Origin of the sequence: Neorhizobium sp. BT27B (assembly GCF_050455485.1) — a bacterium.
Lineage (GTDB): Bacteria > Pseudomonadota > Alphaproteobacteria > Rhizobiales > Rhizobiaceae > Neorhizobium.
The window spans coordinates 556,874-1,007,319 of record NZ_JBCIYT010000001.1; the positions used below are offsets into that span (position 1 = coordinate 556,874).

The following is a 450,446-nucleotide window of genomic DNA, read 5'->3' on the forward strand; positions in this document are numbered from 1 at the left end:
TGTCCGAAGCGGTGGTGAAACTCGTCATCGACGGCGAACCGCATATGTCGGTGGCGGAAGGCGACGGCCCGGTCAACGCGCTCGACCTTGCACTACGAAAAGACTTTGGCAAATACCAGAACGAGATCGACGACCTCGTGCTTGCCGATTTCAAGGTGCGCATCCTCAACGGTGGCACCGAGGCGATCACCCGCGTGCTGATCGAATCCACCGATGGCAGCGGCGTACGCTGGTGGACGGTCGGCGTCTCGGAAAACATCATCGACGCCTCGTTCCAGGCGCTGATGGATTCGGTGATCTACAAGCTGATGAAGAACCGCGAACTGGCGGGGAGGATCGCGGCGGAGTGATCTGGTCAGCAATTGATGTCTCGGACAACGATGACTTTTCTCTTGTCAAAAGTTTGTCAGATATGACAACATGAAGCATGAGGGAGATCGCGTGGATCAAGGCGGCGCTGAAGGACTTCGGGAGATTTCCCGAAGACGTTCAGGATCGCATCAAAGATGCTCTCACAATCGCCAGCATGGGTCAGAAGGCAGACATAGCAAAACCGATGAAAGGCTTGGGTTCAGGCGTCTTCGAAATTGCCCTGCCTTATCGCAGCGACGCCTACCGTACGATTTATGCCGTACAACTTGGCGACGCGATCTGGGTGGTACATGCTTTTCAAAAGAAATCGACCGCGGGCATAGCAACCCCTCACAAAGAGGTGGAACTGACCAAGGCCCGGCTGAAACGACTAGAGGAGATGCTGCGATGACCGATGACGATTTCGAAATCGTTCGAGGCAGCGGCAATATTTATGCCGATCTGGGTGACCCCGATGCCGACACGAAACTGATGAAGGCGCAGCTTGCTTCGGAAATCATTGCAACGCTTGACCGGCGAAAGCTGACAGTGCGGGAGGGTGAGAAGCTTACCGGTGTCACTGCTGCCGATCTTTCGCGCATACGCAACGCCGATCTTGGCCGGTTCACCATAGACCGACTGGTGCGCGTTTTGAACGCCCTCGACCGGCGCGTCACGCTCAAGGTCGGCAAGACGCTGCGATCGGGCCGCACGGCGGCGGCCTGATGCCCCTCACCGCCCCCGCGACGCCTTCAGCATGCCGTAGGAATACACCGCCAGTGCCGACCAGATGAAGACGAAGGCCACAAGTTTTACCGTGCTGAGCGGTTCCTTGAAGGCAAAGATGGCGATCAGGAAAATCAGCGTGGGGGCGATATACTGCATGATGCCGATGGTCGACAGGCGCAAGAGCTTGGCACCGTTGGCATAGATCATCAACGGTCCGGCGGTGATCGGGCCGGCCAGCATCAGGATGAACGTGTCATAGCTGGTGCCGTTGAAGAGATGGCCCTGCCCCGTCCATTCGAGATAGATGATGTAGGGCAGGAACGGGATGCTGATCAGCAGCACTTCCAGAAAGAAGCCCTGGTTGGGGCCGATCGGCAGTGTCTTACGAAACAGCGCATAACAGCCCCAGGTGAAGGCAAGCCCGAGCGAGACCCATGGCAGGCCGCCGGCTCCGACGGTCAGGATCACCACACCGACGCCGGCAAGGCAGATGGCGGCGAGCTGCGTACGGCTCAGTTTTTCACGCAGCACCACGGCCGCCAGAAAGAAACTGAAAAGCGGATTGATGAAATAACCGAGAGCGCCTTCCAGCGCATGCCCGGCGGCGATCGCCCAGACATAAATGCCCCAGTTGACGGTGATGAAGGCGGCGGTGACACAGGCCATGCCCAGCATGCTCGGCGTGCGGATCGCTACCTTGAGTTCGTCGGTACGCTTGAGAATGAGCAGGACGGCGCCCGCCACCGGCACGGACCAGATCGCCCGGTGCGCCAGCACTTCCAGCGGCGGCAGATGTGACACGGCCTTGAGATAGAAGGGCAGAAAACCCCACATCAGATAAGCTGTCAGCGCAAAGGCAAAACCGCGCGGCGTGTCTTCGTTCTTGGCCTGCGGAGCGATGCTCTCGGTTGCCATCAGCTGATCCTCCCTGCTGGATGAGCGGCTTCTAGACCTCAATTGAGCAACCTGCCAATTCATTCGGTTGAAGCTTACATTCAGCACGGTCATGGATGCAGGCGTTTACGCCTCGTCGAAAGACAGACCCCAGCCTTCCTCGCCGTACCATTCTTCACCGGTGGGCGGCGTGCGCCAGCGAAAACTGCGCACGCGCGACAGGCCGCGGTTCTTGAAAGCCTCGGCAAGAGCGGCGTGACGCCCTTCCGGTGCCGGCTCCTGCCCTTCGGCCCAGATGAAGGACACCGGCGCCAGAAAACGGGCGCCAAAACCGCGTGGCCGCCGGTCGATCATCAGGAATGCGGCCCAACGGCTGAACGACCGGCTCGCATCGACCACAGGGACGCCGAACGGAAACAGCAGCCTGCCGCCAGTGGCAAGATTGTCGATCCACGGCGCCGGCGGATGATCGAGTGCGAAATTGGCGTAGATCACATCCGCCTCGTCACCGGTCGACACCCATTGCAGCGCATCGCCGTGAATGACCACGGCATTCTCATAGCCGGCAAGCGCCTTATCCGCCCGCTCGACAAGTGCTCCGTCATATTCCACACCGATGACCTTGCCGGACGGCCCGACGAGTTCGGCGATGATCGCCGTGTAATAACCGGTGCCGGCGCCCAGATGCACCACGGTCTCACCCTCGCGGATGCCGAGACGGTGCAGGGCATTGGCGTGAAGGGACGGCATGCCGTTGTTGACGTAGCGATCGGCATTCAGGCTGACCAGCATGTCCTGATAGAGAATGACAGGATCACTCGAAGCCAGTTCCTTGTATTGGTTGAAATCGCTGAACAGCCATGGCGGCAAACCGACGAAATTTTCGCGCCGGACGGTGGCAAAGGCCTTTTCCAGCCGAGCATCCTGAGACACCCCGGCCTTGGCGAGGATCTGGCGGGCATAAATTTCTCGGTGAACGGCATCATCCTGATTGCTCATGCGGCACCTCCACCCATGTCTGGTTGTTACAACTGAGCGCAACAGCCCGACAAAATCAATGGGATATCATCGAAATGCATTGGCAGATGATGTTTGCCAAAGATAGAGAGGATGAGTGCCTCAACCCATCGGATACATTCCATGCCCAGCCCTGCAGCCACGCCCATCGCCGCTGAACCGACGGGAGCGGCGCTCGTTTCGTCTGCCGTATCGGCGAAGGACGGTCGCAAGGGATTTGTCCTGGCACTCATCGTCTATCTGATGTGGGGTTTCATGCCCTTCTACATGAAGGCGCTGGCGCATATCTCGCCATTGGAATTTCTGGCGCATCGGGTTGTCTGGTCGGTGCCGATTGCCGGCGTCGTTCTTCTCTGTCTGGGCCGCACGCGTGATGTGGTGGAGGCGCTGCGCTCGCCAAAAACGCTGATGATGGCGAGCATTACCGCCGTGCTGATCTCCATCAATGCCGGCACCTATATCTGGGCCGTCAGCAATAACCGTGCGCTGGAAGGCGCACTCGGCTATTTCATCAATCCGCTGTTCAGCATCCTGCTCGGCGCCTTCTTTCTGAAGGAGAAGCTGGCACCGGCGCAGATGCTTGCGGTCGTACTGGCGGCGATCGCGGTTGCCATCCTGACATGGGATGCCGGCAGCCTGCCGCTGGTGGCGCTGACCCTGACGCTCAGCTGGGGGCTTTACGGCTTCTTTCGCAAGACGCTGCCGATCGGCCCCAATCAGGGTTTCTTTCTGGAAGCGCTGCTTCTGTCCATCCCGGCCCTGCCCTATCTGATCTATCTCGAAAGCACCGGTCAGGGGCATTTCCTGCAGACGGGCGCAAGCAATACCCTGCTTCTGATCGGCACCGGCTTCATCACTGCCATTCCGCTGATGACCTTTGCCACCGGCGCCAAGCTGCTGCGCCTTTCGACCATCGGCATCATGCAATACATCACGCCGACCATCGTGTTCCTGATCGCGGTCTTTGCCTTCGGCGAGCCGCTGAGCGGTACAAAGCTGATTGCCTTCCTGTTCATCTGGTCGGCGTTGATCGTCTACACACTTGCCATGCTGCGCCCGCTGGGCCAGCGCTGAACCGAGGATATTTCATGCAGATCAACGATATTCCCTTCGGCACCACCGACTGGTCGCAGATCGATCCGACCGAACACAAGGGCGATACCGGCCATTCCACCTGGCGCACCTGCCATTTCGGCCCGATCCGGGTGCGCATGGTGGAGCATTCGCCGGGTTATCTCGCCGATCACTGGTGCGAGAAAGGCCACATCCTCTTGTGCCTCGAAGGCGAAATGACCACCGAACTCGCCGATGGCCGCGTGTTCGTGCTCAAACCCGGCATGAGCTATCAGGTGGCCGACAATGCCGAACCCCACCGCACCTCGACCGAGATCGGCGCCAAGCTTTTCATCGTTGATTGAGGTATTGATCTCAAAGCTTTGAGATCACATCCTTTTTCCCATCGGACGTGCCCTTTTCCTCAGCGCGTTCGAGAATGGCGGGCACGATCTGCTCGACATCGGAAATGACGAGCGGCTGCACCAGATGGGCACGGTGGATAAAACCCTGGTCGCGCATGTGGCTGACGAGATCGAGCATCGGTTTCCAGAAACCGCCGATATCGGCAAACACCATCGGCTTTTCATGACGGCCGAGCTGCGCCCAGGTCATGATCTCGACGATCTCCTCCAGCGTGCCGATGCCGCCCGGCAAGGTCACGAACGCATCCGAGCGCTCGAACATCTTGTGTTTGCGCTCATGCATGTCCTTGGTGACGATCAGTTCGTCCAATTGTCCGAGCGAATGGCGGGTTGCCTCCATATCGACAAGAAATTCGGGAATTATTCCCGTCACCTGGCCACCGTTGGACAAGACACCCGCTGCAACCGCCCCCATGATGCCCTTGGTGCCGCCACCATAAACGAGGCGCAGACCATGGGCCGCAATGGATTTTCCGAGCGCGCGGCCTGCTGCAAGATAGGCAGGATCACGACCGGGCTGGGAACCGCAATAGACGCAGATGGACTGGATGGGCACGCTTTTCTCCGTTTGGCATTCCGTATTCACGCGTTCGCGACGCACAAACGTCAAAAGTGACCGGAAAGAACTGTAAGAGCAAGGCTGAAATCCTTGAAAAGCTTGTGAAGGTTGCATGAACCGGCTATTTCCCTAGTGTGCGGCGGACGTTCCGTCGGGAGAGAACTGATGTTGAAAAATCCTGCCGGCTTGCTGGCTCTCGGTGTTCTTGCCATTGCCACCATCGTAATGGTGTTCTTCGTCATGCCCCGCATTTCCGCCGACAAGCAACCGCTTGGCGCAGCGATTAACGAGGCAGGCAAACAGGTCGAGCAGGCAGTTGCCGAAGGCGGCAAGGCCGCTCAGGAACTTGTCGACCAGACGAAACCGCAGGAACAGCCCGCCCCGGCACAGACGGCGCAGGCACCGGCTGCCGCTTCCACGGCACCGGCTGCGACCGCCGCTCCGACCGTCGCCGGCAATGTCCCGACCTTCGACGTGTTGCGTGTCGAGCCCGACGGCTCCACCGTGATCGCCGGCCGCGCCGAACCGGGCACCACGCTCGAAGTGGCCGATAAAAATTCCGTACTCGCCAAGGCCGATGTCGCATCGGGTGGAGAGTTCGCTGCCATTCTCGACAAGCCGCTGCCGCCGGGCGACCATGAACTGGTTCTCAAGGTCACCGGCAAGGATGGCAAGACCGTCGTGTCCGAAGAAGTCGCCACGATTTCGGTTCCCGCCGTCAAGGGCGGCGAACTGCTCGCCATGGTCACCAAGCCGGGCGAAGCCAGCCGTCTGATCGCCACGCCGGCAACCGGCGGCGACAAGGCTGCCAAGACCGAACGGGTTGTTCTGCCGGTTGAAACCAAGACGCCTGAAACGACAAGCAAATCGGCAGCTCCCGAAGTTGCAACCGCAACACCCAATGCCGGTGGCACCGCGACCAAGGCCGATGGCGCCGGTCAGAAGCCGGACATTCAGGTGACCGCCGTCGAGATCGAGGGCGACCGCCTGTTCGTCGCCGGCATCGCCAAGCCACAGGCAAAACTGCGCGGTTATGCCGACGATGCCGTGATCGGCAACGCACAGGCTGCGGCCAACGGCCATTTCGTCATCGAGGGCAAACTGCCGCTTTCGGTTGGTGATCACCGCATCGCCGTCGATCAGATCGGCCCGGATGGCAAGGCGCTTTTGCGCGTCGCCGTTCCGTTCAACCGTCCTGCCGGTGATCAGGTCGCAGCCGTCGCCAGCCCGGCGATCTCGTCTGCCACCACCACACTGACGCCGATCGACGGTGGCGCATTCGACCGCCTGCGCAATCAGGTGGCGCGTGCCCACGAAATCCTGACAGGCCTCTACGCCAATGGTGCGACACCGACTGCCGAACAGCTGGCCGCTGCCCGCTCGGCCACCAGCATCGCGCTGAAGTCGCTGACGGAATATCGCCTGCCGGCCGATGCCAGTGCCGAAGCCCGTCGCATTGCAGAGATGACGATGGCCCAGGCCACTGCCGCGCTGAAAGCACTTGAAGCCCTGCCGCGCGATGTTGCCGATTTCGGCAAGGGCCTTGGCGAGATCCACATGATCATCGCCAGCGCAATCGGCCCTGTTGTCGATACACCGCCGAGCCAGCAGGCCACAGCGCCGGCCGAAGTGGCCGCCTCCACGCCTTCCAGCGAGGCACGTACGATCGAGCAGGCGCCGCTGACCAAGAGCGACAATGCATCGGTGATCATCCGCCGTGGCGATACGCTGTGGCAGATTTCCCGCCGCGTTTACGGTCAGGGCGTGCGCTACACGACGATCTACCTCGCCAACGAGGACCAGATCACCAACCCGGACCTGATCCAGCCCGGCCAGGTCTTTGGCGTGCCCGACAAGGCCCGCCCGGATGCCGAGGAACTGCACCGCAAGCGGCTGCAGCAGGAAAAATCCTGATAATCGCACCGGACTGACATCACATCCCCGCCTCCGTGGCGGGGATTTTTGTTTGTCTCGCAGTCGGTGGCGGATCGGCACCAGATGCCAAGTTTCACGCGGCTGTCATTGCATCCACCGGCCAACACGCCTATGTCGCGGACACAAGCGCTTCAGCGCCCCTTGTCTCCCAGGGACCAGCATTTCATGGCATCGAAGAAAAAGACCGTTTCGGCGGATAGCGGCAATCCGCTCGGCACACTCGTCAACCTTTGGCCCTACATGTGGCCGCAAGGTCGTGCCGACCTGAAGGCGCGTGTGCTGTGGGCGACCTTCTATCTGTTTCTGGCAAAGATTATTCTTCTGTCTGTGCCCTATTTCTTCAAATGGGCAACGGATGCGCTGAACGGCAAGCTCGACATGGTCGGTATCCTGCCCGCCTTCCTGCTCGGTGCGGTCGTTCTCGTCATCCTCTACAACTTCACCCGCCTCTTGCAGGTGGGCCTCAACCAGCTGCGCGACGCGCTGTTTGCCTCGGTCGGACAGCATGCGGTGCGCCAGCTCGCCTACAAGACGTTCGTGCACATGCACCAGCTGTCGCTGCGCTTCCATCTGGAGCGCAAGACCGGCGGCCTGTCGCGCATCATCGAACGCGGCACCAAGGGCATCGAAACGATCGTCCGTTTCACCATTCTCAACTCGGTGCCGACGCTGCTCGAGTTCGTACTGACGGCGATCATCTTCTGGGCCGCTTACGGCTTCTCCTACGTGGTCGTCACCGCCGTCACCGTCTCGGCCTATATCTGGTTCACCATCAAGGCCAGCGACTGGCGCATCGCCATCCGCCGTTCGATGAATGACAGCGACACCGAGGCCAATACCAAGGCGATCGATTCGCTCTTGAACTTCGAAACCGTCAAATATTTCGGCAACGAGGACATGGAAGCCAGGCGCTTCGATGCCTCGATGGCCAAGTATGAAAAATCGGCGACCGAAGTCTGGACCTCGCTCGGCTGGCTGAACTTTGGCCAGGGCGTCATTTTCGGCATCGGCCAGACTGTGATGATGGTGATGTCGGCAATGGCCGTGCAGCGCGGCGAACAGACGATCGGCGATTTCGTCTTCGTCAATGCGCTGCTGATGCAGCTGTCCATCCCGCTTAACTTCATCGGCTTCGTCTACCGCGAAATCCGCCAGGGCCTGACCGATATCGAGCAGATGTTCGACCTTCTCGAAGTCGAAGCCGAAGTGGTCGACTGTCCCGGCGCCAAGCCGCTGGCGGCGGGACCGGGCGCCATCGCTTTCAACAACGTGCACTTTGCCTACGATCCCGAACGGCCGATCCTCAAGGGCGTGTCCTTCGAAGTGCCGGCCGGCAAGACGGTGGCGATCGTCGGCCCGTCGGGCGCCGGAAAATCCACCATTTCCCGCCTGCTCTACCGCTTTTATGACGTGCAGGACGGGTCGGTAACGATCGACGGACAGGATGTGCGCGAGGTCACGCAAAAATCGCTGCGCTCGGTGATCGGCATGGTGCCGCAGGATACGGTCCTGTTCAACGATACGATCGCCTACAATATCCGTTACGGCCGCCCCGCCGCTTCCGACGAAGAGGTGAAGGCTGCATCCGACATCGCCCAGATCGGCACGTTCATCACCCACCTGCCGGAAGGTTTCGAGACCAAGGTCGGCGAGCGTGGCCTGAAACTTTCGGGTGGCGAAAAGCAGCGCGTTGCGATTGCCCGTACCGTGTTGAAAGGCCCGCCGATCCTCATTCTCGACGAGGCAACGTCTGCGCTCGACACAACGACCGAACACGAGATCCAGTCGGCGCTCGACGTGGTTTCGAAAAACCGCACGACGCTGGTGATCGCGCATCGCCTGTCGACCGTCATCAATGCCGACGAGATCATCGTGCTGCGTGCCGGCGAGATCGCCGAGCGCGGCACCCATTCGGCACTGATCGCCGCCGGCGGGCTTTACGCGTCGATGTGGAGCCGCCAGCGCGAGGCAACGCAGGCGGAAGAACATCTGCGCCAGGTGCGCGAAAAAGACGATCTCGGAGTCGTCATCCGCGGCAAGCCGGCTGGCGAATAAATTCTGGAGATGGGGAAAGACATGAAACGCAACAGAAAAACCCGCCTGATCGTGCTCGGCGCCGTCGGCATCGTTTACGCACTGGTGCTGATCTTCTGGGGTTCGCCGCTTCTGGCCTTTACCACCTGGATGGGCTGGGTCGATCCGCAAGCGGCACGCTGACGACGCACTGTTCACCGGTAGACGGCTGTGAATGTCTGGGGCCGCATGCCATCTGTGTCTCAACGTTCAAATGATGTGCTGCATCGGTGTGTTTGGATTTGAGGGCGCTAACCCGACCAATCCGCCATGTATGCCAACATAAGGCAAAGTCATGAAAAAGATCGGCTTTCTCTCCTTCGGCCACTGGTCTCCCTCGCCGCAATCCGGCACACGTTCGGCCGGTGATGCGCTGCTGCAATCGATCGATCTTGCGGTCGCGGCCGAAGAACTCGGTGCGGATGGCGCCTATTTCCGCGTCCACCATTTTGCCCGCCAGCTTGCCGCCCCCTTCCCGCTTCTGGCCGCTGTCGGCGCGCGGACGAAAAAGATCGAGATCGGCACCGGCGTCATCGACATGCGGTATGAAAACCCGCTCTACATGGCGGAAGACGCAGCCTCTGCCGACCTGATCTCCGGTGGCCGCCTGCAGCTCGGCATCAGCCGCGGTTCGCCGGAACAGGTGATCGATGGCTGGCGTTATTTCGGCTACCAGCCGGGCGAAGGCGAAAACGAAGCCGACATGGCCCGCCGCAACACCGAAATCCTGCTGGAAGTGTTGAAGGGCAACGGTTTTGCACAGCCCAACCCACGGCCGATGTTCCCCAACCCGCCCGGCATGCTGCGCCTCGAGCCGCATTCCGAAGGTCTGCGTGATCGCATCTGGTGGGGCGCCGGTTCGAATGCCACCGCACAATGGGCGGCAAAGCTCGGCATGAACCTGCAGAGCTCGACACTGAAGGACGACGAAACCGGCGAGGCTTTTCACATCCAGCAGGCCAAGCAGATCCGCGCCTATCGCGAGGCATGGAAGGAAGCCGGACACACGCACACTCCGCGGGTCTCGGTCAGCCGCAGCATTTTCGCGCTGGTGGATGATCGCGACCGTGCCTATTTCGGCAATGGGGCTAAGGAAGACGATTCGATCGGCTTCCTCGACGAAAAGACCCGCGCCATTTTTGGCCGCTCCTATGCCGGCGAGCCGGACAAGCTGGTCGAGGAGTTGAAAAAGGACGAGGCGATTGCCGAGGCCGATACGCTGCTCCTGACTGTGCCGAACCAGTTGGGCGTCGACTACAACGCCCATGTGATCGAGGCGATCTTGAAGCACGTGGCACCGGCCATGGGCTGGCGGTAAGATCTTAACCCTCAGTTCCGGCCTGGGATTAGACTTGGGCCGGGATCATTTTCCCGGATCGTTACCACGCTCCATCCTGTCGAAAACGAGTGGGGCGCTGGCCCCGAGCACGAAGGCGTTGTAGGCGTTGACCGCCTCAAGCATCACCGGCAGCGTGCCGGCGGCAAAAGCCATGGCGGTTCTTAGGAGCAGATAAGGCACGCTCCTGTAGCGCCTGGGGATTTTCCCCTCCGCCTTGCCCGTCGCGACGGCCACGGCACTGATCTCGACACAAAAGCTTCCCATCACACCGAGCCAATAGGGTCCGACCTCGCCAACCAGCGGAAAAACTGCAGCCATGGCTTAGCGGGCTCTGCCGCCGGAACCAGATCCGGAGCTGTCGCCCAAACGGAAATAGCGGGTATAGGGAGCAAGTTTTGCCGAAAGACGGTCCGCCAAATCACGGCGATGCGTAATGCGAAGGACCGTCAGAAAAATGTTCGTGGCGGCGAAAAAAGCGAATATGCCGACAAGCAATGAAAATGCGATTCTGGCAGCAACGTCTTCCATTATCCGCTCCCTCAGGCAAAAGCCGGATGTAAACATGGCGGCAGCAGCGACCGCCGTCAAACGCTATGGTTGCAACATCCAGATTTACGTTATTACGCGCTTGTCAGCCCGAAATCACATCGCCGCGCTGCAATTCATCTTTACCACAATTGCGCATGCACGGCGCAATCATCCGGGCGAGAAACGGTGAAAGTATAAAACTCAGCACCAACACGGCCAAATGAGATATTTGGCGTGTTCGGTGAGCTCCTGAACGGTCAGCACGATAATGATGCCGCCCCCCGAAAAGAACGGTATTGACCGTCATACCGCACATGATCGTCAGCCAGATGCCGTGCAATCGAGCTCTATCAACAAGGTGATCTTGCTCATTGCGGAACCACATTGCCGCAATCACGGTTTTTATGTAGTCAGTGAGCGCCGACAACGCAGGAGAACAACGGTTGATCAACCTACTCGACACCATTCGCAACACGCTCGTCCCCATCCACAAGGAGGGCTACCTGTTCGTGGCCGCATTCTTCGTGGTGTCGCTGGTTCTCGGCCTCATTGCCGAACCGCTGTTCTGGATCGGCCTGATCCTCACCGCATGGTGCGCCTATTTCTTCCGTGATCCCGAGCGCGTCGTGCCGCAGGACGAAGACCTCGTCATCAGCCCGGCAGACGGTCGCATCAGCCATGTCGTCATGGTCGTTCCGCCGGCCGAACTCGATCTCGGTTCGGAGCCGATGCTGCGCATTTCCGTGTTCATGAACGTGTTCGATTGCCACATCAACCGCGCACCGGTGCGTGGCCGCATTTCGCAGATCGCCTACCGTTCGGGCCAGTTCGTCAATGCCGAACTCGACAAGGCCTCGACCGATAACGAGCGCAACGGTCTCGTCATCGAAAGCAAGCATGGCAAGCTCGGCGTCGTGCAGATCGCCGGTCTCGTTGCCCGCCGCATTCTCTGCTTCGTGCAGCCGAACGAACCGCTGGAAGCCGGCGAGCGTTTTGGCCTGATCCGTTTCGGTTCGCGTCTCGACGTTTACGTGCCGGCCGGTGGTGAAGCCCGCGTTTCGATCGGCCAGCGCGCCATCGGTGGCGAAACGGTGCTTGCCGAATTCGGCTCGACCAAGGGCCCGGTCGTCAGCCGCCGCAACTGATACGGACCACATACCGCGTAACGGAGCCCCGTACGGAGAATGACAATGGAACAGCCAGCCGAGCCGCACACCAACGGACAGGAAGAAACGCATGAAAATGCGTCGACGGTCCGCAAGGACGACAGCGGCCGCGGCCCCCGTCTGCGGGAAATCCCGCTTCGGCTGATGATCCCCAATGTCATTACCGTGCTGGCCATCTGCGCGGGTCTGACCGGTATCCGGCTGGCCTTCGAAGGCCGGTTCGAACTGGCCGTCGGCATGGTTCTGCTGGCTGCCTTCCTCGACGGGATAGACGGGCGCATTGCCCGCCTCCTGAAGGCGACATCGAAATTCGGCGTGCAGATGGATAGTCTCGCCGACATCATCAATTTCGGCGTCGCCCCTGCCCTGGTGCTCTACGCCTATGTGCTGGATGGCGCCCGTTCGCTTGGCTGGATCGCAGCCCTGATCTACGCCATCGCGGCCGGCCTTCGCCTCGCCCGTTTCAACGTGATGGAAGAGCGGCCGGTCAAGGCGCAGTGGCAGTCGGAATTTTTCGTCGGCGTGCCGGCGCCGATGGGCGCCATGCTGGTCATGCTGCCGGTCTATCTCGGTTTTCTCGGCGTCCCGCTGGAGGGCTGGGTGGCTTATGCGGCCGGTGCCTATACCGTGTTGATGGGTTATCTTCTGGTCAGCCGCCTGCCGATCTGGTCCGGCAAATCGGAAACCCGCATCCGCCGCGATCTGATGCTGCCGGTCATTCTCGGCGTCGTCATTTATGTGGCGCTGCTGATGAGCTTCACCTGGGAAGTGCTGTCGGTGACGGTGATCGCCTATCTCTGCATGCTGCCGTTCAGTGCCCGTGCATGGCACCGTCGTTACGGTACGATCACCATCGAGGACGATCACGCTTCGCCGTGATCCCCTGCACTGCAAGGTGAATGCTGCATTGCAGCTACAGTCTGCGGCAAGATGACACCTTTATGAATATTCCTCCGGATCGCTATTACTTTCACCGTATTTCCGCCCGGATTTACGGTGAAAGCGGCGATTGATCACGAGATCGCTCCAGAGGAAAAGAAGATGAACAGCCCGAAGGCTCCGGCCGAAAAGACCCAGAACGACTTGCACGCCCCGTTGCGCCCGCTCGGCATCAAGGCCGTGGTTGCCGCAACGATGATGCTGAAGCGCAAGCCGGTCAAAAAATCCTGAGCTTGAACTTTCCAGCCGGTTTCAATTGCCGGCAAAAAAGCTGACCAGAAGGCCGATGGCGAGCATTGCCATGACGAGGCCGATCAACAGGTCCAGCACGCGCCAGGCCGATGGCCTGGCAAATAGCGGCGCCAGAAACCGTGCGCCATATCCCAGCCCGAAAAACCATGTGAACGACGCGACCACGGCACCAAGGCCGTAAGCCAGACGCGCCGCGCCCTCATGCGCCGCCGACAGGCTGCCTAGCAGCACGACCGTGTCGAGATAGACATGCGGGTTGAGGAAGGTGAAGGCAAGACAGGCCATGACCGCCGCTTTCAGCGGCATGCTCTGCGGCGCCCCCGCCACCATGGCCGACGGCACCCACGCGCGCTTGAACGCCATGAACGAATATGTCCCCAGAAACAACACGCCACCGATCGTCACCACGGCGATCAACATCGGCGACTGCGATACCAGCGTTCCGAGACCAGCGACGCCGGCGGCAATCAGCAGCGCATCCGATGCAGCGCAGATCAGGCACAGAATGAAGACATGGCTGCGGATCAGCCCCTGTCGCAGGATGAAAGCGTTTTGCGCGCCGATCGCGACGATCAGCGATCCACCGAGCGCGAAGCCGGAAAGAGCGGCGGGAAAAAGATCCATGGAGGGAAGTCCAGTCTGGGCATAGGGCGAGAAAGGGATCAGTACACGGAAATCAGAAAAGCGAAAGCTGGCTATCGTCAGGTTTCGGCTTCGGTTTGACCGCCGGCAGTGGCGCCACGTCCTGTGCCGGCAGTTGCAGATCGGCGCCCATGTTGGAGACCTTGTTGACGCGGTCTGATACCGGGATCGCCTCGAAAAAATCCTCGTCTGGCGCTGTCATCAGGTCTTTGACTTCGCGTGGTTCCTGCGTGCGGCAATCCAGCCAGCGGGTAAAATCCTCCGGGCCGATCGCCACCGGCATGCGGTCATGGATGCGCTTCAGCGAACGGTTGGCAGCAGTGGTCAGGATTGCCGCGGTATCGATTTCCGAACCATCGGCCGAGGCATAGGTTTCCATCAGCCCGGCAAAGGCGATCAGGCCGCCGTTTTTCGGGCGGATCCAGTAGGGTTGCGACTTTTCCTCGCCCGATGTTTCCGGCCGCCGCCATTCATAAAAGCCCGAGGCCGGCACCAGAATGCGGCGATGGCGCATGGCTGCACGAAACGAGGCCTTGCCGATTGCCGTCTCGGCGCGGGCATTGATCATCAGGCTCAGGTCTTTCGGATCCTTGGCCCAGCCGGGAATGAAACCCCAGCGCGCCAGAAAAGCGCGACGATCCGGCAGATTGCTGCCGGGATCAGGCCTTTCCGCCTGCATGACGACAAGAATAGGCTGCGTCGGCGCGATGTTGAAACGCGGCGGAAAATCCTCCACCAGCGCCACGCTGACGAAGTTCAGCACGTCATCGGGTGTCGATGTCAAAGCATAACGTCCGCACATGGTTTTTCATCGCATCGGCACGCAAGAGGGTCAAGCCGGCAGGCTCATGCACTGCGTGGCCCGAAGATGATGACGGCCGAGCCGATCAGGCAGAGAGCGGTACCGGCCTGATCCCAGCGATCCGGCATGCGACCTTCGACCGCCAGCAGCCAGAGGATGGAGGCGAGGATATAAATGCCGCCATAGGCCGCATAGGTGCGCCCCGCCGCCTCGCTTTCCACCAGCGCCAAAAGCCACGCGAACAGGACAAGGCTCGCCACACCCGGCGCCAGCCACCACACCGGCTTTTCCAGCCGCAGCCAACCCCAGACGGCAAAACATCCGGCGATCTCGAAGACGGCGGCGAACACGTAGAGGGTGTAGGTCTTGATCACTCGAAATCCTGTTTTTGCACGTCCTGCGCCATATGCATCACGCGCAGAATCACGATCCTGTCGGGATAGGTGCGATAATAGATGCAGCGTTGGCGATAGGGAAAGGCGCGCAGTCCCGGCGAGATGTGATCGCGGGGCGCCCCCGTGAAGTCCGCATAGGCAATCCAGATGATCTTGGCAGTGAGATCGGCGAGAAATTCCTGAGCGTAATGCGGGCTGTTTTCGGCAATGTATCGTCGAATACCGCGCAAATCCGCCTTGGCAAGCGGCGCAATGATCAGATGCTTTCGCGATCTACGGCCTGTCGTCATCTGTCATGACATCCGCAAGCAGGTCGGCAGCAGAGGTGTAATGCTGACCGAGCCCTGCTTCTATCTCCTGATCCGCGGCATCGATTGCCTGACGAAGAGATTGAATGCGCATTTCACGATCCGCAAGCATGCGAAGACCGGCCTTGACCGCTTCCGTTTCTGTCTCGAAATGCCCGTTGCTCACGAGATCCGAGAGGATGCCGTCATAGGTATCGCCAAGAGCGAAGGTTTTTGCGCGGGTCATCAAGAATGCTCCTTTGCCCAGACGCGAACCATAAATTACAACGGACTTGTAGTACAGATCACAGCTTGCCGCTCAGGAGCGCCATGTCCTCCACGCCCCACCCCGCCTCCTCCGCCATTCTCGAACGCGATGGCCGTTTTCTGCTGATCAGGCGAATCAATCCGCCATCGGCCGATCTGTTCGCCTTTCCGGGCGGACGCGGAGAACCGAGGGAAACACCGGCCGAAACTGCCGTGCGCGAGTTTTTCGAGGAAACCGGCATTTCCGTGCACGATCCCGAACTGTTTGCCACCTATGACCTGAAGAGCGAATCAGAAGACGGAGACCTGCTCAGCCACTTCTTCCTCTCCGTCTTTCTGGTCAAAAGCGACGAAACCATCGAGGCCATCGCCGCCGATGATGCCGCCGATCCCGGCTGGTACACGGCCGAGGAAATTCGCCATCTGCCGGTGCCGCCAAGCGTGCTCGAATGTGCCGAACGGCTGGCGGCGCGGGTTTCAAAAGGCTAAAAGAACGCTTAACGATGCCGGGCGATTCTCCGGCAGGACCGCCGTCTGGAATGCCGATGAAGTTTCGTAAACGCCTCGCATCTGTCTGCTTTGTCGCGCTGAGCCTTTCGCTCGCCGTGCAGCCGGCGCTGGCGCAGAAAAAGGCTGCAGCCCCTGCTGCGCCGACGGCCTCGACACCACCCGCGGAAAAGCCGACTCCCTATGACGACCGGCTGGCGCGGCTTTCGGAAATTCTCGGATCGGTGCATTACCTGCGCACGCTATGTGGAGAACGTCAGTCGAACTGGCGCGGCTCCATGCAGAAACTGATTGATTCCGAGACGGCGAATGAGCCAAAACGCCGCGAGAAACTGACGGCCGCCTTCAATCGCGGTTACCGGTCCTTCGCCTCCGTGCACACGACCTGCACGCCGGCTGCGCGCTCCGCTGAAGAGGCATACCGTGCCGAAGGAGCAACACTGGCTGCGGAAATCGCCGCACGCTACGGAAATTAAGTGTTTATTTACCTGTTTCGCTCGCAACCCGTGTCGTTTTGATAAAAGGCTGGTAATCTTGTTAACGCACCGGTAACAACCAGGTGCCGGAAAGAGGATCATTATGCAGACAGCCCGCAACGACATCGACGAGATGATTGTGCACGAAAAGATGCAGGTGGCGCTCGAATACCAGAACGAGGCCTGGGCCGACGGCCGCGCCGACGGTATCGAACCTGAAATCATCGCTGACGCTGCCATCGCTCTTGCCATGCGCGAAACCATTCGCATGCACGGCGAAGCTGGCGCAGAAGCCATGCTGCAATCGCTGCGCGAACGCATGCTGGCTGGCGAATTTTCTCCGCAGCGCATCATTCAGTAAGCGCGATTTTCAATAATCGTGTAAGATCGGGGCTTTCCAACAGGATCGCCAATAAAGCCATGCCCAATAGCCGTTTCCCCCGCATCCTGTTCGCCGCCGCGCTTTTCAGCGCGACAGCGCTGACGCAGGCACCCGTCGCCCTTGCCCTTTCCGGCATGGCGCAGAGTTCTTCCGTCGGGCATCAGGGCATACAGCCGGCAGACACGGCGCCCGGCAGCCACACGGGTACGGAAAACCAGCATAGTCAGGCGACCCCGCCGGCCGCCGACAAACCGGAAGCGCCGAAGCCTGACGCTGCGGCCGCCGCAGAGGCTGAAGCCGAACCGGCGATCAAGGCAGAAATCATTCACGATTTCAGCAAGTTGCCGGAACCGGTGCGCAAGCTACGCGAGGCGATCGTCGAGGCCGCTGCGTCCGGCGATGTCGAGCGCATGCGCCCGATCATGGATCCCGGCGCACAGAAAACCGATGGTCCCGACCAGAACGAAGACCCGATCGAAACGCTGAAAAGCTTTTCCGGTGATACCGAAGGTCTGGAAATCCTCGCCATCATGCTGGACCTGATGCAGACCGGCGTTGCCCGCATCGAGGCCGGCACGCCGGATGAGGTTTATGTCTGGCCCTATTTCGTCGGCAAGCCGCTCAACGAGCTGACCCCGCCGGAAAAGGTGGACCTGCTGCGCATCGTCACAGCCGGCGATCTTGCTGCCATGGACGAAGCGGGCGGTTACAATTTCTACCGCATCGGCATCTCACCCGACGGCAAGTGGAAGTTCATCGTCAGCGGCGACTGATTCTCGCGCTGTCGGCAGTACCCGGACACGGTGCGGCTTGCCGCGACCGTGTCAAAACCTTACCTCTATGACAGCCCATGACGCGCATTGATTTGCGCCGGGGATTTTCTGTTTCTGATCCGTGCGGGTGAAAATCATGCCGTTTGCCTTCCTTTCCGATCGTGCCCTGCTGTCCGTCACCGGCACTGATGCGCAGGATTTCCTGCACAATCTGATCACCACCGACATTGCCGGCCTGCCGGAAGAGGAAGCCCGCCCCGGCGCGCTTTTGACGCCGCAGGGAAAAATCCTGTTCGATTTCGTCATCTGGCGGATCGAGGGCGGTTTTGCCATCGAGATCGACCAGCCGCAGCGCGAGGCATTTGCGCGACGGCTGACCATGTACAAGCTGCGCGCCGCCGTGGAGATCACCCTTGTGGAAGAGATCGGCGTGACGGTTGCCTGGGGTGGCGAAACGCTGGTGGGCGGTATCACCGACGGCGCCTTCGCCAAATCCGGCATCGAGCTGCAACGTGCAGCGGGGAAACAGGCCGATGGCGAAGAGGCTGCCTATCAGGCGCTGCGCATCACTGCAGGACTGGCGCTGTCCGGCCACGATTTTGCACTGCAGGATGCGTTTCCGCATGATGTCCTGCTCGACAAGGATGGCGGGCTTTCATTCCGCAAGGGATGTTATGTCGGTCAGGAAGTGGTTTCCCGCATGCAGCACCGTGGCACCGCGCGTCGCCGCGTGGTGATCGTGTCCGCTGAGCAGGACCTGCCGGCGGCCGGCACCGAAATCATGGCGGGCGCCAAACCCGTCGGCACGCTGGGCTCCACCTCGGGCGGACAAGGCTTGGCAATCGTGCGCATCGACCGCGTCGGTGATGCGCTGGCAAGCGGCACACCGCTGACTGCCGCCGACATTGCCGTTTCGCTGACCTTGCCGGAATGGACCGGCCTCTCCTTCCCGACGGAGACCCAAGAGGCGGAAACGTGAGCGCTGGCGCTTCGACCACCAAGGCGACGCGCGCCTGGCAGCGCATGCTGTCCGGCCGCCGGCTCGATCTGCTCGATCCCTCGCCGCTCGACGTGGAAATTTCCGATATCGCCCACGGGCTTGCCCGCGTCGCCCGCTGGAACGGCCAAACACGCGGCGACCATGCCTTTTCGGTGGCGCAACATTCGCTAATCGTCGAGCAGGTGTTTTCGCTGGCCCAACCTGCGGCCACGCCGGAAGAACGGTTGATGACGCTTCTGCACGACGCACCGGAATATGTGATCGGCGACATGATCTCGCCGTTCAAATCGGTGGTCGGCGGCGGTTACAAGGCGGTCGAGGCGCGGCTGGAGGCGGCCATCCACCTGCGATTCGGCCTGCCCGCGCATCCGACGCGCGATCTGAAGATGCGGATCAAGCGTGCCGATACGGTTGCCGCCTTTTTCGAGGCGACCGAACTTGCCGGCTTTTCGCTGACCGAGGCGCGCAAGTTTTTCGGCGTGCCGAATGGCGTGACGAGAGAGATGCTGGAGATGGAGCCACTGCCGGCCATCCAGGCACAGCAGCGTTTTCAGGAACGTTTCGCCGAGATCGAACTTTTGCGCGGGAATACGGCGCGATGACTGCGATCATCGTCTGCCCGCTTGCCAAGATCGCCGAACTTGCGGTGCGCCACAAGGCGCGCGAAATGGTCAGCCTGATCGCCGAAAAGCAGGATTTTCACCGCCCGGCGGTAATCTCTGCCGACCGCCATCTGAAGCTCGCCATGAACGACATCGCCTTTGCCGGCACCGGCAATCTCATTGCCCCCAATGAGGCGCATGTGGAGCGGCTGATCGCCTTCATGGCCGGCTGGGACCGACAATTTCCGCTGGTTGTGCATTGCTGGATGGGCGTATCGCGTTCGCCTGCGGCGGCGCTGATTGCGGCACTCGCCATCCACCCCGAGGAAGACGATTTCGCGCTTGCTGCCCGGCTGCGACAAGTCGCCCCGCATGCGACGCCGAACACCCGTCTGGTGGAAATCGGCGACCGGCTTTTGAAGCGCGACGGACGCCTGATCGCCGCCGTCAAAGGGATCGGCCGTGGTGCGGACACAGACGGCACCGTGTCCTTCGTTCTACCGCTCAACCCTTCCTTGAGTACCGCTGCGTAATCCTGAAAACCGAGCATTTATTTGTTTTCATTTAATATTCCTAAAAATGAATAGGATGGTTGACGCGCGTCGATTTTGACCCAATTAAGCAGACCACAGCAATGCTGCGACATGGTTGCGCATTGCAGGTCAGCTCAGAGAAGGAGACTATCGCCGATATGGATCAGGCATCGGAACTCGTCGTCGCAACGCGGGCGGCACTCGCTCAGTTAAGCGCGCTTGCCGTGCAATATTCCTTTTCCGTCGTCGGTGCCGTCATTCTGCTTGTCATCGGCTGGCTGGCAGCCGGTCTGTTCAGCCGCTGGGCGCGCAATGGTCTTGGCCGTATTCACGGCATCGATGCGACGCTGGCGCAGTTCTTTTCCAACATCATCCGTTACGCGATCCTGGTCATCGTCGTCGTCATGGTGCTCGGCCAGTTCGGCGTGCAGACGGCATCGGTACTTGCCGCTCTCGGCGCCATCGGCCTTGCCGTCGGTCTGGCGCTTCAGGGCACGCTGCAGAATATCGCTGCCGGCATCATGCTGCTGGTGCTGCGTCCGTTCCGCGTCGGCGAATCGATCGAGACCGGTAGTGTCAGCGGTACGGTGATCGATGTCGGCCTGTTTGCCACCGAACTTCGTACCGCAGAAGGTGTCTATCGCCTCGCGCCGAATTCGACGCTGTGGAACGTGCCGATCACCAATTACAGCCGCCTCGACAAGCGCCGCAACGATATCAGCGTTTCGACCAGCGAAAAGATCGATATCGCGCGCGCTGAAAAGCTGCTGCACGATCTCGTCGCTGCCGATGGCCGCGTGCTGAAAGCCCCTGCCCCCACCACGTTCGTATCCGATTTCAGCGATGGCTCCGCCACCGTGACGGTGCGTTACTGGGCGAAAAGCGGCGAATGGTTCAATGTCAGCCGTGACCTCTCCAAAAAGGTCAAACTGACATTCGATGAACAGAAAACAAAAGAGCTTCCGTCCCAGACTGATAAACATGCGCCGGATGGCGAGAGCGGACCTTCGGCGGTCTGACCGCCGGACAAGCCCTCGGGCGCGTGCAGTCTTAAGGAAAGAAGCAAAGGGCGGGTTTCGCGAGGAAACCCGCCCTTTGCCGTTTTTCCACCCTCAACAGCCACGGTTGATAATTCGCAATTCCTTCACAATCGCGCATCGTTCGCCTTGCTCCTGCCGCAACATATGCGATTAAAAGACTGCTGCGCTTTCTGATTGGCGCCCGTCCGAACGCATCGAGGTGACCACATCGTGCTGCCCCTGTTCCCCTTCGTTATTTTTATCCTGATCATCGTCGGCCTTGTCTGGCAGCGGAACATAGCCAAACGCGTCGACCGGATGGAGAAGGAAATCAAGGCGCTGCAGGCGCGCATTACCGGCATGACGCTGGCAGCCCCTGTCTCCGATGCAGTCACGGAAACCGCGCCGGCCGAACCTGTCGTGACAGCGCAAACCGCGATCGACGCGCCGCAGGATGAGACGATCGCGGAACCACAGATCGCCGCGATGGCCTCTGAAGCCGAAACACCGGTTGTGCAGGAAGCCATTCTGCCCGCGCCGGAAACGGCACCCGTTGTCGCGACAGTTCAGGCACAGGAAGAGCGCGAAAGCCTCGAAAGCTGGCTCGGCGCCCGCTGGGCGGTCTGGGTTGGCGGTGTCGCCTTGGCCTTTGGCGGCCTCTTCCTCGTCAAATACACGATCGAAGCCGGCCTGCTCGGTCCCGCCGCCCGCCTCAGCCTTGCCGCCCTGTTCGGTCTCGTGCTGATCGCCGCCGGTGAACTGATCCGCCGCCGCGCCATGCCGGAACTCTCCGACCGTTTCGGCAATGCGATGATCCCCGGCGCGCTGACCGCCGCAGGCTCGGTGACGCTGATGGGCGCGGTCTGGGCCTCCTATGCCGTTTATGAATTCATCGGCCCGACGCCCGCCTTCATTGCTCTGGCGCTGGTGTCGTTTGCGACGATCGCGCTGTCGCTGCTGCATGGTCAGGCGCTTGCCGGTCTCGGCCTGCTCGCCTCGCTGGTGACGCCCGCGCTGGTCGCGACGGAGAACCCGAACGCCAACGCTCTCTTCGGTTTTCTGGCGCTCGTCTGGCTGGCCGTCAATGCCGCCTCGCGTTTCCGCCAGTGGACCGTGGTGCCGACGCTTGCCAATGTCGGGCTGGGCCTTTGGTCTTTCCTCTATCTTGTCGGCTCCGGGCACGATGCCAGCATGCTGCCGGCGGTCCTGGCACTGCTGGTCATGCTGGCCGGCACCTGCTTTTATTGGCCGGGCCGTTACGCCAGCCTGATCGGGCCGGAAAAAGCCGGCATATCGACATTGCTTGGCCGCATGCCTTTGCAGACCACGCTGTCCGTTTCGCTGGTCACCATGTTGTTTTCGCTTGGCATGCTCGGTTCGGAGCCGATGGGCGCCTTCGATCTTCTGGCCTGCGCATCCATTCTTCTGGCGGCGCTTGCCGCATTCGGCGCACTGCGCGCCTATGCCGTCTGGCCGGCCATTCTTGCGGCAATCGGTGCGGTGCTCGGCATGGCCATCATCGCCATCAACTGGCTGGACACCGTTTCCACCCTGCTCGATGGTCAGCTGACAACGACCACGGCAGCGCCGGTGGAGCCGCATGTCTGGGTCTATCTGCTGCTCGGCGCCGTCTTCCCCGCGCTCGGCTTTGTCTTCCTCAAGCGTTTCCGCCAAAGCGAGCCGGATTTCTCCATCATCTGGGCATTCCTGATGCCGGCCGTGCCGGTAGCGATCGCGACCATAAGCTTCCTCAATTTCGGAAATCTCAACCGCGACTGGACACATGGTCTTTACGGCATCGTGCTCGGTCTCTCGCTTCTCGCCGGTGCCGACTGGCTGTTCCGCCGCGGCGAACAGACGGAAGACGCCAAGATCGACTGGCCGGCCAATCTTCTGGTCGCCGGATCGTTTGCAGGTTTCACGCTGGCGCTGCACACACTGACCAACGGCATCGTCACCACCATCGCGCTGTCCGCACTCGGTTTCCTGTATGTGCTCGCCATGCGCATCCGGTCTTGGCCGGCCCTGCCCTGGATGATGGCCGCCGCCACGCTCATCGTGTTCGGCCGTATCGCCTGGGAACCGACCGTCATCGGCGCCAACAGCCTCGGCACGACACCGTTCTTCAATGCGCTTCTGCCTGGCTACGGCATTCCGACACTGCTCGCCATCGCTTCGGCATGGATGCTGCGCAACGCCACCGATTTCCGCATCCGCAACATCATGCAGGCGCTGGCCTCACTGTCGGCGCTGATCACGGTTGCGGTTCTGGTGCGCCATGCCATGAATGGCGGCACGCTGGAAACCACGGTGCCGACGCTGGGCGAGCAATCGATCTACACGCTGATAACCGTCGGTTTCTCCGGCATCCTGATGATGCTGGATCTGAAATCGCCAAGCCCTGTTTTCCGCTTCGGCTCGATGATCGCAGGCGTGCTTGCCACCGCCAACGTGCTGTCGCTGCATCTTCTGGGCCTCAACCCCTATATCACCGGCGAAGGCACCGGCCCCTGGCCGTTCTTCAACCTTCTGCTGCTCGGCTATCTGATGCCGGCACTCGCTTACGCGCTCGTCGCCTATCTCGCCCGCGAACGCCGGCCGATGCCTTATGTGCTGATGCTGGCGATCTCCGGCGGCATACTCGGTTTCGCATGGGCAACGCTGTCCGTTCGACGGTTCTGGCAGGGCGAAAACATCGCCGACTGGAAGGGTTTTGTGGCAGCCGAAACCTATACCTATTCGGTGGTCTGGCTGCTGATCGGCATCGTCCTTCTGGTCCTCGGTTCGCGCTTCAACCAGCGTTCGCTGCGGCTTGCGTCGGCAGCACTGGTGCTGATTGCCGTGCTGAAAGTGTTCCTGATCGACATGTCCAACCTCGAAGGCATTTTGCGGGCGCTATCGTTCATGGGTCTGGGCGGGGTGCTGATCGGCATCGGGCTTTTCTACCAGCGCATTCTGGTGAAGAAGGATGGCAACAAACGCCCCGGCGATTCTGCCGCAACACCTGAAGGAACCGTTTCGTGACCCACTCGCTCAGCGCGGCATTTGCGCCCCATGAGGCGCTTGCCGCCCGGCTGATCCCGCACGCCACCGATAGCGACGACGGTTCGCATGACATCGCCCATATCCTGCGCGTCTTCAAAAACGCCATGCGCATCCATGCCAGGGAAGGCGGTAATGCCAGCGTGCTGGCGGCCGCCGTGCTGCTGCATGATTGCGTGGCAGTGGAAAAGAACTCGCCGCTGAGAGCACAGGCATCCCGGCTTGCGGCGGAAAAGGCCGCAAAAATTCTGACCGAGCTTGGCTGGAGCGAAAACGAGATCGACGCCGTCGCCCACGCCATCACCACGCACAGCTTTTCCGCAAATATCGAACCGCAAACGCTGGAGGCAAAAATCCTGCAGGATGCCGACCGGCTGGATGCGATCGGCATGGTGGGTGCCGCCCGCTGTTTCTATATTGCCGGCCGCATGGCATCGGGTCTCTACGACCCGGTCGATCCGCTGGCCAAAGAACGCCCGCTGGACGACAAGAGCTATGCAATCGATCATTTCGAAGTCAAACTGCTCAAGCTCGCCGATGGTTTTCAGACCGCAGCGGGACGTGAACTGGCGTCGGAACGGCATCAGCGGCTAGTGAGAATCCGTGAGATGTTTCTGGATGAAATCGAGGGGTAAGACATGCGTATCAGTGAACTCAATCATTACCCTCTCAAGAGCGGGCGCGGCATCGCGCTGACCGAAGCCGAGATCACCGCCACCGGCATTCCCGGCGACCGGGTGATGATGGTAACAGGCCCGGACGGCCACTTTTTCACCCAGCGCGATCTGCAAGCGCTGGCACAGGTGAAGGCATCGCCGGTCGATGCAGCAGGCGCGACCCGGCTTGCCATCGACGGCAAGGGTGAGATCGACATCACCTTCAACGATCCGGCTCGCCGCCTCGACGTCGTGGTGTGGAAATCCAACGTCTCCGCCGCGATGGCCGACGATGCCGTCAACACCACCCTCTCCACCTGGCTGGAGCGCGATGTGCGCCTCGTCTTCTTCGACGCCCAGGCCCGCCGCACCGCATCGCCGGAATGGGCCGGTGACGATTCGCCGGTCACCTTTGCCGACGGCTATCAGGTTCTCGTCACCACCACCGGTTCGCTGGCAGCGCTTAACGCCAACATGGTCGCGAATGGCGAAGAGCCGGTCGGCATGGAGCGCTTTCGTCCCAATATCGTCATCGATCACGACGAGGCATGGGCCGAAGACAACTGGGCGGCCATCGAGATCGGCGGCATCCGCTTCGATCTCGTCAAACCCTGTGCCCGCTGCATCATGACCACACAGGACCAGCAGACCGGCTCGCGCGACGTGCCGAGCCCGATGAAGGCGATGGGCCGTATCCGCATGTCGGGAGATCGTCGCGTGCCCGGCCCGCTGTTCGGCTGGAACGCTGTGCCGCGCAGCACCGGCAAGCTGAGCCTTGGCGATACGGTGAAGATCATCGAGGAGCGCTCGGAAGGCTGGGCCATCAAGCGCCGCGCCTGACGCAGCCTGCCTGCCCGAAGCGGCAAAACCGCGCAATATCGAAATTTCTGCGCAGAGCCGTACCGTTATCGGTGCGGCTCGCTTGACGTATGGCCGGCATTCCTCAAGAACACATAGGTCAGGTGGATTGATCAGCCGCCGACACGGGAGGGAATGATCTTCGCCCTGCCCGCATGCCCGGACTTGAAGAAACGTCCGAAGCCCAGAGATTATCCGAATGACACCTCGCACCACCGGCCTGCTCTTCGCCCTTCTGGCGGTGAGCATTTTTGCAGTTCAGGATGGCATTTCGAAACATCTGGGCACCGCCTATCCGCCAATCTTCATCACCATGATCCGTTTCTGGGCTTTCGGCGGATTTGCGCTTTTTCTGGCGAGCCGCGCCACCGGCGGGCTGAAACAGACCGCCTATGCAAACAGCCCCGTCCTTCAGATCATCCGCGGCATTCTGCTTGTGTCGCAGATCGTCATTTCCGTTTTTGCCTTTTCCCGCGTCGGACTGGCGCAGAGCCACACGATATTCGCCGCCGCCCCTCTTGTCGTTGCCTGTCTGTCGGTACCGATCCTCGGCGAGACAGTCGGCTGGCGGCGCTGGACGGCGATCGGCGTCGGATTTGTCGGCATCCTGATCATCATCAATCCGCTGCATGCGAGCTTCGACGTCAAGATCGTCATTCCGATGATCAGCACGATCATGTTCGCACTCTATTCGGTGCTGACGCGGCTCGGCAGCCGCTCCGACACATCTGAAACCGCGTTTTTCTACACGGGCGTCGCAGGCGCCGTCGCCATCACCTTCATTGGCCCGTTCTACTGGACGCATATCACGCTGGGCGACTGGTTCTGGATGATCGTGCTGTGCATTACCGGCATGAGCGGCCATTACCTTCTGATCCGCGCCTACTCCATGCTAGACGCCGTGGCCGTGCAACCGATCTTTTATGTTCAGACAGTTCTGGTCTGCCTGATCGGCGTGTTCATCTTCAACGAGGTGATGACGCTCAACATGATCGCCGGCAGCTGCATCGTCATTGGCGCGGGTGGTTTTACGCTGTGGCGCGAAAGCAGGCTGGGCAAGAAGCTGGCACAGGTCGACCCGCCAGCCTCGCCGTAAGCAACCATTCATTAACCACGAAGAATAACCAATATTTCTATTTGGTTACGCGCAAAATTTCGCGTTAACCATAAATGATACTTGCGCACTTAAGAACACGTTAAGGTTAGTGACCCATAAATATTCACGTCGGAAGCTACTTTGCCGGTAACCATGTTCGGTTCCGCAGATATGCCTTTCGGCGTGATTATCGGTTTCGTGTAGAGCGTAGTATGTACAGTATAATCACCAATTCGGCCGCGATGTCGGCCCTCGGCACTCTGCGTTCGATCAGTCAGGATCTGGACCAGACACAGGGCCGTGTGACCACCGGTTACCGTGTAGGAAGCGCATCGGACGATGCCGCCTATTGGTCGATCGCCCGAACGATGAAATCCGATGACAAGGCGTTGTCAGCCGTTCAGGATGCGCTGAACCTTGGCGCCGCCACCATCGATATCGCCTATACGGGGTTGAATTCATCCATCGAAGTGGTGGACGAGATCAAGGCCAAGCTTGTCGCCGCCACTGAGCCGGGCGTGGACAAGGAAAAGGTCAACAAGGAAATCACCCAGCTGAAGGATCAGCTGGAGGCGATTGCCAAGTCGTCTACCTTCAATGACGTCAACTGGCTGAATATCAGTGACAACACGGATTCCAGCGTGCAGGTGGTCGGCTCGTTTACACGCGACACCGACCGCAGCGTCTCCATGCAGACGATCGATTTCGATATCTATGGCAATGCCGGCACAGGCAACATGTTGGGTCTGATCGATGACCGGACGTCATCGACCGGCGGTGAAGCGGGCATTCTGACCAGCACCTGGTTCGCCGAAACGGCCAGCGCCGGCAGCAACTGGGTGCTGCATGTCAACGACAGCAACTCCGCCACGGCCGTGGAGATCGAGCTTTCAGACTCGACCACCAATGACGACCTCGACGAGATGATCTCGACCGTCGACAAGATGCTGCTGCAACTGACCAATGCAGGGGCGGATTACGGTGCCCTCAAAATGCGGGTTGATCTGCAGACCGACTTCGTCGGCGCGCTCCGCGACTGGACGACGACGGGCGTCAGCAAGCTCATCGATGCCGATATGGACGAGGAAGCGACCCGCCTGAAGGCTTTGCAGGCGCGCGAGCAACTGACGACGCAGGCGCTGTCTATCGCCAACTCGACACCCAGCGCATTGCTGCAATTATTCCAGTAACATCGAAAACCGTAGCAACGCATCATCAATTGTGGTGATGCGTTGCGTCAGCAAAACTCGCTTTTGCAAAGTCGCAGGCAGCGCTATTGTCACCTCCTTATCCGGAGGACCTGTCATGGCGCCTGTTGCCCGCCCGCACCTGCCCTATCTCATCATCGCAGCCGGCTCGCTGATCGCCGTGCTGACTTTTGGCCCGCGTTCGGCCATGGGCTTTTTCCAGTTGCCCATGCTGACCGATACCGGCTGGGACCGGACGACCTTCGGCCTTGCCATGGCGCTGCAGAACCTGTGCTGGGGCCTCAGCCAACCGTTCTTCGGTGCTGCCGCCGACAAATACGGCACCGGCCGCGTCCTCATTCTCTCTGGCCTGCTTTACGCGCTCGGCCTTCTGGTCATGTCGCATGCCGCCTCCCCTGCCTGGCTGCATATCGGCGGCGGTGTGCTGGTGGGTCTGGCGGTCGGCGCCGGCTCGTTCGGCACCATCCTGTCGGCCTTTGCCCGCAACGTCACGCCGCAGCAACGCTCGATGGCGTTCGGCATCGGCACGGCGGCGGGTTCTGCCGGCATGTTCCTGTTTGCACCGCTCAGCCAGGCGCTGATCACCAATTACGGCTGGTCGGACAGTCTGGTGATCATGGGCGCGATGATGCTGCTGGTGCCGCTGCTCGCCTATCCCCTGCGCGGCAATTCCACATCCGGCAGCCAGTCGCAGGTGCATTTCAAGCAGAGCGCCGGCGAGGCACTGCGCGAAGCCTTTGGCCACAGAAGCTACCTGCTTCTCACCAGCGGCTTTTTCGTCTGCGGTTTTCAGGTGGCCTTCATCACCGCACACTTTCCGGCCTATCTCGGCGATATCGGCATCGATGCGAAATATGCGGTCATCGCCATGGCGCTGATCGGCTTTTTCAACGTCATCGGCTCGCTGGCAGCAGGCGTTATCGGCCAGCGTTATTCAAAACCCTACTTCCTCGCATATATCTATATCGGCCGCTCGATCGCCGTGACGGCGTTTCTGCTTCTGCCGCAGTCACCGACCTCGGTGATCATCTTTGCGATCGTCATGGGGCTTCTGTGGCTCTCTACCGTGCCGCCGACCAATGGTCTCGTCGCCATCATGTTCGGCACCCGCCATCTCGGCATGCTGGGCGGCATCGTGTTCCTGTCGCACCAAGTCGGCTCGTTCCTGGGCGTATGGATGGGCGGCGCGCTTTATGACCGCTTCGGCTCCTATGACGTCGTCTGGTGGCTGGGTGTGGTGATGGGCCTCGCTGCCGCCGTCGTGCATTGGCCGATCCGCGAAAAGCCGGTGGATCGCCCGACCGCGGCCGCTCAGCCGGCCTGACGCTCGGCGTCTTCCCGCGCTTTTACGATCGCCTTCAACGCCGCCTGCACGAAACCGTCGCGGGCGGCGTTTTCCGTCAAGCCGCGCGGTTCATAGACATGGCGGTGGAGAAAGAAGCCGGTCATGCGAAAGGCTGCGGCCATGCTGTCGCGGTCGGCGGATTTTTCCGTTCCCTGCGCCAGAAAGGCGGGCAGAGCCAGCATGCGGTCGGCATAGGGCGCGCCGGCTTCGCGGCTGACTGCCTTGCCGCTTTTCGGCGATACATAGACGAGCTCGTCACGGCGGCCGGTGGCTGCGCATTCGGAAAGGTCGAGCCCATAACCGAGGTCGTTCAGCACCGCCAGTTCGAACCGCACGAAAAGCTCGCCGGCATCGACCGGATCATCCATGTGTTCGAGAATGACGTCGAGCGCCTCGTAAAGATGCGGATGCGGATCGCGCTCGGGCAGCAGCCGCAACAGCGCGCCCATGGCCTGCACGCCGTAGACGGCGGTTGCCGTCTCCATCAATCGCGCGGCGCGCAGGCGCACCGGCTCCAGCTTGAATTCACCCAGATGTTCATCCAGCCGCGCCCGCCAGACCGCCTCGACACGGTTTCCCGGCTGCAGCACCGGCTGCATGCTGCGCGAGCGTCCACCCCGTACCATGCCGAGATGGCGGCCGCGATCGCGTGTCATCACCTCGACGAGAACGCTGCTCTCGCCGTGTCGCCTGACACCCAGAATGATCGCTTCGCCTTGCCACTGCATGAATTTTTTGTCTCGGTCCTTGCGACGCCGATTCCAGTTTAGGCGATAACCGCCTCGAATTGAATCGTTTTCGGGTGGGCGGTGTGGCGCTGCTGCCGCGCTGAAAATGTTGCGACGGTCTGACGGAACCAATTGCCATGCTGGAGTGTTCCAGCGGAAACAGAAGTCCCAAACAGAATTTCCAGGGGAGATTACATGAAATACGCTCTCGCCGCCGCACTCATGCTGGTTCCGTCGGTCATGCTGGCATCATCGCCAGCGGTGGCGCAATCCAAGGAATTGGAAAACGCCTGCGTCAATGTCGCCAAGAATTTTCTGATGACGCCGGTTCTGGCCACCGGCACGGTACAGTCTTTTCCTGAACTCGATCCGCCGGGTGCGCGCCTGACCTATTCGACGCGCGACAACCCCAAGCCGAACGATTTTACCACGACGATCGACTGCCAGTTCGACAAGGCCACCGCACCGTTCGGCCTGACCAAGTTCTGCATCTCCACGACCTGCTATTCGGCGGACGAACAGGACCCGGACAATCGCCGGCGTTATCTGGAAATCAAGGCGCTGATGGACCGGAAGAAGTAAAGGCGGAGGCGCGCTACACATACCTGCGTCATCCTCGGGCTTGTCCCGAGGATCTGCTGAGCTTCATTATCTGCGTGGTTAGATCCTCGGGTCAAGCCCCAGGATGACGACCGTGGGAGCAGTCATCTGCCGGTCCGTCGCTTCTCACCCTCTCGGGAACTCAAGCCCCATTTCGCGAAAACGTTCCGGGTCATCGCCCCAGTTCTCGCGCACTTTCACAAACAGAAAGAGATGCACGGTTTGCTCGAGGATTTCCGACAGTTCCTTGCGGGATGCGCTGGAAATCGACTTGATGGCCTCACCGTTCTTGCCGAGCGCGATCTTCTTCTGGCTGTCGCGCTCCACATAGATGACCTGTTCGATACGCACCGAACCGTCCTTCTTCTCTTCCCACTTTTCCGTCTCGACGTGAGAGGCGTAAGGCAGTTCCTGATGCAGGCGCAGGAAGAGTTTTTCGCGGGTGATTTCGGCCGCGAGCTGGCGCATCGGCAGGTCGGAAATCTGGTCCTCCGGGTAATACCAAGGACCTTCCGGCAGGCGCTTGGCCAGGAAGTTCATAAGATGATTACAGCCCGAACCGCCGGTGGCGGACACCATGAAGGTCTGCTCGAAATCGACGACCTCGTTGGCCTTGGCGGCCAGCGCCAGAAGGTCTTCGTGGCGCACGCGGTCGATCTTGTTGAGCACCAGGATCTTTGGCTGCTTCACGTCCTTGAGGCCTTCAAGGATCGTTTCGGCGTCGCCGCGGATGCCGCGCTCGCTGTCGATCAGGAGAAGGATCAGGTCGGCATCCTTGGCGCCGCCCCAGGCGGACGTCACCATGGCGCGGTCGAGACGGCGGCGCGGCTTGAAGATGCCGGGCGTGTCCATGAACACGATCTGGGCATTGTCGTGAATGGCGATGCCGCGCACGATGGCGCGCGTCGTCTGCACCTTGTGGCTGACAATCGATACCTTTGCGCCGACGAGGCGGTTCAGAAGCGTCGATTTGCCGGCATTGGTGGCGCCGATCAGCGCCACGAAGCCTGAATGGGTCGGGCCGGCAGGCACGGCTTCGGCCTGCGCTTCATCACCCTGCACTTCGCTGGCATGCGCGTCATCGGCCGGCTCGTGGCCGGTGGTGTTGTCTTCGTGTTCGGTCATCGGTCCTCAGCCTTCGGCAGGGTTCTTCTGCCAGACGCCTTCGCGTTCGAGCATTTTCGTGGCTGCCACCTGTTCGGCAGCGCGTTTGGAACGGTCTACGCCTGTTTCGGGCGCAACGCCATTCACTTCGACAGTCACGGTAAAGCGCGGGTCGTGATCCGGCCCGGAACGGTCGTCGATACGGTAGGCGGGCGTCAGCGCAAATTTCGCATGCGCCCATTCCTGCAATTCGGTCTTGGCGTCACGGCGGGCAGCATCGGCGCGGGTGGCGCGCTCGCCCCAGTGACGTTCGATAAAGCTGCGTGCCGCTTCCAGCCCGCCATCGAGATAAAGCGCTGCGATCAGGCTCTCGACCACGTCGGCGCGCACGTTCAGCATGCGCTTGCCGGTCAGCTTCTTCACATCGGCGCCGGTGCGCACGAAACGGTGCAGATCGAGTTCGTCGGCAACGGCGGCGCAGCTGTCGGCACTGACCAGCTGGTTCAGGCGCACCGAAAGCTCACCCTCGGTGGCGTTCTTGAAGGTGCGGAACAGCAGTTCGGCAACACACAGGCCAAGCACGCGGTCGCCGAGAAACTCCAGGCGCTCGTAATTGGCATTCTTGGCGGTGCCGGTGCTGGCATGCGTCAGCGCCCGGTCTACCCACTGTTTTTCGACAAAGACATGGCCAACGATGCTTTCCAGCTTCGCGCGCTCATCTCCCGAAAGCGTCGTCGCCTTCATCAGTTGACGACCTTGAACAGACGGTCCCAACGCATGTTGGCCGGCCATTTCCAGAATTCGCGGAACGACGTGTCGTTGCCGAGCGAGAAGAAGATCACGCTGGCGCGGCCGACAAGGTTTTCAGCCGGCACGTAACCGACGTCGAAACGGCTGTCGAGCGAGTTGTCACGGTTGTCGCCCATGAAGAAATAATGGCCTTCCGGCACCACGAATTCGCGGGTGTTGTCGCCACGCGAAACCGGCGACTGGTCAAGCGTGTCGAACGAGACGCCATTGTCGAAGGTTTCGCGGAAGACCGGCACGTCGGAACCGGGATCCAGACGGTAATCGGAGGTGAACGTGCCGTCCTGCACTTTTGGCACCGGCTGGCCGTTCAGCAGAAGCACGCCATTCGTCACCTGAACACGATCACCCGGCAGGCCGACGAGGCGCTTGATGTAATCGATCTCGGGCTGCTGCGGCAGGCGGAAAACGATGACGTCGCCACGCTTCGGCTCATTGAACTCAAGAATACGGCCATCGAACAGGTCGGGCGAGAACGGCAGCGAATATTTCGAATAACCGTAAGCGAACTTGTTGACGAAGATATAGTCGCCGACCAGCAGCGTCGGCATCATCGAGCCCGACGGGATGGTAAAAGGCTGGAACAGGACGGTCCGTATAACCATGGCAAGCAACAGGGCCTGGATGATGACCTTGATGTTTTCCCAAAGAGCATTCTGCGGCTTTGCTTCGGCGGTGTTCGACACTGAGGACGTCTTTCTTCTATGACTTTCCGGCGCGCCCGTTAGGCGTAGCCGCTTTCTCTAAACCCTTCGCCAATCGGCGGCAATGGCTCAAATCGGCTTCAATCGGCTGCGGGCAAGGCCTCGATGATCACGAAAGCCTGTGCGTAGGGATATTCGTCGGTGATGGTGATGTGGATGACGGGCTTGTGACCGGCAGGCAACATGGCCGCCAGTCGTTCGCCCGCACCATTGGTCAGCTTCATGGTGGGCTTGCCGCCGGGCAGGTTGATGACGCCCATATCGCGCCAGAACACACCATGCGCAATGCCGGTGCCAAGCGCCTTGGAGCAGGCTTCCTTGGCGGCAAAACGCTTGGCATAGGACGCGGCGCGGTTCTTGCGGCCGTCCGACTTCGCACGCTCGACTTCGGTAAAGACCCGATGGGTGAAACGCTCGCCAAAACGCTCGATGGATTTTTCCACGCGCCTGATGTCGATAAGGTCACTGCCCATGCCGATGATCATGTTTTGTCGTCTCCTGTCAGGTGCCTGCCTTGGCCATGGCATGCAATTTCGCCGCCATGCGCTCGCGCCTGCGGGCGCGAAACCTTCTCACACCCATATAGGTCGCGACGTAAACGACAAGCCCGCAGAAAAGTGCGGGCGGAAGACAACCGATCAGCATGGGTTTCAGCACCGGCTGCCAAAGCTCGGCAAAATGCAGCGTGCGCACAAGCTGGGCCAGATCGAGTTGGCTGCCCGCCACCTGCCCTGTCGCGGCATCAGGGTGGCCGAGCATGAAATGCCCGATCTCCCAGCTGGCCGACCAGATGAGCGGAAATGTGAGGGGATTGGCAACAAGCGTGCCGAGAGCAGCGGCGACGAGGCTGCCGCGCAGAAGGAAGGCGAGCGCGATGGCGAGCGGAATGTGAAAACCGAGAAACGGCGTCCAGCCGATCATCACACCGGCAGCGATACCTGCCGCAACCGCATAGGGCGAAGCGCTGATGCGTGCGGCGCGCAATCCGTAATAACGGACATTTCTGGTCACTCCCTTGCGGGGCCAGGCGGCGTTGCGGATCTTTTCAGCCCATCCGGCAGGGCTTCGGCGACGAAAGGGCATATATCAGCATCTAGAACGATCACTGACAAAAGCCAAGAGCGGCGCAGTGACGCGCCGCCACGATCGTATCAATCAGAGGCCCTTGCGGAACATGCCGCGGTCGACCTGACGCATGCGATACTCAAGTTCGATCGCATCGTTGGATTCATTGAGGTATGCCATTTCACGCTCCTGTACCGACGGGGCGCGAAGGGCGCGGGCAAACTGGCGAAGTGGCTTGAACATCTCTTTAGTCCCTTGGTTTGGATGTCCATTAGATATTGCAATTCAATCGATTTGACCAACGCTACGGCGCTGCGGCAGCCATGCGTTTAATGCATAACGGCTTAATGCGACGTTTTGACGTGCGCACGAAATAGGCAAAAAGCATGCAGTTTGATGCGGGCGGCGACACCGCCCGCCGAAACTCTAATCGTAGATGCGTCGAACGCTCGAAACGACGTCGAGATCCTTCACCTGCGTCAGCAACTGGTTCAGCTGACGCACATCCCACACCTCGACTTCCATCTCGATCTCGGAAAAATCGGCAGCGCGACTGCTGCCCATTTTCAGGGTGCGGATATTGATATCGAGATTGGCCACCGCCTGCGCGACGGTTGCCAGCGTTCCCGGCTCGTTGATCGTGTTGAAGAACACACGCGCAAGGAAACGCGACTTGTTGGCCTCGTCGATATCCCAGCGCACATCGATCCAGCTTTCCGGCTGGTCGTCGAAACGCTGCAGGGCAGACGCCTGGATCGGGTAGATGGTGATCCCCTTGCCCTTTTCCATGATGCCGACGATGCGGTCACCCGGCACGGCACCCGCGGGCGCGAACTGGACAGGCAGATTGCCGGAAAGGCCGCGGATCGGCAGCGGATCGGGACCGGAGCCATCCTGCACGCTGGCAGCAGCCGATTGTTCCGGGGTATGCGGCATGCCGGGCAGCTTGAACATCATGCCCTGGGCGCTTTGCATGTTGAACCAGCCCTGATCGGCGGATGGTTTGACCGTTGTGCGCTCGTCCTTGTAATCGGGGAAAACGGCGCGCACGACATCGAGCGACGACAGTTCGCCGCGACCGACGGCGGCAATGGCATCCTCGACATCCTTGTGACCAAGGCGGAACAGTGCGGGTTTCAGGCCATCCTTGGAAAAGGTTTTTCCGGCGCGCTCGAATGTGCGCTCCAGAATGCGATGACCGAGACCGGAATATTGCTTGCGGATGGCCATGCGGGTGGCGCGGCGGATGGCGGCGCGCGCCTTGCCGGTGACGACGATCTCTTCCCATGCGGCCGGCGGCACCTGCACGCCCGAACGGATGACTTCCACCTCGTCACCGTTCGACAGGCGGGTGACGAGCGGCATGATGCGACCGTTGATCTTGGCGCCGACCGTGGTGTCGCCGATATCGGTGTGGACGGCATAGGCAAAGTCGATCGGGGTTGCGCCGCGCGGCAGCGCGATCAGCTTGCCCTTGGGCGTGAAGCAGAACACCTGATCCTGAAACAGTTCGAGCTTGGTGTGCTCGAGGAATTCTTCCGGGTTGTCGCCTTCGGCCAGTTGCTCGATGGTGCGGCGCAGCCAGGAATAGGCGTTAGACTCCTTGGAGAGCAGTTCGCCTTCGCTGCTGACGCCATCCTTGTAGAGCGCATGTGCCGCGATACCGAATTCGGCGATCTCGTGCATACGCCTTGTGCGGATCTGCAGCTCGATGCGCTGGCGCGACGGGCCGACGATGGTGGTGTGCAGCGAACGGTAGTCGTTCTGCTTCGGCGTCGAGATATAATCCTTGAAGCGGCCAGGCACGACGCGCCAGCGCGTATGGACGATGCCGAGCGCACGATAACAATCAGGCAGTTCGGACACGAAGACGCGAAAACCGTAGACGTCGGAAAGCTGTTCGAAGGACAGCGACTTCGACTGCATCTTGCGGAAGACGGAATACGGCTTCTTCTGCCGGCCCTTGACGGTTGCGTCCTTCAGCCCCTGAGCGACCAGAAGCTCACGCAACTCGTCCTCGATCTTGGTGACGATGCCCTCGTTGCGGCCGGAAAGCTCCGCCAGCCGCTTGGTGACAGTCTCATAGGCCTCCGGATTGATATGGCGGAAGGACAGGTCCTCCAGCTCCTCGCGCATGTCCTGCATGCCCATGCGGCCGGCGAGCGGCGCATAGATATCCATCGTCTCTTCGGAGATGCGGGCGCGCTTGTCGGCTGCCATATGGTCGAGCGTGCGCATGTTGTGCAGGCGGTCGGCCAGCTTGACCAGCAGAACGCGGACGTCATCGGAAATGGCGAGCAGAAGTTTTCGCAGGTTTTCTGCCTGCTTGGCCTTCTTGGTAACGAGATCGAGCCGTTTGAGCTTGGTCAGACCTTCTACGAGCCGGCCGATATCCTCGCCAAACAGTTCGTCGATCTCGGCGCGGGTCGCCGTGGTGTCCTCGATCGTGTCGTGCAGGAGGGCAACCGCGATGGTCGACTCATCGAGATGCATGTCGGTGAGGATGGCGGCAACTTCCAGCGGATGCGAGATATAGGGGTCGCCGCTGGCGCGCTTCTGCAGGCCATGCTTCTGCATGGCATAAACATAGGCCTTGTTGAGAAGAGCTTCGTTCGCATCGGGCTTGTATCTCTGGACCCGCTCGACGAGCTCGTATTGCCGCATCATCCTGAAACTGGCCCTCGATATGCCCCAAGAGAACTGAAGGGGGGAAACGAAAAATGGCGCGCCGATCTAAAGACCGACGCAGCCATCACAGAGAAGATATTCAGATTGGGGCAAGAGGATGAACACATCTTGCCCCTGATCCGGTCAATCTTAGTAATCGTCGCTCTTTTCCGGCGGCACGAGGCCTTCGATGCCGGCAAGCAGCTCTTCTTCCGACATCTGGTCGAAGTTGACGGTTTCCGGTGCGTCTTCTTCCTCGGCGCCATCGGCGGAAGCGCTGGCGGCGATGAAGCTGGCCGGATCGGGCTCGGGCTCGTCCACTTCCACATGCTTCTGCAGCGAGTGGATCAGGTCTTCCTTCAGGTCGTCCGGCGACAGTGTTTCGTCGGCGATTTCGCGCAGAGCCACGACCGGGTTCTTGTCGTTGTCGCGATCGATGGTGATCGACGCGCCCTGCGAGATCTGACGGGCACGGTGGCTGGCGAGCAGGACGAGCTCGAAGCGGTTGTCAACTTTGTCGATGCAATCTTCTACGGTGACGCGGGCCATTGCCTGTCCTTCTTGCTTAGGTCTTTCAGGGATTGACACGCCCGATACAGGCATTGCCGGCAAAATTCAAGTTTTTGTTGACAGCGGTGGTACGCGGCGAGGCCGCAACTCACGACAATTATCTTAGGACCATAAAAGGTGCTTGGATTCAGGGGTTCGCTATCATAAATGACTTTTATATCAAAATAACGTAATGTAACGGTTATTCTTGGCGATCCAGCTACAAAATGCGTAGCGAGACGCCTTGGCCGGCAGGCCTACGTATTTTTAAGGGAGTGGAGGATTAATGTTCGACCCTAGGGAGAAGATTGCGCTTTTTATAGATGGCGCAAATCTTTACGCGGCTTCCAAAAGCCTCGGCTTCGATATTGACTATCGCAAGCTGCTGAAGGCTTTTCAGAAGCGCGGCTATCTCCTGCGCGCCTATTATTACACAGCTCTGATAGAAGATCAGGAATACTCGTCCATCCGCCCGTTGATCGATTGGCTCGACTATAACGGTTACAAGGTCATCACCAAACCGGCCAAGGAATTCACGGATTCCATGGGCCGCCGCAAGGTGAAGGGCAATATGGACATAGAGCTGGCAATCGACGCCATGGAGCAATCGGAAACCGTGGACCATCTTGTCCTGTTTTCCGGAGACGGCGATTTCACGACGCTGGTGGAGGCTCTTCAACGCAAGGGCCGCAAGGTTTCCGTCGTTTCGACGATGGCAACCCAGCCACCGATGATCGCCGACGACCTGCGCCGCCAGGCCGACCACTTCATCGACCTCTCGACGCTGCGCGCCGAAGTCGGACGCGACCCGTCCGAACGGCTACAGCGCCCGGTCGAACCGGTGGAAACTGCCGAACTTTGATGAGTTGGGCATGAACAATAAAATAGGCGCCCGTTTTTCGGCGGCGCCTATTTTCGTTTCGGGGTAGAGCGGCTCATTGCTAAATGGAACCAGTTCTGCCGGAGCAGGTTTTCGTCGGGGCAGTGGCGATTGGCGAAGTGCATACCCGAAGGTACGTGCGAGCCGATCGCCGCTGATCCCGGCGCAAAGATGCCCGGCCCTTACGGGTTGGCTGAAACGGGCCGGCTGATCGCATGGCCGGCTTGGACGTATGCTTTGGCTACGACGCGCGCCAGCCATGCGACCATCCGACTCCGTTTGAGCCAACAGAACCGGTTCCATTTAGCAATGAGCCGCTCTGGAAAACATCATGCTTTTCGAACGCCCCACCGATGACATTCTCTACGACGCGCTGATTTCCCGCGATGCAGCCTATGAAGGTTTTGCCTGGGCAGCGGTGAAAACGACCGGCGTCTTCTGCCGGCTCACCTGCCCTGCCCGCAAGCCAAAACGCGAGAACACCACATTTTACGGCACGATCGCCGAATGTATGGAGGCAGGCTTTCGACCCTGCAGCCGTTGCCGGCCGCTGATGAAATTCGGCGAAACCGATCCCGTCGTCACAAAACTGGTGGAAGCCCTCGACGCCGATCCGTACCGGCGCTGGAGCGAGGATGACGTCATTGCCGCCGGCTTCGATCCGTCCACCGCGCGGCGTGCCTTCAAGCGCCAGTTCGGGTTGAGTTTTCTCGAGATGGCGCGGCTGCGGCGGATGGGCAAAGCAGCAGATGTGCTGAACGAAGGCGCAAGCGTGATCGACGCCCAGCTCGATGCCGGGTTCGAATCCGGCAGCGGTTTTCGCAGTGCCGTCACAAAATTGTTCGGGGACGCACCGGCCAGGTTACGGGGCAAAAACCTGTTGCGCGCCGACTGGATCGAAACACCGATCGGCCCGATGATCGCCATTGCCGACAGCCACGCGCTGCATATTCTGGAATTTGCCGAACGCAAGGCATTGCCGACTGAGGTCCGCCGCCTGCAGGCCGCGACCGGCAGTGGTATCGCCATGGGCCGGCATCCACCGATCGACGAGATGGAGGCGGAACTGGGCGCCTATTTCGCTGGCGAGAACAGAGGTTTTGCCACGCGCATCGCAGACCACGGCACATCCTTTCAACGCCAGGTCTGGGATGCCCTGCGCAAAATTCCAGCCGGAGAAATCCGCTCCTACGGCGCGCTGGCGACAGACATGAACCTGCCCTCCTCCACCCGCGCGGTTGCCGGTGCCAACGGCGCCAACCAGATTGCCATCGTCATTCCCTGCCACCGGGTGATCGCCGCCGACGGCAGCCTGACCGGGTATGGCGGAGGCCTATGGCGCAAGCGCTGGCTGCTGGAGCATGAAAGGCGGATGGCGACGGCGGGTGAATGATTGGCGAAGGGAGGTTCGGTCAGCATGCCAGCCTCTCAGATCTCGGCGTAGATCTCCAAGACATTGCCATCTGGATCGCGGAAGAAGATGGTCCGATGCCCAAAAGCGTCGTCTGTCAGAGGAGATATCAAGCTGATGCCTTTGGCTTCGAGCTGCGCGGCACAAGAGGCCACTATGTCGGGCGGTACGCGAAAGGCTAGTTGCAGCGAAAGCGCTCCGGCTGCCGGCGGCGGATCATCGAAGCGCCGTCCGTATTTCGTCAGCGCAAGTGCGGTCGATCCGATCCGGCATTCGAACCATCGCTCACTCAGGGTCCGCGTGACCGGGAATTCCATGATCTTTTCGTAAAAATGCGCATGGCGTCGAGATCACGGGCAAAGATCACCGTGTAATCGATCTGGCCGATATGGCCGAGTGCGGAAAGGGGAGCCTCTTGATCAGGCATGCCTGCACTCCCCTTTTGAACCTCACCCCGTCTTCAGCAGCCGCGACTTCTGCCGGTTCCAGTCGCGTTCCTTCTCGGTCTCGCGCTTGTCGTGCAGCTTCTTGCCCTTGGCGAGCGCCAGTTCCAGCTTGGCCCGGCCCTTCTCGTTGAAATAGATCTTGAGCGGCACCAGCGTCATGCCTTCGCGGTTGATGCCGACGCGCATGCGACCGATCTCGCGCTTCGACAGCAGCAGCTTGCGGCGGCGGCGCGGCTCGTGGTTGAAGCGGTTGGCCTGCAGATATTCCGGCAGATGGCTGTTGATCAGCCAGATCTCGTTACCCTCGTCCGAGGCATAGGATTCGGCGATATTGGCCTTGCCCTCGCGCAGAGACTTGACCTCGGTGCCGGTCAGCACGATGCCTGCCTCGTATGTGTCGAGGATCTCGTAGTTGAAGCGGGCCTTGCGGTTTTCCGCGACTATCTTGTTGACCGTACGCTGGCTGCCTCTGGGGGCCATGGGACTTCTTCCGTCTCGCCATCTGAAACAATATTCCCCGGCCATGGCGAGGACCGGGGTTCTGTTGTCTTATCTAGTGTCTGGCGGCCCAAAAGTGAAGCGCCGCCGAGACGGCGCCTGTAACGACGTCATTAACGGGCGTCAGTTCAGCAGGCCGGCGTGGCGCAAAGCCGCATCGATCGCCGCTTCCGTTGCCGGCTCCAGCGTCGACATCAGGGGCGAGCGTACCGTACGGTTCATGCCGCGCGTGCGGTGCAGGCCATACTTGGCGCCGCACAGGCCCGGCTCCAGGAAGATTGCCTTGTGCAGCGGCATCAGGCGATCCTGATAGTCGAGCGCCTTGGCATAATCGCCGGCAGCGGTTGCCGCCTGGAATTCGGCGCACAGACGCGGTGCGACGTTTGCCGTCACCGAAATGCAGCCGACGCCACCATGGGCGTTGAAACCGAGTGCCGTCGCATCCTCACCCGAAAGCTGCACGAAATCCGTGCCGCACGTGATGCGCTGCTCCGAGACGCGCTCGATCTTGCCGGTCGCATCCTTGACGCCAACGATGTTCTTGTGCGCCTTCACCAGCGCGCCCATGGTTTCCGGGCTCATGTCGATGACTGAACGCGGCGGGATGTTGTAGATGATGATCGGCAGCTTCGTCGCCTCGGCAATCGCCGAAAAATGCGCAAACAGGCCCTTTTGGGTGGGCTTATTGTAATAGGGCGTGACCACGAGAACGGCATCCGCACCAGCCTTTTCGGCATGCACGGCAAGCTCGATCGATTCACGCGTATTGTTGGAACCGGCACCGGCGATGACCGGCACACGTCCTGCCGCAGCTTCGATACAGAGCTCGACGACACGGTTGTGTTCGGCATGCGACAGTGTCGGCGATTCGCCCGTGGTGCCGACCGGAACGAGACCGGAGCTGCCTTCCGTGATCTGCCACTCCACATGGTCCGCAAAGGCCTGCTCGTCGACCGCGCCCTCCGTCGTGAACGGGGTAACAAGCGCGGGCATCGATCCCTTGAACATGCAAAAACTCTCCTCGTCGGCCCCAGAATCCTTGACGATCCACGCTTCAGCCGCAATCCATTTTTATAGGTAAAATCCTATTCGGCGGGCACCATAGATCGCTGTCGATCCGCCGACAAGCGCAGCCATGACGCTTTCGTGACGCAAGTCCGGGAGAAAAGCGGGCATTTGCTGAAATGCGGTAAGGAATCGTTAATCGGCGTGATTGCTAATCAATGTTATATGGTCGCATTCGAGAGTAAATCGACCAGAGCGGAAAGAGGATTGCCAAGGCCGCCGGACACGCTGTCCCACAGGCTTTCAGGCATTGACGTCGTGGACGGTGAATGAAGAAGAACGTTCTGATCCTGGCAGGCCTTGGCCTCGGATTGACCGCCGGCCTTTTCGACCTGCGCATGGGCATGGCCGCGCCCTTGCCGGAGGGCACCGTTCCGCTACCCGTCGTCCGGCCGCTCCCCTTCGTCAAGCCGAATGCGCCGGTTCCGGCCGCCATGCCTTCGCCCGACATTACCGGCTCCATCCCCTCGCCTTCACTGCCGCAGCGCGGTGATCGCCTCGGCGTCGTCAGCCAGCTGAAAACCGGGCTGGATGCGCTTTCCGCCCGCGATGCCGGCACGGCGATCGCCACCCGCAACACGCTGCCGGCCGGATCACTCGACCGCCAGATTCTGACATGGGCGATCGCAACCTCCGGCCTCAACGGTGTGCCGTCATCCGAGATCGCCTCGGCGCAGCGCGAATTGCGTGGCTGGCCGGGTCTCACCCGCCTGCGCGCCAATTCGGAACGTGCGCTTTACCGCGAAAACCCGCCTGCAGCTTCCGTCATAGCAGCCTTCGGAAACAGCGCTGCCGAAACGCCGGAAGGCGCAATGATTCTCGCCCGCGCCCTCGTGGCCTCTGGTGATACCGGACGCGCCGCCACTGCGCTGCGTAAAATCTGGACCGGCGAAGCGCTCGACAAGGGCATGGAAGACCGAATTATCAAGGAGTTTTCGGGCCTCCTGACCACTGCGGACCACAAGGCCCGCATGGATTACCTGATGTATCGCAACCGCACGGCGCAGGCCGAACGGTTCGGCGATCTCGGCAAGGCGCAATCGCTCTACAAGGCATGGGCCGCGGTGGCCGGCAAAGCCACCAATGCTCCGCAACTGCTGCAGGCGGCATCGGCAAACTGGAGCAAGGACCCGGCCTATCTGTTCGCGACGATCGAACATCTGCGCCAGCAGGACAAATATCGCGAAGCCGCCACCCTGCTCGACAAGGCGCCGCGCGACGCAACTCGCCTCATCAATGGCGGCGAGTGGTGGAACGAGCGCCGCATCATTGCCCGCGGCCTTGCCGACAAGGGCGATTATGCCGAGGCCTACCGCGTCTCCGCGCATCACACGGCGACCGCCGCCACCGATATCGTCGATGCGGAATTCCATGCCGGCTGGTATGCGCTGCGGGCGCTCAACAACCCGGCAGTGGCGGAAAAACATTTTCGCGCCATCCTCACCGCCTCGACTCGGCCGCTTTCCGCCTCGCGCGCGCTCTACTGGCTCGGTCGCGCTGCCGAAGCCGGTGGGCCTGGAAAACCTGCCGATTTCTATCGTCAGGCCGCGCAATATTCCGGCACGTTTTATGGTCAGCTGGCGGCAGCCAAACTCGGCACGAAAGTGCTGAACGTTTCCTATCCCTCGCCATCCGAAACCGATCGCCGCAATTTCGAAAACCGCGAAGTGGTGCGCGCCATAGACCGGCTGGATGCCGCCGGCCATGATTCGCGCGCCAATGCGCTGTACCGCGCGCTTGCCGACGAAATCACCAGCCCCGGCGAACTGGCGATCCTGACGGCCCGCGCCGAGCGCAATGGCGACCACGCGCTATCGCTGCAGATTGGCAAATCCGCTTTTGCGCGCGGCATCGAGGTGGCGGCTCTCGCCTACCCGACCGGCGTGATCCCTTCGTCGGCAAATATCGCCGGCTCCGGCAAAGCGCTCGCCTATGCCATCGCGCGCCAGGAAAGCGCCTTCAACCCGGCTGCGATTTCGCCCGCCGATGCGCGCGGCCTGCTGCAGATCCTGCCCGGCACGGCAAAAGGCGTCGCCGGCCGCCACGGCATCACCTATACGGCCGCCAAGCTGACGACCGACGCCGGCTACAATGCCACGCTCGGTGCGCATTATCTCGGCGAACAGATCGACAGTTTTGGCGGCTCCTACATCCTCACCTTCATCGCCTACAATGCCGGCCCGCGCCGTGTGCCGGACTGGATCACCCGCTACGGCGACCCTCGCGGCAAATCGCTGGACGAGGTGGTGGACTGGATCGAGCGCATCCCCTTCCCCGAAACCCGCAATTACGTGCAGCGGGTGATGGAGAATTATCAGGTCTACAAGACAAGACTTGGCCAGACGGCGGATATCGAAGACGATCTGCGGTTCGGGCGGCGGTAAGCGGATTTCGCGGCGGATGGCAAAATCGGCGACGCCGATCGCCTTGGCGCGGCACGAACATGAAAACCTGACCGGCAAACAATGCGAGCCGACAATAGGCCACAGGTTTGCCGAAAATGACCGCCTCCTCGACATTGCTTCAGACCTGCAAGCCCGGTGCACTGATTGCCGCGCTGGAAGCCAGACACGAAAAAGCCCGCGGAGATGATCCGCGGGCTCACTTGTCTCTTGCGAGATCAGATTAGAACGAACGCTGCAGACGTACGAAGCCGTCCCAACGATCGCCGCCACCGACGCCACCGAAGTCAACGTCAACGTCGGTATAGTTGACGGTTGCCTTGGCAGTCAGGTTGGTGGTGATCGTGTAGTCAGCCGTTACGCCAACGCGCCACGCAGAACCACCTTCGTAGTCGCTGCCGATCGGCAGGATGTTATCCCAGTACTGCGCACCGGGGGTGATCTTCAGCTTGTCGGATACAGCAATCGCGTATTCTGCACCGATGCTCCACTCGGAGAAGTCCCAGTAACGGGAAGGACCGAAGGAGTATACGCCGAAGACGCCAAGCGTGCCCGGGCCGATTTCAGCAGCCAGCGTCGAAGCGATGACGCCGTCTTCGTTGTCGAACTCGTAAGCGCCGAACAGATCGATGGCAACGCCACCGAACTTGCCAGCGATCATGGCGTTGATGCCGATTTCTTCATCGTTTACGTCGGTCTTCCAGCCGTCCTGCGAGTCGAAAAAGTCACCCTGGATGTAGGCCTGGAAGGCGCCGCCATCGAATGTGTAGCGGATGGAGTTGTTCAGCGTGTCGCCGCCAATGTAGTTGGCACCAGCGATCGGGCCGCCGTCGGAGAGGACAGTTTCGCCCGGAAGGCCGTTATCGAAGTAGTTATAGAAATAACCGACCTGAAGACCGCCGAGGGTGATGATGGCTTCATCGACGAAGAAGTCCTGGCTGCCGCCGTTGGTGTCGGCTTCCATGCTGATCGACGAACCAAGCGTACCGAGTTCAGTGTCGGACTTTGCGCTGATGGTCAGATAACCACGGGTGTTGGTGATGTAACCACCATCCTGAACGCGGCCAACGCCATCGATGTCGAAGTCGCTACGACCACCAATCTGAGTACGAACGTAACCACCGATCTTGAGGCAGGTTTCGGTACCCGGGATATAGAAGTATCCGGTGCCGAACGCGTCGCAGACGCGAACGTATTCCATGGGTTCCGGTTCGGCAGCGACGATAGCGTCAGCCGCCTGGGCGCCGGAAACGGCTGCGAGGGCAGCTGCGGAGCCGAGAAGAAGGCTTTTGATGTTCATAGGTCATTCCCCGTTTGGCGATTCATTCTTACCGGGACAACGTACATGTGCATATTTTGCTTTCAAGCAAATCAAACAGCAGAGAACACCTTCGCCACATAGTTGCGCGCGTTGAGTCACTTTTATGTCACAACTTATTGCAGCATACACACGACCAAACGCTCACCGACATCCACCTTCCCGCGGCATATGTGTCCGGCGAAAATCTGAAGCACTTCATTTTTAATGGATTCGAATCACTTGGCCGAAACGGCTTCAGATATTCGCGGCTTGGCGCATCTCGCAGCCAAAACACACAGCTTAACCAACCCCAAACAGAAAAGCCCGGCCAAAGGCCGGGCTCTCCGATCAAACCTGAAAGGTCAGATTAGAACGAACGCTGCAGACGGAAGAAGCCGTCCCAACGGTCGTCAGAACCGGCGCCCGAGTCAACGTCGGTGTAGTTGACGGTTGCCTTGGCGGTCAGGCCCTGGGTGATCTTGTAGTCAGCCGTTACACCAGCGCGCCATGCATCACCAGCCTCAGGCTGGCCACCGACGAATACGATGTTGTCCCAGTACTGTGCGCCAGGAGTGATCGACAGCTTGTCGGTTACAGCGATAGCGTATTCTGCACCAACGGTCCACTCAGCAGCGTCGAAGTAGCTGTTCGAGCCGGTTGCGTAGGCAGCGAAGACGCCGAGCTTGCCCGGGCCGAGTTCAGCGGTCAGCGTAGAAGCGAAAGCTGCTTCTTCGGTGCCGAAATCGTAACCAGCGAAGAAGTCGATCGATACTGCGCCGAGCTTGCCAGCGATAACGCCGTTGACGCCGATTTCGTCGTCGTTACCAGCGAGGTCGGTCTTCCAACCAGCTTCCGAGTTGAACGCGTCAGCCTGGATGTAGGCCTGGAAAGCGCCGCCATCGAAGGTATAACGGATCGAGTTGTTCAGCGTGTTGGCGCCGAAACCACCACCGAATACGTCGCCAGGACGGCCGTCAGCGAGAACGGTTTCGCCCGGAAGACCGGTATCGAAGTAGTTGAAGAAGTAACCGACGCGCAGGCCGCCGAGTTCAATGAAGGTGTCCTTCAGAACGAAGTCCTGGCTGAGACCGTTGGTGTTGGCTTCCATGTTGATGATAGAAGCCAGCGTGCCGAGTTCGGTGTCCGACTTGGCAGAGATCTGCAGCTTGCCGCGGGTGTTGGTGCGGTAGCCGCCATCAATGCCAGCAAATTCCGAACGACCGTCGATCTGCGTACGAACGTAACCACCGATCTTGAGGCAGGTTTCGGTGCCCGGGATGTAGAAGTAGCCGGTGCCGAAAGCGTCGCAAACGCGGACGTATTCCATGGGCTCAGGTTCAGCAGCAACGATAGCGTCGGCAGCCTGTGCGCCAGATACAGCAGCGAGAGCTGCTGCGGAGCCGAGAAGAAGGCTCTTGATGTTCATGTTTGACCTCCAGTCAAAATTGGAGCATCAAATTTGTGGTTTACGGTCGCCGCTCCAGGATTGGCACGCAGACGTCAAGATCGTGAGAAGCTAGATGGGCGTATCGCATCGTCATCTGAAGCGTCTGATGTCCCAGCCACATCTGAACACGGCGTATATCTATGCCTCCCCTGACAAGACGCGAGGCACATGTATGTCTTAGAACGTGCGGCACTACATTTTCGTCGGTACCGAGCCCAACGTCTGCCTTGGCGGAGTTCCACACGCTTCGAAAGCGTTGCTGGTCGACGGAAGCAAAAGGTCCATCTTTCGCGCCAGCCTGTTGGCCGACAACATGGACTGCTCGCGGTGTTAGCGGAACAGTCCTGCTTCTGCCCGACTTGGTAATCCAGAAGGTGGCTCGATTTTCATAAATGTCGTTCCAGTGTAACCCGATCCCCTCTCCCAAACGCGCTCCTGTATCAACGAGGAACACACAGAGGGCGTAATACAGCTCATCTTTTGCTTTTATCGCCGCGAACAGTCGATCCTCCTCTTCGTATTCGAGGAATCGAATCCGGCCAGCCTTTTCTTTCTGGCGCCGGAATTCTGGAAGGCTGTGTATATCGCCCATTTTGAACGCTTTCCGCAGCAGCTTGCTCAGCGCCGCCATCTTTCTATTGATGGTCGCGTTGCTGTTGCCACGTTTGCGTAATTCGCCAATGAGCCGATCTACCATTTCATCCGTGAAAGCGTCGAACGAGTGACCTAACAAGATCTCGTCCAGCTCCCCGACGAAGGCTCGGACATTGGCTTTATGACTGCCTGTTTCCCAGAGGATATCTGCGTACTGTTCCAGGAGCCGAATAAGACTGGTGGACGCTACGACTTTCGGACCGCTGGCATTGAACTGATAGTTGACAGCGTAGGGCTTGCCGAAGGAAGGGAACGCTGAAAGCTCCCCTTTATGTCCGGTTTCTTTGCCCATTTCGCTCTCCCGATGCGGTTAGCATCGTCGGAATGCATTCAACTACAACAGGCAGCGCTCCAGAGCATGAGGGCCCTAGAGTATTTAAAGAATGCTTGTGGCAAAACAGCAACGGCCCGCAGTCATTAGGCTGCGGGCCATCGGATCAGGTATTAGAACGAACGCTGCAGACGGAAGAAGCCGTCCCAACGGTCGCCATCAACGCCGTTACCGAGGTCAACGTCGGTGTAGTTGACGGTTGCCTTGGCAGTCAGGCCCTGCGTGATCTTGTAGTCAGCCGTTACGCCAACGCGCCATGCCTCACCACCGGTGTAGCTACCGCTTGCGTCATAATCGATGTTATCCCAGTACTGAGCGCCCGGGGTGATCGAGAACTTTTCGGTTACAGCGATCGCGTATTCTGCACCGATGCTCCATTCTGCGAAGTCCCAATAGCGGGAAGCGCCGAAGGAGTATACGCCGAAGACGCCGAGCTTGCCCGGGCCGATTTCAGCCGACAGAGTCGAAGCAAGAACAGCTTCTTCAGCGTCGAAATCGTAAGCAGCGAACAGGTCAGCAGATACGCCGCCGAACTTGCCAGCGATCAAGCCGTTGATACCGACTTCGCCGTCGTTGGCGCGAACGTAGTCGCCATCAGCGTTAACGAAACCATCGGTCTTCCAACCAGCCTGCGAGTTGAAGGCGTCGGCCTGAACGTAAGCCGTGAAAGCGCCGCCATCGAAGGTGTAACGAATGGAGTTGTTCAGGGTGTCGCCACCGATGTAACCGCCGCCGAGAGGACCACCGTCGGAAAGAACGGTTTCGCCCGGAAGACCGTTATCGAAGTAGTTGTAGAACTGACCAACGCGAAGGCCACCGATTTCCAGGTAGGTTTCTTCGAGGTAGAAGTCGCTCGAAGCAGAGTTAGTGTTGGCGCGCAGCGTGATCTTGGAACCAAGCGTACCGAGTTCCGTGTCCGACTTGGCTTCAACAGTCAACTGACCGCGGGTGTTGGTGCGGTAACCACCGAGCTGACCGGTCACGTCGAAGTCCGAACGACCGTCAACCTGTACACGAACGTAACCACCAATCTTGAGGCAGGTTTCGGTGCCCGGGATGTAGAAGTAGCCGGTGCCGAAAGCGTCGCAAACGCGGACGTATTCCATGGGCTCAGGTTCAGCAGCAACGATAGCGTCGGCAGCCTGTGCGCCAGATACAGCAGCGAGAGCTGCTGCGGAGCCGAGAAGAAGGCTCTTGATGTTCATGTTTGACCTCCAGTCAAAGTTACATAAGGGTCTGGGTTCTTATAGCTGAAGGACAGCATTCCCTGCCCCATCCCCGTCGGTATTCGAAAACGTGCGATCCACCGCCGCGCTTCCGAGATTGAAAATACTCGACCAGCCACTGCACGCAATCTTGAACTGGGAGATTTGCGGTTCATCACCCCCGCTTCCAATCACGCTGTTGCGCAAAGGACACAAAACGCCTGTTGAGGATCGTTCAATTTTTACAAATCCTTAACAATTGCATTGGGAAGCAGCCACTTAGCGGCGGCAATGCGGGATTTTACCCTGTGGACGGCCATGAGAATCGGACGGAAAGACGGAATGCGCCATGATTCCCGGCCGCAACGCCGACCCCTGAATTTATAGGGGATCCGTCCATCGCCGCGCGGAAGGGGTCGCGTTGTGGAAAATGCGCCACCGAATGTCATGGCAAGACAGAGGGGCGCGATATCCTGATCGCTAGAACGCGGCGACCCATGCATCCGGCGCAACGTGCCATCGGAACAAAACGGCCGATTGCTGGCTGTCTGTGTCTGACGTCATCTTTTATGGGAAAATCGTTTGATGGCGGAGAGGATGGGATTCGAACCCACGATACCCTCTCGGGTATACTCCCTTAGCAGGGGAGCGCCTTCGACCACTCGGCCACCTCTCCGGTGCCGTGGTGATTATTCGGGAAGAATCGCGATTGCAAGGTCTTTTGTGACGTTGCGCGACATTTCCTTATTATAGGGGCGCTTTTCCACGCCCCTGACGAAACTTCAGCCGAGAAGAAGCTTCAGGTCGGCAGCGGAATCAGCCAGCACATCGCGATTCGGTTCGCGGCCCTGATCGAGCAGGCGTTTGCCGGTGGCATAGGCCTTGGCATCGTTGATGGCATCGACCGCCACAAACCGCCCCTCTTTGAAGTACCAGACGGAAACACTGCCCGGACGCGCACCCTCGCGCACCACGGTCTCGTCGAAACCGAGGTTGAAGCCGGCGATCTGCAGTTTCACATCATACTGATCCGACCAGAACCACGGCTTTGCATCATAGGCGATCTCCTCGCCCGTCATAACCACGGCCGCGGCTTCCGCCTGGTCGATGGCGTTCTGGACCGATTCCAGCCGCACGCGGGCGCCGCGCCAGGGCAGGCTTGTGCAATCGCCGACCGCATAGATGGAGCGATCGGATGTGCGGGCGAATTCGTCGACGATGATGCCATTGCCGACATCCAGCCCGCAATCACCGGCCAGCTGGTCATTGGCGGACACGCCGATGCCGACGATGACGGCATCCACATCGATCACCGTGCCGTTTGACAGTTCGGCCGCAGCCACCCGGCCATCCTTGCCGATCAGCCGCTTCAGGCCGGTGTTTTCGAGAATGGCGACACCATGCTCCTTATGTATGGCGCGCATGATGGCGGCAGTCTCTGTGGAGGCGACGCGTTTGAGAATACGGTCGGCCATTTCGATCAGCGTCACGTCCAGCCCGAATTTCTTCGCAACGGCCGCAGCCTCCAGCCCGATGTAACCGCCACCGATCACCAGCAGGCGACGGCCCTCCTTCATTTCCTTTTCCAGAAGGTCGGCATCGCGCTTGGCGCGCATCACATAAACGCCCTCGAGATCGCCGCCGATCTCGGCCGGCAGCGTGCGGGGCGTTGCACCGGTCGCCAGCGCCAGCGTGTCGTAGGCGATTGTCGATCCGTCCTGCAGCGTCACGGTTTTGGCATCGCGGTCGATCTCCTCCACAAAGGCGGAAAGACGCAGGTCAACATCGTTCTCGGCAAACCATTCGGGCACGCGCAGCAGCAGGCGGTCGAATTCCATTTCGCCGGACAGGTATTTCTTTGAGAGCGGCGGCCGCTGGTAGGGCGCCACATCTTCCGCGCCGAGCATGGTGATCGGCCGCATGTCCTTCAGCGCTCTCAGCTTGGCCGCGAGCGCCAGTCCGGCCTGCCCTGCCCCGACGATTACCAGTCTGCCTGCACTCACGTCATGCCCTCTATATATATGCCCGCCATGTGCGAACGGATGACAGGGGTAAAGCCGCACCGCCAAGGCGTCAACAGACGCTCCGGCCTCAATAGCCATTCAAGACCGCTCACGTGCAGTTACGCGAGGATTCGCGTCGCTCATTCAAATTTTACCGATGCGTTTCAATATGCATCAGCGGAAACGCCGTAGACTATAGTCAAAAGACAGGGCCCAGGGAGGGTCTCATGCCGCCGAGCGCGACGAACATGACGAAAACGAGCACGCCGAATGCGGGCATTCCGCGCGACAAGATCTACGAGCAGTTCGATATCGACCGGCCCGGCAAGATCATTTTCGTCGAGCATCACCTTTCGACCAAGCAGAACCTGCGCTGCCTGATCCGCAAGATGTCCATTTATGGCGCCGAGCTCGAAGTCAGCCCCTGTATAAAGGTATCGGGTCATTTCTTCCTGGAAATTCTCGGCATCCGCGACGAGATCGGCTGCACGCTGATCCGCCGCGAGGAAGAAAAGCTGACGGTCGGTTTCAACATGCTGATCGACCCGGAATTTCTCCATCACGTCATCCGGCTGGGGTTTGACGCCGACCACGGGTGATTCTGTCGGCAGAACAGGTCGTCGCAGCGGGTGAATGCGCTTGCGCACGCACGAATTGGACCTATTGTGTGCCGGTTTTTGCCAAACCGAAATGCGTATATGTCTGACCAGTCATCCTTTTCCCGCTTTACCCCGCTGATCCAGAGCCTGCCCGCCACCGTGCCTTTTATCGGGCCGGAAGCGATCGAGCGCAATCGCGGACTGATGGTGAAGGCGCGTATCGGCGCCAATGAGAACGGTTTTGGCCCTGCCCCCTCCGTAATCACGGCGATTGCGGAAGCGGCAACCGATACCTGGAAATACAACGACCCGGAAAATTTCGAGCTTAAGCAGGCTCTCGCAGCGCATCTGCACATCCGCCCGGAGAATATCGCTGTCGGTGAAGGCATCGACGATCTGCTTGGCCTGGTCGTGCGCATGGTGATCGAACCCGGCTTTCCGGTCGTCACCTCGTTCGGCGCCTATCCGACCTTCAACTTCCATGTCGCAGGTTTTGGCGGCCGGCTGGTAACGACGCCTTATGTCGATGACCGCGAGGACCTGAACGGGTTGCTGGACCTGGTGCGTCGCGAAAACGCGCCGCTGGTCTATTTCGCCAATCCCGACAATCCGATGGGCAGCTGGCACACGGCAGACGATATCGTCGCATTCGCCAAAGCGCTGCCCGAAACCTGCCTGATGATTCTCGATGAGGCCTATTGCGAGACCGGGCCATCCGATGCCACGCCCGCCATGGCAGCTCTTATCGATATGCCCAACATCATCCGCACCCGCACCTTTTCCAAGGCATATGGTCTGGCCGGCGCGCGTATCGGTTATGCCATCTCGACGCCCGGCACAGCGCAGGCCTTTGACAAGATCCGCAACCATTTCGGCATGGCGCGCATCAGCACGGCAGCAGCCTTGGCGGCGCTCAAGGATCAGACATATCTGACAAAGGTGATCGGCGAGATTTCGGCCTCACGCGACCGGATCGGCAAGATTGCTCGCGACAATGGGTTGCTGCCGCTCGCCTCCGCCACCAATTTCGTTGCCATCGATTGCGGTCGCGATGGTGTCTATGCCCGCGCCATCGTTGATGGCCTGATGGATCATGGTGTGTTCATCCGCATGCCGGGCGTGGCGCCGCTCAACCGCTGCATTCGCATAAGCGCCGGTACGGAAAAGGATATGGCGCTTCTGGAAGCGGCATTGCCGCAGGTCCTCAAGACGCTGGCATAAAGCCAAATCACAGCAAAAGACCGTGCCGGCCTTGTTCCTGCCGGTCACGGTCTCAAATGGGTGACGTCAATCCGGTTCTTGGGCGACCAGTTGGTGACGTCGAAAGTTTGTTATTCTCTGCTTTTGATCGTGAAATGCGATGCCCTGCGGCGTCCTTGTGCGTCCTTCATGGCGAACAAGGACGCCGCAGCATTCTAGAATTTGCACATCATACTCTCAGAGAGCCGGGTCCGGTCTGAAGCGTCATGCGACAGACGGGTGCATCAGTGCATGGTCATCCAGTCGCGAGCGGCGCGCAGGGCAAGCGCGATTTCCGTCTTGCTCATCTGGTGGGTGAGATCGGCGCGCAGTTCGGCGGCACGGTCGGAGCCCTTGATGGCGGCGATGTTGAGCCACTTGTGGGCAGCGACCAGATCGACCGGGCAACCGCGGCCGGTCGCATACATCAGGCCCATGTCGCAAAAGGTTTCGGCGCGGTCGGCACCACCCGCATGGGCGGCGCCGGCCAGTTCGGTATCATGCATTTCAAAACGTGCCATCTGACTTAATCCCTGTTTCGGTCGTCGTTGTTGCAGTCCCTGTTTTATCTGCCCTCGTGGGGCCCCGACGATCACCGTTCGAGCGGCTTTTCGATCTCTCGGGCGGCAGGTTTTCCCTGCTCGTTTGATGACCCCAATATGCCTGCCGGGTTTCAAAATTCGCCTAAAATGCATGATTAATTCGATGCAAACAAAGTCCAAACGCTTGGTAAACTTGGCTTTTTGTTAAACATCGCATCCCTTGACAGACAGGCGATCCGCATAAAAATTTACGAAAATTTCACAGGCCGAAATTGACTCTTCGTTCACCAAGGATTCCGTTGCGAAATTCTTCATCTACGAAAAACGTCGAAAATCCGCGGCTTCCGGCGCGCCAAATCGGGCCGCCAAACCCACCGATCCTCACAGTTTACCTTTACGTACGCGTAAGCTAAATTGATCGTGCCTGCGGTTTATCAATCGCCGGCTGGGAGGAACACGTCGCCAGCGCCCTGTCGCCGGCGGCTCTGAGGAGGAGATTTGCATGAAACGTTTCTTGGTTCTGGCCGGGCTGATGCTCGGCGCATCCGGCGCATTGGCTGCCGAACCGATCGAGGGCAACTGGAAAACCGCGAGCGGCGAGACCGCACAGATCGCCAAATGCGGCGGCGCTTTCTGCGTGACGCTGAAAACCGGCAAACATGCCGGCAAGCAGATCGGCAAGATGGATGGCAAGGGCGACGCGTATAGCGGCGAAATCACCGATCCGGCCAATGACAAGACCTATAGCGGCTCCGGCGCCGTCACCGGCAATTCGCTGAGGATGAAGGGCTGCGTGATGAAAATCCTCTGCAAGACGCAGACCTGGACGCGGATCTGACCTGATCCGGCGGGCGCTGTGGAGGCGGTGCCCGCCAAACTCTAGGCAAATCGCGTTAACGCTTGTGAATGCCGGATGAACCCGCATCTCAGTGACCATTCAGCCTGATGGCGACACTATGGCTTCACTTTGGCGCGTAAGGGGTAACAAAATGACCATCATTGCAAGACGCATGACGATCCTGGCCTTCATCATGGCCATTTTTGCCCTGTCCTTTTCGGCGCTGGTTACCCATCACGGCAAGGGGGCGACATCGCGGCTGAACGCGCAGGCTTTCTGCACCCAGCCCTACGGATGCACGGCCTCGCTCTGAGCCGGATCAGCCGACATAGATGATACTACCGCCATCCTCGACGCGATCGATGGCGACAACGTCATCGAGGTTGATCGAGCGGTTTTCCAAGGACTTCAGCAGATCGGCGTCATTAGCGATCTGTTTCTGTGCCGCCGCCATAGCCTCCGGGGTCTGGTCCGGAAAACGCGGAAGCTGCGGATCAGCACTGGATGACAGCGCGACATGAACGACGGTGACGCCATCACCAGCGGCTGCGGCCCCCAAGGGCACCAGTGCTTCGGCGGTGGACGGTGCCTTGGGCGCGAGAGCGGCCATGGAAACGGATGATACAAATTTCATCGGCTTGTTCCTCTTCAATCGCCCCGGACGTCACTGTCATGGACTGTGAAGATCGAACGAAGGAAAACGCCGGCCGTTCCGGTGCAGCGCCGAGGTTTTCGCTGCCCTGACGCAGACTTGATGTTCCATCACGCGGGCGTCATTCCAACCGATGGTCCCGAAGCCGCTTCGGATTCATGTCACAAACCATGAAACAGATGTCTTTCGCTTGTGACGCGCAGCGTATTATAGTGCTGCATGAACAAACGGATAAAGACGATCACCCCCATGACCTGCATCTCCCCCGCTGCCGCCGAACGGCAGGTTTTCGACGATGCCGAACAGGCCGTCGATGCCCTCATCGCCCTTTATGAACGCAACACGGCCTTCCTGATCGACGCGTTTCAGTCGCTCGCCCACGGCGCACCGGTTGCCGGGCGTTACCGGGCCTTCTATCCGCAGGTCAGCATCGAAACCACGAGTTTCGGCCATATCGATTCGCGCATCTCCTATGGCCATGTTTCGGCACCGGGCGTCTATACGACCACGGTCACCCGCCCAAAGCTGTTCCGGCACTATCTCGTCGAACAGCTCGACCTTCTGATGCGCAACCATCATGTGCCGGTCATCGTCTCGGAATCGACCACGCCGATCCCGCTGCATTTCGCCTTTGGTGAAGGCGCTTATGTCGAAGCTTCGGGCAACAGCGCCTTGGCCGACCATCCGCTTCGCGACCTGTTCGACACGCCGGATCTCAACAATACGGACGACCTGATCGCCAATGGCGAATACGAGGCGCTGCCGGGCGAACCGGCGCCGCTTGCCCCGTTCACCGCCCAGCGTATCGATTATTCGCTGGCCCGCCTTGCACACTACACCGCAACCGGCGCCGACCACTTTCAGAACTTCGTGCTGTTCACGAACTACCAGTTCTATATCGACGAGTTCACCGCCTGGGCGCGGGACATGATGGCCAATGGTGGCGAAGGTTACACGGCCTTTGTCGAACCGGGCAACATCATCACCCCGGCCGGCGCTGCCTCCGCTCCGGAAGCGGTCGGCCGCCTGCCGCAAATGCCGGCCTATCACCTCAAGAAGGACGATCATTCCGGTATCACGCTGGTCAATATCGGCGTCGGCCCCTCCAATGCGAAGACGATCACCGACCATATCGCCGTGCTGCGCCCGCATGCCTGGCTGATGGTCGGCCACTGCGCGGGCTTACGCAACAGCCAGCGTCTGGGCGATTACGTTCTGGCGCATGCCTATATGCGCGAGGACCACGTGCTCGACGACGACCTGCCGGTCTGGGTGCCGATCCCGGCACTCGCCGAAGTGCAGCAGGCGCTGGAAGATGCGGTGGAAGAGATCACCGGCTTCGAGGGTTTTGAGCTGAAGCGGATCATGCGCACCGGCACCGTCGCCACCATCGACAACCGCAACTGGGAACTGCGCGACCAGGCCGGCCCGGTCAAACGCCTGAGCCAAGCCCGCGCCATCGCGCTCGACATGGAATCGGCCACCATCGCCGCGAACGGTTTCCGCTTCCGTGTACCCTACGGCACGCTGCTCTGCGTTTCCGACAAGCCGCTGCATGGCGAGCTGAAACTGCCGGGCATGGCGACGGCCTTCTACAAGACGCAGGTCAGCCAGCATCTGAAGATCGGCATCCGTGCGGTGCAGAAACTGGCGGAAATGCCGACGGAGACCCTGCATTCGCGCAAGCTGAGAAGCTTCTACGAGACGGCGTTCCAGTGACATTGTCCTGATTGCGGCGTATCATCTGGAGCCTATGGAGGCTCCAGATGACCCGATCCGTGAAACTTGACGATGAATTGGTCAGAAACGCCGAAGAAATCACCGGCTTTTCCGATGCTGCCGCCGTAGAAGAAGCGTTGCGCATTCTGGCCAAGAACCATGCGCGCATGCAGGCAATTGAAGACATGCGCGGCATGGGCTGGCATGGCCGACATCAAAGCAGTCCGACATTCGAAACATTGGCGGAGGAATTTAGGGCGCTGACGGCCGGACGAAAGCACACACCTTCCGAAGTGCTGATGCGAGAGGGACGCGATGAGCGATGACGCCCTTCGTTGTGGACGCCAGCGTTGCCATCAAATGGGTCGTTAACGAGGCGGGCACGGACAAGGCCTTGGCCCTTCGCCGCAACTCAAGGCTGATGGCACCCGAACTGATGCTGGCCGAATGCGCAAATATCCTATGGAAAAAGGTACGCCGCAGTGAACTCTCGGCCCTCGAAGGCCGGTTTGCAGCCATGCTCATCGAAAGCACCGGCATAGAGTTCGTTGAAATGAGGTCGCTGATTACAGAGGCAGCAGAACTAGCATTCGCGCTGGATCATCCCGCTTACGACTGTATGTATCTGGCCTTGGCGCGACAGGAGGAATGCCAGTTCGTGACAGCTGATGAACGTCTGGTTCGAAAGCTTCGACAGACTACAGCCACAGACCTTCGCAATATCGCGATCCTGCTCGACGATTGCGTATAAACAACTCGCCTGATCAGCCGCCTGCTTTGGCTCCACGCGCCACCAGGAGTGACAGCGCCGTACCGATCAGCGAGGACATGATGATCAGCAGGTGGGCGTTGACCGCAGCCTGCCCCAGAGTTTCCAGCGCCGCCTTTGTGGTCGGCGCCCCAAAGGCGATGGCGCCGGCGGTGATGCCGGCCGGATAGGTGCCGACACCGGCCGGCGCATGCACGGGCAGCACGGAAGACAGCTCGCCACCCAGCCCGCCGCCGAAGGCCGCACCGAGGTCAAGCCCGCATAGCAACACGAGAACCCAGGCAAGAACCGCCACCTTGACGAACCAGTTGACCAGCGTCGCGCCCCAGGCGCGGGCGAAGGCAGCGTTGTTGGCAGGCAGGCCGGCGGCAGCTTCTTCGACAAGCCGCTCCAGTTTGGCGCCCTTGCCGCTCGATGGCAGGATTTTTGCCAGCATCTCGACCGCCCGGCCGCGCAACGCAAAGGCAATCGCCGGCAGCACCAGAAAGGTCAGCCACAGCAGCCACACCCAGCCGCCATAACCTTGCGAATACATGGAAAGGGCTTTGCCGACGGCGGCGGCGGCCAGCAGCGCATGCAGGTCGAACAGCCGCATCACCAGAAGCGCAGAGGTGGAGCGCGCCAGCGGCACGTCGAATTCACGCCGCATCAGCAGCGGAAAGCTCGCCTCCCCTGTGCGAAACGGCATCATCACGTTCAGAAGGTTGTGGACCTGCACCAACCGCAACAACACGCCGAAACGCCCCATCGTTTCGGCCGGGAAATAATCGTAGATACGCCAGGTGCGCAGAACATAGGTGGTCAGCAGCAGCACGATGGCCAGCACCGCCGCACCCCAGCCGGCCTTCTGCCAACGCTCGACGATCACCAGCCAGCCCCAGAACCATTCGATGAACAGCGCGTAGGCAAGGATGATCGCCACCGTACCGAGCCACATGGCGTTGCGGATTATCCACGGGCCTTGGCTGGCAACCGGATCGTTCTTCATATAGAGGATGCCTCATGTTTCGGCTTTTGCGGCGTCTTTCGCAATCATGCCCGAAAGCCGAGCTTTAGGAGAAAGACAGAGTGGCGACAACAGCAGAATCGATCCAGTCCCGGCTAACCTCGGCTGAACCGGTCGAACTGTCGCTGGTGGTGCCGATCTTCAACGAAGAGGAAAGCGTCGGCCCGCTGATTGCCCGCGTGCGCGAAGCGATGACCGCGTATGACTGTCCGTGGGAACTCATTCTCGTTGACGACGGCTCGACCGATGCGACGCTGGCGAACGCCCGTCTTTCTGTCGGGCAGCCCGGTCTCGATCTGAAGATCGTCGCGCTGCAACGCAATTTCGGCCAGACGGCCGCCATGCAGGCCGGTATCAACCAGGCCGCCGGCCGTCTGATCGCCACGCTCGATGGCGATCTTCAGAACGATCCGAAGGACATTCCGCAGATGGTGTCGGAACTGGAGCGCCGCGAACTCGACCTTCTGGTCGGCTGGCGCAAGAACCGGCAGGACGGTCTGGTGCTGCGAAAAATCCCGTCATGGATCGCCAACCGGCTGATCGGCCGCATCACCGGCGTGCGCCTGCACGACTATGGCTGTTCGCTGAAAATCTACCGCGCCTCGATCATCAAGCAGGTGCAGCTGATGGGCGAAATGCACCGTTTCATACCGGCCTGGGTGGCCGGCGTGGTGCCGAGCTCGCGCATCGGCGAGATGCCGGTGACCCACCATGCCCGCGAACATGGCGCCTCCAAATACGGCATTTCGCGCACTTTTCGCGTGATCCTCGATCTGTTGTCGGTGATGTTCTTCATGCGCTTCAAGGCGCGGCCGGGGCATTTCTTCGGTTCGCTGGGTCTTGGGCTGGGCGCCATTTCGGCGATCATCCTTGCCTATCTCGGCTTCGACAAGTTCATCCTCGGCAACGATATCGGCACGCGGCCGCTGTTCCTCATTGGCGTCATGCTGTTCCTGTCTTCGGTACAGATGATCACCACCGGCATTCTCGCCGAGATGATGGCACGTGTTTATTATCGTGACGACAGCACGCTCAGCTATATCGTCAGGGAAGTTTATGGCAGCGACCAGCGCAACGGCTAAACCCTCATCTTTCCTCGCGCGACCATCGGTCATCCTGTGGCTGATCCTCGGTTATTTCGCGCTTTCGGTGATCCTGCGCCTCGTGCGCTCGGACGCGCTTCAACCGGATGAGGCAGAGCAGGTCTTTCAGTCGCAATACCTGCTGATGGGTTACAGCCGCCAGCCGCCCTTCTACAACTGGCTGCAGATCGGCATGTTCGAGCTGCTGGGGCCCTCCATCCTCGGCCTGTCGCTGCTGAAGAACCTGCTGCTTGCGCTGACCTGCATCATCTTCGGACTTGCTGCGCGCACGCTGCTGAAGGATCGCGACATGGCGACCGCCGCCATGCTTGGTGTGCTGACCATGCCGGCGATCATCGTGATGGTGCAGCGTGACCTGACGCATGCCGTCGCGCTCTTCTGTTTCGTCGCGCTGTTCCTGCTGACCTTTTTCCGCACGCTGACGCGGCCGAGCCTCATCGCCTATCTGGCCACAGGCGTGGTCGTCGGGCTTGGTATCATCACCAAATACAATTTTGTGGTCCTGCCTACCGCGGCCATCATTGCAGCGCTTGCGGATGCAGACCTGCGCAAGCGCGTGCTCGACTGGCGCCTTGTCCCGGCGCTGGTCATCGCCGGGCTGATCTGTCTGCCGCACATGGTGTGGGTTCTGAATAATGTCGATACCGCCACCGCCGGCACGATCTCGGCCATGCGCGAAGATGGCAATGGCAACGCCCTGCTGGATCGCGTCGAAGGCCTGCTCTCCATCATCACTTCGGCGCTTCAGGGCGCCGTGCCCACGCTGATCTTCTTCGCCATCGCCTTTCCCGGCCAGATTCGCTCCGCATCGCAGGCGGAAAACCGCTGGACCCGGCTGACGGGCATCACGCTTCTTGCCTGTCTTGCGATCGTTGCGCTTATTGCACTTGGCTTCGGCGCCAGCAGCATCCGCCAGAAATGGCTCGCACCCTTCCTCATGCTGTTTCCGCTTTATGTCTGCCTGAAACTCGATGCGGCTGGCGTCGAGGCGCGGACAGGCCTGAAAAGGCTGACGATTGCCGTCATGAGCGTTGCCACCCTGTTCATCATCTATCTGGCGGCGGCCAACATTGTCGCGCCGTATTTCGGCAAATATGGCAGGGAAACGATCCCCTACCGCGCTTTCGTCGAACGGGTTCTGGCCGAAAACGGCAATCAGCGACCGACCGTCATACTGACCGACAGCACGGCTCTCGGCGGTGCCGCACGCATTCTCCTGCCGGACGCGTTACTGCGTCTGCCGGAAGACGCAGCGTTGAGAAAAGGCGCGGTGGCACCCGCAGCCGGCAGCACGCTGGTGCTCTGGACCGGCGAAGACCCGGACGCGGCGACACAGTCAGCACCATCAGCCGTGCTGAACGTGCTTCGAGAAAGCGGCAATGCGCTCACCGCGCCGGGCAGAACCATGACCGTGCCCTATCAGTTTTCCGGCGGCGGCAAGACCGCAACTTTCGGCTATATGTGGGTGCCGGCTCAATAGGTTTTCGAGGCCGGCTCTCCCTCACCCCATTCTTGCTTCGCGCAAATGGTCCAACCCGCCGCGCAGCTTGTCGATCATCTCGTCCACTTCCGAATGGCTGATCACCAGCGGCGGTGAAGCCAGCATGCGATCCGAGGTGGCGCGCATCACCAGACCGTTTTCCAGGCAATGGTTGCGCACCAGCACGCCGGCATCGTCCGGTTTGGCGTAACGGGCGCGAACGGTCTTGTCGGGCGAAAGCTGCAGCCCGCCCATCAGACCCGCCACCTGCGCCTCGCCGACCACGTCGTGATCCTCGAGGCTTTTCCAGGCTTTTGCGAAATAGGGGCCGATATCGTCGCGCACCCGTTCCACCAGCCCCTCGTTTTCGAGAATGGCGAGATTGGCGAGCGCAGCAGACGCCGCCACCGGATGGCCGGAATAGGTATAGCCGTGATGGATTTCTTCCTGCGCCAGAACATCGGCCACGCGGTCGCTGATCAGAACACCGCCGATCGGCAGATAACCGGAGGACAGGCCCTTGGCGATCGGCGCCATGTCCGGCTCGACGCCGAAATACTGGTGGCCGAACCATTCACCGAGACGCCCGAAACCGCAGATCACCTCGTCGACGATCAGTAGAATGTTGCGCGCCTTGCAGATGCGGGCAATCTCCGGCCAATAGGTGCTTGGCGGCACGATGACGCCGCCCGCCCCCTGCACCGGTTCGGCGACGAAAGCGGCCACCTTGTCCTCGCCGAGTTCGTCGATCTTTGCTTCCAGTTCGCGGGCCATCTTCAACCCGAAATCCTCGGGCGAAAGATCGCCGCCCTCGGCATACCAGTAGGGCTGGCCGATATGGTGGATGCCTTCGATGGGCAGATTGCCCTGTTCGTGCATCAGCTTCATGCCGCCGAGCGAGGCACCGGCAACCGTCGAGCCATGGTAACCGTTGCGACGGGCAATCACCTGCACCTTTTCGGCTTTCCCCTGCGCCTTCCAGTAGACGCGCGCGAGACGAAACCATGTGTCGGTCGCCTCGGAGCCGGAATTGGTGAAGAACACGCGGTTGAGGTTCGGCCCGGCATGTTCGGTGACCTTCTGGGCAAGCAGCGTCGCCGGTTCGGTCGTGGTGCCGAAGAAGGTGTTGTAATAGGGCAGTTCCTGCATCTGCCGCGCCACCGCATCGGTGATCTCGCGGCGGCCATACCCGACATTGACGCACCACAGGCCGGCAAAGGCATCCAGATATTTCTTCCCCGTACCATCAAAGATATAGACGCCCTCGCCGCGGGCGATCACCCGCGCGCCCTTCTCGTTCAGCTCAGTCATTTTATTGAACGGATGCATATGGTGGGCGGCATCGATGGCGGCGAGATTGGACAGTTTTGCGGTCACGGCGGACTCCGTCTCATGATTGTGCAGAGGATTCTTAATTGCTACCAACGGGTCTCCGCAACAGTTGACTGACGGTTTTCGCATGGCTTCCGATACCCAGAATTCCCGCATCGAGATTTTGATCGTCGGCATGAACGGCGATCTGCGCGGCAAACGCATTCCGACTGACGCCGCCGACAAGGTGTGGGCCGGAGCGGTGCGGCTGCCGGCCTCGACGCAATCGCTGGATATTTGGGGCGATGACAATGACGACATCACCCAACTGTCGCTGGCGCTGGGCGATCCTGATGGCACCTGCATTCCCGACAAACGCAGCCATGTGCCCATGCCATGGGCGCCGGAAGGCTCGAGCCAAGTGCTTGCGACCATGCATGAACTCAGCGGCGAGCCCAGCTTCATGGATCCGCGCGCCATCCTCGCCTCGGTCGTTGCGAAATACGAGGCACGCGGCCTGAAACCGGTCGTTGCCACCGAGCTGGAATTTTACGTGGTCGAGGATGACTGGCGCGAGACCGGCAAACCGCAGCCGCCAAAGAGCCTGCAATACCGCGAGGAGCCGAACGGCTTTCAGCTCTACGACATGCGCGCAACTGATGCGCTCGACGATTATCTGCAAACCGTGCGCTCATACATCGAGGCCATGAAGCTTCCGGGTGATGCCACCACTGCCGAATTCGGCCCCGGCCAGTTCGAGATCAACCTGAAACACCGCGCCGATGCGCTGGCCGCCGCCGACGACTGCCTTTACCTGAAACGCATCGCCGAACAGGCCGCCAAAAAACACGGACTGAAATCCACCTGCATGGCCAAGCCCTATGGCGAGCACGCCGGCTCCGGCCTGCACGTCCACGCCAGCATTCTCGACGCAGACGGCAACAACATCCTCGATGCCAAAGGCGGCGATCCGGCGCTTTTGAAATCGATCACCGCCGGCATGCTCGACACGATGCGCGATGCGCAGCTGATCTTTGCGCCCTTTGCCAATTCCTACCGGCGTTTTCAGCCGGGTTCGTTCGCGCCGGTCGATATCGACTGGGGCATCGGCCATCGCGGCACGGCCATCCGTCTGCCGGAAACCGATGGACCGGGCGCCCGTATCGAACACCGCGTCGCCGGCGCCGATGCCAATCCCTATCTGCTGCTGGCGGCCATATTGGGCGGCATGCTGCTGGGCCTCGAAAACACGCTCGATCCCGGCCCGATGACCGAACCGGGGAAAGATGTACCCGAAGGCACGAAAAGGCTGACCCACGACTTTCTCACCGCCGTCGAGGATTTTTCCGCCTCGCCGTTCATCCGCGATGTGTTTGGCGAGCGCTATCAGAAGCTTTATGGCGATACGAAGCGCAAGGAGGCGATCGCCTATCTGCGCACGGTGAGCGACTTCGATTACCGGACTTATCTGCCGCGGGTGTGACAAGCAGGTACTTTTATCAGACGTCTATCTTGTAACCGAGATCAAGCTCGCTGGCAGGAAGCCCTTTGAGGCCCCAGCTCTCGGCAGGGACTTCGACAAGAATGGTCTTGATGTCACCGGCTGGAACGCCAAATGCGGCGAGTTCTTCGACAAGTGTCGTGTAAAGCCGGCGTTTGGCGTCCGTCGTGCGTCCTGAAAAAAGCGTCACTTCCACCACAAGATAGGACGGCCCCCTGCCCGGCGGCGTTATGATCGAATCCTCATCATATTCCAGCAGACGCACGCAGCGGTCATGCTCAGGAATTTTCAGGGCTGAAACCAGTGCTCTCTGCACAGCTTCTATCAGATCCTGCTTGCGCTCGCCTATCCACCCGCTACGGGTCTCGATACGTGTAGAAGGCATTCCCGCATATCTCCTGAAAAATCAGGATATACTATCATATAGGGCTAAAAACGGAGCAAGCACGGTTTATCGCTTGATATACCTGCGCGGGAAACCTCTTTCCATACAATCTCGGAAAAAGCGCAGTTGTTTGCGGCCCCCGCTCACTCCCGCCCAAACAACAGCGCCGACACGATCTGCCCATGCGCCCTTACCGTAAACGCATCCGTCCGCGCCTCGCGCACGGCCAGCCGTTCCGCGGTTTCCGCCGGTGTTTCCATCATCTCCGCCAGCAGACGTTTGGCACGCAGTTTTTCGGCGGATGCGATCGTATCGATGGCAATTGCGCCATCGCCGAGATCGGTCTGGAGAACGAATTCCTGCGGCGGAAAGCAGTCCCGTTCCTCGGTGATCAGCTCCACGAGCGCCAGATGCGACACCTGCCGTTTCGGCATGCGCGGGTTGCGGCGCTTGAGGTCGCGAACCTTCAGCTCCAGCTTGCTGCAGAGATCGCTGCGCACTGAAAAGACGGTGGCAATGCCGGCCCTGGCATCCTCGCAGCTCGCGGTAAAATCGGGAAGTTCAAAGATAAAATCAGGTTCGACTGCCGTCGTGCCCGATGAAAACATCGAATTATACGCAATACCCATCGTGCTCGCCCGTTAACATCCGGACAGGAAAAAGAGGCGGTCATGCCTCCTGCCTGATCAAAATATCCCCGTGAGGATGGGGAAAGGCTAGGCTCGCGTGCTTAAGGCAGGCTTAAAGTCGACTACAAGTTTTCATCTGGCGCAAAGTGAGCACAGCCGTTCACACCGTCTGCGGAGCCACCAGAACCTTCAATTCGCCGGCATGGATCTTCAGATGCACGTCGCGCGCCATCGGCAGAAGTTCGCCATCGATAACGCAGCGCACGTCATGGCGGCTTTTGGGAAAATGCAGTTCGATCGAGGTCGCCGTCATCGCCGTCACCGCCGGGTTTTCCTTCAGCCGGCCGCGCAGAATGTCGAGAAACAGCTTCATGGCCGTCGGCGGCGTCAGCGGTTCGGCGAGGTAAAAACCCAGCTTGCCGCCGGTCAGGTCGTCGGCATACATCAGCGCATCACGGCCGAACTCGTTGTTGGACACGGAGATTGCCGAAACCTTGTGCTTGCCGTCCTGCCCTTCCGTCTTGAACTCCATCTCGAACACTGGCGGATTGAAGACGACACCCATGGCAGCACGCGTGCTTGCCCTGATCTTGCCCAGTCGCGAGGCGAAATTCATCGAATTGCGGTAACGCACCATGCGCGCATGCATGCCGGCGGAAAACTGGTGGATGAAGGTGCGGTCGTTGGCGCTGGCGATATCGACATGCAGAACTTCGCCATTCGCCAGCACGTCGAGCACCGAAAAGATGTCGAGCGGCAGTTTCAGCGAGCGGGCAAACAGGTTCATCGTGCCGGCCGGCACCACGCCGAGCGCCAGACCATGCCGCCATGCAATCGCCGCCGCCGCCGAAATGGTGCCGTCGCCGCCGCCGGCGATCAGGCCCTCGACGCCGGGTTCATCCGCCGCCCTTTCCATCGCATCGATAATCTCCTTGCCGGCCACCACGCGGCAATCGATCTCGTGCCCCGCATCGCGAAAGATCTTTTCCGCGCGTTCGGCATAGGCCACCATGTCGGTGGTTCGAAAGGTGCCGCCGTCGCGGTTGAAGATGGCTACGAGTTTCATGAATTTCTTTCAGGTGGACAGGCTGCCGATAACGGCTCAGCAGGAAATTGGTTGCGAGGCATGCACTTAGCAAGATCAACGCTGACAAAAAGCTGACTTGCAAAGAAGTCACACAATTGCGTGATTGCAAAAACTCATTTCGTTCTGCTCTACCGCAACGCGAAATCCTATGTTAGCTTTACATCAAGATCATCTTGATGATCTACACCTCCAGCGCGGGCAAGCCGGTTTCCGGTTTCGCCCGTTCTTTTTGCGTTTCGCAATCACCTTAAAAACATGACCGATATTTCCATGCATAAACCCGAATCTGTTCGCGGCGAAGCCTTGGCCTTGTCGCCGCTCGCCATCATCCTCATCGAAATTGCCCTTGCCGTGGGAGGGTTCGGCATCGGTACCGGTGAGTTTGTCATCATGGGCCTGCTGCCGGACGTCGCAAAAACATACGGCGTCAGCGTTCCCGTTTCCGGCCATGTGATCAGCGCCTATGCGCTGGGTGTCGTCGTCGGTGCACCGATCATTGCCGTGGCTGCCGCCAAGATGACCCGGCGCAGCCTGCTTCTGTCGCTGATGAGCGTGTTTGCCATCGGCAACATTCTGAGCGCCATGGCGCCGGATTTCTACAGTTTTACCGCGCTGCGTTTCATCACCGGCCTGCCGCATGGTGCCTATTTTGGCGTGGCCGCACTGGTGGCCGCCTCCATGGTGCCGCCCAACAAACGGGCCCGCGCCGTCGGCCGCGTCATGCTCGGCCTCACCATCGCCACGCTGGTCGGCACGCCGATCGCCAATATTCTCGGCCAGTGGCTGAACTGGCGCGCCGCCTTCTATCTGGTCGGCTTCATCGGCGCATTGACCGTTGCGCTCCTGTGGTATTTTCAGCCGCGCGACAAAGTCTCGGAAGGTGCCAGCATCAAGCGCGAACTTTCGGCCTTTGCGCGTGGCCAGGTGTGGCTGACGCTCGGCATCGCCGCGGTCGGCTTCGGCGGCATGTTCTCGGTGTTTTCCTACATCGCCTCGACCACGACAGAAACGGCCGGCATGCCGGTCGCCATGGTATCGGTCGTGCTCGCGCTGTTCGGCATCGGCATGAATGTCGGCAATATCGTCGGCTCGCGCATGGCCGATGTGTCGCTTACCGGCACGATCGGCGGCACGATGCTGTTCAACATCGTTGTCATGAGCGTGTTCGGTTTTGCCGCGCAATATCCGGTCGTCCTGTGCATCTGCGTATTCCTGATCGGCTGCGGTTTTGCCGCAGGCCCTGCCCTGCAGACGCGGCTGATGGATGTCGCCGCCGACGCGCAGACGCTGGCTGCCGCCTCCAACCACTCCGCCTTCAACATTGCCAACGCGCTCGGCGCCTGGCTGGGCGGTTCGGTGATTGCGCTCGGCTGGGGTTTTGCCGCCACCGGTTATGTCGGCGCCTTCCTGTCGGCCGGCGGTTTTGCCGTCTTCCTGGCCTCCATGGCTTTGGAAAAGAAAACGGCAACGGCCGCCTGAGATGAATAGCCGCGTATGGCAGGACCGATAGTCCTGCCATACGCCTTGCAGCCTAATGAACCAGACGCCATGTTCTTCTCCACACCAGATGCAGGAGACAGCAATGCGCGCCGTCGGTTTCAACCAGAACCAGCCCATCACATCGGACACTGCCCTTCTCGACATCGAGCTGCCGGTGCCGGAACCACAGGATCGCGACCTGCTGGTCGAAATCCGCGCCGTTTCCGTCAATCCCGTCGATACCAAGACCCGCAAGAATGCCGTGGTCGAACCCGGCCAGTACAAGGTGCTCGGTTATGATGCGGCCGGCGTGGTGAAAGCCGTCGGCCCCGGCGTCAAACTGTTCCAGCCCGGCGACGAGGTCTATTATGCCGGCGCGATCAACCGGCAGGGCACCAATGCGGAATTCCATCTGGTCGATGAGCGCATCGTCGGCCTGAAACCGAAAACGCTGAGTTTCGAGCAAGCCGCCGCCCTGCCGCTGACGGCGATCACCGCTTATGAAGCGCTGTTCCACCGCATGAAGGTTCAGGACAAGGTGGCAGGCGCATGGAACGCCGTGCTTCTGATCGGCGGCGCCGGTGGGGTCGGCTCGATCGCCATCCAGCTTTTGCGCGAATTGTCCGACGTCACCGTGATCGCCACCGCCTCGCGGCCGGAAACACAGGACTGGGTGCGCGAACTCGGCGCCCACCATGTCATCGACCATTCAAAACCGCTTGCGCCCCAGATTGCCGAAATGGCGATCGGCCAGCCGGGTTTTGTCTTTTCCATCACTCAGACCGACCAGCACCTTTCCAACGCGCTGGAACTGATTGCGCCGCAGGGCCGCTTTACGCTGATCGACGACAGCGCCGATGTCATCGACCTGCGCCCGTTCAAGCGCAAATGCCTGTCGGTGCATTGGGAGATGATGTTCGCAAGGCCGGTTTTCCAGACCGCAGACATGATCGAACAGCACAAGCTGCTGACCCATGTGGCCGAACTGGTGGATGCCGGAAAAATCCGCACCACCCTCTCGGATGTGCTCGGGCCTATCAACGCGGAAAACCTGAAAAAGGCGCATGCGCTGCTCGAAAGTGGCACGACCCGCGGCAAGCTGGTACTGTCGGGTTTCTGATACAACACACGATTAAGGTGCATCTTTCAAAAGTACACTTTATCATTTGTCGGTAGCGAGTCATATTTCCCCGTCACTGTCTGAGGGGGAAATATCATGGCAACGACACAGACCAACAATTTTGGCAATCCGATCAACGCGCTGACCGGCGCGACGTGGTTCGGTTATCTGGCGCGCACCCTGCTCACCTTCGCCTTCTGGGGCAGTGGGCTTTCCAAGCTGATCGATTTCCCGGCCGGCGTGGCGGAGATGGCGCATTTCGGGCTGGAGCCGGCGGTCGCCTTCAACATCGCCACCATCATCGTGCAGATCGGCGGCTCGCTTCTGGTGATCCTCAACCGCTGGACATGGCTGGGTGCGGGTGCGCTCGGCGTCTTTACGGCGCTCACCATTCCGCTCGTCCATCACTTCTGGACGATGGAGGAGCCGATGCGCACGATGGAATTCCATGTTGTCGCCGAACATATCACCGTCATCGGCGGCCTGATGGTGGTTGCCTGGAAATTACGCTGAAACGCAAAAAGCCCGCCGGGGTGCCGACGGGCCTCTCATCAGGAATTGCCAAAGATCAGGCGGTCGCCTGCAGCACAACGACCTTGGCACCGGTATTGATGCGGGCATAGAGATCGATGACGTCGTGGTTCATCATGCGGATGCAACCACTCGACATGGCATGACCGATCGATTCCGGCTGGTTGGTGCCATGGATACGGAAATGCGTGTCGTTGCCACCGCGATAGAGATAGATCGCGCGGGCGCCGAGCGGGTTGTTGGGGCCACCCGGCATGCCACCGGCGAGCTTGCGGTAACGCTCTTCGCGGCGCTGCATGTTGGCGGTCGGGGTCCATGTCGGCCACTCGGCCTTGCGCCCGACATAGGCATCGCCTGCCAGCGCCAGACCGGCGCGACCGACACCGACGCCGTAACGGATCGCCCGGCCACCGCCGAGAATGAAATAGGCGCGGCGTGCCGGCGTATCGACGACGACGGTGCCCGGCGCATAGGCGGACGCATAAGCGACTTCCTGACGGCGCAGGTCCGGATTGATCTTGTCGATCGGCACCTGCTTCATCGGGAACTGTTCGTTCGGCAGCGCGGCATAGTTCGTCTGGGCATTGTAGGTCGTGGCGCTGCATCCGGCGAGGAACAGCGGCAGGCCGAACATCAGGCCGCGGCGGGAGATCGACATGAATTGTGTCCTTGGTGAGTCGAGAAGATGGCCAAGGATTAGGAATTCATGGTTAATGAACCGCTAAGGAAAACTACCCTGTCAGTGGTTTGTTAAGGTGTGGGGCGGACGGAACCCACCATTCCTGATGGCGGTCAATCCGGCGACGAACAATATGGCAGAACCGTCATCGGTATCATTTTCGCGATCTGCATGACTGCGATCGCCGTTGCGCCGGCAGGGATCAAGCTCTTGCAGGCGCGGCACCTGCGACTTTGAATACATTACCATTGCGCAAGCCAAGTATGGTCAGCGTAACTGCGATCAGATCCATTCCGCTCACTGAAATTCCCCAGTTCCAAGCCAGAGCCTCCGAAGCGACCAAAAATGCGATGTGGATCAACGCGATGATGGTCGCGATCAGCGTCACCGGCGCACCGGAGCGGATCACGCTTCTGTTATGTCGGACATAGGCGAAGACAAGGAAAGGGATTAGGAGCGACGACAGGGCCATTTGCGCCATTCCAAAATAGACAGGACGCAACTGGGCGAGAAAGATCCATAGACCGGCAAACCTCAACCCGATCAGATCGGCCAGCAAAGACAGGACTTCGTCCGTGGCCAAGACAAGAACGTTCATCGCCATCGGCGCGATCCAGGTTGCCAGAAAGAAAGGCCAGATCAGGATCTCGAGCGGCGCACTGGTCTCACCGTCTTTACCTTCACCTTGCGGGATGCAGGCAGATCGCCAGAGCGCCACCATGACGATCGCCACCACCACGCAGACGAGATGGGCTCCGCAAAAAATCAACCAGCCTGTCGGCGCAACCGCGCCTGTTCTGACCAGATCGAACTGCCCACCGAACTGTCTCGGCATCGCTACGAGCGGCCCCACAGCCCACAACAGCCAGAAACCGTTGCGAAAGCCCGGCATGCGGATCTGAAAACACAGGATCACCGTCAGTGCCGTCATGCCGAGAAAGGTGGCCGTCGTCAGCCACAAGAAACTGTCGCCCTCAAGAGCGACAAGATCGCCTGCTCTCAGGGCATTCGCGATATCCCCGGCATCAAGAACGGTCATGACGATAACGATCAGCCCGACCGCAACCGTCTCCACGACTCCGACCGGTTGTCCCGGGCGCGGGCGACCCGTCACCAGACGCAGGATCTCGACCAGCGCCAAGGCCGTAAACAGTGGCATCACCCAGATTGCGAAAATCGAGAAACGGCCCACACCACTGCTGCTGCCGGTTTGATCAGCGACAGCAGCCATGTCGAGACCCGGCAACGGAATATTCCACGCAATGATCAGGACAAGCCCCACCAGCGCCGCCGTCATCGCCCGCCGCATATCCATCCTGTCATTCCCTTCATCAACAAAACCGGTCCCGTCGGGCGCTTATCTCTGCCCGACGCAGCCAAAGTCAATGAAGGGAAAAATACCGGCGGTCTCAGCCGCGATAGACAAAATCCGTCTCGAGGCTCTCGGCATCCCGCGTTGCCTGTTCAGCCAGTGCGGCGTGATGCGGCGAAAATACGCAGACCGGATCGGTCGCCGCCGGGTCGCCCGCCAGCGCCATCGCCTGACAGCGGCAGCCGCCGTGGTCGATATGCTTGCGGTCGCAGCTGCGGCAAGGTTCCTGCATCCAGTCGTCGCCACGATAGGCGTTGAAGGCGCTGCTGTCGTACCAGATATGCGACAGAGACGCGTCGCGCACGCTCTCGAAATGGAGCGACGGAATGCTTTCGGCCGCATGGCAGGGCAGAACACGGCCGGATGGCGTGACGTTGAGGCCGCTGGAGCCCCAGCCGCCCATACAGGCCTTCGGGTAACGCGCATGGTGGTCGGCAGCGACGTAATCGATGACCAGCACGCCTTCCAGCCGTTTGCGCGCCTCTTCCACCAGCGCCGTTGTGCGCTCCACCTGCTCGCGGGTCGGCATCAGGGCCGCGCGGTTTCTTTCCGCCCAGCCGTGAAACTGCACGGTCGCCACCTCGATGCGGCGGGCGCCGAGCTGGACGGCCAGATCGAGCATGTCGCCGATCTGATCCATGTTCTGCTTGTGACAGACGGCGTTGACGGTCAGCGGCATGCCGGTGGCAGCCACCCAGCCGGCCACCGCCATCTTGCGGGCATAACCGCCGCGATAATTGCCGACACGATCGGCCATCGCATCGGTCGAGCCCTGGATCGACAATTGCACATGATCGAGCCCGGCTTCGGCCAGTTCGTTCAGCCGCTTTTCGGTGAGCCCGATGCCGGATGTAATGAGATTGGTATAAAGCCCGAGATCGGCGGCCGCCTTGGTCAGTTCGGTCAGGTCGCGGCGTGCCGCCGGTTCACCACCGGAGAGATGCAGGTGCAGAACGCCGAGTTCGGCGGCCTGCCGAAACGTCTCGATCCATTCGGCGGTGGAAAGCTCGTCACTCCCCTTCACCAGTTCCAGCGGGTTTGAACAGTAAGGACAGCCCAGCGGGCAGCGATGCGTCAGCTCCGCCAGCATGGCGATCGGCGGAGATGGGCGCACGCGGGTCACAGGCGCTTTGACAACCATGTTCATCGCGCGATCTCCAGCATACGACGGTTGGAGAATTCGCGGATGAAGGCAATCATGTCGGCAAGGATGTCATCCTTCGGCGCACCGAACAGTTCGGAAAACTCGGCGGCGATGATGTCGAGCGTCTTCACCCCATCCAGCGCCTTGACGATGGCAACAGCGATATCATCCAGCGCCAGTGCCCGTTCCGGTGCCAGAAGTACGGTCTGGCCACGCACGGGGTCCTCGCGCAGTTTTACGCCACGGGCAAGTTTCGCCACCGTCGCGCCATCGATGACGATGTCCGGCGTGCTCGCATTCCCGCCGGTCTCGACTGCGGTGTCCTCGGTCATTCTCCGGCCCTCAATCGCTGCGGTTCGGCATCGAGATCACCGGTTACGCCTTCGCGTCCGTCCCAGCCACCCGGAGGCAGCAGAGCCGGGCTGACATAGGCGTAGGCCAACGCATCCAGCTGCGACCACAGAACGTCTGTCTTGAAGGTCAGCGCCGCCGCCGCTGCATCCTGCTTTTCCAACGTATCGGCGTGGTCGAGCACGTATTTCAGCCCGAACTCGACATCCTTGGGCGCCTCGTTCAAACGCTGGCGGAAATAAGCGAGCGCCCGGTCGTCGGCAAACGCATAATGTTCCAGCAGGCCGGCAATGCGGTTGGCATGAATGGCCGGCGCGAACAGTTCGGTCAGCGACGAGGCAACCGCCTCCAGCATCGGCTTGTCACGCACGAAGCGGACATAGGCATCGACGGCAAAACGCGTACCGGCCAGAACGCCGCGCGTCGAGGCGACGTAATCGGGATCGAGGCCGACCGCTTCCGCCAGTTTCAGCCAGCGACGGATGCCGCCGCCTTCTTCCACGCCGCCATCGTGATCCTCGATACGGCTGCGCCAGGCGCGGCGCAGGTCCGGATCCTCGCAGCGCGACATGAAGGCGGCATCCTTCAAGGGAATGCGGCTCTGGTAATAATAACGGTTGATCACCCAGGCACGCACCTGAACCATGTTCGCACCGCCGCCATGCAGCAGGTGGTGAAACGGATGTTTGTCGTGATAGCGGGCCGCGCCGATGGCGCGCAGGCGGGCCTCGAAGGCGGTTCTATCGGCAGCGTTCTGCAAGGCGGATCTCCATCTCGTCATGGCCCACTTCAAAGCCTTTCGCTTCAAGTGCGGCCCGTTCCGGCCCGGCGCGCCAGATCGGATTGGTATTGTTGATATGCACAAAGACCCGTCGCCGGATAGACAGTGCCGACAGCGCGTCCAGGCTACCGCCCTCGCCGCTGATCGGCACATGGCCCATGCGCCGGCCGGTCTTGATGCCGACGCCCAGCTGGATCATCTCGTCGTCCTGCCAGACCGTGCCGTCGAACAACAGCAGGTCGGCACCGTCGATGCGCTGTACCAGAGCCGGCGTCACCTCGCCGCAGCCCGGAATGTAATAGGCGCGCAGGTCGCCGACGCGAAATTCGACGCCAATCGTCTGCTCGCCTTCGGTGCCCAGTTGCGGCTCGCCCTTTTCGAGGTAGAGCGGCACTTTTCCGGGCACGGCAAACAGCCGCGTTTCCAGCTGCGGCAGCGGGAAAAATGGCTGATCGAGCGCAATCTTCCGCTGTGTCACGCATGCCGGATCCAGCACGTTGAAAATCGGGTTGTCCGACAATGTCTGCAACAGCGCCGAGGTGGCGTAGAGCGAAAATTCCTGTTTTTCGCGCAGCGTCAAAAGCCCGGCGATATGGTCGACATCGCCATTGGTCGCCAGCACGCCGGCAATCGGGCTGCCACGCAGACCAGCCGGCCAAAGTGCGGAGTTCCGCTCCATCTGGGCGCGGATATCCGGCGATGCGTTCAGAACCAGCCAGGAGACGCCATCGACGCTGACAGCCAGCGAGGATTGCGTTTGGGGTGCGATTTCGCCTCGGCGTGCCGCCGCGCAGTTGGGGCAACCACAATTCCATTGTGGCAACCCTCCCCCCGCGGCAGCACCGAGAACGAGAAAGCGTAGAGATGCGGTATTCCCGTTCAAATCCGTGTCCTGCAATTAGAACAGGACCGGTTCTTCGCCATCCGGCTGCGCATAACGGTTGATTTCCATGCCGCAGGTGACTTCCTTGAACTTAGGAGCATGCCACTTCATGATTTTACCTCTTCTGATGATCCGAAAGGGCAACGCCTTCGGACTGTTTCTGAGACACCAGAGTGTTGCCGGTGCTGGAAACGACGTTCGAAAGCGCCGTTTCCGGAAAGCTGATTCCGCAGTGCAATATCAGTAAATTTAGGATTGGGAATTCCTAAAAGAAGCGCGGCGACGATGAAATTAAAGTGAAGCCATTCGCTTGCGGCGGCCGGCATCGCCATGAACACGTTGATCTCACCGACAGAAGCCATTTTCCGGGTGCCACCGGCCGTTCAATCTGATGATCAAAGACTGCACCCGTGCAGCACATCAGTAAAGGCTGGGCTCACCAATATTTGCAGGGCATGCGCACGCTCTCGCCACGGGCCGCATCGATTGCTGCAGCCCATGGCATATAGGCATTGTCCGATGTCAGTCGCGGAAGTCCGTCGAGGTGGAAATCTCCCGCCATGTCGCGACGATTGCGGCGTCGGAAACATGCTTTTCCTCGATGGCGCGCACCGTGTCGCTGCCCAGCGGCAGGCGCACCGGCGGGTTGTCCGCATCGGCAAAATCGATCAGCACATCGGCCAGTTTCTGCGGATCACCCGGCTGGTTATGGCTGACTTTCGCCGCCAGACGACGCATGGCTCCGGCGGTCTCGTCGTAATCGGCGATGATGTGCTCGCTGACCGACAGCGATGCCGCATCAAGGAAATCGGTGCGGAAATAACCGGGTTCGACGGCGGTGACATGGATGCCGAGGGGAGCGAGTTCCGCGCTCAGCGATTCCGTCAGCCCTTCGACGGCGAATTTTGCCGAGGAATAGACCCCGAAACCGGGACCGGCGCGATAACCGCCAATCGACGACAGGTTGAGGATGCGGCCCGAACGCTGGCGGCGCATATGCGGCAGCACAGCGCGGGTGACGGAGAGAAGACCAAAAACGTTGGTGCGGTAGATCGCCTCCACTTCCGATGCCGTGGCTTCCTCGACAGCGCCCAGCAGGCCGAAACCGGCATTGTTGAGCAGCACGTCGATGCGGCCGAAACGTTCGACAGCGGCCGCTGCTGCGGCAATCGCCTGCGCCTCGTCAGTGACATCCAGTGCCACGGCCAGAAGGTTGGGATGATCGCCGAACCGCTCGATGACGGTTTTGGGATTGCGGGCGGTGGCGACGACGTTGTCGCCCTTGGCGAGAGCGCGTTCGGTGATGAGGGCGCCAAATCCGCGCGAGGCGCCGGTGATGAACCAGGTTTTCATGACTATGTCCCTTTCTAATGATGGTTGTTTCGTTTGCAGGGACAGAATTAGGCCTTTTCGATTTCCGTGATTAGCGGCATAGTTTTCCTGACAATCATGAATATGGCTCAGCAATGCGCACAACCGACCTTTCCGAACTGGCGGCTTTCGAAGCCGTTGCCCGCCATCGCAGCTTCCGCAAGGCGAGCGAGGAGCGCGGCGTCACGGCTTCGGCCATCAGCCATGCGGTCAGCAATCTGGAGGCGCGGGTCGGCATCCGGCTTTTGCATCGGACCACCCGTAGCGTGTCGCTCACCGATGCCGGCGCCATGCTGCTCGCCCAGCTTTCACCGGCCTTCGGCGAGATCGGCTCGGCGCTCGATGGTCTGAACCAGTATCGCGAAACGCCATTCGGCAAGGTGCGCATCAATGCGCCGAGCTCAATCGCTCCCTTCGTGCTCGGGCCGATCATGGCAAAACTGATCCGCGAAAACCCCAGCCTTCAGCTGGAGATCGTCGCCACCGACCGCCTGGAGGATATCGTCGAGGGCGGGTTCGATGCCGGGATCCGGCTGGGCGAAAGCCTGCGCGACGGCATGACGGCGGTCAGGATCAATCCGCGCCTGCGTTTTGCCGTGGTCGGCTCACCCGAATATTTTGACAAGCACACGATACCGAAAACGCCTGCGGACCTGAAAGGCCATGCCTGCATCCGCAATATCTATCCAAGCGGCACGCCGTATGCGTGGTCGTTCGGCCGGGAAACGGAAGTGGTCGATTTCGAACCGACCGGGCCTCTGACACTGCATGACCACGAGCTGATGATCGAGGCGGCATTGGCCGGCATCGCGCTCGCCTATGTCTGGGAAAACCGGGCAGAACCGTTTTTGCGCGATGGCAGGCTGGTTCGTTGTCTTGATGCGTGGTGCCCGCCGGAGGACTGGCTGTATCTCTATTATCCGACCCGAAAATACATGTCGGCCGGTTTGCGCGCGGTGATCGACGCCATGCGTGTGTAACGAAAGAGGCGGGCCATGACACCCGCCTCATCCGTCTTACATATTCTGGTAAACCGGGCCCTCTGCCCCCTGCGGCGGTACCCAGTTGATGTTCTGGTTGGGGTCCTTGATGTCGCAGGTCTTGCAGTGGACGCAGTTCTGCGCGTTGATCACGTAAACCTCCTCGCCGTCCTTCTCCACCCATTCATACACCCCGGCCGGACAGTAACGCGTCGAAGGGCCGGCATAGACGTCATGCTCGGAGCGCTTCTGAAGCTCCATATCCTTCACCTGAAGGTGGACCGGCTGGTCTTCCTCGTGGTTGGTGTTGGACAGGAACACCGATGACAGACGGTCAAAGGTCAGCACGCCATCCGGCTTCGGGTAATCGATCTTCTTGTGCAGCTTTGCCGGCTCAAGCGACTGCGCATCCGTCTTGCCGTGTTTGAGCGTGCCGAAGAAAGAGAAGCCAAACAGCTGGTTGGTCCACATGTCGAGACCGCCGAGCGACACGCCGAGTACGGTGCCGAGCTTCGACCACAGCGGCTTGACGTTGCGCACCCGCTTCAGGTCCTTGCCGATGGCGGTGTCGCGCCATTCGTTTTCGATCTCGACGACCTCGTCATTGGCACGACCGGCCGCGATCGCTTCCGCCAGCTTGTCGGCCGCCAGCATGCCGGAGAGAACGGCGTTATGGCTGCCCTTGATGCGCGGCACGTTGACGAGACCGGCGGAACAGCCAATCAGCGCGCCGCCCGGAAATGTCAGTTTCGGCACCGACTGGTAGCCGCCCTCGGTGATGGCGCGGGCACCGTAGGAAAGCCGTTTGCCGCCTTCGAAGGTTGGCGCAATGGCCGGATGCGTCTTGAAACGCTGGAATTCCTCGAACGGGTAGAGGTACGGGTTTTTGTAATTGAGATGCACGACGAAACCGACCGCCACCTGGTTGTCTTCCAGATGGTAGAGGAAGGAACCGCCGCCGGTCTTCATGTCGAGTGGCCAGCCGAACGAGTGCTGCACGAGGCCGAGTTTGTGGTTCTCCGGCTTGACCTGCCAGAGTTCCTTGATGCCGATGCCGAACTTCTGGACGTCGCGATCCTTCGACAGCTCGAATTTGGCGATCAGCTGCTTGGCCAGCGACCCGCGCACGCCCTCGCCGATCAGCGTGTATTTGCCCAGCAGCTCCATGCCGCGGGTAAAGGCGGGGCCGGGTTCGCCGTTCTTCTCGATGCCCATATCGCCGGTGGCGACACCGCGCACCGCGCCGTTTTCATCGTAGAGCACTTCCGAGCCGGCAAAGCCGGGATAGATCTCGACGCCAAGGGCTTCCGCCTTTTCGCCGAGCCAGCGACAGACGTTTCCGAGCGAGACGATGTAGTTGCCGTGATTGTTCATCAGCGGCGGCATCAGGATGTTGGGCAGGCGCACGGAGCCGGCAGGACCGAGCAGCATGAAATGGTCGGCGGTGACTTCGGTCTTGAAGGGATGCCCCTCCTCTTCCCGCCAGCCGGGCAAAAGCGCATCGATGCCGACAGGATCGACAACCGCGCCGGACAGGATATGCGCACCGACTTCCGCGCCCTTTTCCAAAACGACGACCGAAAGGTCCGGGTTGATCTGTTTCAGCCGGATCGCAGCGGACAAACCGGCAGGACCGGCGCCGACGATTACCACGTCGAATTCCATCGATTCCCGCTCGGGAAGCTCCATCGCTTCGGTCATAGTTGCGCTCCCTTGCTGCACACTGCCCACCTTATGTGATCGTTTTCTTTGACAAAAGCGGCACGGCTTGTCGACTCAGGAAAGCGACTTCGGCCATGCGTTTTCCGGCATGCGGCATCACACCGCCTTACGTTTACGTTCACGTAATACAAAACTCAAGACACTGCCGCCAAGTTCCCTTTGCCTGATTTGATTGCCTGCCTATAAGTGCTTCACGCTTTTCAAAGGCGCAATGAAAGGAACAGCGAAATGGATCTCGGAATTTCCGGCAAGCGCGCGCTCGTGCTCGCCTCCTCGCGCGGCCTCGGCCTCGGCCTCGCAACGGCTCTGGCACGCGAAGGCGCAAATGTGCTTCTCGTCGGTCGCTCGGGCGACAAGCTGGCGGAGAACTGCAAGGCCATCAATGCCGAAGGAAAAGGCAAGGCCGACTGGGTCTGGGGCGATCTTTCCGACGAAAATTTCGTGGAAGCCATGCAGGCCGCCGTCAAGGAAAAGCTCGGCGGCATCGATATCCTCGTCAACAATACCGGTGGCCCAACGCCGGGCGCCACCACCGACATGAGTATCGAAAAGCTTTCCACCTTCTTCGAGACCATGGTTCTGAAGGTGATTGCGCTCACAAATGCGCTTCTGCCGCAGATGAAGGAACAGGGCTGGGGCCGCATCCTCACCGTCGGTTCCTCCGGCGTGCTCGAGCCGATCCCCAACCTCGCCTTGTCCAACACCCTGCGCGCCGCGCTGGTCGGCTGGAACAAGACGCTCGCCACCGAAGTCGCCAATGCCGGCGTCACCGTCAACATGCTTCTGCCGGGCCGCATTCACACCGATCGCATCGATGAACTGGACGGCGCCAATGCCAAGCGTCAGGACAAGTCGGTGGAGGAAATCCGCGCCGCATCGCTGAAAACCATCCCGGCCGGCCGCCTTGGCAAGGTCGAGGAATTTGCCGCCGCCGGCGCCTTCCTGTGCTCTGAACAGGCCAGCTACATCACCGGCTCGATGCTGCGGGTGGATGGCGGCGCTGCGAAGTCAGTCTGACCTAAAAGCTGAATATCTGTCGGAATAAAATCCCGATAGACTTCCAAACCCTGCAGCGTCGCGGCGAAAATGCGTTCGCGACGCTGCAACGCCAAAAAACTTCTCAAGTTTTACTTTAATTGCACTTCGTCAATTGATGATAGCTAAATGCGCATAATCTAATGGCTTTCCGATTATTCGATCGGAGACCTTTATGCTCGAAGAAATCTTAGGAGGGGGACATTCCTCCCCTCCTTCCAACAATAACAATACCCAACCGACGACCTCGCCGTCTTCGTCTGCCGCGTCCCAGCCAACAACCGGCACGAACGAACCTGTCGAAGACGATACGGCGGAAGACGACATGCCGGTCGATCATGATGACGGCACCTATTCTCCGGCACCGGTAGCGGGCGACAGCGGCCCGGAAGAGGTCGAGCCGCAAGAACCGACAGCGGACCCCGTTGCTTCCGAACCGGTCGCATCGGACGAGGATAGCGAAACCGTTGCCCCTGCGCCCGTCGCCGCCGATCCTTCGGAAAACGGTGACGCAGACGAGGAAAACGAAAGCGAGGCGCCCGCGACACAGCCACCTGTGGCGACAACACCTTCGCAGCCCGCTCCCTCCGCCGGCACAACACAGCCGGATGAGGTCGTGGACGACGTCGCGACCCTGCCTGCAGCATCCGCAACGAAGAGCGATCCGGTGACGCGCATTACCGACCTCGTCGCCAGCTATGAAAAGCTGCTGTCGGAAGCACCTGTAGATCAAAATGAACAGGCACGCACGCGAGCGATGGAACTGGCGCAAAACCGCGTCCTCACAAGCCTGCTCGGCGACCTGTCGACCTCGGATGCGCGCCTTGCGATTCTCGACGATGACAATGCCCAGTCGGGCGAGGTTTCGCTGATCAACAAATATTATGCCGAGGCTGGCTGATAACGCCCCTTTCAGCATGACGGGAACAGGGCCGCACGATAGGATGCGGCCCTGTTCCCGTTTGGAGAAAGCCATGCGCCTTGCCAGAATAATGCTGACGATCATCGGTTTGGCGGCGGCGCTGATCGGCCTCGTCTGGATCGGTCAGGGAACGGGCATGTTCCCCTACCCGGCCTCCAGTTTCATGATCAACCAGACGCCGTGGATCTTGCGCGGCACGATCGTCACCATCATCGGAGTGGCACTTGTGTGGGCGGCGCGGCGTTTCCTGCGCTGACAGACAAACTTTCGGCACAGCCGCTTGAAATCGGGACTGCGGCGATATTTTTTCGCCGGGAAAACATCACGAGAAAATCATGCGCGACGAGAACATGGATCGAGGCACGGGACCCGACGGTCCGCAGCAAATGCCGCGCGGACTGATTTACCGCCATGCCAGCAAATCGATGCTGATCGCTTACGTGCTGGCACTGCTTGGTGGTGCCGGCTGCCTCGGCCTGCATCGTTTCTATCTCGGCTACAAGCGTTCGGCCCTGATGATGCTGGCGCTGACGCTCGGGGCGATCTTCCTGCCAATGGTCGGCATTTACAGCGTAACCCTGACCTGGTGGGTCATCACACTCTGGGTGCTCGTCGACCTGTTTCTCATTCCAAAAATGACACGAGACCGAAACGCGGAAATCGCGGCCGAAATTGACCGCGATCTCGCCAACAGAACCTGAACTGTGCTTAGCGCGTGCCGACAATCTTTGGCAGATCCGCAATCAGGCTGTCACGCACCGTGTAGCTGATCGGCGTGTCGGTATGGCGCCTGGTATCGACCAGCAGCCGCGCGAAGATCACCTCGCGGCCTTCACGCCGGGCCCAGCCAACGAACCAGCCGATCGGCCGGCTGGCATCCGCCTTGCCGGCTTTGTTGCGCATGCTGCCGGACCCGGTCTTGCCCTGAATATGCCAATCGGCAATGCCCTTGAAGGCCGGCACGATCTGTTTCGTCTTCTCCACCGCTTCCGCCGAGATCGGCAGCTTGCCATCGAGGAAACGTTTCAGAAACGCCACCTGCTCGTCCGGCGAAATTTTTAAGGACGACATCAGCCAGGATTCGGTCAGGCCATCCGTGCCGCCCGGTCCACCGGTCACATCGCGATTGCCATAACCGAAACCGCGCACGTAATCGCCAAACGCCTTCTTTCCGAGCTTGCGGGTAATCTCCTGCGAATACCAGACGATGGAATCGCCTTCCCAGATGGTCGGGTCGGTGTCCTTCTGCTCACGCTTGGAGCGATTGAATTTTTGCTGATAGGGCCAGCGCGGGTTTTGCGCATCGGTCAGAATACCCGCATCATAACCCATCATGGCCAAAGGCAGTTTGAAGGTCGATTGCGGATAAAAGCCCTGATCGCAGGTGCCTTTTCGAAAAATCGTCTCGCCGCTCTTGGCGTCGATGATGACTGTGCATTCCACTTTTTCGGCCGCAGATGCATTGGAAACAGTAGTTAGAACAGTCGCAATGCCCAGGGACAAAGCTGCGAGACAGGATCGTTTGAAGGTCATGAAAAACACGCTCCGGGTTGTTTTCAGGCTTTGTACGATCCGTTGCCAGCCCCAATCAAACGATGATATCTGCGGCGAGCCATAAATTAAACTAGGCCTTCACCATGGTTCGCCCGCATCTGCCGCTCAATGCCCTGCGCGCCTTCGAGGCCGCCGCCCGTCATCTCAGCTTTACCCGCGCTGCGATCGAACTGCATGTGACGCAGGCCGCCGTCAGCCATCAGGTGAAACTGCTGGAGGAACGTATCGGCGTCACGCTGTTCCGCCGTCTGCCGCGCGGGTTGATGATCACCGAGGAAGGGTTGGCGATGCTGCCGATCCTGCAGGAATCCTTTGATCGCATGGCCGGCGTGCTGGATCGTTTTGAGGGCGGCCATCTGCGCGAAGTGCTGACCGTCGGTGCCGTCGGCACGTTCACCATCGGCTGGCTCCTGCCCCGGCTCGACGATTTTGCCGAGCGGCATCCCTTCATCGACATCAGGCTTTCCACCAACAACAACCGGGTCGATATCGCCGCCGAGGGCCTCGATTACAGCGTTCGGTTCGGCAATGGCGCCTGGCACGATATCGATGCAGAACCGCTGTTCGAAACGCCGCTGTCGGCGCTGTGCATTCCATCGGTCGCAAGGCAGCTGAAAAGCCCGGAAGACATTATCCACCAGCGCCTGCTGCGCTCCTACCGCATGGATGAATGGCCGGGCTGGTTCGAACAGGCGGGCGTTGCCGCACCACCGATCCGCGGCCCGGTCTTCGACAGTTCGGTGCTGATGGTGGAAGCGGCCATGCAGGGTTTTGGCGTGGCGCTGGCACCGCCCCTGATGTTTTCCCGCCAGATCTCGTCGGGCACGCTCGAGCAGCCGTTCGACATCACGGTATCGCGTGGACAATATTGGCTGACGCGGTTGAAGTCGCGCAGCGTCACCCCCGCCATGCAGGCTTTTCGCGGGTGGCTGCTGGAACAGGCTGCTGCGACCAACTGACAACCGTCAAACTTCCATCCGCGACTTGCCATCCGCCCGCCCCTATGGCATCAGGCCCGCTCTCGATTTCCGGGCAGCTTTCGCATGCCCCTTTCGTTCGGGGAAAATCCCCGTCCCAACCATTTCTGACGGTTTTAAGGAGCACGACCATGTCACGGGCGCTCGGGCTTGATTTCGGCACGACCAATACTGTTCTCGCGCTGTCGCAGGACGGCAGCACCACCAATTCCATGTCGTTCACCAGCAGCGCCGGCACGACTGATTCCATGCGCACGGCGCTCTCCTTCATGAAGGATGCGCAGCTTGGCGCGCAGGCGCTCAAGGTGGAAGCCGGACAGGCGGCCATCCGCCAGTTCATCGACAATCCGGGTGACGCGCGTTTCCTGCAGTCGATCAAGACCTTTGCGGCAAGCCCGCTTTTCCAGGGCACGCAGGTTTTTGCCCGCCGCCACACGTTTGAAGACCTGATGGAAATTTTCCTGAAGCGCCTGAAGACCTATGCGGAAGGTCACTGGCCGGCCGATGTGTCGCGCCTTGTCGCCGGCCGCCCGGTGCATTTTGCCGGCGCCAGCCCGGATCCGGCACTGGCCACGCAGCGGTACAATGAAGCGCTGACCCGCCTCGGCTTCCCGGAAATCCACTATGTCTATGAGCCCGTCGCGGCCGCCTATTACTTTGCGCAGACGCTCAAAAGCGACGCCAATGTTCTGGTCGCCGATTTTGGCGGCGGCACCACCGACTATTCGCTGATCCGTTTCGAACGCGTCGCCGGCAAGCTGAAGGCCACCCCGATCGGCCATTCCGGCGTCGGCATCGCCGGCGATCATTTTGACGCGAAGATGGTCGATCATCTGGTCGCGCCGGAAATCGGCAAGGGCACGCATTTCAGAAGCTTCGACAAGGTTCTGGACGTGCCGGCCGGCTATTACGCCAATTTCTCGCGCTGGAATCAGTTGTCGATCTTCAAGACCACCCGCGAATTCACCGACCTGAAATCGCTGGTGCGTTCAGCCACCGATCCCGACAAGCTGGAACTGTTCATCGAACTGGTCGAACACGACGAGGGTTACCCGCTCTATCAGGCGATCTCGGCCACCAAGATGGCGCTGTCTGCCGCCGAAGAAGCCGAGTTCCACTTCTCGCCGCTCGGCAAGGCCGGCCGCAAGACGGTGAAGCGCAGTGATTTCGAAAGCTGGATCGCCGGTGATCTGGCCAAGATCGAAGGTGCGCTCGACGACGTGCTGACCAAAACCAACACGTCTGCCGATCAGGTCGACAAGGTGTTTCTGACCGGCGGCACCTCGTTTGTGCCGGCCGTGCGCAAGATTTTCACCGAGCGCTTCGATGTCTCCAAGATCGAGACCGGCGGCGAACTGCTGTCGATCGCCCACGGATTGGCACTGATCGGCGAAAGCGGCGATGTGGCGGAATGGGCGGCGTAAAGGCCGTCCTTCACCTGCAATTTCCGAATGCCCATGTTAATGTCGCTCCATGAACCCGGCGAGCGCTTTGATGGATGGGCATAAGGACATAGACCGCAGCATGCTTCTCGAGGCATTCGACCGTCTCGGCATGGCTGCGGCGCAACATGGCACGATGATCGATATCGTCGTCTATGGCGGCTCCGCGCTCATGTTCGCAAGCAATTTCCGCTTTGCCACCGGCGATGTCGACATCGCACCTCTGGGTGAGGACAAGCCCAGCTGGTTCGACAGCGCGGTTGCAAAGATCGCTGTGGAACTGGGGTTTCGGGAAGGCGAAAACTGGCTGAACGATGCCGTCGCCTTTCATCTCAGCCGGCTCGCCACGAAGGAAGCCGATCATTGGGAATACGGCACGTTTCCGCGTGCAGGCGAGATGGCCGGATTGCGAGTCTACGTGCCGACCGCGGAATACATGCTAGCCCTCAAGCTGAAAGCCATGCGTGTGCTCGACCCATCGAAGGGCGAGCAGGAAAAGAACGACATTCAGAACCTTTTGGCTGTCAACAATGTGGTAGATATTGATGCGGCCATGGATATTCTCGTCAAATATTTTCCGATGTCTGCCGGCCACGATGACAAACGGTTTCTGCTGAAGACGATGTTCCACTTCGACAGGGAGGAAGACAATGCGCCCGTCTACCCTGCACGAAGTCTCTGAACGCGTTGCAGCCGGCGCCGATCCGGTCAAACAGTTTTCCGAATTCCTCGATCATTTCTACGACCGCGCGGATCAGAGGCAGATGCTGGATTGTCTCTGCGACGCACCGCCCATGCTTGCCGACATACATTTGAACGCCTTTTACGCCGCGGCTGCCGACTACCTGTCGAAACGCTACCGACTGAGCGCAATCCCGGCCTGGGTATCCAGCCCGGATCGTCGCCTCGACTCACCATGGTTCACGCAGGCCGACGAGGCTTTGCGTGGCTACCTCACGTTCTCTTCGCCAGCCGAATTCCGCTCCCGCAATATTTTTACGGAAGCTGTCCCGCTCCGTCGCGCGAGGACGTGGCAGGCAGAACAACGATTGCTGCAGCGTCTTGCAGCGGCGTAAGCCGCACATTCCACACATGGCAGCGCCGAGGCGGTTTCCACCCGCAGCCATCGTGCTATAGGGTAAACCCATGAACCCCAGCGCCAGCCATCTCGACCCAGCGGAACTTGCCGCCCTTATGCATTTTTATGCGGATGCCGGCGTCGAATGGATGCTGGAAGACGCGCCGGTGGATCGCATTGCCGAATTCGCCGAGCAGCAGGCAGCGTGGGCAAACCGGGCGCCGCAACAGGCGCCTGGTCAGCAGGCGCCCGTTCAGCAGGACCGCCAGCAACAGACAGGCGATGCCCCTTCCCCGCAGGGAAAGGTCTTGCCCGGCCGTGCATCGCCACCGCCGCGCCCCTCCAGCACGCCGGTCGCCATTCCCGACGATCAGGCGATCGCTGCCGCCCGCCTTGCCGCCGACAGCGCCCGCTCGCTCGATGAGCTGAAGACGGCAATGGAGGCTTTTGGCAGCTGCAATCTCAAGCACGGCGCCCGCTCCACTGTATTTGCCAGCGGCAATCCCGCTTCTGGCATCATGGTCATCGGCCCGATGCCCAATGCCGATGATGACCGCGACGGCATGCCGTTTTCCGGCCGTCAGGGCCAGATGCTCGATCGCATGCTCGCGGCCATCGGCCTGTCGCGCGAAACGGTGCTGCTTGCCAATACCGTGCCATGGCGCCCGCCGGGCAACCGCACGCCTTCGCCCGTCGAAATGGAAATCTGCCGTCCGTTCATCGAACGCCAGATCGCGCTTGTCGAACCTAAGCTGATGCTTTTGCTCGGCAACTTTACCGCTAAATGCCTGATCGGCAGCGATGCCTCGATCTTCTCGATGCGCGGCGCGTGGCGGGATGTGACGATCGGAAACATGACGGTTCCGACACTTGCCAGTCTGCACCCGCAGGATCTCATGGCAGCGCCTGCAAACAAGGCACTTGCGTGGCAGGACCTGCTTGTTTTCAAGGCAAGACTGACCAGCATCTAGTCAAAAATACAATCGATTAAGGAAATATGACAAAAGCCATGCAGAACCCGCATGGCTGCACGGCTTTTGCGTGCATTGCGAAAATCACGCTGCACTGCGATATGTCACATCATGTCTTGGGAGGAATTCTGGTTTAAGGAACCAAGGCAATGACCACGAACACCCGCCCGATCCATTCGGGTTTTGAAAGCCTCCAGTTTGCCGGCCTGTCCGCGCGCACGACCGAGGGCTATCACCATTTCGCTTCTGCGACGAACGAACAGCTGACGGCAGCCGGTTTCGCCCGCCGTGGCATGCTGACCCGTCCGACCGCCGTTTTCGCAGATTTTCGCGAGCGTTGATCTTCTGGCGGCTGTAAACCGCCAGCAATCGAGATCTGCAGAACACGGCGTCAGATTATTTTGATCTGGCGCATGTCGCGTTTTCAAAACCGCGGCATAGTCCCGATCACATACCCTTACCCGCATCCGCCCTGCGAGCGGTTAAACCCCTCCCCGGCTTGATGCGTATCGATCAAGCATCAGCGCGTTCAGCCTGCGCCCTTCGGACGCCGACGCGCTGCAAGGGAGTGACGACAATGAAGATAAGCATCCATCCCCTGCGCGCCCTTCGCGAAAACCTGCGTGACATCGGCACGGCCATCAATGCGTCGCGCCAGTACACACGCTCGACCCGCAGCCACAAAGCGCCGCAGTCCGACGCGGGCATCCATTTCTAAACGATGACCCTGCCGATCACGCTGGCGGCGTCGCCTTGCGGGCAGCCTTGCGCTCCAGCCCCAGCTGGTGTTCGCGGTAGATGATGAAGATGCCGGCGGACACCGTGATCGCCGTGCCGATCAGCATCGTCACAGTCGGGATATCGCCGAACAGGATGAAGGCGATGGCAATGCCGAGCAGGATCGACGTGTAGTCGAACGGCGCCACCGTCGAAACGTCTGCATTACGATAGGCCTCTGTCAGCAGCAACTGCCCCATTCCACCGCAGAAACCCGAAGCGATCAGAAAAAATGCCTGCCAGAAGCTTAGCTGCGACCAGCCGAACGGGATGGTGACGAGCGCAAAGATCGCGCCAGACAGCGAGAAATACAGCACGATCGTCGAGGTCTTTTCGGTGCTGACCAATTGCCGGGTCTGGATCATCGCGAAACCGGCCAGGAAAGACGACATCAGGACTGATGCGGCGCCGATCGCCTGAGCGTTGCCAAAACTGCCATCGTCGAACATGGTCAGCTTCGGCCATGAAATGATCATCACCCCGAAAATGCCGATCGCCACCGCCGACCAACGGTAGATACGCACCTTCTCCTTGAGGAAGATGGCGGCGCAGATGACCCCCATCAGCGGCGAAGCATAACCGATGGCAATCGCGTCCGGCAGCGGCAGCAGCACCAGACCGTAAAAGCCAAAGCCCATCGAGGCGATACCAAGGAAACCGCGCTTGAAATGGCCGAACAGGTTGTTGGTGTGGAAAGCGGCGCGCAGATCGCTACGGAAGGCGAGATAGGCCATGATCGGCACCAGCGCGAAAGCGGAGCGAAAAAACGTCACCTGCCCTGCTTCGACTTCGGGGCCGGCCGCCTTGATGCATGTCTGCATGCCAAGAAACGCGACGACGGAAAAGAGTTTCAACGCGATCCCCTTGAGGGGATTGACCGCTTCGGGCGCCATTTCGGACTCGTTGTGAAGGCAGGCGGGAGAAACCACCTGCAGGAAATTGATATATCAGTTGGTATGCCAATCAATGTGGCCAAAAAGAGTTCACATCCTCTTACGAAGACGTGATTTGTCCGATTATCTCGTCGCGATGAAAAATGCCTGACATGCGGGCTGCGGCCATGCGTCCCACCGCAGGCGGTACGCGACAAACCAAGTATTAATGATAAAAATCAAAATGCCTGCACCGATAGTGTATCCGATACTTGAAACCGGCTGATCCTGCCCTGTGTTGCGCCAGCGGCCGTGCCAAATCGGCACACCGCAGTTGGTGGCGCCACGCAAGCAGAACACCAACATCTAGCCACCCAAAAAGGTGGTTTGCCATCAATACCATCATTGATTAGTAAGTTGTATTCGTCACACGCTGCTGCAACATTTTGGCACTGTGTTCCAGAACTTTAGCAATCGTTCAGCTTTGGCTGCCATTATCCCGGCAACTCTTGGCTAACATCAAGAAACCCGCCTTTATTATTTGCTATTTCCAGGAAAGATCATGCGCACAGATACGGGTCAGATCGTCAATCTGGCAGATTACCGCCCCACTGACTTTGTTCTTGAACGCGTCGACCTGACATTTGAACTCGACCCGACCAATACAAAAGTCGATGCCCGCCTGATCTTTCATCGCCGTGAAGGCGTCGATCTCAAGGCACCGCTCGTGCTTGATGGTGACGAACTGAAGCTCTCCGGCCTGCTGTTCGACCAGCGCGAAGTGCCGGCCAGCCAGTATGACGCCACGCCGGAACTGCTGACGATCCGTGACCTGCCGGCCGAGGCGCCGTTCGAGATCACCGTCACCACCTTCATAAACCCGGAAGCCAATACGCAGCTGATGGGCCTTTACCGCACCAACGGCATCTATTGCACGCAGTGCGAGGCCGAAGGTTTCCGTCGCATCACCTATTTCCCCGACCGTCCGGATGTTCTGGCGCCCTATACGATCACCATCATCGGTGACAAGGCTGCCAACCCGGTCATGCTGTCCAACGGCAACTTCCTCGGCGGCGCCGGGTATGACGAAGGCCGTGCCTTTGCCGCATGGTTCGATCCGCATCCGAAACCGAGCTATCTCTTCGCGCTGGTCGCCGGTGATCTCGGCCTCATCGAAGACACGTTCGAGACTATGTCCGGCCGCGAAGTCGCGCTGAAGATCTATGTCGAGCACGGCAAGGAAGCCCGCGCCGCTTACGCCATGGATGCGCTCAAGCGTTCCATGAAGTGGGACGAGGAACGCTTTGGCCGCGAATACGATCTCAACATTTTCCAGATCGTCGCGGTGTCCGATTTCAACATGGGCGCCATGGAGAACAAAGGCCTCAACGTCTTCAACGACAAGTATGTTCTGGCCGACCCGGAAACAGCGACCGATCAGGATTACGCGAATATCGAGGCGATCATCGCCCACGAATATTTTCACAACTGGACCGGCAACCGCATCACCTGCCGTGACTGGTTCCAGCTGTGCCTGAAGGAAGGCCTCACGGTCTATCGCGACCACGAGTTTTCCGCCGACGAGCGTTCGCGCCCGGTCAAGCGCATTGCCGAAGTGCGCCACCTGAAGTCGGAACAGTTCCCGGAAGATGCAGGTCCCCTCGCTCACCCGGTGCGCCCGACCATCTATCGCGAGATCAACAACTTCTACACGACGACCGTCTATGAAAAGGGATCGGAAGTCACCCGCATGATCGCCACCCTGCTCGGTCAGGATGGCTTCAAGAAGGGCATGGATCTCTATTTCGAACGTCATGACGGCGATGCCGCCACGGTCGAAGATTTTGTCAAATGCTTCGAGGATTCAAGCGGTCGCGATCTTTCGCAGTTCTCGCGCTGGTATCATCAGGCCGGCACGCCGCTCGTTACCGTTTCCACCGCCTATGACGCGGCTGCCGCCACCTTCACGCTGACGCTCGAGCAGACCATCCCGGCAACACCCGGTCAGGCGACCAAGGAGCCGATGCATATCCCGCTCTCGTTTGCGCTGATCCTCGACAATGGTTCGATCGCCGAACCGGCATCGGTTTCCGGCGGCGAAGTCACGGGCGACGTTCTGCATCTCACCGAACGCAGCCAGACCTTTGTGTTCTCCGGCATTTCCTCGCGTCCGGTGCTGTCGCTCAACCGCTCATTCTCGGCACCGATCAACCTGTCCTTCGATCAGGCGACCGAAGACCTCGTTCATATTGCCCGCCACGACACCGACCTGTTCTCTCGCTGGCAGGCACTGACCGATCTGGCCGTGCCGAACCTCATCCAGGCCGCCCGCGATGCCCGTGAAGGCAAGCCGGTCACCGCCGACAAGGCTTTTGTCGCAGCCCTTCTCGAAGCCGCTGCCGACACCAAGCTGGAACCGGCTTTCCGTGCGCAGGCACTGGCATTGCCGAGCGAAGCCGATATTGCCCGCGAACTCGGCGGCAACAACGATCCCGACGCCATCCATGCCGGTCGTCAGGCCGTGCTGGCGCTGATCGCCGAAGCCGGCCGCGACACGTTCCTTTCGCTCGCGGAAGAGATGCGCGTCGAAGGCACCTTCACGCCGGATGCGGCCAGTGCCGGCAAGCGCTCATTGCGCAATGCCGCACTCGGTTATCTGGCGATTGTCGAAAACGCCCCCGCGCGCGGCGCCGAAGCTTTTGCCAAGGCCGACAACATGACGGACCTGAGCCAGGCGCTGACGCTCCTCGCCCACCGCTTTCCGGCATCGGCCGAAGCCAAGGATGCGCTCGAAACCTTCGCCAAGCGTTTTGCCGACAACCCTCTCGTCATCGACAAGTGGTTCCTGATCCAGGCGACCATTCCCGGCGAGGATGCGCTGGCCCGTGTCAAGGCGCTGATGGAAGACGAAAAGTTCAACGCCAGCAACCCGAACCGGGTGCGCTCGCTGGTCGGCGCGTTTGCCTTTGCCAATGCCACCGGCTTCAACCGCGCCGATGGCGAAGGCTATCGTTTCCTCGCCGCCCAGATCCTCGCGATCGATCCGAAGAACCCGCAGCTGGCGGCCCGCATCCTCACCTCGATGCGTTCCTGGCGCTCGCTGGAATCGGTTCGCGCCGATCATGCCCGCGCAGCACTGATGGAAATCGAACGCGCGCCGCAGCTTTCGACCGACGTCCGCGACATCGTCGAGCGCATGCTGAAGGCCTGATCGACCGACAGGACAAAACGAAATCGACGCCGGGGCAAAACCCCGGCGTTTTTCGTTTGTGCGTTACGTCTTGAGAAAACGCGCAATCAGGCCGCGGCAATAATCCGCTGACGGTTCGCGGTCGCCGAACAGGATGTGGTAGACGATCGGCGCGATGATCAGGTCGATCGCCCGCTCCACGTCGAGATCACCCTCGCCGCGAGCCAGTGCTCTTGCGCGCAGGGTTTCCAGATGCTGGTTGGTAAAACCGCAGCATTTGATGGCCGCCGTGTTGCCGCCGGACAGGACATCCGTCAGCATTTGCCGCCCCACCTTGGACGACATCTCCTCGGCATATTGCAGGATGAAGGCTTCGAGGTCGCTTTCCATCGCACCGGTGTCTTCCGGATCCGCGATCGGTCGCATATGCGCCACCGCCACATCCGCAAGCAGATCGGAAAGATCGCCCCAGCGCCGATAGATGGTCGAGGGCGTCACTCCCGCCTTCTCGGCAATCATCGGCACGGTGATCTCGGCGCGGTCCATGCCCTTCAACAAAGCCTGCACGGCGCTGTGCACCTCTGCCTGAATACGGGCGCTGCGCCCACCCTGCCGGATCATTTCCTTCGCCATCACACTCTCCGCCACACACGGCAGCATTTTCCACTAACGCAAATATATTGCATTAAGGCCAAAAATCCACTACATCACCTTAAAGCTAATGTTTTGCATTAAGGCAACCCACATGACCAACCTGCTCCCAGCCTCGGCCCGCATGACGGCTTACGGCTTTGTTTTCAGCGTGCTGATTTCGGCAACCAGCAGTGCGCCGACCCCGCTTTATCATCTCTATCAGGATCTTTTCCATCTTTCCTCGGGCATGGTGACGCTGATCTTCGGATCCTATGCCTTTGCGCTTCTGGCCGCTCTGCTGGTATTCGGCAGCCTGTCGGATTATCTCGGCCGGCGCCCTCTGATCCTGCTGGCGCTTGCACTCAACGCGGCAGCGCTGGCCATCTTCATCACTGCCGACAGTGCCGGCATGCTGATTGCCGCCCGCATGCTCCAGGGCGTCGCCACCGGCATCGCCCTGCCCACGTTCGGCGCCACCATTCTCGACAGCGGCTCGAAACATGGCCCGCTGCTCAACAGCGTCACCGCCTTTATCGGCCTGTTTCTCGGCACGCTTGCCGGTGGCGCGCTGGCCGCCTATGCGCCCTATCCGACGCAGGCCATCTATGTTCTGCTGCTTGCCCTCACGCTTTCGGGCATCGCCGCGCTGCCGCTGATGCCCGAAACGACCCAGCGCCGGCCGGGCGCCATGGCGGCGCTGAAGCCCAATGTGCATGTGCCGCACAATGCGCGCGCCGCCCTGTTGCGTCTCAGCCCGGTCAACATCGCCTGCTGGTCGCTCGGCGGGTTTTACCTCTCGCTGATGCCGTCGCTGGTCGCCACGGTTACCGGCATCCACTCGCCTTTTGTCGGCGCCGCTGTCGTCTCCACGCTGATGCTCAGCGCCACGGCATCGGTCTTCGCATTCCGCGCCTTGGCTCCGGCTCGGGCGCTGCTTGCCGGCACGAGCGGTCTGATTGCCGGCGTTATCGTCACGCTCATCGGCATCGAGCAACAGGCGGTCATCGTGCTTTTCCTCGGTACGGCCATTGCCGGCCTCGGTTTCGGCTCGATCTTTTCCAATGTGCTGAAAATCGTCATGCCACTGGCGCAGGCGCATGAACGCGCCGGCCTGTTTGCCGCCTTCCTGGTGGAAAGCTATCTGGCCTTCGCACTGCCGGCGATCCTGGCGGGTCTTGCCGCACCGGTTTTCGGCCTGCCAGCCACCGCCTATTTCTACGGCGCAGCCATCCTCATCCTTGCGGTGATCTCTATTGCCGCGATGCGTGGTGAAGCACGGCGGCAGACAGCCGCTTCATGAGCAGGCCGTCGACCATTCTGGCGAGTCGGTAATAATCATAACGGAATCAATTCGTTAAAAAATTGTTACCGCCCCTCTGGACATGAAGAATCACTAATGATTCACTGGCTCCAGTTCGCAAGCGGCATTGCGAATCACCACGAGATCAAACGAACGGTCACTATGGCGAACGTGCAGCGGGCAACCGCAGCCGATGAACGGCTGCGTCTCAAATTTCCTGTCTTCACTGCCCTCCGCAGCGCGCTGTCCGGCGGCGGCCTGTCCTTGCGCCCGATTCTGTCCAGCCGCATCCCCCGAGCCGAGCTTTTCCTGAAGCGCTCCATCCCGCTTTTGATCATGGCCTTCCTGATGGTCATCGCCGCCTCGCGTCTGCTGGCGCTGGTGTCGGAACATGACCGCCTGCAGGGCGCCTCGCGCGAAACCACACGCCTTGTCGCCGCAACCGCCAGTGCCGCCTTTTCCGGCAACGCCCAGAGTTTTGTCGGAAGCGACCGCGCTGCGGCCGAGGCACGCCTGTTCGCGTTCCTGCCAAAATACCGGTTCGAGCCAGGCGCGTTCATCATGTTCGTCAATGCATCGGGCTCCATCTTCGGTGGTTCACCCGGCGCATCCGCCTATATTGGCCGCCGTCTCGATGCGCTTTTGCCGGAAACCGCCACCGTCCGCCGTTTCGATGATCAGGATGGCATCATCGAGACCGTCTTCGACGACATGCCGCTTTACGCCGCCATCCGTCCGGTCGGCACCGATGGCGGTCTGATCATCTCTGCCCAGTCGCTGGTCGAGGCCAATGCATTGTGGCGCCAGCAGGTGTCGCTCAACGTCACGCTGTTTGCCGGCATCTCCGCCATCCTGCTGATCGTGCTTTATGCCTATTACATGCAGGTGAAGCGCGCCCGCGATGCCGACGAGATCTTTCTCGAGTCCAATCTGCGCGTCGAAACCGCGCTGTCGCGCGGCCGCTGCGGCCTCTGGGATTTCGACCTGCCGAACCGCCGGCTCTACTGGTCGCGCTCGATGTACGAAATGCTCGGCCTGCCGCCGGGCGACAACATGCTCACCTTTTCCGATGCCGCCCGCATGATGCACCCCGCCGATGGTAACCTGTTCGCGCTGGCCCGCGCCGTCGGTCGCGGCAATGCCAAGCAGATCGATCAGGTTTTTCGCATGCGCCATGCGGCTGGCCATTACGTCTGGATGCGTGCCCGCGCGCAGGTGATGGAAACCGGATATGGCAAGACCCATGTCATCGGCATCGCCATGGACGTCACCGAACAGCATCGTCTCGCCCAGCGTTACGCCGAGGCCGACCAGCGTCTTGCCGATGCAATCGAATGCACCTCGGAAGCCTTTGTGCTGTGGGACAAGAACGACCGGCTGGTGATGTGCAACGAGCACTACCAGCAGGCCTACGGACTTCCCGACAATGTTCTCGTGCCCGGCACCGAGCGCAACAAGCTGATGCTGGCCGCTGCCCGCCCCGTCGTTGAACGCCGTGTTGCCGATCCCGATATCAGCGGCTTTTCGCGCACGACCGAAGTCCAGCTTGCCGATGGCCGCTGGCTGCAGATCAACGAGCGCCGCACCCGTGATGGCGGCATGGTTTCTGTCGGCACGGATATCTCGCTTCTCAAACGCAACCAGGAGCGCCTGCGCGAAAGCGAACGCCGCCTGATGGCGACGATCGGCGATCTGTCCTCCTCGCAGAAGAAGCTGGAGCGCCAGAAGGCCGAGCTTTCCATGGCCAACAGCAACTACCAGGCGGAAAAGGAACGCGCCGAGGCCGCCAACAAGGCGAAATCGGAATTCCTCGCCAATATGAGCCACGAGCTGCGCACGCCGCTCAACGCCATTCTCGGTTTCTCCGAGGTTCTGGTAAACGGCATGTTCGGCCCGGTCGGTTCGCCGAAATACAGCGAATACGCCCGCGACATCCACGACAGCGGCAAACATCTGTTGAACGTCATCAACGACATTCTCGACATGTCGAAGATCGAGGCCGGCCATATGATGGTACAGGCCGAGCGGATGGATCTGACGCCGCTGATCGAGGAAAGCCTGCGTCTCACCGCCATTCTCGCCCAGGAAAAGGGCGTCAGCGTCAACCACCGCCTCGCCGAAAGCCTGTCCATGGTCGGCGATCGCCGCGCCATGAAACAGATCCTGCTCAACATCCTGTCCAATGCGGTCAAATTCACCGACAAGGGCGGCCATGTGGAACTGCGCGCGCATCGTTCGGAAAAGGGCCTGATGCTGACCATCGCCGATACCGGCATCGGCATTCCCAAGGCAGCGATGAGCAAGATCGGCCAGCCGTTCGAACAGGTGCAGAGCCAATATGCCAAGAGCAAGGGCGGCTCCGGCCTCGGCCTTGCCATCTCCCGCTCGTTGGTCAAACTGCATGGCGGCCGCATGCGCATCCGCTCCTCTATGGGCAAGGGCACCGTGGTGTCGCTGTTCATCCCGCATCAGCAACTGCCGGCGCTGACGATGCGCAGGCGGGCGGGCTGAGGCTCGGACACATCAGAATACTCGGCCGGTCCGGCTTGCTCCCTTCGATCTCCCCCCATGTGGGGGAGATGTCACCGAAAGGTGACAGAGGGGGGTAAGCAACAGTGCGGCAGGTGAATCCAATTCGGCGTTTGCGCCTAGATCACCCCCCTCTGCCCTGCCGGGCATCTCCCCCACATGGGGGGAGATCGGCTGAGCGGCACCGTCCGTCCAAAAAATCAAACAGCCATGCAGCTTAAACCCGCACCACCCGTCCAAAAATCTCCCGCCCCGCCTTCGACAGCCGCTTCACCTCGCCCTCAAGCGATTTCAAATCGGGGCAATCCCCCACCCGGCACAGCAGCTCGACCAGCCCCTGCGGCGCCTCGCGCGGATCGAAATCGCCGTCGATGCACAACCGCACGGTCTGCGACAGCGCCGTAAACAGTTTCAGGGCCTCCAGCGCGGTATCGAGATCGCCCGGCACCATCATCCGCTCGCCCAATGCTGCCAAAGCCTCGGCCGTACTCATCCCGCCCATATCGATATCTTCTCCCCGAGCCGGCGCAATCAGCTGCAGATACTGGGCGATGAACTCGATATCGACCAGACCGCCAGCGATAAGCTTGAAATCCCAGATATCCTTGGGCGGCTTTTCCTGCGCGATCAATGCCCGCATTTCCGCCACTTCCGCCGTCACCTTGGCCACGTCGCGTTTCTGCGCCAGCACCTCGTCGATGATCGCGTCCGCCTCATTGCGCAAACTGTCATCGCCGCAAATCACCCGCGCCCGCGTCAGCGCCAGATGTTCCCAGGTCCAGGCCTCTTCCCGCTGATATTTGCCGAACGCATTGATGCGCGTCGCCACCGGCCCCTTGTTGCCGGAGGGGCGCAGGCGCAGGTCCACTTCGAAAATAACACCTTCCGCCGTCGGCGCAGACAGCGCTGCGATCAGGCGCTGCGTCAGCCGCGAAAAATAGCGCATCGAGTCGAGCCGCTTTGGCCCATCGGATTCGTCGGCGCTGTCGTCATAGTCATAGAGCAGGATCAGATCGACATCCGAACCCGCCGTCAGTTCATAGCTGCCAAGCTTGCCCATGCCGAGCACGATCACCCGCCCGCCCGGATATTTTCCGTGCGCCGTCTCCATGTCGCGAATGACGGCGGCCAGCGCCTGTTCGATCAGCAGATCGGCCAGTTCGGTAAAGGCACGCGCCGCGACATCCGCGGCAATCGCCCCGGTCAGAAACCGCACACCGATCAGAAACCGCTGTTCGGCGGCAAAGATGCGCAGCCGGTCCAGCACGTCCTCATGGTGGCCAGCGTTCTGAAGGAAATTGCCAAGCCGCCCCTTCATCTCGGCCTTAGTCGGCATTTCCGCCATCAGCCGCGGATCGAGCAACCCGTCGAACACATGCGGACGCGACGCGATGATATCCGCCAAACGTGGTGCCGAGGAGAGGATGGTGACCAGCAGCGTCAGGATCGCCGGATTGCTGCCCAGCAGCGAAAACAGCTGGATGCCGGCCGGAAGACCGGACAGAAAACTGTCGAAACGCAAAAGCACGTCGTCCGGTCGCTTGCCGGCGGCAAAGGCGCTCAGAAGGTCCGGCATCAGCGCCGTCAGCCGCTCGCGTGCCTCGGCGGATTGCATGGCGCGGTAGCGCCCCGCATGCCAGGCCCGAATGACGCGCGACATGTCGGAGGGCCGCTCAAACCCGACCTTGGACAGCCATTCCAGCGTCTTCGGATCGTCCTGGCCGCCAGCAAACACCAGCGAAACCTTTGCCTCGCCGCCTTCGGTCTCCTTTTCGAACAGCCGCGCATAACAGCGCTCCACCGTCCGCAGCACCGTATCGACACGGCCTGAAAAACCGGCCACGTCGTCAAAGCCCATCATCAACGCGATGCGCTTCAGCTCGGTCTCGGTGGTCGGCAGTTTGTGGCTCTGCTCGTCGCGCACCATCTGGATACGGTGCTCGACATCGCGCAGGAACCAGTAGGCAGCCGTCAGTTGGCGTTCCACCACGGGCGTGATCCAGCGTGCTTCCGCCAGCGCCGCCAGCGTCTCGTCGGTGCGGCGCGAACGCAGCGCCGTCATCCGCCCGCCGGCAATCAGCTGCTGCGTCTGCACGAAAAACTCGATTTCGCGGATGCCGCCGCGCCCGAGCTTCACGTCATGGCCTTTGACCGCAATGTCGCCATACCCCTTGTGCGCATGGATCTGCCGCTTGATGCCGTGAATGTCGGCAATCGCCGCATAATCGAGATATTTGCGAAACACGAAAGGCTGCAGCTGTTTCAGGAACAGCGTGCCGGCCGCGATATCACCGGCCACCGGCCGCGCCTTGATATAGGCGGCGCGCTCCCAGTTTTGGCCCCTGCCCTCGTAATAGATCATCGCCGCGTCCATGGAGACGGCAAGCGGCGTCGATCCGGGGTCGGGACGAAGCCTGAGATCCGTGCGGAACACATAACCCTCACCGGTGCGCTCCTGCAGGATCCGCACCAGCCGGCGCATCAACCGCCCATAGGTTTCCGAGGCATCCAGCGGATCGGGCAGCGTGCCGGTATCGATCTCGTAAAACACGACGATATCGATATCGGAAGAATAGTTGAGCTCGCCGGCGCCATGTTTGCCCATGCCGATCACGGCAAGCCCGCTGCCGAGGCTCGGCTGGTCGGGAACGGCCAGTGTCAGCTTGCCGGCACCATGGGCATTGAGCAGAAGATGATCGATCGAGGCGGCAACGGCCGCATCCGCCAGTGCCGTCAGCCAGCGCGTGGTGTCGAAAGCGGTAAAGATGCGCGCCAGATCAGCCATGGCGATCACGAAGGCCGCCTCGCGCTTGGCACGCCTCAGTGCCATCATCACCTCGGCTTCGGAAGGGATTGCGCCATCACCACCCGGCTTCCAGCAGTTTCTCGCCCGCGCGACAATACTGTCCAGCAGCGGCTCCAGCGGTTGCGTGATCGCGGCGGCAAGAATGGAGGGCGTTATCGTCGCCGTCTCGCGCAGATAGGGCGACAGGCTGAAGGCAGCGGTGACAAAATCCCTGAGCGGGCTTTCGTCGGCCAAAAGCGCCGCGATGGCCGGCTCTTGGCCCGCCATCTCCTTCAGCGCCACCAGTGCCGCCCTGGCTTCGGTCTTGTTGAACGGGCGTATGGCATCCGCCTTCACCGTATCGAGCCGGTTTCCGCTGTTCATGACCGATCTTCCTCCCTCTGCTTTTCGCCAGTTCTAACCCGGCAAGCACGCTTGAGGAAGCGACCGAAATATTGCATTGCACACCAACTATTGACGAACCACATATTTTAACGATCTAACTGCAGTTCTGCGTCCTCGGAGTTTTTCAACTCCACCCCCTGCAGCCTTCCACCATCGCCCCGGCAAAGGAGTCACCGGGAATGGTCGACGCCCGCAGGTCATATCTTCGGGAGAGATTATGAGTTCCTCAGACTATGCGCTGCTCGCGACCGCTGTCGGCGGCGTGGTTTTCCTTGTGCTGCTGATCGTTTCGAAGATCAGGCTGCATCCCCTGCTCGCGCTGATCATCACATCGATCGCCGTCGGGCTGATTGCCGGCATGCCGCTCGACAAGCTGATCAAGTCGATCGAAAGTGGTGCCGGCGGCACGCTCGGGGCGGTCGGCCTCGTGGTCGCGCTCGGCGCCATGCTCGGCAAGATCCTTGCCGAAGGCGGTGTCACCGAGGGCATTTCCAACCTCATCATCGCAAAAACCTCGACGCGCATGTTGCCCTGGGCCATGGCCGGCGCCGCCTTCGTCATCGGCATCCCGATGTTCTTCGAAGTCGGCCTCGTCGTGCTTCTGCCGTTGATCTTCAGCGTTGCGCGCAAGCTTGAGGCGACAAAAGCCATCAAGGGCTCGGCCTATGTCTATGTCGGCGTGCCGGTGATTGCAGCACTTGCCGCCATGCACGGCATGGTGCCGCCGCATCCGGGCCCGCTGACGGCGATTGCCTCGCTGAAGGCCAATATCGGCGCCACCATGCTTTACGGGTTCATCGCCGCAATTCCGGCGATCATCCTTGCCGGACCCGTTTATGGCGCCATTGTCACCCCGCGCCTGAAGGTCAGGCCGGACCAGGCGCTGATCGACCAGTTTTCCGTCAAGGCTGCCAACGAGGCCGAACCGGACGCCAGACCGGCGCAAACCCCGCCAAGCCTTGGCATCAGCCTGCTCACGGCGCTGCTGCCCGCCGTGCTGATGCTTTTTCATGCCGTCGCCGAACTGATCTTCGCAAAAGATTCGGCAATCCTCACCGTCACCGATTTCCTCGGCGATCCGGCGATTGCCATGCTGATCGGCGTGCTGTTTGCGGCGTCCGTGCTGATCTGGGGTCGCGGCGGCGATACGGAAGAGTTGCGCAATTCAATGTCGGCCAGCGTCAAGCCGATCGCCAACGTGTTGCTGATCATCGCCGGCGGCGGTGCCTTCCAGCATGTGCTGACCGATGCCAAGGTCGGCGATGCGATCATGCATATGAGCCAGCAGTTCTCGCTGTCGCCTCTGGCGCTCGGCTGGTCGATCGCCATGCTCCTGTCGGTCTCGACCGGTTCGGCCACGGTCGGCATCGTCGGCGCCTCGGGCCTGCTTGCGCCACTCGCCGGTGGCGATCCGGCACTCAACACCTCGCTTCTGGCGCTGTCGATCGGCTGCGGCTCGCTGTTCTTCAACTATGCCAACCATGCCGGCTTCTGGCTGGTGAAGGAAAGTTTTGGCATGTCGATGGGAGAAGCGACCGCGACCATTTCGGTCATCCAGTCGATCGTCTCACTGGTGGGACTGGTGATGGTCCTGCTGATGAACCTGGCGCCGCCTCTGGTGTGAGAAGGCCGCGCCAATCAAGGGAAACCGAGACGCCCCTCGTGAAGCAAGTCCCCCTCTGGCCTGCCGGCGTCCTTCGGACCCCGCCACAAAGGGGGAGAAAATTTGCCGCAACGGTCCGCCTCAATTCACTTCGGCGGATCGGCTGGGTTAAGCCCCTCCCCCTTGTAGGGGTCCGAAGGACGGGCGAGACACGTGGCTCGCCCCGGTCGGGTTTGGGGCGGGGTCTTTTATCAGCCCCTCACCCCTTCACCACCGGAAACACCATCGTCACCGTGAGACCCGGAACATCCGCATCGTCGCCATTGGTCGCGGAAAGCTCCAGCCCGCCGCCATGCAGTTCCATCACCGCCTCGACCAGCGAAAGCCCAAGCCCCGTCCCCGGCTTCGAACGACTTTCATCCAGCCGCACGAACCGTTTTTTGACCGCATCGCGCTTGTTGGCTGGAATACCCGGCCCGTTGTCGCACACGGAAAGCCGCAGACCATCGGCCGCCTTGACCAGCTTCACGACGATCTTCTTTTCGCCCTCGGCTTCCGCGGCATATTTGATGGCATTGTCGATCAGGTTGAAGATTGCCTGGCCGATCAGTTCGCGATTGCCGTTGACGGTCAGGCCCGGCTCGATCTCCGTCGTCAACTCCAGCCCCGCCTCGTCGGCCACCGGTTCGTAAAGCTCGGCGCTATCGGCCGAAATGGCGGAAAGATCGACCGGCGTCATTTCCGCCGCAATCGACCCCGCCTCGACACGCGAAATCATCAAAAGCGCGTTGAAGGTGCGGATCAGCTGGTCGGATTCGCCGATAATCCCTTCCAGCGCATTGCGGCGCACCGTGTCGTCGCTTTCGCCCAGCGCATCGGCCGCCTTGTTGCGCAGCCGCGTCAACGGCGTCTTCAGGTCATGGGCGATGTTATCGGAAACCTGCCGCAGGCCCTCGTTCAGCTTTTCGATCCGCTCCAGCATGGCATTGAGATTGGCCGACAAGCGGTCGAACTCGTCGCCGGAACGCCCCACAGGCAGCCGCTGCGAAAGATCACCCGCCATGATCTTCTGGCTCGCCGCAGACATCCGGTCGATGCGCTTCAGGGCATTGCGGCCGATGCCGAACCAGATGATCAGCGCGCCGACGCCCATGATGGTCAGCGCCACCATCAATGCCTGCCGCACGATATAACGAAAACGGCTGGGATCGCCGAGGTCGCGGCCCACCATCATGCGCAGACCGTTATCCAGCTGCTGCACATTGGCAATGGCGAAATGGCGCCCCGGCCGGGTCGATTCCGAATAGGGTTCATAGGTGAACGGCCGTTCCGTCCAGCCAGCCGTCTCCAATATGCCCGGCTGCACCGAAGCGACATTGCCGGCCAGCATTTCGCCATTCGGCCCGGCAATGACATAAAGATTGGCGCCCGGCTGGCGGGCACGCCGTTCCATGATGCGCAAAAGCAGGTTGACGCCGCCTCGTTCATAGGCGCGCTGAATATCGGCGATTTCTTCCTGCACCGTCTGCCGGGTCTGCTGCACCAGCAGCCGTTCCGACATTGCCGTGACATAAAAGACGAGAAACGCGGCGCAGAGCGCAAACAGCACGATATAGAGGCCGGACAGCCGCACGGCCGTCGAACGGAACATCAGCCGAAGCCGGGTCAAAAAGCGGTTCACGCCTCGTCCTTGATCATATAGCCGGCGCCGCGAATGGTCTTGAGCAGGGGTCTGTCAAAATCCTTCTCGATTTTCGAGCGCAGCCGCGACACATGCACGTCGATGACGTTGGTCTGCGGGTCAAAATGATAGTCCCAGACGTTCTCGAGCAGCATGGTGCGGGTCACCACCTGGCCGGCATTTTTCATCAGATATTCGAGCAGGCGGAATTCGCGCGGCTGCAGCAGGATTTCCTTGCCCGCCCGCTTCACCTCATGGCTCAGACGATCCAGTTCGAGATCGCCGACGCGGTAGGCCATGTCCTGTTCCGGCGTACCCTTGCGGCGCCCCAGCACTTCCACGCGGGCAAGAAGCTCGGAAAAAGCATAGGGTTTTGGCAGATAATCATCGCCGCCGGCGCGCAGGCCGGTCACGCGGTCATCCACCTGTCCAAGAGCGGAAAGGATCAGCACCGGCGTGTTGATGCCGCGTTTGCGCAGTTCGGAAATCACCGAAAGCCCGTCGCGACGTGGCAACATGCGGTCAATGACCATCACGTCATAGGCGTTTTCCGTGCCCATGAACAAACCGCTATCACCATCGCTGGCGTGATCCGCCACGATGCCGGTTTCGCGAAAAGCCTTCGTCATATAGGCGGCGGCTTCCAGATCGTCTTCAATCACCAGAATCTTCATGTGCGGGACAATAACCTCGCCCGAGGCTTCGGTAAAACCGGATTTCTCTGTCCCCACATCCTGATCGCGATTGATGTCCATCGGCACGGCTCCCTTGAACATGAAAGGCGCCCGAACCACTCCGTTCGGACGCCTCCGTTTCACTTAAGGTCTGACGAGAGATCAGCCTTCGTTGATCGGCAGCGCCACGAAACGGCTCGATCCGTTGGCCTCGACCTGGAACAGCGCGCGGGTGCGGCCGTCCTTCTTGGCCTGGGCGATCACCTTGTTGAGCGCCGCGGCGGTCGAAACTTCCTGGTTGTTCACCGAGGTAATCGTCTCGCCTTCCTTGATGCCGCGCGAGGCAGCCTCGGAGTCCGGATCAACGTCGGTAATCGTCAGGCCAGTCCCCTCTACCGAAGGCTGCACGCTGATGCCGAGGCTTGCCAGCGCCTGTTCGGTCGAAGGCTTGGTGTCTTCCTCGGTGGAGTTGTCGGCCTTGACTGCTTCGTCAGCCGCCATGTTACCCAGCGTCACCGGAACGGACTGCGCCTTGCCGTCACGCCAGATCGAAACATCAATCTTGGTGTTCGGCGCAAAGGCGGCAACCTTCTTGGCCAGATCGCGGGCGTCGTTGATCGGGTCGCCATTGACGGCGGTGATCACGTCACCCTGCTTGATGCCGGCCTTCAGGCCCGGAGAGCCTTCCTGCGGGGCAACAACCAGCGCGCCCTTGGGCTCGGACAGGCCGAGGCTTTCAGCGATATCCTTGTTGACCGGCTGGATCTGCACACCGAGCCAGCCGCGCTCTACCTTGCCGTCCTTCATCAGGTCGGCGACCACATCCTTGGCGGTCGAGGCAGGGATCGCGAAGGCAATGCCGACATTGCCACCGGACGGCGAGAAGATCGCGGTGTTGATGCCGACCACTTCGCCATTGAGGTTGAAGGTCGGGCCACCCGAATTGCCGCGGTTGACGGCGGCATCCACCTGAATGAAATCGTCATAAGGACCGGAGCCGATGTCGCGGCCACGGGCAGACACGATACCGGCGGTAACAGTGCCACCGAGGCCGAACGGGTTGCCGACGGCCACCACCCAGTCACCGACGCGCGTCTTGTTGTCGTCGGCGAAGTTGACATAGGTGAACTTGCGGCTGGAAGCGTCGACCTTCAGCACGGCGAGATCGGTGCGGCTGTCCTTGCCGATCAGCTTGGCATCCAGCTCGGTGCCGTCATTCAGCACGACCGTATAGGCCGAACCGTCGGACACGACGTGGTTGTTGGTGACGACATAACCGTCTTCGGAGATGAAGAAGCCGGAGCCCTGTGCGGTCGGACGCAGGTGATGCGGACGCTGCGGGCCACCACGCTCGGCGCGATCACGGCCACGCGGGCCAGCCTGCGGACCACCAGGTCCCTGCTCGCCACCGAATTCGCGGAAGAAGCGCTTCAGCGGATGGTCTTCCGGGAGATTTTCAAAACCGCGGCCGCCAAAGGAAAAACCGTTGCCACCGCCACGCTCATCGTTGGATGCGGTTTCCGTGTCGGACTGGACACGAACGGAAACGACGGCGGGAGAAACTGCCGATACGACATCAGCGAAGCTTGGAACCTGCGGCGCGGTGACGGAAACCGGGGCTGCGAAGGACTGGACGACCTGGGCAGGGATACCGGTCGAAAGCATGACCGCGGCAAGGCCTGCGACGGTCGTGGTCTGGAGGACAGTCTTCAGCGAGGGGCGGCCGATTTTGCTCTTGAGCATGTTGGTACCTTCTTCTCTTCAAATGGTGCGCCGGAGGGGACGGCTGCGGTGGATGAGAAGAGATATAGGAAGGCGCAACTTAACTGCACGTGTCCGCGACATGAATTGTTGGTAATGTTTGGAAACCGGACATTCCCCGTCCGTTGCCAGAATCAAAAAGAGCGAGCCAATGGCCCGCCCTTTCGAAATTCATCGGCGGCGCCTGATCAGGCAGCAGCACCTTCTTCGTCGAACTGGCCGCACCAGTCATTGGCGGCAACGACCGGCCACAGGCCACGGGCGTTGGCATCCGGCTGCGAAACCGGCGGGTTGAAACGACAGAGACCAGCGTCCTCGGCAGCAGCGCCAGCGTTTACGATGTGATCTTCATAAAAAGAGCAGGCCTTGCAAGCAGCAGTGTTCGACATAATGCTTTTCCTCTTTGTTATCGGGCTCAAAACCTGACACCCGCATTCATGATATTAGAATTATTCTAAACTTCTATGCCGTTGTTTGGCAAGGGGGATTCAGGATAATTTTTCGAGAAGGCATTTTTTGCGGCGGTTTCTTGCCAGAGGCCAGGCAGCACGCGGAAGGCGATATTCAAGGCCGCGGCAAAGCGAATGAAGACAGGCGGCCGCAGGCGATCTCACCCGTCATCGTGATAAACGCCACCATACCTGACAGACACACACATTTTTCTGACGTAAGTAGCCGAAATATAACGATAAATTACCTGATCAAAGGCACTATTCGTAACTTCGAATTAATGACTTTTATCAATATTCTCAGAAAATTTTATTTGTCGGAGATTTTCGTGAGCCTCAGGTCTTTTATTGGCGGTGATGCGTCGGATGTTCTGGACGCATTCAATCGTTCGCAAGCTATTATTTCATTCAAGCCGGATGGCACAATCCTTGATGCCAACGACAATTTCTGTGCCGCCGTCGGTTACGCCCGCGAGGAAATCGTCGGCAAGCACCACCGCATTTTCGTAGATCCGCGCGAAGCACAATCCTCGGATTACACTGAGTTCTGGAAAAAGCTCGCCTCCGGCAGGTTTGATCGCGGCCAGTACAAGCGCTTCTCCAAAACCGGCCAGGAAATCTGGATCGAAGCCTCTTACAATCCGGTCATGCGCGGCAGCAAAGTCGTCAAGATCGTCAAGATCGCCAGCGACATTACCGCCTCGAAGGTTCATAGCCTTGAAAGCGACGGCAAGCTCGTTGCACTCGAACGCGCGCAGGCGATGATCGAGTTCACACCCGACGGCAAGATCCTCAATGCCAACGAAAATTTCCTCGGCGCACTCGGCTACACGCTGGAAGAGATCGTTGGCAAGCATCACAGCATGTTCTGTGAGCCGGCCTATGTCGCCACGCAGCAATATGCGGAATTCTGGCCGCGACTGGCCGCCGGCGAGTTTTTCAACGATGAGTTCAAGCGCTTCGACAAGTCGGGCAACGCCATCTTCATCCAGGCGACCTACAACCCCATTCTCGATGATGACGGCAAGGTCTTCAAGGTCGTGAAATTCGCGACCGACGTGACCGGCCGCGTGCGCGCCCTTCAGGAAATCGGCGCCGGCCTGCAGCGTCTGGCCGAATGCAATATCCGCTTCACCATCGATGACCCGTTCGTGCCGGAATTCGATCACCTGCGTCACGATTTCAACGAATCGCTGGCAAAATTCCAGCAGACGCTGGAGCAGGTTCTCGGTCAGACGACGATGCTGTCGGCCAAGAGCGGCGAAATGAGCGAAAGCGCCAATGGCATTGCCCATCGTTCCGAACAGCAGGCAGCGGCGCTGGAACAGACATCGGCAGCGCTGGAACAGATCACCGTCACGGTCGGCCAATCGTCGGAACGCACGGCCGAAGCCCGCAAACTGGTCGTCGAAGCCCGCTCCGCTGCCACGAAATCCGTGCAGGTCGTCACATCCACCGTCAACGCCATGGACCGCATCGAAGCGGCATCCAAGGAAATCTCCAACATCATCGGCGTGATCGACGAGATCGCCTTCCAGACCAACCTGCTGGCGCTGAATGCCGGCGTCGAGGCCGCGCGTGCCGGTGAAGCCGGCAAGGGTTTTGCCGTCGTGGCCCAGGAAGTGCGCGAACTCGCCCAGCGTTCGGCATCAGCCGCCAAGGAAATTTCCGGCCTGATCCTCAATTCCTCCCGCGAGGTGCAGGAGGGCGTGCGCCTCGTCGGCGCCACCGGCGAATCGCTTAAGGATATCGAGCGTTACGTCCAGTCGATCGACACCAATATCGAAGCGATCGCGGTTGCCGCCTCGGAACAGTCGACAAGCCTCGGCGAGATCAACTCCGCCGTCTCCTCGCTCGACAAGATGACGCAGGAAAACGCCGCCATGGTCAGCAACATGAGCGCCATTGCCGGTGCGCTTGCCAATGGCGCCAGCGAACTGGAACAGCTCGTCAAGCGCTTCAAGCTCAACCGTCGCAAATGGGTGCGCGAACCCGGCTCGGATGCCGCCACCCGCGGCACGGATGCGCGCGGTTACGGCCGGCAGTCGCTCTATCTGCCCGCCACCCAGGTTCCGGGCGCCGCCGCCTCGATGCTGAAAGCGGTTGCCTGATCAGTCCCTGAAACGATCACAAACGAAAACAACGCCGCGAGCCTGAAGCTCGCGGCGTTGTTGTTTCGAACCTCGTGTTGATGGGGCTTTGTTACCCCTTCGACAATTCGTCGATCCGCGCCTTCTCTTCATCCGAGAGCGGCGTCACCGTCTTCAACGGCGGACGGCTGCGCACGAACAGGATCATCGTCAGCGCACCGATCAGCAGGAGCGCGATCGGCGCTGACCACAAGGCGATCGTCTTGGCGCTGAGGCGCGGTTTCAGCAGCACGAACTCGCCATAGCGCGACACGACATAATCCAGCACCTGCTCGTCCGTATCGCCATCGGTCAGGCGTTCGCGCACCAGCACGCGCAGGTCCTTGGCAAGCTCGGCATTACTGTCGTCGATCGACTGGTTCTGGCAGACCATGCAGCGCAGATGCGCCGAAAGATTTCTGGCACGCTGTTCCAGCACCGGGTTTTTCAACACCTCGTCCGGGTTGACCGCCAAGGCGGGAAGCGGCGCGAGGAAGGCGAAAGCGAGAAGGATGAGGGCGAGAACACCCCCTCTGGCCTGCCGGCCATTTCTTATGGCAGGAACGGAGCCGCGCGCTCCCAACGATCTCCCCCCTTGAGGGGGAGATGTCACGATAGTGACAGAGGGGGGTAGCGAGGGTGCGGCACATGCATTGGAATCGGCAAAATCGCCGGGACTACCCCCCTCTGCCCTGCCGGGCATCTCCCCCTCAAGGGGGGAGATCGGCTGGACGCAAGCTCCCGGTGCAAACACAATCCAATTGCCCTCATGGGAGGTCGAAGGGTATTGTCCGCCCATCATTCCGCAGGCTCCATCACAGGCTTCACCGGCTTGGCCACCTTGACCTTGCGGCTCGGTGCGCCAACCCGCAAGCGGCGATCGGAGAGCGACACGAAGCCGCCCAGCATCATGATCAGGCAACCACCCCAGATGCACAGGATGAACGGCTTCCACCAGATGCGCACGACGATGCCGCCATCGGCCATCGGATCACCCAGCGACACATACAGCTGGCTCAGCCAGAAGGTGACGATGCCCGCTTCCGTGGTCGGCATACGGCGCGCCGTATAAAGCCGTTTTGACGACCACGTATCGGCAACCACGACGCCAGCCTTGCTGATCGAGAAATGGCCCTGATCGTCGGTATAGTTCGGCCCCACCGCATGGCGCATGCCGTCGAACACGAGGCTGTAACCGCCGGCTTCCGCCGTGGAACCCTGCTTCATCTCAACCACCGTTTCGGTCTGGTAGGTGGAAACGATGATGATGCCGAGCACCGTCACGCCAAGCCCGAAATGCGCCAGCGCCGTGCCGAAGGCCGAACGCGGCAGGCCGATGAGACGCCGCCATGCCACGTTGAAGGCAAGTTTGCCGAAATTGGCGCGGTACCAGAGATCGGCCAGCGCGCCGAGCATCAGATAACAGGCAAGCGCCAGCCCCAGAGCGGCCATCACCGGCCCGCCATTCTCGATGTAATAGAGAACCAGTCCGGCCACGAATGCCGCGCCGATCACCAGATAAAGCCGCTGCATGGCGCCGAGCAGATCACCGCGCTTCCAGGCCAAAAGCGGCCCGAACGGCACGGCCAGCAGAAGCGGGATCATCAGCAGGCCAAAGCTCAGGTTGAAGAACGGCGCACCGACGGAAATCTTTTCACCGGTGATCGTCTCCAGCACCAGCGGATAAAGCGTCCCGGTCAGAACGGTAGCACAGCACACCGTCAGGATCAGGTTGTTGAGAACCAGCGCGCCCTCGCGCGAGATCGGCTGGAACAGGCCACCGCTTTTCAGCCGTGGTGCTCGCCATGCAAACAGCACGAAGGCACCGCCGATGAACAACGTCAGAATGCCGAGAATGAAGATGCCGCGTGTCGGATCGGTGGCGAACGCATGCACCGATGTGAGAACGCCCGAGCGCACCAGAAACGTGCCGAGCAGCGACAGCGAAAAGGTCATGATCGCCAGAAGCACGGTCCAGATCTTCAGCGCCTCGCGCTTTTCCATGACCAGTGCCGAATGCAGCAGCGCCGTCCCCGCAAGCCACGGCATGAAGGAGGCGTTTTCGACCGGATCCCAGAACCACCAGCCGCCCCAGCCTAGTTCGTAATAGGCCCAGTAGGAACCCATGGCGATGCCGGCGGTGAGAAACGTCCAGGCCGCCAGCGTCCACGGACGCACCCAGCGCGCCCAGGCGGCGTCGATACGCCCTTCGATCAGCGCCGCGACGGCAAAGGAGAAACAGACGGAGAAGCCGACATAACCGAGATAGAGAAGCGGCGGATGGATGGCGAGACCAAAGTCCTGCAGGATCGGGTTCAAGTCCTGCCCTTCCGCCGGGGCCGGATCGAGCCGGATGAACGGATTGGATGTCAGCAGGATAAAAAACAGGAAAGCCGAGGCGATCCATGACTGCACGGCCAGAACATTGGCTTTCAACGTCTCCGGCAGGTTCTTGCCGAACACCACGACCAGTGCGCTGAACAGGACCACGATCAGCAGCCACAGCATCATCGAGCCTTCGTGATTGCCCCAGACACCGGTGTATTTGTAGAGGAGCGGCATCAGCGAATGCGAGTTTTCCCAGACGTTCTTCACCGAGAAGTCGGAAACCACATAGGCCCAGGTCAAAACGCCGAACGAAAACGCCACCAGCGCAAACAGGACAAGCGAGCCGACCGGCGCCAGCGCCATCATCGCCGCATCCCGTCGGGCAGCACCGATGACCGGCACGACCGACACGATCAGCGCCACGGCAAGCGCCAGCACAAGAGCAAAATGACCGATCTCGATGATCATGGTTTGATCGCTCCCGCTGCTTCACCCTTGGGCTGCGCCATACCCTTGCCGCTGCCATCTTCCCAGACACCGTCCTTCTTCAGACGGTCGGCAACTTCCTTGGGCATATAGTTCTCGTCATGTTTGGCCAGAACCGAGTCGGCCACAAAGGCATGGCTGGCGGCATCGAAGGACCCTTCGGTCACCACGCCCTGCCCCTCGCGAAAAAGATCGGGCAGAATGCCGGTATAACTCACCGGCACGGTGTTCGCCCCATCCGTCACCACAAAGGTCACGGTCGATCCGGCATCGCGTTTCACCGATCCGGCCTCGACAAGCCCGCCGAGACGGATGCGTGTGCCCGGAGAAATCTGCGCCGTCTTCAGATCACCCGGCATGAAGAAATAGGCAACCGACTGGCTGAAGGCGAACATCACCAGAAGCACCGCCACCATGATGAAGGAGACACCGCCGGCAATCACCGCCATACGTTTCTGTTTGCGGGTCATGGTTTTGCTCCTTCGCCGACCGGCGCCTGCGGCTCGATGCCCATTTCGGCAGCCAATGCCACCAATTGCCGCCCCTCGCCTGTCGTCGGCGCAAAAGTCTTCAGGCCCTTGTCGAGCGCCTGTTGCGCCCTCAGCCGATCGCCGAGCACGCCGTAAGAGCGCACCAGCCGCAGCCAGCCCTCGATATTGTTCGGTTCTTCCTCCAGCCGCGCCGCCAGCGTATCGACCATGCCGCGGATCGCTGCCTGCCGGTCGGGTGCCGCCATGCCGCCGATCGCCGCCACGTCCGCGTCGGTCGGGTTGCCCGGCGGACGGCCCGCACCCGAAACAACACCCTGATTGGATTGCATCTGCCCGCCGGTCTTGACGATATGCTCGTTGACCAGCGCCAGCCACGGCGCACCGGGCGGCGTGTCATTGGCAAGCTGCTCGAAGGCTACGCGTGCCTCGTCGTTGCGGCCGGCCTGTTCCAGCGCCAGCGCCAGATAGAAACGCACACGCGCATCGCCCGGCCGCAGCTTGATCGCCGCCTCGAAGGCGGTACGGGCATCCTCGATGACGATACCGTCATTGGCCGCCACCAGCGTTTCGCCCAGCCCCGCCAGCCGCTCCGGGCTTTCGCCGAGAAAACGGATGGCATTGCGATAGGCCATCTCGGCATCACCGAGACGCTGGGTGCGAAAATAGATCGGTGCAAGCAAGTCCCAGCCGGCCCCGTCCTGCGGGTTCTGCGCCAGATGCCGCTCGGCCTTGGCCACCAGCAGTTCGAGATTGTTGCCGGGATTTTCCAGCCTTGCCGCCAAAGGCTGCGCCGGCAGCCACGGGCTGCCCAGCGCCACGTAAAGACAGAGCCCGATGGCAGGAATGAATAAGGTCACACCCATGACGGCCAGCGAAACGCGGCGTTTTGCCGGCGAAACCGCGGCCTTGGCGCCCTTGTCGGCCGTGGCGATCAGCCGTCGACCGATTTCGGCGCGGGCATATTCGGCTTCCTCGTCACCGATCAGCCCCAGCCCCTTGTCGCGCTCGAGTTCGCGCAACTGGTCACGATAGACCGCCGCTTCCCCTTGCGTGGAATCGTCAGCCGCCTCGGCGGGACGCGCTAAGGGCAGAATAAGAAGGGCGGCAACAGCCGCCGTCAGACAGGCAAAAATAATCCAAAGCAACATATGCGCCCATTACCGCAAGCGGCCAGGCAATAAAACAGCATGGCACGCAGTGACGGGAATTTGAGACCTCGTGCCCCAGCTTCCACGCCCTTTATAGAATGGTTCGAATATACCCGCCTTTGACCTGGGACAAACGAAATTGACAGCCGACAATCGCGATTGCCGCCATTATCGGGTTTTGCACGAGAATTTGAATGGATGGGACCGCTAAGCCGCCAAAGCGATCAGAGCAACGGCGTCCACGTGCCATCGGCATTGCGGCAGGCGGTTCCGCGCGCCTTCACCTCGGCGCGACCCTCGGGCGTGATCGTGTGGGTATATTGGCGGCAATTCTGCGCACCCACCTGGAAGGGTGCATTGGCAACGACCTGCCCCTTGATGCCGCTGCCGGCCCAGGCCACCGGCTGGCCGCCCGGCGAACCTTCAAGCGCGCGATATTCGGCTTCCAGCCCGCGCTGCTTGTCGCTGTTATCGACCTCGACGCCGCTGCGGGAAATCACACCGCCCTGCAATGCCGCGATATAGGATGCCGAAGACACCTTTGCGCCGCCGCCCGTCGTCGTGCAGCCTGCCAGCATACCAGCCGAAAAAAGCGATGAAACGGCAATTCGGGCAAAATGAAAGCGCATGCGTCTCCAACCGGTTAGGCAATCGTCAAATGGCCTGCCGCATCTCACCGGGATTTTTCCCGATGTCAGAATGGGACAGCTGTAACCTTCCCATCATTTAGCGCTTTATCCTCGCCGGTCGAGGTGGAAAATCAGAAGATTTACCCTTTTCCATCTCACTTTCACGACAGGCGCGGGGATCGCGCAACACATGCTGATAAGACCTGCGTTTTATCAGACGGCATCCTTGACCACGGACGGCAACACCAGCCGCGCCCGCAACCCGCCGCGCGCGCCACGCGTCAGCTCGATCTGCCCCTGATATTCCGAGGTGATCTCACGCACGATCGAAAGGCCCAGCCCGGTGCCGGGCTTGCTTTCGTCCAGCCGGCGGCCGCGCTTCATCGCTTCCTTGATCTCGTCCGGTTCCAGCCCCGGCCCGTCATCCTCGACGATGATCTCGATCCAGGTCTTCTTGGCAGCTTCCGCCCCCTCCGGCGCCTCGCCCACCGCCGCCGTCAGCGTCACCGCCAGTTGCGAATGGCGTGCGGCATTTTCCAGAAGATTGCCGATCGTCTCCTCAACATCCTGCTGTTCCATCGCAAGCGCCAGCCCGCCCGGCGCCACCGTCAGCGCAAAACTCTTTTCCGGGTTGAGGCGGCGCATCACCCGCACCAGACGTTCCAGCACAGGTTCCACCTCGGTGCGCGCCAAAAGCGATTCCCGCTGCGCGGCAATGCGGGCGCGGTTGAGATAGGATTGCACCTGTCCCTGCATGGCTTCCGCCTGCCCGCGCACCAGTTCCGAATGGCCCTTGTCCAGCAGCCGCGATTCGTTCAGCAGCACGGCGATCGGCGTTTTCAGCGAATGCGCGAGATTGCCCACCTGCATGCGCGCCCGCTCGACGATACGGCGGTTGCTTTCGATCAGCGCATTGGTCTCGACCGCCAGCGGCCGGATCTCGCGCGGAAACTCGCCTTCCAGCCGCTCCGCCTGTCCGCGCCGTACTTTTTCCAGCGCGCGCCGCGCCTCATCGAGCGGTCGCAGACCGAACAGAATGGCGGCACCGTTGACGATCAGGCTGCAGACGCCAAAAATCACCAGCGCGATATAAAGGCTGCGGTTGAAGGCGGACGTGTCTTCCTCGACGACATTCAGATTGCCCGACACACGAAACCGCGCCGCCCTGCCCTCGCCATCAAGCACGACCTCGGTTTCCGCCACCAGAACATTGTTCCCATAGGCATCCGTGGTCGGATAAAAACGTTCATAACGGTTGTTGAACGGCACTTTCAGGATCGTCGGCACGGCGATGTTGGACGCACCGAGCGAGGAAGACGATAGCGGCTGCGAGGCAAATGTGCCGAGCGGCTCGATGATCCAGTACCAGCCGGTCTCCGGTTGCGAGAAGCGCAGGTCACCCAGTTGCGGGCTGCCGGTGATGTTGTTGTCGTCGCCGATCGCGACCGAATTGATGACGTTGTAAAGCTGCGCGCGCAACAGATCGGTAAAGGCGCGCTCTGCCGATTGCCGGTAAAGCGCGGTGATAACGATCGAGATCACCACAAGCGCAACGGCCGACCACAATGTGGCGAGCAGCAGAACGCGGGCGGTGACAGATCTAATGAGCATCGGTTGGCGCTTGCATCCGGTAGCCGAGGCCACGCACGGTTTCGATCAGGTCGACGCCGATCTTCTTGCGAAGACGGCCGACGAAAACCTCGATCGTATTTGAGTCGCGGTCAAAATCCTGGTCGTACATGTGCTCGATCAGCTCGGTGCGCGACACGACCTCACCCATGTGATGCATGAGATAGGAGAGAAGACGGAATTCGTGCGAGGTCAGCTTCATCGCCACGCCGTTGACGGTCGCCTTCGACGCCTTGGTATCGAGCCGCACCGGCCCGCAGGCGATTTCGGAGGACGCATGTCCCGCCGCGCGGCGTATCAGCGCGCGAACCCGCGCGAGCACTTCCTCGACGTGGAAGGGTTTTGCCACATAGTCGTCGGCACCAGCATCGATACCCGCCACCTTGTCGCTCCAGCGGTCACGCGCCGTCAGCATGATCACCGGCATGACCTTGCCGTTGCTGCGCCATTTTTCGACGACGCTGATACCATCCAGTTCCGGCAGGCCGATATCGAGGATCACGGCATCATAAGGCTCGGTATCACCAAGGAAGTGACCTTCCTCGCCGTCGAAGGCCTGATCGACGACATAGCCGACTTCCTTCAGCGCATCAGCAAGCTGCCGGTTGAGATTGACGTCGTCCTCGACCACGAGAATGCGCATGTCGGTCCTTTGAAAGCAATTTGGCCTGGAATATCCCGGCGCTGAAGAGCACCGGACAGAGAATTACATCGGTACCCTTACGGTAACCTTGCGCGGACGCTCGCCGCTGCCCTGAACCAGCACGGTGATGATGCAGGTCCGGCCATCATTGGAAGGCTGGGCCGACAAAAGCTGCCCGCCGGTATCGCGTACGACCTTGTTTGCGGCATCGCCACAGTCGCTCGCCACCAGCAGCAAATAATCGCGCGCGGTCGCCTGCATCGGCACCAGGCCGAACAGAAAGCAGGTCGCAATCGCACCGATCATCGATTTCTTCATAGCCACCATTTCCACCCGTAAGAGGGACAGAGTGAGTTCCAATCGTTGAGGAACTATGTATCGAACAGCGGCTGAATGGCAAATGAATGGGGAAGATGGCTTTCGTACAGTCCATGTTTTGCACGCTTTTGGTGCAACAAACGCTTCATGCGCGGCCGATGGGATTGCGACGGCACCGCTCGCTCCTTCGATCTCCCCCCTTGTGGGGGAGATGTCACCGAAAGGTGACAGAGGGGGGTGGACGACGGTGCGGCAAAGGAAACGAAATTGGCATTCGCGCCAGTCCTACCCCCCTCTGCCCTGCCGGGCATCTCCCCCACATGGGGGGAGATCGGCTGAACGGCTTGCTTGCCATTCCCGATGTTTCACCCGCCAATCTCGCTCTTCGCCGAAATCCGGCCATAGATGGCAATCAGCCCACCGACGGCCCCCACCGTCGTCACAGCAAGGTCGGCAAGCTCGACTTGCGTGCCCGCATCCACCTCCGCGCCCATGATCTGCAACAGCGACGCGCCGACTGCGATCAGCGCGCCCCATACCGTTTTCGACTGATACCACGCCTTCATGCCATCCATGACTTTTCTCCTTCGTCACGCTTCGAAATCAAGGTTGACAATGGCCGCGACACCCAGCGGCACCGCCCGCCCGATCTGGCGCAGGCGCAGCACAAAACCGCCCGGCAAACTCCCGAAATCGGCAATCTGCTCAGCCGCGCCATAACGATAAGCCGGCACCGCCACCTCGACGCTGCGCACCACCACCTCACCGCTCATAATTTCCAGAAAATACCGCTCATCCGGCTCGTCGAGCGGTATCTCCGCCGCCTCCCAGCTGTCGGCATCCACGCGTCCGCGCCGCACCCATGACATGGCGATCGCACCATCCGCCTGCCGCGCACCGACCACATGCACCGGCGCCAGCGGCATTTCCGACCGCAAACCGCCGGCAAACACAAACGGCCCGGCCCGGCCACCGGCGGAACCGCCCGCTTCCACCAGCCAGTTCATCTCGACACCACGCTCTTCCGACGCCAGACCCAGCGGCACCACCGCCGCATCCAGAACCACCACCGCCGCGCCCGTATCTGCCCCGGCCAGCATCGCATCCTCGCTGCCACCAAGACCGCGCAAAAGCTCCGTCAGCCGCCAGCGCCCCTCCGCGATCTCTTCCGCGCTGGCAAAACCGATCACCTCCCAGCCGCCCAGAACACTCTTCACCGCCAGCCGGTTGTCATCATTCAGCACCGACAACGTTTCCGCCGAGGACACGCCATCAAAAAACAGCGCGCATTCCAGCACGCCGGCGCGGTCGAACCGCCCGCTCACACCGGGCCCAAGCGCCGCCGTCAGCCGCCCCACCCGTGCCGGCCGCTCGATCGGCGCGCGCGCCCGAAAACCCTCGGCTGTTGCCGAAGACGACACCACTATGCGCCGCCACGGCCGGCAGAACGCCGCCACCCGCGCAAAATTCCGGGCTTCACCCGGCTCGAAACGCGGCAGGTCGAGGAAATGCACCACCGGCGCAAACGACGCCGACGGCTGTCCGGCAACGGCGCGCCCACCGCCCTCGTGCGGCAGAACGGCAACCGTTGCCGCCGGCATATGCCGCCGCGCCTCGATCCGCCGCACCGCCCCGTCTTCGATCCGCTCGATGAGAAAGACACCATCCGGCCCGCCAGCAATCCGCACGGCATCGCCGGTTTCCAGTGCCAGTTCGGCCGGCGACAGCGCGAACGAAACGCTGCGCCGCGCCAGCCGGTTGTCGCGCAAAAGATCTTCCGCCGCCGTCTGCGCCGTCTCTTCCGCCAGCACCGCCGGCAGGTCACAACGCAGGATCCGCTGGCTCTGCGCCTTCGCCCGGCGTGAGCGCGCGCTCGCCTGTTCATAATCCAGAACCGGATTGAACGAGGCCAGGATCGCTTCGGCGGCAAAATCGCTGTCATGCCCACGCGTCTCCGACCACAGTGGCTGATCGTCGAGGTCGGCCAGCACATCGATATCGGCGGGCACAAGGCTCACCCTGCCGCGCGAGCGAAATCGCAAACGCCCGCCATCCTCGGTCACATCGACGCGAAACGCCAGCAATAGCGGCTCGATCAGCGTTCGCGCCGAAGCCAGTTCCCCCTGCACATAGCCGGTCAGGTCGCCGCTCACCTCCGACACATCAAAATCATCGAAACCGTGATCGGTCAGAATGGCCGCGATCGCATCGGCCAGTGTCGTAGCCCCCAGCCGGCCATTCAGCCAATGCCCGCTGCGCCAGTTGCCGCCATCGCTCCACACGGAAAGATCGTTCGGAAAGGCCGGAAACGGCCGCGCATCCCAGCTCCACACAAACACATGGCCGGGATCGACCATGCCCGAACCCGCCCGCTCCGGCGCCTGCCACCAGCCATGATGCGCCTCGAGAAACCGCCGCTGCATGCTGTCGGAGCGCGCCCCGCTGGAAAAATGCGGCGCCCTGCTTTCGGACGATTTTGGGTCGAGAAACAGATTGGGCTGGTTCGCCCCCTTGTCGATCGCCGCGCAGCCAAGCTCGGTGAACCAGATCGGTTTCAGCCCCGGCCGCCACGCACTCGGCTGCACAAGCTCGCGTCCGCCCATCCGGTCGAAATGCAGATTGCTCCACCATCCGGAAAAATCCTTGGCTCGAAAGGTCCAGGGCTTGCCCGCCAGCCCATCGCTGATCGGCGACCTTTGTCGCGCAGCCCGGTCGGCATCACTGGCATAATACCAGTCAAACCCCTCACCGCCGTTTATCCCGGCCTGCAGGGCGGAAACGTCATCGGCCAGACGCGCACCATCCGGATTGGCCGCGCCAAGATCATCATCCCGCCAGTCCGACAGCGGCATGTAATTGTCGATGCCGACCGCATCGATGGCATCGGATGCCCACAACGGATCGAGATGAAAGAACACATCGCCCGAGCCATCCTGCGGGTGATAACCAAAATATTCGCTCCAATCGGCGCCATAGGTGAGTTTTGTTCCCGGCCCGACGATCGCCCGCACATCCCCAGCCAGCCGCACCAGTTCGCGCACGAAGGGAAAGCCACCTGCCTCGTCACGCACTTGCGTCAACCCGCGCAGTTCCGAGCCGATGATCAGCCCGTCGACACTGCCCGCATCGGCACACAGATGCGCATAATGCAGCAGCATCCGGCGATACCCATCGGCACGATTGGCAAACACCTCCAACTGAGCGTGCGCCACCACGCTGCCGTCCGGCGAGCCCGCCTGTCCCGGTGCCGGATGGCACGAAATCCGCCCCCGCCAAGGATAGGCCGCCTGCTCCGCGCCGCCATGCGGATCGGCCAAACCATTGCCGACAGGCACATCCATCATCACGAACGGATAAAGATAGACCTGCAGTCCACGCGCCTTGAGATCGGCAATCGCCTGCCGCACATCGTCATCCCCCGGCGTGCCGCCATAGGCCGGCCCACCGCCGTTCTCGCTGATCAGATGCGCATCACCACGCGAAAAATCGGCCACGCTCCACGGCAGGCTTTCATCCGCCCGCGCCCGCACCTCCACTCCCGGCAGGATACGGCACTCCCCGGCCCGCAGATCGCTCCCGAACCAGGACACGACCAGCGCCACGCGCTCGAGGTTCGGGCATAACGATACCAGTTCGTCGATCGAAGCCTGCCAGTCGGTCGCCGCCGTCAGCGTGTTGCGGTTGAGAATCCGCGCACTGCCGTCGCCGGTCACTTCCTTGACCTGCACGGTGGCATACCCATGCTCTGTCGCACCGGGAATGATCGTCACCGCGCGGATCTGACCCTCCAGCACACCCACCGGCCGCACCACTTCGAACTGGATCAGCGGCAAACGGTTGCCAAACGTGTCGAGCGGCAAATGGTCGAACACCGCATAGGCCAGCCCGCGATAGGCCGGCGCTCTGCTCTCACCCTGCTTGGCCTCGATCAACGGATCCGGCAACTGATCTTCCGACCCGAGATGCACCCGCATCTCGATGCCGGTCAGATCAAGCTCCTTGCCATCTGCCCAGACCCGCCGCACCCCGGCAATCGGCCCTTCACAAATCCCCACCGCCAGATTGCCGAAGTAAGAAAACGTCTCCACGGTCGGCCCGCGCGTCGCCTTGCCGCCGGTACGCTCGCGCGTCACATCCTCCTGAAACCGCGTCGCCCAGATCAGCGTGCCGCCCACCCGCACCGTGCCATAAACCCGGTTGACCGCCGTGCCCTCATCCGCCCCCGGAATGCGCGCCGTCGCCAGCCGCGCACCGGAAATTTTGCCGCTGCCATTGATCAGCGCCCGGTCGACCATGCTGCCGGCCAGAGCGCCCGCCGCCCGCCCGATGATCGCCCCGACGGGTCCAAAAACACCACCAAGCGCGGCCCCCGCCGCCTGAAACAGGATCGTGGCCAAAGGAAAACCTCAAGGTTTTTGGAGGTCGGAAATGAAAGGGCTGCCACGATCCCCGCAGCGGCCTTCCGGCAGCCAAGCGGCATCGCCAAGGCACGGCAAAAACGGCCCGCAAGGCACCACACGCCATCGTCGCGAACGTCGCGGCGAACTCAATTTACACGCGCAAAGGTTGTGATAACGTGCAGACGTTCAGGAGCTGAAGCAGCACGCGCCGCGCCAGCCGGCGCGCCGGTGAGGATAGGCCCCACCGGCCTCGGCAAGGGCCTTGCTCTCGAACATGGAGGTAGTGCTATGAAGCCTTGGCCGATTAGCGTTACGCTTACTCTGCGGATTACCCGGACGAGCTGGTCAATCACCGTCCGGGTCATAATCCAAAGATAAGTCCGTGGCAGGCGGTGATAGCACACCGCCTGCCACTCCATTTCGTATATACGAAATGCCCATCAAACTCAACCATGCCGCTCATCACGAAACCGGTGCACCGCTGCGATCCGCCGCCGCCAGGACGGTACTAGAACCGAGCGCGTCACCGCTGCCTGCTCATAGGCATGAATGAACCGATCCCCCCCCGCAAAAAATGCCGGCATGTTTGGCCGCACAATCGGCCCGCCAGCGAAACAGCAGCACATCCCCCGGCACCATGTCGGCCAAGGCCAACGGCTCCCCGAACAGCCGCAACCCTGCCGCCAGCAGCCGGTCATCGCCACTGCGTTCGGCCCAGTCGGTCGCGTAGGGAGGCACCGGTTCCGCCTCACGGCCATAAAGCCCTCGCCACACGCCCCGGATCAGGCCGATGCAATCGCAACCGACACCCAGCGTCGCGCCCTGATGCCGATAGGGCGTGCCGATCCAGCTTTCCGCCAGCTGCACCACCCGGTCGCCAAGCGTCGTCATTCGAAGATCGGGCCGCCGTCATGCAGCCGCTCCCCGTCGGCGAAGGAATAGGCGAAGTCCGATCCCGGCACATGCGGAAAGCCGCGAAAGTTCAATTGATTGCCAAATTTCTGGCGGCAGGTCGCAAACGCCTTGTTGCATCCCGCCGTCACCCAAAACACCTCACCGGCAGCGATATCCCGCTCGACCGGTAGCCATAGCGTCAGTTCCGCCGTGCCATCGGCATTGCGCACATGGCCGTCGATCTCCAGCTCCTCACCACTCTCCATGGTCAGAACACCCTGCCCGAAAAAGCCGCCGGCAAACCCTTGCAACCCCGCCACCGTCAACCGCGTCCGGTCGCGCGCCAAAACCACCGTCCCGGCAGCACGATAGGCGGCCAGATCGACCCGGCAGCGCCCATCGCCGAGGCTCGCATCACAACGCCGCCCGTAAACCCGGCCCTGCGGCTGGTCGAGCCGATGCGCGAGGCTGCGCAGCTCGGCGGTAAACTGTTCGCCAGCCCGGCTCACCTCGCCGATCTCGCGCAAGGCAAGGCGCATCCTCTGATCCGGCGCCTGCCAGTTCACCACCAGCAATTCCACCCGCGCGCCGTCATAAAGCCCCGCCGCCAGATCAGCTTCAGAAATCACCTCGCTGGAAAACCCGCCAGCCACCGTGCCGGCACTCACAGAGAGCCCGCCCTGCGCCTCTTCCTCGCTTGCCGAAAACCCGCTCGAGGCCAGAAATGACGTGCCGTCCACCAGCAGATCGCCGTCATGATCGGTAAATCCCAGCACCACGCCGTCGCGTCGAAAAACCCGCCAGCAATGGCAGATCGTCGTCACATCGCCCTGCAGATGCGCGGCCAGTCCCGCCGGTATCGTTCTCATGCCAAAATCTCCGTCAGCGGAATGGTCGGAATGCGCCCGGCATCGAAACAGGAAAGATTGACGTCGATCCGGTCGATATCGAAACGCACGGCGACATCGAACTCATACCCCGCCGTCACCACGCGACCTGCCGCCGGCGCCACGGCAAAGGTCAAAACACCCGTCGCCACATCCACCGCCCAGCCATCGACCAACGCGACCCCATCCACGGCCACGACAACGGAACCGGCCACCGGCCTGGCGATCACCCGCTCAAAACCACCACCGGCATCCGCATAGGTTTTCACCAGCTGAAAGGTCGTCCGCACCCCGTCACCTGCCCCGATCACCTGGTCGGTCGCCGCCACGGCCTGCAACGGCCCGCAGGATTTCCAGTCCACCGGATCGCGAAACCGAAACCCGTAAAGCTGTCCGCCACGCGCCTCGAAAAATGCCAGAACCTCATAAAGATCGGCAACGGATTTGATGCCGGACCCGGCGTCGTAACTGCGCCGCGAATTGCGCCAGCGGCTGTTGCGTTGCTCGCGCCCATTGGAAAGATTGACGATTTCGGTGCGCCGCACCGGCCCGCCGCTCACCCCCAGCGCCAGCCGCAGCGGAAAGCGCACATCATGAAACCCGCTCATCGTCCGGCGCTCCTGATTTTATGTCCGGCCTCAAACACCACGCTGCCCGCGCGCGACACTGCGCGCCAGCATGGCCGAAATCTGCCCCTCGCTTTTGCGAAAGCTCGCGGCATCGGTTGCCGTCACGTTGAAGACGATCTGCGCCGCCTGCCCGCCACCACCTGTTGCCACGCCCAGCGCCCCATCCGGCCCGCGCCTCAGCGGCAAAATCGCCTCCGCCCCGGCCTCGCCCATCAGGCCGAGATCACCCCCACCCATCGGGAAAAAGCTCGGTGCGCGCACCACACCGCCATCGGCAAACGGCGTCACCGAGCCGACAAGATTGCCGATCATGCCGGACAACAGCCCCTCCAGCGGCTTCAACCCGGCGGAAAGTGCAATATCCGTCAGCCGGTTGCCGAGCCCCTTCAGCACATCGTCGAGCCCGCGCCCGCCAACGGTCGCTGATCGCAGCGCCGAGGTCAGCGCCGCGCCAAACCGCGTTGAGCGCCTCTCCAGATCGGCCATCACATCGGCCAGCGCCTCAGCGCCGGTCAGCGTTTCGGTCATGGTGTCGTGGTTTTCCATCCTGTTCCGCTCCGGAAAATGCCCCTCACTTGCGATCTCTAACACTTAGCTGAAGCTAAGATATTGAAATCGCTTTCTCTCCCGCAAGGGGAGAGATAAAGCCGCAGCGCCCTTCCTCTCCCCTTGCGGGAGAGGATAGCAAGCCCGCACGAAGCAAAGCTGAGGGCCTGGACGCGCTTGGTGAGGGGTAAACTCCAAGAAACAATCCTCTACGGCTCCCCTCACCCATCCGGAAACGCCGCCATCAACCCCTCAAACCGCGCCCGCGAAAACGCATCACCGCGCCCCGCAAACCCACCCGCCACACAAAAAAACTCCCGCGGCGTCAGCGCCCAGAAAACCGCCGGCACAAGCCGCAGCCGGCAGAGCCCGGCATGCATCACCGTCTCCCATGGAAACGGCTGCACGCCTGTCGCCTCGCCCGCTGCGGCCCTCAAGGGTTTGCGGCCACCACCTTCGTTTCCGTGTCGGCTCCACCAAACGTCGCCTCCAGCAGATCGCCGACGATGCGCGCATAACCGGCAATTCCGCCATCGATGCTCATCGCCGCCACCTCGGCATCGGACAGAAGATTGCCGCCACCACGAAGCCCCGCCCCGATGACGGTAATCATGTCGCCCGCCTTCAACCGCCCGGAGGAAAACCGCTCCGCCAACCCGGATAGATCACCGACGGCAAAGGCCGTTTCCAGTTCCGCCAGCGCCCCCAGCGTCAGGCACAGGATGCGCCGCTCGCCGTCCAGCACCGCCTCCACCTCGCCGCGCCGCCGGTTGGCACGCCCACCAACGCGCGCCTCCATCACAGCGCTCCGAACACAAGGCTGCCGGCGGATTCCAGCGCCAGTTCGAACCGGATCTCGCCATCATGCTCGCCGGCATATTCCAGCGCGGTGATCTGGAACGGCCCGCTGACCGTGCCGAAATCCGGGATCAGCACCTGCCAGGGGAGAATGGCGCCGGCAAACAACGTCGCCCGCACCAGCGCGTCCGAGGCCTGATCCTTGAAAATCCCGGCCCCCGTCAGCGAGGCCCGCTGCACGCCCGCCCCGCCCAAAAGTTCGCGCCAGCGCCCGGCGCTTTCCGCATCGGTCACATCAACCGTCTGGGTGTTGAAGGCCAGCCGTTTCGACCGCAGCCCCGCCACCGTCTGAAACCCGCTGCCGTCATCCAGCTTCAACAGCAGGTCCTTGCCCTTCTGCGCCACCATGCCGCGCTCCCTTGCCTTTGAGTTTGATTTTGCTGTCATCGGCGGCTTCCCGCAGAAGGAGACGCCTGCTAACGCTTGCACCCAGCGGCATCGTGCCGGCGGAAAATCGATTCCGGTTTTCAGGCCGATGCTGAAATGCCCTCACCCTGTCCATCGCCTCATCCAGACACGTATCCCCGCCATGCCTTTTCCGCTCCGTTCGGCCCAGACAATCGGCGTCCTCGCCGTCACGCAGCTGATCGGCTGGGGAACGACCTTCGAATCCGTCGGCGTGCTCGGCCGCAGGCTGGCGCCCGATCTCGGCCTTGCCAATGAGGTGGTTTTTGCCGGGCTGTCGGTAATGATGATGGTCAGCGCACTGGCCAGTCCGCTTGTCGGCCGCATGCTCGATCGCCACGGCGCCGCGCGCGTGATGGCGGCGGGCTCGCTGTTCTTCGCTGTCGGCCTCTGCCTGCTGGCCGCCTCCACCGGCATCCTCACCTATGCGGTATCCTGGGTCATCCTTGGCCTCGGCGGCGCCTTCACGCTGTCCGCACCGGCCTTCACCGCCGTCGTCGAGCGCGAGGGCGCCGGCGGCAAACGCACCATCGCCATCCTCATGCTGTTCACCGGCCTGTCGGCCACGATCTTCTGGCCGCTGCTCAGCGTCATCTCGGATCTTGCCGGTTGGCGCAGCACGCTGGTGATGGCGGCGGCCCTGCACGCTTTCGTCTGCGTGCCGCTCTATCTGTTCGGCCTGCCCAAACCGATCGCTTACGAAAAATCCGGCGACAGCGCAGACTTCGCACCGGTGCCGCTGAACGAGGGCGACCGAAAACGCGCCTTCCTGCTGGTGGCGATCACCACCGCCATCGCCTCCTTTGTCACCTTCGGCCTCTCACCCTCGCTTCTGGAAGTGTTGCACCAGTTCGGCGCCACGCCCGAATTCGCCCTGCAGCTTGCCGCCGCCCGTGGCGTGCTCGGCATTTCCGCCCGCGGTGTCGATATGCTGCTCGGCACGCGCGGCAACCCGTTCATCACCTCGGTTGCCGGCTGCAGCTTCATGCTTGTCGCCTTCGCCGGCCTGCTTGTCCTGCCCGCATCGGCGTTCAGTCTCTGGGTTTTCATCGCGCTTTACGGCTTTGGCTCTGGCATCCTCGTGGTCGCCCGCGCGCTACTGCCGCTGGCGCTGTTTTCGCCGCGCGAATACGGCCGCCAGGCAACCCGCCTCGCCATGCCGCAGAATATCGCCAATGCGCTCGCCCCCGTCATCTTCACCATGCTGATCGACCGCACCGGCGTGGCGACAGTGATCATCACCGCCATCGCGCTTGCCGGCGTCGCGCTGATCGCCATCATCCTGCTGATCGCGCTGGTCCGGCGCGTGCGGGCGCAAGCCGCATTCATTCCGTCACCGCCCTGAACCGCATTTCCGCCAGCTGAAATTTCGTTTTCGCCTCGCGCCGCGTCCGCGTGCCCCGATGCAAAAGGCTCACCAGAACCGCGCCCTCCAGCGCCATCGCCGCATCGTGCAGCAGCGCTCGCACGCGGGCCGCAATCACCTGCGTCTCCCGCCGCCCCTCCGACAGTGACCACACTTCCAGCGTGATCAGATGCACCTGCAGCGTCTCGCCATCCTCATCGCGGCTGTCGGTCTCGCCAAACACCACGCAAGGCAGCTCGGCCCGCGCCAGCATGCGGTCGCGCACGCCATCCGGCCCCACCAGCGCCCGCAATTCGGCATCACCGGAAAGCCGCGCAAAAATCGCCTTCATCAGCGCATTCACCGCCATCAGCGCCCCTCCTCCTCGCAATGGCAGACGAGATACCGCCGCGTCTCATCGGGATCGCGCACCGCCCTGATGGCGAATAGACGCTCCCCCTTGCGAAACCGTTGTCCGCCCAAAACGCCGTCACGAAACCGCACCCAGATCCGGTGCGTCACGGTGGCGCTCTCGGCCGCCGCCCCCTTTTCAGACACCACGAACGACACCGGCTCGATCCGCGCCCACATCGACGACGCAATGGTCCAGACCATCACCGCGCCGCCCTGCCCATCCGGCAGCGCCTCGGCCACTTCAAGCTCCAGCCGCGCCGTCATCTGTCCGGGATCGAAAAACGTGACCGGCATGTTTAGAGCCTCCGCAGCCGGTAAGAGGCGATCAGCCGCTCATAGCCATCGGGAATGCCGGCCGGCTGGCTCTCCAGCGCCACCACGCCGCGGAACGCAAACATATGCGCCACATGCAGCAGCATGGCCCGTTTCAACCCGTCCGGCACATCGGCACCGCCCTCCCCGAAACCGGCAACAAAGGTGATCTCGATACCGTTCATCACCTGTCCCGGCGCCGGCGGATCACGCAGCCACAGCCGCACCGGCCGGCTTTGGCCATCGAGCAGATGATCTTCAAGTGACACATCAACCGGCGCACCAGCCGCATCATAAACCGTCACGTTCTCAATGGCTTGCACTGGAAACCTGACAATCTTCAGGATGCCGTCGCGCGGCCAGAGATCGAGGCACAGCCGCCATGTCTGGGTGATCAGGCAAAGCCCGGTCTCGCGCTCCAGATGTTCGCGTGCGGTGGTGATGAGGGAAGAGATAAGCGTATCCTCATTGCCGTCATCAAGCCGCAGATGCGCTTTGACGTCGGCAAGCGTGATCGGCTCCGCGGTGGGCGGAGTGGTCAGGATATAGGTCATGGGAGGTCCCGCGAGGTTGCGTTGTGCGGTGTTGGCCCCTCACTTGCGATTTCTAGCACTTAGCTAAAGCTAAGATGCTGAAATCGCTTTCTCTCCCGCAGGGGGAGAGATAGGGCCGCAGCGTCTTTACCTCTCCCCTTGTGGGAGAGGACACAAAATCATGATCTTAGCCAATAGGCTAAGTCATAGATTTTGTTGGTGAGGGGCTAACCGCATCCGAAAAAATCACATTAGCTGGCCGAAAACTTCACCACCTTGATCGCCTCGAAATTCTGTACCCCACCCCCAACCCGCTTGGTGGTGTAGAACAGCACGTACGGCTTGGCCGAATAGGGATCGCGCAAAATCCGCACCCCGGCCCGATCCACCACCAGATAACCCGAGCGAAAATCCCCGAAGGCGATCGCCGTCGCATTGGCGGCGATGTCCGGCATCTCTTCCGCTTCCGCCACCGGAAAACCGATCAGCGATGCCGCTTGGCCCACCGATGCCGGCGGGCGCCACAGGTAATTGCCATCCGCATCCTTGAATTTTCGAACCTCGGCCTGGGTGCGCCGGTTCATCAGGAACGTGGCGTTCTGGCGATGTTTGGCCTTCAGCGCATAGATCACATCCACCAGCGTATCGGAGGGGTTTGCCGCCTTGAAACCACCCGCCACGCCGGTCGCCACATGGCCGAGGCTGCCCCAGGCCCAATCCTCCTCGGCCACCGTCGGATAAGACAGAAAACCCTTGGGCTTGTTGACGCCATCGCCGCGAATGAAGGCGTCGCCCTCCTGCTCGGCAAACACCACATCCACCTCACCGGCAATCCAGGCCTCGATATCGACGGCTGCATCATCCAGCAGCGCCTGTGTCGCCGCCGGCATGGCGTAAAGCTCCATGGTCGGAAAGGTCAGTTCGGACAGCTGCGGCGTATCGGTCTGCGGCCGCGCCGCCGTCTCGGAAACCCATCCGGTCGCCAGCCCCGCCGCCGCAAACGGCTTTTTCAGCACGGCACCGGAAACCGTCCGCACGGTTGAAAGCGCACGCATCGGCGAAACGACAGAGATGCGCCGGCCGATCTCGTTATCCGTCTCCGGCGGCACCAGATATCCGCCATCCGCCCCGGCAGAACCCGAAAACGCCTTGGCCTCCAGCTCGCGCAGACCCTGCTCGTCGCCACGGCGGATATAGGCATCGAAAGCCGCCTTGTGTTCCGCCGCTTCCGGCCCGATCTCCCGGCCAGATCCGAGGGCCGGTCGCGCCTTCTTGAGCAGCAGCTGGTCGAGCACCTTTTTGTTGTCGTCGACGGCCCGGTTGATGCGTTCCATCCTGTCGCGCGTCACCACATCGGCTGACATCTTTTCCTCGATCTCGCCGAGCCTCCTGTCATTGACCTCCTTGAAGGCTTCGAATGCCTCCATGAAATCCTCGAAAGCCGCCGTCACCGTGTCCGGCACGGCCTTGATTTCAGGCGCCACACGCATCTGTTCCGTCATCTCGATCATCCCCAATGGTTGGATTTTTCACGTTGATCTGAAGGTTGAGGCAAACATCAGCTTTGCCGCCCGCCGCATCTGGCGGACGAGTTCGGTTTCCCGGTCGCGAAAGAACCGCGCATGCTTCACGTCGGATACCCGCGCCGAAGGCAACATCGGAAAGGTCACGACGGAAATCTCCCAAAGCTCGGCTTCGAGAATGCGCCGCACCCCGGTCTTGGCGTCGGTGCGGGCCTTCACACTGCGAAAACCGATCGAAAGCCCGTCCAGCGCGCCCGTCTTCATCAGCGAAAACACTTCCCGCGCCCGCGCCACGCCGGGCGACAACATGCCCTCGACATAAAGCCCGCGCGCATCCTCGCGAATGGTCTTCCAGGCCCCGATCGGCTCGGCCGGATCATGCTGGTAGAGCATGCGCACCTGCCCCGCGCCACGCTCCACCAGCGACTGCCGGAATGCCCCGCGTTCAATGGTGTCGCGGCCGAGATCGACCTCGCCAAACACGCTGGCATAACCGGAAAATACCCCGTCGCCGCTCACCCCGGCCAGTTCCAGATTGGCGAATTTGCGCGCAGTGGAGCGAGGCCCGCGATAAGCGTGCATGAAATTTCTCCTTGGTGTCCTGATTTTTTCTTTGCGCCGCTGCGCGCCTTGCCCGGCACAGCCACAGCCCGATATGCACCGTTCTACGAACGGCAAAGGAACGACACATGGCCTGCAGCACCTGTGCGGACTTTTCATCACCGCGCCAGATCCGCCTGCCGGCCGATCTCACAGCGGTTATCCTGTCATTGCAGGCCGCCGTCGCGCAGAACCGCCTCACCGTCCTGCCGGCCTACAGCGCCACCATCACCGCCCCGGCCTTCTCCACCCTCGCGGCAGAAGGCCCATGGCACGAGATCATCCAGAACACCTTTCGATGCTCCGGCTGCGGCCAGAAATACATACTGAGCGCCGACACCTATCACGGCGGCGGCAGTCTCGATGCGACCGACGGCGTCTGAAACCTATCCCGATTTCTTCCCATAGCGCGCCGCGATCCGTGACAGCGCCCCCAGCACCCACCAGGCACACAGGCTCGCCGCCGCCGATCCGGCCAGCATCAGATCGGAGCCGGAAACGGCATCGGATATCCCCAGCCGCTCAGCCAGCCATATCCCCGCCGGCCCGCCAAAAATAAGCCCGCAGCTGACGCCTGTGGCAAACCGGCTCAAGGCCTCGCGCCGGCTTTTGGGCAGAAGATAGATCAGCGAGACGCTCGCGCCTGCCACCGCCCCCACTACCCGCGCGGCCCACACGCCGGCATCGTTGCCGATACCGGCTCCGAGATCGGTGCCCAGTTCAGTCATTGTTAACCATTCCCTGCGAGATTGAGGATCCGTCACAGGCATAGCCATGCGACGATGACGGTGTTGCGCGCGGACAAAAACCGCCCGGCCGAGGTTGCAGGAACCATCGCTCCCGCCTCGAAACCGCTTTAACTTTTGATGTTTTCGCGAGTCGCCAGAATCACTTGGCGCAGATTGCTGACAGAGTGAGTCCGGGTTTTGAGAGGTTGAGTGAACGACTTCACTGACCGGATGAACTCGCCCTAAAGATCCTCGTCCTTTTCCAGGTCCGGTGCGATCTGACGACCGTGGCGAATATACGAAACGGTCAAACCTTTCGGGCCGATCCGGTAGCTGATGACATAATCACCCGAGACAAAGTGCCGACGTCCCGGCAGGATGCTCTCCTCAACCCCAGCCATAGGATGGTCCGCGAGAAGGCGAAACGCCTTCTGCAATTGCAACACCACGGCCTCGGCCGCGTGCGGGTTAAAACGCTCCAGATAGGCGTGTTCCTGCCGAATAAAGCGGATCGCATTTTTCGAGAGCCTGAGCTTCATTCCGCGGCGTCCTTGCGCTCGTCGAGCAGCTCGGCGAAAAATTCCTCGGCGTCCATGCTTTCGCCATTGGCGATCTGCTCTTCGCCTTTCAGGATCTGCAGAACGTCATTGCCCTCCGCCATCATGTAATACTTCAACGCCCGCACGATCACCCAGCTGCGGCTGCGCTCGCTCGCCTCGGCGATCTTTTCGATGTCCTCGAGAATATCCAGCGGTACCCTGAGCGTGATCGGATCGGACAGAACAGGTTTATCGGCCATAAGAACCTCCATTTGTAATACGCGGTATTACAAATTGCGCCCGCCGCCGCCGACCGTCAATATCCCACCGTTTCACGTTTTTCGTCGTCGGTCAGAAACGCCGCCGCCCCCACCCGTGCCCACAAGGCCTCGCGCTCGGTAGAAAGCCCCGCCACCCGGTCGAGATCCGGTTCCAGCCGCAACCCTTCTCCCAGCACTCCGCACAGCCAGGCGGAAAAACTCGCCGCCGTGCGAAAAATCATCGGCAGCACGGTGAGGCGATAAAACGCCCGATGCGCCTCCTGATAATTGGCATAGGTATTGTCGCCGGGAATGCCCAGCAGCATCGGCGGCACACCGAGGCCGAGCGCGATGTCGCGCGCCGCCCCGTTTTTCGCCTCCATGAAATCCATGTCTTTCGGCGAAAGCGCCATCGCCTTCCAGTCCAGTCCGCCTTCCAGCAGCAGCGGACGCCCGGCATTCACCGCACCGGCATAACCCGCCTCCAGTTCCTCGCGCAGCCGGTCATACTGGTCGGGCGAAAGATTGCCGCCATCCTTGGGCTGATAGACCAGCGCCCCGGAAGGCCGCGCCGAATTGTCGAGCAGCGCCTTGTTCCAACCGGCAGCCGCATTGGAAAGATCAAGCGCCGCCCCGGCCGCCACCAGCGGCGAAAGACCGCAATGATCCTCCAGCGGATGAAACAATTTCAGGTGCAGCACCGCCAGGCCATCATTCTCCACCTCGGCCGGCAAACGCCGCACCACGCCGCCGGCCCGATAATCATAGGCCAGCGGCCAGCCATCCCGCCCCTCGACGATCGCCACCCGGTCGGGCCGAAGCAGATGCAGCTCCCTCAAACGCCCACCCACAAACAGCGGCTCCACATAGGCATTGCCCGAAAGCAGCAGATGCCCGTACAGCGCCTCGAAAAAATCCGCCCCGCCCTGGCGCCCGTTCGGCCGCAACAGCAGCGAAAGTGCGGCATGATCATCCACCTCGACCTTGCCCTCATAGGCCAGCCACGGCACGCAAGCCGCCGCTTCGGCGATCATCCGCACAGCCCGATGCGCCACCGGGTTTTTCATGAACCCGGCCCGCGCCAGTGCCGCATAGGACCGCCCCGACCAATGCGCCGCGCCCTCGCCGGCAATCACGGCAAAAGCCGCCCCGACGCCGGACACCGCCTTCGCCTCCGGTGATCCAGACACGGCTTTGCCATCCCCCGCGAAAAACCGCGGCAGGCGAAACGGAGATTTCATCTCGGGTTATCCTTGTGTTTGATAGCGGCGCAAACGGGTGGATTACAAAAGGCGCGGCGATCTCCCAATACCTTCTCCCCATGGGGGAGAAGGTGGCCCGAAGGGTCGGATGAGGGGGTAATCTGCATCGAAAGGTCTGGCGGCGCCGCCCCCTCATCGCCTCGCTGACGCTCCGGCACTTCTCCCCGATGGGGAGAAGATGTCTGGAGAACCGCCGAGAATCACCAACCGAAAAACCCTAACCCAGAGGCGCCGTCACTGCCTTGCCCACATCATAATCCGCGGCAATCCGCATTTCCCTTATCGGCTTCACCACATCGATCGACTGCTGATAAATCGGGTGCGCCTTGTAGGCGGCCAGAGCCGCCTCATCGACGAACTCGCCGTAGACCACGAGATCGATCTCGGTGCCCCACTGATCGGTCTTCACATTGGTGCCGATTTCCAGAAGCTGCGCATGGGGATTGGCGGTCAGCAACGAAAGCCCCGCCCGCACCGCATCGAGGTTTTCGGGTTTGACTGTGAAAAACACGATATGGCGTATCATCGAAACTCCGCGGGCATTCTTTTTGCAATTCGGCCTCGCTAACACGTGCCGCTGTCGCCTTCAACGCGCCCGCACTCAACCCAGCGCCGCCGCAAACGCCCGTCCATAGCCCGCCACCAGCTCCGCCCTGTCCGTCCCGTTGACGATCTTCCTTGCCCCCACCCAATCGGCCTTGCCACGGCAAAAATAGTAATCCAGCCGCCAGCCGGTAAATATGCCCACCCGCATGCCCTCGATCAGAATCCTGGCGGCGATATCGGTGCGCATTGCCAGCGCCGGCTCGGCCACCAGATCCACTCCCGTCAGGTCAGACATCGCCTCGTAATTGCGCCTGTGCGTCAGTTGCACGAAACCGCGTCCGAACCAGTTTTTGCCCTCCGCATCCGGTCGCCAGTACGGCACCTTCACCGATGGCAACCGCCCCGCTGCAAAGGCCCGTTCCAGCCGCGCCACCGCCTCGCCGTCGCTTTTCGCCAGCGTTTCGCGCACCGGCTGCATGGTGCCAGCCGTTTCGTGAAAGGCCGTCGCCATCACATAGGCAAGCGCCGGATCAGCCGCTCTGGAATGCAGGCTCCAGCCATCGACAATCGTTTCCATGCCGGTGACCTGCGTACGCAAAAGCCTGCCGCCAAAGGGGTTTTGACGCACACGATCGAAAAACCGGACCTTGTCCACAGCCATGGCCAACACCGCCCCAAATTAAATGACGATTTTCAATCGGTTTAGAAAAACTAAATCGTTTTAACGGCTTAAGGCCCGATTTACTTTCTGTTCACAATATGGAACCAACTGGGATGTCGGGCGTTACCCGTCGGTTTTTCAATGAAGGAGATCATGATGATGCGCCAGCAAGCTTCCGCCCTGCCCGTGAAACAGCCGATCCCCCAGCATGTCGCCGAACGTCTCGAGTCCGAGTGGCGCCAGGTCCGCGAAAGCGCGCCAGCCGTGACCACCAAACGCTGATACAGTTTTCGTCCCGCGTTTTTCGATGCGGGACGCCCCATGCCGGCGTCAGCAAGATTGCTCGTTCGCGGCGTCAGATCCCGCGCACCCGCGGCACCCCTTGGCCCTCCAGCACCAGCGCCGTCAGCGCCCAGACCAGCGCATCCAGCCGGTCCGGCGAACGGCCTGACGAAAGCCCGTCCGGTCCAAAGTCGCACATCTGATCTTCCAGCCCGACAAACCGCCCCGCATGCAGCACACGCCCCTGCTCATAGAGGGCTGCCACCGGCTCGGCGCGCAAAAACTTGCCACGGCTCGCCCGCACCATCGTCACCGGCAATCCGGCATCGACGCTTTTCAGCATGGCCGTCACCATCTCGCCGCCCTGGTTGACCTCGGCCACCACCCGGTCGGCGGCAAACCGTTTATAGGCCTTCACCACCGCCTGCGCCCATCCGGCCGGGCTCAATCCCTCGACCGAACAATCGGCCAGAACCACGGCCCGCCCGTAACCGCCGGCAGAGACATCCTTCTCCTCGATCCCGGCCACCACGATGCCGCAGCACGATCCCTCGCCGGAACCGGCAGGCGGGTCCACCGCCACCACGATGCGTTTCAGCACTCCATGCGCCCGCGTCACGCAGGCTTCCAGATCGGCACGTTTCCACAAAGCGTCGGCACGGTCCTCGATCAGCTCGCCGGCAATTTCCTGCCGCCCCAGCCGCGTGCCGCCATAGCGGCTTTCCAGCACAGCCATGAAGCCCGGCGCCAGATTGCCGGCATTGGCCGCCGTCGACATCCGCACCAGATGCGTCGTCGGATCGGCGATCAACCGTTTCAGCACCGGCACCGGCCGCGGCGTCGTCGTCACCAGCTGGCGCGGATCAGAACCCAGCCTCAGACCGAACTGCAGCATGTCAAACGTCTCCTGCGCATGTTTCCACTTGGCCAGCTCATCGCACCAGGCGAAATGAAATTGCGGCCCGCGCAGGCTCTCGGGATCTTCCGAGGAAAAGATCTGCGCCACCGCGCCGTTCGGCCACACCAGCCTGCGCCGCGATACCTCGAAATCCGGCAGGTTCTTGCGGGCGATGCGGCAGATGCCCGACGCCCCGTCCACCATCACCTCGCGCGCATCCCCCAGCGTTTCCGCCACCAGCGCGATGCGCAGATCGGATCGCTGCGCCGCACAGGCCAGCGCATGCACCCACTCCGCCCCCGCCCGCGTCTTGCCGGATCCACGCCCGCCCATCAGCAGCCACGTGCGCCAGTCGCCCTCGGGCGGCTTCTGGGCGGTGCGGCCGGTCATGAACCATTCGCGTTCGATGGCGTGGAGATGCGGTGTGAGCAATGCGTTATCGGCGATGTCGGAAGGAAGCGAAGCGTTTCGGCAATCTCCCGATTTCTTCTCCCCTGCGGGGGTCCGAAGGACGGGCGAGACCCGTGGCTCGCCCCGGCGGTGGCCCGAAGGGTCGGATGAGGGGGGAGCCGTCATCCGCGCCGTGCCATGTAGCCCCCTCATCGCCTCGCTATCGCTCCGGCACTTCTCCCCGATGGGGAGAAGATTGTTGTGGCAACCCTCCGTCCCCATCGACAGTTTCTCTGGTGTAGAAGGGGGTATTTCCAGCCCTGAAACATCCGAAATCGGCTCACACCCTCCACCCGCATCAATGCTCTTTGCCAATCCCCCGCCCGCCCCCAAAGCCAACAGGGCCCGTCGCCGAACATCTTCAATCCCGCTCATCGCATCCCCATGCGGCCCCAGAACCTCGACAACCTCCTCCTCAGCCCGTGTCGGGCGGTGGCGCTCCATCCCCAGCCGCACCGCCGGGCTCTTCAGGGTCAAGACCTGCAGCGAGGCACCGTTGGCGATATCGTTCCTCGGCGCGTTCATCGATAAGCCGTTCGACTTCACGAAGCGCCTCCTGATACCCGCCCTGATCCGCCACCCGCTCGGCCTCGGCCTGGCGGTCGCGGGCAAACTGCCGCTGCAAACTGTCGATCTTCTCCAGCGTGCGCACGATCAGCGACATCGCATCGATCGCTGCCTTGATGTCGGCGCGCGCCAGTTTCTGCGCCGCCTCATCGCCGTCGGCCAGCATCACCTCGGCACCGCAGCGCAGGCCGCGAAACGTCTCGAACTGCTTGCGCAATTCCAGCGTCGCCTCGTTGAGGATCGGCCGCATGTCGCTGGCCGCCTGCTCCTCGGCCCGCAGCGCTTCAGCCGATTTCATCTCAAGCAGGACGCCCTGCGCCAAACCCATCAAAGGCGCATCATCCGCATCGCCCCAGGTGCCAAACAGGCCCACATCGAAATCGTCAAAATCATCGGACATGCCAAACGTCCTCCGCGCCGGCCAAAAGACCAGCGCCCACAAACCCAACAAAAACCGGAGTTCTGTCACCGGAGAAGCGCCAACCCGCAACTCTCCGACTATGCATAAAACCTATCAGACGACCGTCACGCCGTCAAGGATTATTTTCCTATTTCATGATTTCAATGTTAGCTGGCCGCCTCCATTGAAGAACGCATTGAGCGTGCACACTTCTGGAGAATGGCCAGAGCCCAAGAGATATTTGCAGTAATACTGAGCATCCTCGGCATTTTGGGCGGGGGCCTGCTGGGCTTTGGCCTTGCCGGTCCCCTTGCTGCCCTGCTGTTCGCGCCGGTCGGGGCATGGCTTGGCTTTATGATTGGAGCGGATCCCCTAGGTTTTCTGCGCCTGTTGGGATAGGTGCCGCCCCCGCTTGCACATCCCGCCCAATCCCGCATAGTGGCGCCCTTGCCGCGTCTCCCGTTTTGAAAGTGCCAGACATGCCAAAGCCGCTGCCGCTGTTTACCGGCCTCTCCGCCTTCCCGCTCACGCCGGCGGATGAAAGCGGCCGCGTCGATACCGATGCCCTGCAGGCTCTGCTCGCCCGCATCGTCGATGGCAAGGCAAACTCTATCGGCCTGCTCGGCAGCACCGGCACCTATGCCTATCTCACCCGCGAAGAACGCCGACGCGCGCTTGATGCCGCCGTCGAGGCGGTTGCCAAGAAACTGCCGGTCATCGCCGGCATCGGCGCGATGCGCACAGACGAGGTGCAGGCGCTTGCCCGCGATGCCGCCTCTGCCGGTGCCGATGCCCTGCTGCTCGCGCCTGTCTCCTACACGCCGCTGACGCAGGATGAAGCCTATCAGCATTACGCCACCGTCGCCGCCACCACCGACCTGCCGCTGACGATCTACAACAACCCGTCCACCACCCATTTCACCTTCAGCGAGACGCTGATCGCCCGCCTTGCCGAACTGCCCAATATCGCCGCGATCAAGATGCCACTCGCAAAGGACCTCGATTTTTCAGGCGAGATCACCCGCCTGCGCCAAAAGACGCCGGCCACCTTTTCCATCGGCTACAGCGGCGACTGGCACATGGGCGATGCGCTGCTGGCCGGCGCGGATGCGTTCTATTGTGTGGTCGCCGGCCTGTTTCCACATCCGGCCGCAGCCCTCGTCAAGGCGGCGAAGGAACACAACGCCGCCGAGGTCGCCCGTATCGATGCCATGTTCGAACCGCTCTGGGCGCTGTTCAAGGCGCATGGCAGCCTGCGAGTGATCTATGCCGCCGCAAACCTTCTCGGCCTCACCACCGCCCAGCCGCCGCGCCCGCTCCTACCCCTTGCCGACACGCTGCTGCCGGAGATCGAACAGGCGATTGCGGCTTTGCCCGAACGCTGAGCCGACAGCCCCAACCCATTGAATGAAAAGCACCCTGATGCGCGCAAAAATCTATCACAACCCTGCCTGCGGTACCTCGCGCAACACGCTGGCGCTGATCCACAATGCCGGCATCGAGCCCGAAATCATCGAATACCTGCAAACCCCGCCAAGCCGCGCCGAATTGCTGCAGATGATCTGGAATGCCGGCCTCAGCATCCGCGAGGCGATCCGCGAAAAAGGCACGCCCTATGCCGAACTCGGCCTCGACGACCCGGCGCTGTCCGACGACGCGCTTCTCGATGCAATGCTCAATACCCCGATCCTCATCAACCGCCCCTTCGTGGTGACGGATCTCGGCACACGCCTCGCCCGCCCTTCAGAACTGGTATTGGATATCTTGCCGGACACGCACAAGGGTCCGTTTTCAAAGGAAGACGGGGAAGAGGTGATCGACGCGGATGGGAAAAGGCTGCGGTAGGTCAGCTTCGCATAAAACCGAAATCAATACCGAGGCCATGAATGCCGATCTTCTCGATTTATTGCGATACGCCTGAAGATACGAACTACGAAGCGAAGCCACTGGACGGCGACTTCAACAAGGTCGCTCCCCTCGGATTTGATTTTCACCCGGTCGCAAAAGCTGCAATAAATGCTGACGGCGGCATCATCTTCCAGCGCTTTGACTATCAGGGCACTCCGGTTGATACGACGCATTTGCCATCCCGGGTGATGTTGGGCGGCCCCAGGCGCAATCTCACGGCCTTGTTTAAGGCACACGGCCTATTTCTGACAAGCAAAGCTCTTCGTGAGGTCATCGAAGAATTGGAGCCCGGTCGCCATCAGTTCGCACCCATGGAATTGGTTTGGAAAGACAAAACACATGCTGCCGACTATTTCTGGGTTTACCCCTGTGTGCGTATCGACGGGATGGATCAGGTGAGAACGACTGCTGTCATGAGCCCGGCCACAGGCTTGTGGCAGATAACGAATGCAAGCAAGCTCTTCGCGAACCGCGATCAGGTCGGTGCCCACCATCTCTGGGTCGACACGCGCCTGCCAACTTTTCCTCCCTTTGTCTCCGAAACATTTCGTGCTGCCGCCGAAAAAGGCGGCCTCAAAGGCATCGGCTATAGCGAGATCCCCTTCAGCGACTGATGCCAATCACGTCCCGCAAAACGTCCGCATCACCCGCTGATCCACCGTCGGCGGCGTCATCAGGTCGGCAAATTCCGGCTGGTCCTCATAGGGCTTCTCCAGCGCCGTCGTCAGCCGTTCGAAAAAGCTGAAATCACCGTAATTGGCAGCCGAAATCGCTTCCTCGATACGGTGGTTGCGGGCAATGATCGCCGGGTTTTTGGCCCGCATCGCCGCCCGCTGCACCTCGGGCCCCCGGCCATCCCACTCCAGCCTCAGCCGCCACCCGGCCAGCCAGTCCGCCGCTGCAGCCCTGGCCGTCACTCCGGCCTCCATCACACCATCTGAAAATTCTTGCAGAAACGCCGCGTCCCCTTCCGGCGTCACCGCATCGGCCAACCGTCGACAGGTCAACGTAAAATCCGCCTCGCCCTTGTGCATGGCGCCAAGCAGACCCTGCACCAGATCGCCATCACCCTCCTTGCCGGTCGACAGGCCGATTTTCTGCGAAAACTCGGCAAGCCACGCCACTTGGAACCGCTCGCCAAACTCCTTCAACACGCCGTTTGCCGCCTCCACGGCCTTTTCCTCATCGGCATCGATCAACGGCAACAGGCATTCCGCCAGCCGCGCGATGTTCCACTGGGCGATGCCCGGCTGGTTGCGATAGGCATAACGCCCCTGCGCATCGATCGAGGAAAACACTTTCATCGGCTCGTATTCATCGAGAAAGGCGCACGGCCCGAAATCGATCGTTTCGCCCGAAATCGTCATGTTGTCGGTGTTCATCACCCCATGGATGAAACCGACACCCAGCCAGCGCGCCACAAGCTTCGCTTGCCGCTCCGCCACGCCCCGCAACAGTGCAAGATACGGATTCTGTTCCGCTTTCAGATCGGGATAATGCCGCTCGATCACATAATCCGCCAGCACCCGGATGCCGTCAGTGTCACTCCTGGCGGCCAGAAACTGGAACGTGCCGATCCGCACATGGCTGGCCGCCACGCGCACAAACACCGCGCCCTGCTGCGGGGTCTCGCGATACACCGCCTCGCCGGTCGCCACCGCCGCCAATGCCCGCGTTGCCGGAATGCCGAGTGCGGCGAAAGCTTCGGAGACGATATATTCCCGCAGCACCGGCCCCAGTGCGGCGCGTCCGTCACCCCGGCGTGAATAGGGCGTCGGCCCCGCCCCCTTCAGCTGGATATCGCGGCGTTTGCCGTTCACATCGATCACTTCGCCCAGCAGGATCGCCCGTCCATCGCCCAGCTGCGGCACAAAATTGCCGAACTGGTGGCCGGCATAGGCCATGGCGATCGGCTCGGCGCCGGCGGGCAGAACATTGCCGCCAAATATCGCCGCCAGCCGGTTTTCATCCGCATCCGGGCCGAGTGCCTGCGCATCCAGCTGCAGCTCGCGCGCCAGATCAGCATTAAATTTCAAAAGTTTCGGGCCCTCGACTGCCTCCGGATAGACGGATGCATAAAAACGCTCCGGCAGGCGGGTATAGCTGTTGTCGAAGTGGAACATGGCAGGTCTCCGGGCACTATTCGGCTCATTCGAATATGGTGACACGCGCCGGATTCGCAACCTCGCTCCAAGCAGCACGCAGCACCAAACTTTTCGTTTTGCCCCCGGCCCATCCTGCCTATATGAAGCGGATAAAAGCAGGAGTGCATATGGCCAGCCTCGAAACCATCATCGACGACTTTGCCTTTCTCGACGATTGGGAAGACCGTTATCGCTACGTCATCGAACTCGGCAAAGCGCTGCCGGAACTGCCGGAAGACAAGCGCGATGCTCGCTACAAGGTGAATGGCTGCGCCAGTCAGGTCTGGCTGGTCAGCCATGTGGCCGATGATGCCGCAGATCCGGTGATGACCTTCGAAGGCGATAGCGACGCCCATATCGTGCGCGGCCTCGTCGCCATCGTGCTCGCCGTCTATTCCGGCAAAAAGGCATCCGAAATCGCCACAACGGACGCGATCGAAATCTTTGACCGTATCGGTCTGGTGGAAAACCTTTCTTCCCAGCGCGCCAATGGTCTGCGCTCGATGGTCAAGCGTATCCGCGAGGAAGCTTTGGCATTGGCGCCGGCCTGAATGACCGCCAGCGGGGCAACAGTGTTTCCCCACTCGGACATCTGGCCCGGACAGGCTGTAATTACACCGAAAGCGGCCGCACGCCGTTGACCCAGGCCATATCTTCCTGCGTCAGCGGCACGTCGCGCAATTCGCGATTGACGAGAAAGTTTTCGGTCTCTTCCGTGGTGATCGCCAGTTCCACCTTGGCATCGAACCGTGCGCGAAATGCCTCGATGATCTCGTCGACGATGACTTCCGGCGCCGATGCACCAGCGGAAATGCCGAGCGTTCTGATATCGCCGATCTCGTCCCAGTTCAGTTCCGAGGCGCGCTGCACGAGGATCGAGTGTTTGGCGCCGGCACGCAGCGCCACTTCGACAAGGCGCTTGGAGTTCGACGAATTCGGCGCACCGACGGTGATGAACAGGTCGCAGCCTTCGGCCGCCTGCTTCACCGCTTCCTGACGGTTGGTGGTGGCATAACAGATACTGTCGGCCGACGGCGCAGTCAGGTTCGGGAAACGCTCCTGAAGGCGCGCGATGACGCCGGCCGTATCATCCACCGACAAGGTCGTCTGGGTGACGTAACCGAGATTGTCCGGGTCGATTGGCGTATAGACATCGGCATCCGCGATGGTTTCCACCAGCGACACCGTGCCTTCCGGCAGCTGCCCCATCGTGCCGATCACTTCCGGGTGGCCGGCATGGCCGATAAGGATGACATGGCGGCCGAGGCGCTGGTGACGCATGGCCTGCTTGTGCACTTTCGAGACCAGCGGGCATGTCGCATCGAGATAGAAGAGATTGCGCGACTGCGCATCTTCCGGCACCGACTTTGGCACGCCATGAGCGGAAAACACCACCGGCTGCTGGCGATGTTCGGCCGGGATCTCGTTCAGTTCCTCGACGAAAATGGCGCCCTTGGCTTCCAGACCTTCGACGACATAACGGTTATGGACGATCTCGTGACGGACATAGACCGGCGCACCATACTGCTTCAGCGCCAGAACGACGATCTGGATGGCACGATCGACACCGGCGCAGAAACCGCGCGGGCCGCACAGGCGGATCGTCAGTTCGGGTTTTGCGTCAGCTTGGCTGATCTCGGTTGGCTGTGCGCCAGCCTGTTCGGTCACCTGAATGTTCATTCCGTTCCACACGAAGGGGCGAGCCTGAAATGGGCGCGCCGCGATAGAGGGCCTCTTGGACGTTTCATATAGGCGAGCCGGGACAAATCCGCCAAACAAAATTTGCTCAATGACAAAACGCAAGCCGCTCAGGCCGGCGTTCGACGCCGCTTCAGCCACATGGCAAAAACCACGCCGGCAAGCGCCAGCGCCAGCCCATACCATGTCACCGCATATTGAAGGTGATTGTTGGGCAGATCGAACTGGGTGACGCCACCCACCGGAAAACCACCGGGATTTTTCACCGTCGCATCGACATCCACGAAAAAGGGCAGCACGCCGGCCGGATCGAGACCGGCGCTGGAGGTCATGGCGACGATATCCTTCCAGTAAAAGATGTTCTTTGGCAGATCATTGTCAGGCACCAGCGACGACGGTTTTTCCGTCAGTTTTGCCCGCGCATAACCGGTGAGCGCCACAACACCTGCCACCTGCCCCTGCTGCCGTTTGGCTGCATCCTTCATTTCGTAGGGCACGAAACCGCGATTGACGAGCAGCGTGCGGCCATCATCGAGCAACATCGGCGTATAGACATAAAAGCCCGTCTGGCCCTGATGGGTGGCAAAGAAATGCCGTTCTTTCGCATGGTCGAACGTGCCGGAGACGGCAACACGGCGGAATTCGAAATCCGCACCGCTTTTCTCCGCCGCCTCGATCTCGGCAAGCGGCACCGGTGCGGCATCACGACGCTCGGCGATCTTTGCGATCAGCCCTTCCTTCCAGTGCAGGCGTTCGACCTGCCATGTGCCCAGCGAGAGCAGGATGGCGAGCGCGGCGAGGACGAGGGCCGCGGTGAGGATGGTTCGGGAGCAACTAGCAGGTAAGTTCACGGCTTAAACCAGCTCAATCCGCAAAGAACGCCCGACGGCAGCAGCAGCGCGACGCAATGTCAGTAACGTAACGGACTGATAGTTGGGATCAAGCAGACGATCGAGTTGCTGCCGGCTGGATTGCATACGTTCCGCCATCGCCTTCTTGGTCAGACCTTCCTCAGCCATGGCGGCACGCAACTGGTCGGCGATCACCTGCTTGAGCGCGATCGCTTCGGTTTCCTCCAGCAGGCCATCCGCTTCGAGAAACTCGTCGAAACTTTCGCTCCGGTCGACATAACCTTTTGCTTCACTCATCCCTGCAATTCCCTTTTACGTGCCAGAGCCAGATCCACATCCTGCTGAGGCGTTTTCTGTGTTTTCTTTTCGAAGCCGTGCAACAAGACCATTTCACCCTCATGGATGCAGAAGATCACCCGAGCGATGCGGCCACCCGCCAGATTGCTGCGAACCTCCCACAGGCTGGAGCCGAGAGACCGGCAGTAGGGCATTCCCAATGGCCAGCCAAATTCTACACGCTGGATATCGATACCGATCTGGCGTCTGTCATTCCGCGGCAGATCGAGCAGCCAATCACGCACGGGTTTGCGACCGCTTAGTTGCGCATAAAACCTGCCGACAATCTTTTTCGGCGCCCCCACCATGGGCACAAATGTACCAAATTTGGTACATTTGTATAGCTAAATTTTACGCATTCTCCTCACAACAGCCGCCTCAAGCCCTCCCCCGCCTTCGCCATGTTCTCCTCCCAAGACGGCAACCCGGCTGCGAACCGCACGGCCTTTTCGTGCGCGCCGACATAAACATCCGCATCCCCCATCACCGCCGCGATCCGTGCTGCCATCTCGCCCGGATCATCCGCATCCACCAACATGGCTGCCTCTCCCGCCCAACCGGCGACGGCCCCCGATGGCGTCGAGATGACGGGCACGCCACGGCAGAGCGCTTCCGAGATCGCCATGCCATACCCTTCATAGAGGGACGAGGCGACGTAGAGATGGGTCTGGCTCCACAAGCCATCGAGTGCCGGTGCCGACAGTTCGCCGGCAAGCGTGATGTGGTTTTCGAGGCCGCGGGTTTTGATGCGGTTGTGCAGGGAGCTTACGTAGTCGGGGTAACGTTCGGTATTGCCGACGATGGTGAGGGACCAGTGCGACCTATCCAATGCCGAAAGCGCGTCGATCAGAAACTCGTAGCGTTTCCTCGGAATGACCGCGCCGACCGAGAGAAGCCGCCATGACCCGCCGGCATGGGCCGGACTTTGGGGGGCCGGGTCGTTGCCCGGTTTGGCGGTGATGATGTTTTTTGCCGCGATGCCGTAGCGGCTTGCGATATAGGCATGGCTTTCGTCGGAGGTGACGATGATGGTGTCGGCGAGTTCCAATGCCGATTGCTCTGTCGCAACAGCATCGGGTCTACTCACAGTCCCCTCCCCACCCTCCCCACAAGGGGGAGGGCTTAACCCAGCCTGACCGCCGAGGTTTACTTGGGGCAGGAGAGCGCCACGAATTTTCTCCCCCCTTGTGGGGGAGATGGCCGGCAGGCCAGAGGGGGACTTTGTCTCACCCCGCTCCTCCGCCATCGAATGATGATAAACCAGCACCAGCCGAAACGGCCGCCCGCGCAAGATCGGCAGCAGCATGCAGCCATAGATATGGTCCATCACCACAACCGCGCCCGGCTTGATACCATCGAACAGCACCGCGATCTCGTCCATCACCGCCGAATCCGGCGTCGGAAAACACACCGGCACCGTCATCTCGCGTACGCCGCTGCAATGGCGGTCGAGCCACGCGATCAGGTGGCGGTTGTAAATCCAGCCACCGGTCTTCTGTTCGTAATCTCGGCTGTAGAAATGATGGATCGGCATTTTGGACTGCTGCGAGCATTGCGGAAAACAAATCATCGCACCGGCAACCGCGCCACGTCCAGCCGTCAAAAAGAGAAAAGGCGGGCGCCTCCCAACACCCGCCTTCCCTGTTTCCTGTTCGGTCTGCGCTGCTAACTCAATGAGCCAGCGGCGCGCCCCAATCGCCCCAGATATAGATCGCGAAGAACAGGAACAGCCAGACGACGTCGACAAAATGCCAGTACCAGGCAGCCGCCTCGAAGCCGAAATGTTTTTCCGGCGTAAAGCCACCGGTGATCGCCCGGATCAGGCAGACGATCAGGAAAATCGTGCCGACCAGAACGTGGAAACCATGAAAGCCGGTCGACATGAAGAAGGTGGCGCCATAGATCGAATTCTTGAAGTCGAACGGCGCATGTGCGTATTCGTAAGCCTGCACGCAGGAAAACAGCACGCCGAGCGCCACCGTCAGCGCCAGACCGTTGACCAGGCCCTTGCGGTCGCCATGCAGCAGCGCGTGATGCGCCCAGGTCACGCAGGTGCCGGAAAGCAGCAGGATGACGGTGTTGTAGATCGGCAGATGCCAGGGATCGAGAACCTCGATGCCCTTGGGCGGCCATTGCCCGCCGGTGAATTCGAGACGCGAGGCCTGAATTGCCTCGTGCGGATAAAGGCTGGCATCGAAAAATGCCCAGAACCATGCCACGAAGAACATCACTTCCGAAGCGATGAACATGATCATGCCGTAACGCAGATGCAACGAGACGACGCGGGTATGGTGACCCTCGCGGCCTTCCTTGATCGTATCCGCCCACCAGCCGATCATCGTGTAGATGACGATGGCGAGACCGATGAAGAACAGCCATGGCGTGGCAAGGTTCAGCCCGAAGATCTTGAACTCGCTGCCATGCAGGTAACGCATGTAACCGACGCCACCAAAGGTGAGGACGAAGGCGCCGATCGAGGCCAGAAACGGCCACGGGCTCGGGTCTATGATATGGTAATCGTGGTTCTTCTGATGCGTATCGGCCATGTCGTCACTCCCCTGACCTGAACCTTTTCTGCCCGAAGGCAAACCCTCTTACAGTTTCTTGCCGTCCGTCGCGTTTTTATCCGGCAGTGCCGCGACGGGCTTGGCCGCCCGCGTGCTCGGATAGAATGTATAGGACAGCGTGATCGTGCGGATATGTTTTGTCTCTTCGGCCGTCGCGAGATCCGGATCGACGAAGAACACCACCGGCATGTCCAGCGTTTCACCGGCCTTCAGCGTGGTTTCCGTAAAACAGAAACACTGGACCTTGTTGAAATACGCGCCCGCTTCCATCGGCGTGACGTTGAAGACGGCGGTGCCCGTCACGTCATGCGGGGAGCGGTTGGTCGCCTTGTAGGAAATCTGCACCGTCTCGCCGAGTTTTGGCTCGATGGAGCGCTCCACCGGGCGGAAATCCCAGTTGAGACCGCTCGATGTATTGGCGTCGAAGGTGACGCGGATCTTTTGATCGAGAATGCGGGTGGAATATTGTTCGACGCGCTGGGTGGTGCCGTTGTAACCGGTCACCTGACAGAACAGCCGATAAAGCGGCACGGATGCGTAAGCCGCGCCCACCATGCCACCGGCAAAGATGAAGCAGAACGCGAAAATGGAACCGTTGCTCATCCGCTTGGCGGTTTTTGCCGCGGACGGCTGCACGCCGGCCGAAGCTCCGCCGTCAGATGGCGAACCCGGCTCTCTCCTCCCTGTCTCCTCCGTCAATCCTGCCTCCCGTCAGTTTGCGAAGCCGCCGATCTTGATCAGCGTCACGATATAGAACAGCACGACCAGCGCCGCGAGCACCAGACCGAGCGCCACATTGCGCCCTCGCCTGGATTTTTTCTGCGCCTCGTTGAGCTTGACCGTTTCGATCATCCACTCACTCCAAACAGGTTGCCGCCAATGGCGGTCCAGACGCCGGCCAGCCAATGATCGGCCAGCAATGCGCTGAAAATGGCGAACAGATAGAAGATGGAATAGAAGAACATCTTTTTCGCCGGCACCATCTTTTCATCGCCATCCGGCATGCGCAGCACGAGGATGGAATAGAAAGTGAAGATGGCGCTCAGCACAAAGGCAAAGATGCCGTAACCGATGCTGGCAAGACCGGTGATGGCCGGCGCGACGGCAACCGCCATGGTCAGCAGCGTGTAGACGAACATCTGCCGTTTGGTGGAACGTTCACCGACCACATTCGGCATCATCGGAATGCCGACCGAGCCGTAATCGCGCATCTTGAAGAGAGCGAGAGCCCAGAAATGCGGCGGCGTCCACAGGAAGGTGATCATGAACAGGATGGTGCTGTCGAGCGACACGCCGCCGGTGACACAGGCCCAGCCCAGCATGGGCGGAAACGCGCCTGCCGCACCGCCGATGACGATGTTTTGGGGCGTCGAACGTTTCAGCCACATCGTGTAGACGACGGCGTAGAAAAAGATGGTGAAGGCGAGCAGGCCGGCGGCGAACCAGTTGACGGCCAAACCCAGGATCGCGACCGAAAACACCGACAGCGTCAGGCCAAAAGCCAGCGCCTCGCGAGGCTGCACACGGCCATCCGGGATAGGGCGCTTGGCGGTGCGGGTCATCACCGCGTCGATATCGGCGTCATACCACATGTTGAGAGCGCCGGACGCTCCCGCGCCGACGGCGATACAGAGAATGGCGATGGCGCCGAGGATCGGGTTGATATGGCCCGGTGCCAGAACCATGCCGACAAAACCGGTGAACACGACCAGCGACATGACGCGCGGCTTCAGGAGTTCGAAAAAATCGCGCGCATTGGCTTCCGACAGGCCGGAGCCCTGCTCGGTGCCGAATGTGTCGTGATCCTGAATGACTGTCATGCGGTGGTCCTGTTCTCGTATCGAATGGCGAAGGCGGCGCAATCGCTGCGCTGCCTCCCCCCAGAGTGTATCAAGTGCTTATCTGATGCGCGGCAGCTGTTCCCACTGGTGGACCGGCGGCGGTGAAGACAGCTGCCATTCCAGCGTGGTTGCGCCCTCTCCCCACGGGTTGTCACCCGCGACGCGCTTCCTTGCGAAGGCTTCCCATACGCAAAACAGGAAGATCAGTACACCCACAAAAGAAATGTAGGAGCCGATCGAGGAGACATAGTTCCAGCCTGCAAACGCATCCGGATAGTCGATATAACGGCGCGGCATGCCGGCAAGTCCAAGGAAATGCTGCGGGAAGAACACCAGGTTCACACCGATGAACATCACCCAGAAATGCAGCTTGCCGAGGAACTCGTTATACATGTAGCCGGTCATCTTCGGGAACCAGTAATACCAGCCCGCGAAGATGGCGAAGACGGCGCCGAGCGACAGCACGTAGTGGAAGTGCGCGACGACGTAATAGGTATCGTGCAGCGAGCGGTCGAGGCCGGCATTGGCCAGCTGAACGCCGGTCACACCACCCACCGTGAACAGGAAGATGAAGCCGATCGCCCAGACCATCGGCGTCGCAAACGTGATCGAACCGCCCCACATGGTGGCAATCCACGAGAAGATCTTGACCCCTGTCGGAACGGCGATGACCATGGTGGCGAAGACGAAGTAGCGTTGTGCGTCCAGCGACAGGCCGACCGTATACATGTGGTGGGCCCAGACGATGAAACCGACCGCACCGATCGCCACCATGGCATAGGCCATGCCGAGATAACCAAACACCGGCTTCTTGGAGAAGGTGGAGATGATGTGGCTGATGATGCCGAAACCGGGCAAGATCAGGATGTAAACTTCCGGGTGACCAAAAAACCAGAACAGGTGCTGGTAAAGGATCGGATCACCGCCGCCTTCCGGCGAAAAGAAGCTGGTGCCAAAATTGCGGTCGGTCAGAAGCATGGTGATGCCACCCGCCAGAACCGGCAGCGACAGAAGCAGCAGAAACGCCGTGACCAGAACAGCCCATGCGAACAGCGGCATCTTGTGGATGGTCATGCCCGGTGCGCGCATGTTCAAGATCGTGGTGATGAAGTTGATGGCGCCGAGAATGGACGAGGCACCGGCAACGTGCAGCGCAAAGATCGCCAGATCGACCGCCGGTCCCGGCTGGCCGGAGCTGGCGAGCGGCGGATACATGGTCCAGCCGCCACCCGCGCCGTAAGCGCCTGCCGGGCCTTCGACGAACATCGACAGGACAAGCAGAAGGAAGGCCGGCACGATCAGCCAGAAGGAAATGTTGTTCAGACGCGGAAACGCCATGTCCGGCGCCCCGATCATGATCGGGATCATCCAGTTGGCGAAACCGCCGATCATCGCCGGCATGACCATGAAAAAGATCATGATCAGCGCGTGCGCCGTGGTGAACACGTTGAACATGTGCTTGCCGCCATCGATGGCGGCATCGCCCTCGAAACCGTAAACCATCGCCGCCAGACCGTGAAAGATCTGGATGCCGGGCTCCTGCAGTTCCATGCGCATGGCAACCGACATCAGGCCGCCGACAATGCCCGCCATGATCGCGAAGATCAGGTAGAGCGTGCCGATATCCTTGTGGTTGGTCGACAGAAACCAGCGCGTGAAGAAGGACGGCTTGTGGTGTGAATGGTCATGCCCGTGGTCATGGGAGTGGTCGTGCCCATGATCGGCATGTGCGTGATCGCTATGATCGTTATGTCCGGCCATAATGTGTCCCTCCCCTTACTTCGAAGCCACGGCAACGGATGCAGGTGCTGCATCGGTCGCGGCCATCAATGCCTTGTTGGCGCCGGGAAGATCTCCCGCGGCAGCCGCCTTCCAGGTGTCGAATTTCTCCTGCGAGACGACACGGATGGCGATCGGCATGAAGGCGTGGTCCTTGCCGCAAAGCTCGGAACACTGGCCGTAGTAGAGGCCTTCCTTTTCGGGTTTGAACCATGTTTCGTTCAGGCGGCCGGGTACGGCGTCGATCTTGACGCCGAAGGCGGGCATGGCAAAGGCATGGATGACATCGGTCGGCGCGGCCGTCACCAGCACGCGCACGGTCTTGTTGACGGGCAGAACCACTTCGTTATCGACGGCGAGAAGGCGCGGATAGACCTTTACATCTTCCTTGCCGGCGGCCGCACGATCGGGTTCCTTCAGCATGTAGCTGTCGAAGGCGAGCGGATTGTCGCCGCCTTCATATTCATAATTCCACTGCCACTGGGTGGCTGTCGCCTTGAGCGTGATGTCCGGATTTTCCGGCATGGTCAGCTGCGCGTTCAGAAGATTGAACGAGGGAATGGCGAGAAACAGCAGGATCAGCACCGGAGCGACGGTCCAGACGATTTCGATCGCGGTATTGTGACTGGTGCGCGAGGCGACCGGATTTTTCGCAGCACGAAATTTGACGGCCACGACAATGAGCAGCGCCAGCACGAACAGCGTGATCGGCACGATAAACCAGAGCGAGTAGTGATTGAACCACTTGATCTGATGCATGATCGGCGTCACCGGCTCCTGGAGATCCAGTTGCCAGGGTTTTGGTTGGTCGGCGACTGCAACAGTCGCCAAGAGCAGACAGATCAGCGTACCGACCCCCGCGAAAGCCCGAATAATCATCATGCACCTCCCTTACATTTTGATCCGGCTCAAATCAGAATGTAGTTTCCCTGCTACATACCTCGGTTCAATCATAATTTGCGTTTTGTCGCAATATGCGCTCCGCCGCCCTCCTGCGGCATTTTAGCCTGCCTTCACACAATCTTAGCGCGCAACACCAGGCCCTTGCGACAATGGCGCATCCCCGATAGACAGCCCCCATGCGTTAAGAGCTTGCAGTCCCACTTTCGCCGCACTCGGCTGGAAAGAGGCTTTGAGGCTTTTCATTCCTGGGGTCGGCGACAACAATGGCGCCGTGATTCGATATCTTGAGGTTTTCATGGCGCTTCGCCTTATCCGCCACCGTTTTCTGTCCGTCTGCGTTGCCGCTTTAGCCACCGGCTTTGCCTTTTCGGCATCCGCGCAGCTGGCGCCGCCGACGTCCAACGAAAAGCAACCGCGGGCAGAAGCCACCACGCCGCAGCAGCCCGGCAATGTGCGCGGCAGCCATGGTGCATGGTCGGTCCTGTGCGACAAGCCGGCGGGTGCGGCCACGGAACAATGCGCGCTGATGCAGAACGTGATCGCCGACGACCGCCCGGAAGTGGGCCTGTCCGTCGTCGTGCTGAAGACCGCCGACAACAAATCGAAGATTCTCCGTATCCTCGCACCGCTCGGCGTGCTCCTGAAGGATGGCATGGAGCTTTACGTCGACAACAACAATATCGGCCGCGCCTATTTCACCCGTTGCTTCAACGAGGGCTGTTATGTCGAGGTCGAGATCGACGACGAACTGATGCGCATCCTGCGCGCCGGCAAGAGCGCCGTCTTCGCACTGCGTGAATCGGTCGATCAGGACCGCGTCGGTATTCCGATCGAGCTGACCGGCTTTGGCCCCGGCTACGACGCCCTGCCGTGAGCGTTTCCTCAGAAAACCAGCGTTTTACCCTCGTTTACGACGACGGCGTCCTCAAGGACGCCGTTCGTGCGTTCATCCAGCGGCGGGCCTTTGCCGAACAGCGGATGATGTGGGTGATGGCGGCGATGATGGCGGCGTTTTCCGTCTATCTGTTCGGCACCGGCGGCAACGACATCTTTGCCGGCGTGCTGCTGCTTCTCGCCGTAGCGCCCTTCGTCTGCGTCCTCATCTTCCGGCGCATGCTCATCACCCGCACGCTGAAACGCAACCGCCGCACGGCGGACGTCACCGTCGATGCCGATGGCGTCGGCGTGATTTCGGATATCGGCGAAGGCCGCATGTTGTGGCGCGACGTGACCGAAATCTGGGAACTGCCGAGCGCTTTTCTGCTGTTTACCGACACGACCGTGTTCGACACCTTTCCCAAGGATGGCATGCCGGAAGAGGTGCAGGCGCATCTGAAGGCGCGCATGGCGCAGATGGTGGTGGCGCAGGGGTAGGCTTGCGCCAATTCGATGGCGGACCGTTGCTTTCGTCATCCTCAATTCATTATTTTCGTCATCCTCGGGCTTGACCCGAGGATCCACAACCAAGCGCGCCGTCGGTTGTGGCATGGATCCTCGGGTCAAGCCCGAGGATGACGACGGTGGGCAAGGATGACGGCAGAGGAGTTGGCGACGTCATCGACAGAACTGAGGCCAAGGTCAGGCTTGCGTCAGTCCGATGACGGTCCTACATCGGATTCCTGATATATTTTGGTTTAGGTGCAGCGATTTGCTCCTTATCCGAACCGGAAGAAGCCGACAGGCCGCCAAGGAGCATTCATGAACACCGACCTTCTCAACCTGTTCGACGTCGATGAAACCAGACTGCGCGAGATCCTCTCACAGTCTCTTTCCGGCGCCGATGATGGCGAGCTTTACCTCGAACATGCGCAGGCGGAATCGCTGGCCTTCGACAATGGCCGGCTGAAGGGCGGATCTTTCAACACCGACCAGGGTTTTGGCCTGCGCGCCGTGGCCGATGAAGCCGTCGGTTATGCCCATTCCGGCGACATGTCCGAAGCTGCCCTGAAGCGCGCCGCCGATGCCGTGCGCGCCGTCACCTCGGGTTATTCCGGCTCCTATGCGGCGGCCCCGCAGCGCACAAATAAGAAATATTACGGCGACGAAAACCCGATCGGCGAGCCCAGTTTTGAGGCCAAGGCAAAGCTGCTGGCCGAAATCGACGCCTATCTGCGCGACAAGGATCCGAAGGTTCGGCAAGTGTCCGCCTCGATCGCCGCCTCATGGCAGGTGGTCGACATTCTGCGTGCCGACGGCCACCGCGTGCAGGATGTGCGTCCGATGACGCGCGTCAACATTTCCGTCGTCGTCGGTGACGGTGACCGTCAGGAATCGGGTTCCTTCGGCACCGGCGGCCGCGTCGGCTTCGGCGAGTTCGTGCAAAACGGCAACTGGAAAAGCGGCGCCGACGATGCGTTGCGTCAGGCACTCGTCAATCTCGAGGCGATCGATGCGCCGGCCGGCACGATGGATATCGTGCTTGGCAATGGTTGGCCGGGCGTGATGCTGCACGAAGCTGTCGGCCATGGTCTGGAAGGCGATTTCAACCGCAAGAAAACCTCGGCATTCGCCGGCCTGCTCGGCGAGATGGTTGCTGCCCCCGGCGTCACCGTCGTCGATGACGGCACGATCGACAACCGTCGCGGCTCGATCACCGTGGATGACGAAGGCACACCGTCGGCCTATAACGTGCTGATCGAGAACGGCCGTCTGGTCGGCTACATGCAGGACCGCCAGAACGCCCGCCTGATGGGCATGAAACCGACCGGCAACGGCCGCCGTCAGGGTTATGCGCATGTGCCTATGCCGCGCATGACCAACACCTACATGCTGTCCGGCGACAAAAGCCCGGAAGAGATCATCGCTTCGGTGAAGCGCGGCATCTATGCCGTCTCCTTCGGCGGCGGACAGGTGGATATCACCTCGGGCAAATTCGTGTTCGGCTGCACCGAGGCCTACATGATCGAAAACGGCAAGCTCGGCGCACCGGTGAAGGGCGCCATGCTGATCGGCAACGGCCCGGATGCGATGAAGCGGATTTCCATGGTCGGCAACGACATGGCGCTCGATACGGGTGTTGGCAATTGCGGCAAGGCCGGCCAGTGGGTGCCGGTCGGCGTCGGCCAGCCGCATTTGCGCATGGATCAGGTAACGGTGGGCGGCACCAAGGCCTGAGAGGTTCGGTCATGAGCGAGATCATCGTCCGGCCGTTCGAACCGCAGGACAGGGATGGCGTCGTGTCCGTCATCCTGCCGATCCAGCGGGAAGAATTCGGCGTTGATATCACCGCTGAAGACCAGCCCGACCTCCTCATCATTCCCGAATTCTACCAGACGGATAAGGGCGGGTTCTGGGTGGCGGAACAGGATGGCGTCATTGTCGGCACGATCGGATGCAAGGATATCGGCAACGATCAGGCGGCGCTTCGCAAAATGTTCGTGGCAGCGACAGCGCGCGGCCGCGAACATGGCACGGCGGCAAAATTGCTGGAGCGACTGTTTGCGCATGCCACCGACGCCGGTGTGAACGAGATCTTTCTCGGCACCACCGAAAAATTCCTGGCGGCACACCGGCTTTATGAAAAGCATGGCTTTGTGCAGGTGGAGAAGGCCGACTTGCCGGAAGCGTTTCTGTTCATGAAGGTGGATACGCGGTTTTACCGGCGCGGGGTGAACATCAACTCCCGATAGTCATCGGGCAGGGAGTGGGCAAGGTGACGGAAAGATTCATCCTGAAATTCCTTTCACCGGAGACCGGTTGTTCGGCGCATGAGTTATGTTTCGAAGCAGCACCTTCCGTCATCGCAAACATCATGGGCATGACCGTCGATGAAGTGATGGGCTATGCTCATTATCCGGATGACCGAGAACTCACCGCAATATCCGCAGCCATAGGTGTGTCGCTACCCAGATGGCCGCACGACGTCGAACTGACGCGCCCACATTTAATCGATACAGCCCCATACCTCGTTCACACCAATTTCGAGCTGCCGCTGATGCTGGACGGCCGCAAACCGTTTGCGGTTGTGAGCGGCGAGGATGACTTTCATCCACTGATAAACCTGCGCGCGTGTTTCAGTCCATATGTTGAGCGTGGAGAGATTATCGCGCGTATTGCCGAGATGCAGGCCGGCGGCAGGACTTTTATCCGTATCTATTACGCCCTGCCCGGCGAGGACTGGCGGTTCGATGCTTATGACGTTCTGATGAACGGCCCACGTCCATGGACGGCCGACATGGAATGGCAACTGGGCAGTATACTCGGCTACAGCGACGAACAGAACGAATGGTGGATCGCCAACGGCTTCAAACCCGCCCCACCAAAACCCTCCGCTTGACACCTCCCCAAAAATCCCGCCACCTGCGGCGCTTCGCATCCATTCCAGCGACCCACCCGCCATGCCCCTCGAAAACCTTCTCGCCACCCTCGATGCCTGGCTGCCCGGCCAGAGCTGGAGCCAAGTTGCCTTCGTCTTCGCCGCCGCCGCCATTGCAGGCCTTGCCCGAGGTTTTTCCGGTTTTGGCGGCGCGCTGATCTTTGTGCCGCTGGCGGGCGCGGCGATGAGCCCAAAAATCGCCTCTGCCCTGCTTCTCCTGATCGATGGCACGATGACGCTCGGCATGGTGCCGGCGGGATGGAAAAAGGCCAATCGCCGCGAGGTCGGCACGATGCTGATTGGCGCGCTGTTCGGCGTGCCGCTGGGCACCGCGCTTCTGGCGCTCGCCTCACCGATCACGCTGCGCTGGATCATTTCCATCGTGGTTCTGCTGCTGCTCGCCTTCCTGATGTCGGGCTGGCGGTATCTTGGCCGCCCAAAAGTGCCGCTGACGATCGGCGTCGGCTGGATCGCCGGGCTTTTTGGCGGCGCGGCACAGATGTCCGGCCCACCGGTTGTCGCCTACTGGCTGGGCGGCGCCATTCCGGCGCAGACAGTGCGCGCCAATCTGGTGGTCTATTTCGCGCTGGCGACGGTGATTTCCGCCACCTCCTATATCGTCAGCGGCATTCTCACCCTGCAGGTTCTGGTGCTCGCCGCCATCATCGCCCCCGGTTACGGCGCCGGGCTTTATCTCGGCTCACACCTGTTCGGCATCGCCAGCGAAAAGACCTTTCGCTGGATTTGTTATTCGCTGATTGCCGCGGCAGGGGTGATCAGCCTGCCTCTGTGGGATGCGTGGCGGTGAGGAGGGGAAGTGCCGAAAATATCCATAGGAAACACTGCCCCGTGTGCGAACAAGGTTGGGTCGTGCCTTACCGGATCATCGCGACCGGAGAGAACATCCAGTTGTGCCTGGAATGCGAGGCCGTCTGGAGCCACGATGTGCAAACGCTGGGCTGCGAGCGCTACAGCCCGGACGGTGAACAAGGAACGTTCTGGAGCCTTGTTCCATTTCTTGAAGAACGGGGGCTGTCCTATACACCCGGCACCATCGAGGCTCTTCCTCTCCATGAAGGCTGATCCCATCTGATATTGCCCCTCCCCCCCAAACCCAGCCCCCCATTCTTTAACAACGCTTAAGACAACAGCGCTATTTTCCCTCAAACGAACACGTTTGGGGTGGCACGAACACGATGACGGGCAGGTTTGACGCAATCTGGCGCCGCGGCGTCAAGCGCGCGCTGATCTTCGGTGGCCTTGAAGCCGCCGCCATCGCGACGCGTGCCAACGTCATGCCGTCCGCGCGCGGGCGCGGCGCTATCTTCACGCTGCATCATGTGCGCCCGCCCGAAGGCCACCCGGCAGAACCGAATGCGCATCTCGACATCACCCCCGAATTTCTCGATCAGGCGATCCGTCAGCTGAAGGCCGATGGTTATGAATTCCTGTCGCTTTGCGATGTCGCAGCGCGGATGAAACAGCCTGTATCCGGCACAAAACCGTTTGCCGCCTTCACGCTGGATGACGGTTATCGCGACAATGTCGAATACGCATTGCCGGTGTTTCAGCGCCATGGCGTGCCTTTCACCATCTTTGTCGCCAAGGGTTTTGCCGAGCGCACCCACGGCATGTGGTGGGAAACGCTGGCCGCACTTTTGAACGTGCTGCCGGAAATCCGTTTCGATTTCGGCGCCGCTTCCGGCTCTAATTCCGGCTCTGGCGAGATCACCCTGCCGCTCGAAACCGCAACCGACAAGCTCGATGCCTTCGACCATTTTTCGCGGTTCATCGCCTCGGGTCCCGAAACTGAACAGGTGGCGATCATCGATGCGCTGGCCGCCCGACACGGCATCGATGCGCTGAAAATCACCGCGCAACTGACGATGGATGTGGACGAATTGCGGGCGCTTGCGCAAAACCCGCTCGCTTCGCTCGGCGCCCATACGGTCAGCCATCGCTCCATCGCCCTGCTGGACAGGGCAGAAGCGCGGCAGGAAATGCTGGCCTGTATCGAGTGGATGGAAACGGCTTTTGGCCGCCGTCCGAAAAGTTTCGCCTACCCTTACGGCACGGCCAACGCCGTTTCGGCCCGCGACAAGGATCTGGCCCGCGAACTGGGTTTCGATCTTGCCGTCACCACAAGGCCGGGCACGCTCAGTGAAAACATGCGTGACCGCATGACCGGCCTGCCGCGCATTTCACTCAACGGTTATTATCAGGTGCCGCGTTATGTTTCGGCGCTGGCATCCGGCCTGCCGTTCGTGCTGTCTGCCAAGCCGCGCATGGCGGCGGATGGGCAGCTTTCTCCGGCGGGGGAAGTGGTGGGGTGATCTTGCTGTTACCATTTTGGTGACTGCGACGATGCCACGATCATCTTCTCCCCGGTGGGGAGAAGTGCCGGAGCGCCAGCGAGGCGATGAGGGGGCCGGGCACGGCATACATGCAAATGGCTACCCCCTCATCCGGCCCTTCGGGCCACCTTCTCCCCCTCGGGGAGAAGATCAAGAGGCACCCCTCACGGATACATCCGCACCTTCATCCAATCACCCTCGGGCGTTTCACGACGAAACTCCACGCGGTCGTGAAGCCGGAACGGGCGGTCGTGCCAGAATTCGATCGACACCGGCTTGATGCGGAAACCCGACCAGTGCGGCGGGCGCGGAATGTCGCCGAGCGCGTAACGGGCGGTGTATTCGGCCACCGATTTTTCCAGCGCGAACCGGCCTTCCAGCGGCCGCGACTGCTTTGATGCCCAGGCGCCGATGCGGCTGCCGCGCGGACGCGTTGCGTAATATTCGTCGGCTTCCTGATCGGTCACCACCTCGACTTCACCGCGCAGACGCACCTGCCGGCGCAGCGATTTCCAGTGGAAAACCATGGCCGCTTTCTGCTGGCCCAAAAGCTCGCGCCCCTTCTGGCTTTCGAAATTCGTGTAGAACACGAAACCGCGTTCGTCATAGTCCTTCAACAGAACCATGCGCACATTCGGCAGGCCATTTTCGTCCACGGTTGCAACCGCAACGGCGTTCGGATCGTTGATCTCGGAAGCCGTAGCGTCCTTCAACCAGGCGCCGAACAACGAAAATGGTTCATTTTCCTCGGTGAAGTCACCGGATGTTAACTCAACTTCTGTCATATTGACGAAAATGCTCCTGATCTATGAAGTGCATCCGAAACAGTTTCGAAGTGGACGCAAGTTGGCAGTGATAGCAAAGACAGTGGGCCGCACAAGCCAGACGCGCGCGTTTGCGGCCAAAGGTCTCGCCATTATCGCCGTTGTTGCGACGCTTTCGGGATGCACAAGCTCGCTCGATCTGTTCGGCGGCGACAAGGTCGACCGCATGTCGACCGGCACGATCCCGGTAAAAAGCAACCCCACCTCGACCTCCGACGAAGTGACCGTGCAGAATGCCGTGTCCTCCGCCGATCTTTCCAAGGTAACGACTTCGCCGCTGCCCTGGGCAAACACCACCACCGGCAGCGCCGGCGTGGTTTCTCATATCCGGGAAGCCCGCAACCAGGGCCATATCTGCCGCGACTTTACCACGACGCGCCATTCCTTTGAAGGCATTGCGCAATTTACCGGTCAGACCTGCCTGACAAATTCTGGCGACTGGATGCTGACATCCTTCGATCGCCAGTAAAAGCAATCCGTAAAATTACCTTCCCAAAACACAATAAACCCTGCCGGTAACCTTTTATAGCGGTTGCCGTTTACCTTGATTTTCAACCTCTCCTTAGAGGTTGTTCTGGTAGCGTCTTGTCATTACGCAGACGCTGGACCGGACATGAGGAACCGACGGCGCCCTGCAAGAGTTGTTTGATCTCGGGGGTCCAGAATGATCGCGGACCCGCCGCCCTAGAGTAACCGGTGGTGCACGATGCGCGATCCCTATTCTGTCCTCGGCGTGAAACGCACCGCGGACGCCGACGAAATCAAGGCTGCATGGCGGACGAAGGCGAAATCCGTCCATCCCGACCACAATCTCGATGATCCGAGCGCGACGGGCCGTTTTGCCGAAGTCGGCCAGGCCTATGACGTGCTGAAAGACCCGGACAAGCGCCGCCGTTACGACAGGGCTGCCGATATGCACCAGACAATCATGCAGCAGCGCGAATCCGCGCGGCAGGCGGAAGAACGCGCCAAGGCCGCACGTGCCAACGCCGAAAAGGTGATGGAAGAACTGGCGCGCGCCAATGCGCAGCGCGCTCAATCCCAGGCTCAAGCACAAGCGCAATCCCAGGCACAGGCACAAGCCAAGGCAAAAGCTCAGGCCCAGGCTCAGGCAAATGCCCAGAGGCAGGCGAACAGCGCGGCCGAACCTGCGGTGGAAGACGCCGAGGACATGGTCGAGCGCATTTTTGGCTCCGGCGACGAAGCCGCCGATGCCGCCCGCGACAAGGCGGCGGCTCAGGCCCGCGCTCAAGCCCAACAGCAGGCACAGCAACAGGCCCAACAACAGGCACAGGCGAAAGCCCAGGCAAAATCCGAGGCCAGGCCGGAGACGGCAGCAACAGATACAGGCGCACAGGCTGGCGACGACAGCGCTGCCAAGGCCGAGCCCGCACCAAAACCGCCCCTCCCCCTGCAGGCCGTCGAACTGGTGGCCTCGCTCATGCGCCGCTGGCGTGGCGTGCCCCCGGAAAAGGCACCGGACCTGACGGCGGAAGTCATCGTCACACTCGATGACCTGATGGCCGAGACCACGGTGCCGATGCATCTGGCCGACGAACGCGACGTCTGGCTGCCGCTGGAAGCCGGCATGACCGATGGCCATGTGGTGCGCATGAAGGGCCAGGGACTGAAAATGCCCTCCCCCATCGCCCGCGGCGATCTGGTCGTGACCGTGCGCGTTGCCCGCCACGAGCGTTTTCGCCTCGAAGGTTTTGATCTGCACACCGTTTTGCCGATTTCGCTGGAAGATGCGGTGCTCGGCACAGAGACGCAGGTCGAGACCCCCGGCGGAAAAGTGCCGGTCGCCATTCCCGCATGGTCGGGGTCTGATCGCAGCATCACGCTCGAGGGCCTTGGCATTGCCAATGGCGAAGGCGGGCGCGGCAATCTCGTTGTGGAACTGCGCGTCGTGCTGTGGGAAAAGCCCGACGAGAAGGTCACCGACCTGATGAAACACATGCGCCATGGGCTTTATGTGTGAAAGTTCTGCAACGGTATTCACCATTGCGCACCCTTTGTTACGGTCCCTAACATGAGATGATCTTTCACAAGCTTGAACGGCGGGGCGGCCTATGCCATAGGCAACCTTCTATTCAGGCGGGTGTCCGCCACTGCATTTCAGGGGACTATTCATGGCTCAGGCTACCGGCCTCATGGCAGGCAAACGCGGCGTCATCTTCGGCGTTGCCAACAACCGCTCGATCGCATGGGGCATTGCCAAGGCCATTCACGCACAGGGCGGCGAGATCGCTCTCACCTGGCAGGGCGATGCGCTGAAGAAGCGCGTCGAGCCGCTGGCCACCGAAATCGGCGCCTTCATGGCCGGCCACTGTGACGTGACCGACGAGGCCACGATCGACGAAGTTTTCGCCAATGTCGAAAAAGAATGGGGCAAGATCGACTTCATCGTTCACGCCATCGGCTTTTCCGACAAGGACGAACTGACCGGCCGTTACGTCGACACGTCTGCCGACAATTTTGCCAAGACGATGCAGATCTCGGTCTATTCCTTCACCTCGATCGCACGCCGCGCCGAAAAGCTGATGACCGATGGCGGCTCCATGCTGACCCTCACCTACTATGGTGCGGAAAAGGTGATGCCGAACTACAACGTCATGGGCGTTGCAAAGGCGGCTCTCGAAGCCAGCGTCAAATATCTGGCTGTCGACCTCGGCCCGAAGAACATCCGCGTCAACGCCATTTCGGCCGGCCCGATCAAGACGCTGGCCGCATCCGGCATCGGCGATTTCCGCTATATCCTCAAGTGGAACGAGTATAACGCGCCGCTGCGCCGCACCGTCACCATCGAGGAAGTGGGTGATGTCGGCCTTTACATGCTGTCCGACCTGTCGCGTTCGGTCACCGGCGAAGTGCATCACGCCGATAGCGGTTACCACACGATCGGAATGAAGGCGGTAGACGCACCGGATATTTCCGTTATCAAGGACTGACACTTTATAAAATAAAGGCATGCCGCATTGCTGATTTATGTCATTCGCCACGGCCAGACAGACTGGAACGCCGAGGGCCGGCTGCAAGGCCAGAAGGATATCGATCTCAATGATTTCGGTCGCAGCCAGGCGACCGCCAACGGCGAGGAACTCTGCGGCCTGATCGACGATCAGGTCGCCGAGTTCGACTTCGTGTCGAGCCCGATGGCGCGCACGCGCGAGACCATGGAACGCCTGCGCAAGGCGATGGGTCTCGACCCAAAACACTACCGCACCGACGAGCGCCTTCGCGAACTTTCCTTCGGAGACTGGGAAGGGTTTACGCTGAAGGAAGTGCGCCAGAGCGAGCCGGAAAAGCTCGCCGCCCGCAAGGCCGAAAAATGGGGTTTCATCCCGCCCGGCGTTGACGCGGAAAGTTATGAAATTCTCTCATGGCGGGTTGGCGCATGGCTGCAATCGGTGACGCAGCCGACCGTATGCGTATGCCACGGCGGCGTCATCCGCACACTCTTCCGCCTCGTCGGCAACATGCCGGAAGATGAGGCCGCGAGCATTCCGATCCCGCAGGACCGGATTCTTGTGATCAATCGGGATGAGAAGAAGATCGGCTGGATCTGAGGCCGGCTTGGGGTGAGCTGGGCGCTGTGTGACAGGTTTCGGCCCAAACCGATCATTGGCAAATTGAAGAACGTGGTAATAAGCTTTCAATCCGCTCCGTTGATCTCGATGATATTCGAGTCAGGATCACGAAGATAAAGCTGCGGGAAGCCAGCCAGACTTTTGCGGGAGACCATCAGGCATTTCGGATCATCTTCAGGTAAATCTTCTCGAAAGCCTAGCTCGTCAAGATGTTCGAGAATTGCACTGAAGTCATTGGTCCGAAATGCAAAATGCCCGTCGTTACGGTCGATGACGGAGCGTCGCCGGAAAGTACCTTCCCGATACTCCACGAGGTGGACTTGCAAGCCGCCACAGGCGAGCCACGCCCCAGCTACCGGAAAGTCGGGCCGAGGAATTTCTGAAAGACAAAACACATTGCAGTAGAACGGCAGCGATTTTTTTAGATCAGCCGTAATGATCGATACATGGTGCAGCGCAAGCAAAGGCATGTCAGTTCCCCCCAAACCTCCAGACAGTGACTTTTATAGATGAAACTGCGGGTTCACTCCATCGGATAAGAGCCATCTTCCTTGCCAAGCGTCGGTATGAGAACTCGGCGTATCGCTTTGCGCGGTCGTGGGGTCTTCGGGCTTTCGACGACAGCCTCTCGCCCAAAGCACAAATTCCACATTTACCTGCCAATAAGGTAAGCTGCAGTGACAAATGCCATGGCTCAAGGGATTACCAACTTGGAAAGGCAGTTCGAAATCCGGTTTGCATTGCCGTCGGATGCGAGCTCACTCGCTAAGTTCGCTGCCGAGCAATTCCGAACGACCTACAGCACCGACACGCCAGAATCCGACCTTGAGGCTTATATTTCTGAAAACTTCACTCCGGTAAAACAGTGCGAGGAAATCGAAAGTCATCGTAGTCGTGTGGTGCTCGCAATTTCTCGCGAGGACATTATAGGCTACTCACATGTCGAACTCGATGAAGGCGATACGCGTTCAGCGTTTCTAAACCGAATCTACGTCGATCCAGCATGGAAAGGTAAATCGGTGGGGTCGGCCCTTCTCGCCGAGGTCATTGCCAATGTCCGACAGCAGGGTAAGGACCGGATAAGTTTGACTGTTTACGAGAAAAACACCAGGGCAGTCGCGTTTTACAAGAAATCTGGATTTGACGTGATCGGAACGGATATTTTCCAAGTTGGTGATGATAAGCAGACCGATTTTGTAATGGAGAAACGTCTCGTCTGAAGCCTGGACTGACCCATTGTCAAGGCTCAGAGATGAAGCGAGGCAACGTCCGCTTCTGCCGCAGAGCGGACGACAGATTGAAATACATCATCGAATGCCCCTTCTCACCCCATAACGCCATCGTTGACCTCGAGGCCTGCAAACCCCATCTTCCCAAAATGCCCAAAGCCGCACAGACCGATATCGAACTGCTGAGAACATGGACGCTGTCGGCTGCCGCCACCTTGGGGTCGGCCGTTCGGGCAAAGGGCATCCTGCAGGAAATTCAGGCGAGGCTTCCAGCCACCTCGAAGAAGGCGCTGATTCTTGAAGGCAGCGACCTCACTCTTGTCATGCCCGCCAGCAACAAGGCCGCCTTTTCCGCAGCGGTCGCCACAGTTTCCAAGGTGTTGGAGGATGTGGAGAACCTGCCTGTCATCCCCCGCGAGATCGAGGATATCCTCACCATCAAGACGAGCGAGCGTCATCGATGGCTCGCGGACGGGCGTCTGCCCAGTGCCGGCACGCGAACCGTGCGGTTGAACGGCCGCGCACGCCAGATCACCTTTCATGTCTTCGACCCCAGAATAGTCGAGGATCTTCTCGACAGGGGTCTCATCGATCAATGGCGGGAAGAGGATGCCGAGGCGAAGGCGGAAAACAGACGGCGGGCGGCGTATCAGGCAAAACTGACGCGATCACTGAAAAAGACCAAAAAGGTTGCCAAACAGCCGAAACGAGATCCTGACGATCCCGCTGTGAAATTGCGCGGTTGGGAGGATTTCGATATCGACGGGCTTCTGCGGTAGAATAAACTCACCGGCCTCGACAATCGGTTGAGCAGCTCGTCCGGCTCAAAGGCCTTACTGCACGATTTCCAGATCATCCACCACGCGGTTGCCATCGACCACCGTGTAGAACACCACGACCTTCACGCCGGCCTTGAGGCCATCGAAGTTGAATTCCTCCGGCACGCGGTAGGATTTTCCGTCGTCCAGCGTCAGCATCAGCTTGTTCACATCCACCGTCTTGATGGTCGCTTCGACATCGACACTCTGCGCCCAACCGTTGATGGGAGAGAGGATGCTGGCCGTTGCCAGAAGTGCGGCGATGAGGATGCGCATTGTGTAAGCCCTAAGGGAGCGGTTCGGTGACTTCGACTGGTGCACAGATAGCCTCCTGATTGTGGCAGAATTTGCTCGGGATCGTGTCAATTCCGGTCTTATTCATGACCGGAAAATTAACTGTGATTCAAGGGTTTCGGGTAAATTTCCGACAAGCCCCCGCAGACATCGATCCACAACAAATTGCGACCGGCAATCAGGCTATATTCCTCAATCCTAGATTAACCTTGCGCGAATATGGTCAGGGCACGATCCGGGTAATGCGTAAGGGTAACTGGCTTGGTATTTGGAACTCCGTTTGGTCGCCGTTTCAGCGACAAACTGATGAGCAGGCGTGCGGCGCTGGCCGCCGCGCTGGCCATTACCGGTGCCGTCATCATTGTCGGCATTGCCGTCGACTACCGCAACACATCCTCCTTCCGGCAGGAATTGCGCAAGACCACCGAACGCGCCTCCACCCTGCTCGGCGTGCGCATGGCCTCACGCCTGAAGACCGATCTCGATACCGCCGACGATCTGGTGCATGCGTTCAGCCCCGATAGCGCCACAACAGACACCGCCTTCCAGTCGTTCGTGCAGCGCACGCTGGAAAAGAACCCGCATTTCGCCACCGTGGCGCTCGCGCCGGATTTCGAACTCGGCCATATTTTCACGCCCGGCGGAGAACCGCTCGCCGAAAACCCGATCCTGCGAGGCGCCGGCACCGCCGCACTGGCCGAAACCGTTCGCAGCAAACGTGGCATCCGTGAGCCGGTGGTGATCACCAGCGACAAAAGCCGGGCCATCGTGCTGGTGCTGCCGATCGAAAATGGCCCGCAGAAACAGGGCAACTGGGGCGCGCTGGTCGTGGCCATCGACAAGCTCTACCTGTTCCAGAGCGTCGGTATCTCGCTTCTGCCGCGCAAGCCCGATGCCGCGCCGATGATCGATCTCAGCTGGCTGAAGATCGCCATCAGCGATGCCGCGCATACGCCCGGCGCCAATTTCTTCGGCACCAGACTGGACGGCCCGGCCGCACACACCATTCCGGTCGCCGGTGGGCAGTGGCAATTGCAGGCCATGCCGAAGGCGGGCTGGGATGCCACACCTGACAACCAGACCAGTTTCCGCCTGCAGCTGCTGCTGGCCGGCCTTGCGATGATCATCCCGGTATTCATCGCCAGCCTGCTGATCGGCGAACGCAACCGCAATATCGCGGCACTGCGCCTGCGCGAGGAAACGCTGACCGAGCTGTCGCAGCGTTTCGCGCTCGCCATGGAAGCGTCCAATATGGGCGTGTGGGAACTGACCGAAAGCGATCTCTTCTGGGACAGCCGCGCCGCAGCATTACATGGCGGCCCCGCGACGGAGGGCGACAATCGCATGAGCGAATGGCTGGCCTCCATCCACCCGGAAGACAGGCCGGCCGCGGAAGCTTATTTCTTCGCCTGTGCCTGCGCCAACACACCCTCCTCCGTCATCTACCGCGTCACCGCCAGCGATGGCAGCCTGCGGTACCTGCGCTCCGCCGGTGCCAGCTATCGCAACCCGGATGGCAGCCAGCGGGTGGCCGGCATCGTCTGGGACGTGTCCGCCGACATGACGCTGAACCAGTCTCTGCGCAGCGCCAAGGAAGTCAGCGACATCAAGAATGCCGAGCTGGAACTGGCGCTGGACGAGCTTTACAGCCGCGAGCAGCAGCTGGAGGAACTGACCACCAAGCTGGGCATCGCGCTGGAAAGCTATCGCTGCGGCATCTGGGAATCGCTGCCCGACAGCAAGGTCGAGCACTGGGATGCCCGCCTGTCGCAGCTGCACGGCATTCCGCACACCGATGGCCATATCACCGCCGATCAGTGGATGGCGCTGATCCACCCGGAAGACCGCGAGGAAGCGCGCCGCATTTCCGCGCATTTCGGCCCCGGCAGCGAGGAACCGCTTGTCGTGCGCGTGCCGCAGCCGGATGGCAGCATCCGGTATGTGCGCTCCGTCGGAAAGATCCATGTCGGCCGCGATGGCCGCCGCAAGGTGGTGGGTCTGGCCTTCGACGTGACCGACGATGCCATCCTGACCGAACAGCTGCGCGCCGCCAAACAGGAGGCCGAGGCCCGCAATATCGAGTTGCAGATGGCCAAGAACCGCATCGAGCACAATTCGCTGCACGATCCGCTGACCATGCTTGCCAATCGCCGCAGCCTCGACATCGCCCTCGATGAGCTTTCCCGCGCCAGCGAAAGCGAACGCCAGAAACTGTCGATCCTGCATCTTGACCTCGACCGCTTCAAGCAGATCAACGACACGCTCGGCCATGCAGCCGGTGACGCCATGCTGGTGCACACCGCCCGCATCCTGCTGCGCAACGTCAATCCCGGCGATCTCGTTGCCCGTATCGGCGGCGATGAATTCGTCATTCTGGTCAAGGACGATTGCAGCACCACCCACACGGCCGCTCTTTCCAACCGCATCATCGCGGAAATTCGCCAGCCGGTGGATTTTGAAGGTTTCGCCTGCCGTTTCGGCGTCTCGATCGGCATTGCGCAAGCGACCGGCCGCAATATCGATGCGCGCCGCATGCTGGTGAATGCCGATATCGCGCTTTACCGCGCCAAGGCGCAGGGGCGAAACCGCTACGAGTTCTTCACGCAGAACCTGCAGGCCGAAATCATCAGCCACAAGCGCACCGCCGACGAAGTTCTGTCCGGTATCGAAAAGGACGAATTCGTCGCCTGGTACCAGCCGCAATTCGATGCCCGCACGATGAAGCTGACCGGTGCCGAAGCGCTGGTGCGCTGGAAACACCCGCAGCACGGCATTCTCGCGCCCGATCGGTTCCTCAAAATCGCCGACGAACTGAACGTGACGGCGACGCTCGACCAGATCGTGTTGCAGACCGTGCTCAAGGACAAGATGCGCTGGGCAGCACTCGGGCTCGACGTGCCGAAGGTTTCCGTCAACGTCTCGTCCAAACGTCTGCATGACGATGCGCTGATCGACACATTGAAGACGCTTGCCATCACCCCCGGTCAGATTTCCTTCGAACTGGTGGAATCCATCTTCCTCGATGAGAGCGAGGATGCGGCGACCTCCAATCTCGAACGCATCAAGGCTCTCGGCATCGATATCGAGATCGACGACTTTGGCACCGGCCATACGTCCATCGTCAGCCTTCTGAAGCTGAAACCGAAACGCCTGAAGATCGACCGCCAGCTTGTCATGCCGATCCTCAACTCGCCGCAGGAACGCACGCTGGTGCGCTCGATCATCGACATCGCCCATTCGCTCGGCGTGGAAACGGTGGCGGAAGGCGTGGAAAGCATGGCCCATGCCGCCATGCTGCGCGAACTGGGCTGCGACCTGTTGCAGGGTTATGCCTTTGCCCGGCCCCTGCCCTTCGACGCGTTCAACGAAGCGGCGGCGCGCGGCTGGAACCTTGTCGAAGCACGGCCAGCCAACGCGACGGCACAAAAGGCTTTCCCCTGAGAGCGTATTTTAATATGACAAACCCGCTTTAGGGCGGGAACGGATCCCGCTTATCGGCGGGGTCCCATGTCGCATAATTCCTTCGGTCATCTTTTCCGTGTCACCACCTGGGGCGAAAGCCATGGCCCGGCGCTCGGCTGCGTCGTTGACGGCTGCCCTCCCGGCCTGCGCTTCACGCTTGCCGACCTCCAGCAGTGGCTGGACAAGCGCAAGCCCGGCCAGTCGCGTTTCGTGACGCAGCGCCGCGAGGCCGACGAAGTGAAGGTGCTTTCGGGTGTGATGCTGGATGCGGATGGCGTCACGATGATCTCCACCGGCACGCCGATTTCCATGCTGATCGAAAACACCGACCAGCGCTCCAAGGATTACGGCGAGATCGCCCGCCAGTATCGCCCCGGCCATGCCGACTATACCTATGACACCAAATACGGCATTCGCGACTATCGCGGCGGCGGCCGTTCGTCTGCGCGCGAAACCGCTGCCCGCGTTGCCGCCGGCGGCATTGCCCGCCTCGTCGTGCCGGGTGTGACCGTGCGCGGCGCGCTGGTGCAGATCGGCAAACACAAGATCAATCGCGAAAACTGGGACTGGGCACAGGTGGACCAGAACCCGTTCTTCTGCCCGGACGAAGAAATGGTGCCGGTATGGGAAGAATACCTCGACGGTATCCGCAAGGCCGGTTCCTCGATCGGCGCTGTGGTCGAGGTGATCGCCGAAGGCGTGCCGGCCGGCCTTGGCGCGCCGATCTATGCCAAGCTCGATCAGGATATCGCGTCCCTGCTGATGTCGATCAACGCCGTCAAGGGCGTGGAAATCGGTGACGGTTTTGCCTCCGCCGAACTGACAGGCGAGGAAAATGCCGATCAGATGCGCATGGGCAATGACGGCGAGCCGATCTTCCTCTCCAACCATGCCGGCGGCATTTTGGGCGGCATTTCGACCGGCCAGCCGCTGGTGGCGCGTTTCGCCATCAAGCCGACCTCCTCGATCCTGACCGAACGCCAGTCGATCGATGCCGACGGCAAGAACGTGGACGTGCGCACCAAGGGTCGCCACGATCCTTGCGTGGGCATCCGCGCCGTGCCGATCGGCGAGGCCATGGTCGCCTGCGCCATCGCCGACCACTATTTGCGCGATCGCGGGCAGACGGGGCGGCTGGACTGAGCCTCCCCTCGGTTTTGAGGATTGCTGCATCGCTGGACATGATGGATCGTCGCTCATTGTTGGGCGGCGATTTTTCGTGTACGGATATTCAAGATGATCTTCGTTTGCGACGAAGTGAAAAGGCTGGCCAATCTGGACAAATACGGCCTCGATTTTGCGGACGTGATGTTTTTCGGTTGGGAAACGGCCGTTCTGGAGCCAAGCCATAGCGGCCGGGTCAAGGCCATCGGCTATTACCGCGATGGCACGGCTGTGGTAATCTACGCCGGACTGGGCAGTGAGGCCATTTCCATCATCAGTTTTCGTCCTGCAAGTCCGAAGGAAAGGAGACGCCTTCCATGACAGACAAACATCCGACATTGAAGGAATTCCAGCCGGGGCGCGGCTACACGAAAGAAGACTGGGATTCCGTCGACAGCCCGGAGCTGACCGACGAGGAACTGGCGCGCATGCGCCCCGCCCGCGAAGTCCTGCCGCCGGAGTTTTTTCGGTCGCTGGATGAGATGCGCAAGGGTCAGGCCAGGAAGAGCCGGGCGAAATAGCGCTCCCCCCTTAATCCGCAGGATTGCGGAGCATGCCGGCATGAGGAATCCTCGGGCGTTGCTGGGGGGCGATTTTTCGTGTACGAATAATGCGGATTGTTTGGGACGAGCGAAAGCGGATTGCGAATATCGAGAAACACGATCTCGATTTCGGTGATCTGTCCGAGGAATTCTTTCTGTCCGCCGTGACTGTTCCGGCTAAACTTGGTCGCCGGAAAGCGATCGGGCGCCTGGCGAACGGCGTGATCGCTGCAATTTTCGTGACCTTGGGGTCGGAGGGGCTGTCGGTGATTTCCATGCGCCCCGCCCGCCAAGACGAGAGGAGGCTTATCGAATGACCAACAAGCCCCAGAAGCAGAGTGAATTCCAGCCCGGACGCGGCTACACCAAGGAAGATTGGGATGAGGTCTCCGACAATCCGCCATGGACGGAAGAGGAGCTGAAAAACGCCCGTCCCTTCCGCGAAGTCTATCCTGAACTCGCCGCCAAGATGGAAAAGGACATCGCCGCTCGTGGCCGTCCACGCGTCGAGGCGCCCAAAGTGGCCGTCACGCTGCGGCTCGATCCCGATGTACTGGAAAAGTACAAGGCCAGTGGCAAGGATTGGCGCACGGTGATGGCCAAGGAATTGCGTAAGGCGGCCGGGCTGTAGGGGCACCGGCAAGTGTATCGGGATTGAAGCGGTGCGGCTTGCTTCTTCTCCCCGCGCGCGGGGAGATGTGCCGGAGCATCAGCGAGGCGATGAGGGGCAGCGGCAAACTCTGAGGATGAGATTTGCCCCTCATCCGCCTGCCGGCACCTTCTCCCCGTCAAGACAGGGAGAAGGATCTATGCCGCACCCTCGGCATTCCCCTATTCCCCCCGCCAGCCCTCCAGAAAACGCACACTCTCCACCCCGGCAAACCGCGCCATGCGCAGCAGCTCCGCCTCCAGCTTTTCCAGCCGTCCGGCTGACGCACGCACACCGGGTTCCAGCCACAGGCGTTTGACATCCAGCGTACCGGCCTTGCGATCCGCCTTCATGTCGATGCGGCCGATCATGCGGTCGCCTTCCATCAGCGGGAAGACGTAATAGCCGTAAATCCGCTTCGGCTCGGGCACAAAAATCTCGATGCGGTAGTTGAAGTTGAACAACCGCTCGGCACGATCACGATCCCGCAGCAGCGGATCGAAGGGGCTGAGCACGCGGATGCGGTTGGGCGGTTCGGGGATGTCTCCGAGATTTTCGGGAAAACCGGCAAAGGCATAGGACGGACGCGGGCGGCCGCCGTTTGCGGGGGTGACCAGAATTTCCACCAGCTCGTCGCGATGGGTTTCCACCCAGAGCCTGGCTTCCAGCGGCGTCACCAGTGCCCAGAAGGCAGCGATTTCACCGGATGTGGCAAAGCCCAGCCGGGTCAACGCGCTGCGACACGCCCAGTCCAAAAAAACCTCTTCCGTCACTTCCGGTTCGTGATGGTGCAGCGGCAGCACGCGCTCGGTGAGGTCGTAGATCTTTTGAAAATTGCGGCGGCCGGCGATCGAGAGCTTGCCGATATGCCAGTAATATTCGAGCGCCGTCTTGTTGGGGTGCCAGTTCCACCAGCCGCCCGATTTATGATCCTCGGCCTTCATGTCGCGGGACATGATCGCGCCGTTTTCGGCGATATGGCGAAAGGTGTCCTCGAAGGCGGAATCGTAGTTTTCGCCCTGCCATTTTTTCCAGCGTTCGGCCAGATGCGGCTCGCGGCGGCGAAAACGGTGTTTCCAGTAGCGGAAAAATTCCGATGGCAGGATGGAGGCGTCATGCGTCCAGTGCTCGAACAGCTCGCCATCCTTTTCCAGAAGCGCTGTTAGGTGGTCGCGCCGATAGGTCTGGTTGCGCGAAAACAGGATCATGTGGTGGGCGCGCTCGACGGTGGCGATACTGTCCACCTGCACGAAACCGATCGCCTGGATCAGCGCCAGCAGCCCCGCCTTGTCAAGTGCTCGGTTCGGCGCGGCGGACAGGCCCTGCCGCTCGAGGAAAATGCGCCGTGCCTGTTCGTTCGAGATCAGTATAGCCATGAGACAGAGACTAGGGCGGGAATTCGCCGGTTGCAATGTTCTTTTTTCGTTCCGCATTCCCCTCAATCTCTATCGGGTTTATAGAGCCAAGCGAAACTGAGGGACCGGCTTGGACATCCATTTCGAAGAGGCCAGCGTGCGCTATGACGGTCGCACCGCGCTTGAACCGCTGACTGTGCACTTAAGCGAACGGCGCATCGGCGTGATCGGGCTGAACGGTTCCGGCAAAACGACGTTTGCGCGGCTGATCAACGGGCTGGTGAAACCCTCTTCCGGCCGCGTTTCGGTCAACGGTTTCGATACGGTGAAGGATGCGGAAGCGGTGCGCAGCGAAGCCGGCTTCATCTTTCAGAACCCGCAGAACCAGATCATCCTGCCGATATTGAAGGAAGATATTGCTCTGGGCTTGAAGCGCCGCAAGCTTTCGGCAGCGCAGATCGATGCAGCGGTGAATGGCGTGCTGGCCCGTTTCGGCATTCCGCATTTGGCCGAGCGCCGCACCCACGAACTGTCCGGCGGCGAATTGCAGCTCTCCGCCTTTGCCTCTGTTCTGGTGACTGAGCCAAAGATCCTGATCCTCGACGAGCCGACCAACCAGCTGGATCTGAAAAACCGCAATCTGGTGGAACGCACCATGGCGGGCATGGACGAGAACCTGATCGTCATTTCCCATGATCTGGCGCTGGTCGAAGGTTTTGATCGCGTCCTGCTGTTTTCCGGCGGCCGCCTGATCGGCGATGGAGAACCTTCGCAGGTGATCGCGCAATACAGAACGCTGGCCGGCGCATGAACACGCTTTACCTCGACGGCCAAAGCCTGCTGCATCGGCTGCCGACCAGGGCCAAGCTTGGCGGACTGGCACTGTTCAGCTTGCTTCTGTTTGCCGTCAGCCATCCGGTGGTGCTCGGCTTTGCAGCCTTGGCAGCAGCCATTGCCTATAGCTCCACCGGCATAGGCTGGCGCGAAGGCGTTGCACGGCTGCGGCCCGCCTTCATCACCATTTTTGCCGTCACGCTGTTTGCGCTTCTGTTCCAGCCGCCCGTCGAAGCGCTGACCATCCTGTTCCGGCTGACCGCGCTGATGCTGGCGGCTGCCGCCATCACCGCCACCACCTCGATCGGCGCCTTCATCGACACGATCACCTGGGCGGCAAAACCGTTCGAGCGGATCGGGCTGGTGCGCGCCGCCGATATCGGGCTTTCGGTCGGCCTCGTCATCCGCTTCGTGCCGGAAGTGACATTGCGCTACCGCAGCATCCGTGATGCCCATCAGGCGCGTGGACTGAAGGTGCGACCGGTCACGCTGATCGTGCCGCTGCTGATCCAGACACTGAAGAACGCCGATGAAATTGCCGCCGCCATTGACGCGCGCGGCATTCGCTAGCAATTTGCCCCCACGATTTTAAGGGAATTCTAACTGCATGAGCACCAGAGACCTCGTTCTTGTCGCCCTTTTTGCCGCCATCATCGTGGCGCTGGGCCTGATCCCGCCTGTCAGCCTCGGCTTCATTCCGGTGCCGGTGCATGCGCAGTCGCTCGGCGTCATGTTGGCCGGCGTGGTGCTGGGCGCCAAGCGCGGCACACTGACGGTCGCGCTGTTCATGCTGCTGGCCGCCATTGGCCTGCCGGTGCTGTCCGGTGGTCGTGGTGGTCTCGGCGTGTTCATGGCGCCGCCTTCCGGTTACCTCTATGGTTATCTGGCGGCGGCGTTCGTTACCGGTTACATGTCCGAGCGTTTCGTCAACGCTCGCCAGACCGGCCTTGTGCAGGGCACATATTTCTTTGTCGCAGCGCTGGCTGGTGGTGTGTTCCTCTGCCACCTTCTGGGTGTCTTGTGGCTGGCGTTTGTCACCGGCCTTGGCCTGCCGGCTGCGTTCATGGGCACGCTGGCCTTTGTTCCGGGTGATGCGCTGAAGGCCCTGATCGCCGCCTTTGCCGGCCGCGCCGTGATGGTGGGGTATCCGCTTCTGCCGCAGCGGGCTTGATGGGTTGCCGGAACGATTTAGAGGGCGCGGCAGTCTCCAATTATCTTCTCCCTTGAGGGGGTCCGAAGGACGGGCGAGACCAGTGGCTCGCCCCGGCGGTGGCCCGAAGGGTCGGATGAGGGGGAGCGAAGCCACATCGCAAAGTCTTGCCGTGTCGCCCGCCTCATCGCCTCGCTTTCGCTCCGGCACTTCTCCCCGCTGGGGAGAAGATAGTCGTGGCATCCTTGCCAACCCATTGAATATGCCACCGCTTGCGAGGAGCATCCGAGCGGGTATTTTCCACCGCTTGAAAAGCATTCGACCTGCGCCATTTCGCGATTGCCCATCCGGGCGCCAAGGAGAACGAGGCCCGCCATGACCACGCGCCTTTACGAACACGAGATCTTTCTCGAGCACAACACGCCGCCCGGCCACCCGGAGCGCGCCGACCGGCTGCGCTCGCTGGCGATCGCGCTCGAGCATCCCAACTTCGCCGAACTGGACCGCAAGCCCGCCCCACAGGCGAATGAAGACGCGGTGCTGCTGGCCCACCCGGAAGAGCATCTCTTCTCCGTCATGCGGCAGGTGCCGGAGGAAGACGGCGCCATCCACCAGCTGGAAGCCGACACCTATCTCAGCCCCAAAAGTCTGCAGGCTGCACTCACCGGCATCGGCGGTGCGATGGCGGCGGTGGACGACGTGATGACGGGCAAGGTGGACAACGCCTTTGTCGCCGCCCGCCCGCCCGGCCACCATGCGGAAAAATCAAAGGCCATGGGGTTCTGCCTGTTCAACAACGTGGCGATCGCCGCCCGCCATGCGCAGCAGGTTTACGGTGTCGAACGCGTCGCCATCGTCGATTGGGACGTGCATCACGGCAACGGCACCCAGGACATCTTTTGGGACGATCCGTCCGTGTTGTTCTGCTCGACGCACCAGATGCCGCTTTACCCCTATACGGGCGCGCGCGACGAAACGGGCACCAAGAACAACATCGTCAACGCGCCTCTGGCCACCAATGATGGCAGCGACCATTTTCGCGATGCCTTCAAGAGCCGCGTGCTGCCGGCGCTCGAAAACTTTCGCCCGGACTTCGTTTTGATATCCGCCGGCTTCGATGCGCATCACCGCGATCCGCTGGCGCAGATCAACCTTGTCGGCGACGATTTCGACTGGGCGACCGGGCGGCTGATGGAAATCGCCGGCAAATATGCCGGCAACCGGGTCGTCAGCCTGCTGGAAGGTGGCTATGATCTGGAAGGCCTGGCCGAATCGGCGGGCCTGCATATCTGCAGATTGATGAGAGGCTGAGAATGTCGGAACAGGTCGAACTCAACGAAGTCAGCGCGTATTCGTTCGAGAAGGCTGTCGCCGAACTCGAAAGCATCGTTGCCCGGCTGGAACGCGGCGACGTGGCGCTGGACGAATCCATCGCCATTTACGAACGCGGCGAAGCGTTGAAGAAGCACTGCGAAAAGCTGCTGGCTGCCGCCGAAAACCGCATCGAAAAAATTCGCCTCGACCGCGCCGGCAAGCCGCAGGGTGTGGAGCCGCTGGACGGCGAATAACGGTCTTGTGACCTTTTACCTGACCCGCAAAAGGTCAGACCGCTCAAATGCCATCCATTATCTTGAACGGGTTTTCATCGCCTCCCCCTATCCATTCCCTTGAAAATTGATGGTTTTATGCGCCGGGGGCGTGGCAATTTCATGGGTCAGATACGTGCCTTGGCGGCGGCGGATATTCCGGCAGTGGCCCGGCTTTTTCAAAAAGCATTCAGGCGAACAGATGCCGCCCCTTCGGCTGCCTTTGTCGATTGCCTGCGCAATATTTATATCGATCATCCGCTCGTACATGAAAACCTGCCGAGCCTGGTGCATGAAAGCCGGAGCGGCATTTCCGGCTTTATCGGACGGCACCACCTGGCGATGGGCATCGGCCACAGGCAGGTCAGCGGTGCGCTGTTCGGCACGATCATGGCCGACAACCGCGCCGGACACTCGCTGATCGGCCCCAAACTGCTCAAAGCCGCACTGGCCGGACCACAGGACTTTTCCTTCGCCGACACGACCAGCGACATTTCCCGCACGCTCGGCCAGCGGCTGGGCTGCACGCCGCTTCCGACCCACAGCCTCAACTGGCTGCGCATCATCCGCCCGACACAGTGGCTGATGGATCAGGTGGCGCAGCGTTTCCGTCCACTCGGCCTTTTGGCGCCCGTTGCCGGCGCCGCCGACGACATGCTGCGCAAGCGCATTCGCCCCAACCGGCAGCGCTGGTTTGTGCATGGCGCCGGCAGCACGGCCAAGGGCGCGACCGCAGAGCATATCGATGCCGACAGGTTTGCCGCGCTTTTCACCGAACTTTCCGGCCGCTTTGCGCTGCGCCCGCGCTGGCACCTTCAGGATGTTGCCGCGCTTTCCCGGCAGGCTATCGAAAAGCAGCAGTTCGGTTCACCATTTTTCGGCGCGGTGACCGATCACCACGGAAAGCCGGTCGGCTGTTTTCTCTACCACCTGAAAAAGAGATCCACGGCGCGGGTGCTGCAGGTCGTGGCCGCTGCGGGCGCCGAGGGCGCCGTCATCGACGCGCTGATTGCGCATGCGGCGGACAATGGTGCGAGCGCCGTGATCGGCCGCACCGAAGCCTATCTGATGGAAGCCATGCTGGGCCGCCGCATCGGCTTCACCAATACCGCCTCCAGCATGATCCATAGCCGCGACCCCGAAATTCTTGGCGCCATCACACGTGGCGATGTGCTTTTGAACGGGCTGGTGGGCGAACAGTGGAGCCCGATGATCGGCAACCGGTTCGCGTGATATGAAGCGGTGCGCTTCGGGGAACAGTGTGTTGCGTGAGGTGGGACTGTTGGTGAACTAAGGTGCGCGCTAGGTTGTGTATATCATCAGATCAGAGCGATCGCTTTGGAGAAAGTCCCCCTCTGGCCTGCCGGCCATCTCCCCCACAAGGGGGGAGAAAACTTGTGGCAACCCGCTGTCTCAATCAAGCAGCAGCGGATCGGCTGGGTTAAGCCCCTCCCCCTTGTGGGGAGGGGTTTGGGGCGGGGCCTTTTTTCAGGCAACAGATCACAACAAGGAGACCGGCCCCATGTCCTTTTTCCCCGGCACCGATCCCGCCCCCGGCGATGCCTTTGCCTGTGATGCGATCGAGAACCTGATCATTCCGCGCTCCAGCGATATCGGCGGTTTTGCCGTGCGCCGCGCTCTGCCCACCCGCCAGCGCCGCCTTGTCGGGCCCTTCATCTTTTTCGACCGCATGGGACCGGCGGTTCTGCGCGCCGACGAAGCGCTCGATGTCAAGCCGCACCCGCATATCGGGCTTTCCACCGTCACCTATCTGTTCGATGGCGAAATCAAACACCGCGACAGCCTCGGCACCGAACTCGTCATCAAGCCCGGCGACATCAACCTGATGACGGCAGGGCGCGGCATCGTGCATTCCGAACGCACGCCCGAAAATCTGCGCGGCCACCCGCTCGCCATGTCCGGCCTGCAGACTTGGCTGGCGCTGCCGGACAACATGGAGGAAATCGATCCCGCCTTTGCCCACACGGCGCGGGAAATGATGCCGATCATCGACTGGCAGGGTGCTTCCGGACGCGTGGTGATCGGCGCGTTGGACGGGTTGTCTTCGCCAGTCCCGACCTTTTCCGATACGCTCTATGTCGACCTGACACTGGAGCCGGGCAGAAAATTCCCCTTCTCCGCCGCCCATGAAGAGCGGGCGATCTACATTCTCTCCGGCGAACTCGTCATTTCCGGCGACCGTTTTGCCGCCGACCAGCTGCTGGCCTTTCGCCCCGGCGACGAGATCACGCTGGAGGCAGGCGCGATGGGCTGTCACATCATGCTGTTCGGCGGTGCGGCGATGACATCGCGCCGCTACGTCTGGTGGAATTTTGTGTCCTCCTCCAAGGAGCGCATCGAACAGGCCAAGGAAGAGTGGCGTACCGGCCGTTTCGACATCGTACCGGGGGATGAGGACGAGTTTGTGCCTTTGCCGTGAGCGCGAATTCCGATAGAAGCTTCAGGCAATCGACTTGAAAAAGGCGAATGCCAGCGCATCTTTGCTGGATTGCACAACCGACAGACTGCGTGAAAGAAGGCCGGATTCCTTGACAGCAAAACCAGAGACACCCTTGCTCGACAAGATCAATCTGCCGGCCGACCTGCGCTCTGTCGAGGATCGCGACCTGCCGCAGGTGGCGCGCGAGTTGCGCGACGAGATGATCGATGCCGTGTCGAAGACCGGTGGTCATCTGGGCGCCGGCCTCGGCGTCGTGGAACTGACGATCGCCATCCACAAGGTGTTCAACACGCCCGACGACCGGCTGATCTTCGATGTCGGCCACCAGTGTTACCCGCACAAGATTTTGACCGGCCGCCGCGACCGCATCCGCACCCTGCGCCAGGAAGACGGGCTTTCCGGCTTTACCCGCCGGGCAGAGAGCGAATACGATCCGTTTGGCGCCGCCCATTCCTCCACCTCGATTTCCGCCGGCCTCGGCATGGCCGTCGCCTCCGAGCTGGCCGGCTCGAAGCGCAATGTCATCTCGATCATCGGCGATGGCTCGATGTCGGCAGGCATGGCCTATGAGGCGCTCAACAATGCCGGCGCGCTGGATGCCCGCCTGATCGTCATCCTCAACGACAACGACATGTCGATCGCGCCGCCGACCGGCGCGATGAGTGCCTATCTCGCCCGCCTCGCCTCCGGCCGCACCTATATGGGCATGCGCGAAGTGGGCAAGAAGCTGACCAGCTATCTCGGCAAATCGATCGACCGGGCGATTACCCGCGCCGTCGAACATGCACGCGGTTACGTGACCGGCGGCACCATGTTCGAGGAACTCGGTTTCTACCATATCGGCCCGATCGACGGCCATTCCTTCGAACACCTGCTGCCGGTGCTGCGCAATGTGCGCGACAACGCGCACGGCCCGGTGCTGATCCATGTGGTGACGCAGAAGGGCAAGGGTTATCCGCCGGCAGAAGCGGCCGCCGACAAATATCACGGTGTAGCCAAATTCGACGTCATCACCGGCGCGCAGGCCAAGGCCAAGCCGAATGCGCCGAGCTATACGAGCGTGTTCGGTGAAGCGCTGGTTCAGGAAGCCGGTTTCGACGACAAGATTGTCGGCATCACCGCCGCCATGCCTGACGGCACGGGGCTGGGCAAGATGCTGGAAGCTTATCCCACCCGCACATTCGATGTCGGCATTGCCGAACAGCATGCGGTGACGTTCGCGGCCGGTCTTGCCACGGAAGGGTTCAAGCCTTTCTGCGCGATCTATTCGACCTTCCTGCAGCGCGGTTACGACCAGGTCGTGCATGACGTGGCGATCCAGGGACTGCCGGTGCGTTTCCCGATCGACCGCGCCGGTTTTGTCGGTGCCGATGGGCCGACCCATGCCGGTTCGTTCGACACGACATTCCTTGCCACTCTGCCGGGCATGGTGGTGATGGCCGCTTCCGACGAGGCGGAACTGAAGCACATGGTGCGCACCGCCGCCGCCTATGACGACGGCCCGATTTCCTTCCGTTACCCGCGCGGCGAAGGCGTGGGCGTGGAAATGCCGGCACGCGGCGAAATCCTGCAGATCGGCAAGGGCCGCATCGTCAAGGAAGGTGCGAAAGTCGCCCTCCTCTCCTTCGGAACGCGTCTGAAAGACTGTCTGCTGGCGGCAGAAGACCTCGATGCGAGCGGCCTTTCGACGACGGTTGCCGACGCCCGTTTCGCAAAGCCTCTGGACCACGACCTGATCCGCCAGCTGGCCCGCCACCACGAGGTGCTGATCACCATCGAGGAAGGCGCCGTCGGCGGTTTCGGCAGCCATGTGCTGCAGTTCCTCTCCGGCGAAGGCCTGCTCGACAACGGCCTGAAAATCCGCTCGCTGGTTCTGCCGGACATCTGGATGGAACAGGCAAGCCCGGATGCGATGTATGCCAAGGCGGGACTGGACCGTGCGGGGATCGTCGGCACGGTGTTTCGGGCGCTGGGCAAGACGGTTGTGGGGGTTGGCGCTGCGGGGTGAGGTTTACCTCACTCCCCCGCCACCAAAAACAGCACATCCATCTTCCGCTCCGGCTATCTCGGCAAAAAATACCCAATCACCCTGCGCGGGTTCACCACGGCGATCTGGGTGTGGGTCTTGCGGAAAAAGCCGCCACCGGGATAAGCCGGTTCACCTTCAGTAAACAGGCCGCGCACCGTGTCGAAACGCTCGACAGGTGAGGACGTGCCCATCCTTTCGATCTGCATATCGACCACCGCATGAAGGTGCCGGATGACCGCGCAATCGAGAAAACGCAACAACTTGTCCTTGTTCCTGTCGATGCCGATATCCTGGTTTTCGGGAATGGGCAGACCGGCCATTGTCTGAGTTTCACAGAAAGTCTCATAGGCAACCCGCAGGATGTCGAGATTTTCTCTCATCAGCAGATCGAGGCAATTGCCGAGATCGATCACTGCACCGAGCACGAATGCCTCGCGGTATCGACCACGCGCAACCTTCCACTCGGCCCATTCCCGCGCGCGTTTGGGATCGTTTTCCCAGAAATAGATACCTGGGCCGAGCCAGTCGAAATCCTCGGTGCTTGGATGAAGCTCGTCATCACCTCGCAAAACCCGCATCCCGACCTCTCTATCACAACCGTGATAGCCAAGGACGAAAGAGGTCGCCAGCCGGGTCAATCAGGTCAGCGAAGGTTGAGCGCCCTCGGCGGTCTTGCCGCCGAATTCAGGCGCCAGTTCGCCATCCTGCGTATAGATGCCTTCATCGATCAACGATTGGCGAGCGGTTTCGCGATCCACGGCGCTGCGGCGCGCATGATCGCGCAGAAGCAGCTTCAACGCCTCTCTCTGCTTGTCGGTCATGACGCTTTCTCCTTGGACAGGTCGGGACGATATCCCGCTCTTCATAAATACATTGCGACCCGCACAAGTTCAACAGACCGTTGGAATGCAGAACGTGGTTCGCGCTCTTGGCCATTGCCCCGCGCAGCACGCTCCCACCATTGCCCCCTCTCCTCCGTCATTCCTGTGCTTGTCACAGGAATCCAGCGACCGTGCGTCCGCACGGTCAGAGGACTCTTTCGCCGCGCAGACTCGCGTCGGCTGGATCCCGGCTCAGGGCCGGGATGACGGAAGTGGGGGTGCATGCTCACCCCGCTCAACACCCCCAAACACAAAAAAGGGCGGAACCCACCGGCCCCGCCCTCTCATCATCTCATCAACCCAACCGCCTCAGAATTCTTCCCAATTGTCCTTCGATGCCGAAGTCACCGGCGCCGGTTCAAACGCCCGCGCCAGCTGGTTGTGCAGGGCCATGGCCGGTGAGCGGCGCGGTTTCTCCTCGGCCGCCACGCGCACCATCGGTGCCTTGGCCGGACGGCTTATCGGTGCGAATTGCGGGGCGGCAGCGGTCGGCACCGGCGGGATGACAAAACCTGAGCGTCTGGGCGCGGCATAACCGGCGTCCTTGCCGAGGTTGAACTGTTTCAGGAGTTCGTTCAGCGTGTTGGCTTCGCTGGCCAGCGTGTGGCTGGTTTTCGTCTGCTGATCCACCATGGCGGCGTTCTGCTGGGTGTTGCGGTCCATCGTGCCGACCGCGTTGTTGATTTCCTGCAGGCCGGTCGCCTGTTCACGGGTGGAGACCACGATGGCGCGGACATGCTCGTTGATCTCGCGCACCTCTTCCACGATCGCTTCCAGCGCCTTGCCGGTTTCGCCCACCAGGGCCACGCCGGCATCCACCTGGGTGGTGGAGGTGGTGATCAGCGTCTTGATGTCCTTGGCCGCATTGGCGGAACGCTGCGCCAGTTCGCGCACTTCCTGCGCCACCACCGCAAACCCCTTGCCTGCCTCGCCGGCGCGGGCCGCTTCGACACCTGCGTTCAGCGCCAGAAGATTGGTCTGGAAGGCGATCTCGTCGATCACGCCGATGATGTTGCTGATCTCGTGGCTGGAATGCGAAATGCCTTCCATGGCCGACACGGCGCGGCGCACCACCTCGCCGGATTTTTCGGCGCCGGCGCGGGTGCGCTCGACGCGCTGGCCGACATCTTCGGCACGGGCGGCAGCGTCCTTGACGGTGGTCGTCACCTGCTCGACGGCAGCGGCGGTCTGTTCGACGGCGGCGGCCTGCTGTTCGGTGCGCTTGGCCAGATCGTCGGTGGCGGCGCGGATCTCATCGGCATTGGCGTGGATGGCCGACGCATTGTCACCGACCGAGGTCAGTGTCGACTGCAGCGTGGCGACGGCACTGTTGAAATCGGTGCGCAACCGGTCGAGACGGCCGGCAAAGGCGTGGTTCAGGCGATGGGCGACATCACCTTCGGCCAGCTTCGACAGACCTGTCGCAAGGCCATCGATGGCGAATTCGAGATCGGCGGCATCATGCGCCTTCTGCTCATCGTTCACCCGGCGTTCGGTTTCCGCGCGGGCGCGGGTCAGATCGCTGTCGCGTTCCAGGCGGGCCTTTTCGATCGCCGCATGCTTGAACACGGCAACGGCCTGCGCCATGCGGCCGACTTCGTCGCCACGGTCGAGTGCGGGCACTTCGATATCATTGTTGCCGCCGGCCAGCGCCGTCATGGTGCGCGTCATGCCGACGATCGGGTTGACGATGGCGTTGCACAGCGCCCAGATCAGGCCGAGCGCCAGCACGCCGGCAATGCCGCCGGCAATCACCAGCGTCCAGAGAATGGCGGCGCTGGCGTCATGCTGCGCGGCCGTCAGGCTGGCCGACAGCGTCATTGCCTGCTGCTTGAGCGTGGTGGCGGCTGCGCGAAAACCGTCGAGCGATTTTTCGCCCTCGCCGCGCGCGAATGGCTGGCCAGCCTTGGCGGCAGCCAGTTGCGGGTCGATGAGCTGGCGGTTAACAGTGCTTGCCGCCGCCGAAAGCGTGTCGATGGAGGCGAGAAGATCGGCGCGACCTCTGGCGGCGCTGCGGGCATCGTCGAGCGCCTTGGTCACCTCGGCGCGATTGGCGAGCACAGCTGCGGCAGATGCTTCCGCACCACCGAGCAGATAATCCCGCTGGTAGACGACCTGTTCGAGCATGGCTTCGACGGCGCTATCGAGACCGACGACGATCGCCTGCGCGGAAACCTGCTCGTCAGCCGCGGCATTCGACTTCAGCACCTGCCAGTAAACCCCGGCGGTGGCGAAAAAACAGGCGGACATCACCGCCATGAAAGTGACGATGATCTTCTTGCTGATGGACAGGTTTTTCAACATGGGGTCGCGCTCGTAAAAAGTGCACAAAAAAGAATCTCTATGGCCACTGAGAAAGCACATCCTTGTTTAAGATAGTGTTTCACATTGCCAGATCGTCGCGGTTAGAGCTGATCATTGTTAAATGGAAGCGGTTCTGCCGGAGCAGGTTTTCGTCGGGGCAGTGGCGATTGGCGAAGTGCATACCACCGGGTACGTGCGAGCCGATCGCCGCTGATCCTGGCGGAAAGATGCCCGGCCCTTACGGGTTGGCTGAAACGGGCCGTCTGATCGCATGGCCGGCTTGGCCGTATGCTTTGGCTACGACACGCGCCAGCCATGCGACCATCCGGAACCGTTTGAGCCAACAGAACCGATTCCATTTAACAATGAGCAGCTCTGAACATTTGTCATGGCCGTGTTGCTATCTATGACTTGCGCAAATGCCCGACAAACGTCATTGACAGGCGATGTCCAAATCCACCGAACCCCAACGTCTCGACCAGCTTCTGGTCTCGCTCAACCTCGTGGCCAGCCGCGCCCGCGCGCGCGATGCGATCAGCCGTGGCACCGTGACCGTCAACGGCCGCACCGTCACCAAGCCGAGCCTGACCTTCAAGCCCGACGTCACCGTCACCATCAATGACCCGGCGCAGGATTACGTGTCCCGCGCGGCGCTGAAACTTGTGGCGGCACTCGATCATTTCCAGCTCGATCCGACCGGCCATGACTGCCTCGATATCGGCGCCTCCACCGGCGGCTTTACCGAAGTGCTGGTGATGCGCGGCGCAGAACATGTGACCTCCATCGATGTCGGCCACGGGCAGATGCACCAGCGTCTTCTGGATGACGAGCGCGTCACCAATATCGAAGGCCTCAACGCCCGTTATCTCGAGCCGGACGATTACGAAGACCGGCCGATCACCTTCATCGTGTCCGATGTCTCGTTCATCTCGCTGAAACTGGCTTTGGCGCCGGCGCTGGAACAGGCCGAACCCGGTGCGCTCTGCGTGCTGCTGGTCAAGCCGCAGTTCGAGGCGGGCCGCGAGGCGATCAGCAAGGCGGGCCTTTTGAAGGAGCCGGAAACGGCACCGGATGTGGCCGCCGAACTGCAGCGCTGGCTGGTGGAAGACATGGGTTGGGAAAGCCTCGGCCTCATCCCCTCGCCCATCGATGGCGGCGACGGCAACAAGGAATTTCTGCTGGCCGGCAAGAAGCCCGAAGATGCCGAGCCGTATCAGCGTAGCGAAAAGGACGACGAAGACCGCGACGCCGACGATATGGATGATGAGGACAGTGACGAATGAGCACGGTCACCGTCACCATCAATCGCCTCGGCGCTCAAGGCCACGGCATCGCCAATGGCGAGGACGGTCCGGTCTATGTGCCCTATGCGCTGCCGGGTGAGACGCTGGCGATCGCCCGCAATGGCGACCACGGCACCGTCATGTCCACCGGCGCGCCCTCGCCGGACCGTATCGAGCCGGTCTGCCGCCATTTCGGCCCGGACAGCGATGCCTGCGGCGGCTGTTCGCTGCAGCATCTGGCGGAAACGCCCTATCTCGCCTTCAAGCGCCAGCTGGTGGTCGATGCGCTGAAATCCAAGGGCTTGACGCCCGAGGTGGCGGATACCATTCCGGCCAAGCCCGGTGAGCGTCGCCGCACGGTGTTTTCCGCCCGCAATACGGAAAAGGAATTTCTGCTCGGCTTCAACCGCGAAGAGACGCATCACATCGTCTCGATTGTCGAATGTCCCATCGCCGCGCCCGGCATCGTGGCGCGGCTGGAGACGATCCGCACAATCGGCCGCGCGCTTGCCATCGGCGCCGAGACGTTTCGCATCTCCGTTCTCGAAACCCTGATGGGGCTGGATATCGCCGCCGAGGGTTTGAAGAAGATGGAAGACAAGCAGCGCCGCGCGGTGATCGAAACCGTGCTGACGCTGAAGGGCATTGCCCGCGTTTCCGTCAATGGCGAAATCCTCATCGAGCCGATCAAGCCGATCATCGAATTTGCCGGCGTGCGCGTTTCACCGCCGCCGGGCGCTTTCGTGCAGGCCACCAAGACCGCCGAAGAGGTGATGTCGGAGATCGTTGCCAAACATGTCGGCAAGTCGAAAAAGGTGCTCGACCTGTTTGCCGGGGCCGGCACGTTTACCTTCCGGATCGCAAAGACCACCAAGGTGCATGCGGTCGAAGGTGACGAAAAGGCGGTCAAGGCGCTGGATCTGGCAGCGCGGCAGACTCAAGGGCTGAAGCCGGTGACGGTGGAACGGCGCGACCTGTTCCGCCGGCCGATGATCCCGTTCGAACTGAAGCATTATGATGCCGTCGTGTTCGACCCGCCGCGCGCGGGGGCGGAAGCCCAGATGAAGGAACTGGTGCGCGCCAATGTAAAGACGATTGCCGCCGTCAGCTGCAATCCGCTGACACTGGCCCGTGATCTGCGCATTCTGGTGGATGCCGGTTACCGCATCAAGTCGGTGACGCCGATCGACCAGTTTTTGTGGTCGACGCATGTGGAGACGGTGGCGCTGCTGGTGAAGTAACGCTGGCTGTTGCATTTTGGCGACGAGACGGCGCGGCTTGCTCCCTTCGATCTCCCCCCTTGTGGGGGAGATGTCACCGAAGGTGACAGAGGGGGGTGTACAACGGTTCGGAAAATGGATCGAAAGCGGTATTTGCGGCAGATACCCCCCTCTGTCCTGCCGGACATCTCCCCCACATGGGGGGAGATCGGCTGGGCGCGCCGTCTTATAATCCTTATGCGACAATCTCACCGCTTCATGAAAGCCTCAAACGCCGCGCGCGCCTCGGGGCTTTTCAATTGCGCGGTGAAATGCACGAGCTCCTCGTCGATCCTTGCCAGCACCTCGTCACGCGGCCCACGCACCAGCTCGCGGGCAATTTTCAGCGCCTGCGGTGGTTTTGCGGCCAGCGATGTGGCGAGCTTCAACGTTTCGGCCTCCACCGCACCCGGCACGACCACTTTCCACACCAGACCGGCGGCAAGCGCGGCATCGGCACCAAAACCTTCACCGGCGGCGAGCATGGCAAAGGCGCGTTGATGGCCCATGATTTTGGGCGCCAGCAGACTGGAAGCGGCTTCCGGCACCAGCGCCAGATCGACGAACGGCGTCTTGAACAGGCTGCGATCGGAGGCGATGGTCAGGTCGCAATGCAGGTTGAGCGTGGTGCCGATGCCGATCGCCAGGCCATCGACGCCCGAGACCATCGGCTTTTCGCAAAGTGCGAGCGCCTTGATGAAAATGGCGGCGGCCGGTGGCTCCCTGGAGCAGGACATGGCGTAGCTGAGAAAATCACCCATGTCGTTGCCGGCGGAAAAACAATTTTCGCTACCGAGAAAGGCGATGGCACGGATATTGGGGTCGGCGTTTGCTTCGGTGAGCGCCGCCGTCATCGTCTGGTACATGGCTGAGGTGATGGCGTTTTTCTTGTCCGGCCGGTTGAAGCGGATGACGAGGACACCGGGAGCCGTTTGCGGCCGTTCGATCAGGATATGGTCTGTCATGGGCGGTTCCTCCTCCGGGTTGTTTTGTGTTGTGGCATGAATGGAGCAGCTGGCTCCCACTATCTTCTCCCCTCGGGGAGAAGGTGGCCCGAAGGGTCGGATGAGGGGGAGCGAAGCCAGATTGCAAAGCCTTGCCGTGTCGCCCCCTCATCGCCTCGCTGACGCTCCGGCACTTCTCCCCGCTGGGGAGAAGATGATGTGGCAAGCCCCCTACCCCAGAACCACCCTCGCCGCCTGCAAGCTCGCTGCCCCCGACACCACGGCATCCTTTAACGCCGCCGTCTCGGCCAAAAGGTTTTCCGCCGCAAACCGGCAAAGCGCCACACGTTTTTCCCCGTCGCCATCACCGGCCACCGCCAGCGCGCCGGTGGCGAGATAGGCGCCGGTCAATGTCAGGCCAAACAGCCGCTGATAGGGTGTCGCACCGGCCAGCGCCTCGGCCTGCTGACCACCGGCCAGCGCCTCCAGCAGCCAGTCGGTCGCGGCCTCGAGATCGGCGATCGCCGCCGACAGACGATCCGCTGACGTGCCGAAAGCCGCATCATTGGACGCCGCCAGTTTGTCTGCCACCGCTTTCAGTTCCGCGATCAACCTGCGCACCGCACCACCTTCGGACAAGGGCAGTTTGCGGGTGACGAGGTCGATCGCCTGAATGCCGTTGGTGCCCTCGTAGATCGGCGCAATGCGGGCATCGCGCAGGTAACGGGCCGCCCCCGTCTCCTCGATGAAACCCATGCCGCCATGCACCTGAATGCCCATCGAGGCGACATCGACACCGGCATCGGTGGAGAAGGATTTGGCGATCGGCGTCAGAAGTGCTGCGCGTTCCGCCCAGTGTTTCGCTTCCTCACCCTCGGTTGCGTGCGAAAAATCGATGGCGTGGGCGCAGGCGTAACATATGGCGCGCGACCCTTGGGTCAGCGCCTTCATGGTCAGCAGCGTGCGGGCGATATCGGGATGTTCGATGATGGGCGACATGCCCGAACCCGTCCAGCCCGGCGCTTTCCCTTGGCCGCGCTCCTTCGCATAGGCCACCGCCTTCTGGGTGGCGGCTTCGGCGATCGCCACGCCCTGGATGCCGACGGCAAGGCGGGCATTGTTCATCATCGTGAACATGCAGGCCAGGCCCTTGTTCTCCTCGCCGACCAGATAACCGAGCGCGCCCTTTTCGGCGCCAAACTTGCCATCGCCAAAAATCATCGTGCAGGTGGGCGAGCCGTGAATGCCGAGCTTGTGCTCAATCGAATGGCAGAACACATCATTACGTTCACCCGGCGCACCATCCGCACCCACCAGAAATTTTGGCACCAGAAACAGCGAGATGCCACGCGTGCCGGCCGGCGCATCCGGCAGGCGGGCGAGCACGAGATGAATGATATTGTCGGCGGCGTCGTGTTCGCCCCAGGTGATAAAGATCTTCTGGCCAAAAATACGGTAAGCACCGTCACCCGCCCGCTCCGCCCGGCTTTTGAGCACGCCGAGGTCTGAGCCGGCATGCGGCTCGGTGAGGTTCATCGTGCCGGTCCACTCGCCTGACACCATCTTTTCCAGAAATTTTTGCTTCAGCTCATCGCTGCCATGTTTCGACACGGCCTCGATGGCGCCCATGGTGAGCGTCGGCGCGAGCGCAAACGCCATGGAAGCGGCGTTCCACATTTCGAGTGCGGCGACATTGAGCATATGCGGCAGCGCCTGTCCGCCAAACGCTTCCGGCCCGGTCAGGCCGTTCCAGCCGCCTTCGCACCAGGCCTTGTAAAGCGCCGGCCAGCCTTTGGGCGTGATGACGGCGCCATCGACAAACCGCGCGCCTTCGCGGTCACCACTCTCGCCCAGCGGTGCGATCTCCTCACCGGCAAAACGGCCTGCCTCGGAAAGGATCGCCTCGACGAGATCGCCGCTCAGATCTCCCAGCCTGCCCTCTTCCACGGCGGCCCCAAGGCCGGCGACATGATTGAGCGTGAAGGCGATCTCTTCGACCGGTGCCTTGTACATGCAAATATCTCCTCTGTCGGACACGCCCGCAGCCGAAGCCGTCGCGCATCCACTCCCGACATGCATTTTACGTAAACGTCAAAGCGGATGTCAATGTGGGGATGGTGCGGAAAACCGGCGGAAGGTTAGCTTGTGGAAGAGATGTGGCGGCGCATTGCGGCATTAGGCAATTCTCCTGCCCCGTGACTAATGCACCTCGGCAAGTGGTACGCTTATCCGGCAGCCTCTGGAGAGGGCGATTTTGGCGCTGCTTTTCTAAACACGGACAACTTCAATATAAAAGCGGCAAAATAGACGGAGACCAACTTTTTCGCCTCGGCGACGAGGAAGCAGACGACGACCGTAATGATGACGATCGGAAAAAATGACCATACATTGAGCATGCCCAATTTCGCGAAGTAATAGGCCGCGATGATGATGATCGTCTGGTGCATGACGTAATAGGTCATGATTGACTTGTTGAGATAGGTCACAATGCGGTTGGGGCCGCGAACCATTCTGCCGGTGAATGCCAGCAAGGCAAGAATGGCAGTCCATTGCATGATCGACCTGACGACACGGGCAGCAACGACAAGCAGTTCCGGCCATTGTCCTCGCGGCAAGGTCATGGCGAGGATTGCGATGGCCAGAAAAGAGATGACGGAAAGCCAGAGGCTGACCCACCGTCTCCGATCGATCTCCTGCCAGAAGCGCGATTCGTTGCAAAGGAGCACACCGGCCATGAACATCGAGAAATACATGACATGCGCGTAAACATCGCTGGTGATGACCAGGGTCTCTCCAAAGACGGGGTAGAGAAAAACCCTGAGAGCCGAAAGGAATGCGACCGGTACGAGAAACAGCTTTGCGCCTGTCAGTGAAGAGACGAAAGCCGAGGATATTTTTCCCCAATGGCGTTCAAATCGTGAAAATGTGATCGACCAGACAAACACATAGATCCAGAGATACGCCAGAAACCACATGTGTTCGAGTGTTAGTCCGGACTGCATGTAGCTTTTTAGAAACTGCCAGTAGGACAAGTCGGGGTTAGCATACCGATTGGCGAAATAAATCTGTGGCGGTACAATCATGACGACGCCAAACAGAAACGGCGGCAACAATTGTCGCGTGCGCGATCTGCGGATTTCTTCGACAGACTTTTTGGTGAGAAGTGACGCTGTCACCAGGCCGGAAATAAAAAACAGTAGGCTCATCCGCCAGGGATGAGATCCTATGGCAATAAGATCCATCAACCGGCCAAGTTGGTCGGAGGGCTGGCCTATGCCCTTGCTGCCGAACAGCAGGCTCGTATGGTAAATGATGACAGTTCCGAAGCTGAAAACGCGCAACGCATCGATATCGTACCGTCGCCCGGCCGGCCTGTTCGCCATCGTGCACCCCACTCCCAATCCGGTAAAAATACAACCATACCGTCAGTTAAGGATGTATTGAAGCAATCAGGAGGAATAGAGCAATCGATGCAAATCGCCATTTATTGAATTGTGAAAGCGATGCGCGAATAGCGTTTTCGCAAATCTGATCCTGAACAATAAATTCAGGTCGGTGTCTTTGCTTCACCTCTGTCCTTGAGATAGCGGGAAACAGCCATACGAAGCATCTCGGCATCTTCGGGAGAAATACCCACAGGTCTGAAGGTAACGTCCAAAACGTCGCCCCCGGAAAAGTAGGCATAGAACATCAGCGCCGAAAGATAGCTGCCATGGATCGAGGGGTGGTTGCAGTCGTCGTAAAGGGGAAAGCCTATGGGCTGGCTTTGAAGCGCCTCCCAGACCAGACCGACATTGACCAGATCCACGCCGGTCAGGGCGGCAAGCCGGGCGTGCTGCTGCTGGATATTGAGGTGCATACCGGGATAACCGGCTGGTGACAGGCCCGCGGCCGATGGCGGCATGCCCGCATTGGCGGTGCATTGGTCTGTGTAACGCCAGGTCACGAACATGGCCGGTCTGGCGCCATTGGCCTTGATGTCCCGGACAAGGCCGGCGGCGACCTCCCATGCGTCACCGGCGGTCTGCGCACTGTATTGCTCGCTGCTGAGAACCTGTAACACGACGTCATCCCAGCGCTGGGCGATCAGGGCGCGGGTCTGCGGATTTTTCAGATGATCACCCAGACTGATGCCGGGCTTTGCCTCCATTTCGATATGCAGATTTTTCGGATAACCGGCTGATTCGGCAATCAGGCGCACCATATGCGGCATGTCGTGATAAAAGGTCCGGCTGTTGCCGAGAAAAAGCACGGTCTGCTCAGGCCTGTCATCGAACAGGTCGACCAGAAACTCCTTGCCCTTGCCCGGCCATCCGTTGAATGGCGGCAAAAAGAAGAGAGAACCGACCAGAATTGCGGCCAGAACGCCCGCCCGTTTGACTTGAAACAACCTGTTACCTCATAAAATTTATCGGCCTGCAATTTGTAAAAGCCAATATGTGAAGGATAGGTTGCCCAAACGGCACGGATTTGTTTCGAGGCCATCTGGCGAACATGGATCATCGGCGGATTTTTTGGCAACGGGCGCTTTCGATGAAACCATATGCGGGCGGTTCGCATCACAAAAGGGGTCGAGGGCAGGCTGGTAACACGACCTGCCCTGAGGCTGGAAAAGTCCCGGCGAACTCGCTCACACGGCTATTTCAACCTCGCCTGCCGGCGTACCTCGCCAGATAGAAGAACTGCGTGACAAGGCCCAGAACAAACATCGCAGCCACTGTTCCCAGAGCAAGTTTCAAAATGGCTGAATCCGGATTGGCTGCAATCGGGTGGCCATCAGGCACGCGTCGCAGGGTTTCCGAAACAGAGGGAACCATGAGCAGAAAGACGGTGAGGCTGAGAAGCAAAGTCTCGATATACTTTTGCAGGCGCCCGAGAAACGTGAACCGATGCACTGTATATCCACCGATGAGACACAGAAGGGTGACAACCGCTATGGCAGGACTGACCGGTGCCTTGGCAACGAGAAAAATCGTGAGGCTGCCGATCAGCATGCAGATGAAATAGATACGACCGGCAAAACTGTCCGGTTTGATGCGTCCGAACCGGAAAATCATGTAGGCCGCAGCAGGTATTGCAGGAAGGCTGCCCAGCGTGTGGAGCCAGCCGAGCGTTGTTATTCCAAACATGTCAGTTCCTTTCGATCTGATTTCGGGGTCTGCGCCATGGCAATTCCGCTGACGTGAATATGTTCGTGCATGTGTCACCATCAGTCACCCACCCTTCTAGTTGGTAGGCTTTTATGGCGCAGTCGTTTTAACTCAGGCCTATTCGCCATGAAGGCCGGTGGTGGCCTGTGGCAGGCCTCAGTGTTTCACTTTCATCTGGTCAAATGCGGCAGAGGTGATCATCGAAAATTTGCTCGCATCTCCATAAGCGCGTGCCGACAGCATGGCTCCGTGGACGGTGGCCATGAACAGTTCCGCCTCGACCTCGGGCGAGCGCGAAAGATGGATGGCACCTTGTCTTGCGGCACTGTCAAATGCTCGCGTCAGCCACGCAGAGAGAAGCTGGAAATACGCCTTGACCTCGAGGCCTATTTCGGGCGGCAAGAGCGGCAGCTCGCTTGCCAACAGTGCGCAGACGCAAAAGGGCCGGCTGCCATCGGTGATGCATTGCGCCCAATGGTTGGTAAAGGTGTGCAGTTGCTCCAGCGGATCGGCCATATTCTGCTCGATGCCGGCAATGCCGGTTTCGGCATTCTGGCGGTATCGGCTGACCAGTGTCTGAACCAGATCGACCTTGCTCGGAAAATGGTGGTGAATGCTCGCTTTGCGGATGCCGACGATATCGGAAATATCCGCATAGCTGAAACCGTTATAACCGCCGGACACGATAAGCTTTTGCGCGCAGGCGAGGATATGATCGTAGGTCGACACAAGATTGCTCATACCCAACACCTACCTTCTGGTAGGTAGATTGTCAATATACAGAACTCATGGGTTGGCAGACGCTGGTGTCATGTCATGCTATTGGACCGATTCATGATCATCATGGGCGCAATGCCGATACGCATCCTCCCCCGTCACCAAACCTTCCAGAACGGCTTTTTCTTCGCCTCCCCCGGCACATCGACGCCCTTGGCCCGCGTGGACAGAAACGCCAGATATTTTGGGTCTTCCTCGGCAAAAATCTCCGCACCCTCGGCCATATAGGCGCGCATCAGCTCATCGGCAGCGCGGTCAAGATTGTCGAGTTCGAACTGGCATTGGCCGAGCCGCAGATGCAGGAACGGGTTGCCGATCGCATCCGGGTAATGCATGGCCATGGAGAGGTTTTCGCGGCCGGCAGCGAAATCGCCCTGGAAGAAATTGGCCTCGCCGATCGCCGATAAAAGCCATGTGCCCTGCTGCCACTGTGTTTTCGGCTCGGGCAGAAGTTCGAACGCATCCCAGTATTTGTCGAGTGCGGCCTCGAAATCCTCGGTTTCGGCCAACGCATCAGCCTCGGCCGCCAGCGCTTCGATGCGGGCGTTGATGTCGTCATCGAGCTCTTCGGCCATCTGTCTTCCTTCGGCATGACTGCGTTGCGGGGCGCAAATTATAAACTTTTGGCCTCACCGCCAAGCCTTCGCCTCAGCGCGCGCCTTCCGTCTTTGCCACCGGCTACGCCTGTACCTGTTCCTGGCCATGCGTCATGCGTTTCGGCACGAACAGGCAGACCGGAATGATGATGGCGGTGATGGCGAACATCGTTAGGAAGGTCATGTGCAGCGCCGATTGCAGCGACATGCGCACCGCATCACTGCTGGCCATCGCCGCACCCGTGCCGTCCAGCAGGCCGCGCAGCTCCTCCTGGGTGATGACGCCGCCGCCGGCCGTGTGGGCAAGGCCGTAGCTCAGCACCGCGCCGAGAATGGAGGCGCCGAGCGTGCTGCCGAGATTGCGCGAAAACACGTTGGATGCGGTGGCGCTGCCGCGCTGCGACCAGCCGACGCTTTCCTGAGTAATCACGAGCGCACAAATGTTCAGAAGGCCCATGCCGATACCCATCAGCAGCGAACCGATGCCGGCCTGAATGGCCGTGCTTGCCGGTGTCAGCAGCACCAGAAGGAAGGCGCCGACCGGGATCAGCAGGCTGGCGACCAGCATGATCGGCCGCAGGCCAAAGCGTGGAAACATGCGCGACGCAAACGTGGCGCCGCAGGGCCAGCCGACCAGCAGCATGGTGAGCGCAAAACCGGCCACCAGCGGCGAACGGTTGAGCACCGTCTGCACATACATGGGCAGGAACGTGGTCAGGCCCATGATGGCCATGGCCGCGAAGAACACGGCGAGATTGGAAATGGCGATCGGCCGCTGCAGCCACAGGTCGGGCGCCACCATCGGTGCCTGCGCGCGCTTTTCCTGCCAGAGGAAGGCGACAAGGCTGACGACGAAGACGATGACGGCGATGATTGTATAGGCCGGTGTCGTGCCTTCCATTTCGGTCAGCGCCAGCATCAGCGCCGAGATCGATATGGCAAACAGCACGGCACCCAGCACATCGACGGACACCCGCTGCGTCTGCTTTTCCTCATGCAGGAAGAAAACGAAACCGGCGATCGCGATGATGCCGACCGGAATGTTGATCCAGAACACCCAGGCCCATGGCAGGTTATGGATGATGACGCTGCCGAGCAGCGGACCCACCACGGCCGAAATTGCCCAGACGCTGGCCAGATAGCCCTGCACCTTGCCGCGCTGTTTGCCCGGAAACAGATCGCCGACAATCGTCATTGCCACCGGCTGCACCGCGCCGGCGCCGATGCCCTGCAGCAGGCGAAAGGCGATCATCGACGGCATCGACCATGCGAGACCGCACAGGATGGACGACAGCAGGAACACCACGATGCCGAACAGCAGCACCGGCTTGCGGCCATAGATATCGGAGAGTTTTCCGAACACGACGGTGGTGGCGGTCTGGGTCAGCAGGAAGGATGAAAACACCCAGCTGTAGAGATTGAGCTGGCCGAGCTGGGCTGCAATCTGCGGCATGGCTGTGGAGACGATCGTCGCCTCGATCGAAATCATCGCCATGGAGGCCATGACGGCGGCGACGATGAGCCCGCGATGGGAGCTCTTCTGTGTCATTTTCGGGATCCGGAGCGCGGAAAGAGATGGCGCCAATGGAGTAAAATTCGGCGGTCAGCAGGCCGTCAGTGCGACAGCGATCTAGGAACGGGAAAAGGCAAACGTCAAGTCGGGCAAGCCGCTTATCGGCTCTGCCCGGCAGATTATTTGCATGTCATGTATTGGCGGCGCAACCATTTGGCCGCGCCGCCGCTGTTACCGGTTATTTCCCGGTCAGCCACTTGCGGGTTTCGAGCGTGAAGGATGCCGCCAGTTTCTGGGCCAGCGCATTCTGATCCTTCGTGGCAACGGCATTGATGGCCATGGCCACGAAGAAGCCGACATTGCCGCTGCCCTTCACACCATGGTCGGAACCGACGATGCGCGGGTTCTGGGCGATGATCGATCCATCGGCCACGTTTTCCAGCCGCACGGTGCCGGTGATGAAACTGTCACTGCCACGCAGCACGCGGCCCGGCGAAGACGCGAGATCCGCCTCCTGCAGGGTGATGACCAGACGCGCCGCCTTTGGCCCGCCCGGCAGGCCCTTCAGCTTGGCGCTGGCATCCGCTTCCAGTGCGTGCACGATCATGGCTGCCTGCGCTTCCGGCGTGATGCCGTTCAGCATCGGCAGGCCGGTCCGGACATCCGGCGTCGCCTCGACGCGGACGGACGTGACATTTGCGCCGTTCAGCGCCTCAACGAGACGCGGATCACGCGTCTGGCAACCGGCCAGCAGCGTCAGGCCGGCGACAACGATCGCGACCTTCAGAAAGATGTTGGAAATGCTCAATTGATGCCCCACTCGAAATGCAGATATCCGCAAGGCCGGTTTTTGAACCGGTTGCGGCATGCGAACCAAAGTTTTGCGATGCCCTACCCTCATCGCGGTTCGCGTTAAGCATGGATGGAGAGGCGCGGCAACGAGGCCGCTGATCTTGTGGTTATCAGTCCCTGACTGTCGAACTATCGATTGCGCGGGTTTCGATGGCCGCGCGGCCGGCATCGCTGAGCGCATAGACACCCTTTTCCACCTTGTCGAACCAGCCGTAATAATTGTTGCGTAGGATGGCGCCGGCCGTCGTGGCGGTGTCCTTCAGGTCTCGCGGCCGCAACGGCCCTTCGGCAAGGGCTGCGGCGATGGCGAGCGCCTGCTGGCGATAGGCGGTCATGATCGGCACTTTTGTCGAGCCGCCAAGCGCCGGATCGCCCACCCTTTTGCGGTGTTCCTTTACCAGTTTCGTGCGGCGTTTCGGGTTGGTGCGCGGCATAGGCGACACGGAGGAAACCAGCACGCTGACCTCTCCCTTGTCCGACACACCGAGCATGCCGATGCCAAGCCGGCGGCAGAGGTCGCGGTAACGCTTGTCGCTCTCGCGGCCCCTGCCCTTGGCCGAAACGCGGGCGGCGATCCACACTTCATCCGACACTGCTGCGCGATCCACCGCCTGCAGGATGAGTTCGAGATTGAAGGTGAGTTTCAGCTCGCAGATCACCACCACCGTCGGATCACTGTCGCTCAAGCCTACCAGATCGCAGCCGCCGATCTCGCCCTTCACCGTGTAACCGGCGGCTTCGAGAAAGGTTTTGACGGGGAGGTAGAGCGCGGTTTCCATACGGGCCTGACGAGGTTTTGTCGTTTTGCTCCGCATAACATGATTCTGGCGGGTGGTTGATTTTCGTCGCGCAAGTAGGTAGACCGGTCTGGCTACCTAATGAGAGAGGCGGATGGAATTGGGATGGTGCGACAAGCTCCCTTTGATCTCCCCCCTTGTGGGGGAGATGTCACGATAGTGACAGAGGGGGGTGAGCGACGGCGCGGAAAAGACGGAACAAGCGGTATTTGCGCCAGAGACACCCCCCTCTGCCCTGCCGGGCATCTCCCCCTCAAGGGGGGAGATCGGCTGAACGGCACCCTCACCCCACGAGCACCCCACCAATGGAACCGCCATGCCCTACCCTGCCGAAACGGCCCGCGAAAAACTGCTGAAAGCCGCTGCCGTGCTGTTTTATGAAAACGGCATCGCCGGCACCGGCATAGACGCGATCATCGCCCGCGCCGGCGTGGCCAAAAAAAGCCTCTACAACAATTTCGACTCCAAGGCGGATCTGGTGCACGCCTATCTGACCATACGCCATGCCGAACTGCTGGCGTTTTACGAACGCCGCGTCGCCACCGCCGTCACGCCAAAGGACAAGGTGCTGGCGGTGTTCGATGCCTATCAGGACCATGCCGAGTTCGCTTATGAGCACGGATTTCGCGGCTGCGGGCTGCTGAATGCCGCCGCCGAACTGACGGTTGGCGATATCGGCCGCGATGCCGTGCGTCGTCACAAGGAAGAGGTGGAGGGACTTATCGCCAACCATCTCGGCGAACTTCTGAACGGTGATGCGGAGCGAGCCAAGATGCTGGCCCGCCAGCTGGCCTTTCTTCTCGAAGGAGCCATCACCCGCGCCGGGCTGGAGGGCAATAGCGCTCTCGTTCTCGAAGCCCGCACCATGACCTCCGACATGCTGGACAGACTATGACCACCAAGACACAAGAATTCCGCATCGGCGTCGCCGGCGTGCTGTTTGCCTCGCTCGTGTGGGGCACGACCGGCACGGCGGCGGCCTTTGCACCCGGCGTCAGTGCGGCGGCAATCGGGGCAGCGGCCATGGGCATCGGCGGGCTTTTGCAGGCGGCCATCGCGCTGAAATCCATCGGTCGGGCGATGGCGGACCTCAGACGTTACTGGCTGCTGCTTGTGGCCGGCGGCGTGGCGGTGGCGATCTATCCGCTCGCCTTTTACGGCTCGATGCGGCTGGCCGGCGTCACCATCGGCACGGTGGTCACCATCGGCTCGGCACCGCTCCTCTCGGCGCTGATCGAAAAGGTTTTTGATGGCGCGCAACTGTCGAAACGCTGGCTTGCTGGAGCGCTGATCGGGCTTTTGGGCATGGTGCTTTTGTGTGTCGCGGAAGGCTCGCATGCCGAAACCATCGTCACCGGCAATGCCACCATAATCGGCATCGCGCTCGGCCTCATCGGCGGCCTCACCTATGCGCTGTATTCCTACACGGCGCGTGGACTGATGTTGCGCGTCATCCGGTCCTCGGCGGCGATGGGCGCCACTTTTGGCGTCGGCGGGCTGCTGCTGATGCCGGTTCTGCTCGTCACCGGCAGCGCATTCCTCGACAGCTGGAACAATGCGGCCGTCGGCCTCTACATGGCGACCGTGCCGATGTTTCTGGGCTATATCGCGTTCGGCATGGGCCTTGCCCGCATTCCGGCCAGCATGGCGACGACCATTACGCTTTTGGAACCGGTGGTGGCGGCGATGTTGGCGGTGATCATTCTCGGCGAACGCCTGCCGGCGCTGGGCTGGCTGGGCGTGACGCTGATCATTTTCTGCCTTGTGGTGATCACGGCACCGGTGAAGTTTTCGCGGCTCAGATCAAGGGCAGCGGCTTAGCGGCGGGCACCAATTACCTTCTCCCCATCGGGGAGAAGGTGGCCCGAAGGGTCGGATGAGGGGGACCGAAGCCACATCGCAAAGTGTTACCGTGGAAGCCCCCTCATCGCCTCGCTGACGCTCCGGCACTTCTCCCCAGCGGGGAGAAGATGCTCGTAGTACCCTTCGCATCCTCCAGCACTCTCTGAAACAGCCCTCCACAAAAACCTGTTGCAACAGATGTCACGAACAGCGTCTAACAGGCAGTGCGCCTCCCACAGCCCGGACACTGCCCATGACGCTTCTCAACCCCGCCATTCCCGGCCTCGTCTGGGCCTATCGTTTTCATGCCGACAAGGCGCCCTGCACGCGGCTGCCGACCGAGGCGACGCGCGCTGACCTTGGCGTGGAAGACGGCGGTTTCCTGTGGCTGCATCTCAACCTTGCCGACCAGCGCGTGCCGGCCTTTCTCGACGGGTTTCAAAACCTGCCGCAGGATGTGGTGGCCGCACTCACCACCCATGACACGCATGCCTCGATCACGCTGGACGAGCAGATGGTCTACGGCACGCTAGTGGATTTTCAGCGCGAGTTCGACAGCGAAACCCGCGATATCGGCTGGCTGCATTTCGCCGTCACCGAAAAGCTGATCATCACCACCCGGCTGCAGCCGTTGCGCTCGATCGACCGCGTGCGCGCTGCCGTCGAAAAGAACGCGGGGCGTTACCGCCGGCCGATCGACGTTTTTGAAACCATCGTCGCCGAATTCCAGCGCACGCTGATCACGCTGGTGCTGGAACTGACGGAAGAGCTGAACCAGATCGAGGATTTTGTCTACGACAACGCGCCGCGTGACGAGCGCCGCAGGCTTGCTCCCGTTCGCCGCACCGTCGTGCGTCTGCACCGGCATTTGCGCACCGTTCTCGCCCTGATGCGCCGCGCGGCCGCGGCCGACGATGACGACATGCCGCTCGGTTTCGATGATGTCGCGTCACGGCTGACCGGCCGGCTGGAAGCGGTGGATCACGACGTCTACGCGTTGCAGGATCGCGCCCGGCTGCTGCATGAGGAAATCGATTCCAAACAGTCGTCCGAAACCAACCGCCACCTCTACATCCTGTCGCTGATGACGGCGTTTCTGCTGCCACCTTCGCTGGTGACCGGCTTTTTCGGCATGAACACGTCAGGCATGCCGTTCGAACATGGCGAGACCGGCACCACGTTTGCGGTGATCTTTATCGCGCTGTCGATTGCCATTGCGTGGTGGGTGCTGAGGCGGGCGCGGATCTTGTGAGGAGTGCGCGACGGTCTCCCTAAAATCTCCCCCCTTGAGGGGGAGATGTCACGATAGGTCCGAAGGACGAGGGGGGTGGGCAACGGTGCATCAAATCAATTGCAGAAGGAGCGTGCGGAGCCCCCCCTCTGCCCTGCCGGGCATCTCCCCCTCAAGGGGGAGATCGCAAGAGGCACGCTCAAAAATACGGCGAATAGCACTGCTTGCGCGGGCCGTAGTTCGGCTGAAAAGTGTTGGAGTAGATATCGTAGGAACGATAACGCGCCAGGCACCAGTCGTGATGCTGCGGGTTGATATCACCGGCAGGGGCCGCGTAACGGCGCGGCGGCGGCGCAACGTAACGTGGCGCAGGCTCGTAATATTGCGGGACCGGCTCGACGTAACGCGGCTCTTCATAGGTCGGGGCAGCCAGAGCACCGCCGATGATCGCGCCGGCGCCGAAGGCGGCCAGCGGATACCAGTAGCCGTCGTGATACCGGTGACGCGGGCGGTATTCGCGGTAACCGCGATGGCCGCCATACCAACCGTCGCGATAACCGCCACGGTCGCGCCAGTATTGCACCTGCACCACATTGCCGCTCTCGACGGGCGCGGCTTTCACGGCGGGGGCAGCAGGCATGATCGGCATCGCCGCAGCACCCGGCGCAACCGAGGTGGCCAGCATGGCCGCAGCCACACCGAAAATCGAAACAGTCTTCATCAGCATGGTCATGGGATATCTCCACCGACTGATTGATCGAAAATTCATCGCCGCGGAATTTGTACGTTACCGCCTGAACCGCGCATTAACGAAACGCCTGCCGTGGAACTGCCCGTTCAACGAGACGACCCGGCGGAACATCATGCTCCGGCCGGGCCATGTTTTCACGGCATCATGCCATGGTTTCTACTGACCCGAGGGGGTGATCAGTAGGGGGAATTGCACACCGCGCGAACGCCGGCACGCGGCACATAGGTGTTATCCGAAGCGCGGTAGCTGCGATAACGATCAGCACACCAGCGAACATGCGCCGAAGACGAACTTACGCTCGGCCGGCTGATGGCACCGCCGATGATCGCACCGGCACCGAATGCGGCCAGCGGGAACCAGAAACCATTGTGGTAACGATAACCCGAGCGGCGCTCGCGGAAACCACGGTGGCCGTTGTAATAACCATTACGCTCGAAACGGCGTTCGGCACGGCGATCGAAACGACGGTTGTCGCGGCGGTCCCAGCGACGGTCGTTACGCCGCTCCCATGGACGATACTGGACGTCGGTCACCGGAGCAGCGGTGCTGGTCTGGGCGGCAACCGGGGCCGGCATCTGGAAAGCCTGCGCCGGAACAAGACCGGTAAGCGTGACCGTGAAAGCGACGGCAACGGTCGCGAGGCGTTTGCGGATATTCATCATGGATGTTTCCTCAAAATCTTTTTATCGAATTTATCGGCGGGGAAACGCATGATGCCGCCTTGGGGTTCCAAAGACGGCATCACGAAAGATGAATGTTGGTAAAGGCTTGGTGAGGATGGGGGCGAGCGGCAGCCGGCGCTGCGTTTCGGAGCTCAGTAATGAGCAGGTAGGATATTTATCATTTTTCCGGTTTATCTGGCCTAACGTGCAAGAACACTTGGCTTGTAGGCGATGTGGCGGAGAAGTCTTGATGTTACGGCGAGTATCGATCTTTCTGACAATGCTTGCGGCAACGGGTGCTCTCGCGAACGAGGTGCCGTACTTCGATCGCAAAACTGTTCCTGACTATATTGCTCGTTTCAAGGTGGTCCACACCTACGGGCGCGACAAGACGAATGAGCGCGTGGTCTTGCAGCACGGTGGCTGGACACGGGTAGAAGAAGGAAACGAGGGAAAATCAGTAATTTCCTACGGAAATTTCTCAAAAAACCTTGTCCTCAGAACCGCTAAAAATGATGAGGACAATGCTTGGATGTCGGTGACGCAAGCCGATCCCGCGAAAGATTTTTTTGGATTTACCGACGCTCGGGAATTGAACCATGTTGAGGCCGTCGACAACGAGCATTGTCGCTGGCTTGAACTTATTCGCGGCGAGCTGGAACAATCAAAGTCAGGACCGATCTGGCGCACCTGCCTGACTGGCGATGGGATAGAAGTTGCAACCACCGTCTTGCTCTCGAACGGCCAGCCGATGTCCCAGACACGTTTGGTCGAACTCGATCGAAAACACCTGTCGACAAGTGCCGTCTTGCCGCCTGCTGATTTATTCGATGCAGAGACATGGCTAAAACCGCTCCACGCCGATGTCAAACGCCCTTCAGAGATCGCTGATTTCGAAGTCGAACTGCAAAATCCGACGGCGAAGTTGAGGCTAATGCGGCATTATCCGTGGTGGTATAGAGAACGCACCGGAAAAGATGGCTCGGTCAGTGCGTTGGTTTGGAATGAACTTGCTGACCAAGGGATCTTATATTCCGCTTCTCCTGGAAAACGCCAACTTGATGCACGGCGTTCGCAACTCGATCCGAAACGCCCGTACCCCAAGCTGGCAGGGTGGAGCGGATTGGTCAGGATGAACGAGCGTGGTCAGTTTCTTGGCGAGACGTGCACTTGGTATGACCGGATGCCCAACGTTGCCGATGCCGGCCTGAGGCATTGCCTGACTGGTGACGGCATTCCGCTTAAAGAAATCCGCACGTCTGGCTGGGGTCGTGGAGAGGTTTTCGAAGTCACAAAGATGGTACGCCGCCCGATCGCTATGAATGAAATTCGGCTGGATCCAGTTCTGCTCGATCCCACGACGTGGGGATATATTCCGGAAAATTGAAATCCAGCCAAACCTGCATATTTCTGAATTTCAGAGATGCAGCGGACCGAGTGTTTTGTTCATCTCGATCCCGCTTCAGTCATTGACAGCATTTCCCGACCAAAGCCTAAATTCCGGACTTTCGCCCACGCAATTGACGTGTGCAGCTCGCTCCCTCAGGCCTCCACCGCCACATCGCCCTTCGGCCGCGAGCAGCAGGCGAGAATATAGCCTTCCTCGATCTCGTCATCGAGAATGCCGCCATTGTGGTTCATGTCCACCTCACCCGACACCAGCAGCACGCGGCAGGTGCCGCAGAGGCCGGATTCGCAGGCTGCCCCGATGCGCACGCCATTGGCGCGTGCCGTCATCAGCACGGTCTGGCCCGGCTGGCAGGGGAATTCCTTGCCCGACATGGTGAAGGCGACATTGGCGAGCACTTCGCCTTCGGCCGCCGTCGAGGGCAGTTCCTCGATGGAGGGAAGTGCCGGTGCGAAACTTTCCTGATGGTAGTTATTCATGTCGAAGCCGAGGCTTTCGAGCAGGCCGCGCACCGCCGTCATGAACGGTTCAGGCCCGCAGCAGAACACCGTGCGCTCGGTAAAGTCCGAGGCGAACATGGTGATCTTGGCGCGGTCGATAATGCCCTGCAACCCGACCCAGGCATCATGGCGCGGCGAGTTTTCGACGATCAGCCCGAGCGTCAGTTTTGGCATGTGGCGCGCCAGATCTTCCAGCTCGCGGCGAAAGATGATGTCGGCGGGGGTGCGCGAGCAGTTGATGAAAACGACATCGCTGGATGGCGCGCGGTCGTTCAGATCTCTGGTCATCGACATCATCGGCGTGATGCCGGAGCCGGCCGAGATGAACAGGTATTTTTGCGCCGGATGTTTGACGTAGGAAAAATCACCGAGCGGACCCAGCGCTCGGATTTTCATGCCGGGCTTGAGGTTATCGAACATCCAGCGGGTGCCGATACTGTCCTTCTGCGCCTTCACCGTGACGGCGACGGTGAAGGGACGTGAGGGGCTGGACGACAGCGTGTAGGTGCGCATCGTCGGTTCCTTCACGCCGTTCGGCCCCACCGGCAGTTCCAGCGTCACGAACTGGCCCGGCACATAGCGGAACCAGCCCGGCTTTTCCGGTTTGAAGATGAAGGTCATCACGTCGGCCGTTTCCGGCGTGACGGAGATGCATTCCAGAAGCTGCAGCCTTGCATTCCATGGCTGCATCTCGTCGAGGTGCGGATAAGCTGCCGCCATGTTCATCTCACGAATTGAAGGTTACGCGCTAAGGATTACGTGGTCTCAGGCAACGGCCGAAAGTTTTGCCTGATCGCCCTGAAGACGGTCGACCATGAACTTGGTGTACCACTCGACGAACTGCATGACGCCGCCCTCGTGCAGTTCGGAATACGGACCCGGTTCATAGGCCGGCGAGCGGATACCAAACGCGTTTTCCTCGACGATCTGGCGGTCCTGGTCGTTGGTCATGTTCCAGACGTGGGTGAGCTGTTCGATATCGTAATCGACGCCTTCCACCGCATCCTTGTGGACCAGCCATTTGGTCGTCACCTGGGTTTCCTCGGCACTGATCGGCAGTACGCGGAAGGAGATCGTGTGATCGACCAGCATGTGGTTCCATGTCGTCGGGTAATGGAACAGAAGCATGGTGCCGATATGCGAGATCGTGACGTCATCCGACAGCGCACGGCGCACGGCGCGCTTGCCGTCCATCGTATAGCTTTCGGCATCCTCGATCAGCGGCATGCGGGCGACGCGGAACTGGCCGTCCGGGTGCATGTCGAACGCGCTCGGCAGGCCGGCGGCTTCGCAGCGCGCCCAGTGTTCGGAAATCACCGGGTCATCGGCGGCACCCTGTACACCGGTGGCGGAAGGCGCTTCCGGATAGGTGCGGCAGAGTTCCGGGTGGTTGGCGGCGCAGTGATAGCACTCGCGGTTGTTTTCCCAGACGAGCTTCCAGTTGCCCTTTTCGACAATGGTGTTCTGGTGCGCGACCTTGGCTTCCGACAGGCGATGCGGCGCCATGTAGGGTTGGATCTTCTGGCGTACCGGCGCAAAATCCGGCGCCTCGTTGGCGAGGCAGATGAAGACGTAACCGGCAACGCTTTCGCAATGCACGCTCTTCATCGAAAACTGCGTCTTGTCGAAGTCCTCGGCCATCTGGCGGGCAAACACCAGCGAACCATCGAGATCGTAGGTCCACTGATGGTAGGGACAGACGAGCTTGGCCGATGCGCCGCGTTCCTGCGTGCAGACGCGGTGGCCGCGGTGACGGCAGGTATTGTGGAAGGCGCGGATCAGCTTGTCCTTGCCGCGCACGATGACGATCGGATAATCGCCGATCTGCAGCGTGAAATAATTGCCGGCCTTGGGGATTTCGCAATCATGGCCGACGAACAGCCAGTCGCGGTACCAGATGGTTTCCATATCGAGCTGGAAATAATCCTTGTCGATGTAGAAAGGCTGTTCCAGGCTGAAACCCGGACGATGATTTTTCAGCTGTCGCAGAACGTCATTGCGAATATCCATGTTCCACTCCTCAGATCGTGGGGTTGGACCGGGTGCGCCATCCGCACCCCAAGCCGGCTTTGTCTAAAGCATGTAACCGTTATAACGCGCCTCTGTTTCCTCGGCAGAGCGACATTGCGACATGATATGCGGCATTGACGACAAAACGAATGAGTGACGCAAAAGCGACATGTTTGTTTTTGCCTTTAGATATCAGTCGCCTACGGCATTATGCGCGGCGCGCCGTAACGGGAATTTGGCGCAAACAGGCTATCAACGGCATGAAAACCACGGAAAGAACCCGTTAACAAACAATTGCTAATCTGCGCGTCGACCAACGGAGTGGCACCGTCGTGGAAGCACAACCGAAGCTGAGATATTACGATGCCAGCGCCTGGCGCCCGATAGCGCCGCGGATGAAACCGGCCGCGCATTCGGAATTTTTGCGCACCGGCAAGATTTCGCGCCATCGTGACGACTGGTTTCCGGCCGAGCGCCGTTACCTCACCTATGAGGAAGTGGCGGAGCGCACCGGTGCCAAGCTGGAAAAGGCCGGCGAAACCACCCATGAGCGGCTGAACGCCTTTCACCACGACATCAATTTCCCCAAAGTGCTGTTTCACCGCACGTTTCCGGAACGTCCACATCTGGGTTATTGCCATGTGACGGCGGCCAGCACGTTTATCGCCCGGCGTTCGGTGAGCTGGTCCTTCTATATCTGCAATTTTTTCGCCCAGATCGGCGAGGAAGCGCAGTTCTTCGAACATATCAATGCCGAACGGCGCCGCATGTACTTTGCCGTCGCCATCGAGGGCGAACCGGGGGCTGAGCGCATGCGCATCAACCGTGGCATCCGCGGCAATGGCGTGCTGTTCCAGACCTCAAATCCGCATGAGGCACTGCGCAACGTGCTGATGCTGGGCGCGCCCGATGATGCGTTTCGGGCGATATTGCAGAAGATGTAAGGCCAAAACGCCACACCTTGCTTGATCGCGACCATCGTCAAAACTGGGCAAGATCGGCCGTCAGATACCGTTTCGAGAGCTTCTTGCCATCGCGCTCGAGATAGTAGTTCGGCACGCCATCCTTGAAATGCCAGATGATGTCGCGGATAACTCCATGGCCTCCAGAAAATTTGACCCTGTCACCAACATGAAGCTGCATCGGTTCGATGAAGGTCAGGCACTCCTCCTTGATGGCAAATTCTTCGTCGCCGAAACGGATACGTGCCCACCCATCGTTACGGGTAACAACGCGGACCACGCGGTGATGCAGGTTAGAATTTGAAAGGCGCGGTGCACCGGCTGGGGCGGCGAAAGCTGGATCGGTTTCGCTGGTCCAGAACAGAATGGCTGATGGTTCTCGGGATTGGATCATGGCGCGCAGCTTGAATCAAACAGCTGGCGCCGACAATGCCTCGGTGCTTTTGTGCAGGCCGCAAAACGCAAAAAATATTGCCCCTCCTCCTGCCGCACGCTACAGCACTGGCATGACAGCTGAGATCATCGACGGCATCGGGCAGAAACAGGCGGCAATCCATGCGGCCGTGACCGTTCTGAAAGACGGCCAGCCGGTCGTCATTCCCACCGAAACCGTTTACGGCCTTGCCGCCGATGCCACCAATCCGACAGCGATCACCCGCATCTACGAGACCAAGGGCCGGCCGCGTTTCAACCCGCTGATCTGCCATATGGCCGATCTTGCCATGGCAGAACGCCATGCCGAATTCGATCCGATCTCGAAAAAGCTGGCGGAAAAATTCTGGCCGGGACCACTGACGCTGATCCTGCCCTTGAAGGAAGAAGGCCGCCAAATCCATCCGCTGGCAACCGCCGGTCTGGATAGCGTCGGTATCCGTGTGCCCAAGGGTTTCACATCCGATCTCATCCGCGCATTCGACCGGCCGCTGGCCGCCCCGAGCGCCAACACATCGGGAAAGATCAGCCCCACCAGCGCGCGCCATGTGGCAGACGATCTGGGTGAAAAACTTGCGTTGATCATCGATGGCGGTTCGGCTCCGGTCGGGGTCGAATCCACCATTCTGCGTGTCGAGGACGGGAAAATCCGGCTGTTGCGGCCGGGCGGGTTGTCCGTCGAGGATATCGAAGCGGCAACGGGCCTGACGGTCGAGCGTCGCGAGGGACCGGCGGCGATCATTGAGGCGCCGGGCATGCTGGCCTCGCATTATGCACCGGGCGCTGCCGTTCGGCTGGACGCAACCCATGTCGAGGCTGGTGAAGTGCTGATCCGGTTTGGCGGCGTTGTGGTCGAGGGCATCGAGCAGGCGAAAGCCGTGTTCGACCTCAGCCCGAGCGGCGATCTGGCTGAGGCCGCCGCCAACCTCTTCGACTATCTGAAAAGAGCCGACGCCACCGGTGCGGAACGCATTGCCGTCACCGCCATTCCGCAGCATGGGTTGGGCGAAGCGATCAACGACCGGCTGGTGCGCGCCGCCGCCCCTCGCGAATAGTTTTTTTCTGGAGATTGCCGATGGATGCGACCGTGATCGATACCGCCCTGCTCGACCGTTTTGCCGCCATTGTCGGCACCGACAATGCGCTGCGCGATGCAGCCGATCTCGCCCCGCGCCTGACGGAAGATCGTGGCCTTTATCGCGGCACCTCGCCGATGCTGCTGAAACCCGGCTCGACGCAGGAAGTTTCGGCGATCATGAAGCTCGCCAGCGAAACCGGCACGGCGATCGTGCCACAGACCGGTAATACCGGCCTGGTCGGCGGACAGACGCCGCGGGCGGGCAAGGCCGATATCATCCTGTCGCTGGAGCGCATGAACCGCATTCGCGATATCGATCCGGTGGCGAACGTGCTGGTCTGCGATGCCGGCGTCATTTTGGCCGAGGTGCAGCGCGCCGCCGAAGAGGTCAACCGGCTGTTTCCGCTGTCGCTCGGGTCGGAAGGCTCGTGCCGCATCGGCGGCAATCTGTCCACCAATGCCGGCGGCACCGCGGTGCTCGCCTATGGCAATATGCGCCAGCTCTGCCTTGGCCTGGAAGTGGTGCTGCCGACCGGCGAAATCTGGGACGGCCTTCGTCGCCTGAAAAAGGACAATACCGGCTACGACCTGCGCGGTCTGTTCATCGGCGCGGAAGGCACGCTCGGCGTCATCACCGGGGCAGTGCTCAAACTGTTTCCGCGTCCGGTCGGCCATCAGGTGGCTTTTGCGGGCCTGAATTCCACGCAGGATGCGCTAAAACTGTTCGAGAAGGCATCGAGCCTGTGCGGACCGGCGCTGACCGGTTTCGAACTGATGCCGCGCATCGGCGTCGAGTTCACGACAAAACATATCGACGGCGTGCGCGATCCGCTCGAAACGCCGCATGCATGGTACGCGCTGATCGACATTTCCACCTCGGATTCGGCTGAAACCGCCGAGACCATGGTGCAGGCGCTGCTGGAACAGGGGTTTGAGGCGGGTCTTGTGCAGGATGCGGTGATCGCTTCTTCGGGCGCGCAGGCAAAGGCTTTGTGGCACATGCGCGAAAGCATGTCGGGCGCGCAGAAGCCGGAAGGCGGTTCGATCAAGCACGACATTTCCGTGCCGGTGTCGAAAATTCCGGCCTTCATGGCGGAGGCCGAAGCAGCGGTGCTTGCCGCCATTCCCGGAGCGCGTGTCTGTGCCTTCGGGCATCTGGGCGACGGCAATATCCATTACAACATCTCGCAGCCGGTGGGTGCCGACAAGGCGGAGTTTATCGGCCGCTGGCGCGAGGTGAACGAGATCGTGCACGGCATCGTGCTGAAGGCGGGCGGTTCGATTTCCGCCGAACACGGCATCGGCCAGCTGAAGCGCGACGAGCTCGCCCATATCCGCTCCGATATCGAGATGGACCTGATGCGCCGCATCAAGCACGCATTCGATCCGGCCGGCATCATGAACCCCGGCAAGGTGATCGAGGGATAAGGCCAAGTCAATCGCATATGGAATGCGGAGGGCACGCCCAGCCGATCCCCCCCCTTGTGGGGGAGATCGAAGGGAGCAAGCCGCGCCGCCTCAAAGCCATTTGCGATAGCCCTGCCGTCCAAACGGAGCGAAGGGCAGATGATGCGCTGTCGCTACCGCTATCAGCGATACTGGCTCATCGAATAAAGCAGGTCGGCGCTGATGCCGGCGCTGCTGCTGTCGCCGGTCAGAATGCTGAGAGCCGAGGATGAGGAATCACTGTTTTCCAGATCGTAGAGCGCCGTGAACTTGTTGACCATCTTCTGAACCAGATCGGGGTCGGTGAGATCCTCGAGGTTCATGTATTTCTTCACAAGCTCGGCCTGCTTGTCGAGATCCATGTTGGAAAACTCTTCCGGCAGCGAAAAGCTGGTGCGGAAGAATTCCAGAAGGGCCGTATCACCGAGAATGTCGTAGGCGCTAGTGATCGATTTCGACATGCGCTCGAAATAGAGCGCCAGACGCACACCATTATTGTTTTCACCCTGTTCTTCTTCCAGGGTCTGGCGGTTGTAGAGGTTCTCGGTCGCAAGGATCTTGCCCTGCGTCTGGACTGTGGCGCCGTCATCGCGCTTGGCAAGCTTGCCGCTCGTGTCGAAATTGAAGGTGCCGAGGATTTCCGCCCATACCGTGTTGGTCTGCTGGTTGACGAAGCTCTTGGGATCATCGAGATCGGAGGCAAAGACCTGCTTGAGAAAATCCTCGTCGACCGTGTCCGGATCGACGTCGTAAGCCGTCAGCAGAACCTTGACGAGGCGATCGTCGGCGATGAACTCAGACGCGGTCTTGATGCTCAGCATCTTTTCCGAATAATATTTCGTCTCGACCGATGCCTCTTCCTTCGCCTTGCTCTGGGCGGTGATGTTTTCCCTGACCTTCTTGCCGGTGTCGTCCTCGGTTTCCTTAGTGCCGATCTTCTTCTCGTTGTCGATGAACCGGGTCACCTTGACGATATAGTCAGAGGCGACGGACTTGATCGTACCTTCCGTCTGCGCCGAAAGCGCGGTGGTGATGCCGCCATCCTTGGTGAAGTTGAAGGCCTGCGCCAGCGTCAGATACCGTTCGTCATTGAGCTTATAGGCATAGCTCTTCGAATCGGTCAGATCGCTGGTCAGCACCTGCTTGATGGTGGATTTCGACACGGTATCGGGATCGAGACCGACGGCCTTCAGGGCGAAATTGTAGACATCCGCCGTGGACATGAACTCCGCGACGGAATCGACCTCTGCAATTGCCGTCTTGTAGAGGTTGATGGCCTTTTCGTCGGCTTCGTCCTGATCGTCGTTGTAATGGCTGAAATAGCGGTTGGCGACGGACGTCGCCTGTGCCTCGGTCTGCGCTTCACCGGCGGCAACCGTGCCGTCGGTGTTGAAGTTGAACGAATTGGCCAGTTCCAGATACTTCGGATTGGTCTTGCCGTAGATGTTGGCATAACTGCCCGGATCATCCAGATCGCTGGTGAGGATCTGCTCGACCGTGGCGCGCACGACCGTCAGTTCGGTCATGTCGAACGCGGTACGGATGTAGTTATACATGCGGGTGTCGGTGAGGATGTCGTTGACGTCATCCACCGTCGCCATTTTCGCATTGAAATAATCGCGCTCGGCAACCGCCGTGGCCGAAGACAGGCGTTCCTGCCTGCTCAGGTAAAGACTGTTGATGGTCGCCTTCTGCTCGGCCGTCTGGGCGCCTTCCTCCGGCATGGTGCCGTCAGTGCCAAAATTGAACGCATCGGCCATGTCGTAATAGGTCTGGATCTTGTCGAGCGAGGCCTGGTAACCACTGATCTCCGTCTGGATCTTGCTTTTCTCAGCGGTCGTCGTGGCGGCAGAGAGACGGGTTTGTGCATCGGCCTTTTTGGTGTTCAGATCATCGCGCTGCACGCCCATCGTGGTGTTGATATAGCTGTCCGGGTCGCTGATATCGCTGGACAGCACATTCTTGACGGTGGCGCGCGAGTAATATTTTTCGTCGAGACCGTAGGACGTCAGCAGGTAAGACCGCAGACGCTCGTTGTTGAGAAGCGCATCGGCGCTGCCCACCTGATCCATCATGGTGTTGAAATAGGCGGTTTCGGTGGAAACGCTGGCTTCCTTTTCCGCCATCGTCGTCCCGTAGAGATCGGTCAGGTTCTCGATCTGGCCCGCGGACTGCGCCGCCGCTTCGGACGTCGAAAAATTGAAGGCGTTGGCAAAATCGCGGTAACGGTCATCGGCCAGCTTGTTGGCAAAGCTGTCATCGTCGGACAGATCGCTATCCAGGATTTTTTTCATGAACGCCTTGGCGTAGGTCATGTCTTCCAGACCGTAGGCCTTCATGGCGTAGGCATAGAGCCTGTAATCGTCCATGAATTCGTCGACGGTGGTGACCTTGCCGATATTGGCTTCGTAATAATCGGCTTCGCGCTTGACGGCAGACTGGTTCGATACCCGCTTGAGGCTGGCCGACAGATCGCGGTTGACCAGATCGTAGCTGAGATATGTCGATACCATGCGGATGCCCTCTTCATGCCTTCGCGGTGTCGCTGCCTGATGTTTTACACAGGTCCGCTTAAGGAATTCCTTTCGTCATTCTCTCACCCAAGCCTTGTCCGGGCCTGTCCCTGTTTCGCCTTGGCACGCAACGTTTCAGCTCCGCACAGAACCGGCGATATTCATATTCTCGAAACCGTAACAGATTCGGATTTGCTAACCATCTGAACCGGCAGGGATTTCTTAACCGCAATTTTTAAGCGGTTCTGGAAGGGCCGCGCCTATGTTGAGGCCATCAGAGGACAAAAGTCCCGGTGAGATGTCGGAAACGGCTCTCAGGTAAAACAAGGGTGCATTAAATGACACAATCGGTTCTGAAGCCCGAATGGGCCGGATCAGCTCTGCGGCTCGACCCCGCACGTATTCTCCAGCAGATCAGCTACAGCCTGCGCGGCGCCGACGGCGATGTATCCATCACGATAGACGAGCGCGGCGCGGTTCTGCGCAAGATCCTGCCCCAGAGCGGCCTGCCGATGTCCTTTGCCCTGCCGGCCCGCGCCTTCAAGGGTGTTGCAGCGCGTGCCATCGATCATGGCGATGGCGAAGTGACGGTGACGCTCGAACTGCATCACGAAGATGCCAGCCTGTGCGTGCCGCTTTTGGTGGCGCATGACCTGTGCGACATCGCTGCCGACTGGCGCTCGTGGTCCGAAGCCTTCCATATCCCGATGCTGATGGTGGAAGCCGACGGCGTTGCCCGTCCGCTGGAAAACCACCTTGGCGAAGTGCGCCAGAGCGCCCCCACCCAGCGCCGCCGCCATTCCTACTTTGCCGCCCGTCGTCCGCGGTTCCTGGTGCGCCGTACGACCGGCAGCCTAGGTGTGGCGATGAAGATCGAAGGCAAGGAAATCATTGCCCGCCGTTAAGGCGAAATATGTTTCAAAAACGAACAAGGCCCGGTCGCGAGACCGGGCCTTGTTCGTTTCAGCGGTTGAAATCAATCAGGAAAACGAAGCCAGCGATACCATCAGCGCGATAAAGATCACACAGCCGACACGGCCGTTCGACTTGAACAGGCGAAGGCAATGATCCGGATTGTCGATTTCGAGAATGAGGATCTGCCAGGCGAACATGATTGCCGCCACAGCAAGGCCGAGATAGCCGAGGAAGCCGACGCCGGCGGTCGCAAAAGCCAGAATCAGAAACAGCAGCGCCAGACCGTAAAGACCGATCAGCCATGCCTTGGTGTTTTCGGCAAACAGCCGCGCGGTCGAACGTACGCCGACCAGCGCATCGTCCTCCTTGTCCTGATGGGCGTAGATCGTGTCGTAACCGATCGTCCAGGTGACGGCCGCCAGATAGAGCCAGACGGAAGCCCAGGACACTTCGGCAAAAAGCGCCGACCAGCCCATCAGCGCACCCCATGAAAAGGCAAGACCGAGGAAGAACTGCGGCCAGTCGGTAAAGCGCTTGGCGAAAGGATAGATCGCCACCACGACCAGCGACAGGATGCCGAGGAAAATGGAAAACAGGTTGAACTGCAACAGGACCCAAAGGCCGACCAGCGCCTGCGCGCCTAAAAACAGTTTTGCTTCGGTGCGGCTGACCCGGCCCGACGGCAACGGCCTTGAGCGGGTGCGCGCCACTTCCATGTCGATATCGTGATCGATCAGATCGTTATAGGTGCAGCCGGCGCCACGCATGGCGACCGAACCGAGGAAGAACAGGAAGAGATAGATCAGCACCCAGCCGAGTGAAAACCGGCCATCGGCGGCATCATGATTGGCGGCGAGCGCCACCGACCAGAAGCACGGCCACATCAGGAGCTGCCAGCCGATCGGCCGGTCCCAGCGGGCAAGCTGGGCATAGGGCCAGGCGGCACGCGGCAGCACGTGGTAGACCCAGTTGTCGGAAGGCGCATCGGCCACGCGGCCGGTATCATCGGGGGCGTTTGTCATGCCCGGTTTCTGCCCCGCGGCGGAGATTTGGTCAAGCGGGCGTTAATTGCCTGCACCTCACCGACAAGCGTGCACTGCCATCATCAGGCCTTGCGACCGCGCCCCCGATTGGATTGCTGTGATTCCTTCGCTGAATCGGAAAAACCCGGCGGCTTGCCTTTTACCCAGGCCACGAATTTCTGCACGGCAGCGTCTTCAAGAATGGCCTCGATCGTGGAGAACTTCTTGGCGAGTTGGGCATCGGTAAAAATCGAATGTATCTGGTCGTGGCAGATACGGTGCAGGGCGACGGTTTGTTTGCCGCCCTTGCTCTTGGGCACCAGATGATGCGCATCCATCTGCTCGTCCGGGATGACTCGCTCGCAGAGTGGACAAAACACCGGCTCCGGCTGCGCCTCGTCCCATGAAGCGAATTCATCTCTATTCTTGCGGGCCATCGGTCGATCTTTCCTGATGCGGTGCCCCGTAGAATGTTTTTCGGGGGCGACTGCTGTCATGATTATGCGTTTGGCAATAGCACGAATTCATCCGAATGGCTTGGGCGCTTTCGACCAGAAACGGTGCATGAGGCCGCTTTGCATAGCCGTTTTCGCTTCAAACCACCTTCGGCAACGGCGGCCCTTCAGCACAAATACATTGAAGCCTGCAGCTCGACCCCATACACCCATCTCACGCAAGGTCATTGCCATAGCCGGCCCCTTACCCGGGACGCGTGTGCCGGCATGAATGCAAGCTGACAAAGGAACCCGATGTCGATCACTGTACAGAAAACAATCCCCGCCGCGCGTATGCGTCAGTTCCATCAAATGGTTGATCGCTGGCTTGCGGAAGGTCCGATCAAGCTCGCGACGAATGCCACGATTACCGCATTGGACAATGCCGGGATCCCGAAGGCTGAACAGACAGCGATCATCGAGGACCGGGACATCATCATGAAGCACAATATGCGCCTCGGGGTCATCAGCGAAGTATTCGCAGCAGCCATCGAGAAATCGGTGAATTCGTCTCGGTCGGAAAACGATGCGCGCGATGAGATCGCCCGATTGATTGTGACCGCAATTGGCATCCGTCAAGGCGACGACAGTGAACTGGTCACATTCACCTTCGCCACTCAAAGTGAGGCAGATGCATTCGATGCAGCCATCTGACGTTCTGCCCGTTCGTTTTTTCTCGGATTGATTGGATCAATGCGGAGCACTGTCGCAAGGATATTCCTGGCTGTGGCTTTTATCGCCCTTATCGGAAGCCTTGTCGCTTTCACGATCGCGCTATTTCCCTGGAGCTTGCTCATGCTCGGCATACTCCTCTTCATTGCGGCCTGCATATCGGTTGCTCATCTTCGTTGAGAAGATCGTCAATCAACGCCCACCACATCCGCATCCGCCATCTCCCCCACACCGAGGGAGATGGCGGATGCGCTTATCGTTTCTTCATCGCTTCCGCCAGCGCCGCGCCAAAAGCGCCCTGGCTTGCCGGCTTTTCGGTATTCATCAGTTTCGGATTGACCGGTTTGCCGCGATCGCCACCACGCGGACCGGGCGGCGGCGTATCGCCACCATCCTTGCGCATGGTGAGCGCGATGCGCTTGCGCTTCACATCCACTTCGACGACGCGCACCTTCACGACATCGCCGGCCTTCACCACTTCATGCGGATCCTTGACGAACTTGTCGGCCAGTTGCGAAACGTGCACGAGCCCATCCTGATGCACGCCGATATCGACGAAGGCGCCAAAGGCGGCGACATTGGTCACCGTGCCTTCCAGCAGCATACCGATCTTGAGGTCGGTAATCTCGTCGATGCCGTCCGCAAAGGTCGCGGTCTTGAAGCTGGGGCGCGGGTCGCGGCCGGGTTTTTCCAGCTCGGCGATGATGTCCTTGACGGTCGGCAGACCAAATTGTTCGTCGATGAACTGGCGCGGATCGACGGCTTTGAGCGCCGCGCTGTCACCCATCAGCGTGCGCAGGTCACGGCCGCAGGCGGCAACGATCTTTTTGGCTACACCATAAGCTTCCGGGTGGACGGAGGACGCATCGAGCGGCTCCTTGCCGTTCGGGATACGCAGGAAGCCGGCCGCCTGTTCGAATGTGCGATTGCCGAGGCGTGCGACTTTCAGCAGGTCCTTGCGGCTGGCGAATGCGCCATTGGCATCGCGGTGGGACACAATGGCTTCGGCGATCGATTTGCTGAGGCCCGAGACGCGGGCAAGCAGTGGTGCGGAGGCCATATTGAGATCGACGCCGACCGCGTTCACGGCATCTTCGACCACCGCATCCAGCGAGCGGGCAAGCTTGCCCTGATCGACATCGTGCTGGTACTGGCCGACGCCGATTGCCTTGGGTTCGATCTTCACCAGTTCCGCCAGCGGATCCTGCAGGCGCCGCGCGATAGAGACGGCACCGCGCAAGGAGACGTCGAGGCCGGGGAATTCCAGCGCTGCGGTTTCCGATGCCGAATAGACCGAGGCGCCGGCTTCCGAGACGATGACTTTTGTCGGCTTCGCGCCCGGAAGGTTGGTGAGCAGGTCAGCGACCAGCTTTTCAGTTTCGCGGCTGCCGGTACCGTTGCCGATCGAGATCAGTTCGACATTGTGTTTGCGGATGAGTGCCGCAAGCTCGGTCTGCGCGCCGCGCACGTCATTACGCGGCTGGAACGGATAGACCGTGGAGGTGTCGATGAGCTTGCCGGTGGCATCGACGATCGCCACCTTGACGCCGGTGCGGATGCCCGGATCGAGGCCCATCGTGGCCCGTGAACCGGCGGGAGCCGCCAGCAACAGGTCTTTGAGATTGCGGGCGAAAACCTGGATCGCCTCGGCTTCGGCGCGCTCACGCATCTCGCGCATCAGGTCGAGAGACAGCGACATCGACAGTTTCACACGCCATGTCCAGCCGGCGACTTCCATCAGCCAGCGGTCGCTTGCCCCCTTGTCGCGGATATCGAAGGCCATGGCGATGATGCGCTGCGCCGGTTTGACCGGTGACGTGTCATCGGCATCGACCTCGATGGTGAGCGTCAGAAACTCCTCGTTCCAGCCGCGCAACATGGCGAGCGCGCGGTGGCCGGGGGCTGTCGCCCAGCGTTCGGTATGGTCGAAATAATCGGCGAATTTTGCACCCGCCTCCTGCTTGCCATCGACCACCCGTGCCTTCAGCTGCGCGCCGTCGCGCATGTGATTGCGCAGGCGTCCAAGCAGGTCGGCATTTTCGGAAATGGTTTCGGCAACGATATCGCGGGCACCTTCCAGCGCCACTTTCAGGTCGGTCACTTCGCCGGTGATATAGGCTTGCGCCAGCGCGGCCGGATCGGAGGAACGGTCGGCCCAGATCGCTTCGGCCAGCGGGCCTAGGCCGCGCTCGCGGGCGATTTCGGCGCGGGTGCGGCGCTTGGGCTTGTAGGGAAGATAAAGATCTTCCAGTTCCGCCTTGGTGACGGCCTTGGCGAGTTTCACCGCCAGATCGTCGGTCATTTTCCCTTGGCCGTTGATGCTGTCGACGATCGACGAGCGCCGGGCTTCCAGTTCGCGCAGATAGACGAGGCGTTCGGCGAGGTTGCGCAGCTGCGTATCATCCAGACCGCCGGTCACTTCCTTGCGGTAACGGGCGATGAAGGGAACGGTCGCGCCCTCGTCGAGAAGTCCGATGGCGGCGACGGCCTGATCGGGCCGCGAATTGATCTCGGCGGCAATGGTGACGGCGAGGGAGCGGATGTCAGCGGCCATGGGGTTCTCACGTACAAATTCGGAGTGGCGACCATAGTCGAACTTTGTGGCATGACAACGCAGGCATTCAGGCCTCCACAGCTTTGCCTTCGACCTGCACCGTTCCGGCACAAATGGTTACCGGATCGTAACCATGTCGACAGCCATGCGAAATGACAGGTTCTCATATTGGGGCGCCTTCCTATACTTCCCCCTGTCGCATGATGCGACATTCAGAGTGGAGATGTTCATGCCAAAGAAGGTTGCCAGGATTCTTGCAGCCGACGATGCAGTCGGCACCGAAGAACTGGAGGCAGTTATCCATTACCTCAACAATAAGTTGTACTTAGCAAAAATAAACAATGAGCCCGTTCCCTTCCTCACCTATCGCAACAGACGGATTTTCGAAGCGACGTTGATGATACGGACGGACCCGTTCGCCCCCTGACCATGCCTCTCCGGCCGCTCCCACGGCCGGGGAATTCCTAAGGTGAAACATGGTTGGAAAACACCAAGTTTACCCTCAGCCCTTGACCTTTCCGCCCCCCCCGATTAACCGCCCCTTAGCCACATTTACGGGCTAAACCTATGGCGAGACAAAGAGGCGGAATATGAAAGTTCTTCTGATCGGTTCCGGTGGCCGCGAGCATGCGCTGGCCTGGAAATTGGCCCAGTCGCCCCGCCTCACCAAACTTTTCGTGGCCCCCGGCAATCCCGGTATGGCCGACAGCGCCACGCTGGTCGATATCGGCATCGATGATCACGCCGCCATTCTCGACTTCTGCAAGAGCAAGGCGATCGATTTCGTGGTCGTCGGCCCGGAAGGCCCGCTGGTCGCCGGTATCGCCGATTTCCTGCGCGCCGAAGGATTTGTCGTGTTCGGCCCCTCCATGGCAGCCGCCCAGCTGGAAGGCTCCAAGGGTTTCACCAAGGATATCTGCGCCCGCTACGACATCCCGACCGGCGCCTACAAGCGTTTCACCAATGGTGACGCTGCAAAAGCCTATGTCATCGAACAGGGCGCACCGATCGTCGTGAAGGCCGATGGCCTTGCCGCCGGCAAGGGCGTCACCGTCGCCATGACCATCGAGGAGGCACTCGCCGCCATCAGCGACTGTTTTGACGGCGCGTTCGGCGCGGCCGGCGCCGAAGTGGTGGTGGAAGCCTATCTCGACGGCGAGGAAGCGAGCTTCTTCTGCCTTTCCGACGGCAAGACGGCCCTGGCGCTGGCAACGGCGCAGGATCACAAGCGCGTCGGCGATGCCGATACCGGCCCCAATACCGGCGGCATGGGCGCCTATTCGCCTGCCCCGGTTATGACACCCGACATGGTGGAACGCACCATGAAGGAAATCATCGAGCCGACCATTCGCGGCATGGCGGAAAGCGGTTATCCGTTTACCGGCGTCTTCTTTGCCGGCCTGATGATCACCCAGAAGGGCCCGGAACTGATCGAATACAATGTGCGCTTCGGTGACCCGGAAACCCAGGTCCTGCTGATGCGGCTGAAGAGCGACCTTCTGGAGCTGCTGTATGCGGCCTCCACCGGCACGCTCGATCAGGTCTCCGCCGAATGGAGCGACGATGTGGCGCTGACCGTGGTGATGGCCTCGAAAGGTTATCCTGCCAACTACGACAAGAACACGCCGATCACCGCGCTTCCCCAGACCACCGATGGCGAAAAGGTCTTTCATGCCGGCACGGCACTGAAGGATGGCCAGCTGGTTGCAACCGGCGGCCGCGTGCTGAACGTGACGGCGACCGGCCCGACCGTTGCCGAGGCGCAGGCCCGCGCCTATGCGCTGGTCGAAGGCGTGGAATGGGAAAACGGTTTTTGCCGCCGCGACATCGGCTGGCGTGCCGTGGCGCGCGAACAGGGCTGATCGCCAGAGTTCGCAGCGCGTTATCGCATAGGAAGCAAGTCCCCCTCTGCCCTGCCGGGCATCTCCCCCACAAGGGGGGAGAAAACTAGCCGCAAACACCTGCCCCAATTGAGCTACCGCGGAACGGCTGGGTTAAGCCCTCCCCCTTGTGGGGGTCCAAAGGACGGGTGAGACCCGTGGCTCTCCCCGGTTGGTTGGGAGGGGTTTTCTTTCATACGCGGCTGCCCTGCCCTCAAGGGGGAGATCAAAGAGAGCAAGCCGCTGCCTTCTCCCAATCCATAAACGACTGCCACCCACGCGACCTGACCAATCCCCACCACCTGTGCCAACTCGGCATTCGTTCAAAATTTACCAAGTATCGTGACCGGATGGCAAGGAAACCGGGGGTAAGCTTGCGGACAGCAAAATTGCGTCCGGCCGCGAATGCGCGGCAGCAAACCCGGAGACTTGTCATGCGTGCTCTTGTTCTGACTGCGGCGATCCTTTCGATCGGCAGCCCGGTACTGGCCTCATCGATCACGCAACTGGTCGAGACCGGCCACACCACCAGCATCGTTACAAAGATGTGCACCACATGCGACAAGGTTGCACCTGCAAAGCCGGATGAAGGCGCCGGCATCTACAAGGTGCCCGCGCTTGGCCCCGATATTCAGAAAACCGAAATCCGCGACATCAACGGCCAGCAGAAGCTTGTGCGCACCGAAGGATGGTGGGGCGGTTCGCCGGTGACCTTCATCAGCAAGATGCCGGAATGGCTGTCTACGCCGGAACAGAAAGCGGACGCCACGCTTCCGGTGCGCAGCGGCCCGATCGACACCGCCCGCGCCGTGCTGCCGTCAACGCCGGATGGTATCGATGCCGATGCCACGACAGCCGCTGTCGGCGAGCAACCGAGCGAACGTGCCGGCGACGCCGCTGCCGAGCAGGACGATTTTCGCGGCTTCGAACTGCGCCAACAATAAAGTCCGCTGACGAGCTTAACATCAGCTCATGTCTTACGAAGGCGTCACCCATGTGGCGCCTTCTTTCGTTTTGCAGCCACAACCATCAGCGACGCATCTCTACTGTCTTATTCAAATAGAAATATGGACGATCTCATGGATTTATTTGGATAAACGTCTAAAAACAACCTATGGATTTAAAAAATCCAAGCAACCAAAACTGAACATTGCTTTCGAAGCGAGAAACACTCCTGATTAAAGTTTTATTTAATCATCCCGTATAAATGCAGGGGTGTGCGATGCAGCATATCTCCGGCGCAGGATGCGCTTTTCTTACCGATACAGAAACGCGTTGAGGCTGCATCGATTGCGGCCCGATCCACCTTGAGGGCTCCATGAAGAACCTGAAGATTTCCCATCAGCTTGTGCTGCTAGTACTGACCCTGATGGTTGGATTTGCGATCGGCACATATTTCATACTCCAGGCCTCGACCACGGCCATCTATGCCGAACGCTATGCCATGCTGCGCACGCAGGTGGAATCCGGCATCGGCATCATGAAATCCTTCCAGGCCCGTGAGGCCAAGGGCGAGATGACCCGCGAGGAAGCCCAGAAACAGGCTTTTGCCGCGATCTCCGCCATGACCTTCCAGCCGGACGGTTACCTTTACGCCTATGACTATGACATCACGATGCGTCTGCATCCGGACCCGAAGCGGCTCGGGCAGAACTTCAAGGGCAAGCCTGACGTCACCGGCTTCATGTATCGCGACGAGCTGGTGAAGATCGGCCGCAATGGTGGCGGCACCGCCGATTTCCTCGGCCCGAAGCCGGGCCAGCAGGGCGACGGTTTCCGCAAGAGCTCCTATGCGCTTTCCTTCGAGCCGTGGCAGCTGGTTCTGGTGACGGGCGTTTATGTGGATGACCTCGAAGCCCAGATCCGCGGCGATGTCTTCAAGGCCGTTGGTATCGGCGCCGTCATTCTGGTGCTCGGCTCCATCCTTGCCTTCATTGTCATCCGCAACATTTCCAAGCCGCTCGGCGATATCCGTTCGGCTCTCAATGCGGTGGCCGACGAGAATGTCGACCTTTCCATTCCGCATACCGGCATGAAGAACGAGGTGGGCCTGATGGCCCGCGCCACGCAGGCCCTGCAGCAGAAGGTGCGCGAGCGCCATGCGATGGAAGAACGCCAGCAGCGCCAACAGGAAGAGCTTGACGGCGAACGCCAGCAGAACCTCGACAACCAACGCGGCGAGGCCGAATTGCAGGCCCGCGTCGTGTCCACCATCGGCAAGTCGCTGGCGGCACTGGCACAGGGTGACCTGACCGTGCGTTGCGACGATCTTGGGTCTCGCTATGCCGACCTGCGCGACAATTTCAACGAGGCGCTGTCGCATCTCGAAGCCGCCATGGCCAAGGTCAATTCCAAGGGCGTCGATATCGGCGGCTCCAAGGAAGAGATCCGCCGCGCTTCCAACGAGTTGTCGCAGCGCACCGAGCGTCAGGCGGCCAATCTGGAAGAAACTTCGGCGGCTCTGGACGAACTGGCTGTTGCCGTGCGCCAGACCGCTTCGGGTGCCAAGGAAGCCGCACAACGCGTCACCTCGGTCAGCAATGAAGCCACCCGCAGCGATGCGGTCGTTGCCCAGGCGATCGGTGCTATGAGCGGCATCGAACAGTCTTCGGACGAGATCACCAAGATCATTTCCGTGATCGACGAGATCGCCTTCCAGACCAACCTTCTGGCACTCAACGCGGGTGTCGAGGCCGCACGCGCCGGCGAAAGCGGCAAGGGTTTTGCCGTCGTCGCCCAGGAAGTGCGCGAACTGGCACAGCGTTCCGCTGCCGCCGCCAAGGAGATCAAGGAGCAGATTTCCCGCTCTTCCGGCCAGGTGCAGAACGGCGTTCGTCTTGTCGGCGAGGCGGGCGAGGCGCTGAAGCGGATTTCCGATCAGGTGAAGGCAGCCAGCGACGAAGTGAGCAAGATCGCCCATTCGGCAGCCGAGCAGGACACGACACTGCGCTCGATCACATCCTCGCTGAACCAGCTGGATGCGGCGACCCAGCGCAATGCCGCAATGGCCGAGGAAACCACGGCATCGGCCGAAACACTGGCGGCCGATACCGACGAACTTCTGGGGCTGATCCGTGGCTTCAAGATCGGCAATGGCGGAAACGCGAGCGCCGGCCTGCATCAGATGGCCGGGCAGATGCGCCGGGCAAGCTGATACACTTTTAAAGAGCTACGCGGGGGACGCGGGGTGGGAAAGCCGTCAGTGCCGAAAGGTGCTAGCGGTTTTCTCGCTTTCAGGCGCCGAGCACTGCGGCCAGTTCCTCGATCTGACGATCGGAATAAACGGCGATACCGGCGCGCGCCATCAATGCCGCGGTGACGCCATTGCCGACGAGCTTTTTACCCGCAAACGAACCGTCATAGATAAAACCTGAGCCGCAGGACGGGCTGCCATCAATCAGCAGCGCGTGGGTGCAGCCATTGGCTTGAGCAAAAGCCACGGCCTTCTCCGCCCCCGCAATAAATTCCGCCGAAACATCCCCACCGGTGATTTCCATCACCCTTGCTCGACCGCAGAGCACATCCTCACCCGACAAACCGTTTTCGATTTCCGCCGCCGGCCGCGGCACGGGCATGCCTACCGCCATTTCCGGGCATATCGTCACCACCCTGCCCTCTTCTTTCCAGCGTTCCAGAAGCGGATGCGCAAGCGGTTTTCCCTTGCCGTCATAACGAACGGCATGGCCGAGAAGACAGGCGCTGACGAGGATTCTTTTTGGGGAAGTCATTCAGTCAAAACCGAGATGGTGGAGGGCATCGCTCTTTTCGTGGAGGATGCGGATAATTTCAACCGAGCCATCTGAATTGGTCGCATAGAATATGAGATGCACGCCCGCACGACGACGGCGATAGCCAGACTTGATGCCCCTCACCGTTTGTCCCGACAAGGGTCGTTCGCCGATCTGGCTGATGATGTGGAGGATCTGGCTCAGATAAGTCTCGGCCTGTATCGCAGACCACTGCTCGCGCGTGTAATAACCGATATCGATGAAATCCCTTTCCGCGCGCGGACTGAGATGAACATCAACCACGCTTCCTCCATGACTCGCGCACGGAAGCCATGAGCGCCTCCGGGTCAAAGGGAATTGGCTCACCGCTCTGCTCGCCTTCGATCAGCGCCTCACGGAGCTTGGCATATTTGGCCTGCTCGGCCTCCAGAAGCCGCAAACCGGCTTCAACGACGGCTTCGGGCGTATCGAAACCACCATGCTCCATTTCGCCTCGAACGAAACTGGCGAGCGGTTCGCCGATTGTCACTTGCACAGGCTTGTTCATGACGGCTCCAGAGTGAGGTGGAAGCGGCAGACTAGCATGGGTCGGCAACGCTGTCAGGTGAGCGCAACGCCCACCACCGTCATGCTCGGGCCTGTCCCGAGCATCTGCTGCGGCCCATTTTTCAGGCGTGGTGAGATCCTCGGGTCAAGCCCGAGGATGACGTCGAGAGGGTGGCGTCAGCCCCTCACCCACTGATCTTGGAAAAGTCCGCAACCGTGCCGGTCGCCTCGCGGATGGCCTTCAGCAGGGCCAGGCGGTTGGCGCGGATGGCATTGTCCTCGTCGTTGACCAGAACGTCCTCGAAGAATTTGTCGACCGGCGCACGAAGCTTGGAGAGCGCTTCCATGGCGGCGATAAAGTCTTCCTTGGCGACAGCCTCGGATGCTTCCTTCGAAGCGACGGTGATGGCGGCCCAGAGCGCCTTTTCGGCATCGAGCGTCAGGAGCGTTTCCGAAACGCTTGTCGCAACCGCAGTGCCCTTCTTTTCTTCGGCGGCAAGCAGCTGGGTGGCGCGCTTGGTACCGGCCAGCAGATTCTTGCCGTCTTCAGAGGTGACGAAAGCGGTCAGCGCCTCGGCGCGGCGGGCAACCAGCAGCAGATCATCGGCTTCAGGTGTCAGCACGGCGTCGATGACATCGTGGCGCGCACCCATATCGCGCAGATACACTTTCAGGCGGTCGTGGAAGAAGGAGAGAAGATCGATGGCAATTTCATCGGCTTTGATTTGTATTTTGGTCTTCGGCATATTGGCAAACTCAGCATCCGAAAAACCCAAATCTTCATCAAGATTTAGCTTAGAAAGCGTTTCTGCATCCCAAGCCCCTTTTCGAGCTGAATGATCAAACTCCAAGGCATATGCTTCGTCTTTTGAAGTACCAGCTCGCCGCTCATCAAAGAACTTCAGATAACGAAGAGTTCCGGAGGCAATTTCTGCAGTGAGTGGCAGCCGCACCTTCCGCTCCAGAATGATGCGCACCACGCCCAGTGCCGCACGGCGCAGCGCATAGGGGTCCTTCGAGCCGGTCGGCTTTTCGTCGATCGCCCAGAAACCAGTCAGCGTATCGAGCTTGTCGGCCAGCGCCACCGTGAGGCCGACCTTGTCTTCCGGCAGACGGTCGGAAGGGCCGTTCGGCTTCCAGTGGTCTTCGATGGCCGCGGCAACGGACGCATCCTCGCCCTGCAACAGCGCGTAACGACGGCCCATCAGGCCCTGCAGTTCGGGGAATTCGCCAACGGCTTCGGTGCGCAGGTCGGCTTTTGCCAGAACCACGGCGCGGTCCACCAGAGCGGCATCGGCACCGGTGATCAGAGCGAGTTGCTTTGCCAGTACGCGGATACGGGCAACCCGTTCACCCTGGCTGCCGAGCTTGGCGTGGAATGTGACGTTGAGCGCATCGAGTTTTGCCATGCGCTGGTCGAGCGGCTTTTTCAGGTCCAGACCGAACTTTTCGGCCGAAACCTTCAGCGTTTCCAGATCCGGCAGGTCGCCCTGGTCGCGGGTCCAGAAATGTTTGGCGTCGGACAGGCGGGCGCGCACAACCTTGCCATTGCCATGCATGATTTCCTTGCCGCCATCCTTGGCGTCGATATTGGAAATCAGGATGAAACGGTTCGACAGGCCTTCTTCCGACCCTTGAGGCCGCGTCACAAAACATTTCTGGTTGGTCTTGATGGTCAGGCGGATGATTTCCGCCGGGATCTGGAGGTAATCCTCCTCGAACGTGCCCATCAGAACATGCGGCCACTCGACAAGACCCGAGACTTCTTCCAGCAGGCCTTCGTCCTCGACCAGTTCCAGGCCGTTGGCAAAAGCGATGTCGCGGGCATCGTGCAGGATCATGTCCTTGCGGCGCTCGCCATCGAGCATGACCTTGGCCTTTTCCAGGCTCGACACGTAATCATCGAAGCGGCGCACGGTGATGGGATCAGGCGCATGAAAACGGTGGCCATAAGTGACATTGCCGGCGACGATGCCGTCGATTTCGAACGGGATGACCTGCGTTTCTTCGATTTCTGTGCCGAACAGGCAGACGATCGACTGCAGCGGGCGCACCCAGCGCAGGCTTTCAGAGCCCTTGCCGTCGATGCCGCCATACACCATGCCCTTGGGCATGGAGGCGTAACCCGAGCGCATGGATTTCGGCCAGGGAAAGGTGCGGATGATGCCGGGCATCACGTCGGAAATAATCTCTTCTGCCGCACGGCCGGGCTTGGAGACGATGGCGACATAAAAATCGCCCTTCTTGGGATCGGACACGATTTTGGCTTCCGACACATCGGCAAGACCCGCCTTGCGCAGGAAACCGGCGATCGCCTGTTCCGGCGCCTTGGTGGATGGGCCCTTGATCTCTTCGCGCTGATCGGCGGAACGGGCGGTGAGGCCGCGAATATCCAGCGTCAGGCGGCGCGGCGTCCAGTATTCGCGCGCACCCTCATAGGTGAGACCCGCATCCACCAGCGCGTCGGTAACGAGCTTTTTCAGATCGCCCGCCGCCTTGCGCTGCATGCGTGCGGGAATTTCCTCGGAGCGAAGTTCAAGCAGGAGATCGGGCATAATCAGTTTTCCTCACCCTCCCGTCATCGGGAGGGACGGACCGTGGTCCGGCATGGGGGTGAAAAATCGTGTGCTTCTGCTAGCAAAGATAGACGCCGCTGCACAATGGCAAATATCGTTTCGAATGTGCGACAATGCCCGGTCATCGCCTCAGACAACGTGAAAAAACACCGCAAGCGCACGCGTCACCTGCAGCATGGTCTCGTCGTTGATGCGACCGAAGACCGGGCCGAGCGTCTCACGTTTCACCGACATCGCCTTATCGATCATCACCTGCGATGTCTTGTGCAGACCGTTTTCAGGCGTGGGTTCGACTGTCAGGCGGATCGACGAGGCTTCCACCAGTTCCGACGATATCAACAATAGAGTGACCGTACCGGTACCTTCGAACCGATCTGACTGGATGACGAGCGCCGGGCGCGGTTTGCCGAAATCGCCCGCCAAGGCAACGGAGACGAGATCGCCGCGTTTCATGCGTCGTGATCAAGATCGGCAAGGGCCGCATCGAGAAAAATATCGAGATCAGGATCGCTTGCATCGGAAGCGGCAACGACTGCGGCTTGTCTGCGGCACTCTTCAGCGAAGCCTGCGACACGCGTATCGGGCATCCACAACTGCACAGGGCGCAGGCCGGAAGCCCTCAAAGCATCCCGATGTTTTTGAACTCTTTTGCTGGTGGAAGAAGGCATCATCACCTCCGCAGTTCGTTACATGTAACGTAAGGGCAATTGGCCTGAAATTCAATAGAGGTTGGCGGTGGTGTCCGCTTACCAGCCGCCACCACCACCGCCACCTCCCCCGCCGCCGGAAAAGCCGCCGCCTCCCGAAAACCCGCCGCCACCGCCGGAACTGGCTTTTGGCGCCGGGATGGAGGAGGAAATGGTCGAGGCCATGGAAGAGGAAAAGTCGCTGATGCGGCCGGAGAAATCCCCCATCGATCCGCCGTGATACCAGCCGGGACTATAGGCGGCGGCAGCGCCTGCCGCGGCACCGACGCCGGCTGCCGCAAGCCAGGTTTCAAACGCCTTCGACCATGGTTTTTCCACGCCGAGCGCCACCGCATAGGGCAGCAGCTTTTCAAAATGCTGCGGCGACATGGTGGGTGCGCCCGCCATGTTCATGCGGTCCTGTTCTGCCACCGTCAGGTAAAGCCGCAGGCCCTCGATGCCATCGCTCAGTTTTCGCCCGAGCGGGGTGGGCGCCCCCATCAGGAAGAAGAACAGAAGATTGATCAGCACGATGGCAGCAACGCAGACCGGGCCGCCGATATCGCCGCCATGCAGAAGTTCGCTCAGCATCAGCAGGGCGCCTGACGCCAGCGCGGTGATGACGACAAAGCCGATCACGGCCAAAATGATGATGGAAAAGATGCGCTGGCCTAGCCGCGCGCCACGGCGCAGGCCCTTGGCCGCACCGGCGGCGAATATGCCGATGAAGACCGTGAAGAACACCGGCGCGATCATCATGCCGATCGTGTCTTCCGAAAAATTGCCAAAGATGAACAGCGGCACCAGCAGGACCAGACTGAGAGCAATGCCGCCGACGATATAACCGGTATTGGCCTTGTAATATTTGCCGCGATGTTCCTTCTCGATGGCGCTGCGGAAGCGCATGCCGAGCTGTTCGACGGCCGGGCCATTGTCCTTGGATATAGTGAGTTCTTCACCCGGCTTGCCGACTGCGGCGAGAATGGCTTTCTGGCCGGACGGCAGATCGGCGGGAAGCGGTTTTTCCGTACGGCGCACCACGATGTCGCTGGAAAGATCGTCGAGTTCGACATAACCGCCGACCGCCAGATGCAGCAGCGTCGCGGAAAACGCCGTCCAGCCACCACCGGAAAAACCCTTGTTCTCCACGTAGTTCACAAGCGCCGGCGACAGGTTTTCAGGCGCATCCCAGCGCGGCACCACCACGCCTTTTTCGGGATCGCGGCCAACCGCATTCCACGCCCACCAGTAATAGAGGCCGACAATGACGACGCCGAACCCGCCGATGACCCAGCCGGCGCTGTCAGCCACGAACTGCCAGAATTTTTGCGCAGCCGTCGGTTCCGGCAGCACGCCCTTGGGGAAACCGACCAACACGGTGAGGTTTTCTTGCGGGCCGAATGGCCGTGTGGTTTCGAAAAAGGCGGTATTGCCGGAAACCCTGACGCGGGCATCCTTGCCTTCGCCGCCATAACCGCCGGTGAAATAATCGGTGGCGATGGGGGCGGTCGCGCCGGGCAGATGGATGGCGGCTGTGACCTTGCGGATCGGGAACTGCCAGCCGGAGCCGTTGACGTTCCAGTAGACCTCGTCCTGATCGTCGTAGCGCAGGATCCAGCGGTCGGTGTGGTAACGAAAGGTGTAACTGTAGATGCCGGGTGACAGGCGAGTGTCTGCATTCCCCGCATAGATGCGGATGCCGCCGGAAATGTTTTCCGTATGCGAGGATTCCGGGCGGCCATCCCGCGTCACCGACAGGAGTTCGAAACCGGCGGTGATCAGCCTGTCCGACTGGGTGCGGGTGCGCAACGGAAAATCGCGAAAGATGCCGCGCCGGATATCCACGCCTTCGGCATTGACGCGAATGGTTTCCGTCACCGTGAAGGCGCCATCCGGCTCCACCACCACATCGGAATGGTAGGAGAGGATTTCTTCACGCGCCCATGCGGCGAGCGGCAAAGCGAAGATGAGGAGAAGAGCAAGACAAAAGCCGGAAATCCGTCGCATCAACACTCTTCCCCCCGTTTTAAAAAATCAATCCTCGATGGAAACGCCGAGCGAGGACAGCACATCCCAATATTCCGGGAAGGTTTTGCCCACGCAATCGGGATCCAGAATGGTGATGCCGCCGATCTTCAACCCCGCCAGCGCAAAGCTCATGGCGATGCGGTGGTCGGCAAACGTGTCGATTTTTGCCGACAGCGTCTGGCCGGAAAGCGACGGATCGGAGGCGACGATCAGGTCATCGCCCTCTTCGGTGGCCAGCCCCTCGCGGATGTTGTTGAGCCCGGTGGAGACGGCGCGGATGCGGTCGCATTCCTTGACGCGCAGGTTGGCTATGCCGACAAAACGCACCGGCGTTTCATTGAAGGCGGCCAGCACGGCGATGGTCGGCACCGCATCCTGCATCTGCGAACCGTCGATTTCAGCCGGCAGGTGCGGAAACTGGCGGATGACGTCAAAAGCCTTGGCGTCCGGCTGGGTGAATTCCTCGTTTTTGACGCCGAGATCAATCTGCCCTTGGGTCAGCACTTCGGCGGCCCAGAGATAGGTGGCGGCGGATGCATCCGGCTCGACGACGAAATCGGTCGCTGTATAACCGGTCGGCTCGATCACCCAGGAAGACGGCGTCGGCTGCGAGACTTTTGCGCCGAAAGCGCGCATGGCCGCCAGCGTCAGGTCGATATACCCGCGCGCGCCGATATCGGCACCGGCAAGCTCGATGGTGAAGGGTTCGGAACCGCAGGCGGCGGCCATCTGCAGGGCAGACACATACTGGCTCGACAGGCCGGCATCGATGACGACCTTGTTGCTGGCGAATGTGCCATTGGCATCGATGGTGACCGGCGGGCAGCCGGTCGGGGCCTCGATCGCCACGCCCAGCGATTTCAGCGCATCGACCAGCGGCTTGATGGGACGTTTGCGCATGTGCTCGTCGCCATCGACCACGTAACGGCCGTGGCCAAGCGCCAGGGCGGCGGTCAAAAAGCGGGTGGCGGTTCCGGCATTGCCGAGGAAAAGCGGACCGGCCGGGGCCTTCAGTTCACCATTGCCGGTGACGACGAAGGTCGTTGCATCCGGTTCGTCCACCACAACGCCCATGGCGCGCAGAGCTTCCGCCATATAACGCGTGTCATCGCTTTTCAGCGCGCCGGTCAGCCGGCTGGTGCCTTTTGCCAGGCCGGCCAGAAGCAGCGCGCGGTTGGTGATCGACTTGGAACCGGGCGGCACGGCACGGCCGGACAGCGGCGCCGGATGGGGGACGATGGTCAGCTTTTCCTTGGGCATTTTTCAAGTCTCTCGCCAGCCTTCCGCCGGATGACCGGCGAGGCTTTCAGGCCAATAAAATCATGTCGGCAGCGTCTTAAACCGTCGCTGCACAAAGGGGAAGCACAGGAACTGTGGCAGATCAGAACTTGACGCTTGGAACGGCGCGATCAGCTTCGTTGGTGATCTCGAAAAACGGCTTTTTGGCAAAACCGAACTGGCCGGCCACGATGTTGGACGGAAAACTTTCGACCTTGACGTTGAGATCACGCGCCGCGCCATTGTAATAGCGCCGCGACATCTGGATCTCGCTTTCCAGCGTTTCCAGCGATGCCTGCAGTTCGGAAAAATTCTGGTTGGCCTTCAGATCGGGATAGGCTTCGGCAAGCGCGAACAGTTTTCCGAGCGCCTGGGAGAGCATGCCTTCGGCGACCGCCCTGCCCTCGACATCACCCGCCGGCACCGCCTGCGCCTGATTGCGAAGCCGCACGACCTCCTCGAACGTGCCCTTTTCGTGGGCGGCATACCCTTTGACGGTTTCGATGAGATTGGGAATGAGATCGGCGCGGCGCTTCAGCTGCACATCGATGCCCGACCACGCCTCCTCGGCCATCTGCCGGGATTTGACGAGGCCGTTATAGAGCATCACGAGATAGAGTGCTGCGACGGCGATGATGCCGAGAATGATGAAGAGCATGCGGAGATCCCCTGTTCCTGAGGATATATCTAACGCAATTCGCGCTTTATTGAAGAGCGGGCAAGCGGAAACATTGGCTGGCGGGACTTTGTGGCAATCGGTATCCAATTGGATACTTTTCGCAAAATTGGGGAGCCTTCTTATGATAGCTACAAGTTGCTTCGAGATCGCCGATTATATCGAAAGTCCGGCAGATATGCTGGAATATCTCGAGATGGCGATGGAGGGTGAAAACCCGGATGTGTTTATCACTGCACTCGGCCATGTGGCCGAGGCTTGGCAGAAATGCGAGAAGAAAAACCAAGCGCCAGCCGTTGACTGACAAAAATCCCATTCGATGACGCCGTCATCCTCGGCCCTGTTGTAAAGCCCGGACACATACCTGACAGGTGTTCGGAGACATACCTGACAGTCAGGCTGGATTTGCGATATCGATTTTGGCGACCTTTGTTGCGCCGAAGAAGACACCGTAGAGGCCGTCTCGTTCGAGTGGCCGGATGGCAAGGCACTCGCCCTTGAAGGCGCCGGGCACACGCCATGCCTGGCCTTTGAAGCTGATATATCCCTTGGTGGAGCTGATGCGCCGGACGATTTCGCCACTGTCATAGACTGGCTCCGGCAGATGACGGGGAAACGGTCTCGGCGAAGGACGATAACGACTGGCCGGAACCGCCATGCCTATGGCCTCATGGGGGCGATGGTGATTGTAGATCTCGCGCCAGTGATCGAAGGCTCTTTGCGCTTGGGTTTGGCCGGCAAGCGCGGCGAAATCGAGCACCTCGGCTTTGAGGCTGCGGTGGAAACGCTCGTTCTTGCCGCGCCCTTGCGGGTGATAAGGCCTTGCATGGATGAGATCGATACCGAGCTTGAGCAGCCAGACGCGCAGCCGCGTCCACTGGTTGGGAACACCTGTGCCCCAAGGATTGCCGTTGTCGGTATAGATCGCCATCGGCAGGCCGTAGCGACGCAGGATCGGTTCCATCCGGTCGCGAACGGTCGGCATCTGCTGGTCGAGGCACGCCTCGATGCCGATGGCGAAGCGGGAATGGTCGTCGATAATGGTGAGAGGGTGGCACCAGTCGCCCGAGGTCAGCCTGATCTGTCCCTTGAAATCCATCTGCCAAAGCAGGTTGGGCGCCTCGCGTTCGAAGCGGCCTGGTGCCAGATGGTCCCTGGTGTGAGGACCAATCCTGTCGTGGCGGGCAAGGATCGCATGCACGGTTGAGGCGCAGGGCGGCTCGATGCCGAGATCCTGCAGCCGCCTTGCGATCTTGCGCGCGCCCCAAGCCGGATGTTCGTCGCGGATTGAAAGCACCGAACGCTCGAGATCGACCGAGGTCTGACGTGGACTTGCATGGGGTCGGCGGGACCGGTCTTCGACCGCCTCGCCGGCGCGATACCGCCTCAGCCAAACATAACCCGTCTGGCGGCTGATGCCGAAGCGTTCGCAAAGCATCGAGATATTGGTTCCCTCAAGGCAGGCAAGTCTCACGAATTCGCTGCGTTGATCCGCAATCGACACATCCCGCCAAACCATCCCGACCTCCCTTGCCAGAAAGCAAAAGTGTCAGGGATGTCTCCGAACATCTGTCAACTATGTCTCAAGGCCATACACCTGTGCCGAGGATCTAACCACATCAACGACATCGGCAGCAGCAGATCCTCGGGTCAGGTCCGAGGATGACGATCGAGAGGTTTGCGCCTTTGGGAGTAAGCTAAAGCAGCCTCAGGCCGCCTTCTCGCCCAGGTTTGCCCCACCGGCATCCGTCAGCAAGAATGCTTCACCACACGCCTTCGCCAACGTCCGCACGCGCAAAATGTAGCTCTGGCGCTCGGTAACCGAGATCACGCCGCGCGCATCAAGCAGGTTGAAGACGTGGGATGCCTTGATGCACTGGTCATAGGCCGGGAAAACGCATTTGTGCAGGATCTGGTTGGAGTTTTCGACCGGCGCACCGAAAGCCAGCAGCGCCAGGCATTCCTTTTCCGCATCGATGAAATGGCGATGCAGCATTTCGGTGTTGGCGAATTCAAAGTTGTGGCGGGAATATTCCTGTTCGGCCTGCAGGAAGACGTCGCCGTAGGAAATCTTCTCTTCGCCTTCGCGACCGTTGAAGTTGAGGTCGTAGACATTGTCGACGCCCTGCACATACATGGCGAGGCGTTCCAGACCATAGGTCAGTTCACCGGCAACCGGTGAGCATTCGATGCCGCAGACCTGCTGGAAATAGGTGAACTGCGAGACTTCCATGCCATCGCACCAGCATTCCCAGCCGAGACCCCAGGCTCCCAAGGTAGGGCTTTCCCAGTCGTCCTCGACGAAACGCACGTCATGCAGAAGCGGATCGAGACCGATCGCCTTCAGCGAGCCGAGATAAAGCTCCTGCAGGTTGGACGGGTTCGGCTTCAGGATGACCTGATACTGGTAATAATGCTGCAAACGGTTGGGGTTTTCACCGTAACGACCATCCGACGGGCGGCGGGAGGGCTGCACGTAAGCGGCCTTCCATGGCTTGGGGCCAAGCGCGCGCAGCGTGGTTGCCGGATGAAACGTGCCGGCGCCGACTTCCATGTCGTAAGGCTGCAGAACGGCGCAACCCTTGTCGGCCCAATAGTTATGGAGCGTCAGGATGAGCGCCTGGAAAGAGCGCTTGGGGTCCATGTGTTCGGGCAGATCGGTCATGGGCATATCGGCATCGTTTGATTGAGGATGCGGACGAGTGCCATGCAAGGCGGCAGGGGTCAAGGTTTTATGAGGCAGGTGGTCAAAGGAAGGGATTTTGGATCGTCAGTTTGGTTTCGATGACGAGGCCGTGCTGGAGGTCTTCGGAATAATAGGTCGTGCATTCCGCCTTCAGCGCGGCCGCTACCATAACCGCATCGTAGAATGCCAGATTGTAGCGCTGAACAAGCCTCAATGCCGTCATCGTCAATTCCGGCTCGACGGCAATGACACCCTCGGCTGTTTCCGCCATATCCTCGACAATCCGAGTGATCCGACCCCATGACAAGCCAAGCTTTCGCCGTCCTACATTTGCAAATTCATTGAGAGCCTGGGTACTGATGACGAATGGTTCGCTCATCAGTTTTTGCGCCAGCGCGGCCTTGGCGCCCCCGGTCGTGGAATAAACAAGAATATTGGTATCGAGAAAATTCGCAATCGCCGGCATCAGCGGGCATTGGCCTCTTCGCGATCAAATCTCCAATCGGGCGGCAGCGTGAGCTTCAAGGCCTTGATGCGTTCAAGCGCCTGTTTTTTGGCCTCCGTCCGCTCGGACTCCGGCAACGGTCCATTGGCAACCTCAACAGTCACCTCGTCGCCTTCCTTCAATCCGAGCGTTTCTGCAACGTCATCGGGGATTTGAACGGCAAGCGCATCATTCCATCTGGTTACGCGCATGAGACATCTCCGGACAGGTTTTGACGATCATACCATCGGCATCCCGGTGGTGAAAGACCGCTGTGCAAAGGAGGGTTTCCGCGATATTCTGGGCCGTACCTTGGAGCCACGACCATGAACGTCAAGAACACCATCACCCTGTCGGATCGCTATATGCGGTATGCCGAACAGCAGGTTGAAGATGGACAGTTTCCATCTGTGGAAAAGGTCGTCGAGGCCGGGCTGGATGAGTTGATGCGGGCAGAGCAAGAGTTGACGCCGGAGCAACTCGATTCCGTGATGGCCATGGCCGATGTGATCCGTGAGCGGATGGATACGCCGCGCGACCAGTTCATTCCCTGGGATGGTGACAGCATGGCGGAGCGTGTGAAGGCGGAACTCGACGCAAAATACGGCGAGAACAAAAAGGCCTCCCGGTGAGATACACGATCATCCGGCATCCGCGCGTCGAAGCCGATTTGCTGGAGATCACCGATTACATCGCTTCTTATGCAGGTCTCGCCGTGGGCAAGGCCAAAGTGGACGAGATCGTCGCCTTCATCAATCGCCTCGCCGATTATCCGAAAATCGGCTCATTGCGCAGTGAACTCAGCCCCGGCTTGAGAGCCATTCCGGCGGCCGGCAAGGCCACGGTCTGCTTTAAGGTCGATGATGAACGTCGACTTCTGGTTATCCTGTGTATCTCCTATGCCGGCGCCGACTGGGCATCCCGCATCAAGGACCGCGACTAAACCCTATTCCTCTTCCTCACGCTTCACCCGGTATTCCCCCGTCACCGGGTCCTTTTCCAGCGTCCCCATCGCCCCCGTCTGGCGTTCGCGCTCGGCCTTTTTCGAGCGTGCGGTCAGCTTTTCCGCGTCGCCGACGAATTTCTTGTAGATCATCCAGCCACCCACCACGAGGATAGCCAGGAATATGATTTGCGCCATTGTCCCCTCAAGCGTCTATCGTTTTTGTCAGAGCCCGTAACGGCTCCACATCGCCTTGTCTTCCAGCGTTGCCGCCAGCCCCGAAGCAGCACCCGCCGCCATCTCCGCCGCACCCGATTGCGATACCACACCCGGCACGCGGCGGCCGAACAGGTTGCGGCTGCCGCCGATCAGTTCCAGCTTGGCATCCGGGCCGTAACGGCGTTTCAGCGTTTCGCGCATCTCGCCGATCCCGTCAACAAGGCCGAGATCGACACCGCGAAGGCCGGTCCAGAACAGGCCGGAAAAGATCGTGTCTTCATCCGCCAGCCGCTCGCCACGGCGCATTTTCACCATCTCGATGAAGACCTTGTGGATCTCCAGCTGCAGCGTCTTCAGGTATTCGATATCGCCTTCCTTTTCCGGCTGGAAGGGATCGAGGATGACCTTGTTTTCGCCGGCCGTATAGACACGGCGCTCGACACCGATCTTCTTCAGCAATTCGGGGAAACCGAAACCGCCAGACACGACACCGATGGAGCCGACGATCGAGGTCGGATCGACAAAGATCTCGTCACCGGCGAGAGCGATCATGTAACCGCCGGATGCCGCGACATCTTCGACGAACACCAGCACGCGTTTGTCCTTTTCTTCGGCCAGCGAGCGGATGCGCTGAAAGATCAGGCGAGACTGCACCGGCGAGCCGCCGGGCGAATTGATGGAGATGGCGACGACCGGCGCGTCCTTCCTGGAAAAGGCCTTTTCCAGCAGCGGCGCCACGGTTGCGATATTGAGCGCCGGCCGGAACTGGCTGCCGCCTGCCATGATCGTGCCGTGCAGCCGCACGACGGGGATCGAAACACCCTTCTTGCGCAGGCGCTTCGGCAGCAGGCGTGTCAGAAATCCGGCCATGTCTCTTCCTTCCAAATCGAACAGCTGTTCATGTAGGGATTTGAACGGCCGGCGCAATCACTGCGTTCCATAAGTCGGCTTCATTTTATCGTCAGACGTGCCGGCCGGTGCGGCGCATATAGGCGGCACGGCCGTTGTTGAGGTCGTCGGCGCGGGTAAGGAGGGCGTGACCATCTTCGCCATGCAGGAAAAGCGGTGCGCGAAACACAAGGCGGGCCTTCGAGCCCTTGATGCCGCTGACGAGGATGCGGGTGGCATCGGCATCCGGACGGGGATGGATGAGTGTCATCTCGAGACCGCCAAACCGTTTACCGCAAGCGGCGACGATTTCGCCGATCGATTCCGGCCGTGCAATCAAGGACAATTGCCCGCCGGCCATCGCGATTGCGCCGGCGGTGCGGATCCATGCCTCGAACAGCCCGTCGGTCATGGCATGCGCTTCCGCCTTCAGCCTGTCGGGCGTGGTGCGGTCGCCGGCATTGTTGAAGGGCGGGTTCATGATGACATGGCGAAAACTGTTGTCGGCGAGGCCGCTCGCCACGCGCGCCCGGCCGGTCAGCGTCACATCTGCCTCCATCACAGAAACCCGGCCGCTCAGATGCGAATTCTCTGAAAGGGCCACGCTGCGGCGGGCGTAATCGGCCATCAAGGGCGATCGCTCCACCAGAAGGACGTTCGCACCCGGCAGGCGCGAGGCGACCGCCATGCCGGCGGCTCCGGCACCGGCACCGAGATCGGCCACCGTGATCGGCCCGTCTTCCGCCACCAGCGAGGCCAGCAGCATGGCATCGACGCCGGAACGGTGGCCCTCGCCCTTCGGCTGCAGCACATGGAAATTGCCGCGATGGAAGGCGTCGAGCGTTTCGGTTCTGCTTTCCGCTGTTTCGCTGCTCACTGCTTTTCGTCCCGCAATTCATTCTCCAGCCCGGCATCGATGAAGATGCGGCGCGCCTCATCTGCCAGATCTTCCGCCACCAGCAGGCGTTTCGACAGCAATCCGAGCGAACCTTCCAATATGCTCATCGACTGGTCGGCAATCATGCAGGGAATATCGGCGTCTCGCATCAGGCTTTCCGCGAAGGACAGAAGCACGACATCATTGGTGCGGATCAGTTCTTTCATCACAATTCCCTCAAAATCACCGGTACGGGAGCTTTTGCCCCTTGCCGGGTCAGCCGCCCCTTTCTATGGTCCCCAGCAAAATTTGAACAGGAGTACGCATTCTTGGGCGTCGTCATTCCGCTCGAAGAGAGCAAGAACAAACATGCTTCGGTCAAGCCCCTGGTCGATCTGACCAAGGGTGACATGGAGCGTGTCAACCAACTGATCCTGTCGAAGGCCGGCTCCGACGTACAGATGATCCCGGAGGTTGCCAACCACCTGATCTCGTCCGGCGGCAAGCGCCTGCGGCCGATGCTCACCCTCGCCTCCGCCGCCATGTTCGGTTACGAAGGCGATGGCCATGTGAAGCTCGCGACCTCGGTCGAGTTCATGCACACGGCAACGCTTCTGCATGACGACGTTGTGGACGAAAGCGACCTGCGCCGCGGCAAATCCACGGCCCGCACCATCTGGGGCAACCAGGCCAGCGTTCTGGTCGGCGATTTTCTGCTCGGCCAGGCCTTCAAGATGATGGTCGAAGTCGGCTCCATGGATGCGCTCGACGTGCTGGCCACCGCCGCCTCGGTGATTGCCGAGGGCGAAGTGCTGCAGCTGTCGGTCGCCAAGAACATGGAAACCACCGAGGACGATTATCTTTCGGTCATCCGCGCCAAGACGGCGGCGCTGTTTGCCGCTGCCGCCGAAGTCGGCCCGATCATCGCTTCCACCGACAAGGCAAGCCGCAGCGCGCTGCGCTCCTACGGCATGAACCTCGGCCTCGCCTTCCAGCTGGTCGATGATGCGCTGGATTACGGTGGCAAGGCTGCCGAACTCGGCAAGAATGTCGGCGACGATTTCCGCGAGGGCAAGATCACCCTTCCGGTCATCCTCTCCTACCGTCGCGGCACGCCGGAAGAACGCGCTTTCTGGCGTCAGGCGATCGAGAACGGCGAGAGCACGGAAGAAAATCTCGAAAAGGCACTCGGCCTGATCACCAAATATAACGGTCTCAAGGACACGATTGCGCGAGCGGAGCACTATGGCACCATCGCCAGCGACGCACTCGCACCGTTGCCCGATTCCGCTTACAAATCAGCGCTTCTCGAGGTCATCGACTTCTGCATCGAGCGCGTGAACTGATCCCTGCCGGATAATAGGGTAGAGAAGGCAGTGTCCGCGTTATTCTTGCGGACCTGCTTCAAAAAAGCCATTCTGTCGTGAATCATCGGCGCAGGATTCTTCGGCGGCCATACTGTCGTCCTGCGTTTTTCATGAAAGGCACTTTTATGCGGCAGCAATTCGCCCTTCGTCTGCTTTCCGGCGCGGCCTTTGCCGCCGCCATCATGCTGGGTGGGCAGGCGATCGCCGCAGCCGGCAATGAGAAGCCGGCGACGGAAGAGACCCAGACCTTCGATGCAACGAAGGTCAATTCCTTCTCCGGCGCGTTTCTTGCAGCCCGCACGGCCGATGTCGATCACGACTATCCGAACGCCATCACGCTGTACCGCAAGGCACTGGAGCTGGAACCGGCCAACACGGAAATTCGCGAACGGTTGATGCTGTCGCTTTTGATGAGCGGCGATTTCGACGGCGCCCTGCCGTTTGCCAACGAATTGAAGACGGATGAAGGCGTCGAGCGCATCACCACGATCGTGCGCGGGCTGGATGATATCCGCAACCGCAAATTCGCCGAGGCCGAAAAGCTCCTGACCTACAAGGGCTCCAACGATCTCGACCGTATCACCCACACGCTTCTGGCCGCCTGGGCGCGCGTCGGTGCCGGCAAGGGCAAGGAAGCCCTGACGCTGGTGCGCGGCATGAAGGGCCCCGCCTGGTTCAAGGTGTTTACCGATTACCATCTCGGTGCCATGGCGCTGGTATCCGGCGATATCAACACCGCCCGCTCCAGCCTGACATCCGCCATCACCAATGATGACGGCGTCGCCACCACCCCCGACACTTTTATGCGCGCGATCATGGCGCTCGCACGTCTTGAGGCCAGCCAGGGCAACAAGCAGAAGGCGCTCGACACGATTGCCGTCGGCGACCGTCTGATCAGCAATTACGCACCGCTGAAGGCCCTGCGCCAGAGCATCGAGGCCGGCGACAAGCCGGACCAGCAGGTGACGACCGCCACCGAAGGTGCTGCCGCCGTGCTGTTTTCCGTCGGTGGCGCGCTGAACCGCCAGGGCGCCGAGGAAATGGTGTCGCTCTACCTGCACATGTCGCATGCGCTGGACCCGAAAAGCGCCGACACGCTGATCCTGCTCGGCGGCATTGCCGAAAAGCTGGAACAGCCGAAACAGGCGATCGCGCTTTATGAAAAGGTACCGGCGGATTCGCCGATGCGCCGCATTTCCGAACTGCAGCTTGGCCTGACCCTTGCCCAGACCGGCGAAGTGGACAAGGCCCGCGAGCACCTGAAGAACCTGATCGCGTCCGACCCTTCCGACCTGCGCAGCTACCTCGCTTATGGCAGCGTTCTTTCCGACGCCAAGGATTACAAGGCGATGGCGGAGAATTACGACAAGGCCGTCGCGGTAATCGGCCCGATCGCACGCCCGGCCGACTGGACGATCTTTTTCCAGCAGGCCATTTCCTATGAGCGCCTGAAGCAGTGGGACAAGGCCGAGCCTGCCTTCCGCAAATCGCTGGAGCTCAACCCGGAACAGCCACAGGTGCTGAACTATCTCGGTTATTCCTTTGTCGACATGAACCGCAACCTCGACGAGGGCATGGCGATGATCAAGAAGGCCGTGGATGCGCGGCCGGATGACGGTTACATCGTCGATTCGCTCGGCTGGGCCTATTACCGCCTCGGCCAGTTCGAGGAAGCGGTGACGGAACTGGAACGCGCCGTGCAGCTGCGCGCCGGCGATGCCGCCATCAACGACCATCTGGGCGACGCCTACTGGCGCGTGGGCCGCAAGCTGGAAGCCAATTACCAGTGGAAGCGCGCGCTGACCATGGAGCCGGAAGAAGCGGAAATTCCCAAAATCAAGGAAAAGATCGAAAACGGCCTGCCACCGGCAGAACCGATCAAGCGCGCCGAAACCACGGTGACGCCGCCGGCCACGACCGAGACGCAGACCGCCATGGTGACGCCACCGGCCAATCCGGCACCTGCAACGCCTGCCGCCGCAGAGACGCCCGCGGCCGATGCGGCAATCGCTGCACCGAAGGCGAACAGCTACACGGTCAATGCCGGTGATACGCTGTGGAAGATCGCCAATGACGCATTGGGTGATGGTGACCGCGTGATGGAACTGATCCGCGCCAACCCTTCGCTGCGCCGCAATCCGAACCGGATCTTTCCGGGCCAGGTTCTCGACCTGCCCGGCACTGGCAACTGACGGCGGCCCGTAACGCATGACCGAAATGCCAGTCGTGACGGAAGTGGCGCGAGCCAAGATCAATCTCGCGCTGCATGTCACCGGCCGGCGTGCCGATGGCTATCACCTGCTCGACAGTGTCGTGACCTTTTGCGACACCGGCGACCGGCTGCAGATTTCTGCGGCCGGTGAAGACACGTTCTCCGTCTCCGGCCGGTTTGCCGATGCGCTGGGTCAGCCATCCGACAATCTGGTGCTGCAAGCCCGTGACGGCCTGCGCCAGCGTCTTGCCGCAGCCGGCATCGACACTCCACCTGTCGCCATCTATCTCGAAAAGAACCTGCCCGTCGCCTCCGGCATCGGTGGCGGCTCTGCCGATGCGGCCGCTGCCCTGCATGGGTTGCTGCGCGTGTGGAACGCCGACCTGGAGCCTCAGGAAGGAACCGCGCTCGCCCTGTCTCTGGGGGCAGATGTGCCGATGTGTTTTGCCGGCCAGCCGCTGGCCGCGCGCGGCATCGGTGAGGAGATTGCCCCTCTGCCGCAGATGCCGGCCATGGCGCTGGTTCTTGGCAATCCGCTGATCGGCGTGTCGACACCGGCCATCTTCAAGGCGCTGCAGAACCGCGACAATCCGCCGGTCGGCCCGCTGCCCTCCTCCGATACGCTCAGTGACTGGATCGATTGCCTGAGCGCCTTGCGCAACGATCTGGAGCCGGCGGCCACCACGCTCGTTCCCGAGATCGCCACGCTGCGGTTTATGCTCGATGATCGCGGTGCGCTGCTGTCGCGCATGTCCGGCTCCGGCGCCACCTGCTTTGGCATTTTCCGCAGTTTGCAAGAAGCACAGGCAGCCGCATCGTCGCTCGCCGCCGAGCGTCCGCACTGGTATTTCTGCGCCACCAGCACCATGTCTGCCTGAAAACAGCACGGAGGATACCCATGAACCGGATCGACGAAAGCCGCCCTTTCATTCCCGTCGGCATTGCCGTGTTGACCGTCTCCGACACCCGCACGCTGGACGACGACCGTTCCGGCGACACGCTGGTTTCGCGCATCACCGAGGCCGGCCATGTGCTCAAAGGCCGCGCCATCGTGCCCGACGACAAGGGGCAGATCGCCGCGCAGGTGAAGGCGTGGAGCGAGGACGACAATATCGATGTGGTCATCACCACCGGTGGCACCGGCTTTACCGGCCGCGACGTGACACCGGAAGCGATCGAGCCGCTGTTCGAAAAGCGAATGGAAGGCTTTTCCGCCGTGTTCCACCGCATCTCCTACGACAAGATCGGCACCTCGACCATCCAGTCGCGTGCCACGGCCGGCGTTGCCAATGCCACCTATATCTTTGTTCTGCCCGGCTCCCCCGGCGCCTGCAAGGATGCCTGGGACGGCATATTGAAACCGCAGCTGGACTATCGCCACATGCCCTGCAATTTCATCGAGATATTGCCGCGGCTGGATGAGCATCTGAAGCGCGGCACGGGCAAGGCGTGAGGGGCAGGCCAGACCCAGTGATGTCGGGTAAAGCCTCCTGCTGCACTGCAGTCAGCCGTCCGAAAACTCAGCCACAAGCTTTTTGTAACTCTGTGCGTGCAATTCGCATGCTTTATCGATTTTGTCCTGTGCGCCCGTCAGCCGGCGCTGACCACGACCCAGCAAAAGTGCCTGATGGGGAACGCGCTCGTATCTCTTGCCATCCGAGCCGACAAACAGATCTTCGAAACGATCGAACTCCTCGATGGGCATTCGAAAACGAATGTCTCTTTCGACAATTTCCTCGATGTTTCCGCCGGATTTATAAAATGCCGGCCGCACCGCTCCATCCACACGCGGGCAATTTGCTTCAACCCAGGCGAAAACCTCCAGTGGAAACGTATGCATGGAAACATCCAGCTTTCGCAAATTGGGCAATGCCCTGATGGGCGATAATGGCTGATCCACTTTCGGCCCCTTGATGAGATGCAGCCCCAGATGTTCCAGACCATCCAGCGAGGACAGAAACTCAAAACTGTCGACCGGCTGAGGCCGATCGAAGGTTCCGTGAATGCTCAGATATTTCAGGCTGCCGGCACCCTTCAGACCTGAAAAATCCGAGACACGCCTCAGGTTTTCAAGATGCAGCGCTCTCAACTGCTTCAACTCTGCGAGGGGCGAAATATCACTGAAGCCGGACACATATTCCAGGATTACCTCCTCCAGATTCTGAAGACGCGCCAGAAAGCCGATATCCTTCGGTCTTGCGTGCGTGATCCGCAGACGCTTGAGACGCCAAAGCCTCGAGACAAACGCAAGCTGCTCGTGGCTCGGCGAATGAAGCGTCAGTTCCTGAAGATTGGGGAATGTCTCGATCAGCTCCCAGTTGGCATCGTCACTGCTGATCGTCGCGATGGAGACCAGCTTTTGTCCGCTCGTCCATTCCGGCATTTGATAGGCATATCGCTCGACATTCGGCAAAACCGTCCAGTGCCCGCCGCTGCGATCGAGCACGTCTCCGAAATGATGTTTCATGCTGCTGCCGCCTCAACCCAGGGGTAAAATACACTTTCTCAAAACCACATCGAGCATCAACGAATGATTGGGAGCGATAAATCCTGCGCTCGACCTAACCCCTTGCAGCCCAGGCCGGCACCATTTCGCTGATCAGCGTAAAGGCCTTCTGGTTTTGCGCCAGCTGCGACAGCGGCATGCCGGATTTGGCGAGTGCGATCGCCTGTTTCTTCGGCAGAACAAAACCGTATTCCAGCGGCGGCACACGACGGCTCAGACGCTTGAAAAAAGACGGGCGGTGATTGCGCGACGGCGAGAATTTTGCCGGCTGCCGGTTCATCGCCACATGCTCGCCAAGCTCGTCGATCCAGCCGATCTGTGGCCGCGCGCCGGGCTCGATCAGAAGCAGCCATTCGCCGCGCACGGATCGCAATATGTCCTTGATATCCCAGTGGGTGTGGAAACGGCAACCGGCGGCATCGGCCACCCTTGCGGAGGCATCGCGCGAGCCGTGATCGAGCACCACGACATCGCTGACGAGGCCTTCCACGGCACCCGCCACAAGCACGGACAGGGTCTGTGCCAGTTCCGATTCCTGATCGCGGCATTCCATGAGGACAGTCAGCATTCGTGACAGTTAGCGCATCGCAGCATGAAACGCCACTCGCTGTTTCTCGCAATTTTGTTCTTGCAATGTTCTCATTTGTCCGATAGCAATTCAGTCACAGCGGTGGCGCAATGCCTGCCGCGGGAGATTCCGATGAACGAGCTGTCAGACCTCAGGCAGGGTGCGCTAGCACCTGGCCATACGGCAGATATTGCCAACGCACTGGTGAGCGCCTCCGGTCTCAGGATCGAGATCGATCGGCGGCGTGGACGTGGTGCGGGCATCAACCCGAGCGGCCGTTTCGAGGAACAGCGCCGCGAGGCTTTTGACGACGGCTGGCAGTCGCTGGAGGAACTCGAGCCTTTCCGCACCGAAGTGCAGGTGGAAAAGCCGCGCACGGCAATCACCCGCAATGACAGTCCCGATATCGGCTTCGACCGCTCGATCAATCCCTATCGCGGCTGTGAGCATGGCTGCATCTATTGTTTCGCCCGGCCCACCCACAGCTATATGGGGCTTTCGCCGGGGCTGGATTTCGAGGCGAAACTGTTTGCCAAGCCGGATGCGCCCAAACTGCTGGAGCGGGAACTCAGCCGCCCGGAATACAAGGTGCGGCCGATCGCCATCGGCACCAATACCGACCCCTACCAGCCGATCGAAAAGGAGTGGCGCATCATGCGACAGCTTCTCGAAGTGCTGCAGAAGGCCAATCATCCGGTGCTGATCGTCACCAAGGGATCGCTGATCACCCGCGATATCGACATTCTTTCCGACATGGCGTCGAGGGGGCTGGCCAAGGTGGGGATTTCGGTGACGACGCTCGACCGCAAGCTGGCGCGGAGCATGGAGCCGCGCGCCGCGACGCCGTCCCGCCGGCTGGACACGATCAGGACGCTGACCGAGGCCGGCATTCCGACGGCGGTGATGGTGTCGCCGGTCATTCCGGCGCTCAACGATCACGAGATCGAACGGGTACTGGAGGCGGGACACGCCGCCGGTGCTCGCGAGGCAAGTTATGTTCTCCTGCGCCTGCCGCTGGAAGTGGCGCCGCTGTTTCGCGACTGGCTGCTGCAGAACTACCCGGACCGCTACCGGCATGTGATGAACCTGGTGCGCTCGATGCGCGGCGGCAAGGATTACGATGCCGACTTCACCAAGCGCATGAAGGGGGCAGGTCCCTATGCCTGGCAGATCGGCCGCCGTTTCGAGATGGCGACCAAACGACTGGGTCTGGCCCGGCGCGGCATGTCCTTGCGCGACGATCTGTTTGTGCGGCCGGATGGAGGGGGCGTGCAGTTGTCGTTGTTATGAGGGCAGGCCTCCTTTGAAATAAGGAAATTGCTGATGAGTTGAGAGAGGGTGTGGCTTGCTCCCAATGATCTCCCCCCATGTGGGGGAGATGTCACCGAAAGGTGACAGAGGGGGGTAAGCAACAGTGCGGCAGATGGGGCGTAGAGGCATTTGCGCCAGGATTACCCCCCTCTGCCCTGCCGGGCATCTCCCCCACATGGGGGGAGATCGGATGGGCGCACTGTCGATCCTTCAATCAGCTTTTCCATAGCGCCTACAGACAAAGAATTTCGACACGGTCCACCGCCGCTTTCCGTCTCGAAAAACCCCGGCTCTCGCCGCCCCTTGGCGAGGAAACGTTGCCGCCGTTATGCCGGGGCTTGCAGGAGATCGGGTCGGCGTGCGATTTTCGCCGCCATGAAAAGAAGCACGCCGCCCGATTCTCCCAAACTGTTCGATCCCCTGCCGCTGAAACCCGATTTCAGCATCGAGGACGCCGCACGCGCCGAAGGTCTCTGGCCGGTGGCCGGCACCGATGAGGCCGGTCGTGGCCCGCTCGCAGGCCCGGTCGTTGCCGCCGCCGTCATTCTCGACCCGCACAACATCCCGGCAGGGCTGAACGATTCGAAAAAACTCAGCCTGAAACAGCGCGAAAAACTGTTCGATGCGATCATCGCTACTGCTCAGGTGTCGATTGCCTCATCCGGCCCGAAACGGATCGACGACATGAATATTCTGCGCGCCAGCCTTGATGCCATGCGGCGCGCGGTGGCGGGGCTGGAAACGCCCCCTGCCCTCGTGCTCTCGGATGGTCGCGACGTTGTGCCGGGCATCACCTGCGCGGGCCGCGCCGTCATCAAGGGCGATGCCCGCTCGGTCTCCATCGCCGCCGCTTCCATCGTTGCCAAGGTGACGCGTGACCGCATGATGGCGCGGGCCGGCGCTGTGTGGCCTGCCTATGGGTTTGAAGGACATGCGGGATATGGCACGGCGCAGCACCGGGGCGCTATCGAGGCGCACGGGCCGTGCGTGCTACACCGGATGAGTTTTCGGCCGTTGAAGAAGGATGAGGTGGATTTCTGATGATTAATATTACTGCTCAATGACCTTCAGCCTGTCGAACAAGGCGGCGATTTCATCGGTAGCTTCAGACCAGTTCTTCAACTCATTGAGCGGCAACGAAAACGTATAGGTTTCAACCGTGCCCGTTGCCGTCACGTTACATCTCCGCTCCGAAAACAACCCGGAAAGGCAGCTTAGAACCATATGTCTGGCCGATTTTGGATCCATGCCGGAAAAAGTGATGGTTTCTCCACGCAACATTGTTTGAACGTCTAATTCTGAAAAATCGCTCAATGTAGACAGCGGCTTACTAAGTCGCGGAATGCGTGGTGTTGGATCACGGAAGCTAAGCGTTGCGTCTTTGAACCCACGGGGCAACACCACCCTGTTTTTTTCGGAGGCAACAGCCGAAATTCTCAGTACTTCAGGTGTCGCGGTGGCACTCAGCTCCGTAGGCACAGAGAAGATGTATGCCCCAATTGCAAAGACCTGATCCTCAATGTCATTCTCAAGCAAGGCTCGAGAATGAGTAGTTTGAGGAAAACAGGAGCCATAGGCGCCACGCGTACTTTTATTGAAGCGTTGCTGCCGGATGGACCAATCCGCCACAACAAAATTGTTCTTGTCGCGCACGAGCGCAATTAAATGCGCACCATCATTCTCTTTGCGAAGAGAGAAAAAACCGATGTCATCAATCCTGGGACTACGATTGCGCCATCCCGACGGTGTGATCAGGCACCAAGGGCGCCCTTCGGCAAGCTTTTCTGCTCCATCAATAATCCTTTGTGTTTGCCATGATCCATAAAAAGAGATGGATGCCGAAACCCAGAAAGCGGCCCCGACCGGTAACCAGACATGTTTCGGTCGCCAAAAAGCAATCGCTACGCCCATCACGCCCATGGCTACAGCAATACTGATATCCAGCATGTAACCGCCGGAACTTCCGCCCAATGCGGATGCAATCTTGATTGTGATATAGAAGCCGGCATTACCGCCAATCGCTGCCAGAAGCACATAGTCTACCCATCGATACGGGCGGGCGTCTGAAAACAAACCCAGTGATTCGAGAGTGAGATATTTGAGCGCCGCGGCGATGGCGAAGCGAATTGCCATCGCCGTGGCAATTGCCATCATAAACAATGCCTTGATGGCTTCGCCTACCGCGTCCGAAATATTCGGAGCCGCAATCGGTCCGGAAATAAGCTCACCTGCCAGAAATGCCAGCGCCGCCAGGGCCGCCGCCCTCCAGGCAAGCCCCAGTGGCAGAAACGGACTGACCGAACCGAGCATAAAGCAGGCCAATAAAAGGGCGTTTACCAGGTAACCTGCGACGCTCATGGAGTTTCCCAACGGCCAGATATGACATTGCGCCGCTGTGTGTATTGTCCACCCGCCCGGTTCACCAGTTTATTGTGCCAATGAGGTTAACTGACGCGCTCTTCATTTAAGGCGCTTGCACCGACGTGCTGTCAGACACTTGTCCATACCAAAACAACAAAAAAGCCGGGCGTCACCACCCGGCTTTCAAACTTAAACCCGATCAAAGCGATCAGTTCAAACGTGTCTTCACCTGTGCGACGGCGTCGGAGAAGAGAGCCTTCTGCGTTGCGGCATCGGTCTTGGCGGCGATCACCTTTTCGGCGGCAGCGACTGCGAGATCGACGGCGGCCGAGCGGACCGAGTTGATCGCGTCGGTTTCAGCTTGGCGGATCTTCTGTTCCGAAAGCGCGTTGCGGCGGGCGACGAATTCTTCCGTCTTCTGCTTTGCTTCAGCGGCCAGCGCTGCGGCTTCGCGTTCGGCGGCAGCAACGATGTTGGCGGCGTCCTGTTCGGCTTCCTTGCGCTTCTTCTGGTATTCGGCCAGCAGCGCCTGGGCTTCTTCACGCAGACGCTTGGCTTCGTCCAGCTCTTCGCGGATGTTGGCGGCGCGCTTGTCCAGCGAGCGGCCCATCATGCCCGGAACCTTCAGATAGGCAATCAGCGCGAGGAAAAGGATCAGGCCGACGAGAGCGTAAAATGTTGCGTCAAAAGCCATGGATCAGGCTCCCTGCTTGGCGGCAGTGACCGCGGTCTTGATCTCGGCATCGGTGGCCTTGGCGCCGATCAGCTGGTCGACGATGACCGATGCTGTTTCGGAAGCGATATCGCCGACGTTTGCAAAGGCCTTGGCCTTGATCTCGCCAATGCTGGCTTCTGCGGCTGCAAGCTTGGCGGAGAGTTCCGCTTCGATTGCGGCGCGGTCGGCGGCTGCCTTGGTCTTGGCGGCTTCGCGGGCTGCATCGGCAATGCCAGCGCCCTTGGCGCGTGCAGCTGCCAGTTCCTTTTCGTAGGTCTCGACGGCTGCATCGGCTTCGGCCTGCATGCGGCCGGCTTCGGCAAGATCGGCGGCGATGCGGTCATGGCGATCCGTCAGGATCGCTGCGAGACGCGGGCCGAGAACCTTCTGGATCAGAAGGAAGAACAGGCCGAAAGTGATGACGAGCCACAGAAGCTGCGAAGCAAAATGGGCGCTGTCGAAAGGCGGGAATACGCCGCCAGCATGGGCGCCATCATGAGCAACACCAGTTTCGGTATGCACTTCGGCCGCAGGAGCGGCGCCCGGTGCAACCGGCGTCTGTGTGGCGTCCGGCGCGGTCTGCGCATGTGCCGGTGTCACGAGCATCATCACCTCCAGGTGGAATTCGAATATCGAAGATGGCGGCCACCCTCAAAGGAGCCGCCGCCATCCGTATGCAATCAGTTCGCCGCGAATTAAACTGCGAAAAGCAGCAGGAGCGCGATGAGCAGCGAGAAGATGCCCAGAGCTTCCGTAACGGCGAAGCCGAATACCAGACGGCCGAACTGGCTGTCAGCGGCAGACGGGTTGCGCAGGGCGCCAGAGAGGTAGCTGCCGAAGATGTTGCCGAGGCCGAGGGCCGTGCCGGCCATACCAAAGCAAGCGAGACCTGCGCCGATGAACTTTGCTGCTTCCGCTTCCATGATGATCTCCTTAGAATGGGTGTTGCGGCTGATGACTGACGCCTTCAGGACGCCAATGGGTAGTTATCCTTAGTGCCCGCCGGGGTGAACTGCGTCGTTGAGGTACATGCAAGTCAGTACCGCGAAGACGTAGGCCTGGAGGAAGGCGACGAGGAATTCGAGACCGGTCAGAGCGACGGTCATGATGAGCGGCAGGATCGCGCCTCCGATGCCAAGCGCGCCGAGCGTGCTGAGCGAAGCAACGAAGCCTGCAAAAACCTTCAGCGTGATGTGACCTGCGAGCATGTTCGCGAAAAGACGAACGGAGAGCGAGATCGGACGCGACAGGAAGGAAATGATTTCGATGAGCACGACCAGCGGCAGAAGCACGCCCGGAATGCCCGACGGCACGAACACCTTGAGGAAATGCAGGCCGTGCTTGTAGAAGCCGTAACCGACGACCGTGCCGATGACCAGAAGGGCCAGTGCGAAGGTGACGATGACCTGGCTGGTGATCGTGTAGAAATACGGGAACATGCCGAGCAGGTTCGCAGTCAGAACGAACATGAACAGCGAAAAGACCAGCGGGAAGAATTTCATGCCGTGGCTGCCTGCGCCTTCGCGCAGCATGTTGGCGATGAATTCATAGGACATTTCGGCAACCGACTGCGCACGACCCGGGATCAGGCTCTTGGAGGCGGATGCGAAATACAGGAAGCCGGTGGCAACCGCGACGGTGGCGACCATGAACAGCGATGCATTGGTGAACGACAGGTCGACGCCGCCGATCTCGATCGGAACGATCTTGGAGATCTGGAACTGATGGATCGGATCGTTTGCCACCGCTTACCCTCTTCCTTCGCCGCGCATACCGCGCTTTGTATTCTCTTCATGTGAAACGGCTCGCGCCGCTTCTTTTCAGTCTTTACCTGTTCCGTCCTTGTCGGAAAACGGTGACGGCGCCACCATTCCAACTGAACGAAGCACATTCAGCACACCGGCACAGAAACCAAGAAGGAGCAGAATGATCAGCCCCCACGGCTTCGAAGCCGGCCAAACCAGTCCGAGGACGTAGCCCAGCATAGCGCCAACCGCGATCGCAGCTATGAATTCGGAGGATATTTTCAGTCCGAGAGCCATGCCTTTGCGGCTTGCCTCCGACTGCTCTTCCCTCGCCACCCCTGCCGCGTCGTCCACACGCTTTCCCGCAAGTTCCGCGGTCAAGCGCTTTCGGCGCTGCTCCAGACCTTCGTCCCGGTCGTCCGTCATTCGCGTCATCCTCTCCCCATCCCGTCCCGGCAAGCCGGTCCAGAGATGCCTGGGCCCGAGGAAATCGCGCCTGAAGGCCCGTTTTGAAGTCGCCGCAACATAGTTTTGCCCGCCCTCATAGTCAAGGCGTTGCAGACGCTTCATCCAGTACAAATTAACCGATGGAAATCAGTGCTTTAGTCGTTTTCGGGAGAGGAGGAGCCAAGTTTGCGAGGGAATCGGTCGCAGGTCGGCCGCGGCTCAGCTCCAGCCGCCGCCATGGGTGCGGTAGAACACATGCAGTCCGATGCGACCCACCTTCTGCATGGAACGGGCCCAGCCGGGGCGCACGTAAACGGCGTGATAATGGGTGGCGGAGCCGACTTCCGTCAGCCAGATCTTGCCGGCGGTGACGGCCATGGCGACTTCGCGGGCCATCTTCCAGTGTTCCTCGGAGCGGACACGATCCTTGATGTTGTCACAGGCGAAGGAGAACTGGCAGCGGTTGCGCCAATCCTCGTTCTGGTAAACCACGCCGCAGATCGTATCGGGATAGGCCGGGTTGCGCACGCGGTTGAGAATGACCTGGGCGACAGCCGCCTGCCCTTTGACCGATTCTCCGCGCGCTTCGAAATAGATGCCGGAGGCGAGGCACTGCTGTTCCTTGGGCGAAAAGGCTGCGGCGGGCAGCGCCGTTGCCGCCCAGGCGTGGTCCTTCGGGCCGATTTCCGGCACGAACCGGCCGGCATTCGGATCGGATTTCGACGGATCGTTGAGGATGGCGTCGAAAGGCGACTGACGGGAATAATCAGGCTTTGCCGGCGCATAGGCGGTGGCGAGAATATCCGGATTGCTGTTGGTGACCAGCTTGGCGATCATCGGGTCCATGCCGCCCTCGATCACCTTGTCTTCCTTCTTGCGGAAATAGAAGGCGGCAAGCTCGACGGCCTTTTCGCCCTTCTTGGGCTTGGCGAAGGCGACCTTTTCCGTGCCCTTTTCGGGCTGGCTGAACAGATAGCTGGTGCGCTGCAGAACGGAGCCGGCGGTAAAGGCCTTTGGCGGCTGCATACGCTCCACCGCCAGCACGCGACCCTTCTTGGCACCGCGGTTGACGCGCTCCTCGTCGGTCGTGCCGTCGCCGGGATTGTCCTTTTCCGCATTCGCCTTGCCATTGCCGACAAAGGCAACCTTGCGGCCATCGGGCAATTGCATGCCGGCGTCACCGAATTTGCCCGTGGCATTGGGAAACGCCAGTTCGGCATTGTGGATGGAACCGGCCGGCGAATTGGTCATGACCATGCGCCACTGGGCACCGTCACGCTCGAAACCGGACAGAAGATCGGTGAGATCGCCATTCGACGGAACGGCGGGAAACACGAGCCAGGCGGCAAGGCCAAAAACGGCGGGGGATGTCCACCCTTCCATACGGAACGAGGACTTGCGACGCAAAACGCTGATCGAACGCAAAACCGGGTACTCCAAGGCAACAGGCCGTATGGCAGGCTGAAAGGCAAATCGATGCCTTGAAGATGAATCATTAACCTTGATGAGCGGTTAACGCGGCCGTGGGGAGCCCCTGCAAACGCTGGGGTTTTAGCGATCTCACATAAACGTCAGCGCGGCGCGACCTTTTCGCCACGCCGCATAATGGGCAGAAATGTGAAGGAAAACCGTGTGGTTATCGGCTAGAGGACGGGCTTACAGCCAGCCTTTCCAGCGGAAGAAGAAAAACGGAATGATGGCGGAAAGCACCATGCCGAGAAGTGCCAGCGGATAACCGATCGTCCAGCTGAGTTCCGGCATATGTTCGAAATTCATGCCGTAGATGGAGGCGACCAATGTCGGCGGCAGGAACACGACCGAGGCGATGGAAAAGATCTTGATGATGGAATTCTGCTCGACGCTGATCAGGCCGAGCGAGGCATCGAGAAGAAAACCGATATTGCTGGACACGAAACCGGCATGTTCCGACAGCGTCGCAATGTCATGCGCCACTGTCTTGCAGAGATCCTCGATTTCCGGGTGGTGATGGATCTGCGGCACATTGAGCAAAAATGTCAGCATGCGCGACAGCGAACCGAGACTGTCACGCACCTTGCTGATCAGTCGGTGGTGGGCGGCGATATCGGCGAGCTTGTTTTCGAGAAACTGCGGCGGCCGGCGCGTGGCGCGCGGGCGAAAAATGTCCTTCGACAGTTCGTCGATATGCAGGACGGCGCTCTCGAGGATTTCGGCGGTGCGATCGGCGATGGTTTCCAGCAGGCGAGCAAGCAGCATCTTGCCCACCCACGGCGCCTCGGCGGGTTTGCGGCACAATTCGGCGGTAAACAGCTTGAACGACTTTGGATCGGCATAACGCACCGTCACCAGCCTGCCGCCGGTGAGGATGAAGGCGATATCGGTGATTTCGGGACTGTCGGAATCGGCCTTCCAGACCAGCGAGGCGGTCATATAGACGGCATTCTTTTCGATATAGAGCCGGCTGGAAGGCTCAAAATCCTTCAGCTCGGCGCGGGTCGGGACCTGGATGCCGAGCAGCTGCTCGACATAGCGATCCTCTTCCGGCGTCGGATCGAGCAGATCGAGCCAGACGATATCGTCGGCGAGCGTGGTCTGATTGCTCTCGATTGCCATCGGCGTGACCGAACCGTGGGAATGATAGGCATTGATCAAGATAGTTTCTCCACGGCGTCAGCGGATGCGAAAACGGTAAAAACGAAGGACGGTTCCATAAGGAAACGCTCCGAGTAACAAAACCCCTCCCCACCCTCCCCACAAGGGGGAGGGCTTAACCCAGCCTGACCGCCGAAGCTCAATTGAGGCAGGCGGTTGCCACAAGTTTTCTCCCCCCTTGTGGGGGAGATGGCCGGCAGGCCAGAGGGGGACTTGCTGCAAACACGACGGTTGCCGCCCTCCCCTTACACATCACTCAAACACGATCGCCGGCGCCTTGCGCTGCGGGCGACCGGACACCTGCGCCCAGACCGCCGTGGCGATATCGCGGTAGATCGCAGCCGAGGGGCCATCCGGTACGGCGGCCACCACCGGCGTGCCGGCATCGGAGCGTTCGCGGATTTCCATCGTCAGCGGCACCTCGCCGAGGAAAGGCACGCCGATGCGCGTCGCTTCGGCTTTCGCGCCGCCATGGCCAAAAATGTCGTAGCGGTTGCCGGTATCGGGGGCGAGAAAATAGCTCATGTTCTCGACGATGCCGAGAAGCGGGATTTCCACCTTGCGGAACATGTTGACGGCCTTGCGGGCATCGATCAGCGCCAGATCCTGCGGGGTCGAGACGATGACGGCGCCGGCCAGCGGCACCTGCTGCGCCATGGTCAGTTGCACATCGCCGGTGCCCGGCGGCATGTCGACCACGAGAACATCGAGTTCACCCCAGGCGACTTCGCGCAGCATCTGCAACAGCGCCGACTGCACCATCGGGCCGCGCCAGATCATCGCGGTTTCCTCGTCGACGAGAAAACCCATCGACATGGCTTTCAGGCCATAGTTTTCCATCGGCTTGATGTATTTGCCATCGATCTGTTCGGGACGACCGGAGATTTTCAACAGACGTGGCACAGACGGGCCATAGATATCGGCATCGAGCAGGCCGACGCGCAAACCATTGGCCAGAAGACCGAGCGCCAGATTGACGGCGGTGGTGGACTTGCCGACGCCGCCCTTGCCCGAGGCCACGGCGATGATGGCACCGACACCGGGCACGCCCGATTTGGCGGGCTTGGCCGGAGCGCCGCCTGCCGGCGGATGCGGGTGGGCTTGGCCGGAGGGCGCGGCTTGCGGGCGCGGTGGCGGCGCGGAACCGGCCTTGCGGTCGGCGGTCAGCGTGGCGAGCACGCCCTTCACGCCGGGAATGCCTTTGACGATGCGTTCGGCCGCAGCCCGCAACGGTTCCAGCTCCTTGGCGCGCTCAGCCGGAACGCTGACGGAGAAATAGACTTTTGCATCGGAGATGAAGACATCCGAGACCATGCCGAGCGAAACGATATCGCCCTCAAGATCCGGCCCGCGCACTTTCGACAGCGTTTCCAGAACCTGTTCTTTGGTGACGTCTGTCATGGCCGCTCCTCATGGTCTTCACGCGTAATGGTCCGCATCAGCGCTGCGCGGATCACTGCCGCTATACAGTCCGGCTTATAGTTCGTGATTGCGGGTAAGCAAATAAAGGAGAGCCGCCAAATAAACAGGGCGATAAAAAAACCGCCGCCAGCTTCCGCGCAAGGCCATTTAAGGCGCGCTGGAAGCCGACGGCGGCTTTTTCTTCTTGTCGCGCCTCTTGGTGCGCTTCCAGTCCCCTCTGGACCTGACCTCTATAATGCAGGGAACGTGCCAGTTTGTACAATAGCAAAAATTGTCTTTTAAATCAGAAAGTTAATTCTAGACCCTTATTACTTTTTGCGCATTGCAAACTGTGCATTGCGGGATGCGTCTGTTTTTTAAGCAGAATGACGCTTTCTGCTGCGGCGCACACGCTTCCTATTTGATCAGCCCGACACGCAGCGCCTTGGCCACCGCCTGGGTGCGGTTGACCGTATCGAGTTTCTTGGTGGCGCGGTTGAGATAGTGGTTCACGGTGTGCTCGGAGAGGCCGAGAATGCCGGCGATCTCGCTGCTGGTCTTGCCGGCTGCGGTCCAGTTCAGGCAATCCAGTTCGCGGTCGCTCAACTGTTCGGCCACCCGCACATCGAGGCTGCGGATATCCGACAGACGCTCGAAGACGTGGATTGAGATATAACTCAACTCCATCATCTGCTGCCTGGAGAAAGCCGGGCCGTCGCCTATGATCGAAACGACACCTCGGTTTCCGGAAATGTCGTGGACCGGGAAATAGCCGCCCCGCACCAGATTGAAGCGCTCGAACATGGCCTTGGCCACGGCATTGCCGCTGGCCTTGGTGACCTGATCGAGATCATAGGCGAATGGTGCCGAGGTGCGCCGCAGCTTGCGTACCAGGGTGCTGCTGGTCAACATTCTGCCCTGATCGAACGCCGTCAACAATTCCGCCGGCCAGTTGGTGATGATGGTGTTGCCCGCCAGTTCCGTCGCCGTCGCCGCCGGCAGGTTCATCACCATGAATGCCCGCTGCCGATAGGTCTCCGTCAACCGCTTCATGAAGCGGAAGAGATCGAACTGTGTTTTCAGCGCAGGAATTTCGGCAATATCGACGCCCCCGTTTCCAGGCTCGCCCAGATTTTCCATGTCTACTTGTCTCATTTTTTTCTTTTTCGCCGTCACTCGGTCACGCAGAACCTGCAGCCGAACCCAAGCGCCCCCATTCGACTTTTTCGTTCGTTCGTTCGTCGTGAGACGATTATCACTCTATTCGCAATGCGATCGACAATGATGACACATGATTAGTTTTGCAAACATTTGTTGTATTTTTTCTCGCGAATTACGCGGAAGTGAGCGGATATAGTTAGCGTCGCGGCGCCAGACCTGCCCGAACATCCCGCGTGATCGCTTCTGCGGCAGCCCGAAGCGGGCCGGACCACCCGTCCAGCACGCCCTCCCCGATACGATAGGCCGGTGCCGTGACAGAAACACCGGCAAGTATATTCTGCCCGGCCACACAGATCGATGCGGCGACACAACGAATACCCGGCTGATGTTCTTCCAGATCATAGGCAAAACCGCGCTGTCTGATCTCGCGCAGATCTGACAGAAGCGACACAAGATCGACATGGGTGCTGTCGGTAAAACGCTCGAACGCAACGCCTTTGAGGCGGCCGCGAACCTCCTCATCCGTCAGCGTCGAAAGCGCCGCCTTGCCGACGCCGGTGCAATAGGCCGGTGAGGCATTGCCGATCAGCGAATGCATGCGCACCGCCTGGCGCGCCTCTACCTTGTCGAGATAGATCACGTCGGCGCCGCGCAGCAGCGCCAGATGCACGGTTTCGCCGGTCGCCTCGTGCAGCACCTGCAGATGCGGCGCGGCAAGTTTGCGGAATTCGTTGCGCGACCATGCGCGCGAGGCAAGCCGCAACAGGCGCAGGCCGGGCACATAAGCGCCATCACGATCGGTCTCGATCAGCCCTTCTTCCAGCAGATGCCGCAACTGGCGATGCAGCGTTCCGCGCGGCTGGCCCGATGCATTGAGGATGTCGGTGAAGCGCAGAGGTTCGGGCGCATCCGCCACCATCTCGACAAGCGCCATCGCCTTGCCGAGCGTGCCGGTATCGACAGCCGGTGGCGTGCCTTTTGCCGCAGCCTGCAAACCCTTTTCGTCCACCCGCATCCCCGGCAATCTGGCTTGACAATTTTACCGGCATAGCCGACTTATTCCAAATAATCAAACACTGTTCCATTTAATGGAACTGATTGGACTGGAGTTTCTGGGAGGAGACCCGTGTCGACATCTGTCGCCCAATATCCCGATCTGGCCGGACGTGGCGTTCTCATCACCGGCGGCGGCTCCGGCATCGGTGCGGCGCTGACCACGGCCTTTGCCGCACAAGGCGCGCGCGTGGCATTCATCGATATCGCGGTGGAGGAAAGCCGGGCCTTGGCAGAAGCGCTGTCGGCCACGTCACAGCATCCCGTGCATTTCATCGAGGCCGATCTTTCCGACGTCGCCGCCGCGCAAGGCGCGGTCAATGAGGCGGCAGAACGGCTCGGCCGGCTGGATGTGCTGGTCAACAATGCCGCCCGCGACGACCGGCACGATCTGGAAACCGTCACCGACAGCTATTGGGACGAAAACCTTGCGGTGAACCTGAAGCCGGTGTTTTTTGCTGCACAGGCGGCGGTGCCGCATATGCGCGCACAGGGCGGCGGCGCGATCGTCAATTTTTCGTCGATCGCCTTCATGCTCAACATGGGCGAACTGCCGGCCTATGCCACCGCCAAGGCCGGTATTCTCGGATTGACCAAAAGCCTTGCCGGGCGGCTGGGGCCTGACAATATCCGCGTCAACGCCATATTGCCGGGCATGATCGTCACCGAACGGCAGAGGCGTCTGTGGCTGACGGATCAGTCGATCGCCGCGATGATCGAGCGCCAGTGCCTGAAGCGCATGCTGGTGGCCGAGGATCTGGCCGGCCCGACCCTGTTTCTGGCGTCATCGGCATCCGCCGCCATGACCGCCCAATGGATTATCGTCGATGGAGGAATTTTGTGACCAGCTTGCCCGCCTATGCCGCCGTTGACTGGGGCACCAGCAGTTTTCGCCTGTGGCTGATCGATGCCGAGGGCACAGTGCTCGGCGAACGCCGCAGCGGCGAAGGCATGACCACTGCTGCCCGAACCGGCTTTTCCGACATTCTCGAAAACCATCTGGCCGCTCTTTCTGCGCCAAAAAACCTGCCGGTGATCATCTGCGGCATGGCCGGTGCGCGGCAGGGCTGGGTGGAAGCCGGTTATGTGGATGTGCCCGCCGCCCTGCCGAAGGTGCTGACGGCGGCCGCCATCGTGCCTGATCCGAACCGCGATATCCGCATCCTGCCCGGCATTGCCCAGCGCGGCGTGGCTCCGGATGTGATGCGCGGCGAAGAAACCCAGCTGCTTGGCGCACGCGATGAAAGCGTGACCGGCGAGCAACTGTTCTGCATGCCGGGCACCCATTCGAAATGGGTGCGGCTTTCGGGCGATACGGTGACGGGTTTTGCCAGCTTCATGACCGGCGAACTGTTTGACGTCATTTCGAAAAACTCGATCCTGCAACATGCGCTGACCGATGCCGAAACATTCGATGGCAGCCATCCGGTGTTTCTGGCGGCGATCAAGGCGGTATTCGCGCAGCCGGCCCGCGCCACCAATCTGGTCTTCACCGTACGCTCCGGCCAGTTGCTGGACGGGCTGGATGCCACCGGTGCCGCCGCGCGCCTGTCCGGCACGCTGATCGGCGCGGAAATTGCCGGCGGCATGGCGGATGGCTGGCAGCGCAAAAAGCTCGACGCGCCGATCAGGCTGATCGCGTCCGGCCATCTTCAGGCGCTTTACGAAGCGGCCTTCGATGCGCTCAATCTTCCCTACAACACGATCGACGCCGACGAAGCGGTGCGCCGCGGCCTTTCGCAGGCGGCCAGCAGCGTTTTTGGCAATAGAGCATAAGGACATGACCATGACCCGAGTACCGTTTCCGCAGATGCAGCACCCGCTGGTGGCCATTCTTCGCGGCCTGAAACCGACAGAAGCGGAGGCCGTGGTCGGCACGCTGATCGAGGCCGGTTTTACGGCGATCGAAATCCCGCTCAACTCGCCCGATCCGTTCCGCTCGATCGAGACGGCGGCGAAACTGGCGCCGGCAAACGTGCTGATCGGTGCGGGCACGGTGCTTTCGGTCGAGCAGGTGAATTCGCTGGAAGCGGCAGGCGGCAAACTGATGGTGAGCCCGAATGTGGAACCGGCGGTGATCGAAACTGCCGCCGCCAAGGGCATGGTGACGCTGCCGGGCGTGTTTACCGCAACGGAGGCGTTGGCAGCGGCGAAGGCCGGTGCGACGGGTTTGAAATTTTTCCCCGCCAGCGTGCTCGGCCCATCGGGCATTACCGCGATCCGCGCCGTGCTGCCGCCGGAACTGGTGATCGCCGCCGTCGGTGGTGTTTCCGACGCCAACTTTGGCGAATACGTCAATGCCAACATTCTGGCCTTCGGTCTCGGCTCCAGCCTCTACAAGCCGGGCATGAGCGCGGCCGAAGTCGGCGAGCGCGCCAAGGTGACGATCGCCGCCTATGATGCGGCCATCGCTGCGAAAAAGGGAGGCTGAGGCATGACGGCAGAGATCATTCCGTTCAAGGGTTCCGTTCTTTCGGCTGCCACAAGCGAGCTTGGTGAAGGCCCGACTTTTGATCCGCATACGGCTAAGGCCTGGTGGTTCAACATCGTTGGCTCGGAACTGCATGAACTCGATACGGCAAGCGGCGAAACCCGCGTTCATACCCTGCCGTTCATGGGCAGCGTGCTGGCCCGCATCGATACCGGCCGGCAGCTGATCGCCTCCAACAAGGGGCTTTTCATCCGCGATACGGTGAGCGGCGAATTTTCGCCCTATCTGGAACTGGAGCCGGAAAAACCCGGCAACCGCTCCAATGACGGCCGCGTGCATCAGTCCGGTGCCTTGTGGATCGGCACGATGGGCCGCAAGGCCGAAGATGGGGCCGGCGCGATCTATCATGTCGCCAGGGGCACGGTGACAAAACTTTTTGGCAATATCAGCATCACTAACGCCATCTGCTTTTCGCCGGATGGCGCCACCGGTTATTTCGTCGATACCAAGATCAACCGGCTGATGCGCGTGGACCTCGATGCCGCCACCGGCCTGCCGACCGGCGAACCTTCCGTGCTGATCGACAACAACGGCAAGCCGGGCGGGATGGACGGTGCGGTCTGCGACGCCGAAGGAAAGATCTGGAATGCGCGCTGGGGTGCCGGCGTGGTGGACAGCTATGCGCCCGACGGCACGCTGCTCGCCCGCTACGAGGTACCGGTGAAACAGCCCAGCTGCCCGGCGTTTTTCGGAAAAGATGCCGAACGCCTGCTGGTGACATCCGCCTGGCAGGGAATGGACGATGAAGCCCGCAAGGCAGACCCGAAAGCCGGCAACCTGATCGATCTCGGCATCAACGTCAAAGGCCGTTTCGAGCCGGATTACCTGCTCTGAAGTTCGATCGCCGCGTCATCCTCGGGCCTGTCCCGAGGATCTAACCACGCCGATCATGAAGTTAGCAGATCCTCGGCACAACGCCGAGGATGACGGCCGCGGGCGCTTCTGGCCTCTTCATCGCGCCGAATTTTTCATACGGGTTGGTGCGACCTAACTTGCGGAATGATGAATTGTTCCGCATTTTTCCGCCTATTTTTTAATCATTAAAATCGGAACCAATCCTGCTCTCCGGCCATTCTCCTAGCGATCCGGCAAGGCGATCTTCCTTCAAGACGCCGCGCCGCCCACACGAGAAAGGCAGGTTTGATATGAGCAAGTTCCTTAGCACGATGGCAGCCGCAGCCCTTATGGCATCCACCGCGATTGCTCCGGCATTCGCCCAGACTGCCACCCCGGCACCGGCTGCTCCGGCCGAACAGTCGGCACCGGCCGATACGATGGCAAAGCCGGCAATGCCTTCCGCAACCTCTGCTGATGCGGGTGCCGCTTCCGGTACCTATCTGACAGAACAGGCTGCCACCCAGGTTGCCGCCAGCGATTACATGGGCAAGTCGATCTATAACGCCGAAGACAAGAGCATCGGCGATGTGAACGACCTGATCATGGAAGAAAATGGCGGTGTTGTTGCAGCCGTGGTAGGTGTCGGCGGCTTCCTTGGTATCGGCGAAAAGAACGTCGCCATTCCGATGGACAAGCTGACCGTGTCGCGTGAAGACAACAGCGTGCGCCTGACCACCACGGAAACGGCAGAATCGCTGCAGTCGGCGCCAAAATTCATGACGCTGGCCGAACAGCAGACCGCAGCAACGTCCGGCACCGATACGACGACCACGTCGTCGACAACGGGTCCGGAAACTCCGGCGGCTCCGGCCGGTAACGCCACTACCCCGGCAACGCCTGCCAAGCCATAACGGTTTTGCATGCTGGACTGAGGGACACGTTATCGGTCCCATTCGAAGGGCGGTGCTTTGGCATCGCCCTTTTTTCGTGAGCTGAGATCAGGCGGTGATGCGCTCGATGCGGGCGAATTCGCGGTAATGCGCTTCGAGATAACGCAGCGTCGCCATGCTGTCGGCCGGGCGGCCGTAATAATAACCCTGCCCCATGCCGCAGCCGAGCGCTTTCAGCTTTTCAGCCTCACCAATCTGCTCGATACCTTCGGCGACCACCTGAAGGTCAAGGCCATCACACATGGCGACGATCGCCTTGATGATATGTTCGGAGGCGCGGTCGGTGGTGATGCGCGACACGAAGGCGCGGTCGATCTTGACCTTGTCGAAGGTGAAATCACGCAGCCGCCCAAGGCTGGACTGGCCGGTGCCAAAGTCATCGAGCGAGATGCGCACACCGGCCTGACGCAATTCGGTGATGATGCGGTGGGCGGTGTCGGCCGAGGTCATCACCGCGGTTTCGGTGATTTCCAGCTCGACGCGGTTGGGATCGAGACCGACGCGGGCAAGCGTTTGCAGCATGGACTGCGCCGTGCCGGGATCCATCAGCTGCGCCGAGGAGAGATTGAACGAAAGGAACAGTTCGCGTGGCCATGAAAGTGCTGCTTCCGCCGCCTTGCGCAGCAGCGTTTCCGACAGCGCGTCGATGAACCCGCGCTCTTCCGCCAAAGGCACGAAGGCGGCGGGCGAAACAAAACCGAGATCGGGGTCGATCCAGCGGGCCAGCGCCTCGAAACCGAGCACGGCGCCATCGCGCAGGCGCACGATCGGCTGGAAATGCACATCGACCGCATCGGCGATGATGGCGTTGCGCAGTGCCTGTTCCAGCTGCGTGGCGCGCTTCATTTCCTGGGCGATTTCCTGGGAATAGACGGTGATCTGGCCACGGCCACGACGTTTGGAGCGGTAAAGCGCGGTTTCGGCGCTTTTCAAAAGATCCTCGAATTCCTCACCGGCAAAGGGATAGATGGCAAAACCGAAGGAAGAAGACAGGCGCACATTGCGATCGCCGAGATCGTAGGGAGCAGACAGCACATCCTTGATCATCTGACCGATGCGCTCGGCACCGTTCTTTTCGAAGACCAGCGGAAACACGAAGGCAAACTCGTCGCCGTCATGACGGGTGACGGTGGCGCCGTCGGGAATGCAAGCTTTGAGGCGATGGCCGACCTGACAGAGGATCTCGTCGCCGGCTTCGGCGCCGAACAGGTCGTTGATGGGTTTGAAACCGTCGAGATTGGCGATGCAGATGGCAAAGGGTGCAGGATCGTCGGCGCGTTCGGCCGCCAGCATGCGCACCTTGTCACGCAGGCGGTAACGATTGCCGAGCCCTGTCAGCGGGTCGCTGTAGGCCATGGCCTGCAACTCGTTCTGGCTGACCTGAGGCAACTGGGCGCCTGCCAATTTCATTTCATGATCCCGTATCACCTTCTGGCTGAAAGGAGGATGAGACGAAAAGATTAAGAAAACTTCAGCGTGCGGATGCACAGCTGATCAAACCGACCGGTTCTGCGCCTTTTCTTCTTCGCCGCCCATGCCCAGCGCCGTGAACACCGCCTCGACGGCATCGCTGCTGACCGGCTTGATGATGACCGCATCCATGCCGGACTGCTGACACTGTTCGCGATCGTTTTCGAATGCCGGTTGCAGGACGCCGATGACGACGGTGGCACCGGAGCCGCCTTCCAGATCACGGATGCGACGGGTGGCTTCGAAACCGTTCAGCTTCGGCAGGGTGATATCCATCAACACGGCGCGCGGCTTCTGTTCCTGCCAGATCCGCACCGCCTCTTCGCCATCCGTGGCGATGACATAACGATAACCGAGGCCTTCGAGGATCTGCGAAAAGACGATCTGGTTGACGGCATTGTCTTCGGCGACCAGCACATCGATCTGCTGTTGGCCGGAAATCTGCCAGTCGCCCTGGTCTTCGATCTGCGGCTCGTCTTCCGCCTGCACGGTCTGAGACTGCGCACTGCGTGTCTCGCCGAGATGGCGTTCGATGGCGGTAATCAGTTCGCCGCGCATCTGGAAGGGTTCGAGAGCCAGCACGTCGATGCCGTATTGGCCGGCTGTCTCGATGCAGCCGATCTCCATGGCGCTGTCGATGACGACGAGATCGACAATGACCTTGGCATCGGCGGCGATATCGAGAAAGATTTCCAGTTCGGCATGGCTCGTCACCCGTGAGCAATCGACACCCGCCTTTTGCAAGCTGGCAATCGCTGCTGCCGCCAGTTCATCCTCGGCGGTCGCCACCAGTATTCTGGTGTTTTCGGGAATGTGCATCGGCGGCGATGGCGGTCGGCGGCCGCTGGCATGGGACGAGATGACGCCAGCCTCGGAGAAATCGAGGCTGGGGGGCATGTCGGCCGGCGGCGGCGCAAATTCGGTATCGGCAAGCGCCGAAATATCCTGAATGACGGAAACGACGAAATACCGGCCCGGCTTGCCGATGCGATACCGGCTGGTAACGATCGAGGCCTCGCGGCCATCGGCGCGGATCATCTGTTCCGGCGTGACGATGGTGAGGCCGGTGTCCATCACCTGACGGGCGGTGTCGTCCAGACGCTCGACGAGATCGGTCCTGTGCAGGTCCGACAGGCGACGGCCGAGAATGGCGGTGGCCGGCAGGCCGTAGAGATCACAGGCCGCCTTGTTGACGGCGACGAACTGGAAATTGCGGTCCTTGACGAGCACCGGCACCGGCAGATTGTCGAGAATATCCTCGGTGACCTGCACGCGTTCCATATCGGCGCGCCACTGATCTTCACGCTTCTTGGTTTCCGACACGTCGCGGACGATGCACACACCATAACCGGAGGACAGGCGGCGTTTGGTATAGGAAATCCAGCGCTCGGCGCCGCAACGCTCCAGCGTTTCCGAGCGTTCCTTCCACAGGGTGGCGATCTGCTCGGCCACCCAGTCCTCGCGGCGCAGCGGCGAACGATGCGGCCGGTTCAGCGCATCGCGGCCGGCGAGCTTGCCCGTATCGTGGATCGAACCGAAAAAATCGCGCATGCGGGTGCGCGGCGCGGGCATGATGGTGGGGAAAAAATTGCGCAGTTGCGGGCTGGCGAAAACGATCAGGTCGTCGCGGTCATAGACCAGGAACGCCCCCGAAATGGCTTCGGAAACGACATCCAGCATGGCGGATTGAATGTTTGCGTCGTCAGACGTCAAATCATCCATCAAAACGTCTCCTGCACCCCACATGGCGCCCCGGCGAAAGCCGGACCGCAGAACCTGTCGATCACCTCAACCCTTGTCTTGACGCCCGACGGTGACGATCTTAGAGGATCGGTTATCGGCGTTTCCGGCTTGGGCGCCCCGATCGCCGCAAGGCAATGAGGAAAAGATCGGCAGGCATGATATACCCGCCGCAGATGTAGCGCTTTTGTCTTAAAGTCGAATTAATCGTCGCATTTTGGCCAGCCGCTTCGGCCTGGCCTTTGCAGGCGTCCACGAATCCGGGAAAATGGCGCCATGCCAGTCAAACTGCTTTCAGAAACGCTGATCAACCAGATCGCCGCCGGCGAGGTGATCGAGCGTCCGGCCAGCGCCGCCAAGGAACTCATCGAAAACGCCATCGATGCCGGCGCGACCCGTATCGAGATCGCCACGGCCGGTGGCGGCAAGAGCCTGATGCGCATCATCGACAACGGATCCGGCATGAATTCGGCCGATCTGGAGCTTGCCGTGCGCCGCCACTGCACCTCCAAGATCGACGTTCATCTCGACGATATCCGCACGCTCGGTTTCCGTGGCGAGGCGCTGCCTTCCATTGGCTCCGTCGCGCGGCTGACGATCACCAGCCGCCAGCAGGGGGCGCCGGAAGGTTATGAAGTGAGTGTTGTCGGCGGCAAAACGTCGGCCGTCAAACCGGCCGCGGCCAATGCCGGCACGGTTGTCGAAGTGCGCGACATCTTTTTCGCCACCCCTGCCCGCCTGAAGTTCCTGAAAACCGAAAAGGCCGAGGCCGGTGCGATCACCGAAGTGGTGAAGCGCATGGCGATCGCTTTCCCGAAAGTGCGGTTCGTGCTGTCGGGTCCCGACCGGTCGACGCTGGAACTGCCGGCCACCGGCGATGATCATCTCGCCCGCATGGCGCAGATTTTGGGCGCAGAGTTCAAGGACAATGCCATCGAGATCGATGCCGCACGCGAGGACGTGACGCTGACCGGTTTTGCCGGCGTGCCGACCTTCAACCGTGGCAATTCCGGCCATCAATACATGTTCGTCAACGGCCGGCCGGTGCAGGACAAGCTGCTGCTGTCGGCCATTCGCGGCGCCTATGCCGAAACCATTCCGTCCGGGCGGTATCCGATCGCCGTGCTTTCCATCGGGCTCGATCCGGCGCTGGTGGATGTCAACGTGCATCCGGCCAAGTCCGATGTGCGTTTTCGCGATCCGGGTCTGGTGCGCGGGCTGATCGTCGGCGCGATCCGGCAGGCTTTGGCACGCGAGGGGGATCGTGCGGCAACGACCGGCGCAAGCGGGTTGTTGCGGGCATTCCGGCCGGAAGCGCCGGGCGGGTATCAGCCGTCCTATCAGCCGCAGGGCCAGCCTGCGCAATCTGCCGGTGTTGGCGGCGGTTGGGCAAGCTCGCGTTTTGCCTCTTCGGCGCCGAGCCAGCCTTGGAGTGCGGCAACCTCCCCGTCACGTCCATTCCAGCAAACCGGTTTTGCCGAACGCCAGAGCGGTTTCGACGCCATGACCATGCCGAGCGCGCGGGCAGACCGTTTCGAGGCGCCGAGCATTGCCGAAGACGCGCCGATCCGCCACCGGCTGGGGGCAGCCAGGGCGCAGCTGCATGAAAACTATATCGTCGCGCAGACGGAAAACGGTCTCGTCATCGTCGACCAGCATGCGGCGCATGAACGGCTGGTGTTCGAGGCGATGCGCAAGGCGCTGGATGCCGACCGGCTGCCCTCGCAGGTTCTGCTCATCCCCGAGATCATCGATCTGCCGGAAGAGGATTGCGACCGGCTGATGGTGCATGCCGATGCGCTCGACCGGCTGGGGCTGGCCATCGAACGGTTCGGCCCCGGCGCGATCGCCGTGCGCGAAACACCTGCCATGCTGGGCGAGGTCGATGCCTCCGACCTGATCCGCGACCTTGCCGACGAGGTGGCGGAATGGAACACGGCGGGCGGGCTGAAGGGCCGGCTGGAACATGTGGCGGCAACCATGGCCTGCCATGGTTCGGTGCGCTCGGGCCGTCGTTTGAAGCCGGAAGAGATGAATGCACTGTTGCGCGACATGGAAGCGACGCCGGGATCGGGCCAGTGCAACCATGGCCGGCCGACCTATATCGAATTGAAGCTGACGGATATCGAGAAGTTGTTCGGGCGCAGTTGAGGGTGGTGGGTGGCAACGGCGCCGCAAACATCTTCTCCCCATCGGGGAGAAGTGCCGGAGCGCCAGCGAGGCGATGAGGGGGCCACACGGCAACACGTTTATGTGGCTTCGCCCCCCTCATCCGACCCTTCGGGCCACCTTCTCCCCGCTGGGGAGAAGATATCCTGAACAAGCCGCACCATATCCACCCCAAAACGAATGCCGCCTCAGCCCCTTCCCATCCCCTCACCTTCGCGGTAATCACCAGTCATGATTTTCGGGTCAAAGATTTTCGGCAGGAGACGCAGGATGAACCGTTTTGAAGGCGCAGGTTTTCGCGAGGCAAAACTTCGCTACCTCGACGGCGATTACCAGATCATCACATCCGGCTCGTTCGTCATCTGCGCCATGACCGGTGCCAATATTGCGCTCGACGAGTTGCGCTACTGGAGCGTTGCCCGTCAGGAACCCTATGCCGATTGCGCCGCATCGCTGGAAGCCGACAAGCGCGCCGGCATTTTGCCCAACCAGAAACGCGCCTGATTATTTCGCCTTCAAGAGCCGCTGGCGGCAATGGGCGATGGCCGCATCGATGATGTGGCCAGGTGCCTGCGGATCGTCGAACACCATGTCGATTTCCACCACGGTGGTCTTTTCCGAAAGTTCCTGTGCCTTGCCGGAATGACCGGTCAGCCGCACCGCGTCCTTGGATGTGGTAACCGGCAGAAGATCCTGCTTCGCCGCATCGTTCAGAAGATCGGCGATCTCGTCCTCAGTAAAATAATGATGATCCGGGAAGGCGCGGCGCTCGACGATGGCCGCGCCAAGGCTCATCACCGTGCGATAAAATTTGTCCGGATCGGCAATGCCGACATAGGCAAATACATGACGGTTGACCAAAGACGGGTCCGGCCGCGGCACGACGGATGCCACATGCACCGCCTTGCCCGCCCTTGCCGCCTGCCGCACAAGCGCATCCGCGGCCGGGCCATTGCCAACCTTGAGAATGGCCGAGAGCTGGTGCATTTGCTCCGAAATCGGCGCACGCACCGGGCCGCCGGGCACGAGATGGCCGTTGCCGATGCCGCGATTGCTGTCGATGACGACGAGCGCGAAATCCAGTTCCAGCCGGGCACTCTGGAAACCGTCATCCATGATGATGATATCGGCGCCTTCCGAGACCAGCCTTTTCGCTCCATCAACACGGCGACGGGAGATCACCGTCATCGCCTCGCGCGCCAGAAGCAGCGCCTCGTCACCGACGGCATCGGCGCGGTGGTGATGCGGATCGACGACGGTGACAACATCGAGCGAGCCGCCGTAACCGCGGCTCAGAAATCCGGGTTTGAGGCCACGCGCGATTGCGGCACGGGCAATGGCGATCGCCGTCGGTGTCTTGCCGGCGCCGCCGACGGTGAAATTGCCGATGCAGATCACGGGAATGGGAACGCTGCCGCGCCGCGCCTTGCGCATGCGGGCACCTGCGATACGACCGTAAAGGTATGAAATCGGGGACAGACCCCAGGCGCGCCAATCGGCCTTTGTCCACCAGAAGGGCGGCGCTTCGGAAACCATCTTTACTCTCTGCTCTTGCCTGTTTCCCGGCTTAAAAACTTCAGAACCGCTAAAAAGGCAAGATTTACGGCAAAAGATCTTCAATCAGGGTAATATCACCAAGCACTATATCAGCCAGCGGCGACAATGTTTCGGTGGTGCCGGTGCCGGTCAGCACCGCAACGTTCAGGCCTGACCCTGCCGATTGCCCGACATGCATGTCGTGTTTGTTGTCGCCGACCATGGCGACCTCGGCCGGTTCCACACCGACCGCACGGGCAAATGCCAAAAGCATGCCCGGTTCCGGCTTCACACCATGGCCACTGTCGTAACCCGCGACAAAATCGAGATATCCGGCAAAATCGAAACGCTCGGCGGTGGCGCGGATGGCGGCCTCGTTATCGCTGGAGGCGACGCCGAGCTTGAGGCCACGCGCCTTCAGCCGTCCAAAATAACCGGCAAGATCGGCGGCCGGCACGGAATATTCGGCAGATCGCAGGAAGAGCGCGTCGAGCTTTTGCGTAAGATCGACTGCATCCAGCGGCGAACCGGCAGCAACAAGCCCGCGGGCGATATCGGCGGCGCTGCCGGCGGCAAACAGGCTGTCGGCGCGGGTGTGGCCGGAGGCTTCGTCCATGCCGCCTGCGCAAAGAAGTGCGGGTTCGAGCACGGCATCACCGGCGGCGGCAATGCGGGCCGCCTCGCGGTTCACCGGCCCCCAGCTTTCGTCGTAGCGCAGAAGCGTGCCGTCCTTGTCGAACAGGATAGCCTTGATCGCGGAGAAATCCCGATTGCCCATGCTGTTTTACTGCGCCGCGGTCTTGGGCTGCAGGGCAGCGGAAACGGCGAGCGGATTGATATAGGGTTCCAGCGCCTTGACGGTGGCAGACAGCGCGCCGCGCATGTCCTGAATGGCCTCCTGGCCGGCATCGATCATGTTGCGGCGGGCAATATCGTTGGTCAGCAGGTAATGCACGGCCTTGGCCAGCATTTCGGTATCGCGGATCATGCGCGCGCCACCCTTGCGGATCAGCTGCTGATAGGTTTCGCGGAAATTCTGGACATTGCTGCCGGAGAGAACCGCGCAGCCGAGCATGGCCGACTCGATCGGGTTCTGCCCGCCTTCGGCCGTCAGCGAGCGGCCGACAAAGGAGACTTCGGTGAGGCGCAGATACATGCCCATCTCGCCGATACTGTCGCCGAGAAAGATATCGGTGTCCGGCGTGATGACATCGTTTCGGGAACGACGGGCGACCTTCAGGCCCTGCTCGGTCAGCATGGTCTCGATGGCATCGCCGCGCTCGGGATGGCGCGGCACGATGATGGTGAGCTGGCCATTGCGGGGTTTGAGCGCACGGTGAACGGTGGCGGCTGCGGTTTCCTCGCCATCGAAGGTGCAGATGGCGGCCCATGTCTTGCGGTTGCCGATCTGCGCCCGGTAGGTTTCGACGACGGCAGGATCAGCCGGCGGCGGATCGGTATCGCCCTTCAGGTTGCCGGAAACGGTGACCGGCCAGGCGCCGAGATCACGAAAACGCTCGGCATCGACCTCGGAGCGGGCAACAACCAGTGCCATCTTGCCGAAAAGCTGTTCGGCTATGCCGGAATAGCCTTTCCAGCGATCGAACGAACGATCGGAAATACGGGCGTTGACGCGGATCTGCGGGATGTGGCGACGGTTGAGCTCGGCGATCGTGGTCGGCCAGATTTCGGACTCGGCGGTAATCGCCGCATCCGGGCGCCAGTAATTGACGAAACGCTTGATGGCGAACTTGATGTCGAGCGGCACATATTGATGGATAACCTCGTTGCCGAGGCGGTTTTCCACCAGAGCTGCCGAGGTGACGGTGCCGGTGGTCAGCAGGACATGGATGCCGCGACGGCCGAACTCGCGGATCAGCGGAATGACGGCGAGCGTTTCGCCGACACTTGCGGCATGCACCCAGACGAGCGGCCCGAACGGGCGCGGCTGGCTGGCATAACCGAAACGCTCCAGCCGGCGCTGGCGGTCTTCCTTGCCCTTGACGGTGCGGTAGGCGAGATAACTTCCGGTGAGCGGATAGGCGAGGATGCCGACGACACGGTACCCGGTCAAAGCGATGCGCGCCAAGCCCTTGCTCATCGCATCATCCCCTGATCCGTCGCCATCAATGTCAATTGCCCAGCCCCTAGCATGTATTGCTTATAGCGTCCGCGTTCTGCTTTACAAATACGTCAAAAAAAGGGGGGCTGCAGTATAAGAACCGATAACCACAGCTATCGGTTCCGACTACACCGCAAACGTCAGAGGCCGGTCGACTTCGGGTCGAGCAGGCGATGCATATGCACGATGAAATAACGCATGTGGGCGTTGTCGACCGTCTGCTGCGCCTTGGCCTTCCAGGCAGTGAGGGCAGTGGCATAATCCGGGAAGATTCCGACGATATCGAGCGCGGACAGATCGCGGAACTGCACATCGGTGAGGTCGGAAAGCTCGCCTCCGAAAACCAGATGCAGAAGCTGTTTCTTTTCGGTGGTCTCGGTCATGTCGATCTCTCAATACGTGTCGGCTGGATGGCTTGCCTTATTTGGTTGTCATTGAGGGATTTCCCTCCAAAGGTCAACCGGAATGGGCTTGACGCAACAGGCTTTTGATAACCGATTCGCCACCGGCAAAGAGTGTTGCGTGCTTCACGGTTTCGCGATTGTAAACGAGGCGGGCACCATCCGTATCGACAAGGCTGCCACCTGACCGGGAAAGGATCAGGTCGGCTGCCGCCAGATCCCAGTCATGCGAATTGCGGGCAACCAGCGTGCCATCGATACGGCCATCGGCCACCATGGCAAGCCGGTAGGCAAGCGACGGCACATGTTTCACCCGGCTGAGCAGCTTGCGGTATTCCGGCTCGAATTTTTCCACCATCTCGGCAGAGGCGGCAATGTTGAGCACATCGTCGGGACGGTGGACGGCAACCGAGATCGCCTCGCCATTCTTGAGCGCCGGACCATCGAGAGCCGCCGAAAACTCTTCCTGCAAGGCCGGTGCAAACAATACGCCCGCAACCGGGCTTCCCTGATGCACAACCGCGACGCTGACGCACCAGTTGGTGGCGCCGTTGATGAAACCGCGCGTGCCATCGATCGGATCGACAACGAACACGGTTTGCGCCGACAGCCGCGCCCGGTCGTCGTCGTTTTCCTCCGACAGCCAGCCATAGTCCGGCCGCGCCTTGGTCAGCAGGTTCTGCAGGCAATCATTGGCGGCAAAATCGGCGGCGCTGACGGGCGATTGCCCGCCATTCTTCCACCAGACTTCCGGCGACTGGCCGAAAAAACCGAGCGCAATCTCGCCTGCAGCCCGCGCGGCTTCACGGATGAGGTCGAGATCGGCGTTCCAGCGGTCGCTTTCCATCATGTCACCGTCCGGCCAGAGTCATGCCCTCGATGGCAATGGTCGGCGAGGCAACACCGAACTTGCGGTCGATATCGTTTGCCGGCGTCAGCCGCATGAACATGTCTTTGAGATTGGAGGCGATGGTGACTTCCGAAACGGCAAAGGACAGTTCGCCATTCTCGATCCAGAAGCCGGTGGCGCCGCGCGAATATTCGCCGGTAATCATGTTGACGCCTTGGCCGATCAGTTCGGTCACGTAAAAGCCGTTGCCGATCTGGCGGATCAGGTCCTGCGGGGCGATATCGCCCGGCTCCAGCGCCAGATTGGTGGAGGCCGGCGAGACCGACGTACCACCACGCACGCCACGGCCATTGGTGGGCAGGCCAAGCTCACGGCCGGTGGAGGTGGACAGGAACCAGTGTTTCAAAACGCCGTCCTCGATCATCACCAGGCGCTCGCCCGAGATGCCCTCGCCATCGAAGGGGCGCGAGGAGGAGCCGCGCACGACCAGCGGATCATCGGTGATGTGCAGACCGGATTTCAGAACCTGTTGTCCCATCTTGTCGCGCAAGAAGCTGGTCTTGCGGGCGACCGAGGCACCATTGATGGCGCCGGCGATATGGCCGACGAAACCGCGGGCAATGCGCGGATCGAACACCACCGTGACATTGCTGCCGGTATCGACCTGACGCGGGTTGACGCGCTTGACGGTGCGCTCACCGGCGCGGCGGCCGATCAGCGCCGGATCGTCGAGATCGGCGTAATAGAGGCGGCTGTCGAAATCGTAGTCGCGCTCCATCCTGGTGCCTTCGCCGGCAATGACGCTGACGGAATGGCCGAAACGGCTGCCCATATAGCTGCCGGAAAAACCGTGCGAGGTGACGAGAACGAGACCGCCGGCACCGGCGGATGCACCGGCGCCCGAGGAATTGCTGACGCCCGGCACCTCAAGCGCTGCCTGTTCGGCGGCAAGGGCTGCGTCACGCAGCTGGTCGGTCGACACTTCGGTCGGATCGTAGAGTTCGAGATCGGCGTAAGAGCGCGCCAGATTGGCCTCCTCGGCGAGGCAGGCATAGGGATCTTCCGGCGACACTTTGGCCATCGACACGGCGCGCTCGGCCAGAACCTTGATGTCGAAACCGGGATTGGCCGACACGCTGGCGACCCTGTTGCCGACAAAGACGCGCAGGGCGAAATCATCGCTTTCGGAGGCTTCCGTGCCTTCGACCTTACCGAGGCGGACACTGACGGAACGCGAACTGGAGCGGATGACGACGGCATCGGCCTTGTCCGCACCCGCCTTGATGGCGAGGTCGATCAGTTGCGAAGCGCGGGAGAGAAGAGTTTCGGAATCGATTTCAGCGGACATGTGCAGGCCTTTCATTCCGAATCCATTTATTGTGCACTACATGACGCATCAAGGGCGTACCAGCGATTCTTGGGGGCCGCCCTCTTCACTCCTGCATGATGAGCACCAAAAATGGCCGCGCCAGAAACCCTGTTCACCGAAACCTTGCTGTTGCTCGGCGGCGCCGTGCTGGCCGCACCGCTGTTTCGCAAACTGGGTCTCGGCACCGTTCTCGGTTATCTGGCGGCCGGCGTCGTCATCGGCCCGATCCTGCACACGATCACCGATGCCGGCGAGGTTCTGCATGTGTCGGAACTCGGCGTGGTGTTCCTGCTGTTCATCATCGGACTGGAACTGAAACCCTCGCGCCTGTGGCAGATGCGGGGCGACGTGTTTGTGCTCGGCACGGCGCAGGTGGTGATCACCGGCCTCGTCCTCTCGGCGCTTGCCTATCTGACCGGCATTGCCGGATGGCGCGGCGGGCTGATTGCCGGTTTCGGACTGGCGCTGTCCTCCACCGCCTTTGCGCTGCAGATCCTTGCCGACAATGGCGATACCAATACCCGTTATGGCCAGCGGGCGTTTTCCATCCTGCTGTTTCAGGATCTGGCAATCGTGCCGCTGCTGGCGCTGGTGACCATTCTCGGCTCCGGGCCGGGCGAAGATACGACGCCGCTGCTGCAGGATTTTGCGGTGGCGATCGGCGCGATCGGCGCCGTCATCCTTGCGGGCCGTTATCTGCTGACGCCGATGTTCCAGATCATTGCCCGTACCGGCGCGCGCGAGGTGATGATTGCCGCCGCCCTGCTTGTCGTGCTCGGATCGGCCGCCGCCATGCAGGCTGTCGGCCTCTCCATGGCGATGGGCGCGTTTCTGGCTGGTGTGATGCTGTCGGAATCCTCCTACCGGCACGAACTGGAAGCCGATGTCGAGCCGTTTCGCGGCCTGCTTCTGGCGCTGTTCTTCATGGCGGTCGGCCTGTCGCTGGATCTGTCGGCGATTGCCGGCAACCTGATGATCATCCTGCCCGCCGTGCCGCTGTTCATGATCGTCAAGGCGACGGTTCTCTACAGCATATCGCGGCTGTGGGGATCTTCGCATGCGGACGCGGTGCGCATCGCCTTCCTGCTGCCGCAGGGCGGCGAGTTCGGGTTCGTGCTGTTTACCACGGCCACTGCCGCCGGCCTGTTGTCGCCGGGGGCCGCCTCGCTGCTGATCGCCAGCGTCACCATCTCGATGGCGCTGACACCGCTTGGCGCGCTTTTGGGCAAACGGCTGATCGGCAAGGAGGAAGGGCAGCGCGAGGAACTGGAGGAGGATTTTGAAGGTGCCGGCGCCGATGTGCTGATCATCGGCTTTTCCCGTTTCGGCCAGATTTCATCGCAGATCCTGCTGGCCGGCGGCCGGTCGGTGACGGTCATCGACGACAGCCCGGACCGTATCCGTCAGGCGGCGCTGTTCGGTTTCCGCATCTATTTTGGCGATGGCACCCGCCGTGACGTGCTGCAATCGGCCGGCATCGAAAAAGCCAAGATCGTCGCGGTGCTGACCCAGAAGCGCGAAACCACCGACCGTATCGTCGACCTGATCGCCAAGGAATTTCCGAGCACCCGCCTGTTCGTGCGTTCCTATGACCGCATCCACACGATCGCGCTGCGCGGCAAGGGCGTGGAGTACGAGCTGCGCGAAACGCTGGAATCCGGCCTGCTGTTCGGACAAAAGACGCTGGAAGCGCTGGGCATGCCGGAAAACGATGCGGAAGCGATCGGCGACGATATCCGCAAGCGCGACGAACAGCGGCTGCAGCTACAGGCGGTGGAAGGCATTTCCGCCGGAAGAGACATGCTGCACAACCAACCGGTCAAACCGGAACCGCTGATGAAGCCGAAACGCGGCAGCGTGGGGGAAGAGGTGGCGACGGAAGAGGCCGCCAAGGTGGCGATCGGGAAGTGGTGAGGGATCAGCGGCGGGGTGGTGTCGAGGACGTTGCCGGAATTCTGTCGCTCGCCGTCAGGCCGAAACCGAAATGAGAAGCAACCTCGTTGAGTATCTGCGCCACGGTTTCCATTGCCGCCCCAAGTTCAGCCTGATCCGCCTTTGCCGGAAGACGACCGGCATCTTTCGGGTAGCGATACGTCGTGGCGTAGATCGTCAGGAACAAAACGCTCGAAAAACGCGGCTTGAACAAGTTGGCATCGGGTAGAAGCCCCTGCAGCACATCGAGACGGTGCGCGTCTTTCCGCTCAGCTCGAATTCCTTCAGAAGTCAGAAGAGCGATGAGGATTTTCTCTGCCGCCTGTTGGGTATGATATGCATCATTGCGGTTGCCGATTGCGAAGAGCGCACGAGCAGCTTCGATGTCCTCATGAGCCAATCTCAACGCATTTGCGATGTGAAGATCAGCGGACATTCAAAACAATACCGTCATCAACGATATGACTTGCAGCCGAGTTTGCAACGCTTAGATCAGCACGGAAATCGGACAGCCGCGTACAGGACACATCGGCGTAGACACCTGAGCCTTCCTGAACGCGCCAGCCCAGCATCGGCGAGAACAAGCTTTCGGGAGCATCGTCGGGGACTATGACCTTCAGGTCCCAGTCGCTTTGGGCGGTAGCTTCACCGCGAGCCTGGCTGCCGTAAAGAACGACATCGACCGGGTCGTATTCGTGCCGAATGCGCGCCAGCAAAATCGTCAGCTCCGGAAAACTCCCCGGCGCTGCCACAGGCCTTTTCAAGATCTCTGCAACGACACTCATGGCCGGTCCAAATTATACGCGCTCGCCGCGAATATAGCCTGTCCAAGGCCTGTATTCCAGAGCGTTTGCAAGACGCCCCCCTACCCGCTCGCCGTCACCTTCCACAAGGCATCGATCGAGCGCTTCAGCTCGTCCTTGATCTCGCTGGCCTCATCGAGGATCTCGCCCACCTTGTGAAAATCGAGAATGCCGAAGCGGGCGACGCGGGGGCGCAGGAAAATGTGGGGCGGGTGCAGCTTCAGTTTCAGCGCGATACAGCCCTGCATCATCAGCTGGCTTGAGCCGAAAAGGCTGTCGATGCGGTTGGGCATATGGGTGCCGTCGCCTTCCGGGCCGCCGACGACATCGACGCCGATGACGATGTCGGCGAGATCGAGAAGGTGGTCATAGGGGATGGGGTTCAGAATGCCGCCATCGACCATGATGCGGCCGTTGACATGCACCGGCATGAACAGCGCCGGAATGGCGGCGGAGGCAGCAATCGCCGGCAGCAGGTCGCCTTCTTCGAGGATGACCTCTTTCTGGCCGTAATAATCCGTCGCCGTCACCTTCAGCGGAATATGCAGTGCGTCGAATTTTTCCGGCACGGCCGCCGGCAGAAAGGCGCCGAGGATCGGTTCGAGGTTGAAATGGCCGAGCTTGAAGCCACCGATGCGGTCGCGCATGCTGGCCGGGCCGAGTGCCCAGAGCCGGTTGGCGATGAGGCGGCGGTTGCCGACGGTTGCCTTGGTATAATCGCGGATTTCGCGGCCGCGCATGCCGGCCGCCATGCCGGCGCCCATGATGGCGCCGATGGAGGAACCGGCAATCGCCACCGGGCGAATGCCGAGTTCATCGAGCGCTTCGATGATGGGGATATGGGCGATGCCGCGTGCACCGCCGCCACCAAACGCGATCGCCACCCTTGGTTCTGTTCCCGCCTCTCTGGCCGACTGAAATGCCGAAGCATGCGGGATGGAGAGGCGGGTGTTCATCGAAGAAAAATCCTCAGCTCGGCTGGTAGCGGAAGAAGTCTATCCGCGTATCGCCGAAGGAACGACTTTCGAGCGGCTTGAAACAGGCATCGACCGTCACCGTTACATCGGCACGCTCTTCCAGAATTGCAAGCGCGCCGGGCGCCAGCCAGCCGCCCTCATGGGCGGAGAGAAGCGCCGCCTCGCCGAGCCCCTTGCCATAAGGCGGGTCGGCGAACACGAACTGGAACGGCTCGATATTGTTGGCCGTGCCGAGCTTGGTGGCATCGCGCCGCAGGATGCGGGCGCGGCCATGCAGGCCGAGGCTTTCGATGTTTTCCCACAGAAGGCCACGACCTTCGACGCCATTCTCCACGAACAGCGCCGAACGGCAGCCGCGCGACAGGGCTTCAAGCCCCACCGCGCCGGTGCCGGCGAAAAGATCGAGAACACGGCACTGATCAACGGCCTCGGGATAAACGTGGCCGATGATGTTGAACAGGCTTTCGCGCGTCCGGTCGATGGTCGGCCGGATATCGTTCGACTTCGGAGCAGCCAATGCGCGGCCGCGGAATTCACCGCCTACAATCCGCACTTGGCCTTACCCTCTCGGCGTGCGCGGCTTAGCCCCGCCTGGTCGTCCGCCGGAGCGGGGAGCACCACCGGGTTTTCCACCGCCGCCGGGCTTGCCGCCAAAGGACTTTCCGCCACCTGGCTTGCCACCACCGGGCTTGCCACGGCCACCGGCCGGCTTGCCGCCGAAACCGGGTTTGCCACCGCCAAAGCCACCGGGCTTGCCGCTGCGGGGACGATCACCCTGCGGGCGGTCGCCGTAAGGGCGATCACCGGCCGGACGCTCCGAACGGCCCTCGCCACCGAAGGCACGCGCCGGACGCTCGCCACGATCCGCGCGATCTCCGCGCGGTCGGTCGCTGAACGGACGGTCGCCGCGGGGCCTGTCGCTGCGCGGGCGGTCACCCTCTTCGCGTGGCTTGCGATCGAAACGCGGCTTGTCGCCGAAGGAGCGTTCGCCACGTGGCTTGTCACCATATGGACGGTCACCGGCGGGACGATCACCACGCGGGCGATCACCCTCTTCCCGCGGCTTGCGGTCGAAACGCGGCTTGTCTCCAAAAGAGCCCTCGCCACGCGGCTTGTCGAACGAACGCTCGCCGCCACGCGCCGGACGGTCGCCGTAAGGGCGATCACCACGGGGGCGGTCTCCTGCCGGACGGTCACCACGGTCACCGCGTGGGCGGTCGCCATCTTCGCGGGGCTTGCGATCGAAGCGGGGCTTGTCGCCGAAGGAACGTTCGCCACGTGGCTTGTCGCCAAAACCGCCGCGCTTGTCGCCACGTTCCGGTTCCGGCGGGCTGTCGGCGCGGATCCAGTCGCTGTCGCCTTCGACGCGATTGATGACGATCGGGCGGTCGTTCTGCGGCGCCGGCTTCTTGAATAGCTGCTCGGCTTCGCTGCGTGCGGAAACCTTGCGGCCGCGGTCATCGGTGGTCGGGCGGGCGCCGGGCGCCATCCAGACATTGGCGGTGCGGCTGGTGCCGAGCGCCGGGCGCTTCTTGGGACGCTCTTCGCCTTCGCCATCCCGGCCGCGATCGGCAAAACCACCACGCGCGGCACCTGGCCCCTTGTTGCCAAAGCTTTTTGGCCCACGATCGCCAGCGGGCTTGGGGCCACGCGGCTTGTCGCCAAAACGATCGTCGGAACGACGCTCTGCGGGCTTTTCACGGTTCCAGTCTCCACGCTCGGAGCGATCGTCGCGTGCCGGGCGCTCGTTCCGGTCGGGGCGCTCCTGACGTTCAGGCTTGCCACCGCGTGCCGCCGGTGCTTCCTCGGTATCGACGGCATTGCCATAGATCGGCGCGTCGAAATTGGCCTTGGCATCGGCAATGAGGCGCGGACCAAGCTGATCGCGCAGCATGCGGCCCTTGACCTCGACGACGCGACCTTCTTCCAGATCACCTAGCTGGAACGGGCCGTAGGAGATACGGATCAGTCGGTTGACCTCGAGACCAAGCGCGCCGAGCACGTTCTTGATTTCGCGGTTCTTGCCTTCGCGCAGACCCATGGTGATCCACACGTTGCGGCCCTGGGAACGGTCGAGTGTCGCTTCGATGGAACCGTAGAGAACGCCGTCGACGGCGATACCGTCCTTCAGCGTGTCGAGTTTCGCCTGATCTACCTCACCATGGGCGCGCACGCGGTAACGGCGCAGCCAGCCGGTGGTCGGCAGTTCGAGAACGCGCGACAGGCCGCCGTCATTGGTCAGCAGCAGCAGGCCTTCGGTGTTGATATCGAGGCGGCCGATGGACAACACGCGCGGCAGATCGTCCGGCAGGTTTTCGAAAACGGTCGGACGGCCTTCCGGATCGGAATTGGTGGTCACCAGACCGCCGGGCTTGTGGTACAGCCACAGGCGGGTGCGCTCGACGCCGCGGATCGGCACGCCATCCACTTCGATCTTGTCTTCGAAGGTGACGTTGACGACCGGGGTTTCCAGAAGCTTGCCATTGAGGGTGACGCGGCCTTCCATGATCATGCGCTCGATATCGCGGCGCGATGCCACGCCGACGCGGGCAAGGATCTTAGAAATGCGCTCGGGCTTGCCATCGGCTTCCACCGTTGCCGGGGCTGCCGGCAGCTTGCGGGGGGCCTTTTTCACCGGTGCATCCTTGGCCGCTTGCGGCTTCGGGTTGGACCGGGGCTTGATTTCGCGCTCGAAGGGCTTGGGCCCGCCGCGCTTCGGCTTGTCTTTAAAGCTCATTTGTTGTTTGCCTGAAGCGTGATGTATCTCCGGCGTAACACCGGACAGATCATGTTGAGTTTATGTCGCATCATACCCGTTGCCTTGTGCTTCGGGTGACGCAGATTGAACCCGTCCTACCAGTTAGAGTGGATCGGGTTAAGAGGAAATCGCCCAATGACGGGGACAAATCGTTTCATGGACGAGGCTTTGGTCGAGGCAAAACATGCCGGCGACCGTGGTGAAGTGCCGATCGGCGCCGTCATCGTCATGGACGGGCGCATTGTCGGGCGTGGCGGAAACCGCACGCGCGAGACGAATGACGTGACGGCGCATGCGGAAATCGTCGCCATCCGCATGGCCTGCGAGGAACTCGGGCAGGAGCGGCTGAGCGGTGCCGATCTCTACGTGACGCTGGAACCCTGCACCATGTGCGCGGCGGCCATTTCGTTCGCCCGCATCCGCCGACTGTATTACGGCGCACACGACCCCAAGGGCGGCGCGGTGGAAAGCGGTGTGCAGTTTTATGCGGCACCGACCTGCCACCATGTGCCGGATGTCTATGCGGGCCTGAATGAAACGGCGGCGGCGGAAATTTTGACGGATTTTTTTAAAGCACGGCGGGACTAAGGTGCCTCAACGGAAAGGGTGCCAACCTCTCTTCCGTCATCCTCGGGCTTGACCCGAGAATCCACGCGGCACCCACCGAGCGCTTGGCTTTGGGTCCTCGGGTCAAGCCCGAGGATGACGACGGAGGGGAAACCGGGCTTTGCCAGACACAGAGAGGCCGGGAAAAATCCCGGCCATCAAGACTTTACTGGAACGGCTTCCACCAGGCGGAATTCTGCTTGCCGTTGGCTTCGGCTTCCTTCTTGCGGCGGCGTTCCTTGACCTTTTCCGGTTCGCCGAGATCATCGGCATTATCGACCTGACGATATTCGGCCGGCGGATCGGTCAGGAAACGGCGCTGGCCGGAACCGATCGTGCTGCCGGACTTGGCTTCTGCCTTGGCCTGACGGAAAGCTTCCCACTTCTGGCTTTCGGTCAGCTGGCCGCCCTGTCCCTTACCGACTGTGAGCGGCGATACGTAACGCGGATTGTTTTCGTTGGCAGCGGCCTCTTCACGCAGACGCTGGCGGGTCTCTTCCGGCGATTCAGCCCAATTCGGATTGTTTTCGCGGTTGGCCATGGACTGCTGCGGCGCAGGCAGATCGCTTACGCCCTTGCCGGCCACGACCAGACCCGGACGCGGATTGTACCGCACGTCCTTTTTCTTGTCGCCGCCACCAATGGAAACGGCGCTTCCAAGGTCATCAGCCAACTGTTCGGCAGCACTCTTGCTGGTTCCGTAGGTCGGGCTCTGGCAGCCAGAAACACCCGCGAGCACCGCGACGATGGCCGTTACACCAAGGCCGGAACGAAACACCTGTGACGTCTTCATCAAAACCCTTCCAGCCGCGCCCGTCCTCGACGCAAAACGATACCTGTCTCGGCCTGACGGAAAAATCCGGCCAATTTCAGGCAGGATTAACGGATGACTGCGCCAAGCGCAATCATCCGTCGCATTTCAATCAGCCCGACCGATCAACCAAGCTTGCCGAGCCTGGCCAGTTCATGCAGCGCCTCGGCATCACGTGCCGAAACATCCGGATAGGCAGCATCGGAGCCGACATCCGTCGTCACCCGCCACGAACGGGCGCATTTTACGCCTTCCGCAGGCTTCGGCTCGACCGACACGCCCTGAACTTCCGGCAGACGGAAGGCCGTTTCCGGGCCTTCACCTGCGGTGATCGTGATCGCCGAGGTGATGCAGGTTTCCTCGAATTCGAGGCCTTCCAGCGCCTTCAACAATTCGGCATCGGCAACATAAACCACCGGGGCCGCTTCCAGCGACGAGCCGATACGCTTGTCCTTGCGCTCGATTTCCAGAGCGCCGGTGACGACTGAGCGCACCTTGCGGATCTTTGCCCACTTTTCGGCAACAGCTTCGTTCTTCCATTCAGCAGGAACGGTTGGGAACTGTTCCAGATGGACCGATACCGCATCGGCTTTCAGCGACAGCCATGCCTCTTCCGTGGTGAACGGCAGCATGGGAGCCAGCCACGTCACCGTGCATTCAAAAATCTTGCGGATGACGGCGAGCGCCGCGCGACGGCGCAGCGACGACGGGGCGTCGCAATAAAGCGCGTCCTTGCGGATGTCGAAATAGAAGGCCGACAGTTCGATATTGGAGAAATCGATCAGGGCGCGGGCGATCTTCTTGAATTCGAATGCGTCATAGCCCTCACGCACCAGCGCATCCAGTTCGGACAGGCGGTGCAGCATCAGCTTTTCGAGTTCGGGCAGTTCCGCGTAGGCGATCTCTTCGCCATCGTCATGTGCGAGCGTGCCGAGCATCCAGCGAATGGTGTTGCGCAGCTTGCGATAGGCATCGACATTGGTCTGGATGATCGTCTTGCCGAGGCGCTGGTCTTCCCAGTAATCCGTGGTCATGACCCAGAGGCGCAGGATATCGGCACCGCTGTCCTTCATCACGTCCTGCGGGGACACGACATTGCCGAGCGATTTCGACATCTTCTGGCCCTTTTCATCCATGGTGAAACCATGGGTGACGACCGTGTCGTAAGGCGCGCGGCCACGGGTGGCAGCCGATTCCAGAAGCGAGGAATGGAACCAGCCGCGATGCTGGTCGGAGCCTTCGAGATAGACATCGGCCGGCCATTTCAGGTCGGGACGATCTTCCAGCGTGAACGTGTGAGTCGAGCCAGAGTCGAACCAGACGTCAAGAATGTCCATGACCTGGGTCCACTTGGCCGCGTCTTCGCGATTGCCGAGGAAACGCTCCTTGGCGCCGGCGGCAAACCATGCGTCGGCACCTTCGGCATCGAAGGCCTCGAGAATGCGGGCGTTAACGGCTTCGTCCTGCAGGACATTGCCATCTTCATCGGCAAACACGCAGATCGGGACGCCCCATGCGCGCTGGCGCGAAAGCACCCAGTCGGGGCGCTGTTCGATCATGGCGCGCAGACGGTTCTGGCCACCGGCGGGCACGAAACGGGTGTCGTCGATGGCGGAAAGCGCGCGGGTGCGCAAAGTCGTGCCGTCCTTCAGGTCCTTGTCCATATAGACGAACCACTGCGGCGTGTTGCGGAAGATGATCGGCTTTTTGGAGCGCCACGAATGCGGATACTGGTGTTTCAGGCGACCGCGGGCAAACAGCGCGTTGCGTTCGATCAGCGCCTTGATGACGCGGTCGTTGGCATCGCCCTTCTTGCCGTTGTCATCCATGACGCGGCCACCCTCGAAACCGGGTGCATCGGCGGTGTAGGTGCCGCTGTCGTCGACCGGGAACGGGATGCGCGGATCGATGCCGCGGGCTTCGAGTTCCTTGGCCGAGGACATCCAGGCGTCAAAGTCTTCGCGGCCGTGAGACGGCGCGGTGTGGACGAAACCAGTGCCGGCATCGTCGGTGACGTGATCGCCGGCGAGAAGCGGGACAATGAAGTCGTAGCCGAGATCCTTGAGGGGATGGGCAGCGGTGATGGCGCCGAGTTCATCGGCAGAAACGTCACGCAGCTTCTTGAAGGTGAGCTTTGCCTTGGCGGCGGATTCTTCCGACAGGCCATTGGCGAAGATCAGCTTTTCACCCGGACGCGGGCCAAAATCGTTTTCGGCGGTCAGGACTTCATAGAGGCCGTAAGCAACCTTCGGCGAAAACGCGATGGCGCGGTTGCCGGGGATAGTCCAGGGCGTGGTGGTCCAGATGACGACGTGGGCATCGGCCAACTCTTCCGAGCCACCGGCGACCGGGAACTTCACCCAGATCGTGTCACTCTCGTAATCGTGATACTCGACCTCGGCCTCGGCCAGCGCCGTGCGCTCGACGACCGACCACATGATCGGCTTCGATCCGCGATACAGCTGTCCGCTCATGGCGATTTTCAGCAGTTCGCCGGCGATGCGGCTTTCGGCGTGAAAATTCATCGTCAGATACGGGTTGTCGAAATCGCCGACGATGCCGAGGCGCTTGAACTCTTCCGCCTGGATCTTGATCCACTTTTCAGCATAGGCGCGGCATTCCTTGCGGAATTCGATCATCGCGTCGGGCTGCTTCAGGTCAGGCTTTGCCTTGCCCTTGGCGCGGTAATTCTCTTCCTCGATCTTCCACTCGATCGGCAGGCCGTGGCAATCCCAGCCGGGAACGTAGTTGCTATCGTAACCGCGCATCTGGAACGAGCGGGTGATGACGTCTTTCAGGATCTTGTTCAGCGCGTGGCCGATATGGATATTGCCGTTGGCATAGGGAGGGCCATCGTGCAGCACGAATTTTTCCCGGCCGGCAGCGGAGGCGCGCAGCTTCTTGTAGAGATCCATCTCGCGCCAGCGGGCAACGGTTTCCGGCTCCTTCTGCGGCAGGCCGGCGCGCATCGGGAATTCGGTTTCGGGCAGATAGAGGGTTTTCGAATAATCGAGCTTTTCAACGTTATCGGTCATTTTGGGCAATCATCTCTTGGCGCCGCTCAAGGGCGCAATGCGGATAAACACATCGGTGGCGTGGGCGCTTGAAAAAACGCCAAAATCCCGGACCTTCCGGCCGCTGCTCAGAGCGCGCGGAAGGCCGGGCCGATAATTCGTATGATCATCGCGCTGATCATCTGGGCCGACCGGAAATCTGTCATGGACGCGGTTCTTACGGGGTTTTGGCGCGGAAAGGAAGGGGGAATTGGGGCGTGTTTCTCGACTTTCGACGGGCAGCGGATTATAGCTATCGTCATAAGTGTGGAGGCGCTTATGGTGGACAAACCTCAGCCACGGTCAAACGAGCAGATCGTAAGAGATGCCGGGACACCTTCATTCGTCAGTCCGCAGACAAAAACGGATGGCAAGACATCACTCCTCGAGTTTCTGGAAAGCCTCGACCTCTGGGAACTCGACGTGACGCGCGAGCCGGATCGCGGTCGAGACGTTTTCGAGCCATGACATGAAAAGATCGTTCTTCGTGCACGCCATCTGGGATGACGAGGCAAAGGTTTTCTATTCGGAAAGCGATATCGATGGGCTGCATATCGAAGCGCCCACGATGGACGTTTTCGAAGAGGTCGTTCTGGATGTGGCAGCGGATATGATCGCGGCCAACCATCGACCAACTCCAAGCCACAGAGGGATCGAGAATGCCTGATTCAACTGAGCGGCACGATCCGAGCTATGTGGCGTTCATGCGCGCCAAGATTGAGATTGCGCGGGCGGAACTCGCTGCTGGCAAAGGCATTCCGGCAGAAGAGGTCGAGCGGGAGTTTGCAGCCCTCCGCAAAGAGGTAGCTGCGAAGATAAAAAGGAATGCGGACGGCGAGGCTGACTCCCTTTGATCTCCCCCCATGTGGGGGAGATGTCACCGAAAGGTGACAGAGGGGGGTATGCGAGGGTGCGGCAGGTGAATAGCAAAGTGGCATTTACGCGAGGATTACCCCCCTCTGCCCTGCCGGGCATCTCCCCCACATGGGGGGAGATCGGCTGGAGGCATCCCTCAGCAATTCAAAGCAGCTTCAATCCTTCGGGTTTTCCGCCATCACGGCCCGCAGCGCATCGTTGATGCGGTCCTGCCAGCCGGGGCCGTCACCTTGAAAATACTCGATCACCGCGCTGTCGAGCTTGATCGTCACCTGTTCCTTCACCGCAGGCGCAGCGCGCTTTTCGACGGCGGGTGCCGCGGCTTTCTTGACCGGCGCGAACAGGGCTTCGGCGGCATCCTTCGGGTTTGTCGGGCGGCGCGGGGTGGTGGCCATGGTGTTATCCTTCGTTTTTCGCGGTCTGCGCGAAAGCAATGTCGCTATCCAGCGGCCCGAGCGGCGTCACACCGGACAATAGCGCCCTTGCCTCTTCCTCGTCGCGCTTGATCTGGGCGATCAGCGGCTCCAGCCCGTCGAATTTCAGCTCATCGCGCAGGAAGCCGAAAAAGGAGACGGCGCAGACTTCGCCGTAAAGATCGCCGGAAAAATCGAACAGGTAGGTTTCCAGAAGCGGTGCGCCGTCTTCCGTCACCGTCGGGCGGCGGCCATAGCTGGCGACGCCGTCATAAAGCTCGCCATTGGGCCGGCGGAAACGCACGGCGTAAATGCCGTTGCGCAGTTCCGCCTCGCGCGGCAGCGCCATGTTGGCGGTAGGAAAACCGATCTGGCGGCCGAGCTTCTGGCCATCGATGACTTCGGCCTCCACCGTATAACGATAGCCGAGCAGGCCGGCGGCACCGACCATGTCGCCTTCCGCGATCAGTTCGCGGATGCGGCTCGACGACACCACCTCGGCGTTTTCATCGCGAAAGGCATCGACCAGAGAGACGGAAAAACCGTGACGTTCACCGGATGCCATCAGGAAGGCTGGACCGCCCTCGCGGCCCTTGCCGAAATGGAAATCGAAACCGGTGACGACGGCGCTTGCGCCCAGCCAGTCAATGAGAATGGTCTGGATGAATTCTTCCGCCGAACGGCCGGCAAAGTCGCGGTCGAACGGATATTCGATGACCGCGCCAAACCCCATGGATTCGAGAATGCGGGCTTTCAGCGGTGCGGCCGTGAGGCGGCAGACCGGCTGGTCCGGTTTGAAGACGGTGCGTGGATGCGGCTCGAATGTCAGCACGAGGGCCGGCACGCCGCGCTCGGCGGCAAGCTCCAGCGCGCGGTCCAGCACGCTGCGGTGGCCGCGATGCACGCCATCGAAATTGCCGATGGCGATGACGCCGCCCTTCAGATTGTCGGGCAGCGGGTCTTTTTTCTCATTGCGATGGAAGACGGTCATTCCGCAAACATTCCGTTCAGGCCAGCCGTGGCATCCAGAATTTTGGCGTGGCATTTTGTTCGGTCAGCCAGGCCTTCAGGATCGCTTCGTCCGTCTGGCCGCCCACCGTGTATTCGGCAGCATGGATACCGCCGCTGATATAAAGCAGGTCGAGTTCTTGTGAAAGCGCACCGCGCACATCGGTCGGCATGCCGTCACCGATCGCCAAGATCTTCGAGCGCTCGAAAGGACCGCGCACCGCTTCCGCTTCGGCGATTGCCGCCTCATAGATCGGGTGATGCGGCTTTCCGGCAATCCGGCTCTTGCCGCCGAGCTGTTCGTAATAGGCGGCAACGGCACCGGCGCAGGGGATCATCTTGTGGCCGCGCTCGACGATCAGGTCCGGGTTGGCGCAGATGAACGGCAGGTCGCGGGCGACCCATGCCTTCAGCATGTCGGTATAATCTTCCGGCACTTCCTTTTCGTCATCGAAAAAGCCGGTGCAGACGATACTTTCCGCCTCTTCCGCGGATGTAACGGTGACGTCGAGATCATCAAGCAGGTTGAGGTCACGCTCGGGACCGAGCAGAAACACCTTTTTCGGGCCTTCGGCGATCAGTTTGCGGGTGACATCACCCGAGGTGACGATGCGGTCATAGGTTTCGTCGGCAACGTGAAGCGCGCGCATCTGGGTGATGACATCGGCCGAACGGCGCGGCGAATTGGTGATGAGGACAACGGTGGCGCCGGCCTTGCTGGCGGCAGCAAGCGCTTCGCAGGACTGCGGAAAGGCTTCAACGCCGTTATGCACGACACCCCAGACATCGGAGAGAACGACGTCATAACCGCCGGTCACGTCGCTCAAATTCTGGATACGCTGTGTCATGCCTGCCCTGTCCATTCATCAATAAAGCTTGCGTTCATGTCGCAAAGCACAATGACGATGGCAAGGGCATTTGCTGTTTCAGCCGATATTTCACGTCCGCGTCATAAGCGGGGTCATATGCAGGGTTGCGGGTCAACCAAGCCCCGACAGCCGCAGCGCGAGGCCGGCGACGGCGCAGAAACAGAGCACCGGCACGACACCGAGTTTGAAGCGGAACAACAGCAGCGCCGACACGAGAAAAAGCGCGACAGCGGCGAGATCAATACTCGAAAGAACCGGCACGGACACGGTCAAACCGAGCGACGGCGCGACCGGCAGTTTTATCACCTCTGCAAAAAGGACATGCAGGCCGAACCACAAAGCAAGGTTCAGGATCACCCCGACAACTGCTGCGGTGATGGCCGAAAGTGCCGCCGACAGGACCGCATTGCCGCGCATCCGTTCGATGAAGGGCGCACCGGCAAAGATAAAAATGAAGCTCGGCACAAACGTGGCCCAGGCCACCAGCACGGCACCGAGTGCCCCACCGGCGATGGCGCCAAGTCCCGAGGTTTCGCGAAAGCCAACAAGGAAGCCGACAAAGGAAAGCACCAGAACCAGCGGACCGGGTGTGGTTTCGGCAAGCGCCAGACCATCCACCATTTCACCAGGCCTCAGCCAGCCGTAATCCTCCACCGCTACCTGCGCCACATAGGCCAGAACCGCATAAGCGCCGCCAAAGGTCACCAGCGCCATGCGCGAGAAGAACGAAAACATCGCCGAGAGACTTTCGGGCGCATGCAACGCCCAGAGCAGAAACAGCGGCGCCTGCCAGACGGCGACCCATAACAGCAGCGAGGCAATGGCGCGCAACGGCCGGGGTTTGGCCGTCGGTTCAGCGGATGAAGCGAGCGCACTTGCCGGCTGCAGGCCTGTTTTCACGGCAATGACACCGGCAATGCCCGCAACAAGAACAACGATCGGAAATGGCAGACCAAAGAAGAACAGCGCGATAAAGGCAAGCGCCGCGATGGTCCGCAGAAAACCCGTTTTCAACGTCTTGCGTCCGAGCCGGATCACCGCCTCGACGACGATGACAAGCACCGCCGCCTTCAAGCCAAAAAACAGGCCGTCCAGCCATGTCGTCTCCTGCCAGAGACAGTATGCCGCCGACAGGCCGATCATCACGAACAATCCCGGCAGAATGAACAGCAGGCCGGCAATGATGCCGCCTCTTATGCCGCCGACCAGCCAGCCGATATAGGTGGCCAGCTGCTGCGCTTCCGGCCCCGGCAGAAGCATGCAGTAATTCAGCGCGTGCAGAAAACGCTCTTCCGAGATCCAGCGTTTTTCCTCCACAAGACTACGGTGCATCATGCCGATCTGGCCGGCGGGGCCGCCAAAGCTCAAGCAGCCGATGCGGGCGAAAACGCCCGTCAGTTCGGAAAGCGTCGGCCCCGCGCCGCCCTGTTGTTCCACGCCATCGATTGCCGCCATGTGTCCCCCTCACCCTGCGACAATATGGCCGCAAGGAATTCCCTAAAAACGTCATGTAAAGAACGTATGACGCACATTGCGGGTTGTGATTTTCCTGCGACTACACTTCCTAGCCTCTGTTCAGACACGGGCGTTACGGTCATATAACCAGTATTGTCAGTTTCAAAACCCATTCGGATAAGAACAAATATGCGCAGATCTGTAAAAACAGCTTTGAGTTTTTCACTTTTTCTGGCGCTCGGAGCGTCGCAGGCAAATGCGCAATCCGGCTTCTGCATGGAGAAAATCCATGACCTCAAGCTTGATCCGGCCATTATGGGCGAAGGGTTCAAAGTCGATTACATGGACGACGGTTCGCTTCAGATCATCTGCCCCGACTGCCAGGACACCCGCTTCGTTGCCATCTTTCTGGGCATGAACGATGACAGGGAACAGGGCTTGAGAGACGGCACTATCACCGCCGCCACCCTGACCGCAAAATGCCTGAAAACCGGACCGAATTGCAGCGCCGCCACGTTTGTCGAAGGACCTTCCGTCGGTTACTGGCTGGAAAACAAGTTTCTCGACAAGGCCCAGCGCCGTTACGCTTTGTATAACGGCGGCAAGGTGTTGACTGTGAGAGGGACTGGTCCGCTGGCCGACCAGGAAAAGATTTCGGCAAACACCGAGGCTGTTTTCCGCGCCGTCCTGCCGCAAATGCATTGCGGTGCATAAGCACCGGGTGAGGCGTTAAATTCCTGCCACACAATGCCGTTAACGCTGTTTCGCAAGCCGCGGCACCATGTGCTGAAATTTTGCGAGCCTTCCTTGACTCAGGGTATGGCCGGTCTTATCTCGGTCACGCTGGCACTCACATATGGAGAGTGCTAACACCCATCACGCGGGCCTCACCGGCCCGTCCATGTCATTTGATCGAGGGATTAGACAATGGCAAGCACAACTTTCCGCCCCCTGCATGACCGCGTTGTCGTCAAGCGCGTCGAGTCCGAAGAAAAGACCAAGGGCGGCATCATCATTCCTGACACCGCCAAGGAAAAGCCGGCTGAAGGCGAAATCATCGCTGTTGGCCCGGGCGCACGCGACGACAAGGGCACGCTCGTTGCTCTGGATGTCAAGGTCGGCGACCGCGTTCTGTTCGGCAAGTGGTCGGGCACTGAAGTCAAGCTCGATGGCGTCGACCTTCTGATCATGAAGGAATCCGACATCATGGGCGTTATCGGCTGATTTTTCAGTCGAACCTTCTCCACCGATAATCAGAAATCACCATTGAGCTTAAGCTCTAGGAGTTCTCAAAATGGCAGCTAAAGAAGTAAAATTCGGCCGCTCTGCGCGCGAAAAGATGCTGCGCGGCGTCGACATCCTCGCTGACGCAGTGCAGGTTACCCTCGGCCCGAAGGGTCGTAACGTCGTTATCGACAAGTCCTTCGGCGCTCCGCGCATCACCAAGGACGGTGTATCGGTCGCCAAGGAAATCGAACTTGAAGACAAGTTCGAAAACATGGGCGCCCAGATGGTCCGCGAAGTTGCTTCGAAGACCAACGACATCGCCGGCGACGGCACCACGACTGCAACCGTTCTGGCCCGCGCGATCGTTCGCGAAGGTGCAAAGGCCGTTGCTGCCGGCATGAACCCGATGGACCTGAAGCGCGGCGTTGATCTCGCTGTTGCAGAAGTCGTCAAGGACCTGCAGGCGAAGGCCAAGAAGATCTCCACCTCGGCTGAAGTTGCCCAGGTCGGCACGATCTCGGCCAACGGCGACAAGCAGGTTGGTGCAGACATTGCCGAAGCCATGCAGAAGGTCGGCAACGAAGGTGTTATCACCGTCGAAGAAGCCAAGACCGCTGAAACCGAACTCGAAGTCGTCGAAGGCATGCAGTTCGACCGCGGCTACCTGTCGCCTTACTTCGTGACCAACCCGGAAAAGATGATCGCCGATCTCGACGACGCTTACATTCTCCTTCACGAGAAGAAGCTGTCGAACCTGCAGGCGATGCTTCCGGTTCTGGAAGCCGTCGTTCAGACCGGCAAGCCGCTCGTCATCATCGCTGAAGACGTCGAAGGCGAAGCGCTTGCTACGCTCGTCGTCAACAAGCTGCGTGGCGGCCTGAAGATTGCTGCCGTCAAGGCTCCGGGCTTCGGCGATCGCCGCAAGGCCATGCTGGAAGACATCGCCATCCTCACGGGCGGCACCGTCATTTCCGAAGACCTCGGCATCAAGCTCGAAAACGTCACCCTCGACATGCTCGGCCGTTCCAAGAAGGTTTCGATCTCCAAGGAAAACACCACCATCGTTGATGGTGCTGGCCAGAAGGCTGACATCGAAGGCCGCGTTGCCCAGATCAAGGCGCAGATCGAAGAAACCACTTCGGACTACGACCGCGAAAAGCTGCAGGAACGTCTTGCCAAGCTCGCTGGCGGCGTTGCCGTCATCCGCGTTGGCGGCTCGACCGAAATCGAAGTCAAGGAACGCAAGGACCGCATCGACGACGCTCTGAACGCGACGCGCGCTGCTGTTCAGGAAGGCATCGTACCGGGCGGCGGCGTAGCCCTGCTCCGTTCTGCTTCCAAGATCACCGTCAAGGGCGAGAACGACGACCAGGAAGCTGGCGTCAACATCGTTCGCCGCGCTCTGCAGTCGCTGGTTCGCCAGATCGCAGAAAACGCCGGTGACGAAGCTTCGATCGTGGTCGGCAAGATCCTCGAGAAGAACGAAGACAACTACGGCTACAACGCCCAGACGTCTGAATATGGCGACATGATCGCCATGGGCATCGTCGACCCGGTCAAGGTTGTTCGCACGGCTCTGCAGAACGCAGCTTCGGTTGCTTCGCTGCTGATCACCACCGAAGCCATGATCGCCGAAATCCCGAAGAAGGATTCGGCTGGCGGCGGCATGCCTGGCGGCATGGGCGGCATGGGCGGTATGGACATGATGTAAGACCGAAAGGTCTTATGTCTGAGCCAACCGGTTCAGGATTACGAAAAGGGCGGTCGCAAGGCCGCCCTTTTTTATTGCCTATCAACAAAATACATCTAAGGATTGCACCAACCAAACCGTAATTATTTATGTTTCCGTGAGGCTCGATATGTCGAGACTTAGAAAATTATATATAATTCTCATCTTGATTATTGGTTCGGCCTCTTCCGCCGCCATAATTTATTTTCTATCCAACCCAGCACCATCCCTTGGCGGACTCGGAATTGCAGTATCTGTTGCTATTGCAACACTTCTGCACAAAGAAATAACTGATACATTTAAGAAAAATCAGGACATTGAGTCCACGAACGACGAAATATTCAATATATACAATTCTTTTTACCCGAAAAAAGATAACGAGTTTCTGAACGACGTTCTAGTCATCACCGCCAATAACTATGACTATTTCTTCACCGTCTCACGCCAAATCAAGCCAAACCGTGAAATGGTCGCATTGACTAGAAGCCAGTCGCCAGGTGGTTCGGGAGCAAATACGGCCTATCTACTTGGACGCCTGGACCGGCGCGTATCCTTGTGCGGCGTGCTCGGTACAAAATCGCCAGGTGACGAATTACAAAAGGACCTCGACGAGGCTCGTATAGATACCTCCCTACTTGTCAGAATGGATGAGAAGCCCGGGGAAACCATCGTACTCGTAGACAATACAGGCAGTCGTTTTATCTGCGTATCTCCCGGCGCAAATCTTCGGGCTGCGGGGGAGTTATCAAAAGCGATGCCGCAGATTCTTGAACGTGCAAATAATAGCGCCTTTGTACATATATCTTCGTTCGTCCAAGAGGCCGATGCTCGGGAGGGCAGCAGGCCTGATCATGATATGTTACCCGTCATGAGACAATTAGTGGCGGGGCTTACACCAGATGTCATCTGCTCATTTGTTCCCGGGGACCTTCATTCCGTCGTTGGAGCGCAGAATGATTACAACGAGTTGATGATATCGCGCGCTGATATAATATTTTTATACGAGCACCAACTAATGTATTTGTTGGACGGTGTCGCGGAAGGGGACTGTACCACCGAGCGATTGCTGACGCTCGTGGATCGCTTCCTGACATTCCGTAGCAGACTGAGCCAGAGGCCACAGGTTCTGCTTTGCATCAAACGGCCAGAACGGCAGGAAACACGACCTACACACCCAATGCACCTCACCGTCGTGCTGGGTACGGACAAGATCGTCAAACACTGGGACAGATCGATACCTGCGCCGCAAGGATTGATATATCGTGACGGAACCGGCGCAGGTGATGCCGCAGCAGCCGGCATTATTGATGCCCTGCTTAGTGGCAAAGAGCTTTCCAAAGCAGTAGACCACGCAGCAGAGCTATCCTATTTCATAGCTAGTGAAATAGGCACGCGGACAGGCATTACTAGCTATCTTACCCGCGCGTCGATCTCCAATCGCCCATTCACAGACTGACAAAGATCGTGTAAGGCGTTGATCCGCAGCGCGCTTTCAGATTGGGAATCTAATGCCTTTTCGGCGGCACCGATAGCACTGCATCATTCTGTAGAGCCTTAATTGCGACCTACCGCTGATCAGATAGACTGATATCGCGAGTGATTGCGGCGCACATACAGGAACCTCGCCCGCCTGTTTCCACATTATCCCGAGAATGGGGTCGACGTGCTCGGCGATGCGATTTTCACGTCGGATAGTTCGGCAAGGCTGACCATAAGCACCATACTGCTAGAGCGTGTCGCAGCTAATCTGCGCCATTCTGTTGGCTTAGACGGAGTCGGATATTCGTTCGGCCGGCGCGCGTCGTAGCCACAGCATACGGCCAAGCCGGCCGAACGAATAGGCGGCCCGTATCAGCCAACCCCGAAGGGGCCGGGCATCTTTGCGTAAGGATCAGAGGCGATCGGCTCGAACGTACCTTCGGGTATGCCCTTCGCCAATCGCCTCTGCCCTGACGAAAACCTGCTCAGGCAGAATGACGCAGATTAGCTGCGACACGCTGTAGGTGTATGGAACATCCGATGTCATTTATGTTTTTGTAACTGCAGCCACCATCTACGAGAGGCCATAGTGCTGTTCGATTGAGCCCTTCCGCTGGCCAAGCGGCCGGTTCTGCCTATCTAACATCAAAACCACTGTGGCCCGCCCCGCCGCATTGCCCTCTCTGCCATCAGGATCCCCGCATGAGCTTCTTCGAAAGCCTGCTCGTCCTTCTGCTTGTCGCGGTTGTGCTCCTGCAATTCTCGCGGCGTTTGCGCGTGCCCTATCCTTCCATGCTGGCCATGGCGGGGGCCGCTGTCGCGCTGGTGCCGGGCATGCCGTATATTTCGCTCGATCCGCATGTGGCGCTCGCCCTCTTCATCGCCCCTGCGCTGATGGATGCGGCCTTCGATTTTCCGGTCGGCACCGCCAAACGCTTCTGGCTGCCGTTGCTGGTGTTTGCAATCGGTGGCGTCATCCTGACGGCCGCAAGCGTTGCCTGGCTCGGTTGGGCTTTTGCCGGCCTGCCCTTTGCCGCAGCCCTCGTGCTCGGCGCCATCGTGGCACCGCCGGATGCGGCAGCAGCCACCGCCGTGCTCTCTTCCATGACCATTCCGCGTGATACGGACACGATCCTGCGCGGCGAAAGCCTGTTCAACGATGCCGCCGCGCTGCTGATCTTCGATGCCGCGCTCGCCATTCAGTCGGCCGGTGGGGTCGATCGTGAGGTGGCGATGCATCTTGGCCTTGCCGTGCCCGGTGGCATTGCGCTCGGGCTCGCGGCGGCATGGACATCACAACGTCTGCGGCGGTTCGTGGCCGGCACGCTCGGCGGCATCGTACTGCAGTTCGTGCAGACCCTTCTGCTCTGGGTCATCGCCGAACGGCTGGAGCTTTCCGCGGTGCTCGCCATCGTCACTTTTGCGATGGCGATGGCGCGCAGCCCGACACAATCCTCCACTCGCATGCGGGTGCAATCCTACGCGGTGTGGACCGTCGTCGTGTTCGTGCTCAACGTCATGGCCTTCCTGCTGATGGGCATGCAGGTGCGTGATATCGTGCAGCAAATGGAGGCAGGCCATCTGGGGCAGGCAATCGCCTTTTCGCTGGCGGTGATTGCCGTCGTGGTGGTGGTGCGCCTTGCCATCTGCGTCGGCTTCAACCGCATCCATGCGTGGTTCGTGATGCGGCGCGGCGAGCCGGAACCGGCCACTGTGACACAATCGCTGCTGGCCGGCTGGTGCGGCATGCGCGGACTGGTGACGCTGGCCACCGCCTTCGCCCTGCCCGCCGATTTTCCGCAGCGCGACATCGTGGTGCTGACCGCCTTTGCGGTGGTACTGGCAACGCTTGTGGTCCAGGGGCTGACGCTGACGCCGATCATCCGCTGGCTGAAACTCGACCGGCGGGAAGCGGGACACGGCGAGATGATCCATCTGCGCGGAAAAATCGCTCAGGCGGGGCTTTCGCGTCTGGAAGATATTGCCGGACCGGAAGCCGAGCTTCTGCGCAGCAAATTTTCCATCGAACGCACCGCCGCATCCAACGAGGCGGCGGAACAGTCGCTCGACATCTATCGAAAACTGGCTTTGAAAGCGGTTGCCGCCCAGCGTGAAAAGCTCGAATACCTGCGCTCAAGGCAGTTGATCAATGTCGAGGAATACAATTTCCTGCTGGAGGAAATCGACTGGCGGGAGCTTTCGGTGCTGCCGGAACATGCACGACGGATCGAGGAAAGCTGACAACAAAAAACCGCCCGGCTCATTTCCAGAACCGGGCGGCGAACTGTGGCTGAACGTGGCTTAGTAATAGCCGCGGCCGTTATTGCTCTTGCGATAAATGTTTTTCGAAGCGCGGTTCTGCATGCGCTCGACCTGGCGGCGTTCGCGTGGCGATACGTAACCGTCGCGGGCGGCATGGCGCTTGGCGCGATCGATGCGGTGCTGCTGGCGCTGCAGCTGGCGATATTCGCGCGGGGTCAGTTCGCCACGGCGGGCATTGCGATGAATGCGGTATTCCTGGCGGGATTCACGCGCCTCGCTGCGGTGGCTCTGCGCCTGTGCCATCGGTGCTGCGGCAAAGGTGATGGTCAGCAGGGCGAGCGCGCTGATGATGATCTTTTTCATGGGTATCCTCCTTGTCGGCGCAGTTTTGCTTTGGGCAGTTTTGGTTTCGCCGATGTTTCTATTGGCGCAAACTGGCGCTTCAACCCTGAACCCCGGATGAAGGTTCCATTCAGGAAGCGCCTCCTCACGGCGACGTGATGTTCACCAAACGGCGACAATCCGTCAACGATCGTTCATCTATCGAAGACGCCCCAGATGGCGCACATAGGGTGCCAGAGAAACACACGCCGCCACGATGGCCGCGATCTGGAGACCAAAAATGTCCGCAAACACGCAGACCGGCAACATCATCATTCTGGTTGCCCGCATCCTTCTGTCCTTCATGTTCATCTATGCCGGCTTCGGCAAGCTGACTGACCCGTCCGGCACTGCCGGCATGATTTCCGGTGCCGGCCTGCCGGGCGCCACCGCCCTTGCCTATCTGGCCGGCCTGTTCGAATTCGTCACCGGCCTTGCCGTTCTCGTCGGCTTCCAGACGCGTATCATCGGCTGGGCGCTTGCCCTGTTCTGCATCTTCACCGGCGCGGTTTTCCACTCCGGCACGGTTGCCATTCCCGGCTGGCCTGATGGTGCACTCGGCTGGATCAACGCCCTCAACGGCATCATGCTGATGAAGAACTTTACGCTGGCCGGCGCCTATATCCTGCTCGCCACGTTTGGTCCGGGCCTCTATTCGATCGACGCCCGCCGCGGTTCTGTCGCAATCGCCGCGTAAGTTACAGGCATTCCCTGCCCGAACAGATAAGCCCGCCGGATCGTCATCCGGCGGGCATTTGTTTGTGAAGAAGCTTTGATTTTCAGGCGTCGCGACGACGTGCAAGCCAGATGGTGGCACCGCCGCATTGCGGATCCTGCGCTTTGTGGGCCACCAGATCGAACCGGTTTTTGCCGAGCAACTCGGCATATTCACGCGCCGACAGCGAGGCGTGGTAGAGCGGTTCGCCGCCAAACTCACCCATCGCCACGCCTTCGAAATGGCCTGACGTGAACATCAGCGCCGCGCCCGGCGCGGTCATCACCGCAAACCGCCGGAACATTTCCCGCTGGTCATCCGGGTTCAGGTGGAAAAAACTGTGCCAGGCGATGATGCCGTCGAACTTGGTCGGGATGTAAAACTGCCGCATATCGGCGTGATACCAGCCGACGCCGGGAAAACGTTCGCGCGCCAGACCGATCAGCGTCTGCGAGCTATCCACCCCCGTCAGACGGTAACCTTCGCGGATAAGGGTGCCGGCAATCGGCTCGGCCGCGCCGCAGCCGAGATCGAGCACATGGCCGCGTGGCGGCATCATGGCCCGGAACCGATCCAGCCATGGCTTTTCGAACAGCGTGCGGCCGCGCAGCGCGTCGAAGCCGAGCGCATGGCGCTCGTAGAGATCGATGATATCGGCGTCTTCGCCCGCCATCACAAAGGTACCATTACAAAGACACCATCAGAGAACGGAACGCACCGCGTCGACGATCTTTTTCACCCGCGCATCCGTCTCGTGCTCGGCCTTGCGGGCGCGCACCAGGCAGGCTTCCGATTTCAGGATCACGCCATCCGACAGGATTTTCAGGTGGTTGGCCTTCAGCGTCGAACCGGTGGAGGTGATATCGACAATGATATCCGCCTGCCCCGCTGCAGGGGCCCCTTCGGTAGCGCCAAGGCTTTCGACGATGCGGTAAAGCTGGATGCCGTGTTGCGCGGAAAAATGCTGCTGCGTCAGCCGCCAGTATTTTGTGGCGATCTGCAGACGGCGGCCGTGGCGCGACCGAAAATCAGCGGCGACATCCCCCAAATCTGCCATGGTCTCGACATCAAGCCAGATTTCCGGCACGGCGACGACGACATCCGCATGGCCGAAACCGAGGCGGGCGGCAATTTCCATTTTTCGGTCAGCATCGATCAGGCCTTCGCGGATCAGGTCTTCGCCGGTGACCCCGAAATCGACCGTACCAGCCCCGATCTCGCGGGCAATTTCGGAGGCCGACAGGAAGGCGATCTCGATATCGTCATGGCCTTCGACCTTGCCGCGATAGGATCGCTCATTGCCGACGGCAACGATGGGCAGGCCGGCGCGCTCGAAGATGGCGGATGCATCTTCCTTCATGCGGCCCTTGGAGGGCAGTGCGATTGTAATGATGGACATCAGCGCGCCCTCGCCTGTTCGATCCGGTCGAGCCAGAGCGAAAAGCCCACGGCCGGAATGTCTTCATTGGCGCCAAGCAGCGTCATCAGCCGGTCGAAACGGCCACCACCGGCAAGCACCGCATTGTCGCGGCTCACCTCGAACACGAGGCCGGTGTAATAATCGAGCGGACGCCCGAAGGCGGCGCGGTAGGTGACCTTGTCGAGATCGACGCCGAGATCCGCCAGGGCGGCGGCGCGCGCCTCGAAGGTGACGATTGCGGCACCAAGCGCAAGGCCTGCCGCATCGGCAAAACCGGCAAGTGCTGCCGGCGCCTGCGACAGCGGCAATTCCAGCGACAGGAATTCGGTCAGAAGCACCAGCGCCGAACCATCCAGCCGTGTTTCGGCCAGCGACTGCTTTTCCTTCAGCCGCGCGGCGATTTCTGCGGGCGAACGGCTGGCATTGGTGGAATAACCGGTTTCCTGCATGGTGCGATCGATATGGGCAATCAGCGCCGCATCATCCTGGCTCAGCAGATCGGTCAGCTGCGGCGAAAGGCCGGAGGGCGTTTGCGGGCTTGCCAGCGTCATCAGCAACTGGCGCAGATGCGCATTGTTGCCAAACGACTGGATCAGCCGCTTCTGCCAGCCGCCGGGCAGGCCCAGCGCCTTGACCACGGCCTCGAACACCGCCTGATCGCCCAGCGTGACCGTCAGCTTGCGGCCGGGAATGAGGCTTTCGAGGATCTGCACGGCATCATTGACGGCGCGGGCATCGGCGGAGGCGACATTGGTCTCGCCAAGGTCTTCGATGCCGGCTTGATAAAACTCGTTATCGCCTTCGCGGCGCTGACGAAACACCTCGCCAAGATACCCGTAACGGCGCGGCGTGCCGGTGGCGCTTTCGATATGGCGCAGGCAGACGGGAATGGTGAATTCCGGCCGCAGGCAGAGGCTCTCGCCGGTTTCGCTTTCGGTGAGAAAGATACGACGGCGCAGATCTTCGCCCGCCATGTCGAGAAACGGCGCGGCCGGCTGAATGACCGGCGTATCGATACGCGCCGTGCCGCGGGCGGCAAATTCATCGAGCAGACGACCGGAAAATTCGGGCATGTTGATCAGAGGCATGGGAGCGCTCCCGGAGTGCGAAGATACCCCCCTCTGCCCTGCCGGGCATCTCCCCCACATGGGGGGAGATCGAAGGAGGCGAACTGACCACCCCAATGGTAAGGCTGCGATACAGGCAGAGTTGGGTCCGAAGCGAGGTGTTGGCGCCCAGCCGATCTCCCCCCTTGTGGGGGAGATGTCCGGCAGGACAGAGGGGGGTAGCCCCCCGCTGAAACGGCCAAATCAAACATCCTTCGCCCGCCTGCGATCTTCCGCCTGGGCAGCCAGAATGTCCTTCACCTTGGCAACCAGATCGGCTTCGGCAACGGTTTCCTGCGCCACGCGGGCTTCACGCCACGAGGCATTGTCCTCGATCTCGCCGGACAGGCGCTTGCCTTCGATCAGGTCCTTGATCTGCACGACGCCGGTTTCGCGCTCGTCACCACCCTGAATGATGGCGATCGGGCAGCCGCGGCGGTCGGCATATTTCAGCTGGTTGCCAAACTTCTTCCAGTTGCCCTGGTACATTTCGGCGCGGATGCCCTCAGTCCGCAGCGCCTGCGTAAAGCGCTGGTAACGCCCCATGCTCTCGACATCGCCATCCATGACGGTGACGAGAACGGGAGCGACAACGTCATCCTGCCCCAGCTTGCCGAGGTTTTTCAGCGCCGTCATCAGACGCGACACGCCGATGGAGAAGCCCGTGGCCGGAACCGGCTGGCCCATAAAACGCGACACCAGACCATCATAACGGCCACCGCCGCCGACCGAGCCGAAGACGACCTTTTCGCCCTTCTCGTTGGTGACATCGAAGGTGAGTTCGGCTTCGAAAACCGGGCCGGTGTAATATTCGAGGCCGCGCACGACGGAAGGATCGATCTTGATGCGATCCGGGCCGTAACCGGCGCTGGTTGCCAGCGCACCGATCGTGTTCAGCTCATCGACACCTTCGCCGCCATTGGCGGTGCCGGCGACGAGTTCAGCCAGTTGCGCGGCACTTTCCGCGTAATCCTTGATGCCGACGAAGAACAGAACCTTTTCGATCTGCTCGGCATCCAATCCCGCACCCTTGGTGAAGTCGCCGCTTTCATCCTTGCGGCCTTCGCCGAGCAGAAGCGTCACGCCTTCCGGGCCAAACTTGTCGAGCTTGTCGATGGCGCGCAGCACGTTCAGGCGCTGGCCGGCCTTGTCGTCACCGCCCAGACCGATGGCTTCCATGACGCCATCCAGAACCTTGCGGTTGTTGACGCGGATCACGTAATCGCCGCGCTTGATGCCGAGCGCTTCCATCGTGTCGGCCATCATCATGCACATTTCGGCATCGGCCTGAACGCCCGGCGCGCCGACCGTATCGGCATCGAACTGCATGAACTGGCGGAAACGGCCCGGACCCGGCTTTTCGTTGCGGAACACATAACCGGCGCGGTAGGTGCGGAACGGCAGCTGGATCTCGTTGAAGTTTTCCGCGACATGGCGAGCGAGCGGCGCGGTCAGGTCATAACGCAGCGACATCCACTGGTCGTCATCGTCCTGCAGCGAGAAGACGCCTTCGTTGGGGCGGTCGCTGTCGGGCAGGAATTTGCCGAGCGCATCGGTATATTCGAACAGCGGCGTTTCGACCGGGTCGAAACCGTAACGCTCGTATACTTCGCGGATCTTGGCGGTCATCTCGTTGGTGGCATGGATATCGGCAGCCGAGCGATCGACAAAACCGCGCGGCAGGCGGGCTTTGAGTTTCTGGGGCTTCTTCTGCTTGTCGCTCATGATCGGATATCCATTGCCTGCGGGCCTCTAAGGAAAGGCCGGATTATTGTGCGGTTTCTTAGAGGATCGAGACTTGTGCGGCAAGGGCGAGCGCTGGCGCATATGGAATTGTGACGGCGTCGCGACCTCTCTTCGATCTTCCCCCATGTGGGGGAGATGTCACGATAGTGACAGAGGGGGGTGAGCAACGGTGCGGCAAAGATTGGGAAAACGGCTTTGCGCCAGTATCACCCCCCTCTGCCCTGCCGGGCATCTCCCCCACAAGGAGGGAGATCGGCTGAACGGCAGCCTCCCAATTCCATATGCAAAAACCTTGGCGGCAAGGGCGGCGCTGGCGAAGTGTGCCGCACAATGGTATGTAAAATGCACGTTGAGGGGATCATCACGATGGAAAAGCGTGTCGCCGTTGAAATCCCGCAAGCCATGTATCGGCTGCTCATGCGATATGCCGACATACACGGCTTCGATACCGACGCTTATGTTGCACAAGTCCTCCACAAGCATATTGAGGATTTACATGATATTGCTGCCGTTGAGGCCCACCTGGAAGAGATTCGAAACGGCAATTCGAAAACCTACACGATGGAGCAGTTGGAGCGAGAGCTTGGCCTCGACGATTGACAACAATATCGCCGGGAAACCTACCGCTAACCCATGATCCTCGAAGCCATTCAATACGCCGCCACCTTCCCCGTCACGCCCGCACAATTCCGCCCCTCCATCCGCTCCTCCGTCAACCTGTGGGCACGCGCCGGGCGTTGTGCCAGGGACTGGTCGGCGCATGAGGCGCAGTGCCAGGCTTTTATCCGCGAAACGGTTGCCGGCATGAGAGAGCGACGCACCGCCGTGGTGCTCGGGTCCGGCCTGTTGCGCGATGTGCCGGTAAAATTTCTCGCGCAAAAATTCGATACGGTCGTGCTGGTCGATCTCGTGCATCTGGCCAGCGTGCGGACGTGGCTGAAGGCAACACGCCTGCACAACACACGGCTGATTTCCCGCGATCTTTCCGGTTTCGACGATGTGCTGGCGGGCAGATCTGCCGAACCACTCGGGTTTCTGCGGCAGGTGCCCTATCTCGATCTGGTCATCTCCGCCAACATCCTCTCGCAGATCGGGGTCGGCGCGGAGCGGCGGCTGGAGACGGAAAAAAATGGTGACGTGACGGTCGTGCCAAAGCTGATTGCGGCGCATCTCGATGGGCTGGCCGGCCTGCCCTGCACAGTGGCGCTTCTGACCGATACCGGTTTTCGTGTCAGCGACCGCAGCGGCAAGGCTCTGGAAGAGGCAGACCTTCTGGGCGGCATCGCGCCACCGGCTGCGGCGGCACAGTGGCCGTGGACCGTCGTGCCATTCGGTGAGGAAAGTCGCGATTATCAGGTGGTGCACGATGTCATCGCCACATCCGCGTTCGGGCGATTTTCTGCCGATCGCGGCTGAGGCGGATTGCTTTGCCACATTGTTGGGCTAGGTTGCCCGCCATGAACCGTTTTGCTGCAACATTGATGGCGCTTGCCTGCCTGCTTTATGCGGCCATGCCGCTGGCCGCGGCACCGGTGGCTGCCGTTGCGGAACCGGCAATGGTGATGACGCATGATCATGCCGGTCATGATGCGGCCATGAAAAACATGGCGGCCATGGATCATTCCAGCCATTCCGGCAAAAGTTCAAAACCCTGCCCGCATGGCGGCAAAGGGTGTGTGACCCCGTTCTGCGCCGCCTGTCTGGTGCTGTTGCCCGATCTCGCGTTTCAGCCCTTAAGCCGCTTCGTCTCTTCCTACCCGCCCCCTTCGCCTGCACCGGAAATGGTGCCGCATGCGCCGGGCCTCGACCTTCCGCCTCCCCGAGCCTGAGTTTCGCTGTCACACTCGAACTCAAAACCCATTCTCGGACACGGAAGGACATACCATGTCTCCGAAGACTATCGCCGCTTGCCTGACCATCATGCTGCTCGGCGCAAGCCCGCTTGCCGCACAGGATCACAGCGCTCATCACGGCACGGCCGCAACGGACACGGCAGCCGCAAAAGCCCCCTCCTCGCTTGCCTTTGCCGCAGCCAACAATGCCATGCACAAAGACATGGCGATCGAATTCACCGGCGATGCCGATGTGGATTTCGTGGCCGGCATGATCCCGCATCATGAAGGCGCCATCGCCATGGCCAGGGTGCAGTTGCAATATGGCAAGGACCCGGAAATCCGCAAACTGGCGGAAGCGGTGATTGCTGCGCAGACGGCCGAGATTGCCGACATGAAGGCATGGCTGAAGGCGCATGCCAAGTAAGCCATCCAAGTAAACTCTGATCGTCAGGCAGGGCGGAAAACTTTCCGCCTTGCCTGATATCCGCACGCTGTCCATATTCCGGCTGGAGGATTTTTGTCATGACCATGCGTCCCATCACGGCGATCGGCTTCGATGCCGACGACACGCTCTGGCAGAACGAACAGTTCTTTCGCTCGACCGAAAGCCACTTTTCCGGCCTGCTCAAGGAATTTGCCGAGCACGACATCGTTTCGGAAAAGCTGCTGGAAGCGGAAAAGCGCAATCTCGATTTCTACGGATACGGCATCAAGGGTTTTGTGCTGTCGATGATCGAAACCGCCATCGAGGTGACCGACGGCAAAGTCGAGGCGCGCACGATCGGCGAGATTTTGGATGTCGGCCGGGAGATGCTGCGGCATCCGGTGGAAACCCTGCCGCATGTGCGCGAAACATTGGAGGCGCTGTCAGGTCATTACATGCTGGTGCTGATCACCAAGGGCGACCTGTTCGATCAGGAGCGCAAACTGGCGCAATCGGGGCTTGGCGATTTTTTCGATGCGGTGGAGATCGTTTCGGAAAAGAGCGCGACCACCTATCGCCGGGTGTTTTCACGCGTGGCGGATGGGCCGGAGCGGGCGATGATGATCGGCAATTCGCTGAAATCCGACATCGTGCCGGCGATTGCCGCGGGTGCCTACGGCGTGTTCGTGCCGCATGAGCTGACCTGGATTCTCGAGCATGTGGAACCGCCGACCGATGCGCCGCGGTTTCGCCAGATCGCCCATCTCGGCGAACTGCCTGATATCCTCGACAGGATCATGGGCGCTTGAACGCCGCCCTCAGCCGGTCGTTTTCCGGCTGGCAGAAACAGCCGTCGAGATGGTCGTTCACCATCCCCATGGCCTGCATGAAGGCATAGACGGTGGTCGGGCCGACAAAGGTCCAGCCGCGCTTTTTCAGGTCCTTCGAAAGCCGCGTGGAGACCGGCGTGGTCGGGTTGGCGCGCAGAGTTTCGTGATCCATGACCAGCGGACGCTCATGGGCCTGCGGCTCGTAGGACCAGAAGAATTTGGCAAGCGAGCCGAATTCGTCGCGCAAAACGATGGCGCGGCGGGCGTTGTTGATGGTCGAGACGATCTTGCCGCGGTGGCGGATGATGCCGGCGTCTGCCACACAACGGGCGATATCCTCCTCGCCGAACAGCGCCACCTTGTCGAAATCGAACCCTGCAAAAGCTGACCGAAAATTCTCGCGCTTGCGCAGGATCGTCAGCCAGGAAAGGCCGGACTGAAACCCTTCCAGGCAGATCTTTTCGAACAGCCGGATATCATCGGTGACGGGGCGGCCCCATTCCTCGTCATGGTAACGGCGGTAATCTTCCAGCCCGCCATGCCAGGCGCAGCGGAATTTGCCGTCATCGCCTTCGATAATGCCTGCCATCGCTCAACCATCCCGCCCGTTAACGCCATCTCGACGGCCTTCATAACACGTCAACCATGTCTTCCAACCACCCGGTAACCCTGCCGAAAGGTTTATGCAAAGCCCGGCATTCGGCGGACACCACATTTACCATTCGCTTGTGAATTGCCCCCAAGGTTTGCGCAGGATCAAAGCCGCAAGCGGATGAGACATTCCCGCAATCGGACAAGTAAACGCGTTGGAGCCGATGACGATGAAGAAGAACATGCCTTGCGCCAAATTGCTGGGGTTTCTTGCCCTCGGGCTTGCCACCACAGTCTCCTTCACACCGGCCAACGCACAGGATCGCTACCGCGAACGTCCGCCGGTCGTCGTCAGCCCCGACCTGACCGCACCCTGGCTGATGCAGCTGGGTGCAGCACCATCGCAGGCCGCGCCGCGTTACCGCACCGCGGCTCCGCAGCCGCAATATTACCAGCCGCAGGCGCAGCCGCGCCGTAGCCAGCAGGCCCGCCAGTATCTGTTCCCGCCGGCCCCTTCGCGTGCCGCCCGCCCGGCGCGCCCGCAGCAGGGGGCCCAGCAGGTGGCGATGCGCCGCCCCAACCTGCCGGTCATCCAGGGCAAGATCGAGCCGCAATTCCTGCCGCAGACAGTGTCCTACGAGACGCAGTATCCGGCCGGCACGATCGTCATCGATACCAATAACCGCTTTCTCTATCTCGTGCAGGCCGGCGGCCAGGCGATGCGCTACGGCGTCGGCGTCGGCAAGCCGGGTTTCGAATGGGCCGGCGAACACAAGGTGACCCGCAAGGCCGAATGGCCGACCTGGATCCCGCCGCAGGAAATGATTACCAGAGAAGCCGCCAAGGGCCATTACCTGCCCGCGCGCATGGACGGCGGCCCGGAAAACCCGCTTGGTGCCCGCGCCATGTATCTCGGCTCGACGCTTTACCGCATCCACGGCACCAATGCGCCCTGGACGATCGGCAGCGCCGTGTCTTCCGGCTGCATCCGCATGCGCAACGAGGATGTGACCGACCTTTACGAGCGCGTGAATGTCGGCACCCGCGTCATCGTCATCTGATCAGGCTTATGTAACTCCGTATTTTGCCCGGAAAATGTGACAAGATAGACACGATGGCAGACGTATAACGCTGCCCGTTTGTTCACATTCGTCATTCCTGATCTTGCCGTAACCATCAGGCCGGGACATTTTGTCCCGGCTTTTTTGTTATTGAAGGGGAACCTGATGAAGTCGGGTAAAATGTTGTTCGCTATTGCGGCAATGGGTTTGAGCATGTCGCTGGCGCTGCCGGTCAGCCAGGCAAGCGCGCAGTCGCGCCAGCCGCAGACGACGGCAAGCGATGTCGCGCCTTCGGTGCGCAACAAGCCGGTTCCGGAAAAATTCCAGCGCCGCATGGTGCGCTTCGCCACCAATGAAGCCCCCGGCACGATCATCGTCGATACCAACAACAAGTTCCTCTACCTCGTCGAAGGCAAAAACCGCGCGACGCGTTACGGTATCGGTGTCGGCCGCGAAGGTTTTGGCTGGTCGGGTGAAGTTTCGATCGGTCGCAAGGCCGAATGGCCGACATGGACGCCGCCGGCCGAGATGCGCGCCCGCGAAGCCCGCCGCGGCATCAAGCTGCCTGTCGTCATGCAGGGCGGCCCGGAAAATCCGCTCGGCGCCCGCGCCATGTATCTCTACAAGGGCGGCCGTGACACCATCTTCCGCATTCACGGCACCAACCAGCCGTGGTCGATCGGCCTCAACCTGTCGTCGGGCTGCATCCGCCTGATGAACAAGGATGTCGAACATCTTTATGCCCGCGCAGCCGTCGGCGCCAAGGTTGTCGTCATCGGTCCCGGCTCCAAGCCCGGCGACGTTGCTTTCAAGGATCGCGGCGTCGATATTTTCCGAACCATTTTTGGTGGTTAAAATGCCCGCTCCGGCAGCGTGATCGCGCTGCCGGAGCGTCGGACTTCAGACAATCGCCCGGTAAAATCCGGCAATTGTCACAGGACAGAGCAAAATCCGACATTTCTGTCGCATTGAGAACAGATTTTGCCGTATTATCTGGATAAATGAACAGCTGTGCAAAGCACCGCTTGACGGAAAATTATCCGCAATCACAATCTGTTCGGACGCACGCGCTCGCGGGTGATTCTCCTTTACGCAAGGGGTTTATACTCTCGATTGTGACAGCGAATACATATATTAGCATTGAATCATCTAGGAGATTCACAGAAATTGGGCTTTATCGACCGCGTCACCACCAATGTTCGTCTGATGTTGCAGCGACCACCGCGGCAGCAATATGCGGCTTTGTGCTATCGCGTTCGCAAGAAGCAGGCGGGTCAACTCGAAGTGCTTGTCATGACCAGCCGTGACACCGGTCGCTGGGTGATCCCCAAGGGCTGGCCGATGGAAGGCAAGAAGGCGCATGCCGTCGCCGAACGCGAAGCCTATGAAGAGGCCGGCGTGAAGGGCAAGGTGTCGAAGGATCCGCTCGGTCATTTCCACTACCGCAAGACGCTGTCCAACGGCGTGAAAGTGCCGGTTCTTGTGCAGGTACATGCGCTCGAGGTGGAGGAAATGCTGAAAACCTTCCCCGAAAAGGGCAGTCGCAAATACGAATGGGTAAGCTGCGAAGTGGCAGCCAGCCGCGTCAATGAGCCTGAACTGAAGATCCTGTTCATGCAGTTCGGCGGACGGATGTATTCCAACGCCACCGAGCCAGCCGCTCCGCCCTTCTCCGCCAAGACTGCCGGTGCCTGAGCACGTTTTTTCCGCCAATATTCTCCGCACAAGCCAAATCTGGAACGTTGCCGGCATCGGCTGCGTTCGGCGATCATCGGCCAAGCGACCGACGCTCTCACGATGCCATCAGGATAGACTGGAATGCCGCCCAACAGACCCCGTTTGGCCAAGCCGACGCTGGACAAGGATCTCGAAAAGATATCGCGCCTTGAAGAAGCAACGCGTTATCTCGGGCGCGGCGTGGCGATACACGGCACGGCACTGATATTTCTGATCCTGATGGCCGTGCTGGCCGGCAGTTTCGTCACCGGCCGGGCGGATGTCTTTCTGGTCGTCTGCGCGGCAGCGATTGCCGGTTACATGGCGATGAACATCGGCGCCAATGACGTCACCAACAATATCGGTGCGGCGGTCGGCGCGCGCGCCATGACCATGGGTTTCGGCCTTGCGCTGGCCGCCGTGTTCGAAATCGCCGGTGCCGTGATCGGCGGCGGCGGCGTCGCCGATACGATCGCCAACGGCATCATGCGGCAGGGCGTGATCACCGGCCCCGACGTGATGATCTGGGCGATGATGGCCGCCCTTCTCTCCGCCGCGATCTTCATCAACATCGCCACATGGCTCGGCTGGCCGATCTCCACCACCCATTCGATCGTCGGCAGTGTGATGGGGTCCGGCATCGCCGCCGCCGGCATTTCCGCCGTCGACTGGGCGACGGTCAGCGGCATTACCGCCAGCTGGGTGGTCTCGCCGCTTCTGGGCGCCGTCTTCGCCGCCGGTTTCCTGTTCCTCATCAAGGAAACCATCATCTACCGCGAGGACAAGATCGCCGGTGCAAAACGCTGGGTGCCGGTGCTGATCGGCATCATGACCGGTGCGTTTGCCGGTTATCTGTCGCTGGTCGGCCTTGGCCAGCTGACCGATGTCTCGGCGCTGACGGCCACCATCATCACCATCGTCAGCGGCCTGCTGTCATGGCGGCTGCTGATCCCCGTCATCGCAAGGCAGGCGGAAGGGCTGGAGAACCGCAACCAGTCGCTGCGCAAGCTTTTCCGTATTCCGCTGGTATTTGCCGCAGCCCTGATGTCCTTCGCGCATGGTGCCAATGACGTCTCCAACGCCATCGGGCCGCTGGCCGCCATCGTCTCGGCCTCGCGCCATGGCGCGATCGGTTATGTCGAGGTGCCGATGTGGGCGCTGGTCATCGGTGGGCTTGGCATCTCGCTCGGTCTTTTGCTCTACGGTCCAAAGCTGGTCAAACTGGTCGGCTCGGAAATCACCAAGCTCAACCCCATGCGCGCCTATTGCGTATCACTGTCGACGGCGTTGACGGTCATCACCGCATCCTGGATCGGCCTGCCGGTATCATCCACCCATATCGCCGTGGGCGCGGTTTTCGGGGTCGGCTTTTTTCGCGAATGGTACACCCGCCATTCCCGCCGCCGTTACGAATATGTTCGCGTGCGCGCCGGCGAAGAGATCGACACGGTGGAGCCGTTCGAACGCAACGATTATGAATTCCGGCACCGTTATCTGGTGCGACGTTCGCATTTTCTGAGCATCATTGCCGCCTGGATGATCACCCTTCCTTGCGCTGCCGCCCTTTCGGTCGTTATGAGCCTGATCATGTTCGCGATCTTTCTGTGATCGCCAAGACGGGATTTTAGATCATGCGCGCCAATTTTCGGATGCAGCGGCTTTATGTGGAAGCCGGGATCGCCATGGGCACGCCGCTCGAGGCGACGACCGAACAGTTCAACTATCTCGTCAACGTGCTGCGCATGACGGCGGATGCCGAAGTGCTGATCTTCGATGGCCGCAACGGCGAATGGCGGGCACGCCTGACCTTCCCCAGCCGCAAGAAACTGCTGCTGGAGCCGGTCGAGCAGACACGGCCGCAGCCGGACGCGTCCGACCTGCATTACCTGTTTGCGCCGCTGAAAACCGGACGGCTGGATTATCTGGTACAGAAGGCGGTGGAAATGGGCGCCGGCCTGCTGCAGCCCGTGATGACCCAGCATGTGCAGGGCAAGATCACCAATATCGATCGTCTGCAGGCCAATGTCATCGAGGCCGCCGAACAGTGCGGCATATTGTCGATCCCTGAAGTGACGGCACCGAAAAAACTGACCGATCTTCTCGAAACTTGGCCGGCGGAGCGACGTATCATCTTCTGTGACGAAGGCGACGAGGGCCAGAACCCGCTGCCGATCCTCTCCGCCATCACGGAGAAAAAACTGGCACTGCTGGTCGGGCCGGAAGGCGGGTTTTCGGAAGAGGAAAGGCAGCTTTTGCGCAGCCTCCCCTTCGTGACCGCCATCCCTCTCGGCCCGCGAATTCTCAGGGCCGATACGGCGGCGGTGGCGGCTCTCACCGTCATTCAGGCGGCAATCGGCGACTGGCGATAAACAAGCGCGGCAGATTTGACACACAATCGCCTCATTTTCTGAAGGCTTGTTGAAACAAATTCACTTGCACCGCACATGAAAGCGGTTCAAGCAGCCGGACGTTCGTCAAAAATACGGCACTCCAAAAGGTACTCTTCATGGCACGTGATACCACCGATCACACTCCCCTCACTTCGGTGTCCGAACTCTCGGCCTATCTGGCCGGTGGCGCCAAGCCCAAGGAGAACTTTCGGCTGGGCACGGAGCATGAAAAGTTCGGCTTTTTCACCGATAGTCTTGGCCCTGTTCCCTATGAAGGCGAAGCCAGCATTTCCGCGCTTCTCAAGGGCATGCAGGACAAGCTCGGCTGGGAGCCGATCATCGATGCCGGCAAAGTCATCGGCCTTGGCGAAAAGGACGGCATGGGCGCGATCTCGATCGAGCCGGGTGGCCAGTTCGAGCTTTCCGGCGCGCCGCTGAAGACGCTGCACGAGACGCAGGCCGAAACGGAACACCATCTGGCCGTTCTGAAGGAAGTGGCCGACCCGATGGGCATCCGTTTCCTCGGCATCGGCGGCAGCCCGAAATGGTCGCTTTCCGAAACGCCGCGCATGCCAAAATCGCGTTACGACATCATGACCCGCTACATGCCGAAGGTCGGCAGCAAGGGTCTCGACATGATGTACCGCACCTGCACGATCCAGGTGAATGTCGATTTCGGCTCGGAACTCGACATGGCGCGAAAACTGTCGCTGTCGATGAAGCTGCAGCCGCTGGCAACCGCGCTGTTTGCTGCCTCTCCCTTTACCGAAAACCGCCCGAACGGCTTCCTCTCCTGGCGCGGCGATATCTGGGGCGATACCGACAACCAGCGCTCCGGCCTGTTGCGCGCCGCCTTCGAGCCGGGTTTCTGTTTCGACAGTTACGTGGAATGGGCGCTCGACGTGCCTATGTATTTCATCGTTCGCGATGGCCGTTATCGCGACTGTACCGAGATCACCTTCCGCCAGTTCATGGATGGCGCGCTGAAGGGCAAGATCGAAGACTGGGAGCCGACGCTCGGCGACTGGACCAACCACCTTTCCACGCTGTTCCCCGACGTGCGCCTGAAGCGTTACCTCGAAATGCGCGGCGCCGATGGCGGCCCGCTGTCGCATATCTCGGCGCTGCCGGCCTTCTGGGTGGGTCTTCTCTATGACGACGCGGCATTCGAGGCCGCCGAGGCGATGACCGCCAACTGGACCTTCGAGGATGTGCAGTCGCTGCGCGACGCCGTGCCGACCGTCGGCCTTTCGTCGGAACTGCGCGGCACGCCGCTGTTCGATGTCGCCCGCGATATTCTCGACATCTCTTCGGCCGGCCTGAAAGCCCGCGATTACCGCAATGCCGAAGGCGCCGACGAAAGCATCTATCTGGCGCCGCTTGATCGCATCCTGAAGAACAAGGCGACATTGGCGCAGGAACTGCTGACGCTTTACAACGGCAGCTGGCTGAACAGTGTCGATCCGGTTTTCGAACACTACCAGTACTAAATCCGTCGACACCCTTTGCGCGAATAAGGAACCAAGTTTCGCGCAAAGACTTTCCCGGTATAGTGTTGCGCATCGCTTTGTAGAATTTCATCGATTTTCGACAGCTCGGTGCGCGACATCAAAGCGCTGCATGGCCTTGAGCGAGATAATCGCCGGGCCATAGGCGATTTGTTTCCGGAAAGGTTGGGCAGATGCTGCCGTTGTTCGAGATGATGCTGAAAGCCCAGAACGGCGCTGTCACCGAGGCGCTGGCGAAACAGTTCGGGCTGGCGCAGGAACAGGCGGCGGAAGCGATTGCGGCGCTGGTGCCGGCTTTCTCATCCGGCCTCAAACGCACCACCGCCAACCCCTACGACGTCGGCCCGCTGATGGCGGCGATGTTTTCCGGCGCTTACGGCAAATATTTCGAGGATGTCGGCAAGGCCTTCACCGATCAGGGCAAGGCGGATGGCAATATCGTGCTGGAGCGCCTGTTCGGCTCCAAGGACGTGTCCCGCGCCATCGCGGCGCAGGCGGAACAGTTTACCGGCATCGGTCAGGACGTGTTCAAGCGGATGATGCCGGCCATGGCCGGCGCTATGATGGGCGGGCTGTTCAAGCAGGCGACCGGGCAGCTGGGCGATACGGACATCTATCCGATGGCGGCGATCGGCCAGCACTGGATGAAGATGATGGGGTTTGGCAAGGCTGCCTCGAAAACCGCCGCCCACGACAATGACACATTCCCATCCGCCTTCGACAACCCTTATGCCAAGACAATGCGCGCCATGTGGGGGCTGGAAAAGGCCGAACAGCCACAGGCAACAGCCTTCAACCCGTTTGCCGACAATCCCTTCGCCAAAAGCTTTCAGGAGATGATGGCCGGCAGTTTTGGCGCCCAGCCGATGGGCCGGCCAACCGCCCCTTCCCCGAGCGCGGAGACCGCTTCCACCAACCCGCTGATGGATGCGATGAACAGCATGTTCGACAGCGGGCTGGACGTGCACAAGAGCTACCAGAAAAACATGGAAGCGATCTTCGACCGCTATCTCGGCCCGATGGAAAAACACTGAGCATAAAAAAGCCCGGCGCGGAAAACCGGGCCGGGCAAAGGCAGGGCTATTGGCATGACCCTGCGGGGAAAAACCGTTTCATCTCTCCAGCGACAGCATGTAGGCGCGGCGACCGCGCTGCCGGGCGGAGGAGAGATGGTGATAGGGATCGTCCAGCACGCCGGAATGGGTGAGTGCCTGCTCGACATCGCGACGGGTGAGGCCGATGTCATCCAGTTGCTGGTCATCGAGATCGAGCAGCGGATTGAGCGCCACGCGATTTTTCAAGGCACGCCACAGGGCCACAATTCGCGCGTTCAAACGGGCCGAAAACGTCGTGCCGCGCGGGGCTCCAAGCATTCCGTGTTGTGTCATCCGTTCGTTCATGCGCATGGCCTTGTCCTCTCTAAGGCACGGGAAAGACCGCTCCGGCGCTGCAAATGGCCGGCAGGCGGTCAGGGGAACTTCGCTCTTTCGAAGCGTTGTTGCTCTGGAATTGCGTTTCGTTATGTAAGATCACTATTGATCAGTCCAACGAATGTTTCTAATGGTTAGCATCAAACACCCTGATGGATCATCGCCATGGCCGCACCCCTCGATATCGACCAGCTGCACACCTTTGTCGCCATTGTCGACACCGGCAGTTTCACCAAGGCGGCCGACCGGGTGTTCAAGACGCAATCGGCGGTTTCCATGCAGATGCGCCGGCTTGAGGAACGGGTCGGCAAGCAGCTGTTCATGAAGGACGGGCGCGGCAACAAGCTGACCGCCGAGGGCGACAAGCTGCTGAATTACGCACGCCGCATCATCCGCCTCAACAACGAGGCAATGGCCGCCTTCGACGACAACCGTCTGGAAGGCACGCTGCGGATCGGCACGCCGGACGATTATGCCGACCGCTACATGCCGGAAATCATCGGGCGGTTCGCCAAGACACATCCGAATGTCGAGCTTTACATCGTCTGCGAACCTTCGCCGAGCCTGGCCGAAAAGATGGCGCGCGGCGAGCTGGATATCGCGCTCGTCACCCACAATCCGCGCCTGCGGGTTTCCGACGTGGTGCGCACCGAGCCTTTGTGCTGGGTGGGCTCCGCCAACCACCCGCTGAAGGACGATGCGCCGGTGCCGCTCGCCGTCGGTCGGCGTGATTGCCTGTGGCGGCAACTGGCCTGTTCGGCGCTCGATGCCGATGGCCGCGATTACCAGGTGTTGTTCACCAGCTGGTCGGCGACCGTTGTTGCCGCCGCCGTTTTGACCGGGCTTGCGGTTTCCGTTCTGCCGGAATCGGCGCTGCGCACCGGCATGAAGGTGCTGACCTCGGCCGACGGTTTTCCGCCGTTGCCGCCGGTGCAGATCGGCCTGATGAAACGCCCCGGCCTGTCGCCATCGCTGCTCAACGCCATCACCGACCACATCACCGCCTGCCTCGACAACATCTCGCCCGCCCCGGTTTCCGACGATATCGACGGCGACATGAAGACGGTGACGCGGCTGGTACGACCACGGATGGCGCAGGTGATGCCGGGCTGGTGAGGCGATCGTTGACTTCGCGTCACATCGGATGCAGCGTGGCCACGTAACGGCTGAGGATTTTGCCGATGGCAACGAAAGAACTTCAGATCGAGCTGGATTTGCCCGAAGACCTGATTGAGGTCCTCGACCGTGTTGCTGCGGCCGTGAAGGAAGATCGCGCAACGGTGATGCGTCGGGCGCTGGAACATTATGCCGAGCAGGAAGGCGCGATTATTCTGGATGAAGCGGCGGGGCTGGCTGAGCTGGATGCGGGATTGTCCGTCGATTTTGATGATGTGCTGAAGGAATCCTATGCGATCATCGAAGCCGCCGAAGCCAGACGGGCGAAACGAGCGGGCTGACTAAACTCCCCCGCGGCCTTGATAAGGACGTTGCCTGCCCCGACTTCATCCGATAACTTCCGCCGCATACTAGGCATCGTTGCGATCGGAAAACCCTATCATGTTGACATTGCGCCAGATGCGCTATTTCGAAGCGCTGGCCGCTGCACGCCATTTCGGAAAGGCGGCCGCCATGGTGAATGTCAGCCAGCCGGCGCTGTCGGCGCAGATCATGGAGATGGAAGAGCATCTCGGCACGTTGCTGGTGGAGCGCCACCGCTCCGGCGTGTTGCTGACCCCCAAGGGCGAAGCCGTGTTGCAGCGGGTGCGGCGCATTCTTGAGGATGTCGCCGGGCTGGAAGAGTTTTCACGCGATGGCGGCGGTGTTTTGCAGGGCCTGACGCGGATCGGCATCATTCCGACCGTCGCCCCCTATCTGGTGCCGGCGCTGGTGCCGCACTTGCGCGAAAACCATCCCGATGTGGAAATCGAGTTGCGCGAGGCAGTGACCGACCGGCTGATCGCCGACCTCAGCGAAGGCCGTATCGATGCGGTGATTGCGGCGCTGCCGATCGATGGCGATGGGCTGGAGAGCCGGCCGCTGTTTGCCGACCGGTTTTTCATGGCGATGGCCAATAATGACAGCGATGTGCTGACCTCGCCCTTGACCGAAACGCAGGTGGATGCCGAACGGCTGCTGCTGCTGGAGGAAGGCCATTGCCTGCGCGATCAGGCGCTGGCCGTGTGCGGCACGGCCGGAAAACGCAGCCTCGTCAACTTTGGCGCCACCTCGATGACCACGTTGTTGCAGATGGTCTCGCATGACATGGGCATGACGCTGATCCCGGAAATGGCGATCGCCACCGAAGCGGCTCGCAACGACCTGCGCATCGTGCCTTTTGCCGAGCCGGTCCCATCGCGGCAGATCGGGTTGATCTGGCGGCGCTCAAGCGGGAGGACCAAGGATATGGAGGCGCTGGGGGCGGCGATTTTGGCGTGTAGTCGGGGTTGAGGGTTGGCGGTATCCCTTGTCCGGATTTGGCAAAACACCCCTCACCAAGCGCGTCCAGCGATCGGCCTTGCCTCTCGCGGACTTGCTATCCTCTCCCGCAAGGGGAGAGGAAAAAACGCTGCGGCCCTTATCTCTCCCCTTGAGGGAGAGAAAGCGATTTCAACATCTTAGCCAAAGGCTAAGTGTTAGAAATCGCAAGTGAGGGGCTCACTACCCGGCCATCAGCCTTCTCGTGGATCGATGGTTCCGCAATGCATTGCCTCAACACAAACGCCAGTATCCCGTACCGCCCCTGCCCCATCCCGGCTTGGCGCATTGCCCCCTTGCGCCTAAACTCCAAGGCCCCGCCACACCTCCCGAGCCCCCATGACAGACGCCACCACCAGCCCCGCCGCCGGCTCCATTCACTGGAAACGCAATCTGTTCGTCTGCCTCACCGGCTCGTTCACCACCATCGTGGCGATGACGCTGCTCCTGCCCTTCCTGCCGCTTTACGTCGAGGAACTCGGCCTCACCGACCATGCCGCCATCGTGCAATGGTCCGGCATCGCCTATGGCGCGACCTTCCTTGCCGCAGCGCTCGTCGCCCCCATCTGGGGACGCCTCGGCGATATCTATGGACGGAAACTGATGCTGGTGCGTGCCGCGATCGGCATGACCATTGCCATCTCGCTGATGGGCATGGCGACCACCGTGTGGCAACTGGTAGCATTGCGGCTGGTGGTGGGACTTGCCGGCGGTTACGCATCCGGCTCGATGGTTCTTGTGGCGGCGCAGACGCCAAAGGACCGTTCCGCCTGGGCACTCGGCACGCTGTCGGCCGGCATCATGGCCGGCAATCTCGTCGGGCCGCTGATCGGCGGAGTTCTGCCGCAGCTGATCGGCATCCGTGCGACGTTCCTATGTGCCGGGGCCGCCATCTTTTTCGCCTTTCTCGCCACGCTGTTTCTGATCCGCGAGGAAAAATCGTCGACACGCAAACAGGCGGCGAAAAGCAGCGGCGGGTTTCGCTCGCTGCCGCACAAGGGGCCGGTTGTCGCCATGCTGTTTACCGGCATGCTGCTGATGTTCGCCAATATGTCGATCGAGCCGATCATCACCGTTTATGTGGCACAACTGGTGACTGACCCGGCGCAGGTGACGATCACCGCCGGTTTCGTCATGTCGGCGGCAGCGCTGGGCAGCGTACTGTCCGCCTCGCGGCTGGGCAAGCTGGCCGACCGCATCGGCACTTGGCGCGTCATCACCATGACGCTGGCGGTGGCGGCCGTGCTTTTGATCCCGCAGGCTTTTGTCACCGAAAGCTGGCAGCTGATATTTTTACGCTTCCTGATGGGGCTGGCGCTCGGCGGGCTGTTGCCCTGCATCACCGCCGTCATCCGCCACAATGTGCCCGACAGCGCAACCGGCGCCATTCTCGGCCTGTCGATTTCGGCGCAATATGTCGGTCAGGTCGCGGGGCCGGTTTCGGGCGGGTTTGTCGGTGGGCATATCGGCATGCCGGCCGTATTCATCGGCACCGCCGTGCTTTTGGCGGGCGGTGCCTTGTTCTGCCATCTGGTGCGGCCGGCGGAGACGCATTCCGCTTCCCCCGCCAGATAGGCTCAACCGAGATTGGCCTTGAAGAAACCGATCGTGCGGCTCCAGGCGAGATCGGCGGCCGCCTTGTCATAACGGGCAGAGGACGTATCGTTGTTGAAGGCGTGGTTGACGCCCTCATAAACGAAGATCTCGAACGTTTTGCCGTTCTTTTCCAGCGCCTCGCGATAGGCCGGAATGCCCGCATTGATACGCTCGTCGAGGCCGCCGTAATGCAGCATCAGCGGCGCCTTGATCTTTGGCACATCGGCGGCCGGCGCCTGCTGGCCGTAATAGGCCACGCCGGCATTCAGATCCGGCGAGTTCACCGCCATGCGGTTGACCAGACCACCGCCCCAGCAGAAGCCGATCGCACCGACCTTGCCGTTTGCGCCCTCGTGGCCGGCAAGCCAGCCGCGCGCCGCTTCTCCATCGGCCGCCGTCTTTGCCGGATCGAGGGTGGAAAACAGTTCGCGCGCCTTGTCTTCATCCGGCGGAGTGCCGCCGACAGGAGAGAGGAAATCGACGGCGAGCGCATTGAAGCCCTCGAGTGCGGCGCGGCGGGCGACATCGCGGATATGCTCGTTGAGGCCACGGTTCTCATGGATGACGATGATCGAGCCAAGCGGGCCGCTGGCCGATTTCGGGCGTGCCCAATAGGCTTTCATCTCGCCGGTCGCGCCGGGAAAAACGACGCTTTTGGTGGTGAGGCGATCATCATCGACAGCGACAACGGCGGCTTGTGCACCACTGGCGGCCAGCATGGGGGCGATGGCGGCAGCGGCCGCACCGGAACCGGCCAGCACCGTCAGCCGCTCCATGAATTTTCTGCGGTCGAGATGGAGATGGGTGTATTCGTCATAGGCGGAAATCATCGCCTGCGTGACTTTGGGCTTCTTGTCCATGATGCCTGCTCCTCTCGTGAAACGATGAAGCGAAGGTAGAGCAGAGTTCTGGACATGGCGACGCAGCGCCGTGGCGCCCACCCTACACGAATGCGTGAGGCAGGCGCCGCTTCAGCACAATCAGGAGGTCGCCAGCCAGATGGCCAGCCAGCCCCACATCAGCACGGTCGCCAGAAAACCGACCATGAACAGGGGGCGGCGCAGAAGCAGCCGGTTGCTGGTGATGTGCACATAGGAATGCGCATACCGCGACAGCACAAAGATCCAGGCAAGCGCAATGGTGATGATATTGTCGGCATTGCTGACGAAGATGGCCAGGACGCCGGCATGGAACAACATCGGCAGCTCGAACTGGTTCTTCAGATTGTTGTGCACCAGCAGGCTTTCCGGCGGTTCCGACAGGTTTTCCTTGAACTGCCGTGCATCGAATGTGCCGGACTTCACGGCGGCGACACGGCGCTTCGACAGCATGTAATACAGAATGAAAACGAGGAACGCATGCGCGATCATCGGCCAGAACATGGCGGTTGTGTCAGTCAGCAACAGGTCTGATGTCATCGGCTTGGTCCTCCAGCTTTTAGCCGGTGTTCTGACACGAAAACGGGCCGGGCAACATGCCCGGCCCGCCCGAAATCGGTGGAGAGTTTCTCGCGAATGCGCCTGGGCGCTTACGAGCTGACGCCCGGATAGTTCGGGCTTTCGCGGGTGATGGTCACGCCATGCGGATGGCTTTCGCGAAGACCGGCGCCGGAAATGCGCACGAAAGTCGCCTTTTCCTGAAAGTCCTTGATGTCCTTGCCGCCGACATAACCCATGGCAGCCTTGAGGCCACCGGCCAGCTGGTGCAGCACGGCCGAGACCGGGCCCTTGTATGGAACCTGGCCCTCGATGCCTTCCGGCACAAGCTTCAGCGTGTCGCGCACTTCCGCCTGGAAATAACGGTCTGCCGAGCCGCGCGCCATGGCGCCGACGGAACCCATGCCGCGATAGGCTTTGAACGAACGGCCCTGGTAGAGGTAAACTTCGCCCGGGCTTTCATCGGTACCGGCCAGAAGCGAACCGACCATGACGGCCGATGCACCGGCGGCGATTGCCTTGGCGACGTCGCCCGAAAACTTCAGGCCGCCATCGGCGATGACCGGAATGCCGTGCTTGTTGCCTTCCTCGACGGCCGCCATGACGGCTGCGAGCTGCGGCACGCCGACGCCGGCGACGATGCGGGTGGTGCAGATCGAGCCCGGACCGATACCGACCTTGATGCAATCGGCACCGGCATCGATCAGCGCCTTGGTGCCTTCCGCTGTGGCGACATTGCCGGCAATGATGCGGATGGCGTTCGACATCTTCTTGACGTGGGCGACCGCATCCAGAACCTTCTGGGAATGGCCGTGAGCCGTATCGACGACGATGACATCGACGCCGGCATCGATCAGGCGTTCGGCGCGCTCGACGCCATCGTCACCGGTGGAGATGGCGGCGGCAACGCGCAGGCGGCCCTGCGCATCCTTGGCGGCATTCGGGTTGAGCTGCGACTTCTCGATGTCCTTGACGGTGATGAGACCGACGCAACGGCCTTCATTATCGACAACCAGCAGCTTTTCGATGCGGTTGGTGTGCAGCAGGCGCTTGGCTTCAGCCTGCTCGACACCGTCCCTGACCGTGATCAGGTTGTCGCGCGTCATCAGTTCAAAAATTTTCTGGGACGGATCGGAGGCGAAACGGACGTCGCGGTTGGTGAGGATACCGACCAGACGGCCCGGACGGCCGCCGTTTTCAACGACCGGAATACCGGAAATGCCATGCGCCTTCATCAACGCGTGGGCGTCGGCAAGCGTGGCATCCGGGCCGATCGTCACCGGGTTGACGACCATGCCGCTTTCGAACTTCTTGACCTGGCGAACTTCCTCGGCCTGTTCGATCGGGGTCAGGTTGCGGTGGATGACGCCCATGCCGCCCGACTGCGCCATGGCAATCGCCAGACGGCTTTCGGTGACCGTGTCCATGGCCGACGACAGGATCGGCAGCGACAGGTCGATATCCTTGGCGATACGGGTGGAAATGTTGGTCTGGCCCGGCATGATTTCCGAGTGCCCCGGCTGCAGGAGCACATCGTCGAAGGTAAGCGCTTCCGCGCCGGTTGCCGAGATTACGATGCGTGCCATTGCCAATTCCTTCAGTTGGATAGGCAGAATCCTCCGGAAAAGGGAAAATCCCCGTCCGGCTTCTTCTGCATGAAATACATGGAAGTTGGCGAGGGCTGGTAACACGTTCATGACAGATTGGGAACAGAAAAATCCCGGAGGGGAGACCCGCCGGGATTGCATAGCTTGACTTGCCCCAGCAAAGATGCGAGCAATAATTTTATAATTCTACCCTTGGTTTAACCGCAAAACTTTCACTCAAACGATCTCCGGCCCATTCGGCGCTCATGGCAACGAGATACCCCGTCAAGATTAAAGCCGCTCCGAAGGTTGGCAGCCTTTACTGGTGTGCTCTGCACCCAGAGAACATGATCCACATTCCTGAGTTCTGGAAAAAACGACCCGTCGTGGTCATTTCTCGAAAGAACATGTTGCATGGGAAGGTCATCGTTCTACCCATAACTACCGATGATGATAACCAGAGCTACGAGAACAGCGTAGAGTTATCAAAGGCAACAAGCGACAAGATCAACGGGCGACGATGCTGGGTTGTCTGCGACCACCCCATGACCGTAGCAACCTCGCGGCTGGATTTCGTCAACAGGAACCCGCCCAGAATCGCTATGGATGAACTCTCTCCGATACTTGAGAAGTGTCATGCCAGCATGGCTGGGTGGGCGCAAAAGCCAAATCCAGAGATTTTGATAAAGGAAACAAGCACGTTCACGGACACTTCCGGACGGACCATCATTACCGATGAGGTCGTCATAGAGATTGATCTACCCACTCAGAAGTGAGGCGGCTGGCGGCGTGGCATCGCTGGACAACACACCATTGACGCGCATCCCGATAAGAACTAAATATACTTTATCTGCGGGGCATGGAAACACGCCACCGTCTCCCGAAAGGGACATATAAGCCAAAGCCACCCTTCGGGGTGGCTTTGGTCGTTTAAAGCGCCGCGCGATCAGAGATCGAACTGGTAGCTTTTTGGCACGAAGCGATAACCGTCCTCGAATTTTTCGGCATAACCGACCGCCGGGAACGGCATGTGGTAACCGAGGAAGGGCACCTTGTCGGTTGCGATCATGTCAAACACCTTGCGGCGGCTTGCCGCTGCCTTGGCCTTGTCCATGTCGAAACGCACCTGCCAGTCGGGCTTCTGCAACGAGAGTACATAGTGGTTGGCGGTATCGGCCGTCAGCACGAGGCGTTTGCCGGCGGATTCGACGTTGAACACCATGTGGCCCGGCGAATGGCCGAAGGCGGCCATGCTGGTGATGCCGGTGACGACATCCGTGCCGTCTCCGATGAAAGTGGTCTTTTCGGCCAGCGGTTTGACATTGGCGAGCACGCCCTTGTGGCCACCTTCGGCCGGCGTGCCGACGCGGGCCGTATCGGTCCAGAAATCATATTCGACCTGGCCGGCGACATAACGGGCATTCGGGAAGGCAGGTGCGCCCTTTTCCATCAGGCCGCCGATATGGTCGCCATGCATGTGGGTGAGGACGACGATGGTGACATCCTCGCGTTTGTAACCGGCAGCGGCGAGGCCTTCGATCAGCCGGCCATTGCCCTTAGGCCGACCGCCCTCACCGAAGCCGGTATCGAACAGGATCAGATCGCTACCAGTGTTGATGGCGACAGGCGCATAGCTGTTGACGAATTGGTCGGCGGGGAGAAAGTTCTTTTCAAGCAGGGCGGCCACTGCATCCGGCGCTTGATCTGTGCCAAAGGTTTCGTTCGGCTTCGGCAGCGCGCCAAAACCATCACGAATGGCAAGGATTTCGAAATCACCGAGTTTGAAGCGGCTCACTTCCGGTGGCATGGCATGATCCATGGGCAATCCCTTGTTGGCTTCGGCGCCGGCTTGCGCGGTCTGCGCTGCAGCCTGGCCCGACAAAATGGCCGGTGCGGCCAGCACACCGAGACCGGCAGTTCCAAGCATCGTCCTGCGATCGATCGTAAAGCGTGTCATGATGTTCTCCATCGTTTTTCCACCGGCCGAGCGAAGCAGGACCGTCCCGAGGGAAAAGATAGAAATGCAGGCGAACGAGCAAGCGGGCGTCACGCAGACGTGATGCGAAATGACAAAAGTTAGCCGGACATGATTGGCATGTCATCAAATGAGGAATACAGACGTCACCAACCCAGTCTTTACAGCGACGCATCGTAGTTTCCGAAAACCGGCACCGGCTTCCGGGTCGATGCGCCAAGGCCGCAGCATCCTTTCCGTGAAGCGTATCCGATGAACCGCGCAGTGCCCCTCATTCTTGCCGTCGCTCTTTTCATGGAGCAGATGGATTCGACCGTCATCGCCACCGCCCTGCCGACGATCGCAGCCGATCTCAATGTCGGGCCGATCACCCTGAAACTGGCGCTGACATCCTACATGGTGGCGCTTGCCGTGTTCATTCCGATCAGCGGCTGGATGGCCGACAAGTTCGGCGCCAAGAAGGTTTTTCGCTCAGCCATTCTCGTCTTCATCATCGGCTCGATCCTGTGCGCCGTTTCGTCCAACCTGATCGAATTCGTGATGGCGCGGTTTCTGCAGGGCATGGGCGGCGCGATGATGACGCCGGTCGGGCGTCTGGTTCTGCTGCGCACCACCAAGCGCAGCGACCTCGTCTCCGCCATGGCGCTTCTGACCATTCCGGCCCTTGTCGGACCTCTCACCGGCCCGCCGATCGGCGGTTTCATCACCACCTATTTCTCCTGGCACTGGATTTTCATCATCAATGTGCCGGTCGGCATTCTCGGCCTGATCATGACCGGCATCTACCTGCCGGAGATCGAGAAGCGGGAATCGCCGCGCATCGATTTCCTCGGTTTCCTGCTGACGGCGTTTTCGGCGGCCGGCGTGGTGTTTGGCCTTTCCGTCATCGGCCTGCCGGCCCTGCCACCGGCTGTGGGCATTTCCGCGACGCTGATCGGCATCGCATGCCTTGTGGCCTACGTGTTTCACGCGCGCCGCCATCCGTTCCCGATCCTCGATCTGCAGATCTTTCAGAACAACGCGTTTCGCGCAGCGATGATCGGCGGCACGATATTTCGGGTTTCGACGGGCGCCATTCCCTTCCTGATGCCGCTGATGCTGCAGCTCGCCTTCGGGCTGAACCCGTTCCAGTCTGGCCTGATCACCTTTGCCGGTGCCGGCGGCGCGCTGACCGTCAAGTTCATCGCCAAGCGGGTCTACAAGGCCATCGGCTTCAAGACGACGCTGATCTGCGCCGGTGTCGTCGGCGCCATCACCACGGTCGTCAACGGCTTCTTCACGCCGCAGACCCCGCATATGGCGATCATTCTTTTCCTGTTCGTTTCCGGGCTGGCGCGCTCGTTCTTCTTCACCGGCGCCAATGCGCTGAGCTATTCGGAAATCGAGGATTCGCAGGCAAGCCAGGCAACCTCGATGTCATCCGTGCTGCAGCAGGTGAGCATGGCGCTGGGCGTCGCTTTCGCCGCCTCGGTGCTCGAGGCATCGGCGGCCCTATCCGGCACGCATCTGCAACTGGCGGATTTCCATATCGCCTTCTACGCCGTCTCGGTGATGTCGCTGCTGGCGATCATTCCGCTTCTGCCGCTCGACAAATATGCGGGATCGGTAGCGTCCGGCCATGGCCCCGGCCTGCAGGCAAAACCGGCTCCGGGGGAGTGAGGCAAAGGTCTGGGTAACCGGACTATCTTCTCCCCTCGTGGGAGAATGTGGCCCGAAGGGTCGGATGAGGGGGAGCAAAGCCATATCGCAAGCTCTTGCCGTGTCGCCCCCTCATCGCCTCGCTTTCGCTCCGGCACTTCTCCCCACCGGGGAGACGATATTCGTGGCATCGTCGCTGCCTCATGGACAACTTGCCGATGGCAAAATCACCGACCCTGATCTTCGGTCCAGCTTTCACGCTCGTCGACATATTCGGCAGGTTCGTCCTGCACTTCCGACACGCCGGTCTGACGGCCTTTGAAACCCTTTGCGAGCAGGAACATTTCCACCGATTCCTGACGCGATGCACCCGGCTTGACGTGGATGACCTGCTTAAAATTCCGTTTCAGCATGTCGAGCAGCTCCTTCTCGGTGCCGCCCTGGAATGTCTTGGCCAGAAAATGGCCGCCGGGCCCCAAAACCTCGACGGCAAAATAGGCCGCGACCTCGCACAGATGCATGGTGCGCAGGTGGTCGGTCCGGTGGTGTCCGGTGGTGGGGGCCGCCATGTCGGACAGAACGAGATCCGGTGTGCCGCCGATCGCCTCGATCAGCTGGCGCGGTGCATCATCATCGAGAAAGTCGAGCTGCAGGATTTTCACACCCGGCAGAGGCGCCATTTCGAGAAAGTCGATGGCGGCAACGCGGATGTCCTCATCGGTCGAATTGGTGACCTTGGCGGCGATCTGCGACCAGCTGCCCGGTGCGGCACCCAGATCGATGATGCGGCGCGCGCCCTTCAGTACCTGGTGTTTTTCGTCGATCTCCAGCAGCTTGAAGGCCGCGCGGGCGCGATACCCTTCCAGCTTGGCACGCTGTACGTAAGGGTCGTTGATATGGCGCTCCAGCCAACGTCTGGACGATGCCTTCAGCTTGCCACTCTTGACTTTTTGGCCGAGCTTGCGGCCGATGGGCGGTTTCGTCATCGCCTTGCTCCTGAAGATTGTGGGCCTGATGCGGGTGGTCGTGGCGGGCGCTGCTGCGCATCGCCATCCCGGCCACCATCCCGACGCACGCGATGCCTGCGCCAGACGCCGTCATCGGCCATCATTTCGGTCAAAATGCCTTCGCGCAGGCCACGGTCGGCAACACGCATGCGCGTACTCGGCCAGCGACGGCGAATGGCTTCGAGAATGGCGCAACCGGCCAGAACCAGATCGGCACGATCCGGCCCGATGCAAGGGTTGGCGGCGCGGCCGGCAAAATCCCAAGACAGCAGCTTGTGCTGCATGGCATCGACTTCGCTGTTCGACAGCCAGACGCCATCGACGCGGCGGCGATCATAACGCGGCAGATCGAGATGCACGCCGGCAAGCGTGGTAACGGTGCCCGACGTGCCGATCAGATAAAAATCCTCAGGCCCCGCGCCGACATAATCCATGTCGATCGGCGGGCACTGGAACTTTTGGAGCATGCCCTCGACTTCGGTGACCATCGCCGAAAACACATCCGGCGTGACATCACGGCCACCATGACGTTCCGACAGCGTCACCACGCCAACCGGCAGCGAGGTCCAGTCGGTGATATGGCTGGCAAGGCGGCTGGAGCGCTGGTCACCGATGCGGATCACGGCGATTTCCGACGAACCGCCGCCGATATCGAACAACACGACGGAGCGCGCCTCACGCCCGACCAAAGACGAGCAGCCGGACACGGCAAGCCGTGCCTCGGTCTCGCGATCGATGATTTCGAGGTCCAGCCCGGTTTCGGCGATGACCCGCGACAAGAACAGTTCGCCGTTTTCGGCAGCGCGGCAGGCTTCCGTTGCAATCAGCCGCATGCGCTTGATCGGCCGGTTGGCCAGTTTCGAGGCGCAGACGCGCAAGGCATCCACCGCACGGTCCATGGCATCCTGCGACAGCCGGCCGGTGGCACCCAAACCCTCGCCCAGACGCACGATGCGCGAAAACGCATCGACCACGCGAAAATGGCCGGGACGCGTCGGCTGGGCGATCAGAAGACGGCAATTGTTGGTGCCGAGATCGAGGGCCGCATAAAGATCATCGGGTTGGGAGAGGTTTTCACGGCCACGGTCGTATCCACGCTCCGGGCCGCGATCATGGCCCTTGTCCTGCCCACGATCATGACGCGCGCCACGCGGCTCGAAAGCCGGATGCTGGCCATGGCGAAGCTTTGCTTCACGCGCCATATCCGGCAACGCTGCTACAGTTTCGCGCGAATCACCCTTGCCGCTGCGATTGTCGCGCTGCTGTTTATCCGCCTGCTGGCCGGCCGGCGCCAAAGGACGCACCTGCGGGCTGCGGCCATTTCGATTTTTGTTGCGCCGGCGATTGCGGCCCTTGCCGGGGGCTTGGCCGGGGTTCTGGTTCGAATTCTGCCTGGAATTCTGGCCGCCCGCCGCCCCATTTGCCGCCGCACCATGGTTTTCACCCACGTGACTGGTGCCCGCGTGACTTGCACCGCCCTGCCCTGCGCCATGGGCAGCATGATCGCCGCCATGATGCTGGCCGCGCGAAGAGGCGTCGCCATGGTCATTCCTGGGAGAATTGTCACCATGCGCCTTTTGAGAAGGCGCACCACCACGCGACCGGCGGCGCTTGCGCTTGCGCACAGGCATGCCGTCATCATTCGTTTCCGGACGTCGGGCTTCACCGGTCACGCCGGTTTCGCCGCCACGCGCAGGTAGGGCAGCGGAACGGGGCTTACCGTTCTGCTTTGCCTTGCGGCGCCTGCGGTTTTTGCCGCTGCGCCCTGCCGTCGACGCCCCGCCATCTGGCGGCGCATTGCCGCTGTCGGGGTCCATCACTGATCTTTTCCGTCTCGCCGCGCAAGAACCCCGTGAAATGGGACTGCCGCAGGCATCTGGTGTTTCGTTGGCGTTAGGATAACAGCGACGGGGGCATTCGCCAATGCCTTTTTGGCAAAGCGCCGGAGCGGCTTGCCGCAGGCGGATCAGGCATCATCCACAGGGATGGAAAAACACATGAAAGTTTTTTGAAAACGGTATTTGCATTCGCGAAAACTTTGGTTATAAGCGCCGCACACCGATGAGCCGGCCACACGCCGCTCCCTGCTGGGGAATAGTTCAACGGTAGAACGACGGACTCTGACTCCGTTAATCTTGGTTCGAATCCAGGTTCCCCAGCCAATTCTTCTTCCCATTAGCTAAACCGCCCGGCATGGCTTCAACCCGCCGCGGCCGATATGCTGGCGTCAGAGAATAACCACCCTTTCGCCGAACGGCGTATCATCGTCGAAATTCTGATTGCCGATTCGTTCGCTCTCTCCAGACAATCGCTGCTCCTCCGGCTGATCGCTCGTTTCGGCGGCAGTGTGGGCATGATGTGGTGGCGCGCCATCCGGTTTCTCATCGGCGGCGTCTCGCCGCAACCGTTGCTGATCAGCCGTTATCTGCTCCTGACGGGCAGCAACCCAAGCATTGTCCGGCTCGGACGTGATCGAAAGACTGCTGTCGATCCGCGTCGCCTCGGACGCGGCACTGGCGGATATGCGGGTGACCGGCTCAACCATGATGCCTTCTCCTGCTCGTTTTCCATCGGAAACACCATTCATCTCCTGACTGGAGATAGGCTTTATCGATGGCCATGCAAGTATGACGTGCTCGCCGTCATCCTTCAGCCATGTCGCCGGTCTGCCGAGACATCGACCGCATGTTCAACGGAATGAGCGCGCGGATCAGGCCGATCAGGCAGAAACCGGGCCATCACCATCCTGCGACAGGATAGCCAGTCTGCCGGCGGTCGCATCCGTCTGCTGCAGAAACACACCGTAGGGTTCGTCCCGAATTTCGGTCAAAATCTCTTCAGGGCCGATCACGACGGGTGCCTGGTCATCCGCATATTTGTAGAATTCAAGAAAACCGTCTTCCGCCAGCCTGCATGCGAATGCCAGAACCTCGTTCACGTCCGCACCCGTCTTTTCCAACAGGTTCTCCGCCGCACTCAAAACGGCATCCTCGTCCAGGGCACTCAAAAGCAACTCGCGCTCGATCAGTCTCTTATCCATCATCTTCTCATTCTCCGAGCGGTACACGGTCGCCGGACGGCTGAACTTTTACGTAAGGGCCCTTGTGAACCGCATCGCCGCCGCCGCCTTTCAGACCTTCCGGGTAACCGCGGTTGAGCGATACGGAGCCGCCCTTGCCGTCATAATAGCGCACGCCATCTCCTTTGCCGAGCGGCGCCTTCGTCCAGCCGGCGTCGTCCCGCAGCTCGCGATCCAGAATGTCCTCGGCCTCTTCGTAACGCTTGCCGCGCAGGCGGTCCGCATAGGGTTTTGTATCGCGCTTTTGCGGTTTTGGCTTTTTAGGCGCGCAATTGCCATTGCAATTGTCGCGCTGCTGGGAGGCATTTCCTTGCTGGTCCGCCTTCTGCTGTGCCTGCTGTGGTTTTGCCGGCGGCTGGGCGGGTGGTTTGCCCGGCGGGGTTTTCACCGGAGGGCGCGCGGTGCTGCTCTTCAGCAATTTCTCAAGGAGTTTGATCAGGAACTTCATGGCGCTGATCCAGCCCAGATATCATCCCACTCACCACCGGAGGATTTTTCAAAAGCAACGAGCAGATCGTCGATCGCGTCGTCGGGATGTTTTGCAGTGTCGTTGAAGAAATTCTCCGCTTCCGGGCCATCACACCCGCCATCGGTGATCGACATCAGATAGGCCCATTTCATATGCGCCCGCTCGGATGCCAAACCCAGACGTGTACCGGAAGTTTCATAGGACAGCACGCGTTCCATCATCTCGCCATCCGCCACATCCAATGTCGCCGGATGCACATCGCGCAGATAGGCCACCACCTTGAGCCGAGAGGCCTGCATGCGGGCATCCTCGATCATCGCGATCATGTCAGGGGACAGATGCAGCATTCCCCTGCCCGCCAGAAGCGTTGCCACCGGCCGGCGCCCACGCTTGACGCCGCCGCCCCAGACGGGATCGGGCGAAAAGAAGATCAGCTCGGCCGGGCCGAACAGGCACCAGGCCTGCGTCTCGTCCAGAACCGGAAACACCTGCATCATGACGTTTGGATCGGCATGGCGAAAGATCACCGTTTCCGTGGCCGGCCCGCGCGCGGCCACAGGCTCGGCTGCGGCATCATCGGCGCCACCCGCCGCTGCCATCTCCACCTTCTCGCCATCAAAGACATCGGCTGCAGTGCCGCGCGGAATGGTGATGCGGTTGAGGCCGCGCAGATGGCGAAACAGGCTCTCGGCCGTCAATGTCTCGTCGCCAGCCCAGAAGACGATGGCCGAGCGCTGATCGGCGAGGTGAACCAAGGCCTCCAGCCGGGCAATGACGCTTTCCGGATGCGGCGCACCGGATTGTGCCAGCATGCCGCCAGCAGAAACATCGCCGGCATTCAGGCTCGCCAGCATTTTTTGCGACAGAAGAGCCGCCTGCGCAGCCAGCGCCTCGTCGGACAATGCATCCGCCTCGCCCTCACCGGAAACGCCAAAATCTTCGAGCAGCGCTGATTGCGCCGGCCGCGAGGGATCGACCAACCAGGGGCCACCGGCCACGATGGCATAATCACCGCCGGCATGGCGATAAAGCGGGCGATGAGCGATATCGGCGCGGTAGAGCGAGGCTGCCAGATTTTCGAAACGCGCGCCATCCATGGCCGCAAAAATGCGGCGGCCCGGCTCGCCGGCAAGCGCGCTCAGGCGTGCCAAAAGCGCCCGTCCCTCTGGCGAGAGCGGGTTTTGTTCGCGCTCGCGATCGATCATGATTATCCTCTCACCGTCGGCATGGATTGCGCGGCCATGCTGGCCTGGCACGGCGTGCCGCCGCTTGCCGCACTGCCGGCTCCACCGCCGCCGCCCGCACCCTTGCCCTCGTCGTCACCGATAAACACATCGCCGGAGCCGGTCTGCGCATTGCCGCCGCAATCGATGGCGTCACCGATACGACCGGCCGGCTTGCCATTGATGAACACGGTGGCGGAACCCGCCGCCAGCGCCCGTCCATGCGGCCCGGCATGACCGGCTACGCAGGCATGCGGCGCATAACTGTCGCCGACCCGCATCAAGGGGCGGTCGTTGACGTAGACATCAGGACTGCCACCGGTCGCCGGCGATGGCGGGAAGTGGCAGGCGTGGGCTGAGCCGATATCGGCGCGTCGGTGGGCTGGGGGCATGGGTGATCCTCTCTCTAAGAGCGAGACGTTGTCCTGAAAAGACAACTTTACTTAGTGTGCGCAGTGTTCTCGCTTATGACGTCGAGAGCGTTTGTTTCCATACCAATGGGAATTGTACCGCTGAGGCCATTCGGGCGAGCCGACGACACTCGACCAACAGGCACCCTCGTATCTCCAGAAGCATCCGATGGAATAAGGTTCGTCGGCGCTCCACCGCCAGCAGCTGTATCCTCCGGCCGCCTCCACGCCGGATATCCGATACCGCCAGCCTTTTCGACTGACGGCTTTATAGGTTCTCCATGGCTAGACCCACCGACCATCATCAAGACCTGAACATCAAACCGAATGATCTGGGGAAGAGGAGCTTTGTTAATTACGTCAAAGGCGACATATAGATTTCTGCCGAATTCGCCCGGAAACGCGCGCTCAGCTCGAGCGCCGTTATTGAAGTTGAACTCCAACACTTTGTTATCTGTAACTAAGCATGATCTATTCGAGTGGAGAGGCAAGAGGTCAATTTGGTACACACTGTCGATCTGGATCGGAATCCCTCCGCTGGATTTATTCACCAGATCAATGGCATCTCGTCCCGCACTGCCAACATCACTCTCTCCGGCTTTCATAGAGGCCATTCCTGCGCCTCTTTCTTTTGTAAGACTTCCATCCTTGAGCAAGTTTCCGTCGCGAGCAACTTTTGGAGAAGGAGCAAGATCCTCTATTGAATAAAGACTTGTCTTCATCCCAGTAAACCTAATTAAAATTCCGTGATATTCAGACCTGTGGATCCGAACAAATTTTGAATATCTTTTAAATTCACCTGCAGGAAGAATATCGTCTACGACAATGTAGGCAGCATGTAAAAGTTTAGTTCCCCAAGACAAAAGATTATTGTTATAGGGCTCATGGTTATATGTCGTTGATTCAATCGCGTCGGTACCATCACCAAGATTGGCTCCCGGCATAGTTAGTTGCGGCTTGCCATCTTGGTGAGTCTTAGCGAGAATCTGCCTGAACGCGTTATCAGTCATGGCTGAATAGCCTTATATAGAAGGTCGTATTGGACGCGAAAAACATCACTCAATATAAAAACGCCATCAGATGTTTCTTTTTCACTGCACACTTTATACTTGCAGTAATATGCGCGACACATTGGCTGGGCGATTCCATCAGGATACTCGGCCTGAAAAAATAACGTGCGGTAGGAACTGTCATCAAATGACGTGATTTCCGGTGCATAATCGCAAAAATACGGAGTTCTCTGAAACGCATTCTTAGCTTCGGCTGACAGCGAATCGAAAACAGAGCGATGACATTTCGCATCCAGACCACATGCCCACACCAAAAGCCTAAAAGCTTCAGAGGCAGACGTCAAAGAAACGTCAGAGTCGCTTTGCTTCTCATTTAGACGGATTTCTTCAACGTAATCCACGAACTTCTCTTTAAAATCGTTACTTATATCAAATTTAAATTTCCACATCTCAAAGAAAACATTATCGCCTTTGCATTCGCTTAATTTCTTGGTTATTTCACTAGTAATGTTGTACTGCTTGCAAACGCCAGGGAAATTTATAGCGACAGTATTAACTGTACCTTTATTATGGCAAATTGCATCAATCAGATTAACGACATCAACTGCACAAGCTTGAGGCAGCCGACGCTCGACACTCTCCGGCATAGGCGTTGAAGTCTGAGCGCTTACTGAAAAGGCAAAGCAAAAATTCAAAAATACGAAAGTAAAAAAATTAGATATTTTCATATTACTCCTCCCTCAATTGATATCGATACGTTTTGATTTTTGCTTGATGCTTTGAGCTCCTTCGACAAGCACATTCTCTCCTCGAATGGTTATCTGCCCATCCTTGTTCATGGTAAACTCCGATTTTCCGCATTTTATTGAAAACGCATCCCCCACACCAAACACGACCCGCTGCCCCACCTTGACTATGTGGTTCAAAGTTACAGAAAGAGAATAGTCCTTAGCGGTATTGATCGAGAGACCGTTGTCATAATTTTGCTGCGAGTTCCCAGACACATCTAGTGTATAATTCTTCTCAACTGAAGTTGCCACATCTCCTGACACTATAGTTATCAAAGAACCTTGATTATGAACATTTGAAAAATCTGTATTTTTCGACATTCCGTCAAAAGGAAGACCGAAATTAAATCTATCTACGAAATTTGAACTCATAATAGACATGACGGCATCACTTTCGCCGATCATCTGCACTAAATTTCTTCCTGTTGATATTGTTAGGTTTTGATTATAATAAAAATCAGCCCAACCTAAAACAACCCGACTTTCGTTCATACCTATTTGTTGGTGATGATTTGCGTTTGTGTACTGAACAAAGTTATTCTTTACGCCAACATTGTAATCCCGCTCGGCCTGAACAAATATCTCCTCGCGACCCACATCATCTTCAAAACTTAATTCGTTAAAACCGCGCCCCTTATGCGTGTTGGTCCGAAACGGCTCTTCGTCTTGTTCGCCGGCAGGTCATACGGAACCTTCTGCATCGCATTCGGAACCACACCCGTCACCAGCGGCCGATCCGGATCGCCGTCGACATAAGCAATCATCACTTCCATGCCGATACGCGGGATAACCTGCCCGCCCCAGGTTGAGCCGGCCCAGTTCTGCGCCACGCGCACCCAGCAGGTGTCCGATCCGTCCTTCTTGGCCTTGCGGTCCCAGGGGAACCAGACCTTGATGCGGCCGTACTGGTCCGGGTGGATCTCTTCGCCCTCCGGCCCAGCGACGATCGCCACCTGCGTACCCTCGATGCGCGGACGCTTGGTTTCCCTATGCGGCGTCATCGGTACGCGGGAGGGTACGGCTTCGAACTCGTTGCGGTATTCCGGTTCGTTGCTGTTGGTTTCGTAGGAGCGGTCTACCACCGTCTGGATCGAGCGGATGATGACGTGTTCATCGTAGACATTGTCGGGATGCGCGACTTCGTAAGGTGTAAAACGGCGGCCAGTTTCGATGATGCGGCTGGTAGAAGCACCGAAAACGCGGTCATGGTCGGCTTCCGACGCTTGAGACCGCAGTTTTTGCGCACGCTCGGCTTCGGCAACGGAGGAGATGCGGGCCGGGTATTCGTAAAGCTCGCGTTTGGTCGCATCCGGCATCTGCACCAGAGATGGTGTCATCGTGCCCGGCACCATGCGGGGGGTCTCGAAATTCCAGTCGGCGCCGGCGCGCTGGCCCGGCACGTAGGAGAAACGACGCGCCCATTCATTGATGTGGTTGCGGTCGGACGAGCCTTGCGCCAGGCGCACTCTCTTTTCACCCTGCGCCGAGGCTGACGGGCCGAGCCAGCCATTGGCCGTATCGGCCACATGCAGCTTGTGTTTGCCGTCTTCGTGGCTGAACCAGTAGAACAGGCCGTCTTCTTCAAAACGACGGCAGAGATAGTCAAAATCTCGCTCGTTGAACTGGACCGAATAATGCTGTTTTGGCGGAGATGTAATTACGCCAGATGTATCCGGTGCCGGGATGCCGTGTTCGGAAAACAGGATTTCGGCGATCTCGATCGACGTCTTGTCCATCCAGATGCGGCAATCGGAACGGCGGGCCAGCAGCCACATCTGCGGACGCAGCACCATGACATAGGACCGCAGACCGCGGGTGATCGGCGGACCTTCGTTGAGTTCGGTAACGAGACCGTTGAACGGGCGGCGGATGGCCGGAACATCCTCGCCGTCCCCCTGCTGCACCTCGACCGAGACATCGAGCAGACGGCCGATAAGCTCTTCCGGCTTGATCTGCTCCTTCTTGGTGCGGGCGACGAGACGGATTTCGAACAGCGAGGAAATACCTTCCTCGATCGTGACGCGCTCGGCGAGAAGCTGATCTTCTCCCAGCGGCGAGTTGATCTTCAGGATACGGCTCGCCTGGATGAAATCGGCGGCGGAAGATGCATTGTCCATAAGGTGCCCCGGCAAATGCTAAAGTAAAACGCCCGCCGGATTGCCGGCAGCGAAAAATTGAATGCTTGCTTTTGCGGGGAAAAATATGGCGCCAAGGGGGCAAATCAACCCAGAATGGGCGCTATTCAAATATAGGGTGTTTTTACGGGAATTTTAGAAAATCGGCATGAAACCGGTCTATCGCCGTCCCTTCGGCCGCGTCGCCAGCACGTTTCTGATCGAAAAACTGGAATGAATGCGCAGCACGCCCGGCAGCGCCGAGAGGATCTCCTTGTGGATGCGCTCGAATTCCAGCGCGCTCTCCACCTCCACCCTCAAGAGATAGTCAGAATCGCCGGTCATCAGAAAACATTCGCGGATTTCCGGATATTTGCGGATCGCCGCCTCGAAGCGGTTCAGATGATCCTCGGTCTGGCGCTCCAGCGTGATGTTGATGATGACAGCGATCGTGTTGCTTCCGGCGCTTTCGATCAGCGCCGTATAGCCCTTGATCACCCCCGCCTTTTCGAGAAGCCCGATGCGGCGCAGGCAGGCGGATGGCGACAGCCCGACCTCCGTGGCGATCCTGGCATTGCTCATGCGGGCGTTCAGCCGCAGCAGGCGGATGATGTCGCGGTCTATGGCATCGATGGCGGACATGCGGATTATTCCATAAGTTCGAAGATCATCCCGAAAAACATCAATTGATGCAATGATCAAGCAATAAACGATGGGATATTGCGTGATCGTTTCAATAAGCTTGAGTCATAAGTCAATAATGACGGGAACGGGTGCTGCAGACTGGCCTCAAGCGTTTTCAGGCGTGGCTGCTGCCGCAAGGCGGACTCGGCCAAAGCTGTGTTTCGCAGTATAGTGGCCTTTCCGGCATGAACCACTGAGGACAGAATGAAAGTCTCCATTCTCGGCGCCGGCGTCATCGGCGTCACATCCGCCTACCAGCTTGCCAAGGCCGGCCACGAGGTCACCGTCATCGACCGCCAGCCGGGTCCGGCGCTGGAAACCAGCTTTGCCAATGCCGGCGAAGTGTCGTTCGGGTATTGCTCGCCCTGGGCTGCCCCCGGCATTCCGCAGAAGGCGATGAAGTGGCTGTTCATGAAACATGCACCGCTCATCCTGCGTCCGAAAATGGATGCGGCGATGCTGTCGTGGATGCTGAAAATGCTGATGAACTGCACCTCGGATCGGTACGCCATCAACAAGAGCCGCATGCTGCGGCTGGCCGATTACGCCCGTATCACGCTGGCGGATGTGCGGGAAGAGACCGGCATTGCCTATGACGCGCGCATGCAGGGCACGCTGCAGCTTTTTCGCACGCAGGATCAGCTGGATGCTTCGGCCAAGGACGTGAAGGCGCTGGCGGCCGATGGCGTGCCGTATGAAGTGCTGGACCGTGATGGCTGCGTGCGCGTCGAGCCTGCCCTTTCGCATGTGCGCCACAAGATTGTCGGCGGTCTTCTGACGCCGAAGGACGAGACCGGCGACTGCTTCAAGTTCACCAATGCGCTGGCGGCCAAGGCCGAGGCGCTGGGCGTGAAATTCCTCTGGGGCCACACTATCAAGGCCGTCGATATTTCCGGCGGTGCCGTCTCGGGCGTTCATACCGACAAGGGCGATATCAGGTCGGATGCCGTGGTCGTGGCGCTCGGCAGCTATTCGCCGCTTCTGGTCAAATCCTTCGGCATCAACCTGCCGGTCTATCCGGTCAAGGGTTACTCGCTGACCATCCCGATCACCGATGCGACGCGCGCGCCTGAATCCACCGTGATGGACGAGACCTACAAGATCGCCATCACGCGTCTGGGCGACCGTATCCGTGTCGGCGGTATGGCGGAGATTTCCGGTTATACCAATGATCTCGGCCTTGCCCGCCGCCGCACGCTGGAACATTCGGTCATGGACCTGTTTCCGGGCGGCGAAGCCGGCAAGGGCGAATTCTGGTCGGGCCTTCGCCCGATGACGCCGGATGGCACGCCGATCATCGGTGGCACCCACATCAAGGGCCTCTATCTCAACACCGGCCATGGCACGCTGGGCTGGACCATGAGCACCGGTTCGGCGCGGGTGATTGCCGACCTCGTCAGCGGCCGCGCACCGGAAATCGATGCGAGCGACCTGTCCGTCAGCCGTTACGCCTGATTTTTTTGACCGACGCGGCGGCGCTTCGATGCCGCCGCTTCTGCCCTTCCCGCTCAGGCGAAGGGATCGTAGCCCGGCTTTTTGTAGATCAGGTCCGGCTTGCCGGCGATCTCCGGCACATAGACCTTTTCCGTCCAGTCTTCCGGCGCAACATCCTCGATCGCCACGGAGATGGATTTTTCCGTCGAACCGATGGCCGTCATCAGCGCCTTGGCGATTTCCGCCGTCAGCGCCTGCTTCTGCTCTTCCGTCTTGCCGGCAAACATTTTCACGATCACATGTGGCATGGCTTTTCCTTTATGTCGTTTCCGGGCCGTTTTCATTGATGCCGGGATATGGGTGAATTACAACATTGCTGGACAGTGGCAATTTGGATTTTTGAGCCCGCAGCGAAGGCAAGGCAGAAGCATATGGAAAAGACGGCAGCACCGGCGGCCGGCCGACCACGAAAGAACGACAGGCAGAAAACGAAAGACGACATCCTCGTCGTGGCCACCGCCGAGTTCGGCGAATACGGACTGGCCGGCGCACGCGTTGATGCGATCGCCGAAAAGACCAAAACCTCCAAGCGGATGATCTATTATTATTTCGGCGGCAAGGAAGGGCTGTATCTCGCAGTTCTGGAAAAGGCATACCGGCGCACCCGTTCTCGCGAAGACGACCTCCAGCTTGCCATCATGCCGCCGGCGGAAGCCCTGAGGACGCTGATTTACAGCACCTTCGACCACGATGAGCAGAACCCGGATTTCATCCGCATCGTCAGCAGTGAAAACATCAACAACGCCATGCATATGCGGCGTTCTGCGGAGCTGAGCGATCTCAACATATCGGTCATCCGCGTGCTCGACGATATTCTCTGTCGTGGTTATGCGCAGGGTGTCTTCTGTCGTCAGATTTCATCTCTCGACCTGCACCTGATGATCAGTGCGCTCTGTTTTTTCCGGGCTTCCAACCGCCACACGTTTGGTACGCTGTTTCATTGCGATCTCTCGCAACCGGACATTTATGAGCGCCATCGCACGATGGCGGCAGACATGATCCTGAGCTACTTGACCTCAGCGTCCATTCCCCACGATGGCGACTGACGTGGAACCCTCTGCGAAAAGGCGCGTTGCCTGACCGTGAAGCTGTCAAAGGCTGCGGGTAAGACGTGAAAGAGATGCCCGCAAAACCAGAGGATCGGAAGTGCTGCATGCCGTTTGCGTCAAACGATATCATCGACAGCAAGGACCTGTCGTTCCTGCACGCGGTGCTGACCGAAATCTGTCGCGAGCGAGAGATCCCGCCCGGCAGTGAAGCGGAAAAGGCGGTGGCGGACCAGTTGATCAACTGGTTCCTGTTCGGCATCCGTGACGCACAGGAACTCAAGTCCATGCTCGAGCCGATGATCGATCCGGAAACCGCAGCGACGGGGACATGACACGGATATGCCGGGAAAATTGACCGGTTGCCGAAGGTCGCCATGCCGATAAGATGCGCCTCGATATCGCATCGCATTTCCTTCAGGCAGGTTCATCATGACAGCGGACGTCATCGTACTCGGAGCCGGTATCATCGGCGTTTCGACGGCCATTCATCTCGCCCGGCGCGGCAAATCCGTGGTGCTGGTCGATCGTCGTGATCCCGGCTGCGAAACCTCCTATGGCAATGCCGGTCTGATCCAGCGTGAGGGCGTCGCCCCCTATGGCTTTCCGCAGGAGTTTCGCACCCTCATGCGTTATGCGCTCAACAATCGCGTCGATGCCTTTTATCACGCCCGCGCCATGCCCAGGGTGGCGCCCTTCCTGTTGCGTTACTGGTGGCATTCCAATGTCGATCGCCACACGCTGATCACCAAGGCCTATGCCCCGTTGATCGAACATTCGATCAGCGAACATGCGGACCTGATCGAGGCGGCGAATGCATCCCATCTGATCCGCAAGGATGGCTGGATGGAAGTGTTTCGCTCGCCCGCCGCACTGGATAAGGAACTGGCGTCGGCTCGCGCCAAACAATCCGAATACGGACTTGCCTTCGAGGCGCTCGACAAGGCAGCACTTGCCAGCCGAGAACCGCATCTGAGCGATGATTTTGCCGGTGGCCTGATCTGGCGCGATCCGTGGTCGGTTCTCGATCCGCTGGCGCTGACACAGGCCTATGTGGCGCTGTTCGAAAAGCTGGGCGGACGGTTCGTGCATGGAGATGCGACGACGCTGACGCCGGTTGCCAATGGCTGGAAGGTGACGACCGAGGACGGCCCTGTCCAGGGCGAGGAGGTGGTGGTTGCACTCGGCCCCTGGTCCGACACCGTGACCGCGCCGCTCGGCTACCGCTATCTGGTCGGCGTCAAGCGCGGTTATCACATGCATTATGGCGCAAGGGACGGGGCAAAGCTCAACAACTGGCTGATGGATGCCGAGCGCGGTTATCTGCTCGCCCCGATGAACCAGGGTATCCGCCTGACGACCGGCGCAGAGTTCGCATTGCGCGACGCGCCAAAAACACCGGTACAACTGGCCCGCGCCGAAGCGATTGCCCGAAACGTATTTCCATTGGGGGAAAGGCTCGACGCTGAGCCATGGATGGGCGCCCGCCCCTGCACGCCGGACATGATGCCGGTGATCGGCAAGGCGCCGCGCCATCGCGGCCTGTGGTTCGCCTTCGGTCATGCGCATCATGGTTTGACGCTGGGGCCGGTAACGGGGCGCATTCTGGCGGAAACGATGACCGGCGAAAAACCGGTCATCGATATCTCGGCTTACAGGCCCGAACGCTTCCGGGCGTGAATATCAGATCGAAGTTGGGAACTTGCCTTCGAAATAATAGGTGGCCTGAGCGCGGGTGATCGCCTTGAACTGGGCGACGATAACTTCGCCTTCCTTTTCCGGAACCATCAGCGCCAGACGCAGGGTTGCGGAAGCCATGTGGAACATCAGAAACAGCGTGCGGCGATACGCATCACGCATCTGCTCTGGAATGAACTGCTCCGTGGCATCGTAGAAGCTGTCCGCCTGATAGCGGGTTTCATCGATATCGCGGTCGGCAAGCGCCTTGTCTGCCTGGATGGCGTTCAGCAGATCCTGTGTCGATGGATTCTGGCGCAGGTTATTGTAGTAGACGTCGAACATCGTGTCGGTCGCGTCCAGCGCATCAGCCGCAGAGGAGATGCTGGTGATCGTCTTGCTGACGATCAGACGGGTCTGGTCGACATAGCGATCATAAAGCATCGCGATGATCGCCGATTTATTCGGGAAATATTGATAGACCGACGCGATCGGACCACCGGAAAGAGCGGCAATTTCCTTCATCGTGACGGCATCAATGCCCTTTTCACCGATGAGATGCATTGAAACTTTCAGGATTTCGTCAATACGATCACGGCTTCTTCCCTGTTTGGGAACGCGACGGAGCGACGATGAACTTCCACTGTCATGACCGAGACCTGGCATAATATTCCTCAAACCGTTATTCGACGTAGCCCCGGGCGTCATTTCAGCATCAGACGCAATAAGCCCGGATACGCATTCTTAAAACCTGACTACTGTACGGAAGTGCCCCACAAACGGATCACCTCTCCCTCGATTTTATTTCGCCCCGTGCGGGAGGGACCGCTCGAACCGCATTCGCCACCAAGCATTGCCAGCCAGCAAAACCCGATCTGGATACACCGGAACCAAGCGTCGGACTTCACCGCGCCAATTCCGATACCCTTTCACAACAGACGAAAGGGAAATCAAAATAGTTTCATCAAACCGACAGATTATCTGAAACCGTTAACAGCAAGGGCCTCGCGAAAAACTTGGCCTGGTCATTTAGAGAGTTGGGCAGGAGCGAACGCCAATTCTTTGTAAACGTACAAAGACAGTCATATTCGATGGCCTGCAAATCAACGCCAGACAAATCATTAGCCCGGCATGTAATCTGTCAGACAAGACAGACCCAACAAGATAACTACAACATCAAATTGCAAACACCCCTTACCCTATAGGAACCACTCACTTACTTTATGAGTAATATGTACTTCAATGATTGGAACGGTTCAATGACAACTGTAAAATATACATCGATTAACATTATATTTACCATAAAAAGACCCGCATCACGCGCAAACAGGTAAATGTCGCCACCATTGGGCGGTAAAAATCCCCTGACGGTGCCTCAACACCACCCGGCAATATCGCGAATCGCTGTTACAGAAGCTGACGGAACAAACGAAAAAAGCCGCGGACTGATCCGCGGCTTTCAGGAATTCGATTGTGTTACCCTGCTGTTGCCAGATCGGGTCAGGCGGCGGGAGCGCGCAACTCAGGCATGCTGGCCGGCGGGAATTCGTCGAGGCCGAGCAGGAAGTTGATCTGCGGGCGCGCCTTGACGAGATCGTCGATCGTGTATTCGGCCAACACATCAAAAAATGCGTTGAGTGCCTTGCGCAGCGCCGAGTTGAGGCCACAGCTGTCGACCAGAGGACATTCGGCAACGCCGTCCTCGAAGCATTCCGCCATGGCAAAACTGTCTTCCGTGACCCGTACGACGTCAAACAGCGTGATCTTGTCGGCAGCACGGCCAAGCTTGACGCCGCCGTTGCGACCGCGGACGGTCTCGACCAGACCGGCCTTGGTCAGCGGCTGCAGGATCTTGAACAGGAAAAGCTCGGACACGCCATAGGCTCTGGCGATCTCGGGAATACGGCTCAAATGGCCTTCGTTCGCGGCGCAATACATCAGCATGCGAACGGCATAATTGGTCTGTTTCGTCAGGCGCATCTTCGTCTCCAGAGACTCTTGAAGTCCTATATAGGGGCTTTGCTAGTTTTGAACAATTCCAAAATACAATTTTCACCGCCGTGTTTACACAAATGTGTCCGCGTTTTCACGACGCCGGATCGGCAGCGCCAGATTATGGTGACCGCCGTACTCCAGTTTTTTCTTATATGCGTTTGCCCCCTGCTCCACAAGGCATGGATGTCGCGTCTTTTGAACGCAGGCGTTCGACGCAATGCTCCAAAGGCCGGTCAAGGCCTTGTGGAACTGCGACGTCCAAACTTCGGATGACCTTTATTTACGGCTCAATATGCGGAGAAAAACCAGCTGCCGATTGCCACCAGACCGCAAGCCACGATCAATGCGAGGCCGACCTTGCCAATCTGCGCCCGACGCGCACGCTTGGCATCCCACTCATAAACCATGACGCGCACCCCCCCCCCCCCAACTCTGTACTGGAGCGCTAAATTAGTCCGGCTGACAGGAAGGTCAATGTGTCAAAGCCGGACATCGTCACGGATCCTTAACGGCACCTTCAAGTTGTTGTGCATAATCGCGGATATATTTCTGCCGCGCCGGGGTGCCGGGATGGGTGGAGAGCATGCTTGTTTCACCACGGTCGCCGATCTTTTCCTCCAGAATGGCGAAGAAACGCGCCAGCGCATCCGCCTGATAACCGGCAGCCTTCATCAGCTCCACGGAACGACGATCCGCCGCCTCTTCCGCACCACGCGAATAGGAGAGCGCCACAAGCGTGCCGCCCTGCGCGAGAATATCCTCGACGCCGGAGCCGACGTCACCGGCGATCAGCATGACCAGCGCCGCAAAACCGGCAACCCGGTAGATCTGCCGCAGACTGTGATCGCCTTCGACATGGGCAATCTCATGCCCCAGCACGCCGAGAACCATCTGGCGATCGCCCTTGGCGAGTTGCACGAGATCATCGGTCAGGACCAGCGTGCCGTCCGGCAGCGCAAAGGCATTCGGCCCCATCAGCCGGGCATTGCGGAACAGCAGTTTGTAAGCGGGTTCGCCGCCTCTGGCATTCCTGGCCAGCGGTGCGAATTCGGCACGGATAGAACTTTGCTCCTCCTGCGACAATTCGGTTGGGCTCAGCAATGTCTTGTCGAGCGAGGCGAGCGTGCTTGCGCCGATCATCTGCGGAACGACGGGAGGCGTTACCAGCACCGCCACCTCGACCATCACCGGCAGGGCAAACCGATAGATGCCGACGGCCAAGAGAATGACGGCAAGGGTGAAGGCGATCAGACGCGGATGAAACTGCTCGAGGCGATGGACGAAACCGCTGCGCTTGCCGCCATGACGGCCGACAAAGGCATCGATGGCATCATTGTCACGGGTTTCGAACACCGAGCCATCTATAAATGTCAGGCGCCGCGGGATCGAACCGACCCGCGGGCTGATGTCAATCTGCTCGCGAAGGCCGGAGGCCAGCGTGGCGCCGTCGGAGACGGCGACCAGCTGGGCTTCCTGTTCACGAAGTTCCGCGGCGACCGCGCGGCTGGAATGAGCGGGGTGCCATTCGCCGCGCGCGATCAGAGTGCCGTCAGAAACCAAAGTCAAATCCTTCCAGGTCGAGATATTCGGCGCTGACAGCAGAGCCGGTCATCTCCATGGACGACAATACCTCACCCAGATCGCCGACAACAATGACGCCGGTGTGAATGGCCATGAAGCGGGCCATTCGCACGGCAGCCCAGGGGCGCATCAGGCTGAGCGTGAGGATGGTGACGATGACGTTGGAAATGGCGATCCAGGCATACTGGAAACGCGGCGCATCGCTGACCAGCTGATGCTTGCCATCGAGCGTGGTGGCGGAGAAGACGACATTGCGCACACCGATACGGTACAGCAGGCCGGCAAGACCGTAGGCGACGAAGACGAACAGGACGGCGAAATGTACCGGGCTGAAGCCGGACATGCTGTCGAGCATTTCGGTATCGCTCATTGCGGATGCAGCCGATGCAGCTGCGAAGCCGATACCCGCAATGAGAACCGTGCCGACAACGATCAGCGCAGCCGGAAGGATCCAGACGCCGTAAAGAGACTTGATCTTGGGATCGGTCGCGAACGGACGGTCACCGTAATGCAGGTTGTTGAAGACATAACGCCAGACCCAGCGGCTTGCGAGCGGCGCGAGAATGCCGAAGGAGATCGATGCAACCATGCTGCCGAGCAGGACCGAAACGAACGCGCCACCAACCGAGCCGATGAAATTGAAGCGAACATTGCGATAGCTGGTGACGCGAGCGCTAAAACGCAGGCTGCGCTGGATCAGCCAAGGCAGCGCAACAAGAATGACGAAAAACACGATCAGGCCGAAGGGCGGGAAAATGGTCGTCAGAATGTTGGTGACGATGAAGAAACCGACGACGATCAGGCGGCCGATGAAAATCTGCTTGCCGGTGGCGTGGTATTCGAATGCACGGTCTGCGATGACGGTGTTTCCGTAAAAGTAACGGTTGCGGCGGACCTTTGCCCAAGCCGAGTAAATGCCGAGCGTCACGATTGTCAAAAGAACGTTGACGATCCAGATTCCGAAGTATTCCCGCGCATTTCCGCTGAAAGATGCACGCTCAAGCGTGCCGGACGCCTTCGGCGCCAAGTCTGAAAAGGACATGTATATTTCCCCAATCCTTCAATTGCCGCAAAAAGCGGCAGATCCCATTGATCGGCTGCGGCAAATAGCGCAATAAAAATCAATTTCAATCACATAATAGAGAAAGGGGAGTTTTACCCTCCACTTCCAAGTCGCTGAAAACACGCCAAAAACGAACAAGGGCGACTTACGCCGCCCTCTCCTAAAATGCTGCTTTGACTTTTATTTTAGCGACTTACTTCATGACCGGCATGACGAATTCCGCACCATCCTTGATGCCCGAAGGCCAGCGGGCGGTGATCGTCTTGGTCTTGGTCCAGAACTTGATCGAGTCCGTGCCGTGCTGGTTGAGATCACCAAAGGAGGATGCTTTCCAGCCACCAAAGGAATGATAGGCGAGCGGCACCGGGATCGGTACGTTGATGCCGATCATGCCGATATTGATGCGGGAGGCAAAGTCGCGCGCCGCATCGCCGTCACGGGTGTAGATGGCGACGCCATTGCCATATTCGTGCTTCATCGGCAGGTCGATCGCTTCCTCGTAATTTTTGGCGCGCACGACCGACAGGACCGGACCAAAGATTTCCTGCTTGTAGATATCCATATCCGGCGTGACGTGGTCGAACAGCGAACCGCCGACGAAATAGCCGTCCTCATAACCCTGCAGCTTGAAACCGCGACCATCAACGAGAAGCTCGGCTCCCTCTTCGACACCACGGTCGATCAGGCCGTTGATGCGCTCCTGCGCAGCCTTGGTGACGACCGGACCCATGTCGGCCTTGTCATCCGTATAGGGGCCGATGCGCAGGGACTCGATCTTGGGGATCAGCTTTTCGACGAGGCGATTGGCGGTTTCCTCGCCGACCGGAACGGCAACCGACACCGCCATGCAGCGCTCGCCTGCCGAACCGTAGCCTGCGCCCATAAGCGCGTTGACGGCCTGATCGAGATCGGCGTCGGGCATGATGATCATGTGGTTCTTGGCGCCACCGAAGCACTGGGCGCGCTTGCCGTTCATCGCCGCCGTGCCATAGACATAACGGGCGATCGGGGTGGAGCCGACGAAGGAGATGGCGCCGATATCCGGATCGGTCAGAAGCGCATCGACGGCTTCCTTGTCACCATTGATGACATTGAGAATGCCGGCAGGCAGACCCGCCTCGATCATCAATTCTGCCAGACGCAGCGGCAGCGACGGGTCACGTTCCGATGGCTTCAGGATGAAGGCGTTGCCGCAGGCGATCGCCGGCGCAAACATCCACATGGGGATCATGCCCGGAAAATTGAACGGCGTGATACCGGCGCCGATGCCGACCGGCTGGCGGATCGAATACATGTCGATGGCGGGACCCGCACCTTCGGTGAACTCACCCTTGGAGAGATGCGGAATGCCGATGACGAATTCGCAGACTTCCAGGCCGCGGACGATATCGCCCTTGGAGTCTTCAACCGTCTTGCCATGCTCCTTCGATAGCATCACCGCCAGCTCATCCATGTTCTGGTTGAGGAGATCGACGAATTTCATGAACACGCGGGCGCGGCGCTGCGGGTTGGTGGCTGCCCATTTCGGCTGCGCCGCCTTGGCATTTTCCACCGCCGCACGGATTTCCGCAACGCTTGCCAGCGCCACCTTGGCCTGAACCTCGCCGGTTGCCGGATTAAAGACGTCGGCCGTGCGACCGCTTGTGCCGGCCACGTGGCTGCCGCCGATGAAATGTCCGAGTGTGTTCATTGAAAAGTCCTCCATTCAGTTGCCGGCAGGATGACATTCACATTTGCACAGGGCAACGCCGTAGTTTACGCATCCGTTGTGCAAATTTCGACATCGGCAATCACATGCGGGGTGCTGCGATGAACTGGGATGATGTCCGGCTGTTTCTGTCAGTGGCGCGAACCGGGCAGATCCTCAGCGCCTCGCGGCGACTGGGCATCAATCACGCGACGTTGGGGCGACGCCTCACCGCGCTGGAAGCCGACATGAAGACGCAGTTGCTGATCCGCCGCACGACGGGATGCGAACTGACGCCGCAAGGCCAGGCGCTTTATGCATCAGCCGAGCGCATGGAAGCGGAAATGCTGGCCATGCAGGCGGCAACAGGATCGGGCGATGCGGCGATTGCCGGCACGGTGCGGATCGGTGCGCCGGATGGTCTGGGTGTTGCCGTGCTGGCGCCGCGCCTGGGCGAACTGACGGAACGGCACCCGCAGCTGAAACTGCAGCTGGTGCCGGTGCCGCGCTCGTTTTCGCTGTCACAGCGCGAGGCGGACATCGCCATTACAATAGAACGGCCGCAGCAGGGGCGGCTGATCTCGGCCAAGCTGACGGATTACACGCTCGGCCTTTATGCTTCACGCGACTATCTGCAAAAGCGGGGCCGGCCGCAAACGGTGGAAGACCTGCGCGGCCATGCGCGTATCGGTTATGTCGAGGACCTGATCTTCTCCCCATCGCTGAACTTTACCGGCGAGGTGATGCGCAACTGGGATGCGGGTTTTGAAGTATCGAGCGCGATCGGACAGGTACAGGCCGTGCGCGCCGGTGCCGGCATCGCCATCCTGCATGATTATATTGCCAGACAGGATAGCGAACTGGAGCGGCTTTTGCCGGAAATCGGCCTGCGCCGCTCGTACTGGACGACATATCACGAAAGCATGCGCGATCTGCCGCGCATGCGCACCGTCATTGCCTTCCTGCAGGAAATCGTCACAGCACTGAAGCTTGCCGCCGGAGATTGAAACCTTCCGCGGCGGCAAGACATCTCTTTATTCACCGTGATGTTCGTAGGCGCCATGGCCGAGCCGATGCGCCATCAGCATGGCAGTGAGCTGCACAAGATTGCGTGCCCCCATGCGATCCTTCATGCGCTCGAGACGGTGCTCGACCGTTCGCGGCGACACATTGATCTGGGCAGCGATTTCCTTGGCGGTGGCGCCCTCCACCAGCAACTGCACGATCGATTCGTCCGTCAGGTCGAGTTCCGCATGTTTTTGCGGTGCCACGAACATGAAACGTCCCATGGTGCAGGTGATCACCCATTCCGGCCCAGCAGTGTTCTTCTGTGCCAGCATGATTCGATCGTAACCGACACTGAGGCCCATGACGCGTGTCTTGACCACCTCGATGACCGGCTGCTGCGTCTGGATCACTTCCTGCATACGCGGCACGACCGCGTGTTCCATGAACTGGCGGTCGGACACGTCCCCCAATGGCCCATCGGGAAGAAGCTTGGACATATCCAGCAGGCGTGACGCAAAGCCATAGGTGCGGATTGCCCGCATGCGCCATTGCCACGGATCGCCTTCATCGACCCGGATCAGAGTGAGGCGCATACGCACCGAAAGAAGATCCACCACACCACGATAGATATCGATAGCATCGGCAGGACGATTTGGGTCAGATGCGAGCCATGCATCAAGAAGCTTACGACTCACTACTGAAAAAGGTGTCTCTTTAGGCATAAGATAAGTTGTAGTACCCAGCTAAAAACTGAGGACATACGAGCCGAATATTTCTTCCCGCACAAGGAGAAATTCCTTTAAAACGCAACTGCTTATTTAGTTTTCTCGCATTTTTGCGACGCAGACGGGAAAATAGCAACCGGCGGCTGCCAAATTCCCGAAACGGCACATCGCGGTCCCAAAATGGTTAGATTTTTTTTACGGTAAAACCTCGAAACAACGGCCAGAATAGTGATTTTACGAGCCTAGCAAGTCCGCAATTGCCACAGTTTCGCCCCAAACAAAGGCGGAATCTAAACTTGATATATACATCAACTGCAGACGGAAAATTCGATCCCAATTGTCGAAGGCTGGCGTTGTCGACCTTGCGCACGCTATCCGTTACCGCAACGACACGGATCGAAGAACCATCTCTGATGGTGACTTGGCGAATATACGCGCCGCAAACAGACTGGCAGACGTGCCAATACCCGTCGCCATGACGATCACAGCAACGCAAAACAACAAAAATGAAACTGGAGAGAAGAGACTTCTCTTCTCCCCGACAGTCGCAGTGACATAAAGACTGACGGGGAGAAGAGAATGGTACGGTTGAGTGGGGTCGAACCACCGACCTCAGGTGCCACAAACCTGCGCTCTAACCAACTGAGCTACAACCGCACATGAGACGTTTTGGGCGTCTGCGGCTCACATACGAGGATCAAACTCGTTTTGCAAGCCCCTAACAGTCATCCAGATGAGAAAGACCACATGACAATGTGCAGTCTTTATCCTTCGCAAACGGATCAGGCCGCCTTGAAGCCGGCCATGGCACGTTCGGCCGCAGCGCGTCCGGGTTTCGTCACCTGCTCGGCCACCTTGCGGGTCGTCTCTTGCATGCCGCGCATATGCTGCGCAGTCAACTCCGCCTGCTTGCGCATGAAACTGGACTGCAGTTCGAACAGTTCGGACACCGAGCGCACGCCCATCATCGCTTCCATATGGGCGATGGAAAGATCGGCGCTGCTGCGCATCGTGTCCGCCACCTTCATGCCCAGCTCGAATGAGCCTGACTGGGCAGACTGAAATGTGTCTTCCACAGTTTTCGTCGCGTCCGTCGTCACTTCGCGCATGCGCGAATAGGCTTCGCGGGACTGTTCGGCGCCCTTCTCCGCAGCCTCGCGGAACCCTTGCGCCATACGGCTCGGATCGAATGTGGAAAATCCAAAGAAATCATCGGCTTTATAAGCCATGTCATGTCCTCCTCGACATAAACCCGGCAGGGGATGCCGGCTCCTCATCTGTATATTTAAAACATCTAATTGTGCAATGCAACATATTTGTGCGCCGCACCTTCCGGCGTTAACCCTCTTGCCCGAAAGGAAGGCGGCGAAGGTGGACCCGAGCCCCCTGTGAAGTTACTAACAATATGTTAACTTGGCACTTCGTCGCGTATCTGGCGAAGGTGCTCCCAGGGTTCGTTCATGTCCGCTGTACAGTATCCATTTATAGACATCGCCGTGCATCCGCGCATCCGTGCGCGCCTTTCCGGCGGCGAGGCGATCGTCATTTTTTCGCCCGACATGAAACATGCGCTCTGGGCGAACGGACGCGGCGCCGAGCTTTTCGGCCACGAATCCATCTATGATTTTCTCGACCATGGCACCGCCCCGATCGACGTGTCCTTCCGGCAGGCGGACGCGGCTGCGCGTGGATTGAAGAATGACGGCGACAGCCGCTCCTTTATAATGCGCGTCACCAACGGTTTTCAGCGCACCGCCGTGCAGGCCACATGCGAACTGATGACGATCGGCCACGACCGCGCCATCATGATTGCCGCACCGACTGCCGACGAGACGATGTCTGTCGCCCAATGCGCGGCGCGCATGATCGAAGGTTTTGACGACACCGATACGCACCGCGCCGTGCTGGACCAGAATGGCGCGATCCTGGCCGCCTCGCCGCGTTTCGCCTCGCTCGATCTGACGCCGCATACCGCGCGCATGCTGGTGAATATGGCCGCCGTGCATAATGAAGGCCTGGTAAAACGCCCTGTCCCGACCAGGATCGGCTACCTGCCGGCGGCGATGGGCCGGGTTTCCGACATGCCGGCCATGCATCTTCTGTTCATCGTCGAACCGGACGAGGATTCCTCCGACGTCATTCCGATGGAAATCAGGCGAGAGACGATCGGGAACGAAGACGTGACAGCAGTCGTCGATACCGCTCCGGCAATTGCCGAAATCATCGAGCCGGCCGAAATTTCAGAGCCGGAAGTGCCGGCCGTGGAAACTCCTGCCGAAACCACGCCCGCCGCCGATGCTTATGCGGATACGCTCGATGCGCTGGCAGACATTTCCGAAGTGGATGACGAGCCGACCGAGGAGGCTGAATTCGAGCCCTCCAGCCGGCCCGCCAACGAAACGACGCAGACCGAACAGGCCATGTCCGAGGTGAGGCAGGCGCTGCTCGACAGCTTTGGCACCGAACCCGAGGCCCAGGATGGCGACGAAGCCGTGGCTTCCGATGACGCCGAGGACATGGATGAGGTAGACGAGACCGAATTGGAAGCGGACGAAGATCTGCCGGTAGAAGAGGTTTTGGCGGACGATGCTCCGGTCGCAGCCGAAGAAGAAGATCTGGCCGATACGGCAGTGACGGAAACCGTGGCCGTCACCGTGGATGAACCGAATGAGACGCCGGCACAGATGTTCGGCACCTCCAGAATTTCCGATAATGCAGAGCCTTTCGTGTTTTCGCCCGATATGCGCGCCACGCGTTTTGTCTGGAAGATCGATTCCGAAGGCCGGTTCAGCGAAGTGTCCAGCGAGTTTGCCCGCGTCGTCGGCCCACATGCCGCCGATATCAACGGCCTTGCCTTTTCCGATCTCGCAGCGCTGTTCAACTTCGATCCGGACGGCAAGATCGCAGAGCTTTTGCGCAAGCGCGATACGTGGTCCGGCAAGACCATCTGGTGGCCGATCGAAGGCACGACCCTGAAAGTGCCGGTCGACCTCGCCGCCCTGCCCACCTATACGCGTTCACGCGAATTCGACGGTTTTCGCGGTTTCGGGATCGTGCGCGTTGCCGATGTGGCGGAAGACCCGCTGGCAATCGGTGTGACACTGGTGCCGACACCGGCCGCCGCTGAGACGGAAACCTCGGCTGAAGACGCCACTGCCGAGAGCGATGACACAGCCGTTCATGGGTCGGACGACAGCATCGCCCTGCTGCCGGAAACGAGTGACGACGACATCCCGGCTTCAGCGGACGTTGTTGACGATAGCGACACAGCTACGGCAGCCGACGATGCTTATGCCGACCCCGCCGAGGCGGAAGATGCCGATGACATCGCGCCGGAAGAAGACACTTCCGAGATGGATGCGCCTGCCGCCCCGGAAGAAGAGCGGCCCGCGCTTCGCGTCGTCGAAACACCGTCGCGTCGCCATTCCGACAAGGTCATCCAGTTCGAGGAACGCCGTTCGCGCAAGGATGGGCTGACGCCCGGCGAGCAGGCAGCGTTTATCGAGATCGCCCGCCGCCTCGAGCCACTGACGGATCGGGAAGAGGTGGAGGACGACAATTCCATCCTCGCGCCTCACGCCAATGAAAACGCCCCGAGCGACCTCATCGAGGCCGCAGCCGGGCAGGACGAAACGGCGGCAGAAGAGACTGTTGACGCAGCCGAGCAGCCGGACGACAGCGACGCGAACCTTGACGGGAGCAGCGACGCGGCGGAAGACGGCGATGAAGACGTGGCTTCCGAAGCGCTGCCATTGCTCGATCAGGCGGAAACCGATGCCGATGAAACCGACCGGGTCGATGCCCAGATTGAGGAAGATGACGAGGACGAGCAGGAACCGGAAGCCGAGGAGCCGGCGACCTATGCCGACATCATTCCGGTGCGCGCACGGCTTGGTCTGAGTGCGGAAATTCTCGACCAGATGCCGGTGGCGTTGATCGTTCATGCCGGCGACCGGCTGTTCCATGCCAATCCCGAATTCCTGCGCCTGACCGGCTACGAATCCCTTGATCAGCTTGATGAACTTGGCGGTCTCGACGTGCTTTTGCAGCGCGACGAACTCGAAGCCAAGACCGCCGAGGCCGGTGGCATGGTGGTGGTGCGCGCCGACGATACGCTGGTTCCGGTCAGCGCCCGCCTGCAATCGATCCGCTGGGAACAATCGACCGCGCTGATGCTCGCACTGATGCCGGTCGCGGTGGTCGCAGAACCCGTGCCTGCGGCCGTGCAGACTGCTGCCGAAACCGTCGTGGACGAAGACGCAGCCGCCATTGCCGCGGAAGTCTCAGGCCTCAAGGTGGAAGTGGACGAGCTGCGCTCGATCCTCGAAACCGCGACGGACGGCGTCGTCATCATCGGCTCGGAAGGCGATGTGCGCTCGATGAACCGGGCTGCCAGTGCGCTGTTCAACTATGACAATGACGAGACCGCCGGCCGGCCTTTCGTGATGCTGTTTGCCCATGAAAGCCAGCGCTCGGTCATCGATTATCTCGGTGGCCTGTCCGGCCATGGCGTTGCCAGCGTTCTGAATGACGGGCGTGAGGTGATCGGCCGTGAAGCCGGTGGTGGTTTCCTGCCGCTGTTCATGACGATCGGCCGGTTAACCTCGTCGAACGGTTATTGCGCCGTCATCCGCGACATCACCGCCTGGAAGCGGACCGAGGAAGAACTGCGCAACGCCAAGCGCGCCGCCGAAACAGCCAATGCGCACAAGAGCGATTTTCTCGCCCATGTCAGCCATGAGATCCGCACGCCGCTGAACGCGATCATCGGTTTTGCCGACATGATGGCGACCGAACGTTTTGGCCCGATCGGCCATCCGCGCTATGTGGAATATGCCAATGATATCGGCCGCTCCGGCCGCCATGTGCTCGATATCGTCAACGACCTCCTGGATATTTCCAAGATCGAGGCGGGCGAGATGGATCTCGAATTCGAGGCGGTTGGCCTGAACGAGACCGTGTCGGAAGCCGTGTCGATCATCCAGCCACAGGCCAACGGCCAACGGGTGATCATTCGCACCGCGCTCTCTCAGGCTGTGCCGCAGGTGGTGGCGGATCTGCGTTCGATCAAGCAGATCGTTCTCAACCTCCTGTCCAATGCCATCCGGTTCACCCCGTCGGGCGGGCAGATCGTGGTGTCCAGCGCTTTCGAGGCGAATGGCAACGTCATCCTGCGCATCCGCGATACCGGGATCGGCATGACGCGCTCGGAACTGGAACTGGCGATGAAGCCTTTCCGGCAGGTGACAGGGGCTGCCCGCAAGCGCGGCGACGGCACCGGGCTGGGACTGCCGCTGACCAAGGCGATGGTGGATGCCAACCGCGCATCCTTCGCCATCTCGTCGACGCCCAACGAAGGAACACTGGTGGAGATCACCTTCCCCTCACCGCGTGTTCTGGCCAACTGATTGCAACGCTGGAATGCGGGCAAAAAAGAAGGCAGCCGAAGCTGCCTTTTTATAAGTTGATGCTGCGATCCCAACGACGGGAAAAAGGTGTCAGACGGTGAAAGTGAGCGCCGAAACCAGGCGACATTCCGCTTTTCCGTTCAGTGTTAACTTTGCACCAACAGGTCTTAACGACCGGTAAATTTTCCCGTTTTCCGCCAGGTAAAAGGCACAATTTACGATAAAGAATCACGTAACTCCCGCAAAGAGACAACGAAAAGTGTATGGTTGCAGCGACCCGCGCCAATCCGGCACAGGTTGGGAAATCATGAGCGTAATTCAGTCAGATTTGAGAAAAGGGTGAGTGCTTCGGGATTGGCGAGTGCCTCCCGATTTTTCACCGTCCGCCCATGCACGATCTCGCGCACTGCGAGTTCGACGATCTTGCCGGACTTGGTACGGGGAATGTCTGCGACGGCAATGATCCTTGCCGGCACATGCCGCGGTGACGCCCCTGCCCTGATGGTGGACCTGATTCTGGATTGCAGCGCCTCGTCCAGAGCAGCGCCGGATGCCAGACGCACGAACAGCACGACTCGAACATCGTCTTCCCAGTCCTGACCGATACACAGGGCCTCGGCGATCTCCTCCATCTTCTCGACCTGATTGTAGATTTCCGCCGTACCGATGCGCACGCCGCCGGGATTGAGCGTGGCATCCGAGCGCCCATGGATGATCAGCCCGCCGTGATCCGTCCATTCGGCAAAATCGCCGTGGCACCAGATATTGTCGAAACGCTCGAAATAGGCGGCGTGATATTTGGCGCCGTCGGGATCGTTCCAGAACATCACCGGCATCGAGGGAAACGCTTGGGTGCAGACCAGCTCGCCCTTTTCGCCGCGCACAGAATTTCCGGCCTCGTCAAAGACATCGACGGCAAGGCCGAGGCCCGGCCCCTGTATCTCGCCGCGCCAGACCGGTTTCAGCGGATGGCCGAGCACGAAGCAGGAGACGATATCGGTGCCGCCGGAAATCGAGGCGAGATGCACATCCGGTTTGATGCCGTCGTAAACGAAGGAAAACCCTTCCGGCGATAGCGGTGAACCCGTCGAGGTGAGCATCCGCAGTTGCGTCAGATCATGCGTCTCTCTCGGCACCAGACCTGCCTTGCGCACCGCATCGATATATTTGGCCGAAGTGCCGAACAGCGAAAACCGCTCTTCCTGCGCAAAATCGAACAGGACATTGCCATCCGGCGCGAAGGGCGAGCCGTCGTAAAGGCACAGCGTTGCACCCGATGCGAGGCCGGAGACCAGCCAGTTCCACATCATCCAGCCGCAGGTGGTGAAATAGAACAGCCTTTCGCCAGGCATCACGCCGCAATGCAACTGCTGTTCCTTCAGGTGCTGCAACAAAGTGCCGCCGGCGGAATGGACGATGCATTTCGGAACACCGGTCGTGCCGGATGAAAACAGGATATAGAGCGGATGCGAAAATGGTAGCGGCTCGAACTGCGGCTCACCCGCCTCGAAAGGAGCGATGAAGGCGGCAAGCGTGCGGCCATCGGCCAGTGACGCGGAAAGGGTTTCGGCTTCGCCCGCATAAGGCACGACCAGAACCGGCACACCAAGCTCTGCGCCGACAGCCCTCACCTTCTCCGAAACATCCTGCCGCTTGCCGTTATACCAGTAGCCGTCGCAGGTGATGAACAGTTTGGGCTCGATCTGGCCAAACCGGTCGAGCACGCCCTGCACGCCAAAATCCGGCGAGCATGACGACCAGATGGCGCCGAGCGATGCGGCCGCGAGCATCAGGGCCACCGTTTCCGGCATGTTCGGCATCATGGCGGCAATACGATCACCCTTGCCGATGCCCGATGCACGAAACGCCTGCTGCAGGCGCGAGACCGAAGCGGCAAGCTCATCCCATGACCAGCGGGCAAAGACCTTGTCCTCGCCGCGAAAGATCAGCGCATCCTCGGCACCACGTCGCGACAGCAGGTTTTGTGCGAAGTTGAGGGTCGCTTCGGGAAAGAAACGCGCTTCGGTCATGTGGCCATCATCGACCAGAACCGGTCCTGGCCTTTCACCCCACACGCCGCAAAAATCCCAGACCGCCGACCAGAAATCCGCCCGCTCGGCAACCGACCAGGCATGAAACGCATCCGGCCCGTCGAACTGCCGGTCGTATCGTTTTTCGCACCAGTGCATGAAGCGGGCGAGCGGCGACGCGCAGAGCGCGTCGGGTGCCGGCACCCATAACGGTTTTTGCGATTGCGGCATGAATGAAGTCCTCCCACTCCCACACCAGTCTAACATAAGCCATTTGGCGGAAAAGGCGCGGCATCCGGCCTATTTGCATGGCCGCTGGATTTCCGCTAACGAAAGCCACACATTGCCGAGGCCCCGAGATTGCGAAGCCATGGGCGCTTCGAGGAAAGCATGTTGCAGTCGCTGATCCATTCGCTCAAGACCAGAAAACGCTACCGGCGATCGGCCATGGTCGTGGCCGTCGGCGCAATCGCGCTCGGGCTGGTTTCGCAGGTTGCGGCCCCGTATCTGATTTCCACATCGCTGGTGCGCAACGGCATGGAAGAGGCCGTCGAACAATGGTTCGGGCATGAGGCAACCATTGAAGGTGCTCCGGAGCTGCATTTCTGGCCGCATCCGCACATCATCCTGAAGGATGTTTCCATTCGCGAGACGGAAGATCCAGCCTCTCGCCTGATTGCCCATGTCGATAATCTCTCGGCATCGTTCGAGCTGTTTCAGGCGCTACGCGGCAATCTGGTCTTCGAGGATTTCGACCTTGTACGCCCAAAGCTTTTCGCCTTGCGCACGGCATCCGGTGACATCGACTGGTCAATGGACGGTTTGCTCAATGATGCGGTCAAGAAGGTTCGCAGCAATGCCGGCAATACAGCGATCGGCAAGGATCTCGATGCCGCCATCGGCGAGGTGACGATCGAGGACGGCTCGGTCGAGATCAGTGATGCCAATGGTCAACACAAAACCAGCCTGACAGCGGTCAACGGAACGGTGGAATGGCCGCAGCTTTCCTCGGCGATCTCTTCGCGCCTCACCGGAACGCTGAGAGACAAGACTTTTACGCTCTCCTTCTCCTCGGCAAAACCGCTGACGCTTCTGGCCGGCCGCAATGCCGATGCCGACCTTTCGCTCAGCTCCGACCTGTTTTCGGGCCAGTTCAGCGGCACTGCCAATCTGGCGACTTACGCATTTCTGGCCGGATCGTTCAGCATCAACATGCCGCGCGTGCCGGACATTCTCAACTGGCTCGACATCCACGTTACCGGCCTCGACCGGCTGAACCAGCTGTCGCTCAAGGGCCAGATGATGACGGCCGGCAATGCCCTGCGTTTCGAACAGGTGTCGCTGCAGGCCAATGAGGCATCGGCCACCGGCATCATGGATCTGGTGGCATCCGATGGCGCAAGACCACGCCTGACCGGCACGCTCGCCTTCGACAAGCTGAATTTTTCCGCGATCATCGCAGCTCTGTCACCACAGCCGCAGACTGCCGGCCAGGATGATGTGACGCCGGCCGCCCTTCTCGGCGACCTTCTCGATCTCGACCTGCGCCTGTCCGCGACGGAGGCGCAACTGGGGCCGCTGCCGCTACGCAATGCCGCCGTCAGCCTGATCAACACACACCAGATGGCACGCGTTGATCTGGTCGACAGTTCAATCGATGGCGGACGGTTGACCGGCCAGATCAGCGCCCCGGAAGGCCGGCTGACCGATAGCGCCGATCTCAGGCTGTCGCTGCGGGATGTCGACCTTGCTAGCGTATCACGCCGCTTCGGCGTCGAGGCGATCGTTCCCGAGGCGAACGGTTCCGCCGAACTGGCCCTGCATCTTGCCAAACCGCTTGGTCTGGCGACGATGAGCGATCTTTCCGGCTCGCTGCGCCTTTCGGCACGCAACGGCCGCCTGAACGGCATCGACCTTGCCGCCATTCGCCAGCTGGCCGGGCAGTCCGCCTATTTTGCCCTGAAGGATGTCAGCGACGGCGATATCCTCTTCGATCGCATGGATATCTCGGCAACCATCGCCGATGGCGTTGCCGAGCTTGGCGAAGCAAGGCTGGATGGGCCGAGTGACCTGATCGTGCTGAGCGGGCTGGTGCCGCTGGAAACGCAGGGGCTGGCGCTTTCCGCCAATATCTATGCCGAGACGGACGGCACGCCTTCCAACGACCCGCTGATGATGTTCATCGGTGGCGCATGGCCGACACCGGTGTTCTGGCCAATGGCCAAGCCGCCGCAACCATAAACGCATCAGCCCATAACGATCAGCCTTGAGCGGCAGCGTGTTCGTCACGCTGGCGGCGCAGCTCGTTGCGTTTGGTGGCCAGCGAGGCCGCAATCACGCCGATCGCCACAAGCCCGATCAGGATTGTGCAGATCGCATTGATCTCAGGTGTTACACCCAGACGCACCTGCGAATAGATCTTGATCGGCAGCGTGGTGGCGCCGGGGCCGGTGTTGAAGTTGGCGATCACCAGATCGTCCAGCGACAGGGTAAAGGCCAGCATCCAGCCCGCCAGAACCGCCGGCAGGATGAGCGGCAGGGTGATGCGGAAAAACGTCTTCACCGGCGGGCAACCGAGATCGAGCGCCGCCTCTTCCAGAGACCGGTCGAATGTCAGGAGCCGCGACTGCACGACGATCGCGACATAGCACATCGAAAAGGTCGTGTGGGCGATGACCACGGTCCAGAAACCGCGATCGACATTGAGCGATACGAACAATAACAGCAGCGACAGGCCGGTAATGACTTCCGGCATCACCAGCGGCGCATAGATCATGCCCGAAAACAGCAGACGGCCGGGGATTTTGCGGAACCGCACCAAGGTCAGCGCCGCCAGCGTGCCGAGAATGGTGGCGATCGTGGCACTGAGCAGGGCAACACGTGCGGTCACCCATGCGGCATCCATCAGCCCCTGGTTCGACCACATCTGCTGGTACCAGACGAGCGAAAACCCGCCCCAGACCGTGACCAGCCGCGAGGCGTTGAACGAATAGATCACCAGAATGAGGATCGGGATGTAGAGGAAGGCGAAACCGAGAGTGAGAACGGTCGCGTCGAAACGGGCATTCTTCATGGCCTTATCCCGCCTTCTGCTGCTGGTTCTGGAAATAGACGATGGGCAGGACCAGCACCGCCAGCAATATGACGGCGATCGCCGAAGCGAGCGGCCAGTCGCGGCTGTTGAAGAACTCGGTCCACAAGGTCTTGCCGATCATCAGCGTATCGGCGCCACCGAGCAGATCGGGGATGACGAATTCGCCGGTGATCGGGATGAAGCAGATCAGCGAGCCGGCAATCACGCCGGGCAAGGACAATGGGAATGTGATGCGCCAGAAGGCCTTCCAGGGCGGGCAGCCGAGATCGCTTGCGGCTTCCAGCAGCGTATGGTCCATCTTTTCCAGCGCGGCATACAGCGGCAGGACCATGAACGGCAGGTAGGAATAAACGATGCCGATGAAGACCGCGTAATCGGTGCGAAAGATCTGTACCTGCTCGCCCTCGCCCATCAGGCCGATCGACTGGAAAAGAACCGTGAGCAGGCCTTCCGGCTTCAGGATGCCGATCCAGGCGTAAACGCGGATCAGGAACGAGGTCCAGAATGGCAGGATGACCATCATCACCAGAATCGGCCGCAGACTGGTCTTGGCGCGCGCCATGGCAAGCGCCATCGGATAACCGATCAGCAGCAGCAGAACCGTCGAGATGGCGGCGATGCGCAGCGAGTTGAGATAGGATTTGATGTAGATACTGTCGCTTGCCAGATAGGCGTAGTTTTCGAAATCCAGCTGCGAGAAGAAGGTGCCGAGATTGCCAAAACCCTGAAAGGTCGGCGTGTAGGGCGGCATGGCGATTGCCGTGTCGGACAGCGAGATTTTTGCGATGATCAGGAAGGGTGCCGCGAAAAACAGCAGCAGCCAGAGATAGGGAATGGCGACGATCAGCCAGCGTGCCGGATTGGTGCGCCCGGCATCATCGGCAAGTTCGACTTTTGGCTCGGGCGGTAACGGGGGAGACAGCGTATCGATTGCCATGGCGCTCTCCTCAGCGGGTCAGAACAAGGCCGGCATCGCGCGACCAGTGGACCCAGACGCGATCACCGAAGGTGAGCGGGCGATCGACGAGGCGCTGGATATTGGCCTGTGCCGCGCGGATGATGCGGCCATCGTCGAGCTTGACGAGGAATAGCGAAAAATCGCCGAGATAACCGATGTCGTAAACCTCGCCCGCGGCGGCGTTGACGGCGGTATCGGCCGGCGGCTCGATGCCGAGGCGAACCTTTTCCGGGCGGATGGCATAAGCGACGCGATCCCCTGTCGATGCCGGGCATTCCTGATCAACGGCGATCTTCAGACCATCGCAATCGAGCATCACGCCACCGCTCGCCGCGCCGCTGTTGGAAACGATCGCACCTTCGATGATGTTGATATCGCCGATGAAGTCGGCGACGTAGCGGCTGTTCGGCGCCTCGTAGATTTCCGCCGGTGTCGCAACCTGCATGATGACGCCCTTGTCCATCACGGCGATACGGTCGGACACGGTCATCGCCTCTTCCTGATCATGGGTGACGATCAAAAAGGTCAGACCCAGCGTGTGTTGCAGGTCGGTCAGTTCGAACTGTGTTTCCTCGCGCAGCTTCTTGTCGAGCGCGCCGAGCGGTTCGTCGAGCAGCAGAACCTTTGGCCGCTTGGCAAGCGACCGGGCCAGCGCCACGCGCTGCCGCTGACCACCGGAGAGCTGCGACGGTTTACGCTTGGCGAACTGTTCCAGCTTCACCAGCTTCAGCATCTCTTCGACGCGGGCGGCGATCTCGGCTTTCGGCAGCTTGTCCTGTTCCAGACCGAAGGCGATGTTCTTTTCCACCGTCATATGCGGGAACAGCGCGTAGGACTGGAACATCATGTTGGTGGGGCGGCGATAGGGCGGCACGCCGGCCAGATCCTTGCCCTGCAGGAGGATGCGGCCTTCGGTCGGCTCCTCGAAACCGGCCAGCATGCGCATCAACGTGGTCTTGCCGCAGCCCGATGGCCCGAGCAGCGCAAAGAACTCGCGCTCGTAGATATCCAGCGTCAGGTTTTCGACGGCGGTGAAATTGCCGAACCGCTTGGTGATATTCTCGAAACGGATGAAGGGCACCGATGTCGGATCGGTCCAGGGAGAAAATTTGCGCTTAACCGGCCCGAGAGATTTCGCCATGCCTGTCCCCATCTACCCTGATTTTTTGGCACGCCGTGGTGCCGGATTGGCAATCATGCGGAGCGGGCCCAAAACCCGCTCCGCAGAAGGCATCAGCTGCCGGTCTTGATCTCGGTCCAGACGCGGTTGAGCACACGCTGTTCACGCGGGCCGTAAGGCGAGATGGTGAAGAGTTTTTTCACGACATCTTCCGGGGGATAGACGCCCGGATTTTCCAGCACTTCCTTGTCCACGAATTTCTGCGAGGCAAGGTTGCCGTTGGCATACTGGACATAGTTCGAGGACTTGGCGATGACTTCCGGCTTCATCATGAAGTTGATGAATTCGTGGGCCTCGGCAACATTCTTGGCATCGGCCGGAATGGCAAGGTTGTCGAACCAGATATAGGTGCCTTCCTTGGGGATGACGAACTCGACCTTGACGCCATTCTTGGCTTCTTCGGCGCGGGTCTTTGCCTGCAGGATGTCACCCGACCAGCCGATGGAAATGCAGCTGTCGCCGTTTGCCAGTTCATCGATATAGGCCGAGGCGTTGAAGGTGCGCACCGACGGGCGGATCTTCTTGTAAACCTCGCCGCCAGCTTCCAGATCGGCCGCTTCCTTGCTGTCGGGGTTCTTGCCGATATAGTTCATGGCAATCGCGAAGGTCTCGTCGGACGCGTCGAGGATGTTGATACCGCAGGATTTCAGCTTTTCGGCATTTTCCGGCTTGAACAGGATATCCCAGCTGTCGAGCGGCACATCACCAAGCGCTGCCTTCACCTTGTCGACATTGTAACCGATGCCGGTGGTGCCCCACATGTAGTTGACGGCATATTCATTGCCGGGATCGTATTTGGCGAGACGCTCGGAGACTTCCGACCACATGTTGGAAAGGTTCGGCAGCTTCGACTTGTCGAGCTTCTGGAAGACGCCGGCCTGGATCTGGCGGGCGAGGAAGGGGCCGGTCGGCACGACGACATCATAACCGGAACCGCCGGCCAGCAGCTTTGTCTCGACCACTTCATTGCTGTCGAACACGTCGTAAACGACCTTGATGCCGGTTTCCTTGGTGAATTCTTCCAGCACCGATTCATCGATATAGTCGGACCAGTTGTAGACGTGGACCTGGCGTTCCTGCGCGAAGACGGCGGTGGCCATCAGCGTCGTGGCGGCAGCGGCGGTCAGAAGACGAAGCAGATTGGGTCGCATGATTTCTCCTGTTTTATGAAGGCTGGCCGCATCAGCGCCGCGCCTTGTTTCCCTCTTTATGCTTTTGTTTTGTGCGAGAGTATGAAGGAACATCGCTACCCACAAGCAAAAAGCTGCATTGCAGCAAAGACTTCTCAAGATACCATCAGGGCCATCACCGAAAATCGAAGGCACTGAGACCGGTCGCCATCTCGTCCAGTCCCAGAGGCCGCGTTACCGGCGGCTCGGCGCGCGACAGGCAGCCGCGTCTCTCGCACAGGCGACAGGCAGTTCCGGCCAGAACGGTTGCCCCCGGCAGGCTCGCCGCTTCGCCATAGACCGTTTCGCGCGCCACCTCGAAATCGCAGCCGATGAGGATGGCGGTGCGGCGCACGCGCTCGTTGAAACCGGCCTGCGGGCCTTCCAGCGTGCGGCAGACCGTCAGATAGGCGGCACCATCCGGCATCTCGACCCGATCCGTGAGAACCTGCCCCGGCTGGGCGAAAGCCGCATGCACACCGAGCCTGGGACAGAGCCCGCCGAATTTCGCATGCGGATAGGCTTGCGCGCCGGCGCGGCGGAGACGGTTGCCGGCGCTGTCGATCTCGGCGAGGAAAAACGGCAGGCCGGATGCGCCGGGCCGTGCGAGTGTCGTCACCCGGTTTGCCGCCTGTTCGAACGACACGTCGAAACGGGCGCGCAAAACATCGATATCGTAACGGGCGCGCTGGGCAGCCGACAGGAAAGCGCCATAGGGCATCATCAGCGCATGCGCCGCATACCGCGCCAGTTCGAACCGGGCGATGCGTTTGGCCTCGCCGCTCGACAAGGCGAGGTCTTCGAGTTCGCCGGCAATCGCCTCCCCCAGCGCCAGCAGTGCCACTTCCATGGCGATTTCACGCAGACGGTCGCTGGCCGACAGTCGTTCGGACAGGAACAGCCGCAGCGAATGACGATCGTAACGGCGTTTCAGGTCCGGCATGACATGTACCGGCAGCGAGCGGACGACGATGCCGTGGCGGGTTTTCAGCCAGTCTCGAAGACTAGCCGCAAGATCGTCACCGGCAGCGAGTTCGGCAATAAATGTTTCCGCCGCATCTTCTATGCGTGCGAAAAAATGCGGGCGGTGTTCAAGACGGTCACGCACCTCATCGGCCGGCAGACGCGTGGCGGCCATACCGGTTTCGTGACCTTCGCGGGCAAGAAGTTCGGCCAGATCGGAGAGACGCGCGGCCTGCTCACGATAGGCGCGATAAAGTTTTAGAATCCCGCCGGCGGTATTGGGGGCGGCATCGGCCACTTCCACCAGTTCCTGATCGCCCGGCAGTTCGCCCGACAGGAGCGGATCGCGAAACACCTCTCGAAGCTCGCCGACCATGGCGCCGTCATCGCTTTGCAGCGCTTCAAGATCGACCTTATAGGTGGAGGCAAGCCGCAACAGCAGCTGCACGGTGAGCGGCCGCTGGTTGCGTTCGATGAGGTTGAGATAGGAGGCGGAAATCTCCAGCCCCTCCGCCATCGCCGCCTGCGTCAGTTCCAGCCCGAGCCGGATGCGCCGAACCTTTGGACCGGCAAAGATCTTACGTTCAGCCATTCGCTCTCCTCCCAAAGAAGCAACCAGCACAAACTTTACAAAAATTGACAAACTCACTTTGGACTTTGTCAAAAACAGTACATCTCGACCCTTTTACTGTCGCAACACTGCGGATTTGATTAGATACAATTTCAACGCCCATGTAAATTCCTTGACATCGGACAAGTTACCGAAGCCCAGGGAGTGAAGCATGACTGATTTTTACAACATCGTTCCGACTGCACCGTCCGGCCGTTACGACGGCATCGAACGCCCCTATTCTGCGGATGACGTGAAGCGGCTGCGCGGTTCGGTAACGATCCGTCATTCGCTGGCGGAGGCGGGCGCCAACCGGCTGTGGTCGCTTCTGCGCAGCCAAGATTTTGTCAATTCGCTGGGCGCGATGACCGGCAACCAGGCCATGCAGCAGGTGCGCGCCGGGTTGAAGGCGATCTATCTGTCCGGCTGGCAGGTGGCGGCGGACAGCAACACCGCGTCTTCCATGTATCCCGACCAGTCGCTTTACCCGGCCAATGCCGCACCGGAACTGGCGCGCCGCATCAACCGCACGCTTCAACGCGCCGACCAGATCGAAACGGCGGAAGGCAACGGCCTTTCGGTCGAAACATGGTTTGCGCCTATTGTCGCCGATGCCGAGGCCGGTTTCGGCGGCTCGCTCAATGCGTTCGAGATCATGAAGGCGTTTATCGAGGCGGGCGTTGCCGGTGTTCATTACGAGGACCAGCTGGCATCGGAAAAGAAATGCGGCCATCTGGGCGGCAAGGTTTTGATCCCGACGGCGGCGCATATCCGCAACCTCACCGCAGCGCGCCTCGCCGCCGACGTGATGGGCACGCCGACGCTTGTGATTGCCCGCACCGATGCGGAGGCGGCCAAGCTTTTGACGTCAGATATCGATGAGCGCGACCAGCCGTTTGTCGATTACGATGCAGGCCGTACCGTCGAAGGGTTTTACCGGGTGCGCAACGGGCTGGAACCGTGCATCGCGCGTGCGGTGGCCTATGCGCCCTATTGCGATCTGATCTGGTGCGAAACTTCGAAACCCGATCTGGAACAGGCGAAAAGATTTGCCGAAGGGGTGCACAAGGCGCATCCCGGAAAAATGCTGGCCTATAATTGCTCGCCGTCGTTCAACTGGAAAAAGAACCTCGATGACTCGACGATCGCCAAATTCCAGCGGGCGCTGGGGGCGATGGGCTACAAGTTCCAGTTCATCACGCTGGCCGGCTTCCACCAGCTGAACTTTGGCATGTTCGAACTCGCGCGCGGCTACCGGGACCGGCAAATGGCCGCCTATTCGGAGCTGCAGGAAGCGGAGTTTGCCGCCGAGATCCATGGCTATACCGCCACCAAACACCAGCGCGAAGTCGGGACAGGGTATTTTGACGCCGTGTCGGTGGCGATCAGCGGCGGACAGTCTTCGACGACGGCTATGGGAGGGTCGACCGAGCATGCGCAGTTCCGCCCGGCGGCTGAGTAGCGAATCGTAAAAAGACCCCGCCCCAAACCCCAACCGGGGCAGAGCCGCGTGTCTCTGCCCGTCCTTGTGGACCCCCACAAGGGGGAGGGGCTTAACCCGGCCGATCCGCTGAGGTTCAATTTGGGCAGAGAGTTTGCCGCATATTTTCTCCCCCTTGTGGGGGAGATGGCGGCAGCCAGAGGGGGACTTTGCACCCGACAACCTGTCACCACCAAAAACCACAGAGAGGAGAAATATCATGAACATGCACAATCCGATCTCTCAGTCAGCGCCCATCCAGACCCACGTCAAGGAACGCGCCGAGGAGCAATCTTCGACCATGAGTTTCGAGCAGCAGGCGGCGATCCGGTCGCTGGCCAATGATCTGCACCGGCTGAACCATTCGGTCATGAAGGCGGTCGAGGCAGGTGTTTCGGTCGAACTCGTGCGTTCCGCCCGCCATCACGGTGGTGACGGACAATGGGGCGACCTGCTGATCCCGGTCGTGGTTGCCCGTGGCAACTGACACGGCAACCGTCCGGGCGGACAGCAGACGCGAAGGCTTCCCCCGAAACGCCAAAGGCCGGGCAAATCCCCTGCCCGGCCTTTGGTCGATTCTACAGATCTTGAAGATCAGGCGGCGTAGCGCTTGTGGCCGGCACCGTGATCTGCCTCGATGCGGAACTGCTGCACGAGGCTCATCAGCTGGTTGGCTTCTTCCGCAAGGGCACGGCTGGCTTCGCTGGTCTCTTCCACCATCGCGCCGTTCTGCTGGGTCATCTGGTCCATGCGGTTGACGGAGCCGTTGATGTCCTGCAGCGCGGCCGACTGGTCGCGGGCGGCGGTGGCGATGGTTTCGACATGCTTGCTGATGCCGGTGATCTGCTCGCTGATCGTCGACAGAACCTTTCCAGTCTGCTGCACGAGACCGGCACCGGCGCTGACTTCGTTACTCGACTGGTTGATCAGCGTCTTGATCTCGCGGGCGGCATCGGCCGAACGCTGGGCCAGTTCGCGCACTTCTTGGGCGACGACGGCAAAACCCTTGCCGGCTTCACCGGCGCGTGCGGCTTCGATACCGGCATTGAGCGCCAGAAGGTTGGTCTGGAAGGCGATGTCGTCGATCACTTCGATGATCTGCTCGATCTTCTTTGAGGCTTCCTCGATGCGATCCATGGCCTGGACGGCATTGTTGACGACCGTGCCGGAACCGTCGGCATTCTGCTTGGTCTTGGCGACGGCGTCATTGGCTTCGCGGGCGCGCTCGGCAGAAGAACGTACGGTGGCAGTAATTTCCTCGACGGCGGCGGCGGTTTCTTCGAGCGAAGCAGCCTGGTTTTCCGTGCGCTTGGCAAGGTCCGCAGACGACTGGCTGAGTTCGCCACTGTTGCGCTGGATGGCCAGCGTGCTTTCACGGATGCGCGACAGCGTATCACGCAGACGCTCGATCGAGCCGTTGAAATCGACGCGGAGCTGTTCGAGGCGGCCGGTGAAGGTGCGGTCGATCTTGACCGAAAGATCCCCCTGCGACAGGCGGGCAAGTGCTGCGCCCAGTTCCGTGACAGCGAGGTTGATCTGGCTATCGACTTCCTGCTTTTCCGCATCGTTGCGGCGACGGTCGGCATCGGCGCTGGCGCGATCATCGGCGCTGCGGGCTTCGATCAGGCGCTTCTGGCGGGCGTTGTCGCGGAAGACTTCCAGCGCGCGGGCAATATTGCCGAACTCGTTGCGACGATCGAGATATGGAATGTCGGTATCGCTGCCGTCCGCCATGGTGCGGATCGTGCCGGTCAGAACGCTGAGCGGCTTGACCAGATGACGGATGGCGAAGAAGCCGATCAGACCCATGGCGATCAGAGCCAGAAAGCTGGTGACGGCCATCTGGGTGACGGATGCCGAAAGCTGGGCAAAATAGACTTCCATCGGGATGCCGATGAACATGACGCCGGTGACCACATTGGCCTTGTCCTTGATCGGGAAATAACCCGTCATGAAATCACGGCCGAACAAAGCTGCCTGGCCGAAATAGGGCTGGCCGGAAGCCAGCGTCTTCTGGGCCGGGTGTTCGGCGGCAAGCTTGGTGCCGACGGCGCGCTCGCCCTTCTCGGTCTTCACGTTGGTGGAGACGCGGACATAATCGCTGCCGTTCTTGCTGAATACGGTGGCGACACCTCCGATGGACTCGGCGGTGCGGTCGACAAGCGAGTGGTTCTTGAACTCGATCGGACCGGCGCTGGTAATACCGGTAACCTCACCGTCCTTGACCGCGAGATCGGCACCTTCCGCCTCGACCTCATAAAGGACGCCCATGGCGCGGATGGCGCTGTGCGCATCTTCCACGGCATTGCCCATGATATCTGAACGCAAGTTCAGATAGGTCATTCCCGACAGGGCGGAAATCGAAACGAAAACGAGGAAAAGGCAAAGGCTGACTATCCGTGCAACCACGGATGACGGCAGAACGTTCAACATACGGCGACCCCCAATACGAAATACCAGTAGTAATTGAGGGGCAATATAAATGGAAATGCGTAAAAATTTACTGAACTTGCGTTTTGCCATTAACGCAGCAGAGATCTAAATTCAAAATATCCCAAACTTGGTTCAGTGTAATTCCGGCAAAGCTCAATTAGAGCATCGATGTATCGAAAAAAACATATCGCCTATATTGACCGACCATCAGAATAGATGGGATATCAACATTATGGCAACCGTTGCACTTGCTGCAGCAAGAAACAGACGAAGTGTAATTGTTGCAGCGGCTTCAGTCTTTGCTATGGCGATGGCACGGGCACGACGACGGTTCTGCATCAAGATCAATCCCGACTGGAGGAGTTTCAATCGCCGCCTCGGCGACGACCAGCGCTTAACACAAGATAAGAATCCATGACTGTGCGCGCATTAAGGCAGGATGTCGCAGGCTTATTAAAAAGTGCTAAAAGATATCTCCGGCATCAGAACAGTTCCGCCAGCGCCTCGCCACAGGCATTTCCCGATGCCCAGGCCCATTGGAAATTATATCCGCCGAGCCAGCCGGTGACATCCACGCATTCGCCGATGAAATAAAGACCGGGCACGTTCTTGGCCTGCATCGTCTTTGAATCGATCTCCGATGTATCGATGCCGCCGATCGTCACTTCCGCCGTGCGATACCCTTCGGAACCTGCCGGCACGATGCTCCAGTCCTGCACCGAGGCCGCCAACGCTTCGAGCTTGCGATCGCCTTGGTCCGCCATCTGTCCGGTCATGCCCGCATTTTCGGTCAGGAACTGGGCCAGACGTTTCGGCAGGATCTCACCCAGCACCGTCTGCGCCGCCTGTTTGCCATTGGCCTTGCGACCTTCCTTGAGGCGAGATGTGATGTCGATATCCGGCTCGATCGACAATTTTATTGAATCGCCTTCGCGCCAGTAGGACGAGATCTGCAGGATCGACGGGCCGCTGATACCACGATGGGTGAAGAGCAGAGCCTCGCGGAACGAAATCTTGCCGTGTTTTACTTCAGCATCGACAGCAATGCCGGATAGCGGCGCCAGTTTTTCCAGCAGCAACGGATCCAGTGTCAGCGGCACAAGGCCGGGACGCGTGTCGGTAACCTTAAGGCCGAATTCGGCGGCGATGCGATAGGCAAAGCCGGTCGCGCCCATTTTCGGGATCGACTTGCCGCCGGTGGCGAGCACAACGGCATCCGCCTCGACCATGCCGTTCGATGTCATCACGCGAAAACCGTCCGGACCTTTTTCGACGGCGGAAATTTCGGTGCGCAGTTCAAGGACACCGCCGACAGCACGCATCTCATCGAGCAGCATGTGGATGATGTCCTTGGCGCTGTCGTCGCAGAACAATTGGCCGAGCGTCTTTTCATGCCAGGCGATACGGTGTTTTTCGACCATGTCGAGAAAATCGCGTGGGCTGTAACGCGCCAGCGCCGATTTGGCGAAATGCGGATTGGCCGACAGATAGTTTTTCGGACCGGCATGGATATTGGTGAAATTGCAGCGACCACCGCCGGAAATGCGGATCTTTTCGGCAGGGTTCTTCGCATGATCTAGCACAAGAACGCGCTTGCCACCCTGCCCGGCGCGGATCGCACACATCAGCCCGGCCGCACCGGCACCAAGGATCACCACGTCAAATCTGCGGGCCAAAACAAAAACTCCTGAAACGAGCGGCGTTTCTGTTGCCATCACGCGTTCATGTCAATGCCGACAAAGAGATCAAACATTGCGAACCAGCTATCGCCAATTGCCGCAAGGTGACTATTATAAGGTTCCCGACCAACGCTTCCGGTGAGCCATGCCGCCCAAGAAAAAGCCGACGCCTTCCGCCCCCAAGCCCAAAATCCCTGCCGCAGTTCTGGATAGCCGACGCGGGGTGAAATCCTGGCAGGAAGCCGCCGCATGGCTGAAAGTGCGGGGCATCGAGGATGTCGAATGCATCACGCCCGACCTTGCCGGCGTTCCGCGCGGCAAGATGATGCCGGCGTCAAAGTTTACCAGCAACACCTCGCTGGCCTTGCCCTCGGCACTCTACCGCCACACGATTTCCGGCGAATACCCGGATGAAACCGGCAATTTCCGTTATGACAGCCGCGACAGCGACATCAAGCTGGTGCCGGACCTTTCGACGCTTTCCGTCGTGCCGTGGGAAAGCGATCCGACCGCGCAGGTGATCTGCGATATCGTCGGCGCCGACGGCAAGAACGTGCCCTATACGCCGCGCAACGTGCTGAAGCATGTCGTCAAACTCTATTCGGATCGCGGATGGAAACCGGTCGTCGCCCCGGAAATCGAGTTCTATCTCGTTGCCGTCAATGAAGACCCGGATTATCCGCTGCATCCGCCGAAGGGGCGTTCTGGCCGTTCGATTTCCGGCGGGCAAAGTTATTCGATCGCCGGCATCAACGAATTCGACGAGTTGATCGACGACATCTACCATTTTTCTGAAAAGCAGGGTCTGGAGATCGATACGCTGATCCATGAAGAGGGTCCGGCGCAGCTGGAAATCAACCTTCGCCATGGCGATCCGATCCAGCTCGCCGATCAGGTGTTTCTGTTCAAACGCACCATTCGCGAGGCGGCGCTGAAACACGGCATTTATGCCACGTTCATGGCGAAGCCCATGCAGGGCCAGCCGGGGTCGGCCATGCACGTCCACCAGTCGGTGGTCGATATCAATACCGGCAAGAATGTCTTTTCCAATGACGACGGCACACCGTCGAAGGAATTCTTCCACTTCATCGGCGGCATGCAGAAATTCGTGCCGAGTTCGCTGGTCATGCTGGCGCCTTATGTGAACTCCTATCGTCGCCTGACGCCTGATATGGCCTGCCCGGTCAACAATGCCTGGGGTTACGACAACCGCACCACGGCTTTCCGCGTGCCGGTGTCCGATCCGTCCGCCCGCCGTGTCGAAAACCGCCTTCCGAGTTCGGATGCCAATCCCTATCTGGCGCTGGCCGCTTCGCTCGGTTGCGGCCTGTTGGGCATCACACGAGAAATCCAGCCGACCGAACCGACCTCGGATACCGCCAACGAAGGGTCGATCGAACTGCCGCGCGGCCTTCTGGAAGCGCTGGCACTGCTGGAAAACGAACCGGCCTTCGAGGAGGTGTACGGCTCCGAATTCATCAATATCTATGCCGGGGTCAAACGCGGCGAATTCGAAACATTCATGCAGGTGATCAGTCCCTGGGAGCGTGAATTCCTGTTGCTGAACGTTTGAAGGAGACGGCATGACCGCATGGCAGAGCCCGATCGCGCCCGGAATTTCATGGTATCAGGCGTCAAGTGGCGACAGGCCGACCTATCCGGCGCTTGACGGCTCGAAAACCACCGACGTCGCCATTATCGGCGGTGGTTATACCGGGCTGCAGGCGGCTTACTGTCTGGCGTCTGCCGGTGTTTCGGTGACGCTGATCGAAGCCTGCCATTTCGGTGACGGCGCATCCGGCCGCAATGGCGGCCAGCTCGGCACCGGCCAGCGCTGGTGGCCGGAGGAGCAGGAAGAGGCACTTGGTCTTGAGCGGTCACGCGCCCTGTTCGACATGGCCGAACATGCCAAACGTTACCTGCTGGACTTTGCCGACAAACACGGCATCGACATGGAATATGTGGCTGGACACATGTGCGTGGCCCACAAGCCCGGCCATGACAAGGAATACCGCGCCAATGCCGAGATCGCGGCGACGCGCTACGACTACCCCTATATTTCCTTCATGGATAAAAAGGAGACGGCCGAACGGCTCGGCTCCGACCATTACCATTGCGGCGTCTATGACGGCGGCACCGGCCATATCCATCCGCTGAAACTGCTGATCGGCCTTGCCCGTGTGGCGGCGGCAGCAGGGGCTGCGATCCACGAAAACACGCCGGCCAAATCGATATCTCAATCCGGTGGTAAAACGCTGATCGAAACGCCGACCGGCACGATCACCGCCAATCGCGTACTGATCGCCACCAATGCCTATATCGAAAATCTCGAGCCGGTGACGGCCGCGCATGTGATGCCGATCCGCTCCTTTATCGGCGCGACAGAACCGCTCGATGCGCATCCGACCATTCTTTCCGGCAATGAATCGGTCGCCGATTCGCGCTTCGTGGTGCGTTATTTCCGAAAGTCGAAGGATGGCCGTCTGCTGTTCGGCGGTCGCGAGGCCTATACGGCCGACAGCCCGCGCGACATTTCCAGCCATATCCGCCGGCAGATCGCCGAGATCTATCCGGCCCTGAACGATATTGAGATCACCCATTCCTGGGGCGGTTCGGTGGGCATCACCCTCACCCGCCAGCCTTTCGTGCGAGAGGTCATGCCCGGCGTGATGTCGGTCGGCGGTTATTCCGGCCATGGTGTCATGCTGTCAAATTATTGTGGTAAGCTTTATGCAGATATGACACTCGGCAAATCGACGGAGCTTTCCTATCTTGCCGATCTGGACGTTCCTTCCTTTCCGGGAGGCTCGCGCCTGCGGGCCCCGCTCCTTTTCCTCGCCCTGACCTGGTACGCGCTCCGCGACCGGTTCTGAGGCAAATAGTCACTCCCGCCCGTTTTCGGGCTGGCGCTTTTAAATCGATTAGATTATGACCCCTATCAACAACGCGACTTCGAGAGAATTAGGTATGAGCAGCCAGATCATCCCAGTTGAGCCCTTCGATTGCATCGTCTTCGGCGGCAGCGGCGACCTTGCGGAACGCAAGCTTCTTCCGGCGCTCTACCACCGCCAGATCGAGGGCCAGTTCACCGAACCGACGCGCATTATCGGCGCTTCGCGCAGCGCGCTTTCCCATGAAGATTACCGTAAATTCGCCAAGGATGCCCTTAAAGAGCATCTGAAAAAGGGCGAATATGACGAGGCGGAAGTCAAGAAATTCTGCGAACGTCTTTTCTACGTGTCCGTCGATGCCAAGTCCGATCAGGGCTGGGATGTGCTTAAAAAACTGCTGGACGAAGGCAAGGACCGCATCCGCGCCTTCTACCTCGCCGTCGCTCCGGGCATCTTTGGCGCGATTTCCGAAAAGATCCGCGACCACAAGCTGATCACGCCTAAGACCCGCATCGTCGTCGAAAAGCCGATCGGCCGTGACCTTGCGTCGGCGCTGGTGCTGAACGACACGATCGGCAAGGTGTTCAAGGAAGAACAGATATACCGTATCGACCATTATCTGGGCAAGGAAACCGTCCAGAACCTGATGGCGCTGCGTTTTGCCAATGCGCTTTATGAGCCGCTGTGGAACGCCAATTACATCGATCACGTGCAGATTACCGTTGCCGAAGCCGTCGGTCTCGAAGGCCGTGCCGGTTATTACGACACGGCCGGCGCGCTGCGCGACATGGTGCAGAACCATATCATGCAGCTGCTTTGCCTGGTTGCCATGGAAACTCCGTCCTCGATGAATTCCGAGGCCGTGCGCGATGAAAAGCTGAAGGTTCTGCGGGCATTGAAGCCCATCAATGCCGACAATGTCGAGCAGATGACGGTGCGCGGCCAGTACCGCGCCGGTGCTTCCGCAGGCGGCCCGGTCAAGGGTTACCTGGAAGAGCTGGAAGGCGGCGTTTCCAACACCGAAACCTTCGTCGCCATCAAGGCCGAGATCGGCAACTGGCGCTGGGCCGGCGTTCCCTTCTACATCCGCACGGGCAAACGCCTGACACAGCGCATGTCGGAAATCGTCATCACCTTCAAGCCGGTGCCGCACAACATTTTTGACAGCGCAGCCGGCCGCATTTCCGCCAACCAGCTGATCATCCGCCTGCAGCCGGACGAAGGCGTAAAGCAGTCGCTGATGATCAAGGATCCTGGTCCGGGCGGCATGCGCCTGCGCAATGTTTCGCTCGACATGAGCTTTGCCGAAGCGTTCAACGTTCGCTCGCCGGATGCTTACGAGCGCCTGCTGATGGACACGATCCGCGCCAACCAGACGCTGTTCATGCGCCGCGACGAAGTGGAAGCCGCATGGGAATGGGTCGATCCGATCCTCAAGGGTTGGGACGAAACCGGACAGCCGGCACAGGGTTACACCGCCGGCACCTGGGGTCCGAGCCAGGCAATCGCGCTGATCGAGCGTGACGGCCGCACATGGCACGAGGGCTGAGGCATGTCGGGAAACCTGCACGAATTTCCTGATCCCGAAACGCTGGCACATGAACTTGCGCTGGACGTCTCCGCACAGTTGACGGCGGCAATCGCCGTGCGCGGTTCGGCATCGATCGCCGTGTCCGGCGGCTCGACGCCCAAACGTTTCTTCGAAGCGCTGTCGGAACAGGATATCAACTGGTCGAAGGTGACGATCACGCTGGTCGACGAACGTTTCGTTGCCGCCGACGACGAGCGGTCCAACCACCGTCTGGTCGCGACGCATCTTCTGAAGGACAAGGCGGAGGCAGCGACATTCGTGCCGCTTTACCAGCCTTCCACGACCGCCGAGGAAGCCGCAAAGATCGCCACCGAAAAGACGGCCGGTTTCGGCAATCCGTTCGATGTCGTCATTCTCGGCATGGGAGGAGACGGGCACACCGCTTCCTTCTTCCCGAAGGGTAACAATCTGGCCAAGGCGATCGACCCGGCAGGCCCGCGTGGCGTTCTGACCATGCAGGCCGAAGGTGCCGGCGAAGAGCGTCTGACCTTCTCGTTCACCAGCCTTGCCGATGCGCGCCTTCTGGTGCTGCATATCGAGGGTGATGCCAAGATGATCGTGCTGGAAAACGCGGAAAACAGTGAGGACGAGATGGAAATGCCCATCCGCGCCGTACTGAACCGCGCGCCGTCATCGCTCGAGATCTACTGGGCGCCTTAAACGGCGCCCTCCCCGGCGCACCGGTTTACGATCCGCAGGCGCCGGCACATTTTACGAGACCCACAATCCCGGTGGCTTCGGCCTCTCCCAAACCGGGATTGACCGAAGGAGGATTGCACATGGCCGCCCATTCCAGCATCGAGGCGATTACCGCGCGTATCGTCGAGAGATCGAAACCGCATCGTGAAACCTATCTCGATCGCCTCAACCGTGCCGTGACGCGCGGCACGCACCGGTCGGTCCTCTCCTGCGGCAACCTTGCCCATGGATTTGCGGTCTGTTCCCCCGCCGATAAGGGCGCGCTCGCAGGCGACGTCGTCCCGAACCTCGGCATCATCACCTCCTATAACGACATGCTTTCGGCCCACCAGCCTTACGAAAACTATCCGGCGCTGATCCGTGATGCGGCCCGCGAGGCCGGCGGCGTGGCGCAGGTGGCAGGCGGCGTGCCCGCCATGTGCGATGGCGTGACGCAAGGCCAGCCCGGCATGGAACTGTCGCTATTTTCACGCGACCTGATCGCCATGTCGGCCGGTATCGGCCTCAGCCACAACATGTTCGACAGTTCCGTCTATCTCGGCGTCTGCGACAAGATCGTGCCCGGTCTGGTCATTGCAGCCCTCTCCTTCGGCCATCTGCCAGCCGTGTTCGTGCCCGCCGGCCCGATGACCTCAGGTCTGCCGAACGACGAAAAGTCGCGCATCCGCCAGCTTTATGCAGAAGGCAAGGTCGGCCGCGCCGAACTCTTGGAATCGGAATCCAAATCCTACCACGGCCCCGGCACCTGCACCTTCTACGGCACGGCCAATTCCAACCAGATGCTGATGGAAATCATGGGCTTTCACATGCCCGGTTCGTCCTTCATCAATCCGGGCACGCCGCTGCGCGATGCGCTGACCAAGGAAGCCGCCAAACGGGCACTGGCGATTACCGCACTCGGCAACGAATTCACGCCGGCCGGTGAGATGATCGACGAACGCTCGATCGTCAATGGCGTTGTCGGCCTGCATGCGACGGGTGGTTCGACCAACCACACGATGCATCTCGTCGCCATGGCGCGCGCTGCCGGCATTCACCTGACATGGCAGGATATTTCCGAGCTTTCGGACATCGTGCCGCTTCTGACCCGCGTCTACCCGAACGGACTTTCCGACGTGAACCATTTTGCCGCTGCCGGCGGCATGGGCTTTTTGATCAAGCAGCTTCTGGCCGGCGGTCTCGTGCATGACGACGTGCGCACCGTGTTCGGTCAGGGACTGGAGGCCTATACGGTCGAAGCCATGCTCGGCGAAAACGGTGGCGTTGCCCGTCAACCGATCCCGGAGGTCAGCGGCGATCCAAAGGTGCTGACCACGATCGACAAGCCTTTCCAGGCCAATGGTGGCCTGAAGATGCTGCATGGCAATCTCGGCAAGGCCGTCATCAAGATCTCGGCCGTCAAACCGGAGCGCCATATCATCGAGGCACCGGCGATCGTCTTCCATACCCAGAAGGAATTGCAGGACGCCTTCAAGCGCGGCGACCTGAACAACAAGGACTTTATCGCCGTCGTGCGTTTCCAGGGTCCGAAGGCGAACGGCATGCCGGAACTGCACCAGCTGACGCCGCCGCTCGGCGTGCTGCAGGACCGTGGTTTCAAGGTCGCTCTCGTCACCGACGGCCGCATGTCGGGCGCATCCGGCAAGGTGCCGGCAGCGATCCATATCACGCCGGAAGCATCAGACGGCGGCCCGATCGCCAAGATCTGCGACGGCGACATCGTTCGCCTCGACGCCACGACCGGCACGCTGGAAGTGCTGGTGGATGCCGCCGAATTTGCCGCCCGCCCGGCCGCTACCGCCGATCTGTCGGAGAACGAATACGGCATGGGCCGCGAACTTTTTGGCGCCTTCCGCCGCAATGTCGGCCATGCCGATCAGGGCGCCAGCGTGTTTGCTTGAGATAGGCCGGGGCGGCTGACGCCGCCCTCGCAATTCACTCGCGGAAATGCTATCTATAGTGGCATGAGCAAGAAAAACGCGACCACGGAGACGACTGTAACCGACCCCAAGACGGGGAAGGTTCTCATCGTGCGCGGACTTGGCTCCATGAAGGACCACCCGTTCAAGCTTGATCCGCGGATCGACCTGACCAAGCCGATCTATGAGCAGGTCCTTGCACTCGAGGATGCAGACAGGGAGCGCTGATTGGCTGGTGCATTGCTCGATACGCATGCGCTTTATTGGGCCGTCAGCGGCGAAAGTCGACTTTCTTCGCAGGCCGTAACAGTCTTCGGCCAAAGCCAAACCGATGGTAGGCTATTCATCTCACCGATATCCGCGTGGGAAATGTCGTTGGCGGCACAGAAACGCGTCAACGCTCTGAACTTTGGCAACCTCTCGCTTGAGGAATGGTTCAGCCGGGCACGAAAGCAAATTCTCTTTCGACCCCTGCCCATCACCCAACGCATCGCCATCGAGGCGGCAACGGTTGCGAAGGATACCGGTCATCGCGATCCCGCCGATTGCTACATGATCGCCACGGCCCGCGTTCGCAAAATCCCCGTCATCACGCGCGATGCGGTCATCCTGAAAATCGCCGCGTCGGGTTACGTTTCGGCAATCGCCTGCTGAGACATTATCATCTGAGCGCATTCAGCGAAGGCGGCGAGTTTCATCACCGCCTTCGCTTCTGGCTGTCACTGCTCGGCTGCAGGATCACGCTGCAGCAATGCCCCTCTCAAGCTCGAAACCTTCGTCGATCCACCCGGTGATCCCGCCTGCCATGATCTTGACCGGGCGTCCGAGTTCGGCAAGGCGCACGGCACCTCTGGCGGCACCATTGCAATGCGGACCGGCGCAATAGGTGACGAATAGCGTCTCTTGCGGCCACTGCTCCATCTTCGAGCGGACAATCTTGCCATGCGGCAGGTTGATGGCGCCGGGAACGTGGCCGGCGGCGAACATGGCCGGGCTGCGGACATCGAGAAGCACGAAATCAAGCCCCCGTGACAGCGTGTCGTGGACATCCCAACAATCGGTCCCGAACGTGAAGGCAGCGGCGAAATGTTCCCGGGCGATTTCGCTGGGGGCGGCGGCAATGGTAGTAACGGCGCTTGGCATGATGGTCTCCTTTTCTGCCGTTACAGAATGGAACGAACAGTTTTCGATTGCCATTGGCGCGATTGCCATCATACATGAATATCATGCCAAACACGCACGGACCGATGGTCACCGCACTTCTGTATGACGGGCTCTGTACTTTCGAGTTCGGGATCGTTGCCGAGATTTTTGGCCTGTCCCGACCGGAGATGGGCGAAGGCTGGTATCGTTTTGCCAGTTGCGCGGTCGAACAAGGCCCGCTGCGCGCCCATGGCGGTTTCACGCTTTTGCCCGACGACGGCATAGAGCTGATCGATCGGGCAGACATCATCGTCGTACCGGGCTGGAAGGGCGTGAACGAACCGGTGCCGGAAGCACTTTGCGAGCGCCTGCGACAGGCTCATGATCGTGGCGCGCGTCTTGTTTCCATCTGTTCCGGCGCCTTCGTTCTTGCCGCCACGGGTCTGCTGGATGGCGGCAGCGCGACCACACACTGGCGATATGCCGAGGCACTGCGCAAACGCCACCCAACCATCGAGGTGGATGATCGCTCGCTCTACCGCAATCATGGCCGCATTTTCACATCGGCCGGCAGCGCTGCGGGCATGGATCTGCTGATCGAGATCGTGCGTCAGGATTTTGGGCCGGACGCCGCAAGCTCCGTGGCCCGCAGGCTTGTCATGCCGGCGCACCGCACGGGGGGACAGGCCCAGTTTCTGGAGCGTCCGGTACCGATACGCCGGCAATCGGAAATAGCGCCATTGCTTGACAATATGCGCGCGGCGCTGGCGACGGCGTGGACGCTGGAGCGTATGGCTGCCGAGTGCCGGATGAGCGTGAGGACATTCGTTCGCCGTTTTGCGGAAGCAACGGGCACGTCACCGGGCGAATGGCTGACGGCAGAGCGGCTGGAGGAAGCCAAGCGCCTCCTCGTGGCTGGACGGCTTGGTATCGATGAGATCGCGCTTGCCGCCGGACTTGGAACGGCCGACACGCTGCGTCACCATTTCAGGAAACGGATTGGTATCAGCCCGCGCGAATACCAGATGCGGTTCGGACGGCTTCAGCCTTCGTAACGTCTGTTACCAGGTGCGCACATCCAGCTTGCGGTCGCGATGCGCCGGGTGCGTCGAAAACACGAAAATGCGGTCGAGTTCCTTCTGCGTCATCAGGCGCAGGAAACGTACGTCGATCGTGTTGTTGGCGTTCTGGCGCATCAGCAGGCAGCCGATCTTGCTGATGCGGGCATCCGGAATATCGAGATAGAACTGTTTTGGCAGATTGTACTGGGTGAGGATGCCGAGGACTGCGCCGCTCATGGAAATGCGCAGCACGTCGCAGCGGCGGGCGGCGAGGTTCATCACCGCTTTTTCGGTATATTCGATGCGGGCAGCGTTCATCGTATCTTCCATGCGGTACCGCGTTTCGCGGTCGTACATGAAGGATTCTTCCTTGCTCAGATAACTCGGTCGGCCCCCGGCAATCGCACCCACGTCTACTCTCCTGTTCTCTGAAGGAAAATCTACCGTGCGAAACTTAATAGACCGTATGGAGCCGAGCCCGGATCACCTTATGAAACGCTTTCTCTGTGGATGATAATAACAGTTTGCCAATGACGTCAGCCTAATGGCGCAGACTGAGACCATCCGCATCGAAAAGATGCATCTTTTCCGGCCTGGCCGTGAAGCGCATCACATCGCCCCGGCTGACCGAAAGGATGCCCGGAAGCTTGGCGATGATCGGCTCGTCCTTTGTCAGCCCCTCGATGTAGAGAAGCGTGACTTCACCGAGCGCCTCTACGATGCCGATCTTGCCTTCGAACAGGCAGGGATCGCCGTCCGTCGCCAGCGCCAGATCCTCCGGCCGCACGCCGAAGCTGACCTGTTTGCCCTGCTGCGAAGCGTCGGTCGGGATATCCAGCGTCACCGACTTGCCGCCGGCAAGCTCGACCACCGTTTGCGCGCCTGCCGTGGTGACTTTTGTCGGGATGACGTTCATCGCCGGTGAGCCGATGAAGCGGGCAACGAACAGATTGTCCGGCCGCTCGTAAAGCTCCAGTGGCGGGCCGACCTGTTCTATTCGTCCGGCAGAGAGCACGACGATGCGGTCCGCCAGCGTCATCGCCTCGACCTGGTCGTGGGTGACGTAGATCATCGTCGTGTCCGGCATGGACTCTTTCAGTCTGGCGATCTCGATGCGGGTGGCGACACGCAAGGCGGCATCGAGGTTGGAGAGCGGCTCGTCAAACAGAAACACTTTTGGATCGCGGCAGATGGCGCGGCCGATGGCGACGCGCTGCCGCTGGCCACCGGAGAGCGCCTTGGGCAGACGCTCCAGATATTGGGTCAGCTGGAGGATTTCGGCCGCCGCTTTCACACGGCGATCCACCTCCTCCTTGCTTTCCCTGGCGATGCGCATGCCAAACGCCATGTTGTCGTAGACGGTCATATGCGGATAAAGCGCATAGGACTGGAACACCATGGCGATGCCGCGCCGCGACGGCGGCACTTCGTTGACGACATGACCGTCGATCGACATCTCACCGCCGGTAATGTCTTCAAGCCCGGCGATCATGCGCAGCAGTGTCGATTTTCCGCAGCCGGAAGGGCCGACGAAAACCACGAACTCACCCTGCTCGATCTCCAGATCGATGCCGTGCAGAACCTGCACCTGGCCATAGGATTTCTTGATATCCTTGAGGATTACCCCGGTCATGCGCATCCCTCCCCTTTTTTATCAGCCAAGCCTTGCGAAATAAGCGCCCCAGGCCGGCAGTTCGACGTTTCTGTTATCGACCGTGCTGTAAAAGCCGTGGCCCTCCAGCTTCTGCCAGTCGCCCTGCGGCAGCGGAATGCTTTGGCCATCCGGCCCCATGTTGAACACGCAGAGCAGCGTTTCGTTGCCAAAACTCCGCTCATAGATCAGGGTCGTGCCTTCCGCCGTCAGGAAACGGATCTCGCCCTTGGAAAAAGCCGGATGCTGTTTGCGGAAGGTGATGAAGCGGCGGTACTGTTCCAGCACGGAATCCGGATCGCCATATTGCGCGCTGACGGCGCGGATCTGGTGCTCGACCGGGATCGGTAGCCATGTCTTTTCCGCCGTCGAGAAACCCGCCTGCAGCGCCTGCGCATCCCAGACCATCGGTGTGCGGCAACCGTCGCGGCCCTTGAATTCCGGCCAGAACTGAATGCCGTAAGGGTCCTGCAGATCGGCATAGGCGATATCGGCTTCGGTCAGGCCCAGCTCTTCGCCCTGATAGATGCAGACCGAACCACGCTGGGTGAAGAGAAGTGCCGCCAGCATCTTGGCAAAGGCATCGCGGTCGAGAACGTCGGCGCCCCAGCGGCTGACATGGCGCACCACATCATGGTTGGAGAAAGCCCAGCAGGCCCAGCCTTCCGGTGCGGCAGCGGAAAAGGCGTTCTGCACTTCGCCGACGCGGGCGGCTGTCGGATAATCCGGCGCCAGGAATTCGAAGGCGTAACACATCTGCATCTTGTCGTCGCCGGACGTGTACTGGCCGACGATTTCCAGACCATACTGGCTGTCGCCGACTTCGCCGACGGCGGCAATCGCCGGGAACTCATCGAGCACTGCGCGAAAACGCTTCAGGAATTCGAGGTTTTCCGGGCGGTTCTTGTCGTAGAGGTGTTCCTGGAAATTGTAGGGGTTCACCGCCGGTGCGGTGGAGGCATTGCGGCGCGAGGGATCGAGCGCCGGGTTGTTGCGCAGTTCCTTGTCGTGGAAGTAAAAATTGATCGTGTCGAGGCGGAAGCCATCGACGCCGCGCTGCAGCCAGAAGCGGGTGACATCCAGCAGCGCATCCTGAACCTCCGGATTGTGCAGGTTCAAATCCGGCTGCGAGGTGAGGAAATTGTGCATGTAATATTGCATGCGGGTCGGGTCCCAGTGCCATGCGGACCCGCCGAAGATGGACAGCCAGTTGTTGGGCGGCGAACCGTCCGGCTTGGCATCGGCCCAGACATACCAGTCGGCCTTGGGGTTGAAGCGCGACGAGCGGCTTTCGATGAACCATGCGTGCTGATCCGACGAGTGCGACATGACGAGATCGATCATGACGCGGATTTTCAGGCGGTGCGCCTCGGCAATCAGCGCATCGAAATCCGACAGCGAACCGAACATCGGGTCGATATCGACATAGTTGGAAACGTCGTAGCCAAAGTCCTTCATCGGCGACGGGAAGAAGGGCGAAATCCAGATCGCATCGGCACCCAGAGCCGCGATATGCGGCAGGCGCGCGGTGATGCCCTTCAGGTCGCCGATGCCATCACCGTTACTGTCCTGATAGGAACGCGGATAGATCTGGTAGATGACCGCACCACGCCACCAGTCCTTGTCGAGCGGCGTTTCGGTCATCTGCGTTACATTGCTCATTCGAAAATCCTGTAGATAGAAATGCTGTCTGGGTGTGATGGTGTGAAAGGCGTCAGCCGCCCTTCACCGAACCGGCGAGAAGTCCCCGCACGAGGTAACGCTGCAGGGCAAAAAAGACGAGAATCGGGACGATGATGGTAATGAAGGCGGAGGCCGTGAGGATTTCCCACTTTCCGCCCATGGAGCCCAGAAGCGCATTGAGCGCACCTGTGAGCACCAGCTGATCCTTGCCGGTACCGAGGAAAACCATGGCGACCAGCAGGTCGTTCCATGTCCACAGGAACTGGAAGATCGAGAAGGAGGCGAGCGCCGGGAAGGACAAAGGCAGCACGATCTTCACGAAGATTTCAAAATCGCTGGCGCCATCGACGCGGGCGGATTCGATGATTTCCTTGGGCAGGCCGGCGATATAGTTGCGCAACAGATAGATGGCGAGCGGCATGCCAAAGGCGGAATGCGCCAGCCAGATGCCGACATAGGAGCGCGCATTGATGCCGAAGAAGGCGCCGATATCGTTATAGAGCGTCAGAAGCGGGATCAGCGCCATCTGCAGCGGCACGACGATGAGGCCGACGACGACGGCGATCAGCAGCGCCCGACCCGGAAAATGCATCCATGACAATGCATAGGCCGCGAAAGCCGCGATCAGGATCGGGATGACGGTGGCGGGAATGGCGACGGTCAGTGAATTGACGAAGGCTTGGCCGATGCCGGCCGAGGTCAGCACGTCGCGATAGTTCTGCCAGGTGAATTCCGGCGCGGTGGCGAGCGAGACATAAACGCGCTTCGGGCGCTTGTCGTCGAAGGCGGCACCCTTGCTGTAGACGTAGGAGCCGTCCTGATTGATCTGCAGGGTTTCGCCATCGCCGATATCGGCGGCTTTGCCGATCTCGAAGGCGGACGGATCCTGTACACGCACGCCAAAAGCGCTGACGGTGCCGGTGGCATTACCCTCGAAGATGGAGCCGGCAATGACGAAGCGGCCGCCCTCCTCCTTTTGCGTGGAAGGATCGGCCAGCCGCACGGCTTCCATCTGGGTGGAACCGTTGAAGGCCGTCCACCAGCCGGTGGCGGTGATCTGCTCCTTGTCGCGCACCGAGGTGACGAGAATACCGAGCGTCGGGATCAGCCACAGGATGACGATGGCGAGCACCGACAGATGCAGGAAAAGCCGCGGCAGGCCCATGCGGCGCAGGCGCGTGCCGATGGAAGAGGATGCGGCGGAAGAGACGGTTGCAGTTGCGGCCATGTCAGTGTCCCTCCGCATCGCGATGTGCCTGCCTGATGTTCCAGATCATGATCGGCGTCACCGCCAGCATGATGACCAGCGCGATGACCGCACTTCGGCCGCTGTCACCGCCACCCCGGAACATCCAGTCGAACATCAGGTTGGCGAGCACCATCGTGTTCCATTGACCATTGGTCATGGTCAGCACGATATCGAAGACCTTCAGGACCAGAATGGTGATCGTCGTCCAGACGACGGCGATCGTGCCCCAGATCTGCGGCACCATGATCTTCCAGAAGATCTGCCAGCCATTGGCGCCGTCGATGACGGCCGCCTCGATGGTTTCTTCCGGAATGCCACGAAGGGCTGCCGACAGGATGACCATGGCAAAGCCGGTCTGGATCCAGATGAGGATGATCATCAGAAAGAAGCTGTTCCAGAAGGGCAGCGAGATCCAGATCTGCGGATCGCCGCCGACGGCCTTCACGATGGCGTTGAGCAGACCGATCTGCGTTTCGTTGCCGCCACGGAATTCGTAGATGAACTTCCAGATCACTGAAGCGCCAACAAACGAGATCGCCATCGGCATGAAAACGATGCTCTTGGCGATATTGCCCCACCAGATGCGGTCGGTGAGAACCGCGATTACGAGGCCGAAAAAGGTGCAGGCGGCCGGCACGACGGCCAGCCAGAGGATGTTGTTGAAGATCGACTGGCGGAACTGCTGGTCGAAAAACGCCCAGCGGTAATTGGCGAAACCGACGTAATAGTCGCCGGAACGATCATAGAAGGAGAGGATGAAGGTCGCGATCACCGGATAGATGAGATAGACGCCGAGCAGGATCAGCGCGGGGCCTAAAAACAGCCACGGGCGGATGGTGGCGCGGCGGTTGAGATTGATCGAGGCCTGCCGGACATTCCCCTCCGGCACCGGCAGTGCCAGCGACAGAAGCTTGTCGGACAGCCAGTAATACAGCGCACAGGCGAACACGCCGGCGACCATGACACCGATGGCCGATACGATCTGCGAGATCATTGTTACCCTCCCCTTTGTGCCGTTCTCGTGCGGCTTTCCCCCTCACCCGCCTCCGCTTCGCTCGGCGACCTCTCCCCGCTGGGGAGAGGATGACCGGCACGGCTGCGGCTTCATATCTTCTCCCCAGCGGGGAGAAGGTGGCCCGAAGGGCCGGATGAGGGGGTGTTCACACGTTTCGTTCGATCCTTATGCGGGCAGGCCCTACTTCAACCCATCCCACGCTTTCTGGATCTCACCCGCCGCGGTCTTGCCATCCTTGCCGCCGACATAATCGATCATGCCGGTCCAGAAGGCACCGGCACCGATCTTGCCCGGCATCTGGTCGGATGCATCGAAACGGAAGGTGGTTGCGGTGGTCAGAAGTTCGCCCTGCTTGCGCAGCACGTCATTGGCATAGGCTTCCGGCTTGACGCCCTTGTACGGTGTCAGGAACGACGCCTGTGCCATCCAGACCTCATGTGCGATCGGCGTCTTCAGGAATTCGATGAAGGCCTTTGCCGCCGGTGAATCCTTGGTGACGGCAAAAAATGTGCCGGCGCCGAGAACCGGCGTGCCGAGTTCCGGCTTGGAGGCATAGGTCGGAAGATAGAAGAAGTCGGCATCGACGCCCAGTTCCTTCTCCGGCGGGAAGAAGGACGGCACGAAGGACGCCTGATGGTGCAGGTAGCATTTCGGCGGAATGTCGAAGAGCCCCTTCGGGCTATCACGAAAATCGGTGGAGGCAACCGCTGCCACACCACCGGAGACATATTTGTCGTTCTTGGCGAACTTGCCGAATTCCTCGATGGCGCCGACCACGGCCGGATCATCGAACTTGATCTCGTTCGACACCCACTTGTCATAGGTTTCCGGCGTCTGCGTGCGCAGCATCAGGTCTTCCACCCAGTCGGTGGCCGGCCAGCCGGTGGCACCACCGGAACCGAGACCGATGCACCACGGCACGCCGCCATCCTCGACGATCTGGTCGGAGAGCTTGAACAGATCCTCCATGGTCTTAGGGACTTCGTAACCGGCTTCCTCAAAGTTTTCCGGCACATACCAGACCATCGACTTGAAATCGGCCTTGAAGGGGAAACCGAAATAGGCCTGTTTGCCGTCCTTGCCCTTGTAGGTTCCGTATTTCACCCAGTCCTCGCCGGAGCCGTAATTGGTCTTGACCCAATCCTGGGTTTCCTGACCGAGTGGTGTCAGAAAACCCTTGGCGGAGAGATCGGCCAGAAGACCGGGCTGCGGGATGATGGCGATATTGGGCGGCGAACCGGCCTGCGTATCGATGACGATCTGCTGCTCGTAGTTTTCCGAGGAGGAATATTTGCCGTTCGCGCCGGTCGCGGCGTTGAAATAGGCAAGCACGCTGTTGAACAGCACTTCGTCCTCACCGCGCCACGGGCCGAACAGGGTCAGCGACTGGCCCTTGAGATCGCCATGCGCCGCCTTGAAATCCTCAAAACTCTTCCAGTTGAATTTCGCGTCCTTGCCGGGCTCGAATTTCAGTTCCTGCGCAACCGCTCCCGTTGCCACCAGCGCCGCCAGTGCCGTTCCCATCAGATAAGACAGTTTCATCGTCAGCCTCCCGCCTTCATGCGCGGTCGCGTTGCCGCGCTTCTCCACCGCAGTACGAAACGTACCATGTGTAGAAGACATAAGGCGCTGACGGAGGAGTCAACCCCCCGTGATCTTTCAGAATTTAGGGATCGCCACTCCGAGGGCGCGACTGGCGGCGACAACCGTGTTGGCCATCAGCATGGCGATGGTCATCGGACCGACGCCACCGGGCACCGGCGTGATGGCATTTGCCACTTCCGCGCATTCGGCGAAGGCAACATCACCCACGAGACGGGTTTTACCCTCCCCTTTTTCAGGGGCCGGAATGCGGTTGATGCCGACATCGATGATCGTGGCGCCGGGCTTGACCCAATCGGCCTTGACCATTTCGCTGCGTCCAACAGCCGCAACCAGAATATCGGCATTTTTGCAGATCGAGGCGAGATCCTTGCTGCGCGAATGCGCCATCGTCACCGTGGCATTGGCGGCAAGCAGAAGCAGCGCCATCGGCTTGCCAAACAGGTTGGAGCGGCCGATGACGACAGCATTGAGACCGGAGAGGTCTTCACCCAAAATCTGCTTGACCAGAAGCATGGAGCCGGCCGGGGTGCAGGACACGAGGCCGGTTTCGAAATCGCCGGTGGCGATCTTGCCGGCATTGACGACATGCAGGCCGTCAACGTCCTTTTCCGGCGCGACGAGTTGCGTCACACGCTCACTGTCGAGATTTTTTGGCAGCGGCAGCTGCACGAGAATGCCGTGAATGGCCGGGTCGGCATTGAGTTCGGAAACCAGCGCCTCAAGCGCTTCCTGCGTGGTATCGCCGGGGAGGCTGTGCTGGATGGAGTTGAAGCCGCACTGTTTGGCCATGCGGCTCTTGGCGGCGACGTAGGTGTGGCTGGCGGCATCGTCACCAACGATGACGACGGCGAGACCGGGGCGCACGCCCTTTTCGCTTTCCAGCGTGGCGGACGCTTGCGTGACCGTGGCGATGACCTTTTCAGCCGCCAGTTTGCCGTCGATTACCGTTGCCATGCGCGCCTCGCTTCCCGAAAGTTCGTGAACATTGCCTAAGCAGAAGGCGTATGCTGGGAAATGTATCGAATGGCAAGCTTCGCGGCGGACAAACGATACACCATTCGCGACGTGAATGGATGCGTATCAGCGCTGCCCGGCGGCGCGGCGTTCGTTGAATTCGGCAACCCGTTCGCGCAGGGACATGATGTCGTGGCGAAGCTCGGCTGTCTTGCGCGCTTCCTCTTCCGTCTCGCCATCGTAGTGTGGCGCAACGCTGACGCCACCCGACATGACGGCGGCAACGAGTGGCGGAAGATGTGCTTCGGCGTCCTCTTCCCTCATGCGATTGGCCAGCAGCAGTTCGCGGACACGATCGGCCAGCGGCGTGGCACTGTTGGCGGCAACCGGATAATCGTCTTCGAAAAACTCTTGCCGCTCTTCATCGGCATAAGCATAGGCATCGGCGTCGTGAAGATAGACGCTTGCCGATAGATCCTGCGTCGCGACAGCGGCAACGACAGGAGGCGCGACACGCGCGGCATGAACGACCGGAGCCGGCTGCAACAGATCGATCTCTTCGCCGTCGAACAGGTCGTCCTCGGCTTCATCGGAGGACAAGGCATAAAGATCGTCGTCTTCCGACCTGCGCGGAATGGCGAAGGCCAGAACCACACCAAAACCAAGCCCGAGAGCGGCGCCAATGGCTGACAACATCCACATCGGCAGGCCGACGGGTTCGGCCGATGCCGCATTTGCCGGCGCAACCGTCTTGACGGAAATCGGGCCGGCCACGGCCACGGCATCGAGGCGCTGGACGCAGTCGAAATAATCCTTGCGGGCTTTGTCGGCTTTGGCCTGCAGCTCGGCAAGGGCCAGCGTTTCGGGCGAAGGCGGCGTTGCGGCAATCTTCTGTTGCCGCGCCTTCAGCTCGGCCAGTTCCCTGGTTGCAGTGGCTTCCCGCTGTTTCAGCGAGGAGGAAAGACTTTTCAGGGCGGCATCGATCTTGCTGCTCACCTCACTGAGCGCTGCCTGTGCCGCCAGAAGGCGTGGATGGCGTGGCCCGAGGCTGGCGGACAGCTGATCCACAACCAGCTTGGCATCCACATGCATCTGGCGCATCTGGTCGATGCCGGAATAATCGAAGGCCGAAGACAGGGATTTGGCCAACACATCGGCGAGCGATGTCGCGGAGACGGTCTTGAGGTCATCGCGAAGCTGCGTGACGGTCGTTTCCAGCGTTGCGATGTCCTGCTCAAGAGTAAGACGCTCTTCCTCGTGCCGGTCCCCGCCGTTGGCAAGCGCCTGCGATACGGCGGCCTCGGCATCCTGCATGCTGCGCTCGAGCTGCGCCGTCCGGTTGCGGGCCGAACTCACCGCGGCGCCCGCAAGTTCGCGCTGATAGGTTTCGGCAACGGCGCGGGCAATGCGTGTCGACTTTCTCGCATCCGTGGTTTCGACGGAAATGACGATACGGTTGCCGCTTGCGTCCGGCGTTGCGGTAAAGGCGGCGGAAAGATGCTCTCGTAGCTTGGCATCGGCGGCAGAGGCCGTCATCGCCTTGCCGGTCAAGATGTCGGACACGACGCCGAGCGCACTCGGGGCGGCGACTGCAAATTCCTCATCGCGACCAAGGTCCAGCCTGCGCGCCATGCCATCGAGATTGGCGGCAGAGCGCACGGCCTTGCCGGCTTCGGTAATGGCGCGCTGCTTTTCCGTCTTCGACAGGCCGGCGGCATCGACACCGATGGTCGTTTCGACAGCGTATTTTCGGGTGAAATCATGGCCGAGAAGCTGCGGCGCGCTGGCGCCTGCAACGACGAGTGCCGATGTGGTGAGCGCCAGCAGCAGCTTGCGTGTCTTGCCGCTGCCCGCATCGTTCAGCGGGTGCGATCGCTCGATATGTTCCGATGCAAACATGTGTGCCGAACCGCGCTTGTCTATGATTAAGACATGCTAAAGTTTTCTGGCAAACAAATCGTTAACGTCGCGCTGGGGCGCACCAAAATGGAGAAACAGGCCTACATGGCATGGATCAGGAGTTGCGATTGTCGAAGGCTGCTCCGGCCATGACAATCAGGCCATTGTGGCGCAGACCCACGGCCTTTTCGAAACGGGCCTCATCCTCGTAACCATCGGCATCGACGATCACCAGATCCGGCACGGCGCCGACAAAGCCGGCAACGGCACTGTTTTCAACGATACCGCCGCCGATATCCGCGGCCCGGACGATGGAAAACATGTGCCAGGGAGCATGTTGCGACAGATGCTGACGCGTCGCGTCAAGCCGCGCAAAGCGGCTGCCGACCAGAGCGACATGGCAACGCGGCACAAAGGTCAGCAGCGCATCCACGAACCGTGCGGCGTCGAAACTGGTTTTCAGCGGCCCACCGCCCTGCCAACGGGCCATCAATGCCAGCGTGCGGCTGGCCGGCAACAGGATGCGGTTGCCAAGAACGGCGCGGCAATCGGCGTCGATGGGAAGGCGAAGCGCGGTCTGGCCGTCGATGAAGGACAAGGTCCGCGGGTTTTGCCGCAGGTTGGAGATCAGCTCCACATAGGTGAGAGCCTCGGTCCATTCCATATCGCAGATCTGCACGCCAAACAGCTTGCGAAAACCGTCCGGATAGGCTGCGGCAGTCCACTCGCCTTTCGGTTCGAGACGCGCGAAAACACCGGAATGAGCAGGTCGGGAAATCGGAAGTGGAGCGGGTCGCATCATCGCCATTTCAGCCAGGTGGAAGCATGCGACAAGCTGTATCACGCGATGATGAAATCGCGTTTAAACGAACCATTCCAATCCGATGACAGATTTTAAGAGCTGATTAACCAGAACGCACAGGCCCTATTTCCAAGGCCTGTGCGGTTGTCTGGTCAGTGACCGCTCGCGGCGGCAGGTGCTGCGACCGGCGTGCCCTCGACGATCTTGGTCGGGGCGACCTGGTTCTTGGCCGAACGCGTGGTATTGTCGCGGATATCGTCCTTGCCGAGATAGTCGATCTGCTCGACCATCACGTCGGTAACGGTGCCGTCGCCCATTTTCTGGTTGAGGCCGTCCTTGATCTTCTGCTTGAAGGCGTCGAGCTGGAACGCCTTGGTATTGGCAAGATCGATCATCTTGTTGCCGACGAGCAGCGTATAAAGCTCGTCGGTCATCATCTCCGTCAGCGGCATCTGGGCGACGACATGCATCTTTTCCTTGTCCATCAGGAAGGAAATGCGGGTGATGAAATAGCCGTTGACCGCACCGTTGGCGAGCAGCGGCACATTGATCACTTCGCCCTTCACGACCTGCATGCTGGCAAGTCGCTGCGCCTCTTCATCCAGCGGCGGCGGCGGAGCCGCTGCCTTGACGGAGAAGTAGACGGCACCGAGCGTGACGACGCAGACCCAGAGACCGGTGAGGATGAGCTTGACCATCAGGCCTCGCTATAAAAGAACTGTTCCTGCGTATAGGTACCGTCGCCGTCTGCATCGCGCACGGCATTCTTCAAGAGATCGGCAACCGTACGCACGGCATTGAGATGGGCTTCGACGCGGCGGGCATTGACCTTGAGCTTGGCCTTCAGCGCATGCAGCTGATCGACGTGGTTGGTGGCGAGTTCCTTGGGGTCGGAGCTGCGAAACAGCATGGTCAGTTCGTAAAGGCAGCGGCTCTTGTGGGCGTTCGATACCTTGAAGTCGAACTCGGGATCGTGACCGATCCGCTGGTTTTCGTTGTCGATGATCATCTCCAGGCGGCCGAGAACCGTCTTGATGCGATAATCACTGGAAACCATTTCCATATGTTCCATTCCTGCTTTTGTCATATCAAACCTCCCCCTGCTTCATTTCTTCCGTGCTCAACGTCTTGCGCTGGAAATCTTCGATCATGCTGGTTGCGCGGGCGCGATCGTCTTCATCCGTCGTGGCGTTGAGCGCCTTCTTGGTATCCAGGCGATCAAGCGCCTGCGAATACATCTGCTCGGCAATGCCGATGCCACCCTTCTTCGACATGCTGTCGGCAATCTGTTCCGACATCATGCTCTTCCAGAACTCGCCGGCCGACCCCTTGCCGTAGACGTTTTCGCTGTCGCTCGGCATCATGGTGTTGACGAAGTTCTGCAGGATCGTCGCCTCGAACTTGCGATATTCCTCGGGCATTTCAGCCGTCTTTGCGGATTTATCGACGCGACCGAGACCGGCCTTGAAGGCCGATGTGTCTAGTGCTGCGCCAAAGCCTGCGCCGGCCTCGGCAAGGCTGTTGGCGGCAAATGCTGCCTTGTTGGCCTTAAGCTTGGCCTGCGCTGCCTGAACGTCCGTCGGGTCGGCGGCGCGAAGCACGTCAAGCACGAGGTCGCTTGGAGGAGATATAGCCACGTCAGCTCCTGAAATAAGAAAACTTGGAGCGGACTATGCCGGGTGAAGCTTGCTGCAGGCTGGCGTGGATCCAGAAAGTCGATTTTAAGCGGAAAATTCCGCAAAAACTGACAGATGCCAAATGTTTACGTCAGTAGGATTTGGTGCCGCCGGTCGCCAGAGTGATTTCCAGCAGGTCGTAGATGGCGTTGTCGTCCTTCTCCCGATCCTCCGCCTCACGGGCTTCCTTCATCTGGTCCTCCAGCCGGTCGCCCTTGGTGCGCTCCTTGATGACACGCACTTCCTGCGCCTTCTGGATATCGGTCAACTGCTTCTCGCGCACCATCAGCCTGCCGAAGCGGCCGGCGTAATTATGCGAAAACTGCATGTGGATCGGTGTCATCGAACCGATGGCCTCGATCACCTGTTCCTTGGACTGATTGACCTCGACGATCTGGCGGCCGGTGGCGGCCAGATCATTCTCGGCCATCTTTTCCATATGCCGCTGCAGATTGACGAGGCGCTTGAGCTTTTTCGATCGTGTCTGTTCGCCGCCGGCCATGTTTCACTCCTCAGAATGACGTGAAGACCGGCACGAAACCTTCGGCAAACTGCCGAACCATCGCGCCGATGGAAAGATAAAGCAGGAAAAGCCCGCCAAACAACAGGAACGGCGCCGAGATGAACGACACCGGCACCTGCGGGGCCAGCTTGTTGATCAAGCCGATGGCGATGTTGAAGATCATGCCGAACAACAGAAAGGGACCGGCCAGCCGCATCATGATCATCGTCGAGGCGCGCAGCGTATCGGTGAGCGTGATCAGCATCTTCTGCGGTTCGATGATCGCACCGACCGGCGTCACACCATAGGAATCGACCAGCGCCCGGAACATGATGTGGTGAAAATCGAGCAGGAACAACACCATCAGACCGCCGAAACTGATCAGGTTGATCAACTGGTTTTCAGGCATGTCTTCCAGCACGTCGGTGCCACCCGGTGCGTTGAAGCCGATGGACAGGCTGATGATCGTGCCGGCGAACTGCAGCCCGATGACGTAGATGCGGGCAATCAGGCCATAGATGACGCCGACAAATGCTTCCGAGACGATCAGGCCGACATAGGCCGGGCCCGGATTGGCGACGCGCGGATAGATGGTGTCCCAGAGAACCGGCATGATGGCCAGCGACACCGCGACGGCCAGCAGAAGCCTGAGCTGCGGCGGCAGACGCGCGCTGGAAAAACCGGGCATGACCATGATGCAGGCGCCCATGCGACAAAAGCACAGGAACAGCGTCAGTATGATGCCTTGCGCGTCTATCGGACCGCTGAACATGAAAACTTCCTTGAGACGGTTTTTGCGCGGCCTTGTGCGGCCGCGCGCACCGTCACGAAATGGCGCCGAGAATCTTGATCTCCAGCCCCTTGGCCAGTTCCACATGGGAAAGGACCGGAAGCGTTGCGAACAGACGCTCGATGATCATGCGGACATAGGAGCGTGTTTCCGGCGACGTGACAAGAACGAAAGGCAGGCCACGATCCATGAATTCACGGATTGTTTGGCTGGCCTGCTCGGAAAACTCTTCCAGTGCGCGCGGATCGATGTCGAATTCGACGACTTCACCCTTGGCATCGCGCTTGAGCGCCTGGTGGAAGATCATATCCCACTTGCTGCCGAGGCGAAGCACACGCAGCACGCCATTGTCGGCCAGATCGCCGCAGAGCTGCTGCGACATGCGCACGCGGACATGCTCGACGATCTGTTCGGTCTTGCGCACATGCGGTGCAAGTTCGGCAACGGCTTCGAGGATGAGGTGCAGGTTGCGGATCGAGACACGCTCGGCCAGCAGCAGTTTCAGCACCGCCTGCAGGCCCGAATAGGACATGTGCGACGAGCAGATCTCGTCCGCCAGCTTCTTGTATTCCGGGTCCATGCGATCGATGAGGATCTTCAGGTCCTTGTAGGACAGAAGCTGCGGCAGGTTGTTGCGGATCACTTCGGACAGATGCGTCAGCACCACCGAGACGTTGTCGATCGGGTGAAAACCTTCGCGCTTCAGATCTTCGGCGAAGGTTTCGAGGATCGCCACCGCCGGCATGCCGAAAGCGGGTTCGCGGATGTCGTCGCCGGGAATGGAGGGCTTGCGGCCGGAACCGGTGACGACGATGACATCACCGACGCGCAGCGTGTTGGACGCAATGGTCGTGCCGTGAATGCGGATCTGGTAGGACTTTTCCGGAATGCCGATATCGTCGGCAACCTTGATCTCGGGAACGACGAAACCGTACTGGCTGGCAAACTTCTTGCGCATCTTGCCGACGCGGAAGGCCAGTTCCTGATGGGCACCCAGCAGACGGGTGGAGACCTGCTTGCCGAGCGCCAGTTCGATTTCGGCGGTTTTCAGAGCCGATTTGACAGAGTCACGTTCGGCTTCCTTGGTCTGGACGACCTTCTTCTCTTCGGTCTCGCGCGCCAGCTTGTTTTCCGCTTCCAGCTGACGGGGAATGTACCAGGCACCAAAGCCCAGAGCACTGCCAAGTGCGAGGAAGGGAAGCATCGGCAGGCCCGGCACGACCGCCAGAACAATCATCAGGCCGGCCGACATGCCAAGTGCGCGCGGATAACCGCCGAGCTGTTCGGCCAGCGCCTTGTCGGTCGGGCCGGCAGTGCCGCCGCGCGACACCAGAAGGCCCGCAGCAAGAGACACGATCAGCGCCGGGATCTGCGAGACGATACCGTCACCGACCGAGAGCTTGACGAAAACGTCGGCGGCCTCGCCGATTTCCATGCCGTGGCGGAAATAACCGATGATGATGCCGCCAAAGATGTTGATGGCGGTGATGATCAGGCCGGCGATCGCATCGCCGCGCACGAATTTCGAGGCACCGTCCATGGCGCCGAAAAACATGCTTTCTTCTTCGAGCTCGGAGCGGCGGCGCTGCGCTTCCTTCTCGTCGATCGTACCCGATGCAAGGTCGGCATCGATCGACATCTGCTTGCCGGGAATGGCGTCGAGGGTGAAGCGGGCGCCGACTTCCGCGATACGGGTGGCGCCCTTGGTGATGACGATGAAGTTGACGGTGATCAGGATCAGGAAGACGATCAGACCGATCAGGAAGTCGCCGGACATGACGAGATTGGCGAAACCCGCGATGACGCCACCGGCCGCATCATGCCCCTGGTGACCGTGCGAAAGGATGACACGGGTCGTCGCGATGTTGAGCGACAGGCGCACCATCGTCGAAATCAGGAGAATGGTCGGGAAGGACGAGAAATCCAGAGGCTTCTGGATCCACAGCGCCACCATCAGGATCAGCACCGAAAATGCGATCGAGAAAGCCAGGCCGAGGTCGATCAGGAAGGTCGGGATCGGCAGGAAAAGGATGCAGAGAATCCCGATGATACCGAGCGCGAGGCCGATATCACGCCCTTTCGGGGCGACCTTCGGAATGGACAGTGCAGGTGGTTGCGCCATGGGTCTTCCGTCTCTTCATGAGAAGGCGACGGGATACACAACCCCGCCAGTTCACCATGGGTCTTAGAGAACGAAGCTTGCGCGAGGATGGCCCGATCCGTGAACCGGCATCAGAAGCCGGATTGCACGCGGGAGAAGACGAGTTCCGCGAAAAGATAGACCTGGCCGCCGATAAAAGGAGCGGAAATGGCGATGGTGAGGAGGATGGCGACGATCTTCGGGACGAAGGTGAGCGTCATTTCCTGAATCTGCGTCAACGCCTGCAGGAAGGCGATGCCGACGCCGACGATCATTGCCGCCAGAACGGCGGGGCCGGAAGCGATCAGGACCGTCCTGATCGCCGCCTGCAGGATCTCGAGGGCGTCGGCTTCATTCATTGGAGCTCTCCGGGGCCGCGAATCATCTGCGGCCTTAGCGTCAGCACTATGTACTGCTCTGCTCCTGTTCCGTCGAGCTATCGGTGGCGCTATCGGTCTTGGTGTCGGCAGTAATTTCCGTATCGGAAAGAACAACGCCGGCCTGAACCAGAACCTTGTCGCCCTTCTCGGTGACGGCGATGACGCCATCGGCATAAACCTGGACTTCCTTGACCTTGCCCATGGTCTTGTCGTCGGCGCTCATGATGTACTTGCCCACCATGTCGCCGGCCTTGGTCAGGGCTTCGGCCTGAAGCATGCTCTTCAGGTGCTTGTTGGTCTGGATGGTCTGTTCGACCTGCGAGAACGATGCCAGCTGCGAAACCTGTTCGGACGCATCCATCGGATCCGTCGGGTCCTGGTTCTTCATCTGCGCGATCAACAACTGAAGAAAGCTGTCGTAATCAACGCTGGCCTTGTTGGCATCCGTGTCCGACGCACCGGCATTTGCCCACGGGTTGGATGCCGACGTGGTCGTGGTGACTGCATCTACCGCCATGGCGCGATTTCCTTGCGAATGTTCTCGACCATGGCCGGAGCGATCTCGTTGTTGTTGAGAATGCGGTCTTCGGTCGGGTAGAGGTTGCGAATGGCTTTCAGGGCATCGAAGGCGCGGCCGGAGGCGACCATGGCATCGATGCGCTTCAGTTCCGCCAGAACGTCGGAGTCCTGGAAGCAGGTCAAAAGCATGGCGACCGACTTCTTGAACATCGCCATCGACTGATCCTTACCCTCGGGGTTGATCAGGATCATCTGGGCGATGAAGTAAAGCTGGCGCAAAGGCGTGTTGGCATCCTGGGGCTGAAGGACGTGGTTTTCCAGAAGGAAGGTGACGTCGTTGAGGAATTCCAGGGCAACCTTACGATCGACGCGCAGAACCGCACCATTGATGAAGATTCGTTCGCCAGACTTGAGCGAGATACGCAGAGTGCTTTTCATTTAATGCCATCCCTGATGATGGTGGTTACGTCGATGATGCCTTGGAAATTATCGGACTGGCGCCGCCTGATCTTTTCGCATTCCTTCAAGATCCAGATGGCGATGGAGATCAGATTGGCGCGCAGTTCGGTATTCAGTTCGTTTTCCGGTTGCCGCAGGTCCTCTATGAACCTGATCCAGACGCGCCTTGTGTAGAACAGCGCATCGACTGTGGACCGGGAGTGGTCCTTGTTTGCCTGAGCAGCCTGAAGGAGTTCGATCGACCGATCGAGCGTCTGCCGTTCACGCGCTTTGGCGTCGGCGACGTCATCCTTCATGATCTCGGCATATGAAAACTGGAACATTCATGTACCCTTTATTTTCAATTCTCTACCCTTTTTCATCAAAGGTAGTTCACAAGGCTCAGCTGCTGAATCCTTGAGGTCAAAGTGTAGGAAGCCTCAAGAAGAGACTGCAGCGCGCTGACCCGCGTCGATGCCTCATAGACATCGACACCCTGCAGCTCGTTGATATGCGTTTCGATGATCGATTTCTGGTCGGACAGCGAATCCGTCGCCTTGGTAACGCGTTCGGTCGACAGGCCGATGGTGGAGCGCTGGTCGTTGATACCGGAAATCGCCTTGCCGATGGCGGCAGTCGCGCTGTCCGTGACCGCCACGCGCGTTGCCTCGGGAATTTCGCCGGTGAGGAACTTGGACGAGACGACCGACGCGAAGACGAAGCTGCGAAAACCCTGGGCGTTGGCATTGGTCGACGTGTCGACCACTTCGGTGGCGCTGATGCGGCTGGTAATGTTGGTGTCGCTGGACTGCGACGCGTAGGTCGTCCAGAACGCATCGTCGTTGAAGGTCGCTTCCAGGCCGGTGAGGAAATCGCTCATCTGGCCGGCACTCATCTGCGAAGCCGAAGTCAGGCCCTGCGACAGGAGATAGGCGTCCAGCTCATCGTCAACGGCGGCTGCCATCGGCGAGCCTTCTTCCGTGTAGGACAGCATCGGCTTGACGTCGCTGTTGGTGCCGGAAAACAGGTATTCACCGCTGACCGACGTATTGGCGACATCCGTGAAGGTGTTGAGCGCCGAGGTGATCGTCGACCGCGCCACGTCGAGCGTGGTCGAGGAACTGCTGAAACCCACCAGCGAGTCCATGACGCTCTGGCTGATATCAGCAAGCTGCGAGAGCGCTTCTTCCGAGGAGGTCAGGCGCTGCGTGGCAATGGAATTCGTCGTCATCTGCGATTCGATCCGCAGCATGTCGCGGGAAAGATCGAGGCTGCGCGATGTCTGTGCACCAAGCTCGACGCCGAGGTCGGCGTAAACGCCGGTTGTCACCTCTTCATTGGCCTTGGCGAGATCGTTCTGTGCTTTTGCCATGGTCTGCAAAAGCGTCGTCTGGATGGAATGCGTAGAGCTAAAGGAGGTCTTCATGATCAACCCGCTGCGGTTAGAAGCGCACTCATCATTTCATCGATGGTACTTACGAGCTTCGTTGCTGCCTTGTAGGACTGCTCGATGTCGAGAAGCAGCGAAAGCTCTTCATCGAGGCTGACACCCGTCTCACTGGACAGGGCTTCCGCAGCGCGAGACTGCATTGCGGACTTGGTTTCGGTGGCCGTGGTCGATGAACTGCGCAGGGCTTCGAGCCAGCCGGTCGAGTCCGATGCATAGGACATCAGGTCGATATCGGTGCCGCCAACGCCTGTGGTCTCGTCGAAAGTCCGCTTGGCCTGCATTGTCAGCGAATAATGGTCGATCAGCGTCGAATAACCACTGGCCGACGTCGGATTCCATTCATAAGCTGTTCCATTGATACCGCCGTCACGCAGCAGAGTCGGCGTGTCTTTGACATCAGTGTTAACGGATATGGCAGCCGCAAGCCCGACCTGTGCCAGACCGGTATCATCGACCGTGCTGTCGACACCATTCGTGAAGAGACCGGCCATTGCCGGCTGATCGTCGTTCGGGCCGGTTTCGGCGAAGGCAACAATCAGGCCGCGCGCAATCTCGTCGAGCTGGCTCTGGTAGGTCGGGGCAACCTCGTCGCGGATCTGCAGCAGCGCCTGCAGCGAACCGCTGGCACTGGTATCGCCGCCGACGCCGGCCTTGACCGCGACACCGTCGATGGTGACAGCATAACCGTCCGTTGCTGCGGTATAGGTCTTGGTGGCGGTAAAGCTGACGGCGCGCGGAATGGTTTCGAACAGGGTCGTGCCATCACTCGTGTACAGCGCCATGTCATTGCCGACGCGAACAGTCGAGGAAACACCGACGATCTCCGAGATCTGTTTGACCAGAGTGTCGCGCGTATCGAGCGCGTCGTTGTTTTGCTTGCCTACCGCTGCGGCCTGCATGACGGCCGTATTGGCAGTCTCGAACTGGGCAAGCAGGTTGTTGAGGTCATCGACCTGCGTCTTGATCTGCGCATCCGCCCTGGCGCGGATTGCCTGCAGTTCGGTAGAGGTCGTGTTCAGCGTATTAACGACATCCTGGGCAGACGACACGACCGTGGCAGCAAGGGTCGACTCGCTCGGCTTGGCCGCGTAGGCGCCGAGGTTGTTGAGCAACGTCGTCATCTTCGTGCTCATCGACGTTTCGTAGTCGTTGCCGCCGAGCAGGCTGCGGATCTCTTCGAGACCCGTCGCCAGAGTAGCCTGACCACTCGCCAGCGATGTGCTGGCGATGGTCTGTCGTAGCAAAGGTTCGTTCTGTTCGCGCGTTGTCGTGGCGACCAGCGCCCCGCTGCCATTGCTCACCAGGACCGCAGTGCGCTTCGCATAGTTGGCGTTCTGGGTATTGGCGATGTTCGTCGACGTCACCGCCGTTTGCGTGCCGGTGTTGTTGAAGATCTGCTGGGCAGTGGAAATCGCTGAACTAATCGACATTTATCTAACCTTTGCGGGTGTCATTCCCGCGGTTTATCTCTTCAGGTTGACCAGGGTTTCGAGCAATTCGGAACCGGTCTGGAAGACCTTCGAGTTTGCGGTGTAGTTGCGCTGCGATTCGATCATGCCGGTGAGTTCTTCGGCGATATCGACGTTGGAATCTTCCAGCGCGCCCGAGAGGATCGAACCGTAACCGCTGTTTCCGGCATAACCCATGACGATAACGCCCGAGTCATTGCTCTGCGAATAGACGTTGCCTTCGCGCGGCGTCAGGTTGTTCGGGCTCTGCACGCTTGCCATCGCGATACGATAGGCAGGCATGGACTGGCCGTTCTTGTAGAGAATGGAAACGATACCATCTTCGCTGATCTCGACCTTGTCGACGGCGCTGGCCGCCTGGCCGTTGATATTGCCCTTGATCGAATAGGCGGCACCGAGCTGCGACATGTCGCTGAGGTCGATATCGAGACCATTCAGCTGAGCACCGGCAATAGTCAGGCCAGTGGTTGAGATCGTGCCGGATGCCGGCGTGGTGAGCTTGCCGGTGGAATCGAATTCCAGTGCATACGTGCCCAGCGCGTTTACGGTGCCGACGTCGTCCTTGTAGCTGACGTCAAGCGTCCACTCGTTGTCTGCATTCTTGGTGTAGGTAAGATCGAGCAGACGGGAGTTGCCCTGGCTGTCATAAGCGACGAGCGAGGACGACTTCGTGTAACCGACTGCTTCACCAGACGGCAGGTTGCCCGAGACGACACCGGTCGTCGAAGGCGTCGAGCTCATGCCGCCAGCCTGAACGTTGACTTCCTCAAGACCGTCGAAACCGTTGATGACGATGGTCGGGTCGGTGGTCGATGAATAGGGGTAGCCCATCAGCGTGAAGCCGGCTGCGTTCATCAGCGAGCCGTCAGGCTGCACTTCGAAATTGCCGGCGCGGGTCAGGTAGTTAGAACCGTCGGAGCCGCTGACGATGAAGAAACCTTCGCCGTTGATGGCAAGATCGGTCGAGGAAGTGGTGTAGGTGAACGAACCCTGGTCGTTGATCGAATAACGAACCGTGGTGTTGACGCCACCAGAATTGTACGAGCCGTTCGAAGACGGCAGGATCATCGACGAGAACTGCGTCGAGGCCTTTTTGTAGCCGACGGTGCTCGAGTTGGCGATGTTGTCGGCAACCGTGCTGAGCCGGTTTGCCTGCGCATTCATCCCGGACACACCCGTCCGCATAGTTCCGTAAAGGCTCATCTCAAATCCTCGTTTTGCCTATAGTGGTGACCCTAGATGACGGGCCTTGCGTGAAGCTGTCTGTTTTGGCCTTTGAGGATGGTTTCGATCAGAACGTGTTCACATTTTCAGAAACGAAAAAGGCCGGTCTCCATTTTCGGACACCGGCCTTTTTTTCTAAATAAATCTGATAGTTAGTTCCAGTCGATGCAATAGCCCAGGAAGCGCTTGGAATCGACAGGATCGAAGCCGAGCTTCTTGCGAAGCTTCTTGCGAAGCTTGCTGATATGGCTTTCCACGACGTTCTCTTCGACCTCTTCGTCGAAGATGCCGTAGATGGCGTTGAAGATCTGGGTCTTCGAAACGCGACGGCCACGGTTGGCAATCAAATATTCCAGAATGCGGCGCTCGCGGCGCGGCAAGGCAAAAATTTCGCCGTTGATTTCCGGATCACGACCATCGGAGAAGACGCGGATCGCGCCGACATCCGTATGGGTGGACAGTGCCTTCAGACGGCGACGGATCGCCGCTGCGCGAGCCAAGATCTCGCGGGGATGGACAGGTTTGCGCACCACGTCGTCGACGCCGCTGTCGAACAACGCAAGTGTTGCTTCCAGCGAATGCTGGTCGCTAACCGCGATCACCGGAGCCTGCGAACGATCGCGGATGGCCCGCGGCAGTTCGAGAGCACGATCGCTCTGTCCAATCAAAAATGCTTCCACCGCCGCAATGTCGGTATCCGCTGCTGTGTTGACCCACTCACCGAACTCGCTGGGATCAAACCCAGTAGAGGGCACGCCCTCACGTCCAAACAGGGATGTGTATCCCTCTTTCACCAGTTCACGTTCATCAACCACTACGATCATTCGTCCGCCTCCGAATCACTTGTGGCACCTCGATGAGCCATGAGTACGAATCGAGCGAATCCCGAACAACTGGGTAAAATTAACCATAGAATTTAATAGTTGATTAAGATCGGCCACGCGATTTGCACTAGATGTAGTGGGTCCATCAAAGGTCGATACAAATTTTCAGTGGAAAAAGTTAACGATGCCTAAATTTAGCCTTGCGAGAGGTACAGGGGCCAAAACGTGAACATCGTTACCAACCGCTCGAAATCGACAACGGTCAATCAACCGAGAATAGTCATCCACGGCAAAATTGAGAGGCTGTTCCGGTCCAGCTACCATAGCCGGTTGCAACCAGATTGGAGATGACGCGGCAGACATAGCGCTTCTGGGCGGGGTCGTTATTGGGTCCGGCGTGGTATCTTGCTACCGCCATCGTCCAGGTCTCGTGGCGGTTATGAAGGTTGCTGAGAAACTTCGCGGCATACTCGACATTGAGGCGAGGATCGAACATCTGCTCTGCCGACGCAAAATTTTCGCCATGGAAATGGTGATTGATCTGCATGCAGCCGATGTCGATCAGCTTCTTGCCCTCACTGCGCGCCTCCCGGAACTTCTGCATCGCCTCCTGCTGGCTTGGCGGGAAAAATGCCTTGCCCTCGATGTTCATGGCGTAGGGATAAAGGCTTCCCTTGCGCCCGGTTTCCGTCAGCCCGACAGAATAGAGAATACCTTCCGGTATGCCGTATTTGGCGGCAGCAGCCTGGATCACCGCCTCACAGACCCCTGAGCCGGCGGCAGGCGGTTGCGCACTGACCTTGGGCCGGGTGACCGAGGGGGGCTGGATGGCCGCGGGGACCGGTGCAACAGCCTGCGCCGATGGTGCCGGCGTGGAGAAGAGACCAGCCGCCTTTGGCGCGTCAGAGGTAGAGCTGATCAGGGCGAGCGTTGCCAGCAGCGACAGTGTCGGATACCGGTTCATTCGTGCCTCTTGCGCTTTCGCCTGTCGTGGACTGACCATTGGCCTGGTTCTGCTCGCGTGCAGCACCATTGCCCTGACGTCCTTCATTCGCGGCCGCCTGCTGCTGTGCCGACTGGCCGGACTGCTGTTGCTGCTGGCCGGACGTATCCGACTGGGTGGTGGATGCCACGCTGATGGTGACCTGATCGACGGAGAAGCCCTGCGAGCGCAAAGCCTCGATCATGCCGGAACTGTCGTCGCTGAGGGCCCGATGAGCGGCGTGGTTCTCGACCGTCAGATGAACACTGAGTGTTTCGCCTGTCAGCCGCAACGTGGCCGTGACGGAGCCGAGGTCATGCGGGTTGAGCTGCAGCTTGAGTGTATTGACGACATTGCTGGTGCTGGATGCCAGCGGATCGCCCAGCGAGGCGCCGGAACTCATCGCGGCGGCCCAAGTCTTGTCGTCGGACATGGCGGCGGTCAAAGCCGCGCCATTGGCGCTCTGGCCGAAACCGAGAAAACGACGCGAATCGAGCACGACGACGTTTTCGGCATTGCCGTTTCCGGCAGCCTTCGCCTCGAAGCCGACCTTGCCCTGCTCATCGGTGCCGATCTTCATATCGACGCTCTGGCCGGTTCCGCGCCCGGACGAAAGCCGGAACGTACGCTCGTCCACAAGGGCAGCATCGCTATCCGTAGGCATTTCGAGTTCATCGGAAGCCTTGGACGCCGAGGATGCCTGTGCTGAACGCCCTTCCGTGGCCGATCCAACTGTCTTGTCGCCACGCGTTTCCCCGCGTTCACGCACCTGACCAGTCTGGCGTGGAGTGGTGTTTGCAACGGTTTCGACAGCCGCTCCGCCGGCCAGAAGCGAGAGAACCTCGCTCAGGCCCGTCTCATTGCCTGCGGCAACAGTATCATCGGTGTCGGACACTTTTTCATCGGTTTTCGATTCGGTGTCTTCGGCGGCCTTCGCCTTGGTGGTTTTGGAAGAGGTTGTGGCATCGACCTTGGCAGGCTTGGCGTCCACGAAGATTGCGGCGGCATCCTTGCCGTCCGTCGTCTGCGCAGCCGTCTTGCTCTCGCCAAGAACGTCCTTGACGGATGTGGAGCCGCGCCCGGTCTCTACCGTTTTGCCGAAGAGGACGCGGGCCGTCAGGTCCAGTACGTCATTCCCCTTGGATGGAACCGTATCCTCAGTCCCTTCCGCGCCTTCCGCCAGATTTTCCGGCGTTTCAGCCTCGCTTTTGGAAGCGCTGTCATCATGCTTGCGGGAGCCGCCGCCGACGTTGGAGAGCGCATCGGAAAATCCGCTCTTTTCGCCTTCGCTGCCCTGTTTTCCGGCAAAGCCTCTCACCGCACCGGTCGCGTCAGACGCACCGGTCCTTGCCGTCACCTCAGCATTGATCATTGCAAAGTACCTTCTTCCTTCAGCAGATCGTCGATCGCAGTCAGTGTCGAACGGCCCCTATCGACATAGGTCTGGAAGTCGGCATCGTACTTCGTCGCGTTACCTGCCGGTGTTGCACCGGGGGCAGAGCCTGATCCGCTCACATCATTGGCGGATGACGCGGTTTTGGGGACCGAGTCTTGTGTTGGCACGACATTGACGCCTGTGTCTTGCTCCAGGCTTTCGGCGCTGACATTCGCTGCGACAGGAGGACGAACCACCGCATCGGCGATGGCCTGTGCCGCCGCCCGCAACGCCTGATCCGCCGGAGACAAGGTCTCCTCCGGCAGATCGGTGATCGCTTTCATCGCATCACCGACCTTGTCGCTCGGAATATCGGCCATGCCACCATAAAGGCGGGCCAGTTGTTCGGCGTTACGGTCGTCCGCGCCGCCCTTGATGCCGGTTGCCTGTTCGGATGCATAACGGGCCAGATCGTTCTTGCCGGCAATCGCCGCCTGACGCGCGATGCGCAGATAGACTTCGCGCTGGCGATCGGCATCCATGAAGGCAAGCGTGCCTTCGATATCGGGCGCGGCAATTTCCTTACCGTAATGGCGCACCACCAGAAGCACGAAAAGATCGGCGAACTGACTGGCATAAGGCGAATGAACATAACGCCGCGCATATTTGCGCGAATAGGCCAGCCCCTTGTCGACCATATCGGCCTCGACGGCGATCGAGACGGAACGGCGCAGGGCCGCCTCCTCCACGATCGTGCCGGGCGCCGTCAAACGCGCCCAGTCGTAAAGTTCAAGCGCTTCGAGCGGCGTGTTGGTGATGGCGACATTGCCAGCCACCAGCGCCAGGTAGGGACCGATCCGTTCGTTCCTGTATTCCGGCACCATGGCCTTCAGAGAATTGGCCACCAGCATGCCCTGACCGGCCAGATATTTGCGCAGGACATCGGAAACACGGTTGTCGAAATTGCCGGCAACATCTCGGGAGACGAGGTATTCGAGTGTCGACGGATTGCCGCCGCTCATCGCATAGATCAGCGCCGCATCGACATTGCGTGGATCGGAATAGACGGATGGATCGACCGAACGCAGACGCTTGTCGATCGCCCCGATCATGTAACGCTGCATCTCGCCGGCGGAATGATCGCCGGTAACGACCGTATCCTGCACGAACTGGAGCGACCGCAGCATCTGGTATGGAGCAAGGTTTTCGCCTTCCTGCTGCGCGGAAGCGCTTTGCAGCGATACCGCTGCAAAGGCGACCGAAGCCAGCCATAAAAGACGATGCGGAAGGCGCGCCATGATTACCCCTTGGCTGCTTCGAGAAGGATCTCGATACGACGGTTGGAATCCGCGAACGGATCATCCGGCACCTGCAGGCGACGATCGGCGAAACCGGAGATCTGCTTGACGCGATCTTCCTCAAGTCCACCCTTGACCAGCATGAAATAGGCGCTGTGCGCACGCGCCGACGACAGGCGCCAGTTGTCATTGCCTTCGGTTGTGAACGGTCGGCCGTCGGTATGACCGCGGATGACGACGTCACCCTTGCGATCCTTGAGGATCTGGCCGATCTTTTCCATAGCCAGAACCATTTCGCGGCGCGGCACGGCAGATGACAGATTGAACATCGGCGTGTTGTTCTGGTCGGAAATCGTCACCAGCAATCCGCCTTCGGACGGTGTCACTTCGAGGCCTTCGGCAAGACGGCCGGAAATGCCGGCGATCTGCTGCTCGATGGCTTCACGCAATTCTTCCGCCTGCTTCTTCTCCTCGGCGCTTGCCTGCGGCTCGGCAGCATCCTGCTTCACCTGCGAAGGATCGGGGCGCGGCTGCGGAACAACAGTGGCAATCTGGTCTGCCGACTGGTCCTTGGCCTGCGTCTGCGGTGCCTTCGGCGTTTCCGGCAGCATTTCGACGGGCTTCGACGGATCGACCGGCTCCGCGCTGGCCTGCTGCTGGTGCAACTGCGCCTCGGCGGCCTTTTCAGCCTCGGTTTTTGCGGCGGCCTCGCTCTTGGTCTCGGTGCCTTCGGCGCGGATCACCTGGATCTGCTTGGTCCAGAAATCCGGATCGAAGGGATCACGATAGGCTTCGCCGCCATCGGCGCCGGTCGCGGGACCGGAGGTCGATGCACCGCCCTCGCCCTTGGCGCTTACATTGGCCTGCTGTCCGACTTCCTGGGCGATCTCGGCCAGAACGGAATACGGGTTTTCGAAGAAATCGGCTTCCGAATAATTCTGCTGGTCACCGGCGCTGGAGGTCAGGTCTTCGCCGGTCGCCGCGGCGGAGCCGACAGTATGCCCCTCGTCGGCCTTGACCTGCGAACGGTCCTTCTTTTCCTGGCCTTCCGACGTATCGACGGGCTTTTCAAGCCCCTTCTTGGCCGGGGTCTCGTCGGACAGCTTGATCGGATTGAAATAGCTGGCGACCGAAGCCTTGGTTTCCTCGTTGGCAGCGTTGACGAGCCACATGACCAGGAAGAAAGCCATCATTGCCGTCATGAAGTCCGCATAGGCGATCTTCCACGCACCGCCGTGGTGGGCATCGTGGCCACCGCTGTGCTTCTTGACGACGATGATCTCGTTCTTGCCGTGGTGGTGATTGTCGCTCATCCGAGCACCTTTCTCAGGCTCGCCGCCCAGGCAGACAGCCGGGTGACGAGTACGCTGCCATCGATATCGACCGAGAGATCGAGATCATCGGCTTCGACATGACGCAGAACCGGCGCATCGGAACCGAGCGCCGTTTTCAGTTTTTCATACATTTCGCCCGGCCCGGACACGGTGATCGTACCGATGTCGCCATCGAACATGGCCTTGCGGATGAGATCCGCCAGTTCGTCTACGGCCTTGTTGGCCAGCGATTCTTCGAGGAATGGCACAAGTGCACCGGCCGTCTGTTCACCGATCGCCGCGGCAAGCCGTGCGGCAATGGTATTCAGGCCTGCCTCGATCTTCTCGGCAGCCTGTGTCTCGTAACGTTCGCGCAGGGCTGCAATCTCGGCGGCATGAGCGGCCTCGAGAGCCTGCTTGTCATCTGCCCATTTCTGCATGACCTCGGCGTGGGCAGCCTCGAACCCCTCGGCATGCGCCTCGGCACGCTCGGCCGCGACATCCACTGCCGGTTCTTCCTCGACGGCGGGAAAGTCGAAATCATCACTCATGCCGCCGAGATCGAATTCGGGTGTCAGCATGGCGGGAGCCGGCTGCGGCTCACCAAAATCCTTGAGGTAACGGGCGATCGACGCGCTCATGCGTGTACTCCGTGAACTTTGCCCTGATATCCGGTCCAACCGCATGCGCATGCGAGGTGAGACCGGGAATTCGCCACTGCAATCATTGCGCTGTCCCGATTAAGAGCGGATTACTGACAAGTGGCAAACAAGCCTCCTGCAGGTAACATTTGCGGCAAACCTAAGCGGTCAAACTTGTGCGAAAATGAAGGTGCTGGACCGCGACAGGGCAAAAGCGCGGTCCAGCATCGCCGTTGCCGATGACCGGGGCTCGGCGATAAAACAAGGAAAAGAAAAATGGGAAGCCGGCCGCCTCCCCTGCAGCGCCACGCGTCTGAAATGACGCGCGGATGGCGCTGCAGCATATGGCAATGGCTTACTGCTGGAACAGCGTAAGGATGTTCTGGGCGTTGGTGTTGGCGATCGAGAGTGCCTGGATGCCGAGCTGCTGCTGTGTCTGCAGTGCCTTCAGGCGTGTCGATTCTTCATCCATATCCGCATCGACCAGTCGTCCCACGCCCTTGTCGATCACATCCATCAGGGTCGAGACGAATGTGGTCTGCAGATCGATACGGCTGCTGACCGCACCGAGGTTGGCGGCCGAATCCGTCAGCTGCTGCAACATCTGTTCGACCGCATTCAGCATGCCGTCGACTTCGGTGTCGGTGGTGGTTTCGTCAAGCTTGATTTCGGTACCGGTCGCCGGATCGGTGGAACCGGCATCGATGAGGAAGTAGGTCCCCATGGTGGCGCCGGTCTCATCCGTGATCGTCCAGTCCTTGGTCAGGATGCCGCGGCCGGCGCTGGACGTATCGATCATGACCGATTCTGCTGCGTCGTAATTCAAGGTGGTCAGCGACACCGAACCATCCGTGGAACGGTTGAACGAGGCGACGATTTCCTTGGTCGGCATACCGGCCGTTGCCGTGTTGTAGAGCCAGTTCTCACCAGAGAACGAGGCGGATTCGGCAATCGAGGACAGCTGGTTCTTGAGCTCCGAAAGCTCCTTGTCGATCTTCGTCTTGTCGACACCCGGCTCGCGGGAAGCGGTGATCTTCGACTTGATTTCAGTCACGACGTCGATAGCGGATTCCAGACCCGTATAGGCGGTATCCGTCTTGGCAGCGCCGAGGCCGAGGGCATCTTCCACGGTGGAGAGAGCCGAATTGTCAGACCGCATCGTGGTCGCAATCGACCAGTAGGCAGCGTTGTCTGCGGCGGTTTCGACCCGGTAACCCGAGGAAATCCGGTTCTGCGTCGTCTCCATGTCGGAGTTGATCGAACGCAGGGTCTGCAGCGCCGCCATGGCGCCGGTATTGGTAAGAATGCTGGTCATCTGGAGAAAATGCCCCTGGAGGATAACGGGACATACCGGAGCGGTGCCGGCAACGTGCGGAAGCGTCATGCTCACCGGTCAGACATTTTGCCCTGTTGACCGGCCCGTACGTTCTTAATGTACGGTTAACGCTGATATGGTTAATGAGGTGTTAATGCAATACGGTTTTTTAACCTAGATTAAGGCCGGGTTAAGCTTCGGACCAGTTTCGAAGCCGCTTTCGACAGAAAAAACCGATAACCGACACTATATCTCTTCAGACACCAACGAAAAAAGGCCGCGCTGTTGGCGCGACCTTTCGAATTTTCGAGATTTGTGAAGCTTACTGCTGGAACAGCGTGAGGATGTTCTGCGAAGCGGAGTTGGCAATCGACAGAGCCTGAACGCCGAGCTGCTGCTGCGTCTGCAGAGCCTTGAGGCGGGTCGATTCCTCGTTCATGTCCGCGTCGACCAGCTTGCCGACGCCGGTTTCGATGGAGTCCATCAGGTCGGCGACGAAAGTGGCCTGCAGGTCGATACGGCTGTTGATCGAACCAACGTCAGCGGCTGCGTCCGTCATGTCCTGGAGAACCGTGTCGATTGCGCTCAGCGCCTCGGTCAGATCGTCAGTGTTGACGTCGAGCGACAGAACCGAGAAGCCGGTGGTTGCCGTGGTGCCGTCGGCATCGATGTATTCGATGTAGGAAGACAGCAGACCGCCGCCAACAGTGGTGACGTCAGCACCAGCCGAGTCGACCTGGATCAGCGAAGACTTCGAGGTGTCGAAGTCGAGCGTGGTCAGGCTGACATTGCCCTGGGCGTCGCGGTTGAACGAACCGACGATCGATTCGGTTGCCGCAGCATTGACTTCGTCGTGGTAAACCCAGTTTTCGCCGGAGAACGATGCCGACTTGGCAACCGAGCGCAGCTGGTCCTGAAGCTGGGTGATTTCCTTCTGGATTTTGTCCTTGTCAACGCCCGGCTCGGAAGCAGCGGTGATCTTGGCCTTGATTTCGTCGACGACGTCGATCGAGGATTCCAGAGCGGTGTAGGCAACGTCGGACGTGGCAGCGCCAAGGCCGAGAGCATCCTGTACGGTGGAGAGTGCCTTGTTGTCCGAACGCATCGTCGTCGCGATCGACCAGTAGGCAGCGTTGTCCTTGGCAGTCTCGATTTCGTAACCCGACGAAATGCGGCTCTGGGTGGTCTCCATGTCGGTGTTGATCGAACGGAGGGTCGACAGGGCGGCGATAGCCGAGGTGTTTGTGATGATGCTGGTCATGAATTGATGCCTCTCAGTACGAACTGATTTTGATAAAACAGACTCCGGTTTCTCTCCGGCAAGGGGTGAGCTGCATCATGCTCGTCTCGACTTGTTTTCGCCGTAACGCACCCTCTTGAGTGAGACCAATTAACCATAACGTCCTTAACGAAGGGTAAATCGAACAAGCGATATTCTTAATATTGTCAGGAAGTTACGATTCCCGTTGATTTTCCCAGAGAGGCTCGATGGTGCAGAGCACCAGAACAAAAAAAATCGCGCCCCGGAGGAGCGCGATCTTATTCTTGCAGATGAAATCGATCTTACTGGAAGAGCGACAGGATGTTCTGCGTCGAGGAGTTGGCGATAGACAGCGACTGAATGCCGAGCTGCTGCTGCGTCTGCAGAGCCTTGAGGCGGGTCGATTCTTCGTTCATGTCCGCATCGACGAGCTTGCCGACGCCGGTGTCGATGGAGTCCATCAGGTCGGCGACGAAGTCCGTCTGCATGTCGATACGGCTGTTGATCGAACCAACGTCAGCAGCTGCATCCGTCATGTCCTGCAGAACCGTATCAATTGCCTTCAGGGCTTCGGTCAGGTCGTCAGTGCTGACGTCGAGCGACAGAACCGAGAAGCCGGTCGTTGCCGTGCTGCCTTCTTCGTCCGTGTAAACGATAACGGAGGACAACAGGCCGCCGCCAGCGGTGGTGACGTCAGCGCCAGCCGAGTCGACCTGGATCAGCGAGGACTTCGAGGTGTCGAAGTCGAGCGTGGTCAGGCTGACATTGCCTTCAGAGTCACGGTTGAACGAACCAACGATCGACTGCGTGCCGGCAACGTTGGTTTCGTCCTGGTAGACCCAGTTTTCGCCGGAGAACGATGCCGACTTGGCGATCGAACGCAGCTGGTCCTGGAGCTGGGTGATTTCCTTCTGGATCTTGTCCTTGTCAACGCCCGGCTCGGAAGCGGCGGTGATCTTGGCCTTGATCTCGTCGACGACGTCGATCGAAGCTTCCAGAGCCGTGTAGGCTACGTCGGTCGTGGCAGCGCCGAGGCCGAGAGCGTCCTGAACGGTGGAGAGAGACTTGTTGTCCGAACGCATGGTGGTGGCGATCGACCAGTAAGCAGCGTTGTCCGAAGCGGTTTCGACCTTGTAGCCCGACGAGATGCGGCTCTGGGTGGTCTCCATGTCCGAGTTGATCGAACGGAGCGTGGACAGAGCGGCGGTTGCACCGGCGTTGGTGAGAATGCTGGTCATAGAATTTAGTCCCTTTTAAACAGAATACGGTGGGGGACATACCGGGCTGTAATTACCGGCGATGACGTCTGGCTTCATGCCCACTCGGCTCCTCCCGCTGGAGAAAACCAAACCCGTCATGTGAGGCTGACACTCGCAAACAATGATTTCGGATTCCTTAAGCGGGCGCTTGCGATAAATCATAAATGCGATCGTTTTCCCGTCGCGAGGCACCGGCTTCGAGCAAGCTTGGCCGATTATGGCTGAAAACTGGGAGTATTCCGCGTTTTTGCCGGCGGTTACTCTTTGTAAACCATAATTCGTGGAGTTTACCGTTGACCCCGCAGACCCTGTTTGCCGATGCTTCCAAAAGTTTTCAATGCGGTCGCTATACCGACGCGTTGGGCGCCCTCAACAGGCTGCTGGATTATTCGAAGGACGCCGAGACATACGCCCTCCTGGCAAAAACCCTTGTTGCCCTCAGCTTCAAGGAGGACGCGGCACGCACCTATACGCTCGCCGCGGAACAGGGCGGTTCAAGCTCCGAAGATTATTATATCGAGGCGATGAAGCTTTATATCGAGATCGGTCAGGACGATCTCGCTCTCAGCCTCGGCCTGCCGCTTCTGCAACGGGCTGGCAGGGATGCCGATCTTGCCTTCATGATCGTCAGCCTGCTTTACAAGCGCGGCGAAAAGGAAGTCACACGGGCATTCCTGCCGGTGCTGGCGGCCAGCGAAGATAGCAAACACAACAATCTCGCTTTCCTTCTTCTGACAGGCTCTCCTGAAGACAATACCGAACGCGCGGCACTGGGTGCCCTGCTTGCCAAAATGCCGAGAAGCCTGCCCGTCATCATGGCGCATCTGGTCTCCCATCGCGAGATCAATAATTACGAGGAAATGCAGCGGCTTCAGCCGCAATTGGCGCGCATTCTCAAAAACGACACCCAGAAGCTGATGCGGGTCGATTCCCCCTTCTACAATTTGATGTGGCTGGGCGATGAAGCGATCAACAAGAAAATCGGCCATATCGCCGACGCCTTCCCGGCCGGCAATCCTGAGAAGCGCCTGACCACACCGCACGCATGGGGCAAGAAAATCCGCATCGGTTATCTGTCCTCGGATTTCTGGCAGCATCATGCCACGATGAAACTGTGCGGCGCCGTGCTGGAGGCGCATGACCGCGATCGTTTTGACATCACCCTTTTCTGCTACACCGACCCGAAACATCTGATGGATGGCGCATCCCGCGAGAAATGGGGCAAGGTCGTTTCCATCAGGGACATGACCAATGCAGAAGCCGCCCAGACAATCCGCGACCACGATATCGACATTCTGGTCGAGATGAAGGGCCATACCCGCGGCGGACGTGCCTTCATCCTCAATCAGGTCGCCGCGCCAGTGCAGGTTGCCTGGCTGGGCTTCCCTGGCACCACCGTCAATGTCGATCTCGACTACATCATCGGCGACAATTCGGTGTTACCCGACAAATCCAAACCGCATTATTGGGAAAAGTTCTGCCGTCTGCCGGAAAACTACCAACCGAACAATCCCAACCAGGCCAAAGCCAGGACGGATATGTTCACCCGTGCCGAAGCCGGTCTGCCGGAGGATGCTTTCGTCTTCGCCTCGTTCAACGCGACGCGCAAAATCTCGATGGAAACGATCGACCTGTGGATCCGCATTCTCAAGGCGACGCCCAAAAGCGTGCTGTGGGTGATGGTCAAATCGCGCGAGGCAGAGACCAATATCCTGCGTAAATTCACCTCGTCGGGCATTGATGCTTCCCGCATCGTCTTTACCAAGATGGTGCCTTACGAAGCACATCTGTCGCGCATCACGCTCGCCGATGTCGGCCTCGATCCGTTCCCTTGTAACGGCCATACGACCACATCCGAGCAACTCTGGGCCGGCCTTCCCGTGCTGACGAAAAAAGGCACCCATTTTTCCTCGCGCGTGACGGAAAGCCTGCTGCGCGCGATCGGCTTGCCGGAAATGGTCGCCAGGAACGAAAACGAGTATTTCCGTCTGGCCGTAGAGCTTTATGAAAACCCGCAGAAGGCGGTGGAATACAGCGAGCGACTGGATAAAAACCGTTTCGAAAAGCCGCTATTTGATTCCGAGCGCTATTGTCGCCATCTCGAAGCCGCTTTCGAGATGATGGCCGATCGCGCTCGAAAGGGACTTGCTCCCACCCATATCGACGTGCCGGCGATGCCGCCACGCGAAGGTCGCTTCGGCGCGTAGCCACCCCGCACGAACAAGAGCCGTGCATGAAGCCGAAAACCGCCCGCGGTTTTCGGCTTCATGCATTTGGGCATCACGTCCCGCAGGGTAAAAGAACAACGGCCGGCAACCAAGGTTACCAGCCGGCATTCATTTCATTACGCTGATGCTCTGCCGATCAGGACCGGCAAAGGCAGTCTCTTAACCTGCGGTCTTCAAGGCCTCGGACACACCGAACAACCAGAGCATCTCGCTGGCATTCAGACGCGGTTTGGCAGGGCGAGGCAAAACCACGCTGCGGTTTGGCTTACGCGCCATGAAAAGGAAGTCCGCGTAGAATTTCTCGACGTCACGCTCGTAGTCGTCGACGAAAATATGTGTCGAATCCTTGCATACTTTCGAAGCCCAGTAGATCGGCAGGGCGCGACCCGGCAGATCTTCACGATATCCCATCGGACCATCGACCAGGATGACGTCCCATTTGCGCTCGGTCAGGAATGCCGGGATCTCCATTGATGCCATCGTCTTGATCGGATCTCGCATGGATTGCGAAACGGTGGTGGGATAATCCACCACCTCGACATTGAGATACGGAAACTGGCCGACCATTTTCGAAACCCAGCCCGGCGCGTTTTCGATGAACAGGGTGTAGCCGCTTTTATTCAGGTTGGCCCATACAGGGCTGTCATTACCGAGTCCGAAAACCAGCATATTGCAACCAGGCCGGCGCGACATGATGGCCGCGGACACGGCTTCGATCTGTATCGGTGACATCTGCGCTTCCGGATTGAAATAATCCTTCAACGTCTGATCAAGACCGGCATCCATGGAAAGGTCTTCACTGCGATAGACGACGTCCTGACTATCGAACCGCGGCGTAATCTTGTTTTCAGTCATCGGTTATCCGATCATGTGTTTTCCGGGCAAGGATTTGTAGTCAACGACCTGCGGAGACCAGCAAGCCCGAGCCACCGATTGCGTTGGAGCAAAATTTCAGCCCGGTTCCGTTCGCCTTCCAGGACGACAATGCCTGTTCTTCCACGTCCCTGGAGACGCCGATCAAACCGAACACAAAACCTTCACGTGAAAAACGCTCTGCCAAAGCAGGCAGCGAAACGAGCGCGCTGCCCTCCGGCAGGCTGGGTGACAGATCCGCGAGGATGAAGTTGAAACTCTGCTCGGCCTTGAGCACCTGCACATCGGGAAACGCACCCTCGATTTTTCCGAGCGTATGAGTGACGAGCGGTGTTTGAACGACCTCGACATCGGAAAAGCCGCAGAGAGCAAGCCGGTGTGTAAGTTCATCCGCTTCGGGCGCCGAGGTCGACATGAATGTCAGCGAACGCCCGCTTCCTTCCGTCAAGGCCGCAAGTACCAAAGCAGACCTGGTCGCGCCGATATGCAGTATTTTCGCATCTCCGCCATAGGCCAAGAGAAGTTCGCTCAGCCCCAGAATCTGCAACGGTGCGAGTTGTGCTTCGCCGGCAAAAACGATGGCCTTGAGCAGGGAAGGATGACGCTCGATCAATGTCTTGCTGGTCAGCTCGTCCCAGGCCAAGGATTTGTTCGCCAAAGCTATCGGCTGGCTTTGTTTCGAAGGCTGCATCGTTTCGCTTTTCTGGGCAATGCCGCTAGAGGCAACGAGGGGTCTCAGCAGCGGCAGTGGCGTCTTGGAAAACACCTCCTTGGCCGAACTCTGCTGAATGGTTGAATTGAGGCCTCTGGAATTCGGATCCATATTGTGGTGGGAGGCCGGATTGGTTGCCGTGTAACGATAGGCATTTTCCGGGATGAACTTGTAACGCCTGGTCTGATCAAGAATGGGCATGGCAAGAGCGATATCGCATGCCGCCTTCAGCCACTCACCCTGACTGTTCTGGAAATATTCAACAGGAACAGTCAGCAGGAGTTCGGCGCGAAAGCTGAAAAAATGGCTGGTTTTCCATCCCTGCCGGCGAGGCGGCACATTGGGGTCGAGCGCTTTGTTCCCGCCAATGAAACCGCTGTCTGTCGCATAATTGGTCCACACGACATCGTGGCCGGCGATATAGAACTGCCGCATCCGTTCCAGAATGGTAGGGGATATCAGCTGGTCGTCGGCATCCACGACGGCTATGAAATCTGTCTTGCCCGCCCGCGGTCGTAGATGTTCCCAGGCGTTTCTCGCCTTGCCATACTGCAGCTCGTTGCTGATGAGCGTATGCTTGTCGGGAAAGAGGCGCGTCAATTCGGCCTGGGCGATACTCGCCGTCTCATCCGTCGAAGCATCGTCAATAAACAGGATATGCACAGCATCGAGCGTCTGCTCGGCAATACTGGCGATCGCACGTTTGACATAACGGTCGCAGTTGCGGCCCGTCATGAAAATCAGCGCAGCACCGAGCTGGCTCGAACTAGGGGAAACCATTTTATGTGCCTTGTGGAGTACTGAATTCCCGGCACGTTATCGGGTCAACCTGTACCGAGGCTTACAGCAGCAGAAACCTTTCGAGACAAAAAATGTCCCGGACGCCCGTCAATTAAACGAACGAACCAGACTGCCGACAAGCAGGTTCCAGCCGTCGATCAACACGAAGAACAATATCTTGAAGGGCAGCGAGATCGAGGTCGGCGGCAGCATCATCATGCCCATGGACATGGTGATGGCGGCGACGATCATGTCGATGACGAGAAATGGCAGGATGATCAGGAAGCCGATTTCGAAACCACGGCGGATTTCCGACAGCATGAAAGCCGGCACCAGCACGCGGTAATCGATCAGTTCCGGCGTTCCCACCGACTGGCCGCGTTCGCGGGCGATATCGACGAACAGTGACAGGTCCTTGTCGCGCGTATTGGCGCTCATGAACACACGGAACGGCTCGGCGATACGCTGCACGGCTTCGGCTTCGGTGATCTGGTTGGACAGCATCGGCTGCACGCCTTCGTTCCAGGCACGGTCGAAGGTGGGCGACATGACGTAGAAGGTCATGAACATCGCCATCGACACCAGCACCATGTTCGGCGGCGATGTGCCCATGCCCATGCCGGAGCGCAGAATGGAGAAGGCGATCACGAAGCGCGGAAAGCTCGTCACCATGATCATGATGCCGGGCGCGACCGAAAGAACGGTCAGAAGGCCAAAGGTGCGAATAATCCACGAGGCCGCAGAACCGTCAGTCGGCAGATTGAGAAGATCTGCCGGCGACTGCTGTGCGTGGGCCAGGCCCGGTGCCGCGACGATGACGGCAAGCAGAACGAGAAGTCGAATCATTCAATCACGAAGGTTCTGAACATCACCTTCGATACGCGGCCTTTCGCGCGCAGGTCAACACGTTCCTGAAGGTCATCCCGTAGATATTGAAAGCCGCGCGGGCCCTCGATCTGCTGCAGCGAAACGGTGCGCAGATAGGACATGATATCCTGATGGATTTCCTGGGCCAGCGGCGTGTCTGTCGGGCCGCGGAACATCAGCGCCACTTCCAGCCGCACCCAGTTGTCCGAAGGATAGGCAAGGTTGGTGGTGATCGGGTCGAGCAGGACGATACCATTGGCTTCGGTGGAGATCGGCTGGATGCCGGCCGCTTCCTTGCCCGCCTCGCCGTGACCGCCGGCCGCAGCTGGCGCCTCGGCTGCCGGTTTTGCAGGCGGTGGCGGGGCGATCATGCCGCCCAGAACCCAGCCGCCACCGGCGCCGGCCAGCGTGACAACAGCCACGCCGACAATCGTCATCACCATGCCGCCTTTTTTCTTGGCCTGGCCATCTTCCGGCGTCGTCTCATCCATCGCCATGTTCCTTCGATCCGTGCTTTGCCACTCAGAAGGGCGAATACATGTCGACGACCTGCTGGCCGATCGGCGGCTGCTGCACTTCCGTCATGCGGCCGCGGCCACCGTAGGAAATGCGGGCTTCGGCGATCTTGTCGTAGGAAATCTGGTTGTCGGAATCGACGTCCTTGGGACGGGCGATACCGGCGACATTGAGGATACGGATCTCGTGGTTGACGCGCACTTCCTGCGAACCGCTGATCAGCAGATTGCCGTTTTCGAGAACACCGGTGACGACGGCGGCAACCATCAGGTTCAGCTTTTCAGCGCGCTTGATCGTGCCCTTGCCGTTGCTTTCGCTGGACGAATCCGTGCCCATATCGCCGGAAGTTCCGGCATTTGTGCTGAAGCCAAGGAAATTCTTGACGCCGGCCTGCCAGCCGAGGCTGGTTGAGTTGGTGCGGCTGCGGTCGGTTTCGTTGTCGAAATCGGCCTTGTCGTTGATCTTGATCTCGACCGTCAGGATGTCGCCGATATTGAGCGCGCGGGCATCCTTAAAGAGGGCTGCCTGATTGTCGCTCCACAGCGAATAACCGCTCGCCATCTGGCGCGGCTGCTTCGGATAGGACGACATCTGCGGCGCCTGCGCATATTGCAGGCCGCTGCCGATCGGGCTCATCGCCGGAGCGTTGCCGATTTCCTTCAGCGTCTGATTCTGGCAGCCGGCCAGAAACATCACGGCCACGAGGGCTGAAGCACGCTTCATCATGTACGGTCCTTCGAAGTATTGGGGTTCGACGCGCTGGCGATGATCGTCGAGATCATGCCCGCCTTTTTCGGGTCCATCTCCGCAAGGATCAGACCCGACTGGCGCGCCGGCAGTTTCATGATGATCGCGGCTGCGATCTCTATCTTCATTTCCGCAAGCTGCGGTGCTGCCGCATCGGCCTTCATCGTCTTGAAGATGTCAACGAGACCGAGCTCGGCATTCTTCAGGAAATCGTTGCGGCGCTTAAGCCAGTCCTCGTATTCCGCCTTGCGGGTTTCGAGTGTGGCGATGCGGGTATCGACGTCGGACTGCAGTTTTTCCAGTTCCTGCTTCTGAAGCAGGTAACGCTGGTCGCGGGCCGGATCTGCGATATTGGTGCAGAAACGCTGGATATCGTCGGCGGTGGTCGGCGCCAGCGGCTCAGCCTGCTGCTGCGCGTTGACCTGCGGCACGGCGGCGAGAACAACCCCGGCGACCAGAAGCTTGCGAACGGTCGATGCGGAAATCGTGATCGTGAACATCGCTTTTTTCTCCGTCATTGCAGCACCAGTTCCGCCTGAAGCGCACCTGCGGACTTGATGCCCTGCAGGATGGCGATGACGCCGTCCGGCTTGACGCCGATGCTGTTGAGGCCGGCAACCAGTGTGCGCAGGTCGGGACCGTTGAGGATGGCGACCTGGCCGCCGTCCTTCATCGCCATGATGTCGGTCTGTTCCTGAACCGCCGTCTCGCCGCGCGAGAACGGTTCGGGCTGGATGACCTGCGGTGTTTCGGTGACCTGTACGGTGAGCGTGCCGTAGCTGACGGCGACGCGTGAAACCTTCACATCCGCACCGATGACGATCGTGCCGGTGCGCTCATTGATGACGACCTTGGCGGGGGTATCGGTCTGGACGATGAGGTTTTCGATCTCGGCCATCAGCCGGGTCAGGTCAGCCTGGCGCGGTTTGGAAATTATGACTTCCTGGCTGTCACGGGCTTCCGCGACCGGGCCGCCGTAACGCTGCGAAGCGAACATGTTGACCGCATCGGCCATGCGCTGCGCGGTGGAAAAATCGGGGTTGCGCAATTGCAGGACCAGATTGACCCCATCCTTGAACTTGGACGGCAGTTCGCGCTCGATGATGGCACCGTTCGGCACGCGGCCGGATGTGGTGACACCTTCGGTCAGCGTTGCGGCCGCACCCTGCGCCTGAAAGCCGGACACGACGACCGCGCCCTGGGCAACGGCGTAGATCTGGCCATCGGCGCCGGACAGCGAGGTCATCACCAGCGTACCGCCACGCAGCGAGGTGGCATCGCCGAGCGAAGAGACATTGACGTCGATACGGCTGCCGGGGCTGGCAAATGGCGGCAGGTTGGCGGTCACCATGACGGCCGCGAGGTTCTTGGCGCTCGACTGGCCGCCTTGCGTGGAAATGCCGAGGTTCTGCAGCATGGCGCGCATGGACTGCTCGGTGAACGGCGAGGAACGCAGGCTGTCGCCCGATCCCTGCAGACCGACGACGAGACCATAACCGATCAGCTGGTTTTCACGACCTGCTTGCAGCGAGGCAATATCCTTGATGCGGGCCGCATCGGCAAAGGCCGGCTGCACGGGACCGAAAACGGTCGCGATCGCGAGGGAAAGGGCTAAAATACGCTTCATGATCATTTCGCCATCACCTGCACGGTGCCGTCGGCCATCACAGTGCCGCTGACGGACAGGCCGGAATCGATGTTACGGACACGGATGACATCGCCGACCGAACCGTTCTGCAGCGGCGAGCCGGATGCGGAAATGGTCATATTGCCGATGCCGAAAGTCAGGCGCACATTGGCGCCGCGTTTGACCAGATAGGGAACCCGCAGGGACGACACGAGGATCGTGCGGCCCGGCAGCAGCGTGCGGTTGGTGATCATTCCCGTGACTTCCTCGACGGAGCGCGCGAAGTCGCCGGCGAGATTGGGGTTGGTCACCTCGACCACATCGAGGGAAGACGGGGCGATTTCCTCGCCCGGATAGATGATCCGCGTCGGCACGACGGCCATGCCCATGTCGGCTGCGGCCGGCATAGCCAGGCTCGCAGCGAGAAGCGACAGAAGGGCAAGGACCGTCTTTCGACCGATCCCTGCTGCATTTTCGTGTGTCCGGCGAAACATCATGTCTGCCCTGCCTTTTGGGTTTACTTGAGGTTTTTACTGACGATGGAGGCCATTTCGTCGGCCGTCGTGATGACCTTGGAATTCATCTCGTAGGCGCGCTGCGCCGAGATCAGGTCGGTGATTTCCTTGACCGCATCGACGTTGGACGATTCGAGATAACCCTGACGGAGATAGCCGTAGCCCGGATCTTCCGGAGCGGCGATGACCGCTTCGCCCGATGCCGGCGTTTCCGCATAGAGGTTATCGCCGAGCGGCTTCAGGCCGGCTTCGTTGGCAAAGTTCGCCATCGTGAGCTGGCCGACCTCGGTATAGTCGGTGGCGTTGCCGATACGAACGCTGACCTGACCGGTACGGCTGATGACGGTTTCCGTCACATCAGCCGGGAAGGTGATGTTGGGGATAACCTGATAACCTTCGATGGTGACCAGCTGGCCGTCGCCATTCTGGTTGAAGGCACCGGCGCGGGTGTACATCGTGCCGCCATCGGGCGACTGCACCTGGAAGAAACCACGACCGACAATGGCCAGATCGAGGTTGTTTTCCGTGTGGGTCAGTTCGCCCTGCTCGTGGATGTAGCGAACAGCTGCGGTCTGCACACCGAGACCGACATTGGCGCCTTCCGGCACGATCGCCTGGTTGGCACGGTTCGGCACACCCTGGGCACGTTCGGTCTGGTAGAGAAGATCAGAAAACTCAGCGCGACCGCGCTTGAAGCCGGTCGTGTTGATGTTGGCGATGTTGTGGGCGATGACCTCAAGATTGGTCTGCTGGGCATCCATGCCCGTCGCTGCAACGGAAAGTGCTCTCATCGGTAGGTTCCTTGTCCGCTACTAGATCTGCATCTTCGAGATATCGAGATATGCCGAGACCAGCTTGTCGCGCAGGGCGATTGCGGTCTGCAGCGACTGGTTTGCTTCCATGACGGCATCCACGACTTCACGCGTGTTGGCCTTGCCCTGGATGGCATCGATCGACTTGCTTTCGGCGGTCTTCAGATTGTCCAGCGCGGTCGAAGCGACATTGCCGAGCACGTTTGCAAAGCTGAGGCCGGCGTTTTCTACCGGCTTCTGGACCTGGCCGAGCAGCGAGGTGGTGTTCTCGTCCGACGAGATGGAGCCGATACCGCGGGAAAGCGAAAGCGAGCTTACGTTCTTGATTGCGTCAATCATTGCGCACCCTTGAGAAGTTCGATTGTGGAGGAAACGATGTCACGCGTCTGCTTGATCATCTGGAGATTGGCGTCGTAGCTGCGATTGGCTTCGCGCATGTCGGCCATTTCGATGAGCATGTTGACATTGGGCATCTTGACCATGCCCTTCGCGTCGGCAGCCGGATGGCTCGGATCGTATTCCTGGGCAAACTCGCCCCGATCAACGCCAAGCTTCTTGACCCCGACCAGCTCCGCGCCGGCTGCCTTGTCCATTTCGGCGCCGAAGGTGATGGTCTTGCGACGATAGGGATCGGCGCCGGGCGTGTCGCCCGTGGTGCGTGCGTTGGCGATGTTTTCCGATACGATGCGAAGTCGGGTGGCCTGGGCCTCCATCCCCGACCCTGCGATCTTCGAAGCGGCTGCGAGCGGATCCATTTCCTTACCTCTTCACTGTCAAAAGCATCATGCTGTTGAACGACTTCACCAGATTGGCACTGAGCTCGTACTGGCGTTTGACTTCACCGGCCTTCGACAGCTCCTTGGAGAGCGCGACGGTGTTGCCGGATTCCTGGATGCCGATCTCGTCGTTAAGAGCGGCTTCCTCGACCTTGACGTTATTGCTGAGCTGGCTGTCGCCGAAATGCGCCGAATTGGTGCGCGCCATCCGCATCGACGTGTTGTCGAGAACAGCGTCGAAGGAGGCTACATCCTTCGCCTTGTATTGCGGCGTATTGGCATTGGCGATGTTGTTGGCGACGACTTCCTGGCGCACAGACAACCACTCGGCCTGCTTGGATGCCAGCGCGAATAATTGAATGGGTTGCATAGGCTTCTCTCCATTTTGTAGCTGAAGCCTATGTTAGCAATCTTGCGTCAGACTTACGGACGCGACGTTCCCTGGCTCGAATAGATTTCACCGGCCGAAGTGACGATCACCCACTTGCCCTCACGCTGCTCCAGCGTGGCGAGACGGCTGTTGTCCGGCAGGATCGAACCGACGCGCACCATGTACATGCCGGCAGCATCCTCGATCAGCGCGCGGCCGTTCGAGACATGCATCAGGCGGAAACCGCCACGGCCCGGAAGCGGTTGTTCTTCCATCAGATCCTGCGGCGGTCCCTGACGAACGGCACCCACGGACGAGGTCGTCGCCGTGGTGATGTTGTCGATAGGATCGATCGGCGGCTTCGGCTGGTCGTCCTTGGAATTGTCGACCATGGCCAGCGGCGAAACGCTGAAGACATTGCGGGCATGGCCCGGCGGCAGATCACGGGTGTGATCCATCGGCGTGACCTTGATGCCGAATTTGTCTTCGTTCAGAAACACATACCACGGGAAAAAGGCGGACGCGCCTGCAAGCGCGATGCCGATTGCCAGCACCATGTGGTCGGAAAGCTTGGATTTCGGCTTCTGCGCCCTGATCGGCTTTACCGGAATATCCTGGTCGTCTTCGATCACGGTTTATCCTCTCGCTCGGGGTGGCGGCGCCATACCTGCCCGCAACGCGTTGGCAAGGTCGGCATAGGCATCTGCACTGGGTTGGTCGGACGGCGTCTGCTTGAGCACGTCGTAGATGATCGGTACCTGCTTGATCGCCATATCGAGATCGCCGTCACTGCCGGCGCGGTAACCGCCGATCAGACGAAGATCGCGGGTTTCCTCGAAGCGGTGGATCAGCGACTTCAGGCGCGACACCAGCTTTTCCTGATCGCCGCTCCAGGCCTTGCGGGCCAGACGCGAGATCGACGACAGCGGATTGATGGGCGGATAACGCCCTTCCTCCGCCAGGCTGCGCTCGAGAACGATATGGCCATCGAGAATGCCGCGCGCCGAGTCGGCGATCGGGTCGTTATGGTTGTCGCCATCGACGAGGATGGAGATGATCGCGGTGATCGTGCCGGTGCCTTCCGGGCCGGGACCTGACCGTTCCAGCAGGCGCGGCAGTTCGGTGAAGACGGAAGCCGGATAACCGCGGGCGACCGGCGGCTCGCCGGCGGCAACGGCCACCTCGCGGATGGCATGGGCGAAACGGGTGACGCTGTCGGCGATGAACAGGACGTTCTCGCCCTTGTCGCGAAAATGTTCGGCGATGGTGATCGCCACCAATGGCGCCATCTTGCGCAGCATCGGGCTTTCGTCGGAGGTGGCAACGACGGCGATCGATTTCGACATATTGTCACCGAGCGTATCCTCGATGAATTCACGCACTTCACGGCCACGTTCGCCAACCAGCGCGATCACCACCTTGTCGAAGGCATCGGCGCGGGCAAGCATGGACAGAAGCGTCGATTTACCGACACCGGAACCGGCGAAAATGCCCAGACGCTGGCCGAGGCAGAGTGGTGAAAAGATATCGATGGCGCGCACGCCGGTCATGAAACCGGTCTCGACGCGCTTGCGGGTCATCGAAGGCGGCGCCGTGTTGGAGATCGAGCGGCGCTCGAAGCCGGATGACAACGGTCCGCGATTGTCGATCGGCTCGCCCAGCGAATTGATCGTACGACCACACCAGCTGTCATCAGGTGCAATACGGAAAGCCCCTTTTTCGATGACGACGTCACCGATGCCGATCGGTTCGCCCGGCTCGATCGGGCAGACGTAGATCACATCCTGCTCGACGCGGACGACTTCACCCAGATGAATGCCGGTAGCGCTGCGATGGCCAACGAATTCACCCAGCCGCACATGTTTGGAAAGACCGCTGACGGTATAATGCCCGGCGGCAATGGTGCGCACGCGGCCGCCATGGGCGACGGACTGTTGCGGCGCGGCGTGGCGCCTGGCGAGGCCGGCGAGATGCGCCAGCCTGCCCGATGCCAAAGTTTCGGCAATGATCGTTTCCATCGGTCAGATGATCCTTAGCGGGAGCCGCCCAAAGTCTTGATCGCTTCGGAGAGTGACGATTCGCTGTCGCGCATCAGCGAGGCAATGCCTTCGAAGGCGCGGTTGACCTGGATGAGTTCGGTCATCTGGCTGATGCCGTTGACGTTGGATTCCTCGACATAACCCTGCACGACGGAGGTGCTGACCGTATCGATGACCGGCTGCGGATTTTCCGTCGGGATCACGCCCGAGTTTTCATAACGCAGATACCCCTTGGAGAGGTCGGCAGAGAAGACGCCGATTTGGCCGACGCGGACGCCATCCTGCATGATGCCACCATCGGCGCCAACCTGCGGCGGGCTGCCGGCGCGGTTGAGCTGGATCGGCGCACCGCCGGCGTCGAGAACGGGGAAACCGCGCACGGAAACCAGTTCACCGGTTTCCTTCATGGTGAAGCGGCCGTCACGCGTCAGAACCTGGCCGGCCGGCGTATCGATCGAGAAATAACCATCGCCCTTGATGGCGAAGTCGAGCGAATTGCCGCTGGCTTCCATGGCGCCGCTGCGGGTGGAAAGATAGTCGTTACCCTGGGTGACGAAGGCGACCTTGGCGTTGATATCGTTACGGGTCTTGCTCATGACCTCGTCGAATTTCACTTCCGTTGCGCGAAAGCCGACGGTGTTCATGTTTGCCATGTTGTCGGCAATCGTGTTGAGCCGGCGCTCGAGCGCGATCTGTGAAGAAATACCGACATACAGTCCGGATTGCATATCATCTGCCTCCGTGTTTCAGGGATAGGGTCGAGAGCATGTCCGGGCCGGCGATCTATAAGGAGTGCGTCCGTCAGGCATGCTCGCGTCGGGCGGAAATCCGTCCGATCTTCGCGGAAACTAGGCGTAAAGACTTGTGCGAGGCTGTCTCATATCGCGGTTCGGCGGTATCTGGCCGGATTGGCGAAAAGCCAGCCACAGCCAGCCTCACGCAAGCCAGAACCCGTATCCAATGACCACGAGAAAACGATCGGGCATAGACACGCGATGACTATTATTATCGGATTTGTGATCACCGTCGGCTGCATTTTGGGCGGCTTCATGGCGATGGGTGGACATGTGGACGCGCTTTTCCAGCCGTTCGAGCTGGTCATCATCGGCGGTGCCGGCGTCGGCGCCTTCATCATGGGTAACCCGCTGAAAGTCGTGAAGGATTCCGGCAAGGCGATGGCCGAGGCCTTCAAATATGCGGTTCCGAAAGAGCGTCATTATCTCGACGTGCTCGGCGTTCTTTATTCGCTGATGCGTGACCTGCGCACCAAGTCGCGCAACGAGATCGAAGCCCATATCGACAATCCGGACGAATCCCCGATCTTCCAGTCGGCCCCGACCGTTTTGAAGAACAAGGAACTGACATCCTTCATCTGTGACTACGTTCGTCTCATCATCATCGGCAATGCCCGCAGCCACGAGATCGAGGCGCTGATGGATGAAGAAATCGAAACGATGATGCACGACAAGATGAAGCCCTATCATTCGATCGTTGCGATCGGTGACAGCTTTCCGGCCATCGGCATCATCGCCGCCGTTCTCGGCGTCATCAAGGCCATGGCCAAGATCAACGAATCGCCGGAAGTGCTCGGTGGCCTGATCGGCGCCGCTCTCGTCGGCACCATGCTCGGCATCTTCCTGTCCTATTGCCTCGTCAATCCGCTCACCTCGCAGATCAAGATCGTCCGCGGCAAGCAGCACCGCCTCTACATCATCGTCAAGCAGACCCTGCTTGCCTACATGAACGGCTCGGTTCCGCAGGTCGCGCTCGAATATGGTCGCAAAACGATTTCCAACTACGAGCGCCCGTCCATCGACTCGGTCGAGCAGGAAATGATGAACCCGGGCGGCGGCGCAGAGAAGGCGGCCTAAACCATGACAGACGTGAACGCCTCCGAAAATCACGCCTCGTCCCACGCTCCTGCAATGGAACATTCGCTGCTCGCCAAGCTCACCGGCGGGCTGGGTGACCGGCAGACGGTGGAAAAGATCTGCGGCGACTTCGGCCAGCTTTATTCCGGTTTTCTGCCGGACGTTTTTCACAGCGAAACCGGAATTGCTATCCAGGTCGGTTACGTCGGTTGCGAAAGCGGCCTGATGACGGAACTGGTGGCCGATCTCGGCGACACCTTTTCCTTCGTCAACGGTTCACTGCGCAACTGGAGCCCGAACTTCGTGCTCGCCTGCGGCAATGGTTTTGTCATCTCGCTGATGGAACTGATGCTGGGCGCCGAACTTGAGACGATCGAACAGCCGGCCGAACGCTCGCTGTCGGACATCGAACTCGATCTGGCCGCCATGGTGTTCGAGCGGATCGGCAACGTGCTGCGCTCCGGCGTCAACGCCGCCGGCGGTTTCGAGGCAACGCTCGATCCTCCGCACAATGCCGACGATCGTTCGAAGCACGAGGATGACAGCCGCAGCGAATACGGCGCCGTCGTGCGCATGTCGATCGAGCTGGGCCAGGTGAAATCCGAGGTCGCGCTGATCATTCCGCAGCGTGCGCTGTTGAAGACGCGCGTGGAACTGCCGAAGCCCACGGGTCAGATCGCCAAGGGCAAGCAGGACTGGACCGACCGGATCAACGAACAGGTGCGCCGTTCACAGGTGACGCTGGAGGCGCGTATTCGCCTTGAAAAGCTGACCTTGTCGACGATCTCGCGGCTTGCTGCCGGCGATGTCATCGGCTTCGAGGACACCAGAGATGTTTCAGTACAGGTCAGCGCCAACGGCAAGGACATGTACATGTGCGAATTCGGACGCTCCGGCGAGCGTTATACGGTCCGCGTAAAGGATAATATCAGCAGCGACGACGAAATCCTCAAGCATCTGGCAGGATGATCACGGATCGTTGACACAGCATGAAATCGTGCCCTTGGGCAGGCTGACGCAAGTTTCATAAGGAATAATGTTTTCCATGGCTAAGAAACCGACACCTATTACAGAAAACGATGATCTGTCCCCGATCGGCAATGAAGCCGATCTCGACCAGGCGATCGACGATCTGCGCGGCGTGCTGAAGGCTGATGCCAGCGGCGAGGCTCCTGCTTTCGACGCGGAATTCGGTGCGGGTACAAGCGACTTCGATCTCGACGCCTCTTTCGGTGGCGGTCTCGACGATACGGCTTCGGCCGGCGCTTCGGATTTCGGCACGTCTGACTTCGGCGGCTCCGACTTCGGTGGATCCGATCTCGGCGGCGGCGCAAGCTTTGGTGGTTCGGATTTCGGAAGCTCGGATTTCGGTGGTTCCTCGGGTGCGGCTTCGGCCGCTCCGGGTAGCGCGCTGAACGCCAATCTCGACCTGATCATGGATATCCCGATCAATCTCGAGATCGTGCTCGGCACCAGCCGCATGCAGGTATCAGGCCTGATGAACCTGGAAGAAGGCGCAACAATCGCGCTGGACAAGAAGATCGGCGAACCGGTGGAAATCACCGTCAATGGCCGGCGCATTGCAAAGGGCGAGATTACCGTCCTTGAACACGACGATACGCGCTTCGGCGTTAAACTGACGGAAGTTTTAAGCACCAAAGCAATCTGATCCCGATGTAGGGACAGTGAGGTAAGACCATGATGGACTTCGAGGATTTCGGTGGAGGCGCTGTAGCCGGTTCACCCCTGTCCCAGGCTGAAAAAGCGGCTGCGGTGCTTCTTGCCATGGGCAAGGGCGTCGCAGGCAAGCTTTTGAAATATTTCACCCAGGCAGAGCTGCAGACGATTATCGCCTCGGCTCAGAACCTGCGTGAAATCCCTCCGGATGAACTGCTCGGCCTCGTCAACGAGTTCGAGGATCTGTTCACCGAAGGTGCGGGACTGATGGACAACGCAAAGGCCATCGAAAGCATTCTCGAAGAAGGTCTCACCCCCGAGGAAGTCGACGGCCTTCTGGGCCGCCGGACAGCCTTCGAAGCCTATCAGACATCGATCTGGGATCAGTTGCAGGATGCAGAGCCGGCCTTTATCGGCAAGTTCCTGCTGCGCGAACACCCGCAGACGATTGCTTATATCCTGTCGATGATCCCATCTGCCTTCGGCGCCAAGGTTCTTCTGGAACTGCCGGAAAGCCGCCGCGCCGACATCATGAACCGTACGGTCAACATGAAGGACGTCAGCCCGAAGGCTGCGCAGATCATCGAGAACCGCGTGATCGACCTCGTCGCAAAGATCGAAGCCGAACGCAATTCGAACGGCGCCAACAAGGTTGCCGAGCTGATGAACGAGCTCGACAAGCCGCAGGTCGATACGTTGCTGACCTCGCTGGAAACGATGAGCAAGGCCTCGGTCAACAAGGTTCGCCCGAAGATCTTCCTCTTCGAAGACCTGCTGGCCATGCCGCAGCGCAGCCGCGTCCTGCTGCTCAACGATATCGCCGGCGATATCATCACCATGGCGCTGCGTGGCGCCTCGATGGAAATCAAGGAAGCCGTGCTTTCGGCGATCAGCCCGCGCCAGCGCCGCATGATCGAATCGGACCTGCAGGCCACCGGCGTCATCAACCCGCGCGAAGTGGCAATCGCCCGTCGCGCTGTCGCTCAGGAAGCCATCCGCCTTGCAGGCAGCGGCCAGATCCAGCTCAAGGATCCGGAAGCCGACGCCGAAAAGCCCGAGGAGGCAGCGGCCGCAGCCGCCTGATCCCTTCCAATCAAGCAGTAAAAAAAGCCGGCGGTCTTCCCGTCGGCTTTTTTGTTGTGCATGCCGCCCGCCGTTTAGCATGCCGGCAGCCGGCAGAACTGCGCTTGTCTGCTGCGATGCGTTAGACTGGGTCAATGCCATCGGGCGATTCGCAAGGACCCAAGCGTTGTCTGACGAAGATAAAGACAGTAAAACAGAAGACCCCACAGCGAAAAAAATGAGCGACGCTGCCATCAAGGGCAATGTGGCGTCGTCGCGCGAAATCACGCTGTTTGCCTCTTCGCTGGCCTTTTATTTCTATCTCGTCTTCTTTCTTCCCGGCGCGATCGCCAATCTGGCCGAGCGGTTGAAGGACATATTTGAACAGCCCGACCGATGGCCGCTGGAAAACGCCACGGACGCGGTGTCGATCGGCAGCCGCATGGGCTGGGACATGGCGGGTTTTCTGGCGCCTGCGATGATCCTCATGGTGGTTTTCGGTCTTGGTTCATCGTTTGCACAGAACCTGCCGTCCTTCGTGCTGGAGCGTATCCGTCCGCAGGCGGACCGGGTATCGATCGCCAAGGGTTTTACACGCATCTACAGCGTCGCCGGCATGGTGGAATTCGGCAAGTCGGTCTTCAAGCTGCTTGTCGTGTCGCTGATCTTCTATTTTGTCCTGTATCGCGACTTCATGGAATCGCTGGACATCATGTTCTCCGATCCGGCCATCATCCTGGTGAAGCTGGAAGCGATCGTGAAGAAGATGATGATCATCGTTCTTCTGGCGACAGCAACATTGGCCGTGGTCGACTTCTTCTGGACCAAACATCAGTGGTTCTCGAACCTGAAGATGTCGAAACAGGAAATCAAGGACGAGCACAAGCAGGCGCAGGGCGACCCCATGGTCAAGGCCCGCCAGCGATCGCTCATGCGCAGCCGCGCACGCCAGCGCATGATCCAGAACATTCCGCGTGCGACCCTGGTGATTACCAACCCTTCGCATTACGCAATTGCGCTGCGTTATGTGCGTGAGGAAAACGATGCGCCGGTCATCGTCGGCAAGGGTCAGGACCTTGTGGCGTTGAGAATCAGGCAGATTGCCGAGGAGAACAACATCCCCGTTTTCGAAGATCCGCCACTTGCCCGCTCCATGTTTGCGCAAGTCTCGGTGGATAGTGTGATTCCATCAGCTTTTTACAAGGCTGTGGCGGAACTCATACACCGGGTTTACGCCGCAAGGACGCCCAAACAACGGACACGCCAACCGCAATGAAAAAATGTAACTTCTCCAGAGAACGTGAAGAGATCCTCGGCCTTGCAATCGCACCGGTCGCGTCGGAGTTACGATTACTGGATGCCGGCGACCTGATAGCCCTGTTAAGGCTTGAAAGATACTCCAGCGTCGCGGACCTCGTGTCCTCCGCAGCCGAGCTTTATTTCCATCCCGGCACCGTCAACTTCGGGTCAGGCGGCGAATATCGCCTGGAATGGAACGGCGCACCGGAGATCACCCTCGATCTCGAAATCAAGCCCAAGGGCGTTTCCGTCTATGCACGGCTGACGCTCGCAGACCAGCAGGCTGCTATCGAGATCGATCACGTCGCCTTCCAGAACCCGTCGAACGATCCTGACGAGAATACCCGCTTCCTTGCCAACAGCCTGGCTGAAGCCAAATTTGCGATAAACCGGCAGGCCGAAGCCGCCTGAGGCTGCTTGCCGCATCATCACAAAGGCCGTACCGTGGAATTTCCCGGTGCGGCCTTTTTCTTTTGTGTCAGTGGATGTAGCCGAGGCGGATGGCCTTGGCGATCGCCTGGATACGGTTGACCGAATCAAGCTTGATGGTCGCCGAGCCGAGATAGGCGTTGACCGTATGCACCGAGAGGCCGAGCTTGTCGGCGATTTCTTCGCTGATCTGGCCGTCGCCGGCCAGTTGCAGGCAGGCGATCTCGCGTTCGCTGAGCGTCTCCGAAGGAACCGCACGCTTTTCCTCCAGCGCCAGCAGATCGACCATGATCTGGCAGCTGCGGACATGCTGATCGACGATGACATCGCTGGCAAGATCGAGAGAATTGGACAGGAAGGCGACATAACCGTTGCCGGTCGCTCCCAGCCGTACGGGAAAAGCGATGCCGCCAAATGGCATGGAAACCGATTCAAGCCTGCGTATCATCGGCGCAAATTCGTTGGTATCGACCCGGTTGGCGAGATCCGTGCCGTTCCAGACGATCGGCAGCAAGGAGAAGTCGATATGTTCGATCAAGATCTCGCCGCAGGCCTCGATCAGCATATTGCCGTTCTCGATACCTGCCGATCCCCAGTTCTCAAGCTCGCAGACCAGTTTGCGCTTGTTGGGCATGCCAACACCGGCGACGCGGAAGACCGCAAAATTGCGGGCATTCAGGTTTTTCTGCATGGAGACCAGCTTCGGAAACAGATCCGACCGGCTGGACGCCCTTGCTACGCGTACATATTGAAAACCCGTTCCAACATCAGCCGCTTGTTCGCGCGAATAACCCATTTCAATCGTTGGCCCTATACCAGATTGTTACGAACAGCATATGCAATGGCTTCCGAGCGCGTCTTCGTTGCCGTCTTGCGCATGACGCTGGTGATGTAGTTGTTGATCGTGTTGCGCGAGATGCCGAGGATGGTGGCGATCTCGTCGCTGGTCTTGCCCTCTGCAATCCAGAACAGGCATTCCAGTTCACGTTCCGTCAGATCGAAATCGCGCTCGATCTTGGTGCCGGTGACGGCACCGAAACTCAGGCCATAGGCGGCCATCAGGCCGACCTCGCGCAGACGCTCCTGCGACAGGATGATGCCTTCGAGGAAGAGCAGCATCAGCGAAAAACGGGTGCGCCCGGCGCAGAATGTCAACGAGCAATATTGCCGGCTGATTTCCTGCGGGGTGGTTACCTCGTCCGGAAGAAGCGCGAATTGCGGTGTCAGGATGGACAGGCACTTTTCCAGCTCGGTCGATTTCGCATAACCGCGCGTCAACTCCGCGCCAAGTCGGCGCACGAGGTCGAACGGCCAGTTGGACGCCACGATGAAATCGAGCCCCTGGTCCTGAATAAGGTCATAACGTGCAAGAAGGAAATGCGATGCACCTACATATTCCGAGAGAATACGCATGGTGGCAGGCACGTTGCACGCTGCAGACGTGATCGCCAGTTTTCGCACGATCTGATCACGCAATGCCGTTCGCGACGGCACCGGCTCCAGATACGGCCGACCCTCAGATTTGCTTTCTGCCCCCAGAAGCTCCATTTTCGAAATTCTCCCCTTATAGGGATAAGCGTTCAGACCCGAGAACCGTTTGCGTGCTTCACGATTCAGACCGACCCGCGGTAAACATGACCTCCACGAACACAACCATTCGCCGTAACGAATCACTGCATTGTAGGAATCCGTAAAGGAATTGCTATCGGGCGGTTGCGTTTTATGTTGTGCACTGCACAGGTCTGTGACGGACCGGCTGACCGGGGGCGGTCATTTTCGTAAGGCAACCAATCAGAAGACCGCAAAACAAAGGGGCCGGCTTGCGCCGACCCCTTGCATCACGAAGCCGTGAGTCCATGTTACGCGGCGCGATCCACCGCCCATTTGCGCAGGATCTTGGCTGCACGTTCTTCCGAAATCTCGACCATGCGGGAAAGACGCTTTTCCGGGCCTTCCTTGACGCGACGGTTGAAGCCGCCATTCGGATCCTCGCCGCCACCGAACACATCGTCGGAGCTGTCGAAACCGAAGTCTGCGCCAAAGCCGTCCATGAGCGCCGGGCTTGCGCCGCCCGGAGAGAAGTCGGGCAACTCGAGACCCAGACCACCTTCTTCGGCAATCTCCGTGCCCGCAGCAGCACCGCTGCCGCCGCCGGTGACGCTGCGGATCATCGGGCGCAGGCCAAGCCAGACCACCAGGAAGGCGACGACGACGAAGGCGAGCGAGTTGATGATGCCGCCGAGGTTGCGGTTCAGCACTTCGAGGAAACCCGGTCCCGAGGTGACGGATTCTTCGAGAAGCTGGTTCTCGAGGAAGTCCATGGCCGTCAGCGTCACGACGTCACCGCGGTCGGCATTGATGCCGGCAGCCGATGCAACGATCTTCTGCATCTCGGCAAGGTAGGCATCGATCTTGGCCTGATCAACCGGCTCGCCGACGAGCTTGCCGATGCGGCCCTTGTTGACGACGACGGCGACCGAGATTTTTTCCAGCTTGTAGCTGTTGCGGGTGGTGGCGACCGTCTTCGAGTTGATTTCGTAATTGGTCTGTTCTTCGCGCTTGTCGGACTTGTCGGAGGACTGCGGACCAGCGGCGCCACCGGCTTCGGGAGCGGCCTGCGGCACGTTCTGCTCGACGGTCGTTGCCGAGTCGTTCTGCTGCTGCTGTGACTGCTGGTTTTCGCGGGTGTTGCGAACCGAACGTTCGACGCGCGATTCAGGATCGTAGATGGTTTCCTGGATCTGCTGGCTATCGGTATTGAGAGCTGCCGTGACGCTGGAGCGGAAATTGTCCATGCCGAGGAACGGGGCGAGCGCCTTGTCGATGTTCTGCTCGACTTCCTGCTGCACCGACTGGACAATGTTGAGATTGCGGCTCAGCGCGCTGTTGCCGTAATCGTCGCCGGACGCCAGCAGCTGGCCGGTCGAATCGAGGATCGTCACGTCGTCGACGTCGAGGCCGGGAACTGCCGAGGCGACAAGGTGGCGAATGGAGGAAGCGGCCTTGCGGCCCGTCGTGGTGCTGGCGCGGATCATCACCGATGCGGTCGGTTTCTGTCCGACGCGGCGGAAATTGCCGACGTCAGGCATGACGATGTGGACGCGGGCTGCAGCGACACCATTGATCTGCTGGATGGAGCGACCGATCTCGCCTTCCAGTGCGCGAACGCGGGTGACTTCCTGCATGAAGGAGGTGAGGCCGAGCGAACCGACATTGTCGAACAGCTCGTAACCGGCATTGGCGCTATTGGGCAGGCCACGTTCGGCCAGCAGAATGCGGGCCTTGCTGGTCATGCCGACAGGAACGGCAATGCTCTGGCCGTCGGCTCCTACCTGGAAATCCATATTGCTTTCGGCGAGCGCGATCGAGACCTGATTGAGATCCGTCTTCTCGAGGCCGACGTAAAGGTTTTCGTAAGCCGGTTTGTTGACGAACATGGCAGCCGCGATGACGATCGCCATGGACACGATACCGACGCCTGCCAGAGCCAGAAGCTTTGTCTGGCCTAAAGACGTGATATTTCTACCGATTTGCTGAAATTGAGCTAACAGATTCATTCTGTTCCCGCATCATGAACAAGGGTTTTGAGCCTTATGCTCACCGGCACCCTAGTCCGCGAAGCTTGTGCGAACGTTTCGCCTGCGGGAACAAAACCCCTGAAAGGTACGGATTATTAGAAGAAGTCAAAATCGCCGGCAGCCTTGCTCAAAGGCTGGGAATGACCGTGGCGCATGCCCTTGCCGAGCGCCTTCTGCATGTCGGCAAGCTTCACGAGGCTGAGCGCGGTCGAGACATCAACCATCCATTCATCGGGAATGGAGGCGGTAATTGTATCGACGAACTCGGCCAGACCACGGGTCTTCTGCACGGCAAGATCGATCCCCTGCAGGATCTTGACGGTTTCGGCAGACATGACGTCGGCTTCGCCACCCATTTCCAGAAGCTGCGGCTCGATGCGTTCGATCAGATAGGCAACGTCATGCAGCTCGGTCACGAGGCGCATCAGCACCTCGGGCAACGATTCCTCGAGGGAAGCGGACGGCATCGGCATAGGGTCGTTCATAGCTTTCCTCAAAATTGGCAGGTGGTGAAGGGTAGAGCAGCCACCTGCCGCCCCTGCCCTTCGCATGTCTTGAAAATGGCTTCAGAAAAATTCGATCGAGTCTTCCACCGGCTTCGGCGCCGGTTTCGGGACACGCTGTTCGGCTGCAACGGTCTTCTGGGTTTCGGCACCGGTCAGCGGATACTGACGGGCGCGGCCGCTGACGGGCCAGTATTCGAGCTTGCGCCCGAATTCTCCGCCCGTCGACGACCCGACGACGGTAATGCCTTCGTCGCGAAGGAATTCCATGGCGAAAGCCGCATTCTGCTCTCCGACATTGGAGAAGCTGGCAATGGTCTTTGCGCCGCCGAAGATCTTGGCTTCCAATCGGTCGCGCCGGGCGCCCTTCTTCAGAAGACCGTTGATCAGCAGTTCCATGAGATGCACGCCGTAACGCGTAACATCGCCGCCTCCGCTCATGGCACCGCCGGATCCCGGCAGGAGAAAGTGGTTCATGCCGCCGACACCGGCGACAGGATCACGAAGGCAGGCAGCCACGCACGAACCAAGGATGGTTGAAAGGACGACGTTTGGGTCGTCCACCACCTTGAATTCGCCCTGGATAATATGGACTTTTTTGGCACCTGCCAGGTCGTTCATTTAAGGGCTCCGAATACTGCCTCGATGGCAGCCTTCATCTTTTCGATCGTGAAAGGCTTGGCCAGAACGTTGTTGGCACCGAGCTGGGCAGCACGCTGAACCAGCGCGCGGTCGCCCTGTGCCGTCAGGATGATGAAGGCGGCCTTCTTGGTGCTCGGGTTTGCGCGAACAGCCTGCAGGAAGCCGATGCCATCCATGTTCGGCATGTTGAAGTCCGAGATCACCAGGTGATGCGGCTGCTCCGACATGATCTTCATGCCCTGCACACCATCACCGGCAGCGGTGATCTGCTTGAAACCGAGCTGGGTCAGAGCGTCGCTGAGCAGAAGCCGGCTGGTGACCTGATCGTCGACGATCAGAACTTTGATTTTTTCAGCGATAGACATTTATTCAGTACCTTCTTTACGGGCGGCGGTTAATTTCAAAACTTCCTCACCGATGGAGCTCAAGGGCAGCTGGGTTTCAACCGCCCCTATTTCGTATGCGACCCGCGGCATGCCGTAGACCACGCACGTCTTTTCGTTCTGGCCCACTGTGCGTGCACCTGCCTGGCGCATTCGCAGCAGTCCGGATGCTCCATCGCGGCCCATGCCGGTGAGGATGACCCCGACGGCATTGCGGCCGGCCAGTTCGGCAACCGAGTCGAACAACACATCCACCGACGGCCTGTGACCGTTGACCGGATCGCGTTCGACCAGTCGGCAGACCGGAGCGGACGGATTGACGACCTGCAGGTGCCGTTCACCACCGGGCGCCAGATAGATCTTGCCGATCTCCAGCCGGGCACCGTCGGTGGCTTCCTGCACCACAGGAGCGCAGATACGATTAAGACGTTCTGCAAAACTTTTGGTAAACGTCGACGGCATATGTTGAGTAATTACAGTCGGCGGGCAGTTTTTTGGGAATTTCTGAAGTACTGTTATAAGTGCTTCTACACCGCCGGTAGATGAACCGATTGCCACAACCTTGCGACCGACCTTGTATTCTGTAGCAGGTGTCACAATTGCTGCCGGGGCAGAAGTACGGCGCAGGCCCGAACGGGCAGCGGCCTTGACCTTGTCGGCCAGATCGCTGAACGGACGCACATCACCCGGTGCCGGTTTGCCGACGCAATCGAAGGCACCGATTTCAAGCGCTGCCAGCGTCGCATTGGCGCCATGATGGGTCATGGCGGACACCATGATGACCGGCATGGGGCGCAGACGCATGATCTTGTCGAGAAACTCGAGGCCGTTCATGTTCGGCATCTCGACATCGAGGGTGACGACGTCGGGATTGAGTTCCTTGATGGCCGCGCGCGCTTCCATGGCATCGCCGGCCTGGCCGACGACGCTGACCTCCGGATCCGAATTCAGGACGGCGGTGATCAACCCACGCATGGTGGGCGAGTCATCTACGACGAGAACGCGTGCCGGCATACTTAGGCTCTCCTTCCTGCGGACTTACCAATATAGCGGTAAGTCGTTATTCCGATGTTATCGAAGAGATTCTTGCTATCACCCGACACACGCTCGGAATGACCAATGTAGAGATGGCCGGCATCCGGAAGCAGGCTTGCAAAACGCGACCAGATCTTCATCTGCGTCGGTTCATCGAAATATATCACCACGTTACGGCAGAAGATGACGTCGAAATTGCCCTTGAACGGCCACTGCGCCATCAGGTTCAATTCGTTGAAGGTAATGAGCTTCTTGACGCGATCGTCGACCTGAAACTTGCGACGGCCGCCGGCATCGACTTCGCGGAACCATTGCTTGCGCATGGCCGGAGACACCGTTTCCAGCGCGTTTTCGTCATAGACGCCAGCGCGTGCCTGAGCGAGAATCTTCGGGTCGATATCGGTGGCCAGAATGCGGAAATCGTAATCGGCCGCATTCGGCATCATGGCGAGAACCGTCAGCGCGATCGAATAGGGTTCCTGTCCATCGGAGCACGCGGCCGACCAGATGCGGACGCGGCCACCCGAGCGGGCGCGGTTCAGCAGGCCCGGAAGGACCTCGTCGCGCAGATGCTCGAAATGGTGGTTTTCGCGGAAGAAGCGGGTGAAGTTGGTGGTCAGATGCGACAGCATCTCACGCCGCGCACCTGCGCCCTCCTGAGAGGATACCAGCGCGCAATATTCCCGGAAACCGCTCAATCCGAGGTTGCGAATGTGCTTCGACAGACGCGAATACACCAGCGACGCCTTGGAGTCGTTCAGGTAGATACCTGCATCGGCATAGATCATAGCCGCAATATCGGCGAGATCCTTGCGCGACAGCGGATATTCTCCGCTGGCAAGGATTTCGTCCGGGGACTGCCGGCTGTCAATGGCGCTCATCGCCTTCATGCGGCTTCGCTTTCGTTCTCGGGGAACAGTGAATCAAGTTCGATCATGCAGATCATGCGTTTGTCGATCGCGAGAATGCCCCGCGCATATTGCTTCACCAGGCTGGACGCCACTTCCGGCACGGCCTGGATATTGTCTTCGGTCACGGTCAAGATGTCCGAAACAGCCTCGACGAGAAGACCGACGATGCGCGAACCGACCTGCGACACGATGATGACGTGGCGCGGGGTCGGTTCGGTTTTGCGCATGCCGAGACGCGCGGAAAAATCCACGATCGGCAGCACTGCGCCGCGCAAGTTGATCACGCCGATGACATAGGAGGGCGCGTGCGGCATGGACGTGGCTTTCGTCCAGCCGCGGATTTCGCGTACCGCCATGACATTCACGCAAAATTCCTGATCGCCGACACGGAACGCGATGAGTTCCCGGTCACCTTGAGCAAGATTTTTTACGATATACGACATGTTACGTTTCCGTCTCTTGAGGCTTTTCTATCAACCTGCCGCTGCCAGCGACACGTCGGCCTTGAGGGCACCACCGTCCTGTTTCATCGACTGACCGCGCGAAGCGCCAACAACGGCATCGACGTCAAGGATGAGCGCGACGCGACCATCACCCAGGATGGTTGCGGCAGCGATGCCCGGAACGTGGGTGTAGTTGGCTTCGAGCGACTTGATGACGACCTGACGCTGACCCTGGATGGCATCGACCATGAGGGCGCGCTGACCGCCGCCTTCCGATTCCACCAGCAGCGCCACGCCTTCGACGGGGTTTGCCTGGGTGGAGCGGAAGTTGAGGATGCGACCGACATCGACCAGCGGGCAGAAGGAGTTGCGGATCGAGATCAGGCGCTGGTTGGCACCGAACGAATGGATCGCGGATGCTTCCGGCTGCAGCGTTTCGACGATTGCCGTCAACGGCACGACCAGCGTCTGGCCGGCAACGGTGACGACCATGCCGTCGAGGACGGCGAGCGTCAGCGGCAGGCTCATGGTGAAGGTCGAGCCGAGGCCCGGACGCGACGAGATCGAGATACGGCCGCCGAGTGCCTGGATCGAACGCTTGACCACGTCCATGCCGACGCCACGGCCGGAAATGTCCGAAATCTTGTCGGCGGTCGAGAAGCCCGGTGCGAAGATAAGGTTGTCGATTTCCTCGTCGGACAGGTTGGCGTCCGGCGAGATCAGGTCGTTGTCGATGGCCTTCTGACGGACGCGCTCGCGGTTGATACCGCCGCCATCGTCGATCAGTTCGATCAGGATGCGGCCCGAACGATGTTTTGCGGACAGCTTGATCGTGCCTTCCGGATCCTTGCCGGCAGCCTCGCGCTTTTCCGGGCTTTCGATGCCGTGGTCGACGGCATTACGGATCATGTGGGTCAGAGGCTCGGCGATCTTGTCGATGACCGTCTTGTCGACTTCGGTGTTTTCACCTTCGGTGACGAGGCGGATCGACTTGCCGACCATGTCGGCGACTTCGCGAACGATACGCGACATGCGCTGGAAGACCGGCTTTACCGGCTGTGCGCGGATGGCCATGACCGAGTCCTGGATCTCGCGGGTGAGCTGCTGCAGCTCTTCGAGACCCATGTTGACGGCGGATGTGCCGCTCGCATCGTTTTCGACAACGCTCTGCGACAGCATGGCCTGGTTGATGACCAGCTCGCCGACGAGGTTGATCAGGCGGTCAACGCGATCGAGATCGACGCGGATCGTCTGGCCTGCAGCATTGGCGGCAGCGGCAGCGTTGTTGGCAGCGGCAGCCGGAGCGGCTGCGGCTTCCTTCTTTTCGACGCGGGCAGCAGCGGCAGCAAGCTTGGCATCTGCCGGCGCTTCTGCGGCGGCGGCCGGGGCTACAGCCGGCTCGTCATCGAGAGCCGAGAGATCGAACGGTACCGGAACCATCGGCAGTTCTTCAGCGGCCTGCGCTGCGACTTCGTTCACCTCGAGATCGCAATCCCATTCGGCAAATTCGAAAACGGCACGGATGTCCTGCTCGGTCTTGTCGGTGGTGAGCGAAATCGTCCAGGAGAAATAGGTTTCCTCCGGGTCCATCGCTTCAAGTGCGGGCAGTGCGTCGGTGTCGCAGTTGATGGCCATGTCGCCGAGGCGCGATAGGTCGCGCAGCAAGAGAGCGGCTTCATTGCCCTTGGAGAACAGGTCGCGACGCGGCTTGAAGGTGACTTCGAAGACCGACTTGCCGTCATCATCGCCGCCGAAATCGTCGTCGAAGGAGAAGGGGATCGGCTGGAAGCCGCTGTCGTCGGTCGGAGCGACCGCGGCAGGAGCTGCTGCAGCCGGCTTCGGCGCTTCGGCAGCACCGCCGCTGGGCATTTCACCCTTGGCCAGCGCTTCCAGTTCCTTGACCAGACCACGGGTACGGCTGTCCTCGACGCTGCCGCCATCACGCGAGCAGGTGACCAGGTCGGCGAGCACGTCGGCCGACTTGAGCATGACTTTCAGAACGTCCTGATTGGGCTCCAGCTTGTTGGAGCGCACGCAGTCGAGAGTGGTCTCGAAAACGTGTGCGAACGAAACCAGGTCGTCGAGGCCGAACGCGCCGGCGCCGCCCTTGATCGAGTGGACGGCACGGAACACTGCGTTGACCGTTTCCGGGTCGCGGTCGCCGTCATTCAGCTTGAGAAGACCGGATTCCAGTTCAGCGAGCTGCTCTTCGCACTCCTGGAAGAAGATCTCTTTGATTTCGTTCATATCCATTTCAGGAATTCCCGTATCAGGCGGTTACACGCTCAATGGCATCGATCAGTTTGGCAGGGTCGAAAGGCTTGACGATCCAGCCTGTCGCACCGGCCTGGCGGGCGCGGTTCTTCTTTTCCGCATCGCTTTCCGTGGTCAGGACCAGGATCGGAATGGCGCGGTACTTCTCGTTGCGGCGAACGCCTTCGATGAAGCCAAAACCGTCGAGACGGGGCATGTTGATGTCGGTGACGATGACATCCGGGTTGCAGCCTTCGAGGACTTCGAGGCCTTCGACGCCGTCTTCAGCCTGGATGGTTTCGAAACCGGCATTGTTGAGGGTGACCAGAAGCATGTTCCGGATCGTTCTGGAATCATCCACTGTCAGGACTTTTTTCTTCACTGCCGGATCTCCTTGGCGAGTAGATGGTCAATGTTGATGCCGATAAGCTGCATCGTCTTTTCAAATGCCTCCGAAACCTTTTCGAAGACGAAATTCTTGCTGTCGGCTTCCCAGGTCTTGGCCGCAGCCAGAAGAACCTGAACGCACTGAACGCCGACGCGCTCGACTTCGGATGCGTCGATCTTGACGTCGTTGCCGCGCATGTTGGTCAACTGGCCATGCAGGACCGACGCCTCGTTGAGGTCGAGTATGGGAACCAGCTTGAGGCTCCCCTTGTCTGCTTTCTTGCTCGCCATCAGCCGATCCTTGTCGTTGGCATAAAAAGAAAATCGATTTTCAGCACATCAGGCCCTGAATCCGGCGAGCTGCGCCGAAAACAGTTGATGCACCGGGTTATGGTATTCTTGCTCGTCGGCCTCGCCTGCGCCCTGCTGCACCTGGATGCGCGGCGACTGGCGGTGAGCCGTCTCGTGAGCCTGACGGGCGATGCGGAATTCGCGGATCGTCTGGCCGAGTTCGAGAATGACGGTATGCAGTTCGTCGGCGTTTTCACCGGAACGATGGGCAATGTCGGCGGTTGCTGAAACACGGTTGCCGATCTCGCCGACCTCGCCGGAAACACGGGCGAGACACTGGACCTGCTCGCCGCTGTCTTCCGCAATGCCGGCAATGCTGCCGTTGATGTCGGAAACCTGACGGACGATGCCGGCAATGGCATCCTGCGTGCGGTGGACCATGTCGACGCCGGCGCCGACCTGAGCCTTGGTGCCGGTGACCAGCGTCTTGATTTCGCGCGCAGCATCGGCGGAACGCTGGGCAAGGGCGCGGACTTCCTGGGCGACGACCGCAAAACCGCGGCCGCTATCACCGGCACGCGCCGCCTCGATGCCGGCATTAAGCGCCAGAAGATTGGTCTGGAAGGCGATCTCGTCGATGACGCCGATGATCTCGCCGATCTTTTCCGCCGAGTTTTCGATATCGGTCATGGCGTTGATGGCGCGACCGACGATCTCGCCGCTCTGCTCGACCGACTTGCGGGTTTCGGTTGCGGCCTTTTCGGCAGCGACCGTGCGGGTGGCGGTATCGCGGAAACGGATCGTCAGTTCCTGCAGCTGGCCGGACGTATCGGCGAGATTGCGGGCATGTTCTGCCGTTTCGCCGGCAACGGTGCGGGCATTGGCGATGAGGCCGGACGACAGCGCATCGATACGCTTCATCTTGTCGCCGACGGTCTCAATGGCGGTGCGCATCGCCTCGGCGGCCTGATTGAGAATGCCGGCCAGTTCCGAATAGACGTCCGGCACTTCGCCTTCGATACGGGTGGTCAGGTCGTTCACGGAGAGGGCGGAGGCAAAATCGAAAAAGGTATCGATAGCCTGGGCCTGATCGGCCTTGCGCTGTTCCAGTGCCGTGCGCTGGTGGCGCTGGCGCAATTCGTTGAAGCGCAGCGAAACCGCGATCTCGACATCGACCATTACGAGACGGATGACGGCGGTGATGGCTTCAGAAATTTCCTGATCGCGGCGACGTGCACCCGGCAGCAGCGACTTTGCGCCGATCTGCTCGACGAGTGCTGCGACCAGATGTTCAAGCATGACCGCATGGCCGGCAACGTGCCAGCGGGGATCGAGCCCCATGCGGCTTTCGGCGTCGGACAGAACTTTTACCCGCTCGGCGTAAAGCGCATCGAAGCGGGCATCGGTCAAAACACTCCAGTGCGAGGCCTGCAGGTCGTGCAGACGATCGAGCTGGCGTTCGTTCTCGAAATTGCGGGCGGAATCGGGGAAAGACTGGAAACGATGGAAGAGATCGCGCAGGCCGGTTTTCAGCTGCTCCTCGAGTTGAGGACGAAAACGGCGCAGCAGATCGCATTGCTGGGCATCGAGGCCGGCAAAGGCAAGGCGATCACGCAGGCTGCCCGCCTGTGCGCTTTTCGCCTGATCCGTTGGCGTATCGTGCCCCAAAATTCAGTCCCCGATAATGTTCCGGCATGGCCGGAATTGAATGAAAAAACCTCTGTTTCGTCATTGCCGGCCTGCCCGAGCCCCCTGCTTCGAGCCAGCCTTACAAAAGATGAACCCGCTGAAACCCGGCGCACGGTTGAACTCCGCAGCGGCCTCACGTTCCAGCCTTCCAGCTTTTCGCAATGTCATGATGGATACCGGATCGAAACCGGTACAACGTCGGCGGCTTCATGCCTGACGGTCGGACGCACGTCCGGCCATTTCGCCGTGTGCTTTCATATGTATGGTTAATTCCTTGCCCGAAGGTTAATAAACCGTGGAACGGCGGGGTGTTTTATACGTAAACTTGGACCGACAGATGCTCGGATAAAATTCCCAAGTGTAAATACGTCAGCTTCGAGCAAGCTTGGCGTGCAATACTACAGCATGCCACGGCCATGACCGCCTTCGGAGAGAGAGCAATGATTGTTCTTCAAGCATGCGCAATGTTTATTTCTATCACAATCCTGGTTGCAATGCTGCAAATTCTCAGGATGGATCAGAAACGTGCCCTCGTGCCACGTAAAATTCTCTGAGCAAAACCGTCATCAGGCATATTGCGGCATCGCTCTGCAGATGAATCATCATCCGTGCGGCCGATTTGTCGAGTTCAACGGTCGAAATTCCGCCTGATTGGACGCGGATGGCTTGCGCTCTATTTCCGATCGGATAACGACGGTAAGTAGCGCGGCCTTCCACCCAGGTGCTCATGTGATACCTTCAGATATACCCGTCACCGACGAAACCGAACGTCACCCGCTGTTGGCGGCGCTGCTTCGGTTCAAGGTCTATCTTGCATCCATCGCCATGATCGCCGTGTTCGGCCTGATGACGTTTGCAGCCTATAACCTCACCCACGAGGTTCGTTACGACGAAGTGCTCGAGGCACTGTCGCAGACGACGTGGACCTCCGTTGCGCTGGCGGTGCTGTTTACCGGCATCAGTTTTGCCGCGCTGATCTGCTACGATCTCAACGCACTGGATTTTATCGGCCGAAAGCTGCCGACGGCGCCCGTCGCCATGACGGCGTTCAGCGCCTATGCAATCGGCAACACGGCAGGCTTCGGTGCATTGAGCGGCGGCGCCATCCGTTTCCGCACCTATTCGCGGCTTGGCCTGACACCGGAAGAAATCGCCCGTGTCATCGCATTCGTCACGTTGGCATTCGGCATCGGGCTTCTGGCGGTCAGCGCGCTTTCGGCCCTTGTCACCGCGCCGCGGCTGGCAAGTGTCGCCGGCATGGATGCCGACATCCTGCGGCTGATTGCGCTGGCGGTCATCGCAGTTCTGGTCGGCGTGCTGATCCTTGGCCGCAACGGCCGCGTGATTGCCATTGGCAAGCTGAAACTGCGTCTGCCCGACACCCTGACCTCGTCGCGCCAGTTTCTGATCACCGCGCTCGACATCGCCGCGTCGGCTTCGGTTCTCTACGTGCTGCTGCCGGAGACCAATGTCGGTTGGCCGACCTTCTTCGCGATCTATGCCACCGCCGTCGGCCTTGGCGTGCTGAGCCACGTGCCGGCCGGCCTCGGCGTGTTCGAAACCGTCATGCTCGGTGCGCTCGGCAATGCGATCAGCATCGATGTCCTGCTCGGCAGCCTCGTTCTCTATCGCATGATCTATCATGTTCTGCCGCTGGTGATCGCCGTGCTTCTGGTCGTCGGTGCAGAATTGCGCGAGGCGATGCAGCATCCGGTCGCCAACGATATCGGCAATCTCGCCGTGCGGCTGGCGCCGCATCTGCTCTCCGCCTATGGCCTCATCCTCGGCGCCATGCTGATCTTTTCGAGCGTGACACCGACGCCGGACACCAATCTCGATTTCCTGTCCGGCTTCCTGCCTCTGCCGGTCATCGAAGGCGCGCATCTGTTTTCCAGCCTGCTCGGCCTGATCCTTGCCATTGCTTCGCGTGGTCTTGGCCAGCGACTGGACGGCGCCTGGTGGGTTGCCCTGATTTCGGCCAGCGCCGCCTTTGTCCTTGCCTTCCTCAAGGGCATTGCCGTGGTGGAAGCAACGGTTCTGGCCATCTTCATTTTCGCGATGATCCTCAACGTCAAGCGCTTCAACCGGCCGGCGTCGCTGTTCGGCCAGGCGCTCAGCCCGGCATGGCTCGCAGCCCTTCTCGTCATCATCGCCAGCGCCATCACCATCCTGTTCTTCGTCTATCGCGATGTCGATTACAGCCGGGAACTCTGGTGGCAGTTCGAGTTCAACGAGGAAGCGCCGCGCAGCCTGCGCGCGCTGCTGGCGCTGACGATTGCCGCCTCGGCCATTGCCTTCTTCAGCCTGCTGCGGCCCGCCTTCAGCCGGCCGGAAAAAGTGCTGCCGGAAGATCTGGAGCGTGCCGTGGCGATTGCCGGCACCCAGAATGTCGCCGATGCCAATCTGGTGCGCATGGGCGACAAGCGCGTGATGTTTTCCGACAGCGGTAAGGCCTTCATCATGTACGGCATTCAGGGCCGTTCATGGATCGCGCTGGGTGACCCGATCGGGGCGGATGAAGATACGGCCGAACTGATCTGGCGTTTTGTCGAGACGGCCCGTGCGGCCGGCGGCCGTGCTGTTCTCTATCAGGTCTCCCCTGCCCTGCTTTCCTATTGCGCCGATGCGGGCCTGCGCGCCTTCAAGCTCGGCGAAATGGCCTCGGTAACGCTACCGACATTCGAGCTCAAGGGCGGCAAGCTTGCCGGTCTGCGGCAGGCGCTCAGCAAGGGCGCACGCGAGGGGCTGGAATTCTCGATCGTCGCACCGCCCGATGTCGTCAACATTCTCGGCGAGTTGCGCGCCGTCTCCGACGCCTGGCTGTCGGAACACAACACGCGGGAAAAGACCTTTTCGCTCGGCGCTTTCGATGATGATTATGTCACCGCACAACCGGTTGCGCTGCTGCGCAAGGAAGGTCGTGTCGTCGCCTTTGCGACGATCTTCGTGACCGAAACCAAACATGAAGGCACAGTCGACATCATGCGTTTTGCACCGGATGCGCCGCGCGGGTCGATGGATTTCCTGTTCGTCAGCCTGCTGGAATATCTGAAAGGCGAAGGATACCAGGTTTTCAATCTCGGCATGGCGCCGCTTTCGGGCATGTCGAAGCGCGAGATCGCCCCGGTCTGGGACCGGATCGGCGGCACGATGTTCGAACACGGCGAAAGGTTCTATAACTTCAAGGGCCTTCGCGCGTTCAAATCGAAATTCCACCCGCTGTGGCAGCCGCGTTATCTGGCGGTTTCAGGTGGAACCGGCGCCGTGCTGGCGCTGATGGATGTTACCCTCCTCATCAGTGGAGGCGTTCGAGGAGTGGTCGGCAAATGAACCGTTTTGTTACCTGCATCGTCTCTGCCGCTCTGGCCGTCGGTATTTCACTGCCCGCCTCGGCACAGCAGCCGCCAGCAAGTCTCGATAGCGGCCTGATCCCCTCGCCGCATATCTTCAAGCCGAGCGGTGCGGTCACCGCCAGCGTTTTCCTCGTTTCGGACGCCAAGGGATGGGGCGAACGGGAAGAAAAACAGGCGCAGGCGCTGACGGAAAAGGGCGCGGTCGTCGTCGGCATCGATTTCCCGAGCTACATGACATCGCTTGCGAAAGATCCCCAGGACTGCATCTACATGATCTCCGACATCGAGTCGCTTGCCCAGCAGGTGCAGCGCTCGCTCGGCAACAGCAGTTATCACCGTCCAATACTGGCCGGCATCGGTGCCGGTGGCGGTCTGGTGCTTGCCATGATCGCGCAGAGCCCGCCCGCCACCATCGACGAGGCGATTGCCGTCGATCCGGTGGCGAGCGTTCCGCTGACGCGGCAGCTTTGCACACCGGCCGTGAAGACGCCGGTCGAAGGCGGCATCGTTTATGCGCTGACCGAAGGTCCGCTGCCGGCTCCGGTCACCGTTCTGACGACACCTCAGGCCGATGCCGCCGGAAAGGCGCATGTGCAGGAACTGGAAAAGGCCTGGAACGACATCGACCTCAACGACACCGACAAGACCGCCGACGAGGCGCTGTCAGCGACGCTCTCCGACCACATAGACGCGGCCGCCAACACCAGCCAGCCGCTTGGCCTGCCGCTGACCATTCTCGATGCCGAACCGAAACTGGACACGATGGCGATCATCTATTCAGGTGATGGCGGCTGGCGCGACATCGACAGCGAAGTGGGGGCGGCTTTGCAGGCGGAGGGTATTCCCGTCGTCGGCATGGATGCACTGCGCTACTTCTGGACCGAGCTGAAGCCGCAGCAGGTGGCCGACGATCTCGACCGCATCATCAAGAACTACCGGCGCGAATGGAAGGTAAAGAACGTTCTCCTGATCGGCTATTCCTTCGGCGCCTCCGTTCTGCCTGCCACCTACAATCTGCTGGAGCCGGAGCAGAAGTCGCATGTTGTGCAGATGTCGCTGCTCGCTCTGGCGCGTGAAGTCGACTACGAGATTTCGGTGACCGGCTGGCTGGGCGTTGCCGGTGACGGCAAGGGCGGCGACAGCGTCGAGGATCTGAAAAAGATCAGTCCGAAAATCGTGCAATGCATCTATGGCACCGATGATGACGAGGACCCCTGCCCGACGCTTGCCGCTTCCGGCGTTGCGACGGTTGCCATCGAAGGCGGCCACCATTTCGACGAGGACTACAAGGGCCTTGCCGACCACATCGTTGCCGCATTGAAGTCACGTCTGCCGCAGAAGCCTTGATAAGCCGCATTCTGCGGCAAGTTTTCGCTTGCCATCCTCACGGAAATGTCATGTAGCGGTGATCGTAGCGTTTCACAGCTCACATTGACTTAAAAACGCATGGATCGAGGTGCGGCTTTAGGGCCTGCGCCAAATCGATCTTGACTGCTTGCGGCCCGCGCGGGCCTCCCAGAGGAGAGGGTACGAGACACAATGGAAATCTTTACGGCTGCGGGATTTGCAGCTCTCTTGCAGGTTATCGCCATCGACCTGGTTCTGGCAGGCGATAACGCCATCGTCATCGGTCTTGCTGCCGCCGGCCTGCCGGCCGAACAGCGCAAGAAGGCCATTCTGGTCGGTATCATTGCCGCAACCGTTCTGCGTATAGGCTTTGCAGCCATCACCGCCCAACTGCTCGGCATTGTCGGTCTGCAGTTCATCGGCGGTCTTCTGCTGGCCTGGGTCTGCTGGAAGATGTGGACCGAACTGCGCTCGGCCGATCACAATGCCGAACATGCGGCAACCGAGGCAGAAGCGGGCGAAACCCGCGTCAAGAAGACGTTTGCGCAGGCCGCGATGCAGATCGTCATTGCCGACGTTTCGATGTCGCTCGACAACGTTCTGGCTGTTGCCGGTGCCGCGCAGGACCACCCGACGGTTCTCATCATCGGCCTCATCATCTCGATCGCGCTGATGGGTCTTGCCGCCAACTTCGTGGCCCGCCTGTTGCATCGCCACCGCTGGATCGCCTATGTCGGTCTGGCCGTCATCGTCTATGTTGCCGGCATGATGCTTTATCACGGCTGGGAACAGATGTGGCCCTATATCCAGCAATGGATGGCCTGACCCGATAAAACGCTGACAAGGAAGGCGCCCATGACCAAGACACTGGATACCATGAACGCCTTCCTCGACCGCCCGAAACCGGATGTGGCTTTTGCCGCGTCCGGCCCGCTCTCCGGCTTGAGCCTGGCGGTCAAGGATATTTTCGACCTTGCCGGCGACCGCACCGGCAACGGCAATCCGCAGATCTACGACAATGCGCAACCCGCCACGGCAACCATGCCGGCGGTGCAGGCGATGTTCGATGCGGGCGCCAGCTTTGCCGGCAAGACCCAGACGGACGAACTCGCCTTTTCGCTGATGGGCCAGAACGCCCACTTTCCCTTTCCCGTCAATTCCGCAGCCCCCGACCGTGTTACCGGTGGATCTTCCTCCGGTTCCGCCGCATCGGTTGCCGCCGGCCTTGCCGATATTGCCTGCGGTTCCGACACCGGCGGCTCGATCCGCGCGCCTGCCAGTTTCTGCGGGCTGATCGGGCTGCGCACCAGCCATGGCCGCATTCCGCTTGACCGCGCCATGCCGCTCGCTCCAAGCCTCGACACCTTCGGCTGGTTTGCCCGCGACGCCGCCACCTATGAGGCCGTCGGCGATGTGCTGCTGGGCAAAGACGGTTTTGGAGGCCACCTTGGTCGCGCTATTTCCGCACCGCTTCTCGACGCTCTGCTGCTTGGCCCGGCGGAAGCTGCCGAATATGGTCGGATGCTGGATGGTGCCTATCCGGTGATCGGCGCGCCGCAACCGACCACGAGCGCTCCCCCCTTCGATATCGACAGCCTCTATACGATGTTCCGGAAAATCCAGGCCTATGAGGCATGGGCCGCGCATGGTGCATGGATTTCGCAGAGCGACCGCGGCCTTGGCCCCGGCGTCAAGGAACGTTTCGCCTATGGTGCCGAGATCGACACCGCGACCTATGACGACGAGATTGCCAAACGCGCCATTTTCCGCAGCTATCTGAGCGATCTGCTGGGCGATGACGGTTTTCTGGTCCTGCCGACCGTTCCGGGCGCAGCACCGCTCAAAACCCTCGCCCATGATGCGTTGCAGACATACCGCGAGCAGGCGCTGCGTCTGCTCTGCTGGTCCGGCCTCTCCGGTTTCCCGCAGATCACGCTTCCGCTCGGCAGCGTCGATGGCGCGCCCTTCGGTCTCTCCTTGCTTGGCCCTTACGGCAGTGACATGCAGCTCATCAGGCTCGGGCGGTCGGTGCTGGGCGCCGCCGGTCATCACGGCGCTTGAACGGCATGAGCATGGAGAACACTGGCGGCAAGCGCATTCCCATTATCGGCGGTGGTCCGGCCGGACTTATGGCGGCAGAGGTTCTCTCCCGTAACGGCCATGCCGTCACCGTTTACGAAGCGATGCCGACGGTTGCCCGCAAATTCCTGCTGGCCGGCAAGTCCGGCCTCAACATCACCCATTCGGAAGATTTTTCCCGGTTCTCCACCCGCTATGGCGCAGCAAACGATTGGCTGCGCACATCGCTCGATGCTTTTACGCCCGACGATGTGCGTGCATGGGCAACGGGACTTGGCACCGAAACCTTCGTCGGCTCATCCGGCCGGGTGTTTCCGACCACGATGAAAGCCTCGCCGCTGTTGCGGGCCTGGGTGGCGCGTCTGCGCGAACAGGGTGTCGAGATCCTCACCCGGCATCGCTGGACGGGCTTTGACGGCGACGCGCTGCTGATCGAAACGCCAGACGGCACAAAAACCATTGAGGCCGATGCGGTTCTGTTGGCGCTCGGTGGCGCCAGCTGGCCACGGCTCGGCTCCGATGCCGCATGGTTGCCATGGCTCCGAGACCGCGGTGTCGAGATTGCCGATTTTGCACCCGCGAATTGCGGCTTCGATGTTGCATGGAGCGAGCATTTTCGCGAGCGCAATGCCGGCGCACCCGTCAAGTCGGTGACGGCATCCGTCACCGGCAACGATGCCCTGCCCGGCGAATTCGTGATTTCGCGCCACGGCATCGAAGGCAGCCTCGTTTACGCGCATGCCGGCACTTTGCGCGAGCATCTCAGCGAAACCCGCAAAGCGGCGCTGCTGCTCGATCTGATGCCCGGCCGCAGCCTTGAGCGGCTCACAAACGATCTGTCCCGTCAGGACCGCAAGGCGAGCTTTTCCAACCGGATGCGCAAGGGCGCCGGCATCGATGGCGTCAAGACGGCCTTGCTGCGCGAACTGTCGGCGCCGGACGTGCTGAACGACCCGCAGAAACTGGCCGCCCGGATAAAGGCACTGCCCATTCCGCTGGTCGCGCCGCGCCCGATCGCCGAGGCGATCTCGTCGGCCGGCGGCATTCGTCACGATGCCGTCGATGACAATTTCATGCTGCGCCGCCTCCCCGGCCTGTTCGTGGCCGGCGAGATGCTGGACTGGGAAGCGCCGACCGGCGGTTATCTGCTGACGGCATGTTTTGCCACCGGCCAGGCAGCAGCACTTGGAATGCAGGCCTGGCTGGCGCAGTAAGGGGCTTTATCCGCTCGGTGCGTGGTCGTCAGACCCCGACAACCCGCCACTTGCCCTCGACCATTTCGACGGCAGCCTTGTAATGATGGCCATGCGGCGATTCGAGCACGATATCGTGCTGTTCGACGGCGCGGACGAGGATGTCGTTACTGCCGACAATCGGGCTTGGGCAAATGCGCTTTGTGCCTCGCACGGTATCGAAATGGATTTCGCCGGAAACCTCGTGACGGGAACCGTCCTTCAGCACGATCTGCCATGTCATACGCATTCTCCTCCCTGTCCGCGGGTCGAGACAAATGACGGATGAGCCGGCACCTTGCCCGCGGTTCACACAGCCTTGCGCCGAGAAGGCTTTATGTCAAGCGGCTCATATGAGTGGCAGCTTCGCTGCGACAACGTGTCGGTCCTGATCCGCCACGACGATATCCTGAAGGCACCTCCCGCGACCATCCGGTGCGAAATCGCAAGACATTTCAACGCCTCGATGGAATTGGGAAAGTTTTCATAAATATTGTTCATTCTCCCCTGAAAATCTGGGGGACTTCATCATGACTTCGATACTCAGGACCGTGTCCGGCAAGCTGATACTTGCGACAGGCACGGCAATCGCCAGCATCCTCATCGCCTACACCGCCTTCAACGTCATCAGCATCAAGGCCAAGACCGAAAGCGAGGTCATGGCACTTGCGACGGAAAAGGCCGCTCTCGTCAGCCAGCGTGTCGCGACCGACATTACCCAGGCAACCTCGGCAGGCAGCACGCTCGCCGCCAGCCTTTCCGGCATCATCGCCGACGGCTCGAAAAGCCGGGCAGATATCGTCGCCATGCTCAAGAGCGTGGGACCGCAATATCCGAGCATTTTCGGCGTGTGGATGTGCGAACTTATCGATGCCAAGAGCCCGATCAAAACCGTCGGCAGCGACGGCTTGAACAATGAGGGCATATTTACCCCCTACTGGACCAAGGGCGACAACGGCCAGATGGAGTTTTCCACCTGGACCATCAAGCCGGAAGACGAATATTACAGCCTCGTGCTGAAGTCTCAGAAGGCTGTCATCACCGCGCCCTACCTGACCAACATGAAGAAGCTGGTGACTTCGGTCTCCGTGCCTGTCACCGTCAACGGCACGTTGTTCGGCATGGCCGGCGTCGACATCAAGCTCGATGACCTGACCGCAACGGTCAGCCAGATGAAACCGTTCGAGGGCGGCAGCGTGATGCTGCTGGCCAATAACGGCAAATGGCTGACGCACCCGGACCAGTCCAAGCTGATGAACGCCTATGCCGATCAGGGCGCCGATACGGTGAAGCAGGCGCTGGCGGACGGCAAGATCAAGGTGCTTTCCGGCATGCCCGACGGTTCCGTCCGGCTTGTCTATCCCTTCACGGCGCCGGGCATGAACACGACCTGGGCGGCTGTTCTCGACGTGCCGGCTGCGGTGTTTTCAGCCCCCGTCTGGCACCAGATCTACAATACCGTGATAGGCGGCCTGCTGATCCTTGCCGTCACACTCGGTGTCATCCTGATCGCCAGCCGCATTCTGATCGGCAAGCCGCTGAACAGCGTTCTTTCCGCCGTGCAGAAAATGTCGAACGGCAATTATCATGATCCGATCGCGGAAAACGGCGCCCGCGATGAACTGGGAAGCCTGACCTCCGCGCTTGAAAAGTTCCGTCATCAGCTGGCCCGCGGCGATGCCCTGAAGGCCGAGCAGGAAGCCCTGCAGGAACAGGTGGAAGCCGACCGCAAGGCGCGTAGCAGCCTGGAAAATGCCAAGGCGGAAGACCTGCGCCGCTTCGTGGAAGTCGTGCAGAGCCGTTTCGACATTCTCGCATCCGGCGACCTTACCGTGCGCATGAACGACAGGCTGGCGCCGGAATTCGAAACGATCCGCCAGAATTTCAATACGTCGGTCGCCTCGCTCGAAGATACGATCGGCAATGTGGTGCAGGCCGTTTATGCCATCCGCTCCGGTCTTGGCGAAATCTCCACAGCCTCCAACGATCTGGCCCGCCGCACCGAGCAGCAGGCCGCCTCGCTGGAAGAAACGGTTGCCGCTCTGGGTGAGGTCACGCGTGGTGTCAACGACACCGCGGATGGCGCCAACTCCGCGCAGAAGACGGTGAACGTGGCCCGCGGCGATGCCGAAAAGGGCGGCGAAGTGGTTTCGCGCGCCATCGCGGCAATGACCGAGATCCAGGATTCGTCTGCAAAGATCGGCAACATCATCAGCGTTATCGACGAGATCGCTTTCCAGACCAACCTTCTGGCGCTGAATGCCGGCGTCGAAGCTGCCCGCGCAGGCGAAGCCGGCAAGGGCTTTGCCGTCGTCGCGCAGGAAGTGCGTGAACTCGCCCAGCGCTCGGCTCAGGCCGCCAAGGAGATCAAGACACTGATCTCCCTGTCCTCGACGCAGGTCGGTGCCGGTGTGCATCTGGTGCAGGAGACCGGCACGTCGCTCGGCAAGATCGTCGAGCAGGTTCTCGGCATGAGCCAGACGATCGGCCAGATCGCATCGAGCGCCCAGGAACAGGCCATCAGCCTGCGCGAAGTCTCATCCGCCGCAGACCAGATGGACAAGGTGACGCAGCAGAACGCCGCCATGGTGGAAGAAACCACGGCCGCCGCACAGGGCCTGGCGCACGAGACCGAGGCGCTCGCCCATATGATTGGCCGCTTCAAGGTCGGCAACGAAGCGCGCGGGCAACAGTCAGGTTATGGCGATTACGCTCTGGCCAGCTGAACCGGATAATTCAGACACAACAAATAAGGCCGGTGCGGGAAGCTGCACCGGCCTTTTCCATTGAAGACATGCAGGAAAATATGACGGCCCTTCGCCGCTATGTTGCGAGGCACAGCCTCTCAGAAATCAGGCCACGTCCGCCATCGGATCGGAACTCAGCGACAGTTCAAGCCCGTTCTTGCCCTTGGCCTTGACGGCGTAAAGCGCCCGGTCGGCGCTTGCAAAAATATCCTTGGCCGGCATGCCCGGCACGATCAGCGCCGCACCGACAGAACCGCTGATCTTGAGTTTGGCGGGATAGGAACCAACCCAGCATTCCAGATTGGTGACAATACGCCTGCCGATGACTTCGAGCGCGGCTGGACTATTGCATTCCAGGATGATCGCGAACTCGTCACCTCCCAGGCGGGCAATCAGGGTCGCGGCCGGCGCCGCCTCGACAATCCGGCGTCCGGCATCCTTCAGGCATTCATCGCCGGCCTGGTGGCCCAGCGTATCGTTGATGGCCTTGAAGCCATCCAGATCGACAAGCAGCAATGCCTGTGGCTTCGACATCTGCCCGGCCACCGCGTCATCAAGAACAGCTTCGAACTTCATGCGTGACGCAAGCCCGGTCACCGCATCTGTTTCGGCCAGCTTGCGGATATGCTCGAACGTGTTCTTCTCCGCGGTGATATCCTGCTTCATGCCAAAAATGCGGACAGGCTTGCCCCCCTCCCTCTCCACGATCGCGGTGATGCGGATCCAGCGAAGATTGCCCTTGGCGGTGATGATCTGCGCGTCGAGCGTAAAACCATCGCCCTCGCAGAGGGCCGCACTGCGAAGCTCCGTCAACTTCCGGCGGGATTCGGGCTTATACATATCCACCGTATCCTGCCGTAGCAGCGGTGAACCGGGCTCGAGCTCGAACAGGTCATAGACGGTATCGGTCCAGGTGATCGACTGATCCGGCAGAGTGCATTCCCAGATACCCACACGGGCCGCCTTGAACGACCTGTCGAACAAGGCCTGAAGGCGATCGAACTGCACAGAATTTGAGGCGCTGGCCGGAAGGATTTTATGCGCGTGGTGGTCCGGCCCGGTGACCGGCTGGGCGCGAGAAGAGCGCAATTTGTTCTGCATGAACGACATTCCCCACACACCGATATCATATCGGCGCTTATCAAAAGCCAGAATGCGGCAAAAACATTGCGTTTTCGTTGCCGGAAAAGCCTTTGTCATCAAGGAATTGGTGGGCTTGCGACAGTAAATACACGCGGTGATTGAAGGAAGGAAACACGCCAAATCATGTGGGGAGAATAATGAGGACCAGACTGGGGCGGGAAACGTCCCCGGTGGCGGGTTTTCAATCCCGGTCGGATCGCAACCAGGTCACGAGTTACGACAAATTCGGCGTCAAACGAGATAGGCAAAATCAAGCACTTAGACCTGACTGTTGATTTCCACTGAGAGCTGACCCGGCGCAGCCCGATATTTCCATTGAGAATTGGCTCTGACTCACATTTGCTGCTGTTGAAGATGATGCTTCCGCTGGTTCACCGGAGGATCAAATATGCAACGACGATTTCAACAAGCGCGCCTCGCGCCGTCCGGCTTTGCAGTCGATGAAGTAATGGTTGTCGCAGAGTGCGTTCAAGTTCGGTTGCGATCACGCGCTGCCTCAGGAACTTGCCCGTCATGTGGTCGGCAAAGCCGGCGAGTTCAAAGCCGATATCTACGCCGGCCCGCTGACCTGCCCTTTGGCGGTCGGCGAGTTGAGCTGGCGATCGTGGCGCGTCGGTTTTGGTGCGATGCCGTTCTGTGCGGTCGGCGAATCTTCTGCGAACAGTTCGATAGTGGCGTGCTGGCACGTTACGGTCGGCGCACCCAGCGGCTGGAGACCATCGTTCACCATCTTGGTTTAGCGCTTGGAGGCAGACCGGCGGCGGCCTTTGCCAATCGTCTGATGGTACCAGTGAGCAATGACACACTGCTGCGGGTGGTTCGCCGCCGTATTGCCGATCAGGACGATGAACTCACCGTAATCGGCATTGATGATTTTGCTTTCCGGCGAGGCCAAACCTATGGGACGATCGTCTGCGATCTGGAGCGGCGGAAGCCCGTCACCCTCCTACCGGATCGAGCATTAGACACGTCTCGAGCGTGGCTTGCTGAGCATCAGTCGATCTCCACCGTCGCTCGTGATCGGGGCGGCGGCTATGGTGAGGCCATGGCGAAGGCGCTGCCCAATGCTGAGCAGGTAGCTGATCGCTGGCATCTAATGGAAAATTCCAGTCGAGCCTTCCTCGATGCGGTTGGCAAGTCGATGCGACAGATCAGACAGGCGGTCGGCAGCAATGTCGTTGATCCCAAGCTCCTGACATACGCTGAAAAGCTGCAGTATGAGGGGTATCTACGCCGCCAGGAAACGAACGAGGCGGTCCGGGAGCTGTCGAAAAAGGGAACATCAATTCGGCAGATTGTGCGGCAAACCGGCCATAGCCGGAAGCTCGTTCGCGACGTTTTAAGGGGGCAGCGCCTCGACGTGTTCCGAACGCGGCCCAGCTCTCTGGATAGCTGGCTGCCTTGGCTCAACAGCCGCTGGGACGAAGGGGCACGGAATGCTTCGGCACTCTGGCGTGAGATGAAGACGAAGGGCTTTGCGGGACAAAGTGGCGTCGTATCGCAATGGGCTCAACGCCGACGCCTTGCGGAAAAGGCCAATCAGAGTGGGCTCGCTAGGACACCATCGGCACGTGTCATCGCTCGGCTCATGACCACCGCGCGCGATGACCTTGCCAAGTCCGAAGCGATCCTCGTGGCGGCGATCGAAGTAAACGTCCCGGACCTTGTGATTGCCTGTACGGCCATCGGTGACTTCCAGTCCATGATCCGCTCAAAGACTGCCCGAAAGCTTCATGAGTGGCTGGAAGCGGCCAGAAACAGTCTTGTCGGATCGTTCGTCGGCGGTGTCGAAAAGGACCTCGACGCTGTGAGAAACGCGATCATTTCACCGTGGTCGAATGGACAAACGGAAGGACAGATCACACGCTTGAAGCTCATTAAACGCCAGATGTACGGAAGAGCAAAGCTCGATCTGCTGCAAGCGCGCTTGATCGGTGCGTCGTAAGAGCGGCACGTCAGCAAATGTGCGTCAGAGCCACTTCTCGGTGGAAACGCCGGGTCAGCTCTCAGTGGAAATCAACAGTGTGGCGCTATCGCTGCCCCGCGATCCCCAGCCTGCATCAAGCAATATTTTTCATGGAAAATTTTTCAATTGCAACGTCTGACGTTGATCAGCTCTCGGCGCCACACACATGCGCCGCTCACAAGCAATCATAAAATGCACACGCAATCCGACACACGCGTTATTTATAATATATTGCTAAAACATCACACCCCGATCAAAATCAACCATTCCGCGCATTAGTCATCAGACATATTTCCCGCTTCTTGCTATCCAAATTGAAGGCTGAGTCGTTTTGTCTTGCGTCGCTCTGACCGGGTTTTCAACCAGGGGGATGCTTGATGCCGATTTGTGCGCGTTCTGGACCAGTTCGTTTTCCGTCGAGCCGTTTTTCAGGCAGACATCGTCTCCATGCTATAATTCGCCAACTCGCTTCGGCTGCATATCTGCTGATCCTGTGTAGCATCTTCCTCCTTCAGGCCGCAGCTGCCCAGGCGGCACCAACGATCACCCTTGTTTCTCCCAACACAGGCTCCACCGCTGGTGGATCGATCGTGACCATCACCGGCACGGAATTTACCGGCACGACCGTCGTCAGGTTCGGCCTCTCAGCGGCCACAGCAGTGACCGTTGTCAACGCGACCACAATCACCGCCAGAACGCCTTTTCGCCTGACAGCCGGCCTCGTGGACGTGACGGTGGTTGCGCCAACAGGAACGATCGTTGCAACCAATGCCTTCACCTATGTCCCTGAAGCCCCGCCGACAGTCCTTCTGGTCGCACCGCTCACCGGCTCGACCGCCGGCGGTACGAGTGTCACCATCACCGGCACAAATTTTACCGGTGCCACGGCCGTGAGCTTCGGAGGCGTTGCGGCGACAAATGTGACCGTTGTCAACGGCCTCACCATTACGGCGACAACG

Annotated in this window: 454 protein-coding genes, 3 tRNA genes and 5 pseudogenes (2 of these 462 running past the window's edge); 190 read left to right on the plus strand and 272 right to left on the minus strand. The window is 60.2% G+C overall.

Going from position 1 to position 450,446, the window contains the following annotated elements; genetic code table 11:
* From cimA to AAIH70_RS02930, 3 genes are all read left to right on the plus strand, one after another.
* Nucleotides 1–350: the final stretch of a citramalate synthase gene (cimA, locus tag AAIH70_RS02920; protein WP_430033050.1), read on the plus strand. Its footprint begins 1,282 nt before the window's first position; 350 of the gene's 1,632 nt are visible here — the last part of the coding sequence; the start codon falls outside the window, past its left edge; the stop codon is at nt 348–350.
* Nucleotides 351–427: 77 nt separating this feature from the next.
* On the plus strand, nt 428–763 hold the full coding sequence (locus tag AAIH70_RS02925; protein WP_132273048.1) for a type II toxin-antitoxin system RelE/ParE family toxin: 336 nt from the start codon (nt 428–430) through the stop codon (nt 761–763).
* Nucleotides 760–1,077, plus strand: a complete 318-nt coding sequence (locus AAIH70_RS02930; RefSeq protein WP_132273047.1) for a helix-turn-helix domain-containing protein — start codon at nt 760–762, stop codon at nt 1,075–1,077. The genes AAIH70_RS02925 and AAIH70_RS02930 overlap by 4 nt, the downstream gene beginning before the upstream one ends.
* A 6-nt stretch (nt 1,078–1,083) precedes the next feature.
* Here the strand turns inward: AAIH70_RS02930 and rarD (AAIH70_RS02935) are convergent, their stop codons facing one another.
* Nucleotides 1,084–1,995: an EamA family transporter RarD gene (gene rarD, locus AAIH70_RS02935; RefSeq protein ID WP_132273046.1), complete on the minus strand. Its 912-nt coding sequence runs from the start codon at nt 1,993–1,995 to the stop codon at nt 1,084–1,086.
* Between the two features lie 105 nt (nt 1,996–2,100).
* Entirely contained in the window at nt 2,101–2,973 is an 873-nt protein-coding gene (locus AAIH70_RS02940) for a protein-L-isoaspartate O-methyltransferase family protein (protein WP_132273045.1), read from the minus strand.
* Between the two features lie 141 nt (nt 2,974–3,114).
* Between AAIH70_RS02940 and rarD (AAIH70_RS02945) the strand changes: the two genes are divergently transcribed.
* The gene (gene rarD, locus AAIH70_RS02945) at nt 3,115–4,065 is read left to right on the plus strand and encodes an EamA family transporter RarD (RefSeq protein WP_132273044.1); all 951 of its coding nucleotides are present in this window, start codon (nt 3,115–3,117) and stop codon (nt 4,063–4,065) included.
* Nucleotides 4,066–4,079: 14 nt separating this feature from the next.
* Complete coding sequence (locus AAIH70_RS02950; protein WP_132273043.1) at nt 4,080–4,409, plus strand: DHCW motif cupin fold protein; 330 nt, start codon at nt 4,080–4,082, stop codon at nt 4,407–4,409.
* 10 nt (nt 4,410–4,419) lie between these two features.
* On the opposite strand, the gene AAIH70_RS02955 is transcribed toward AAIH70_RS02950, so the two are convergent.
* Complete coding sequence (locus AAIH70_RS02955; RefSeq protein WP_245519104.1) at nt 4,420–5,055, minus strand: TIGR00730 family Rossman fold protein; 636 nt, start codon at nt 5,053–5,055, stop codon at nt 4,420–4,422.
* Nucleotides 5,056–5,193: 138 nt separating this feature from the next.
* Between AAIH70_RS02955 and AAIH70_RS02960 the strand changes: the two genes are divergently transcribed.
* The 4 genes from AAIH70_RS02960 (at nt 5,194) to AAIH70_RS02975 (ending at nt 10,354) form a co-directional block, all read left to right on the plus strand.
* A complete protein-coding gene (locus tag AAIH70_RS02960; RefSeq protein WP_132273041.1) occupies nt 5,194–6,942 on the plus strand; it encodes an Ig-like domain-containing protein in 1,749 nt (582 codons plus the stop codon).
* A gap of 186 nt (nt 6,943–7,128) precedes the next feature.
* Entirely contained in the window at nt 7,129–9,018 is a 1,890-nt protein-coding gene (locus tag AAIH70_RS02965) for an ABCB family ABC transporter ATP-binding protein/permease (protein WP_132273040.1), read from the plus strand.
* Between the two features lie 21 nt (nt 9,019–9,039).
* The gene (locus AAIH70_RS02970) at nt 9,040–9,180 is read left to right on the plus strand and encodes a hypothetical protein (protein ID WP_153353174.1); all 141 of its coding nucleotides are present in this window, start codon (nt 9,040–9,042) and stop codon (nt 9,178–9,180) included.
* Nucleotides 9,181–9,331: 151 nt separating this feature from the next.
* On the plus strand, nt 9,332–10,354 hold the full coding sequence (locus AAIH70_RS02975; protein WP_132273039.1) for an LLM class flavin-dependent oxidoreductase: 1,023 nt from the start codon (nt 9,332–9,334) through the stop codon (nt 10,352–10,354).
* Nucleotides 10,355–10,399: 45 nt separating this feature from the next.
* Here the strand turns inward: AAIH70_RS02975 and AAIH70_RS02980 are convergent, their stop codons facing one another.
* On the minus strand, nt 10,400–10,693 hold the full coding sequence (locus AAIH70_RS02980; RefSeq protein ID WP_132273038.1) for a hypothetical protein: 294 nt from the start codon (nt 10,691–10,693) through the stop codon (nt 10,400–10,402).
* Nucleotides 10,694–10,808: 115 nt separating this feature from the next.
* Here AAIH70_RS02980 and AAIH70_RS02985 point away from each other — a divergent pair, with 115 nt between their 5' ends.
* The 4 genes from AAIH70_RS02985 to AAIH70_RS03000 all read left to right on the plus strand — a co-directional run bounded on the left by AAIH70_RS02985 (nt 10,809) and on the right by AAIH70_RS03000 (nt 13,239).
* Nucleotides 10,809–11,093, plus strand: a complete 285-nt coding sequence (locus AAIH70_RS02985; protein ID WP_430033059.1) for a hypothetical protein — start codon at nt 10,809–10,811, stop codon at nt 11,091–11,093.
* Between the two features lie 256 nt (nt 11,094–11,349).
* The gene (locus AAIH70_RS02990; protein ID WP_430033528.1) at nt 11,350–12,048 is read left to right on the plus strand and encodes a phosphatidylserine decarboxylase; all 699 of its coding nucleotides are present in this window, start codon (nt 11,350–11,352) and stop codon (nt 12,046–12,048) included.
* Between the two features lie 45 nt (nt 12,049–12,093).
* Nucleotides 12,094–12,948, plus strand: a complete 855-nt coding sequence (gene pssA / locus AAIH70_RS02995; protein ID WP_132273036.1) for a CDP-diacylglycerol--serine O-phosphatidyltransferase — start codon at nt 12,094–12,096, stop codon at nt 12,946–12,948.
* A gap of 162 nt (nt 12,949–13,110) precedes the next feature.
* Nucleotides 13,111–13,239 (plus strand): hypothetical protein, encoded by a 129-nt coding sequence (locus AAIH70_RS03000; protein WP_281033560.1) that lies wholly within the window; start codon nt 13,111–13,113, stop codon nt 13,237–13,239.
* A 21-nt stretch (nt 13,240–13,260) separates the two neighbouring features.
* On the opposite strand, the gene AAIH70_RS03005 is transcribed toward AAIH70_RS03000, so the two are convergent.
* Genes AAIH70_RS03005 through AAIH70_RS03025 form a run of 5 tightly spaced genes read right to left on the minus strand, consistent with a single transcriptional unit; the run spans nt 13,261 to nt 15,633 of the window.
* Nucleotides 13,261–13,884, minus strand: coding sequence for a LysE/ArgO family amino acid transporter (locus AAIH70_RS03005; protein ID WP_132273035.1), 624 nt, complete (start codon nt 13,882–13,884; stop codon nt 13,261–13,263).
* A gap of 52 nt (nt 13,885–13,936) precedes the next feature.
* On the minus strand, nt 13,937–14,704 hold the full coding sequence (locus AAIH70_RS03010; RefSeq protein WP_132273034.1) for an SOS response-associated peptidase: 768 nt from the start codon (nt 14,702–14,704) through the stop codon (nt 13,937–13,939).
* A 44-nt stretch (nt 14,705–14,748) separates the two neighbouring features.
* On the minus strand, nt 14,749–15,075 hold the full coding sequence (locus AAIH70_RS03015) for a YnfA family protein (RefSeq protein WP_132273705.1): 327 nt from the start codon (nt 15,073–15,075) through the stop codon (nt 14,749–14,751).
* Complete coding sequence (locus AAIH70_RS03020) at nt 15,075–15,389, minus strand: type II toxin-antitoxin system RelE/ParE family toxin (RefSeq protein ID WP_132273033.1); 315 nt, start codon at nt 15,387–15,389, stop codon at nt 15,075–15,077. The genes AAIH70_RS03015 and AAIH70_RS03020 overlap by 1 nt, the downstream gene beginning before the upstream one ends.
* Nucleotides 15,373–15,633, minus strand: coding sequence for a type II toxin-antitoxin system ParD family antitoxin (locus tag AAIH70_RS03025; RefSeq protein WP_132273032.1), 261 nt, complete (start codon nt 15,631–15,633; stop codon nt 15,373–15,375). The genes AAIH70_RS03020 and AAIH70_RS03025 overlap by 17 nt, the downstream gene beginning before the upstream one ends.
* Nucleotides 15,634–15,716: 83 nt before the next feature.
* Here AAIH70_RS03025 and AAIH70_RS03030 point away from each other — a divergent pair, with 83 nt between their 5' ends.
* The 14 genes from AAIH70_RS03030 (at nt 15,717) to AAIH70_RS03095 (ending at nt 29,129) form a co-directional block, all read left to right on the plus strand.
* Nucleotides 15,717–16,142 carry an NUDIX hydrolase gene (locus AAIH70_RS03030; RefSeq protein ID WP_132273031.1) on the plus strand — a complete coding sequence of 142 codons (426 nt, stop codon included), beginning with the start codon at nt 15,717–15,719 and terminating at the stop codon, nt 16,140–16,142.
* A 56-nt stretch (nt 16,143–16,198) separates the two neighbouring features.
* On the plus strand, nt 16,199–16,636 hold the full coding sequence (locus AAIH70_RS03035; protein WP_132273030.1) for a TIGR02301 family protein: 438 nt from the start codon (nt 16,199–16,201) through the stop codon (nt 16,634–16,636).
* A gap of 103 nt (nt 16,637–16,739) precedes the next feature.
* Entirely contained in the window at nt 16,740–16,997 is a 258-nt protein-coding gene (locus AAIH70_RS03040) for a hypothetical protein (protein WP_112732297.1), read from the plus strand.
* A gap of 59 nt (nt 16,998–17,056) precedes the next feature.
* A complete protein-coding gene (locus AAIH70_RS03045; protein WP_132273029.1) occupies nt 17,057–17,791 on the plus strand; it encodes a hypothetical protein in 735 nt (244 codons plus the stop codon).
* A gap of 136 nt (nt 17,792–17,927) precedes the next feature.
* Nucleotides 17,928–18,770: a YgfZ/GcvT domain-containing protein gene (locus tag AAIH70_RS03050; protein WP_132273028.1), complete on the plus strand. Its 843-nt coding sequence runs from the start codon at nt 17,928–17,930 to the stop codon at nt 18,768–18,770.
* Between the two features lie 44 nt (nt 18,771–18,814).
* Nucleotides 18,815–19,393: an HD family hydrolase gene (locus AAIH70_RS03055; protein WP_132273703.1), complete on the plus strand. Its 579-nt coding sequence runs from the start codon at nt 18,815–18,817 to the stop codon at nt 19,391–19,393.
* Nucleotides 19,390–19,926 carry a tyrosine phosphatase family protein gene (locus AAIH70_RS03060; protein ID WP_132273027.1) on the plus strand — a complete coding sequence of 179 codons (537 nt, stop codon included), beginning with the start codon at nt 19,390–19,392 and terminating at the stop codon, nt 19,924–19,926. The genes AAIH70_RS03055 and AAIH70_RS03060 overlap by 4 nt, the downstream gene beginning before the upstream one ends.
* 158 nt (nt 19,927–20,084) lie before the next feature.
* Nucleotides 20,085–20,945: a mechanosensitive ion channel family protein gene (locus AAIH70_RS03065; protein ID WP_132273026.1), complete on the plus strand. Its 861-nt coding sequence runs from the start codon at nt 20,085–20,087 to the stop codon at nt 20,943–20,945.
* 228 nt (nt 20,946–21,173) lie between these two features.
* Nucleotides 21,174–23,969 carry a DUF2339 domain-containing protein gene (locus tag AAIH70_RS03070; RefSeq protein ID WP_430033531.1) on the plus strand — a complete coding sequence of 932 codons (2,796 nt, stop codon included), beginning with the start codon at nt 21,174–21,176 and terminating at the stop codon, nt 23,967–23,969.
* Complete coding sequence (locus AAIH70_RS03075) at nt 23,966–24,622, plus strand: HD domain-containing protein (RefSeq protein WP_132273025.1); 657 nt, start codon at nt 23,966–23,968, stop codon at nt 24,620–24,622. Before AAIH70_RS03070 ends, AAIH70_RS03075 begins: the two co-directional genes overlap by 4 nt.
* 3 nt (nt 24,623–24,625) lie before the next feature.
* Nucleotides 24,626–25,483: an MOSC domain-containing protein gene (locus AAIH70_RS03080; protein ID WP_132273024.1), complete on the plus strand. Its 858-nt coding sequence runs from the start codon at nt 24,626–24,628 to the stop codon at nt 25,481–25,483.
* A gap of 217 nt (nt 25,484–25,700) precedes the next feature.
* On the plus strand, nt 25,701–26,597 hold the full coding sequence (locus tag AAIH70_RS03085) for a DMT family transporter (protein WP_132273023.1): 897 nt from the start codon (nt 25,701–25,703) through the stop codon (nt 26,595–26,597).
* 212 nt (nt 26,598–26,809) lie between these two features.
* On the plus strand, nt 26,810–27,787 hold the full coding sequence (locus tag AAIH70_RS03090; RefSeq protein ID WP_132273022.1) for a flagellin: 978 nt from the start codon (nt 26,810–26,812) through the stop codon (nt 27,785–27,787).
* Nucleotides 27,788–27,902: 115 nt separating this feature from the next.
* Nucleotides 27,903–29,129, plus strand: a complete 1,227-nt coding sequence (locus AAIH70_RS03095; RefSeq protein ID WP_132273021.1) for an MFS transporter — start codon at nt 27,903–27,905, stop codon at nt 29,127–29,129.
* Here the strand turns inward: AAIH70_RS03095 and recO are convergent.
* Nucleotides 29,117–29,878, minus strand: coding sequence for a DNA repair protein RecO (recO, locus tag AAIH70_RS03100; RefSeq protein ID WP_132273020.1), 762 nt, complete (start codon nt 29,876–29,878; stop codon nt 29,117–29,119). The genes AAIH70_RS03095 and recO overlap by 13 nt on opposite strands.
* Before the next feature lie 195 nt (nt 29,879–30,073).
* On the opposite strand from recO, the gene AAIH70_RS03105 reads away from it, so the two are divergent.
* The gene (locus tag AAIH70_RS03105) at nt 30,074–30,460 is read left to right on the plus strand and encodes a hypothetical protein (RefSeq protein ID WP_430033074.1); all 387 of its coding nucleotides are present in this window, start codon (nt 30,074–30,076) and stop codon (nt 30,458–30,460) included.
* Nucleotides 30,461–30,604: 144 nt separating this feature from the next.
* Here the strand turns inward: AAIH70_RS03105 and era are convergent, their stop codons facing one another.
* The 8 genes from era to rpoZ all read right to left on the minus strand — a co-directional run bounded on the left by era (nt 30,605) and on the right by rpoZ (nt 37,374).
* The gene (era, locus tag AAIH70_RS03110; RefSeq protein ID WP_245519103.1) at nt 30,605–31,603 is read right to left on the minus strand and encodes a GTPase Era; all 999 of its coding nucleotides are present in this window, start codon (nt 31,601–31,603) and stop codon (nt 30,605–30,607) included.
* A 6-nt stretch (nt 31,604–31,609) separates the two neighbouring features.
* Nucleotides 31,610–32,329: a ribonuclease III gene (rnc, locus tag AAIH70_RS03115; protein WP_132273697.1), complete on the minus strand. Its 720-nt coding sequence runs from the start codon at nt 32,327–32,329 to the stop codon at nt 31,610–31,612.
* Complete coding sequence (gene lepB, locus AAIH70_RS03120; protein WP_132273018.1) at nt 32,326–33,075, minus strand: signal peptidase I; 750 nt, start codon at nt 33,073–33,075, stop codon at nt 32,326–32,328. Before lepB ends, rnc begins: the two co-directional genes overlap by 4 nt.
* A gap of 98 nt (nt 33,076–33,173) precedes the next feature.
* Entirely contained in the window at nt 33,174–33,578 is a 405-nt protein-coding gene (gene acpS, locus AAIH70_RS03125) for a holo-ACP synthase (RefSeq protein WP_132273017.1), read from the minus strand.
* A gap of 16 nt (nt 33,579–33,594) precedes the next feature.
* Nucleotides 33,595–34,176: a DUF2062 domain-containing protein gene (locus AAIH70_RS03130; protein WP_132273016.1), complete on the minus strand. Its 582-nt coding sequence runs from the start codon at nt 34,174–34,176 to the stop codon at nt 33,595–33,597.
* Nucleotides 34,177–34,248: 72 nt separating this feature from the next.
* A complete protein-coding gene (locus AAIH70_RS03135) occupies nt 34,249–34,401 on the minus strand; it encodes a DUF3563 family protein (protein WP_132273015.1) in 153 nt (50 codons plus the stop codon).
* A gap of 183 nt (nt 34,402–34,584) precedes the next feature.
* Nucleotides 34,585–36,825, minus strand: coding sequence for a RelA/SpoT family protein (locus AAIH70_RS03140; RefSeq protein ID WP_132273014.1), 2,241 nt, complete (start codon nt 36,823–36,825; stop codon nt 34,585–34,587).
* 150 nt (nt 36,826–36,975) lie between these two features.
* Nucleotides 36,976–37,374: a DNA-directed RNA polymerase subunit omega gene (gene rpoZ, locus AAIH70_RS03145; protein ID WP_132273013.1), complete on the minus strand. Its 399-nt coding sequence runs from the start codon at nt 37,372–37,374 to the stop codon at nt 36,976–36,978.
* Nucleotides 37,375–37,660: 286 nt separating this feature from the next.
* Between rpoZ and AAIH70_RS03150 the strand changes: the two genes are divergently transcribed.
* Nucleotides 37,661–38,236, plus strand: a complete 576-nt coding sequence (locus tag AAIH70_RS03150; protein ID WP_132273012.1) for an NYN domain-containing protein — start codon at nt 37,661–37,663, stop codon at nt 38,234–38,236.
* A gap of 349 nt (nt 38,237–38,585) precedes the next feature.
* Nucleotides 38,586–39,647, plus strand: a complete 1,062-nt coding sequence (locus AAIH70_RS03155) for a bifunctional transcriptional activator/DNA repair enzyme AdaA (RefSeq protein WP_132273011.1) — start codon at nt 38,586–38,588, stop codon at nt 39,645–39,647.
* A 35-nt stretch (nt 39,648–39,682) separates the two neighbouring features.
* Here the strand turns inward: AAIH70_RS03155 and AAIH70_RS03160 are convergent, their stop codons facing one another.
* The 4 genes from AAIH70_RS03160 to dapA form a co-directional block, all read right to left on the minus strand.
* On the minus strand, nt 39,683–39,982 hold the full coding sequence (locus AAIH70_RS03160) for a VOC family protein (RefSeq protein WP_165931973.1): 300 nt from the start codon (nt 39,980–39,982) through the stop codon (nt 39,683–39,685).
* A complete protein-coding gene (locus AAIH70_RS03165; RefSeq protein ID WP_165931972.1) occupies nt 39,955–40,092 on the minus strand; it encodes a hypothetical protein in 138 nt (45 codons plus the stop codon). Before AAIH70_RS03165 ends, AAIH70_RS03160 begins: the two co-directional genes overlap by 28 nt.
* Before the next feature lie 22 nt (nt 40,093–40,114).
* Nucleotides 40,115–40,591 (minus strand): SsrA-binding protein SmpB, encoded by a 477-nt coding sequence (smpB, locus tag AAIH70_RS03170; RefSeq protein ID WP_132273010.1) that lies wholly within the window; start codon nt 40,589–40,591, stop codon nt 40,115–40,117.
* A gap of 141 nt (nt 40,592–40,732) precedes the next feature.
* Entirely contained in the window at nt 40,733–41,617 is an 885-nt protein-coding gene (gene dapA / locus AAIH70_RS03175; protein WP_132273009.1) for a 4-hydroxy-tetrahydrodipicolinate synthase, read from the minus strand.
* A gap of 326 nt (nt 41,618–41,943) precedes the next feature.
* Between dapA and AAIH70_RS03180 the strand changes: the two genes are divergently transcribed.
* On the plus strand, nt 41,944–44,058 hold the full coding sequence (locus AAIH70_RS03180) for a lytic transglycosylase domain-containing protein (protein WP_132273008.1): 2,115 nt from the start codon (nt 41,944–41,946) through the stop codon (nt 44,056–44,058).
* Nucleotides 44,059–44,299: 241 nt separating this feature from the next.
* Here the strand turns inward: AAIH70_RS03180 and AAIH70_RS03185 are convergent, their stop codons facing one another.
* The 6 genes from AAIH70_RS03185 to AAIH70_RS03210 all read right to left on the minus strand — a co-directional run bounded on the left by AAIH70_RS03185 (nt 44,300) and on the right by AAIH70_RS03210 (nt 51,016).
* Nucleotides 44,300–45,376, minus strand: a complete 1,077-nt coding sequence (locus AAIH70_RS03185; RefSeq protein ID WP_132273007.1) for a porin — start codon at nt 45,374–45,376, stop codon at nt 44,300–44,302.
* A gap of 367 nt (nt 45,377–45,743) precedes the next feature.
* Nucleotides 45,744–46,802 (minus strand): porin, encoded by a 1,059-nt coding sequence (locus tag AAIH70_RS03190; RefSeq protein WP_132273006.1) that lies wholly within the window; start codon nt 46,800–46,802, stop codon nt 45,744–45,746.
* Nucleotides 46,803–46,842: 40 nt separating this feature from the next.
* Nucleotides 46,843–47,769: a tyrosine-type recombinase/integrase gene (locus AAIH70_RS03195; protein ID WP_132273005.1), complete on the minus strand. Its 927-nt coding sequence runs from the start codon at nt 47,767–47,769 to the stop codon at nt 46,843–46,845.
* Nucleotides 47,770–47,921: 152 nt separating this feature from the next.
* A complete protein-coding gene (locus AAIH70_RS03200) occupies nt 47,922–49,013 on the minus strand; it encodes a porin (protein WP_132273004.1) in 1,092 nt (363 codons plus the stop codon).
* A 586-nt stretch (nt 49,014–49,599) separates the two neighbouring features.
* Nucleotides 49,600–49,689, minus strand: a tRNA-Ser gene (locus AAIH70_RS03205).
* 106 nt (nt 49,690–49,795) lie between these two features.
* On the minus strand, nt 49,796–51,016 hold the full coding sequence (locus tag AAIH70_RS03210) for an NAD(P)/FAD-dependent oxidoreductase (protein ID WP_245519102.1): 1,221 nt from the start codon (nt 51,014–51,016) through the stop codon (nt 49,796–49,798).
* Nucleotides 51,017–51,264: 248 nt separating this feature from the next.
* Between AAIH70_RS03210 and AAIH70_RS03215 the strand changes: the two genes are divergently transcribed.
* Together AAIH70_RS03215 and AAIH70_RS03220 are read left to right on the plus strand one after the other, a co-directional pair.
* Complete coding sequence (locus tag AAIH70_RS03215) at nt 51,265–51,615, plus strand: hypothetical protein (protein ID WP_132273002.1); 351 nt, start codon at nt 51,265–51,267, stop codon at nt 51,613–51,615.
* Nucleotides 51,616–51,714: 99 nt separating this feature from the next.
* Nucleotides 51,715–52,836 carry a pyridoxal phosphate-dependent aminotransferase gene (locus AAIH70_RS03220; protein WP_430033087.1) on the plus strand — a complete coding sequence of 374 codons (1,122 nt, stop codon included), beginning with the start codon at nt 51,715–51,717 and terminating at the stop codon, nt 52,834–52,836.
* Between the two features lie 263 nt (nt 52,837–53,099).
* On the opposite strand, the gene AAIH70_RS03225 is transcribed toward AAIH70_RS03220, so the two are convergent.
* Nucleotides 53,100–53,375: an SEL1-like repeat protein gene (locus AAIH70_RS03225; protein ID WP_132273000.1), complete on the minus strand. Its 276-nt coding sequence runs from the start codon at nt 53,373–53,375 to the stop codon at nt 53,100–53,102.
* 523 nt (nt 53,376–53,898) lie between these two features.
* Here AAIH70_RS03225 and AAIH70_RS03230 point away from each other — a divergent pair.
* Both AAIH70_RS03230 and AAIH70_RS03235 read left to right on the plus strand, forming a co-directional pair.
* Entirely contained in the window at nt 53,899–54,234 is a 336-nt protein-coding gene (locus AAIH70_RS03230; protein ID WP_132272999.1) for a DUF2147 domain-containing protein, read from the plus strand.
* Nucleotides 54,235–54,385: 151 nt separating this feature from the next.
* Nucleotides 54,386–54,547, plus strand: a complete 162-nt coding sequence (locus AAIH70_RS03235; RefSeq protein WP_165931971.1) for a hypothetical protein — start codon at nt 54,386–54,388, stop codon at nt 54,545–54,547.
* 6 nt (nt 54,548–54,553) lie between these two features.
* On the opposite strand, the gene AAIH70_RS03240 is transcribed toward AAIH70_RS03235, so the two are convergent.
* A complete protein-coding gene (locus AAIH70_RS03240) occupies nt 54,554–54,868 on the minus strand; it encodes a hypothetical protein (protein WP_132272998.1) in 315 nt (104 codons plus the stop codon).
* A 237-nt stretch (nt 54,869–55,105) separates the two neighbouring features.
* Here AAIH70_RS03240 and amn point away from each other — a divergent pair, with 237 nt between their 5' ends.
* Genes amn through AAIH70_RS03255 form a run of 3 tightly spaced genes read left to right on the plus strand, consistent with a single transcriptional unit; the run spans nt 55,106 to nt 57,356 of the window.
* Nucleotides 55,106–56,605 (plus strand): AMP nucleosidase, encoded by a 1,500-nt coding sequence (amn, locus tag AAIH70_RS03245; protein WP_132272997.1) that lies wholly within the window; start codon nt 55,106–55,108, stop codon nt 56,603–56,605.
* A 47-nt stretch (nt 56,606–56,652) separates the two neighbouring features.
* A complete protein-coding gene (locus AAIH70_RS03250; RefSeq protein ID WP_132272996.1) occupies nt 56,653–56,931 on the plus strand; it encodes a hypothetical protein in 279 nt (92 codons plus the stop codon).
* A gap of 11 nt (nt 56,932–56,942) precedes the next feature.
* Nucleotides 56,943–57,356, plus strand: coding sequence for a type II toxin-antitoxin system VapC family toxin (locus AAIH70_RS03255; protein WP_430033092.1), 414 nt, complete (start codon nt 56,943–56,945; stop codon nt 57,354–57,356).
* Between the two features lie 13 nt (nt 57,357–57,369).
* Here the strand turns inward: AAIH70_RS03255 and AAIH70_RS03260 are convergent, their stop codons facing one another.
* A complete protein-coding gene (locus AAIH70_RS03260; RefSeq protein ID WP_132272994.1) occupies nt 57,370–58,362 on the minus strand; it encodes a lysylphosphatidylglycerol synthase domain-containing protein in 993 nt (330 codons plus the stop codon).
* Between the two features lie 80 nt (nt 58,363–58,442).
* Here AAIH70_RS03260 and AAIH70_RS03265 point away from each other — a divergent pair, with 80 nt between their 5' ends.
* Nucleotides 58,443–59,462, plus strand: coding sequence for a glycosyltransferase family 2 protein (locus AAIH70_RS03265; RefSeq protein WP_132272993.1), 1,020 nt, complete (start codon nt 58,443–58,445; stop codon nt 59,460–59,462).
* The gene (locus tag AAIH70_RS03270; RefSeq protein ID WP_132272992.1) at nt 59,437–60,963 is read left to right on the plus strand and encodes an ArnT family glycosyltransferase; all 1,527 of its coding nucleotides are present in this window, start codon (nt 59,437–59,439) and stop codon (nt 60,961–60,963) included. The genes AAIH70_RS03265 and AAIH70_RS03270 overlap by 26 nt, the downstream gene beginning before the upstream one ends.
* A gap of 21 nt (nt 60,964–60,984) precedes the next feature.
* On the opposite strand, the gene AAIH70_RS03275 is transcribed toward AAIH70_RS03270, so the two are convergent.
* Nucleotides 60,985–62,340 (minus strand): aspartate aminotransferase family protein, encoded by a 1,356-nt coding sequence (locus tag AAIH70_RS03275; RefSeq protein WP_281033559.1) that lies wholly within the window; start codon nt 62,338–62,340, stop codon nt 60,985–60,987.
* A gap of 82 nt (nt 62,341–62,422) precedes the next feature.
* Here AAIH70_RS03275 and AAIH70_RS03280 point away from each other — a divergent pair, with 82 nt between their 5' ends.
* Nucleotides 62,423–63,757: a glutamine synthetase family protein gene (locus AAIH70_RS03280; protein WP_132272991.1), complete on the plus strand. Its 1,335-nt coding sequence runs from the start codon at nt 62,423–62,425 to the stop codon at nt 63,755–63,757.
* A gap of 16 nt (nt 63,758–63,773) precedes the next feature.
* Here AAIH70_RS03280 and AAIH70_RS03285 read toward each other — a convergent pair whose 3' ends face one another.
* The 3 genes from AAIH70_RS03285 to AAIH70_RS03295 form a co-directional block, all read right to left on the minus strand.
* Nucleotides 63,774–64,160, minus strand: coding sequence for a tautomerase family protein (locus tag AAIH70_RS03285; RefSeq protein ID WP_132272990.1), 387 nt, complete (start codon nt 64,158–64,160; stop codon nt 63,774–63,776).
* Nucleotides 64,161–64,303: 143 nt separating this feature from the next.
* A complete protein-coding gene (locus AAIH70_RS03290) occupies nt 64,304–64,789 on the minus strand; it encodes a hypothetical protein (protein ID WP_132272989.1) in 486 nt (161 codons plus the stop codon).
* Nucleotides 64,790–64,949: 160 nt separating this feature from the next.
* Nucleotides 64,950–65,855 (minus strand): diacylglycerol/lipid kinase family protein, encoded by a 906-nt coding sequence (locus tag AAIH70_RS03295; RefSeq protein WP_132272988.1) that lies wholly within the window; start codon nt 65,853–65,855, stop codon nt 64,950–64,952.
* A 291-nt stretch (nt 65,856–66,146) separates the two neighbouring features.
* Here AAIH70_RS03295 and AAIH70_RS03300 point away from each other — a divergent pair, with 291 nt between their 5' ends.
* From AAIH70_RS03300 to AAIH70_RS03310, 3 genes are all read left to right on the plus strand, one after another.
* Complete coding sequence (locus AAIH70_RS03300; protein ID WP_245519101.1) at nt 66,147–67,355, plus strand: MFS transporter; 1,209 nt, start codon at nt 66,147–66,149, stop codon at nt 67,353–67,355.
* Nucleotides 67,356–67,458: 103 nt separating this feature from the next.
* Nucleotides 67,459–68,475: a zinc-binding alcohol dehydrogenase family protein gene (locus AAIH70_RS03305; RefSeq protein WP_132272986.1), complete on the plus strand. Its 1,017-nt coding sequence runs from the start codon at nt 67,459–67,461 to the stop codon at nt 68,473–68,475.
* 96 nt (nt 68,476–68,571) lie between these two features.
* A complete protein-coding gene (locus tag AAIH70_RS03310) occupies nt 68,572–68,988 on the plus strand; it encodes a DoxX family protein (protein WP_132272985.1) in 417 nt (138 codons plus the stop codon).
* Nucleotides 68,989–69,043: 55 nt separating this feature from the next.
* On the opposite strand, the gene AAIH70_RS03315 is transcribed toward AAIH70_RS03310, so the two are convergent.
* From AAIH70_RS03315 to AAIH70_RS03355, 9 genes are all read right to left on the minus strand, one after another.
* A complete protein-coding gene (locus AAIH70_RS03315) occupies nt 69,044–69,664 on the minus strand; it encodes a L,D-transpeptidase (protein ID WP_132272984.1) in 621 nt (206 codons plus the stop codon).
* A gap of 223 nt (nt 69,665–69,887) precedes the next feature.
* Nucleotides 69,888–71,000, minus strand: coding sequence for a hypothetical protein (locus AAIH70_RS03320; RefSeq protein ID WP_430033100.1), 1,113 nt, complete (start codon nt 70,998–71,000; stop codon nt 69,888–69,890).
* A gap of 94 nt (nt 71,001–71,094) precedes the next feature.
* Nucleotides 71,095–72,204 carry a pyrroloquinoline quinone biosynthesis protein PqqE gene (pqqE, locus tag AAIH70_RS03325; protein ID WP_132272982.1) on the minus strand — a complete coding sequence of 370 codons (1,110 nt, stop codon included), beginning with the start codon at nt 72,202–72,204 and terminating at the stop codon, nt 71,095–71,097.
* Nucleotides 72,201–72,533: a pyrroloquinoline quinone biosynthesis peptide chaperone PqqD gene (gene pqqD / locus AAIH70_RS03330; protein WP_132272981.1), complete on the minus strand. Its 333-nt coding sequence runs from the start codon at nt 72,531–72,533 to the stop codon at nt 72,201–72,203. The genes pqqE and pqqD overlap by 4 nt, the downstream gene beginning before the upstream one ends.
* The gene (gene pqqC, locus AAIH70_RS03335; protein ID WP_132272980.1) at nt 72,530–73,312 is read right to left on the minus strand and encodes a pyrroloquinoline-quinone synthase PqqC; all 783 of its coding nucleotides are present in this window, start codon (nt 73,310–73,312) and stop codon (nt 72,530–72,532) included. The genes pqqD and pqqC overlap by 4 nt, the downstream gene beginning before the upstream one ends.
* Complete coding sequence (pqqB, locus tag AAIH70_RS03340) at nt 73,293–74,216, minus strand: pyrroloquinoline quinone biosynthesis protein PqqB (RefSeq protein WP_132272979.1); 924 nt, start codon at nt 74,214–74,216, stop codon at nt 73,293–73,295. Before pqqB ends, pqqC begins: the two co-directional genes overlap by 20 nt.
* 15 nt (nt 74,217–74,231) lie before the next feature.
* Entirely contained in the window at nt 74,232–74,327 is a 96-nt protein-coding gene (pqqA, locus tag AAIH70_RS03345; RefSeq protein WP_132272978.1) for a pyrroloquinoline quinone precursor peptide PqqA, read from the minus strand.
* Nucleotides 74,324–74,578, minus strand: coding sequence for a hypothetical protein (locus tag AAIH70_RS03350; RefSeq protein ID WP_430033105.1), 255 nt, complete (start codon nt 74,576–74,578; stop codon nt 74,324–74,326). Before AAIH70_RS03350 ends, pqqA begins: the two co-directional genes overlap by 4 nt.
* Before the next feature lie 160 nt (nt 74,579–74,738).
* Nucleotides 74,739–75,569 (minus strand): oxidoreductase, encoded by an 831-nt coding sequence (locus AAIH70_RS03355; RefSeq protein ID WP_132272976.1) that lies wholly within the window; start codon nt 75,567–75,569, stop codon nt 74,739–74,741.
* Nucleotides 75,570–75,682: 113 nt separating this feature from the next.
* On the opposite strand from AAIH70_RS03355, the gene AAIH70_RS03360 reads away from it, so the two are divergent.
* Complete coding sequence (locus AAIH70_RS03360) at nt 75,683–76,567, plus strand: LysR family transcriptional regulator (protein ID WP_132272975.1); 885 nt, start codon at nt 75,683–75,685, stop codon at nt 76,565–76,567.
* Nucleotides 76,568–76,603: 36 nt separating this feature from the next.
* Here AAIH70_RS03360 and AAIH70_RS03365 read toward each other — a convergent pair whose 3' ends face one another.
* Nucleotides 76,604–78,268: an electron transfer flavoprotein-ubiquinone oxidoreductase gene (locus tag AAIH70_RS03365; RefSeq protein ID WP_132272974.1), complete on the minus strand. Its 1,665-nt coding sequence runs from the start codon at nt 78,266–78,268 to the stop codon at nt 76,604–76,606.
* A gap of 249 nt (nt 78,269–78,517) precedes the next feature.
* Between AAIH70_RS03365 and AAIH70_RS03370 the strand changes: the two genes are divergently transcribed.
* From AAIH70_RS03370 to AAIH70_RS03385, 4 genes are all read left to right on the plus strand, one after another.
* Entirely contained in the window at nt 78,518–79,306 is a 789-nt protein-coding gene (locus tag AAIH70_RS03370; protein WP_132272973.1) for an SDR family oxidoreductase, read from the plus strand.
* 193 nt (nt 79,307–79,499) lie between these two features.
* Nucleotides 79,500–80,225 carry a hypothetical protein gene (locus AAIH70_RS03375; RefSeq protein WP_430033109.1) on the plus strand — a complete coding sequence of 242 codons (726 nt, stop codon included), beginning with the start codon at nt 79,500–79,502 and terminating at the stop codon, nt 80,223–80,225.
* Between the two features lie 73 nt (nt 80,226–80,298).
* A complete protein-coding gene (locus tag AAIH70_RS03380; protein ID WP_132272971.1) occupies nt 80,299–80,502 on the plus strand; it encodes a hypothetical protein in 204 nt (67 codons plus the stop codon).
* Nucleotides 80,503–80,581: 79 nt separating this feature from the next.
* A complete protein-coding gene (locus AAIH70_RS03385) occupies nt 80,582–80,947 on the plus strand; it encodes an NINE protein (protein WP_132272970.1) in 366 nt (121 codons plus the stop codon).
* A gap of 7 nt (nt 80,948–80,954) precedes the next feature.
* On the opposite strand, the gene blaOXA is transcribed toward AAIH70_RS03385, so the two are convergent.
* A complete protein-coding gene (blaOXA, locus tag AAIH70_RS03390; protein WP_132272969.1) occupies nt 80,955–81,779 on the minus strand; it encodes a class D beta-lactamase in 825 nt (274 codons plus the stop codon).
* A gap of 104 nt (nt 81,780–81,883) precedes the next feature.
* Between blaOXA and AAIH70_RS03395 the strand changes: the two genes are divergently transcribed.
* The 7 genes from AAIH70_RS03395 (at nt 81,884) to AAIH70_RS03425 (ending at nt 86,986) form a co-directional block, all read left to right on the plus strand.
* Entirely contained in the window at nt 81,884–82,759 is an 876-nt protein-coding gene (locus tag AAIH70_RS03395; protein WP_132272968.1) for a LysR family transcriptional regulator, read from the plus strand.
* A 149-nt stretch (nt 82,760–82,908) separates the two neighbouring features.
* Nucleotides 82,909–84,201 (plus strand): Hsp70 family protein, encoded by a 1,293-nt coding sequence (locus tag AAIH70_RS03400; protein ID WP_132272967.1) that lies wholly within the window; start codon nt 82,909–82,911, stop codon nt 84,199–84,201.
* A gap of 70 nt (nt 84,202–84,271) precedes the next feature.
* Nucleotides 84,272–84,901 carry a hypothetical protein gene (locus AAIH70_RS03405; RefSeq protein WP_132272966.1) on the plus strand — a complete coding sequence of 210 codons (630 nt, stop codon included), beginning with the start codon at nt 84,272–84,274 and terminating at the stop codon, nt 84,899–84,901.
* The gene (locus tag AAIH70_RS03410; RefSeq protein WP_132272965.1) at nt 84,870–85,295 is read left to right on the plus strand and encodes a hypothetical protein; all 426 of its coding nucleotides are present in this window, start codon (nt 84,870–84,872) and stop codon (nt 85,293–85,295) included. Before AAIH70_RS03405 ends, AAIH70_RS03410 begins: the two co-directional genes overlap by 32 nt.
* A gap of 70 nt (nt 85,296–85,365) precedes the next feature.
* Nucleotides 85,366–86,268 carry a uracil-DNA glycosylase gene (locus AAIH70_RS03415; RefSeq protein WP_132272964.1) on the plus strand — a complete coding sequence of 301 codons (903 nt, stop codon included), beginning with the start codon at nt 85,366–85,368 and terminating at the stop codon, nt 86,266–86,268.
* Nucleotides 86,269–86,417: 149 nt separating this feature from the next.
* Nucleotides 86,418–86,609 (plus strand): hypothetical protein, encoded by a 192-nt coding sequence (locus AAIH70_RS03420; protein WP_132272963.1) that lies wholly within the window; start codon nt 86,418–86,420, stop codon nt 86,607–86,609.
* 236 nt (nt 86,610–86,845) lie between these two features.
* Nucleotides 86,846–86,986, plus strand: a complete 141-nt coding sequence (locus tag AAIH70_RS03425) for a hypothetical protein (protein ID WP_165931970.1) — start codon at nt 86,846–86,848, stop codon at nt 86,984–86,986.
* 16 nt (nt 86,987–87,002) lie between these two features.
* Here the strand turns inward: AAIH70_RS03425 and AAIH70_RS03430 are convergent, their stop codons facing one another.
* Nucleotides 87,003–87,938 carry a DMT family transporter gene (locus AAIH70_RS03430; protein ID WP_132272962.1) on the minus strand — a complete coding sequence of 312 codons (936 nt, stop codon included), beginning with the start codon at nt 87,936–87,938 and terminating at the stop codon, nt 87,003–87,005.
* A gap of 541 nt (nt 87,939–88,479) precedes the next feature.
* Between AAIH70_RS03430 and pepN the strand changes: the two genes are divergently transcribed.
* Nucleotides 88,480–91,128: an aminopeptidase N gene (gene pepN, locus AAIH70_RS03435; RefSeq protein WP_132272961.1), complete on the plus strand. Its 2,649-nt coding sequence runs from the start codon at nt 88,480–88,482 to the stop codon at nt 91,126–91,128.
* Nucleotides 91,129–91,191: 63 nt separating this feature from the next.
* Here the strand turns inward: pepN and AAIH70_RS03440 are convergent, their stop codons facing one another.
* Nucleotides 91,192–91,743 carry a TetR/AcrR family transcriptional regulator gene (locus tag AAIH70_RS03440; RefSeq protein ID WP_132273693.1) on the minus strand — a complete coding sequence of 184 codons (552 nt, stop codon included), beginning with the start codon at nt 91,741–91,743 and terminating at the stop codon, nt 91,192–91,194.
* 109 nt (nt 91,744–91,852) lie between these two features.
* On the opposite strand from AAIH70_RS03440, the gene AAIH70_RS03445 reads away from it, so the two are divergent.
* Nucleotides 91,853–93,040: an MFS transporter gene (locus AAIH70_RS03445; RefSeq protein WP_132272960.1), complete on the plus strand. Its 1,188-nt coding sequence runs from the start codon at nt 91,853–91,855 to the stop codon at nt 93,038–93,040.
* A 162-nt stretch (nt 93,041–93,202) separates the two neighbouring features.
* Complete coding sequence (locus AAIH70_RS03450) at nt 93,203–95,551, plus strand: PAS domain-containing sensor histidine kinase (protein WP_132272959.1); 2,349 nt, start codon at nt 93,203–93,205, stop codon at nt 95,549–95,551.
* A 235-nt stretch (nt 95,552–95,786) separates the two neighbouring features.
* Here AAIH70_RS03450 and AAIH70_RS03455 read toward each other — a convergent pair whose 3' ends face one another.
* Nucleotides 95,787–98,738, minus strand: a complete 2,952-nt coding sequence (locus AAIH70_RS03455; protein ID WP_132272957.1) for a bifunctional [glutamine synthetase] adenylyltransferase/[glutamine synthetase]-adenylyl-L-tyrosine phosphorylase — start codon at nt 98,736–98,738, stop codon at nt 95,787–95,789.
* 238 nt (nt 98,739–98,976) lie between these two features.
* On the opposite strand from AAIH70_RS03455, the gene AAIH70_RS03460 reads away from it, so the two are divergent.
* Complete coding sequence (locus AAIH70_RS03460; RefSeq protein ID WP_132272956.1) at nt 98,977–100,383, plus strand: gluconate:H+ symporter; 1,407 nt, start codon at nt 98,977–98,979, stop codon at nt 100,381–100,383.
* Between the two features lie 238 nt (nt 100,384–100,621).
* Here AAIH70_RS03460 and AAIH70_RS03465 read toward each other — a convergent pair whose 3' ends face one another.
* The 4 genes from AAIH70_RS03465 to AAIH70_RS03480 all read right to left on the minus strand — a co-directional run bounded on the left by AAIH70_RS03465 (nt 100,622) and on the right by AAIH70_RS03480 (nt 104,867).
* On the minus strand, nt 100,622–102,031 hold the full coding sequence (locus tag AAIH70_RS03465) for a sensor histidine kinase (RefSeq protein WP_132273691.1): 1,410 nt from the start codon (nt 102,029–102,031) through the stop codon (nt 100,622–100,624).
* Nucleotides 102,032–102,039: 8 nt separating this feature from the next.
* The gene (locus tag AAIH70_RS03470; protein ID WP_165932009.1) at nt 102,040–102,717 is read right to left on the minus strand and encodes a response regulator transcription factor; all 678 of its coding nucleotides are present in this window, start codon (nt 102,715–102,717) and stop codon (nt 102,040–102,042) included.
* 162 nt (nt 102,718–102,879) lie between these two features.
* Nucleotides 102,880–104,460, minus strand: coding sequence for a Do family serine endopeptidase (locus AAIH70_RS03475; protein WP_132272955.1), 1,581 nt, complete (start codon nt 104,458–104,460; stop codon nt 102,880–102,882).
* Nucleotides 104,461–104,666: 206 nt separating this feature from the next.
* A complete protein-coding gene (locus AAIH70_RS03480; protein WP_112731693.1) occupies nt 104,667–104,867 on the minus strand; it encodes a hypothetical protein in 201 nt (66 codons plus the stop codon).
* Between the two features lie 389 nt (nt 104,868–105,256).
* Between AAIH70_RS03480 and AAIH70_RS03485 the strand changes: the two genes are divergently transcribed.
* Nucleotides 105,257–107,038 carry a methyl-accepting chemotaxis protein gene (locus tag AAIH70_RS03485; RefSeq protein ID WP_165931969.1) on the plus strand — a complete coding sequence of 594 codons (1,782 nt, stop codon included), beginning with the start codon at nt 105,257–105,259 and terminating at the stop codon, nt 107,036–107,038.
* A 91-nt stretch (nt 107,039–107,129) separates the two neighbouring features.
* Here AAIH70_RS03485 and AAIH70_RS03490 read toward each other — a convergent pair whose 3' ends face one another.
* From AAIH70_RS03490 to AAIH70_RS03570, 17 genes and pseudogenes are all read right to left on the minus strand, one after another.
* Complete coding sequence (locus AAIH70_RS03490; protein ID WP_430033536.1) at nt 107,130–107,612, minus strand: cytochrome c-type biogenesis protein; 483 nt, start codon at nt 107,610–107,612, stop codon at nt 107,130–107,132.
* Between the two features lie 242 nt (nt 107,613–107,854).
* On the minus strand, nt 107,855–109,852 hold the full coding sequence (locus AAIH70_RS03495; RefSeq protein ID WP_132272951.1) for a heme lyase CcmF/NrfE family subunit: 1,998 nt from the start codon (nt 109,850–109,852) through the stop codon (nt 107,855–107,857).
* Entirely contained in the window at nt 109,849–110,340 is a 492-nt protein-coding gene (gene ccmE / locus AAIH70_RS03500) for a cytochrome c maturation protein CcmE (protein ID WP_430033124.1), read from the minus strand. The genes AAIH70_RS03495 and ccmE overlap by 4 nt, the downstream gene beginning before the upstream one ends.
* Complete coding sequence (ccmI, locus tag AAIH70_RS03505; protein ID WP_132272949.1) at nt 110,337–111,509, minus strand: c-type cytochrome biogenesis protein CcmI; 1,173 nt, start codon at nt 111,507–111,509, stop codon at nt 110,337–110,339. Before ccmI ends, ccmE begins: the two co-directional genes overlap by 4 nt.
* Before the next feature lie 224 nt (nt 111,510–111,733).
* Entirely contained in the window at nt 111,734–112,138 is a 405-nt protein-coding gene (locus AAIH70_RS03510; protein WP_132272948.1) for a hypothetical protein, read from the minus strand.
* A 213-nt stretch (nt 112,139–112,351) separates the two neighbouring features.
* The gene (locus AAIH70_RS03515) at nt 112,352–113,749 is read right to left on the minus strand and encodes a sensor histidine kinase (RefSeq protein ID WP_132272947.1); all 1,398 of its coding nucleotides are present in this window, start codon (nt 113,747–113,749) and stop codon (nt 112,352–112,354) included.
* Nucleotides 113,739–114,410 carry a response regulator transcription factor gene (locus AAIH70_RS03520; protein ID WP_132272946.1) on the minus strand — a complete coding sequence of 224 codons (672 nt, stop codon included), beginning with the start codon at nt 114,408–114,410 and terminating at the stop codon, nt 113,739–113,741. Before AAIH70_RS03520 ends, AAIH70_RS03515 begins: the two co-directional genes overlap by 11 nt.
* Before the next feature lie 63 nt (nt 114,411–114,473).
* Nucleotides 114,474–114,671 carry a hypothetical protein gene (locus AAIH70_RS03525; RefSeq protein ID WP_245519140.1) on the minus strand — a complete coding sequence of 66 codons (198 nt, stop codon included), beginning with the start codon at nt 114,669–114,671 and terminating at the stop codon, nt 114,474–114,476.
* Between the two features lie 422 nt (nt 114,672–115,093).
* Nucleotides 115,094–115,303, minus strand: a complete 210-nt coding sequence (locus tag AAIH70_RS03530) for a hypothetical protein (RefSeq protein ID WP_132272944.1) — start codon at nt 115,301–115,303, stop codon at nt 115,094–115,096.
* A gap of 15 nt (nt 115,304–115,318) precedes the next feature.
* Nucleotides 115,319–119,125: a baseplate multidomain protein megatron gene (locus AAIH70_RS03535; protein ID WP_132272943.1), complete on the minus strand. Its 3,807-nt coding sequence runs from the start codon at nt 119,123–119,125 to the stop codon at nt 115,319–115,321.
* A gap of 449 nt (nt 119,126–119,574) precedes the next feature.
* Nucleotides 119,575–120,019: pseudogene (locus tag AAIH70_RS03540) on the minus strand (NlpC/P60 family protein).
* Entirely contained in the window at nt 120,016–120,891 is an 876-nt protein-coding gene (locus AAIH70_RS03545; RefSeq protein WP_132272941.1) for a DUF2163 domain-containing protein, read from the minus strand. The pseudogene AAIH70_RS03540 and the gene AAIH70_RS03545 overlap by 4 nt, the downstream one beginning before the upstream one ends.
* Nucleotides 120,888–121,517: a DUF2460 domain-containing protein gene (locus AAIH70_RS03550; RefSeq protein ID WP_132272940.1), complete on the minus strand. Its 630-nt coding sequence runs from the start codon at nt 121,515–121,517 to the stop codon at nt 120,888–120,890. Before AAIH70_RS03550 ends, AAIH70_RS03545 begins: the two co-directional genes overlap by 4 nt.
* 30 nt (nt 121,518–121,547) lie before the next feature.
* A complete protein-coding gene (locus AAIH70_RS03555; RefSeq protein ID WP_132272939.1) occupies nt 121,548–122,084 on the minus strand; it encodes a phage tail tape measure protein in 537 nt (178 codons plus the stop codon).
* Between the two features lie 221 nt (nt 122,085–122,305).
* Nucleotides 122,306–122,491 carry a rcc01693 family protein gene (locus AAIH70_RS03560; protein WP_281033558.1) on the minus strand — a complete coding sequence of 62 codons (186 nt, stop codon included), beginning with the start codon at nt 122,489–122,491 and terminating at the stop codon, nt 122,306–122,308.
* Nucleotides 122,492–122,517: 26 nt separating this feature from the next.
* The gene (locus AAIH70_RS03565; RefSeq protein ID WP_132272937.1) at nt 122,518–122,883 is read right to left on the minus strand and encodes a gene transfer agent family protein; all 366 of its coding nucleotides are present in this window, start codon (nt 122,881–122,883) and stop codon (nt 122,518–122,520) included.
* Entirely contained in the window at nt 122,883–123,290 is a 408-nt protein-coding gene (locus tag AAIH70_RS03570; RefSeq protein WP_132273689.1) for a phage major tail protein, TP901-1 family, read from the minus strand. Before AAIH70_RS03570 ends, AAIH70_RS03565 begins: the two co-directional genes overlap by 1 nt.
* A gap of 181 nt (nt 123,291–123,471) precedes the next feature.
* Here AAIH70_RS03570 and AAIH70_RS03575 point away from each other — a divergent pair, with 181 nt between their 5' ends.
* Nucleotides 123,472–124,692 carry an MFS transporter gene (locus AAIH70_RS03575; RefSeq protein WP_430033134.1) on the plus strand — a complete coding sequence of 407 codons (1,221 nt, stop codon included), beginning with the start codon at nt 123,472–123,474 and terminating at the stop codon, nt 124,690–124,692.
* On the opposite strand, the gene AAIH70_RS03580 is transcribed toward AAIH70_RS03575, so the two are convergent.
* The 5 genes from AAIH70_RS03580 to AAIH70_RS03600 form a co-directional block, all read right to left on the minus strand.
* The gene (locus AAIH70_RS03580) at nt 124,673–125,062 is read right to left on the minus strand and encodes a DUF3168 domain-containing protein (RefSeq protein WP_348639713.1); all 390 of its coding nucleotides are present in this window, start codon (nt 125,060–125,062) and stop codon (nt 124,673–124,675) included. The genes AAIH70_RS03575 and AAIH70_RS03580 overlap by 20 nt on opposite strands.
* Entirely contained in the window at nt 125,062–125,400 is a 339-nt protein-coding gene (locus AAIH70_RS03585; protein WP_132272935.1) for a phage head closure protein, read from the minus strand. Before AAIH70_RS03585 ends, AAIH70_RS03580 begins: the two co-directional genes overlap by 1 nt.
* A gap of 2 nt (nt 125,401–125,402) precedes the next feature.
* Nucleotides 125,403–125,972, minus strand: a complete 570-nt coding sequence (locus AAIH70_RS03590) for a head-tail connector protein (protein WP_132272934.1) — start codon at nt 125,970–125,972, stop codon at nt 125,403–125,405.
* A gap of 230 nt (nt 125,973–126,202) precedes the next feature.
* Nucleotides 126,203–127,453, minus strand: coding sequence for a phage major capsid protein (locus AAIH70_RS03595; RefSeq protein ID WP_132272933.1), 1,251 nt, complete (start codon nt 127,451–127,453; stop codon nt 126,203–126,205).
* 27 nt (nt 127,454–127,480) lie between these two features.
* Nucleotides 127,481–128,056 (minus strand): HK97 family phage prohead protease, encoded by a 576-nt coding sequence (locus AAIH70_RS03600; protein ID WP_132272932.1) that lies wholly within the window; start codon nt 128,054–128,056, stop codon nt 127,481–127,483.
* A gap of 107 nt (nt 128,057–128,163) precedes the next feature.
* Here AAIH70_RS03600 and AAIH70_RS03605 point away from each other — a divergent pair, with 107 nt between their 5' ends.
* Nucleotides 128,164–128,457 carry a hypothetical protein gene (locus tag AAIH70_RS03605; RefSeq protein WP_132272931.1) on the plus strand — a complete coding sequence of 98 codons (294 nt, stop codon included), beginning with the start codon at nt 128,164–128,166 and terminating at the stop codon, nt 128,455–128,457.
* Between the two features lie 3 nt (nt 128,458–128,460).
* On the opposite strand, the gene AAIH70_RS03610 is transcribed toward AAIH70_RS03605, so the two are convergent.
* From AAIH70_RS03610 to AAIH70_RS03635, 6 genes are all read right to left on the minus strand, one after another.
* Nucleotides 128,461–128,802 (minus strand): DUF6107 family protein, encoded by a 342-nt coding sequence (locus AAIH70_RS03610; protein WP_132272930.1) that lies wholly within the window; start codon nt 128,800–128,802, stop codon nt 128,461–128,463.
* Between the two features lie 242 nt (nt 128,803–129,044).
* Nucleotides 129,045–129,341 carry a type II toxin-antitoxin system RelE/ParE family toxin gene (locus AAIH70_RS03615; RefSeq protein WP_132272929.1) on the minus strand — a complete coding sequence of 99 codons (297 nt, stop codon included), beginning with the start codon at nt 129,339–129,341 and terminating at the stop codon, nt 129,045–129,047.
* Nucleotides 129,338–129,601, minus strand: coding sequence for a CopG family ribbon-helix-helix protein (locus AAIH70_RS03620; RefSeq protein WP_132272928.1), 264 nt, complete (start codon nt 129,599–129,601; stop codon nt 129,338–129,340). The genes AAIH70_RS03615 and AAIH70_RS03620 overlap by 4 nt, the downstream gene beginning before the upstream one ends.
* Nucleotides 129,602–129,657: 56 nt before the next feature.
* Complete coding sequence (locus AAIH70_RS03625) at nt 129,658–130,842, minus strand: phage portal protein (RefSeq protein ID WP_132272927.1); 1,185 nt, start codon at nt 130,840–130,842, stop codon at nt 129,658–129,660.
* Between the two features lie 238 nt (nt 130,843–131,080).
* Entirely contained in the window at nt 131,081–131,389 is a 309-nt protein-coding gene (locus AAIH70_RS03630; RefSeq protein ID WP_132272926.1) for a Dabb family protein, read from the minus strand.
* Between the two features lie 75 nt (nt 131,390–131,464).
* Complete coding sequence (locus AAIH70_RS03635) at nt 131,465–132,070, minus strand: glycoside hydrolase family 19 protein (RefSeq protein WP_132272925.1); 606 nt, start codon at nt 132,068–132,070, stop codon at nt 131,465–131,467.
* Between the two features lie 141 nt (nt 132,071–132,211).
* On the opposite strand from AAIH70_RS03635, the gene AAIH70_RS03640 reads away from it, so the two are divergent.
* Nucleotides 132,212–132,352: a hypothetical protein gene (locus tag AAIH70_RS03640; protein WP_165931956.1), complete on the plus strand. Its 141-nt coding sequence runs from the start codon at nt 132,212–132,214 to the stop codon at nt 132,350–132,352.
* 73 nt (nt 132,353–132,425) lie between these two features.
* Here the strand turns inward: AAIH70_RS03640 and AAIH70_RS03645 are convergent, their stop codons facing one another.
* Complete coding sequence (locus AAIH70_RS03645; protein WP_132273687.1) at nt 132,426–133,640, minus strand: DNA-packaging protein; 1,215 nt, start codon at nt 133,638–133,640, stop codon at nt 132,426–132,428.
* Between the two features lie 475 nt (nt 133,641–134,115).
* Nucleotides 134,116–134,667: a hypothetical protein gene (locus AAIH70_RS03650; protein WP_430033143.1), complete on the minus strand. Its 552-nt coding sequence runs from the start codon at nt 134,665–134,667 to the stop codon at nt 134,116–134,118.
* Nucleotides 134,668–135,146: 479 nt separating this feature from the next.
* Here AAIH70_RS03650 and AAIH70_RS03655 point away from each other — a divergent pair, with 479 nt between their 5' ends.
* The 3 genes from AAIH70_RS03655 to AAIH70_RS03665 are packed head-to-tail and all read left to right on the plus strand — an operon-like array spanning nt 135,147 to nt 137,189.
* Nucleotides 135,147–136,052, plus strand: coding sequence for a dihydrodipicolinate synthase family protein (locus AAIH70_RS03655; RefSeq protein WP_132272923.1), 906 nt, complete (start codon nt 135,147–135,149; stop codon nt 136,050–136,052).
* A 37-nt stretch (nt 136,053–136,089) separates the two neighbouring features.
* A complete protein-coding gene (gene arsC / locus AAIH70_RS03660) occupies nt 136,090–136,512 on the plus strand; it encodes an arsenate reductase (glutaredoxin) (protein ID WP_132272922.1) in 423 nt (140 codons plus the stop codon).
* A gap of 41 nt (nt 136,513–136,553) precedes the next feature.
* Nucleotides 136,554–137,189 carry an imm11 family protein gene (locus AAIH70_RS03665; RefSeq protein ID WP_132272921.1) on the plus strand — a complete coding sequence of 212 codons (636 nt, stop codon included), beginning with the start codon at nt 136,554–136,556 and terminating at the stop codon, nt 137,187–137,189.
* 6 nt (nt 137,190–137,195) lie between these two features.
* Here the strand turns inward: AAIH70_RS03665 and AAIH70_RS03670 are convergent, their stop codons facing one another.
* A complete protein-coding gene (locus AAIH70_RS03670; RefSeq protein ID WP_430033148.1) occupies nt 137,196–138,698 on the minus strand; it encodes a protein adenylyltransferase SelO in 1,503 nt (500 codons plus the stop codon).
* A 149-nt stretch (nt 138,699–138,847) separates the two neighbouring features.
* Between AAIH70_RS03670 and AAIH70_RS03675 the strand changes: the two genes are divergently transcribed.
* Nucleotides 138,848–139,270 carry a SufE family protein gene (locus AAIH70_RS03675; protein ID WP_132272919.1) on the plus strand — a complete coding sequence of 141 codons (423 nt, stop codon included), beginning with the start codon at nt 138,848–138,850 and terminating at the stop codon, nt 139,268–139,270.
* A gap of 61 nt (nt 139,271–139,331) precedes the next feature.
* Here the strand turns inward: AAIH70_RS03675 and ispH are convergent, their stop codons facing one another.
* From ispH to coxB, 11 genes are all read right to left on the minus strand, one after another.
* The gene (ispH, locus tag AAIH70_RS03680) at nt 139,332–140,399 is read right to left on the minus strand and encodes a 4-hydroxy-3-methylbut-2-enyl diphosphate reductase (RefSeq protein WP_165931968.1); all 1,068 of its coding nucleotides are present in this window, start codon (nt 140,397–140,399) and stop codon (nt 139,332–139,334) included.
* 128 nt (nt 140,400–140,527) lie between these two features.
* On the minus strand, nt 140,528–141,268 hold the full coding sequence (locus AAIH70_RS03685; protein WP_132272918.1) for an SURF1 family protein: 741 nt from the start codon (nt 141,266–141,268) through the stop codon (nt 140,528–140,530).
* Nucleotides 141,269–141,271: 3 nt separating this feature from the next.
* A complete protein-coding gene (locus AAIH70_RS03690) occupies nt 141,272–141,565 on the minus strand; it encodes an XRE family transcriptional regulator (RefSeq protein WP_132272917.1) in 294 nt (97 codons plus the stop codon).
* Nucleotides 141,562–141,912 carry a type II toxin-antitoxin system RelE/ParE family toxin gene (locus AAIH70_RS03695; protein WP_132272916.1) on the minus strand — a complete coding sequence of 117 codons (351 nt, stop codon included), beginning with the start codon at nt 141,910–141,912 and terminating at the stop codon, nt 141,562–141,564. Before AAIH70_RS03695 ends, AAIH70_RS03690 begins: the two co-directional genes overlap by 4 nt.
* Nucleotides 141,913–141,968: 56 nt before the next feature.
* Entirely contained in the window at nt 141,969–143,138 is a 1,170-nt protein-coding gene (locus tag AAIH70_RS03700; RefSeq protein ID WP_165931967.1) for a glycosyltransferase family 4 protein, read from the minus strand.
* 136 nt (nt 143,139–143,274) lie between these two features.
* Nucleotides 143,275–144,150: a cytochrome c oxidase subunit 3 gene (locus tag AAIH70_RS03705; RefSeq protein ID WP_132272914.1), complete on the minus strand. Its 876-nt coding sequence runs from the start codon at nt 144,148–144,150 to the stop codon at nt 143,275–143,277.
* Nucleotides 144,151–144,198: 48 nt separating this feature from the next.
* On the minus strand, nt 144,199–144,774 hold the full coding sequence (locus AAIH70_RS03710; protein ID WP_132273685.1) for a cytochrome c oxidase assembly protein: 576 nt from the start codon (nt 144,772–144,774) through the stop codon (nt 144,199–144,201).
* 108 nt (nt 144,775–144,882) lie between these two features.
* Nucleotides 144,883–145,023: a hypothetical protein gene (locus tag AAIH70_RS03715; protein WP_165931966.1), complete on the minus strand. Its 141-nt coding sequence runs from the start codon at nt 145,021–145,023 to the stop codon at nt 144,883–144,885.
* Nucleotides 145,020–145,991 (minus strand): heme o synthase, encoded by a 972-nt coding sequence (locus tag AAIH70_RS03720; protein ID WP_132272913.1) that lies wholly within the window; start codon nt 145,989–145,991, stop codon nt 145,020–145,022. Before AAIH70_RS03720 ends, AAIH70_RS03715 begins: the two co-directional genes overlap by 4 nt.
* A gap of 78 nt (nt 145,992–146,069) precedes the next feature.
* On the minus strand, nt 146,070–147,773 hold the full coding sequence (gene ctaD / locus AAIH70_RS03725; protein WP_132272912.1) for a cytochrome c oxidase subunit I: 1,704 nt from the start codon (nt 147,771–147,773) through the stop codon (nt 146,070–146,072).
* 15 nt (nt 147,774–147,788) lie between these two features.
* Nucleotides 147,789–148,670, minus strand: coding sequence for a cytochrome c oxidase subunit II (coxB, locus tag AAIH70_RS03730; RefSeq protein ID WP_132273683.1), 882 nt, complete (start codon nt 148,668–148,670; stop codon nt 147,789–147,791).
* Between the two features lie 319 nt (nt 148,671–148,989).
* Here coxB and AAIH70_RS03735 point away from each other — a divergent pair, with 319 nt between their 5' ends.
* The 8 genes from AAIH70_RS03735 (at nt 148,990) to AAIH70_RS03770 (ending at nt 155,342) form a co-directional block, all read left to right on the plus strand.
* Nucleotides 148,990–149,568 (plus strand): invasion associated locus B family protein, encoded by a 579-nt coding sequence (locus AAIH70_RS03735; RefSeq protein WP_132272911.1) that lies wholly within the window; start codon nt 148,990–148,992, stop codon nt 149,566–149,568.
* Entirely contained in the window at nt 149,565–150,068 is a 504-nt protein-coding gene (locus AAIH70_RS03740) for a YcxB family protein (RefSeq protein WP_132272910.1), read from the plus strand. The genes AAIH70_RS03735 and AAIH70_RS03740 overlap by 4 nt, the downstream gene beginning before the upstream one ends.
* Nucleotides 150,069–150,392: 324 nt before the next feature.
* The gene (tldD, locus tag AAIH70_RS03745; RefSeq protein WP_132272909.1) at nt 150,393–151,808 is read left to right on the plus strand and encodes a metalloprotease TldD; all 1,416 of its coding nucleotides are present in this window, start codon (nt 150,393–150,395) and stop codon (nt 151,806–151,808) included.
* Between the two features lie 11 nt (nt 151,809–151,819).
* Entirely contained in the window at nt 151,820–152,323 is a 504-nt protein-coding gene (locus AAIH70_RS03750) for a GNAT family N-acetyltransferase (protein WP_430033158.1), read from the plus strand.
* 14 nt (nt 152,324–152,337) lie between these two features.
* Nucleotides 152,338–152,970, plus strand: a complete 633-nt coding sequence (locus tag AAIH70_RS03755; RefSeq protein WP_430033160.1) for a hypothetical protein — start codon at nt 152,338–152,340, stop codon at nt 152,968–152,970.
* Between the two features lie 61 nt (nt 152,971–153,031).
* On the plus strand, nt 153,032–153,817 hold the full coding sequence (locus AAIH70_RS03760; RefSeq protein WP_132272906.1) for a sulfite exporter TauE/SafE family protein: 786 nt from the start codon (nt 153,032–153,034) through the stop codon (nt 153,815–153,817).
* A 41-nt stretch (nt 153,818–153,858) separates the two neighbouring features.
* Complete coding sequence (locus AAIH70_RS03765; protein WP_132272905.1) at nt 153,859–154,092, plus strand: hypothetical protein; 234 nt, start codon at nt 153,859–153,861, stop codon at nt 154,090–154,092.
* 113 nt (nt 154,093–154,205) lie between these two features.
* Nucleotides 154,206–155,342, plus strand: a complete 1,137-nt coding sequence (locus tag AAIH70_RS03770) for a polysaccharide deacetylase family protein (protein WP_132272904.1) — start codon at nt 154,206–154,208, stop codon at nt 155,340–155,342.
* Nucleotides 155,343–155,527: 185 nt separating this feature from the next.
* On the opposite strand, the gene pdxH is transcribed toward AAIH70_RS03770, so the two are convergent.
* Entirely contained in the window at nt 155,528–156,148 is a 621-nt protein-coding gene (gene pdxH, locus AAIH70_RS03775) for a pyridoxamine 5'-phosphate oxidase (RefSeq protein ID WP_132272903.1), read from the minus strand.
* 61 nt (nt 156,149–156,209) lie between these two features.
* Here pdxH and AAIH70_RS03780 point away from each other — a divergent pair, with 61 nt between their 5' ends.
* The 4 genes from AAIH70_RS03780 (at nt 156,210) to AAIH70_RS03795 (ending at nt 159,756) form a co-directional block, all read left to right on the plus strand.
* Nucleotides 156,210–156,656, plus strand: coding sequence for an RT0821/Lpp0805 family surface protein (locus AAIH70_RS03780; protein WP_245519098.1), 447 nt, complete (start codon nt 156,210–156,212; stop codon nt 156,654–156,656).
* Between the two features lie 237 nt (nt 156,657–156,893).
* Nucleotides 156,894–158,168 (plus strand): DnaJ C-terminal domain-containing protein, encoded by a 1,275-nt coding sequence (locus tag AAIH70_RS03785; RefSeq protein WP_132272901.1) that lies wholly within the window; start codon nt 156,894–156,896, stop codon nt 158,166–158,168.
* Between the two features lie 151 nt (nt 158,169–158,319).
* A complete protein-coding gene (gene fabI / locus AAIH70_RS03790) occupies nt 158,320–159,138 on the plus strand; it encodes an enoyl-ACP reductase FabI (protein WP_132272900.1) in 819 nt (272 codons plus the stop codon).
* A 27-nt stretch (nt 159,139–159,165) separates the two neighbouring features.
* Nucleotides 159,166–159,756 carry a histidine phosphatase family protein gene (locus AAIH70_RS03795; RefSeq protein WP_132272899.1) on the plus strand — a complete coding sequence of 197 codons (591 nt, stop codon included), beginning with the start codon at nt 159,166–159,168 and terminating at the stop codon, nt 159,754–159,756.
* Between the two features lie 86 nt (nt 159,757–159,842).
* On the opposite strand, the gene AAIH70_RS03800 is transcribed toward AAIH70_RS03795, so the two are convergent.
* Nucleotides 159,843–160,247, minus strand: a complete 405-nt coding sequence (locus tag AAIH70_RS03800) for a VOC family protein (RefSeq protein ID WP_132272898.1) — start codon at nt 160,245–160,247, stop codon at nt 159,843–159,845.
* 207 nt (nt 160,248–160,454) lie between these two features.
* Between AAIH70_RS03800 and AAIH70_RS03805 the strand changes: the two genes are divergently transcribed.
* On the plus strand, nt 160,455–160,997 hold the full coding sequence (locus AAIH70_RS03805) for a GNAT family N-acetyltransferase (RefSeq protein ID WP_132272897.1): 543 nt from the start codon (nt 160,455–160,457) through the stop codon (nt 160,995–160,997).
* Nucleotides 160,998–161,155: 158 nt separating this feature from the next.
* Nucleotides 161,156–161,785: a hypothetical protein gene (locus AAIH70_RS03810; protein WP_132273682.1), complete on the plus strand. Its 630-nt coding sequence runs from the start codon at nt 161,156–161,158 to the stop codon at nt 161,783–161,785.
* 54 nt (nt 161,786–161,839) lie between these two features.
* On the opposite strand, the gene AAIH70_RS03815 is transcribed toward AAIH70_RS03810, so the two are convergent.
* The gene (locus AAIH70_RS03815) at nt 161,840–162,100 is read right to left on the minus strand and encodes a DUF1344 domain-containing protein (protein WP_132272896.1); all 261 of its coding nucleotides are present in this window, start codon (nt 162,098–162,100) and stop codon (nt 161,840–161,842) included.
* 324 nt (nt 162,101–162,424) lie between these two features.
* Here AAIH70_RS03815 and AAIH70_RS03820 point away from each other — a divergent pair, with 324 nt between their 5' ends.
* The 6 genes and pseudogenes from AAIH70_RS03820 (at nt 162,425) to AAIH70_RS03845 (ending at nt 167,917) form a co-directional block, all read left to right on the plus strand.
* Nucleotides 162,425–165,559, plus strand: a complete 3,135-nt coding sequence (locus tag AAIH70_RS03820; protein ID WP_430033169.1) for an EAL domain-containing protein — start codon at nt 162,425–162,427, stop codon at nt 165,557–165,559.
* A gap of 66 nt (nt 165,560–165,625) precedes the next feature.
* The gene (aroC, locus tag AAIH70_RS03825; RefSeq protein ID WP_132272894.1) at nt 165,626–166,723 is read left to right on the plus strand and encodes a chorismate synthase; all 1,098 of its coding nucleotides are present in this window, start codon (nt 165,626–165,628) and stop codon (nt 166,721–166,723) included.
* A gap of 93 nt (nt 166,724–166,816) precedes the next feature.
* Complete coding sequence (locus tag AAIH70_RS03830; protein WP_132272893.1) at nt 166,817–167,065, plus strand: BrnT family toxin; 249 nt, start codon at nt 166,817–166,819, stop codon at nt 167,063–167,065.
* Nucleotides 167,062–167,253: pseudogene (locus AAIH70_RS03835) on the plus strand (BrnA antitoxin family protein); the annotation flags it as partial. The gene AAIH70_RS03830 and the pseudogene AAIH70_RS03835, both read left to right, overlap by 4 nt.
* Nucleotides 167,254–167,354: 101 nt before the next feature.
* Entirely contained in the window at nt 167,355–167,603 is a 249-nt protein-coding gene (locus AAIH70_RS03840; protein ID WP_132272891.1) for a BrnT family toxin, read from the plus strand.
* On the plus strand, nt 167,600–167,917 hold the full coding sequence (locus tag AAIH70_RS03845; protein ID WP_132272890.1) for a BrnA antitoxin family protein: 318 nt from the start codon (nt 167,600–167,602) through the stop codon (nt 167,915–167,917). Before AAIH70_RS03840 ends, AAIH70_RS03845 begins: the two co-directional genes overlap by 4 nt.
* A 200-nt stretch (nt 167,918–168,117) precedes the next feature.
* Here the strand turns inward: AAIH70_RS03845 and AAIH70_RS03850 are convergent, their stop codons facing one another.
* The gene (locus AAIH70_RS03850; protein ID WP_132272889.1) at nt 168,118–169,311 is read right to left on the minus strand and encodes a winged helix-turn-helix domain-containing protein; all 1,194 of its coding nucleotides are present in this window, start codon (nt 169,309–169,311) and stop codon (nt 168,118–168,120) included.
* 109 nt (nt 169,312–169,420) lie between these two features.
* On the opposite strand from AAIH70_RS03850, the gene AAIH70_RS03855 reads away from it, so the two are divergent.
* The 8 genes from AAIH70_RS03855 (at nt 169,421) to dxs (ending at nt 177,329) form a co-directional block, all read left to right on the plus strand.
* The gene (locus AAIH70_RS03855; protein WP_132272888.1) at nt 169,421–170,101 is read left to right on the plus strand and encodes an energy-coupling factor ABC transporter ATP-binding protein; all 681 of its coding nucleotides are present in this window, start codon (nt 169,421–169,423) and stop codon (nt 170,099–170,101) included.
* Complete coding sequence (locus AAIH70_RS03860; RefSeq protein WP_132272887.1) at nt 170,098–170,694, plus strand: CbiQ family ECF transporter T component; 597 nt, start codon at nt 170,098–170,100, stop codon at nt 170,692–170,694. Before AAIH70_RS03855 ends, AAIH70_RS03860 begins: the two co-directional genes overlap by 4 nt.
* Nucleotides 170,695–170,731: 37 nt before the next feature.
* On the plus strand, nt 170,732–171,295 hold the full coding sequence (locus tag AAIH70_RS03865; RefSeq protein ID WP_132272886.1) for a biotin transporter BioY: 564 nt from the start codon (nt 170,732–170,734) through the stop codon (nt 171,293–171,295).
* A gap of 354 nt (nt 171,296–171,649) precedes the next feature.
* Nucleotides 171,650–172,585 carry a histone deacetylase family protein gene (locus AAIH70_RS03870; RefSeq protein ID WP_132272885.1) on the plus strand — a complete coding sequence of 312 codons (936 nt, stop codon included), beginning with the start codon at nt 171,650–171,652 and terminating at the stop codon, nt 172,583–172,585.
* 2 nt (nt 172,586–172,587) lie between these two features.
* Nucleotides 172,588–172,842 (plus strand): exodeoxyribonuclease VII small subunit, encoded by a 255-nt coding sequence (locus AAIH70_RS03875; RefSeq protein WP_132272884.1) that lies wholly within the window; start codon nt 172,588–172,590, stop codon nt 172,840–172,842.
* Between the two features lie 141 nt (nt 172,843–172,983).
* Entirely contained in the window at nt 172,984–174,093 is a 1,110-nt protein-coding gene (locus tag AAIH70_RS03880) for a hypothetical protein (RefSeq protein WP_132272883.1), read from the plus strand.
* A gap of 289 nt (nt 174,094–174,382) precedes the next feature.
* Nucleotides 174,383–175,300 (plus strand): pirin family protein, encoded by a 918-nt coding sequence (locus AAIH70_RS03885; protein WP_132272882.1) that lies wholly within the window; start codon nt 174,383–174,385, stop codon nt 175,298–175,300.
* A 109-nt stretch (nt 175,301–175,409) separates the two neighbouring features.
* On the plus strand, nt 175,410–177,329 hold the full coding sequence (dxs, locus tag AAIH70_RS03890; RefSeq protein ID WP_132272881.1) for a 1-deoxy-D-xylulose-5-phosphate synthase: 1,920 nt from the start codon (nt 175,410–175,412) through the stop codon (nt 177,327–177,329).
* Between the two features lie 53 nt (nt 177,330–177,382).
* Here the strand turns inward: dxs and AAIH70_RS03895 are convergent, their stop codons facing one another.
* The 3 genes from AAIH70_RS03895 to AAIH70_RS03905 form a co-directional block, all read right to left on the minus strand.
* On the minus strand, nt 177,383–177,928 hold the full coding sequence (locus AAIH70_RS03895; RefSeq protein ID WP_207908238.1) for a hypothetical protein: 546 nt from the start codon (nt 177,926–177,928) through the stop codon (nt 177,383–177,385).
* 60 nt (nt 177,929–177,988) lie between these two features.
* Nucleotides 177,989–178,171 carry a hypothetical protein gene (locus AAIH70_RS03900; protein ID WP_132272879.1) on the minus strand — a complete coding sequence of 61 codons (183 nt, stop codon included), beginning with the start codon at nt 178,169–178,171 and terminating at the stop codon, nt 177,989–177,991.
* Between the two features lie 369 nt (nt 178,172–178,540).
* Nucleotides 178,541–180,535 (minus strand): methyl-accepting chemotaxis protein, encoded by a 1,995-nt coding sequence (locus AAIH70_RS03905; RefSeq protein WP_132272878.1) that lies wholly within the window; start codon nt 180,533–180,535, stop codon nt 178,541–178,543.
* A 446-nt stretch (nt 180,536–180,981) separates the two neighbouring features.
* Between AAIH70_RS03905 and AAIH70_RS03910 the strand changes: the two genes are divergently transcribed.
* Both AAIH70_RS03910 and AAIH70_RS03915 read left to right on the plus strand, forming a co-directional pair.
* On the plus strand, nt 180,982–181,818 hold the full coding sequence (locus AAIH70_RS03910) for a TlyA family RNA methyltransferase (protein ID WP_132272877.1): 837 nt from the start codon (nt 180,982–180,984) through the stop codon (nt 181,816–181,818).
* A complete protein-coding gene (locus tag AAIH70_RS03915) occupies nt 181,815–183,059 on the plus strand; it encodes a class I SAM-dependent RNA methyltransferase (RefSeq protein ID WP_132272876.1) in 1,245 nt (414 codons plus the stop codon). Before AAIH70_RS03910 ends, AAIH70_RS03915 begins: the two co-directional genes overlap by 4 nt.
* 227 nt (nt 183,060–183,286) lie before the next feature.
* Here the strand turns inward: AAIH70_RS03915 and AAIH70_RS03920 are convergent, their stop codons facing one another.
* The 10 genes from AAIH70_RS03920 to AAIH70_RS03965 form a co-directional block, all read right to left on the minus strand.
* The gene (locus tag AAIH70_RS03920; RefSeq protein WP_132272875.1) at nt 183,287–184,042 is read right to left on the minus strand and encodes a crotonase/enoyl-CoA hydratase family protein; all 756 of its coding nucleotides are present in this window, start codon (nt 184,040–184,042) and stop codon (nt 183,287–183,289) included.
* A gap of 210 nt (nt 184,043–184,252) precedes the next feature.
* Nucleotides 184,253–186,034 carry an acyl-CoA dehydrogenase gene (locus AAIH70_RS03925; RefSeq protein ID WP_132272874.1) on the minus strand — a complete coding sequence of 594 codons (1,782 nt, stop codon included), beginning with the start codon at nt 186,032–186,034 and terminating at the stop codon, nt 184,253–184,255.
* Between the two features lie 212 nt (nt 186,035–186,246).
* Nucleotides 186,247–187,404 (minus strand): acyltransferase family protein, encoded by a 1,158-nt coding sequence (locus AAIH70_RS03930; protein ID WP_132272873.1) that lies wholly within the window; start codon nt 187,402–187,404, stop codon nt 186,247–186,249.
* 164 nt (nt 187,405–187,568) lie between these two features.
* Entirely contained in the window at nt 187,569–188,411 is an 843-nt protein-coding gene (locus AAIH70_RS03935) for a hypothetical protein (protein WP_132272872.1), read from the minus strand.
* Nucleotides 188,412–188,664: 253 nt separating this feature from the next.
* Nucleotides 188,665–189,150: a hypothetical protein gene (locus AAIH70_RS03940; RefSeq protein WP_132273681.1), complete on the minus strand. Its 486-nt coding sequence runs from the start codon at nt 189,148–189,150 to the stop codon at nt 188,665–188,667.
* A gap of 177 nt (nt 189,151–189,327) precedes the next feature.
* Complete coding sequence (locus AAIH70_RS03945; RefSeq protein ID WP_132272871.1) at nt 189,328–189,912, minus strand: TetR/AcrR family transcriptional regulator; 585 nt, start codon at nt 189,910–189,912, stop codon at nt 189,328–189,330.
* A gap of 134 nt (nt 189,913–190,046) precedes the next feature.
* Entirely contained in the window at nt 190,047–190,523 is a 477-nt protein-coding gene (locus AAIH70_RS03950) for a hypothetical protein (RefSeq protein WP_132272870.1), read from the minus strand.
* 103 nt (nt 190,524–190,626) lie between these two features.
* Entirely contained in the window at nt 190,627–192,093 is a 1,467-nt protein-coding gene (locus AAIH70_RS03955) for an MDR family MFS transporter (RefSeq protein WP_132272869.1), read from the minus strand.
* Between the two features lie 202 nt (nt 192,094–192,295).
* Nucleotides 192,296–192,865 carry a hypothetical protein gene (locus AAIH70_RS03960; RefSeq protein ID WP_132272868.1) on the minus strand — a complete coding sequence of 190 codons (570 nt, stop codon included), beginning with the start codon at nt 192,863–192,865 and terminating at the stop codon, nt 192,296–192,298.
* A gap of 154 nt (nt 192,866–193,019) precedes the next feature.
* Nucleotides 193,020–193,688 carry a DUF2161 domain-containing phosphodiesterase gene (locus AAIH70_RS03965; protein ID WP_132273680.1) on the minus strand — a complete coding sequence of 223 codons (669 nt, stop codon included), beginning with the start codon at nt 193,686–193,688 and terminating at the stop codon, nt 193,020–193,022.
* A 334-nt stretch (nt 193,689–194,022) separates the two neighbouring features.
* Between AAIH70_RS03965 and AAIH70_RS03970 the strand changes: the two genes are divergently transcribed.
* The 3 genes from AAIH70_RS03970 (at nt 194,023) to AAIH70_RS03980 (ending at nt 196,800) form a co-directional block, all read left to right on the plus strand.
* The gene (locus AAIH70_RS03970) at nt 194,023–194,601 is read left to right on the plus strand and encodes a TetR/AcrR family transcriptional regulator (RefSeq protein WP_132272867.1); all 579 of its coding nucleotides are present in this window, start codon (nt 194,023–194,025) and stop codon (nt 194,599–194,601) included.
* Nucleotides 194,598–195,527: a DMT family transporter gene (locus AAIH70_RS03975; RefSeq protein ID WP_132272866.1), complete on the plus strand. Its 930-nt coding sequence runs from the start codon at nt 194,598–194,600 to the stop codon at nt 195,525–195,527. The genes AAIH70_RS03970 and AAIH70_RS03975 overlap by 4 nt, the downstream gene beginning before the upstream one ends.
* A gap of 274 nt (nt 195,528–195,801) precedes the next feature.
* Nucleotides 195,802–196,800: a transporter gene (locus AAIH70_RS03980; protein ID WP_132272865.1), complete on the plus strand. Its 999-nt coding sequence runs from the start codon at nt 195,802–195,804 to the stop codon at nt 196,798–196,800.
* Between the two features lie 178 nt (nt 196,801–196,978).
* Here the strand turns inward: AAIH70_RS03980 and AAIH70_RS03985 are convergent, their stop codons facing one another.
* The gene (locus tag AAIH70_RS03985; RefSeq protein ID WP_165931965.1) at nt 196,979–197,512 is read right to left on the minus strand and encodes a BA14K family protein; all 534 of its coding nucleotides are present in this window, start codon (nt 197,510–197,512) and stop codon (nt 196,979–196,981) included.
* Here AAIH70_RS03985 and AAIH70_RS03990 point away from each other — a divergent pair.
* Nucleotides 197,418–197,693 (plus strand): hypothetical protein, encoded by a 276-nt coding sequence (locus AAIH70_RS03990; RefSeq protein WP_165931955.1) that lies wholly within the window; start codon nt 197,418–197,420, stop codon nt 197,691–197,693. The genes AAIH70_RS03985 and AAIH70_RS03990 overlap by 95 nt on opposite strands.
* 13 nt (nt 197,694–197,706) lie before the next feature.
* Here AAIH70_RS03990 and AAIH70_RS03995 read toward each other — a convergent pair whose 3' ends face one another.
* Entirely contained in the window at nt 197,707–198,192 is a 486-nt protein-coding gene (locus tag AAIH70_RS03995) for a BA14K family protein (protein WP_132272864.1), read from the minus strand.
* Nucleotides 198,193–198,442: 250 nt separating this feature from the next.
* On the opposite strand from AAIH70_RS03995, the gene AAIH70_RS04000 reads away from it, so the two are divergent.
* Nucleotides 198,443–199,579: a hypothetical protein gene (locus tag AAIH70_RS04000; protein WP_132272863.1), complete on the plus strand. Its 1,137-nt coding sequence runs from the start codon at nt 198,443–198,445 to the stop codon at nt 199,577–199,579.
* Nucleotides 199,580–199,734: 155 nt separating this feature from the next.
* Here AAIH70_RS04000 and AAIH70_RS04005 read toward each other — a convergent pair whose 3' ends face one another.
* Both AAIH70_RS04005 and AAIH70_RS04010 read right to left on the minus strand, forming a co-directional pair.
* Nucleotides 199,735–200,826 carry a hybrid-cluster NAD(P)-dependent oxidoreductase gene (locus AAIH70_RS04005; RefSeq protein WP_132272862.1) on the minus strand — a complete coding sequence of 364 codons (1,092 nt, stop codon included), beginning with the start codon at nt 200,824–200,826 and terminating at the stop codon, nt 199,735–199,737.
* Nucleotides 200,827–200,865: 39 nt separating this feature from the next.
* Nucleotides 200,866–202,110, minus strand: a complete 1,245-nt coding sequence (locus AAIH70_RS04010) for an aromatic ring-hydroxylating oxygenase subunit alpha (RefSeq protein ID WP_132272861.1) — start codon at nt 202,108–202,110, stop codon at nt 200,866–200,868.
* Between the two features lie 395 nt (nt 202,111–202,505).
* On the opposite strand from AAIH70_RS04010, the gene AAIH70_RS04015 reads away from it, so the two are divergent.
* Complete coding sequence (locus AAIH70_RS04015) at nt 202,506–203,054, plus strand: DUF6656 family protein (RefSeq protein ID WP_132273678.1); 549 nt, start codon at nt 202,506–202,508, stop codon at nt 203,052–203,054.
* Nucleotides 203,055–203,091: 37 nt separating this feature from the next.
* Here AAIH70_RS04015 and AAIH70_RS04020 read toward each other — a convergent pair whose 3' ends face one another.
* Nucleotides 203,092–203,466 (minus strand): hypothetical protein, encoded by a 375-nt coding sequence (locus AAIH70_RS04020; RefSeq protein ID WP_430033190.1) that lies wholly within the window; start codon nt 203,464–203,466, stop codon nt 203,092–203,094.
* Nucleotides 203,467–203,578: 112 nt separating this feature from the next.
* Here AAIH70_RS04020 and AAIH70_RS04025 point away from each other — a divergent pair, with 112 nt between their 5' ends.
* Together AAIH70_RS04025 and AAIH70_RS04030 are read left to right on the plus strand one after the other, a co-directional pair.
* Nucleotides 203,579–204,559, plus strand: a complete 981-nt coding sequence (locus AAIH70_RS04025; protein WP_132272859.1) for an L-threonylcarbamoyladenylate synthase — start codon at nt 203,579–203,581, stop codon at nt 204,557–204,559.
* A 20-nt stretch (nt 204,560–204,579) separates the two neighbouring features.
* Entirely contained in the window at nt 204,580–206,010 is a 1,431-nt protein-coding gene (locus tag AAIH70_RS04030) for an FAD-binding oxidoreductase (protein WP_132272858.1), read from the plus strand.
* Nucleotides 206,011–206,171: 161 nt separating this feature from the next.
* On the opposite strand, the gene AAIH70_RS04035 is transcribed toward AAIH70_RS04030, so the two are convergent.
* The gene (locus tag AAIH70_RS04035; RefSeq protein WP_132272857.1) at nt 206,172–208,541 is read right to left on the minus strand and encodes a DUF1217 domain-containing protein; all 2,370 of its coding nucleotides are present in this window, start codon (nt 208,539–208,541) and stop codon (nt 206,172–206,174) included.
* A gap of 338 nt (nt 208,542–208,879) precedes the next feature.
* Between AAIH70_RS04035 and AAIH70_RS04040 the strand changes: the two genes are divergently transcribed.
* Nucleotides 208,880–209,446, plus strand: a complete 567-nt coding sequence (locus tag AAIH70_RS04040) for a DUF6101 family protein (protein WP_132272856.1) — start codon at nt 208,880–208,882, stop codon at nt 209,444–209,446.
* Nucleotides 209,447–209,521: 75 nt separating this feature from the next.
* Here AAIH70_RS04040 and ubiA read toward each other — a convergent pair whose 3' ends face one another.
* On the minus strand, nt 209,522–210,478 hold the full coding sequence (gene ubiA / locus AAIH70_RS04045; protein ID WP_132272855.1) for a 4-hydroxybenzoate octaprenyltransferase: 957 nt from the start codon (nt 210,476–210,478) through the stop codon (nt 209,522–209,524).
* Nucleotides 210,479–210,561: 83 nt separating this feature from the next.
* Nucleotides 210,562–210,915 (minus strand): HNH endonuclease, encoded by a 354-nt coding sequence (locus tag AAIH70_RS04050; RefSeq protein ID WP_132272854.1) that lies wholly within the window; start codon nt 210,913–210,915, stop codon nt 210,562–210,564.
* Nucleotides 210,916–211,227: 312 nt separating this feature from the next.
* Between AAIH70_RS04050 and AAIH70_RS04055 the strand changes: the two genes are divergently transcribed.
* Nucleotides 211,228–211,626 (plus strand): hypothetical protein, encoded by a 399-nt coding sequence (locus AAIH70_RS04055; protein WP_132272853.1) that lies wholly within the window; start codon nt 211,228–211,230, stop codon nt 211,624–211,626.
* A gap of 271 nt (nt 211,627–211,897) precedes the next feature.
* Here AAIH70_RS04055 and AAIH70_RS04060 read toward each other — a convergent pair whose 3' ends face one another.
* Entirely contained in the window at nt 211,898–214,198 is a 2,301-nt protein-coding gene (locus tag AAIH70_RS04060; RefSeq protein WP_132272852.1) for a Tex family protein, read from the minus strand.
* A 133-nt stretch (nt 214,199–214,331) separates the two neighbouring features.
* Here AAIH70_RS04060 and AAIH70_RS04065 point away from each other — a divergent pair, with 133 nt between their 5' ends.
* The 4 genes from AAIH70_RS04065 (at nt 214,332) to AAIH70_RS04080 (ending at nt 219,232) form a co-directional block, all read left to right on the plus strand.
* Entirely contained in the window at nt 214,332–214,625 is a 294-nt protein-coding gene (locus tag AAIH70_RS04065; protein WP_430033198.1) for a hypothetical protein, read from the plus strand.
* A 163-nt stretch (nt 214,626–214,788) separates the two neighbouring features.
* The gene (gene purD / locus AAIH70_RS04070) at nt 214,789–216,060 is read left to right on the plus strand and encodes a phosphoribosylamine--glycine ligase (RefSeq protein WP_132272850.1); all 1,272 of its coding nucleotides are present in this window, start codon (nt 214,789–214,791) and stop codon (nt 216,058–216,060) included.
* A 452-nt stretch (nt 216,061–216,512) separates the two neighbouring features.
* Nucleotides 216,513–217,022, plus strand: a complete 510-nt coding sequence (locus AAIH70_RS04075; protein WP_132272849.1) for a plant virulence effector HPE1-like domain-containing protein — start codon at nt 216,513–216,515, stop codon at nt 217,020–217,022.
* A 374-nt stretch (nt 217,023–217,396) separates the two neighbouring features.
* On the plus strand, nt 217,397–219,232 hold the full coding sequence (locus AAIH70_RS04080; RefSeq protein ID WP_132272848.1) for a methyl-accepting chemotaxis protein: 1,836 nt from the start codon (nt 217,397–217,399) through the stop codon (nt 219,230–219,232).
* 79 nt (nt 219,233–219,311) lie between these two features.
* On the opposite strand, the gene AAIH70_RS04085 is transcribed toward AAIH70_RS04080, so the two are convergent.
* From AAIH70_RS04085 to AAIH70_RS04125, 9 genes are all read right to left on the minus strand, one after another.
* A complete protein-coding gene (locus AAIH70_RS04085; RefSeq protein WP_132272847.1) occupies nt 219,312–219,806 on the minus strand; it encodes a DUF523 domain-containing protein in 495 nt (164 codons plus the stop codon).
* Nucleotides 219,807–220,109 (minus strand): type II toxin-antitoxin system RelE/ParE family toxin, encoded by a 303-nt coding sequence (locus AAIH70_RS04090; protein WP_165931964.1) that lies wholly within the window; start codon nt 220,107–220,109, stop codon nt 219,807–219,809.
* Entirely contained in the window at nt 220,102–220,353 is a 252-nt protein-coding gene (locus AAIH70_RS04095; RefSeq protein WP_132272845.1) for a type II toxin-antitoxin system ParD family antitoxin, read from the minus strand. The genes AAIH70_RS04090 and AAIH70_RS04095 overlap by 8 nt, the downstream gene beginning before the upstream one ends.
* A 184-nt stretch (nt 220,354–220,537) precedes the next feature.
* Nucleotides 220,538–222,907, minus strand: coding sequence for a glycine--tRNA ligase subunit beta (gene glyS, locus AAIH70_RS04100; protein WP_132272844.1), 2,370 nt, complete (start codon nt 222,905–222,907; stop codon nt 220,538–220,540).
* A 150-nt stretch (nt 222,908–223,057) separates the two neighbouring features.
* Nucleotides 223,058–223,381: a type II toxin-antitoxin system PemK/MazF family toxin gene (locus tag AAIH70_RS04105; protein ID WP_430033205.1), complete on the minus strand. Its 324-nt coding sequence runs from the start codon at nt 223,379–223,381 to the stop codon at nt 223,058–223,060.
* Nucleotides 223,378–223,599: an antitoxin MazE family protein gene (locus AAIH70_RS04110; protein WP_430033208.1), complete on the minus strand. Its 222-nt coding sequence runs from the start codon at nt 223,597–223,599 to the stop codon at nt 223,378–223,380. The genes AAIH70_RS04105 and AAIH70_RS04110 overlap by 4 nt, the downstream gene beginning before the upstream one ends.
* A gap of 75 nt (nt 223,600–223,674) precedes the next feature.
* Nucleotides 223,675–225,621, minus strand: coding sequence for a DUF2207 domain-containing protein (locus AAIH70_RS04115; protein ID WP_132272841.1), 1,947 nt, complete (start codon nt 225,619–225,621; stop codon nt 223,675–223,677).
* Nucleotides 225,622–225,648: 27 nt separating this feature from the next.
* Complete coding sequence (aroA, locus tag AAIH70_RS04120; protein WP_132272840.1) at nt 225,649–226,902, minus strand: 3-phosphoshikimate 1-carboxyvinyltransferase; 1,254 nt, start codon at nt 226,900–226,902, stop codon at nt 225,649–225,651.
* Nucleotides 226,903–227,023: 121 nt separating this feature from the next.
* Nucleotides 227,024–227,578, minus strand: a complete 555-nt coding sequence (locus AAIH70_RS04125) for a LemA family protein (protein ID WP_132272839.1) — start codon at nt 227,576–227,578, stop codon at nt 227,024–227,026.
* On the opposite strand from AAIH70_RS04125, the gene AAIH70_RS04130 reads away from it, so the two are divergent.
* Nucleotides 227,565–227,900 (plus strand): DNA-binding protein, encoded by a 336-nt coding sequence (locus AAIH70_RS04130; RefSeq protein ID WP_132272838.1) that lies wholly within the window; start codon nt 227,565–227,567, stop codon nt 227,898–227,900. The two genes, AAIH70_RS04125 and AAIH70_RS04130, sit on opposite strands and share 14 nt — an antisense overlap.
* A 46-nt stretch (nt 227,901–227,946) precedes the next feature.
* Here AAIH70_RS04130 and AAIH70_RS04135 read toward each other — a convergent pair.
* The 4 genes and pseudogenes from AAIH70_RS04135 to AAIH70_RS04150 form a co-directional block, all read right to left on the minus strand.
* Nucleotides 227,947–229,115, minus strand: a pseudogene (locus AAIH70_RS04135) (IS481 family transposase); the annotation flags it as partial.
* Nucleotides 229,116–229,304: 189 nt separating this feature from the next.
* Nucleotides 229,305–230,261, minus strand: coding sequence for a glycine--tRNA ligase subunit alpha (locus tag AAIH70_RS04140; RefSeq protein WP_132272836.1), 957 nt, complete (start codon nt 230,259–230,261; stop codon nt 229,305–229,307).
* Nucleotides 230,262–230,343: 82 nt separating this feature from the next.
* Nucleotides 230,344–230,748: a PIN domain-containing protein gene (locus AAIH70_RS04145; protein ID WP_132272835.1), complete on the minus strand. Its 405-nt coding sequence runs from the start codon at nt 230,746–230,748 to the stop codon at nt 230,344–230,346.
* Nucleotides 230,748–230,978: an AbrB/MazE/SpoVT family DNA-binding domain-containing protein gene (locus tag AAIH70_RS04150; protein WP_132272834.1), complete on the minus strand. Its 231-nt coding sequence runs from the start codon at nt 230,976–230,978 to the stop codon at nt 230,748–230,750. Before AAIH70_RS04150 ends, AAIH70_RS04145 begins: the two co-directional genes overlap by 1 nt.
* A 114-nt stretch (nt 230,979–231,092) precedes the next feature.
* Here AAIH70_RS04150 and AAIH70_RS04155 point away from each other — a divergent pair, with 114 nt between their 5' ends.
* Nucleotides 231,093–231,398 carry a hypothetical protein gene (locus AAIH70_RS04155; RefSeq protein ID WP_132272833.1) on the plus strand — a complete coding sequence of 102 codons (306 nt, stop codon included), beginning with the start codon at nt 231,093–231,095 and terminating at the stop codon, nt 231,396–231,398.
* Nucleotides 231,395–231,709 (plus strand): type II toxin-antitoxin system RelE/ParE family toxin, encoded by a 315-nt coding sequence (locus tag AAIH70_RS04160; RefSeq protein WP_132272832.1) that lies wholly within the window; start codon nt 231,395–231,397, stop codon nt 231,707–231,709. Before AAIH70_RS04155 ends, AAIH70_RS04160 begins: the two co-directional genes overlap by 4 nt.
* 3 nt (nt 231,710–231,712) lie before the next feature.
* Here the strand turns inward: AAIH70_RS04160 and AAIH70_RS04165 are convergent, their stop codons facing one another.
* From AAIH70_RS04165 to AAIH70_RS04180, 4 genes are all read right to left on the minus strand, one after another.
* Nucleotides 231,713–231,907 (minus strand): hypothetical protein, encoded by a 195-nt coding sequence (locus AAIH70_RS04165; protein WP_132272831.1) that lies wholly within the window; start codon nt 231,905–231,907, stop codon nt 231,713–231,715.
* A gap of 27 nt (nt 231,908–231,934) precedes the next feature.
* Nucleotides 231,935–232,798 (minus strand): S49 family peptidase, encoded by an 864-nt coding sequence (locus tag AAIH70_RS04170; protein ID WP_132272830.1) that lies wholly within the window; start codon nt 232,796–232,798, stop codon nt 231,935–231,937.
* A 91-nt stretch (nt 232,799–232,889) separates the two neighbouring features.
* Nucleotides 232,890–233,693: a tRNA1(Val) (adenine(37)-N6)-methyltransferase gene (locus AAIH70_RS04175; protein WP_245519096.1), complete on the minus strand. Its 804-nt coding sequence runs from the start codon at nt 233,691–233,693 to the stop codon at nt 232,890–232,892.
* Nucleotides 233,690–233,920 (minus strand): DUF2007 domain-containing protein, encoded by a 231-nt coding sequence (locus AAIH70_RS04180; RefSeq protein WP_132272829.1) that lies wholly within the window; start codon nt 233,918–233,920, stop codon nt 233,690–233,692. Before AAIH70_RS04180 ends, AAIH70_RS04175 begins: the two co-directional genes overlap by 4 nt.
* Before the next feature lie 102 nt (nt 233,921–234,022).
* Between AAIH70_RS04180 and AAIH70_RS04185 the strand changes: the two genes are divergently transcribed.
* From AAIH70_RS04185 to moaB, 4 genes and pseudogenes are all read left to right on the plus strand, one after another.
* Nucleotides 234,023–235,039, plus strand: coding sequence for a polyprenyl synthetase family protein (locus tag AAIH70_RS04185; RefSeq protein ID WP_132272828.1), 1,017 nt, complete (start codon nt 234,023–234,025; stop codon nt 235,037–235,039).
* A gap of 146 nt (nt 235,040–235,185) precedes the next feature.
* Nucleotides 235,186–237,009 (plus strand): annotated as a pseudogene (locus tag AAIH70_RS04190) (tetratricopeptide repeat protein); the annotation flags it as partial.
* 259 nt (nt 237,010–237,268) lie between these two features.
* Nucleotides 237,269–238,150, plus strand: a complete 882-nt coding sequence (locus AAIH70_RS04195; RefSeq protein ID WP_245519095.1) for a 4-(cytidine 5'-diphospho)-2-C-methyl-D-erythritol kinase — start codon at nt 237,269–237,271, stop codon at nt 238,148–238,150.
* Nucleotides 238,151–238,170: 20 nt separating this feature from the next.
* Nucleotides 238,171–238,725 carry a molybdenum cofactor biosynthesis protein B gene (moaB, locus tag AAIH70_RS04200; RefSeq protein WP_430033218.1) on the plus strand — a complete coding sequence of 185 codons (555 nt, stop codon included), beginning with the start codon at nt 238,171–238,173 and terminating at the stop codon, nt 238,723–238,725.
* Between the two features lie 51 nt (nt 238,726–238,776).
* On the opposite strand, the gene AAIH70_RS04205 is transcribed toward moaB, so the two are convergent.
* Together AAIH70_RS04205 and AAIH70_RS04210 are read right to left on the minus strand one after the other, a co-directional pair.
* The gene (locus AAIH70_RS04205; protein WP_207908237.1) at nt 238,777–239,739 is read right to left on the minus strand and encodes a hypothetical protein; all 963 of its coding nucleotides are present in this window, start codon (nt 239,737–239,739) and stop codon (nt 238,777–238,779) included.
* A 94-nt stretch (nt 239,740–239,833) separates the two neighbouring features.
* Complete coding sequence (locus AAIH70_RS04210) at nt 239,834–240,346, minus strand: glycosyl transferase (protein WP_132272825.1); 513 nt, start codon at nt 240,344–240,346, stop codon at nt 239,834–239,836.
* Between the two features lie 132 nt (nt 240,347–240,478).
* Between AAIH70_RS04210 and AAIH70_RS04215 the strand changes: the two genes are divergently transcribed.
* Nucleotides 240,479–241,636, plus strand: coding sequence for a PA0069 family radical SAM protein (locus AAIH70_RS04215; RefSeq protein WP_132272824.1), 1,158 nt, complete (start codon nt 240,479–240,481; stop codon nt 241,634–241,636).
* A gap of 396 nt (nt 241,637–242,032) precedes the next feature.
* Entirely contained in the window at nt 242,033–242,698 is a 666-nt protein-coding gene (locus tag AAIH70_RS04220) for a ribonuclease HII (RefSeq protein ID WP_132272823.1), read from the plus strand.
* A 9-nt stretch (nt 242,699–242,707) separates the two neighbouring features.
* Here AAIH70_RS04220 and AAIH70_RS04225 read toward each other — a convergent pair whose 3' ends face one another.
* The 11 genes from AAIH70_RS04225 to AAIH70_RS04275 all read right to left on the minus strand — a co-directional run bounded on the left by AAIH70_RS04225 (nt 242,708) and on the right by AAIH70_RS04275 (nt 253,133).
* Nucleotides 242,708–244,015 (minus strand): hypothetical protein, encoded by a 1,308-nt coding sequence (locus AAIH70_RS04225; protein WP_132272822.1) that lies wholly within the window; start codon nt 244,013–244,015, stop codon nt 242,708–242,710.
* A 211-nt stretch (nt 244,016–244,226) separates the two neighbouring features.
* On the minus strand, nt 244,227–244,712 hold the full coding sequence (locus AAIH70_RS04230; protein ID WP_132272821.1) for a F0F1 ATP synthase subunit B: 486 nt from the start codon (nt 244,710–244,712) through the stop codon (nt 244,227–244,229).
* 3 nt (nt 244,713–244,715) lie between these two features.
* On the minus strand, nt 244,716–245,339 hold the full coding sequence (locus tag AAIH70_RS04235; RefSeq protein ID WP_132272820.1) for a F0F1 ATP synthase subunit B: 624 nt from the start codon (nt 245,337–245,339) through the stop codon (nt 244,716–244,718).
* 89 nt (nt 245,340–245,428) lie between these two features.
* Entirely contained in the window at nt 245,429–245,656 is a 228-nt protein-coding gene (locus AAIH70_RS04240) for a F0F1 ATP synthase subunit C (RefSeq protein WP_028750571.1), read from the minus strand.
* A gap of 69 nt (nt 245,657–245,725) precedes the next feature.
* Nucleotides 245,726–246,478 carry a F0F1 ATP synthase subunit A gene (locus AAIH70_RS04245; protein ID WP_132272819.1) on the minus strand — a complete coding sequence of 251 codons (753 nt, stop codon included), beginning with the start codon at nt 246,476–246,478 and terminating at the stop codon, nt 245,726–245,728.
* Between the two features lie 75 nt (nt 246,479–246,553).
* Complete coding sequence (locus tag AAIH70_RS04250) at nt 246,554–246,904, minus strand: AtpZ/AtpI family protein (protein ID WP_132272818.1); 351 nt, start codon at nt 246,902–246,904, stop codon at nt 246,554–246,556.
* A gap of 240 nt (nt 246,905–247,144) precedes the next feature.
* Nucleotides 247,145–248,332 (minus strand): cell wall hydrolase, encoded by a 1,188-nt coding sequence (locus AAIH70_RS04255; RefSeq protein ID WP_165932007.1) that lies wholly within the window; start codon nt 248,330–248,332, stop codon nt 247,145–247,147.
* 249 nt (nt 248,333–248,581) lie between these two features.
* Nucleotides 248,582–249,556 carry a magnesium transporter CorA family protein gene (locus tag AAIH70_RS04260; RefSeq protein ID WP_430033226.1) on the minus strand — a complete coding sequence of 325 codons (975 nt, stop codon included), beginning with the start codon at nt 249,554–249,556 and terminating at the stop codon, nt 248,582–248,584.
* A 252-nt stretch (nt 249,557–249,808) separates the two neighbouring features.
* The gene (locus AAIH70_RS04265; protein WP_132272817.1) at nt 249,809–250,957 is read right to left on the minus strand and encodes an Mrp/NBP35 family ATP-binding protein; all 1,149 of its coding nucleotides are present in this window, start codon (nt 250,955–250,957) and stop codon (nt 249,809–249,811) included.
* A gap of 417 nt (nt 250,958–251,374) precedes the next feature.
* Nucleotides 251,375–252,112: a helix-turn-helix transcriptional regulator gene (locus tag AAIH70_RS04270; protein WP_245519094.1), complete on the minus strand. Its 738-nt coding sequence runs from the start codon at nt 252,110–252,112 to the stop codon at nt 251,375–251,377.
* 202 nt (nt 252,113–252,314) lie between these two features.
* Nucleotides 252,315–253,133, minus strand: coding sequence for an IclR family transcriptional regulator (locus AAIH70_RS04275; RefSeq protein ID WP_132272816.1), 819 nt, complete (start codon nt 253,131–253,133; stop codon nt 252,315–252,317).
* A gap of 111 nt (nt 253,134–253,244) precedes the next feature.
* Between AAIH70_RS04275 and AAIH70_RS04280 the strand changes: the two genes are divergently transcribed.
* From AAIH70_RS04280 to AAIH70_RS04300, 5 genes are all read left to right on the plus strand, one after another.
* Nucleotides 253,245–254,015 (plus strand): SDR family NAD(P)-dependent oxidoreductase, encoded by a 771-nt coding sequence (locus tag AAIH70_RS04280; protein WP_132272815.1) that lies wholly within the window; start codon nt 253,245–253,247, stop codon nt 254,013–254,015.
* A complete protein-coding gene (locus AAIH70_RS04285) occupies nt 254,012–254,947 on the plus strand; it encodes a 2-dehydro-3-deoxygalactonokinase (protein ID WP_245519093.1) in 936 nt (311 codons plus the stop codon). The genes AAIH70_RS04280 and AAIH70_RS04285 overlap by 4 nt, the downstream gene beginning before the upstream one ends.
* A gap of 10 nt (nt 254,948–254,957) precedes the next feature.
* Nucleotides 254,958–255,602, plus strand: coding sequence for a 2-dehydro-3-deoxy-6-phosphogalactonate aldolase (locus AAIH70_RS04290; RefSeq protein WP_132272813.1), 645 nt, complete (start codon nt 254,958–254,960; stop codon nt 255,600–255,602).
* A 3-nt stretch (nt 255,603–255,605) separates the two neighbouring features.
* A complete protein-coding gene (locus tag AAIH70_RS04295) occupies nt 255,606–256,496 on the plus strand; it encodes an SMP-30/gluconolactonase/LRE family protein (protein WP_430033232.1) in 891 nt (296 codons plus the stop codon).
* 311 nt (nt 256,497–256,807) lie between these two features.
* Entirely contained in the window at nt 256,808–257,410 is a 603-nt protein-coding gene (locus AAIH70_RS04300) for a PRC-barrel domain-containing protein (RefSeq protein WP_132272811.1), read from the plus strand.
* Between the two features lie 87 nt (nt 257,411–257,497).
* On the opposite strand, the gene AAIH70_RS04305 is transcribed toward AAIH70_RS04300, so the two are convergent.
* Nucleotides 257,498–258,859 (minus strand): putative bifunctional diguanylate cyclase/phosphodiesterase, encoded by a 1,362-nt coding sequence (locus AAIH70_RS04305; protein WP_132272810.1) that lies wholly within the window; start codon nt 258,857–258,859, stop codon nt 257,498–257,500.
* An 84-nt stretch (nt 258,860–258,943) separates the two neighbouring features.
* Nucleotides 258,944–260,641 carry a response regulator gene (locus AAIH70_RS04310; RefSeq protein WP_165931963.1) on the minus strand — a complete coding sequence of 566 codons (1,698 nt, stop codon included), beginning with the start codon at nt 260,639–260,641 and terminating at the stop codon, nt 258,944–258,946.
* Nucleotides 260,642–260,935: 294 nt separating this feature from the next.
* Here AAIH70_RS04310 and mutL point away from each other — a divergent pair, with 294 nt between their 5' ends.
* Nucleotides 260,936–262,810 (plus strand): DNA mismatch repair endonuclease MutL, encoded by a 1,875-nt coding sequence (gene mutL, locus AAIH70_RS04315; protein WP_132272808.1) that lies wholly within the window; start codon nt 260,936–260,938, stop codon nt 262,808–262,810.
* A 288-nt stretch (nt 262,811–263,098) separates the two neighbouring features.
* Entirely contained in the window at nt 263,099–263,332 is a 234-nt protein-coding gene (locus AAIH70_RS04320; RefSeq protein WP_132272807.1) for a DUF2093 domain-containing protein, read from the plus strand.
* Here AAIH70_RS04320 and lpxK read toward each other — a convergent pair whose 3' ends face one another.
* The 6 genes from lpxK to AAIH70_RS04350 form a co-directional block, all read right to left on the minus strand.
* Nucleotides 263,333–264,364 carry a tetraacyldisaccharide 4'-kinase gene (gene lpxK / locus AAIH70_RS04325; protein WP_132272806.1) on the minus strand — a complete coding sequence of 344 codons (1,032 nt, stop codon included), beginning with the start codon at nt 264,362–264,364 and terminating at the stop codon, nt 263,333–263,335.
* Between the two features lie 64 nt (nt 264,365–264,428).
* Nucleotides 264,429–265,142: an HAD family hydrolase gene (locus tag AAIH70_RS04330; RefSeq protein WP_132272805.1), complete on the minus strand. Its 714-nt coding sequence runs from the start codon at nt 265,140–265,142 to the stop codon at nt 264,429–264,431.
* Between the two features lie 6 nt (nt 265,143–265,148).
* Nucleotides 265,149–266,465, minus strand: coding sequence for a lipid IV(A) 3-deoxy-D-manno-octulosonic acid transferase (gene waaA / locus AAIH70_RS04335; RefSeq protein ID WP_430033238.1), 1,317 nt, complete (start codon nt 266,463–266,465; stop codon nt 265,149–265,151).
* A gap of 161 nt (nt 266,466–266,626) precedes the next feature.
* Nucleotides 266,627–266,869: a DUF4170 domain-containing protein gene (locus tag AAIH70_RS04340; protein WP_132272803.1), complete on the minus strand. Its 243-nt coding sequence runs from the start codon at nt 266,867–266,869 to the stop codon at nt 266,627–266,629.
* A 73-nt stretch (nt 266,870–266,942) separates the two neighbouring features.
* The gene (locus tag AAIH70_RS04345) at nt 266,943–267,737 is read right to left on the minus strand and encodes a 3'(2'),5'-bisphosphate nucleotidase CysQ (protein ID WP_132272802.1); all 795 of its coding nucleotides are present in this window, start codon (nt 267,735–267,737) and stop codon (nt 266,943–266,945) included.
* Between the two features lies 1 nt (nt 267,738).
* Nucleotides 267,739–269,085, minus strand: coding sequence for a TldD/PmbA family protein (locus AAIH70_RS04350; RefSeq protein ID WP_132272801.1), 1,347 nt, complete (start codon nt 269,083–269,085; stop codon nt 267,739–267,741).
* Between the two features lie 111 nt (nt 269,086–269,196).
* On the opposite strand from AAIH70_RS04350, the gene AAIH70_RS04355 reads away from it, so the two are divergent.
* On the plus strand, nt 269,197–271,020 hold the full coding sequence (locus AAIH70_RS04355) for a monovalent cation:proton antiporter-2 (CPA2) family protein (protein ID WP_132272800.1): 1,824 nt from the start codon (nt 269,197–269,199) through the stop codon (nt 271,018–271,020).
* A gap of 4 nt (nt 271,021–271,024) precedes the next feature.
* Here the strand turns inward: AAIH70_RS04355 and AAIH70_RS04360 are convergent, their stop codons facing one another.
* From AAIH70_RS04360 to AAIH70_RS04380, 5 genes are all read right to left on the minus strand, one after another.
* On the minus strand, nt 271,025–271,474 hold the full coding sequence (locus tag AAIH70_RS04360) for a HEPN domain-containing protein (protein ID WP_132272799.1): 450 nt from the start codon (nt 271,472–271,474) through the stop codon (nt 271,025–271,027).
* Complete coding sequence (locus tag AAIH70_RS04365) at nt 271,464–271,823, minus strand: nucleotidyltransferase domain-containing protein (protein WP_132272798.1); 360 nt, start codon at nt 271,821–271,823, stop codon at nt 271,464–271,466. Before AAIH70_RS04365 ends, AAIH70_RS04360 begins: the two co-directional genes overlap by 11 nt.
* Nucleotides 271,824–271,903: 80 nt before the next feature.
* The gene (locus AAIH70_RS04370; protein WP_132272797.1) at nt 271,904–272,797 is read right to left on the minus strand and encodes a patatin-like phospholipase family protein; all 894 of its coding nucleotides are present in this window, start codon (nt 272,795–272,797) and stop codon (nt 271,904–271,906) included.
* A gap of 13 nt (nt 272,798–272,810) precedes the next feature.
* Nucleotides 272,811–273,371, minus strand: a complete 561-nt coding sequence (gene rsmD, locus AAIH70_RS04375; protein WP_132272796.1) for a 16S rRNA (guanine(966)-N(2))-methyltransferase RsmD — start codon at nt 273,369–273,371, stop codon at nt 272,811–272,813.
* A 6-nt stretch (nt 273,372–273,377) separates the two neighbouring features.
* Nucleotides 273,378–275,555 carry a pseudouridine synthase gene (locus AAIH70_RS04380; protein WP_132272795.1) on the minus strand — a complete coding sequence of 726 codons (2,178 nt, stop codon included), beginning with the start codon at nt 275,553–275,555 and terminating at the stop codon, nt 273,378–273,380.
* Nucleotides 275,556–275,711: 156 nt separating this feature from the next.
* Between AAIH70_RS04380 and AAIH70_RS04385 the strand changes: the two genes are divergently transcribed.
* A complete protein-coding gene (locus AAIH70_RS04385; protein WP_132272794.1) occupies nt 275,712–276,164 on the plus strand; it encodes a nucleoside deaminase in 453 nt (150 codons plus the stop codon).
* Between the two features lie 184 nt (nt 276,165–276,348).
* On the opposite strand, the gene AAIH70_RS04390 is transcribed toward AAIH70_RS04385, so the two are convergent.
* Together AAIH70_RS04390 and ileS are read right to left on the minus strand one after the other, a co-directional pair.
* Entirely contained in the window at nt 276,349–276,975 is a 627-nt protein-coding gene (locus AAIH70_RS04390) for a hypothetical protein (protein ID WP_132272793.1), read from the minus strand.
* Nucleotides 276,976–277,118: 143 nt separating this feature from the next.
* A complete protein-coding gene (gene ileS, locus AAIH70_RS04395; RefSeq protein ID WP_132272792.1) occupies nt 277,119–280,028 on the minus strand; it encodes an isoleucine--tRNA ligase in 2,910 nt (969 codons plus the stop codon).
* A gap of 141 nt (nt 280,029–280,169) precedes the next feature.
* Between ileS and AAIH70_RS04400 the strand changes: the two genes are divergently transcribed.
* From AAIH70_RS04400 to AAIH70_RS04410, 3 genes are read left to right on the plus strand one after another with little or no spacing between them, the layout of a single operon-like run.
* The gene (locus AAIH70_RS04400; protein WP_132272791.1) at nt 280,170–280,514 is read left to right on the plus strand and encodes a hypothetical protein; all 345 of its coding nucleotides are present in this window, start codon (nt 280,170–280,172) and stop codon (nt 280,512–280,514) included.
* A gap of 1 nt (nt 280,515) precedes the next feature.
* Entirely contained in the window at nt 280,516–280,713 is a 198-nt protein-coding gene (locus tag AAIH70_RS04405; protein ID WP_132272790.1) for a DUF1902 domain-containing protein, read from the plus strand.
* Nucleotides 280,706–280,900, plus strand: coding sequence for a hypothetical protein (locus AAIH70_RS04410; protein ID WP_132272789.1), 195 nt, complete (start codon nt 280,706–280,708; stop codon nt 280,898–280,900). The genes AAIH70_RS04405 and AAIH70_RS04410 overlap by 8 nt, the downstream gene beginning before the upstream one ends.
* 177 nt (nt 280,901–281,077) lie before the next feature.
* Here AAIH70_RS04410 and AAIH70_RS04415 read toward each other — a convergent pair whose 3' ends face one another.
* The 4 genes from AAIH70_RS04415 to chrA all read right to left on the minus strand — a co-directional run bounded on the left by AAIH70_RS04415 (nt 281,078) and on the right by chrA (nt 284,667).
* Nucleotides 281,078–281,317: a BrnA antitoxin family protein gene (locus AAIH70_RS04415; protein ID WP_132272788.1), complete on the minus strand. Its 240-nt coding sequence runs from the start codon at nt 281,315–281,317 to the stop codon at nt 281,078–281,080.
* A gap of 4 nt (nt 281,318–281,321) precedes the next feature.
* A complete protein-coding gene (locus tag AAIH70_RS04420; protein ID WP_132272787.1) occupies nt 281,322–282,326 on the minus strand; it encodes a bifunctional riboflavin kinase/FAD synthetase in 1,005 nt (334 codons plus the stop codon).
* A 16-nt stretch (nt 282,327–282,342) separates the two neighbouring features.
* The gene (locus AAIH70_RS04425) at nt 282,343–283,191 is read right to left on the minus strand and encodes a TIGR01459 family HAD-type hydrolase (protein WP_132272786.1); all 849 of its coding nucleotides are present in this window, start codon (nt 283,189–283,191) and stop codon (nt 282,343–282,345) included.
* Between the two features lie 132 nt (nt 283,192–283,323).
* Nucleotides 283,324–284,667, minus strand: a complete 1,344-nt coding sequence (gene chrA / locus AAIH70_RS04430; RefSeq protein WP_132272785.1) for a chromate efflux transporter — start codon at nt 284,665–284,667, stop codon at nt 283,324–283,326.
* Nucleotides 284,668–284,856: 189 nt separating this feature from the next.
* Here chrA and AAIH70_RS04435 point away from each other — a divergent pair, with 189 nt between their 5' ends.
* From AAIH70_RS04435 to AAIH70_RS04455, 5 genes are all read left to right on the plus strand, one after another.
* Nucleotides 284,857–285,381: a hypothetical protein gene (locus tag AAIH70_RS04435; RefSeq protein ID WP_132272784.1), complete on the plus strand. Its 525-nt coding sequence runs from the start codon at nt 284,857–284,859 to the stop codon at nt 285,379–285,381.
* Nucleotides 285,382–285,594: 213 nt separating this feature from the next.
* Entirely contained in the window at nt 285,595–285,891 is a 297-nt protein-coding gene (groES, locus tag AAIH70_RS04440) for a co-chaperone GroES (RefSeq protein WP_132272783.1), read from the plus strand.
* Between the two features lie 70 nt (nt 285,892–285,961).
* Nucleotides 285,962–287,605, plus strand: a complete 1,644-nt coding sequence (gene groL / locus AAIH70_RS04445; RefSeq protein ID WP_132272782.1) for a chaperonin GroEL — start codon at nt 285,962–285,964, stop codon at nt 287,603–287,605.
* 148 nt (nt 287,606–287,753) lie between these two features.
* Entirely contained in the window at nt 287,754–289,079 is a 1,326-nt protein-coding gene (locus AAIH70_RS04450) for a carbohydrate kinase family protein (protein ID WP_430033253.1), read from the plus strand.
* A 725-nt stretch (nt 289,080–289,804) separates the two neighbouring features.
* Entirely contained in the window at nt 289,805–291,343 is a 1,539-nt protein-coding gene (locus AAIH70_RS04455) for a cation:proton antiporter (RefSeq protein WP_132272780.1), read from the plus strand.
* Nucleotides 291,344–291,403: 60 nt separating this feature from the next.
* On the opposite strand, the gene AAIH70_RS04460 is transcribed toward AAIH70_RS04455, so the two are convergent.
* Nucleotides 291,404–291,727 carry a hypothetical protein gene (locus tag AAIH70_RS04460; RefSeq protein ID WP_132272779.1) on the minus strand — a complete coding sequence of 108 codons (324 nt, stop codon included), beginning with the start codon at nt 291,725–291,727 and terminating at the stop codon, nt 291,404–291,406.
* A 259-nt stretch (nt 291,728–291,986) separates the two neighbouring features.
* Between AAIH70_RS04460 and AAIH70_RS04465 the strand changes: the two genes are divergently transcribed.
* Nucleotides 291,987–292,442: a DoxX family protein gene (locus AAIH70_RS04465; protein WP_165931962.1), complete on the plus strand. Its 456-nt coding sequence runs from the start codon at nt 291,987–291,989 to the stop codon at nt 292,440–292,442.
* 82 nt (nt 292,443–292,524) lie between these two features.
* Here the strand turns inward: AAIH70_RS04465 and AAIH70_RS04470 are convergent, their stop codons facing one another.
* The 4 genes from AAIH70_RS04470 to hisS form a co-directional block, all read right to left on the minus strand.
* Complete coding sequence (locus AAIH70_RS04470) at nt 292,525–293,133, minus strand: class I SAM-dependent methyltransferase (RefSeq protein ID WP_132272777.1); 609 nt, start codon at nt 293,131–293,133, stop codon at nt 292,525–292,527.
* A gap of 27 nt (nt 293,134–293,160) precedes the next feature.
* Nucleotides 293,161–293,859, minus strand: coding sequence for an ATP phosphoribosyltransferase (hisG, locus tag AAIH70_RS04475; RefSeq protein WP_132272776.1), 699 nt, complete (start codon nt 293,857–293,859; stop codon nt 293,161–293,163).
* Nucleotides 293,859–294,968, minus strand: a complete 1,110-nt coding sequence (locus AAIH70_RS04480; RefSeq protein WP_132272775.1) for an ATP phosphoribosyltransferase regulatory subunit — start codon at nt 294,966–294,968, stop codon at nt 293,859–293,861. Before AAIH70_RS04480 ends, hisG begins: the two co-directional genes overlap by 1 nt.
* A gap of 222 nt (nt 294,969–295,190) precedes the next feature.
* Nucleotides 295,191–296,711: a histidine--tRNA ligase gene (gene hisS / locus AAIH70_RS04485; protein ID WP_132272774.1), complete on the minus strand. Its 1,521-nt coding sequence runs from the start codon at nt 296,709–296,711 to the stop codon at nt 295,191–295,193.
* Nucleotides 296,712–297,098: 387 nt separating this feature from the next.
* Between hisS and relB the strand changes: the two genes are divergently transcribed.
* From relB to AAIH70_RS04510, 5 genes are all read left to right on the plus strand, one after another.
* Complete coding sequence (gene relB, locus AAIH70_RS04490; RefSeq protein WP_165931961.1) at nt 297,099–297,332, plus strand: type II toxin-antitoxin system RelB family antitoxin; 234 nt, start codon at nt 297,099–297,101, stop codon at nt 297,330–297,332.
* 33 nt (nt 297,333–297,365) lie between these two features.
* Nucleotides 297,366–298,148 (plus strand): hypothetical protein, encoded by a 783-nt coding sequence (locus AAIH70_RS04495; protein ID WP_132272772.1) that lies wholly within the window; start codon nt 297,366–297,368, stop codon nt 298,146–298,148.
* Between the two features lie 41 nt (nt 298,149–298,189).
* On the plus strand, nt 298,190–298,561 hold the full coding sequence (locus AAIH70_RS04500; protein ID WP_132272771.1) for a hypothetical protein: 372 nt from the start codon (nt 298,190–298,192) through the stop codon (nt 298,559–298,561).
* Nucleotides 298,562–298,616: 55 nt separating this feature from the next.
* Nucleotides 298,617–298,991: a CopM family metallochaperone gene (gene copM, locus AAIH70_RS04505; RefSeq protein WP_132272770.1), complete on the plus strand. Its 375-nt coding sequence runs from the start codon at nt 298,617–298,619 to the stop codon at nt 298,989–298,991.
* A 98-nt stretch (nt 298,992–299,089) separates the two neighbouring features.
* Entirely contained in the window at nt 299,090–299,800 is a 711-nt protein-coding gene (locus tag AAIH70_RS04510) for an HAD family hydrolase (protein ID WP_132272769.1), read from the plus strand.
* Here AAIH70_RS04510 and AAIH70_RS04515 read toward each other — a convergent pair.
* Nucleotides 299,787–300,410: a DNA-3-methyladenine glycosylase I gene (locus tag AAIH70_RS04515; protein WP_132272768.1), complete on the minus strand. Its 624-nt coding sequence runs from the start codon at nt 300,408–300,410 to the stop codon at nt 299,787–299,789. The two genes, AAIH70_RS04510 and AAIH70_RS04515, sit on opposite strands and share 14 nt — an antisense overlap.
* 232 nt (nt 300,411–300,642) lie before the next feature.
* Between AAIH70_RS04515 and AAIH70_RS04520 the strand changes: the two genes are divergently transcribed.
* From AAIH70_RS04520 to AAIH70_RS04550, 7 genes are all read left to right on the plus strand, one after another.
* Complete coding sequence (locus AAIH70_RS04520; protein WP_430033263.1) at nt 300,643–301,473, plus strand: L,D-transpeptidase; 831 nt, start codon at nt 300,643–300,645, stop codon at nt 301,471–301,473.
* 165 nt (nt 301,474–301,638) lie between these two features.
* Nucleotides 301,639–302,328, plus strand: a complete 690-nt coding sequence (locus AAIH70_RS04525) for a L,D-transpeptidase (protein ID WP_132272767.1) — start codon at nt 301,639–301,641, stop codon at nt 302,326–302,328.
* 312 nt (nt 302,329–302,640) lie between these two features.
* Nucleotides 302,641–303,168, plus strand: coding sequence for an NUDIX hydrolase (locus AAIH70_RS04530; RefSeq protein ID WP_132272766.1), 528 nt, complete (start codon nt 302,641–302,643; stop codon nt 303,166–303,168).
* 123 nt (nt 303,169–303,291) lie between these two features.
* The gene (locus tag AAIH70_RS04535) at nt 303,292–304,797 is read left to right on the plus strand and encodes an inorganic phosphate transporter (protein ID WP_132272765.1); all 1,506 of its coding nucleotides are present in this window, start codon (nt 303,292–303,294) and stop codon (nt 304,795–304,797) included.
* A 23-nt stretch (nt 304,798–304,820) separates the two neighbouring features.
* Entirely contained in the window at nt 304,821–305,558 is a 738-nt protein-coding gene (locus tag AAIH70_RS04540) for a 16S rRNA (uracil(1498)-N(3))-methyltransferase (RefSeq protein WP_132272764.1), read from the plus strand.
* Between the two features lie 137 nt (nt 305,559–305,695).
* Nucleotides 305,696–307,069, plus strand: a complete 1,374-nt coding sequence (locus AAIH70_RS04545; protein ID WP_132272763.1) for a glutamate--cysteine ligase — start codon at nt 305,696–305,698, stop codon at nt 307,067–307,069.
* Between the two features lie 191 nt (nt 307,070–307,260).
* Nucleotides 307,261–308,121 carry a DUF937 domain-containing protein gene (locus tag AAIH70_RS04550; protein WP_132272762.1) on the plus strand — a complete coding sequence of 287 codons (861 nt, stop codon included), beginning with the start codon at nt 307,261–307,263 and terminating at the stop codon, nt 308,119–308,121.
* A gap of 78 nt (nt 308,122–308,199) precedes the next feature.
* Here AAIH70_RS04550 and AAIH70_RS04555 read toward each other — a convergent pair whose 3' ends face one another.
* The gene (locus AAIH70_RS04555; RefSeq protein WP_132272761.1) at nt 308,200–308,493 is read right to left on the minus strand and encodes a DUF1127 domain-containing protein; all 294 of its coding nucleotides are present in this window, start codon (nt 308,491–308,493) and stop codon (nt 308,200–308,202) included.
* Nucleotides 308,494–308,682: 189 nt separating this feature from the next.
* On the opposite strand from AAIH70_RS04555, the gene AAIH70_RS04560 reads away from it, so the two are divergent.
* From AAIH70_RS04560 to AAIH70_RS04575, 4 genes are all read left to right on the plus strand, one after another.
* Nucleotides 308,683–309,633: a LysR substrate-binding domain-containing protein gene (locus tag AAIH70_RS04560; RefSeq protein WP_132272760.1), complete on the plus strand. Its 951-nt coding sequence runs from the start codon at nt 308,683–308,685 to the stop codon at nt 309,631–309,633.
* A gap of 65 nt (nt 309,634–309,698) precedes the next feature.
* Entirely contained in the window at nt 309,699–309,974 is a 276-nt protein-coding gene (locus AAIH70_RS04565) for a ribbon-helix-helix protein, CopG family (protein ID WP_245519138.1), read from the plus strand.
* A 100-nt stretch (nt 309,975–310,074) separates the two neighbouring features.
* Nucleotides 310,075–310,965 carry a hydrogen peroxide-inducible genes activator gene (locus tag AAIH70_RS04570; protein WP_132272758.1) on the plus strand — a complete coding sequence of 297 codons (891 nt, stop codon included), beginning with the start codon at nt 310,075–310,077 and terminating at the stop codon, nt 310,963–310,965.
* 366 nt (nt 310,966–311,331) lie between these two features.
* Nucleotides 311,332–312,567, plus strand: coding sequence for an MFS transporter (locus AAIH70_RS04575; protein ID WP_132272757.1), 1,236 nt, complete (start codon nt 311,332–311,334; stop codon nt 312,565–312,567).
* Between the two features lie 2 nt (nt 312,568–312,569).
* Here AAIH70_RS04575 and AAIH70_RS04580 read toward each other — a convergent pair whose 3' ends face one another.
* The 3 genes from AAIH70_RS04580 to guaB form a co-directional block, all read right to left on the minus strand.
* A complete protein-coding gene (locus AAIH70_RS04580) occupies nt 312,570–313,448 on the minus strand; it encodes a dienelactone hydrolase family protein (RefSeq protein ID WP_132272756.1) in 879 nt (292 codons plus the stop codon).
* Between the two features lie 120 nt (nt 313,449–313,568).
* Nucleotides 313,569–314,006, minus strand: coding sequence for an MAPEG family protein (locus tag AAIH70_RS04585; protein ID WP_245519092.1), 438 nt, complete (start codon nt 314,004–314,006; stop codon nt 313,569–313,571).
* 110 nt (nt 314,007–314,116) lie between these two features.
* Nucleotides 314,117–315,610, minus strand: coding sequence for an IMP dehydrogenase (gene guaB / locus AAIH70_RS04590; protein WP_132272755.1), 1,494 nt, complete (start codon nt 315,608–315,610; stop codon nt 314,117–314,119).
* 266 nt (nt 315,611–315,876) lie between these two features.
* Between guaB and AAIH70_RS04595 the strand changes: the two genes are divergently transcribed.
* Entirely contained in the window at nt 315,877–316,386 is a 510-nt protein-coding gene (locus AAIH70_RS04595; RefSeq protein ID WP_132272754.1) for a type II toxin-antitoxin system PemK/MazF family toxin, read from the plus strand.
* Nucleotides 316,387–316,556: 170 nt separating this feature from the next.
* Here AAIH70_RS04595 and AAIH70_RS04600 read toward each other — a convergent pair whose 3' ends face one another.
* Nucleotides 316,557–317,567 carry an MBL fold metallo-hydrolase gene (locus AAIH70_RS04600; RefSeq protein ID WP_132272753.1) on the minus strand — a complete coding sequence of 337 codons (1,011 nt, stop codon included), beginning with the start codon at nt 317,565–317,567 and terminating at the stop codon, nt 316,557–316,559.
* 270 nt (nt 317,568–317,837) lie between these two features.
* Here AAIH70_RS04600 and AAIH70_RS04605 point away from each other — a divergent pair, with 270 nt between their 5' ends.
* Nucleotides 317,838–319,244: a DHA2 family efflux MFS transporter permease subunit gene (locus tag AAIH70_RS04605; protein ID WP_132272752.1), complete on the plus strand. Its 1,407-nt coding sequence runs from the start codon at nt 317,838–317,840 to the stop codon at nt 319,242–319,244.
* Between the two features lie 206 nt (nt 319,245–319,450).
* On the opposite strand, the gene AAIH70_RS04610 is transcribed toward AAIH70_RS04605, so the two are convergent.
* Together AAIH70_RS04610 and AAIH70_RS04615 are read right to left on the minus strand one after the other, a co-directional pair.
* Nucleotides 319,451–320,209 (minus strand): RlmE family RNA methyltransferase, encoded by a 759-nt coding sequence (locus AAIH70_RS04610; protein ID WP_132272751.1) that lies wholly within the window; start codon nt 320,207–320,209, stop codon nt 319,451–319,453.
* The gene (locus AAIH70_RS04615; RefSeq protein ID WP_132272750.1) at nt 320,206–322,047 is read right to left on the minus strand and encodes a Ppx/GppA phosphatase family protein; all 1,842 of its coding nucleotides are present in this window, start codon (nt 322,045–322,047) and stop codon (nt 320,206–320,208) included. The genes AAIH70_RS04610 and AAIH70_RS04615 overlap by 4 nt, the downstream gene beginning before the upstream one ends.
* A gap of 271 nt (nt 322,048–322,318) precedes the next feature.
* Between AAIH70_RS04615 and AAIH70_RS04620 the strand changes: the two genes are divergently transcribed.
* Nucleotides 322,319–322,392: transfer RNA gene (locus tag AAIH70_RS04620), tRNA-Gln, on the plus strand.
* A gap of 65 nt (nt 322,393–322,457) precedes the next feature.
* Here the strand turns inward: AAIH70_RS04620 and AAIH70_RS04625 are convergent.
* The 9 genes and pseudogenes from AAIH70_RS04625 to AAIH70_RS04665 form a co-directional block, all read right to left on the minus strand.
* Entirely contained in the window at nt 322,458–322,775 is a 318-nt protein-coding gene (locus AAIH70_RS04625; protein ID WP_132272728.1) for a hypothetical protein, read from the minus strand.
* Between the two features lie 174 nt (nt 322,776–322,949).
* Nucleotides 322,950–323,273 carry a hypothetical protein gene (locus AAIH70_RS04630; protein ID WP_132272727.1) on the minus strand — a complete coding sequence of 108 codons (324 nt, stop codon included), beginning with the start codon at nt 323,271–323,273 and terminating at the stop codon, nt 322,950–322,952.
* Between the two features lie 4 nt (nt 323,274–323,277).
* A complete protein-coding gene (locus AAIH70_RS04635) occupies nt 323,278–323,757 on the minus strand; it encodes a hypothetical protein (RefSeq protein ID WP_132272726.1) in 480 nt (159 codons plus the stop codon).
* A complete protein-coding gene (locus AAIH70_RS04640; RefSeq protein WP_132272725.1) occupies nt 323,754–324,983 on the minus strand; it encodes a hypothetical protein in 1,230 nt (409 codons plus the stop codon). Before AAIH70_RS04640 ends, AAIH70_RS04635 begins: the two co-directional genes overlap by 4 nt.
* A 2-nt stretch (nt 324,984–324,985) precedes the next feature.
* Nucleotides 324,986–325,393 carry a PAAR domain-containing protein gene (locus AAIH70_RS04645; RefSeq protein ID WP_132272724.1) on the minus strand — a complete coding sequence of 136 codons (408 nt, stop codon included), beginning with the start codon at nt 325,391–325,393 and terminating at the stop codon, nt 324,986–324,988.
* 47 nt (nt 325,394–325,440) lie between these two features.
* Nucleotides 325,441–326,421, minus strand: coding sequence for a hypothetical protein (locus AAIH70_RS04650; RefSeq protein WP_132272723.1), 981 nt, complete (start codon nt 326,419–326,421; stop codon nt 325,441–325,443).
* Nucleotides 326,418–327,149, minus strand: a complete 732-nt coding sequence (locus tag AAIH70_RS04655; RefSeq protein WP_132272722.1) for a hypothetical protein — start codon at nt 327,147–327,149, stop codon at nt 326,418–326,420. The genes AAIH70_RS04650 and AAIH70_RS04655 overlap by 4 nt, the downstream gene beginning before the upstream one ends.
* 12 nt (nt 327,150–327,161) lie before the next feature.
* Nucleotides 327,162–329,326: pseudogene (tssI, locus tag AAIH70_RS04660) on the minus strand (type VI secretion system tip protein TssI/VgrG).
* A 177-nt stretch (nt 329,327–329,503) separates the two neighbouring features.
* A complete protein-coding gene (locus AAIH70_RS04665; RefSeq protein WP_132272721.1) occupies nt 329,504–329,965 on the minus strand; it encodes an Lrp/AsnC family transcriptional regulator in 462 nt (153 codons plus the stop codon).
* 246 nt (nt 329,966–330,211) lie between these two features.
* Here AAIH70_RS04665 and AAIH70_RS04670 point away from each other — a divergent pair, with 246 nt between their 5' ends.
* Nucleotides 330,212–331,462 (plus strand): D-amino acid dehydrogenase, encoded by a 1,251-nt coding sequence (locus AAIH70_RS04670; RefSeq protein WP_430033281.1) that lies wholly within the window; start codon nt 330,212–330,214, stop codon nt 331,460–331,462.
* Between the two features lie 53 nt (nt 331,463–331,515).
* Here AAIH70_RS04670 and AAIH70_RS04675 read toward each other — a convergent pair whose 3' ends face one another.
* On the minus strand, nt 331,516–331,749 hold the full coding sequence (locus AAIH70_RS04675; protein WP_132272719.1) for a tautomerase family protein: 234 nt from the start codon (nt 331,747–331,749) through the stop codon (nt 331,516–331,518).
* A gap of 123 nt (nt 331,750–331,872) precedes the next feature.
* Between AAIH70_RS04675 and AAIH70_RS04680 the strand changes: the two genes are divergently transcribed.
* The 3 genes from AAIH70_RS04680 to AAIH70_RS04690 all read left to right on the plus strand — a co-directional run bounded on the left by AAIH70_RS04680 (nt 331,873) and on the right by AAIH70_RS04690 (nt 334,227).
* Nucleotides 331,873–332,547, plus strand: a complete 675-nt coding sequence (locus AAIH70_RS04680; protein WP_132272718.1) for a TetR/AcrR family transcriptional regulator — start codon at nt 331,873–331,875, stop codon at nt 332,545–332,547.
* A gap of 107 nt (nt 332,548–332,654) precedes the next feature.
* Nucleotides 332,655–332,882, plus strand: coding sequence for a hypothetical protein (locus AAIH70_RS04685; RefSeq protein ID WP_132272717.1), 228 nt, complete (start codon nt 332,655–332,657; stop codon nt 332,880–332,882).
* Nucleotides 332,883–332,979: 97 nt separating this feature from the next.
* The gene (locus tag AAIH70_RS04690) at nt 332,980–334,227 is read left to right on the plus strand and encodes an NAD(P)/FAD-dependent oxidoreductase (protein ID WP_132272716.1); all 1,248 of its coding nucleotides are present in this window, start codon (nt 332,980–332,982) and stop codon (nt 334,225–334,227) included.
* Nucleotides 334,228–334,230: 3 nt separating this feature from the next.
* Here AAIH70_RS04690 and AAIH70_RS04695 read toward each other — a convergent pair whose 3' ends face one another.
* From AAIH70_RS04695 to AAIH70_RS04715, 5 genes are all read right to left on the minus strand, one after another.
* A complete protein-coding gene (locus AAIH70_RS04695; protein ID WP_245519090.1) occupies nt 334,231–334,788 on the minus strand; it encodes a TetR/AcrR family transcriptional regulator in 558 nt (185 codons plus the stop codon).
* Between the two features lie 936 nt (nt 334,789–335,724).
* The gene (gene rirA / locus AAIH70_RS04700; protein ID WP_132272714.1) at nt 335,725–336,204 is read right to left on the minus strand and encodes an iron-responsive transcriptional regulator RirA; all 480 of its coding nucleotides are present in this window, start codon (nt 336,202–336,204) and stop codon (nt 335,725–335,727) included.
* A 510-nt stretch (nt 336,205–336,714) separates the two neighbouring features.
* Entirely contained in the window at nt 336,715–337,779 is a 1,065-nt protein-coding gene (locus AAIH70_RS04705; protein ID WP_430033287.1) for a M48 family metallopeptidase, read from the minus strand.
* Nucleotides 337,769–338,842: a YjgN family protein gene (locus AAIH70_RS04710; RefSeq protein ID WP_132272712.1), complete on the minus strand. Its 1,074-nt coding sequence runs from the start codon at nt 338,840–338,842 to the stop codon at nt 337,769–337,771. The genes AAIH70_RS04705 and AAIH70_RS04710 overlap by 11 nt, the downstream gene beginning before the upstream one ends.
* Before the next feature lie 214 nt (nt 338,843–339,056).
* Nucleotides 339,057–340,553, minus strand: coding sequence for a CoA-acylating methylmalonate-semialdehyde dehydrogenase (locus AAIH70_RS04715; RefSeq protein WP_132272711.1), 1,497 nt, complete (start codon nt 340,551–340,553; stop codon nt 339,057–339,059).
* A 119-nt stretch (nt 340,554–340,672) separates the two neighbouring features.
* Here AAIH70_RS04715 and AAIH70_RS04720 point away from each other — a divergent pair, with 119 nt between their 5' ends.
* Nucleotides 340,673–341,557 (plus strand): LysR family transcriptional regulator, encoded by an 885-nt coding sequence (locus tag AAIH70_RS04720; RefSeq protein ID WP_132272710.1) that lies wholly within the window; start codon nt 340,673–340,675, stop codon nt 341,555–341,557.
* 27 nt (nt 341,558–341,584) lie between these two features.
* On the opposite strand, the gene AAIH70_RS04725 is transcribed toward AAIH70_RS04720, so the two are convergent.
* The 3 genes from AAIH70_RS04725 to AAIH70_RS04735 all read right to left on the minus strand — a co-directional run bounded on the left by AAIH70_RS04725 (nt 341,585) and on the right by AAIH70_RS04735 (nt 343,512).
* The gene (locus tag AAIH70_RS04725; RefSeq protein ID WP_245519089.1) at nt 341,585–342,253 is read right to left on the minus strand and encodes a helix-turn-helix transcriptional regulator; all 669 of its coding nucleotides are present in this window, start codon (nt 342,251–342,253) and stop codon (nt 341,585–341,587) included.
* 610 nt (nt 342,254–342,863) lie between these two features.
* A tRNA-His gene (locus AAIH70_RS04730) sits at nt 342,864–342,940 on the minus strand.
* 125 nt (nt 342,941–343,065) lie between these two features.
* Nucleotides 343,066–343,512 (minus strand): phasin family protein, encoded by a 447-nt coding sequence (locus AAIH70_RS04735; protein WP_132272708.1) that lies wholly within the window; start codon nt 343,510–343,512, stop codon nt 343,066–343,068.
* 231 nt (nt 343,513–343,743) lie between these two features.
* On the opposite strand from AAIH70_RS04735, the gene AAIH70_RS04740 reads away from it, so the two are divergent.
* On the plus strand, nt 343,744–347,691 hold the full coding sequence (locus AAIH70_RS04740; protein ID WP_430033292.1) for an ATP-binding protein: 3,948 nt from the start codon (nt 343,744–343,746) through the stop codon (nt 347,689–347,691).
* Between the two features lie 305 nt (nt 347,692–347,996).
* Here the strand turns inward: AAIH70_RS04740 and AAIH70_RS04745 are convergent, their stop codons facing one another.
* Nucleotides 347,997–349,952, minus strand: a complete 1,956-nt coding sequence (locus AAIH70_RS04745; protein WP_132272706.1) for an acetoacetate--CoA ligase — start codon at nt 349,950–349,952, stop codon at nt 347,997–347,999.
* A 159-nt stretch (nt 349,953–350,111) separates the two neighbouring features.
* Between AAIH70_RS04745 and AAIH70_RS04750 the strand changes: the two genes are divergently transcribed.
* Nucleotides 350,112–351,962, plus strand: coding sequence for an AsmA family protein (locus AAIH70_RS04750; RefSeq protein WP_132272705.1), 1,851 nt, complete (start codon nt 350,112–350,114; stop codon nt 351,960–351,962).
* A gap of 19 nt (nt 351,963–351,981) precedes the next feature.
* Here the strand turns inward: AAIH70_RS04750 and AAIH70_RS04755 are convergent, their stop codons facing one another.
* From AAIH70_RS04755 to AAIH70_RS04775, 5 genes are all read right to left on the minus strand, one after another.
* Entirely contained in the window at nt 351,982–352,794 is an 813-nt protein-coding gene (locus AAIH70_RS04755) for an ABC transporter permease (RefSeq protein WP_132272704.1), read from the minus strand.
* A 4-nt stretch (nt 352,795–352,798) separates the two neighbouring features.
* Nucleotides 352,799–353,752 (minus strand): ABC transporter permease subunit, encoded by a 954-nt coding sequence (locus AAIH70_RS04760; protein WP_132272703.1) that lies wholly within the window; start codon nt 353,750–353,752, stop codon nt 352,799–352,801.
* 10 nt (nt 353,753–353,762) lie between these two features.
* Nucleotides 353,763–354,914, minus strand: a complete 1,152-nt coding sequence (locus tag AAIH70_RS04765) for an ABC transporter ATP-binding protein (protein ID WP_132272702.1) — start codon at nt 354,912–354,914, stop codon at nt 353,763–353,765.
* A 92-nt stretch (nt 354,915–355,006) separates the two neighbouring features.
* Nucleotides 355,007–356,104, minus strand: coding sequence for a polyamine ABC transporter substrate-binding protein (locus AAIH70_RS04770; protein WP_132272701.1), 1,098 nt, complete (start codon nt 356,102–356,104; stop codon nt 355,007–355,009).
* 154 nt (nt 356,105–356,258) lie between these two features.
* On the minus strand, nt 356,259–357,677 hold the full coding sequence (locus tag AAIH70_RS04775; RefSeq protein WP_132272700.1) for a helix-turn-helix domain-containing protein: 1,419 nt from the start codon (nt 357,675–357,677) through the stop codon (nt 356,259–356,261).
* Between the two features lie 190 nt (nt 357,678–357,867).
* On the opposite strand from AAIH70_RS04775, the gene aceA reads away from it, so the two are divergent.
* Both aceA and AAIH70_RS04785 read left to right on the plus strand, forming a co-directional pair.
* Nucleotides 357,868–359,157: an isocitrate lyase gene (gene aceA / locus AAIH70_RS04780; protein ID WP_132272699.1), complete on the plus strand. Its 1,290-nt coding sequence runs from the start codon at nt 357,868–357,870 to the stop codon at nt 359,155–359,157.
* Between the two features lie 238 nt (nt 359,158–359,395).
* Nucleotides 359,396–359,662: a hypothetical protein gene (locus tag AAIH70_RS04785; RefSeq protein ID WP_430033300.1), complete on the plus strand. Its 267-nt coding sequence runs from the start codon at nt 359,396–359,398 to the stop codon at nt 359,660–359,662.
* 107 nt (nt 359,663–359,769) lie between these two features.
* Here the strand turns inward: AAIH70_RS04785 and AAIH70_RS04790 are convergent, their stop codons facing one another.
* A complete protein-coding gene (locus AAIH70_RS04790) occupies nt 359,770–361,608 on the minus strand; it encodes a methyl-accepting chemotaxis protein (RefSeq protein WP_430033303.1) in 1,839 nt (612 codons plus the stop codon).
* A 482-nt stretch (nt 361,609–362,090) separates the two neighbouring features.
* Nucleotides 362,091–363,284, minus strand: a complete 1,194-nt coding sequence (locus AAIH70_RS04795; RefSeq protein WP_207908236.1) for an NAD(P)/FAD-dependent oxidoreductase — start codon at nt 363,282–363,284, stop codon at nt 362,091–362,093.
* 148 nt (nt 363,285–363,432) lie between these two features.
* On the opposite strand from AAIH70_RS04795, the gene AAIH70_RS04800 reads away from it, so the two are divergent.
* The 7 genes from AAIH70_RS04800 (at nt 363,433) to AAIH70_RS04830 (ending at nt 371,041) form a co-directional block, all read left to right on the plus strand.
* A complete protein-coding gene (locus tag AAIH70_RS04800) occupies nt 363,433–364,860 on the plus strand; it encodes a glutamine synthetase family protein (RefSeq protein WP_132272696.1) in 1,428 nt (475 codons plus the stop codon).
* Nucleotides 364,861–364,870: 10 nt separating this feature from the next.
* Nucleotides 364,871–366,160 carry an NAD(P)/FAD-dependent oxidoreductase gene (locus tag AAIH70_RS04805; protein ID WP_132272695.1) on the plus strand — a complete coding sequence of 430 codons (1,290 nt, stop codon included), beginning with the start codon at nt 364,871–364,873 and terminating at the stop codon, nt 366,158–366,160.
* Nucleotides 366,161–366,254: 94 nt separating this feature from the next.
* Nucleotides 366,255–367,727, plus strand: coding sequence for a glucose-6-phosphate dehydrogenase (zwf, locus tag AAIH70_RS04810; RefSeq protein WP_132272694.1), 1,473 nt, complete (start codon nt 366,255–366,257; stop codon nt 367,725–367,727).
* 3 nt (nt 367,728–367,730) lie between these two features.
* On the plus strand, nt 367,731–368,429 hold the full coding sequence (gene pgl, locus AAIH70_RS04815; protein ID WP_430033308.1) for a 6-phosphogluconolactonase: 699 nt from the start codon (nt 367,731–367,733) through the stop codon (nt 368,427–368,429).
* A gap of 119 nt (nt 368,430–368,548) precedes the next feature.
* Entirely contained in the window at nt 368,549–370,369 is a 1,821-nt protein-coding gene (edd, locus tag AAIH70_RS04820) for a phosphogluconate dehydratase (RefSeq protein ID WP_132272692.1), read from the plus strand.
* Between the two features lie 63 nt (nt 370,370–370,432).
* On the plus strand, nt 370,433–370,615 hold the full coding sequence (locus AAIH70_RS04825) for a hypothetical protein (protein WP_132272691.1): 183 nt from the start codon (nt 370,433–370,435) through the stop codon (nt 370,613–370,615).
* A gap of 12 nt (nt 370,616–370,627) precedes the next feature.
* The gene (locus AAIH70_RS04830; protein WP_245519136.1) at nt 370,628–371,041 is read left to right on the plus strand and encodes a type II toxin-antitoxin system VapC family toxin; all 414 of its coding nucleotides are present in this window, start codon (nt 370,628–370,630) and stop codon (nt 371,039–371,041) included.
* Between the two features lie 84 nt (nt 371,042–371,125).
* Here AAIH70_RS04830 and AAIH70_RS04835 read toward each other — a convergent pair whose 3' ends face one another.
* Nucleotides 371,126–371,530, minus strand: coding sequence for a rhodanese-like domain-containing protein (locus AAIH70_RS04835; RefSeq protein ID WP_132272689.1), 405 nt, complete (start codon nt 371,528–371,530; stop codon nt 371,126–371,128).
* An 83-nt stretch (nt 371,531–371,613) separates the two neighbouring features.
* Here AAIH70_RS04835 and ftrA point away from each other — a divergent pair, with 83 nt between their 5' ends.
* Nucleotides 371,614–372,585, plus strand: coding sequence for a transcriptional regulator FtrA (gene ftrA, locus AAIH70_RS04840; protein WP_132272688.1), 972 nt, complete (start codon nt 371,614–371,616; stop codon nt 372,583–372,585).
* 6 nt (nt 372,586–372,591) lie between these two features.
* Here the strand turns inward: ftrA and AAIH70_RS04845 are convergent, their stop codons facing one another.
* The 31 genes from AAIH70_RS04845 to AAIH70_RS04995 form a co-directional block, all read right to left on the minus strand.
* Nucleotides 372,592–372,948 (minus strand): hypothetical protein, encoded by a 357-nt coding sequence (locus AAIH70_RS04845; RefSeq protein ID WP_165932005.1) that lies wholly within the window; start codon nt 372,946–372,948, stop codon nt 372,592–372,594.
* 184 nt (nt 372,949–373,132) lie between these two features.
* A complete protein-coding gene (locus AAIH70_RS04850; protein WP_430033313.1) occupies nt 373,133–374,224 on the minus strand; it encodes an ABC transporter ATP-binding protein in 1,092 nt (363 codons plus the stop codon).
* Between the two features lie 21 nt (nt 374,225–374,245).
* The gene (locus AAIH70_RS04855; protein WP_132272685.1) at nt 374,246–375,904 is read right to left on the minus strand and encodes an alpha-glucosidase family protein; all 1,659 of its coding nucleotides are present in this window, start codon (nt 375,902–375,904) and stop codon (nt 374,246–374,248) included.
* Between the two features lie 52 nt (nt 375,905–375,956).
* A complete protein-coding gene (locus AAIH70_RS04860; RefSeq protein ID WP_132272684.1) occupies nt 375,957–377,153 on the minus strand; it encodes a carbohydrate ABC transporter permease in 1,197 nt (398 codons plus the stop codon).
* 1 nt (nt 377,154) lies between these two features.
* Nucleotides 377,155–378,168, minus strand: a complete 1,014-nt coding sequence (locus AAIH70_RS04865; RefSeq protein ID WP_132272683.1) for a carbohydrate ABC transporter permease — start codon at nt 378,166–378,168, stop codon at nt 377,155–377,157.
* A gap of 201 nt (nt 378,169–378,369) precedes the next feature.
* Nucleotides 378,370–379,731, minus strand: a complete 1,362-nt coding sequence (locus tag AAIH70_RS04870; RefSeq protein ID WP_132272682.1) for an ABC transporter substrate-binding protein — start codon at nt 379,729–379,731, stop codon at nt 378,370–378,372.
* A 117-nt stretch (nt 379,732–379,848) separates the two neighbouring features.
* A complete protein-coding gene (gene folD / locus AAIH70_RS04875) occupies nt 379,849–380,748 on the minus strand; it encodes a bifunctional methylenetetrahydrofolate dehydrogenase/methenyltetrahydrofolate cyclohydrolase FolD (protein WP_132272681.1) in 900 nt (299 codons plus the stop codon).
* A gap of 126 nt (nt 380,749–380,874) precedes the next feature.
* Entirely contained in the window at nt 380,875–382,647 is a 1,773-nt protein-coding gene (locus tag AAIH70_RS04880; RefSeq protein WP_132272680.1) for a hypothetical protein, read from the minus strand.
* Between the two features lie 115 nt (nt 382,648–382,762).
* Nucleotides 382,763–383,449 carry a hypothetical protein gene (locus AAIH70_RS04885; protein ID WP_132272679.1) on the minus strand — a complete coding sequence of 229 codons (687 nt, stop codon included), beginning with the start codon at nt 383,447–383,449 and terminating at the stop codon, nt 382,763–382,765.
* A gap of 152 nt (nt 383,450–383,601) precedes the next feature.
* Entirely contained in the window at nt 383,602–384,147 is a 546-nt protein-coding gene (locus AAIH70_RS04890; RefSeq protein WP_132272678.1) for a hypothetical protein, read from the minus strand.
* Nucleotides 384,147–384,512, minus strand: coding sequence for a hypothetical protein (locus tag AAIH70_RS04895; RefSeq protein WP_132273667.1), 366 nt, complete (start codon nt 384,510–384,512; stop codon nt 384,147–384,149). Before AAIH70_RS04895 ends, AAIH70_RS04890 begins: the two co-directional genes overlap by 1 nt.
* 25 nt (nt 384,513–384,537) lie before the next feature.
* Nucleotides 384,538–385,086 (minus strand): rod-binding protein, encoded by a 549-nt coding sequence (locus AAIH70_RS04900; protein ID WP_132272677.1) that lies wholly within the window; start codon nt 385,084–385,086, stop codon nt 384,538–384,540.
* Nucleotides 385,087–385,216: 130 nt separating this feature from the next.
* A complete protein-coding gene (locus tag AAIH70_RS04905; protein WP_132272676.1) occupies nt 385,217–385,627 on the minus strand; it encodes a hypothetical protein in 411 nt (136 codons plus the stop codon).
* A gap of 10 nt (nt 385,628–385,637) precedes the next feature.
* Nucleotides 385,638–386,399 (minus strand): flagellar biosynthetic protein FliR, encoded by a 762-nt coding sequence (locus AAIH70_RS04910; protein WP_132272675.1) that lies wholly within the window; start codon nt 386,397–386,399, stop codon nt 385,638–385,640.
* A gap of 52 nt (nt 386,400–386,451) precedes the next feature.
* A complete protein-coding gene (flhA, locus tag AAIH70_RS04915) occupies nt 386,452–388,539 on the minus strand; it encodes a flagellar biosynthesis protein FlhA (RefSeq protein WP_132272674.1) in 2,088 nt (695 codons plus the stop codon).
* 110 nt (nt 388,540–388,649) lie between these two features.
* Nucleotides 388,650–388,916, minus strand: a complete 267-nt coding sequence (fliQ, locus tag AAIH70_RS04920; protein ID WP_132272673.1) for a flagellar biosynthesis protein FliQ — start codon at nt 388,914–388,916, stop codon at nt 388,650–388,652.
* 46 nt (nt 388,917–388,962) lie between these two features.
* Nucleotides 388,963–389,454 (minus strand): flagellar hook assembly protein FlgD, encoded by a 492-nt coding sequence (flgD, locus tag AAIH70_RS04925; protein WP_132272672.1) that lies wholly within the window; start codon nt 389,452–389,454, stop codon nt 388,963–388,965.
* Nucleotides 389,445–389,894, minus strand: a complete 450-nt coding sequence (gene flbT / locus AAIH70_RS04930) for a flagellar biosynthesis repressor FlbT (RefSeq protein WP_132272671.1) — start codon at nt 389,892–389,894, stop codon at nt 389,445–389,447. The genes flgD and flbT overlap by 10 nt, the downstream gene beginning before the upstream one ends.
* Nucleotides 389,891–390,238 (minus strand): flagellar biosynthesis regulator FlaF, encoded by a 348-nt coding sequence (gene flaF, locus AAIH70_RS04935; protein ID WP_132272670.1) that lies wholly within the window; start codon nt 390,236–390,238, stop codon nt 389,891–389,893. The genes flbT and flaF overlap by 4 nt, the downstream gene beginning before the upstream one ends.
* 38 nt (nt 390,239–390,276) lie before the next feature.
* Nucleotides 390,277–391,320, minus strand: a complete 1,044-nt coding sequence (locus tag AAIH70_RS04940) for a flagellar hook-associated family protein (protein WP_132272669.1) — start codon at nt 391,318–391,320, stop codon at nt 390,277–390,279.
* A gap of 2 nt (nt 391,321–391,322) precedes the next feature.
* Entirely contained in the window at nt 391,323–392,774 is a 1,452-nt protein-coding gene (gene flgK / locus AAIH70_RS04945) for a flagellar hook-associated protein FlgK (protein ID WP_132272668.1), read from the minus strand.
* 33 nt (nt 392,775–392,807) lie between these two features.
* On the minus strand, nt 392,808–394,016 hold the full coding sequence (locus AAIH70_RS04950) for a flagellar hook protein FlgE (protein WP_132272667.1): 1,209 nt from the start codon (nt 394,014–394,016) through the stop codon (nt 392,808–392,810).
* 173 nt (nt 394,017–394,189) lie between these two features.
* A complete protein-coding gene (locus tag AAIH70_RS04955) occupies nt 394,190–394,861 on the minus strand; it encodes a response regulator transcription factor (RefSeq protein ID WP_132272666.1) in 672 nt (223 codons plus the stop codon).
* A gap of 280 nt (nt 394,862–395,141) precedes the next feature.
* A complete protein-coding gene (locus AAIH70_RS04960; RefSeq protein ID WP_348639712.1) occupies nt 395,142–395,825 on the minus strand; it encodes a transglycosylase SLT domain-containing protein in 684 nt (227 codons plus the stop codon).
* Nucleotides 395,764–397,215, minus strand: coding sequence for a flagellar hook-length control protein FliK (locus AAIH70_RS04965; RefSeq protein WP_132272665.1), 1,452 nt, complete (start codon nt 397,213–397,215; stop codon nt 395,764–395,766). The genes AAIH70_RS04960 and AAIH70_RS04965 overlap by 62 nt, the downstream gene beginning before the upstream one ends.
* Nucleotides 397,212–398,516 (minus strand): chemotaxis protein MotC, encoded by a 1,305-nt coding sequence (gene motC, locus AAIH70_RS04970; protein WP_132272664.1) that lies wholly within the window; start codon nt 398,514–398,516, stop codon nt 397,212–397,214. The genes AAIH70_RS04965 and motC overlap by 4 nt, the downstream gene beginning before the upstream one ends.
* 2 nt (nt 398,517–398,518) lie before the next feature.
* Entirely contained in the window at nt 398,519–399,829 is a 1,311-nt protein-coding gene (locus AAIH70_RS04975; protein WP_132272663.1) for a MotB family protein, read from the minus strand.
* Entirely contained in the window at nt 399,826–400,470 is a 645-nt protein-coding gene (locus AAIH70_RS04980; RefSeq protein WP_132272662.1) for a hypothetical protein, read from the minus strand. Before AAIH70_RS04980 ends, AAIH70_RS04975 begins: the two co-directional genes overlap by 4 nt.
* A gap of 355 nt (nt 400,471–400,825) precedes the next feature.
* Nucleotides 400,826–401,785, minus strand: a complete 960-nt coding sequence (locus tag AAIH70_RS04985) for a flagellin (protein WP_132272661.1) — start codon at nt 401,783–401,785, stop codon at nt 400,826–400,828.
* A gap of 322 nt (nt 401,786–402,107) precedes the next feature.
* The gene (locus AAIH70_RS04990) at nt 402,108–403,046 is read right to left on the minus strand and encodes a flagellin (RefSeq protein ID WP_132272660.1); all 939 of its coding nucleotides are present in this window, start codon (nt 403,044–403,046) and stop codon (nt 402,108–402,110) included.
* A 302-nt stretch (nt 403,047–403,348) separates the two neighbouring features.
* On the minus strand, nt 403,349–404,284 hold the full coding sequence (locus tag AAIH70_RS04995; protein WP_132272659.1) for a flagellin: 936 nt from the start codon (nt 404,282–404,284) through the stop codon (nt 403,349–403,351).
* Between the two features lie 314 nt (nt 404,285–404,598).
* Between AAIH70_RS04995 and AAIH70_RS05000 the strand changes: the two genes are divergently transcribed.
* Entirely contained in the window at nt 404,599–406,512 is a 1,914-nt protein-coding gene (locus AAIH70_RS05000; protein WP_245519088.1) for a glycosyl transferase, read from the plus strand.
* Nucleotides 406,513–406,692: 180 nt separating this feature from the next.
* Here AAIH70_RS05000 and AAIH70_RS05005 read toward each other — a convergent pair whose 3' ends face one another.
* From AAIH70_RS05005 to flgF, 15 genes are all read right to left on the minus strand, one after another.
* Complete coding sequence (locus AAIH70_RS05005; RefSeq protein WP_132272657.1) at nt 406,693–407,388, minus strand: hypothetical protein; 696 nt, start codon at nt 407,386–407,388, stop codon at nt 406,693–406,695.
* Nucleotides 407,389–407,428: 40 nt separating this feature from the next.
* Nucleotides 407,429–408,898 (minus strand): glycosyltransferase family 2 protein, encoded by a 1,470-nt coding sequence (locus tag AAIH70_RS05010; protein ID WP_132272656.1) that lies wholly within the window; start codon nt 408,896–408,898, stop codon nt 407,429–407,431.
* Nucleotides 408,899–409,006: 108 nt separating this feature from the next.
* Nucleotides 409,007–409,744, minus strand: coding sequence for a flagellar type III secretion system pore protein FliP (fliP, locus tag AAIH70_RS05015; protein ID WP_132272655.1), 738 nt, complete (start codon nt 409,742–409,744; stop codon nt 409,007–409,009).
* The gene (locus AAIH70_RS05020) at nt 409,741–410,256 is read right to left on the minus strand and encodes a flagellar basal body-associated FliL family protein (protein ID WP_165931960.1); all 516 of its coding nucleotides are present in this window, start codon (nt 410,254–410,256) and stop codon (nt 409,741–409,743) included. Before AAIH70_RS05020 ends, fliP begins: the two co-directional genes overlap by 4 nt.
* 31 nt (nt 410,257–410,287) lie before the next feature.
* Nucleotides 410,288–411,007 (minus strand): flagellar basal body L-ring protein FlgH, encoded by a 720-nt coding sequence (flgH, locus tag AAIH70_RS05025; RefSeq protein ID WP_132272654.1) that lies wholly within the window; start codon nt 411,005–411,007, stop codon nt 410,288–410,290.
* The gene (locus AAIH70_RS05030) at nt 411,004–411,528 is read right to left on the minus strand and encodes a MotE family protein (RefSeq protein ID WP_132272653.1); all 525 of its coding nucleotides are present in this window, start codon (nt 411,526–411,528) and stop codon (nt 411,004–411,006) included. The genes flgH and AAIH70_RS05030 overlap by 4 nt, the downstream gene beginning before the upstream one ends.
* Nucleotides 411,529–411,542: 14 nt before the next feature.
* Nucleotides 411,543–412,661, minus strand: coding sequence for a flagellar basal body P-ring protein FlgI (locus AAIH70_RS05035; protein WP_132272652.1), 1,119 nt, complete (start codon nt 412,659–412,661; stop codon nt 411,543–411,545).
* Nucleotides 412,658–413,152, minus strand: coding sequence for a flagellar basal body P-ring formation chaperone FlgA (gene flgA / locus AAIH70_RS05040; protein WP_132272651.1), 495 nt, complete (start codon nt 413,150–413,152; stop codon nt 412,658–412,660). The genes AAIH70_RS05035 and flgA overlap by 4 nt, the downstream gene beginning before the upstream one ends.
* Before the next feature lie 20 nt (nt 413,153–413,172).
* Nucleotides 413,173–413,961 (minus strand): flagellar basal-body rod protein FlgG, encoded by a 789-nt coding sequence (flgG, locus tag AAIH70_RS05045; RefSeq protein WP_132272650.1) that lies wholly within the window; start codon nt 413,959–413,961, stop codon nt 413,173–413,175.
* Nucleotides 413,962–413,982: 21 nt separating this feature from the next.
* The gene (locus AAIH70_RS05050) at nt 413,983–414,321 is read right to left on the minus strand and encodes a flagellar hook-basal body complex protein FliE (protein WP_132272649.1); all 339 of its coding nucleotides are present in this window, start codon (nt 414,319–414,321) and stop codon (nt 413,983–413,985) included.
* Nucleotides 414,318–414,737: a flagellar basal body rod protein FlgC gene (gene flgC / locus AAIH70_RS05055; protein ID WP_132272648.1), complete on the minus strand. Its 420-nt coding sequence runs from the start codon at nt 414,735–414,737 to the stop codon at nt 414,318–414,320. Before flgC ends, AAIH70_RS05050 begins: the two co-directional genes overlap by 4 nt.
* Before the next feature lie 4 nt (nt 414,738–414,741).
* Nucleotides 414,742–415,128 (minus strand): flagellar basal body rod protein FlgB, encoded by a 387-nt coding sequence (gene flgB, locus AAIH70_RS05060; RefSeq protein WP_132272647.1) that lies wholly within the window; start codon nt 415,126–415,128, stop codon nt 414,742–414,744.
* Between the two features lie 53 nt (nt 415,129–415,181).
* Nucleotides 415,182–415,757 (minus strand): flagellar protein, encoded by a 576-nt coding sequence (locus AAIH70_RS05065; protein WP_132273664.1) that lies wholly within the window; start codon nt 415,755–415,757, stop codon nt 415,182–415,184.
* 6 nt (nt 415,758–415,763) lie between these two features.
* Nucleotides 415,764–417,146 carry a flagellar protein export ATPase FliI gene (fliI, locus tag AAIH70_RS05070; RefSeq protein WP_132272646.1) on the minus strand — a complete coding sequence of 461 codons (1,383 nt, stop codon included), beginning with the start codon at nt 417,144–417,146 and terminating at the stop codon, nt 415,764–415,766.
* 14 nt (nt 417,147–417,160) lie between these two features.
* Entirely contained in the window at nt 417,161–417,895 is a 735-nt protein-coding gene (gene flgF / locus AAIH70_RS05075; protein WP_132272645.1) for a flagellar basal-body rod protein FlgF, read from the minus strand.
* A 267-nt stretch (nt 417,896–418,162) separates the two neighbouring features.
* On the opposite strand from flgF, the gene motA reads away from it, so the two are divergent.
* The 6 genes from motA (at nt 418,163) to AAIH70_RS05105 (ending at nt 423,487) form a co-directional block, all read left to right on the plus strand.
* Nucleotides 418,163–419,038, plus strand: a complete 876-nt coding sequence (gene motA, locus AAIH70_RS05080) for a flagellar motor stator protein MotA (RefSeq protein ID WP_132272644.1) — start codon at nt 418,163–418,165, stop codon at nt 419,036–419,038.
* A 3-nt stretch (nt 419,039–419,041) separates the two neighbouring features.
* On the plus strand, nt 419,042–420,007 hold the full coding sequence (locus AAIH70_RS05085; RefSeq protein WP_132272643.1) for a FliM/FliN family flagellar motor switch protein: 966 nt from the start codon (nt 419,042–419,044) through the stop codon (nt 420,005–420,007).
* A 76-nt stretch (nt 420,008–420,083) separates the two neighbouring features.
* Nucleotides 420,084–420,707 carry a flagellar motor switch protein FliN gene (gene fliN / locus AAIH70_RS05090; RefSeq protein WP_132272642.1) on the plus strand — a complete coding sequence of 208 codons (624 nt, stop codon included), beginning with the start codon at nt 420,084–420,086 and terminating at the stop codon, nt 420,705–420,707.
* Nucleotides 420,708–420,736: 29 nt separating this feature from the next.
* Nucleotides 420,737–421,798 carry a flagellar motor switch protein FliG gene (gene fliG, locus AAIH70_RS05095; protein WP_132272641.1) on the plus strand — a complete coding sequence of 354 codons (1,062 nt, stop codon included), beginning with the start codon at nt 420,737–420,739 and terminating at the stop codon, nt 421,796–421,798.
* 166 nt (nt 421,799–421,964) lie between these two features.
* Nucleotides 421,965–423,053, plus strand: coding sequence for a flagellar biosynthesis protein FlhB (gene flhB, locus AAIH70_RS05100; protein WP_430033343.1), 1,089 nt, complete (start codon nt 421,965–421,967; stop codon nt 423,051–423,053).
* Nucleotides 423,050–423,487, plus strand: coding sequence for a hypothetical protein (locus AAIH70_RS05105; protein ID WP_132272639.1), 438 nt, complete (start codon nt 423,050–423,052; stop codon nt 423,485–423,487). The genes flhB and AAIH70_RS05105 overlap by 4 nt, the downstream gene beginning before the upstream one ends.
* Nucleotides 423,488–423,554: 67 nt before the next feature.
* Here the strand turns inward: AAIH70_RS05105 and visR are convergent, their stop codons facing one another.
* The 14 genes from visR to AAIH70_RS05175 form a co-directional block, all read right to left on the minus strand.
* On the minus strand, nt 423,555–424,301 hold the full coding sequence (gene visR / locus AAIH70_RS05110) for a transcriptional regulator VisR (protein ID WP_132272638.1): 747 nt from the start codon (nt 424,299–424,301) through the stop codon (nt 423,555–423,557).
* A 14-nt stretch (nt 424,302–424,315) separates the two neighbouring features.
* Nucleotides 424,316–425,053, minus strand: a complete 738-nt coding sequence (gene visN, locus AAIH70_RS05115) for a transcriptional regulator VisN (RefSeq protein ID WP_132272637.1) — start codon at nt 425,051–425,053, stop codon at nt 424,316–424,318.
* A 311-nt stretch (nt 425,054–425,364) separates the two neighbouring features.
* Entirely contained in the window at nt 425,365–427,062 is a 1,698-nt protein-coding gene (gene fliF, locus AAIH70_RS05120) for a flagellar basal-body MS-ring/collar protein FliF (RefSeq protein ID WP_132272636.1), read from the minus strand.
* Between the two features lie 116 nt (nt 427,063–427,178).
* Nucleotides 427,179–427,568, minus strand: a complete 390-nt coding sequence (cheT, locus tag AAIH70_RS05125; protein ID WP_132272635.1) for a chemotaxis protein CheT — start codon at nt 427,566–427,568, stop codon at nt 427,179–427,181.
* 81 nt (nt 427,569–427,649) lie between these two features.
* Nucleotides 427,650–428,207 (minus strand): chemoreceptor glutamine deamidase CheD, encoded by a 558-nt coding sequence (cheD, locus tag AAIH70_RS05130; protein WP_132272634.1) that lies wholly within the window; start codon nt 428,205–428,207, stop codon nt 427,650–427,652.
* Nucleotides 428,204–428,593: a response regulator gene (locus AAIH70_RS05135; protein ID WP_132272633.1), complete on the minus strand. Its 390-nt coding sequence runs from the start codon at nt 428,591–428,593 to the stop codon at nt 428,204–428,206. The genes cheD and AAIH70_RS05135 overlap by 4 nt, the downstream gene beginning before the upstream one ends.
* Nucleotides 428,594–429,625 (minus strand): protein-glutamate O-methylesterase CheB, encoded by a 1,032-nt coding sequence (gene cheB, locus AAIH70_RS05140; protein WP_132272632.1) that lies wholly within the window; start codon nt 429,623–429,625, stop codon nt 428,594–428,596.
* A gap of 2 nt (nt 429,626–429,627) precedes the next feature.
* Nucleotides 429,628–430,536: a protein-glutamate O-methyltransferase CheR gene (gene cheR, locus AAIH70_RS05145; RefSeq protein WP_132272631.1), complete on the minus strand. Its 909-nt coding sequence runs from the start codon at nt 430,534–430,536 to the stop codon at nt 429,628–429,630.
* Nucleotides 430,533–431,000, minus strand: a complete 468-nt coding sequence (locus tag AAIH70_RS05150; RefSeq protein WP_132272630.1) for a chemotaxis protein CheW — start codon at nt 430,998–431,000, stop codon at nt 430,533–430,535. The genes cheR and AAIH70_RS05150 overlap by 4 nt, the downstream gene beginning before the upstream one ends.
* A 30-nt stretch (nt 431,001–431,030) precedes the next feature.
* A complete protein-coding gene (locus tag AAIH70_RS05155; protein ID WP_132272629.1) occupies nt 431,031–433,253 on the minus strand; it encodes a chemotaxis protein CheA in 2,223 nt (740 codons plus the stop codon).
* Between the two features lie 16 nt (nt 433,254–433,269).
* On the minus strand, nt 433,270–433,635 hold the full coding sequence (gene cheY1 / locus AAIH70_RS05160; protein ID WP_112727556.1) for a chemotaxis response regulator CheY1: 366 nt from the start codon (nt 433,633–433,635) through the stop codon (nt 433,270–433,272).
* Nucleotides 433,632–433,931 carry an STAS domain-containing protein gene (locus tag AAIH70_RS05165; protein WP_132272628.1) on the minus strand — a complete coding sequence of 100 codons (300 nt, stop codon included), beginning with the start codon at nt 433,929–433,931 and terminating at the stop codon, nt 433,632–433,634. Before AAIH70_RS05165 ends, cheY1 begins: the two co-directional genes overlap by 4 nt.
* A 48-nt stretch (nt 433,932–433,979) precedes the next feature.
* Complete coding sequence (locus AAIH70_RS05170) at nt 433,980–435,599, minus strand: globin-coupled sensor protein (protein WP_132272627.1); 1,620 nt, start codon at nt 435,597–435,599, stop codon at nt 433,980–433,982.
* Between the two features lie 528 nt (nt 435,600–436,127).
* Nucleotides 436,128–436,349 (minus strand): hypothetical protein, encoded by a 222-nt coding sequence (locus AAIH70_RS05175; RefSeq protein WP_132272626.1) that lies wholly within the window; start codon nt 436,347–436,349, stop codon nt 436,128–436,130.
* A gap of 15 nt (nt 436,350–436,364) precedes the next feature.
* Here AAIH70_RS05175 and mprF point away from each other — a divergent pair, with 15 nt between their 5' ends.
* From mprF to AAIH70_RS05200, 5 genes are all read left to right on the plus strand, one after another.
* The gene (gene mprF, locus AAIH70_RS05180) at nt 436,365–438,950 is read left to right on the plus strand and encodes a bifunctional lysylphosphatidylglycerol flippase/synthetase MprF (RefSeq protein ID WP_430033547.1); all 2,586 of its coding nucleotides are present in this window, start codon (nt 436,365–436,367) and stop codon (nt 438,948–438,950) included.
* On the plus strand, nt 438,947–440,320 hold the full coding sequence (locus tag AAIH70_RS05185) for a virulence factor (RefSeq protein WP_132272625.1): 1,374 nt from the start codon (nt 438,947–438,949) through the stop codon (nt 440,318–440,320). Before mprF ends, AAIH70_RS05185 begins: the two co-directional genes overlap by 4 nt.
* 192 nt (nt 440,321–440,512) lie before the next feature.
* The gene (locus AAIH70_RS05190; RefSeq protein WP_132272624.1) at nt 440,513–441,145 is read left to right on the plus strand and encodes a TerC family protein; all 633 of its coding nucleotides are present in this window, start codon (nt 440,513–440,515) and stop codon (nt 441,143–441,145) included.
* Between the two features lie 30 nt (nt 441,146–441,175).
* Nucleotides 441,176–442,381, plus strand: a complete 1,206-nt coding sequence (locus tag AAIH70_RS05195) for an amidase (protein WP_132272623.1) — start codon at nt 441,176–441,178, stop codon at nt 442,379–442,381.
* An 11-nt stretch (nt 442,382–442,392) separates the two neighbouring features.
* On the plus strand, nt 442,393–443,613 hold the full coding sequence (locus tag AAIH70_RS05200; RefSeq protein WP_132273662.1) for a TIGR03862 family flavoprotein: 1,221 nt from the start codon (nt 442,393–442,395) through the stop codon (nt 443,611–443,613).
* A 28-nt stretch (nt 443,614–443,641) separates the two neighbouring features.
* On the opposite strand, the gene AAIH70_RS05205 is transcribed toward AAIH70_RS05200, so the two are convergent.
* Nucleotides 443,642–443,875: a hypothetical protein gene (locus tag AAIH70_RS05205; RefSeq protein WP_132272622.1), complete on the minus strand. Its 234-nt coding sequence runs from the start codon at nt 443,873–443,875 to the stop codon at nt 443,642–443,644.
* Nucleotides 443,876–444,170: 295 nt separating this feature from the next.
* On the opposite strand from AAIH70_RS05205, the gene AAIH70_RS05210 reads away from it, so the two are divergent.
* Nucleotides 444,171–446,357: a methyl-accepting chemotaxis protein gene (locus tag AAIH70_RS05210; RefSeq protein WP_132273661.1), complete on the plus strand. Its 2,187-nt coding sequence runs from the start codon at nt 444,171–444,173 to the stop codon at nt 446,355–446,357.
* A 126-nt stretch (nt 446,358–446,483) separates the two neighbouring features.
* On the opposite strand, the gene AAIH70_RS05215 is transcribed toward AAIH70_RS05210, so the two are convergent.
* On the minus strand, nt 446,484–447,479 hold the full coding sequence (locus AAIH70_RS05215) for a sensor domain-containing diguanylate cyclase (RefSeq protein WP_132272621.1): 996 nt from the start codon (nt 447,477–447,479) through the stop codon (nt 446,484–446,486).
* Between the two features lie 430 nt (nt 447,480–447,909).
* Between AAIH70_RS05215 and AAIH70_RS05220 the strand changes: the two genes are divergently transcribed.
* Together AAIH70_RS05220 and AAIH70_RS05225 are read left to right on the plus strand one after the other, a co-directional pair.
* Nucleotides 447,910–449,466, plus strand: coding sequence for an ISL3 family transposase (locus AAIH70_RS05220; protein ID WP_132272620.1), 1,557 nt, complete (start codon nt 447,910–447,912; stop codon nt 449,464–449,466).
* A gap of 398 nt (nt 449,467–449,864) precedes the next feature.
* Nucleotides 449,865–450,446: the 5' end (the start) of an IPT/TIG domain-containing protein gene (locus AAIH70_RS05225; protein WP_430033359.1), read on the plus strand. 9,552 nt of this gene lie beyond the right edge of the window; the window shows 582 of its 10,134 coding nt (coding positions 1–582); its start codon is at nt 449,865–449,867; its stop codon lies beyond the right edge, outside the window.

What these genes read in the sequence shown, in the direction of transcription:
- AAIH70_RS02925 (WP_132273048.1), top strand. Translation starts at nt 428, where the DNA reads ATGAGGGAGATCGCGTGGATCAAGGCGGCGCTGAAGGACTTCGGGAGA.
- AAIH70_RS02930 (WP_132273047.1), top strand. Translation starts at nt 760, where the DNA reads ATGACCGATGACGATTTCGAAATCGTTCGAGGCAGCGGCAATATTTAT.
- rarD (WP_132273046.1), bottom strand. Translation starts at nt 1,995, where the DNA reads ATGGCAACCGAGAGCATCGCTCCGCAGGCCAAGAACGAAGACACGCCG.
- AAIH70_RS02940 (WP_132273045.1), bottom strand. Translation starts at nt 2,973, where the DNA reads ATGAGCAATCAGGATGATGCCGTTCACCGAGAAATTTATGCCCGCCAG.
- rarD (WP_132273044.1), top strand. Translation starts at nt 3,115, where the DNA reads ATGCCCAGCCCTGCAGCCACGCCCATCGCCGCTGAACCGACGGGAGCG.
- AAIH70_RS02950 (WP_132273043.1), top strand. Translation starts at nt 4,080, where the DNA reads ATGCAGATCAACGATATTCCCTTCGGCACCACCGACTGGTCGCAGATC.
- AAIH70_RS02960 (WP_132273041.1), top strand. Translation starts at nt 5,194, where the DNA reads ATGTTGAAAAATCCTGCCGGCTTGCTGGCTCTCGGTGTTCTTGCCATT.
- AAIH70_RS02965 (WP_132273040.1), top strand. Translation starts at nt 7,129, where the DNA reads ATGGCATCGAAGAAAAAGACCGTTTCGGCGGATAGCGGCAATCCGCTC.
- AAIH70_RS02970 (WP_153353174.1), top strand. Translation starts at nt 9,040, where the DNA reads ATGAAACGCAACAGAAAAACCCGCCTGATCGTGCTCGGCGCCGTCGGC.
- AAIH70_RS02975 (WP_132273039.1), top strand. Translation starts at nt 9,332, where the DNA reads ATGAAAAAGATCGGCTTTCTCTCCTTCGGCCACTGGTCTCCCTCGCCG.
- AAIH70_RS02980 (WP_132273038.1), bottom strand. Translation starts at nt 10,693, where the DNA reads ATGGCTGCAGTTTTTCCGCTGGTTGGCGAGGTCGGACCCTATTGGCTC.
- AAIH70_RS02985 (WP_430033059.1), top strand. Translation starts at nt 10,809, where the DNA reads ATGCGAAGGACCGTCAGAAAAATGTTCGTGGCGGCGAAAAAAGCGAAT.
- pssA (WP_132273036.1), top strand. Translation starts at nt 12,094, where the DNA reads ATGGAACAGCCAGCCGAGCCGCACACCAACGGACAGGAAGAAACGCAT.
- AAIH70_RS03000 (WP_281033560.1), top strand. Translation starts at nt 13,111, where the DNA reads ATGAACAGCCCGAAGGCTCCGGCCGAAAAGACCCAGAACGACTTGCAC.
- AAIH70_RS03005 (WP_132273035.1), bottom strand. Translation starts at nt 13,884, where the DNA reads ATGGATCTTTTTCCCGCCGCTCTTTCCGGCTTCGCGCTCGGTGGATCG.
- AAIH70_RS03010 (WP_132273034.1), bottom strand. Translation starts at nt 14,704, where the DNA reads ATGTGCGGACGTTATGCTTTGACATCGACACCCGATGACGTGCTGAAC.
- AAIH70_RS03020 (WP_132273033.1), bottom strand. Translation starts at nt 15,389, where the DNA reads ATGACGACAGGCCGTAGATCGCGAAAGCATCTGATCATTGCGCCGCTT.
- AAIH70_RS03025 (WP_132273032.1), bottom strand. Translation starts at nt 15,633, where the DNA reads ATGACCCGCGCAAAAACCTTCGCTCTTGGCGATACCTATGACGGCATC.
- AAIH70_RS03030 (WP_132273031.1), top strand. Translation starts at nt 15,717, where the DNA reads ATGTCCTCCACGCCCCACCCCGCCTCCTCCGCCATTCTCGAACGCGAT.
- AAIH70_RS03035 (WP_132273030.1), top strand. Translation starts at nt 16,199, where the DNA reads ATGAAGTTTCGTAAACGCCTCGCATCTGTCTGCTTTGTCGCGCTGAGC.
- AAIH70_RS03040 (WP_112732297.1), top strand. Translation starts at nt 16,740, where the DNA reads ATGCAGACAGCCCGCAACGACATCGACGAGATGATTGTGCACGAAAAG.
- AAIH70_RS03045 (WP_132273029.1), top strand. Translation starts at nt 17,057, where the DNA reads ATGCCCAATAGCCGTTTCCCCCGCATCCTGTTCGCCGCCGCGCTTTTC.
- AAIH70_RS03050 (WP_132273028.1), top strand. Translation starts at nt 17,928, where the DNA reads ATGCCGTTTGCCTTCCTTTCCGATCGTGCCCTGCTGTCCGTCACCGGC.
- AAIH70_RS03055 (WP_132273703.1), top strand. Translation starts at nt 18,815, where the DNA reads ATGCTGTCCGGCCGCCGGCTCGATCTGCTCGATCCCTCGCCGCTCGAC.
- AAIH70_RS03060 (WP_132273027.1), top strand. Translation starts at nt 19,390, where the DNA reads ATGACTGCGATCATCGTCTGCCCGCTTGCCAAGATCGCCGAACTTGCG.
- AAIH70_RS03065 (WP_132273026.1), top strand. Translation starts at nt 20,085, where the DNA reads ATGGATCAGGCATCGGAACTCGTCGTCGCAACGCGGGCGGCACTCGCT.
- AAIH70_RS03080 (WP_132273024.1), top strand. Translation starts at nt 24,626, where the DNA reads ATGCGTATCAGTGAACTCAATCATTACCCTCTCAAGAGCGGGCGCGGC.
- AAIH70_RS03085 (WP_132273023.1), top strand. Translation starts at nt 25,701, where the DNA reads ATGACACCTCGCACCACCGGCCTGCTCTTCGCCCTTCTGGCGGTGAGC.
- AAIH70_RS03090 (WP_132273022.1), top strand. Translation starts at nt 26,810, where the DNA reads ATGTACAGTATAATCACCAATTCGGCCGCGATGTCGGCCCTCGGCACT.
- AAIH70_RS03095 (WP_132273021.1), top strand. Translation starts at nt 27,903, where the DNA reads ATGGCGCCTGTTGCCCGCCCGCACCTGCCCTATCTCATCATCGCAGCC.
- recO (WP_132273020.1), bottom strand. Translation starts at nt 29,878, where the DNA reads ATGCAGTGGCAAGGCGAAGCGATCATTCTGGGTGTCAGGCGACACGGC.
- AAIH70_RS03105 (WP_430033074.1), top strand. Translation starts at nt 30,074, where the DNA reads ATGAAATACGCTCTCGCCGCCGCACTCATGCTGGTTCCGTCGGTCATG.
- era (WP_245519103.1), bottom strand. Translation starts at nt 31,603, where the DNA reads ATGACCGAACACGAAGACAACACCACCGGCCACGAGCCGGCCGATGAC.
- acpS (WP_132273017.1), bottom strand. Translation starts at nt 33,578, where the DNA reads ATGATCATCGGCATGGGCAGTGACCTTATCGACATCAGGCGCGTGGAA.
- AAIH70_RS03130 (WP_132273016.1), bottom strand. Translation starts at nt 34,176, where the DNA reads ATGCCCTTTCGTCGCCGAAGCCCTGCCGGATGGGCTGAAAAGATCCGC.
- AAIH70_RS03135 (WP_132273015.1), bottom strand. Translation starts at nt 34,401, where the DNA reads ATGTTCAAGCCACTTCGCCAGTTTGCCCGCGCCCTTCGCGCCCCGTCG.
- AAIH70_RS03140 (WP_132273014.1), bottom strand. Translation starts at nt 36,825, where the DNA reads ATGATGCGGCAATACGAGCTCGTCGAGCGGGTCCAGAGATACAAGCCC.
- rpoZ (WP_132273013.1), bottom strand. Translation starts at nt 37,374, where the DNA reads ATGGCCCGCGTCACCGTAGAAGATTGCATCGACAAAGTTGACAACCGC.
- AAIH70_RS03150 (WP_132273012.1), top strand. Translation starts at nt 37,661, where the DNA reads ATGTTCGACCCTAGGGAGAAGATTGCGCTTTTTATAGATGGCGCAAAT.
- AAIH70_RS03155 (WP_132273011.1), top strand. Translation starts at nt 38,586, where the DNA reads ATGCTTTTCGAACGCCCCACCGATGACATTCTCTACGACGCGCTGATT.
- AAIH70_RS03160 (WP_165931973.1), bottom strand. Translation starts at nt 39,982, where the DNA reads ATGGAATTCCCGGTCACGCGGACCCTGAGTGAGCGATGGTTCGAATGC.
- AAIH70_RS03165 (WP_165931972.1), bottom strand. Translation starts at nt 40,092, where the DNA reads ATGCCTGATCAAGAGGCTCCCCTTTCCGCACTCGGCCATATCGGCCAG.
- smpB (WP_132273010.1), bottom strand. Translation starts at nt 40,591, where the DNA reads ATGGCCCCCAGAGGCAGCCAGCGTACGGTCAACAAGATAGTCGCGGAA.
- dapA (WP_132273009.1), bottom strand. Translation starts at nt 41,617, where the DNA reads ATGTTCAAGGGATCGATGCCCGCGCTTGTTACCCCGTTCACGACGGAG.
- AAIH70_RS03180 (WP_132273008.1), top strand. Translation starts at nt 41,944, where the DNA reads ATGAAGAAGAACGTTCTGATCCTGGCAGGCCTTGGCCTCGGATTGACC.
- AAIH70_RS03185 (WP_132273007.1), bottom strand. Translation starts at nt 45,376, where the DNA reads ATGAACATCAAAAGCCTTCTTCTCGGCTCCGCAGCTGCCCTCGCAGCC.
- AAIH70_RS03190 (WP_132273006.1), bottom strand. Translation starts at nt 46,802, where the DNA reads ATGAACATCAAGAGCCTTCTTCTCGGCTCCGCAGCAGCTCTCGCTGCT.
- AAIH70_RS03195 (WP_132273005.1), bottom strand. Translation starts at nt 47,769, where the DNA reads ATGGGCAAAGAAACCGGACATAAAGGGGAGCTTTCAGCGTTCCCTTCC.
- AAIH70_RS03200 (WP_132273004.1), bottom strand. Translation starts at nt 49,013, where the DNA reads ATGAACATCAAGAGCCTTCTTCTCGGCTCCGCAGCAGCTCTCGCTGCT.
- AAIH70_RS03215 (WP_132273002.1), top strand. Translation starts at nt 51,265, where the DNA reads ATGACGAAAACGAGCACGCCGAATGCGGGCATTCCGCGCGACAAGATC.
- AAIH70_RS03220 (WP_430033087.1), top strand. Translation starts at nt 51,715, where the DNA reads ATGTCTGACCAGTCATCCTTTTCCCGCTTTACCCCGCTGATCCAGAGC.
- AAIH70_RS03225 (WP_132273000.1), bottom strand. Translation starts at nt 53,375, where the DNA reads ATGGCACGTTTTGAAATGCATGATACCGAACTGGCCGGCGCCGCCCAT.
- AAIH70_RS03230 (WP_132272999.1), top strand. Translation starts at nt 53,899, where the DNA reads ATGAAACGTTTCTTGGTTCTGGCCGGGCTGATGCTCGGCGCATCCGGC.
- AAIH70_RS03235 (WP_165931971.1), top strand. Translation starts at nt 54,386, where the DNA reads ATGACCATCATTGCAAGACGCATGACGATCCTGGCCTTCATCATGGCC.
- AAIH70_RS03240 (WP_132272998.1), bottom strand. Translation starts at nt 54,868, where the DNA reads ATGAAATTTGTATCATCCGTTTCCATGGCCGCTCTCGCGCCCAAGGCA.
- amn (WP_132272997.1), top strand. Translation starts at nt 55,106, where the DNA reads ATGAACAAACGGATAAAGACGATCACCCCCATGACCTGCATCTCCCCC.
- AAIH70_RS03250 (WP_132272996.1), top strand. Translation starts at nt 56,653, where the DNA reads ATGACCCGATCCGTGAAACTTGACGATGAATTGGTCAGAAACGCCGAA.
- AAIH70_RS03260 (WP_132272994.1), bottom strand. Translation starts at nt 58,362, where the DNA reads ATGAAGAACGATCCGGTTGCCAGCCAAGGCCCGTGGATAATCCGCAAC.
- AAIH70_RS03270 (WP_132272992.1), top strand. Translation starts at nt 59,437, where the DNA reads ATGGCAGCGACCAGCGCAACGGCTAAACCCTCATCTTTCCTCGCGCGA.
- AAIH70_RS03280 (WP_132272991.1), top strand. Translation starts at nt 62,423, where the DNA reads ATGGCTTCCGATACCCAGAATTCCCGCATCGAGATTTTGATCGTCGGC.
- AAIH70_RS03285 (WP_132272990.1), bottom strand. Translation starts at nt 64,160, where the DNA reads ATGCCTTCTACACGTATCGAGACCCGTAGCGGGTGGATAGGCGAGCGC.
- AAIH70_RS03290 (WP_132272989.1), bottom strand. Translation starts at nt 64,789, where the DNA reads ATGGGTATTGCGTATAATTCGATGTTTTCATCGGGCACGACGGCAGTC.
- AAIH70_RS03295 (WP_132272988.1), bottom strand. Translation starts at nt 65,855, where the DNA reads ATGAAACTCGTAGCCATCTTCAACCGCGACGGCGGCACCTTTCGAACC.
- AAIH70_RS03300 (WP_245519101.1), top strand. Translation starts at nt 66,147, where the DNA reads ATGCATAAACCCGAATCTGTTCGCGGCGAAGCCTTGGCCTTGTCGCCG.
- AAIH70_RS03305 (WP_132272986.1), top strand. Translation starts at nt 67,459, where the DNA reads ATGCGCGCCGTCGGTTTCAACCAGAACCAGCCCATCACATCGGACACT.
- AAIH70_RS03310 (WP_132272985.1), top strand. Translation starts at nt 68,572, where the DNA reads ATGGCAACGACACAGACCAACAATTTTGGCAATCCGATCAACGCGCTG.
- AAIH70_RS03315 (WP_132272984.1), bottom strand. Translation starts at nt 69,664, where the DNA reads ATGTCGATCTCCCGCCGCGGCCTGATGTTCGGCCTGCCGCTGTTCCTC.
- AAIH70_RS03320 (WP_430033100.1), bottom strand. Translation starts at nt 71,000, where the DNA reads ATGGATATGCGGCGGGCGATGACGGCGGCGCTGGTGGGGCTTGTCCTG.
- pqqE (WP_132272982.1), bottom strand. Translation starts at nt 72,204, where the DNA reads ATGAACATGGTTGTCAAAGCGCCTGTGACCCGCGTGCGCCCATCTCCG.
- pqqD (WP_132272981.1), bottom strand. Translation starts at nt 72,533, where the DNA reads ATGACCGAGGACACCGCAGTCGAGACCGGCGGGAATGCGAGCACGCCG.
- pqqA (WP_132272978.1), bottom strand. Translation starts at nt 74,327, where the DNA reads ATGAAGTGGCATGCTCCTAAGTTCAAGGAAGTCACCTGCGGCATGGAA.
- AAIH70_RS03350 (WP_430033105.1), bottom strand. Translation starts at nt 74,578, where the DNA reads ATGGCTTCTGTCGGTGAGATCAACGTGTTCATGGCGATGCCGGCCGCC.
- AAIH70_RS03355 (WP_132272976.1), bottom strand. Translation starts at nt 75,569, where the DNA reads ATGAAAACCTGGTTCATCACCGGCGCCTCGCGCGGATTTGGCGCCCTC.
- AAIH70_RS03360 (WP_132272975.1), top strand. Translation starts at nt 75,683, where the DNA reads ATGCGCACAACCGACCTTTCCGAACTGGCGGCTTTCGAAGCCGTTGCC.
- AAIH70_RS03365 (WP_132272974.1), bottom strand. Translation starts at nt 78,268, where the DNA reads ATGACCGAAGCGATGGAGCTTCCCGAGCGGGAATCGATGGAATTCGAC.
- AAIH70_RS03370 (WP_132272973.1), top strand. Translation starts at nt 78,518, where the DNA reads ATGGATCTCGGAATTTCCGGCAAGCGCGCGCTCGTGCTCGCCTCCTCG.
- AAIH70_RS03375 (WP_430033109.1), top strand. Translation starts at nt 79,500, where the DNA reads ATGCTCGAAGAAATCTTAGGAGGGGGACATTCCTCCCCTCCTTCCAAC.
- AAIH70_RS03380 (WP_132272971.1), top strand. Translation starts at nt 80,299, where the DNA reads ATGCGCCTTGCCAGAATAATGCTGACGATCATCGGTTTGGCGGCGGCG.
- AAIH70_RS03385 (WP_132272970.1), top strand. Translation starts at nt 80,582, where the DNA reads ATGCGCGACGAGAACATGGATCGAGGCACGGGACCCGACGGTCCGCAG.
- blaOXA (WP_132272969.1), bottom strand. Translation starts at nt 81,779, where the DNA reads ATGACCTTCAAACGATCCTGTCTCGCAGCTTTGTCCCTGGGCATTGCG.
- AAIH70_RS03395 (WP_132272968.1), top strand. Translation starts at nt 81,884, where the DNA reads ATGGTTCGCCCGCATCTGCCGCTCAATGCCCTGCGCGCCTTCGAGGCC.
- AAIH70_RS03400 (WP_132272967.1), top strand. Translation starts at nt 82,909, where the DNA reads ATGTCACGGGCGCTCGGGCTTGATTTCGGCACGACCAATACTGTTCTC.
- AAIH70_RS03405 (WP_132272966.1), top strand. Translation starts at nt 84,272, where the DNA reads ATGGATGGGCATAAGGACATAGACCGCAGCATGCTTCTCGAGGCATTC.
- AAIH70_RS03410 (WP_132272965.1), top strand. Translation starts at nt 84,870, where the DNA reads ATGCGCCCGTCTACCCTGCACGAAGTCTCTGAACGCGTTGCAGCCGGC.
- AAIH70_RS03415 (WP_132272964.1), top strand. Translation starts at nt 85,366, where the DNA reads ATGAACCCCAGCGCCAGCCATCTCGACCCAGCGGAACTTGCCGCCCTT.
- AAIH70_RS03420 (WP_132272963.1), top strand. Translation starts at nt 86,418, where the DNA reads ATGACCACGAACACCCGCCCGATCCATTCGGGTTTTGAAAGCCTCCAG.
- AAIH70_RS03425 (WP_165931970.1), top strand. Translation starts at nt 86,846, where the DNA reads ATGAAGATAAGCATCCATCCCCTGCGCGCCCTTCGCGAAAACCTGCGT.
- AAIH70_RS03430 (WP_132272962.1), bottom strand. Translation starts at nt 87,938, where the DNA reads ATGGCGCCCGAAGCGGTCAATCCCCTCAAGGGGATCGCGTTGAAACTC.
- pepN (WP_132272961.1), top strand. Translation starts at nt 88,480, where the DNA reads ATGCGCACAGATACGGGTCAGATCGTCAATCTGGCAGATTACCGCCCC.
- AAIH70_RS03445 (WP_132272960.1), top strand. Translation starts at nt 91,853, where the DNA reads ATGACCAACCTGCTCCCAGCCTCGGCCCGCATGACGGCTTACGGCTTT.
- AAIH70_RS03450 (WP_132272959.1), top strand. Translation starts at nt 93,203, where the DNA reads ATGGCGAACGTGCAGCGGGCAACCGCAGCCGATGAACGGCTGCGTCTC.
- AAIH70_RS03455 (WP_132272957.1), bottom strand. Translation starts at nt 98,738, where the DNA reads ATGAACAGCGGAAACCGGCTCGATACGGTGAAGGCGGATGCCATACGC.
- AAIH70_RS03460 (WP_132272956.1), top strand. Translation starts at nt 98,977, where the DNA reads ATGAGTTCCTCAGACTATGCGCTGCTCGCGACCGCTGTCGGCGGCGTG.
- AAIH70_RS03470 (WP_165932009.1), bottom strand. Translation starts at nt 102,717, where the DNA reads ATGAAGATTCTGGTGATTGAAGACGATCTGGAAGCCGCCGCCTATATG.
- AAIH70_RS03475 (WP_132272955.1), bottom strand. Translation starts at nt 104,460, where the DNA reads ATGCTCAAGAGCAAAATCGGCCGCCCCTCGCTGAAGACTGTCCTCCAG.
- AAIH70_RS03480 (WP_112731693.1), bottom strand. Translation starts at nt 104,867, where the DNA reads ATGTCGAACACTGCTGCTTGCAAGGCCTGCTCTTTTTATGAAGATCAC.
- AAIH70_RS03495 (WP_132272951.1), bottom strand. Translation starts at nt 109,852, where the DNA reads ATGATCATCGAGATCGGTCATTTTGCTCTTGTGCTGGCGCTTGCCGTG.
- ccmE (WP_430033124.1), bottom strand. Translation starts at nt 110,340, where the DNA reads ATGACCCGCAAACAGAAACGTATGGCGGTGATTGCCGGCGGTGTCTCC.
- ccmI (WP_132272949.1), bottom strand. Translation starts at nt 111,509, where the DNA reads ATGTTGCTTTGGATTATTTTTGCCTGTCTGACGGCGGCTGTTGCCGCC.
- AAIH70_RS03510 (WP_132272948.1), bottom strand. Translation starts at nt 112,138, where the DNA reads ATGCGCTTTCATTTTGCCCGAATTGCCGTTTCATCGCTTTTTTCGGCT.
- AAIH70_RS03515 (WP_132272947.1), bottom strand. Translation starts at nt 113,749, where the DNA reads ATGCTCATTAGATCTGTCACCGCCCGCGTTCTGCTGCTCGCCACATTG.
- AAIH70_RS03520 (WP_132272946.1), bottom strand. Translation starts at nt 114,410, where the DNA reads ATGCGCATTCTCGTGGTCGAGGACGACGTCAATCTCAACCGGCAGCTT.
- AAIH70_RS03525 (WP_245519140.1), bottom strand. Translation starts at nt 114,671, where the DNA reads ATGCAGGCGACCGCGCGCGATTATTTGCTGCTGGTGGCGAGCGACTGT.
- AAIH70_RS03530 (WP_132272944.1), bottom strand. Translation starts at nt 115,303, where the DNA reads ATGGATGGCATGAAGGCGTGGTATCAGTCGAAAACGGTATGGGGCGCG.
- AAIH70_RS03545 (WP_132272941.1), bottom strand. Translation starts at nt 120,891, where the DNA reads ATGAGAACGATACCGGCGGGACTGGCCGCGCATCTGCAGGGCGATGTG.
- AAIH70_RS03550 (WP_132272940.1), bottom strand. Translation starts at nt 121,517, where the DNA reads ATGAGCGGGTTTCATGATGTGCGCTTTCCGCTGCGGCTGGCGCTGGGG.
- AAIH70_RS03555 (WP_132272939.1), bottom strand. Translation starts at nt 122,084, where the DNA reads ATGGAAAACCACGACACCATGACCGAAACGCTGACCGGCGCTGAGGCG.
- AAIH70_RS03565 (WP_132272937.1), bottom strand. Translation starts at nt 122,883, where the DNA reads ATGGAGGCGCGCGTTGGTGGGCGTGCCAACCGGCGGCGCGGCGAGGTG.
- AAIH70_RS03570 (WP_132273689.1), bottom strand. Translation starts at nt 123,290, where the DNA reads ATGGTGGCGCAGAAGGGCAAGGACCTGCTGTTGAAGCTGGATGACGGC.
- AAIH70_RS03575 (WP_430033134.1), top strand. Translation starts at nt 123,472, where the DNA reads ATGCCTTTTCCGCTCCGTTCGGCCCAGACAATCGGCGTCCTCGCCGTC.
- AAIH70_RS03580 (WP_348639713.1), bottom strand. Translation starts at nt 125,062, where the DNA reads ATGGCGGTGAATGCGCTGATGAAGGCGATTTTTGCGCGGCTTTCCGGT.
- AAIH70_RS03585 (WP_132272935.1), bottom strand. Translation starts at nt 125,400, where the DNA reads ATGCCGGTCACGTTTTTCGATCCCGGACAGATGACGGCGCGGCTGGAG.
- AAIH70_RS03590 (WP_132272934.1), bottom strand. Translation starts at nt 125,972, where the DNA reads ATGACCTATATCCTGACCACTCCGCCCACCGCGGAGCCGATCACGCTT.
- AAIH70_RS03595 (WP_132272933.1), bottom strand. Translation starts at nt 127,453, where the DNA reads ATGACGGAACAGATGCGTGTGGCGCCTGAAATCAAGGCCGTGCCGGAC.
- AAIH70_RS03600 (WP_132272932.1), bottom strand. Translation starts at nt 128,056, where the DNA reads ATGCACGCTTATCGCGGGCCTCGCTCCACTGCGCGCAAATTCGCCAAT.
- AAIH70_RS03605 (WP_132272931.1), top strand. Translation starts at nt 128,164, where the DNA reads ATGGCCTGCAGCACCTGTGCGGACTTTTCATCACCGCGCCAGATCCGC.
- AAIH70_RS03610 (WP_132272930.1), bottom strand. Translation starts at nt 128,802, where the DNA reads ATGACTGAACTGGGCACCGATCTCGGAGCCGGTATCGGCAACGATGCC.
- AAIH70_RS03615 (WP_132272929.1), bottom strand. Translation starts at nt 129,341, where the DNA reads ATGAAGCTCAGGCTCTCGAAAAATGCGATCCGCTTTATTCGGCAGGAA.
- AAIH70_RS03620 (WP_132272928.1), bottom strand. Translation starts at nt 129,601, where the DNA reads ATGGCCGATAAACCTGTTCTGTCCGATCCGATCACGCTCAGGGTACCG.
- AAIH70_RS03625 (WP_132272927.1), bottom strand. Translation starts at nt 130,842, where the DNA reads ATGAAATCTCCGTTTCGCCTGCCGCGGTTTTTCGCGGGGGATGGCAAA.
- AAIH70_RS03630 (WP_132272926.1), bottom strand. Translation starts at nt 131,389, where the DNA reads ATGATACGCCATATCGTGTTTTTCACAGTCAAACCCGAAAACCTCGAT.
- AAIH70_RS03635 (WP_132272925.1), bottom strand. Translation starts at nt 132,070, where the DNA reads ATGGCTGTGGACAAGGTCCGGTTTTTCGATCGTGTGCGTCAAAACCCC.
- AAIH70_RS03640 (WP_165931956.1), top strand. Translation starts at nt 132,212, where the DNA reads ATGAAGGAGATCATGATGATGCGCCAGCAAGCTTCCGCCCTGCCCGTG.
- AAIH70_RS03645 (WP_132273687.1), bottom strand. Translation starts at nt 133,640, where the DNA reads ATGACCGGCCGCACCGCCCAGAAGCCGCCCGAGGGCGACTGGCGCACG.
- AAIH70_RS03650 (WP_430033143.1), bottom strand. Translation starts at nt 134,667, where the DNA reads ATGTCCGATGATTTTGACGATTTCGATGTGGGCCTGTTTGGCACCTGG.
- AAIH70_RS03655 (WP_132272923.1), top strand. Translation starts at nt 135,147, where the DNA reads ATGCCAAAGCCGCTGCCGCTGTTTACCGGCCTCTCCGCCTTCCCGCTC.
- arsC (WP_132272922.1), top strand. Translation starts at nt 136,090, where the DNA reads ATGCGCGCAAAAATCTATCACAACCCTGCCTGCGGTACCTCGCGCAAC.
- AAIH70_RS03665 (WP_132272921.1), top strand. Translation starts at nt 136,554, where the DNA reads ATGCCGATCTTCTCGATTTATTGCGATACGCCTGAAGATACGAACTAC.
- AAIH70_RS03670 (WP_430033148.1), bottom strand. Translation starts at nt 138,698, where the DNA reads ATGTTCCACTTCGACAACAGCTATACCCGCCTGCCGGAGCGTTTTTAT.
- AAIH70_RS03675 (WP_132272919.1), top strand. Translation starts at nt 138,848, where the DNA reads ATGGCCAGCCTCGAAACCATCATCGACGACTTTGCCTTTCTCGACGAT.
- ispH (WP_165931968.1), bottom strand. Translation starts at nt 140,399, where the DNA reads ATGAACATTCAGGTGACCGAACAGGCTGGCGCACAGCCAACCGAGATC.
- AAIH70_RS03690 (WP_132272917.1), bottom strand. Translation starts at nt 141,565, where the DNA reads ATGAGTGAAGCAAAAGGTTATGTCGACCGGAGCGAAAGTTTCGACGAG.
- AAIH70_RS03695 (WP_132272916.1), bottom strand. Translation starts at nt 141,912, where the DNA reads ATGGTGGGGGCGCCGAAAAAGATTGTCGGCAGGTTTTATGCGCAACTA.
- AAIH70_RS03700 (WP_165931967.1), bottom strand. Translation starts at nt 143,138, where the DNA reads ATGCCGATCCATCATTTCTACAGCCGAGATTACGAACAGAAGACCGGT.
- AAIH70_RS03705 (WP_132272914.1), bottom strand. Translation starts at nt 144,150, where the DNA reads ATGGCCGATACGCATCAGAAGAACCACGATTACCATATCATAGACCCG.
- AAIH70_RS03710 (WP_132273685.1), bottom strand. Translation starts at nt 144,774, where the DNA reads ATGAGCAACGGTTCCATTTTCGCGTTCTGCTTCATCTTTGCCGGTGGC.
- AAIH70_RS03715 (WP_165931966.1), bottom strand. Translation starts at nt 145,023, where the DNA reads ATGATCGAAACGGTCAAGCTCAACGAGGCGCAGAAAAAATCCAGGCGA.
- AAIH70_RS03720 (WP_132272913.1), bottom strand. Translation starts at nt 145,991, where the DNA reads ATGACAGTCATTCAGGATCACGACACATTCGGCACCGAGCAGGGCTCC.
- ctaD (WP_132272912.1), bottom strand. Translation starts at nt 147,773, where the DNA reads ATGGCCGGACATAACGATCATAGCGATCACGCACATGCCGATCATGGG.
- coxB (WP_132273683.1), bottom strand. Translation starts at nt 148,670, where the DNA reads ATGATTATTCGGGCTTTCGCGGGGGTCGGTACGCTGATCTGTCTGCTC.
- AAIH70_RS03735 (WP_132272911.1), top strand. Translation starts at nt 148,990, where the DNA reads ATGGCGCTTCGCCTTATCCGCCACCGTTTTCTGTCCGTCTGCGTTGCC.
- tldD (WP_132272909.1), top strand. Translation starts at nt 150,393, where the DNA reads ATGAACACCGACCTTCTCAACCTGTTCGACGTCGATGAAACCAGACTG.
- AAIH70_RS03750 (WP_430033158.1), top strand. Translation starts at nt 151,820, where the DNA reads ATGAGCGAGATCATCGTCCGGCCGTTCGAACCGCAGGACAGGGATGGC.
- AAIH70_RS03760 (WP_132272906.1), top strand. Translation starts at nt 153,032, where the DNA reads ATGCCCCTCGAAAACCTTCTCGCCACCCTCGATGCCTGGCTGCCCGGC.
- AAIH70_RS03770 (WP_132272904.1), top strand. Translation starts at nt 154,206, where the DNA reads ATGACGGGCAGGTTTGACGCAATCTGGCGCCGCGGCGTCAAGCGCGCG.
- pdxH (WP_132272903.1), bottom strand. Translation starts at nt 156,148, where the DNA reads ATGACAGAAGTTGAGTTAACATCCGGTGACTTCACCGAGGAAAATGAA.
- AAIH70_RS03785 (WP_132272901.1), top strand. Translation starts at nt 156,894, where the DNA reads ATGCGCGATCCCTATTCTGTCCTCGGCGTGAAACGCACCGCGGACGCC.
- fabI (WP_132272900.1), top strand. Translation starts at nt 158,320, where the DNA reads ATGGCTCAGGCTACCGGCCTCATGGCAGGCAAACGCGGCGTCATCTTC.
- AAIH70_RS03800 (WP_132272898.1), bottom strand. Translation starts at nt 160,247, where the DNA reads ATGCCTTTGCTTGCGCTGCACCATGTATCGATCATTACGGCTGATCTA.
- AAIH70_RS03810 (WP_132273682.1), top strand. Translation starts at nt 161,156, where the DNA reads ATGCCCAAAGCCGCACAGACCGATATCGAACTGCTGAGAACATGGACG.
- AAIH70_RS03815 (WP_132272896.1), bottom strand. Translation starts at nt 162,100, where the DNA reads ATGCGCATCCTCATCGCCGCACTTCTGGCAACGGCCAGCATCCTCTCT.
- AAIH70_RS03820 (WP_430033169.1), top strand. Translation starts at nt 162,425, where the DNA reads ATGAGCAGGCGTGCGGCGCTGGCCGCCGCGCTGGCCATTACCGGTGCC.
- aroC (WP_132272894.1), top strand. Translation starts at nt 165,626, where the DNA reads ATGTCGCATAATTCCTTCGGTCATCTTTTCCGTGTCACCACCTGGGGC.
- AAIH70_RS03830 (WP_132272893.1), top strand. Translation starts at nt 166,817, where the DNA reads ATGATCTTCGTTTGCGACGAAGTGAAAAGGCTGGCCAATCTGGACAAA.
- AAIH70_RS03840 (WP_132272891.1), top strand. Translation starts at nt 167,355, where the DNA reads ATGCGGATTGTTTGGGACGAGCGAAAGCGGATTGCGAATATCGAGAAA.
- AAIH70_RS03845 (WP_132272890.1), top strand. Translation starts at nt 167,600, where the DNA reads ATGACCAACAAGCCCCAGAAGCAGAGTGAATTCCAGCCCGGACGCGGC.
- AAIH70_RS03850 (WP_132272889.1), bottom strand. Translation starts at nt 169,311, where the DNA reads ATGGCTATACTGATCTCGAACGAACAGGCACGGCGCATTTTCCTCGAG.
- AAIH70_RS03860 (WP_132272887.1), top strand. Translation starts at nt 170,098, where the DNA reads ATGAACACGCTTTACCTCGACGGCCAAAGCCTGCTGCATCGGCTGCCG.
- AAIH70_RS03865 (WP_132272886.1), top strand. Translation starts at nt 170,732, where the DNA reads ATGAGCACCAGAGACCTCGTTCTTGTCGCCCTTTTTGCCGCCATCATC.
- AAIH70_RS03870 (WP_132272885.1), top strand. Translation starts at nt 171,650, where the DNA reads ATGACCACGCGCCTTTACGAACACGAGATCTTTCTCGAGCACAACACG.
- AAIH70_RS03875 (WP_132272884.1), top strand. Translation starts at nt 172,588, where the DNA reads ATGTCGGAACAGGTCGAACTCAACGAAGTCAGCGCGTATTCGTTCGAG.
- AAIH70_RS03880 (WP_132272883.1), top strand. Translation starts at nt 172,984, where the DNA reads ATGGGTCAGATACGTGCCTTGGCGGCGGCGGATATTCCGGCAGTGGCC.
- AAIH70_RS03885 (WP_132272882.1), top strand. Translation starts at nt 174,383, where the DNA reads ATGTCCTTTTTCCCCGGCACCGATCCCGCCCCCGGCGATGCCTTTGCC.
- AAIH70_RS03895 (WP_207908238.1), bottom strand. Translation starts at nt 177,928, where the DNA reads ATGCGGGTTTTGCGAGGTGATGACGAGCTTCATCCAAGCACCGAGGAT.
- AAIH70_RS03900 (WP_132272879.1), bottom strand. Translation starts at nt 178,171, where the DNA reads ATGACCGACAAGCAGAGAGAGGCGTTGAAGCTGCTTCTGCGCGATCAT.
- AAIH70_RS03905 (WP_132272878.1), bottom strand. Translation starts at nt 180,535, where the DNA reads ATGTTGAAAAACCTGTCCATCAGCAAGAAGATCATCGTCACTTTCATG.
- AAIH70_RS03910 (WP_132272877.1), top strand. Translation starts at nt 180,982, where the DNA reads ATGTCCAAATCCACCGAACCCCAACGTCTCGACCAGCTTCTGGTCTCG.
- AAIH70_RS03915 (WP_132272876.1), top strand. Translation starts at nt 181,815, where the DNA reads ATGAGCACGGTCACCGTCACCATCAATCGCCTCGGCGCTCAAGGCCAC.
- AAIH70_RS03920 (WP_132272875.1), bottom strand. Translation starts at nt 184,042, where the DNA reads ATGACAGACCATATCCTGATCGAACGGCCGCAAACGGCTCCCGGTGTC.
- AAIH70_RS03925 (WP_132272874.1), bottom strand. Translation starts at nt 186,034, where the DNA reads ATGTACAAGGCACCGGTCGAAGAGATCGCCTTCACGCTCAATCATGTC.
- AAIH70_RS03930 (WP_132272873.1), bottom strand. Translation starts at nt 187,404, where the DNA reads ATGGCGAACAGGCCGGCCGGGCGACGGTACGATATCGATGCGTTGCGC.
- AAIH70_RS03940 (WP_132273681.1), bottom strand. Translation starts at nt 189,150, where the DNA reads ATGTTTGGAATAACAACGCTCGGCTGGCTCCACACGCTGGGCAGCCTT.
- AAIH70_RS03945 (WP_132272871.1), bottom strand. Translation starts at nt 189,912, where the DNA reads ATGAGCAATCTTGTGTCGACCTACGATCATATCCTCGCCTGCGCGCAA.
- AAIH70_RS03950 (WP_132272870.1), bottom strand. Translation starts at nt 190,523, where the DNA reads ATGGCCGAAGAGCTCGATGACGACATCAACGCCCGCATCGAAGCGCTG.
- AAIH70_RS03955 (WP_132272869.1), bottom strand. Translation starts at nt 192,093, where the DNA reads ATGACACAGAAGAGCTCCCATCGCGGGCTCATCGTCGCCGCCGTCATG.
- AAIH70_RS03965 (WP_132273680.1), bottom strand. Translation starts at nt 193,688, where the DNA reads ATGGAAACCGCGCTCTACCTCCCCGTCAAAACCTTTCTCGAAGCCGCC.
- AAIH70_RS03970 (WP_132272867.1), top strand. Translation starts at nt 194,023, where the DNA reads ATGCCCTACCCTGCCGAAACGGCCCGCGAAAAACTGCTGAAAGCCGCT.
- AAIH70_RS03975 (WP_132272866.1), top strand. Translation starts at nt 194,598, where the DNA reads ATGACCACCAAGACACAAGAATTCCGCATCGGCGTCGCCGGCGTGCTG.
- AAIH70_RS03980 (WP_132272865.1), top strand. Translation starts at nt 195,802, where the DNA reads ATGACGCTTCTCAACCCCGCCATTCCCGGCCTCGTCTGGGCCTATCGT.
- AAIH70_RS03990 (WP_165931955.1), top strand. Translation starts at nt 197,418, where the DNA reads ATGATCGGCATCGCCGCAGCACCCGGCGCAACCGAGGTGGCCAGCATG.
- AAIH70_RS03985 (WP_165931965.1), bottom strand. Translation starts at nt 197,512, where the DNA reads ATGACCATGCTGATGAAGACTGTTTCGATTTTCGGTGTGGCTGCGGCC.
- AAIH70_RS03995 (WP_132272864.1), bottom strand. Translation starts at nt 198,192, where the DNA reads ATGATGAATATCCGCAAACGCCTCGCGACCGTTGCCGTCGCTTTCACG.
- AAIH70_RS04000 (WP_132272863.1), top strand. Translation starts at nt 198,443, where the DNA reads ATGTTACGGCGAGTATCGATCTTTCTGACAATGCTTGCGGCAACGGGT.
- AAIH70_RS04005 (WP_132272862.1), bottom strand. Translation starts at nt 200,826, where the DNA reads ATGAACATGGCGGCAGCTTATCCGCACCTCGACGAGATGCAGCCATGG.
- AAIH70_RS04010 (WP_132272861.1), bottom strand. Translation starts at nt 202,110, where the DNA reads ATGGATATTCGCAATGACGTTCTGCGACAGCTGAAAAATCATCGTCCG.
- AAIH70_RS04015 (WP_132273678.1), top strand. Translation starts at nt 202,506, where the DNA reads ATGAAACCGGCCGCGCATTCGGAATTTTTGCGCACCGGCAAGATTTCG.
- AAIH70_RS04020 (WP_430033190.1), bottom strand. Translation starts at nt 203,466, where the DNA reads ATGATCCAATCCCGAGAACCATCAGCCATTCTGTTCTGGACCAGCGAA.
- AAIH70_RS04025 (WP_132272859.1), top strand. Translation starts at nt 203,579, where the DNA reads ATGACAGCTGAGATCATCGACGGCATCGGGCAGAAACAGGCGGCAATC.
- AAIH70_RS04030 (WP_132272858.1), top strand. Translation starts at nt 204,580, where the DNA reads ATGGATGCGACCGTGATCGATACCGCCCTGCTCGACCGTTTTGCCGCC.
- AAIH70_RS04035 (WP_132272857.1), bottom strand. Translation starts at nt 208,541, where the DNA reads ATGGTATCGACATATCTCAGCTACGATCTGGTCAACCGCGATCTGTCG.
- AAIH70_RS04040 (WP_132272856.1), top strand. Translation starts at nt 208,880, where the DNA reads ATGACACAATCGGTTCTGAAGCCCGAATGGGCCGGATCAGCTCTGCGG.
- ubiA (WP_132272855.1), bottom strand. Translation starts at nt 210,478, where the DNA reads ATGACAAACGCCCCCGATGATACCGGCCGCGTGGCCGATGCGCCTTCC.
- AAIH70_RS04050 (WP_132272854.1), bottom strand. Translation starts at nt 210,915, where the DNA reads ATGGCCCGCAAGAATAGAGATGAATTCGCTTCATGGGACGAGGCGCAG.
- AAIH70_RS04055 (WP_132272853.1), top strand. Translation starts at nt 211,228, where the DNA reads ATGTCGATCACTGTACAGAAAACAATCCCCGCCGCGCGTATGCGTCAG.
- AAIH70_RS04060 (WP_132272852.1), bottom strand. Translation starts at nt 214,198, where the DNA reads ATGGCCGCTGACATCCGCTCCCTCGCCGTCACCATTGCCGCCGAGATC.
- AAIH70_RS04065 (WP_430033198.1), top strand. Translation starts at nt 214,332, where the DNA reads ATGTCGACAGCCATGCGAAATGACAGGTTCTCATATTGGGGCGCCTTC.
- purD (WP_132272850.1), top strand. Translation starts at nt 214,789, where the DNA reads ATGAAAGTTCTTCTGATCGGTTCCGGTGGCCGCGAGCATGCGCTGGCC.
- AAIH70_RS04075 (WP_132272849.1), top strand. Translation starts at nt 216,513, where the DNA reads ATGCGTGCTCTTGTTCTGACTGCGGCGATCCTTTCGATCGGCAGCCCG.
- AAIH70_RS04080 (WP_132272848.1), top strand. Translation starts at nt 217,397, where the DNA reads ATGAAGAACCTGAAGATTTCCCATCAGCTTGTGCTGCTAGTACTGACC.
- AAIH70_RS04085 (WP_132272847.1), bottom strand. Translation starts at nt 219,806, where the DNA reads ATGACTTCCCCAAAAAGAATCCTCGTCAGCGCCTGTCTTCTCGGCCAT.
- AAIH70_RS04095 (WP_132272845.1), bottom strand. Translation starts at nt 220,353, where the DNA reads ATGAACAAGCCTGTGCAAGTGACAATCGGCGAACCGCTCGCCAGTTTC.
- glyS (WP_132272844.1), bottom strand. Translation starts at nt 222,907, where the DNA reads ATGCCCGATCTCCTGCTTGAACTTCGCTCCGAGGAAATTCCCGCACGC.
- AAIH70_RS04105 (WP_430033205.1), bottom strand. Translation starts at nt 223,381, where the DNA reads ATGAAACGCGGCGATCTCGTCTCCGTTGCCTTGGCGGGCGATTTCGGC.
- AAIH70_RS04110 (WP_430033208.1), bottom strand. Translation starts at nt 223,599, where the DNA reads ATGATGCCTTCTTCCACCAGCAAAAGAGTTCAAAAACATCGGGATGCT.
- AAIH70_RS04115 (WP_132272841.1), bottom strand. Translation starts at nt 225,621, where the DNA reads ATGCGACGGATTTCCGGCTTTTGTCTTGCTCTTCTCCTCATCTTCGCT.
- aroA (WP_132272840.1), bottom strand. Translation starts at nt 226,902, where the DNA reads ATGCCCAAGGAAAAGCTGACCATCGTCCCCCATCCGGCGCCGCTGTCC.
- AAIH70_RS04130 (WP_132272838.1), top strand. Translation starts at nt 227,565, where the DNA reads ATGATGAAGAGCATGCGGAGATCCCCTGTTCCTGAGGATATATCTAAC.
- AAIH70_RS04125 (WP_132272839.1), bottom strand. Translation starts at nt 227,578, where the DNA reads ATGCTCTTCATCATTCTCGGCATCATCGCCGTCGCAGCACTCTATCTC.
- AAIH70_RS04140 (WP_132272836.1), bottom strand. Translation starts at nt 230,261, where the DNA reads ATGACCGATCTGCCCGAACACATGGACCCCAAGCGCTCTTTCCAGGCG.
- AAIH70_RS04145 (WP_132272835.1), bottom strand. Translation starts at nt 230,748, where the DNA reads ATGCCGGCGATTGCGAATTTTCTCGATACCAATATTCTTGTTTATTCC.
- AAIH70_RS04150 (WP_132272834.1), bottom strand. Translation starts at nt 230,978, where the DNA reads ATGCGCGTAACCAGATGGAATGATGCGCTTGCCGTTCAAATCCCCGAT.
- AAIH70_RS04155 (WP_132272833.1), top strand. Translation starts at nt 231,093, where the DNA reads ATGAACGTCAAGAACACCATCACCCTGTCGGATCGCTATATGCGGTAT.
- AAIH70_RS04165 (WP_132272831.1), bottom strand. Translation starts at nt 231,907, where the DNA reads ATGGCGCAAATCATATTCCTGGCTATCCTCGTGGTGGGTGGCTGGATG.
- AAIH70_RS04170 (WP_132272830.1), bottom strand. Translation starts at nt 232,798, where the DNA reads ATGGCCGGATTTCTGACACGCCTGCTGCCGAAGCGCCTGCGCAAGAAG.
- AAIH70_RS04180 (WP_132272829.1), bottom strand. Translation starts at nt 233,920, where the DNA reads ATGAAAGAACTGATCCGCACCAATGATGTCGTGCTTCTGTCCTTCGCG.
- AAIH70_RS04195 (WP_245519095.1), top strand. Translation starts at nt 237,269, where the DNA reads ATGACCGAAATGCCAGTCGTGACGGAAGTGGCGCGAGCCAAGATCAAT.
- moaB (WP_430033218.1), top strand. Translation starts at nt 238,171, where the DNA reads ATGAACCGGATCGACGAAAGCCGCCCTTTCATTCCCGTCGGCATTGCC.
- AAIH70_RS04205 (WP_207908237.1), bottom strand. Translation starts at nt 239,739, where the DNA reads ATGAAACATCATTTCGGAGACGTGCTCGATCGCAGCGGCGGGCACTGG.
- AAIH70_RS04210 (WP_132272825.1), bottom strand. Translation starts at nt 240,346, where the DNA reads ATGCTGACTGTCCTCATGGAATGCCGCGATCAGGAATCGGAACTGGCA.
- AAIH70_RS04215 (WP_132272824.1), top strand. Translation starts at nt 240,479, where the DNA reads ATGAACGAGCTGTCAGACCTCAGGCAGGGTGCGCTAGCACCTGGCCAT.
- AAIH70_RS04220 (WP_132272823.1), top strand. Translation starts at nt 242,033, where the DNA reads ATGAAAAGAAGCACGCCGCCCGATTCTCCCAAACTGTTCGATCCCCTG.
- AAIH70_RS04225 (WP_132272822.1), bottom strand. Translation starts at nt 244,015, where the DNA reads ATGAGCGTCGCAGGTTACCTGGTAAACGCCCTTTTATTGGCCTGCTTT.
- AAIH70_RS04230 (WP_132272821.1), bottom strand. Translation starts at nt 244,712, where the DNA reads ATGGCTTTTGACGCAACATTTTACGCTCTCGTCGGCCTGATCCTTTTC.
- AAIH70_RS04235 (WP_132272820.1), bottom strand. Translation starts at nt 245,339, where the DNA reads ATGCTCGTGACACCGGCACATGCGCAGACCGCGCCGGACGCCACACAG.
- AAIH70_RS04240 (WP_028750571.1), bottom strand. Translation starts at nt 245,656, where the DNA reads ATGGAAGCGGAAGCAGCAAAGTTCATCGGCGCAGGTCTCGCTTGCTTT.
- AAIH70_RS04250 (WP_132272818.1), bottom strand. Translation starts at nt 246,904, where the DNA reads ATGACGGACGACCGGGACGAAGGTCTGGAGCAGCGCCGAAAGCGCTTG.
- AAIH70_RS04265 (WP_132272817.1), bottom strand. Translation starts at nt 250,957, where the DNA reads ATGACAGACGTCACCAAAGAACAGGTTCTGGAAACGCTGTCGAAAGTG.
- AAIH70_RS04270 (WP_245519094.1), bottom strand. Translation starts at nt 252,112, where the DNA reads ATGAGACAAGTAGACATGGAAAATCTGGGCGAGCCTGGAAACGGGGGC.
- AAIH70_RS04275 (WP_132272816.1), bottom strand. Translation starts at nt 253,133, where the DNA reads ATGCGGGTGGACGAAAAGGGTTTGCAGGCTGCGGCAAAAGGCACGCCA.
- AAIH70_RS04290 (WP_132272813.1), top strand. Translation starts at nt 254,958, where the DNA reads ATGACCCGAGTACCGTTTCCGCAGATGCAGCACCCGCTGGTGGCCATT.
- AAIH70_RS04295 (WP_430033232.1), top strand. Translation starts at nt 255,606, where the DNA reads ATGACGGCAGAGATCATTCCGTTCAAGGGTTCCGTTCTTTCGGCTGCC.
- AAIH70_RS04300 (WP_132272811.1), top strand. Translation starts at nt 256,808, where the DNA reads ATGAGCAAGTTCCTTAGCACGATGGCAGCCGCAGCCCTTATGGCATCC.
- AAIH70_RS04305 (WP_132272810.1), bottom strand. Translation starts at nt 258,859, where the DNA reads ATGAAATTGGCAGGCGCCCAGTTGCCTCAGGTCAGCCAGAACGAGTTG.
- AAIH70_RS04310 (WP_165931963.1), bottom strand. Translation starts at nt 260,641, where the DNA reads ATGGATGATTTGACGTCTGACGACGCAAACATTCAATCCGCCATGCTG.
- mutL (WP_132272808.1), top strand. Translation starts at nt 260,936, where the DNA reads ATGCCAGTCAAACTGCTTTCAGAAACGCTGATCAACCAGATCGCCGCC.
- AAIH70_RS04320 (WP_132272807.1), top strand. Translation starts at nt 263,099, where the DNA reads ATGAACCGTTTTGAAGGCGCAGGTTTTCGCGAGGCAAAACTTCGCTAC.
- lpxK (WP_132272806.1), bottom strand. Translation starts at nt 264,364, where the DNA reads ATGGTTTCCGAAGCGCCGCCCTTCTGGTGGACAAAGGCCGATTGGCGC.
- AAIH70_RS04330 (WP_132272805.1), bottom strand. Translation starts at nt 265,142, where the DNA reads ATGGGCAATCGGGATTTCTCCGCGATCAAGGCTATCCTGTTCGACAAG.
- waaA (WP_430033238.1), bottom strand. Translation starts at nt 266,465, where the DNA reads ATGAGCAAGGGCTTGGCGCGCATCGCTTTGACCGGGTACCGTGTCGTC.
- AAIH70_RS04340 (WP_132272803.1), bottom strand. Translation starts at nt 266,869, where the DNA reads ATGACCGAGACCACCGAAAAGAAACAGCTTCTGCATCTGGTTTTCGGA.
- AAIH70_RS04345 (WP_132272802.1), bottom strand. Translation starts at nt 267,737, where the DNA reads ATGATGGAAAGCGACCGCTGGAACGCCGATCTCGACCTCATCCGTGAA.
- AAIH70_RS04350 (WP_132272801.1), bottom strand. Translation starts at nt 269,085, where the DNA reads ATGTCCGCTGAAATCGATTCCGAAACTCTTCTCTCCCGCGCTTCGCAA.
- AAIH70_RS04355 (WP_132272800.1), top strand. Translation starts at nt 269,197, where the DNA reads ATGGCCGCGCCAGAAACCCTGTTCACCGAAACCTTGCTGTTGCTCGGC.
- AAIH70_RS04360 (WP_132272799.1), bottom strand. Translation starts at nt 271,474, where the DNA reads ATGTCCGCTGATCTTCACATCGCAAATGCGTTGAGATTGGCTCATGAG.
- AAIH70_RS04365 (WP_132272798.1), bottom strand. Translation starts at nt 271,823, where the DNA reads ATGAGTGTCGTTGCAGAGATCTTGAAAAGGCCTGTGGCAGCGCCGGGG.
- AAIH70_RS04370 (WP_132272797.1), bottom strand. Translation starts at nt 272,797, where the DNA reads ATGAACACCCGCCTCTCCATCCCGCATGCTTCGGCATTTCAGTCGGCC.
- AAIH70_RS04380 (WP_132272795.1), bottom strand. Translation starts at nt 275,555, where the DNA reads ATGAGCTTTAAAGACAAGCCGAAGCGCGGCGGGCCCAAGCCCTTCGAG.
- AAIH70_RS04385 (WP_132272794.1), top strand. Translation starts at nt 275,712, where the DNA reads ATGACGGGGACAAATCGTTTCATGGACGAGGCTTTGGTCGAGGCAAAA.
- AAIH70_RS04390 (WP_132272793.1), bottom strand. Translation starts at nt 276,975, where the DNA reads ATGAAGACGTCACAGGTGTTTCGTTCCGGCCTTGGTGTAACGGCCATC.
- ileS (WP_132272792.1), bottom strand. Translation starts at nt 280,028, where the DNA reads ATGACCGATAACGTTGAAAAGCTCGATTATTCGAAAACCCTCTATCTG.
- AAIH70_RS04400 (WP_132272791.1), top strand. Translation starts at nt 280,170, where the DNA reads ATGATCATCGCGCTGATCATCTGGGCCGACCGGAAATCTGTCATGGAC.
- AAIH70_RS04405 (WP_132272790.1), top strand. Translation starts at nt 280,516, where the DNA reads ATGAAAAGATCGTTCTTCGTGCACGCCATCTGGGATGACGAGGCAAAG.
- AAIH70_RS04410 (WP_132272789.1), top strand. Translation starts at nt 280,706, where the DNA reads ATGCCTGATTCAACTGAGCGGCACGATCCGAGCTATGTGGCGTTCATG.
- AAIH70_RS04415 (WP_132272788.1), bottom strand. Translation starts at nt 281,317, where the DNA reads ATGGCCACCACCCCGCGCCGCCCGACAAACCCGAAGGATGCCGCCGAA.
- AAIH70_RS04420 (WP_132272787.1), bottom strand. Translation starts at nt 282,326, where the DNA reads ATGACCGTCTTCCATCGCAATGAGAAAAAAGACCCGCTGCCCGACAAT.
- AAIH70_RS04425 (WP_132272786.1), bottom strand. Translation starts at nt 283,191, where the DNA reads ATGACACAGCGTATCCAGAATTTGAGCGACGTGACCGGCGGTTATGAC.
- chrA (WP_132272785.1), bottom strand. Translation starts at nt 284,667, where the DNA reads ATGGCGGCAATCGATGGCGTGGAACAACAGGGCGGCGCGGGGCCGACG.
- AAIH70_RS04435 (WP_132272784.1), top strand. Translation starts at nt 284,857, where the DNA reads ATGCGCAGATCTGTAAAAACAGCTTTGAGTTTTTCACTTTTTCTGGCG.
- groES (WP_132272783.1), top strand. Translation starts at nt 285,595, where the DNA reads ATGGCAAGCACAACTTTCCGCCCCCTGCATGACCGCGTTGTCGTCAAG.
- groL (WP_132272782.1), top strand. Translation starts at nt 285,962, where the DNA reads ATGGCAGCTAAAGAAGTAAAATTCGGCCGCTCTGCGCGCGAAAAGATG.
- AAIH70_RS04450 (WP_430033253.1), top strand. Translation starts at nt 287,754, where the DNA reads ATGTCGAGACTTAGAAAATTATATATAATTCTCATCTTGATTATTGGT.
- AAIH70_RS04455 (WP_132272780.1), top strand. Translation starts at nt 289,805, where the DNA reads ATGAGCTTCTTCGAAAGCCTGCTCGTCCTTCTGCTTGTCGCGGTTGTG.
- AAIH70_RS04460 (WP_132272779.1), bottom strand. Translation starts at nt 291,727, where the DNA reads ATGAAAAAGATCATCATCAGCGCGCTCGCCCTGCTGACCATCACCTTT.
- AAIH70_RS04465 (WP_165931962.1), top strand. Translation starts at nt 291,987, where the DNA reads ATGTCCGCAAACACGCAGACCGGCAACATCATCATTCTGGTTGCCCGC.
- AAIH70_RS04470 (WP_132272777.1), bottom strand. Translation starts at nt 293,133, where the DNA reads ATGGCGGGCGAAGACGCCGATATCATCGATCTCTACGAGCGCCATGCG.
- hisG (WP_132272776.1), bottom strand. Translation starts at nt 293,859, where the DNA reads ATGTCCATCATTACAATCGCACTGCCCTCCAAGGGCCGCATGAAGGAA.
- AAIH70_RS04480 (WP_132272775.1), bottom strand. Translation starts at nt 294,968, where the DNA reads ATGCCTCTGATCAACATGCCCGAATTTTCCGGTCGTCTGCTCGATGAA.
- hisS (WP_132272774.1), bottom strand. Translation starts at nt 296,711, where the DNA reads ATGAGCGACAAGCAGAAGAAGCCCCAGAAACTCAAAGCCCGCCTGCCG.
- relB (WP_165931961.1), top strand. Translation starts at nt 297,099, where the DNA reads ATGGAAAAGCGTGTCGCCGTTGAAATCCCGCAAGCCATGTATCGGCTG.
- AAIH70_RS04495 (WP_132272772.1), top strand. Translation starts at nt 297,366, where the DNA reads ATGATCCTCGAAGCCATTCAATACGCCGCCACCTTCCCCGTCACGCCC.
- AAIH70_RS04500 (WP_132272771.1), top strand. Translation starts at nt 298,190, where the DNA reads ATGAACCGTTTTGCTGCAACATTGATGGCGCTTGCCTGCCTGCTTTAT.
- copM (WP_132272770.1), top strand. Translation starts at nt 298,617, where the DNA reads ATGTCTCCGAAGACTATCGCCGCTTGCCTGACCATCATGCTGCTCGGC.
- AAIH70_RS04510 (WP_132272769.1), top strand. Translation starts at nt 299,090, where the DNA reads ATGACCATGCGTCCCATCACGGCGATCGGCTTCGATGCCGACGACACG.
- AAIH70_RS04515 (WP_132272768.1), bottom strand. Translation starts at nt 300,410, where the DNA reads ATGGCAGGCATTATCGAAGGCGATGACGGCAAATTCCGCTGCGCCTGG.
- AAIH70_RS04520 (WP_430033263.1), top strand. Translation starts at nt 300,643, where the DNA reads ATGAAGAAGAACATGCCTTGCGCCAAATTGCTGGGGTTTCTTGCCCTC.
- AAIH70_RS04525 (WP_132272767.1), top strand. Translation starts at nt 301,639, where the DNA reads ATGAAGTCGGGTAAAATGTTGTTCGCTATTGCGGCAATGGGTTTGAGC.
- AAIH70_RS04535 (WP_132272765.1), top strand. Translation starts at nt 303,292, where the DNA reads ATGCCGCCCAACAGACCCCGTTTGGCCAAGCCGACGCTGGACAAGGAT.
- AAIH70_RS04540 (WP_132272764.1), top strand. Translation starts at nt 304,821, where the DNA reads ATGCGCGCCAATTTTCGGATGCAGCGGCTTTATGTGGAAGCCGGGATC.
- AAIH70_RS04545 (WP_132272763.1), top strand. Translation starts at nt 305,696, where the DNA reads ATGGCACGTGATACCACCGATCACACTCCCCTCACTTCGGTGTCCGAA.
- AAIH70_RS04550 (WP_132272762.1), top strand. Translation starts at nt 307,261, where the DNA reads ATGCTGCCGTTGTTCGAGATGATGCTGAAAGCCCAGAACGGCGCTGTC.
- AAIH70_RS04555 (WP_132272761.1), bottom strand. Translation starts at nt 308,493, where the DNA reads ATGCGCATGAACGAACGGATGACACAACACGGAATGCTTGGAGCCCCG.
- AAIH70_RS04560 (WP_132272760.1), top strand. Translation starts at nt 308,683, where the DNA reads ATGGCCGCACCCCTCGATATCGACCAGCTGCACACCTTTGTCGCCATT.
- AAIH70_RS04565 (WP_245519138.1), top strand. Translation starts at nt 309,699, where the DNA reads ATGGCAACGAAAGAACTTCAGATCGAGCTGGATTTGCCCGAAGACCTG.
- AAIH70_RS04570 (WP_132272758.1), top strand. Translation starts at nt 310,075, where the DNA reads ATGTTGACATTGCGCCAGATGCGCTATTTCGAAGCGCTGGCCGCTGCA.
- AAIH70_RS04575 (WP_132272757.1), top strand. Translation starts at nt 311,332, where the DNA reads ATGACAGACGCCACCACCAGCCCCGCCGCCGGCTCCATTCACTGGAAA.
- AAIH70_RS04580 (WP_132272756.1), bottom strand. Translation starts at nt 313,448, where the DNA reads ATGGACAAGAAGCCCAAAGTCACGCAGGCGATGATTTCCGCCTATGAC.
- AAIH70_RS04585 (WP_245519092.1), bottom strand. Translation starts at nt 314,006, where the DNA reads ATGACATCAGACCTGTTGCTGACTGACACAACCGCCATGTTCTGGCCG.
- guaB (WP_132272755.1), bottom strand. Translation starts at nt 315,610, where the DNA reads ATGGCACGCATCGTAATCTCGGCAACCGGCGCGGAAGCGCTTACCTTC.
- AAIH70_RS04595 (WP_132272754.1), top strand. Translation starts at nt 315,877, where the DNA reads ATGGCAACGAGATACCCCGTCAAGATTAAAGCCGCTCCGAAGGTTGGC.
- AAIH70_RS04600 (WP_132272753.1), bottom strand. Translation starts at nt 317,567, where the DNA reads ATGACACGCTTTACGATCGATCGCAGGACGATGCTTGGAACTGCCGGT.
- AAIH70_RS04605 (WP_132272752.1), top strand. Translation starts at nt 317,838, where the DNA reads ATGAACCGCGCAGTGCCCCTCATTCTTGCCGTCGCTCTTTTCATGGAG.
- AAIH70_RS04610 (WP_132272751.1), bottom strand. Translation starts at nt 320,209, where the DNA reads ATGACGAAACCGCCCATCGGCCGCAAGCTCGGCCAAAAAGTCAAGAGT.
- AAIH70_RS04615 (WP_132272750.1), bottom strand. Translation starts at nt 322,047, where the DNA reads ATGGACCCCGACAGCGGCAATGCGCCGCCAGATGGCGGGGCGTCGACG.
- AAIH70_RS04625 (WP_132272728.1), bottom strand. Translation starts at nt 322,775, where the DNA reads ATGGTTGAGCCGGTCACCCGCATATCCGCCAGTGCCGCGTCCGAGGCG.
- AAIH70_RS04630 (WP_132272727.1), bottom strand. Translation starts at nt 323,273, where the DNA reads ATGATGGATAAGAGACTGATCGAGCGCGAGTTGCTTTTGAGTGCCCTG.
- AAIH70_RS04635 (WP_132272726.1), bottom strand. Translation starts at nt 323,757, where the DNA reads ATGAAGTTCCTGATCAAACTCCTTGAGAAATTGCTGAAGAGCAGCACC.
- AAIH70_RS04640 (WP_132272725.1), bottom strand. Translation starts at nt 324,983, where the DNA reads ATGATCGATCGCGAGCGCGAACAAAACCCGCTCTCGCCAGAGGGACGG.
- AAIH70_RS04645 (WP_132272724.1), bottom strand. Translation starts at nt 325,393, where the DNA reads ATGCCCCCAGCCCACCGACGCGCCGATATCGGCTCAGCCCACGCCTGC.
- AAIH70_RS04650 (WP_132272723.1), bottom strand. Translation starts at nt 326,421, where the DNA reads ATGACTGATAACGCGTTCAGGCAGATTCTCGCTAAGACTCACCAAGAT.
- AAIH70_RS04655 (WP_132272722.1), bottom strand. Translation starts at nt 327,149, where the DNA reads ATGAAAATATCTAATTTTTTTACTTTCGTATTTTTGAATTTTTGCTTT.
- AAIH70_RS04665 (WP_132272721.1), bottom strand. Translation starts at nt 329,965, where the DNA reads ATGTCCGCCATCGATGCCATAGACCGCGACATCATCCGCCTGCTGCGG.
- AAIH70_RS04670 (WP_430033281.1), top strand. Translation starts at nt 330,212, where the DNA reads ATGAAAGTCTCCATTCTCGGCGCCGGCGTCATCGGCGTCACATCCGCC.
- AAIH70_RS04675 (WP_132272719.1), bottom strand. Translation starts at nt 331,749, where the DNA reads ATGCCACATGTGATCGTGAAAATGTTTGCCGGCAAGACGGAAGAGCAG.
- AAIH70_RS04680 (WP_132272718.1), top strand. Translation starts at nt 331,873, where the DNA reads ATGGAAAAGACGGCAGCACCGGCGGCCGGCCGACCACGAAAGAACGAC.
- AAIH70_RS04685 (WP_132272717.1), top strand. Translation starts at nt 332,655, where the DNA reads ATGCCGTTTGCGTCAAACGATATCATCGACAGCAAGGACCTGTCGTTC.
- AAIH70_RS04690 (WP_132272716.1), top strand. Translation starts at nt 332,980, where the DNA reads ATGACAGCGGACGTCATCGTACTCGGAGCCGGTATCATCGGCGTTTCG.
- AAIH70_RS04695 (WP_245519090.1), bottom strand. Translation starts at nt 334,788, where the DNA reads ATGCATCTCATCGGTGAAAAGGGCATTGATGCCGTCACGATGAAGGAA.
- rirA (WP_132272714.1), bottom strand. Translation starts at nt 336,204, where the DNA reads ATGCGCCTGACGAAACAGACCAATTATGCCGTTCGCATGCTGATGTAT.
- AAIH70_RS04710 (WP_132272712.1), bottom strand. Translation starts at nt 338,842, where the DNA reads ATGTCCTTTTCAGACTTGGCGCCGAAGGCGTCCGGCACGCTTGAGCGT.
- AAIH70_RS04715 (WP_132272711.1), bottom strand. Translation starts at nt 340,553, where the DNA reads ATGAACACACTCGGACATTTCATCGGCGGCAGCCACGTGGCCGGCACA.
- AAIH70_RS04720 (WP_132272710.1), top strand. Translation starts at nt 340,673, where the DNA reads ATGAACTGGGATGATGTCCGGCTGTTTCTGTCAGTGGCGCGAACCGGG.
- AAIH70_RS04735 (WP_132272708.1), bottom strand. Translation starts at nt 343,512, where the DNA reads ATGGCTTATAAAGCCGATGATTTCTTTGGATTTTCCACATTCGATCCG.
- AAIH70_RS04740 (WP_430033292.1), top strand. Translation starts at nt 343,744, where the DNA reads ATGTCCGCTGTACAGTATCCATTTATAGACATCGCCGTGCATCCGCGC.
- AAIH70_RS04745 (WP_132272706.1), bottom strand. Translation starts at nt 349,952, where the DNA reads ATGCCGCAATCGCAAAAACCGTTATGGGTGCCGGCACCCGACGCGCTC.
- AAIH70_RS04750 (WP_132272705.1), top strand. Translation starts at nt 350,112, where the DNA reads ATGTTGCAGTCGCTGATCCATTCGCTCAAGACCAGAAAACGCTACCGG.
- AAIH70_RS04755 (WP_132272704.1), bottom strand. Translation starts at nt 352,794, where the DNA reads ATGAAGAATGCCCGTTTCGACGCGACCGTTCTCACTCTCGGTTTCGCC.
- AAIH70_RS04760 (WP_132272703.1), bottom strand. Translation starts at nt 353,752, where the DNA reads ATGGCAATCGATACGCTGTCTCCCCCGTTACCGCCCGAGCCAAAAGTC.
- AAIH70_RS04765 (WP_132272702.1), bottom strand. Translation starts at nt 354,914, where the DNA reads ATGGCGAAATCTCTCGGGCCGGTTAAGCGCAAATTTTCTCCCTGGACC.
- AAIH70_RS04770 (WP_132272701.1), bottom strand. Translation starts at nt 356,104, where the DNA reads ATGCGACCCAATCTGCTTCGTCTTCTGACCGCCGCTGCCGCCACGACG.
- AAIH70_RS04775 (WP_132272700.1), bottom strand. Translation starts at nt 357,677, where the DNA reads ATGGCTGAACGTAAGATCTTTGCCGGTCCAAAGGTTCGGCGCATCCGG.
- aceA (WP_132272699.1), top strand. Translation starts at nt 357,868, where the DNA reads ATGACTGATTTTTACAACATCGTTCCGACTGCACCGTCCGGCCGTTAC.
- AAIH70_RS04785 (WP_430033300.1), top strand. Translation starts at nt 359,396, where the DNA reads ATGAACATGCACAATCCGATCTCTCAGTCAGCGCCCATCCAGACCCAC.
- AAIH70_RS04790 (WP_430033303.1), bottom strand. Translation starts at nt 361,608, where the DNA reads ATGTTGAACGTTCTGCCGTCATCCGTGGTTGCACGGATAGTCAGCCTT.
- AAIH70_RS04800 (WP_132272696.1), top strand. Translation starts at nt 363,433, where the DNA reads ATGCCGCCCAAGAAAAAGCCGACGCCTTCCGCCCCCAAGCCCAAAATC.
- AAIH70_RS04805 (WP_132272695.1), top strand. Translation starts at nt 364,871, where the DNA reads ATGACCGCATGGCAGAGCCCGATCGCGCCCGGAATTTCATGGTATCAG.
- zwf (WP_132272694.1), top strand. Translation starts at nt 366,255, where the DNA reads ATGAGCAGCCAGATCATCCCAGTTGAGCCCTTCGATTGCATCGTCTTC.
- pgl (WP_430033308.1), top strand. Translation starts at nt 367,731, where the DNA reads ATGTCGGGAAACCTGCACGAATTTCCTGATCCCGAAACGCTGGCACAT.
- edd (WP_132272692.1), top strand. Translation starts at nt 368,549, where the DNA reads ATGGCCGCCCATTCCAGCATCGAGGCGATTACCGCGCGTATCGTCGAG.
- AAIH70_RS04825 (WP_132272691.1), top strand. Translation starts at nt 370,433, where the DNA reads ATGAGCAAGAAAAACGCGACCACGGAGACGACTGTAACCGACCCCAAG.
- AAIH70_RS04835 (WP_132272689.1), bottom strand. Translation starts at nt 371,530, where the DNA reads ATGCCAAGCGCCGTTACTACCATTGCCGCCGCCCCCAGCGAAATCGCC.
- ftrA (WP_132272688.1), top strand. Translation starts at nt 371,614, where the DNA reads ATGCCAAACACGCACGGACCGATGGTCACCGCACTTCTGTATGACGGG.
- AAIH70_RS04845 (WP_165932005.1), bottom strand. Translation starts at nt 372,948, where the DNA reads ATGTACGACCGCGAAACGCGGTACCGCATGGAAGATACGATGAACGCT.
- AAIH70_RS04850 (WP_430033313.1), bottom strand. Translation starts at nt 374,224, where the DNA reads ATGACCGGGGTAATCCTCAAGGATATCAAGAAATCCTATGGCCAGGTG.
- AAIH70_RS04855 (WP_132272685.1), bottom strand. Translation starts at nt 375,904, where the DNA reads ATGAGCAATGTAACGCAGATGACCGAAACGCCGCTCGACAAGGACTGG.
- AAIH70_RS04860 (WP_132272684.1), bottom strand. Translation starts at nt 377,153, where the DNA reads ATGGCCGCAACTGCAACCGTCTCTTCCGCCGCATCCTCTTCCATCGGC.
- AAIH70_RS04865 (WP_132272683.1), bottom strand. Translation starts at nt 378,168, where the DNA reads ATGATCTCGCAGATCGTATCGGCCATCGGTGTCATGGTCGCCGGCGTG.
- AAIH70_RS04870 (WP_132272682.1), bottom strand. Translation starts at nt 379,731, where the DNA reads ATGAAACTGTCTTATCTGATGGGAACGGCACTGGCGGCGCTGGTGGCA.
- folD (WP_132272681.1), bottom strand. Translation starts at nt 380,748, where the DNA reads ATGGCAACGGTAATCGACGGCAAACTGGCGGCTGAAAAGGTCATCGCC.
- AAIH70_RS04880 (WP_132272680.1), bottom strand. Translation starts at nt 382,647, where the DNA reads ATGTTTGCATCGGAACATATCGAGCGATCGCACCCGCTGAACGATGCG.
- AAIH70_RS04885 (WP_132272679.1), bottom strand. Translation starts at nt 383,449, where the DNA reads ATGATGCGACCCGCTCCACTTCCGATTTCCCGACCTGCTCATTCCGGT.
- AAIH70_RS04890 (WP_132272678.1), bottom strand. Translation starts at nt 384,147, where the DNA reads ATGGTCAAGCTCATCCTCACCGGTCTCTGGGTCTGCGTCGTCACGCTC.
- AAIH70_RS04895 (WP_132273667.1), bottom strand. Translation starts at nt 384,512, where the DNA reads ATGGAAATGGTTTCCAGTGATTATCGCATCAAGACGGTTCTCGGCCGC.
- AAIH70_RS04905 (WP_132272676.1), bottom strand. Translation starts at nt 385,627, where the DNA reads ATGGCCGGCGGCGAACAGACACGATCGAAAAAGCTCAAGCGCCTCGTC.
- AAIH70_RS04910 (WP_132272675.1), bottom strand. Translation starts at nt 386,399, where the DNA reads ATGTTCAGCGGTCCGATAGACGCGCAAGGCATCATACTGACGCTGTTC.
- flhA (WP_132272674.1), bottom strand. Translation starts at nt 388,539, where the DNA reads ATGGCGCAACCACCTGCACTGTCCATTCCGAAGGTCGCCCCGAAAGGG.
- fliQ (WP_132272673.1), bottom strand. Translation starts at nt 388,916, where the DNA reads ATGAATGAAGCCGACGCCCTCGAGATCCTGCAGGCGGCGATCAGGACG.
- flgD (WP_132272672.1), bottom strand. Translation starts at nt 389,454, where the DNA reads ATGGCGGTAGATGCAGTCACCACGACCACGTCGGCATCCAACCCGTGG.
- flbT (WP_132272671.1), bottom strand. Translation starts at nt 389,894, where the DNA reads ATGAAAAGCACTCTGCGTATCTCGCTCAAGTCTGGCGAACGAATCTTC.
- flaF (WP_132272670.1), bottom strand. Translation starts at nt 390,238, where the DNA reads ATGTTCCAGTTTTCATATGCCGAGATCATGAAGGATGACGTCGCCGAC.
- AAIH70_RS04940 (WP_132272669.1), bottom strand. Translation starts at nt 391,320, where the DNA reads ATGAAGACCTCCTTTAGCTCTACGCATTCCATCCAGACGACGCTTTTG.
- flgK (WP_132272668.1), bottom strand. Translation starts at nt 392,774, where the DNA reads ATGTCGATTAGTTCAGCGATTTCCACTGCCCAGCAGATCTTCAACAAC.
- AAIH70_RS04950 (WP_132272667.1), bottom strand. Translation starts at nt 394,016, where the DNA reads ATGAGCCTTTACGGAACTATGCGGACGGGTGTGTCCGGGATGAATGCG.
- AAIH70_RS04955 (WP_132272666.1), bottom strand. Translation starts at nt 394,861, where the DNA reads ATGATCGTAGTGGTTGATGAACGTGAACTGGTGAAAGAGGGATACACA.
- AAIH70_RS04960 (WP_348639712.1), bottom strand. Translation starts at nt 395,825, where the DNA reads ATGAACCGGTATCCGACACTGTCGCTGCTGGCAACGCTCGCCCTGATC.
- AAIH70_RS04965 (WP_132272665.1), bottom strand. Translation starts at nt 397,215, where the DNA reads ATGATCAATGCTGAGGTGACGGCAAGGACCGGTGCGTCTGACGCGACC.
- motC (WP_132272664.1), bottom strand. Translation starts at nt 398,516, where the DNA reads ATGGCGCGCCTTCCGCATCGTCTTTTATGGCTGGCTTCGGTCGCCTTT.
- AAIH70_RS04975 (WP_132272663.1), bottom strand. Translation starts at nt 399,829, where the DNA reads ATGAGCGACAATCACCACCACGGCAAGAACGAGATCATCGTCGTCAAG.
- AAIH70_RS04980 (WP_132272662.1), bottom strand. Translation starts at nt 400,470, where the DNA reads ATGAGCGCGTCGATCGCCCGTTACCTCAAGGATTTTGGTGAGCCGCAG.
- AAIH70_RS04985 (WP_132272661.1), bottom strand. Translation starts at nt 401,785, where the DNA reads ATGACCAGCATTCTTACCAATACCGGCGCCATGGCGGCGCTGCAGACC.
- AAIH70_RS04990 (WP_132272660.1), bottom strand. Translation starts at nt 403,046, where the DNA reads ATGACCAGCATCATCACAAACACCTCGGCTATCGCCGCCCTGTCGACC.
- AAIH70_RS04995 (WP_132272659.1), bottom strand. Translation starts at nt 404,284, where the DNA reads ATGACCAGCATTCTCACCAACGCCGGTGCAACCGCCGCTCTGTCCACG.
- AAIH70_RS05005 (WP_132272657.1), bottom strand. Translation starts at nt 407,388, where the DNA reads ATGACTGAAAACAAGATTACGCCGCGGTTCGATAGTCAGGACGTCGTC.
- AAIH70_RS05010 (WP_132272656.1), bottom strand. Translation starts at nt 408,898, where the DNA reads ATGGTTTCCCCTAGTTCGAGCCAGCTCGGTGCTGCGCTGATTTTCATG.
- fliP (WP_132272655.1), bottom strand. Translation starts at nt 409,744, where the DNA reads ATGATTCGACTTCTCGTTCTGCTTGCCGTCATCGTCGCGGCACCGGGC.
- AAIH70_RS05020 (WP_165931960.1), bottom strand. Translation starts at nt 410,256, where the DNA reads ATGGATGAGACGACGCCGGAAGATGGCCAGGCCAAGAAAAAAGGCGGC.
- flgH (WP_132272654.1), bottom strand. Translation starts at nt 411,007, where the DNA reads ATGATGAAGCGTGCTTCAGCCCTCGTGGCCGTGATGTTTCTGGCCGGC.
- AAIH70_RS05030 (WP_132272653.1), bottom strand. Translation starts at nt 411,528, where the DNA reads ATGTTCACGATCACGATTTCCGCATCGACCGTTCGCAAGCTTCTGGTC.
- AAIH70_RS05035 (WP_132272652.1), bottom strand. Translation starts at nt 412,661, where the DNA reads ATGATCATGAAGCGTATTTTAGCCCTTTCCCTCGCGATCGCGACCGTT.
- flgA (WP_132272651.1), bottom strand. Translation starts at nt 413,152, where the DNA reads ATGATGTTTCGCCGGACACACGAAAATGCAGCAGGGATCGGTCGAAAG.
- flgG (WP_132272650.1), bottom strand. Translation starts at nt 413,961, where the DNA reads ATGAGAGCACTTTCCGTTGCAGCGACGGGCATGGATGCCCAGCAGACC.
- AAIH70_RS05050 (WP_132272649.1), bottom strand. Translation starts at nt 414,321, where the DNA reads ATGATTGACGCAATCAAGAACGTAAGCTCGCTTTCGCTTTCCCGCGGT.
- flgC (WP_132272648.1), bottom strand. Translation starts at nt 414,737, where the DNA reads ATGGATCCGCTCGCAGCCGCTTCGAAGATCGCAGGGTCGGGGATGGAG.
- flgB (WP_132272647.1), bottom strand. Translation starts at nt 415,128, where the DNA reads ATGCAACCCATTCAATTATTCGCGCTGGCATCCAAGCAGGCCGAGTGG.
- fliI (WP_132272646.1), bottom strand. Translation starts at nt 417,146, where the DNA reads ATGGAAACGATCATTGCCGAAACTTTGGCATCGGGCAGGCTGGCGCAT.
- flgF (WP_132272645.1), bottom strand. Translation starts at nt 417,895, where the DNA reads ATGCAATCCGGACTGTATGTCGGTATTTCTTCACAGATCGCGCTCGAG.
- motA (WP_132272644.1), top strand. Translation starts at nt 418,163, where the DNA reads ATGACTATTATTATCGGATTTGTGATCACCGTCGGCTGCATTTTGGGC.
- AAIH70_RS05085 (WP_132272643.1), top strand. Translation starts at nt 419,042, where the DNA reads ATGACAGACGTGAACGCCTCCGAAAATCACGCCTCGTCCCACGCTCCT.
- fliN (WP_132272642.1), top strand. Translation starts at nt 420,084, where the DNA reads ATGGCTAAGAAACCGACACCTATTACAGAAAACGATGATCTGTCCCCG.
- fliG (WP_132272641.1), top strand. Translation starts at nt 420,737, where the DNA reads ATGATGGACTTCGAGGATTTCGGTGGAGGCGCTGTAGCCGGTTCACCC.
- AAIH70_RS05105 (WP_132272639.1), top strand. Translation starts at nt 423,050, where the DNA reads ATGAAAAAATGTAACTTCTCCAGAGAACGTGAAGAGATCCTCGGCCTT.
- visR (WP_132272638.1), bottom strand. Translation starts at nt 424,301, where the DNA reads ATGGGTTATTCGCGCGAACAAGCGGCTGATGTTGGAACGGGTTTTCAA.
- visN (WP_132272637.1), bottom strand. Translation starts at nt 425,053, where the DNA reads ATGGAGCTTCTGGGGGCAGAAAGCAAATCTGAGGGTCGGCCGTATCTG.
- fliF (WP_132272636.1), bottom strand. Translation starts at nt 427,062, where the DNA reads ATGAATCTGTTAGCTCAATTTCAGCAAATCGGTAGAAATATCACGTCT.
- cheT (WP_132272635.1), bottom strand. Translation starts at nt 427,568, where the DNA reads ATGAACGACCCTATGCCGATGCCGTCCGCTTCCCTCGAGGAATCGTTG.
- cheD (WP_132272634.1), bottom strand. Translation starts at nt 428,207, where the DNA reads ATGAACGACCTGGCAGGTGCCAAAAAAGTCCATATTATCCAGGGCGAA.
- AAIH70_RS05135 (WP_132272633.1), bottom strand. Translation starts at nt 428,593, where the DNA reads ATGTCTATCGCTGAAAAAATCAAAGTTCTGATCGTCGACGATCAGGTC.
- cheB (WP_132272632.1), bottom strand. Translation starts at nt 429,625, where the DNA reads ATGCCGGCACGCGTTCTCGTCGTAGATGACTCGCCCACCATGCGTGGG.
- cheR (WP_132272631.1), bottom strand. Translation starts at nt 430,536, where the DNA reads ATGAAGGCGATGAGCGCCATTGACAGCCGGCAGTCCCCGGACGAAATC.
- AAIH70_RS05150 (WP_132272630.1), bottom strand. Translation starts at nt 431,000, where the DNA reads ATGTCGTATATCGTAAAAAATCTTGCTCAAGGTGACCGGGAACTCATC.
- AAIH70_RS05155 (WP_132272629.1), bottom strand. Translation starts at nt 433,253, where the DNA reads ATGGATATGAACGAAATCAAAGAGATCTTCTTCCAGGAGTGCGAAGAG.
- AAIH70_RS05165 (WP_132272628.1), bottom strand. Translation starts at nt 433,931, where the DNA reads ATGGCGAGCAAGAAAGCAGACAAGGGGAGCCTCAAGCTGGTTCCCATA.
- AAIH70_RS05175 (WP_132272626.1), bottom strand. Translation starts at nt 436,349, where the DNA reads ATGAGCACCTGGGTGGAAGGCCGCGCTACTTACCGTCGTTATCCGATC.
- AAIH70_RS05185 (WP_132272625.1), top strand. Translation starts at nt 438,947, where the DNA reads ATGAACCGTTTTGTTACCTGCATCGTCTCTGCCGCTCTGGCCGTCGGT.
- AAIH70_RS05190 (WP_132272624.1), top strand. Translation starts at nt 440,513, where the DNA reads ATGGAAATCTTTACGGCTGCGGGATTTGCAGCTCTCTTGCAGGTTATC.
- AAIH70_RS05195 (WP_132272623.1), top strand. Translation starts at nt 441,176, where the DNA reads ATGACCAAGACACTGGATACCATGAACGCCTTCCTCGACCGCCCGAAA.
- AAIH70_RS05200 (WP_132273662.1), top strand. Translation starts at nt 442,393, where the DNA reads ATGGAGAACACTGGCGGCAAGCGCATTCCCATTATCGGCGGTGGTCCG.
- AAIH70_RS05205 (WP_132272622.1), bottom strand. Translation starts at nt 443,875, where the DNA reads ATGACATGGCAGATCGTGCTGAAGGACGGTTCCCGTCACGAGGTTTCC.
- AAIH70_RS05215 (WP_132272621.1), bottom strand. Translation starts at nt 447,479, where the DNA reads ATGCAGAACAAATTGCGCTCTTCTCGCGCCCAGCCGGTCACCGGGCCG.
- AAIH70_RS05220 (WP_132272620.1), top strand. Translation starts at nt 447,910, where the DNA reads ATGCAACGACGATTTCAACAAGCGCGCCTCGCGCCGTCCGGCTTTGCA.